The 452,798-nt window shown below is 72.9% G+C and carries 401 protein-coding genes, 9 tRNA genes, 1 other RNA gene, 11 pseudogenes and 1 riboswitch (2 of these 423 only partly in view); of the genes and pseudogenes, 122 read left to right on the forward strand and 300 right to left on the reverse strand.

From position 1 onward, the window contains the following. From HDA33_RS04895 to coaD, 10 genes are all read right to left on the reverse strand, one after another. Positions 1-389, reverse strand: partial view of a glycosyltransferase gene (locus HDA33_RS04895; RefSeq protein WP_184171514.1) — the beginning only. It extends 784 nt beyond the left edge of the window; 389 of the gene's 1,173 nt are visible here — the first part of the coding sequence; its start codon is at positions 387-389; the stop codon falls past the left edge of the window. Then, positions 379-1,521, reverse strand: a complete 1,143-nt coding sequence (locus HDA33_RS04900; protein WP_184171516.1) for an LCP family glycopolymer transferase — start codon at positions 1,519-1,521, stop codon at positions 379-381. The genes HDA33_RS04895 and HDA33_RS04900 overlap by 11 nt, the downstream gene beginning before the upstream one ends. A gap of 121 nt (positions 1,522-1,642) precedes the next feature. Further along, a complete protein-coding gene (locus HDA33_RS04905; protein WP_246416870.1) occupies positions 1,643-3,469 on the reverse strand; it encodes a DUF262 domain-containing protein in 1,827 nt (608 codons plus the stop codon). Between the two features lie 209 nt (positions 3,470-3,678). Beyond that, entirely contained in the window at positions 3,679-3,951 is a 273-nt protein-coding gene (locus tag HDA33_RS04910) for a hypothetical protein (protein ID WP_184171520.1), read from the reverse strand. Positions 3,952-4,317: 366 nt separating this feature from the next. After that, the gene (gene mutM / locus HDA33_RS04915) at positions 4,318-5,295 is read right to left on the reverse strand and encodes a bifunctional DNA-formamidopyrimidine glycosylase/DNA-(apurinic or apyrimidinic site) lyase (protein WP_338104258.1); all 978 of its coding nucleotides are present in this window, start codon (positions 5,293-5,295) and stop codon (positions 4,318-4,320) included. A 4-nt stretch (positions 5,296-5,299) separates the two neighbouring features. Then, positions 5,300-5,962: a ribonuclease III gene (rnc, locus tag HDA33_RS04920; protein ID WP_338104259.1), complete on the reverse strand. Its 663-nt coding sequence runs from the start codon at positions 5,960-5,962 to the stop codon at positions 5,300-5,302. A 76-nt stretch (positions 5,963-6,038) separates the two neighbouring features. Next, the gene (gene rpmF / locus HDA33_RS04925) at positions 6,039-6,242 is read right to left on the reverse strand and encodes a 50S ribosomal protein L32 (protein ID WP_017489305.1); all 204 of its coding nucleotides are present in this window, start codon (positions 6,240-6,242) and stop codon (positions 6,039-6,041) included. A gap of 2 nt (positions 6,243-6,244) precedes the next feature. After that, entirely contained in the window at positions 6,245-6,817 is a 573-nt protein-coding gene (locus HDA33_RS04930) for a YceD family protein (protein ID WP_017489306.1), read from the reverse strand. 183 nt (positions 6,818-7,000) lie between these two features. Further along, entirely contained in the window at positions 7,001-7,909 is a 909-nt protein-coding gene (galU, locus tag HDA33_RS04935; RefSeq protein ID WP_184171522.1) for a UTP--glucose-1-phosphate uridylyltransferase GalU, read from the reverse strand. A 74-nt stretch (positions 7,910-7,983) separates the two neighbouring features. Beyond that, a complete protein-coding gene (coaD, locus tag HDA33_RS04940) occupies positions 7,984-8,457 on the reverse strand; it encodes a pantetheine-phosphate adenylyltransferase (protein ID WP_184171525.1) in 474 nt (157 codons plus the stop codon). Positions 8,458-8,595: 138 nt separating this feature from the next. On the opposite strand from coaD, the gene HDA33_RS04945 reads away from it, so the two are divergent. Then, the gene (locus HDA33_RS04945; RefSeq protein WP_184171527.1) at positions 8,596-9,924 is read left to right on the forward strand and encodes an aminotransferase class I/II-fold pyridoxal phosphate-dependent enzyme; all 1,329 of its coding nucleotides are present in this window, start codon (positions 8,596-8,598) and stop codon (positions 9,922-9,924) included. A gap of 73 nt (positions 9,925-9,997) precedes the next feature. Here HDA33_RS04945 and rsmD read toward each other — a convergent pair whose 3' ends face one another. The 4 genes from rsmD to HDA33_RS04965 are packed head-to-tail and all read right to left on the reverse strand — an operon-like array spanning position 9,998 to position 14,959. Beyond that, positions 9,998-10,561, reverse strand: coding sequence for a 16S rRNA (guanine(966)-N(2))-methyltransferase RsmD (rsmD, locus tag HDA33_RS04950; protein ID WP_184171529.1), 564 nt, complete (start codon positions 10,559-10,561; stop codon positions 9,998-10,000). Between the two features lie 3 nt (positions 10,562-10,564). Beyond that, the gene (locus HDA33_RS04955) at positions 10,565-12,757 is read right to left on the reverse strand and encodes an ATP-dependent DNA helicase RecG (RefSeq protein ID WP_184171531.1); all 2,193 of its coding nucleotides are present in this window, start codon (positions 12,755-12,757) and stop codon (positions 10,565-10,567) included. Further along, positions 12,747-13,760, reverse strand: a complete 1,014-nt coding sequence (locus HDA33_RS04960; protein ID WP_184171533.1) for a DAK2 domain-containing protein — start codon at positions 13,758-13,760, stop codon at positions 12,747-12,749. Before HDA33_RS04960 ends, HDA33_RS04955 begins: the two co-directional genes overlap by 11 nt. Further along, positions 13,757-14,959, reverse strand: coding sequence for an LCP family glycopolymer transferase (locus HDA33_RS04965; RefSeq protein WP_184171535.1), 1,203 nt, complete (start codon positions 14,957-14,959; stop codon positions 13,757-13,759). Before HDA33_RS04965 ends, HDA33_RS04960 begins: the two co-directional genes overlap by 4 nt. A gap of 169 nt (positions 14,960-15,128) precedes the next feature. Between HDA33_RS04965 and HDA33_RS04970 the strand changes: the two genes are divergently transcribed. Continuing rightward, a complete protein-coding gene (locus HDA33_RS04970; RefSeq protein WP_184171537.1) occupies positions 15,129-15,608 on the forward strand; it encodes a DUF3515 family protein in 480 nt (159 codons plus the stop codon). 71 nt (positions 15,609-15,679) lie between these two features. Here the strand turns inward: HDA33_RS04970 and HDA33_RS04975 are convergent, their stop codons facing one another. From HDA33_RS04975 to leuC, 6 genes are all read right to left on the reverse strand, one after another. Then, a complete protein-coding gene (locus tag HDA33_RS04975) occupies positions 15,680-16,822 on the reverse strand; it encodes a D-alanine--D-alanine ligase family protein (protein WP_184171539.1) in 1,143 nt (380 codons plus the stop codon). Beyond that, entirely contained in the window at positions 16,819-17,856 is a 1,038-nt protein-coding gene (locus HDA33_RS04980) for an NAD(P)H-dependent glycerol-3-phosphate dehydrogenase (protein WP_184171541.1), read from the reverse strand. The genes HDA33_RS04975 and HDA33_RS04980 overlap by 4 nt, the downstream gene beginning before the upstream one ends. After that, the gene (locus HDA33_RS04985; RefSeq protein WP_338104260.1) at positions 17,853-18,605 is read right to left on the reverse strand and encodes a lysophospholipid acyltransferase family protein; all 753 of its coding nucleotides are present in this window, start codon (positions 18,603-18,605) and stop codon (positions 17,853-17,855) included. Before HDA33_RS04985 ends, HDA33_RS04980 begins: the two co-directional genes overlap by 4 nt. Further along, positions 18,602-19,930 carry a UDP-N-acetylglucosamine 1-carboxyvinyltransferase gene (gene murA, locus HDA33_RS04990; protein WP_184171542.1) on the reverse strand — a complete coding sequence of 443 codons (1,329 nt, stop codon included), beginning with the start codon at positions 19,928-19,930 and terminating at the stop codon, positions 18,602-18,604. The genes HDA33_RS04985 and murA overlap by 4 nt, the downstream gene beginning before the upstream one ends. 211 nt (positions 19,931-20,141) lie before the next feature. Next, the gene (leuD, locus tag HDA33_RS04995) at positions 20,142-20,747 is read right to left on the reverse strand and encodes a 3-isopropylmalate dehydratase small subunit (protein WP_017489234.1); all 606 of its coding nucleotides are present in this window, start codon (positions 20,745-20,747) and stop codon (positions 20,142-20,144) included. A gap of 3 nt (positions 20,748-20,750) precedes the next feature. Next, complete coding sequence (gene leuC / locus HDA33_RS05000; protein ID WP_184171544.1) at positions 20,751-22,205, reverse strand: 3-isopropylmalate dehydratase large subunit; 1,455 nt, start codon at positions 22,203-22,205, stop codon at positions 20,751-20,753. Between the two features lie 230 nt (positions 22,206-22,435). On the opposite strand from leuC, the gene HDA33_RS05005 reads away from it, so the two are divergent. Together HDA33_RS05005 and HDA33_RS05010 are read left to right on the forward strand one after the other, a co-directional pair. Beyond that, on the forward strand, positions 22,436-23,212 hold the full coding sequence (locus HDA33_RS05005) for an IclR family transcriptional regulator (RefSeq protein WP_017489232.1): 777 nt from the start codon (positions 22,436-22,438) through the stop codon (positions 23,210-23,212). Between the two features lie 125 nt (positions 23,213-23,337). Next, positions 23,338-24,798, forward strand: coding sequence for a nucleotide sugar dehydrogenase (locus HDA33_RS05010; RefSeq protein ID WP_184171546.1), 1,461 nt, complete (start codon positions 23,338-23,340; stop codon positions 24,796-24,798). Between the two features lie 13 nt (positions 24,799-24,811). On the opposite strand, the gene HDA33_RS05015 is transcribed toward HDA33_RS05010, so the two are convergent. The 10 genes and pseudogenes from HDA33_RS05015 to HDA33_RS05060 all read right to left on the reverse strand — a co-directional run. Then, complete coding sequence (locus tag HDA33_RS05015) at positions 24,812-25,951, reverse strand: AIR synthase related protein (RefSeq protein WP_184171548.1); 1,140 nt, start codon at positions 25,949-25,951, stop codon at positions 24,812-24,814. A 44-nt stretch (positions 25,952-25,995) separates the two neighbouring features. After that, positions 25,996-27,753 carry a GTPase gene (locus HDA33_RS05020; protein ID WP_184171550.1) on the reverse strand — a complete coding sequence of 586 codons (1,758 nt, stop codon included), beginning with the start codon at positions 27,751-27,753 and terminating at the stop codon, positions 25,996-25,998. After that, the gene (locus HDA33_RS05025; protein ID WP_184171552.1) at positions 27,750-29,666 is read right to left on the reverse strand and encodes a dynamin family protein; all 1,917 of its coding nucleotides are present in this window, start codon (positions 29,664-29,666) and stop codon (positions 27,750-27,752) included. Before HDA33_RS05025 ends, HDA33_RS05020 begins: the two co-directional genes overlap by 4 nt. 121 nt (positions 29,667-29,787) lie before the next feature. Next, positions 29,788-29,863, reverse strand: a tRNA-Glu gene (locus HDA33_RS05030). A 137-nt stretch (positions 29,864-30,000) separates the two neighbouring features. Continuing rightward, positions 30,001-30,073, reverse strand: a tRNA-Glu gene (locus tag HDA33_RS05035). A gap of 57 nt (positions 30,074-30,130) precedes the next feature. Then, positions 30,131-30,202 (reverse strand) — tRNA-Gln (locus tag HDA33_RS05040). A gap of 119 nt (positions 30,203-30,321) precedes the next feature. Next, entirely contained in the window at positions 30,322-31,140 is an 819-nt protein-coding gene (locus HDA33_RS05045) for an HAD family hydrolase (protein WP_338104261.1), read from the reverse strand. After that, the gene (gene gltX / locus HDA33_RS05050; RefSeq protein WP_184171554.1) at positions 31,137-32,714 is read right to left on the reverse strand and encodes a glutamate--tRNA ligase; all 1,578 of its coding nucleotides are present in this window, start codon (positions 32,712-32,714) and stop codon (positions 31,137-31,139) included. Before gltX ends, HDA33_RS05045 begins: the two co-directional genes overlap by 4 nt. Positions 32,715-32,819: 105 nt before the next feature. Further along, positions 32,820-33,614, reverse strand: a complete 795-nt coding sequence (locus tag HDA33_RS05055) for a fumarylacetoacetate hydrolase family protein (RefSeq protein ID WP_158494823.1) — start codon at positions 33,612-33,614, stop codon at positions 32,820-32,822. Between the two features lie 72 nt (positions 33,615-33,686). Continuing rightward, a pseudogene (locus tag HDA33_RS05060) lies at positions 33,687-33,962 on the reverse strand (helix-turn-helix domain-containing protein); the annotation flags it as partial. 186 nt (positions 33,963-34,148) lie between these two features. Between HDA33_RS05060 and HDA33_RS05065 the strand changes: the two are divergent. After that, positions 34,149-34,586 (forward strand): HIT family protein, encoded by a 438-nt coding sequence (locus HDA33_RS05065; RefSeq protein WP_184171556.1) that lies wholly within the window; start codon positions 34,149-34,151, stop codon positions 34,584-34,586. A 151-nt stretch (positions 34,587-34,737) separates the two neighbouring features. On the opposite strand, the gene HDA33_RS12995 is transcribed toward HDA33_RS05065, so the two are convergent. From HDA33_RS12995 to ilvD, 11 genes are all read right to left on the reverse strand, one after another. After that, on the reverse strand, positions 34,738-35,025 hold the full coding sequence (locus tag HDA33_RS12995) for a YbdD/YjiX family protein (RefSeq protein ID WP_248193045.1): 288 nt from the start codon (positions 35,023-35,025) through the stop codon (positions 34,738-34,740). 1 nt (position 35,026) lies between these two features. Further along, positions 35,027-37,300 (reverse strand): carbon starvation CstA family protein, encoded by a 2,274-nt coding sequence (locus tag HDA33_RS05075; protein WP_184171558.1) that lies wholly within the window; start codon positions 37,298-37,300, stop codon positions 35,027-35,029. A gap of 235 nt (positions 37,301-37,535) precedes the next feature. After that, positions 37,536-38,627 (reverse strand): branched-chain amino acid aminotransferase, encoded by a 1,092-nt coding sequence (locus tag HDA33_RS05080; protein ID WP_184171560.1) that lies wholly within the window; start codon positions 38,625-38,627, stop codon positions 37,536-37,538. A 198-nt stretch (positions 38,628-38,825) separates the two neighbouring features. Continuing rightward, complete coding sequence (locus HDA33_RS05085) at positions 38,826-39,902, reverse strand: 3-isopropylmalate dehydrogenase (protein WP_184171562.1); 1,077 nt, start codon at positions 39,900-39,902, stop codon at positions 38,826-38,828. Between the two features lie 154 nt (positions 39,903-40,056). Beyond that, the gene (metG, locus tag HDA33_RS05090) at positions 40,057-41,682 is read right to left on the reverse strand and encodes a methionine--tRNA ligase (protein WP_184171564.1); all 1,626 of its coding nucleotides are present in this window, start codon (positions 41,680-41,682) and stop codon (positions 40,057-40,059) included. Positions 41,683-41,704: 22 nt separating this feature from the next. Then, positions 41,705-42,589 carry a hypothetical protein gene (locus HDA33_RS05095; protein WP_246416873.1) on the reverse strand — a complete coding sequence of 295 codons (885 nt, stop codon included), beginning with the start codon at positions 42,587-42,589 and terminating at the stop codon, positions 41,705-41,707. A gap of 103 nt (positions 42,590-42,692) precedes the next feature. After that, on the reverse strand, positions 42,693-44,288 hold the full coding sequence (gene serA, locus HDA33_RS05100) for a phosphoglycerate dehydrogenase (protein ID WP_184171566.1): 1,596 nt from the start codon (positions 44,286-44,288) through the stop codon (positions 42,693-42,695). A gap of 149 nt (positions 44,289-44,437) precedes the next feature. Continuing rightward, positions 44,438-45,469 carry a ketol-acid reductoisomerase gene (ilvC, locus tag HDA33_RS05105; protein ID WP_158494830.1) on the reverse strand — a complete coding sequence of 344 codons (1,032 nt, stop codon included), beginning with the start codon at positions 45,467-45,469 and terminating at the stop codon, positions 44,438-44,440. A gap of 35 nt (positions 45,470-45,504) precedes the next feature. Beyond that, positions 45,505-46,014, reverse strand: a complete 510-nt coding sequence (ilvN, locus tag HDA33_RS05110) for an acetolactate synthase small subunit (protein ID WP_002854209.1) — start codon at positions 46,012-46,014, stop codon at positions 45,505-45,507. A gap of 11 nt (positions 46,015-46,025) precedes the next feature. After that, positions 46,026-47,927 carry an acetolactate synthase large subunit gene (locus HDA33_RS05115; RefSeq protein WP_184171568.1) on the reverse strand — a complete coding sequence of 634 codons (1,902 nt, stop codon included), beginning with the start codon at positions 47,925-47,927 and terminating at the stop codon, positions 46,026-46,028. A gap of 272 nt (positions 47,928-48,199) precedes the next feature. After that, on the reverse strand, positions 48,200-49,927 hold the full coding sequence (gene ilvD / locus HDA33_RS05120) for a dihydroxy-acid dehydratase (RefSeq protein ID WP_184171570.1): 1,728 nt from the start codon (positions 49,925-49,927) through the stop codon (positions 48,200-48,202). A 109-nt stretch (positions 49,928-50,036) separates the two neighbouring features. Between ilvD and HDA33_RS05125 the strand changes: the two genes are divergently transcribed. From HDA33_RS05125 to HDA33_RS05155, 7 genes are all read left to right on the forward strand, one after another. Next, on the forward strand, positions 50,037-50,591 hold the full coding sequence (locus HDA33_RS05125; protein ID WP_184171572.1) for a hypothetical protein: 555 nt from the start codon (positions 50,037-50,039) through the stop codon (positions 50,589-50,591). 67 nt (positions 50,592-50,658) lie between these two features. After that, a tRNA-Lys gene (locus HDA33_RS05130) sits at positions 50,659-50,734 on the forward strand. A 93-nt stretch (positions 50,735-50,827) separates the two neighbouring features. Then, on the forward strand, positions 50,828-51,316 hold the full coding sequence (gene bcp / locus HDA33_RS05135; RefSeq protein ID WP_017488207.1) for a thioredoxin-dependent thiol peroxidase: 489 nt from the start codon (positions 50,828-50,830) through the stop codon (positions 51,314-51,316). A 67-nt stretch (positions 51,317-51,383) separates the two neighbouring features. Then, positions 51,384-51,464, forward strand: a tRNA-Leu gene (locus HDA33_RS05140). Between the two features lie 49 nt (positions 51,465-51,513). Further along, positions 51,514-53,190 (forward strand): ABC transporter substrate-binding protein, encoded by a 1,677-nt coding sequence (locus HDA33_RS05145; protein WP_184171575.1) that lies wholly within the window; start codon positions 51,514-51,516, stop codon positions 53,188-53,190. A 106-nt stretch (positions 53,191-53,296) separates the two neighbouring features. Continuing rightward, positions 53,297-54,781, forward strand: a complete 1,485-nt coding sequence (locus tag HDA33_RS05150; protein WP_184171577.1) for a malate:quinone oxidoreductase — start codon at positions 53,297-53,299, stop codon at positions 54,779-54,781. A gap of 7 nt (positions 54,782-54,788) precedes the next feature. Further along, positions 54,789-58,259, forward strand: coding sequence for an efflux RND transporter permease subunit (locus HDA33_RS05155; RefSeq protein WP_184171579.1), 3,471 nt, complete (start codon positions 54,789-54,791; stop codon positions 58,257-58,259). Positions 58,260-58,289: 30 nt separating this feature from the next. On the opposite strand, the gene HDA33_RS05160 is transcribed toward HDA33_RS05155, so the two are convergent. After that, positions 58,290-61,331 (reverse strand): AAA family ATPase, encoded by a 3,042-nt coding sequence (locus tag HDA33_RS05160; RefSeq protein WP_184171580.1) that lies wholly within the window; start codon positions 61,329-61,331, stop codon positions 58,290-58,292. A gap of 11 nt (positions 61,332-61,342) precedes the next feature. Continuing rightward, positions 61,343-62,596 (reverse strand): metallophosphoesterase family protein, encoded by a 1,254-nt coding sequence (locus HDA33_RS05165; RefSeq protein WP_184171582.1) that lies wholly within the window; start codon positions 62,594-62,596, stop codon positions 61,343-61,345. Positions 62,597-62,660: 64 nt separating this feature from the next. Here HDA33_RS05165 and HDA33_RS05170 point away from each other — a divergent pair, with 64 nt between their 5' ends. Beyond that, positions 62,661-63,794, forward strand: a complete 1,134-nt coding sequence (locus tag HDA33_RS05170; RefSeq protein ID WP_184171584.1) for an ADP-ribosylglycohydrolase family protein — start codon at positions 62,661-62,663, stop codon at positions 63,792-63,794. A 97-nt stretch (positions 63,795-63,891) separates the two neighbouring features. On the opposite strand, the gene HDA33_RS05175 is transcribed toward HDA33_RS05170, so the two are convergent. Genes HDA33_RS05175 through clpS form a run of 7 tightly spaced genes read right to left on the reverse strand, consistent with a single transcriptional unit; the run spans position 63,892 to position 69,416 of the window. Then, positions 63,892-65,043 carry an exonuclease domain-containing protein gene (locus HDA33_RS05175; RefSeq protein WP_184171586.1) on the reverse strand — a complete coding sequence of 384 codons (1,152 nt, stop codon included), beginning with the start codon at positions 65,041-65,043 and terminating at the stop codon, positions 63,892-63,894. Then, positions 65,040-65,720 (reverse strand): non-canonical purine NTP pyrophosphatase, encoded by a 681-nt coding sequence (locus tag HDA33_RS05180; protein WP_184171588.1) that lies wholly within the window; start codon positions 65,718-65,720, stop codon positions 65,040-65,042. Before HDA33_RS05180 ends, HDA33_RS05175 begins: the two co-directional genes overlap by 4 nt. Beyond that, entirely contained in the window at positions 65,717-66,490 is a 774-nt protein-coding gene (gene rph / locus HDA33_RS05185) for a ribonuclease PH (RefSeq protein WP_184171590.1), read from the reverse strand. The genes HDA33_RS05180 and rph overlap by 4 nt, the downstream gene beginning before the upstream one ends. 22 nt (positions 66,491-66,512) lie before the next feature. Continuing rightward, positions 66,513-67,328, reverse strand: a complete 816-nt coding sequence (locus tag HDA33_RS05190) for an MBL fold metallo-hydrolase (RefSeq protein ID WP_184171592.1) — start codon at positions 67,326-67,328, stop codon at positions 66,513-66,515. Then, positions 67,325-68,266, reverse strand: coding sequence for a glutamate racemase (murI, locus tag HDA33_RS05195; RefSeq protein WP_184171594.1), 942 nt, complete (start codon positions 68,264-68,266; stop codon positions 67,325-67,327). Before murI ends, HDA33_RS05190 begins: the two co-directional genes overlap by 4 nt. Continuing rightward, a complete protein-coding gene (locus HDA33_RS05200) occupies positions 68,263-69,045 on the reverse strand; it encodes a DUF2017 family protein (RefSeq protein ID WP_184171596.1) in 783 nt (260 codons plus the stop codon). The genes murI and HDA33_RS05200 overlap by 4 nt, the downstream gene beginning before the upstream one ends. Positions 69,046-69,053: 8 nt before the next feature. Then, complete coding sequence (gene clpS / locus HDA33_RS05205) at positions 69,054-69,416, reverse strand: ATP-dependent Clp protease adapter ClpS (protein ID WP_017488811.1); 363 nt, start codon at positions 69,414-69,416, stop codon at positions 69,054-69,056. 63 nt (positions 69,417-69,479) lie between these two features. Between clpS and HDA33_RS05210 the strand changes: the two genes are divergently transcribed. From HDA33_RS05210 to HDA33_RS05220, 3 genes are all read left to right on the forward strand, one after another. Further along, a complete protein-coding gene (locus tag HDA33_RS05210) occupies positions 69,480-70,832 on the forward strand; it encodes a nicotinate phosphoribosyltransferase (protein ID WP_184171598.1) in 1,353 nt (450 codons plus the stop codon). A 3-nt stretch (positions 70,833-70,835) separates the two neighbouring features. Continuing rightward, positions 70,836-71,528: an isochorismatase family protein gene (locus HDA33_RS05215; protein WP_184171600.1), complete on the forward strand. Its 693-nt coding sequence runs from the start codon at positions 70,836-70,838 to the stop codon at positions 71,526-71,528. Positions 71,529-71,602: 74 nt separating this feature from the next. Next, positions 71,603-72,298, forward strand: coding sequence for an AAA family ATPase (locus HDA33_RS05220; protein ID WP_184173794.1), 696 nt, complete (start codon positions 71,603-71,605; stop codon positions 72,296-72,298). 91 nt (positions 72,299-72,389) lie between these two features. On the opposite strand, the gene HDA33_RS05225 is transcribed toward HDA33_RS05220, so the two are convergent. The 5 genes from HDA33_RS05225 to HDA33_RS05245 form a co-directional block, all read right to left on the reverse strand. Further along, the gene (locus HDA33_RS05225; RefSeq protein WP_184173796.1) at positions 72,390-74,120 is read right to left on the reverse strand and encodes a DEAD/DEAH box helicase; all 1,731 of its coding nucleotides are present in this window, start codon (positions 74,118-74,120) and stop codon (positions 72,390-72,392) included. An 82-nt stretch (positions 74,121-74,202) separates the two neighbouring features. Continuing rightward, entirely contained in the window at positions 74,203-74,550 is a 348-nt protein-coding gene (locus HDA33_RS05230; RefSeq protein WP_184171602.1) for a DUF3039 domain-containing protein, read from the reverse strand. A gap of 23 nt (positions 74,551-74,573) precedes the next feature. Continuing rightward, entirely contained in the window at positions 74,574-76,172 is a 1,599-nt protein-coding gene (locus HDA33_RS05235) for a Tat (twin-arginine translocation) pathway signal sequence (RefSeq protein WP_184171604.1), read from the reverse strand. Beyond that, positions 76,163-77,104, reverse strand: coding sequence for an ABC transporter ATP-binding protein (locus HDA33_RS05240; protein WP_246416876.1), 942 nt, complete (start codon positions 77,102-77,104; stop codon positions 76,163-76,165). The genes HDA33_RS05235 and HDA33_RS05240 overlap by 10 nt, the downstream gene beginning before the upstream one ends. 107 nt (positions 77,105-77,211) lie before the next feature. Next, the gene (locus HDA33_RS05245; RefSeq protein ID WP_338104263.1) at positions 77,212-78,159 is read right to left on the reverse strand and encodes a co-chaperone YbbN; all 948 of its coding nucleotides are present in this window, start codon (positions 78,157-78,159) and stop codon (positions 77,212-77,214) included. A gap of 232 nt (positions 78,160-78,391) precedes the next feature. On the opposite strand from HDA33_RS05245, the gene HDA33_RS05250 reads away from it, so the two are divergent. Next, entirely contained in the window at positions 78,392-79,648 is a 1,257-nt protein-coding gene (locus tag HDA33_RS05250) for an AI-2E family transporter (protein ID WP_420826924.1), read from the forward strand. 30 nt (positions 79,649-79,678) lie between these two features. On the opposite strand, the gene HDA33_RS05255 is transcribed toward HDA33_RS05250, so the two are convergent. Further along, positions 79,679-80,038 (reverse strand): hypothetical protein, encoded by a 360-nt coding sequence (locus HDA33_RS05255; protein WP_184171608.1) that lies wholly within the window; start codon positions 80,036-80,038, stop codon positions 79,679-79,681. A 66-nt stretch (positions 80,039-80,104) separates the two neighbouring features. On the opposite strand from HDA33_RS05255, the gene nucS reads away from it, so the two are divergent. After that, complete coding sequence (gene nucS, locus HDA33_RS05260; protein ID WP_158493371.1) at positions 80,105-80,800, forward strand: endonuclease NucS; 696 nt, start codon at positions 80,105-80,107, stop codon at positions 80,798-80,800. Continuing rightward, the gene (locus HDA33_RS05265; protein ID WP_184171610.1) at positions 80,778-82,067 is read left to right on the forward strand and encodes an N-acetylglucosamine-6-phosphate deacetylase; all 1,290 of its coding nucleotides are present in this window, start codon (positions 80,778-80,780) and stop codon (positions 82,065-82,067) included. Before nucS ends, HDA33_RS05265 begins: the two co-directional genes overlap by 23 nt. Positions 82,068-82,079: 12 nt before the next feature. On the opposite strand, the gene HDA33_RS05270 is transcribed toward HDA33_RS05265, so the two are convergent. The 24 genes from HDA33_RS05270 to HDA33_RS05385 form a co-directional block, all read right to left on the reverse strand. Then, entirely contained in the window at positions 82,080-82,469 is a 390-nt protein-coding gene (locus tag HDA33_RS05270; RefSeq protein WP_338104265.1) for a DUF2550 family protein, read from the reverse strand. A gap of 35 nt (positions 82,470-82,504) precedes the next feature. After that, entirely contained in the window at positions 82,505-82,780 is a 276-nt protein-coding gene (locus tag HDA33_RS05275; RefSeq protein ID WP_184171614.1) for a F0F1 ATP synthase subunit epsilon, read from the reverse strand. Between the two features lie 6 nt (positions 82,781-82,786). Next, positions 82,787-84,244, reverse strand: coding sequence for a F0F1 ATP synthase subunit beta (gene atpD / locus HDA33_RS05280; RefSeq protein WP_017488404.1), 1,458 nt, complete (start codon positions 84,242-84,244; stop codon positions 82,787-82,789). 53 nt (positions 84,245-84,297) lie between these two features. After that, positions 84,298-85,191 carry a F0F1 ATP synthase subunit gamma gene (locus HDA33_RS05285; protein WP_184171616.1) on the reverse strand — a complete coding sequence of 298 codons (894 nt, stop codon included), beginning with the start codon at positions 85,189-85,191 and terminating at the stop codon, positions 84,298-84,300. Positions 85,192-85,275: 84 nt separating this feature from the next. Then, positions 85,276-86,910 (reverse strand): F0F1 ATP synthase subunit alpha, encoded by a 1,635-nt coding sequence (atpA, locus tag HDA33_RS05290; RefSeq protein ID WP_017488402.1) that lies wholly within the window; start codon positions 86,908-86,910, stop codon positions 85,276-85,278. A gap of 91 nt (positions 86,911-87,001) precedes the next feature. Continuing rightward, on the reverse strand, positions 87,002-87,814 hold the full coding sequence (locus HDA33_RS05295; protein WP_246416879.1) for a F0F1 ATP synthase subunit delta: 813 nt from the start codon (positions 87,812-87,814) through the stop codon (positions 87,002-87,004). Next, the gene (locus tag HDA33_RS05300) at positions 87,814-88,368 is read right to left on the reverse strand and encodes a F0F1 ATP synthase subunit B (RefSeq protein WP_184171619.1); all 555 of its coding nucleotides are present in this window, start codon (positions 88,366-88,368) and stop codon (positions 87,814-87,816) included. The genes HDA33_RS05295 and HDA33_RS05300 overlap by 1 nt, the downstream gene beginning before the upstream one ends. Positions 88,369-88,456: 88 nt before the next feature. After that, the gene (locus HDA33_RS05305) at positions 88,457-88,666 is read right to left on the reverse strand and encodes an ATP synthase F0 subunit C (RefSeq protein ID WP_158493380.1); all 210 of its coding nucleotides are present in this window, start codon (positions 88,664-88,666) and stop codon (positions 88,457-88,459) included. Positions 88,667-88,820: 154 nt separating this feature from the next. Continuing rightward, positions 88,821-89,621 carry a F0F1 ATP synthase subunit A gene (atpB, locus tag HDA33_RS05310; RefSeq protein WP_184171621.1) on the reverse strand — a complete coding sequence of 267 codons (801 nt, stop codon included), beginning with the start codon at positions 89,619-89,621 and terminating at the stop codon, positions 88,821-88,823. Positions 89,622-89,832: 211 nt separating this feature from the next. After that, positions 89,833-90,303, reverse strand: coding sequence for a hypothetical protein (locus tag HDA33_RS05315; protein WP_184171623.1), 471 nt, complete (start codon positions 90,301-90,303; stop codon positions 89,833-89,835). Beyond that, positions 90,300-91,439, reverse strand: coding sequence for an MraY family glycosyltransferase (locus HDA33_RS05320; protein ID WP_184171625.1), 1,140 nt, complete (start codon positions 91,437-91,439; stop codon positions 90,300-90,302). The genes HDA33_RS05315 and HDA33_RS05320 overlap by 4 nt, the downstream gene beginning before the upstream one ends. Before the next feature lie 9 nt (positions 91,440-91,448). Then, on the reverse strand, positions 91,449-92,219 hold the full coding sequence (locus HDA33_RS05325; RefSeq protein WP_246416881.1) for an L-threonylcarbamoyladenylate synthase: 771 nt from the start codon (positions 92,217-92,219) through the stop codon (positions 91,449-91,451). Further along, on the reverse strand, positions 92,216-93,130 hold the full coding sequence (gene prmC, locus HDA33_RS05330) for a peptide chain release factor N(5)-glutamine methyltransferase (RefSeq protein WP_338104266.1): 915 nt from the start codon (positions 93,128-93,130) through the stop codon (positions 92,216-92,218). The genes HDA33_RS05325 and prmC overlap by 4 nt, the downstream gene beginning before the upstream one ends. Continuing rightward, complete coding sequence (gene prfA / locus HDA33_RS05335; protein ID WP_184171627.1) at positions 93,127-94,236, reverse strand: peptide chain release factor 1; 1,110 nt, start codon at positions 94,234-94,236, stop codon at positions 93,127-93,129. Before prfA ends, prmC begins: the two co-directional genes overlap by 4 nt. A gap of 115 nt (positions 94,237-94,351) precedes the next feature. Beyond that, a complete protein-coding gene (rho, locus tag HDA33_RS05340) occupies positions 94,352-96,430 on the reverse strand; it encodes a transcription termination factor Rho (protein ID WP_338104268.1) in 2,079 nt (692 codons plus the stop codon). A gap of 317 nt (positions 96,431-96,747) precedes the next feature. Further along, complete coding sequence (gene thrB, locus HDA33_RS05345; RefSeq protein ID WP_184171631.1) at positions 96,748-97,701, reverse strand: homoserine kinase; 954 nt, start codon at positions 97,699-97,701, stop codon at positions 96,748-96,750. A gap of 3 nt (positions 97,702-97,704) precedes the next feature. Then, entirely contained in the window at positions 97,705-98,817 is a 1,113-nt protein-coding gene (gene thrC, locus HDA33_RS05350) for a threonine synthase (RefSeq protein ID WP_184171633.1), read from the reverse strand. A gap of 3 nt (positions 98,818-98,820) precedes the next feature. Continuing rightward, a complete protein-coding gene (locus HDA33_RS05355; RefSeq protein WP_184171635.1) occupies positions 98,821-100,143 on the reverse strand; it encodes a homoserine dehydrogenase in 1,323 nt (440 codons plus the stop codon). A 171-nt stretch (positions 100,144-100,314) separates the two neighbouring features. Further along, positions 100,315-101,787 (reverse strand): diaminopimelate decarboxylase, encoded by a 1,473-nt coding sequence (gene lysA, locus HDA33_RS05360; protein ID WP_184171637.1) that lies wholly within the window; start codon positions 101,785-101,787, stop codon positions 100,315-100,317. Between the two features lie 8 nt (positions 101,788-101,795). Next, entirely contained in the window at positions 101,796-103,466 is a 1,671-nt protein-coding gene (gene argS, locus HDA33_RS05365) for an arginine--tRNA ligase (RefSeq protein ID WP_184171639.1), read from the reverse strand. A 114-nt stretch (positions 103,467-103,580) separates the two neighbouring features. Beyond that, complete coding sequence (gene moeB, locus HDA33_RS05370) at positions 103,581-104,777, reverse strand: molybdopterin-synthase adenylyltransferase MoeB (RefSeq protein WP_184171641.1); 1,197 nt, start codon at positions 104,775-104,777, stop codon at positions 103,581-103,583. Further along, positions 104,774-105,592, reverse strand: a complete 819-nt coding sequence (locus HDA33_RS05375; RefSeq protein ID WP_087114105.1) for a thiazole synthase — start codon at positions 105,590-105,592, stop codon at positions 104,774-104,776. The genes moeB and HDA33_RS05375 overlap by 4 nt, the downstream gene beginning before the upstream one ends. 3 nt (positions 105,593-105,595) lie before the next feature. Further along, positions 105,596-105,838 (reverse strand): sulfur carrier protein ThiS, encoded by a 243-nt coding sequence (gene thiS, locus HDA33_RS05380; RefSeq protein ID WP_184171643.1) that lies wholly within the window; start codon positions 105,836-105,838, stop codon positions 105,596-105,598. Next, on the reverse strand, positions 105,835-107,004 hold the full coding sequence (locus HDA33_RS05385) for an FAD-dependent oxidoreductase (protein ID WP_184171645.1): 1,170 nt from the start codon (positions 107,002-107,004) through the stop codon (positions 105,835-105,837). The genes thiS and HDA33_RS05385 overlap by 4 nt, the downstream gene beginning before the upstream one ends. Before the next feature lie 145 nt (positions 107,005-107,149). Between HDA33_RS05385 and thiE the strand changes: the two genes are divergently transcribed. Continuing rightward, positions 107,150-107,893, forward strand: a complete 744-nt coding sequence (thiE, locus tag HDA33_RS05390; protein WP_184171647.1) for a thiamine phosphate synthase — start codon at positions 107,150-107,152, stop codon at positions 107,891-107,893. Between the two features lie 86 nt (positions 107,894-107,979). Beyond that, a tRNA-Arg gene (locus tag HDA33_RS05395) sits at positions 107,980-108,052 on the forward strand. Between the two features lie 97 nt (positions 108,053-108,149). Here the strand turns inward: HDA33_RS05395 and thiD are convergent. Beyond that, a complete protein-coding gene (thiD, locus tag HDA33_RS05400) occupies positions 108,150-108,989 on the reverse strand; it encodes a bifunctional hydroxymethylpyrimidine kinase/phosphomethylpyrimidine kinase (protein WP_184171649.1) in 840 nt (279 codons plus the stop codon). A gap of 73 nt (positions 108,990-109,062) precedes the next feature. Between thiD and HDA33_RS05405 the strand changes: the two genes are divergently transcribed. The 4 genes from HDA33_RS05405 to HDA33_RS05420 all read left to right on the forward strand — a co-directional run bounded on the left by HDA33_RS05405 (position 109,063) and on the right by HDA33_RS05420 (position 114,592). Beyond that, complete coding sequence (locus tag HDA33_RS05405) at positions 109,063-110,220, forward strand: YkvI family membrane protein (RefSeq protein WP_184171651.1); 1,158 nt, start codon at positions 109,063-109,065, stop codon at positions 110,218-110,220. Between the two features lie 216 nt (positions 110,221-110,436). Further along, complete coding sequence (gene thiC / locus HDA33_RS05410) at positions 110,437-112,242, forward strand: phosphomethylpyrimidine synthase ThiC (RefSeq protein WP_184171653.1); 1,806 nt, start codon at positions 110,437-110,439, stop codon at positions 112,240-112,242. Between the two features lie 118 nt (positions 112,243-112,360). Beyond that, positions 112,361-113,113, forward strand: coding sequence for a DNA-3-methyladenine glycosylase I (locus tag HDA33_RS05415; RefSeq protein ID WP_184171655.1), 753 nt, complete (start codon positions 112,361-112,363; stop codon positions 113,111-113,113). A 63-nt stretch (positions 113,114-113,176) separates the two neighbouring features. After that, positions 113,177-114,592, forward strand: a complete 1,416-nt coding sequence (locus tag HDA33_RS05420; protein ID WP_184171657.1) for an NAD-dependent succinate-semialdehyde dehydrogenase — start codon at positions 113,177-113,179, stop codon at positions 114,590-114,592. A gap of 144 nt (positions 114,593-114,736) precedes the next feature. Here HDA33_RS05420 and HDA33_RS05425 read toward each other — a convergent pair whose 3' ends face one another. Then, complete coding sequence (locus HDA33_RS05425) at positions 114,737-115,330, reverse strand: 2'-5' RNA ligase family protein (RefSeq protein ID WP_184171659.1); 594 nt, start codon at positions 115,328-115,330, stop codon at positions 114,737-114,739. Continuing rightward, positions 115,327-116,961: a sodium/proline symporter PutP gene (gene putP / locus HDA33_RS05430; protein WP_184171661.1), complete on the reverse strand. Its 1,635-nt coding sequence runs from the start codon at positions 116,959-116,961 to the stop codon at positions 115,327-115,329. Before putP ends, HDA33_RS05425 begins: the two co-directional genes overlap by 4 nt. Positions 116,962-117,058: 97 nt before the next feature. Here putP and hrpA point away from each other — a divergent pair, with 97 nt between their 5' ends. Further along, positions 117,059-121,261, forward strand: a complete 4,203-nt coding sequence (gene hrpA, locus HDA33_RS05435; protein ID WP_184171663.1) for an ATP-dependent RNA helicase HrpA — start codon at positions 117,059-117,061, stop codon at positions 121,259-121,261. A 29-nt stretch (positions 121,262-121,290) separates the two neighbouring features. On the opposite strand, the gene HDA33_RS05440 is transcribed toward hrpA, so the two are convergent. Both HDA33_RS05440 and HDA33_RS05445 read right to left on the reverse strand, forming a co-directional pair. Beyond that, positions 121,291-121,719, reverse strand: a complete 429-nt coding sequence (locus tag HDA33_RS05440; RefSeq protein WP_017489023.1) for an HIT family protein — start codon at positions 121,717-121,719, stop codon at positions 121,291-121,293. 46 nt (positions 121,720-121,765) lie between these two features. After that, positions 121,766-122,893, reverse strand: coding sequence for a sulfurtransferase (locus HDA33_RS05445; RefSeq protein WP_184171665.1), 1,128 nt, complete (start codon positions 122,891-122,893; stop codon positions 121,766-121,768). Positions 122,894-123,012: 119 nt separating this feature from the next. Here HDA33_RS05445 and HDA33_RS05450 point away from each other — a divergent pair, with 119 nt between their 5' ends. Beyond that, positions 123,013-123,450 carry a Fur family transcriptional regulator gene (locus HDA33_RS05450; protein ID WP_158492081.1) on the forward strand — a complete coding sequence of 146 codons (438 nt, stop codon included), beginning with the start codon at positions 123,013-123,015 and terminating at the stop codon, positions 123,448-123,450. Positions 123,451-123,465: 15 nt separating this feature from the next. Here HDA33_RS05450 and HDA33_RS05455 read toward each other — a convergent pair whose 3' ends face one another. From HDA33_RS05455 to guaB1, 6 genes are all read right to left on the reverse strand, one after another. Continuing rightward, positions 123,466-124,272: a metal ABC transporter ATP-binding protein gene (locus HDA33_RS05455; protein ID WP_184171667.1), complete on the reverse strand. Its 807-nt coding sequence runs from the start codon at positions 124,270-124,272 to the stop codon at positions 123,466-123,468. Beyond that, positions 124,269-125,159: a metal ABC transporter permease gene (locus tag HDA33_RS05460; RefSeq protein ID WP_184171669.1), complete on the reverse strand. Its 891-nt coding sequence runs from the start codon at positions 125,157-125,159 to the stop codon at positions 124,269-124,271. The genes HDA33_RS05455 and HDA33_RS05460 overlap by 4 nt, the downstream gene beginning before the upstream one ends. Before the next feature lie 2 nt (positions 125,160-125,161). After that, positions 125,162-126,187, reverse strand: coding sequence for a metal ABC transporter solute-binding protein, Zn/Mn family (locus HDA33_RS05465; protein ID WP_184171671.1), 1,026 nt, complete (start codon positions 126,185-126,187; stop codon positions 125,162-125,164). A gap of 134 nt (positions 126,188-126,321) precedes the next feature. After that, positions 126,322-127,380, reverse strand: coding sequence for a hemolysin family protein (locus tag HDA33_RS05470; RefSeq protein ID WP_184171673.1), 1,059 nt, complete (start codon positions 127,378-127,380; stop codon positions 126,322-126,324). After that, positions 127,377-128,696, reverse strand: coding sequence for a hemolysin family protein (locus tag HDA33_RS05475; RefSeq protein ID WP_184171676.1), 1,320 nt, complete (start codon positions 128,694-128,696; stop codon positions 127,377-127,379). Before HDA33_RS05475 ends, HDA33_RS05470 begins: the two co-directional genes overlap by 4 nt. A gap of 210 nt (positions 128,697-128,906) precedes the next feature. After that, positions 128,907-130,388, reverse strand: a complete 1,482-nt coding sequence (gene guaB1 / locus HDA33_RS05480; protein ID WP_184171678.1) for a GMP reductase — start codon at positions 130,386-130,388, stop codon at positions 128,907-128,909. A 201-nt stretch (positions 130,389-130,589) separates the two neighbouring features. On the opposite strand from guaB1, the gene HDA33_RS05485 reads away from it, so the two are divergent. From HDA33_RS05485 to HDA33_RS13070, 3 genes are all read left to right on the forward strand, one after another. Next, positions 130,590-134,318, forward strand: coding sequence for a multifunctional oxoglutarate decarboxylase/oxoglutarate dehydrogenase thiamine pyrophosphate-binding subunit/dihydrolipoyllysine-residue succinyltransferase subunit (locus HDA33_RS05485; RefSeq protein ID WP_184171680.1), 3,729 nt, complete (start codon positions 130,590-130,592; stop codon positions 134,316-134,318). Between the two features lie 76 nt (positions 134,319-134,394). After that, positions 134,395-135,000, forward strand: coding sequence for a GDSL-type esterase/lipase family protein (locus tag HDA33_RS05490; protein WP_017488543.1), 606 nt, complete (start codon positions 134,395-134,397; stop codon positions 134,998-135,000). A 51-nt stretch (positions 135,001-135,051) separates the two neighbouring features. Then, positions 135,052-135,126, forward strand: coding sequence for a 50S ribosomal protein bL37 (locus tag HDA33_RS13070; protein WP_096498094.1), 75 nt, complete (start codon positions 135,052-135,054; stop codon positions 135,124-135,126). A gap of 172 nt (positions 135,127-135,298) precedes the next feature. On the opposite strand, the gene rsrA is transcribed toward HDA33_RS13070, so the two are convergent. Next, the gene (gene rsrA, locus HDA33_RS05495; protein ID WP_184171682.1) at positions 135,299-135,577 is read right to left on the reverse strand and encodes a mycothiol system anti-sigma-R factor; all 279 of its coding nucleotides are present in this window, start codon (positions 135,575-135,577) and stop codon (positions 135,299-135,301) included. Then, complete coding sequence (locus tag HDA33_RS05500; RefSeq protein WP_184171684.1) at positions 135,574-136,287, reverse strand: sigma-70 family RNA polymerase sigma factor; 714 nt, start codon at positions 136,285-136,287, stop codon at positions 135,574-135,576. The genes rsrA and HDA33_RS05500 overlap by 4 nt, the downstream gene beginning before the upstream one ends. A gap of 232 nt (positions 136,288-136,519) precedes the next feature. Here HDA33_RS05500 and HDA33_RS05505 point away from each other — a divergent pair, with 232 nt between their 5' ends. The 5 genes from HDA33_RS05505 to HDA33_RS05525 are packed head-to-tail and all read left to right on the forward strand — an operon-like array spanning position 136,520 to position 140,999. Further along, complete coding sequence (locus tag HDA33_RS05505; protein WP_184171686.1) at positions 136,520-138,025, forward strand: 3-phosphoshikimate 1-carboxyvinyltransferase; 1,506 nt, start codon at positions 136,520-136,522, stop codon at positions 138,023-138,025. Then, a complete protein-coding gene (rsgA, locus tag HDA33_RS05510) occupies positions 138,025-139,125 on the forward strand; it encodes a ribosome small subunit-dependent GTPase A (RefSeq protein ID WP_184171688.1) in 1,101 nt (366 codons plus the stop codon). Before HDA33_RS05505 ends, rsgA begins: the two co-directional genes overlap by 1 nt. Positions 139,126-139,153: 28 nt before the next feature. Next, positions 139,154-139,987: a histidinol-phosphatase gene (gene hisN / locus HDA33_RS05515; protein ID WP_184171690.1), complete on the forward strand. Its 834-nt coding sequence runs from the start codon at positions 139,154-139,156 to the stop codon at positions 139,985-139,987. Then, positions 139,987-140,562 (forward strand): CrcB family protein, encoded by a 576-nt coding sequence (locus tag HDA33_RS12665; RefSeq protein ID WP_246416883.1) that lies wholly within the window; start codon positions 139,987-139,989, stop codon positions 140,560-140,562. The genes hisN and HDA33_RS12665 overlap by 1 nt, the downstream gene beginning before the upstream one ends. Then, positions 140,559-140,999: a CrcB family protein gene (locus HDA33_RS05525; RefSeq protein WP_184171692.1), complete on the forward strand. Its 441-nt coding sequence runs from the start codon at positions 140,559-140,561 to the stop codon at positions 140,997-140,999. Before HDA33_RS12665 ends, HDA33_RS05525 begins: the two co-directional genes overlap by 4 nt. 58 nt (positions 141,000-141,057) lie before the next feature. Here the strand turns inward: HDA33_RS05525 and ssrA are convergent. The 10 genes from ssrA to prfB all read right to left on the reverse strand — a co-directional run bounded on the left by ssrA (position 141,058) and on the right by prfB (position 151,126). After that, positions 141,058-141,429: a transfer-messenger RNA gene (ssrA, locus tag HDA33_RS05530) on the reverse strand. A gap of 168 nt (positions 141,430-141,597) precedes the next feature. Then, a complete protein-coding gene (smpB, locus tag HDA33_RS05535; RefSeq protein WP_017488648.1) occupies positions 141,598-142,113 on the reverse strand; it encodes an SsrA-binding protein SmpB in 516 nt (171 codons plus the stop codon). Positions 142,114-142,183: 70 nt separating this feature from the next. After that, complete coding sequence (locus tag HDA33_RS05540; protein ID WP_184171694.1) at positions 142,184-142,849, reverse strand: CoA transferase subunit B; 666 nt, start codon at positions 142,847-142,849, stop codon at positions 142,184-142,186. Further along, positions 142,849-143,655 carry a CoA transferase subunit A gene (locus HDA33_RS05545; RefSeq protein WP_017488650.1) on the reverse strand — a complete coding sequence of 269 codons (807 nt, stop codon included), beginning with the start codon at positions 143,653-143,655 and terminating at the stop codon, positions 142,849-142,851. Before HDA33_RS05545 ends, HDA33_RS05540 begins: the two co-directional genes overlap by 1 nt. 68 nt (positions 143,656-143,723) lie before the next feature. Beyond that, on the reverse strand, positions 143,724-144,482 hold the full coding sequence (locus HDA33_RS05550; protein WP_184171696.1) for a 3-hydroxybutyrate dehydrogenase: 759 nt from the start codon (positions 144,480-144,482) through the stop codon (positions 143,724-143,726). An 88-nt stretch (positions 144,483-144,570) separates the two neighbouring features. Then, on the reverse strand, positions 144,571-145,779 hold the full coding sequence (locus HDA33_RS05555) for an acetyl-CoA C-acetyltransferase (RefSeq protein WP_184171698.1): 1,209 nt from the start codon (positions 145,777-145,779) through the stop codon (positions 144,571-144,573). A gap of 106 nt (positions 145,780-145,885) precedes the next feature. Further along, positions 145,886-147,301 carry a GntP family permease gene (locus HDA33_RS05560; protein WP_184171700.1) on the reverse strand — a complete coding sequence of 472 codons (1,416 nt, stop codon included), beginning with the start codon at positions 147,299-147,301 and terminating at the stop codon, positions 145,886-145,888. A 134-nt stretch (positions 147,302-147,435) separates the two neighbouring features. Further along, complete coding sequence (locus HDA33_RS05565) at positions 147,436-148,722, reverse strand: helix-turn-helix domain-containing protein (protein ID WP_476703397.1); 1,287 nt, start codon at positions 148,720-148,722, stop codon at positions 147,436-147,438. Next, positions 148,719-149,786, reverse strand: a complete 1,068-nt coding sequence (locus tag HDA33_RS05570; RefSeq protein ID WP_026106837.1) for a 2,3-butanediol dehydrogenase — start codon at positions 149,784-149,786, stop codon at positions 148,719-148,721. The genes HDA33_RS05565 and HDA33_RS05570 overlap by 4 nt, the downstream gene beginning before the upstream one ends. A 218-nt stretch (positions 149,787-150,004) precedes the next feature. Then, a complete protein-coding gene (prfB, locus tag HDA33_RS05575) occupies positions 150,005-151,126 on the reverse strand; it encodes a peptide chain release factor 2 (RefSeq protein ID WP_184171704.1) in 1,122 nt (373 codons plus the stop codon). Positions 151,127-151,367: 241 nt separating this feature from the next. Between prfB and HDA33_RS05580 the strand changes: the two genes are divergently transcribed. Next, the gene (locus HDA33_RS05580) at positions 151,368-152,120 is read left to right on the forward strand and encodes a class I SAM-dependent methyltransferase (protein WP_184171706.1); all 753 of its coding nucleotides are present in this window, start codon (positions 151,368-151,370) and stop codon (positions 152,118-152,120) included. Between the two features lie 52 nt (positions 152,121-152,172). On the opposite strand, the gene HDA33_RS05585 is transcribed toward HDA33_RS05580, so the two are convergent. The 8 genes from HDA33_RS05585 to HDA33_RS05620 form a co-directional block, all read right to left on the reverse strand. Then, a complete protein-coding gene (locus HDA33_RS05585) occupies positions 152,173-152,931 on the reverse strand; it encodes an alpha/beta fold hydrolase (RefSeq protein ID WP_184171708.1) in 759 nt (252 codons plus the stop codon). After that, positions 152,928-153,380 carry a pilus assembly protein TadG-related protein gene (locus tag HDA33_RS05590; RefSeq protein ID WP_017488350.1) on the reverse strand — a complete coding sequence of 151 codons (453 nt, stop codon included), beginning with the start codon at positions 153,378-153,380 and terminating at the stop codon, positions 152,928-152,930. Before HDA33_RS05590 ends, HDA33_RS05585 begins: the two co-directional genes overlap by 4 nt. Further along, positions 153,380-153,808: a hypothetical protein gene (locus HDA33_RS05595; RefSeq protein ID WP_158494896.1), complete on the reverse strand. Its 429-nt coding sequence runs from the start codon at positions 153,806-153,808 to the stop codon at positions 153,380-153,382. The genes HDA33_RS05590 and HDA33_RS05595 overlap by 1 nt, the downstream gene beginning before the upstream one ends. Continuing rightward, the gene (locus HDA33_RS05600) at positions 153,792-154,214 is read right to left on the reverse strand and encodes a TadE/TadG family type IV pilus assembly protein (RefSeq protein WP_374176991.1); all 423 of its coding nucleotides are present in this window, start codon (positions 154,212-154,214) and stop codon (positions 153,792-153,794) included. Before HDA33_RS05600 ends, HDA33_RS05595 begins: the two co-directional genes overlap by 17 nt. A gap of 2 nt (positions 154,215-154,216) precedes the next feature. Continuing rightward, on the reverse strand, positions 154,217-154,423 hold the full coding sequence (locus tag HDA33_RS05605) for a hypothetical protein (protein ID WP_184171712.1): 207 nt from the start codon (positions 154,421-154,423) through the stop codon (positions 154,217-154,219). An 89-nt stretch (positions 154,424-154,512) separates the two neighbouring features. Beyond that, entirely contained in the window at positions 154,513-155,454 is a 942-nt protein-coding gene (locus tag HDA33_RS05610) for a type II secretion system F family protein (RefSeq protein ID WP_184171714.1), read from the reverse strand. Continuing rightward, positions 155,451-156,308, reverse strand: a complete 858-nt coding sequence (locus tag HDA33_RS05615) for a type II secretion system F family protein (RefSeq protein WP_158492107.1) — start codon at positions 156,306-156,308, stop codon at positions 155,451-155,453. The genes HDA33_RS05610 and HDA33_RS05615 overlap by 4 nt, the downstream gene beginning before the upstream one ends. Next, entirely contained in the window at positions 156,308-157,534 is a 1,227-nt protein-coding gene (locus HDA33_RS05620; protein ID WP_017488356.1) for a TadA family conjugal transfer-associated ATPase, read from the reverse strand. Before HDA33_RS05620 ends, HDA33_RS05615 begins: the two co-directional genes overlap by 1 nt. Positions 157,535-157,774: 240 nt before the next feature. Here HDA33_RS05620 and HDA33_RS05625 point away from each other — a divergent pair, with 240 nt between their 5' ends. From HDA33_RS05625 to HDA33_RS05635, 3 genes are all read left to right on the forward strand, one after another. Beyond that, positions 157,775-160,801, forward strand: a complete 3,027-nt coding sequence (locus HDA33_RS05625; RefSeq protein WP_184171716.1) for an FtsK/SpoIIIE domain-containing protein — start codon at positions 157,775-157,777, stop codon at positions 160,799-160,801. 3 nt (positions 160,802-160,804) lie between these two features. Further along, positions 160,805-161,386 (forward strand): dienelactone hydrolase family protein, encoded by a 582-nt coding sequence (locus HDA33_RS05630; RefSeq protein WP_184171718.1) that lies wholly within the window; start codon positions 160,805-160,807, stop codon positions 161,384-161,386. A gap of 115 nt (positions 161,387-161,501) precedes the next feature. Then, complete coding sequence (locus tag HDA33_RS05635; protein WP_184171720.1) at positions 161,502-161,870, forward strand: hypothetical protein; 369 nt, start codon at positions 161,502-161,504, stop codon at positions 161,868-161,870. 83 nt (positions 161,871-161,953) lie between these two features. Here the strand turns inward: HDA33_RS05635 and HDA33_RS05640 are convergent, their stop codons facing one another. Further along, positions 161,954-163,522, reverse strand: a complete 1,569-nt coding sequence (locus HDA33_RS05640; RefSeq protein WP_184171723.1) for a gamma-glutamyltransferase family protein — start codon at positions 163,520-163,522, stop codon at positions 161,954-161,956. A gap of 58 nt (positions 163,523-163,580) precedes the next feature. After that, positions 163,581-164,999 carry an MFS transporter gene (locus HDA33_RS05645; RefSeq protein WP_184171725.1) on the reverse strand — a complete coding sequence of 473 codons (1,419 nt, stop codon included), beginning with the start codon at positions 164,997-164,999 and terminating at the stop codon, positions 163,581-163,583. Positions 165,000-165,051: 52 nt separating this feature from the next. Between HDA33_RS05645 and HDA33_RS05650 the strand changes: the two genes are divergently transcribed. Then, complete coding sequence (locus HDA33_RS05650; protein ID WP_184171727.1) at positions 165,052-165,336, forward strand: hypothetical protein; 285 nt, start codon at positions 165,052-165,054, stop codon at positions 165,334-165,336. Next, positions 165,296-165,751: a DUF805 domain-containing protein gene (locus HDA33_RS05655; protein WP_276510926.1), complete on the forward strand. Its 456-nt coding sequence runs from the start codon at positions 165,296-165,298 to the stop codon at positions 165,749-165,751. The genes HDA33_RS05650 and HDA33_RS05655 overlap by 41 nt, the downstream gene beginning before the upstream one ends. 23 nt (positions 165,752-165,774) lie before the next feature. On the opposite strand, the gene HDA33_RS05660 is transcribed toward HDA33_RS05655, so the two are convergent. Continuing rightward, positions 165,775-166,356 (reverse strand): LURP-one-related/scramblase family protein, encoded by a 582-nt coding sequence (locus HDA33_RS05660; protein ID WP_184171731.1) that lies wholly within the window; start codon positions 166,354-166,356, stop codon positions 165,775-165,777. Next, positions 166,353-167,141 carry a hypothetical protein gene (locus tag HDA33_RS05665; protein WP_184171733.1) on the reverse strand — a complete coding sequence of 263 codons (789 nt, stop codon included), beginning with the start codon at positions 167,139-167,141 and terminating at the stop codon, positions 166,353-166,355. Before HDA33_RS05665 ends, HDA33_RS05660 begins: the two co-directional genes overlap by 4 nt. A 187-nt stretch (positions 167,142-167,328) precedes the next feature. On the opposite strand from HDA33_RS05665, the gene HDA33_RS05670 reads away from it, so the two are divergent. From HDA33_RS05670 to HDA33_RS05680, 3 genes are read left to right on the forward strand one after another with little or no spacing between them, the layout of a single operon-like run. After that, positions 167,329-168,510: an LLM class flavin-dependent oxidoreductase gene (locus tag HDA33_RS05670; RefSeq protein WP_184171734.1), complete on the forward strand. Its 1,182-nt coding sequence runs from the start codon at positions 167,329-167,331 to the stop codon at positions 168,508-168,510. Next, positions 168,507-169,196: a CE1759 family FMN reductase gene (locus HDA33_RS05675; RefSeq protein ID WP_184171736.1), complete on the forward strand. Its 690-nt coding sequence runs from the start codon at positions 168,507-168,509 to the stop codon at positions 169,194-169,196. The genes HDA33_RS05670 and HDA33_RS05675 overlap by 4 nt, the downstream gene beginning before the upstream one ends. Next, positions 169,168-169,641 (forward strand): MarR family winged helix-turn-helix transcriptional regulator, encoded by a 474-nt coding sequence (locus HDA33_RS05680; protein WP_184171738.1) that lies wholly within the window; start codon positions 169,168-169,170, stop codon positions 169,639-169,641. Before HDA33_RS05675 ends, HDA33_RS05680 begins: the two co-directional genes overlap by 29 nt. Before the next feature lie 94 nt (positions 169,642-169,735). On the opposite strand, the gene HDA33_RS05685 is transcribed toward HDA33_RS05680, so the two are convergent. From HDA33_RS05685 to HDA33_RS05720, 8 genes are all read right to left on the reverse strand, one after another. Next, positions 169,736-170,914, reverse strand: a complete 1,179-nt coding sequence (locus HDA33_RS05685) for a trypsin-like serine protease (protein ID WP_246416884.1) — start codon at positions 170,912-170,914, stop codon at positions 169,736-169,738. A gap of 127 nt (positions 170,915-171,041) precedes the next feature. Then, complete coding sequence (locus HDA33_RS05690; RefSeq protein WP_184171740.1) at positions 171,042-172,043, reverse strand: SseB family protein; 1,002 nt, start codon at positions 172,041-172,043, stop codon at positions 171,042-171,044. Beyond that, on the reverse strand, positions 172,040-172,831 hold the full coding sequence (gene priA, locus HDA33_RS05695) for a bifunctional 1-(5-phosphoribosyl)-5-((5-phosphoribosylamino)methylideneamino)imidazole-4-carboxamide isomerase/phosphoribosylanthranilate isomerase PriA (protein ID WP_017489587.1): 792 nt from the start codon (positions 172,829-172,831) through the stop codon (positions 172,040-172,042). Before priA ends, HDA33_RS05690 begins: the two co-directional genes overlap by 4 nt. Positions 172,832-172,863: 32 nt before the next feature. Then, a complete protein-coding gene (locus HDA33_RS05700; protein ID WP_017489586.1) occupies positions 172,864-173,022 on the reverse strand; it encodes a hypothetical protein in 159 nt (52 codons plus the stop codon). Further along, positions 173,022-173,681: an imidazole glycerol phosphate synthase subunit HisH gene (gene hisH, locus HDA33_RS05705; RefSeq protein WP_184171742.1), complete on the reverse strand. Its 660-nt coding sequence runs from the start codon at positions 173,679-173,681 to the stop codon at positions 173,022-173,024. The genes HDA33_RS05700 and hisH overlap by 1 nt, the downstream gene beginning before the upstream one ends. Continuing rightward, complete coding sequence (gene hisB, locus HDA33_RS05710; protein ID WP_184173803.1) at positions 173,681-174,262, reverse strand: imidazoleglycerol-phosphate dehydratase HisB; 582 nt, start codon at positions 174,260-174,262, stop codon at positions 173,681-173,683. The genes hisH and hisB overlap by 1 nt, the downstream gene beginning before the upstream one ends. 196 nt (positions 174,263-174,458) lie before the next feature. Next, positions 174,459-175,580 carry a histidinol-phosphate transaminase gene (locus HDA33_RS05715; RefSeq protein ID WP_184171744.1) on the reverse strand — a complete coding sequence of 374 codons (1,122 nt, stop codon included), beginning with the start codon at positions 175,578-175,580 and terminating at the stop codon, positions 174,459-174,461. A gap of 43 nt (positions 175,581-175,623) precedes the next feature. After that, positions 175,624-175,998: a peptidoglycan-binding protein LysM gene (locus HDA33_RS05720; RefSeq protein ID WP_158494933.1), complete on the reverse strand. Its 375-nt coding sequence runs from the start codon at positions 175,996-175,998 to the stop codon at positions 175,624-175,626. Positions 175,999-176,299: 301 nt separating this feature from the next. Between HDA33_RS05720 and lexA the strand changes: the two genes are divergently transcribed. Beyond that, on the forward strand, positions 176,300-177,016 hold the full coding sequence (lexA, locus tag HDA33_RS05725) for a transcriptional repressor LexA (protein ID WP_184171746.1): 717 nt from the start codon (positions 176,300-176,302) through the stop codon (positions 177,014-177,016). 81 nt (positions 177,017-177,097) lie between these two features. Here the strand turns inward: lexA and HDA33_RS05730 are convergent, their stop codons facing one another. The 3 genes from HDA33_RS05730 to HDA33_RS05740 form a co-directional block, all read right to left on the reverse strand. Next, on the reverse strand, positions 177,098-179,209 hold the full coding sequence (locus tag HDA33_RS05730; RefSeq protein WP_338104269.1) for an ATP-dependent DNA helicase: 2,112 nt from the start codon (positions 179,207-179,209) through the stop codon (positions 177,098-177,100). Further along, the gene (gene hflX, locus HDA33_RS05735) at positions 179,206-180,828 is read right to left on the reverse strand and encodes a GTPase HflX (protein WP_184171748.1); all 1,623 of its coding nucleotides are present in this window, start codon (positions 180,826-180,828) and stop codon (positions 179,206-179,208) included. The genes HDA33_RS05730 and hflX overlap by 4 nt, the downstream gene beginning before the upstream one ends. A gap of 68 nt (positions 180,829-180,896) precedes the next feature. Next, on the reverse strand, positions 180,897-181,523 hold the full coding sequence (locus tag HDA33_RS05740; protein WP_184171750.1) for a GNAT family N-acetyltransferase: 627 nt from the start codon (positions 181,521-181,523) through the stop codon (positions 180,897-180,899). Between the two features lie 218 nt (positions 181,524-181,741). Here HDA33_RS05740 and HDA33_RS05745 point away from each other — a divergent pair, with 218 nt between their 5' ends. From HDA33_RS05745 to HDA33_RS05755, 3 genes are read left to right on the forward strand one after another with little or no spacing between them, the layout of a single operon-like run. Next, a complete protein-coding gene (locus HDA33_RS05745; RefSeq protein ID WP_184171752.1) occupies positions 181,742-182,869 on the forward strand; it encodes an NAD(P)-binding domain-containing protein in 1,128 nt (375 codons plus the stop codon). Between the two features lie 5 nt (positions 182,870-182,874). Next, a complete protein-coding gene (locus HDA33_RS05750; protein ID WP_184171754.1) occupies positions 182,875-183,522 on the forward strand; it encodes a class I SAM-dependent methyltransferase in 648 nt (215 codons plus the stop codon). A gap of 28 nt (positions 183,523-183,550) precedes the next feature. Further along, positions 183,551-184,990, forward strand: a complete 1,440-nt coding sequence (locus HDA33_RS05755) for a dihydrolipoyl dehydrogenase family protein (RefSeq protein WP_184171756.1) — start codon at positions 183,551-183,553, stop codon at positions 184,988-184,990. 3 nt (positions 184,991-184,993) lie between these two features. Here the strand turns inward: HDA33_RS05755 and dapF are convergent, their stop codons facing one another. The 13 genes from dapF to dapA form a co-directional block, all read right to left on the reverse strand. After that, positions 184,994-185,941: a diaminopimelate epimerase gene (dapF, locus tag HDA33_RS05760; RefSeq protein WP_184171758.1), complete on the reverse strand. Its 948-nt coding sequence runs from the start codon at positions 185,939-185,941 to the stop codon at positions 184,994-184,996. A 9-nt stretch (positions 185,942-185,950) separates the two neighbouring features. Continuing rightward, positions 185,951-186,877, reverse strand: coding sequence for a tRNA (adenosine(37)-N6)-dimethylallyltransferase MiaA (miaA, locus tag HDA33_RS05765; RefSeq protein WP_184171760.1), 927 nt, complete (start codon positions 186,875-186,877; stop codon positions 185,951-185,953). Then, positions 186,877-188,418, reverse strand: coding sequence for a tRNA (N6-isopentenyl adenosine(37)-C2)-methylthiotransferase MiaB (gene miaB / locus HDA33_RS05770; RefSeq protein WP_184171762.1), 1,542 nt, complete (start codon positions 188,416-188,418; stop codon positions 186,877-186,879). Before miaB ends, miaA begins: the two co-directional genes overlap by 1 nt. 40 nt (positions 188,419-188,458) lie before the next feature. Then, positions 188,459-189,544 (reverse strand): regulatory protein RecX, encoded by a 1,086-nt coding sequence (locus HDA33_RS05775; RefSeq protein WP_184171764.1) that lies wholly within the window; start codon positions 189,542-189,544, stop codon positions 188,459-188,461. Further along, positions 189,541-190,605, reverse strand: a complete 1,065-nt coding sequence (recA, locus tag HDA33_RS05780) for a recombinase RecA (protein WP_002856498.1) — start codon at positions 190,603-190,605, stop codon at positions 189,541-189,543. The genes HDA33_RS05775 and recA overlap by 4 nt, the downstream gene beginning before the upstream one ends. 198 nt (positions 190,606-190,803) lie before the next feature. Then, on the reverse strand, positions 190,804-191,022 hold the full coding sequence (locus tag HDA33_RS05785) for a DUF3046 domain-containing protein (protein ID WP_017489564.1): 219 nt from the start codon (positions 191,020-191,022) through the stop codon (positions 190,804-190,806). Positions 191,023-191,151: 129 nt separating this feature from the next. Beyond that, a complete protein-coding gene (locus HDA33_RS05790) occupies positions 191,152-191,562 on the reverse strand; it encodes a helix-turn-helix domain-containing protein (protein ID WP_184171766.1) in 411 nt (136 codons plus the stop codon). Between the two features lie 107 nt (positions 191,563-191,669). Then, complete coding sequence (locus HDA33_RS05795) at positions 191,670-192,995, reverse strand: hypothetical protein (protein WP_246416885.1); 1,326 nt, start codon at positions 192,993-192,995, stop codon at positions 191,670-191,672. Positions 192,996-193,064: 69 nt separating this feature from the next. Beyond that, on the reverse strand, positions 193,065-193,628 hold the full coding sequence (locus HDA33_RS05800) for a nicotinamide-nucleotide amidohydrolase family protein (protein WP_184171768.1): 564 nt from the start codon (positions 193,626-193,628) through the stop codon (positions 193,065-193,067). A gap of 4 nt (positions 193,629-193,632) precedes the next feature. Further along, positions 193,633-194,247 carry a CDP-diacylglycerol--glycerol-3-phosphate 3-phosphatidyltransferase gene (gene pgsA, locus HDA33_RS05805; protein ID WP_158492159.1) on the reverse strand — a complete coding sequence of 205 codons (615 nt, stop codon included), beginning with the start codon at positions 194,245-194,247 and terminating at the stop codon, positions 193,633-193,635. After that, positions 194,244-197,393, reverse strand: coding sequence for a DNA translocase FtsK (locus HDA33_RS05810; RefSeq protein WP_184171770.1), 3,150 nt, complete (start codon positions 197,391-197,393; stop codon positions 194,244-194,246). Before HDA33_RS05810 ends, pgsA begins: the two co-directional genes overlap by 4 nt. A 54-nt stretch (positions 197,394-197,447) precedes the next feature. Then, positions 197,448-199,133, reverse strand: coding sequence for a ribonuclease J (locus HDA33_RS05815; protein WP_184171773.1), 1,686 nt, complete (start codon positions 199,131-199,133; stop codon positions 197,448-197,450). Between the two features lie 15 nt (positions 199,134-199,148). Further along, positions 199,149-200,066 (reverse strand): 4-hydroxy-tetrahydrodipicolinate synthase, encoded by a 918-nt coding sequence (dapA, locus tag HDA33_RS05820; RefSeq protein ID WP_158494944.1) that lies wholly within the window; start codon positions 200,064-200,066, stop codon positions 199,149-199,151. Positions 200,067-200,219: 153 nt separating this feature from the next. Between dapA and HDA33_RS05825 the strand changes: the two genes are divergently transcribed. Further along, on the forward strand, positions 200,220-201,509 hold the full coding sequence (locus HDA33_RS05825) for a heparan-alpha-glucosaminide N-acetyltransferase domain-containing protein (RefSeq protein ID WP_338104270.1): 1,290 nt from the start codon (positions 200,220-200,222) through the stop codon (positions 201,507-201,509). A 31-nt stretch (positions 201,510-201,540) separates the two neighbouring features. Here HDA33_RS05825 and HDA33_RS05830 read toward each other — a convergent pair whose 3' ends face one another. The 3 genes from HDA33_RS05830 to HDA33_RS05840 are packed head-to-tail and all read right to left on the reverse strand — an operon-like array spanning position 201,541 to position 204,219. Continuing rightward, a complete protein-coding gene (locus HDA33_RS05830; protein ID WP_017489735.1) occupies positions 201,541-202,062 on the reverse strand; it encodes a hypothetical protein in 522 nt (173 codons plus the stop codon). Then, complete coding sequence (dapB, locus tag HDA33_RS05835) at positions 202,055-202,846, reverse strand: 4-hydroxy-tetrahydrodipicolinate reductase (protein ID WP_184171775.1); 792 nt, start codon at positions 202,844-202,846, stop codon at positions 202,055-202,057. The genes HDA33_RS05830 and dapB overlap by 8 nt, the downstream gene beginning before the upstream one ends. Before the next feature lie 53 nt (positions 202,847-202,899). Next, positions 202,900-204,219, reverse strand: coding sequence for a M16 family metallopeptidase (locus HDA33_RS05840; RefSeq protein WP_184171777.1), 1,320 nt, complete (start codon positions 204,217-204,219; stop codon positions 202,900-202,902). Between the two features lie 81 nt (positions 204,220-204,300). Between HDA33_RS05840 and HDA33_RS05845 the strand changes: the two genes are divergently transcribed. Both HDA33_RS05845 and HDA33_RS05850 read left to right on the forward strand, forming a co-directional pair. After that, complete coding sequence (locus HDA33_RS05845) at positions 204,301-204,747, forward strand: hypothetical protein (protein ID WP_184171779.1); 447 nt, start codon at positions 204,301-204,303, stop codon at positions 204,745-204,747. A 106-nt stretch (positions 204,748-204,853) separates the two neighbouring features. Continuing rightward, entirely contained in the window at positions 204,854-205,387 is a 534-nt protein-coding gene (locus HDA33_RS05850) for a hypothetical protein (RefSeq protein WP_184171781.1), read from the forward strand. A 158-nt stretch (positions 205,388-205,545) separates the two neighbouring features. Here HDA33_RS05850 and HDA33_RS05855 read toward each other — a convergent pair whose 3' ends face one another. Further along, entirely contained in the window at positions 205,546-207,807 is a 2,262-nt protein-coding gene (locus HDA33_RS05855) for a polyribonucleotide nucleotidyltransferase (protein WP_184171783.1), read from the reverse strand. A gap of 297 nt (positions 207,808-208,104) precedes the next feature. Further along, positions 208,105-208,374, reverse strand: a complete 270-nt coding sequence (gene rpsO, locus HDA33_RS05860; RefSeq protein WP_017488396.1) for a 30S ribosomal protein S15 — start codon at positions 208,372-208,374, stop codon at positions 208,105-208,107. Positions 208,375-208,520: 146 nt separating this feature from the next. Here rpsO and HDA33_RS13000 point away from each other — a divergent pair, with 146 nt between their 5' ends. Then, entirely contained in the window at positions 208,521-209,543 is a 1,023-nt protein-coding gene (locus HDA33_RS13000; RefSeq protein ID WP_184171785.1) for a CPBP family glutamic-type intramembrane protease, read from the forward strand. Here the strand turns inward: HDA33_RS13000 and HDA33_RS05870 are convergent. From HDA33_RS05870 to HDA33_RS05980, 23 genes are all read right to left on the reverse strand, one after another. Continuing rightward, positions 209,521-210,357 (reverse strand): methyltransferase domain-containing protein, encoded by an 837-nt coding sequence (locus tag HDA33_RS05870; protein WP_184171787.1) that lies wholly within the window; start codon positions 210,355-210,357, stop codon positions 209,521-209,523. The two genes, HDA33_RS13000 and HDA33_RS05870, sit on opposite strands and share 23 nt — an antisense overlap. After that, positions 210,354-211,331 carry a bifunctional riboflavin kinase/FAD synthetase gene (locus HDA33_RS05875; RefSeq protein WP_184171789.1) on the reverse strand — a complete coding sequence of 326 codons (978 nt, stop codon included), beginning with the start codon at positions 211,329-211,331 and terminating at the stop codon, positions 210,354-210,356. Before HDA33_RS05875 ends, HDA33_RS05870 begins: the two co-directional genes overlap by 4 nt. After that, positions 211,331-211,795, reverse strand: coding sequence for a hypothetical protein (locus HDA33_RS05880; RefSeq protein WP_184171791.1), 465 nt, complete (start codon positions 211,793-211,795; stop codon positions 211,331-211,333). The genes HDA33_RS05875 and HDA33_RS05880 overlap by 1 nt, the downstream gene beginning before the upstream one ends. 11 nt (positions 211,796-211,806) lie before the next feature. Further along, the gene (locus HDA33_RS05885; protein WP_184171793.1) at positions 211,807-212,175 is read right to left on the reverse strand and encodes a hypothetical protein; all 369 of its coding nucleotides are present in this window, start codon (positions 212,173-212,175) and stop codon (positions 211,807-211,809) included. Continuing rightward, a complete protein-coding gene (truB, locus tag HDA33_RS05890; RefSeq protein ID WP_184171795.1) occupies positions 212,172-213,137 on the reverse strand; it encodes a tRNA pseudouridine(55) synthase TruB in 966 nt (321 codons plus the stop codon). Before truB ends, HDA33_RS05885 begins: the two co-directional genes overlap by 4 nt. 13 nt (positions 213,138-213,150) lie before the next feature. Beyond that, positions 213,151-213,603, reverse strand: coding sequence for a 30S ribosome-binding factor RbfA (gene rbfA / locus HDA33_RS05895; RefSeq protein ID WP_158492154.1), 453 nt, complete (start codon positions 213,601-213,603; stop codon positions 213,151-213,153). A gap of 81 nt (positions 213,604-213,684) precedes the next feature. After that, the gene (gene infB / locus HDA33_RS05900; RefSeq protein WP_184171797.1) at positions 213,685-216,513 is read right to left on the reverse strand and encodes a translation initiation factor IF-2; all 2,829 of its coding nucleotides are present in this window, start codon (positions 216,511-216,513) and stop codon (positions 213,685-213,687) included. A 195-nt stretch (positions 216,514-216,708) separates the two neighbouring features. Further along, positions 216,709-217,008, reverse strand: a complete 300-nt coding sequence (locus HDA33_RS05905; RefSeq protein ID WP_246416886.1) for a YlxR family protein — start codon at positions 217,006-217,008, stop codon at positions 216,709-216,711. A gap of 84 nt (positions 217,009-217,092) precedes the next feature. Then, the gene (gene nusA / locus HDA33_RS05910; RefSeq protein WP_184171801.1) at positions 217,093-218,079 is read right to left on the reverse strand and encodes a transcription termination factor NusA; all 987 of its coding nucleotides are present in this window, start codon (positions 218,077-218,079) and stop codon (positions 217,093-217,095) included. A 1-nt stretch (position 218,080) separates the two neighbouring features. Beyond that, positions 218,081-218,665, reverse strand: coding sequence for a ribosome maturation factor RimP (locus HDA33_RS05915; RefSeq protein ID WP_184171804.1), 585 nt, complete (start codon positions 218,663-218,665; stop codon positions 218,081-218,083). 133 nt (positions 218,666-218,798) lie between these two features. Then, positions 218,799-219,548 carry a TSUP family transporter gene (locus HDA33_RS05920; RefSeq protein ID WP_184171806.1) on the reverse strand — a complete coding sequence of 250 codons (750 nt, stop codon included), beginning with the start codon at positions 219,546-219,548 and terminating at the stop codon, positions 218,799-218,801. A gap of 43 nt (positions 219,549-219,591) precedes the next feature. Continuing rightward, a complete protein-coding gene (locus HDA33_RS05925) occupies positions 219,592-221,412 on the reverse strand; it encodes a proline--tRNA ligase (protein WP_184171809.1) in 1,821 nt (606 codons plus the stop codon). A 72-nt stretch (positions 221,413-221,484) separates the two neighbouring features. Beyond that, positions 221,485-222,450: a GNAT family N-acetyltransferase gene (locus tag HDA33_RS05930; protein WP_184171811.1), complete on the reverse strand. Its 966-nt coding sequence runs from the start codon at positions 222,448-222,450 to the stop codon at positions 221,485-221,487. Next, on the reverse strand, positions 222,425-223,576 hold the full coding sequence (gene ispG / locus HDA33_RS05935; RefSeq protein ID WP_184173811.1) for a flavodoxin-dependent (E)-4-hydroxy-3-methylbut-2-enyl-diphosphate synthase: 1,152 nt from the start codon (positions 223,574-223,576) through the stop codon (positions 222,425-222,427). The genes HDA33_RS05930 and ispG overlap by 26 nt, the downstream gene beginning before the upstream one ends. A 185-nt stretch (positions 223,577-223,761) precedes the next feature. Continuing rightward, the gene (locus tag HDA33_RS05940) at positions 223,762-225,129 is read right to left on the reverse strand and encodes a site-2 protease family protein (protein ID WP_184171813.1); all 1,368 of its coding nucleotides are present in this window, start codon (positions 225,127-225,129) and stop codon (positions 223,762-223,764) included. After that, positions 225,126-226,310 carry a 1-deoxy-D-xylulose-5-phosphate reductoisomerase gene (gene dxr / locus HDA33_RS05945; RefSeq protein ID WP_246417117.1) on the reverse strand — a complete coding sequence of 395 codons (1,185 nt, stop codon included), beginning with the start codon at positions 226,308-226,310 and terminating at the stop codon, positions 225,126-225,128. The genes HDA33_RS05940 and dxr overlap by 4 nt, the downstream gene beginning before the upstream one ends. A 348-nt stretch (positions 226,311-226,658) precedes the next feature. Continuing rightward, entirely contained in the window at positions 226,659-228,281 is a 1,623-nt protein-coding gene (locus HDA33_RS05950; RefSeq protein WP_184171817.1) for a solute symporter family protein, read from the reverse strand. Continuing rightward, positions 228,278-228,655: a DUF485 domain-containing protein gene (locus HDA33_RS05955; protein WP_017489643.1), complete on the reverse strand. Its 378-nt coding sequence runs from the start codon at positions 228,653-228,655 to the stop codon at positions 228,278-228,280. The genes HDA33_RS05950 and HDA33_RS05955 overlap by 4 nt, the downstream gene beginning before the upstream one ends. Before the next feature lie 202 nt (positions 228,656-228,857). After that, a complete protein-coding gene (locus HDA33_RS05960) occupies positions 228,858-229,736 on the reverse strand; it encodes an HpcH/HpaI aldolase/citrate lyase family protein (RefSeq protein WP_184171819.1) in 879 nt (292 codons plus the stop codon). Then, positions 229,733-230,284, reverse strand: coding sequence for a MaoC/PaaZ C-terminal domain-containing protein (locus HDA33_RS05965; protein WP_017489646.1), 552 nt, complete (start codon positions 230,282-230,284; stop codon positions 229,733-229,735). The genes HDA33_RS05960 and HDA33_RS05965 overlap by 4 nt, the downstream gene beginning before the upstream one ends. Position 230,285: 1 nt before the next feature. Continuing rightward, positions 230,286-231,473: an acyl-CoA dehydrogenase family protein gene (locus HDA33_RS05970; protein WP_158494967.1), complete on the reverse strand. Its 1,188-nt coding sequence runs from the start codon at positions 231,471-231,473 to the stop codon at positions 230,286-230,288. Between the two features lie 16 nt (positions 231,474-231,489). Beyond that, positions 231,490-233,601 carry an acetyl/propionyl/methylcrotonyl-CoA carboxylase subunit alpha gene (locus HDA33_RS05975; RefSeq protein WP_338104272.1) on the reverse strand — a complete coding sequence of 704 codons (2,112 nt, stop codon included), beginning with the start codon at positions 233,599-233,601 and terminating at the stop codon, positions 231,490-231,492. Positions 233,602-233,608: 7 nt separating this feature from the next. Continuing rightward, complete coding sequence (locus tag HDA33_RS05980) at positions 233,609-235,225, reverse strand: carboxyl transferase domain-containing protein (protein WP_184171821.1); 1,617 nt, start codon at positions 235,223-235,225, stop codon at positions 233,609-233,611. A 112-nt stretch (positions 235,226-235,337) separates the two neighbouring features. Between HDA33_RS05980 and HDA33_RS05985 the strand changes: the two genes are divergently transcribed. Together HDA33_RS05985 and HDA33_RS05990 are read left to right on the forward strand one after the other, a co-directional pair. Then, complete coding sequence (locus HDA33_RS05985; RefSeq protein WP_184171823.1) at positions 235,338-235,988, forward strand: TetR/AcrR family transcriptional regulator; 651 nt, start codon at positions 235,338-235,340, stop codon at positions 235,986-235,988. Positions 235,989-236,114: 126 nt separating this feature from the next. Next, the gene (locus HDA33_RS05990; protein ID WP_184171825.1) at positions 236,115-236,591 is read left to right on the forward strand and encodes a GNAT family N-acetyltransferase; all 477 of its coding nucleotides are present in this window, start codon (positions 236,115-236,117) and stop codon (positions 236,589-236,591) included. Between the two features lie 94 nt (positions 236,592-236,685). On the opposite strand, the gene HDA33_RS05995 is transcribed toward HDA33_RS05990, so the two are convergent. The 9 genes from HDA33_RS05995 to rpsB all read right to left on the reverse strand — a co-directional run bounded on the left by HDA33_RS05995 (position 236,686) and on the right by rpsB (position 245,441). Beyond that, the gene (locus HDA33_RS05995; protein ID WP_184171827.1) at positions 236,686-238,131 is read right to left on the reverse strand and encodes a dihydrolipoamide acetyltransferase family protein; all 1,446 of its coding nucleotides are present in this window, start codon (positions 238,129-238,131) and stop codon (positions 236,686-236,688) included. Further along, a complete protein-coding gene (locus tag HDA33_RS06000) occupies positions 238,128-239,183 on the reverse strand; it encodes an alpha-ketoacid dehydrogenase subunit beta (protein WP_051039985.1) in 1,056 nt (351 codons plus the stop codon). The genes HDA33_RS05995 and HDA33_RS06000 overlap by 4 nt, the downstream gene beginning before the upstream one ends. Before the next feature lie 8 nt (positions 239,184-239,191). Continuing rightward, on the reverse strand, positions 239,192-240,352 hold the full coding sequence (pdhA, locus tag HDA33_RS06005) for a pyruvate dehydrogenase (acetyl-transferring) E1 component subunit alpha (RefSeq protein ID WP_184171829.1): 1,161 nt from the start codon (positions 240,350-240,352) through the stop codon (positions 239,192-239,194). A 157-nt stretch (positions 240,353-240,509) separates the two neighbouring features. Beyond that, complete coding sequence (locus HDA33_RS06010; RefSeq protein ID WP_017488771.1) at positions 240,510-241,109, reverse strand: DivIVA domain-containing protein; 600 nt, start codon at positions 241,107-241,109, stop codon at positions 240,510-240,512. 51 nt (positions 241,110-241,160) lie between these two features. Then, positions 241,161-241,994, reverse strand: coding sequence for a phosphatidate cytidylyltransferase (locus tag HDA33_RS06015; protein ID WP_184171831.1), 834 nt, complete (start codon positions 241,992-241,994; stop codon positions 241,161-241,163). 22 nt (positions 241,995-242,016) lie between these two features. Continuing rightward, entirely contained in the window at positions 242,017-242,574 is a 558-nt protein-coding gene (frr, locus tag HDA33_RS06020; protein WP_184171833.1) for a ribosome recycling factor, read from the reverse strand. Between the two features lie 54 nt (positions 242,575-242,628). Continuing rightward, the gene (gene pyrH / locus HDA33_RS06025; RefSeq protein WP_184171835.1) at positions 242,629-243,396 is read right to left on the reverse strand and encodes a UMP kinase; all 768 of its coding nucleotides are present in this window, start codon (positions 243,394-243,396) and stop codon (positions 242,629-242,631) included. A gap of 218 nt (positions 243,397-243,614) precedes the next feature. Next, the gene (tsf, locus tag HDA33_RS06030) at positions 243,615-244,451 is read right to left on the reverse strand and encodes a translation elongation factor Ts (protein WP_017488768.1); all 837 of its coding nucleotides are present in this window, start codon (positions 244,449-244,451) and stop codon (positions 243,615-243,617) included. A 105-nt stretch (positions 244,452-244,556) separates the two neighbouring features. Next, positions 244,557-245,441: a 30S ribosomal protein S2 gene (gene rpsB / locus HDA33_RS06035; protein WP_184171837.1), complete on the reverse strand. Its 885-nt coding sequence runs from the start codon at positions 245,439-245,441 to the stop codon at positions 244,557-244,559. 516 nt (positions 245,442-245,957) lie between these two features. On the opposite strand from rpsB, the gene HDA33_RS06040 reads away from it, so the two are divergent. Continuing rightward, on the forward strand, positions 245,958-246,632 hold the full coding sequence (locus HDA33_RS06040) for a M23 family metallopeptidase (protein WP_184171839.1): 675 nt from the start codon (positions 245,958-245,960) through the stop codon (positions 246,630-246,632). Here the strand turns inward: HDA33_RS06040 and HDA33_RS06045 are convergent. Further along, positions 246,553-247,764: a glycosyltransferase gene (locus HDA33_RS06045; RefSeq protein ID WP_184171841.1), complete on the reverse strand. Its 1,212-nt coding sequence runs from the start codon at positions 247,762-247,764 to the stop codon at positions 246,553-246,555. The genes HDA33_RS06040 and HDA33_RS06045 overlap by 80 nt on opposite strands. Positions 247,765-248,205: 441 nt before the next feature. Here HDA33_RS06045 and HDA33_RS06050 point away from each other — a divergent pair, with 441 nt between their 5' ends. Continuing rightward, positions 248,206-249,081, forward strand: coding sequence for a LysM peptidoglycan-binding domain-containing C40 family peptidase (locus HDA33_RS06050; protein WP_184171843.1), 876 nt, complete (start codon positions 248,206-248,208; stop codon positions 249,079-249,081). Positions 249,082-249,387: 306 nt separating this feature from the next. Here the strand turns inward: HDA33_RS06050 and HDA33_RS06055 are convergent. From HDA33_RS06055 to HDA33_RS06110, 12 genes are all read right to left on the reverse strand, one after another. Beyond that, positions 249,388-249,461 (reverse strand) — tRNA-Ile (locus tag HDA33_RS06055). Positions 249,462-249,523: 62 nt separating this feature from the next. Continuing rightward, on the reverse strand, positions 249,524-250,744 hold the full coding sequence (locus HDA33_RS06060; protein WP_184171845.1) for a glycosyltransferase: 1,221 nt from the start codon (positions 250,742-250,744) through the stop codon (positions 249,524-249,526). 202 nt (positions 250,745-250,946) lie between these two features. After that, positions 250,947-251,597, reverse strand: coding sequence for a CDP-alcohol phosphatidyltransferase family protein (locus HDA33_RS06065; RefSeq protein ID WP_184171847.1), 651 nt, complete (start codon positions 251,595-251,597; stop codon positions 250,947-250,949). 150 nt (positions 251,598-251,747) lie between these two features. Further along, positions 251,748-252,671 carry a phage holin family protein gene (locus tag HDA33_RS06070; RefSeq protein ID WP_184171848.1) on the reverse strand — a complete coding sequence of 308 codons (924 nt, stop codon included), beginning with the start codon at positions 252,669-252,671 and terminating at the stop codon, positions 251,748-251,750. A gap of 135 nt (positions 252,672-252,806) precedes the next feature. After that, entirely contained in the window at positions 252,807-253,640 is an 834-nt protein-coding gene (locus tag HDA33_RS06075) for an aldo/keto reductase (RefSeq protein ID WP_184171849.1), read from the reverse strand. Positions 253,641-253,753: 113 nt separating this feature from the next. Further along, entirely contained in the window at positions 253,754-254,692 is a 939-nt protein-coding gene (locus tag HDA33_RS06080; RefSeq protein WP_017489339.1) for an SDR family oxidoreductase, read from the reverse strand. A 110-nt stretch (positions 254,693-254,802) separates the two neighbouring features. Continuing rightward, positions 254,803-255,774, reverse strand: a complete 972-nt coding sequence (gene glsA, locus HDA33_RS06085) for a glutaminase A (protein WP_184171851.1) — start codon at positions 255,772-255,774, stop codon at positions 254,803-254,805. 30 nt (positions 255,775-255,804) lie between these two features. Further along, positions 255,805-256,827: a hemolysin family protein gene (locus HDA33_RS06090; protein ID WP_184171853.1), complete on the reverse strand. Its 1,023-nt coding sequence runs from the start codon at positions 256,825-256,827 to the stop codon at positions 255,805-255,807. Further along, complete coding sequence (locus HDA33_RS06095) at positions 256,824-258,212, reverse strand: CNNM domain-containing protein (RefSeq protein ID WP_184171855.1); 1,389 nt, start codon at positions 258,210-258,212, stop codon at positions 256,824-256,826. Before HDA33_RS06095 ends, HDA33_RS06090 begins: the two co-directional genes overlap by 4 nt. A 558-nt stretch (positions 258,213-258,770) precedes the next feature. Next, positions 258,771-259,577, reverse strand: coding sequence for an AAA family ATPase (locus tag HDA33_RS06100; protein ID WP_184171857.1), 807 nt, complete (start codon positions 259,575-259,577; stop codon positions 258,771-258,773). Then, on the reverse strand, positions 259,578-260,969 hold the full coding sequence (locus tag HDA33_RS06105; RefSeq protein ID WP_184171859.1) for a Mu transposase C-terminal domain-containing protein: 1,392 nt from the start codon (positions 260,967-260,969) through the stop codon (positions 259,578-259,580). A gap of 1 nt (position 260,970) precedes the next feature. After that, entirely contained in the window at positions 260,971-261,570 is a 600-nt protein-coding gene (locus HDA33_RS06110; RefSeq protein ID WP_184171861.1) for a recombinase family protein, read from the reverse strand. 1,688 nt (positions 261,571-263,258) lie between these two features. On the opposite strand from HDA33_RS06110, the gene HDA33_RS06115 reads away from it, so the two are divergent. Then, the gene (locus tag HDA33_RS06115) at positions 263,259-264,401 is read left to right on the forward strand and encodes a calcium/sodium antiporter (protein ID WP_184171863.1); all 1,143 of its coding nucleotides are present in this window, start codon (positions 263,259-263,261) and stop codon (positions 264,399-264,401) included. A gap of 256 nt (positions 264,402-264,657) precedes the next feature. Continuing rightward, on the forward strand, positions 264,658-264,876 hold the full coding sequence (locus HDA33_RS06120; protein ID WP_184171865.1) for a hypothetical protein: 219 nt from the start codon (positions 264,658-264,660) through the stop codon (positions 264,874-264,876). A 740-nt stretch (positions 264,877-265,616) separates the two neighbouring features. Here the strand turns inward: HDA33_RS06120 and HDA33_RS06125 are convergent. Continuing rightward, on the reverse strand, positions 265,617-266,558 hold the full coding sequence (locus HDA33_RS06125) for a GlxA family transcriptional regulator (RefSeq protein ID WP_184171867.1): 942 nt from the start codon (positions 266,556-266,558) through the stop codon (positions 265,617-265,619). A gap of 108 nt (positions 266,559-266,666) precedes the next feature. Here HDA33_RS06125 and HDA33_RS06130 point away from each other — a divergent pair, with 108 nt between their 5' ends. Continuing rightward, entirely contained in the window at positions 266,667-266,978 is a 312-nt protein-coding gene (locus tag HDA33_RS06130; protein ID WP_068102119.1) for a putative quinol monooxygenase, read from the forward strand. Between the two features lie 31 nt (positions 266,979-267,009). Here HDA33_RS06130 and HDA33_RS06135 read toward each other — a convergent pair. Beyond that, a pseudogene (locus tag HDA33_RS06135) lies at positions 267,010-268,061 on the reverse strand (IS3 family transposase). Positions 268,062-268,370: 309 nt separating this feature from the next. Here HDA33_RS06135 and HDA33_RS06140 point away from each other — a divergent pair. The 11 genes and pseudogenes from HDA33_RS06140 (at position 268,371) to HDA33_RS06185 (ending at position 279,430) form a co-directional block, all read left to right on the forward strand. After that, positions 268,371-268,595 carry a hypothetical protein gene (locus HDA33_RS06140; protein ID WP_100056066.1) on the forward strand — a complete coding sequence of 75 codons (225 nt, stop codon included), beginning with the start codon at positions 268,371-268,373 and terminating at the stop codon, positions 268,593-268,595. 115 nt (positions 268,596-268,710) lie between these two features. Next, positions 268,711-269,568 (forward strand): tyrosine-type recombinase/integrase, encoded by an 858-nt coding sequence (locus HDA33_RS06145; protein ID WP_101963358.1) that lies wholly within the window; start codon positions 268,711-268,713, stop codon positions 269,566-269,568. A gap of 70 nt (positions 269,569-269,638) precedes the next feature. After that, positions 269,639-270,127, forward strand: coding sequence for a hypothetical protein (locus HDA33_RS06150; RefSeq protein ID WP_184171869.1), 489 nt, complete (start codon positions 269,639-269,641; stop codon positions 270,125-270,127). Positions 270,128-270,141: 14 nt separating this feature from the next. After that, positions 270,142-270,432, forward strand: a complete 291-nt coding sequence (locus tag HDA33_RS06155) for a glutaredoxin family protein (protein WP_184171871.1) — start codon at positions 270,142-270,144, stop codon at positions 270,430-270,432. Between the two features lie 162 nt (positions 270,433-270,594). After that, positions 270,595-271,953 carry a MinD/ParA family ATP-binding protein gene (locus tag HDA33_RS06160; protein WP_184171873.1) on the forward strand — a complete coding sequence of 453 codons (1,359 nt, stop codon included), beginning with the start codon at positions 270,595-270,597 and terminating at the stop codon, positions 271,951-271,953. Further along, a complete protein-coding gene (locus HDA33_RS06165; RefSeq protein ID WP_184171875.1) occupies positions 271,950-273,056 on the forward strand; it encodes a peptidoglycan DD-metalloendopeptidase family protein in 1,107 nt (368 codons plus the stop codon). Before HDA33_RS06160 ends, HDA33_RS06165 begins: the two co-directional genes overlap by 4 nt. Positions 273,057-273,071: 15 nt before the next feature. Beyond that, the gene (locus HDA33_RS06170; RefSeq protein WP_184171877.1) at positions 273,072-273,665 is read left to right on the forward strand and encodes a hypothetical protein; all 594 of its coding nucleotides are present in this window, start codon (positions 273,072-273,074) and stop codon (positions 273,663-273,665) included. A 457-nt stretch (positions 273,666-274,122) separates the two neighbouring features. Beyond that, positions 274,123-274,632 carry a hypothetical protein gene (locus tag HDA33_RS06175; protein WP_184171879.1) on the forward strand — a complete coding sequence of 170 codons (510 nt, stop codon included), beginning with the start codon at positions 274,123-274,125 and terminating at the stop codon, positions 274,630-274,632. Between the two features lie 520 nt (positions 274,633-275,152). Then, positions 275,153-275,698, forward strand: a complete 546-nt coding sequence (locus HDA33_RS06180; RefSeq protein ID WP_184171881.1) for a hypothetical protein — start codon at positions 275,153-275,155, stop codon at positions 275,696-275,698. A gap of 17 nt (positions 275,699-275,715) precedes the next feature. After that, positions 275,716-276,351 (forward strand): annotated as a pseudogene (gene mobF / locus HDA33_RS13075) (MobF family relaxase); the annotation flags it as partial. Between the two features lie 25 nt (positions 276,352-276,376). Continuing rightward, positions 276,377-279,430 carry an AAA family ATPase gene (locus HDA33_RS06185; protein ID WP_184171883.1) on the forward strand — a complete coding sequence of 1,018 codons (3,054 nt, stop codon included), beginning with the start codon at positions 276,377-276,379 and terminating at the stop codon, positions 279,428-279,430. Between the two features lie 74 nt (positions 279,431-279,504). On the opposite strand, the gene HDA33_RS06190 is transcribed toward HDA33_RS06185, so the two are convergent. The 25 genes from HDA33_RS06190 to HDA33_RS06310 form a co-directional block, all read right to left on the reverse strand. Then, positions 279,505-286,308: a helicase-related protein gene (locus HDA33_RS06190; RefSeq protein ID WP_184171885.1), complete on the reverse strand. Its 6,804-nt coding sequence runs from the start codon at positions 286,306-286,308 to the stop codon at positions 279,505-279,507. Between the two features lie 56 nt (positions 286,309-286,364). Beyond that, positions 286,365-286,871 (reverse strand): hypothetical protein, encoded by a 507-nt coding sequence (locus tag HDA33_RS06195; RefSeq protein WP_184171887.1) that lies wholly within the window; start codon positions 286,869-286,871, stop codon positions 286,365-286,367. A gap of 211 nt (positions 286,872-287,082) precedes the next feature. Beyond that, complete coding sequence (locus HDA33_RS06200; RefSeq protein WP_184171889.1) at positions 287,083-287,958, reverse strand: hypothetical protein; 876 nt, start codon at positions 287,956-287,958, stop codon at positions 287,083-287,085. A gap of 441 nt (positions 287,959-288,399) precedes the next feature. Then, complete coding sequence (locus HDA33_RS06205; RefSeq protein ID WP_184171890.1) at positions 288,400-288,912, reverse strand: single-stranded DNA-binding protein; 513 nt, start codon at positions 288,910-288,912, stop codon at positions 288,400-288,402. A gap of 94 nt (positions 288,913-289,006) precedes the next feature. Continuing rightward, the gene (locus tag HDA33_RS06210) at positions 289,007-289,573 is read right to left on the reverse strand and encodes a recombinase family protein (RefSeq protein ID WP_184171893.1); all 567 of its coding nucleotides are present in this window, start codon (positions 289,571-289,573) and stop codon (positions 289,007-289,009) included. A 508-nt stretch (positions 289,574-290,081) separates the two neighbouring features. Further along, positions 290,082-290,762 (reverse strand): hypothetical protein, encoded by a 681-nt coding sequence (locus tag HDA33_RS06215; protein ID WP_184171895.1) that lies wholly within the window; start codon positions 290,760-290,762, stop codon positions 290,082-290,084. Positions 290,763-290,782: 20 nt separating this feature from the next. After that, positions 290,783-291,343, reverse strand: a complete 561-nt coding sequence (locus tag HDA33_RS06220) for a recombinase family protein (RefSeq protein WP_184171897.1) — start codon at positions 291,341-291,343, stop codon at positions 290,783-290,785. After that, a complete protein-coding gene (locus HDA33_RS06225) occupies positions 291,340-292,485 on the reverse strand; it encodes a restriction endonuclease subunit S (protein WP_184171900.1) in 1,146 nt (381 codons plus the stop codon). Before HDA33_RS06225 ends, HDA33_RS06220 begins: the two co-directional genes overlap by 4 nt. Then, positions 292,482-294,452 (reverse strand): N-6 DNA methylase, encoded by a 1,971-nt coding sequence (locus HDA33_RS06230; RefSeq protein ID WP_184171902.1) that lies wholly within the window; start codon positions 294,450-294,452, stop codon positions 292,482-292,484. Before HDA33_RS06230 ends, HDA33_RS06225 begins: the two co-directional genes overlap by 4 nt. Before the next feature lie 641 nt (positions 294,453-295,093). Continuing rightward, entirely contained in the window at positions 295,094-295,573 is a 480-nt protein-coding gene (locus tag HDA33_RS06235) for a hypothetical protein (RefSeq protein WP_184171904.1), read from the reverse strand. Positions 295,574-295,626: 53 nt separating this feature from the next. Beyond that, the gene (locus tag HDA33_RS06240; protein WP_184171906.1) at positions 295,627-296,739 is read right to left on the reverse strand and encodes a hypothetical protein; all 1,113 of its coding nucleotides are present in this window, start codon (positions 296,737-296,739) and stop codon (positions 295,627-295,629) included. Between the two features lie 145 nt (positions 296,740-296,884). Then, positions 296,885-297,712, reverse strand: a complete 828-nt coding sequence (locus HDA33_RS06245; protein ID WP_184171908.1) for a hypothetical protein — start codon at positions 297,710-297,712, stop codon at positions 296,885-296,887. A 268-nt stretch (positions 297,713-297,980) separates the two neighbouring features. After that, positions 297,981-298,361 (reverse strand): hypothetical protein, encoded by a 381-nt coding sequence (locus HDA33_RS06250; RefSeq protein WP_184171910.1) that lies wholly within the window; start codon positions 298,359-298,361, stop codon positions 297,981-297,983. A 4-nt stretch (positions 298,362-298,365) separates the two neighbouring features. Then, positions 298,366-300,270: a type IV secretory system conjugative DNA transfer family protein gene (locus HDA33_RS06255; RefSeq protein ID WP_184171912.1), complete on the reverse strand. Its 1,905-nt coding sequence runs from the start codon at positions 300,268-300,270 to the stop codon at positions 298,366-298,368. Further along, on the reverse strand, positions 300,270-301,772 hold the full coding sequence (locus tag HDA33_RS06260; protein ID WP_184171914.1) for a conjugal transfer protein TraC: 1,503 nt from the start codon (positions 301,770-301,772) through the stop codon (positions 300,270-300,272). Before HDA33_RS06260 ends, HDA33_RS06255 begins: the two co-directional genes overlap by 1 nt. Beyond that, a complete protein-coding gene (locus HDA33_RS06265) occupies positions 301,772-303,361 on the reverse strand; it encodes an SCO6880 family protein (protein ID WP_184171916.1) in 1,590 nt (529 codons plus the stop codon). Before HDA33_RS06265 ends, HDA33_RS06260 begins: the two co-directional genes overlap by 1 nt. Continuing rightward, the gene (locus HDA33_RS06270; protein WP_184171918.1) at positions 303,361-304,401 is read right to left on the reverse strand and encodes a hypothetical protein; all 1,041 of its coding nucleotides are present in this window, start codon (positions 304,399-304,401) and stop codon (positions 303,361-303,363) included. The genes HDA33_RS06265 and HDA33_RS06270 overlap by 1 nt, the downstream gene beginning before the upstream one ends. 32 nt (positions 304,402-304,433) lie before the next feature. Beyond that, positions 304,434-304,739: a hypothetical protein gene (locus HDA33_RS06275; protein ID WP_184171920.1), complete on the reverse strand. Its 306-nt coding sequence runs from the start codon at positions 304,737-304,739 to the stop codon at positions 304,434-304,436. Positions 304,740-304,922: 183 nt separating this feature from the next. Continuing rightward, entirely contained in the window at positions 304,923-305,585 is a 663-nt protein-coding gene (locus tag HDA33_RS06280) for a hypothetical protein (RefSeq protein WP_184171922.1), read from the reverse strand. Positions 305,586-305,671: 86 nt separating this feature from the next. Further along, positions 305,672-305,971, reverse strand: coding sequence for a hypothetical protein (locus HDA33_RS06285; protein ID WP_184171924.1), 300 nt, complete (start codon positions 305,969-305,971; stop codon positions 305,672-305,674). Further along, on the reverse strand, positions 305,968-306,813 hold the full coding sequence (locus HDA33_RS06290) for an RNA polymerase sigma factor (protein WP_221432963.1): 846 nt from the start codon (positions 306,811-306,813) through the stop codon (positions 305,968-305,970). Before HDA33_RS06290 ends, HDA33_RS06285 begins: the two co-directional genes overlap by 4 nt. Then, the gene (locus tag HDA33_RS06295; protein ID WP_184171928.1) at positions 306,813-307,871 is read right to left on the reverse strand and encodes a helix-turn-helix domain-containing protein; all 1,059 of its coding nucleotides are present in this window, start codon (positions 307,869-307,871) and stop codon (positions 306,813-306,815) included. The genes HDA33_RS06290 and HDA33_RS06295 overlap by 1 nt, the downstream gene beginning before the upstream one ends. Continuing rightward, positions 307,868-309,001 (reverse strand): DUF2637 domain-containing protein, encoded by a 1,134-nt coding sequence (locus tag HDA33_RS06300; RefSeq protein ID WP_184171930.1) that lies wholly within the window; start codon positions 308,999-309,001, stop codon positions 307,868-307,870. Before HDA33_RS06300 ends, HDA33_RS06295 begins: the two co-directional genes overlap by 4 nt. After that, positions 308,998-309,834, reverse strand: coding sequence for a DNA-binding response regulator (locus tag HDA33_RS06305; RefSeq protein ID WP_184171932.1), 837 nt, complete (start codon positions 309,832-309,834; stop codon positions 308,998-309,000). Before HDA33_RS06305 ends, HDA33_RS06300 begins: the two co-directional genes overlap by 4 nt. Next, complete coding sequence (locus HDA33_RS06310) at positions 309,831-310,073, reverse strand: helix-turn-helix domain-containing protein (protein ID WP_184171934.1); 243 nt, start codon at positions 310,071-310,073, stop codon at positions 309,831-309,833. The genes HDA33_RS06305 and HDA33_RS06310 overlap by 4 nt, the downstream gene beginning before the upstream one ends. Before the next feature lie 112 nt (positions 310,074-310,185). Here HDA33_RS06310 and HDA33_RS13080 point away from each other — a divergent pair, with 112 nt between their 5' ends. Continuing rightward, a complete protein-coding gene (locus HDA33_RS13080) occupies positions 310,186-310,569 on the forward strand; it encodes a helix-turn-helix domain-containing protein (RefSeq protein WP_400345081.1) in 384 nt (127 codons plus the stop codon). On the opposite strand, the gene HDA33_RS06320 is transcribed toward HDA33_RS13080, so the two are convergent. Continuing rightward, positions 310,531-310,603: transfer RNA gene (locus tag HDA33_RS06320), tRNA-Asn, on the reverse strand. The two genes, HDA33_RS13080 and HDA33_RS06320, sit on opposite strands and share 39 nt — an antisense overlap. 205 nt (positions 310,604-310,808) lie before the next feature. Here HDA33_RS06320 and HDA33_RS06325 point away from each other — a divergent pair. After that, the gene (locus HDA33_RS06325) at positions 310,809-311,492 is read left to right on the forward strand and encodes a PepSY domain-containing protein (protein ID WP_246416888.1); all 684 of its coding nucleotides are present in this window, start codon (positions 310,809-310,811) and stop codon (positions 311,490-311,492) included. Positions 311,493-311,575: 83 nt separating this feature from the next. Here HDA33_RS06325 and dnaG read toward each other — a convergent pair whose 3' ends face one another. The 3 genes from dnaG to HDA33_RS06340 form a co-directional block, all read right to left on the reverse strand. Next, positions 311,576-313,522, reverse strand: a complete 1,947-nt coding sequence (gene dnaG / locus HDA33_RS06330; protein WP_184171939.1) for a DNA primase — start codon at positions 313,520-313,522, stop codon at positions 311,576-311,578. 30 nt (positions 313,523-313,552) lie between these two features. Then, the gene (locus tag HDA33_RS06335) at positions 313,553-313,786 is read right to left on the reverse strand and encodes a hypothetical protein (protein WP_184171941.1); all 234 of its coding nucleotides are present in this window, start codon (positions 313,784-313,786) and stop codon (positions 313,553-313,555) included. Positions 313,787-313,884: 98 nt separating this feature from the next. Then, the gene (locus HDA33_RS06340; RefSeq protein ID WP_184171943.1) at positions 313,885-314,940 is read right to left on the reverse strand and encodes a bile acid:sodium symporter; all 1,056 of its coding nucleotides are present in this window, start codon (positions 314,938-314,940) and stop codon (positions 313,885-313,887) included. Between the two features lie 71 nt (positions 314,941-315,011). Here HDA33_RS06340 and pabB point away from each other — a divergent pair, with 71 nt between their 5' ends. Next, positions 315,012-316,619 (forward strand): aminodeoxychorismate synthase component I, encoded by a 1,608-nt coding sequence (gene pabB / locus HDA33_RS06345; RefSeq protein ID WP_184171945.1) that lies wholly within the window; start codon positions 315,012-315,014, stop codon positions 316,617-316,619. Here the strand turns inward: pabB and HDA33_RS06350 are convergent. Then, positions 316,537-316,920, reverse strand: coding sequence for an MFS transporter (locus tag HDA33_RS06350; RefSeq protein ID WP_338104274.1), 384 nt, complete (start codon positions 316,918-316,920; stop codon positions 316,537-316,539). The two genes, pabB and HDA33_RS06350, sit on opposite strands and share 83 nt — an antisense overlap. A 74-nt stretch (positions 316,921-316,994) precedes the next feature. Between HDA33_RS06350 and HDA33_RS06355 the strand changes: the two genes are divergently transcribed. The 4 genes from HDA33_RS06355 (at position 316,995) to HDA33_RS06370 (ending at position 321,850) form a co-directional block, all read left to right on the forward strand. Further along, a complete protein-coding gene (locus HDA33_RS06355) occupies positions 316,995-317,819 on the forward strand; it encodes an SIR2 family NAD-dependent protein deacylase (RefSeq protein ID WP_184171947.1) in 825 nt (274 codons plus the stop codon). 154 nt (positions 317,820-317,973) lie between these two features. Then, the gene (locus HDA33_RS06360) at positions 317,974-319,065 is read left to right on the forward strand and encodes an iron ABC transporter substrate-binding protein (protein ID WP_158493001.1); all 1,092 of its coding nucleotides are present in this window, start codon (positions 317,974-317,976) and stop codon (positions 319,063-319,065) included. A 77-nt stretch (positions 319,066-319,142) separates the two neighbouring features. Next, complete coding sequence (locus tag HDA33_RS06365) at positions 319,143-320,690, forward strand: ABC transporter permease subunit (RefSeq protein WP_184171949.1); 1,548 nt, start codon at positions 319,143-319,145, stop codon at positions 320,688-320,690. A 5-nt stretch (positions 320,691-320,695) separates the two neighbouring features. Continuing rightward, complete coding sequence (locus tag HDA33_RS06370; RefSeq protein ID WP_246416889.1) at positions 320,696-321,850, forward strand: ABC transporter ATP-binding protein; 1,155 nt, start codon at positions 320,696-320,698, stop codon at positions 321,848-321,850. Between the two features lie 18 nt (positions 321,851-321,868). Here the strand turns inward: HDA33_RS06370 and HDA33_RS06375 are convergent, their stop codons facing one another. Genes HDA33_RS06375 through HDA33_RS06390 form a run of 4 tightly spaced genes read right to left on the reverse strand, consistent with a single transcriptional unit; the run spans position 321,869 to position 325,681 of the window. Then, positions 321,869-323,191 carry a deoxyguanosinetriphosphate triphosphohydrolase gene (locus HDA33_RS06375; RefSeq protein WP_420826925.1) on the reverse strand — a complete coding sequence of 441 codons (1,323 nt, stop codon included), beginning with the start codon at positions 323,189-323,191 and terminating at the stop codon, positions 321,869-321,871. Positions 323,192-323,219: 28 nt separating this feature from the next. Further along, a complete protein-coding gene (gene dusB / locus HDA33_RS06380; RefSeq protein WP_246416890.1) occupies positions 323,220-324,569 on the reverse strand; it encodes a tRNA dihydrouridine synthase DusB in 1,350 nt (449 codons plus the stop codon). A 56-nt stretch (positions 324,570-324,625) separates the two neighbouring features. Beyond that, a complete protein-coding gene (locus tag HDA33_RS06385; RefSeq protein WP_338104275.1) occupies positions 324,626-325,141 on the reverse strand; it encodes an ankyrin repeat domain-containing protein in 516 nt (171 codons plus the stop codon). Positions 325,142-325,162: 21 nt separating this feature from the next. Beyond that, on the reverse strand, positions 325,163-325,681 hold the full coding sequence (locus tag HDA33_RS06390) for a hypothetical protein (RefSeq protein WP_184171953.1): 519 nt from the start codon (positions 325,679-325,681) through the stop codon (positions 325,163-325,165). 85 nt (positions 325,682-325,766) lie between these two features. Between HDA33_RS06390 and HDA33_RS06395 the strand changes: the two genes are divergently transcribed. Then, entirely contained in the window at positions 325,767-326,036 is a 270-nt protein-coding gene (locus HDA33_RS06395; protein WP_184171955.1) for an LLM class flavin-dependent oxidoreductase, read from the forward strand. A gap of 43 nt (positions 326,037-326,079) precedes the next feature. Here HDA33_RS06395 and HDA33_RS06400 read toward each other — a convergent pair whose 3' ends face one another. Continuing rightward, positions 326,080-326,469 carry a heavy metal-responsive transcriptional regulator gene (locus HDA33_RS06400; protein WP_006215441.1) on the reverse strand — a complete coding sequence of 130 codons (390 nt, stop codon included), beginning with the start codon at positions 326,467-326,469 and terminating at the stop codon, positions 326,080-326,082. A 105-nt stretch (positions 326,470-326,574) separates the two neighbouring features. Here HDA33_RS06400 and merA point away from each other — a divergent pair, with 105 nt between their 5' ends. Beyond that, entirely contained in the window at positions 326,575-327,996 is a 1,422-nt protein-coding gene (merA, locus tag HDA33_RS06405) for a mercury(II) reductase (RefSeq protein WP_006215442.1), read from the forward strand. 370 nt (positions 327,997-328,366) lie between these two features. Here the strand turns inward: merA and HDA33_RS13120 are convergent. Beyond that, positions 328,367-328,723, reverse strand: a pseudogene (locus HDA33_RS13120) (hypothetical protein); the annotation flags it as partial. 303 nt (positions 328,724-329,026) lie between these two features. Here HDA33_RS13120 and HDA33_RS06420 point away from each other — a divergent pair. Beyond that, positions 329,027-329,782: pseudogene (locus HDA33_RS06420) on the forward strand (hypothetical protein); the annotation flags it as partial. 117 nt (positions 329,783-329,899) lie between these two features. On the opposite strand, the gene HDA33_RS06425 reads toward HDA33_RS06420, so the two are convergent. Genes HDA33_RS06425 through HDA33_RS06440 form a run of 4 tightly spaced genes read right to left on the reverse strand, consistent with a single transcriptional unit; the run spans position 329,900 to position 332,245 of the window. Beyond that, complete coding sequence (locus tag HDA33_RS06425; protein ID WP_246416891.1) at positions 329,900-330,574, reverse strand: RraA family protein; 675 nt, start codon at positions 330,572-330,574, stop codon at positions 329,900-329,902. A 29-nt stretch (positions 330,575-330,603) separates the two neighbouring features. After that, the gene (locus tag HDA33_RS06430) at positions 330,604-331,305 is read right to left on the reverse strand and encodes an alkylmercury lyase family protein (protein ID WP_246416892.1); all 702 of its coding nucleotides are present in this window, start codon (positions 331,303-331,305) and stop codon (positions 330,604-330,606) included. Next, positions 331,298-331,750 carry a DUF2000 domain-containing protein gene (locus HDA33_RS06435; protein WP_184171957.1) on the reverse strand — a complete coding sequence of 151 codons (453 nt, stop codon included), beginning with the start codon at positions 331,748-331,750 and terminating at the stop codon, positions 331,298-331,300. The genes HDA33_RS06430 and HDA33_RS06435 overlap by 8 nt, the downstream gene beginning before the upstream one ends. Positions 331,751-331,795: 45 nt before the next feature. Then, positions 331,796-332,245, reverse strand: a complete 450-nt coding sequence (locus HDA33_RS06440; RefSeq protein ID WP_184171959.1) for an Lrp/AsnC family transcriptional regulator — start codon at positions 332,243-332,245, stop codon at positions 331,796-331,798. A gap of 93 nt (positions 332,246-332,338) precedes the next feature. On the opposite strand from HDA33_RS06440, the gene HDA33_RS06445 reads away from it, so the two are divergent. From HDA33_RS06445 to HDA33_RS06460, 4 genes are all read left to right on the forward strand, one after another. Then, a complete protein-coding gene (locus HDA33_RS06445) occupies positions 332,339-332,986 on the forward strand; it encodes a LysE family translocator (RefSeq protein WP_246416893.1) in 648 nt (215 codons plus the stop codon). A gap of 26 nt (positions 332,987-333,012) precedes the next feature. Continuing rightward, entirely contained in the window at positions 333,013-333,789 is a 777-nt protein-coding gene (locus HDA33_RS06450) for an LLM class flavin-dependent oxidoreductase (RefSeq protein WP_184171961.1), read from the forward strand. A 38-nt stretch (positions 333,790-333,827) separates the two neighbouring features. Then, on the forward strand, positions 333,828-335,144 hold the full coding sequence (locus HDA33_RS06455; protein ID WP_184171963.1) for an MFS transporter: 1,317 nt from the start codon (positions 333,828-333,830) through the stop codon (positions 335,142-335,144). A gap of 46 nt (positions 335,145-335,190) precedes the next feature. Continuing rightward, a protein-coding gene (locus tag HDA33_RS06460; RefSeq protein ID WP_184171965.1) for an IS5 family transposase occupies positions 335,191-336,103 on the forward strand; the annotation gives its coding sequence in 2 pieces (ribosomal slippage) (positions 335,191-335,541 and positions 335,543-336,103; 912 coding nt in all). Here the strand turns inward: HDA33_RS06460 and HDA33_RS06465 are convergent. Continuing rightward, positions 336,101-336,877: pseudogene (locus HDA33_RS06465) on the reverse strand (ISL3-like element ISPfr3 family transposase); the annotation flags it as partial. The gene HDA33_RS06460 and the pseudogene HDA33_RS06465 sit on opposite strands and share 3 nt — an antisense overlap. A gap of 174 nt (positions 336,878-337,051) precedes the next feature. Beyond that, a complete protein-coding gene (locus HDA33_RS06470) occupies positions 337,052-337,840 on the reverse strand; it encodes a CDP-alcohol phosphatidyltransferase family protein (RefSeq protein ID WP_020628162.1) in 789 nt (262 codons plus the stop codon). Positions 337,841-337,956: 116 nt separating this feature from the next. Here HDA33_RS06470 and HDA33_RS06475 point away from each other — a divergent pair, with 116 nt between their 5' ends. The 5 genes and pseudogenes from HDA33_RS06475 to HDA33_RS06495 all read left to right on the forward strand — a co-directional run. Beyond that, positions 337,957-338,961 carry a zinc-dependent alcohol dehydrogenase gene (locus HDA33_RS06475; RefSeq protein WP_063188800.1) on the forward strand — a complete coding sequence of 335 codons (1,005 nt, stop codon included), beginning with the start codon at positions 337,957-337,959 and terminating at the stop codon, positions 338,959-338,961. A 9-nt stretch (positions 338,962-338,970) separates the two neighbouring features. Beyond that, the gene (locus HDA33_RS06480; RefSeq protein WP_020621494.1) at positions 338,971-339,351 is read left to right on the forward strand and encodes a 6-pyruvoyl trahydropterin synthase family protein; all 381 of its coding nucleotides are present in this window, start codon (positions 338,971-338,973) and stop codon (positions 339,349-339,351) included. Continuing rightward, positions 339,335-340,390, forward strand: a complete 1,056-nt coding sequence (locus HDA33_RS06485) for a glycosyltransferase family 4 protein (protein ID WP_063718538.1) — start codon at positions 339,335-339,337, stop codon at positions 340,388-340,390. The genes HDA33_RS06480 and HDA33_RS06485 overlap by 17 nt, the downstream gene beginning before the upstream one ends. Continuing rightward, positions 340,387-341,211 carry a class I SAM-dependent methyltransferase gene (locus HDA33_RS06490; RefSeq protein ID WP_184171967.1) on the forward strand — a complete coding sequence of 275 codons (825 nt, stop codon included), beginning with the start codon at positions 340,387-340,389 and terminating at the stop codon, positions 341,209-341,211. Before HDA33_RS06485 ends, HDA33_RS06490 begins: the two co-directional genes overlap by 4 nt. 13 nt (positions 341,212-341,224) lie before the next feature. After that, positions 341,225-341,974 (forward strand): annotated as a pseudogene (locus HDA33_RS06495) (lysylphosphatidylglycerol synthase transmembrane domain-containing protein); the annotation flags it as partial. Positions 341,975-342,022: 48 nt separating this feature from the next. Here HDA33_RS06495 and ribA read toward each other — a convergent pair. From ribA to HDA33_RS06505, 3 genes and pseudogenes are all read right to left on the reverse strand, one after another. Then, complete coding sequence (ribA, locus tag HDA33_RS12685) at positions 342,023-343,456, reverse strand: GTP cyclohydrolase II (RefSeq protein WP_020621497.1); 1,434 nt, start codon at positions 343,454-343,456, stop codon at positions 342,023-342,025. Positions 343,457-343,503: 47 nt separating this feature from the next. Further along, a pseudogene (locus tag HDA33_RS06500) lies at positions 343,504-344,670 on the reverse strand (PhoX family protein); the annotation flags it as partial. Between the two features lie 26 nt (positions 344,671-344,696). After that, positions 344,697-345,608 carry a LysR family transcriptional regulator gene (locus tag HDA33_RS06505; RefSeq protein ID WP_184171969.1) on the reverse strand — a complete coding sequence of 304 codons (912 nt, stop codon included), beginning with the start codon at positions 345,606-345,608 and terminating at the stop codon, positions 344,697-344,699. A gap of 87 nt (positions 345,609-345,695) precedes the next feature. On the opposite strand from HDA33_RS06505, the gene HDA33_RS06510 reads away from it, so the two are divergent. The 3 genes from HDA33_RS06510 (at position 345,696) to HDA33_RS06520 (ending at position 349,223) form a co-directional block, all read left to right on the forward strand. After that, positions 345,696-346,757, forward strand: a complete 1,062-nt coding sequence (locus tag HDA33_RS06510; RefSeq protein WP_184171971.1) for a YeiH family protein — start codon at positions 345,696-345,698, stop codon at positions 346,755-346,757. An 843-nt stretch (positions 346,758-347,600) separates the two neighbouring features. Then, a complete protein-coding gene (locus HDA33_RS06515) occupies positions 347,601-348,437 on the forward strand; it encodes an alpha/beta hydrolase family protein (protein ID WP_184171973.1) in 837 nt (278 codons plus the stop codon). Between the two features lie 9 nt (positions 348,438-348,446). Then, positions 348,447-349,223: a MerR family transcriptional regulator gene (locus tag HDA33_RS06520; protein WP_338104276.1), complete on the forward strand. Its 777-nt coding sequence runs from the start codon at positions 348,447-348,449 to the stop codon at positions 349,221-349,223. 303 nt (positions 349,224-349,526) lie between these two features. Here the strand turns inward: HDA33_RS06520 and HDA33_RS06525 are convergent, their stop codons facing one another. The 3 genes from HDA33_RS06525 to HDA33_RS06535 all read right to left on the reverse strand — a co-directional run bounded on the left by HDA33_RS06525 (position 349,527) and on the right by HDA33_RS06535 (position 352,088). Further along, positions 349,527-350,078: a hypothetical protein gene (locus tag HDA33_RS06525; protein ID WP_184171976.1), complete on the reverse strand. Its 552-nt coding sequence runs from the start codon at positions 350,076-350,078 to the stop codon at positions 349,527-349,529. Positions 350,079-350,331: 253 nt separating this feature from the next. After that, a protein-coding gene (locus HDA33_RS06530) for an IS3 family transposase (protein ID WP_184171058.1) occupies positions 350,332-351,482 on the reverse strand; the annotation gives its coding sequence in 2 pieces (ribosomal slippage) (positions 350,332-351,212 and positions 351,212-351,482; 1,152 coding nt in all). Between the two features lie 360 nt (positions 351,483-351,842). Next, positions 351,843-352,088, reverse strand: coding sequence for a hypothetical protein (locus HDA33_RS06535; RefSeq protein ID WP_031943887.1), 246 nt, complete (start codon positions 352,086-352,088; stop codon positions 351,843-351,845). A 319-nt stretch (positions 352,089-352,407) separates the two neighbouring features. Here HDA33_RS06535 and HDA33_RS06540 point away from each other — a divergent pair, with 319 nt between their 5' ends. Continuing rightward, complete coding sequence (locus tag HDA33_RS06540; protein WP_184171978.1) at positions 352,408-352,830, forward strand: hypothetical protein; 423 nt, start codon at positions 352,408-352,410, stop codon at positions 352,828-352,830. A gap of 231 nt (positions 352,831-353,061) precedes the next feature. Here the strand turns inward: HDA33_RS06540 and HDA33_RS13085 are convergent, their stop codons facing one another. Continuing rightward, a complete protein-coding gene (locus tag HDA33_RS13085; protein WP_080695891.1) occupies positions 353,062-353,427 on the reverse strand; it encodes an HNH endonuclease in 366 nt (121 codons plus the stop codon). Between the two features lie 52 nt (positions 353,428-353,479). Here HDA33_RS13085 and HDA33_RS06550 point away from each other — a divergent pair, with 52 nt between their 5' ends. The 3 genes from HDA33_RS06550 (at position 353,480) to HDA33_RS06560 (ending at position 356,356) form a co-directional block, all read left to right on the forward strand. Next, complete coding sequence (locus tag HDA33_RS06550) at positions 353,480-353,818, forward strand: histone-like nucleoid-structuring protein Lsr2 (protein WP_031943884.1); 339 nt, start codon at positions 353,480-353,482, stop codon at positions 353,816-353,818. A 352-nt stretch (positions 353,819-354,170) separates the two neighbouring features. Next, positions 354,171-355,355 (forward strand): Cmx/CmrA family chloramphenicol efflux MFS transporter, encoded by a 1,185-nt coding sequence (locus HDA33_RS06555; protein ID WP_015780278.1) that lies wholly within the window; start codon positions 354,171-354,173, stop codon positions 355,353-355,355. After that, a complete protein-coding gene (locus HDA33_RS06560; protein WP_184171981.1) occupies positions 355,352-356,356 on the forward strand; it encodes an IS481 family transposase in 1,005 nt (334 codons plus the stop codon). The genes HDA33_RS06555 and HDA33_RS06560 overlap by 4 nt, the downstream gene beginning before the upstream one ends. Before the next feature lie 160 nt (positions 356,357-356,516). Here the strand turns inward: HDA33_RS06560 and HDA33_RS06565 are convergent. The 3 genes and pseudogenes from HDA33_RS06565 to HDA33_RS06575 all read right to left on the reverse strand — a co-directional run. Further along, a pseudogene (locus tag HDA33_RS06565) lies at positions 356,517-356,828 on the reverse strand (integrase core domain-containing protein); the annotation flags it as partial. Between the two features lie 2 nt (positions 356,829-356,830). Next, positions 356,831-357,981, reverse strand: a protein-coding gene (locus HDA33_RS06570; RefSeq protein ID WP_184171058.1) for an IS3 family transposase whose coding sequence is annotated in 2 segments (ribosomal slippage) — positions 356,831-357,711 and positions 357,711-357,981 — 1,152 coding nt in all. Because the reading frame shifts where the segments join, the coding sequence is not laid out codon by codon here. Between the two features lie 83 nt (positions 357,982-358,064). After that, positions 358,065-358,918: pseudogene (locus tag HDA33_RS06575) on the reverse strand (IS3 family transposase); the annotation flags it as partial. A gap of 159 nt (positions 358,919-359,077) precedes the next feature. Here HDA33_RS06575 and HDA33_RS06580 point away from each other — a divergent pair. Beyond that, positions 359,078-359,989: pseudogene (locus HDA33_RS06580) on the forward strand (IS5 family transposase). Between the two features lie 104 nt (positions 359,990-360,093). Here the strand turns inward: HDA33_RS06580 and HDA33_RS06585 are convergent. Both HDA33_RS06585 and HDA33_RS06590 read right to left on the reverse strand, forming a co-directional pair. Then, entirely contained in the window at positions 360,094-361,164 is a 1,071-nt protein-coding gene (locus tag HDA33_RS06585) for a GNAT family N-acetyltransferase (RefSeq protein ID WP_184171983.1), read from the reverse strand. Further along, complete coding sequence (locus HDA33_RS06590) at positions 361,161-362,543, reverse strand: glycine--tRNA ligase (RefSeq protein WP_184171985.1); 1,383 nt, start codon at positions 362,541-362,543, stop codon at positions 361,161-361,163. Before HDA33_RS06590 ends, HDA33_RS06585 begins: the two co-directional genes overlap by 4 nt. A gap of 140 nt (positions 362,544-362,683) precedes the next feature. Here HDA33_RS06590 and HDA33_RS06595 point away from each other — a divergent pair, with 140 nt between their 5' ends. Next, on the forward strand, positions 362,684-362,929 hold the full coding sequence (locus tag HDA33_RS06595; protein WP_184171987.1) for an RNA-binding S4 domain-containing protein: 246 nt from the start codon (positions 362,684-362,686) through the stop codon (positions 362,927-362,929). A gap of 12 nt (positions 362,930-362,941) precedes the next feature. Here the strand turns inward: HDA33_RS06595 and HDA33_RS06600 are convergent, their stop codons facing one another. Next, complete coding sequence (locus HDA33_RS06600) at positions 362,942-363,643, reverse strand: alpha/beta hydrolase (RefSeq protein WP_184171989.1); 702 nt, start codon at positions 363,641-363,643, stop codon at positions 362,942-362,944. A 162-nt stretch (positions 363,644-363,805) separates the two neighbouring features. On the opposite strand from HDA33_RS06600, the gene HDA33_RS06605 reads away from it, so the two are divergent. Further along, on the forward strand, positions 363,806-364,723 hold the full coding sequence (locus tag HDA33_RS06605) for an SGNH/GDSL hydrolase family protein (protein WP_420826912.1): 918 nt from the start codon (positions 363,806-363,808) through the stop codon (positions 364,721-364,723). Between the two features lie 128 nt (positions 364,724-364,851). Here the strand turns inward: HDA33_RS06605 and metX are convergent, their stop codons facing one another. Continuing rightward, positions 364,852-365,982 (reverse strand): homoserine O-acetyltransferase MetX, encoded by a 1,131-nt coding sequence (metX, locus tag HDA33_RS06610; protein ID WP_184171990.1) that lies wholly within the window; start codon positions 365,980-365,982, stop codon positions 364,852-364,854. Next, positions 365,979-367,331, reverse strand: coding sequence for a bifunctional o-acetylhomoserine/o-acetylserine sulfhydrylase (locus tag HDA33_RS06615; protein ID WP_184171991.1), 1,353 nt, complete (start codon positions 367,329-367,331; stop codon positions 365,979-365,981). Before HDA33_RS06615 ends, metX begins: the two co-directional genes overlap by 4 nt. A 131-nt stretch (positions 367,332-367,462) precedes the next feature. Next, positions 367,463-367,577: riboswitch (SAM riboswitch) on the reverse strand. 182 nt (positions 367,578-367,759) lie between these two features. On the opposite strand from HDA33_RS06615, the gene HDA33_RS06620 reads away from it, so the two are divergent. Then, entirely contained in the window at positions 367,760-368,398 is a 639-nt protein-coding gene (locus HDA33_RS06620) for a VOC family protein (protein ID WP_221432966.1), read from the forward strand. Positions 368,399-368,421: 23 nt separating this feature from the next. Here the strand turns inward: HDA33_RS06620 and HDA33_RS06625 are convergent, their stop codons facing one another. Then, positions 368,422-369,336 carry a CPBP family glutamic-type intramembrane protease gene (locus HDA33_RS06625; RefSeq protein ID WP_184171993.1) on the reverse strand — a complete coding sequence of 305 codons (915 nt, stop codon included), beginning with the start codon at positions 369,334-369,336 and terminating at the stop codon, positions 368,422-368,424. Between the two features lie 131 nt (positions 369,337-369,467). On the opposite strand from HDA33_RS06625, the gene HDA33_RS06630 reads away from it, so the two are divergent. Next, complete coding sequence (locus tag HDA33_RS06630; protein WP_184171994.1) at positions 369,468-370,541, forward strand: phosphotransferase; 1,074 nt, start codon at positions 369,468-369,470, stop codon at positions 370,539-370,541. 125 nt (positions 370,542-370,666) lie between these two features. Here HDA33_RS06630 and HDA33_RS06635 read toward each other — a convergent pair whose 3' ends face one another. The 13 genes from HDA33_RS06635 to HDA33_RS06695 all read right to left on the reverse strand — a co-directional run bounded on the left by HDA33_RS06635 (position 370,667) and on the right by HDA33_RS06695 (position 384,709). Next, positions 370,667-371,887 carry a glycine C-acetyltransferase gene (locus HDA33_RS06635; protein WP_158495020.1) on the reverse strand — a complete coding sequence of 407 codons (1,221 nt, stop codon included), beginning with the start codon at positions 371,885-371,887 and terminating at the stop codon, positions 370,667-370,669. Beyond that, positions 371,887-372,933, reverse strand: coding sequence for an L-threonine 3-dehydrogenase (gene tdh / locus HDA33_RS06640; protein ID WP_184171995.1), 1,047 nt, complete (start codon positions 372,931-372,933; stop codon positions 371,887-371,889). The genes HDA33_RS06635 and tdh overlap by 1 nt, the downstream gene beginning before the upstream one ends. A 315-nt stretch (positions 372,934-373,248) precedes the next feature. Next, entirely contained in the window at positions 373,249-374,754 is a 1,506-nt protein-coding gene (gatB, locus tag HDA33_RS06645) for an Asp-tRNA(Asn)/Glu-tRNA(Gln) amidotransferase subunit GatB (protein WP_184171996.1), read from the reverse strand. Then, a complete protein-coding gene (gene gatA / locus HDA33_RS06650; protein WP_184171998.1) occupies positions 374,751-376,367 on the reverse strand; it encodes an Asp-tRNA(Asn)/Glu-tRNA(Gln) amidotransferase subunit GatA in 1,617 nt (538 codons plus the stop codon). The genes gatB and gatA overlap by 4 nt, the downstream gene beginning before the upstream one ends. Before the next feature lie 6 nt (positions 376,368-376,373). Further along, positions 376,374-376,670, reverse strand: a complete 297-nt coding sequence (gene gatC, locus HDA33_RS06655; RefSeq protein ID WP_017488799.1) for an Asp-tRNA(Asn)/Glu-tRNA(Gln) amidotransferase subunit GatC — start codon at positions 376,668-376,670, stop codon at positions 376,374-376,376. A gap of 180 nt (positions 376,671-376,850) precedes the next feature. Continuing rightward, positions 376,851-377,411, reverse strand: coding sequence for a GNAT family N-acetyltransferase (locus HDA33_RS06660; RefSeq protein ID WP_158492977.1), 561 nt, complete (start codon positions 377,409-377,411; stop codon positions 376,851-376,853). Further along, positions 377,408-377,917, reverse strand: a complete 510-nt coding sequence (locus HDA33_RS06665; RefSeq protein ID WP_184172000.1) for a glutaredoxin family protein — start codon at positions 377,915-377,917, stop codon at positions 377,408-377,410. Before HDA33_RS06665 ends, HDA33_RS06660 begins: the two co-directional genes overlap by 4 nt. Next, the gene (locus HDA33_RS06670; RefSeq protein WP_184172002.1) at positions 377,914-378,831 is read right to left on the reverse strand and encodes an inositol monophosphatase family protein; all 918 of its coding nucleotides are present in this window, start codon (positions 378,829-378,831) and stop codon (positions 377,914-377,916) included. The genes HDA33_RS06665 and HDA33_RS06670 overlap by 4 nt, the downstream gene beginning before the upstream one ends. Then, on the reverse strand, positions 378,828-381,275 hold the full coding sequence (gene ligA, locus HDA33_RS06675) for an NAD-dependent DNA ligase LigA (protein ID WP_184172004.1): 2,448 nt from the start codon (positions 381,273-381,275) through the stop codon (positions 378,828-378,830). The genes HDA33_RS06670 and ligA overlap by 4 nt, the downstream gene beginning before the upstream one ends. 40 nt (positions 381,276-381,315) lie before the next feature. After that, positions 381,316-382,077, reverse strand: a complete 762-nt coding sequence (locus HDA33_RS06680) for a protein phosphatase 2C domain-containing protein (protein WP_184172006.1) — start codon at positions 382,075-382,077, stop codon at positions 381,316-381,318. An 11-nt stretch (positions 382,078-382,088) separates the two neighbouring features. Further along, on the reverse strand, positions 382,089-383,312 hold the full coding sequence (locus tag HDA33_RS06685) for an adenylate/guanylate cyclase domain-containing protein (RefSeq protein WP_184172008.1): 1,224 nt from the start codon (positions 383,310-383,312) through the stop codon (positions 382,089-382,091). Then, on the reverse strand, positions 383,309-383,839 hold the full coding sequence (locus tag HDA33_RS06690) for a PH domain-containing protein (RefSeq protein WP_184173836.1): 531 nt from the start codon (positions 383,837-383,839) through the stop codon (positions 383,309-383,311). The genes HDA33_RS06685 and HDA33_RS06690 overlap by 4 nt, the downstream gene beginning before the upstream one ends. A 30-nt stretch (positions 383,840-383,869) precedes the next feature. Next, positions 383,870-384,709, reverse strand: coding sequence for a biotin--[acetyl-CoA-carboxylase] ligase (locus HDA33_RS06695; protein ID WP_184172009.1), 840 nt, complete (start codon positions 384,707-384,709; stop codon positions 383,870-383,872). A 189-nt stretch (positions 384,710-384,898) separates the two neighbouring features. Here HDA33_RS06695 and HDA33_RS06700 point away from each other — a divergent pair, with 189 nt between their 5' ends. The 6 genes from HDA33_RS06700 to HDA33_RS06725 all read left to right on the forward strand — a co-directional run bounded on the left by HDA33_RS06700 (position 384,899) and on the right by HDA33_RS06725 (position 393,029). Beyond that, complete coding sequence (locus tag HDA33_RS06700) at positions 384,899-386,482, forward strand: acyl-CoA carboxylase subunit beta (protein WP_017489495.1); 1,584 nt, start codon at positions 384,899-384,901, stop codon at positions 386,480-386,482. Further along, the gene (locus HDA33_RS06705; protein ID WP_338104277.1) at positions 386,479-386,778 is read left to right on the forward strand and encodes a hypothetical protein; all 300 of its coding nucleotides are present in this window, start codon (positions 386,479-386,481) and stop codon (positions 386,776-386,778) included. The genes HDA33_RS06700 and HDA33_RS06705 overlap by 4 nt, the downstream gene beginning before the upstream one ends. Positions 386,779-386,871: 93 nt before the next feature. Then, positions 386,872-388,560, forward strand: coding sequence for a DUF885 domain-containing protein (locus tag HDA33_RS06710; protein ID WP_184172011.1), 1,689 nt, complete (start codon positions 386,872-386,874; stop codon positions 388,558-388,560). Next, positions 388,557-389,297, forward strand: coding sequence for a Maf family nucleotide pyrophosphatase (locus HDA33_RS06715; RefSeq protein WP_184172013.1), 741 nt, complete (start codon positions 388,557-388,559; stop codon positions 389,295-389,297). Before HDA33_RS06710 ends, HDA33_RS06715 begins: the two co-directional genes overlap by 4 nt. A gap of 167 nt (positions 389,298-389,464) precedes the next feature. Beyond that, complete coding sequence (locus HDA33_RS06720; RefSeq protein ID WP_221432967.1) at positions 389,465-391,321, forward strand: acetyl/propionyl/methylcrotonyl-CoA carboxylase subunit alpha; 1,857 nt, start codon at positions 389,465-389,467, stop codon at positions 391,319-391,321. Between the two features lie 286 nt (positions 391,322-391,607). Further along, the gene (locus HDA33_RS06725; RefSeq protein ID WP_184172015.1) at positions 391,608-393,029 is read left to right on the forward strand and encodes an MFS transporter; all 1,422 of its coding nucleotides are present in this window, start codon (positions 391,608-391,610) and stop codon (positions 393,027-393,029) included. 165 nt (positions 393,030-393,194) lie between these two features. Here HDA33_RS06725 and HDA33_RS06730 read toward each other — a convergent pair whose 3' ends face one another. Continuing rightward, the gene (locus HDA33_RS06730; RefSeq protein ID WP_184172018.1) at positions 393,195-394,628 is read right to left on the reverse strand and encodes an NAD(P)H-quinone dehydrogenase; all 1,434 of its coding nucleotides are present in this window, start codon (positions 394,626-394,628) and stop codon (positions 393,195-393,197) included. 142 nt (positions 394,629-394,770) lie between these two features. Between HDA33_RS06730 and HDA33_RS06735 the strand changes: the two genes are divergently transcribed. The 6 genes from HDA33_RS06735 to HDA33_RS06760 all read left to right on the forward strand — a co-directional run bounded on the left by HDA33_RS06735 (position 394,771) and on the right by HDA33_RS06760 (position 400,590). Continuing rightward, complete coding sequence (locus tag HDA33_RS06735; protein ID WP_184172020.1) at positions 394,771-395,616, forward strand: purine-nucleoside phosphorylase; 846 nt, start codon at positions 394,771-394,773, stop codon at positions 395,614-395,616. Continuing rightward, a complete protein-coding gene (locus HDA33_RS06740; RefSeq protein WP_184172021.1) occupies positions 395,616-397,364 on the forward strand; it encodes a phospho-sugar mutase in 1,749 nt (582 codons plus the stop codon). The genes HDA33_RS06735 and HDA33_RS06740 overlap by 1 nt, the downstream gene beginning before the upstream one ends. A gap of 20 nt (positions 397,365-397,384) precedes the next feature. Next, positions 397,385-398,074: a deoxyribose-phosphate aldolase gene (deoC, locus tag HDA33_RS06745; RefSeq protein ID WP_017489085.1), complete on the forward strand. Its 690-nt coding sequence runs from the start codon at positions 397,385-397,387 to the stop codon at positions 398,072-398,074. Between the two features lie 58 nt (positions 398,075-398,132). Continuing rightward, a complete protein-coding gene (locus tag HDA33_RS06750) occupies positions 398,133-398,444 on the forward strand; it encodes a hypothetical protein (protein WP_158495039.1) in 312 nt (103 codons plus the stop codon). Between the two features lie 89 nt (positions 398,445-398,533). Continuing rightward, positions 398,534-399,601: an acyltransferase family protein gene (locus HDA33_RS06755; protein ID WP_184172023.1), complete on the forward strand. Its 1,068-nt coding sequence runs from the start codon at positions 398,534-398,536 to the stop codon at positions 399,599-399,601. Beyond that, on the forward strand, positions 399,598-400,590 hold the full coding sequence (locus HDA33_RS06760) for an arsenate-mycothiol transferase ArsC (RefSeq protein WP_184172025.1): 993 nt from the start codon (positions 399,598-399,600) through the stop codon (positions 400,588-400,590). The genes HDA33_RS06755 and HDA33_RS06760 overlap by 4 nt, the downstream gene beginning before the upstream one ends. Positions 400,591-400,611: 21 nt before the next feature. Here HDA33_RS06760 and HDA33_RS06765 read toward each other — a convergent pair whose 3' ends face one another. Next, positions 400,612-401,949 carry an O-antigen ligase family protein gene (locus HDA33_RS06765; protein WP_184172027.1) on the reverse strand — a complete coding sequence of 446 codons (1,338 nt, stop codon included), beginning with the start codon at positions 401,947-401,949 and terminating at the stop codon, positions 400,612-400,614. 125 nt (positions 401,950-402,074) lie between these two features. On the opposite strand from HDA33_RS06765, the gene HDA33_RS06770 reads away from it, so the two are divergent. Next, positions 402,075-403,472 (forward strand): tyrosine-protein kinase domain-containing protein, encoded by a 1,398-nt coding sequence (locus HDA33_RS06770; protein ID WP_184172029.1) that lies wholly within the window; start codon positions 402,075-402,077, stop codon positions 403,470-403,472. A 230-nt stretch (positions 403,473-403,702) separates the two neighbouring features. On the opposite strand, the gene HDA33_RS06775 is transcribed toward HDA33_RS06770, so the two are convergent. Further along, positions 403,703-404,254, reverse strand: coding sequence for a hypothetical protein (locus HDA33_RS06775; protein ID WP_184172031.1), 552 nt, complete (start codon positions 404,252-404,254; stop codon positions 403,703-403,705). Between the two features lie 212 nt (positions 404,255-404,466). Here HDA33_RS06775 and HDA33_RS06780 point away from each other — a divergent pair, with 212 nt between their 5' ends. Continuing rightward, positions 404,467-405,354, forward strand: coding sequence for a nucleotidyltransferase family protein (locus HDA33_RS06780; protein WP_184172033.1), 888 nt, complete (start codon positions 404,467-404,469; stop codon positions 405,352-405,354). 76 nt (positions 405,355-405,430) lie between these two features. Next, a complete protein-coding gene (locus tag HDA33_RS06785) occupies positions 405,431-405,721 on the forward strand; it encodes a PqqD family protein (RefSeq protein ID WP_221432968.1) in 291 nt (96 codons plus the stop codon). A 39-nt stretch (positions 405,722-405,760) separates the two neighbouring features. Here HDA33_RS06785 and mfd read toward each other — a convergent pair whose 3' ends face one another. Both mfd and HDA33_RS06795 read right to left on the reverse strand, forming a co-directional pair. Further along, positions 405,761-409,414: a transcription-repair coupling factor gene (mfd, locus tag HDA33_RS06790; protein ID WP_184172037.1), complete on the reverse strand. Its 3,654-nt coding sequence runs from the start codon at positions 409,412-409,414 to the stop codon at positions 405,761-405,763. Continuing rightward, positions 409,411-410,553, reverse strand: coding sequence for a MauE/DoxX family redox-associated membrane protein (locus tag HDA33_RS06795; protein ID WP_184172039.1), 1,143 nt, complete (start codon positions 410,551-410,553; stop codon positions 409,411-409,413). The genes mfd and HDA33_RS06795 overlap by 4 nt, the downstream gene beginning before the upstream one ends. A gap of 190 nt (positions 410,554-410,743) precedes the next feature. On the opposite strand from HDA33_RS06795, the gene HDA33_RS06800 reads away from it, so the two are divergent. Beyond that, positions 410,744-411,259 (forward strand): DUF2505 domain-containing protein, encoded by a 516-nt coding sequence (locus HDA33_RS06800; RefSeq protein WP_158495048.1) that lies wholly within the window; start codon positions 410,744-410,746, stop codon positions 411,257-411,259. A gap of 108 nt (positions 411,260-411,367) precedes the next feature. Here HDA33_RS06800 and pth read toward each other — a convergent pair whose 3' ends face one another. From pth to HDA33_RS06825, 5 genes are all read right to left on the reverse strand, one after another. After that, positions 411,368-411,943, reverse strand: coding sequence for an aminoacyl-tRNA hydrolase (pth, locus tag HDA33_RS06805; protein ID WP_158495049.1), 576 nt, complete (start codon positions 411,941-411,943; stop codon positions 411,368-411,370). 7 nt (positions 411,944-411,950) lie between these two features. Further along, the gene (locus tag HDA33_RS06810) at positions 411,951-412,589 is read right to left on the reverse strand and encodes a 50S ribosomal protein L25/general stress protein Ctc (RefSeq protein ID WP_184172041.1); all 639 of its coding nucleotides are present in this window, start codon (positions 412,587-412,589) and stop codon (positions 411,951-411,953) included. A 175-nt stretch (positions 412,590-412,764) separates the two neighbouring features. Continuing rightward, positions 412,765-414,186, reverse strand: coding sequence for a sugar nucleotide-binding protein (locus HDA33_RS06815; RefSeq protein ID WP_184172043.1), 1,422 nt, complete (start codon positions 414,184-414,186; stop codon positions 412,765-412,767). 41 nt (positions 414,187-414,227) lie between these two features. Further along, positions 414,228-415,223, reverse strand: coding sequence for a dTDP-glucose 4,6-dehydratase (gene rfbB / locus HDA33_RS06820; protein ID WP_184172045.1), 996 nt, complete (start codon positions 415,221-415,223; stop codon positions 414,228-414,230). A gap of 40 nt (positions 415,224-415,263) precedes the next feature. After that, the gene (locus HDA33_RS06825; RefSeq protein ID WP_184172047.1) at positions 415,264-416,103 is read right to left on the reverse strand and encodes an alpha-1,2-fucosyltransferase; all 840 of its coding nucleotides are present in this window, start codon (positions 416,101-416,103) and stop codon (positions 415,264-415,266) included. A 106-nt stretch (positions 416,104-416,209) separates the two neighbouring features. On the opposite strand from HDA33_RS06825, the gene HDA33_RS06830 reads away from it, so the two are divergent. Both HDA33_RS06830 and HDA33_RS06835 read left to right on the forward strand, forming a co-directional pair. Beyond that, a complete protein-coding gene (locus tag HDA33_RS06830; protein WP_184172049.1) occupies positions 416,210-417,199 on the forward strand; it encodes a CgeB family protein in 990 nt (329 codons plus the stop codon). Positions 417,200-417,246: 47 nt separating this feature from the next. Further along, on the forward strand, positions 417,247-418,185 hold the full coding sequence (locus tag HDA33_RS06835; RefSeq protein WP_184172051.1) for a glycosyltransferase family 2 protein: 939 nt from the start codon (positions 417,247-417,249) through the stop codon (positions 418,183-418,185). Positions 418,186-418,188: 3 nt separating this feature from the next. Here the strand turns inward: HDA33_RS06835 and galE are convergent, their stop codons facing one another. Continuing rightward, entirely contained in the window at positions 418,189-419,157 is a 969-nt protein-coding gene (gene galE, locus HDA33_RS06840; protein ID WP_184172053.1) for a UDP-glucose 4-epimerase GalE, read from the reverse strand. Beyond that, positions 419,154-421,109: a glycosyltransferase gene (locus HDA33_RS06845; RefSeq protein ID WP_184172055.1), complete on the reverse strand. Its 1,956-nt coding sequence runs from the start codon at positions 421,107-421,109 to the stop codon at positions 419,154-419,156. The genes galE and HDA33_RS06845 overlap by 4 nt, the downstream gene beginning before the upstream one ends. A gap of 74 nt (positions 421,110-421,183) precedes the next feature. Between HDA33_RS06845 and rfbA the strand changes: the two genes are divergently transcribed. After that, the gene (gene rfbA / locus HDA33_RS06850) at positions 421,184-422,053 is read left to right on the forward strand and encodes a glucose-1-phosphate thymidylyltransferase RfbA (RefSeq protein WP_184172057.1); all 870 of its coding nucleotides are present in this window, start codon (positions 421,184-421,186) and stop codon (positions 422,051-422,053) included. A gap of 104 nt (positions 422,054-422,157) precedes the next feature. Here the strand turns inward: rfbA and HDA33_RS06855 are convergent, their stop codons facing one another. From HDA33_RS06855 to HDA33_RS06910, 12 genes are all read right to left on the reverse strand, one after another. After that, a complete protein-coding gene (locus HDA33_RS06855; protein ID WP_184172059.1) occupies positions 422,158-423,051 on the reverse strand; it encodes a glycosyltransferase family 32 protein in 894 nt (297 codons plus the stop codon). Positions 423,052-423,064: 13 nt separating this feature from the next. After that, on the reverse strand, positions 423,065-424,207 hold the full coding sequence (locus tag HDA33_RS06860; RefSeq protein WP_184172061.1) for a glycosyltransferase: 1,143 nt from the start codon (positions 424,205-424,207) through the stop codon (positions 423,065-423,067). A 10-nt stretch (positions 424,208-424,217) separates the two neighbouring features. Beyond that, complete coding sequence (locus tag HDA33_RS06865) at positions 424,218-425,180, reverse strand: glycosyltransferase family 2 protein (protein ID WP_184172063.1); 963 nt, start codon at positions 425,178-425,180, stop codon at positions 424,218-424,220. Positions 425,181-425,196: 16 nt separating this feature from the next. Further along, positions 425,197-426,234 carry a glycosyltransferase family 4 protein gene (locus HDA33_RS06870; RefSeq protein WP_184172065.1) on the reverse strand — a complete coding sequence of 346 codons (1,038 nt, stop codon included), beginning with the start codon at positions 426,232-426,234 and terminating at the stop codon, positions 425,197-425,199. Further along, positions 426,231-427,361, reverse strand: a complete 1,131-nt coding sequence (locus tag HDA33_RS06875) for a glycosyltransferase (protein ID WP_184172067.1) — start codon at positions 427,359-427,361, stop codon at positions 426,231-426,233. Before HDA33_RS06875 ends, HDA33_RS06870 begins: the two co-directional genes overlap by 4 nt. Beyond that, positions 427,358-429,601 (reverse strand): N-acetylneuraminate synthase family protein, encoded by a 2,244-nt coding sequence (locus tag HDA33_RS06880; protein ID WP_184172069.1) that lies wholly within the window; start codon positions 429,599-429,601, stop codon positions 427,358-427,360. Before HDA33_RS06880 ends, HDA33_RS06875 begins: the two co-directional genes overlap by 4 nt. Next, the gene (locus tag HDA33_RS06885) at positions 429,598-430,371 is read right to left on the reverse strand and encodes a cytidylyltransferase domain-containing protein (protein ID WP_184172071.1); all 774 of its coding nucleotides are present in this window, start codon (positions 430,369-430,371) and stop codon (positions 429,598-429,600) included. The genes HDA33_RS06880 and HDA33_RS06885 overlap by 4 nt, the downstream gene beginning before the upstream one ends. Next, positions 430,368-431,291 carry an RNA-binding protein gene (locus HDA33_RS06890; protein ID WP_184172073.1) on the reverse strand — a complete coding sequence of 308 codons (924 nt, stop codon included), beginning with the start codon at positions 431,289-431,291 and terminating at the stop codon, positions 430,368-430,370. The genes HDA33_RS06885 and HDA33_RS06890 overlap by 4 nt, the downstream gene beginning before the upstream one ends. A gap of 137 nt (positions 431,292-431,428) precedes the next feature. After that, complete coding sequence (locus HDA33_RS06895) at positions 431,429-432,415, reverse strand: CgeB family protein (RefSeq protein ID WP_184172075.1); 987 nt, start codon at positions 432,413-432,415, stop codon at positions 431,429-431,431. A 2-nt stretch (positions 432,416-432,417) separates the two neighbouring features. Then, on the reverse strand, positions 432,418-433,479 hold the full coding sequence (locus tag HDA33_RS06900; protein ID WP_184172077.1) for an NAD-dependent epimerase/dehydratase family protein: 1,062 nt from the start codon (positions 433,477-433,479) through the stop codon (positions 432,418-432,420). Further along, complete coding sequence (locus tag HDA33_RS12880; RefSeq protein WP_276510928.1) at positions 433,476-433,757, reverse strand: acyltransferase; 282 nt, start codon at positions 433,755-433,757, stop codon at positions 433,476-433,478. Before HDA33_RS12880 ends, HDA33_RS06900 begins: the two co-directional genes overlap by 4 nt. A gap of 296 nt (positions 433,758-434,053) precedes the next feature. Next, positions 434,054-434,977, reverse strand: a complete 924-nt coding sequence (locus tag HDA33_RS06910) for a glycosyltransferase family 2 protein (protein WP_184172079.1) — start codon at positions 434,975-434,977, stop codon at positions 434,054-434,056. A gap of 200 nt (positions 434,978-435,177) precedes the next feature. Between HDA33_RS06910 and HDA33_RS06915 the strand changes: the two genes are divergently transcribed. Next, complete coding sequence (locus tag HDA33_RS06915) at positions 435,178-436,275, forward strand: PqqD family peptide modification chaperone (RefSeq protein ID WP_184172081.1); 1,098 nt, start codon at positions 435,178-435,180, stop codon at positions 436,273-436,275. A gap of 99 nt (positions 436,276-436,374) precedes the next feature. Here HDA33_RS06915 and HDA33_RS13090 read toward each other — a convergent pair whose 3' ends face one another. The 14 genes from HDA33_RS13090 to HDA33_RS06985 all read right to left on the reverse strand — a co-directional run bounded on the left by HDA33_RS13090 (position 436,375) and on the right by HDA33_RS06985 (position 452,746). Continuing rightward, positions 436,375-437,415, reverse strand: a complete 1,041-nt coding sequence (locus tag HDA33_RS13090; protein WP_420826913.1) for a polysaccharide pyruvyl transferase family protein — start codon at positions 437,413-437,415, stop codon at positions 436,375-436,377. After that, the gene (gene lepB / locus HDA33_RS06925) at positions 437,298-438,050 is read right to left on the reverse strand and encodes a signal peptidase I (protein ID WP_184172085.1); all 753 of its coding nucleotides are present in this window, start codon (positions 438,048-438,050) and stop codon (positions 437,298-437,300) included. Before lepB ends, HDA33_RS13090 begins: the two co-directional genes overlap by 118 nt. Before the next feature lie 2 nt (positions 438,051-438,052). Further along, entirely contained in the window at positions 438,053-439,033 is a 981-nt protein-coding gene (locus HDA33_RS06930) for a ribose-phosphate diphosphokinase (protein WP_184172087.1), read from the reverse strand. 117 nt (positions 439,034-439,150) lie between these two features. Further along, positions 439,151-440,644, reverse strand: a complete 1,494-nt coding sequence (gene glmU, locus HDA33_RS06935; RefSeq protein ID WP_184172089.1) for a bifunctional UDP-N-acetylglucosamine diphosphorylase/glucosamine-1-phosphate N-acetyltransferase GlmU — start codon at positions 440,642-440,644, stop codon at positions 439,151-439,153. A gap of 52 nt (positions 440,645-440,696) precedes the next feature. Beyond that, positions 440,697-440,771 (reverse strand) — tRNA-Gln (locus HDA33_RS06940). Positions 440,772-440,837: 66 nt separating this feature from the next. Further along, complete coding sequence (locus tag HDA33_RS06945) at positions 440,838-442,331, reverse strand: sugar transferase (RefSeq protein ID WP_338104280.1); 1,494 nt, start codon at positions 442,329-442,331, stop codon at positions 440,838-440,840. 142 nt (positions 442,332-442,473) lie between these two features. After that, positions 442,474-444,324 carry an ABC-F family ATP-binding cassette domain-containing protein gene (locus HDA33_RS06950; protein ID WP_158495074.1) on the reverse strand — a complete coding sequence of 617 codons (1,851 nt, stop codon included), beginning with the start codon at positions 444,322-444,324 and terminating at the stop codon, positions 442,474-442,476. A 105-nt stretch (positions 444,325-444,429) separates the two neighbouring features. Then, entirely contained in the window at positions 444,430-445,398 is a 969-nt protein-coding gene (locus HDA33_RS06955) for a 4-(cytidine 5'-diphospho)-2-C-methyl-D-erythritol kinase (protein WP_184172091.1), read from the reverse strand. Then, positions 445,395-446,318: a 16S rRNA (adenine(1518)-N(6)/adenine(1519)-N(6))-dimethyltransferase RsmA gene (rsmA, locus tag HDA33_RS06960; protein ID WP_184172093.1), complete on the reverse strand. Its 924-nt coding sequence runs from the start codon at positions 446,316-446,318 to the stop codon at positions 445,395-445,397. The genes HDA33_RS06955 and rsmA overlap by 4 nt, the downstream gene beginning before the upstream one ends. Before the next feature lie 72 nt (positions 446,319-446,390). Next, complete coding sequence (locus HDA33_RS06965) at positions 446,391-448,202, reverse strand: ATP-binding cassette domain-containing protein (RefSeq protein WP_184172095.1); 1,812 nt, start codon at positions 448,200-448,202, stop codon at positions 446,391-446,393. A 33-nt stretch (positions 448,203-448,235) separates the two neighbouring features. Then, positions 448,236-449,189, reverse strand: a complete 954-nt coding sequence (locus tag HDA33_RS06970; protein WP_184172097.1) for a TatD family hydrolase — start codon at positions 449,187-449,189, stop codon at positions 448,236-448,238. 118 nt (positions 449,190-449,307) lie between these two features. Further along, positions 449,308-450,795, reverse strand: a complete 1,488-nt coding sequence (locus HDA33_RS06975) for an NAD-dependent succinate-semialdehyde dehydrogenase (protein WP_017488809.1) — start codon at positions 450,793-450,795, stop codon at positions 449,308-449,310. 173 nt (positions 450,796-450,968) lie between these two features. Then, positions 450,969-451,829, reverse strand: coding sequence for a 16S rRNA (cytidine(1402)-2'-O)-methyltransferase (rsmI, locus tag HDA33_RS06980; RefSeq protein WP_184172099.1), 861 nt, complete (start codon positions 451,827-451,829; stop codon positions 450,969-450,971). Next, complete coding sequence (locus HDA33_RS06985) at positions 451,826-452,746, reverse strand: glycosyltransferase family 2 protein (protein WP_184172101.1); 921 nt, start codon at positions 452,744-452,746, stop codon at positions 451,826-451,828. Before HDA33_RS06985 ends, rsmI begins: the two co-directional genes overlap by 4 nt. Positions 452,747-452,790: 44 nt before the next feature. Here HDA33_RS06985 and HDA33_RS06990 point away from each other — a divergent pair, with 44 nt between their 5' ends. Further along, a protein-coding gene (locus HDA33_RS06990) for a dolichyl-phosphate-mannose--protein mannosyltransferase (RefSeq protein ID WP_184172103.1) crosses the window boundary here: on the forward strand, positions 452,791-452,798 show its beginning. 1,600 nt of this gene lie beyond the right edge of the window; only the first 8 of its 1,608 coding nucleotides appear in the window; it begins with the start codon at positions 452,791-452,793; the stop codon falls past the right edge of the window.

The raw sequence follows: 452,798 nt of genomic DNA on the forward strand, positions 1-452,798 counted from the left end.
CGCATCTCCAGGACCAGGGGGCGCCGCCGCAGGCGGGAGAGCACGACGCCCGGCACCACCACCGGCAACGCCGGCACGGTGGCCACCACCACGTCTGGGCGGCGCGTCGCAAGCCCGCGCGGCACCGCCAGCACCGCGTGGACGGCCGCCTCGAGGAAGCGCCCGTTCCGGCCGGCCTCCCCCAGCGGGAGGCGGGGGGTCCGCAGGACGCGCTCGCCGTCTGGCCCGGTGACGGCCCGTAGCCCGCCGGGGGCGACGACGTCGACGTCCCAGCCGGCGGCCCGCAGCGCGGCCACCACGGCGGCCCAGCGGCGCGCCGGCGGGGTGCGCTCGGGCCGGTAGGAGTGGGTGATCAGGAGGACGCGGGGGCGTCGGGGCTCAGTCGGCACAGGGGTCCTCCCCGACCGCCGGCGTCGGCGCGGACCGGGCGAGCAGCGCCAGCACGGGCGCGGGGTCCGCGCCGGCGGCCGACGCGTCCTGGCCGTCCTCGGTCTCGTGCTCGTGCACGTAGCGCTGGACGTCGTCGTCCTGGAGGGCGGCGCGCAGGTCCGCGAGCTTGGCCTCGTCGAGCTCCACGATCGAGTCCCCCTCCGGGCTGTATCCGAAGCCCTCACGGGGGACGGTGAACATCTCCACGTCGCCGCCGCGCACGCCGCGCAGCTGCCAGGCCAGGGAGGCGACCACGCCGGAGGTCAGGCCCGGATCCACGCCCAGGTGGTCGGAGAAGGTGGCCACGACCTCGGTGGTGCGGGCAGGATTGCCCAGGATCTGGGGGCTGAGGAAGCGCTCCATGGCCCCGGCCAGGTACCGCTGCTGGTTCTGCACGCGGGAGACGTCGCCGTCCTCGAATGCGTGGCGTTCCCGCACGTACCGCAAGGCGGCGGTGTCCTGCAGCAGGATCGGCCCGCGCGGGTAGTACGAGGGGTTGGCCTGGCCGGAGGAGAAGGCCACGGGGTTGCAGACCTCCACGCCGCCGAGGGCGTTCGTCACCCCGCGGAAGCCCTGGAAGTCGACCTCCACCACGTGGTGGACCGGCACGCCCAGCAGCAGCTCCACGGTGTCCACGGCCAGCGGGTACCCGCCCAGGTCGAAGGCCGCGTTGACCTTCCGCTCGCCGTGGCCGGGGATCTCCACCCACGAGTCGCGCAGCACGGACATGACGAACACCTGGCTCCGGTCCGCGGGCAGGTGCACGAGCATCATGGTGTCCGAGCGCTGGCCGATGTCCTCCTCGCCCTCGCCCTCCCGCGAGTCGGAGCCCAGCACGAGGATGTTGACCGGCTCTCCCCCGCCGGCCTGCTCGAGAGCGCCGGCGTCCACGGTCTGCCGGTGATCGTCGAAGGTGCGGGCCAGGGAGACGGCGTACCAGGCACCCAGGGCCAGCAGCACCACGAGCACCGCGGCGAGCACGCCGAGCACCCACGGCCAGCGACGGCGGCGGCGGGCCGGGCGCGGCGGCTCGGCCGGCCGCTCCGGGCGCGGCAGGGGATCGGGCGTCCAGGACGCCGGGGGCTGGCTCACGCGGGTCTCCTGCTCACGGGGATGGGGTCGGTCCAGTCTACGGACGCGCGCGGCCGGCACCGGCGGGCGCGGCACGACGACGGCGGGGCGTCGGCTGGCAGCGGGGGCACCGGGTGCCTCTCTACTCCACGTCATCTCCGCCGGCGAGCTCCTCGTCGAGGTCCACGACGTCACGCGTGTCGGCGGGCCGAGCCTCGGGAGCAGCGGATGCGAGCAGGTCCCGGATCCTCGCAGCGAGCTTGGTCCTGCGTTCGTCGAAGAAGTCCGAGAACTCGGCGACGGAGGAAGGCAACGCAGGAGGCATCGCGTGGCGGTCCAGGAAGGCGCCTCGTGCTTCCGCTGTCGAGTACTCGGCGGCCAGCCACTCCGACGGTGGCTTGGCTGACTTGCCGATGTTCTCGAGGCCGGGGAGAAGTTCCAGGTTCGGCAGTCGATCCCTCCGATCAACGAGTTCGTCGATCTGATCCGAGGTGAACGACGGCGATCCAGCGGCGTCCATGGAACGTCGGAGATTCTTCTTGTCCAAGAGCGTGGCGGGGAAGACATGGTCGATGTGGAACTGGTGGCGCGTGTCCACATGGGGGAACAGCAGCGCGAGGACGGCGAACGTCCTGGCCTTCCCGTAGGACAGACTGAGGATGTCTTCGACCAACGCGTCGGTGACCGCCAGGGACTTGCCCCGCCCTGCCATGGCCCGTTCGATCTCGACGAGCGGGAACTGATGATCGCCGTGCTCTCTAATGACGTCTCGAAGATCACGCAACAGGGTGTCCAGGCCGGAACCCCACACGCCGCGCACGATCAGGGAACGGAGGACCCACGACCTCAGCACCTCCCGGTCCAGCCGGGTCTTGGGTGAGTCGCGGTAGGAGTGGTCGAGCCGCCGGTGGTGCACGTAATAGGCCACGGGGATCAGGACGCTGTCTGCAGAGAGCATTCCGCCGGACAGTCCGAAGTCACTCAGGAGTCCGACCGCGACCTGCAGTGATCGGCTCATGTCCTCCCATCCGGCCTCCAGCTTCTCCATGTTCGCGGTCGTGAAGTTCTTCACCTTGAAGCCGATGTCCCCCACGTCGGAGAGGACCAGCCCCGCTTTCAGGACCGTGTCCCTCGAGAACCCGAATCCGTTCCCGGTCTGGTTGAGGGAGTCCACCAGACCGTGGACGGCCGCGCGCGCGTCGCCGCTCCATTGGGCGGTCGCGATCGAGAGCAGCAGGTCGCTGTAGGAGAGGACGGTGCCCCCCGAATTGACCCGGACGAAGATGTCCAGGACCTTCTCGATGTCCTGGTCGTCCTCCTGATAGAAGTGCAGGGTGGCCGTGCTGTGCACCGCGTGCCACAGGCGACTCACCAGATCGATGGCCTCTTCATGGTTGCCGTCGAGACGAGTGAGTATCTTCGTCATGGCGAAGGCATCGGAGGCCTCGAAGACGTCCGAGACCGGCAACCATTTCCTCGTCTCATCCTCGGCTGTCGCCAGGAGGTCGTCGGACGTAAGGAATTGGAAGTGATACTTCAGTCCGAGCTCATTCTCGGACGCGAGACCCGCGAGGTTGAGGTAGAGCCGCCGTGTCGGATAGGCCCATCGATTGCGCACCCAGCCGCCATGGTTCCGATAGGCGTAAGTGCCGCGCAGGCCGATGTTGAGAGATGTCAATCGCTGCTGACCGTCCAGGATTGCAACGATTTCACGGTCGGATGGAATGTCGATCTCGGGATTGTGGTAGTTGTCGAAGGCGCTGTAGTCCTTCATGAACCCGTAGAACTTGAACTGGCTGACCGTCTCGGGGAGCACCTTCCACGAGAGGAAGCTCCCGACGGGGTATCCACGCATCACGGAGTCGAAGAGCTGGATGACCTGCCTGGGCTTCCAGACGTATTCGCGCTGAATGGCGGGAAGGATGAGTCGCCGGTCCTGGATCTGCCGAAGGGCCTGCGCGATCGACATCGGTTCTCTGTGTCCCATGTCCGTACCCTAGTTCGTCCGCACGCCGGGGCGCCGTCGACGGGCCGCAGCCACAGGTTCGGGCCGGAGGCTTCACCGCCCGCGTGATCGAGAGGGCATCCGAACTGCCGCCCCATCACGCTCGCCACCGCCCCGCGCCTGAGTGCTCACCTGGCGGCGCGCTCAAGCACGGGGCAATGGACCTTGCGAGGTCAACCCACCTTGACGTAGTTGATGTGGCTGACCCACTTCTTCTTGTAGTACCTGTTGTCGATCCAGATGCAGCGGGCGATGGTATGGGCGCTGCGGTCGACCTTCTTCAGTTCCCGTAGCTTCGAACTCGTTCCCCACTGGCAGTCCCCATAGGAACTCCACTGCCCCGTCCACGTCCGTGGCCTCGCCTCCGCAGGCGAGGCGACGGCTACCGTTCCAAGAGCCAATGCCACTGCGGCACCGGCCGACGTCACTGCCTTCATCATTTCCATGACCCCTCCTAGGACCTGGTCCTCCTTCGGTGTGACGGTGGCCACTCTAGAGTTCACGTTCGTACGCGGACAATGATGGGCAGGCGGAGTCACCCTCCGCGCCCCCACGGGCAGACTGATCGCCCACTCTGGTTCTGGCCCACGTCTCACTGGGGTCGCGCAACCGCGCATCACGGAGTCCAGAAGCGACCGGGCTCGAGACGCGGCGGGCGAGGGCATGATCATGTGGCCGGCCACGCGAGGCCCGCCTCGGAGGTCCGCCGGCACAGCATCCCGCCTCCACGCACGGCCGGTGATGGCCGCAGAGGCCGACGCGCGTGAGCGCGGAGTGGAACGGCGCGGAGCGGGCGACACGCCCCCGGGCGTCTATGTCCGGGGATGGCTTCCTTCAGAGCGCAGCCCGGATGTGAGCACCGTCCCCGCCCCGGCGGCGACGGCGGACGCGGCCCGACGACGGCGGGGCGTCGGCTGGCAGCGCGGGCACCGGTGCGAGGCCCGGTTCATGAACGGCTCCCGGACGATGAGGGACTCGACCGCCTCCTCGGCGCACCGCCGGCACGGGCGGCCCGTGCGGCCGTAGGCGTCGAGGGAGCGGGCGAAGTAGCCCGAGCGCCCGTCCACGTTGACGTACAGCGCGTCGAAGCTCGTGCCGCCCACGGCCAGCGCACGCCGCATCACGTCCTGCACCGCCGCCATGAGGCGTCGCGTGTCCGCGCGGCGCATCCGCTCCGTGGGCCGCTCCGGGTGCAGGCGCGCGCCCCACAGGGCCTCGTCCGCGTAGATGTTGCCGATCCCGGAGACGAGCGACTGGTCCAGCAGCGCGCGCTTGAGGGTGCTGCGCCGGCGCGCGAGCCGGGCGTGGACGGCGTCCGCGTCGAACAGCGGGTGCAGCGGGTCCAGGGCGATGTGGGCGGCCGTGGCCGGGATCGGCTCCCCGCCGGCGGCGTCGTCGGGGTGCAGCGCGTCCAGCCACCAACCGCCGAAGATCCGCTGGTCCACGAAGCGCAGCTCGCGCGCCGCGCCGTCCGCGGCGATCACCGGCAGGCGCAGGCGCAGGTGGCGCTGGTCCGGGGCGCCGGGCTCGTCCACGAGGATCTGCCCGCTCATGCCCAGGTGCACCACGACGGCCTCGTCCGCGTCCGCCAGCGGCAGCCACAGGAACTTGCCGCGGCGCGCCGGCTCGGCCAGGCGCGCGCCCTCCAGGCGGGCGCGCAGGGCCTCGGCGCCGCCGGGGCTGCGGCGCAGCGAGCGGGGGTCGTGGACCTGCAGGGCGCCGGCGACGGCGTCCGTGGCCCAGCGGGCCAGGCCGCGCCGGACGACCTCGGCCTCGGGCAGCTCCGGCACGGGCTCAGCGCCCCGCGGCCGGCAGGTCCGCCTCGAGGGCGGGCCAGGAGGCGGCGGCGGCGTCCCGCTCGGCCTGCTTCTTCGAGCTGGCGACGGCGGAGCCGTACTCGCGCTCGCCCACCACGAGGGTGGCGCGGTAGCGGGGGTCGTGGGCGGGGCCCTGGCCCTCGATCGCGTAGCGGACGGCGCCGAGGCCGTGGCGGTTGGCGGCCTCGGCCACCACCGTCTTCCAGTCCGTGCTCTCGCGCACGAGGTCCGGCTCGTCCAGGAGCGGGACCACGTGGCGGTGCACGAGGGCGGACGCGGCCACGAGGCCGTGGTCCACGTAGACGGCGCCGATCAGCGCCTCCAGGGTGTCGGCGAGGATCGAGTCCTTGTCCGCGCCGCCGGTGCGCCCCTCGCCGGTGCCCAGGCGCACGAACGGGCCGATGCCGATGCGGCGGGCCACCTTGGCCAGGGCGCGCGTGGACACGACGGCGGCCCGGCGGCGCGCGAGGTCGCCCTCGACCAGGTCCGGGTGCACGGTGAAGATGTGGTCGGTGACCACGTAGCCCAGCACCGAGTCCCCGAGGAACTCGAGGCGCTCGTTGGTGGGAAGCCCGCCCTGCTCGTAGGCGTAGGAGCGGTGCGTCAGAGCGCGCTCGAGCGTCTCGGCGGTGACGTGCACGCCGAGACGCTCGAACAGCTCATCCGGCTCGCGACCGGGCTCAGGCCCGCGACGACGAGCCGACGAGGACGCCATGTCAGGCGTCGGCGACCTTGCGGCCCTTGTACTCGAAGAACAGGGGGGTGCCGGCGGCGTCGGTCTTCAGCTCGGCCTGGTGGGGCAGGCGGTACGAGACGCGACCGTTCTCGACGGACTTCACCAGGGTCGGCGCGGTGGCCTTCCACTGGGACCGACGGGCACGGGTGTTGGCACGGGACATCTTCCGCTTCGGGACTGCCACGACTATCTCTCTTCTGTCTCGGTGATGGAGGTCTCTGAGGTGCCCGCGAGGTGGGCCAGGGCGGCCCAGCGCGGGTCCACGCGCTCGTGGGCGTGCCCCTCGGGCGCGTCCTCGAGGCGGATGCCGCAGTCGGCGCACAGGCCCTCGCAGTCCGGCCGGCACAGCGGCTGGAACGGGAGGGCGATGACCACGGCGTCCCGGAACACGGGTTCCAGGTCCACGGTCTCGCGCACCACGAGCGGCTGCTCCCCGGCCTCGTCCTCGGACGCGCCGGTGAGGTACAGCTCCTGCAGGTCCACGGTGATCCCCTCATGCAGCGGGAGCAGGCAACGGCTGCACTCGCCCTTCAGGGTCGCGTCCGCGGTGCCGGTCACGAGGACTCCCTCGTGCACCGACTCCAGACGCAGGTCCAGCTCCACGGGGTCCCCCTCGGGGATCCCCAGCAGCGGCGTGGTGACGCCCGCGGGGGCGGGCCACTGCGCCGTCAGCTCACGCTGGACCCCGGCCCCGCGCGTCAGATCGCGCACGGGGATCACCCACGACGAGTCGGCGTCCTGGCGCTGTGTGGTGTCCATGGTCGCTCCTCTCGGCGGGTGGGACGGCGGGGTTTCACGGTCCGCTCGCACGCCCGGATCGGGGGTGCGGTGCGGCCTGGACGGGGTCCAGCCACGATGGACCGACAGCCCATCCTACCGGGTGCGTCCGCAACGGCCAAAGCCGGTCGCGGCCCGCGCGTCGCCGCCGGTCGCCCGCCGGGCTCAGAGCCCGGCGGCGAACCCCTTGAGCCAGGCGCGCAGGTCCCCGCCCAGCTCCTCGTGCCGGGTGCCGAACTCGACGACGGCCTGCAGGTAGCCCAGCTTGTCCCCCGTGTCGTACCGGCGGCCGTCGAAGACGACGGCGTACACGCCGCCGCCCTCGCCGTCGTCGCCGGCCAGGGTCTGGAGGGCGTCGGTCAGCTGGATCTCCCCGCCCCGGCCGGGGGGAGTGCGGTCCAGCACGTCGAAGACCTGCGGGGCCAGGACGTACCGGCCGATGACTGCCAGGGTGGAGGGGGCGTCCTCGCGGGCCGGCTTCTCCACGAGGCCGGTGACGCGCACGACGTCCTCGCCCTCCCCGGGCACGGCCTCCACCGCGGCCACGCCGTACGCGGAGACCGCCTCCTCGGGCACCTCCATGAGCGCGACGACGGAGCCGCCCAGGCGCTGTTGCACGTCGATCATGCGCGTGAGCAGGGCCTCGCCGTCGCCGATGATGTCGTCGCCGAGCAGGACCGCGAACGGCTCGTCGCCCACGTGGCGGCGGGCGCAGTTCACGGCGTGGCCCAGGCCGAGGGCCTCGCCCTGGCGCACGTAGTGGATGTCCCCCACCAGGTCGGACTCGCGGATCTGCGCCAGCCGCGTCGCGTCGCCCTTGCGCTCGAGGGTGGCTTCGAGCGCCGGGTGGCGGTCGAAGTGGTCCTCCAGGGCGCGCTTGTTGCGGCCCGTGATCATCAGGACGTCCTGGAGCCCGGCGCGGCGGGCCTCCGCCACCACGTACTCGATCGCCGGGCGGTCCACCACCGGGAGCATCTCCTTCGGCATCGCCTTCGTGGCCGGCAGGAAGCGCGTGCCCAGGCCGGCGGCGGGGATGACGGCCTTGCGGGTGCGGGGTCGGGACGGGACGGTCATGGGCGTCGATTCTCCTGCGGTCGGTTCGGGATGGGACGTGCGGAGGGTCCGGCCCGGGCGGGCCGGCGGCGGGCTCAGGGCTCGCCGTCGAGGCCGCGCAGCACCGCGGCGGGGACGAGCTCGGCGACGTCGCCGCCGAGGCCGTGGACCTCCTTGATGAGCGAGGAGGACAGGTGGGTGTAGCGGGCGTCCGCCGGCAGGTAGACCGTCTCCACCCCGGTGAGGTGGCGGTTCATCGCGGCCATGGGCGCCTCGAACTCCAGGTCGGTCCCGTTGCGCAGGCCCTTGACGATGGCGTCCGCGCCGATCTCGCGGCAGAACTCGGCGAGCAGCCCGAGGCCCATGGGGCGGACCGTCACGCCGGCCAGCGAGGACAGGGTGCTCTCGATCATGGCGATGCGCTCCTCCGTGGAGAAGCGGTAGCGCTTGGCGGGGTTCACGGAGACCGCGACCACCACCTCGTCGAAGAGGTTCGCGGCCCGCGCGATGACCTCCACGTGTCCCTTGTGCAGGGGATCGAACGAACCTGGGCAGACGGCACGGCGCATGGTGCTCACCCTAGCCCGGCCCGCCCCGCCGGGCGATGCGCGTCGGCCCGCGTCCGAGCCCCGGCCCGCCCCGGGCGCACCCCCGGGTCCGCACCTCAACCGGGCCCCGCGCGTCCGGTCCCTGGGTACAGTGCGCGCATGGATGCCGACGCCCCCGACCGCACCCGCCCGCCCCGCACCGGCCCGGCCCCCGCCCCGGCGACCGGGCCCGCACCGGCCGACGTCGCCGGCACCGCCTTCGTCGCCGGGCCCTGGCGCCGTACGGCGGCCGCCGCGGGGCTCCTGGACGACGGCGCCCCCGTGCCCACCGTCTTCGAGCGCATGACGGCGCTGGCCCTCAAGCACGACGCCGTGAACCTCGGCCAGGGCTTCCCCGACGCGGACGGCCCCGCGGAGCTGCTCCGGGCCGCGGCGGACGCCGTGCTCGCCGGCCCCAACCAGTACGCGCCCGGCCTCGACCGCCCGGACCTGCGCGCCGCCGTCGCCGAGCACCAGCGCCGGTGGTGGGGCGTCGAGGAGGACCCGGAGACCGGGGTGATGGCCACCGCGGGCGCCACCGAGGCGATCGCCGCGGCCGTCCTCGCCCTCGTCTCCCCCGGCGACGAGGTGGTCACCGTGGAGCCCTTCTACGACTCGCACGCCGCCGTCGTCGCCCTGGCCGGCGCCCGGCACGTGACCGTGCCCGTGGACCCGCCTGCGTTCCTGCCGGACCCCGAGCGGGTGGTCGCCGCGTTCACGGACCGCACCCGGATGCTGATCCTCAACACGCCCCACAACCCCACGGGCGCCGTCTACCCGCGCGCCCTGCTCGAGGAGCTGGTGCGCGCGTGCCGCGAGCGCGGGGTGCTGATCCTCTCGGACGAGGTGTACGAGCACCTGGTCTACGACGGCGAGCACGTGCCGGTCCGGGCGCTCCCCGAGGCGCGGGACATCGCCCTGGCCGCGTCCGGGGCCGGGAAGGCGTTCGCGGTGACCGGGTGGAAGGTCGGCTGGCTCACCGGACCCGCCCCGCTGGTGGCCGCCGCCCGGGCGGTCAAGCAGTACCTGACCTTCTCGACCGGGCCGGCGTACCAGCAGGCCGTGGCCGGTTTCCTGCCCGAGGCCGGGGCCCACCTGGCGGCGCAGCGCGAGCGGTACCGGGACGGACGGGACCGGCTGGTGGCGGGCCTGCGGGCGGTGGGGCTGGACCCCGTGGTGCCGGCGGCCGGCTATTTCGTGACCGTGGACCTGGCCCCGTGGGGCGTGCGGCGCGCCGAGGACGCCGTGGTGGACTGGGCGCGCGAGGCCGGCGTCGTCGGGATCCCCGTCAGCGCCCTGTGCCGCGCCGACCGCGCCCCCGGCGAGACCGGCCCCCTGGACTCGTGGCTGCGCCTGGCGCTCTGCAAGTCGGCGGACGCCGTGGACGAGGCGATGCGCCGCCTGGCCGCCGCGGCCCCCGCGCTCGACGGGCGGCGCCCCCGGCCGTGATACGGGAGGCTCCCTTCTCCCGCACGAAAGGGGGCCCGCAGGCTCCCGCCTCCCGCACGGATGGGGGCTGTGGTCAGCGCTCGTCCTGCCAGAGGTACAGGGCCGTCTCCCCGTAGGCGCGCACCTCGACCTCCTCGAGCCCGGCCGGGCGGCGGGGCGGGGCGTCGCGGGCCGCCCGCTCGAGCACGATCAGCCCGCCGGGGGCCAGACGGGCGGCCGCGGCCTCGAGCACGGCCTCCAGCGCCGGGCCGGCCAGCGGGTACGGCGGGTCCGCGAGGATCACGTCCGCGGGCTCGCCCCCGGCCGCGAGCGCCTGCTCCACGGTGCCGGCCCGCACCTGCACGACGTCGGCCCCGCGGGCCCGGTTGACCAGGGCGGCGTTGGCGCGGCAGGCGGCCACGGCCCGCCGCTCCCGCTCCACGAGCAGCACGGACGCGGCGCCGCGGCTGGCGGCCTCGCAGCCCAGGGCGCCGGAGCCGGCGAAGAGGTCCAGCACGGCGGTGCCGTCCAGCCAGTCGCGGGCCTCGAGCCAGGAGAACAGGGCCTCCTTGGTGCGGTCCGTGGTGGGGCGGGTGCCGGTGCCGGGCACGGACGTCAGCGGGCGGCCGGCGGCGGCGCCGGCGATGATGCGGGACATGGCTCAGCCCTTCTCGAGGTAGTCGGCGGCGGTGAGGTGCTCGGACTCCCAGCGCGCCACCTCGGCGGCCAGCGCCGGGTGCGCGGACAGGCCCGGGCCCTCGGCCATGATGCGCCCGACGGCGTCCGCGGCCACGGCGATCAGCGGGGCGTCCCGCAGGACGTCCACGTGGCGCAGCCCCGAGGCGAGCCCGGACTGGGCGGCGCCGAGGACGTCGCCCACGCCGCGCGTCGCGAGGTCCTCCTGGGCGATCCGCATGCCGTCCTGCTCCTGGGCGAGGACCTCCAGGCGGCGCAGGGACGGGTGCCCGTCCGGCAGGCGGGTGGCCAGCAGGCAGACGGCGGCGTCAGGGCCGCGGCCCACGCGGCCGCGCAGCTGGTGCAGGGTGGACAGGCCGAAGTCGTCCGCGTCCAGCACCGCCATGACGGTGGCGTTGGGCACGTCCACGCCGACCTCGACCACGGTGGTCGCCACGAGGACGTCCGTCTCCCCGCGGGCGAAGGCCTGCATGGCGGCGTCCTGCTCGGCCTGGTCCATGCGGCCGTGGACGGCCTCGATGCGCAGGCCGGCCAGCGCGGGCAGCGAGCGCAGGCGCGGGGCCATCTCCTCGACGTTGGCGTGCCCGGGGTCGGCGTCGTCCGGGTCGATGCGCGGGCAGACCACGAAGGCCTGGCGCCCGGCGGCGGCGTGCTCGGCGATCAGCTCCCAGACGCGGCCGATGACGCGCGGGCCGTGGTCCATGCGCGCCACGTGGGTGGCCACGGGCTGGCGGCCGGAGGGCAGCCCCTCGAGCACGGACAGGTCCAGGTCCCCGAACACGGTCATGGCCACGGAGCGCGGGATGGGGGTGGCGGACATGACCAGCAGGTGGGTGCCGGGGTTGGACCGGCGCAGCGCCTCGCGCTGGTCCACGCCGAAGCGGTGCTGCTCGTCCACCACGGCCAGCGCGAGCTCGGCGAAGCCGATCTTGTCGGAGAGCAGGGCGTGCGTGCCGACGGCGATCCCGGCCTCGCCGGAGGCGAGCGCGAGCAGGGCCTCCCGGCGCGCCTGCGTCTTGAGGGATCCGGTGACGAGCACGACCTTCGTGGCCGGCCCGTCCCCCGCCCCGAGCGTGCCGGCCTCGGCCAGCGGGCCCATCAGTGCCAGCAGCGCGCGGTGGTGCTGGGCGGCGAGCACCTCGGTGGGGGCCACGAGGGCGGCCTGTCCGCCGGCGTCCACCACCTGGAGCATGGCGCGCAGGGCCACGAGGGTCTTGCCGGCGCCGACGTCGCCCTGGAGCAGGCGGCTCATGGGGGCGTCCCGGGCCAGCTCGGCGGCCAGCTGCTCCCCCACCTCGGCCTGGCCAGGGGTGAGGGCGAACGGCAGCCGGGCGTCGAGCGCGTCGAGCAGCCCCCCGGCCCGCGGCGGGCGGGGCACGGCGGGCACCGCGCGCTCCCGGTCCCGGCGCCAGGCCAGCGCCGCCTGGACCACGAGCGCCTCCCGCAGGGCGAGCGCCGTGCGGGCCGGGCCGGTGGCCGCCACCTCCTCGGGGGCATGCAGGTCCCGGTAGGCCCGCGCGGTGTCCGGCAGGGGCGCGTCCAGGTCCAGGGCGGCGGCGGCCTCGGCCCGCAGCCGCGGGGTGAGCAGCTCGGGGATCCGGGTCAGGTCCACGTCGGCGAGGACGCGCGCCACGGCCGAGCGGACGGTCCACGAGGGCAGCTTCCCCGTGGCCCGGTACAGGGGCACCGGGCGCACGTCCACGTCCCCCGGGGCGACGTCGTCGTCCAGGAGGGCGAAGTCCGGGTTGTTCAGGGTGATCCGGCCGCGGTAGGCCGTGGTGCGGCCCTGGAACATGGCGGTCATGCCCGGGGCGAGGCGGCGGCGGGCGTCGTGGCCGTTGAAGAACGCCATGGACAGGCTCGCCCCCGGCGCGCCGTCCGCGGCGGGGTCGGCCACGGTGACGTCCACGATGAAGCCGGGTCGGCTGTGCATCCGGCGCGTGGTGACGGACTCGACGACGGCGACGACGGTGACCTCGGCGTCCCACGGCAGGGCCGCGATGGGGGTCAGCTCCCCGCGCTCGATCCAGCGCCGGGGCACGTGGTCCAGGAGGTCCCCCACCGTGGCGAGCCCGAGCTCCTTGTCCAGGCGCGCGGGCAGTCGCCCGTCGAGCACCTCGGACAGGGGCAGGTCGGTGACGCGGACCTCAGCGCCCATGGCACCCGTCGGCGTCGGGTCCGGCGGCGTCCCCGGACAGCTCGGTGACGGCGAGCCCCTGGACCTCCCCGGCGGCCTGCATCAGCTCCACGGCGTCGGCGGCGCGGGGCACGTGCACGTGCACGCGCCACGGCACCCGGCCGCGCTCGTCCCGCTCCGTGCCCACGGGGGCCAGGATCACGGAGTCCCCGGCCTCGGCGAGGCGACGGCGCAGGTCGGCCGCGGCGAGCGGGGTGAGCGCCAGGGTGCCCATCACCTCCACGGCGTCCTCGCCCGCGGGCTCGGGGCCGGGCCGCACGCCCTCCACGTAGCCGTGCAGCGCGGTGGCCAGCTCCTCGTCCGGGGCCGTGTCGGTGACGGCCGCGCGCAGCGCCTCCAGCACCCACAGCAGGCCCACGGCGCCGGCGTCCACCACGCGGGCCTGCGCGAGCGGGGCCAGCTGGGACTCCGTCTGCTCCACGGCCCGCAGGCAGTCGGCCATCATGGCCGTCACCGCCGGGCCCAGGCGCACGGCCGGGTCGGCGTCCGCGGCCACCGCGGGGCTGTCCGGGGCCTGGGTGGCCGAGCGCGCCAGGCTGCGCGAGGCCGCGGAGAGCACGGTGAGGATGGTGCCCTCCCGCGGGTCGGACAGGGCCTGCCGGGCCGCGCGGTCCGCCGCCCCGAACGCGGCCGCCAGGGCGAACGCGTCCGCGCGGGCGCGCCCGCGCAGGGGCTCGGCCATCCCGGCCAGGGCCACCGCGAGCAGGGTGCCGGAGTTGCCACAGGCCGAGTCGAGCGCGGCCGCTCCTGCCCGGGCGAGGACCGCGCCGGCGTCGTCCTGCTCCGGGCACGCGTCGGCGGCCCGGCGGGCCGCGGCGAGGGTGGCGAGCATGTTCGTCCCCGTGTCCGCGTCCGGGACGGGGAACAGGTTGAGCGCGTTCAGGCGCGGGGCGGCCCGACCCACGAGGTCCTCCGCGAGGGCCAGCCAGCGCCGCACCGTCGACGGCCGGGTCTGCGTGGTCACGGGGCGACGGCCTCCTCCAGGGTGCCCGTGCGGATGCCCTCGCCCAGGCGGCCGATCGCGGCCCAGTCCGGCCAGACGACGTCCTGGCCGCCCTCCGTGTTCCCCACGCCCACTGAGGGCACCGTGCTGGTGCGGATCGGGGCGTCGCGGGCGTCGCGCAGGGACCAGGCCAGGGAGGCCAGGCGGCCCGAGTCCAGGGAGTCGTCCAGGGTGAGGAACGGGGCGAAGCGCGCCACGGAGTCCTGGACGCGGGCCGGGTCCGAGAGGGTGTCCCGGGACAGGAACCGGTCCACGATCGCCTTCACCAGGCGCTGCTGGTTCTCCACGCGATCGAAGTCGCTGCGCGGCAGGTTGTAGCGCTCGCGGGCGTAGGCCAGGGCCGTGTCCCCGTCCATGTGCACGGCGCCGGCCGGGAAGTCGACGCCGCCGGTCGAGGTGAAGGCCCTCGGGTTGTCCACGGTGACGCCGCCGAGGGCGTCGACCAGCCCCTTGAAGCCGGCCAGGTCCACGGCCACCACGTGGTCCACGCGGGCCTGGAACATGTTCTCCGCGGTGGCCACGGTCAGCGGGATCCCGCCGTACTGGTAGGCGGCGTTGACCTTGGCGTCGCCGTGGCCCGGGATCGGCACCCACATGTCGCGCATGATGGACATGACCTGGACCTCGCTGCGGTCCCCCGGCACGTGCACCCACATGAGGGTGTCCGAGCGGCCGTCGTCCCCGCGGCCCTCCGCGCCGGCGTCCTCGCCCACGAGCAGCACGTCCAGGGCCTGCCCGTCCACGGCCTCGTCCTCGTCCGGCGCCACGGGGCCCTGCACCGCGGCGTCCGCCTGGGCCTCGACGACGGCGGGGTCCATCCCCGGCGGAGGCGCGGTGGGCGCGAGCGGGGCCGCGGCGGGCTCCCCGCCGCCCTGGCCCGGTCCGCCCTGGCCGGCCGGCTCGTCCTCGCCGCCGCCGCGGCGGCCTGGCTCGGAGGGGCGCAGGGACTCGGCCGGGAAGGCGCCGCCCTCGAACCGCTGCGTGCCCTCGTCGATGCTGCGGGCGAGCCCGCCCACGTACACGGCCACGGCCACGCCGACGGCCAGCAGCGCCACGAGCAGCACCACGAGGGCCACGAGCCACGGCCGACGACGACGACGGCGCGGCCCGTCGGCGCCCGGACGGGGGGTCTGCGGGCGGGACTCCGCGGTACGGCTCACGATGGGCTCCTGGTCTGGGGGGGCGGGACGTCGGGGTGCATGATGTGGTGCGGTCCCGCCCATGCTAGGGCACGGTCCGGACGCCGCCGCCTCCCCCGCACCGCGGCGCCCGGCCCCCGCGCGGCACCGGACGCCGGGCCGGCGGAGGCGCCGCGCGTATCCTGGGCGGATGGAATCCCGCCCCCTGCGCCCCCTCGCCCTCCTGCTGACCGCCGTCGCCCTCGGCGCCACGGCCTGCGCCGGACGGGTGGCCACGGTGGAGGCGGCGCCGGACGCCGCGAACCCCGAGTGCGCCCCCGCCATGGTCGCCATGCCGGACGCCCTGGGCGACGCCGCCCTGCGCCCCACGGACAGCCAGGCCACCGCCGTGTGGGGCGACCCGGCCGCCGTCGTGCTGCGCTGCGGCGTCCCGGTGCCCGGGCCCACCACGGACCGCTGCATCTCGGTGGACGGCGTGGACTGGGTGATCCGCGACGAGGACGAGAACTGGCGGATCGTCACCTACGGCCGCGACCCCGCCGTGGAGGTCCTCTTCGGCAAGGACAAGGCCAGCTCGGACACCGTCATGGTGGGCCTGGCCTCGGCCGTCGCCCAGATCGACGCCGACGGCGGCTGCGTCAACCTCCAGGACGCCACGCCCGTCGGCTGACCCTCCCGACGCGGACGGCGCCGCCCCCGGAAGGATCCGGAGACGGCGCCGTCGGTGCGCCCGGGCCGGGCTCAGTGCAGCCCGACGCCCCGCTCGAGGGCCAGGTCCAGCAGCTCGGAGATCAGGGCGTCGTAGGACAGCCCCGTGCGCTCCCACATGGCCGGGTACATGCTGATGGGCGTGAACCCGGGCATGGTGTTGATCTCGTTGACCACCCAGCGCCCGTCCGGGGTGTGGAAGAAGTCGCAGCGGCCCAGGCCGGAGCCGTCCACCGCCTCGAAGGCGCGCACGGCCAGCTCGCGCAGCCGCCGCGTCTGCTCCTCGGGCAGCTCGGCGGGGCAGGAGAGCTGCGCCGCGTCGTCGTCCTGGTACTTGGCCTGGAAGTTGTAGAACTGCAGGTCGCCCTCGTCGTGCTTGACCACGATCTCCCCCGGCAGCGAGGCCCGGGGCGCGTCCGAGGCGTGCCCGTCCAGGACCGCGCACTCGATCTCGCGGCCCACGATCCCGGCCTCCACCACGACCTTCGGGTCGAAGCGGCGGGCCTCCTCGATGGCGGCGCGCAGGTCCGCCGGGTCGGAGACGCGGGTGATGCCGAAGGAGGAGCCGCCGCGGGCCGGCTTGACGAACAGCGGGAACGCCAGGGCGCCGGCGCGGGCCAGGGCGGCCTCGGGGTCGCGCGCCCAGTCGCGGTCGGTGATGGTCTCCCACGGGCCGACCTCGAGGCCGGCCGCCTGGAAGGCGACCTTCATGAAGTGCTTGTCCATGCCCACCGCGGACGCGAGCACGCCGCAGCCCACGTAGGGCAGGCCCAGGGACTCGAACATCCCCTGCAGGGTGCCGTCCTCGCCCCACGGGCCATGCAGCAGCGGGAACACCACGTCCACGCGGCCCAGGGAGGAGCCGTCCTCGGCGGTGAGCTCCACCGTGCCGTCCGGCAGGGTGCGCAGGCTCACCGGGGCCTCGGGCTCCGGCACCTCGGGGAGGGTCTCGCCGTCCAGGCGGAAGGCGGCCACGTCCAGCTCGTCGTGCGACCACAGGCCGGAGCGGGCCACGCCCACCGGCACCACGTCCCAGCGCTGCGGGTCGGCCGCGTGGAGCACGCCGGCGGCGGTGACGCAGCTGATGGGGTGCTCGCTGGAGCGGCCGCCGAACAGCAGCAGCACGCGGGGGCGCGCGCCGGCCGAGGGGGCCTCCGGGGCGGGGGTGGCGGTCATGCGGTGCGTCCTTCCGACTTCAGGTCACGGGCGAGCAGGAGCTCGGCGAGGCGGTGCACGGCCACGTCCCCGGCGACCACCCGGTCCATCAGCTCGCTGATGGGCATCTCCACGCCGTGGGCGCGGGCGACGTGCACGACGGCGGAGACGGACTTGATGCCCTCCGCGGTCTGGCTCATGGCGGCCACGGCCTCCTCGGCGCTCAGTCCGGTGCCGATGTGGCGCCCGGCCGTGCGGTTGCGGGACAGGGGTGAGGCGCACGTGGCCACGAGGTCGCCCAGTCCGGCGAGCCCGGCCATGGTGGCGGGGTCGCCGCCGAGGGCGACGGCGAGGCGGGTGGTCTCGGCGAGCCCGCGGGTGATGACGGAGGCCTTCGAGTTGTCCCCCAGGCCCTGGCCGTCGCAGATGCCGACGGCGAGGGCGATGACGTTCTTCACGACGCCGCCGATCTCCACGCCCACCACGTCGGTGTTCGTGTAGGGCCGGAACGTGGGCCCGGCGGTCAGCGCGGCGATGCGCTCGGCGGTGGCCGAGGAGCCGGAGGCCACCACGGTGGCGGTGGGCTCGCCGCGGGCGATCTCGAGGGCCAGGTTGGGGCCGGAGACCACCGCGAAGCGGTCCGGGGTGAGGCCCAGCTCCTCGGTGCACACCTGGGACATCCGCGCGTCGGTGCCGCGCTCGAGGCCCTTGACGAGCGAGACCACCACGGCGTCCGGGGCGAGGTCCTCGCGCAGGGTGCGCAGCGTCTCGCGCACGTGCTGCGCGGGCACGGCCACCACCACGACGCCGGCGCCGCGGACCGCCTCGGAGGCGTCGGTCACGGCGCGCACGCAGGCGGGCAGCTCGATGCCCGGCAGATACTCGGGGTTGGCGTGGTCCCGGTTGACGGCCTCGGCCACCTCGGGGCGCCGGGACCAGATCACGACGTCGCGCGCCCGGGCGCCCTCGGGGCTGGTGCTGGTGCCCAGCACGCGGGCGAAGGCGGAGCCCCAGCTGCCGGCGCCCAGGACGGCGACGGTCTGCGGGTCGCTCATGCGCCCGGCTCCCGACGCCCGGTCCGCGGGTCCCAGCGGCCGGCGGGGGCGGGCTCGCCGCGCAGGTCCGCCACGATGGCGGTGATCGCGTCCATCATGCGCTCGGTGCCGGCGCGCAGCCCGCTCGCCGTCATCGGCGCGCCGCACAGGTCGTCCAGGTCCACGGGCGCGCCGATCCGGATGCGGGCGGTCTTGCGCGGGAACGGACGCGGGGCGCGGCCGCCGTAGGGCAGCAGCTCCTGGATGCCCCACTGGCCCACGGGGATGAGCGGGGCGCCGGTCTGCAGGGCCAGGCGCACGGCCCCGCTTTGTGCGGCCATGGGCCAGCCGTCGGGGTCGCGGGTGACGGTGCCCTCGGGGTAGACGATGATCGCCCGGCCCGTGGCGACGGCCTCGCGGGCGGCGTCGAGCGAGCGGCCGCCGTCGCGGGTGCGCTCGACCGGGATCATGCGGGTGGCCTCGAGGACCTGCTTGAGCACGGGCACCTTCCAGAGCTCGGCCTTGGCGAGGAAGGTCGGCAGCAGGCCCTGGTTGTAGACCATGTGGGCCACGGAGAGGGGGTCCAGCTCGGAGATGTGGTTCACCGCGAGGATCGCGCCGGTCTCCGGCAGGTTCTCGGTGCCCTCCCACACCTGGCGCACGAGGCCGCGCAGGGCGGGGCGCACGATGGCGGCGGGGATCACGTAGCCGGCCCGCGCGGCGCGCGAGGGGAGGCCCGCGGCCGGGGTCTGCGGGTCCACAGGGCTCACCGGGTGCGGTCGGACAGCTCGACGTCGGCGCCGAGGCCCTGGAGCTTGTCCATGAAGTGCTCGTAGCCGCGGTTGATGATCTCCAGGCCGGTGGCGGTGGAGGTCCCCTCGGCCGCGAGGGCCGCGATCAGGTGCGAGAAGCCGCCGCGCAGGTCCGGGATGTCGATCTCGACGCCGCGCAGCGGCGTCGGGCCCGAGATCACGGCGGAGTGCAGGAAGTTGCGCTGGCCGAAGCGGCACGGCACGGAGCCCAGGCACTCGCGGTGCAGCTGGATGGAGGCGCCCATGCGCACGAGCGCGTCGGTGAAACCGAAGCGGTTCTCGTACACGGTCTCGTGCACGATCGAGACGCCCTTGGCCTGGGTCAGCGCCACCACGAGGGGCTGCTGCCAGTCGGTCATGAAGCCGGGGTGCACGTCCGTCTCGAGCACGAGCGGGTTCAGGTCTCCCCCGGCGTGCCAGAAGCGGATGCCGTCGTCGACCACGTCGAACTCGCCGCCGATCTTGCGGTACGTGTTCAGGAACGCGGTGAGGTCGCGCTGGGACGCGCCGCGCACGAAGATGTCGCCGCCGGTGGCCAGGGCCGCCGAGGCCCAGGAGGCGGACTCGTTGCGGTCCGGCAGCGCCTCGTGGTTGTAGCCGCGCATCTCGGTCACGCCCTCGATGCGGATGGTGCGGTCCGTCTGCACGGTGATGATCGCGCCCATCTTCTGGAGCACGGCGATGAGGTCGTGGATCTCCGGCTCGACGGCGGCGCCCTTGAGCTCGGTGATGCCCTCGGCCTTCACCGCGGTCAGCAGCACCTGCTCGGTGGCGCCCACGGACGGGTAGGGCAGCTCGAGCTTGGCGCCGTGCAGGCCCTTGGGGGCGGAGATGGAGATGCCGCCCGGGCGCTTGTCCACGACGGCGCCGAAGTTGCGCAGCACGGCCAGGTGGTAGTCGATCGGCCGGTCGCCGATCTTGCAGCCGCCCAGGTCGGGGATGAAGGCCTCGCCGATGGCGTGCATGAGCGGGCCGCAGAAGAGGATCGGGATGCGCGAGTCGCCGGCGTGGGCGTCGATCTCGGCGGTGAGGGCGGACTTCACCCCGGCCGGGTCCATGGTGATCCGACCGGACTCCTTGTCCCACTGCACGGAGACGCCGTGTATCTCGAGGAGGGAGCTGACGACGTCGACGTCCTTGATCTCCGGGATGCTGCGCAGCACGGAAGGGGTGTTGCCCAGGAGCGCGGCCACCATGGCCTTGGGGACCAGGTTCTTGGCCCCGCGCACGGTCACCTCGCCGGTCAGCGGCTTCCCGCCATGGATCGTCAACAGCTTCGCCATGGGCGTGTCCTTCCTCAGCGCGGCCGAGGGCCACGGTCTCGGCGACTCCCGCCCGGAGGCGGGGGTCGCATGAACGGGCACCGCCCCCCGGGCGCGGCGGGCGGTGCCGGAATCGCCTCCCAGCATAGAGGTTCGACAGGGTCGGACCGCAACGGCGCGGGCCCCCTCGACGCGCGTCGCCCCAGCGGTCGGCCCGCCGCACGACCCCCGCTCAGCCCGCGGTGCGCGCGGGCAGCGTGGTGGGCTTGTAGGAGGGGCGGGCGCGCTCGTAGGCGTCGATCTCGTCCTGGTGGTCCAGGGTGACGGCGATGTCGTCCAGGCCCTCGAGCAGGCGGTGGCGCGTGTCATCGTCGATCTGGAACGGGGCGGTCACGTCCCCGCACTCCACGGTGCGGGAGACCAGGTCCACGGTGACGGCGGTGCCCGGCCGGTTCTCCAGCTCCTTCCAGATCCGCTCCACGTCCTCCTGCTCCACCTGCGCGGCCACGAGGCCCTGCTTGGCGGAGTTGCCGCGGAAGATGTCCGCGAAGCGCGGGGAGATCACGGCGCGGAAGCCGTAGTCCTTGAGCGCCCACACGGCGTGCTCGCGGGAGGAGCCGGTGCCGAAGTCCGAGCCGGCCACCAGCACGGTGCCGGCACTGAAGGGCTCGGTGTTGAGGATGAAGTCGGGGTCCTGGCGCCAGCCGGCGAACAGGGCGTCCTCGAAGCCGGTGCGCGAGATGCGCTTGAGGTAGACCGCCGGGATGATCTGGTCGGTGTCCACGTTGGACGCACGCAGCGGCACGCCGATGCCGGTGTGGGTGGTGAACTTCTCCATGGCTCAGGCCTCCTGGGGGGTGAGGGCGGGCAGGTCGGACGGGCTGGCCAGGCGGCCCAGCACGGCGGTGGCGGCGGCCACCACCGGGGAGACCAGGTGGGTGCGCCCGCCCTTGCCCTGGCGGCCCTCGAAGTTGCGGTTGGACGTGGACGCGCAGCGCTCGCCGGGGGCGAGCTGGTCCGGGTTCATGCCCAGGCACATGGAGCAGCCGGCGAAGCGCCACTCCGCCCCGAAGTCCTCGAACACCCGGTCGAGGCCTTCGTCCATGGCCTGCAGGCGCACGCGGGCTGAGCCGGGCACCACCATGACGCGCAGCCCCTCGGCCTTCTTCCGGCCCTTGACGACCTCGGCGAAGGCGCGGAGGTCCTCGATGCGGGAGTTGGTGCACGAGCCCATGAACACGGTGTCCACCGCCACCTCCTTCATGGGGGTGCCGGGGGTGAGGTCCATGTAGCCCAGCGCCTTGCGGGCGGACTCCTGGGCCACGGGGTCGTCGAAGTCCTCGGGCGCGGGCACCGCGCCGTTCAGGCTCACGCCCTGGCCGGGGTTGGTGCCCCACGTGACGAACGGCTCGAGCTCGTCCGCGTCGATGACCACCTCGGCGTCGAACTCGGCGCCCTCGTCCGTGGCCAGGGTCCGCCAGTGCTCGACGGCGGCGTCCCAGTCGGCGCCCTCGGGCGCGTGCGGGCGGCCCTTGAGGTAGGCGAACGTGGTCTCGTCCGGGGCGACCATGCCTGCGCGGGCGCCAGCCTCGATGGACATGTTGCAGATGGTCATCCGGCCTTCCATGGAGAGGCTGCGGATGGCCTCGCCGCGGTACTCCAGGACGAAGCCCTGGCCGCCGCCGGTGCCGATCTTCGCGATCACGGCCAGGATGACGTCCTTGGCGGTGACGCCCGGGCGCAGGGTGCCGTCCACGGTGATCGCCATGGTCTTGAAGGGCTTCAGGGGCAGCGTCTGGGTGGCGAGCACGTGCTCCACCTCGGAGGTGCCGATGCCGAAGGCCAGGGCGCCGAACGCGCCGTGGGTGGAGGTGTGCGAGTCGCCGCAGACCACGGTCAGCCCGGGCTGGGTGAGGCCCAGCTGGGGGCCGACCACGTGGACGATGCCCTGCTCGGCGTCGCCGAGCGGGTGCAGGCGGACGCCGAACTCCGCGGCGTTGGCGCGCAGGGTCTCGATCTGGGTGCGGGAGGTGGGGTCCGCGATCGGCTTGTCGATCTCCAGCGTGGGGGTGTTGTGGTCCTCCGTGGCGATCGTCAGGTCCGGGCGGCGCACGGGGCGGCCGGCCAGGCGCAGGCCCTCGAAGGCCTGGGGGCTGGTCACCTCGTGGACGAGGTGCAGGTCGATGTAGAGCAGGTCGGGGGTGCGGGAGGAGCCCTCGCCCTCGCCGTGCACCACCACGTGCTCGTCCCAGACCTTCTCGGCCAGCGTCCTCGGCCGCGTCGTCTCGCTCGTCATGTGCCGCACCTTCCTGCTCACGCACCTGTGGGTCCTCGCCCGGCGCGCGGCGCCGGGGATCTCGTCCCCCACTCTGGATCGGCGCCGGGCGGATCTCGACTACGACCCCGATTGTCCCAGAGTATGAGATCGCGTCTCACAGATCGGACACGTGACGGCGGGGGACGCTCCCGCGTCACGCGGCCCGTTCCCCCGGTCCGTCCGGACCGTGAGACGACTAGGATCACGGCATGACCGCTGAGCCCGCCCGCGCGCAGGCCGACGACGACGTCCTCGGCCCCTCCCTCCACCGCCACCCCAGCGGGGTCGGCGTCGTGGACAAGTCCGTGGCCATCCTCGACGCGCTCGAGTCCGGCCCCGCCACCCTCGCCCAGCTCGTGACCGCCACCGGGATCGCCCGGCCCACGCTGCACCGGCTCGCCGCGGCGCTCACGCACCACCGCCTCGTGGGCAAGGACCTGCAGGGCCGCTACGTGCTCGGCACCCGGCTGGCCGAGCTCGCCTCCGCCGCCGGCGAGGACCGCCTCACCACCGCCTCCGGCCCCGTCCTGCTCTGGCTGCGCGACGCCACCGGGGAGAGCGCCCAGGTATTCCGCCGCCAGGCCGACTCCCGCGTCTGCGTGGCCAGCGCCGAGCGGCCCTGGGGCCTGCGCGACACCATCCCCGTGGGCGCCCGCATGTCCATGAAGGCCGGCTCCGCCGCCCAGGTCCTACTGGCCTGGGAGGACCACGAGCGCCTCGTGGAGGGGCTCGCCGGCGCCGTGTTCACCCCCACCGTGCTGGCGGCCGTGCGGCGCCGGGGCTGGGCCCAGTCGCTCGCCGAGCGCGAGCCCGGCGTCGCCTCCGTGTCCGCACCCGTGCGCGGGCCCAGCGGCCGGGTCATCGCGGCCGTGTCCATCTCCGGCCCGCTCGAGCGGCTTTCCCGCCAGCCCGGCCGCAACCACGCGGACGCCGTCGTCGCCGCCGCCACCCGCCTCACCGAGCTGATCCGCGCCGGCGAGGCCTGAGGCCGCGCCGCGCGCCCGGGGCGCCACCGCGGGGTCGCACCGCGGTGGCGCCCCGTTCTTCCGTCGTTCATCCGCGGGGCCTAGCGTCGGGGCCGTCCCCGCACGCCACGCCGAAGGAGCCCGCAGTGACCCACCCGAGCGCGCCCGCCGCCCCCGCCGAGCAGGACCGCGCCCCGCGGCTGTCCGTGATCGGCACCGGCTACCTGGGCGCCACGCACGCCGCCTGCATGTCCGAGCTGGGCTTCGAGGTGCTCGGCGTGGACGTGGACCCGGAGAAGATCGCCCGGCTCTCCCGCGGCGAGGTCCCCTTCCACGAGCCCGGCCTGCCGGAGCTGCTGCGGACCCACGTGGAGAGCGGCCGCCTGCGCTTCACCACGGACGTGGCCGAGGCCGCCCGCTGGGCGGACGTGCACTTCGTCGGCGTCGGCACGCCGCAGAAGGTGGGCGAGTCCGGCGCGGACCTGCGGTACGTGGACGCCGCCCTCGCCTCCCTGGCCGCCGCGATCGACCGGGACGCCCTGATCGTGGGCAAGTCCACGGTGCCCGTGGGCACGGCCCGCCGCCTCGCCGCGATGGTGCGGCGGGTGCGGGCCGAGGCCGGGCTGCCGGGCGAGGTGGAGCTGGCCTGGAACCCCGAGTTCCTGCGCGAGGGCTTCGCCGTGAAGGACACGCTGACCCCGGACCGCCTGGTGATCGGCACGGACGGCACGCGCGCCGAGCCGGTGCTGCGCCGCGTCTACGCCCGCCAGCTCGCGGCGGACACGCCGTGGATCAGCACGGACCTGGAGACGGCGGAGCTGGTCAAGGTGGCGGCCAACGCGTTCCTGGCCACGAAGATCTCCTTCATCAACGCGTTCTCCGAGATCACGGAGGCCGTGGGCGGGGACATCGGCACGCTCGCGGACGCGATCGGGCACGACGCGCGGATCGGGCGCCGGTTCCTCAATGCCGGCGTGGGCTTCGGCGGCGGCTGCCTGCCCAAGGACATCCGCGCGCTGCAGGCGCGCGTCTCCGAGCTGGGCCTGGACCGCACGATGCGCTTCCTGGCCGAGGTGGACGACATCAACCTGCGCCGCCGCGACCGCGTGGTGGACCTGGCCGTCCAGGTGCTCTCCGCGGCGCGCGACGCCGGCCGGGGCGAGGCCGCGGCGTACGGGGGCAAGACGACGGGGTCCGGCGTGGAGGTGCTCCGGGGCGCGCGGATCGCCGTGCTCGGGGTGACCTTCAAGCCCGACTCGGACGACGTGCGCGACTCCCCCGCCCTCGACGTGGCCAACCGGCTCTACACGGCCGGTGCGGACGTGCGCGTGCACGACCCGGAGGGCAACGCGAACGCCGCCGCCCGCTTCCCCCGCCTGGACTACGTGGACTCCCTCGAGGAGGCGGTCGAGGGCGCGGAGCTCACCCTGCTGCTGACCGAGTGGCAGGCGTTCCGCGAGATGGACCCCGCGGCGGTCGGCGCGCTGGTGGACGCGCGGCTGCTCATCGACGGGCGCAACGTCCTGGACGTGGCGGCGTGGGCCGAGCACGGCTGGACCGTGGTGGGCCTGGGCCACCGCTTCGACCCCGCCGCACTCGGCGCCTGAGGCCGCGGCGGGCTCAGCCGCCGAAGGGGTCCCAGCCGGCCTCGGGCAGCTCCCGGTGCCCGGCGGGCGCCGGGGCGCCGGCGGGTTCGAGCCGGCCGATGCGGACGAACCCGGCCGGCAGCACGGTCTCCGGCCACGCCAGCCCGAGCAGTCCGTAGTCCTCGCCCCCGCCGGTCACGAGCGACTCGGCGGACACGCCCGCGAGCGCAGCCACGCCCCGCAGCGGCGCGGCGGCCTCGGCCAGCCACGCCGCGTCGATCCACGGGACGGGCGGCGGGGCCTCGGCCGAGGCGGCGGCCCCGGTGGCGGCGGCCATCCGGTGCGCGTCCCGGCCGAGGCCGTCGGAGACGTCCATCAGGGTGAGGATCCCGGCCTCGACGGCGGCCGGGCCCAGCGCCAGCGGCGGGCGCGGACGCAGCTGGGCGCGGACGGCGCGCGCGAGGTCGCGGGCGCCCGGCCGGTCCTCCGGGGGCAGGGCCGCGGCGCGGCGGGCGAGCTCGTCCCGGTCCGTGAGCAGCAGGGCCAGCCCGGCGGCGGCCCAGCCGGGGCCGGGCCGGGCGGCGCTGGGACGGAGGGCACCGGATCGGGCGGCGCCGGATGAGCCCGGGGCGTCCTGGGCGTGCACGAGGTCGGCGCCCTCGGCGAGCACGCGCTCCCGCGCCGCCGGGGCGGGCGCCCGGCACAGCACGCCGGCCGGGTGGGGGTCGCCGAGCACGGTCACGGCGGCGTGGACGCGCTCCCCCGTGCCCAGGTCCCCGCCGGCCACCCGGCATCCCGGGGCGCCGAGCCGGTCGACGGCGCCCACCACGCCCGCGGCGAAGGAGCGCACCCAGGCCAGGGGCGTCGTCGGGGGCAGAGTGAGGGCGGTGACGAGCGCGGAGGCGGTGCCGCCCATCGCGTTGACGTCGGAGAGGTTCTGCGCGACGGCCTTCCAGCCGGCGTCGTGGCCGCGGGTGCGCACGCCGGCGGGCCAGCGGTGCAGGAAGTCCGTGCCCTCGCCCATCGCGTCCGTGGAGACGAGCGTGCCGCCGCGCGGGGCGGGGACGAGGGCGGCGTCGTCGCCCGGGGCCACGGTGCCGGGCGGCCAGTGCCCGGGCCGCACGGCCGGGGCCAGCCCGTCCAGGACCACGCGCAGCAGCTGCGCCTCGGTCACCTCGCCGACGGTCCTCCCGTCGGAGGGCCGCCCGCCCGCCGGGGTCACCGGCGCCCGCGGCGGGCCGTGGCGCCGGCGGCGCGGGCCACGGCGTCGCGGAACGCGTGGAACCGGTCCACCTCCGCGCGCACCGGGTCCACCACGAGCCGGCGTCCGACGTCGGTGGTCCCCTCCTCGAGGCGCCGGCGGGCCCGGCGCCCGCGCGAGGCCGCCGTGATGCGGGTCAGCGGGATCGCCAGCAGGGCCAGCAGGACGCCGAGGGCGAGGCCGCCGACGAGCAGCAGGGTGGGGATGGGGAAGCCCTCGACCACCGGGGCCGGCGGCAGCGGGAACTGCAGGTAGGCCGCGAGCGCGAGCACGCCCAGCCAGCCGGCGCCCACGACCGCGGTGAGCAGGGCGAGCCACTGCAGGACGTTGAGCACGGGGTGCCACCAGCTGCCGCGGCCCGCCCCGAGGTCGGTGGCGGCGATCGCCTGGTCCACGGCGTCCGGCACCTGCTCGGCGTGGGCGCGTCCGGCGCGGCGCACGGAGGCGGCCCACGGCTCGGGGGCCCCGGCCGCGGCCGCGGTGACGAGGGTGCGGACGGCGCCGTCCACCACGGCCTTCTGCGTGCCCGTGCGCTCAGGGAGCGAGGTGCGGTGCAGGGCGGGGTCGCGGCCGACCTCGTCCCGGTCGCGGCGGGCGGCCGGGCGGTCGGGCATCAGGTGCAGCCGGCGCAGGGGGTCCGCGCGGAAGGAGTGCATCCAGCGCAGCACGGGCCAGCTGGTCTGCTTGGCCGAGCGCAGGCGGTAGGAGCCCTCCACGGCGCGCACCACGGCGGGCACGCCGCCGGCGGTGGCCAGGTCGCGCCCGAGGCGCTGCTCGTCCCCCGGTCCGACGCCGGCCGGCTCGCCCTCGCCGGAGGCGGCGTCGAGGTCCCGGGCGCGGGCGGCGACGTCGGCGCCCAGGCGCTCCGCCGCGGCCCCGCGGCGCTCGACGATGGCGGCGATCTGCCGACCGACCTCCTCGAGGCCCTCGCCGGTGCGGGCGGAGACCGGCAGGACGCGCACGTCCCCGAGGCCGTGGCCCGAGAGCATGCGGCGCAGGGAGGCCAGGACGGTGTCCCGGTCCCGCACGGACAGGCGATCCACCTGGTTGAGCAGCACGAGGGTCACGGCGGCGTGCGAGCCCATGGTGGCCAGGAACTCGCGGTGGAGCACGGCGTCCGCGTACTTCTCCGGGTCCACCACCCACACGAGCACGTCCACGTGCCCGGCCAGGCGGGACGTGATCTCCCGGTTGGACAGCTCCACCGAGTCGATGTCCGGCAGGTCCAGCAGGATCAGGCCCGTGGCGTCCGCGCCCTCGCGGTGGCCCAGGCCGAGGAAGCCGGGCCGGCCGTCGTCCAGGACGGGCGCCTCGTCCAGCAGGTGGCGACGGCGGACGCCGAGCCAGTCCAGCAGGGCGGCGGCGCCGCCGCCCTCGCCCGTGCCGTCGCCGTCCGCGCCGGCGTCCAGGCCCTGGCCGCGGCCCACGCCCCACACCGCGGCGAGCGGCTCGGACGTGGTGGGGCGGGTGGCTGCCACGCGGGCCAGGTCCCGCCCGGTGAGCGCGTTGAAGAGGGAGGACTTGCCGGAGCCGGTGGCGCCGAAGAAGCCCACCACGGTGTGCTCGGCCGAGAGGGCCTGGCGCTCGCCCGCGGCGCGGACGGTGGCGTCGGCGTCGGCCACCACGGCCTCGGGCAGGCGGTCCCGGCCCAGGTCGGCGGCGGTGCCGAGGGCCTCGAGGCGGGCGGCGAGCGAGGGGGCGTCGCGGCGGCTCATCGGGTGCCCTCCTCGTGCTCCCCGGCCTCCGGGCGGGCCGGAGCGTCGGTGTCGGCATCGGTGTCGGTGTCGGCGGCGTCCAGGGCCGCGGCCGCGGCGGCGGCGTCCGCCGGGGCGACGTCGTCGCGGCGGGCCGGCGCCTCGGAGGCCGGACCGCCCGGCCCGTCGAGGCCGGCGTCCACGCCGCGGCGCAGCACGGGGACGAGGGCGCGCAGCTCCTCGGTGGCCTGCGGCTCGCGGTCCAGGCGCAGCAGCGGGAGGAAACGGTCGGCCAGGACGGTCTCGAGCAGCGAGCGGACCCGGCGCTCGAGCAGCTCGTTGGCGCGCCTGGCCATGCGGCGCACCGCGTCCTCGCCGAAGATCGACTCGAGCAGCTTCTGGCCGACCACGGCCGCGCCGCCGGCGATGCCGATCTCGAGGCCCACGAGCCCGCCCGTGGAGGCGAACGAGATGACCATGAGCGCCACCGCGGCGCCGTTGACGCCCGTGGCGGCCAGGCGGGCGCGGGTGCGCTTGCCGGCGCCCTCCTCCTGGATGAGGGCCAGCACGTCCGACTGCCAGTCGCGCACCACCGCGGCGGCGCGCTCGGAGGTGTCCGCCGGCAGGGAGCCCAGGTCGCGGCCGGCCACGAGGGCCCGGCCGGCGGGCTCGGCGGCCCAGCGGCGCTCGATCTGCTCGGCGGCGGCCGCGGCGGCCTCCACCATCACGGCGTGCAGGCCGGTCTCGAGGGCCGTCTCGACCTCCTCCGCCGGGGCGGGGCGCCCGCGCACGAGCGCGCCGAGGCGGTCGCGCACGCGGCCGATCGCGGTCTCCACGCCCCGGAAGAACTCGCCGGTGCCCACGAAGTCCTGCCAGCGGGCGAGCACCTCGCCGCGCAGCAGGGTGCCGTCCGAGGTGGCCTCGTGGACCCGGTCCACGGCCTGCTGCGTGGAGTCCCCCACCACGCGGGCGAGCAGGTCCGCGGCGTGGCGCTGGTCCTCCTCGGCGCGGGCCAGTTCCGCCACGCGGGCGGCCAGCTGGCCGAGCACCCCGTCCACGGTGCGCCGGGCGACGGCGCCGCGCGCCTGGGCGTCCGCGGCGAGCGTCTCGAGCCAGGTGCGCAGGCCCTCGACGTGCTCGGCCGGGAGCAGGCCGCGCTCGTCGAAGCGGGTCTCCGGGATCACGTGGATCCGCGCGTCGCCGAGGCCGCGCTCGGTGAGCATGCGCTGCAGGTCCGGGGTGATGTCCGCGGCGGCGCCCTCGGGCACGCGCCCCAGCACCACGGCCACCGTGATGTCCCGTGCGGCGGCCTGGTCCAGCAGCTGCCACGGGACGGCGTCGGCGTAGCGGTGCGCCGTCGTCGTGAAGATCCACAGGTCCGCGGCCTCGAGGAGCTGCCGGGCGAGCGCGCGGTTCTGGTCCGCCACCGAGTCGATGTCCGGCGCGTCCACGAGCGCGATGCCCGCGGGCAGGGCCGGCTCGGCCACGAGGGCCACGGTGTCCATGGCGGACTGGTCCGGCTCCACGGGCCCGGCCGACGCGTCGCGGTGCACGGTGACGCGGGCGAGGTCCGGGAGCACGCGCGGGCCCGTGAACCAGTGGGCGTCCGCGGGGTTGTGCAGGAGCAGCGGCTGGCGCGTGGTGGGGCGCAGCGCGGAGGAGCGCGAGACCTCGTGGCCCACCAGGGCGTTCACGAGGGTCGACTTGCCGGCGCCGGTCGAGCCGCCGACCACCGCGAGCAGCGGCGCGTCGAGCGAGTCGAGGCGCGGCAGCACGTAGTCCTCGATCTGGTGGAGGGTCCGCTCCCGCTCGGCGCGGTCCTCCCCCGCCGTGGCGGTCTCGAAGGGCAGCTCCAGCGCGGCGAGGTGATCGCGCACGCGGCGCACGGCCGTGTCGACGCCGAGGTCCGGGTGGGTCTGATCCGTGTGTGGCACGTGGGCCATCGTCTCACGGAGGGCCCGTCCGCGGACGGTCCGGCCGGCGCGCTCCCGACGGCGGAGCGGCCCCGGAGACAACGGAAGCCCGGTCCGCATGGACCGGGCTTCCTGTCACCAGTGGTGACCCCAGCGGGATTTGAACCCGCGTTACCGCCGTGAGAGGGCGGCGTACTAGGCCGCTATACGATGGGGCCGTACGCGCCGTCCGCGCGAGCGCGGAGGGCACAGGTGGAGACCTTTCCTGCCTGCCTGCGTCTCCTGTTCAGGCGACGGATGCGAGCATCCGTCCTGCGCCGCTCCGCTCCACGAGGAAGCGGGCGCGGCGACTGCGTGACCCCAGCGGGATTTGAACCCGCGTTACCGCCGTGAGAGGGCGGCGTACTAGGCCGCTATACGATGGGGCCGTGCGCCACGTGCGAGCGTCTCCGCTCGTTCGCATGCACATGAGTCCGAGGGACTCGCTGGGGTACCAGGACTCGAACCTAGAATGACGGTACCAGAAACCGTTGTGTTGCCAATTACACCATACCCCACTGCCGGTCAAGTCTTACTGACCGAAGTGCGTCATATTCATGAGCTCGGTGTTCCCGGATCTCTCCGGCAACGAGAAAGAACTCTACACCCTCATCGCGGCCCGTGCAAAATCGGCCGATCAGCGCCGCAGCCAGGCCCGCAGGCCGCCGATCGCGCGCAGCCGCCAGCACCCGCGCTCGGGGTCCCACACCGGGTCCTCGGCCGCCCCGCGGGCGGGCGCGGCCGGGCTCATCCACACGGGCACGAGCCCCGCGGCGCGGGCGCCGGCGACGTCGTGGGTCAGGCTGTCCCCCACCATGAGGGTCCGGCCCGGCTCCGCGCCCAGGCGGGCGCAGCCGGCGAGGAACGGCGCCGGATCCGGCTTGGGCGCCCCCGCCGTGTCCGAGCCGATCAGCACGTCCACCCACTCCAGCCCCAGCGCGTCCGCCTTGGCGCGCTGGTAGGCCTCCACGTTGTTGGTCACGATCCCCACGCCCCGGCCGGACGAGCGCACCTGGGCCAGGACCTCGGCAGTGGCCGGGAACAGGGCCCAGTGCCCGCGGACCACCTCCTCGTAGTCCGCGGTCCACAGGGCCCCGAGCGGGGTGGCCGACTCCTCGGGGGCGCCGAGGGCGCGCAGGGCATCCGCGGCGCGGGCCAGGCGCTGCTGCTCGAAGGTCAGCTCGCCGGCCACGTAGCGCTCGTAGTGCCCGGCGGCGTCGGAGGCGAAGGCCTCCGTGGCCTCGGCCATCCGCGCCGGGGCCACGTCGGCCGCCCCGGCCCACTGCCGGCGCACGGTCGCGTCGAACGCGGCGTGCTGGGCGGCGCGCAGGTCCAGGAGGGTGTCGTCCAGGTCGAACAGCACCGCGTCCCACTCCGGGGGCGCCGGGGCGGGCGACGACGGCGACCCGCCGGCCGCCGTCGTCGTGGCCTGCCCGGTCACGGGGGCCCCGCTCACGCGTCCGTGGGCAGAACCTGGTCCAGGCCCTGCTCGGCGGCGAACCGGTCCAGGCGCGCCAGGGCGGAGTCGCGCCCGAGGATCTCGAGGGACTCGAACAGCGGCGGGGAGACCTTGCGGCCGGTCACGGCCACGCGCACCGGGCCGAAGGCCTGGCGGGGCTTGAGGCCCAGCCCGTCGATGAGCGCGGCGCGCAGCGCCTCCTCGATGCGCTCGGTGGTGAACCCGTCCTCCGGCAGGGCCGCCAGCGCGTCCCGGGCCGCGGCGACGGCGGCGCCAAGGTCCGCCGGCATGCCCTTGAGGGCGCCCTCGGCCGTGGCCACGTCCGCGTCCGCCGTGAAGAGGAAGGCGAGCATCTCGACGGCCTCCCCCAGCAGCTGCACGCGCTCCTGGACGAGCGGCGCGGCGGCCGCGAGGATCTCGCGCTCGCGCTCCGTGGGCTCGGCGTCCACGAGGCCGGCGGCGTGCAGGTAGGGCACGAGGCGCTCCCGGAAGTCGTCCGCGTCCAGCATGCGCACGTGGGAGCCGTTGATGGCGATCGCCTTCTTCTCGTCGAAGCGGGCGGGGTTGGCCAGCACCTTGTGGACGTCGAAGTGCTCCACGAACTGCTCGGGGGTGAAGATGTCCTCGTCCGCGGACAGGGACCAGCCCAGCAGGGCCAGGTAGTTCAGCAGGCCCTCGCGGATGAAGCCGTGCTCGCGGTGCAGGAACAGGTTGGCCTGCGGGTCGCGCTTGGACAGCTTCTTGTTCCCCTCGCCCATCACGTAGGGCAGGTGGCCGAACACCGGCATGTACGCGGCCACGCCGACCGCGTGGAGGGCGCGGTACAGGGCGATCTGGCGGGGGGTGGAGGAGAGCAGGTCCTCGCCGCGCAGCACGTGGGTGATGCCCATGAGGGCGTCGTCTACGGGGTTGACCAGCGTGTAGAGCGGCGAGCCGTCCGCGCGCACCACCACGAAGTCCGGCACGGTGCCGGCCTTGAACGTGATCTCCCCGCGCACGAGGTCCGTGAAGGTGATGTCCGTGTCCGGCATGCGCAGGCGCCACACGGGCGCGCGGCCCTCGGCCTCGAACGCGGCGATCTGCTCGTCCGTGAGGTCGCGGTCGAAGCCGTCGTAGCCCAGCTTGGGGTCGCGCCCGGCGGCCCGGTGGCGCGCCTCGGTCTCCTCGGGCGAGGAGTAGGACGGGTAGATGTGCCCGCCGGCCTTGAGCTTCTCGATGACCTCCGCGTAGATCTCCCCGCGCTGGGACTGGCGGTAGGGCTCGTGCGGGCCGCCGACCTCGACGCCCTCGTCCCAGTCGATGCCGAGCCAGCGCATGGCCTCGAGCAGCTGCTGGTAGGACTCCTCGGAGTCCCGCTTGGCGTCCGTGTCCTCGATGCGGAAGACCAGCGTCCCGCCGGTGTGCCGCGCCCAGCCCCAGTTGAACAGGGCGGTGCGGATCAGGCCGACGTGCGGGGTGCCGGTGGGCGAGGGGCAGAAGCGCACCCGCACGGGGGTCTCGGCGTCCACCTGGGGGACGTCGGCGAAGGGGGCGGGGGCGTTCTCGGACACGGGAGCGGTGGCGTCAGTCATGGTGCCTGCGAGTCTACGCGCGGACGCGGGCCGGACGCCGCCCGCCGAGGACGACGACGGCGCCCCGGTCCGCGCGGACCGGGGCGCCGTCGTCGGGAGCGGTGCTCAGCGGCGGAAGACCGTGGCGAGCACGCCGATGCCCTCCACCTCGGCCTCCACGCGCTGGCCCTCGGCCACCGTGCCGACGCCGGCCGGGGTGCCGGTGAGGATCACGTCGCCGGGCAGGAGGGTGAACGCCTCGGACGCGGCGGCCACGAGCTCGCGCACGCCGAAGACCATGTCCGCCGTGGTCCCGTCCTGACGGGTCTGCCCGTCCAGGCGGGAGGTGATGCGCAGGCCGCCGGCCGGCTCCACGTCCAGCTCGGTCTCGATCCACGGGCCGAGCGGGCAGGCGCCGTCGAAGCCCTTCGCGCGCGCCCACTGCAGGTCGGTGCGCTGGGCGTCCCGCGCGGTGAGGTCGTTGCCCACGGTGTACCCGAACACGACGTCGTCCACGCGGCTCACCGGCACGTCCTTGCAGATGGTGCCGATCACCACGGCGAGCTCGGCCTCGTAGGAGACCTCGTCCGACCAGGACGGCAGGGTGACCGGCTCGCCCGGCCCCACCACGGAGGTGTTGGGCTTGAGGAAGAACTGCGGAGACGCGGGGGTCTCGTTGCCGAGCTCCTTGGCGTGGTCGGCCCAGTTGCGGCCCACGCCCACGATCTTCGAACGCGGGATGATGGGCGCCACGAGGCGGACGTCCTCGAGCCGGTGGACGGTGGAGGTGGGCTGGATGCCGTGGAAGAACGGGTCGCCTTGGAGGGCGGTGATCGTCAGCTCGGAGAGGTCGGCGTCCGCCGGGCCCTCCACGACGCCGTAGGTCGGCTCGGCCTGGTCCACGAAACGTGCGATGCGCATGGGGACCAGCCTAGTTGTAGGAGGGCATGACGTTGTTGCCTCGGGCCGGGGCCAGTGAGGCCGGCGGGGCGTCCCCGCATCAGATATGAGCCCGATCTTCCTCACGTCCAGGTGCACCATGTGCCCCGGCCCCCTCGCGGTGATCCTCTGGGCCGGCTGCTGGCGCAGGGACTGGATCTGAGCCACCACCTCGGGGTCGAGCTGGGCAGGTGAACGGCGCGGACGGCTGGGCCGGTCGAGCAGCCCGGCCTCGCCCTCGGCGCGGTAGCGGGCCACCCACGTGGACACCGTGGCACGTGCGACCCGAAACTCGGCGGCCACGTGCGCTTGTGGGATCCCGTCGTTCAGGTGGCGTCAGACCATCCTGAGACGGCCGGTGGGAGTCAGGGGTGCATGAGCGTGAGTCATGAGTGGGTCTCTTTGCGCGGATGGGTGGTGTAGGAACTTCCATCCTGCGGGAGAGGCCCACTCGTCTCATCTCAGCCCGGCCCCCGTGCCAAGAACCTCATGACCCACAACACCTAGACTCCGGGCATGGCCTCCCACTGCCCGTTCTGCGCCGTCGTCCGCGGCGTCGGCCCCGCCCACCTCGTCGCCGAGAGCCCGCTCGCGCTCGCGTTCCTGGACCAGAGCCCGGCCGCCGACGGCCACACGCTCGTGGTGCCGCGTCGGCACGTGGAGTCCTTCTCGGAGGTGACGCCCGAGGAGGGGGCGGAGGTCTTCGCCCTCGCCGCCCGGGTGGCGGCGGTGCTGCGCCGCGTGGTCTCCCCCGGCGTGACCCTGCACCTCGCGGAGGGCTGGGAGGCCGGCCAGGACGTGCCGCACACCCACCTGCACGTGATCCCGCGGCGCATAGACGACGCCGTGACGATCGACCTCCCCGCCCTGCGGACCCCACTGGACCTGGCGGGCTCGGCGGCCGCGCTGCGCGCCGTCCTCGAGGGGCCGGCGACTCCGGGCGGCCCCGCCTGAGTCGAGCCGTCCGAGACGGCCCGCCGGCGTCGAGCCGTCGCGCAGATGGCCGGTATGAGCGCGACCTGAGCGCTCACACCGGCCATCTGCAGGACAGCTCGGAGCAGGACGGGACCGCGTGCACGACGCGGCCCCGCGCGGGGACGGCGGCTCAGCAGCAGCGGCTGCCGGGGTTCGCCTCCTGCTTGGCGTACTCGTCCCGCCAGAACTCCCGCTCGCTCATCGGCTCCACGCCGGGGTGCTGCGCCCGGTGGTGGGCGAGGTAGGCGTCGTACTTGCCCTCCCCCGCCAGCTGGCGCACCCACCACCTCGCGGACGCCCACGCCGCACGCAGGCCCGACCCGGCCGCCGGACCGGTGCCGTCCCCGGCCCGACGCGCGGCCGCCGGCTCCGCAGCGGAGCCGCCGGCCGGCGTCGGGCAGGTGCCGGAGGCGGCCACGTCAGTGGCCCCGCTCCGGGCGCTGCTCCGCCGGCAGCGCGTCCCACTGCCGCTGCAGCTCCTTCTCCTCGGCCGTGGCGATCAGCCCGGCCGGGGCGAAGCGCCGCGAGGGCACGTACGGATCCGCGTGGTCGACGACCTCAGTGGAGCGGAAGGCGCGGATCGTGGCGAGCACCGACGTCGTGATGACCACGAGCGCCAGCACGAGGAACACGATGGACAGCGTGCCCTGGATGAAGGTGTTGCGGACCACGGCCTCCATCGCCGGCACGGACTTCGCGGCGCCGAAGCTCGTGGCGCCCGAGGCCAGCGCGTCCTTGAACGCGTTGTGCTGCGCCCAGTAGCCCACCGCCGGGACCGACGAGAAGATCTTCTGGAAGCTCGCCACCGTGGTCACCACGGTGATGAACCCCAGCGGCAGCGCCACGATCCACAGGCCCCGGAAGTGCCGGCGGCCGGCCACGATCGCCAGGACCACCGCGAGCGCGATGGCCGCCAGCAGCTGGTTGGCGATGCCGAACAGCGGGAACAGCGTGTTGATGCCGCCCAGCGGGTCGGTCACGCCCATGATCAGCACGGCGCCCCACGCGGCCACCATGATGCCGGTGCACACCCAGGCGCCCACGCGCCAGCCGGTGTCCTTGAAGCGCGGGACCACGTTGCCCAGGGAGTCCTGGAGCATGAAGCGGGCCACGCGGGTGCCGGCGTCCACGGCGGTGAGGATGAACAGCGCCTCGAACATGATGGCGAAGTGGTACCAGAAGCCCATGAGGGCCTCGCCGCCGATCAGCTGACCCATGATGATCGAGAGCCCGACGGCGAGCGTCGGGGCGCCACCCGTGCGGGAGACGACCGTGTCCTCGCCCACGAGGTTCGCCAGCGCGGTGAGCTGCTCGGGCGTGACGTCCACGCCGGCCAGGCCCAGGCTCATCACCCAGGCGGCCGCCGTCTCGGGGGTGCCGCCGGTGAGCGCGGCGGGGGCGTTCATGGCGAAGTAGATGCCGCGGTCGATGGACACGGCCGCCACGAGCGCCATGACCGCAACGAAGGCCTCCATGAGCATGCCGCCGTAGCCGATGAAGCGGGTCTGGCGCTCCTTCTCCACCATCTTCGGGGTGGTGCCCGAGGCGATCAGCGCGTGGAAGCCGGACAGGGCGCCGCACGCGATGGTCACGAACAGGAACGGGAACAGGGAGCCCGGCCACACCGGACCGGTCTGGCCCGAGGCGAACTCGGAGATCGCCGGGGCGGTGATCTGCGGCTGCACGATCACGATGGCCACGGCGAGGCCGGCGATCACGCCGATCTTCATGAAGGTGGAGAGGTAGTCGCGGGGCGCGAGCAGCAGCCACACGGGCAGCACGGCGGCCACGAAGCCGTAGATGATGATGCCCCACGCGATGGTCACGCGGTCCAGGGTGAACAGGGCCACGCCCCAGTCGGTCTCGGCGACCCAGCCGCCGCCGATGATGGCGGCCATGAGCAGCACGAAGCCGATGATCGAGACCTCGGTGATCCGGCCCGGGCGCAGGTAGCGCAGGTACAGGCCCATGAAGATCGCGATCGGGATGGTCAGGGCCACGGAGAACACGCCCCACGGGGACTCGCCCAGGGCGTTGACCACCACGAGCGCGAGGATCGCGGTGATGATCACCATGATCAGCAGGGTGGCCACGATCGCGGCGGTGCCGCCGATGCGGCCGAGCTCGTCGCGGGCCATCTGGCCGAGCGAGCGGCCGCCGCGGCGCATGGAGAAGAACAGGACCAGGTAGTCCTGGACGGCGCCGGCGAGGATCACGCCGACGATGATCCAGATGGTGCCGGGCAGGTAGCCCATCTGCGCGGCGAGCACGGGGCCCACGAGCGGGCCGGCGCCGGCGATGGCGGCGAAGTGGTGGCCGTAGAGGACGCGGCGGTCGGTGGCCACGTAGTCGCGGCCGTCCGCCCGGTACTCGGCGGGGGTGGCGCGGGTGTCGTCCGGGCGGACGATCATGCGCTCCACGTACTTCGAGTAGAAGCGGTAGCCGATCGCGAAGGTGGCGACGGCGGCGAACACGAACCAGATCGCGTTGATGGACTCGCCGCGATGCAGGGCGAGCATGGTCCAGGCGACGCCGCCGACGAGGGCGACGACCACCCAGACGGCGATCTTCAGGGGCGTCCAGCGGGGGCGCTGCGCGGCCTCGACGGGCGGCAGCCCGTCCGGGCCGCCGTCCCGGGCGGGGTCCCGGGGTGCCGTGCCCTCGGCGGGCGCGGCGGAGCGATGCGAGCTCACGGGTTCTCCGATCACGAAGGGAGGAATGACCGGGAGAGTGTCTCACGTCTCTCCCCCGCGCTCCGCGGGTCACGTCCTGTGGCGGAGCGTGCCCCGTCGAGCCGTCGCGCAGATGGCCGGCATGAGCGTCATCTGAGCGCTCATGCCGGCCATCTGCAGGACGGCTCCCCCGGCTGCGAGGCGGGGGACGAGAGGCGGCGGGGACGAGGGGCGGGGCGCGGGCGCCCCTGCCGGGTCAGACCAGACGGTGCAGCCAGCCGTGGCGGTCCTCGACGCGCCCGGTCTGGATGCCCTCGAGCTCGGCGCGGATCTTCAGGGTCACCTCGGTGCCGCCGGCGGACTCGATGACGTCGTCGCCGTCGAGCAGGCGACCGATCGGGGTGACGACGGCGGCGGTGCCGCACGCGAACACCTCGCGGATGGCGCCGGAGCGCACGCCCTCGGCCCACTCGGCCAGGGTGATGCGGCGCTCCTCCACGGTCAGGCCCATGTCCCGGCCCAGCTGCAGGACCGAGGAGCGGGTGACGCCCTCGAGGATCGTGCCGGTGAGCTCCGGGGTGACGAGGCGGCCGTCGTCGAACACGAAGAAGACGTTCATGCCGCCGAGCTCCTCGACGGAGTCGTCGTGGTACTGGTCCAGGAACACGACCTGGTCGGCGCCCTTGGAGGCGGCCTCGAGCTGCGGCAGCAGCGAGGCGGCGTAGTTGCCGCCGGTCTTCGCGGCGCCCATGCCGCCGCGGCCCGCGCGGGCGTACTCGCGGGAGACCCAGATGGTCACCGGCTTGAGCTCGCCGCCGAAGTAGTTGCCGGCCGGGGAGGCGATCACCATGTACCGCACCTCCTTGGCCGGGCGCACGCCCAGGAACGCCTCGGTGGCGAACATGAACGGGCGCAGGTACAGGGACTGCCCCGCGCCGGTGGGGACCCAGTCGCGGTCGGCCTCGAGCTGGGCCTTGAGGGAGCCGAGGAACATCTCCTCGGGCAGCTCGGGCAGCGCGAGGCGGCGGGCGGAGCGGTTCAGGCGCGCGGCGTTGGCCTCGGGGCGGAACGTCCACACGGACCCGTCCTCGTGGCGGTAGGCCTTGAGGCCCTCGAAGATCTCCTGGCCGTAGTGCAGCACGGAGGCGGAGGGGTCCAGGGAGAGCGGGCCGTAGGGCTCCACGCGGGCGTCGTGCCAGGCGCCGCCGTCCTCGCTCCAGGTCCAGTCGATGGAGACCATGTGGTCCGTGAAGACCTTGCCGAAGCCGGGATCCTGCAGGATCTCGACGCGCTCCTCCTCCGACAGCGGGGACAGGTGCGGCTGACGCGTGAACACGGTCTCGGACACGGTGGGATCACTCCTCGTGACGGGTGTCGGGGCGGGGGCGCCGCCGCCGGGGACGACGCGCGGGGCCACGGCCTGTGGCGCAGGACACGCGCAGGCCGTGGACCCATCCTAGACCCGCCGGGGCGGCCGCTCGGCCCCGCCGGAGGCGTCGCCTCTGTCCCGCCGGAGCCGCGGCTCAGACGCGCCGGGGGCGTCGGCTCAGACGCGCGCGGCGACGTCGGCGCCCACCTCGGCGGTGGACCCGCGGGCGCCGTCGACCCGGTCCTTCAGGTGGGCCCAGACGGCGGTGCGCACGCGCTGGGCCGCGCCGGTCTCCCCCACGTGCTCCAGGAGCAGGGCGGCGGAGAGGATGGCGGCCACCGGGTCCGCGACGCCCTGACCGGCGATGTCCGGCGCGGAGCCGTGCACGGGCTCGAACATGGACGGGGCGGTGCCCTCCACGTTGATGTTGCCGGAGGCGGCCAGGCCGATGCCGCCGGTCACGGCGGCGGCGAGGTCGGTGAGGATGTCCCCGAAGAGGTTGTCCGTGACGATCACGTCGAAGCGCGCGGGGTCCGTGGTGAGGAAGATCGTGGCGGCGTCCACGTGCATGTAGTCCCAGCTCACCTCGGGGAAGTCCGCGGCGACGGCCTCCACGGTGCGCCGCCACAGGTGCCCGGCGTGGACCAGCACGTTGTGCTTGTGCACGAGGGTGAGCCGCTTGCGCTCCCCCGCGGCGGCGCGGGCGAACGCGTCCTCGACGACGCGGCGCACGCCGTGGGCGGTGTTCACCGAGACCTCGGTGGCGATCTCGTGGGGGGTGCCGGTGCGGATGGCGCCGCCGTTGCCCACGTAGGGGCCCTCGGTGCCCTCGCGGACGACGGTGAAGTCGATCGTCCCCGGCTCGGCCAGGGGGCTGACCGCGCCGGGCAGCAGGGCGGCCGGGCGCAGGTTCACGCCGTGGTCCAGCTCGAAGCGCAGGCGCAGGAGCATGCCGCGCTCGATCAGGCCGGAGGGGATGCGCTCGTCGCCGGGGGCGGCGCCCACGGCGCCGAACAGGATGGCGTCGTGGCCGCGCAGGGCCTCGAGCGTCTCGTCCGGGAGCGCCTCCCCCGTCCGGAGCCAGTGCTCGGCGCCGAGCGGGTAGGGGGTGAGGCGCGCCTCGGGGCAGCCCTCGGCGCGCAGCGCGGCCTGGAGGACGGCGGCGGCCTGCTCCGTCACCTCGGGGCCGATGCCGTCGCCGCCGATGACGGCGATGTCCAGGGGGTCTGCGGAGGGGCGCGTGCTCTCGGTCATGCGCCTCAGGCTACGACCGCGGCCGGGGTGGACCACATCGTGTGACGCGCCGTCTCAGCCTGCGGACCCTCAGACCCGACGCCAGGGCCGGCAGACACGCCGCTTCCGGTGCGACGTCGCGGCGTGTCTGCTGGCCCTGGCGAACGGGGGGAGGTCAGGCCTCGGCCGGCTCCTCGTGGCGCGGGAAGACGCCCTCGGGCTTCGGCAGGGCGGTGCCGGGCACCAGGTCCTCGTGGAAGGCCGCGAAGGAGCGCGGGCCCTGGCCGGAGGCGCCGGTGCGGCCGGCGTCGCCCTCGGCGGGGACGCCGAGCAGGTCCAGCAGGCGCGAGGCCGACGCCGGCATCACCGGCTGGATCAGCAGGGCCACCCGGCGCACGGCCTGGAGCGTCACGTACAGGACAGTGCGCATGCGCGGCTCGTCCGTCTTGCGCAGCACCCACGGGGCCTGGTCCGCGAAGTACGCGTTGACCTCGCCGAGCACGCGCCAGGTCTCCTCGAGGGCGTCGTGGAAGTCCTGCACGGCGTACGTGGTGCGCGAGCGCTCGAGCAGGGCGTCCACCTGGGCCAGGACGGCCTCGTCCTCGGCGGTCAGCGGCCCCGGCTGCGGGACGGCGGCCTCGCAGTTCTTGGCGACCATGGACAGGGAGCGCTGGGCGAGGTTGCCCAGGTTGTTGGCCAGGTCCGCGTTCTTGCGGCTCACCACGGCCTCGTGGCTGTAGGAGCCGTCCGCGCCGAACGGGAACTCGCGCAGCAGGAAGAAGCGGATGGCGTCCAGCCCGTAGCGGGCCACCCAGTCGCGCGGGTGCACCACGTTGCCCAGGGACTTGGACATCTTGGCGCCGTTGTTGTTCAGGAACCCGTGGATCATCACGCGCTGGGGCAGCTCGATCCCCGCGGACATCAGGAACGCGGGCCAGAAGATGCAGTGGAAGCGGGAGATGTCCTTGCCGATCACGTGCAGGTCGGCCGGCCAGTAGCGTCCGAAGGCCTCCGGGTCGCGGCCAGGCCAGCCGGCGCCGGTGAGGTAGTTGGTCAGCGCGTCCACCCACACGTACGTGACGTGGCCCGCGCGGCGGTCGGCGTCCTCGGCGTCCGGGTCCACGGGCGCCGGCAGGGGCACGCCCCAGTCGAAGGAGGTCCGGGAGATGGACAGGTCCTCCAGGCCTTCCTCCACGAAGCGGATGACCTCGTTGAAGCGGTAGCGCGGCGCGGCGAACTCCGGGTTGCGCCGGTAGTGCTCGAGCAGCGGCTCCTGGTACTTGGAGAGGCGGAAGAAGTAGGACTCCTCCTCGGTCCACGTGACCTCGGTGCCCGTCTCCACGGCTCGGCGCACGCCGTCCTCGCCCACGGCGGTCTCGTCCTCGCCGAAGTAGCGCTCGTCGCGCACGGAGTACCAGCCGGCGTAGGAGCCGAGGTAGACGTCCCCGTTGGCCTCCATGCGGCGCCAGATCTCCTGCACCGCCTCGGCGTGGTCCGCGTCCGTGGTGCGGATGAAGCGGTCGTAGGAGATGTCGAGCACCTCGTCGTCCATCTCCTTGAACACGGCGGCGTTGCGCGTGGCCAGCTCGAGGGCGGTCACGCCCTCCCGCTGCGCTGTCTGCTCCATCTTCTGCCCGTGCTCGTCGGTGCCGGTGAGGAACCGCACGTCGCGGCCGTCCAGCCGCTGGAAGCGGGCCATCGCGTCCGTGGCGATGTACTCGTAGGCGTGGCCGATGTGGGGCTCGCCGTTCGGGTAGGAGATGGCCGTGGTCAGGTAGTACGGGGCGCGGGCGTCAGTCACAGCAGTCGAGTCTACCGGCGGCTCAGCGGCCGGCCGGGGCCGCGTCGTCGTGCTCCGCGGCCGCGGGCAGGCCGTCGGTGGTGACGAGCAGGCTGCCCGGGGCGCGGCGCAGGTGCAGGTGCACCCAGGGGGCCACGATCAGCAGGGACGAGCCGATCATCTCGGTCAGCTCCTCCAGGTGCGTCACGGCGTGGTACGCCCAGGACGCGCGGGCGATGTTGAAGACCAGCGGCACGGCCTCGAGCCCGATGGCGCCGACGAAGAACACGACGATGCCGGTCACGGTGAGCGCGCGGGTGCGACGGGGCAGCGTCGTGGCGGTCAGGGCGAGCAGGGCGATGACGGCCAGCGCGATCGGCACGCCGAGGATGAGTCCCTGGAAGGCGTGCAGGGGGTTCTCCGGCGTGAACGGGAGGGCGTCCCACACCTCGCCGAGGCGCTCGTGGATCTGCGTGAACTCGTCCAGGCTCATCGCGGCCAGGAGCGCGGAGGGGGTGAGCCAGGCCAGCAGTGCCAGCGGCCGGTCCGCGCGCAGCGAGCGGCGCACGAGCCCGACGACGGCGAAGCCGATCGCGCCGAGCAGCAGCAGTCCGGAGCTCCACCACGCGGTCAGGTTGGTCTCGTGGTTGAGGTCGAAGAACTGCCGCCACCACGGCAGCTCGCGCACGCCGAGCCCGAACAGGAAGGGGATCGCGAACGACCACGCGGCCAGCGCGACGCTGACGCCGATGAGGGTGAGCGCCACGCGGCGCGCCCACCGGCCCTGCACCGGCTGGCCCGCCGCGGGGTCCGCCTCGGCGGACCGGACGGCGCCAGACGCCGTGACCGACCCGGCGCCCGATCCGGCGCCCGACCCGGGGTCGGCGAGGGGGGCGGGGACGGCGGACTGCTCGGTGCTGCGCTTCATGGAGACCATCTGACCACGTCCGCGTGAGGCGCGGATGAGATGACGCGCGGGCGGGGCCGGGGGTCCGGCTCCGCCCGCGCGTCGGGCTCGTGCGGGGAGACGCTCAGGCGGAGAGGTCCACCTCGGCCACGCGCGAGGCGCCGATGGCGGCGGCCAGGGCGGTGGCCGTGTCCCCGGAGAGCGCGCCGTCGAGGGTGAGCACGGCGAGGGCCTCGCCCTCGTCGTCGCGGGAGACGTCCATGCCGGCGATATTCACGCCCTGCACGCCGAGGGCCTGGCCCAGGACGCCGATGACGCCCGGACGGTCCTCGTAGGTGAACACGAGCAGGTGGTCGGCCAGCGGCACCTCAAGCTCGTGGCGGTCCACGCCCACGAGCTTCTGGATCTGGCGCGGGCCGGTGAGGGTGCCGGTCACCGAGACCTGCGTGCCATGGGCGGTGGCGGCGCGCAGCGTGACGGTGTTGCGGTACGACTCGGAGACGGGCGTGGTGGTGAGCCGGCACTCCACGCCGCGCTGCTCGGCCAGCATGGGGGCGTTCACGTAGGAGACCTGATCCGAGACGATGTCCGTGAACACCCCCTTGAGGGCGGCCAGGCGCATCGCCGAGACGTCGTGCTCGGCGATCTCGCCGGCGATCTCCACCTCGACGGCGGTGAGGGACTGCTCCCCCACCAGCGAGGTGAGCACGCGGCCCAGCTTCTCGGCCAGGGGCAGGCCCGGGCGGACGTCCTCGTGGATCACGCCGCCGGCCACGTTCACGGCGTCCGGGACGAGCTCGCCGGACAGGGCCAGGCGCACGGAGCCGGCGACGGCGACGCCGGCCTTCTCCTGGGCCTCGGCGGTGGAGGCGCCCAGGTGCGGGGTGACGACGGCGGAGTCCTGCGCGAAGAACGCGAGGTCCGTGGCCGGCTCGGTGCTGAACACGTCGATGCCGGCGCCGGCGATGGCCCCCGACTCGAGGGCGCGGGCGAGGGCGTCCTCGTCCACGAGGCCGCCGCGGGCCACGTTGACCACCACGGCGGTGTCCTTCATGCGGGCGAACTGGTCGTCGCCGATCATGCCGACCGTCTCCGGGGTCTTGGGCATGTGGATGGTGACGAAGTCCGCGCGCTCGAGCAGCTGGTCCAGCTCCACGAGGGTGGCGCCGAGCTGCTGGGCGCGGGCGGTGGTCACGTAGGGGTCGTAGGCGAGGATCTCCATGCCGAAGGCGCGCATGCGCTCGGCCACGAGGGCGCCGATGCGGCCCAGGCCGATCACGCCGAGCTTCTTGCCGTACAGCTCCACGCCGGTGTACTTCGAGCGCTTCCACTCCCCCGCCTTCAGCGAGCGGTTGGCGGCGGCGATGTTGCGGGCGGTGGCCAGGATGTGGCCGCAGGTGAGCTCGGCGGCGGAGATGATGTTCGACGTCGGCGCGTTGACGACCATGACGCCGGCCTCGGTGGCGGCGGGCACGTCCACGTTGTCCAGCCCGACGCCGGCGCGGGCGATGACCTTCAGCTGCGGCGCGGCGGCGATCGCCTCGGCGTCCATCTGGGTGGCCGAGCGGATCAGCACCGCGTCGACGTCCCGCAGGTCCTCGAGGAGGCGGGCGCGGTCGGCGCCGTCCGTGTGGCGGATCTCGAAGTCGGGGCCGAGGGCCTCGACGGTGGCGGGCGAGAGTTCCTCGGCGATCAGGACGACGGGCTGGGCTGCGCTCACGGGTGCTCCTGGAGGTGTGGTGCGGTGGGATGGGAGGCGGGCCGGCCCGCGCTCCGGTTCGAGCCTAGACGCGTGACCGGACCGCGGCCGGAATGCGACGCCGGCCCCGGAGCGCGATGCCCGGGGCCGGCGTCGGGGGCTCGGGCGGCTCAGCGGGCCGCGGTGCCCTCGGTGTAGTCGTCGTCCGCGTCCTTGAGCCAGGAGAACATCTCGCGCAGCTCGCGGCCGGTCTTCTCGATCGGGTGGGCCTCGCCCTTGGCGCGGAGCTCCTTGAACTCGGGCGCACCGGCCTTCTGGTCGTCCATGAAGCGCTGCGCGAAGGCGCCGGACTGGATGTCGGCGAGGACCGCCTTCATGTTCTCCTTCACGTCGGGGGTGATGACGCGGGGGCCGGAGACGTAGTCGCCGTACTCCGCGGTGTCGGAGATGGACCAGCGCTGCTTGGCGATGCCGCCCTCGACCATGAGGTCGACGATGAGCTTCAGCTCGTGCAGCACCTCGAAGTAGGCGATCTCGGGCTGGTAGCCGGCCTCGGTGAGGGTCTCGAAGCCGTACTGCACGAGCTGGGAGGCGCCGCCGCAGAGCACGGCCTGCTCGCCGAACAGGTCGGTCTCGGTCTCCTCGGTGAAGGTCGTCTCGATGACGCCGGCGCGGGTGCCGCCCACGGCCTTGGCGTAGGACAGGGCGAGGGCGTGGGCCTGGCCGGAGGCGTCCTTCTCGACGGCGATCAGCGCGGGCACGCCGCGGCCGGCCTCGAACTCGCGGCGCACCACGTGGCCCGGGCCCTTGGGGGCGACCAGGGCGACGTCGACGCCCTCGGGGGCCTGGATGTAGCCGAAGCGCACGTTGAAGCCGTGCGCGAAGAACAGGGCGTCGCCCTCCTGCAGGTTGCCGGCGATGTGCTGGTCGTACACGTCGGCCTGGACCTGGTCCGGGGTGAGGATCATGATCAGGTCGGCCTCGGCGGCGGCGGTGGCGACGTCGACGACGCGCAGGCCCTCGGCCTCGGCCTTGGCGCGGGACTTGGAGCCCTCGGCGAGGCCGATGCGCACGTCCACGCCGGAGTCGCGCAGCGACAGGGCGTGGGCGTGGCCCTGGGAGCCGTAGCCGATGACGGCCACGGTGCGGCCCTGGATGATCGACAGGTCGGCGTCGTCGTCGTAGAACTTCTTCACGGTCATGCTGTTCTCCTCACGGAATGGGTGGATCGGGACGGTCAGCGGGCCAAGGCGCGGTCGGTCATGGACCGCGGCCCCCGGGCGAGGGCGAGGGTGCCCGAGCGGACGAGCTCACGCACGCCGTAGGGCTCCATCATCTCGAGGAAGGCCTCGAGCTTGTCACGGGTGCCGGTGGCCTCGAGGGTCAGGGACTCCGGGGCCACGTCGACAACGTGGGCGCGGAACAGGTCGGCCGCCTGGACGACCTGGCCGCGGGTGGCCGCGTCGGCGCGCACCTTCACGAGCAGGTGGTCGCGCTGCACGGAGGAGTCGGGCGTGAGCTCGACGACCTTGATCACGTTGATCAGCTTGTTCAGCTGCTTGGTGACCTGCTCGAGCAGGTCCGTGTCGGCGTCGACGACCACGGTGATCCGGGACAGGCCCTCGACCTCCGTGACGCCCACGGCCAGCGAGTGGATGTTGAACGCGCGCCGGGCGAAGAGGCCGGCCACGCGGGTCAGGGTGCCGGGCACGTCCTCGACGAGCACGGACAGGGTGTGGCGTTCCATCGTTGCCCTCCTCAGTCTTCCTGGTCCCAGTCGGGCGTCATGCCCCGGGCCACCTGGATCGCGTCGTTGCTGACCCCCGCGGGGACCATCGGCCAGACCATGGCGTCGCGGGAGACCACGAAGTCCACGATCACGGGCCGGTCGTCGATGGCCAGGGCCTGGCGGATGGTGTCGTCCAGGTCCTCCCGGCGGTCGCAGCGCAGGCCCGCGGCGCCGTAGGCGTCGGCGAGCTTGACGAAGTCCGGCACCCGGGCGGTGTCGTGGCCCGTGTTCAGGTCCGTGTTCGAGTAGCGCCCGTCGTAGAAGAGGGTCTGCCACTGGCGCACCATGCCCAGCGAGGAGTTGTTGATCACCGCGATCTTGATGGGGATGCGGTTGATCACGCACGTGGCGAGCTCCTGGTTGGTCATCTGGAAGCAGCCGTCGCCGTCGATGGCCCAGACCACGCGGTCGGGTTCGCCCACCTGCGCCCCCATCGCGGCGGGGACGGCGAAGCCCATCGTCCCGAGGCCGGCCGAGTTGAGCCATTGGCGCGGCCGCTCGTAGGCGACGAACTGGCTGGCCCACATCTGGTGCTGGCCGACGCCGGCCACGTAGGTGGCCTCGGGGCCGGACAGGGCCGACAGGCGCGAGATCACCTCCTGGGGCGCGAGGAGGCGGTCCTCGGTCTCGGTCCAGCCCATCGGGTAGGTGTCCTTCAGGCGCCGCAGCACCGCCCACCAGTCGGCCAGGTCGGGCAGCGCCTCGGTGTCCGTCGCGAGCTCGGCCGCCAGGTCCGGGATGATCTCCTTGACCGAGCCGACGATCGGCACGTCCGCGATCCGGTTCTTGGAGATCTCGGCCGGGTCGATGTCCGCGTGGATCACGCGGGCGCCGGGGGCGAACGAGGGCAGGTGACCGGTCACCCGGTCGTCGAAGCGGGCGCCGAGCGTGATCAGCAGGTCGGCCTGCTGGAGCGCGGCCACGGCGGGCACGCCGCCGTGCATGCCGGGCATGCCCAGGTGCTGGGGGTGCGAGTCGGGGAAGACGCCGCGGGCCGTGAGGGTGGTGACCACCGGGGCGCCCGTGAGCTCGGCGAGGGCCCGCAGCTCCTCGTGGGCCTCGCCGCGGGCCACGCCGCCGCCCACGTACAGCACGGGGCGCCGGGCCTCGCGGATCAGCCGGGCGGCCTCGCGGATCTGTCGGGGGTGGCCGCGCAGGACGGGGCGGTAGCCGGGCAGGTCGACCCGGGGCGGCCACGCGAACTCGAACTCGCCCTGCTGGGCGTCCTTGGTGACGTCCACGAGCACGGGTCCGGGCCGGCCCGTGGCGGCGATGTGGAACGCCTCGGCGAGGGCCTGGGGGACGTCCTCGGCCCGGGTCACGAGCCGGGAGTGCTTGGTGATGGGCATCGTGATGCCCACGATGTCCGCCTCCTGGAAGGCGTCCGTGCCGATCGCGGCGGAGGAGACCTGGCCGGTGATGAACACGACGGCCTGGGAGTCCATGTGGGCGTCCGCGATGGCGGTCACCAGGTTGGTGGCGCCGGGGCCGGAGGTGGCGATGGCCACGCCGACCTTGCCGGTGGCCAGGTGGTAGCCCTGCGCCGCGTGACCGGCGCCCTGCTCGTGGCGCACCAGGATGTGGCGGATCTGGTCGGAGTCCATGAGCGGGTCGTAGGTCGGCAGGATGGCGCCGCCGGGCAGGCCGAAGACGTCGGTGACCCCGAGCTCCTCGAGCGCGCGGATGATGCCCTCGGAGCCGGTCATCAGGGTGGGCTCTACGCGGTTGCCCTCGCCGGGGACGCGGGGCTCCACGGTGTCGGGTCGGACGGCGGGCCGGCGCTCCTGCGGTCGGGCCTGCTCCTCCGGGCGGGAGGGCGGCGTCGGGACCGGCGGGACCGCCGCGCGGGGGTCGCGGGGGGTCGTGCTCATGGGGTCACCTCACTGCGTTCGTCGCATCGTCGACGCGCCGCGCGCGGGGCGCGGCACGGTGGTACGGGGGTGCTGCTGGGCCGTCGTCCTGCGCGGGGTCCTGGACCGCGCCGGAGCTCTGGCGGGGGCGTGGCCGGGTCTGAGGTGGGGACCTGACCGTGCGGTACGTCGGTGTGCCCTCAGTATGGCCACGGCGCGCCGCGCGCCTCCACTCGGCGGACATCGGTCTCACATTCCGAGATGCGTATTCAGAATGTGAGACCGACGCCGCGTCAGCCGAGGTACGCGCCCTCGGCGGCCGAGTGCACGAGCTTGGCGTACTTGCCCAGCACGCCGGTGGTGAACTTCGGCGGCACGGGCGCCCACTCGCGGCGGCGCGCCTCCAGCTCCTCCTCCGCGACCTGCAGGTCCAGCGTGCGGCCGGCGATGTCCACGCGGATCCGGTCGCCGTCGCGCACCAGGCCGATCGGGCCGCCGTCGGCCGCCTCGGGGGCGATGTGCCCGATGCACAGCCCCGTGGTGCCGCCGGAGAACCGGCCGTCCGTGAGCAGCAGGACGTCCTTGCCCAGGCCGGCACCCTTGATGGCGCCGGTGATCGCGAGCATCTCGCGCATGCCGGGACCGCCGCGCGGGCCCTCGTAGCGGATCACGACGACGTCGCCCGCCGCGATGGTGCCGTCCTCGAGCGCGTCCATCGCGGCACGCTCGCGGTCGAACACGCGGGCGGTGCCCTCGAAGACGTCCGCGTCGAAGCCGGCCGACTTCACCACGGCGCCCTCGGGGGCGAGGCTGCCGTGCAGGATCGCGATGCCGCCGTTGGGGTGCATCGGGCGGTCCATGGTGCGGATGACGTCCCCGTCCACGGGGTCCGGGGCGAGCTCGGCGAGGTTCTCGGCCACGGTGCGGCCGGTGACGGTCAGCGCGTCCCCGTGCAGCAGGCCCTCGTCCAGCAGCGCCTTCATCACCACGGGCACGCCGCCCACCCGGTCCACGTCCGTCATGACGTAGCGGCCGAAGGGCTTGAGGTCGGCGATGTGCGGGGTGCGGTCCCCCACGCGGTTGAAGTCCTCGAGGCTCAGGTCCACGCCGGCCTCGCGGGCGATGGCCAGCAGGTGCAGGACGGCGTTGGTGGAGCCGCCGAAGGCCATGGTCACGGCGATCGCGTTCTCGAACGCCTCCTTGGTCATGATGTCGCGGGCCGTGATGCCCTGGCGCAGCAGGTTCACGACGGCCGCGCCGGAGCGGCGCGCGAAGTCGTCGCGGCGGCGGTCCGGCGAGGGCGGGGTCGCCGAGCCCGGCAGGGACATGCCCAGGGCCTCGCCGACGGAGGCCATGGTGTTGGCGGTGTACATGCCGCCGCACGCGCCCTCGGTCGGCACGATCGCCTTCTCGATGCGCAGCAGGTCCTCCTCGCTCATCAGGCCACGGGCGCACGCGCCCACCGCCTCGAAGGCGTCGATGATCGTGACCTGCTTCTCCGTGCCGTCGCTCAGGCGGGCGTGGCCGGGCATGGTGGAGCCGGCGTAGACGAACACGCTGGCCAGGTCCAGGCGCGCGGCGGCCATGAGCATGCCGGGCAGCGACTTGTCGCAGCCGGCGAGCAGGACGGAGCCGTCCAGGCGCTCGGCCATCATCACGGTCTCCACGGAGTCCGCGATCACCTCGCGGGAGACGAGGGAGAAGTGCATGCCCTCGTGGCCCATGGAGATGCCGTCCGAGACGGAGACGGTGCCGAACTCGAGCGGGAAGCCGCCGTCGGCGTGGACGCCCTCCTTGGCGGCCTGGGCGAGCCGGTCGAGGGAGAGGTTGCAGGGCGTGATCTCGTTCCAGGACGAGGCGATGCCGATCTGCGGCTTGGCGAAGTCCGCGTCGCCCAGGCCGACGGCACGCAGCATGCCGCGCGAGGCGGCGCGCTCCATGCCGTCCGTGACGTCGCGCGAGCGCGGCTTCATGTCCGGGGCGGCGGACGGGGTGCGGGGGGTCGACGCGGCGGTGTCCATGCCGCGGAGTCTAGTGAGGCGCCCGCGCCCGCCGGCGGGCCGCGACCGCGTGTGACGGTCGGGCGCGGCGGCATGACAGGCCCCGACGCCGCCGCGTACGTTGGGGGGCATGGACTCGCCGACCCTCCAGAGACGCCTGCGCGGCGTCTTCGACGCGCGCGTGTTCAACCACGGCGACTACAACGTGGTCTACGGCCAGCCCTCGGGCTCCTCCTCCCCCCTGGTGATCGGCTACCGGCACCAGCCCCTGGAAATGCTGCTGTGCCCCTTCGACCCGACGTCGACGCCGGACGACGCGCCGGCCGACGCCCCCGCCGCGGACGCCCCCGAGGAGGACCCGGACGGCCCGGTGGCAGAGCCCTCCTCCCACGGCACGGACGTCGTCGGGGTGGCCCTGGGCAACGTGGCCACCGTGGCGGACACCGGCAGCGGCTACCAGGTGGAGACCGTCACCGGCTTCCGCACGTGGTTCGACGTCCCGGAGCACGCCCGCGTGCCCGTGGGGGACCTCACCGAGGACGGCACGGCCGGGCTCGACCAGGCCGAGGACGCCGTCGACTTCCACGCCTTCATGACCGCGTTCATGGACGAGCTGGACCGGCTCTACGCGGCCCCGGAGGCCGGTGGGACAGACGTCACGGGTCCCGATTTGCACGCTCGCTGAAACCGCTGGTAGGGTTTCACCTCGTTGCACGGCGCACCGGAGAGATCCGAGAGGCGGTGCGGCACCTGCACCTCTAGCTCAATCGGTAGAGCATCTGACTCTTAATCAGCAGGTTCCGGGTTCGAGTCCCGGGGGGTGCACCACGGACTGAAGGCCCCGTCTCCACGGAGATGGGGCCTTCGCCGTCCCCGGCCCCCTCCCCGCCCTGCGGCGCGCTCCCCCGTAGGCTGAGGCGCATGAGCGACACGACCCAGAACCGCCTCCAGCCGGGCGACATCGCGCCCGCCTTCACCCTCCAGGACCAGGACGGCCGCCCGGTCTCCCTGCGGGACAGCGCGGGCAAGAGCACGATCGTCTACTTCTACCCGGCCGCCTCCACGCCGGGCTGCACCACCCAGGCCTGCGACTTCCGGGACAGCCTCGCCTCGCTGACCGCCGCCGGCTACGTGGTGCTCGGCGTCTCCCCCGACCCCATCGGCAAGATCATCCGCTTCGCCCAGAAGGAGGGGCTGACCTTCTCCCTGCTCTCGGACGAGGACCACGCCGTGGCCGAGGCCTACGGCGCCTGGGGCGAGAAGAAGAACTACGGGCGCACCTACGAGGGCCTGATCCGCTCGACCGTGGTGGTCGGCCCGGACGGCCGCGTCACCCATGCCCAGTACAACGTCAAGGCCACCGGCCACGTGGCCCGGCTGCGCCGCACCCTGGGCCTCGACGAGGCCTGACCCGACCCCGGCCGCGGCACGGGCGCGCACGGTAGGATCGTGGCTCGCCCCGCCGCGCGGGGCGTGCGCGGGCGTGGCGGAACTGGCAGACGCGCTGGATTTAGGTTCCAGTGTCCTGGACGTGGGGGTTCGAATCCCCCCGCCCGCACTCCGGCGCCCCGCCCGTCGCCGCCGTCGCCCCTCAGGAGGAGAGAGCCATGCAGCCCAGCCGCCGCGCCCTCCTCGGCGCCGGCCTCGGCGCCCTCGGACTCGGCCTCGGCGGCTGCGCGGGCACCCCGACGCCGGCCCCCTCGGCCTCGGGCACGGCCGCGGCGACCCCGTCCGGCCCGAGCCGGCTGCTCGTGGTCGGTGCCCCGGGCCGCCCGTTCACCCGTGACTCGGCCCGCGCATGGGACAGCGAGTCCTTCCGCATCATCCGCCAGGTGCTCGAGACCCTGCTGGGCGTGGACCCGGACACCGGCGCGCCGACGCCGCGACTGGCCGAGCGCCACGAGGTCTCCGCGGACGGCCGCGTGCACGCCTTCCACCTCGTCCCCGGTCTCGTCTTCGACGACGGCGAGCCCTGCGACGCCGACGCGGTGGTCGCCAACGTCCGACGCTGGGCCCAGGCCCCCGCGCCCGTGGAGGGCTCCGTCCCGATGCCGTCCTCCTTCGTCTCGGCGTTCGGCGGCCACGAGGGCGAGGAGGGCTCGGTCTACGCCGGCGTGGAGGCCCGCGGCGCCCACGAGGTCCGGCTGCGCCTGACCTCCCCGCTGCGCCACCTGGCCGCCGCCCTGAGCTCGCCCGCGTTCGCGATCTCCTCCCCCGCCTCGTGGGAGCGCACCGTCCCCGTGGACGGGGTGGAGACGGTCACCCCCGCCGGCACCGGCCCGTACCGCTGGGCCACCGAGGCCGAGGTCGCCGAGCTCTCCCGCGACCAGCCGGACGGCGCGGACGTCGCCTACCTCGTGCCCAGCGCGAGCCACCGCGGCGAGGAGCCGGCGGTGCGCCCCGTCGTCGTCCACCCGTGGGGCCGGGCCACCACCCGCCTGCGCGAGCTGCGCCGCGGCACCGCGGACGTGATCGACGTCGTCGCCCCGGGCCAGCTGCGCCCCCTCGTCGAGGCCGGCACGCAGGTGCTGCCCCGCGACCCGCTGGCCGTCCTGTACGTGGGGATGAACCTGGACCACCCCCGGATCCGCTCCCAGTACCTGCGCCAGGCGATCGCCTACGCCGTGGACCGGCCACGGATCGCCGCGAGCGACGTGTTCCTCGAGGGCACCCGGCTGGCCCACGACCTCGTGCCCCCGGCCCTGGGCGTCGGCGACGAGGAGGCGCGCCGCTACGACGTGAACCCCGCGCAGGCGCGGCGGCTCGTCGAGCTCTCGGGCTACGACGGCGAGGAGCTCGAGTTCCTCTACCCCGCGGGCACGGCCCGCCCGTCCATGCCGGAGCCGGAGCGCGTCTACGCGATGGTCGCCCAGGACCTGGGCGCCATCGGCCTGCACATCACCCCCGTGCCGGTGCCGGCCGACCACGACTACCTCAGGGCCGTCGTCTCCCGCCCCACGCGCGCCCTGCACCTGATGGGCCGCAACGGCGCGTACCGGGACCCACACGCGTTCCTCGAGCCATTCGCCCGCTCGTGGCGCGCGGAGACCGGCTACCGCAACCCGCGCGTCATCCAGGACGTCGACACCGCGGCCTCCGAGCAGGACGACGAGGCCCGGCGCGGCCTCTTCCGCCGGGTCGTGCGCGCCATGGCGCTGGACCTGCCCGCCCTGCCCCTGGTGTACCCGATCTCCGCGCTGGCCACGGGCCCCCGCGTCGCCTCCTACCCGACGTCGCCCCAGCTGGACGAGCCGTTCGCACGCGTCCACCTGACCGAGGGCTGAGTCCGCCGGTAGTAGAGTGGGGCACCACGGCGCCCCGTCACGACCCGCCCACGCAGGCCCGGTCACGGCGCGCCCCACCGCCGTCGTTCTGCCCCAGGAGTTGACCGTGCCCACCCCCTCGTCCGCCACCACCCACGACGTCGTCCTGATCGGCGGCGGCATCATGAGCGCCACGCTCGGCGTCCTGCTGCAGCGCCTCGAGCCCACCTGGTCGATCGCCCTCTACGAGAACCTGGACCAGGCCGGCCTGGAGTCCTCCGACCCGTGGAACAACGCCGGCACCGGGCACGCCGCCCTCTGCGAACTGAACTATGCGCCGCTGGGCAAGGACGGGACGGTGGACGTCACCAAGGCGCTCGGCATCAACGAGCAGTTCTGGACCTCCCGCCAGTTCTGGTCCTCCCTCGTGAAGGACGGCACGCTCCAGGACCCCAAGACCTTCATCAACCCGCTGCCGCACATGTCCTTCGTGTGGGGCGACGCCCACGCCGACTACCTGCGCACCCGCTACGAAGCGATGTCCGCCCAGCCGCTGTTCGCGCAGATGGAGCACACCGAGGACCCCGCCACCATCGCCGAGTGGGCGCCCCTGCTCATCGAGGGCCGCGAGGACGCCGGCCGCATCGCCGCCTCGCGCGTCGTCGGCGGCACGGACGTGGACTTCGGCTCGCTCACCCGCCAGCTCGTGACGGCCATGGCCGGCGCGGGCGCCGACGTGCGCTTCGGCCACAAGGTGACCGGCCTGAGCCGCGGCACCGACGGCCGCTGGGAGGTCTCCGTCAAGAACAAGGCCGCCGGGACCGAGGTCGTGGACCGCGCCCGCTTCGTGTTCGTGGGCGCCGGCGGCGGCGCGCTGTCCCTGCTGCAGAAGTCCGGCATCCCCGAGGCCAAGGGCTTCGGCGGCTTCCCGGTCTCCGGCCAGTTCCTGCGCTGCACCGACGAGTCCGTGGTGAACCGCCACATGGCCAAGGTCTACGGCCAGGCCGCCGTGGGCGCCCCGCCCATGTCCGTGCCGCACCTGGACACCCGCTTCGTCAACGGCAAGCGCTCCCTGCTGTTCGGCCCCTACGCCGGCTTCTCGACGAACTTCCTCAAGACCGGCTCCTACCTGGACCTGCCGCTGTCCATCCGCCCCCACAACCTCACCACCATGCTGGACGTGGCCAAGGACAACATGGACCTCACCAAGTACCTCGTCACCGAGGTGGTGAAGTCCCAGGACAAGAAGGTCGAGTCCCTGAAGGAGTTCTACCCGGAGGCCGAGGGCGGCGACTGGGAGCTCATCACCGCCGGCCAGCGCGTGCAGGTCATGAAGCGCAAGGGCCGCTTCGGCGGCGTCCTGCAGTTCGGCACCGAGGTGGTCACCCACGGCGACGGCTCGATCGGCGGCCTGCTGGGCGCCTCCCCGGGCGCCTCCACCGCCGCGCCCATCATGGTGAAGCTGCTCGAGCGCTGCTTCCCGGCGAAGATGGCCGGCTGGGACGGCGCGCTCAAGGAGCTCATCCCCTCGCTGGGCCGCACCCTGAACGACGACCCGGCCCTGCTGGCCGAGGTCAGCGCGTCCACGGACGCCGCGCTCAAGCTGGCCTGACGCCGCCGTGGGAGCGCTCGCCCGGTTCTCTCTTCGCCGGCGGGCGCTCGTCGCGCTCGTCACCGTGTTCATCGCGGTGTTCGGCGTCCTGTCCGCCGGGCAGCTCAAGCGGGAGCTGATCCCCCCGCTCGAGCTGCCCGTCATCTCGGTGTCCACGCTGTACCCGGGGGCCTCCCCCGAGGTCGTGGACTCGCTGGTGGGCGAGCCCCTCGAGACGGCCCTGCAGGCCGTCGAGGGGCTCGAGTCCTCCGGCTCCACCTCCCAGGCGAGCTTCAACTCGATCCAGCTGCAGTTCGCCTACGGCACGGACCTGAACCGGGCCCGCTCCCAGGTGGACCGCGTGGTCTCGAACCTCGCCTCGCAGCTGCCGGAGGAGGCCGAGACCTCCTCCTTCGCCGGCTCCGTCTCCGACTTCCCCGTGGTGTTCCTCGCCCTCTCCGGCGACGAGGACCTGAACGAGCTGCGCCGTCGCGCCGAGGCCGTGCTCGCCCCCCGGCTGCAGAAGCTCGAGGGCGTGCGCGGCGCGGACGTCCTCGGCGGCACCGAGGAGCACGTCTCCGTGGTCCCGGACCCGGAGGCCCTCGCGGCCGCCGGGCTGAGCACCCAGGACATCACCACCGCCCTCGAGGAGAACGCCGGCCTGTTCCCCGTCGGTCAGGTCAACGAGGGCGAGAGCACCTACCCCGTCCAGGCGGGCGCCGCCGTCGAGGACCTCGAGGGCCTGCGCGGCATCGTCGTCACCCCGGCCGAGGGCGGCCAGGGGACGGCCCCGCAGGACCGCACCGCGGACGGCGGCCCGGTGGGCGGAGGCGGCGGCCCGCCCGCAGACCCCGAGGCGACGCCGGCCGCGCCCGCCGAGCCCGCCGGCGACGGCGAGCCCCGCACCCTCGGCGAGGTCGCCGAGGTCTCCCTCCAGGCCGCCGAGCCCACGTCCGTCACCCGCACCGACGGCGCGGACACCCTCTCCGTCTCCGTGACCGCGACCCCCGACGCCGACCTGGTGGCCGTCTCCGAGGCGGTGCGCGAGGCGCTGCCCGAGCTCGAGTCCGTCGTGGGCGGCGGGGCCGATCTGACGGTCGTGTTCGACCAGGCGCCCTTCATCCAGCAGTCCATCGACACCCTCTTCCAGGAGGGCCTGCTCGGCCTGGCGTTCGCGGTGCTCGTGATCGCCGTCTTCCTGCTCTCACTGCGCTCCACCCTGGTGACCGCAGTGTCCATCCCGCTGTCCCTGTTGGCGGCCCTGATCGGCGTGGCCGTGTTCGGCTACTCGCTCAACACGCTCACCCTGGGCGCGCTGACCATCTCGATCGGCCGCGTGGTGGACGACGCGATCGTGGTGGTGGAGAACATCCGCCGCCACCTCGACCTCGGGGCGGACCGCCGCACCGCGATCCTCATCGGCACCCGCGAGGTCGCGACGGCCATCACCGCCTCCACCCTCGTCTCGGTGGCCGTGTTCCTGCCGATCGCCTTCGTGGGCGGGCTGGCCGGGGAGCTCTTCCGCCCGTTCGCGGTGACCGCCACCGTCGCCCTGCTGGCCTCGCTCGTGGTCGCCCTGACGATCGTCCCGGTGCTGTGCTGGTGGTTCCTGCGGACCCCGCGGCGCCCGGCCGGGGACGACTCCCCCGCCGACGCGGCCGAGGGTGGCGCCCCCGCCGTCCCGGCCGGCGAGCACGGCCACGACGCGCACCCGAGCGCGGCCGGCGGCTGGCTGGCCCGGGCGTACCGGCCGGTGCTGCGCTGGACGCAGCGCCACACGGTCGCCACGCTGGCCGGCGCCGTCGCGGTGCTCGCCGGCACCGCCGCCCTCGTGCCGCTGATCCCCACCAACCTCATCGGGGACACGGGGCAGAACTCGTTCGTGGTCACCGCCGACCAGGAGCCGGGGACCTCCCTGGAGGCCACCGCCGCCGCGGCCGGGATGATCGAGCGGACCCTGCTCGAGACCGAGGGCGTGGAGACCGTGCAGTGGACCGCGGGCACCGCCGGCGGCCCGGCCGGGGCGTTCGGCGGCTCCTCCGCAGACCGCGCCCGGTTCACCGTGGTGACGGACGAGGACGCGGACCAGACCGCCCTGCAGGACGGCGTCCGCGCCGACCTGGCCGCCCTCGAGGGGGTCGGCGAGGTCTCCGTGTCCACGCAGCAGGGCCCCGGCGGCGGCCAGGACATCGAGGTGTCCGTCTCCGCCCCCGATCCCCAGGCCCTCGCGACGGCCGCCGACGAGGTGGCCGGCGCCCTGCGCGGCGTCGAGGGCGCCCGCGAGGTCACCACCCCGGCCGCAGACGTGCGGCCGACCTTCCAGGTGGACGTGGACACCGAGGCCGCCGCCCGGCTGGGCCTGACCGAAGAGGCAGTGGCCGGCCAGGCCGCCGCCGCCCTGCAGGCGGTGCCGGTGGGCGACGTCCGGTTCGGCTTCGAGCAGTTCCAGGTGCGCCTGGGCGACCCCGACCCCGTGGAGTCCCTCGAGGCCCTGCGCCAGGTGGCGGTGCAGACCGGCTCCGGCCCGGTCCCGCTCGAGGAGCTCGCCTCGGTGGAGCGGGTGGACGTGCCGGCCCGCGTGACGTCGTCGAACGGCGAGCGGACCGCCGTGGTCACCGTGACCCCGGACGACCAGGACCTCGGCGCCGTCTCCCGGCGCGTCACCGAGGCCGTGGACGGGCTCGCGCTCCCGGAGGGCGTCACGGCCACCGTGGGCGGCGCCGCCGAGCAGCAGGCCGCGACGTTCCGCGACCTGGGCCTGGCCCTGCTCGCCGCGATCGCGACCGTGTACGTGGTGATGGTGGCGACCTTCAACTCCCTGCGCCAGCCGCTCGTCCTGCTGGTGTCCATCCCGTTCGCCGCCACGGGCGTGTTCCTGGCCCTGCTGGCCACGGGCACCGCGCTGGGCCTGTCCACGATGATCGGCCTGCTCATGCTGGTGGGCATCGTGGTGACGAACGCGATCGTGCTGATCGACCTGATCAACCAGTACCGCCGCGACCGCGGGATGGGCCTCGACGAGGCGATCGAGGTCGGCGCGCTGAACCGCGTGCGCCCCGTCGTGATGACGGCGCTGGCCACGATCCTGGCGATGGTCCCGATGGCGCTGGGCCTCACGGGCCACTCCGGCTTCATCTCCCAGCCGCTGGCGGTGGCCGTGGTGGGCGGCCTGCTCTCCTCCACGCTGCTCACGCTCGTGCTCGTGCCGGTGCTGTACCGGCTCACCGAGGCCCGCGGCGAGCGGCGGATCCAGGCCGAGCGCGCCGAGCAGGCGCGCCGGGACGAGGAGACCCGGCGGCGGGCGGCCGAGGCCGAGCAGGCGGCGGCCGAGCAGGCGGAGTCCGCGCGGGCGGGCCTGCTCGCGCGTCGGCGCACCGGCGGCGTTCCCGCGGCGAGCGCGGCGGCGGGCATGGCCGACGACGGCGGCCGGCGCCCCGGTCCCCTGGGCCGGCTGCGTGCCCGGCTGGGCGGTCTCGTGGGCCGCGCCCGCCGCGCCTGAGAAGGGCGGGCGGCGCGCCTCCCGCCGTTCTCAGGCGTCGACGTGGACGGCCAGGCTCGAGCCCTCCCGCTCCTTGGTCACGGCCAGGCGCACGGGGATCTCCTGCTTCATCCGCTCCACGTGGGAGACGAGCCCCACGGTGCGCCCGCCGGAGCGCAGGCCGTCCACCACGTCCAGGACGTCGTCGAGGGTGTCCGAGTCCAGCGAGCCGAAGCCCTCGTCCACGAACAGCGTGTCCAGCTCGACGCCGCCGGCCTCGGCCTGGACCGTGTCCGCCAGGCCCAGGGCCAGCGCGAGGGAGGCCATGAAGGTCTCCCCGCCCGAGAGGGTGGAGGGGTGGCGGGTCTCGTCCACGTAGTGGTCCCGCACGACCAGTTCGAGCCCCTTGTTGCCCCGCCCGGCGGAGTCGTCGGAGTACTCGATGCTGTAGCGCCCGTCCGTCATGGCCAGCAGCCGTTCGGTGGCGGCCGCGGCGACCTCCTCGAGCCGGCCCGCGAGCACGTAGCTGGCCAGCGGCATCTTCAGCCGGTTCTCCCCGCCGCCGCGCACGAGCGCGAGCAGTCCGGTGACGCGTTCGTGCTCGGCCAGCAGGGCGGCGGAGCGGTCCAGCACGCCCCGCAGGAGGGCGGCCTGGCGCTCGACGGCGGCGGCCACGGCGGTCCGCCGCCCGAGGGCCTCGTCCCGCTCGCGGCGCGATCGCTCGGCCTCGAGGAGCCGGGCCGCGGCGGCCTCGAGGTCCTCCGGGGTGGGCGCCGTCGCCTGCTGGTCCTGCAGCTCTCGGCCGCGCCGGACGGCGTCGCTCTGGGCGAGCTCGGCCAGGCGCGCCTGCTCGTCGTCCCACGCGCGCACGCGGGCGGTCCGGGCCGCCGCGTCCTCGGCGGGGAGGCGGGCGGCCCGCGCGGCGCCGACGTCCTCGAACTCCTGCTCGCGCAGGGCGGCGGCGAGGGCGCGGTCCGCGTCCGCGGCGACGGCGAGGGCCCGCTCCCGGGCCTCGACCGCGCCGGCCAGCGCCTCGAGGCGGCCGCGGGCGGTGCGCACCAGGGCGCCGCGGGCGTCCAGGTCCGGGGCGTCCCCGCGGGCCCGCTCGATCCCCGCCCGCAGCTCGAGCAGCCGCTCGTGCCGCTGGCGCGAGGCCTCCTGCAGCCGGGCGTCCTCGGCGGTGCGGGCGGTCTCGGCCGCGGCGGCCTCGTCCCGCTCCGTCTCCAGCGCCTGCAGCCGCCGGCGGTCCGCGGCGAGGGCCTTCCGCACCGCGGCGAGCTCGGCGTGCTCGGTGCGCGCCGCGGCGAGCGCCTCCTCGGCCTGCGCCGGGGTGCGTCCGCCGGCGGCGGCGGCCGAGGCGCGCACCCTCTCGTGCGCGGCGGTGCGGGCCGTCTCCGCGTCGGCGAGCACCGCCTCGGCGGCGGCGAGGGCCTCCTCCGCGGCGGCGACGTCGGCCTCGATGACCGCCGTGCCCACGCGCGGCGCCGGGTCCGGGTGCTCGGGGGATCCGCACACGGCGCAGGGGGTGCCGTCCTCGAGGTCGGCGGCGAGGTCCGCGGCCGCCTGCTCGTACCGGGAGCGCAGCAGCCCCAGCCGGTGCTGGGCGGCGGCGTCGCGCCCGGTCCGCGCCGCCTCCCGCGACCGGTCGGCGGCGTCCGCGGCGAGGGCGTGCCGCTCGGCCTCCCGGGCGGCGGCCAGGCCCTGCTCGGCCTCGGCGACGCGCCGGTCCACGTCCGCCTGGGCGCCGAGCCGGGCGGAGGCCGCCTCCACCGCCTCGCGCACGGCCGCGAGAGACTCCTCGCGACCGGAGCGCGCGGCCTCGGCGGCCTCGCGCTCGGCGACGATCTGCGTGCGGCGGGCCGCCTCGGTCCGCTCCGTCTCCTCGAGCCGTTCGGCGGCGGCCCGGTCCCGCACGGCGCGGGCGACCTCCTCCACGGCCCGCTCCGCGAGCGCGACGGCGTCCCGGGGCAGGGCGGCGTCGTCCGCGGGCGTCTCGGCGGCGTCCCGCCGGGCCTGCTCCAGCCAGCCGGCGGCGAGCGGGTCCTCGGCGGCCGCGGCCTGGGCGGTCCCGTCCGCCTCCCGCGCCCGGTCCTCGGCCGCGCGGGCGGACTCGGCGCGGTCGGCCGCGCCCAGCACGCGACCGGCGCGCTCGTGGGCGGCGACGGCGGTCCGGTCCCCCGCGGCAGCCTCGGCGCCCTCGCGGTGGGCGCGCTCCCGCTCGGTCCACGCCGCCGCGGCGGCGAGGGCCTCCCCCGTGGCGCGCAGCTCGGCCTGGGCCCCGCGCGCGGCGGCCTCCTCCGCGGCGGCGGCGTCCCGGCCGGCGCGGGCGGCGTCCACCGCCTCCCGCGTGCGCTCCGCGGTCCTCTCCACCAGCTCCTCGTCCGTGACGGGGAACGGCTCGGGCGCGTGCCAGTCCTCGCCGAGCTCGGCGGCGACCGCCTCGCGCAGCTGCTCCCGGGCCGCGGCGGCCACCTGGGCGTCCGCGGCGGCGCGGGAGCCGAGGCGCTCGGCCTCGGTCTTGAGGTGCTCCTCCACGCCGTCGAACCGCTGGGTGCCGAACAGGCGGCGCAGCAGTCGCTGGCGCTCGTCCGACCGGGCGGTGAGGAACTCGGCGAACCGCCCCTGCGGGAGCATGACGACCTGCATGAACTGGGCCGCGTCCAGGTGCATGACGTCCGCCACCTGGACGCCGACCTCGTCGTTGCGGGTCAGCGGCTCCTGCCAGGCCCCGTCCACGTGCTCGCGCAGGGAGACGGCGGCGGGGGTGGGCGTGGTGTCCTTCCCGGAGGCGGACCGCCGCTTCTTGAGTCGCTCGTGACGGGGCGAGCGCACCACCTCGAACCGCCGCCCCTGGACGGTGAACTCCACGAGCACCTCGGGGACGACGGCGCCGGGCGGGCGCAGCGTGGTCACGAGCGACTCGGGCGACCGGCCGCCCGGGACGGACCCGTACAGGGCGTAGCAGAGGGCGGCGAGGACGGTGGACTTGCCCGCGCCCGTGGGCCCGTCCAGCAGGAACAGGCCGGCGTCGTTGAGCCGGTCCATGTCCACGTCCTGCGCCTCGGCGTAGGGGCCGATCCCCTGCAGCCGCATCCGATGGATCCTCATGCCTGGGCCTCCCGGGTCCGGGACGCCGTGAGGGCGTCGTCGAGCAGCGCGGACTCCTCCGCCGAGGCGGGACGGCCGCGCACGTGGTCCACGAAGCCCGTGGTCAGCGCGAGGTCCGTGGGGGCCTGGCGCAGGGCCTGCGCGTACGTGCGCACGCGCTCGGGACGCCCGCCCTCCGGCTCGTGGCGGAACACGAGCAGGTGGGGGAACCGCGAGCGTAGCCGCTCGAGCGCCCTCTCGGGCCGCTCGGGGTCCGTCACCGTGGCCTGCACCCAGCGGTCCTCGGCGAAGGCGTACTCGGGCGAGTCCAGCAGCGGCCCGATGCGGTCGGCGAGCACGGCCAGCCGGCGTCCGGCCCGCCAGTCCACGGGCTCCACCTCGGTCACGGCGCCGCCGTGCACGTGCACGAGCCACCCGCCCTTCACGTGCTTCGCCTCGGAGAAGGAGTACGGCAGCGGCGATCCGGAGTACCGCACGTGCTCGGCCATCGTCTGCCGTCCGTGCAGGTGCCCGAGCGCCGCGTAGTCCAGCCCGTCGAAGACCGTGACCGGCACCTGGCCGAGGGTGCCGACCAGCCCCTCCGGCTCCGCGCCGGACCCGGCGTCCCGCCCGGCCGGGTCCGCGGGCGCCGGGCTCGCGGGCAACGGCGAGCCGCCGGCGCCGATGTCCCGCTCGGAGTCGGAGGCGTCCCCGCCTGCGGCGAACAGGTGGGCGAGCACGACGCCGGCCAGCGGGGCGGGCGACCCCGCCCGCCGGTCCTCCAGGTCCGCCCGGATCCGCCGCACGGCCTCCGTCATCACGCCCGTGTGGGTCGGGTCCACCTCCCACGCCTGGCCGAGGTGGCGCGGCTCCAGGTACGGGACGCCGTAGACGGCCGCGCGCTCCCCCGCCGCGTCCTCGAGCAGGACCGGCTCGTCCAGGCGGGCGGGGTCCGTGAGCACGTGCACGCCTGCGGCGGAGAGCAGGCCGGCGCCGAACCCCAGGCGCACCGCGGAGTCGTGGTTGCCGCTGGTGAGGACCACCTGCGCCCCGGCCTCGCGCAGGCGTGCCAGCGTGGCGTCCAGGAGGGCGACGGCGTCCGCCGACGGCAGAGCGCGGTCGTAGACGTCCCCGGCGAGCAGCACGGCGTCCACGCCGCGCTCCCGCACGGTGTCCACGAGGGCGTCGAGGACCTGACGCTGGCCCTCCAGCAGGCCGGTGCCGTGGAAGGACCGGCCGAGATGCCAGTCGGAGGTGTGCAGCAGGAGCATGGCTCCACTGTAGGAACCGGGCGGACGCGTTAAGGCGTCCGACCCGCCTCCTACGATGTCCCCTATGACCGAGACCCCCGCCGCCCCGTCCCTGCCCGGCCCCGAGCACGCCGCCCGCGTCGCCGCCCTCCTCGCGGCGGGCGCCGCCGGGGACGCCCTCGGCTACACCGTGGAGTTCGACGCGGACGCGGCCGTCCGGGCCCGCCACGGGGCGGAGGGGCTCACCACGGGCGAGGCCGCACTGGCCGTCGTCGGGGGCGAGGCCCTGCCGATCTCGGACGACACCCAGATGACCCTGTACGTCCTGGACGGGCTGCTCGAGTGGATCGAGTGGCAGAACGACGGCCAGGCCGCGGATCCGGCCGCGTGCGTGTGGCTGGCCTGCCTGCGGTGGTGGGCCACGCAGCACGGCGGCGCGCTGCCGGACGGCGCCCCGCCCGTGCCGCCGCGCTGGCTCGAGGACCACCCCGAGCTGCGCGCGCGCCGCGCCCCGGGGAACGCGTGCCTGAGCGGGCTGGACTCCGCCGCCATGGGCCTGCCCGGGGACCCCCGGAACCCGGACTCGAAGGGCTGCGGCACCGTGATGCGCTCGGCGCCGTACGGCATGGTGCCGGGGCTGGAGGACGTCCACGTGGTCTCCTTCGCCCGCCAGGGCGCCGTGCTCACCCACGGCCACCCCACCGCGTGGGTCGCCGCGGCCGCCTACTCCCTGATGATCGCCGCGCTGCTGCGCGGGGCGGGCCTGGAGGACGCCGTCGCCCACGCCCGCGCCTGGGTGGACTCCCTCGGCCCGGCCGAGGGCGGCGAGACCGCCGCGGCCCTCGCGTCCGCCGTCGAGCTGGCCGCCTCCCCCGCGGACGACGCCGGCCGGCCCGGCACGCTGCCCGCGGCCCTCGGCGAGGGGTGGGTCGCCGAGGAGGCGCTGGCCATCGCCGTCCACGCAGCGCTCGTGGCGCAGGCCCGGCACGCGGACCCGGCGGACATGCTCGCCCTGGCGCTGCGGATCGGCGCCAACCATGCCGGGGACTCGGACTCGACGGCGTCGCTGGCCGGGCAGCTGCTCGGCGCCGCCCACGGCCCTGCGGTCTTCGGCGCGGACGCGGCCGCCGACGGGCCCGCGGGCCTCGTCCCGGCGTGGGTCGCGGAGCGGGAGGTCGTGGCGGAGGCGGCCCGCCGCTGGAGCGCGGCGACGACCTGACCCCTCCGGCCGGGCGGCCGCTTGACCCTTGGCGGGCGGCCGCCTGACCCGAGGGTCGGCGGCCGCCGGATGAGGGCGCGGCCCGGAGGCCGCCCGCTCAGCGGGCGGCGTCCGGCCAGTTCCCGTCGAGCATCTGGAGGAACTCGCCCTCGGAGACGAGCGAGATGTGCTGGCCGCGCTCCCGGCGGCGCAGCGCGTCCCGGGTCTTGCGGTGCGCCAGCGCCGTGGTGACGGCCTCGCGGGTGCCGGGCGCGGGGGCCGGGCGGTCCAGGTCGGCGGCCTCGAAGCCGTCCCCCACCACGAGCATGGTGGTCGCGGCGCCCACCCGGTTGGCGGTCTGCGCGCCGAGCCGGGCCGCGCGGACCTTCGCCGTCTGACGGGACATGCCGATGCCGCCCGTGAACACCACGGTCTGCCCGTGGAGGGGGTGGCCCGGGTCCGCGTCCGGGTTGGGCACGGGGTTGGTGCCCTCGTCCGGCCACCGCAGGAAGTCCGGCATGGCCCGCTCGTCCTTGAGCGGCACGCGCGCGTCGAACACGCCCTGCGTGCGCCGGGCTTGGCGGGTGGCCTTGGACTCGGGGCCCTCGCCGGCGGCCCGCTGCGCCAGGGTGTTCACCGTCAGCCCCTGGGCGCGCATCAGCCGGGGGACGTCGAACGGCTCGGGAAGGCCGCGCGCGCCCGCCGGCGCCACCGCGGCCCCGTCACCCGCCTCGGTGCCAAGCACGCGCCGGGCGACGTCGACGAGGATGGCCGCGCACGCCTCGGCGTCCGCGAGCGCGTCGTGGTGCGGGCCCGGGGCGAACCCGGCCTCGCGGGCCGCCGAGGGCAGCGCGTAGGAGGCCAGGTCGTAGACGCGGCGCGCGAGCACCAGGGTGCACACGAAGTCCAGGCGCGGCACGTCCCGGCCGGAGACCTCGAGGCCGGACTCGATGACGCCGACGTCGAAACCCGCGTTGTGGGCGGCGAGCACGTCGGCGCCCACGAAGCCGGCCAGCTCGTCGTACACGTCCGCGAACCGCGCCGCGTCCAGCACCCGGTCCTCGGTGATGCCGTGGATGCGCACGTTGCGCGGGTCGAAGCGGTCGAAGCCGACGGGCGGCCGGATGAGCCACTCGGCCCGCTCCACCATGACGCCGTCCCGCACGCGCACGGCGCCGAGGGCGCACGGGGAGCCGCGGAACCCGTTGGCGGTCTCGAAGTCGATCGCCGTGAAGTCCAGCCCCGGCACGGGGGCGAGCACGCCGCTCACGGGCGCGCGTCGAGCGCGTCCACCAGGTACGGCAGCAGGGCGCGGAAGGCGTGCCCCCGGTGGCTGATCGCGTTCTTGTCCGCGGCGGAGAGCTGGGCGGTGGACTCCTCCCGGCCGTCGGGGCGCAGGATCGGGTCGTAGCCGAAGCCGCCGTCGCCGACGGGGGCGCGCAGCAGGGTGCCGCGCAGACGGCCGTGCTCCACGTGCTCGACGTGGATGGCGTGGGTGCCGCGCGCGTCCGCGGTGCTCGGCACCGCCAGGGCGGCGGCGCAGACGAACTCGGCGCCGCGGTGGGCGTCCGGCACGTCGGCCAGCTGGGCGAGCAGCAGCTCGAGGTTGGCCCGGTCGTCCCCGTGGCGTCCGGCCCAGCGGGCCGAGAAGATCCCGGGGGCGCCGTGGAGCACGTCCACGGCCAGGCCGGAGTCGTCCGCGACGGCGATCAGACCCGTGTGGGCGGCGACCGCGCGGGCCTTCTTCAGCGCGTTCTCCGCGAAGGTGACCCCGTCCTCGACGATGTCCGGGGCGCCGACCGCGCCGGCGTCCACGACGGCGACGGAGGCGTCCAGGCCGGGCACGGCGCCCTCGAGCAGCTGGCGCAGCTCGCGGACCTTGCCGGCGTTGTGGGTGGCCAGGACGACGCGGGCCCCCTCGGGCACGCCGGTGGCGGCCCCGCTCACGCCTGCGCCGCGGCGGACCCCGCGGCCCCCGCGAGGGTCTCGGCCTGGATGCGGGCGAGCTCGCCGGTGCCGGTGAGGGCCAGGTCGAGCAGGGTGTCCAGCTCGGCGCGGGAGAACGGCACGCCCTCGGCGGTGCCCTGCACCTCCACGAACTCGCCGGCGCCGGTGACCACCACGTTCATGTCCGTCTCCGCCTTCACGTCCTCCACGTAGGGCAGGTCCAGGACGGGGACGCCGTCCACGATGCCCACCGACACGGCGGCCACGGAGTCCTTGAGCACCTCGGCGTCCTTGCGCAGGATCCCCTCGCGGCGGGCCCAGGCCACGGCCTCGGCGAGGGCCACGTAGGCGCCCGTGATGGCGGCGGTGCGGGTGCCGCCGTCGGCGTCCAGCACGTCGCAGTCCAGGACGATGGTGTTCTCCCCCAGGGCCGAGAGGTCGATCACGGCGCGCAGGGAGCGGCCGATCAGGCGGGAGATCTCGTGGGTGCGCCCGCCGATGCGGCCCTTGACGGACTCGCGCTGGTTGCGCTCGTTCGTGGCGCGCGGGAGCATCGCGTACTCGGCGGTGACCCAGCCGGTGCCCTCGCCCTTGAGCCAGCGCGGCACGCCCTGCGTGAAGGAGGCGGTGCACAGCACGCGGGTGTCCCCGAACTCGATGAGGGCCGAGCCCTCCGCCTGCCTGGACCAGCCCCGGGTGATGGTGATGGGGCGCAGCTCGTCGACGGCGCGGCCGTCCGGGCGGGGGGCGGTGGAGGCGGGAGAGCTCATGGCCTCCAGTCTAGGGGCGCGCTCAGACCCCGTAGCTCAGCCCGGAGACCGCGACGGCCATGGGGCCCTCGTACGCCTCCCGGGCCTCCAGGACGGCCCGCTGGGGGTCGTTCCACACCGGTAGGTGCGTCAGGAGCAGCTTCTTCGCCCCGGCCTGCGCGGCCGTCTGTCCGGCCCGCAGACCGGTCAGGTGCACGCCGTCGATCCCGTCGTCCCGGCCCTCGTGGAAGGCGGCCTCGCACAGGAACAGGTCGGCGTCCCGGGCGGCCTCCACGAGCCCCTCGCACGCGTCCGTGTCCCCGGAGTAGGTGAGCACGCGGGTCACGGTGCCGCCCTCGCCGTCGGGCTCGTCGGCCTCCACGCGGATCGCGTAGGCCTCGTCGATGGGGTGGCGCACCGGCACCGGGGTGAGCCGGAACGGGCCGAACCGCTCGGTGCGCCCGGGCCGCCACACCCGGAAGTCGAAGTCCTCGTGCATGCCCGGCTCCGGGTCCATGCCGTACGCCTCGGCGATCCGGTCCGCGGTGGCCGTGGGCCCGTACACGGGCATCCGGTCGCGGTGCCAGCCCTCCGGGTTCCAGCGGATGGCCACGTGCATGCCGCACAGGTCCATGCAGTGGTCCGGGTGCAGGTGCGAGAGCAGGACCCCGTCCAGCTCCTCGAGCTCGACGTAGCGCTGCAGCACGCCCAGGGACCCGTTGCCCAGGTCCAGCAGGATCCGCCACGTGCGCGGCGTGACGCCGTCCTCGGCCACGCCCTGCGCGGTGACGAGGTAGCACGAGGCCGGCGACCCCGGCCCGGGGAAGGACCCGGAGGCCCCGATCACGGTCAGCTTCACGTCTCACGCTCCTGCTCGGCGCCCAGGCGGGCGATGAGGTCGGGGGTCAGCTGGGCCAGGGCCGCGGTGGGGTACCGCTCGCGGACCGTGTCCAGGCGGCGCACGGCCCCGACCTCGGGGCCGAGGAACCGGCGGGCCAGGGCCTGGAAGTGCTCCGGGTCGCCCGTGGCGGCGAACCGGTGCCGGGTGTCCTGCCCGGAGCCGGCCGCCGAGTGCGGGTGCTCGAGGCCGAGGCGCACGAGCTCACGGTAGAGGTCCTTGGCGGTCTCCTCCGCCGAGGACACCAGGGTGACGTCTTCGCCCATCACCAGCGAGAGGGCGCCGGTGAGCAGCGGGTAGTGGGTGCAGCCCAGCACGAGGGTGTCCACGCCGGCGGCGCGCAGCGGCTCCGTGTACTCCTGCGCGGTGGCCAGCAGCTCGGGCCCGGTGGTGATGCCGGCCTCCACGAACTCCACGAAGCGCGGGCACGCGGCGGAGGTCACCTGCAGGTGGGGGGCGGCGGAGAAGGAGTCGTCGTAGGCGCGCGAGCCCACGGTCGCCTGGGTGCCGATCACGCCGATCCGCCCGGAGCGCGTGGCCGCCACGGCCCGGCGCACGGCCGGCTGGATGACCTCGACCACGGGGATGCCGTGGCGGCCGGTGTAGCGCTCCCGCGCGTCGCGCAGCACCGCCGCCGAGGCGGAGTTGCACGCGATGACGAGGGCCTTGACGCCCGCGTCCACGAGCTCGTCCATGATGCCCAGGGCGAGCGCGCGGACCTGGGCGATCGGCCGCGGCCCGTAGGGGGCGTGGGCGGTGTCGCCCACATAGAGGATCGACTCGTGGGGCAGCTGGTCCATGATGGCGCGGGCCACGGTCAGCCCGCCCACGCCGGAGTCGAACACGCCGATCGGCGAGGAGGCGCTCACCTCGTGCCGGGCCTGCGGCGGCGCGCTCACGCGTCGTCCCCCGCCTCGTCCGCGCCGGGCGCGTCCTCGTCCGCGCCCTCGGGCAGCTCGCTGAGCATCTCGGTCATCAGGGTCTCCAGCAGCCAGGTGGTGAAGTTGTAGAGCAGGGCCATCGTGGACTCGACGTCCTCGGCGCTGCGCCAGTCGTCCACGGCGTGCACGCGCTCGGCGTCCTCCTCCGTCTCCACGCCCAGGCGGGCGGCGAGGACGAGGCGCACGTCGTTGAGCGCGCGGCCGAACGCGGGGGCCTGGTGGTGCGGCACCTCCACCCGGGTGGAGCGCAGCAGCTCCAGGGCCAGGCGGGCGTCGGCGAGCTTGCCCTCGGACAGTGCGTCCTCGGTGAGGGCGCGGTGGGCGCCGCGCTCCTGCGCGTCGGCCTGCGGCATCGCCTCGGGCAGCAGCCGGGCGACGGCGGGGTCGGCCGGGGCGGCGCGGTGCGGCACCCGGTCCTGGCTCAGGTGCAGGCCGGAGACCAGCTCCCAGAAGGCGGCGTCCGCCTCGTCGAGCCCGGCCGCGGGGCCGGCGCCGGCCTCCGGGTCCTGCGGCGCCGGGGCCGCCGGGGCCGCCGGGGCCGCCGGGGCGACGTCGGCGCTCGGCTCCGGCGGGCCCGGGGCGTCCGCAGGGAGGTCGTCGGCCCCCGGGAGCACGTTCCGGCGGCGGCCCTCCAGCAGGGTGATGACGTCCTTGACCAGGCCGCGCAGCAGGCGCACCTCCGGCTTCTCCAGCTGCGCCGTGTACCCCCGCCGCGTCCAGCGGAACCGCTCTGCCATGTCCCTCCTCAGTCCTCGGCCTGCTCGAGCGTGGCCCACAGCCCGTAGCCGTGCATCGCGCCCACGTGCAGCTCCGCCTTCTCGCGGGTGCCGGTGGCCACCACGGAGCGGCCCCGCTCGTGCACCTCGAGCATCAGGCGGTGGGCCCGGGACTCGGAGTAGCCGAAGTGGGTGCGGAACACGTAGGCCACGTAGCTCATCAGGTTCACGGGGTCGTTCCAGACGACCACGTTCCACGGCCGGTCCAGGGCGAGGTCCTCGCGCGGACGCTCCAGCACGGCGGTGTCCGTGGCCCCTCCGGGGACGGCCTCACCGGGGGCCGGGCCGGCGGCGCGCGGCGCGGTCGGATCGTGGCTGGTCAACACGGACATGCCGGACAGTCTACGAGGCGGGCCCGCCAGGGCGTGGTCACACGGGTTCGCTAGGGTGGGCGCGTGAGCCAGAATCCCGTGACCAGCGCACCCCAGACGCCCGACGACTGGCGGATCCCCACGGCGCTGATGACCGACCACTACGAGCTGACCATGCTCCAGGCCGCGCTGAAGGCCGGCACCGCGCACCGCCGCTCCCGCTTCGAGCTGTTCACCCGACGCCTGCCCAGCGGCCGCCGCTACGGCGTGGTGGCCGGCGTGGGCCGCGCACTGGAGGGCCTGTCCCGCTTCCGGTTCGACACGCCCGAGCTCGACTTCCTCGCGGACACCACGGCCCTCGACGACGCCACGCTGGCCTGGCTGGCCGACTTCGAGTTCACGGGGGACATCGTGGGCTACGCCGAGGGCGAGGCCTACTTCCCGCACTCCCCCCTCCTGCAGGTGGAGTCGACGTTCGCCGAGGCGTGCATCCTGGAGACCTACCTGCTCTCCATCTACAACTACGACTCCGCCGTGGCCTCCGCCGCCTCCCGCATGACGGCCGTCGCCGACGGTCGCCCGTGCGCCGAGATGGGCTCGCGCCGCACGCACGAGGAGGCCGCCGTCGCCGCGGCCCGCGCGGCCGCCGTCGCCGGCTTCACCGCCACCTCGAACCTGGAGGCGGGCCGCCGCTACGGCATCCCCACCGTGGGCACCGCCGCCCACTCCTTCACCCTGCTGCACGACTCGGAGCGCGCCGCCTTCGAGGCCCAGGTCGCCGCGCTCGGGGCGGACACCACCCTCCTCGTGGACACGTATGACGTGGAGGAGGGCGTGCGCACCGCCGTCGACGTGGCCGGCCCCGCCCTGCGCAACGTGCGCGTGGACTCCGGCGACCTCGTGGTCCAGGCCCACCGCGTCCGCGAGCTGCTCGACGAGCTGGGCAACACGCAGACCGGCATCATGGTCACCTCGGACCTGGACGAGTACGCGATCGCCTCGCTGCGTTCGGCCCCCGTGAGCTCGTACGGGGTGGGCACCCGCCTCGTCACCGGCTCCGGCGCCCCCACGGCCTCCATGGTCTACAAGCTCGTCGCCCGCCAGGACGACGACGGCGAGTGGGTGGACGTGGCCAAGGCCAGTTCCGGCAAGGCCAGCCGGGGCGGCCGCAAGGAGGCCGCGCGCCGCCGCGACCGGCGGGGCCGGGCCACCGCCGAGGTGGTCGGCGTCAACCGCGGCGCCGCGCCCGACGCCGACGACCGTCCCCTGCTGCACCGTTTCGTGCACGCCGGCGAGCTGGCCGGGGGCTGGACCGGCCCCGAGGCCGTCACCCGCGCCGCCGAGCGTCACGCCGCCTCCCTGCGCGAGCTGCCCGCCTCGGTGGGCCGCCTGCAGCCGGGCGACCCCGCCATCCCGACCATCTTCCTGGAGGACTGACCCGTGGAGAACCTGAACCGCGCCCTGGTGATCGTGGACGTGCAGAACGACTTCTGTGAGGGCGGCGCCCTCGGCGTGACCGGCGGCGCCGCCGTCGCGGCCGGGGTCAGCGAGTACCTGGCCGAGCACGCGGACGCCTACGCGGCCGTAGCCGCCACGCGCGACTGGCACGTCGACCCGGGCACGCACTTCGCGGCGGCCACCGGTGCCGAGCCGGACTTCCGCACCACCTGGCCGGTGCACTGTGTGGCCGGCACCGCCGGCGCCGAGCTGCACCCCGACCTGGACGTCGAGCACCTCGACGCCGAGTTCCTCAAGGGTTTGCACACGGACGCCTACTCCGGCTTCGACGGCGCCCTCGGCGAGCCCGACGCCGTCCCGACCGGGGCCGCGGGCGAGCGCCCCTCCGGGACCGTCGGCCCGTACGGGGCCACCGCCGTGGCCGCGGCCGCCGTCGAGTCCGACGCCCCCGGCCTCGACGAGTGGCTCCGTGAGCAGGGCGTGGACGCGATCACCGTGGTGGGCATCGCCACGGACCACTGCGTGCGCGCCACCGTGCTCGACGCCCTCGACGCCGGCTACGAGGTCACGGTGCTGACCGACCTGGTGGCCGGGGTGGACGAGGCCGCCTCGCAGGCCGCCCTCCACGAGATGGAGGCCGCCGGCGCCCACCTGGAGCTGTCCGAGGGGCGCTGAGCATGCGGGCGGCGGCCGGCGGGGGCCCCGGGCCGGACCGCGCGGCGCTCGACCGGCTCGCGTGGCGCCTGCCCGTGCGGCAGGTGACCGAGCATCCGCGCAGCCCTGCCGATCGCGGCACGTGGCCGGCCACCGTCCCGGCCGTGCGCCAGCTCCTCGACGAGGGGCTCGACCTGTCCGCCGCCACCGTCGTGGTCGGCGCGAACGGGGCCGGCAAGTCCACCCTCGTGGAGGCCGTGGCCGAGGCGTTCGGCCTCAACGCCGAGGGCGGGACGCGCAACGTGGTCCACGAGACGCGTCGCACGTCCTCGGACCTCGCGGAGCACCTGCAGCTCGCCCGGGGCGCCCAGGCCACGCGCGACGGCGTGTTCCTGCGCGCCGAGACCATGTACGGGCTGTTCACCTACTACGAGTCCGTGTTCCGGGGAGCGGACCACCACCGGCGCAGCCACGGCGAGGCGTTCCTGCAGTTCTGCGCCGAGCGGGCGGGGCTCACCGGCCTATGGGTGCTGGACGAGCCTGAGTCGGCCCTGTCCTTCGACGGCTGCCTCGCGCTGATCGCCCACCTGCGGGACATCCTGGCGGACGGCTCCCAGGTGATCCTCTCCACGCACTCCCCCGTGCTGGCCGCCCTGCCCGGCGCCCGCATCCTGCTGCTGGACGAGCGCGGGATCACGCCGACCGAGTACGACGACCTGCCGTTCGTGTACCACCACCGCAGCTTCCTGGACTCCCCGCAGCGGTACCTGCGCCACCTCTACGACGCGTGAGGCCGGGGCCCGGCGGTCGGCCGGGAGGGTGCGCCCGCCGGGAACGCCTCGGAGGCGGCCGCGCGCCGGGCGCCGCGCGGCCGCCGCAGGCTCATGTCCGCCCGACGAACCAGCCGCGCAGCGTGCTCAGCCGCTTCTCGAGCTGGTCGCGGCTGGCCTGGGCCACGGCCGGGCCGCCGGAGACCTCGCGGAGCCGGTTGTGGATCACCCCGTGCGGGGTGCCCGAGCGCGCGGACCACGCGGAGACCGTCTTGGACAGCTCGGAGCGCAGCTCCTTCATCCGCCGGTGGTCCACGACGTCGGCCGGCTCCTTCGCCGAGGCCTTCGGCCGGCGCTGGACCTGCTCGGCCTGGCGCTGGCGCAGCAGGGCGGAGACCTGCTCGGCGTCCAGCAGGCCTGGGATGCCCAGGAAGTCCTGCTCCTCCTCGGAGCCCACCGCGCCGCCGAGGCCGAACTCGCCGCCGTCGAAGAGCACCTTGTCGAAGCTCGCGCGGGACTCCATGGCCTCGAACTTCCCCCGCAGCAGCGCGTCCGAGCCGGACTCCTCGCGGTTGGCCTGCGCGAGCAGGTCCTCCTCGGGCGCGTCCTCGAGGTCCTCCACGTCCACGCCGCCCTCCCGGCGGTCCAGGGCGTGGTCCCGCTCGAGCTCCATCTCGTTGGCCAGCAGCATCAGCTGCGGCACCGAGGGCAGGAACACGGAGGCCACCTCGCCGCGGCGCCGGGAGCGCACGAAGCGCCCCACCGCCTGCGCGAAGAACAGCGGGGTGGAGGTGGAGGTCGCGTACACGCCCACGCAGAGGCGGGGCACGTCCACGCCCTCGGACACCATGCGCACGGCCACCATCCACCGCTCGTCCGAGGCGGCGAACTCCTCGATGCGGTCCGAGGCGCCCTTGTCGTCCGAGAGGATCAGCGCGGGCCGCTGGCCCGTGAGCGCCTCGAGCTGGGCGGCGTAGGCGCGGGCGTCCTCGTGGTCCGAGGCGATCACCAGGCCGCCGGCGTCCGGCACGCCGCGGCGCACCTCGGAGAGGCGGCGGTCCGCGGCGCGCAGCACGGCCGGGATCCACTCGCCCTTCGGGTCCAGCGCGGTCCGCCACGCGGAGGCCGTGATGTCCTTCGTGGCGGCCTCGCCGAGCTGGGCCTCCATGACCTCGCCCGTGGACGTCTTCCAGCGCATCTGACCCGAGTACGCCATGAAGAGCACGGGGCGCACCACATGGTCCCGCAGGGCCGGGCCGTAGCCGTAGGTGTAGTCCGCCTTCGAGCGGGACAGCCCGTCCGGGCCGTCCACGTACTCCACGAACGGGATGGTCGAGGTGTCCGAGCGGAACGGGGTGCCGGTGAGGGCGAGGCGGCGTGCGGCCGGCTCGAACGCCTCGCGGATGCCGTCGCCCCAGCTCAGCGCGTCGCCGCCGTGGTGGATCTCGTCCAGGATCACGAGGGTCTTGGCGGCCTCGGTCCGGTTGCGGTGCAGCACGGGCTTGTTGGCCACCTGCGCGTAGGTGAGGGCGACGCCCCGGTACTCGGAGCCGTGGCGGCCGTCCGCGTTCTTGAAGTTCGGGTCGATCGCGATGCCCACGCGGGCGGCGTTGTCCGCCCACTGGCGCTTGAGGTGGTCGGTGGGGGCGACGACGGTCAGCCGCTGCACGACGCCGGCGTCCAGGAGGATCTTGGCCACGCGCAGCGCGAACGTCGTCTTGCCCGCGCCGGGCGTCGCCACGGCCAGGAAGTCCTGCGGGCCGGTCTCGAGGTACTTCTCGAGCGCCTCCTGCTGCCACTGGCGCAGCTTGGGGGCCGTGCCCCACGCGGCGCGCTCGGGCATGGCGGGGGGCAGGTCCTCCCCGATGTGGAAGAGGTCGTGCTGGACTGCGCCGTCCGGGGTGCCGCTCGCCGAGGAGCGGCGCTCAGCCACGTCCGCGGCCTCCGAACCAGCCGCCGCGCTTGCCGCCCCCGGACCCTGCGTCGTCGCCGTCCTGGGGCTCGCGCAGGCCCTCGTAGATCTCCTGGCAGGTGGGGCACACGGGGAACTTCTGGGGATCCCGGCCCGGCACCCACACCTTGCCGCACAGGGCGATCACGGGGGCGCCGGTGACGGCGGACTCGGTGATCTTCTCCTTGCGGACGTAGTGGGCGAAGCGCTCGTGGTCGCCCGGCTCGACGTCCTGCAGCTGCTGCTCGCGCTCGAGGACGGACGTGCCGCCGCCGGCGGGCGAGAACGGGTCGGTCAGGTCGGGTTCGCCGGTCACACTCATGCCGGACAGTCTAGCCGCGCGCCTCAGAACGCGGCCACGGCCTGGTAGGTCTCGGCCTGCGCCCGGTCGTACCACGCGGCCCCCATCCGCACGCCCAGCCACAGCGCCACGGCGCCCCAGGCCAGGCCCACCGCGAGGGTGGCCCACCCCCACACGGCCGACTGCGTGACGAGCGCCACCACGAAGGGCACGACGACGGGCACGGCCAGCGGGACGACCACGAGCATGGCGGCACCCTGCACGAGCATGATCCGCATGGTGGCGCCCTGCGGCGTCTTGAACGGGCTCTCCCCCGGCTTCGGCACCGGGTACACGAACCGCGCCGAGACGAACGCGGACATCGCCGCGGTGACCCCGAACAGTCCGAGGGTCAGTCCCAGCAGGGCCGGCAGCAGGTCCCACCGGCCGGCGGCGGCCGTGGTGGCCACGGTGAGGACCACGAGCGCGGGCACACCCCAGCCGGCCAGGCCCATGACGCGGCCCCAGCGGTCGTCCGCCCCGCGCACCCCGGAGACCACGTGCAGGTGGAACGCCGTGTGATCGTAGGCGATGTCCGCGGAGATCGAGTAGGCCAGCGCCCAGGCGGAGACGGGGCCGAGCATCGTCAGCATGCCGAGTCCCGGCCCGGCGTCCCCGCCGGCGGTGGAGGCGAACCAGAGGACGGCGGCCAGCACGGGGATCATCACGAGGCCCGCGGCGTACCGCGGATCGCGCAGCCAGTAGCGCTGGGCGCGGGCCGCGATCGCGGTGCGCGGGCCCGTGGCCGGCCGGCCCAGCCAGCGCAGCGGGGCCCCGTCCGCGCGCCCGGCCTCGCGGGCGGAGCCGCCGCCCACGGCCACCGGCTCCACCGTGCGGCGCACGGCCAGGTGCCACAGGGCGAGCGCCGCGAGGCACCACGCGGCGGCCACGAGCAGGTGCGCCGCCGCCCGCAGGCCCTGGCCCTCGGCCACGGCCCACGCGGCCGCCGGGCCGGCACCGAACGGGGTCCAGGCGGCCACGGCCGCGACCCGCGGCGCGACGTCGAACAGGTCCCCCAGCGAGTTCAGGGTCTGGGCGACGATCACGCCGCTGAGCATCACCGGGATCAGCAGGGCGATGGAGATCACCTCCCGCACCCGGCGGCGGCCGGCGTACGCGGCCATCAGCCCGGCGAGGCCGTACCCCGAGGCGACCGCGGTCACCGCGGTCAGCGCGCCGCCGACCAGGCCCGCGGCGAGGGCGGCCGGGATGTCCCACCAGCTGAGCCCCGTGCCCAGCATCACGATCAGCGTGGCCAGGCCCGCCGGCGTGGTGAAGGCGCTCAGGGTCAGGCCCGCGATGAGCGTGCGGGCGCGCACCGGGAACAGGACGAAGCTGTGCGGGTCCAGCGTGGCGTCCACGCCGGTGATGAACGGCGGGATGAGCAGCCACCCCAGCGCCAGCGCCGACGCGACGAGCACGGTCACCGTGCCGCGGTCCACGACCCACGCGTCCGGCAGGAACGTCACCAGCATCACGACGACGAACACGGCCAGGCCCAGCACGTACAGGGCGCCCAGCACGGCGAACACGAGGGTGAACGTGGAGCGGCGCCACTGGTTCAGGGTGAGCGCCCAGCGCAGGCGCACGAGCGTCAGAGCCATGCCAGGCCCTCCTGCTCGTGGCGGCCGCCCACGAGGTCCACGAACCGGTCCTCGAGGTCCCGCCCGGCGCGGACCTCCTCGAGGGTGCCGGCCGCGCGCAGGGTGCCGCCGGCGATCACGGCCACGTGGGAGCACATGCGCTGGACGAGGTCCATCACGTGGCTGGAGACGATCACGGTGCCGCCGCGGCCCACGTAGTCGTGCAGGATGTCCCGGATGTTGGCCGCGGAGACGGGGTCCACCGCCTCGAAGGGCTCGTCCAGCACCAGCACATCCGGGGCGTGGACCATGGCGGCGGCCAGGCTGATCTTCTTGGTCATGCCGGCGGAGTAGTCCACCACGAGCTTGCGGCCGGCGTCGGCCAGGTCCATCACGCGCAGCAGGTCCTCGGTGCGGGCGGCCACCGTGTCCGCGTCCACGCCGTGCAGCAGGCCCGCGTAGGTGACGAGCTGGGCCCCGGTGAGCCGGTCGAAGGTGCGCACGCCGTCCGCGAGCACACCCACGCGGCGCTTGGCCTCGAGCGGCTGCGCCCACACGTCAACGCCGTGGATCCAGGCCTGGCCGAGGTCCGGGCGCAGCAGGCCGGTGGCCATGGACAGGGCGGTGGTCTTGCCCGCCCCGTTGGGGCCCACCACGCCGTAGAAGGAGCCGGCCGGCACGTCCAGGTCCAGCCCGTCCAGCGCCGTCTTGTCCCCGAAGCGCTTGGTCAGGCCGCGGGTGACGAGGGCCAGGTCCGGGTCCGGGGCGTCCACGGCGCGGCGGCGCGCCGCGGCGCTGGGGGCGACGGCGGGCGCCTCGTCCGGGGCGGGCCCGGCGTGCGGGGCCTCGGCGGAGGACGGTGCGGTGCGGTGCGACCCGGTCGGGTGGGCCTCGGTCGGGTGCGGCTCGGTCGGGTGCTCCGTGCGGTGCGGCTCGGCGGGATGCTCGCTCATGCCGACGACGCTAGCGGAGTCCGGCCGCGCCCCGCCTCCCCCGCGAGGGGGATTCCCCGCGCGGTGCGGGCGGGGGCGGTCGGACGGGCGGGGGCGCGGCCTCGGACTCAGAAGAGGGCGGCGGCGAGCCGGCGGCGGGAGGCCGTCACGCGCGGGTCGTCCACGCCGACCACGGTGTACAGGTCCACGAGGTGGGCCCGGACCGTCTCGCGGTCCTCCCCCGGGTGGAGGGCGATGAAGCGCACGAGCCGGGCGAAGGCGTCCTCCACGTGGCCGCCGAGCACGTCCAGGTCCGCCACGGCGAGCTGGGCGGCCGCGTCGTCGGGGGCGTCGGCGGCGGCGGAGCGCACGGCGGCCGCGTCCGCGTCGCGGGTGCGCAGCATCAGCCGGGCGGCCGAGAGGCCCTGCTGGGCGACGGGGTCGGCCGGGGTGTCCTTCAGCGCCTCCTCCCACGCGGCGACCGCGCCGGGCAGGTCGTCCGCGGCCAGGGCCGCGTGGGCGGCGCGGTGCAGCGGCGGCACGGGCGGCGCCGCCGGGGCGGGCTCGGCGGCGTCGGCGCGCGCGGGCGCGACGGCGGGGACGGACCCGGCCACCCCGTTCTCGCGGGCCACCTCGAGGATCTCGCCCATGAGCTGCTCGAGCGTCTCGGCCGGCACCTCCTGGTTGACCAGCGGCACCGGCTGGCCGGCCACCACGGCCATCACGGCCGGGCCCGCGCCGAGGCCGAGCGCCTGGAGCACGGAGGGGTCCGCCGCGACATCGATCCGGGCCAGCACCAGGCGGCCGGCCTGCGCGTCCACCGCGTCGGCGAACTGCCGGTAGAGCGCGTCGCTGGAGGCGTCGCCGGGCACGTGCAGGTGCAGGAGCACGGGCACCTGGGCGGAGAGCTGGACCAGCTGCTGGAGCAGGCGCTGGTCCGCGTCCGGGATCACCCACGACCCCCCGCCCTCGGCGCCGCCGGCGGGCGGGGCGGAGGGGGCCGGGGACCCGAGGGAGGACAGGTCGACGGCGCCGCGCAGGTGCGCCGGGGAGTCGGAGGGGGGCTGGGCGGTCACGTCGGTCACGGTCCTTCCGGGTCGGGCTGTCGGTCCGGCCCCACGGTAGTCCCCCGCCGGGCACCGGGTCAGGCCGCGGTCGCTGACGTACGCTGAGCGCGTGCAGGAGAAGGAGCCCGCGTCCGGACCGGACGCCCCCGTCCACGACGAGGCCCGACCCGTCCCCGGGGCCGACGGCGCCGTGCCCGGCGGCCCCACGCCGTCGAGCCCCGCGCCCGCAGGCCCGGCGTCGGTGGAGCCCGTCGACCCGACCGCCGCGCCGGACTCTGCCGCCCCGGCACCCCTGCCCGCGTCCGGGCGGGTCCCCCGCCGCCGTCGGCGTCGAGGGCGCCTGATCCCGCTGCGCGGGGTCCTGCGCCGCCGTCGCCCGGTGTTCCTGGCCGAGGACCGGGTGGACCCGGACCCCGAGCACCCGGGGCCGAAGCCGGCCGGGGAGCCTCCCGTCACCGCGGTGACGGTGGAGTCCCCCGTGGCGACCGGCTTCCTGCTCACCGTGGGCGTCGCCCTGGCGCTGGCCGTGGTGTGGGTGCTGCGGACCAACGGGCAGCTGCTCGTGTGGATCGCCGCCGCCCTGTTCATCGCCCTTGGCCTCGACCCCCTCGTGCGGCGGGTGGAGTCCTGGGGCGCGCCCCGCTGGGCCGGCGTCCTCACCGCCGCGCTGGGCCTGGCCGCCGTCGCCAGCGCGTTCGTGGCCCTGCTGGTGCCCACCGTCGTCGAGCAGTCCCGCCAGCTCGTCGAGGGGCTCCCCGGCACGATCGAGGACGTGATGACCTCCGCCTGGTTCATCGAGCTGGACCAGGAGTTCCACATCCAGGAGGCGGTCCGGGCCCAGACCGACCGGCTCACCACAGACGGGGCGGCCGTCACCGACCTGTTCGGCGGGCTCCTGGGGATCGGGCAGACCGTGCTGAACGCGTTCTTCTCCGTGTTCGTGGTGGTGGTCCTGACCCTCTACTTCCTCGCCTCGCTGCCGCACATGAAGTACTGGGCCTACCGCCTCGCGCCGCGCTCGCGCCGCCCGCAGGTGGAGCGCCTCTCCGAGAAGATCACCTCCTCGGTGGGCCACTACGTGATGGGCCAGTCCTTCGTGGCGGCGCTCAACGGCACCGTCGCCTTCACGGCGCTGGCCATCGCCGGCACCCCCTTCGCCGTCCTGCTGGCCGCCTTCGCGGCCTTCATGGCGTTCATCCCGCTGGTGGGCGCGGTGATCGGCGGCACCGTGCTGACGCTGCTGAGCCTGCTGACCTCCTGGCAGACGGCGGCCGTGTTCGCCGCGATCTACTTCGTCTACCTGCAGATCGAGGCCTACGTGGTCTCCCCGCGCGTCATGGCCCGCGCCGTCGCCGTGCCGGCCGCCGTCGCCGTCATCGCCGTGATCGCCGGCGGCGCGCTGCTCGGCGTCCTGGGCGCCCTCATGGCCATCCCGCTGGCCGCGGCGCTGTCCCTGCTGGTCCGGGAGGTCTTCATCCCGCGCCAGGACGCCCGCTGAGCCCGCCGGCGACGACGACGCGCCGGGGCGTCAGCGGCCGACGCGCGTGCGCCAGCAGACCGGGTGCCAGTGGCGGCGGTCCGCCCCGGCGTCCTCGTCCCCCATGATCCAGTCCGAGCGCCACGCGACCAGGTGCGCCTGGCCCTGGCGGATCGCCCGCCCGCAGCCCGGGCACGTGTAGTCCTTCACCGCGCGCCAGGAGGGGATCTGGCGGACGTGCCAGCCGCCGTCGCCGCCGGACTGGTGCGAATAGCCCGGGTCCAGGCCCAGGAGCTCCTCCAGGGGGTCCGCCATCCCGGGCCCCGGGCGGGTCCGTCTCGAGGAGCCGGCGGCGCCGCGCTCGCCGCGGCGCGGGGTCGAGGAGCGGCGGGGTCGGTGGGAGCGGGGCATGCCCCCATGCTGGCACAGCCCGGCCGGTGCCCGCCCCCGCGCGCCCGGGACGCCTAGACTGGCTCGGTGCGTCTCGTCATCGCCCGCTGCTCCGTCACCTACGAGGGCCGCCTCAACGCCCACCTGCCCCCCGCCACGCGCCTGCTCATGGTCAAGGCGGACGGAGCCGTGCTCGTGCACTCCGACGGCGGCTCCTACAAGCCGCTGAACTGGATGAGCCCGCCCGCCACCCTGCACACCACGGCGCCCACCGCCGAGCAGGCCGAGCAGGGCGTCGTCGAGGTGTGGCGCGTCCAGGCCGCCAAGTCGGACGACCGCCTCATGATCCTCATCGAGGAGATCCTCGCGGACCAGTCCCACGAGCTCGGCGCGGACCCCGGCCTCGTCAAGGACGGCGTGGAGGCGGACCTGCAGCGGCTGCTGGCCGAGCAGATCGGCCTGCTCGGGGACGGGCACACCCTGGTGCGCCGCGAGTACATGACGGCGATCGGCCCCGTGGACATCCTGGCCCGGGACCCCGAGGGCGGCACCGTGGCCGTGGAGCTCAAGCGCCGCGGGGACATCGACGGCGTCGAGCAGCTCACCCGCTACCTCGAGCTGATGAACCGCGACCCCCTGCTGGCCCCCGTGCGCGGCGTCTTCGCCGCCCAGCAGATCAAGCCGCAGGCGCGCACGCTGGCCGAGGACCGCGGCATCCGCTGCGTCACCCTGGACTACGACGCCATGCGCGGCGTGGACGATGCCGAGTCCCGCCTCTTCTGAGCCCCTCCTGCGCGCCGCCACGGGCCCGTCTGTGCCGGCCGAGCCGAGCGGCGACCCCCAGGCCCTGACCGTCGTCTGGGAGGAGCCCACCGCCGGCGGCGCCCCCGACGACGCCGCCCCGGTCCGCCTGCGCTGGGCCGGCCCGGCGGCCGAGGCGCCCCGCGGGCTGCTGGACCGGGTGCGCCCGGGCGGCCACGCCCGCGCCCGGCGGATCACGCCCCCGCTGGTCGACCACCACGTCCACGGCGGGGCCGGGGTCGACCTGGCCACATCCGGCGCGGAGGACATCCGGCGCTGGCTGGCGGAGCTGCGGGCCGCGGGCGCCTCCGTCGTGCTCGGCTCGCTGCCGGCGCTGGTCCCGGCGGACTTGGCGGCCGCGCTCGAGCGGCTGCGGCCGCTGTGGGAGGACGGCGCCCTGGCCGGCGTCCACCTGGAGGGCCCGTTCCTCTCCCCCGCCCGCGCCGGCGCCCAGCACCCGGCCGCGCTGTGCGCGCCCGACTCGACGGCGGGACGACGGGTGCGCGAGCTGCTGCGGGCGCAGCCCCGCGGCTTCGTCCGCACCCTCACGCTGGCCCCGGAGCTGCCGGGCGCCCGGGCGGTCGCCGCCGAGCTCGACGCCGCCGGGACGGTGCTCTGCCTGGGCCACACCGACGCCGGCCCCGCCGAGGTCGCCGCAGCCCTGGACTGGCCCCGGCCGGGGACCTCGGCGACCCCGGTGGCCACCCACCTGTTCAACGGGATGCGGCCGTTCCACCACCGCGATCCCGGGCCCGTGCCCACGCTGCTCGCGGCGGCCCGGCGCGGCCGGCTGCGGCTCGAGCTCGTCGCCGACGGCGCCCACGTGGCCCCGGAGCTGATGGCGCTGATCCTGGAGGATCCCGACCTCGCGGCGCAGACCTGCCTGGTCTCGGACGCGATCGCCGCCACGGGAGCGCCGTGCGGCACCGTGCATCGGCTGGGCCCGGCGGTGGTGCACGCGGCGCCGGACGCGCCGCGCCTGGGCGAGCCGGCGGAGGACGGACAGGGGTCGAAGGCCACCGGTCCGGAGGACGGCGGCCGGGCGCCGCTGGCCGGCGGGCGCCGCACCCTGGTCGAGGCGGTCACCGCCCTGCTGGCCACGGGCCTGGACGCGGACGCCGTGCTGCGCGCCGCCGTGCTCGTGCCGCGGCGCAGTCTGCCGGAGACGCCCGCGCCAGAGCTCGAGGACGGAGTGCTCGTGTGGGGCGAGGGGCGTCCGCTGGTGGCGCTGCCCGCCGCGCGGGCCTAGAGGGGCGCCGGTTCAGCGGCGCCAGAACGAGGACGCCGCGGACGGGCCGGCCTCGCTCCAGGCGCGCAGGGCGCCGGCGTCGTCCGGGTCCACGACCACGGTGACGGAATCCCGGCCGCCGTCGAGCTCGAGGACGGCGCGGCCGTCCTCGGCCACGGGCAGCCGGTCGATCTGCAGGTCGCAGCGACCCACGCTCCAGCGCTCGCGCCGGATCATCCAGCGGCCCGTGAAGAGCAGGCGCGTCTCGTCGTACACCCCGATGACGCGCTCCCGGGGCCGTCCGTGCCCCTCGAGGACGGCCGGGAAGGCGGCGGACGTGCGCAGGAGGGCCCGGCGCCGCACCGCCAGGGCGAAGGCCGACAGCGCGAACACTGCCAGCACACCCGCCAGGGCGATGAGCACCGGGCCCTCCAATGTCAGGTCCTGCCGACTTCGCGTCAGGCCGCCGAGGCGTCGCCCAGACGGGCAGACGTCGCGGCGATCACCACGCGGTCGTGGTCCACGGAGAAGAAGCCTCCGTGGGCCTGGGCGGTGACGGTCCCGCCGTCGACAGCCCGCACCACGACCTCGCCGTCGCCGAGGACGGCGAGCATCGGAGTGTGGCCGGGGAGGATGCCGATCTCACCGTTGACGGTGCGCGCCGAGACGGCCGACGCGGCGCCCGACCAGATGGACCGCTCCTCGGAGACGATCTCCACGTTGAGCTCAGCCATGATCGATCAGCCCTCGGCCTGGATCTTGGCCCACTCGCGCTCGACGTCGTCCAGGCCGCCCACGTTGTAGAAGGCCTGCTCGGCGATGTGGTCCAGGTCGCCGTCGGCGATGGCCTTGAAGCCCTCGACGGTGTCCTTGATCGGCACGGTGGAGCCCTCCACGCCGGTGAACTGCTTGGCGGTGTAGGTGTTCTGCGAGAGGAACTGCTCGATCTTGCGGGCGCGCGCCACGGTGATCTTGTCCTCCTCGCCGAGCTCGTCGACGCCGAGGATCGCGATGATGTCCTGCAGCTCCTTGTTCTTCTGCAGGATCTGCTTCACGCGGATGGCGGTGTCGTAGTGGTCCTGGCCCACGTACTGCGGGTCGAGGATGCGCGAGGTCGACGCCAGCGGGTCCACGGCCGGGTACAGACCGCGGGACGCGAGGTCACGGGTCAGGTTGGTGGTCGCGTCGAGGTGCGCGAACACGTTGGCCGGGGCCGGGTCGGTGTAGTCGTCCGCGGGGACGTACACGGCCTGCATCGAGGTGATGGAGTGGCCGCGCGTGGAGGTGATGCGCTCCTGGAGCACGCCCATCTCGTCCGCGAGGTTCGGCTGGTAGCCCACGGCGGAGGGCATGCGGCCCAGCAGCGTGGAGACCTCGGAGCCGGCCTGCGAGAAGCGGAAGATGTTGTCGATGAAGAGCAGCACGTCCTGGTTCTGCACATCGCGGAAGTACTCCGCCATGGTCAGCGCGGACAGGGCCACGCGCAGACGCGTTCCCGGCGGCTCGTCCATCTGGCCGAACACGAGGGCGGTGTCCTTGAGGACGTCCGCCTCGTCCATCTCGACCCAGAGGTCGTTGCCCTCACGGGTGCGCTCGCCCACGCCGGCGAACACCGAGGTGCCGCCGAAGTTGCGGGCCACGCGGGTGATCATCTCCTGGATGAGCACGGTCTTGCCCACGCCGGCGCCGCCGAACAGGCCGATCTTGCCGCCCTTGATGTACGGGGTCAGCAGGTCGATGACCTTGATGCCGGTCTCGAGCATCTCCGTGGAGCCCTCGAGGGAGGCGAAGTTCGGGGCGGCGCGGTGGATCGGCCAGCGCTCCTCGAAGTTCAGGGAGGAGGTCTCCACGTCCAGGGTCTCGCCCAGCACGTTGAAGATGTGGCCCTTGACGGCGTCGCCGACGGGCACGGAGATGGGGGCGCCGGTGTCCACGACGTCGGTGCCGCGCACCAGGCCGTCGGTGGACTGCAGGGAGATGGCGCGGACCATGTTGTCGCCCAGGTGCTGGGCGACCTCGAAGGTCACCGTGCGGCGCTGGCCGTTCAGGTCGATCTCGGTGGTCAGCGCGTTGTAGATCTCCGGCATGGCGTTCGCCGGGAACTCGGCGTCGATCACGGGGCCGATGACGCGGGAGACGCGTCCGGTGGCACCGCCGGTGGGGGTCCCGGTGCCCTGGTCAGTGATGGTGGCAGTCATCTCTCTCACTTCTATCGTGTGTGGATGGCGAGTCTGGTGAGTCCGGTACGGGCTCAGGAGTTGTTGAGCGCGTCCGCGCCCGCGATGAGCTCGGTGAGCTCCTGGGTGATCTCCGCCTGACGGGCGTTGTTCATCAGGAGCGTGTAGTCCTTGATGAGGCCAGAGGCGTTGTCGCCCGCCGACTTCATGGCGCGCTGACGGTTGGCGAGCTCGGAGGCCGCCGACTGCAGCATCGCGTTGAAGATGCGCGACTCGATGTACTTGGGCAGCAGGGCGTCGAGGACCTCCTCCGCGTCCGGCTCGTACTCGTAGAGCGGCAGCACGTCCTCCGGGGCGGCGACCTCCTCCTCGACGACCTCGAGGGGCAGCAGGCGCACCACGTGGGGGTTCTGCTTCACGAGCGAGACGAACTCGGTGAACACGATGTGGATCTCGTCCACGCCGCCGGCGGCGGTGTCCGTGAGGAACGCGTCCACGAGCGTCTCGCCGATCTCGGAGGCGCGCTCCGCGGCGGGGGCGTCCGTCTGACCGGTCCACAGCTGCTTGTACTCGCGTGCGCGGAAGTCGAAGTACGTCTGCGCCTTGCGGCCCACCACGTAGACGTCCACGTCCTTGCCCTCCTCGCCCAGGCGGGTGAGGAGCTGCTCGGCCTTGCGCAGCACGTTCGCGGAGTACGCGCCGGCCAGGCCGCGGTCCGAGGACAGGATGAGCACGGCCGCCCGGGTCGGGTTCTCGGGCTCCGTGGTGAGGACATGATCGATGTCGTGCTGGCTCGACACGGCCGAGACGGCGCGGGTGATCGCGTTCGCATAGGGCAGCGACGCGTTGACGCGCTCGCGTGCCTTGGTGATGCGGGACGTGGCGATCAGCTCCATCGCCTTGAAGATCTTCTTCATCGACGACGTCGATGCGATCTTCTGACGGTAGACCCGGATCTGGGCTCCCATGGTGGTCCTTTCCCTGGCGGGAGGGCGGTCCGGCGTCGTTCCCCTTCGGGCCCGACGCCGGACCGCTCCCTCACCGACCTGCGGTCAGCGCTTCTGCTTGGTGATCTGCTCCTGCGCGACCTGGTCCTGCTCGATCGCGCGGTGCTCCTCGTGGCCGGCGTGCACGCCGCCGTCCTCCGAGGACTGGAAGCCCTTCTTGAACTCGGCGATCTCCGACTCGAGCGCGGAGACGGTGCCGTCCTCGAGCTTGCCGGTGGAGCCGATGTCCGTCAGGACGGAGCCGCGACGACGCAGGTGGTCGATGAACTCGCGCTCGAAGCGCAGCACGTCCTCGACCGGGACCTCGTCCAGGTGGCCCTTGGAGCCGGCCCAGATGGACACGACCTGCTCCTCGACCGGGTACGGCGAGTACTGCGGCTGCTTGAGCAGCTCCATGAGGCGCTCACCGCGGGCGAGCTGGCGGCGGGTGGCCGGGTCCAGGTCCGAGGCGAACATGGAGAACGCCTGCTGGTCGCGGTACTGCGCCAGGTCCAGCTTCAGCGTGCCGGAGACCTTCTTCATGGCCTTCACCTGGGCGGCGCCGCCCACGCGGGACACCGAGATGCCCACGTCCACGGCGGGACGCTGGTTGGCGTTGAACAGGTCCGACTGCAGGAAGATCTGGCCGTCGGTGATGGAGATGACGTTGGTCGGGATGTAGGCCGACACGTCGTTCGCCTTGGTCTCGATGATCGGCAGACCGGTCATCGAGCCCGCGCCCATCTCGTCCGAGAGCTTGGCGCAGCGCTCGAGGAGCCGGGAGTGCAGGTAGAAGACGTCGCCCGGGTATGCCTCGCGTCCCGGGGGACGACGCAGCAGCAGGGACACGGCGCGGTAGGCCTCGGCCTGCTTCGACAGGTCGTCGAAGATGATCAGGACGTGCTTGCCGCCGTACATCCAGTGCTGGCCGATGGCCGAGCCGGCGTAGGGGGCGAGGTACTTGAAGCCGGCCGGGTCGGACGCCGGGGAGGCCACGATGGTGGTGTACTCCAGGGCGCCGTGCTCCTCCAGGGTGGCGCGGACGCCGGCGATGGTGGAGGCCTTCTGGCCCACGGCCACGTAGACGCAGCGGACCTGCTTGTCGACGTCGCCCGACTCCCAGTTCGCCTTCTGGTTCAGGATGGTGTCCACGGCGATGGCGGTCTTGCCGGTCTGGCGGTCGCCGATGATCAGCTGGCGCTGGCCGCGGCCGATCGGGATCATCGCGTCGATGGCCTTCATGCCGGTCTGCAGCGGCTCGTGCACCGACTTGCGCTCGGTCACGGTCGGCGCCTGCAGCTCGAGGGCGCGGCGGCCCTCGGCCTGGATCGGGCCCAGGTCGTCGATCGGCTGGCCCAGCGGGTCCACGACGCGGCCCATGAAGCCGTCGCCGACGGGGACCGAGAGGATCTCGCCGGTGCGCTGCACCTCCATGCCCTCGCGGATCTCCTGGAACTCGCCGAGGACGACGACGCCGATCTCACGGGCGTCGAGGTTCTGGGCGAGGCCCTGGATGCCGTTCTCGAAGCGCAGCAGCTCGTTCGCCATGACGGAGGGCAGGCCCTCCACGCGAGCGATGCCGTCCGCGGCCGAGATGACACGGCCGACCTCGGTGCGATCGGTGCCCGACGGTTCGTACGATGCCGCGAAGTCGTTCAAGGCATTGCGGACGTCGTCGGCATTGATGGTCAGTTCGGCCATCTGCAGTCCCTGCTCTCTTGTGCTTGGTGCTCATCGTCGGGGCGATGAGGCTTGCGTTCGTGGGTGTTCCGGATACGGGCGGGGGGCCGGCTCAGCCGGCCATCCTCCGCTGGAGGTCGTTGAGGCGCGAGGCCATGGACCCGTCGACGACGTCGTCGCCGACCTGGACGCGGATGCCGCCCACCACGTGGGGGTCCACCGTGACGTCCATGACGAGATCGCGGTCGAAGGCGCGACGCAGGCCCAGGGCCAGTCGCTCCTGCTGCTCCGCCCCGAGGGGGCGGGCAACGGTGACCTCGGCGATCCACTGGCGCTGACGCTCGGCGACGACGTCCGCCGCTTGGCGGACGGCGGCGGCCGGCTTCACGCCGCGCGGGGCGGCGACGGCGCGCTCGACCAGCAGCTGGCCGGCCGGGCTGGCCGACTCGCCCAGGAGACGGCGGGCCAGGGCGGCCCGTGCCTCGACGGGGGCGTGCTGATCGGTGAGCGCGCGCTGCACCTCGTGCGAGTCCTCCACCGTGCGGTTGAACGCCAGCAGCTCACCCGAGAGGGCGGCCAGCCCGGCGTGTCCACCGCGTCCGGCCTCTGCGGCGGCCGCGTGGGCCGCCACCGTCTCGAGGGCGTCCCCGAGATCGCGCTCCGCCGACCAGCGGCGGCCGGCCAGGTCCTTGAGGACCTGCAGTGCACCGGGGGTCACCCGGGCGCCGAACAGCGAGTCGACGAGGCCGTGACGGCGGTCGGTGGTCCAGGCGGGGTCGGTCAGGGCCCGGCGCAGCGCGCCGTGCTCGTCCACCACGTCCAGCGCGCCGAACAGCTCGCGGGCCAGGGCCACGCCGCCCTCGTCCAGCACCGGACCGACAGCCTCCAGGGAGGCGGTCAGGGAGTCCCTCGATGCGCCCGTCATCATTCGGCGACACCTGCGCTCTGGTGACGGTCCAGGTCAGCCAGGAAGCGGTCGACCACGCGCTGGGAGCGGGCGTCGTCCTCGAGGGACTCGCCGACGATCTTGCTGGCCAGGGTGGTGGCCAGCGTGCCGACCTCGCCCTTGAGCTGCGAGGCGGCCTGCTGGCGCTCCGCGGCGATCTGGGCCTGGGCCTGCTCGGAGATGCGCGTCGACTCGGCGGTCGCACGCTCACGCGCCTCGGCCACGATCTCCGCGGCCTCGGCGCGGGCATCCTCGCGGATGCGGTTCGCCTCGGTGCGGGCGTCGGCCAGCTGCGACTCGTAGTCCGCCATCATCGCGTTCGCCTCGGCCTGGGCCTTCTCGGCCTTGGCGAGACCGCCCTCGATCGCCTCGACGCGGTCCTGGTAGGACTTCTCGAGGGTCGGGACGATGAACTTGATGACGATGAACATGAGCACGGCGAAGCCCACCGCCGTGATGAGGAGCTCCCACGGGTTCGGGACCAGGGGGTTGGCCCCTTCGGCGGCCGCGAGGACCAGTCCGTTGCTGATCATGTTTCAACCATCCTTCAGTCGTGTGTCCTACAGAGCGAGGGGTCGGAGCGACGCGGACACGGCGTCCGGCCCCGAGCCGTGCAGGAGGTCAGAGGACGAAGGCGAAGACCAGGCCCAGGATGGCGAGGGCCTCGGCGAGGGCGAAGCCCAGGAGCGCGATCGGCTGCAGGATGCGCTGGGCCTCGGGCTGGCGGGCCACGCCGTTGATGTAGGCGGCGAAGATGAGGCCCACGCCGATGGCGGAGCCGATGGAGGCCAGGCCGTAGCCCACGAGGTTCAGGTTGCCCGAGATTTCCATGGTGTTCCTTTCACGATGCCGAGGTGTCCGGCAGGGTTGTGGAGGTGCGGCCTCCCGGGTGGTCCTCCTGCGGAGGGCCGGGAAGTCTGGTGGCGGAGGATCCCGCCGGACCGTGGCCGCCGTGGGTAGGGTCCCGGGCGGCGGCCCCGGAAGATCAGTGGTCGTTCGCGTCGATCGCGCCCTGGATGTAGATCGCGGTCAGCAGCGTGAAGACGAAGGCCTGCAGGTACATGATCAGCAGCTCGAGGAAGTACAGGGCCACGGAGCCGATGATCACGAGGATGCCGGTGCCCTGCAGGGCGAGGCTGCCGGTCTGGGTGATGAGGAACGCGGCGCCGGCGCCGGCGAGCATCACGATCATGTGGCCGGAGAGCATGGTGGCCATCAGACGCAGGGAGTGGGTCAGCGGGCGAACGATGAAGTTGGAGATGATCTCCAGCGGCACGAGCAGCGGCAGGATCCAGCCGGGGACGCCCGAGGGGACGACGGCGAGCTTGAAGTAGCCCAGGCCGTGGTGGCGGATGCCGACGCCGATCCAGATCGCGTACACGATCAGGGCGATCGCGTAGGCGGAGCCGGCGTGCGAGAAGGACGGCAGCTGCAGGAACGGGATGGCGCCGAAGAGGTTGTTCAGCAGCACGAAGAAGAACAGCGCGAAGAGCAGCGGGACCCACTGCTTGAAGTTCTTCTCGCCCAGGATGTCCTTGGCGATGCCGTTGCGCACGAACGAGTAGCCGGACTCGGCGAGCCACTGGGCCTTGCCGGGCACGAGCTGGGGACGGCGCATGGCCCACGCGAAGAAGGCGGTGATGAGCACCACGGACAGCAGGACGAGCAGCATCTGCTTGCCGAAGCCGGTGCCGTACTCGGCGCCCCACGGGAAGATCTCCGGGAGGTGACCATCAGAGATGGTGGGGGGCACGAATGTTGCGTTGGCCAGCACGAGGGTCAGCACGCGGTTCCTCTCCGAAGTGATGCAGTCGACGGGACGGCAGCCCCGTCCCCGGACCACGGGCGACGCCGCTGCGTTGCGGGGCCTGCCGGTGCGATGCGAGACACGGATGGCGGCAGGATCTTGCCGTCGAAGTGTTCGCCCTCAACGATACCAAACGGTGACCCGTGCTCCGTACCGCGCGAGGGGGTCCGCGACGGGCCCCGGGCGCCGGTCAATCGGCGTAGATCCCCCGCCGGGTGCGCGCGAAGACGAGGACCTCGACGCACTGCCACACGAGGATCGCCACGAGCGCGGCGATCGCGGCCGCGTCGGGCAGGATCCAGTCCGGCCGCGGGACCGTGCCCAGCAGCACCGCGAAGGCCACGATCTTCAGGACGAACAGGCCCACGCTGACCGGCAGCGCGGCCTCGCGGGCGCGGTCCCAGACGAGCGCCGTCGTCGCCCCGGTGAGGGCGGACAGGACGAGGACCGCCCCCCCGCCGAGCAGCGCGGACGCGGCGGCGTCCGGCCCGCCCATGGCGAGCGCGACGGCGCAGACGACCGCCACCGCCGCGGCGGTCGCCGCGAGGCTCCAGGCGAGGATCCCCCACCAGCCGCGACGGTTCTCCCAGCGGCGGCGGCGCCGACGCCGGCGCGCGCGGGCGGAGCTCGGGGCGGCGTCGGGTGCGGTGCGGGGGCTCATGCGCCCTCCTCCGGGTCGAGGGCTGGTCCGGCGGTCGACGCGCCGGCGCGGCGCCGTCGGACGGGGGTGCGCAGGGTCAGGTACCCGGCGCCCAGGAGGGCGAGGCCGAGCACCGGCAGGACGATCATGTCGTCCACGAAGTTCAGGGAGACCGCGCCCCAGGCCACGAGGAACGCCCACAGCCACAGCAGCCACACGGCCTGGGCGTGCGTGTAGCCGCCGTCCACGAGCTTGTGGTGCAGGTGGCCCCGGTCCGCGGAGAACGGGCTGGCGCCCCGGGCGGTGCGGCGCAGCACGGCGAGGGCCAGGTCCAGCAGCGGCAGGGCGAGGACGGCGATCGGCAGCAGGATGGGCATGTAGGCGGGCACGTTGCGGAAGCGCATCCCGTCCAGCGCGTTCACGTCCGCGGTGACGGCGACGGCGGCGGCGGCCATCAGCAGGCCCAGCAGCATGGCCCCCACCTCGCCCATGAAGATCCGGGCCGGGAAGCGGTTGAAGGGCAGGAAGCCCAGGCAGGCGCCCACGAGCAGCGCCATCAGCAGCGTGGCCAGGTTGGCGTAGTCGAACTGGTTGATGGTGCGCGTGAGCAGATACGAGTAGACGAAGAACGCGGAGCCGCCGATCAGGGCGACGCCGGCCGCGAGCCCGTCGAGGCCGTCGACGAAGTTGAGGGCGTTCATGGTGAGCACCACGGCCAACACCGTCAGCGCGATCTGCATGGCCTCGCTGCCCACGGGGATCCACCCCACGGGCATGGCCTCGATCCGGATCCCGCCGAGGGCCACCGCGAGCCCGGCGCAGACCTGGCCCGCCATCTTCACCCACCAGCGCAGGTCCCAGAGGTCGTCCGCGATGCCCACCACGAGCACCACGGCGACGGCGACGAGCAGCCCGACCATGGCGGCGTCGTCCGCGTAGATCCCCTGGAGGAACGGCACCGTGCCGCCCACGGCCAGGCCCACGAGGACGGCGGCGGCCATGGCCACGCCGCCCAGCTTGGGGATGGGCCGGCGGTGCATGTCCCGCTGGCGCACGGGCGTGAAGACGCGCGCCCGCAGGCCGATGCGCCGCATGAGGGGCGTGAGGGCCCCGCAGGCGAGGGCCGTGACCACGACCAGGACGAGGTAGGCGCGCATGGGGGCCGGTCAGGCCTCCCGGCCCGCGCGGCCGGCGGCGTCGTCGCCGTCCGGGGCGGGGGTCGGCGCCGGTGCCTCGGCCACGGGCTCGGCCGCGAGGCGGTCGGCGGGCACCGGGGGCTCCTCGCCCTCGGCGAGCAGGTCCGGCACGAGCTCGCGCAGCGCCTCCAGCGGCACGGCGCCCTGGCGGGCGACGCGGAACGGGGTGACGGTGCAGTCCACGATCGTCGACGGCGCGCGGTCCTCGCGGGGGCCGGCGTCGAGGTAGAGGTCCACGGACTCCCCCAGCATCCCGCGGGCCTCCTCGGCGGTGGTCGCGGCCGGCATGCCGGTGCGGTTGGCGCTCGAGACGGCCATGGGCCCCACGGCGTAGAGCAGCTCGCGGGCGACCGCGTCGTCCGGCACGCGCAGGGCGACGGTGCCGCGGGTCTCCCCCAGGTCCCAGGTCAGGGTCGGCTGGGCCTTGAGGATCAGGGTGAGGGCGCCGGGCCAGAAGCGCTCGGCGAGGGCCTCGGCCTCGTCCGGGACGTCGTAGGCCAGGCCCGCCAGCACGCGGCGGTCCGAGATCAGCACGGGCGGGGGCATGGTGCGGCCGCGGCCCTTGGCCGCCAGCAGCACCGCCACGGCGCGCGGGGAGAAGGCGTCCGCGCCGATCCCGTACACGGTGTCCGTGGGCAGCACCACGCAGCCGCGGTCCCCGAGGACCTCGCGGGCGCGGGCCACGGCGTCCTCGAGTGCGGCCGGGTCCGAGACGTCGATGAAGTCACTCACGTCGGTCATTCTTCCATCTTCTGCGACCCGGACGGGCCCGCCGACCGCCGCGCGGTGAGGAAGCGGTCCCGGCCCGTCAGGTCCGCGTGGACGCGGACGTCCTCGAACCCGCCGTCCGCGCCGAGCGTCTCGATCAGGGCCGCGCCCTGCGTCTCGTGGTGCTCCATGGCGAAGAGCCCGCCTGGCACCAGCAGCGCGGCGGCCCGCGCGGCGATCCCCACGGGGATGCGCATCCCGGCCGCGTCCCCGCCGTAGAGGGCGCGGGCAGGGTCGAGCCGCGCCTCGGCCTGGACGGGCGTCTCCGCCTCGGGCACATAGGGCGGGTTGCTCACGACGACGTCCACGCGGCCCTCCAGCTCGGGGAGCGCGACAAGCGCATCGCCTTGTCGCAGGCGCACACCGTGCGGCTCCAGGTTGCGCCGCGCCCAACTGGCCGCCTCGTCGTCGAGCTCCACGGCGGTGACCGCCACGTCCCGCCCGTGCTCCTGCGCCCACGCGGCGACGGCCGCGGCGATCGCACCCGAGCCGGTGCACAGGTCCACCACCGTGGCCGCGGCCGGGCGTGCCGTCAGCTCCGCCAGGACCGCGTCCACGAGCAGCTCGGTCTCCGGGCGGGGCAGGAACACGCCGGGGCCCACCGCCAGGTCCAGCCCGTGGAAGAAGGCGACGCCCGTGAGGTGCTGCACCGGCTCCCGCCGCGCCCGGCGCGCCACGAGGGCCGCGAAGCGCTCGGCCTCCCCCGCGGTGCCCGCGGCCCCGGCGAACACCCGGGCCAGCAGCTCGCCGCGCCCGAGGCCGAGGACGTGGGCCAGCAGCAGTTCCGCGTCCACGCGCGGCGAGTCCACGCCGGCCTCGGCCAGCAGGCCCGTCGCCCGCCGCAGGGCCTGCGCCCACGGCTCCGACTCGTCCGCGTCGCTCACGCGTCCCCGCCCAGGGCGGCGAGGCGGCGCTCCTCGTCCAGGGCCAGGCAGGAGGCGACGACGGCCTCGAGGTCCCCGTCCAGCACGGCGTCCAGGTTGTGCGCCTTGTACCCGGTGCGGTGGTCCGCGATCCGGTTCTCCGGGAAGTTGTAGGTGCGGATGCGCTCGGAGCGGTCCATCGTGCGCACCTGGGCGGCGCGGGCGGCCGAGTCCTCGGCGTCCTGCTCCGCGCGCCGGCGCTCCAGCAGCCGGGAGCGCAGCACGCGCATCGCGGCCTCCCGGTTCTGGATCTGCGACTTCTCGTTCTGCATGGACACCACGATGCCCGTGGGCAGGTGCGTCAGGCGCACGGCCGAGTCGGTGGTGTTCACGGACTGGCCGCCGGGGCCCGAGGAGCGGAACACGTCCGTCTTCACCTCGTTCGGGTCGATCCGCACCTCGTCCGGGGCGTCCACCTCGGGCAGCACGAGCACACCGGCCGCCGAGGTGTGGATGCGGCCCTGGGACTCCGTCACCGGCACCCGCTGCACGCGGTGCACTCCGCCCTCGAACTTCAGGCGGGCGAACACGCCCTCGGCGGGGTCCGTGGCGCCGGCGCGGATCGCCACGTGCACGTCCTTGTAGCCGCCCAGGTCCGAGTGCGTGGCCGAGAGGACCTCCGTCTTCCAGCCCCGGGACTCCGCGTAGCGCAGGTACATGCGCAGCAGGTCGCCAGCGAACAGCGCGGCCTCCTCGCCGCCCTCCCCGCCCTTGATCTCCAGGATCACGTCCCGCGCGTCGTCGGGGTCCCGCGGGATCAGCAGCCGGCGCAGGCGCTCGGCGGCCGCCGTCTCGGCCTCCTCGAGGCCCGGCACCTCCGCCGCGAACGCCGCCGCGTCGTCGTCGCCGGCCGCGGCCAGCTCCCGCGCGTCGGCGAGTTCCTCGGCGGCCTCGCGCCACGCGGCGTGCGCCGTCACCACGGCGCCGAGCTCGGCGAAGCGGCGGTTCAGCCGGCGGGCGAGCACCGGGTCCTGGTGCACCGCCGGGTCGGACAGGCGCGCCGTCAGCTCTCGATGCTCCGCCAGCAGCCGGTCCACGGCCTCGCGCCGTTCCTCCGAGTCGAACACGTCCCTGCCTCTCCTCCCCCGGTCGGCCACGACCGGACGCCCTGACGCACACGGCCCCGTCCCGGTCCGGCGGAGACGAGCTCCCCCGGTCGGGACGGGGCCGTGCGGCCGTGGATCAGTCCTCGCCCTTGGCCCCGAGCGTGGTCTTGGAGACCAGCATGAGGAACTCGGCGTTGGACCCGGTGTCCTTGATCTTGTTGGTGAGCAGCTCGAGCGCCTGCTGCTGCTCGAGGCCGGAGAGCACCCGGCGCAGCTTCCACATGATCTTGACCTCCTCTGGGGAGAGCAGTGCCTCCTCGCGGCGGGTGCCGGACGCGTTGACGTCCACCGCCGGGAAGATGCGGCGCTCGGCGAGGTGCCGGGACAGGCGCAGCTCCATGTTGCCGGTGCCCTTGAACTCCTCGAAGATCACCTCGTCCATGCGCGAGCCCGTCTCCACGAGCGCGGTGGCGAGGATGGTCAGCGAGCCGCCGTTCTCGATGTTGCGGGCGGCGCCGAAGAACTTCTTCGGCGGGTACAGCGCGGAGGAGTCCACGCCGCCGGAGAGGATGCGGCCCGAGGCCGGGGCGGCCAGGTTGTAGGCGCGGCCCAGGCGGGTCATGGAGTCCAGGAGCACGACGACGTCGCGGCCCATCTCCACGAGGCGCTTGGCGCGCTCGATGGCCAGCTCCGCGAGGGTCGTGTGGTCGTCCGCCGGGCGGTCGAACGTGGAGGCGATGACCTCGCCGTCCACCGACCGCTGCATGTCGGTGACCTCCTCGGGGCGCTCGTCGACGAGCACCATCATGAGGTGGACCTCGGGGTTGTTCGTCTTGATCGCGTTGGCGATGGACTGCAGGATCATCGTCTTGCCGGCCTTGGGCGGGGAGACGATGAGGCCGCGCTGGCCCTTGCCGATGGGGCTCACCAGGTCGATCACGCGCGGGCCGACCTGCTTGGGGTCGGTCTCCAGGCGCAGGCGCTCCTGCGGGTACAGGGGCACGAGCTTGGCGAACTCCACGCGCTCGGGGTGCTCCACGGCCGGCTGGCCGTTCACGGAGGAGATCTTCACCAGCGCGTTGAACTTCTGGCGGTTGGAGCCGCCGCCCTGGTGCTGCGGCTTCTCGCCCTCGCGGGGGGCGCGGATGGCGCCGACGACGGCGTCGCCCTTGCGCAGGCCGTGCTTCTTGACCATGGCCAGGGAGACGTAGACGTCGTTCGGGCCGGGCAGGTAGCCGGAGGTGCGGACGAACGCGTAGTTGTCCAGCACGTCGAGGATGCCGGCCACGGGCTGCAGGACGTCGTCCTCGGTCAGCTCCGTCTCGTCCACGTCGGGGCCGCCGCGACCGCGGCGGTTGCGCCCGCGCTCGTTGCGGTTGCGGCGGTTGCGGCGGCCGCGGCCGCCCTCGTCGTCGCGGTCGTCGCGGCGGTTCCGGTCGTTGCGGCCGCCGCCCTGCCCGCCGTCCTCGGACTTGTCCTGCTTCTGCTCGCGGGAGCCGTCGCGGTCGCGGCCGTTGCCGTTGTCCCGGTCCCGGCCGTTGCCGTTCTCGCGGTCGCGGCCGTTGTCCCGGCCGTTGCGGCCGCGGTTCCCGCGACCGTTCTCGCGGCCGCCGTCCTCGCGGTCGCCGCCGCGGTCCTCGGCGGAGGCCTGGGCCTGGTCCTGGCCGGCGTCCTCGCCGTCCTGGCGGCGGCGGTCCTGGCCGCGGGCGTCGTCGTCGCCGGCGCGGCGGCGGCCACGCGAGCGGCGCTCGCCCTGGCCGCGGTCGCCGGAGTCCTGGGCGCGGTCGCCGGAGTCCTGGGAGCCCTCGGCATCTCGACCCTCGGCGGGCTGCTCGGCGCGGCGCTCGGCCTGGTCCTTGCCGGACTCGGCCGACTGGGCGGCGGCGGGGGCGGAGGTGTCCGCGTCGGCGCGGCGGGAGCGGCGGCGGGCCGGACGCTCGGCGGCCTCGGCGGGCTGCTCGGCGTCCTTGTCCGCGGCCGGGGCGGCCTCGGCGGCGGGGGCCGCGGCGGCCTTGGCGGCACGCTCGGCGGCGGCGCGGTCGGCCACGGAGCCGCCGCGCTGGTGGTCGGAGATGGCGGTCACCAGGTCGGCCTTGCGCATGCGCGAGCCGCCGGGGATGCCGAGCTGGGAGGCCAGTGCCTGGAGCTGGGCGAGCTTGAGAGCGGCCAGGCCGCCGCCGGTGGTCGGCGTGGTCTGTTCCGTGGATTCGGTCACGAAGGTTCCTTCTCCCTCGAAAGCGGTCTGACGGCGCGGAGCGCGTCGGGCCGCGGTGTGCATCCGGCCGGGCCGCGCAGCGGCGCCCCAGAGGGCCGGGTTTCATGGTGTGAACTCATCAGGGTCGCCTCCCCTGCTCGTGCGCAGTCGCTGCGTGACGGGGCGGAGACGTCCGAACTCGACCGAGCCGGAGACGTCCCGGACGCGGGCCGTGCTCGGCACGGGCGGTTCGCGGCGGGGTTCCGGCCGACGGCGATCGCGGCGTCCGGCCGTCACAGGCCCGGCGCCGGCGACCCGGGCCGCGCGGAGCGGCAGGGTCAGCCGTGGTGGAGTGGTTCCACCCTAACACCGTCGGCGGCCACGGCCGGCACCAGCACGCGCCAGGCGTGCGCGTCGTCCGCGGTGAGCGCCCGGGCGGCCGCCGCGGCCTGCTCGGCCGCCTCGGCGCCGTCGCACAGGGCGAGCACGGTGGGGCCGGCGCCGGAGACGACGGCCGCGTGGCCGCGCTCCCGCAGCCCCGCCACGAGCGCGGCGCTGGCGGTCATGGCCGCGGCGCGGGGGTCCTGGTGCAGCCAGTCCCGCGTGCCCGCCATGAGCAGCTCGGGCCGCTCGGCCAGGGCGTGGACGAGCAGGGCGGCGCGACCGGCCTGGGCGGCGGCGACCGCGTGCGGCACCGACTCCGGCAGGACGCCGCGGGCGGCGTGCGTGGACAGCTCGGTGTCCGGGATCGCGACCACGGGGACGATCCGCTCGTGCAGCCGCAGGGGCGCGGTCGCCGGGCGGGCGTCGTCGTCCCGGGTCCAGGAGACGGTCGCCCCGCCCACGAGGGCCGGGGCCACGTTGTCCGGGTGGCCCTCGAAGTCCGTGGCGGCCTCGAGCAGGGCCTCGGGCGGACGGCGGTCCGCCGCCGGCAGCAGGGCCTCGGCCGCGGCGTACGCGGCCACCACCGCCGCCGCGGACGAGCCGAGGCCGCGGGCGTGCGGGATCCGGTTGACGGCGCGCAGATGCAGGCCCGGGGCGCGGACGCCGCGCGCGCGCAGGTGCTCGTGCGCCAGGCGCAGGATCAGGTGCGAGCCGTCCCGGGGCAGGACGTCCGCGCCCTCCCCCGTCACCTCGGCCACGTCCGGCCCGTCCACGACCGTCAGGGACACCTCGTCCCGCAGCTCGAGGGCAAGGCCCATCGAGTCGAAGCCGGGGCCGAGGTTGGCGGAGGTGGCGGGGACGGCGACGACGACGGCGGTCCCGGCCGCCAGGGTGCGCGGTGCCGGCATCGCTCAGGCCAGGCCGAGGGCCTGCGCCACCGTGACCACGTCGAACGGCACGGTGCGGGGCGTGACGTCCTCGCCGTCGGCGCCGCGCAGGGCCCACTGGGGGTCCTTCAGGCCGTGGCCGGTGACGGTGATGACCCAGTTCTTGCCCGCGGGCACGTTCCCGGCGGCGTGGTGCTTGATCAGCCCGGCCACGCCGGCGGCGGAGGCGGGCTCCACGAACACGCCCTCCTTGGCCGAGAGCCAGCGGTGCGCCGCGAGGATCTCCTCGTCGGTCACGGAGTCGATCATGCCGCCGGAGCCGTCGCGGGCGGCCTCGGCCTGCTCCCACGAGGCGGGGTTGCCGATGCGGATGGCCGTGGCGATGGTGTCCGGCTCGGTCACGGGGTGGCCCAGGACGATCGGGGCGGCGCCGGCCGCCTGGAAGCCCCACATGACGGGGGTCTTCGTGGACACCGCGGACAGCTCGTCGTCCGAGGCGCCCTCGTGGGGATTCACGTAGGGCGCCGCGTACTCGCGGTAGCCCTTCCAGTAGGCGGTGATGTTGCCGGCGTTGCCCACGGGCAGCAGGTGGTAGTCCGGGGCGTCGCCCAGCGCGTCCACGACCTCGAACGCGCCGGTCTTCTGGCCCTCGATGCGCGCCGGATTCACCGAGTTCACGAGGAACACCGGGTAGTTCTCGGCGAGCTTGCGGGCCACCTCGAGGCAGTCGTCGAAGTTGCCCTGGACCTGCAGGATCTCGGCGCCGTGGGCCACGGCCTGGGACATCTTGCCCATCGAGATCTTGCCCTCGGGCACGAGCACGGCGCACGTGAGGCCGGCCTGCGCGGCGTAGGCCGCCGCGGAGGCCGAGGTGTTGCCGGTGGAGGCGCACACCACGGCCTTCGCGCCCTGGTCCACGGCGGCGGTGATGGCCATGGTCATGCCGCGGTCCTTGAAGGAGCCGGTCGGGTTCATGCCTTCGAACTTCACGTGCACGGTGCCCTGGACCAGCTTCGAGAGGTGTGGGGCGTGGATGAGCGGGGTGCCGCCCTCGCCGAGGGTGATCACGCGCGTGTCCTCGGTGACGGGCAGGCGGTCGGCGTACTCGCGGACGACGCCGCGCCACTGGTGGGCCATGGGTCAGTTCCCTTCGACTCGGAGGACGGACGCGACCTCGTGGACGGCGTCCAGGGCGGCCAGGGCCTCGACGGTGGCGTCGAGGTCCCGCTGGCGGGCCCGGTGGGTGATCAGGCGCAGGGAGGCCCCGGGGGCGTCGTCGCGCTCCGACTGGACCTGGCGCAGCGTCTCGATGGACACGCCCTGCTCCTCGAAGACGCCGGCCACGCGCCGCAGCACGCCGGGCTCGTCCGCCACGCGCAGGACCACGAGGCCGGAGGTGACGGCCTCGGCCGGGTCCAGCGCGGGCAGCTCGGCGACGGGCGTGCGCAGGCGGGCGGGCCCGCCGCGCACGATGCGCTGGGCGATGGAGACGACGTCGCCCATCACGGCCGACGCCGTGGGGGCGCCGCCGGCGCCGGGGCCGTAGAACATGAGCTCGCCCGCGTTCTCGGCCTCCACGAACACGGCGTTGAAGGCGCCGCGCACCGAGGCCAGCGGGTGCTCCCGGGGCAGCAGGGTGGGGTGCACGCGCAGCACGGCGCCCTCGGCGCCGTCCGCGGCGCGGGCCCGTTCGGCGATGGCCAGGAGCTTGATGACGTAGCCGGCGTCGGCGGCGGCCTCGTTGTCCTCGGCGGTGATGGCGGTGATGCCGGAGACGGCCACCTGGTCCAGGGTGTACGGCGCGCCGAACGCCAGAGTCGCCAGGATGGCGGCCTTCGCGGCGGCATCGTGGCCCTCGACGTCGGCGGTGGGGTCCGCCTCCGCGTAGCCGAGCCGCTGGGCCTCGGCGAGCGCCTCGTCGAACCCGGCGCCCTCGGAGTCCATCTTGTCCAGGATGTAGTTCGTGGTGCCGTTGGCGATGCCCATCACGCGGGTGACGCGGTCGCCGGCGAGGGAGTCGCGCAGCGGGCGCAGGATGGGGATGGCGCCGGCCACGGCGGCCTCGAAGCTCAGCTGGGCGCCGGTGGCGGCGGCCGCGGCGTACAGTTCCTCGCCGTGCTGGGCCAGCAGCGCCTTGTTGCCGGTCACCACGGACGTGCCGGCGGCGAGGGCGCGCAGGATCAGGGTGCGGGCCGGCTCGATGCCGCCCATCAGCTCGATGACGACGTCCGCGCCGTCCACGAGCGCCTCAGCGTCGGTGGTGTAGAGCGCCGGGTCCGCCTGCCAGTCGCGCGTCGCGCCCGTGTCCCGCACCGCGATGCCCGTGAGCTCGAGGTCGGCGCCCACGCGGTCCCGCAGGATGTCGGCGTCCTCGGTGAGGATCCGGGCGGTCTGGGACCCCACGGTCCCGCCGCCCAGCAGGGCGACCTTGAGGGCGGTGGGGGCGTCGGTGTGCTGGGGCATGGTCCTCCGGGGTCAAGGATCGGGGTCGGTGCCGCGCGATCGCGCGGTTCGGCTGACCTCGAATCTAGCGCGGCGCCCCGGCTCGTCCCGCCGCGCGACACTCGGTGTCCGCAGAGCGGGACGCCCGCACCCGACCCCGAGGCCGACGGGCGGGTGCGGGCGCCCGCTGCCTCAGCGGCCGAGGCGCGGATCGGCCTCGCGGGCGAACAGGTCCTCCTGCGTCTCCCGGCGGATGATCACGCGCGCCCGCCCGCCGGCGACGGCGACGACGGCCGGGCGGGTCAGCGCGTTGTAGTTCGACGCCATCACGTGCGTGTAGGCGCCCGTGGCGGGCACGGCCAGCAGGTCGCCGCGGCCGAGGTCCTCGGGCAGGTAGACGTCCCGGACGAGCACGTCGCCGGACTCGCAGTGCTTGCCCACCACGCGGGTGAGCACGGCCTGCGCGTCCGAGGTGCGGGCGGCCGAGACGGCCGTGTAGTCCGCGTCGTAGAGCACGGGGCGCGGGTTGTCCGACATGCCGCCGTCCACGGCCACGTACCGGCGGGCGGCCGTGCCGCCGTCCGGGGTGTCCGCGTCCACGGTCTTGGTGACGCCCACGGTGTAGAGGGTGAGCCCGGCCGGGCCCGAGATCGCCCGGCCCGGCTCGATCGAGATGCGCGGGCACGCCAGCTGCAAGCGCTCGAGGGCCTTCTGCACGTCGTCCGCGAGCGCGGCCGCGATCTCGGCCGGCGGGCGAGGGGCGTCCACCGCGGTGTAGGCGATGCCGTGGCCGCCGCCGAGGTCCAGCTCGGCCAGCTCCACGCCGTGCTCGGCCTTCACCTGCGCCAGGAACTCGAGCACGCGCTCGGCGGCGAGCCCGAAGCCGTCCGCCTCAAAGATCTGCGAGCCGATGTGGCAGTGCACGCCCAGCAGGTCCACGGACTCGGCGGCGAGCGCCGCGGCCACGGCGACGGAGGCCGGCGAGCGGCCCGCCACGTTGCCGTCCCGGTCCGTGGTGGCCGGGGCCAGCGAGAGGCCGAACTTCTGGTCCTCGTGGGCGGTGGCGATGAAGTCGTGGGTGTGCGCGTGCACGCCCGGGGTCAGGCGCAGCATCACGGGGGCGCGACGGCCCTGCTCCGCGGCGAGCGCGGCGAGGTGCTCGAGCTCGTCGATCGAGTCCACGATGATCCGGCCGACGCCGGCCTCGAGGGCGGCGGTGAGCTCGGCGTCGGACTTGTTGTTGCCGTGCAGGCCGATGTGCGCGGGATCCACGCCGGCGCGCAGCGCGACCGCGAGCTCACCGCCCGAGGCGGTGTCCACGCGCAGGCCCTCCTCGGCCGCCCAGCGGGCGGTGGAGAGGGTGAGCAGGGACTTGCCGGCGTAGTAGACGTCCGCTCCCCCGCACAGGTCGGCGAACGCGGCGTCGAAGCCGGAACGGAAGGCGCGGGCGCGGGCCCGGAAGTCGTCCTCGTCCAGCACGAGCAGCGGGGTGCCGAACTCGGCGGCGAGGTCCGGGGCGCCCAGGCCCTGGACGGTGAGCCGGCCGGCGTCGTCGCGGTCCACGCCCGCGGCCCACAGGCCGGGGACGAGCGCGTCGGCGTCGCCGGGGGCCGGGAGCCAGGCGGGGGCGAGCGGGGAGGCGGGGGCGGGCTGCGGCGTCGTCATGGGCGCGCTCACATCTTCTCCGGGGCGGACACGCCGAGCAGGCCCAGGCCGTTGGCCAGGACCTGGGCGGTGGCGTCGTTGAGCCACAGGCGGGTGCGGTTGAGGGTCTCCACGGGACGCGGCGTGCCGTCGTCCGTGGGCATGGGGACGATGCGGCAGGCGGCGTACCAGGAGTGGTAGGCGCCGGCCACGACCTCCAGGTGGCGGGCCACGCGGTGCGGCTCGCGCAGGCGGGCGGCCGAGGCCACCACCGTGGGGAACTCGGCGAGCTGGGCGAGCAGCTCGGACTCGGTCTCGTGGGTGAGCAGCGCGGCGTCGAACTCGGAGCGGTCCACGCCGTGGGCCTGCGCCGTGCGGGCCGCGCCGCACGCCCGGGCGTGGGCGTACTGCACGTAGTAGACCGGGTTGTCGTTGGTGTTCGAGCGCAGCAGCTCCGGGTCGATGGTGATCGGCGAGTCCGCGGGGTAGCGGGCCAGGTCGTAGCGCAGGGCGTCGCGGCCGAGCCACTCCACGAGGTCCTTGAGCTCGATGATGTTGCCGGCGCGCTTGGAGAGCTTCGCGCCGTTGACCGAGATGAGCTGGCCGATGAGGATCTCGATGTTCGTCGCCGGGTCGTCGCCGGCGGCGGCGGCGATCGCCTTGAGGCGGTTCACGTAGCCGTGGTGGTCGGCGCCGAGCAGGTACACCTTCTCCTCGAAGCCGCGGTCGCGCTTGTCGAGGTAGTAGGCGGCGTCCGCGGCGAAGTAGGTGGGCTCGCCGTTGGCGCGGATCAGCACGCGGTCCTTGTCGTCCCCGAAGTCGGTGGTCTTGAGCCACACGGCGCCCTCGCGGTCCTCGACGTGGCCCTGCTCGCGCAGGCGCTCGACGGCCTGCTCGATGGCCCCGGACTCGTGGAGCGTCTTCTCGGAGGTGAACACGTCGAAGTGCACGCCGAACGCGGTCAGCGTGTCCTTGATGTCCTGCATCTGCAGCCGGTACGCGGCCTCGCGGACCACGGGGCGGGCGGCGGCGTCGGTGAGCTCGCGGACGTCCGGGTGCTCGAGTGCGACGGCGTCGGCCAGCTCCTGCACGTACGCGCCGGGGTAGCCGCCCTCGGGGACGTCGCGGCCGTGGAGGCGGGCCAGGACCGAGTCGGCGAACACGTTCATCTGGTTGCCGGCGTCGTTGACGTAGTACTCCGCCGTGACGTCCGCGCCCGAGGCCCGCAGCAGGCGGGCGATCGCGTCGCCGAGGGCCGCCCAGCGGGTGTGGCCGATGTGCAGGGGGCCCGTGGGGTTGGCGGAGACGAACTCCATGTTCACGGTGCGCCCGGCCAGGGCGTCGTTGCGGCCGTAGGCCTCGCCGGCCTCCACGATCTCGCGGGCCAGGGCGCCGGCCGAGGCGGCGTCGAGGGTGATGTTGAGGAAACCGGGGCCGGCCACGTCCACGGCGGCGATGCCGTCCCGGCCGGACAGGCGGTCGGCAAGCAGCGCGGCGAGGTCCCGGGGGGCCTTGCCGGCCTTCTTGCCCAGCTGGAGGGCGACGTTGGTGGCCCAGTCGCCGTGCTCGCGGCTGCGGGGTCGCTCCACCTTCACGCGCGCGGGGGTGATCTCCTCCCGCAGTTCGGCGGGGAGGTCACCGGCATCGACGGCGTCGGTGAGGACAGCGGACAGCAGGGCGGAGAGGTCTTCGGGCTTCACCCGCGCAAGTCTACGGAAGGGCCGCCGCGCCCGTGCGCGTGCGAACGAACCCTGCGAGATGGCCCCCTCCTGCCCGCGGTGAGGGCCCTTTCGCAGGGTTCGTCGGGGTGGGGGTCAGGCGGGCCAGGCGGCGAGGCCGCCGGCGAGGGAGAGGACGCGCCCGCCGGCACTCGGGTCGGCCCCGACGACGGCGTCCCGCGCCCGGGCCGAGCGGGCTCCGGCGGCGCAGTAGACCACCAGGACGCGGTCCGGCCCGGGCGCGTAGGCCGCCGGCTCCGCGAGGACGACATCGAGCGGGACGTGCCGATCGGCCACCGCCGCGGGGACCTCGACCCGGCGCAGGCGGCGCTCCCAGTCCTCGCGGACGTCGAGCAGGGTCAGGGACGCGGCCCGGGCGGGGTCGGCGAGCAGGGCGGCCAGCGTGGCGGGGTCGATCTCCCCGCCCGCGGCGCCGCATGCCTCCGCCGAGCCGGGGGCGCCGGCGTCGTCCGAGCCGGGGGCCTGGTCCGCGTGGGCGGACAGGTCCGTCACGGGGGTCCGCTCGGGGTCGGCCACGAGCCGCAGCTCACGGAAGCGCATCGTCAGGGCGTCCACGGAGAGCAGCCGCCCGACCAGGGGCTCGCCCACCCCGGAGAGCAGCTTGATCGCCTCGGCCGCCATGAGGGAGCCGATGATCCCGGGCAGCACCCCGAGCACCCCGGCCTGCGCGCACGAGGGCACCTCGCCGGGTTCGGGCCGCTCCGGGAACACGTCCCGGTACAGCGGCCCGCCCGGGGCGAACACGCTCACCTGCCCCGCGAACCGCAGGATCGCGCCCCACACCACGGGCACGCCCGCGATCTCGCACGCGTCGGCCACGAGGTAGCGGGTCGCGTAGTTGTCCGTGCCGTCGAGCACGAGGTCCACGGCGCCGACCCGCTCGAGCGCGTTGGCCGCGGTCAGGCGTTCGCGGTGCTCGACCACGCGCACCTCGGGGTGCAGGCCGCGCATCGTCGCGGCGGCGGAGGCGGTCTTGGGGCGGCCGAGGTCCGCCTCGGCGTGGATCACCTGGCGGTGCAGGTTGGAGCGGTCCACCACGTCGTCGTCGATCACGTGGACCTCCCCCACGCCCGCGGCGGCGAGGTAGGTCAGCACGGGCGCCCCGAGGCCGCCGGCGCCCACCACGAGGACGCGGGAGCGCAGCAGCGCCAGCTGGGCCTCGGGGCCGAAGCCGTCCAGGCTCAGGTGGCGGGCGAAGCGCTGCAGCTGGGTGTCGGACAGTGCGGTGAGGTCGCGGGGCTCACGGTCGGCGGGGTCCGGGGCGGCGGTCACCGCTCGTCCTCCTCGGCCGTGACCCGCCCGGCCATCGGTGAGGAGGCCAGGGCGTGCTCGCGGCGCGGGATGCGCCCGGCGCGGCGGGCGTGGAAGCCCGCCTCGAGCGCGAGCCGGCACGCGTGGGCCATGCGGGCGGGCTCGGCGGCGCGCGTGATCGCGGAGGCGGCGAGCACGGCATCGCAGCCGGCCTCCATCGCCAGGGCGACGTCCGAGGCGGTGCCCACGCCGGCGTCGAGCACGATCGGCACGGAGGCGCGGGACACGATCAGCTCCAGGTGTGCGCGATTGAGGATGCCCAGCCCCGAGCCGATCGGCGAGCCCAGCGGCATGACGGCGGCGGCGCCGGCCTGCTCGAGGCGCAGCGCCATGGCGGGGTCGTCCGAGGTGTAGGCCAGGACGGTGAAGCCGTCGGCGGCGAGCAGCTCGGTGGCCTCGAGGGTCTCGACGACGTCGGGCAGCAGGGTGCGCTCGTCGGCGATGACCTCGACCTTCACGAGGTCGGTCTCGAGCGCCTCCCGGCCGAGCCGGGCGGTGAGCACGGCGTCCCGGGCGGTGTAGCAGCCGGCGGTGTTGGGCAGCACGTCGATGCCGAGGCGGTCCAGCAGCGCGACCAGGCCGTCACGGGTGTCCGCGGACCAGCGGCGCAGAGCCACGGTGGTGAGCGTGGTGCCGGAGGCGACGAGGGCTCCCTCGAGCGCGGTGAGGTCGGTGATGCCGCCCGTGCCCATGATGAGTCGGGAGGCCAGGTCGTAGCCGCCGATCCGCAGCGGCGGGATCGCGGGGGCGGCGGGCGGGGTGCGGTGCTCGGCCATCGCTCAGCCCCCCTGCACCGCGGTGACGACGTCGACCTCGTCCCCGGCGGCCAGCGCCCGGGTGGCCCAGGCCGACCGGGGCACGACCTCGCCGCCGACCGCCACGGCCACGCCGAGCCGCCGCCCGTCCGCGGCGGCGCCGTCGCTGCCGATCGCACGCCCGGTGACGTGCGCGACGACGTCGCGGACGGTGGCCACGGCCAGCTCGGCGGGCTCTCCGTTGAGGGTCAGGGTGAGGGTGCTCATGCGATCTCCTTCAGGCGGGCGTGCAGCAGCTCGAGGATCCGCCCGGCCGACCAGGGGGCGAGCAGGACGCCATGACGGTGGAAGCCGGTGGCGACGACGGCGCCCGGGGCCTCGGGCACGGCGAGCACGCGCGGGGCGTCGTCGGGGGTGCCGGGGCGGGCGGCGGTGGTGATCTCGACGAGCTCGCACTCGCGGACGGCGGGCAGGATCGCGGCGGCGTCGGCGAGCAGGTCCAGCACGGCCCCGGCGCAGGTGCCGGCCAGGCCGTCCTCGCGGGCCGAGGCGCCGACCACGAGGGTGCCGTCCGCGCGGGGCACGAGGTAGACCTGGCGCCCGTGGACGAGGCCGCGGACGGTCCGGGTGACCAGGTGCGACTCCCCCGGCAGCAGCTGCTCGGGGCGCACCCGCAGGCGCAGCACGTCGCCGTGGACGGGGCGCAGCGGGACCTCGACGGCGGTGACCGCGCCGCCGATCCCGCGGTGGCCCAGGCCCGCGGCGAGGACCGCGCCGTCGGCGGTGAGGGCGTCCCCGTCGGCCAGCGTGAGGCGCACTCCCTCGCCCTCCGGGTCGGCGGCGGTGACGCGTCCGGCCACGAACCGGGCGGCGGGTCCGGCACCGGCCGGGAGCGGGCCGCCGTCGGGTCCGGTCTCGGCGCGCAGGGCGGCGACGCAGGCGGCGGCGAGCCGTCGCGGGTCCACCTGATGGTCGTCCGGGGCGTCGAAGGCGGCGGCCAGGCCCGGGGCCAGGGCGGGCTCGGCGCGGCGCAGCGCGCGGACGGAGACGGGCTCGACCCGGCGGCCGAGGATCGAGGCGTGCTCGAGCACGTGGTCCCACGCGCGGGCATCGGAGGGGTCCGCGGCCACGATCCAGGCGCCCTGTGCGAGGAAGCCCGTCTCGACGTCGGTGAAGGCGGCGAGCAGGCCCACGAGCGCCGGGTAGGCCTCCCAGCCGGCCTGCAGCAGCGGGGCGAGGTCGTCCTGGCTGAACTGGGTCTCGGCGAGCGGCGCGAGCATCCCCGCCGCGGCGTGGGTGGCCCCGGCCACGGCGTGTGGGCGCCCGGCGGCGTCCAGCTCGGGGGCGATCAGGGTGACGGCGTGGCCTGCGGCGCGCAGACGCACAGCGGCGGTGAGGCCGATGATCCCGGCCCCGACGACGGCCACATGCACGGACCGGTCCTCCTCACGGCGGCATGACCCGCATCGAGTGGTGATGGTCGGCCGCGCCGGCGCGGTGCGCCCCTGCGGCCCTCTCAGCCCGGCGTGTGCGGCCCGGGCTCCCATGGAACTGCGGCCAGTCTGCCACAGTGGGCGCATGCACTCCCCCGATCCGCTCCTGATGGCCGCGGCCGGCCGCGACGACGGCGGCACCGGCCCCGGCGCGGGCCGCCGCGCCCGCCTCGCCGCGTCCCGACTGTACGTCTGCACCGACCTGCAGCGGTTCCTGCGCCCGGACGGCACGCTCGACGCGGCCGCGTTCGGGGGCTTCTGCGCGGCGGCGTTCCGCGGCGGAGTGGACCTGATCCAGGTGCGGGACAAGGCCGTGGACGTGGCGGTCGAGCTGGCCGCGTTCGCCGTGCTCGTCCCGCTGGCCCGGGAGCACGGGGCGCTCTCGGCCGCCAACGATCGCGCCGACGTCGCCGCCCTGACCGGGGTGGACGTGTTCCACACCGGCCAGACCGACCTGACCACCGCGCAGTGCCGCGCCCTGCTGGGCCCGAACGTGGTGCTCGGCCGCTCGTGCCACACCGAGGCGCAGGTGCGCGCCGCCCGCGCGGAGGACGGCCTGGACTACTTCTGCACGGGACCGGTGTGGGCGACGCCCACGAAGCCGGGCCGGGCCGCCGTCGGACTGGAGCTGCCCTCCCTCGCCGCACGCCTGGACGCGGAGGACCCGGCGGGGGCGCGGCCGTGGTTCGCCATCGGCGGCGTCCACGCAGAGCGGCTGACCGAGGTCCGCGCGGCCGGGGCGGACCGGATCGTGGTGGTCCGCGCCGTGACGCAGGCCGAGGACCCCGAGGCCGCGGCCCGGACCCTGCGCGCGGGCCTGCCCGGCTGACGCGCCCCGCGGGGAGGTCACAGACGGGCCGTCCTGATGGTGTAGAGTCGACGAGTCCGCCACGCGCTCGACGCGTCGCGACCCCCGCCTCCGTAGCTCAGGGGATAGAGCGTCTGCCTCCGGAGCAGAAGGCCGCAGGTTCGAATCCTGCCGGGGGCACCCTGCTCGGGCGGCCACCACACGGTGGCCGCCCGTCCTCGTTCCCGGGGCGTCCCGGGCCCGTTCCCCTCCCCCGCGCACCGCCCGGGCGCCGGCCTCAGCCGCGCCGGGCGTGACCGTGGTCCACGGGCCCGTGCCACGTCGGTCGCGAGGCGTCCCCGACCGCGAGCGCCTCCCCCGCCCGCATCGCGTCGGCCAGCCACGGCTTGGCCCGCTCGAGCGCGTCCTCCCAGCTCAGGCCCGCGCCGGCCAGCGTGGCCAGGGCCGAGGAGAGGGTGCAGCCGGTGCCGTGCGACGCGCGGGTCGCCACGCGCGGGCCGCGCACCTCGTGGACGGCTCCGGCCACGCGCACGACGGCGTCCGGCACCTCTGCCGCTGCGGCCTCGTCCAGGTGCCCGCCCTTGAGCAGCACCGTCACGTCGTGCTCGGCGGCCAGACCCCGCGCCGCATCGAGGGCGGCCTCCCAGTCCGTCGAGTCCCGCCCGGTCAGCCGGGCCAGCTCGGGCAGGTTGGGGGTCACCAGGTGCGCCGCCCTCAGCAGCCGGGACCACGCGGCGCGCCCGTCGTCGTCGCCCACCGCGGTGAGGGCGTCCCCGCTCGAGGCCACCATGACCGGGTCCAGCACGACGACGGCGGGCCGGGTCTCCTCGAGCCAGCCGGCGACGGCCCCCATGAGCTCCGCCGTGCCGAGCATGCCGATCTTCACGGCGTCCACGGCGATGTCGGCGGCGATGGAGTCGAGCTGGGCGCGCACCACGTCCACCGGCAGCGGGTGGACGGCCTGCACGCCCTGCGTGTTCTGGGCGGTGATCGCGGTGATCGCGGTCATCCCGTAGCCGCCCCACGCGGCGATGGTCTTCAGGTCGGCCTGGACACCGGCGCCGCCGCCGGAGTCGGAGCCGGCGATGCTGAGCACGCGGGGGACGGCGGGGGTCATGCGGGGGCTCCTTCGCGTCGGGGCGGATCGGCCGCCCGGGCCGGGCCGATCCCGCCCATGAGAATGTAGTCGCATGTCCCCCGTCACAGAGAGCTCCCCCGCGCACCGCGGCCGAGCCGAGGAGCCGACGCCGCTGCGGCCGACCTCCCCGCTCGGGATCGCCGCCACGTTCATCGGGACGACGATCGGCGCGGGCTACGCCTCGGGCAACGAGATCCTGCAGTACTTCGTGAGCTTCGGCTTCTGGGGCGGCACGCTGGCCCTGGTCATCGCCGGCGCCCTGTTCTTCCTGCTCTCGGCGATCGTGCTGAAGATGGCGCAGAAGCTGCGCACCACGGACATCCACCGCCTGGTGAACCCCACCACCTCCCGCGTGCCCACCTGGTTCGCGGACCTGTGCATCACCGCGTCCCTGCTCGGCACGCTGGTGATCATGCTCGCCGGCGCCGGCGCCGCGGTGAACACCTCCTTCGGCCTGCCCACCATGGTCGGCTCCCTGCTGATGGCGGCGGTCTGCGTGCTCTCCGTGCTCGCGGGCATCTCCGGCCTCGTGCGGGTCCAGGCCGTGGTGGTGCCGCTGATCATCGTGGTCGCGGTCGGCGTGGCCTGGTGGGGCCTGGCGAACCCGGGCGCCCCGGTGGAGGACGTGGCCTCGCTCGTGACGTCCTCGCCCCTGATCAACCAGTGGTGGATGTCCGGCATCCTCTACGTGGCGTTCAACTTCCAGCTCGCCTACGCGGTGCTCGCGCCCATCGGCCGGGACAGCTCCTCCTCCGGCCGAACCCTGGTGGCGGGCGCCGGCCTGGGCGCCGTGGGCCTGGTGGTCATGGCCGGCGCCATCATGTTCGCCATGGCCGCCCACGCCCACCTGATCGGCCGGGCCGACCTGCCGATGGTGGAGCTGGCAGCGATGATCGGCGGCTGGGCGGCCCTGGTCTACACGGTCATCCTGCTGCTGGCGCAGTTCACCACCGCGGTCTCGTGCCTGTTCGGCGGCGTGGAGCGGATCGCCCTGCTCTCCCCGCTGCGCCGTGTGCCCGGCTGGGCGATCGCCGTGGCCACCGCCCTGGCCGCGACGCTGCTGTCCTCGGTGGGCTTCTCCGACCTCGTCGGCACGGTCTACCCGGTGCTGGGCTACGCGGGCATCGCCATCATCGTGATGCTCATCATCACGTGGATCGCCGAGCGCACCCTGGTGCGCCGCCGGGCGGCCCGCGCGGCGCGCGCCTGAGCCGACGCGGCCTCCGCAGGCCCGCGCGTCGCCCCGTCCTGGCGGGGTCGACGCGCGGGCCTCGTCGTCGGAGGGCTCGGCCGCCGCGACGCCGTGGTAGCGTCGCACGCATCCCACGGGAGCCCCACGGCACGGGGCTGAGACCGGGCTGACGCCGCCCGGACACCGTCTGAACCTGTCCGGGTCATTCCGGCGAAGGAAGAAGGAGCCGCGGCCATGTCCGTTTCCGAGCGCACCCCCCTGCCCGCAGCCGAGTCGACGGCCGAGGTCGTCGCCGAGGAGAACTACCCCACGCACCGTCTGGGCTGGCTCGAGGATGCCGAGCACGGCATCCGCGTGCCCGTCACCGAGGTCCATCAGGACGACTCCCCCGACGGCACGCCCAACGCGCCCCTGACCGTCTACCGCACCATGGGCCCCGGCTCCGTGCCCGAGCGCGGCCTGCCGGCCCAGCGCGCCGAGTGGATCCGCGCCCGCGGCGACGTCGAGGAGTACGAGGGCCGCGAGCGCGACCTGCTCGACGACGGCCGCTCGGCTGTGCGCCGCGGCGCCGCCTCGCAGGAGTGGGCCGGCGAGCGCCGCGCCCCGCTGCGCGCCAAGGAGGGCGCGCGCGTCACCCAGATGCACTACGCCCGTCGCGGCGAGATCACCCCGGAGATGCGCTACGTCGCCCTGCGCGAGGGCGTGGACGTGGAGCTCGTGCGCTCCGAGGTCGCGGCCGGCCGCGCCATCATCCCGGCGAACGTGAACCACCCCGAGTCCGAGCCGATGATCATCGGCAAGGCGTTCGCCGTGAAGGTCAACGCGAACATCGGCAACTCGGCGGTGACGTCGTCGATCGCCGAGGAGGTCTCGAAGCTGCAGTGGGCCACCCGCTGGGGCGCGGACACCGTGATGGACCTGTCCACGGGCGACGACATCCACACCACCCGCGAGTGGATCCTGCGCAACTCCCCCGTGCCGATCGGCACCGTGCCGATCTACCAGGCCCTTGAGAAGGTCGGTGGCGACCACCAGGCCCTGACCTGGGAGATCTTCCGCGACACCGTGATCGAGCAGTGCGAGCAGGGCGTGGACTACATGACCGTGCACGCCGGCGTGCTGCTGCGCCACGTGCCGCTGTCCGCGGACCGCGTGACCGGCATCGTCTCCCGCGGCGGCTCGATCATGGCCGGCTGGTGCCTGGGCCACCACAAGGAGAACTTCCTCTACGAGCACTACGACGAGCTCTGCGAGATCTTCGCCCGCTACGACGTCGCGTTCTCCCTGGGCGACGGCCTGCGGCCGGGCTCCGTGGCCGACGCCAACGACGCCGCCCAGTTCGCCGAGCTCGACACGCTGGCCGAGCTGACGGAGCGGGCGTGGGCGTACGACGTCCAGGTCATGGTGGAGGGCCCCGGCCACATCCCGCTGCACCTGGTGCGGGAGAACGTGGAGCGCCAGCAGGAGCTGTGCAAGGGCGCCCCGTTCTACACGCTCGGCCCCCTCGTCACGGACATCGCCCCGGCGTACGACCACATCACCTCGGCCATCGGCGCCACCGAGATCGCCCGCTACGGCACCGCGATGCTCTGCTACGTCACGCCCAAGGAGCACCTGGGCCTGCCGAACCGGGACGACGTGAAGACGGGCGTGATCACCTACAAGATCGCCGCGCACGCCGCCGACGTCGCCAAGGGCCACCCCGGCGCCCGCGACCGCGACGACGCGCTGTCCAAGGCGCGCTTCGAGTTCCGCTGGCGCGACCAGTTCGGCCTCGGCCTGGACCCGCAGCTCGCCGAGGAGTACCACGACGAGACGCTGCCGGCCGAGCCCGCCAAGACCGCCCACTTCTGCTCGATGTGCGGGCCGAAGTTCTGCTCCATGCGCATCAGCCAGGACATCCGCAGCGAGTTCGGCGGCGCGTCCGAGCAGGCGCGGATCGCCGAGGCCGGCATGGCCGCCAAGTCCGCGGAGTTCCGGGCCGCCGGTGGGTCCGTGTACCTGCCCGAGCCCACGCTGCGCGGGGCCGCGGACGCCTGAGGCCCACCCGGGCCGCGCGGACCCGCCCGCTCCTGCACAGGCGGCGGCCGGGCCCGCGTGGTCCACGCCCGCCGCCGCGGGGCCCCACGGCGTCCGCCCCGGCTCGTAGGCTCGCGGCATGACCGAGGAGCACCGCACCGACCATGACGCCGGGGACGACGCCGGCCCCGCCGCGCCCGTCCGCTCCGCCGCCGGGGCCGCCGAGCCGCCGGCCGGCGTCGTGGTGGGCGAGGACGGGCGGGCCCGCGCGCCCTGGGCCGACCGCGACCCCCTGTTGCGCGCCTACTACGACGAGGAGTGGGGCGTGCCCGTCACGGACGAGCGCGGCCTGTTCGAGCGGCTCGTCCTCGAGGCGTTCCAGTCGGGCCTGAGCTGGCGGACGGTGCTGGCCAAGCGGCCGCGGTTCCGCGAGGCCTTCGCCGGCTTCGACCCGGACGCGGTGGCCGGCTTCGGCCCGGAGCGGGTCAAGGAGCTGCTGCAGGACGCCGGGATCATCCGCAACCGCGCCAAGGTGGAGGCCGCCGTGGCGAACGCGCGCGCCGTCGTCGCGATGCGGGACGAGCCGTGGACCCCGCTGCACCCCGGCTCCCCCGGGGCGCGCCCGGGCTGGGACGGACCGGGCGACCGGCCGGACCGCGGGCTGGCCGGGCTCGTCTGGGCGCACCAGCCGGCCGCGACGCCGCGCCCGGGGACGGTGGCGGAGGTGCCCTCCGCCTCGGACGAGTCCCGCGCCCTGGCGACGGCCCTCAAGTCCCGCGGCTGCCGGTTCGTGGGGCCCACCACCTGCTTCGCTCTGATGGAGGCCGCCGGGATCGTGGACACCCACCTGCTCGGCTCGTGGCGAAGAGGGGCGTCCGGGATCTGGGGGTGAGCGGGGGCCTCCGGCAGGATGGGGAGCTCAACGCAGGACGTCCACACGAAAGGGTGACGACTGATGACCACCACCTCCGCCTCCCAGGGCTACCGCACGATCAACCCGGCCACCGGGGAGCTGCTGAAGTCCTTCGACAACGCCACGGATCAGCAGATCGCCGACGCCCTCGACGCGTCGCAGGCCGCCTACGAGCAGTGGTCCCAGAAGTCGGTGGCCGAGCGCGCCGCCGTCGTGAAGCGGATCTCCGAGCTGCTGGCCGAGCGCTCCAAGGACATCGCCGCGCTGATCACCATGGAGATGGGCAAGTCCCTCGGCGCTGCAGTCGGCGAGGTGCGCTACAGCGCCCAGATCTTCGGATACTACGCGGACGAGGCCGAGGAGCTGCTCGCGGACCAGCCGATCAAGCAGTTCTCCGGGCAGGAGGCGTTCGTCCAGCGGCTGCCGATCGGCCCGCTGCTGGGGATCATGCCGTGGAACTTCCCGGTGTACCAGGTGGCCCGATTCGTGGCGCCGAACCTCGTGCTCGGCAACACCATCCTGCTCAAGCACGCCGAGATCAACCCGCAGGTGGCCCAGCTGCTGGAAGAGCTCTTCACCGAGGCCGGACTGCCGGAGGGCGTGTACCAGAACCTGTTCGCCACCCATGACCAGATCTCCACGATCATCGCCGACCCGCGCGTGCAGGGCGTGTCCCTCACCGGTTCGGAGCGGGCCGGCGCCGCCGTCGCCGAGCAGGCCGGCCGGCACCTCAAGAAGGTCGTCCTCGAGCTCGGCGGCTCCGATCCGTACATCGTGCTCTCCGCGCCGGACGCCCGCGCGGCCGCCCGCGACGCTCTGGCCACCCGGCTGGGCAACTGGGGCCAGGCCTGCAACTCGAACAAGCGCATGATCGTCATGGAGGACCTCTACGACGACTTCGTGGACGAGCTGGTCCAGCGCTCCTCGGCGATGAAGCCCGGTGACCCGACCTCGCGCGACGCCGACGTCTACGGCCCGCTGTCCTCCGAGTCCGCGGCCGACGGGCTCGCCGAGCAGATCGCCGCGGCCAAGGAGGCCGGCGCCACCGTCCACGTGGGCGGCGAGCGCGTCTCCGGCCCCGAGGGCGAGGGCTTCTACGTCTCCCCGGCCGTGATCACGGACGTGGACCAGGAGAACCCCGCCTACTCGCAGGAGCTGTTCGGCATGGCCTCCGTGGTCTACAAGGTGTCCTCGGCCGAGGAGGCCGTGGCCCTGGCCAACGACTCGCAGTACGGTCTCGGCGGCGCCGTCTTCTCCACGGACCTCGACGAGGCCAAGCGCGTTGCCGGCCAGCTCGAGGTGGGCATGGCGAACGTGAACCTCGCCTCCGCCGCCGGCGCGAACCTGCCCTTCGGCGGCGTGAAGCGCTCGGGCTTCGGCCGCGAGCTCGGCCCCATGGCCGTGGACGAGTTCGCCAACAAGCGCCTCTACGCGGTGCAGGGCCCGCTGGAGGGCTGACCCCGGGCCGGCCGGACGGGTCCCCCGCTCCGGCCGTCCCGTCGGCCGCCTGAGGCACGCAGAGTGGTCACGACATGCCGTCACCGGAGTCCGGTGGCGGCATGTCGTGACCACTCTGTTCGTTCGGGCCTGCTCGTCGGCCCCTCAGCCGCGCAGCGGGACGGTCGCCAGCACCTCGTGCAGCGGCCCGCCGGAGCGGCCCTCGCCGAGCCGGGACGCCACGACCTCGACCCCGTCGGCGGTCCACTGCGGACCGCGGTACACCGTGAGCGCGTGCACGGCCTCGGCCAGCAGGACGGTGGCCGGTGCCGGCGGACGGGGCTCGCCCCGCCTCCGACCCCGAGGTCGGGGCGCGGCGCCCGACACCCGCGCCACGGTGAGGTGGGCACGCCGGCGGTCCCGGCCGTCGTCGTCGGCGAGCCAGGGCTCCGCCAGGAGCGCGCCGAGCTGCCGGACCTGCCCGCCCACCCCCACCCAGAGCGTGCGGTGGGAGAACTCCCCCGCTCCGGCCAGGTGCAGGTCCAGCGGGGCATGTCCCGCCGCGATGCGGCCGGCGTCGGCGACGACGTCGTCCACGGCGCCGGCGGGCACCTCCGGGTGGAACGCCAGCGTCAGGTGCCGCTGCTCCGGGTCGGTCCAGCGCAGCGCGCGTCCGGCCCGGTCCCGGACGCCGTCGAGGGCCGGCTCGAGGTGGTCGAGCACGGCCCTCGGCGGACGGATCGTGAGGAAGAGCCTCACGCCTGCGCGCGCGGATCGGCGGCGGCTGCGGTCGAGCCCCCGCCGGCGTCCCGCGTCATGGCGGCCGGGGCCACGTCCGGGTGCGGCTCGCGGCCGGCCACGATGTCGATCGCGCCGGTGAACTCGGCGTCGATCCGCCGCTGCACACGGCGCGAGCGCTGGGTCACGAGGGACACCACCACACCCACCACGAGAGCGGCGACGAAGCCCGGCAGCAGCTCGTACAGGCCGAACCACTCCCACGTCTCGGCACTGGCCTCGGACCAGAACCAGGCGACGGCGGCACCGGTGACCATGGCGGCCATCGCCCCCCACGATGTGAACCGCGGCCAGTACAGGGCGAGCAGGATCACGGGGCCGAAGGCGGCACCGAAGCCGGCCCACGCGAAGGAGACGAGCTCGAGAACGGAGGAGTCGGGGTTGAGGGCGAGCAGACCCGCCACGAGCGCCACCACCAGCACGCCGATGCGGCCGAGCCACAGGGTGAACGTCGGGGACCCGGTGCGCCCGCGCAGCATGTAGAGGTCCTCCACCAGGGCGGAGGAGCACACGATCAGCTGCGAGGAGAGCGTGGACATGATCGCGGCGAGGACGGCGGCCAGCACCAGGCCGGCCACGAACGGGTGGAACATGATCGAGGCCAGCACGAGGAACACGGTCTCCGGGTCCTCGAGCGTGGTGCCGGGGTTGGCCTGGAAGTAGGCGATGCCCACGAGGGCCACCATCACGGCGCCGAACACGGACAGCGCCATCCAGCCGATGCCCACGCGTCGGGCGACGGCCGCGTCGTGCGGGGTGCGCAGGGCCATGAAGCGGACGATGATGTGCGGCTGGCCGAAGTAGCCCAGGCCCCAGGCGAGGGAGGACAGGACGCCGATCAGCGTCGCGTTCTCGAACATCGAGAAGTGGTTCACTCCGCCGCCGGCGGCGTCGGCGGCGCGGATGCCCTCGACGACGGCGTCCCAGCCGCCCATGGTCAGGATCACGACGATGGGCACGGCCAGCAGGGAGAGGAACATGAGGATGCCCTGGGCCACGTCCGTCAGCGAGGCGCCGAGGAAGCCGCCGAACAGGGTGTAGAGCACCGTGATGCCCGCGACCACGAGCATGCCGGTGAGGTAGTTGGTGCTGATGCCCTGGGCATAGAAGGACTCGGGGCCGAAGGTGGACTCGACGAACTTGCCGCCGGCAACCATGCCCGAGGAGACGTAGAAGGTGAAGAACACGAGGATGATCAGGCCGGCCACGATCCGCAGGATGTGCGTGCGGTCCTTGAACCGGTTCTCGAGGAAGGACGGGATCGTGATCGAGTTCCCTGCCACCTCGGTGTAGGAGCGCAGGCGGGGGGCGACCACGCGCCAGTTCACCCACGCGCCCACGGTCAGGCCGACCGCCATCCAGCCCTCGACCAGGCCCGCGGCGTAGATCGCGCCGGGCAGGCCCATCAGGAGCCACCCGGACATGTCGGACGCACCCGCGGAGAGCGCCGCGACGGACGGCTTCATGTCGCGTCCGGCGAGCACGTAGTCGTCGAGGTCGGTGTTCTTGCGGGAGGCGTACAGGCCGATCGCGATCATCGCGAGGAAATAGAGGCCGATCGCCGCTAACAGGAAGACGGTGTTCATGTCCATGGGCTCCAGGGAATCACATCCGGACTCTCAGCCCCAGTCCCGGATTCACCCCGTCCGGGCCGGCCCGGGCCCCCGCGCGCCTAGGATGGAGGCCGTCATGACGCAGACTCCACCGCCCTCCACGCCCGCCGCGCAGCCGTCGGCGACGCCCCACGACGCCGCCGCGATCACGTTCCCCGAACACCTGCCGGTGGCGGAGCGCCGTGAGGAGATCATGGCCGCGATCCGCGACCACCAGGTGGTGATCGTCGCGGGCGAGACCGGTTCGGGCAAGACCACGCAGCTGCCGAAGATGTGCCTGGCCCTCGGGCTCGGGGAGGCCGGTTCGATCGGCCACACCCAGCCCCGGCGCATCGCCGCCCGCTCGGTGGCCGAGCGCATCGCGCAGGAGCTGGGCGAGGAGATCGGGCAGACGGTCGGCTATCAGGTCCGCTTCACGGCACAGACCTCGAAGGCCACCCGGGTGAAGGTCATGACGGACGGCATCCTGCTGGCCGAGATCCCCCATGACCCGCAGCTGCGCCGCTACTCCGTGATCATCGTGGACGAGGCCCACGAGCGCAGCCTCAACATCGACTTCCTCCTGGGCTACCTGCGCAACCTGCTGCCCCAGCGCCCGGACCTGAAGGTGATCATCACCTCGGCCACCATCGACCCGGAGCGCTTCGCCCGGCACTTCGGCCGGCCGCTGGCCGAGGGCGAGGACCATGCGGACGCGGTGGAGGCCGACGACGGCGGCCGCGTGGTCCCGGCGCCGATCATCGAGGTCTCGGGGCGCACCTACCCCGTCGAGATCCGCTACCGGCCGCTGACCGATGAGCCCTCCCCGGACGACCCCGAGGACGATGCGGACGACGCCGCCGAGACCCGCGACCCCCTCGACGCGATCGGCGACGCCGTCCTCGAGCTGGCCGCCGAGCCGCCGGGCGACATCCTCGTGTTCCTGCCGGGCGAGCGGGAGATCCGCGACGCCGCCGACCACCTGTCCGGCGTCGTCGCCTCCTCGAAGCGTCTGGCGGGCACGGAGGTGCTGCCGCTGTTCGGCCGCCTGTCCATGGCGGAGCAGCACCGGGTGTTCGGCCGCGCCGCCGCCGGCGTGCGCCGCCGGATCGTGCTGGCCACCAACGTGGCCGAGACGTCCTTGACCGTGCCGGGCATCAAGTACGTGATCGACACGGGCACGGCGCGCATCTCCCGCTACTCGCACCGCACCAAGGTCCAGCGCCTGCCCATCGAGCGCGTCTCCCAGGCCAGCGCGAACCAGCGCGCCGGCCGCTCGGGCCGCACGAGCCCGGGCATCGCGATCCGCCTGTACTCGGAGGAGGACTACCTCTCCCGCCCCGAGTTCACGGACCCGGAGATCCTGCGCACCTCCCTGGCCTCCGTGATCCTGCAGATGCTCTCCCTCGGCGTGGCCGCCACCCCGGCGGACGTGCAGGGCTTCCCCTTCGTCCAGCCGCCGGACGGCCGGCAGGTCTCCGACGGCGCCACCACGCTCACCGAGCTCGGCGCGCTGCACCCGCCCCGGCCCTCCGGCGCGAAGGACGGGCACGACGTCGGCCGCGGCCGCGGTGGGCGGGCCCCCGAGCCGGGCACCATCACCCCGATCGGCCGCCGCCTGGCCCGGCTGCCCGTGGACCCGCGGCTCGGTCGCATGATCCTGGAGTCCGGCGAGCGCGGCTGCGTCCGCGAGGTCATGGTGCTCGCCGCCGCCCTCACCATCCAGGACCCCCGCGAACGCCCCGTCGAGCAGCGCGAGGCCGCCGACGAGCTGCACCGGCGGTTCGCGGACGAGAACTCGGACTTCTCCGCGATCCTCAACCTGTGGGCCTACCTGCAGGAGCAGCAGAAGGAGCTCTCCGGCTCGCAGTTCCGCAAGCTGTGCCGCCGCGAGCACATCAACTGGCTGCGCGTGCACGAGTGGCAGGACCTCGTGCGGCAGCTGCGCCAGCTCGCCAAGGACGTGGGGGTCGCGGTGCACGCCGGCCCGGTGGACCCGGTGGGCCAGCACGAGGCGGTGCACCGGTCCCTGCTCACCGGCCTGCTCTCCCAGATCGGCTCCTACGACGAGCGCCGCCGCGAGTACGCCGGCGCCCGCGGCACCCGCTTCGCCGTGTTCCCCGGCTCCGCCCTGTTCAAGAAGCGCCACCCCTTCGTGATGGCCGCCGAGCTCGTGGAGACGTCCCGGCTGTGGGCGCGGACCGTGGCGAGGATCGAGCCGGAGTGGGCCGAGGAGGCCGCGGGCGGGCTCGTGAAGCGCACGTACAACGAGCCGCACTGGTCCCGCCGGGCCGGCGCCGTCGTCGCCCGGGAGAAGGTCACGCTCTTCGGGGTCACCCTCATCCCGGACCGGTCCGTGAAGTACGGCCGGATCGACCCGGAGCTCTCGCGCGAGCTGTTCATCCGGCACGCCCTCGTGGAGGGCGACTGGCGCACCCGCCACCGGTTCTTCGCCCGCAACCGCGCCGCCCTCGAGGAGGTCGACGCGCTCGAGACGCGCCTGCGCCGTCGCGACCTGCGGATCGGGGACGAGGACCTCTTCGCCTTCTACGACGCGCGGGTGCCGGCGAACGTGGTCTCCGAGCGGCACTTCGACGCGTGGTGGAAGAAGGCCCGCCAGGAGCGGCCGGACCTGCTGGACCTCGACGTCGCCGCGCTGCTCACCGCCGACGCCGAGGACCTGGACACGGACGCGTTCCCCACCGTGTTCCCCTACCCGCTGCCCGGCGGGGACGTGGACCTCGACCTGGAGTACACCTTCGACCCCACCGGCGCCTCCGGCACCGACGGCGTGACCGTGTCCGTGCCGGTCCTGCTCCTCAACCAGGTCTCCCCCGGCCCCTTCGCGTGGCTCGTGCCGGGCCTCCGCGTGGAGCTCGTGACCGCCCTGATCAAGGCCCTGCCCAAGGCCGTCCGCAAGCAGCTCGTGCCCGCCCCGGACGTGGCCCGGCAGCTCGTGGCGGACCTCGACGCGCACGCGGACTCGCTCGCCGACGAGCTGACCGAGGCCTTGTCCGCCGCCGTGCGCCGGGTCCGCGGGATCGTCGTGGAGCCCGGGCTGTGGGCGCCCGAGGCGGTGCCGGCGCACCTGCGCATGGACTACCGCGTGGTGGACGCCCGCGGCGCCGTGATGGGGGCGGGCCAGGACCTGGCCGCCCTCCAGGCCCGCCTCGCCAAGGCCAACCGCTCGGCCATCGCCGCGCGCCTGGCCGGCACGGACGACCCCGCCAACGCCCGCCCGGGTCCGGGCCGCCAGGGCGGGCGGCGCGACGGCGGCGGGAACGACGGCGGCGCGGGGCGCCGGGGGTCCGGTCGCGGCGGGCGGGGGCGCGGCCGGGACGGCGCCGGCCGCCCCGAGGCGGGCGCGCAGGGCGCGGGCGGCGCGGCTCCCGCGTTCGCCGAGCGCCACGGGCTGACCTCGTGGAGCATCGGGACGGTGCCGCGGCGCATCACCACCGACCCGGGCGCCCGCGGGCCGGCCATCACCGGCTACCCCGCGCTCGTGCCCGAGACGACCGTCGAGGGCGGCCCCGCCGCGGGCCTCACGGTGGCGCGCTCGGCCGAGGACCAGGCCGCGTGGCACCGCGCCGGCGTGATCCGGCTGCTCCTGGCGACCCTGCCCAGCCCCCAGCGCTACGTGCTGGACCACCTGGACAACCGCGAGAAGCTCACCTTCACCCAGAACCCCCACGGCTCCGTGGACTCCCTCGTGGCCGACTGCTCCCAGGCCGCCGTCGACCGCCTCGTGGGCGACGAGCTGCCCTTCGACGAGGCCGCCTTCCGCGCGCTCTTCGACCGGGTGCGGGCGGACCTGATCGACACGGTGTTCGCCGTGACGCGGCTCGTGGAGCAGGTCCTCTCCCGCGCGGCCGAGGTCCGGCGCCGCCTCAAGGGGTCCGTCTCGCTGGCCATGGCCCCGGCGCTGTCCGACGTGAAGGCCCACCTGGAGCAGCTCGTGTTCCCCGGGTTCGTGGCCGCCACGGGCTGGGAGCGGCTGCAGCACCTGCCCCGGTACCTGCAGGGCATCCTGGTGCGCCTGGACCGGCTCGACGCCGGCGGGCACCTGCAGCGCGACGGCCAGCACATGGCCGTGGTGCAGCGCCTCGAGGACGAGTTCGACGCCGCCGTGCAGGCGCACCGGGCCCGGTTCTCCGGGGTGCCGGTGCCCGCGGACCTCGAGCGCGTGCGCTGGCTCATCGAGGAGCTGCGCGTCTCCTTCTTCGCCCAGGAGCTGGGCACGGCCGTCTCGGTCTCGGAGAAGCGGGTGCGCCAGGCGCTGGCCCAGGCCGCGCGGGCCTGAGCCGGACGGCCGGAGCGGGTCCGAGCGGCTCAGTCCTGCGGGACGACCTCGCCGTGGCCCAGCTCGCGCAGCGCCGCGCGCAGGCGGGCGGCGGCGTCGTCCATCTCGGCCGGGTCCGGGGAGTTGTCCACCCGGTCCAGGTCGAAGTCGGCCAAGGAGTTGGAGGGCCACACGTGCACGTGCAGGTGCAGGATCTCGTAGCCGGCCACCATCAGGCCCGCGCGCTGCGCCGAGAAGGCCCGGACCTGGGCCTTGCCCAGCTGCTGGGCCACCATCATCAGGTGCGCCACCAGGGCGGGGTCGGCGTCGACCCACGCGTCGACCTCCTCACGGGGCACCACGAGGGCGTGGCCGGGGTTGAGCGGGCCGGTGGAGAGGAACGCGACGCACGTCTCGTCCTGCCACACGAAGCGGGCGGGCAGCTCGCCGGCGATGATCCTGCTGAAGACGCTGGCCATGGGGGTCCTCCTGGTGGGTCGTCGGGGCGTCGCCCCGGGGGGCTCGTCAGTCCCGGCCGGGCTCGCCGTGCGGGTCGGGGCCGACCGCGACGGCGTTGGACGGGTCCTGGATCCATGCTGACCACGAACCGGGGTAGAGCGCCACTCCGGGACGCCCCGCGACGGCCAGGGTGAGCACGGCGTGGGCCGCGGTCACGCCCGAGCCGCAGTACACCGCGACCGGGGTCTCGTCGTCCACGCCCACGGCGTCGAACCGCGCGGCGAGCTCCTCGGCGGGGCGCAGCCGGCCGTCCTCGGCCAGGGAGCCGGCGGTGGGCAGGCTCCGGGCCCCGGGGATGTGCCCGGCCACGGGGTCGATCGGCTCGGTCTCCCCGCGGTAGCGCTCGGCGGCGCGGGCGTCCAGGAGCAGGCCGCCGGAGGCCATCGCCTCGGCGCCGGAGGTGTCCACCACGGGCATCCGGCCCCAGGAGGTGCGGGCCGAGCCGGGCATGGGGATGACCTCGCCGGGCTGCAGGGGCAGGCCGCCCGCGCGCCACGCGGCGAGGCCGCCGTCCAGGAGCATCGAGTCCCGCAGGCCCGCGTGCCGCAGCAGCCACCAGGCGCGCGCCGCGGACAGCCCCCGGTCGTCGTCGTAGACCACCACGGTGTCGCCGTCGTCGATCCCCCACATGCGCACGGTCTCCGCGAACTGGCGCGGGTCCGGGAGGGGGTGGCGGCCGGCGGCGGGGCCGGCGTGGCCGGCCAGCCGGCTGGGCAGGGAGACGTAGACGGCGCCGGGCAGGTGGCCCCGCAGGTAGGCCTCGTGGTCCGCGCCGCCGCCCGTCGCGCGGAAGCGGACGTCGAGCAGGACCAAGCGCCGCGGCCGGCAGCGGCCGGGCTGGGCGTAGGCGGGGGCCTCGGGGACCTCCGGCAGCGGCTCGGTGGGGCTCAGGCCGAGCCAGTCGGCGAGCACCCCCACGGAGACGAGGGTGGGCGGCTCGGCGGCCGCGGGGTCGACGCCCTCGCCGCCGGAGGCCGGGTCGCCGCCCGCATCATGGGTGGACGACGGGTCGGCCGTCGGCGCCGGGACCACGCGGCCCTCGGCCCCGTCCACGACGACGAGTGGGTCGGGACGGTCCGGGTCGGAGCCGTGGCGGTCCGGGACGGGGGATGGGTCCAGGCTCTCGCTGTGCACCCGGACACCCTACTGCACCCGCCGTCCGGGGCCGCTGATAGCCTGGAGGACGCCCCTCGAGGGGCCCGACGCCCCCGCCGCGGACGCGGCCGACGCCGCAGAAGGAGACCTGAGCCAGCGTGAGCGCCCCCGATCCCGGACCCCGCGTCGTCCGCCCCCGCGCCACCCGGCAGAAGGCCGCCGTGGACCGCGCGCTGGAGACGATCCCGGACTTCGTGAGCGCCCAGGAGCTGCACGCGCGCCTCCAGGAGGAGGGCGAGCGGATCTCCCTGGCCACCGTCTACCGGACCCTGCAGCAGCAGCTCGAGGACGGGCAGGTGGACGTGCTGCGGCGCGAGGACGGCGAGTCCGTGTATCGCCGCTGCGAGGCCCGCGGGCACCACCACCACCTGGTGTGCCGGCTGTGCTGGTCCACCGTGGAGGTCACCGCTCCCCCGGTCGAGGCGTGGGCGGCCCGGATCGCCGCGGAGCACGGGTTCACCGAGGCCGAGCACACCGTGGAGATCACCGGCGTGTGCGCCGACTGCGCCGCGACCCGGGCCGCGGACGCGGGCTGAGCCGCCCGGCCTGCCTCAGCCTCGGTCGGGCGGGCAGTCGGCGGGGTCGTCGAGGTGCACCAGCAGCGGGGCGTGCAGCGCCCCGCGGCCGTACACCGCGTCCAGGTTGGCGGCGGTGAGCACCTGCGCGGGCGGGCCGCTGGCCACCACTCGGCCGTCCATGAGCACCACGTGGTCCGCGGCGGCGGCCTCGTCGAGGTCGTGCGTGGTGTAGACCACGGACACCCCCCGCTCCGGCTGCTCGTGGATGATCTCGTCGATGGTGCGGGCGGAGACGATGTCCAGGCCCGTGACGGGCTCGTCCAGCATGAGCACGTCGTGCTCCTGGGCCAGGCCCTGGGCCACGTAGACGCGCTGGCGCTGCCCGCCCGAGAGCTGGTCCAGGTGCCGGTCCGCCAGGTCCGTCACGCGCACCCGCTCCATCGCGGCGGCCACGGCGGCGCGGTCCGTCGCGCCCAGGCGGCGGAACCAGCCGGCGGTGGTGTACCGGCCCATCGTGACGACGTCGTGCACCGTGAGCGGCACCCCCTGCGGGAACTGGAGGGACTGCATCACGAACGAGATGAGCCGCCCGTGCCGGGACGGGCTCTCCCCGCGCACTTCGAGCCGGCCCGCGGCCGGGTCCAGGACGCCGGCGAGGGCCTGCAGGAGGGTGGACTTGCCGGACCCGTTGGGCCCGATCACGGCCACCACGCAGCCGGCCGGCAGCGTGAAGGAGGAGGCCTCGACGGCCAGGTGGTCCCCGTGGCGCAGCTCGAGGTGCTCGGCCACGGCCAGCGGCGCGGGGGCGGCCTCGGGGACGACGGCGGCGGATCGGCTCACGGGGACACGCTCCTGCGGGTGGGGGTCTCGACGACGGCCCGCCGGCGGTCCGCGCGGACCCGGCGGCTGCGCAGGGCGCGCAGCCCCGCCCGGCCGGCCAGGACCACGAAGAACATCGCGATCGGCACGAGGGCCATGGTGGCGGAGGCGGCGGTGCCGAGGTGGTAGCTCAGGACGAGGCCGATCGTGACGCCGGCGGCGCCGAGCAGCACGGCCAGCGCCATCATCTGCGGCACGGTGCGGGTCAGCAGGGCCGCGGTGGCGGGCGGGCCCACAAGCAGGCCGAACACCAGCACGGTGCCCACGGCCTGGAAGGAGCCGATCACGGCGGCGCCGATCATCACCAGCAGCAGCGCGTGGGTCAGGCGCGGGCGCATGCCCAGGGAGCGCGCCTTGGCCGGGGAGAAGCTCAGCGCCATGAGCGGGCGGTAGAGCACGAGGGCGAGCACCAGCACGAGCGCGGCGATCACGCCCTGCCGCACGATCCCCTCCCAGGTGACGCCGAGGGCGTCGCCGAAGAGGATGGCGGTGAGCGAGCCGGTGTAGGAGTCGGAGAGGGAGATGATCACCACGCCGAGCGCCATCATGCCCACGAAGAGCAGGCCGATGGCGGTGTCCTCCTTCAGCGTGGTGGCCCGGTGCACCAGCGAGATGCCGGCGAGCATCACGAGGGCGGCCAGGGCCGCGCCGAGGTGGGCGTCGAAGCCGAGCACCACGGACAGGGCGATGCCCGGCATGACGCCGTGCACGAACGCGTCGCCGAAGAAGCTCATGCCCCGCAGCACGAGCCACGTGCCCACCACCGCGCAGAGCGCGGCGGCGATGAGCCCGCCCACCAGCGCCCGCTGCTGGAAGCCCAGCAGGAAGGGCTCGATCAGCCAGTCCATGCTCACTCCCCCAATGCGTCGGCCAGGACGCGGGCGTTGTGCAGCATGGCCTCGGCGTAGCCGGCCTGCTCGCCGTCGGCCGGGCCGACGCCGCCCTCGTAGAGCTCGACCACCGGGGTGGAGCCGCCGCCGTCGGCGGCGATGGACTCCACGGTGGGCGCGCCTCCGCCGGCCGAGGTCACCAGCGCGTCGGCGCCGGAGTCGGCCACGGCGCGGGTGAGCTCGGCGATGCGCTGGGAGGAGGGCTCGCCGTCGGTGGAGCCGCCGGGGACCACCACGCCCGCGACCTCGAATCCGTAGGCGGCGGCGAAGTAGCCGTACGCGTCGTGGTCGGCGATCAGCCGGCGACGGTCCTCGGGCACGGCGGCCAGGATCTCGCGGACCTCGGCGTCGGTCGCCTCGAGCTCGCCGCGCACCTGACGGCCGCAGTCGGCGAACCGGTCCTCGCCGGTGTGCTCGGCGAGGGCGTCGCCCATCACCTCGGCGGCGCGGGCCATGCGGGCCACGTCCATCCACACGTGCGGGTCCTGGGAGCCGCGGTCGTGCCCGTCGTGTGCGCCGGCGGAGCCCTCCTCGGCGTGGGCCGCGTGCTCCCCCGCGGTCTCGCCTGCGTGCTCGTCGGCCGCGCCCTCGCCGGCGCCGAAGGGCAGCGGGTCGAGGCGGGGGGCCACCTCCAGCACCTGCGCGCCGTCCTGGGCAGCGTTCTCCAGCGCCGAGGCCATGCCGGCCTCGAGGCCGAGGCCGTTGGCGAAGACCAGGCCCGCGCGGGCCATCTGCGCCACCTGCTGCGAGGACGGCGCGAAGTCGTGGGGGTCGTCCCCGGGACCCATCACCGTGGCCGTCGTGGCGTCGGCGCACCGGGCGACGTCGCCCAGCACGGAGCCGAGCTGCGTGGTGGTGGCCACGGCGGCCGGATCGCCGGAGCCCGCCTGCCCGTCCCCGCCGGAGTCGGCCCCGCAGCCGGCGAGGGCGAGGGCGGAGGCCAGGGTCAGCGCGGCGGCGGCGCGACGGCGGGGGGTGCGGTGCACGGGGGTCCTTTCGGGGTCGGCGGCGGGACGAGTCCGGGCCGCCTGCAATTGACAACGATTCTCATCGTAGCAGGCCCGCGGACGACGGCGGCCCCTCCCCCGCGGGCGGCGGGGAAGGGGCCGGGGCGCGCCGATCAGGCGGGGCGGAAGCGGCGCGGGGACTGCGTGACGTCGTTGATCTCGCCCACGAGCACCTCGAGGACGTCCTCGAGGAACAGGACGCCGGCGGTCTCCCCCTCGGGGGTGATGACGCGGGCCAGGTGCGAGCCCGTGCGCTGCATCAGCGCCAGGGCGTCCTCCACCTCGTCCTCGAGCCGCACGTTCGCCAGGGAGCGCACGCGCGTCAGCGGGATCGGCTCCTCGTGCCCGGACGGGCCCACCATGAGCACGTCCTTGAGGTGCAGGTAGCCGGTGTAACCGCCGTCGGGGTCCTCCACCACGAACCGGGAGTAGCCCACCCGGCCCACCGTCCACTCGAAGTCGTGCGGGGTGATGCCCTCGGGCACGGTCACCACCTTCTCGAGCGGCACCATCACGTCCCCGGCGGTGTGGTCGGAGAACTCCAGGGCCGAGTGCAGCACGCCGGACTCGTCCTCGAGGGTGCCCGAGCGGGTGGACTCGGCCACGATCGACTGGACCTCCTCGAGCGTGTAGGAGGAGGCGACCTCGTCCTTCGGCTCGATGCGGAAGGCGCGCAGCACCACGTTGGCAGCCCAGTTCAGGACCGTCACGATCGGGTGCAGCAGCTTGGAGAGCCATACGAGCGGGCGGGCCAGGATCATCACGGCGCGGTCCGCGAAGGACACCGCCGCGTTCTTGGGCACCATCTCGCCGAAGGTCACGTGCAGGAAGGTGACCACGAGCAGCGCCAGGACGAAGGCCGTGACGTCCGCGGCGGCGTCCGGGACCCCGAGCGCCGTCATCGGCCCCACCAGCAGGTGGTGCAGGGCGGGCTCGGAGACGTTGAGGATGAGCAGGGAGCAGACCGTGATGCCCAGCTGGCAGACCGCCAGCATCTGGGAGACGTGCTCCATCGCGTAGAGGGCCACCTGTGCGGGGCGGGAGCCCGCCTCGGCCTTGGGCTCGATCTGGGAGCGGCGCGCGCCCATGACGGCGAACTCGCCGGCCACGAAGAAGGCGTTGGCGACGAGCAGGACCACCAGCCACAGGATGCCGATCACGTCCTCGTTCATGCGCGGGCCTCCTTGTCCCCGGCGGCGGCCGGGTCGAAGCGCACGCGCTCCACCCGCCGGCCGTCCATCCGCTCCACGGACAGCGTGCCGCCGTCCACGCTCACTACGTCCCCGACCGCGGCCAGGCGGCCGAGGCGGGCCATGATGAATCCGCCGATCGTCTCGTAGGCGCCGTCCTCCGGCACCGACAGGGACGTGATCTGGGCCTGCGCCTCGTCCGGGCGCAGCTCGGCCGGGAAGTACCAGCGGCCCGCGGCCGTCTGGAGCACGCCCGGGGTGACCTTGTCGTGCTCGTCGGCGACCTCGCCGACGATCTCCTCCACCACGTCCTCGAGGGTGACCATGCCGGCGGTGCCGCCGTACTCGTCCACGACGACGGCCATCTGCAGGTTGGCGTCGCGCAGCTCGGCCAGCAGCTGGTCCAGGTGCACGGTCTCCGGGACGCGGATGACCTCCGTCATCAGGGAGCCGGCCTCGAGGTCCGCGCGGCGCTCGCGCGGCACGGCCACGACCTTCTTCACGTGCACGACGCCGCGGATGTCGTCCGAGGACTCGCCGATCACGGGGAAGCGGGAGAAGCCGGTGCGGCGGGCCAGGTCCACCACCTCCGGCAGGGGCTGGTCCTCGCCGACGGTCTCCACGCGGATGCGCGGGGTCATCACGTCGGCCGCGGTGCGGTCGGCGAAGCGCAGGGTGCGGTCCAGGAAGGTGGCGGTCTGCTCGTCCAGGGTGCCCAGCTGGGCGGAGCGGCGCACGAGGGAGGAGAGCTCCTCCGGGCTGCGGGCGCCGGAGATCTCCTCCTTGGCCTCGATGCCGAAGCGGGCCAGCACCCCGTTGGAGAAGCCGTTGAGCACGAGGATCGCGGGCTTGAACACGGTGCTGAAGAGCAGCTGCGGGCGGGCCAGCGCGCGGCCGATGGTCATCGGCTCGGCGATCGCCATGTTCTTGGGGATGAGCTCGCCGATCAGCATGGACAGCAGGGTGGCCACCACCATGGCGACCACGAGCGAGACCGTGCCCACGACGGACTCGGGCACGCCGACGTCGAGCAGCACCGGGTCGATCAGCCGGCTGATCGCCGGGTCCATGACATAGCCGGTGAGCAGGGTGGTCAGGGTGATGCCGAGCTGGCAGGCGGAGAGCTGGGTGGAGAGGGACTTGAGGCAGCGCAGCAGGGGCTCGGCGCCCTTGTCCCCCTCGTCCACCATGCGCTGCACGGTGGGGACGTCGATGGCGATCATGGAGAACTCGACGGCCACGAAGAAGCCGGTCCCCAGGACCAGGGCGAACCCCAGGATCAGCAGGAGCCACTCCATCCGCTCTCACCCCCTCCCGCGGCCTCGGCGGGGCGGTGCGCTGCACCGGGACTGGAGGGCTCCGATCCGGCCGCGTCCGCGGGCGCGGACGGGCGGTCTGGCACACAGGTGTCAGGGTGATCCATAGTGCCGCCAGTATAGGGGCGCGGACCCTCCCGACACCCCGCCGGGCGGGGTCCTGCGCGGCGGGGCGTCGGGCGGGGCGGGCGCTCACCAGGACGAGGCGACCGGGCGGCCCTCCTCGTAGCCGGCGGCGGACTGCACGCCGACCACGGCGCGCTCCCGGAACTGGGCGAGGTCCTGCGCGCCGGCGTAGGTCAGGGACGAGCGCACCCCGGAGGTGATCGTGTCGATCAGGTCCTCCACGGAGGGCCGGCGCGGGTCCACGTACATGCGGGAGGAGGAGATCCCCTCCTCGAACATCGCCTTGCGCGCCTTTGTGAAGGCGTCCTCGTGGCGGGTGCGGTGCTGCACCGCGCGGGCGGAGGCCATGCCGAAGCTCTCCTTGTAGCGGCGGCCGTCCGGGCCGTGCACGAGGTCGCCGGGCGACTCCAGGGTCCCGGCGAACCAGGAGCCGATCATCACCGAGCTCGCCCCCGCCGCGAGCGCCAGGGCGACGTCGCGCGGATGCTTCACGCCGCCGTCGGCCCACACACGCGCCCCGAGGTCGCGCGCCGCCGCCGAGCACTCCAGCACGGCGGAGAACTGCGGGCGGCCCACCGCGGTCTGCATGCGGGTGGTGCACATGGCGCCCGGGCCCACGCCCACCTTCACGATGTCCGCGCCCGCCTCGACCAGGTCCCGGACGCCGTCGGCGGAGACCACGTTGCCGGCGACGACGGGCACCGGCGCGTCCAGGGCGCGCACCGCCGCCAGGGCGTCGAGCATGGACTGCTGGTGCCCGTGCGCGGTGTCCACGACGAGCACGTCCACGCCCGCCTCCACGAGGGCGGCGGCCTTGTCCCCCACCGCCCCGTTCACGCCGAGGGCGGCGCCCACGCGCAGGCGGCCGGCGTCGTCGAGGCTCGGGGTGAACAGCGAGGAGCGCAGCAGCCCCGCCGCGGTGACGACGCCCCGCAGCGCGGGGGCGGCGGAGCCGGCTGCCGGCTCCACGACGGGCGCCATGTCCTGCCCGGCCGCGTTCAGGCGGTCGAAGGCCGCGCGCAGGGCCTGTCCCCCGTCCGCGCCGCCGGCCTCACCGAGCTCGGCCGGGGTGAGGGTGACGGAGGCCGGCTGCATCACGGAGGCGGCGGAGGCGAAGCGGTCCACGTCCTCGCAGTCCCGCGGCCGCACGACGCCGAGCAGGCCGCCGTCGGCGTCCACGACGCACACCGCGCCGTGGTTGCGCCGGTCCACCAGGTGCAGCAGGTCCAGGACCGTGTCCTGCGGGCCCACCGTGAGCGCGGTGTCCGCCACCGGGTGCGCGGCCTTCACGCGGCGCACCACCTCCGCGATCACCTCGACCGGGATGTCCTGCGGGAGGATGCCGAGTCCGCCGCGGCGGGCCATCGTCTCCACCATGCGCCGGCCGGTGACGGCGGTCATGTTGGCGGAGACCAGCGGGATGGTGGCGCCCGTGCCGTCGTCGGGCGCGATGTCCACGTCCAGGCGGCTCGTGACCTCCGAGTGGGAGGGCACCAGGAAGACGTCGTTGTAGGTGAGGTCGACCGTCGGGGAGGTGAGGAAGCGCATGGTGGCAGTCTCGCAGACCGTGCGGACGCGGCACAGGCGCTCCGACGCCCGGGGACCCCGTGCGAGACGGGGCGTCCGGCATCCCCACCGCGGGCCGCGAAGATCTATGATGTCCCGAGGCGTTCGCGGCCCCTCGCACCCCTGCGCGGTCGGCCCTGCGCAGCACACTGCATCCCAATGCTCAGGAAGAGGCGTTACACAGTGCCAGAACTCACGTCGGACCGGCTCGCACAGGAGTTCCCGGGGAACGAACGGCTCGTCGCCGAGATCTACCGGAAGTACCGCGCGGACTACGGTTCCGTGGACCGGCAGTGGGCGCAGATCTTCGCCCGCCTCGAGGCCAGCGCGCCCGCCCCCGCCGAGAAGGCCCCCGCCCAGGCCGCGGCGAAGGCCGCCCCGAAGGCGGAGCCCCAGGCCGAGGCCAAGGTCACCGAGCCGAAGGCCAAGCCTGCCCCCGCCCGCGGCGCCCAGCCCAAGGAGACCTCCACGAGCACGGGCCCGAAGGTCAAGAAGACCCCGGCCGTGCAGGCCGTCCCCTCCGAGCCGGCGGACCCCTCGAAGGACGCCGCCAAGGAGGAGAAGCAGGAGAAGGCCACCGTCCTCAAGGGCATGGCCAAGGCCGTGGCCACCAACATGGACGCCTCCCTGTCCATGCCCACGGCCACCACCGTGCGCGACGTGCCCGCCAAGGTCCTCATCGACAACCGCGTGGTCATCAACAGCCACCTGGCCCGCACCCGCGGCGGCAAGGTCTCCTTCACCCACCTCATCGGCTACGCCGTGGTGCGTGCCCTCGCCGCCATGCCGTCCATGAACGTGACCTACGAGGAGCGCGACGGCAAGCCCACCATGGTGGAGCCGGCTCACGTGAACTTCGGCCTGGCCATCGACCTGCCCCGCCCGGACGGCTCCCGCTCGCTCGTGGTGCCCAACGTCAAGGCCGCCGAGACCCTGGACTTCCGCGGCTTCTGGCAGGCCTACGACGACCTCGTCCAGCGCGCCCGCAAGAACAAGCTGACCATGGACGACTACGCCGGCACCACGGTCTCCCTGACCAACCCCGGCGGCATCGGCACCGTGCACTCCGTCCCCCGCCTGTCCAAGGGCCAGGCCGCCATCATCGGCGTCGGCGCGCTGACCTACCCGGCCGCCTTCCAGGGCGCCGCGGAGTCCACGCTGCACGACCTGGCGATCTCCAAGACCATCACCCTCACCTCCACGTACGACCACCGCGTGATCCAGGGCGCCGGCTCCGGCGAGTTCCTCAAGATCGTGCACGGCCTGCTGCTCGGCGAGGACGGCTTCTACGACGAGGTCTTCCACTCCCTGCGCATCCCCTACGAGCCCGTTCGCTGGGCCCAGGACCTCCAGGTGAATCCGGAGGAGCAGGTCGGCAAGGTCGCCCGCGTCCAGCAGCTCATCCACGCGTACCGGGACCGCGGCCACCTGATGGCCAACGTGGACCCGCTCGAGTACTCGATGCCGTACCACCCGGACCTCGACATCCGCGAGCACGGCCTCACCCTGTGGGACCTGGACCGCCAGTGGCCCACGGGCGGCTTCGGCGGCGCCTCCACGCTGACCCTGCGCAAGATCCTCGGCGTGCTGCGCGACGCGTACTGCCGCACCATCGGCGTTGAGTACATGCACATCCAGGACCCTGCCGAGCGCGCCTGGTTCCAGGAGAAGCTCGAGCAGCCCTACGCCAAGCCCACCCGCGAGGAGCAGCTGCGCATCCTGGGCCGCCTCAACGCCGCCGAGGCGTTCGAGACGTTCCTGCAGACCAAGTACATCGGCCAGAAGCGCTTCTCCCTCGAGGGCGGCGAGTCCCTGATCCCGCTGCTGGACGGCATCCTCGGCGACGCCGCGGACGCGGGCCTGGACGAGGTCGCCATCGGCATGGCCCACCGCGGCCGCCTCAACGTGCTCACGAACATCGCCGGCAAGACCTACGGCCAGGTGTTCCGCGAGTTCGAGGGCGCCACCCCCGGCGGCACCTCCGGCTCCGGCGACGTGAAGTACCACATGGGCACCGAGGGCACGTTCGTCTCGGACGCCGGCAACAGCACCCGCGTGTACCTCGCGGCCAACCCCTCGCACCTGGAGGCCGTGGACCCGGTCCTCGAGGGCGTGGTGCGCGCCAAGCAGGACCGCCTGGACCTGGGCGGCCAGCGCCCCGACTCCTTCTCGGTGCTGCCGATCCTCGTGCACGGCGACGCGGCCTTCGCCGGCCAGGGCGTCGTCACCGAGGTCCTGCAGCTCTCGCAGCTGCCGGGCTACCGCACGGGCGGCACCATCCACGTGATCGTGAACAACCAGGTGGGCTTCACCACTCCCCCCAAGCAGGCGCGCTCCGCCGTGTACTCCACGGACGTGGCCAAGACCATCCAGGCGCCGATCCTGCACGTGAACGGCGACGAGCCCGAGTCCGTGATGCACGTGGCCGAGCTCGCGTTCGAGTACCGGCAGCGGTTCAACAAGGACGTCGTAATCGACCTCGTCTGCTACCGCCGCCGCGGCCACAACGAGGGCGACGACCCCTCGATGACCCAGCCGCGCATGTACAACCTCATCGAGCAGAAGCGCTCCACCCGCAAGCTGTACGTCGAGTCCCTCGTGGGCCGCGGCGACATCACGCAGGAGGAGGCGGACACCGCGCTCAAGGACTACCAGCAGCAGCTCGAGCGCGTGTTCGCGGAGACCCACGAGGGCTCCGCATCCTCCGGCGGCGAGGGCATCCGCCCGGCCGAGGACCGCGACCAGGCCCCCGAGGCCCCCGAGACCACGGCGATCTCCGCCGAGACCCTGCGGGCCATCGGCCAGGCGCACATCGACGTCCCCGAGGGCTTCACCGTGCACCCCAAGCTCGCGGCCCTGCTCGAGCGGCGCGCCAAGATGGCCGTCGACGGCGGGATCGACTGGGGCTTCGCGGAGCTGGCGGCCTTCGGCTCCCTGCTCATGGAGGGCGTGCCGGTCCGCCTGGCGGGCCAGGACTCCCAGCGCGGCACCTTCACGCAGCGCCACTCGGTGTTCCACGACCGGATCACCGGCGACGAGTGGGCGCCGCTGAAGAACCTCTCCGAGGACCAGGCGAAGTTCTGGGTCTACAACTCGCTGCTGTCCGAGTACGCCGCCCTCGGCTTCGAGTACGGCTACTCCGTGGAGCGCTCCGACGCGCTCGTGCTGTGGGAGGCGCAGTTCGGCGACTTCATCAACGGAGCGCAGACGATCATCGACGAGTTCATCTCCTCCGCCGAGCAGAAGTGGGCGCAGACCTCCTCCGTGGTCCTGCTCCTGCCACACGGCTACGAGGGCCAGGGCCCGGACCACTCCTCCGCCCGCATCGAGCGCTTCCTGCAGATGTGCGCCGAGGACAACATGCGCGTGGTGAACCCCACCACGGGCGCCAACCACTTCCACCTGCTGCGCGAGCAGGCCTACGCCCGCCCGCGCCGCCCGCTCGTGGTGTTCACCCCGAAGCAGCTGCTGCGCCTGAAGGCCGCCGCGAACTCGGTGGAGGACTTCACCGAGGGCCGCTTCCAGCCGGTCATCCCGGACGCCGGGGTGGATCCGAAGAAGGTCACCCGCGTGCAGCTGGTCTCCGGCCGCCTGTACTACGACCTGCTCGCCCGCCGGAACAAGGACGGGGACGAGACCACCGCGATCGTCCGTGTGGAGCAGCTCTACCCGCTGCCCCTGGACGAGCTGCGCGCGGCCCTCGAGGCCTACCCGAAGGCGGAGGTCGTGTGGGTGCAGGACGAGCCCGCCAACCAGGGCCCGTGGCCGTTCATGGCGCTGAACCTGCTGCCGCAGCTCGACCGTGAGGTGCGCCTGGTGTCCCGCCCGGCGTCCGCGTCGACCTCGGCCGGCACCAAGGGCCGCCACGACCAGGAGCTCTCCACGCTGCTGGACGCCGGGTTCGCCCGCTGACCCGGACCGTCCCGGCGCCGCCGCCGCACCCTCGAGTGCGGCGGCGGCGCCGGGTCGGCCGACGAAAGGACACACCGTGAACGACCGCCGGATCCGGATCGCCGCCGTCGGCGACCACCTCCTGGCAGGTGCGGGCGACGCCCGCGCCATCGGCTGGTGGGGCCGCGTGCTGGCCCGCACCCAGGCCCCGGGCGTGGAGCTGGAGAACTACGTGCTGGCCGTGCCGCACGAGACCACCGAGGACCTCAACGAGCGCTGGTGGGGCGAGGCCTCCCGCCGCTACTCCGAGGACACCGAGAACCGCCTCGTGGTGGCCCTCTCGGATGCCGACCTGGACCTGGAGGCGTCCTCGACCGCGCGGTCGCGCCTGAACCTGGCCAACGTGCTGGACACCGCCTCCCAGCGCGGCATCCCCGTGCTGGTCGTGGGCCCCACGCCCACGCTGGACGAGGAGCGCAACGCCCGCCTGGCCGAGCTCAACGCCGCCTACCTGGACGTCGCGGACCGGCGCAGCCACGTGTACGTGGACACGTTCACCCCGCTGCAGGGCCACGAGCAGTGGCGCGCGGACCTGGCCGCCGGCGAGGGCCGTCCGGGCCAGGCCGGCCACGGGCTCATCGCCTGGCTCGTGCTGCACCGCGGCTGGTACCAGTGGCTGGGCCTGCCGGAGCCCACCGCCTGATGTGACAGAATGGTCCACTGACCGCTGACCGACTCGTCGAAGGGAGACGCCATGAGCAAGCGTGCACGCAAGCGTCGCGACCGCAAGAAGGGCGGTGCCAACCACGGCAAGCGTCCCAACGCCTGATCACTGATCGGCGCTGTGGACCGGCCGGGTGAGCACCCGCTGGACACGATGACGCAAGGGCCGTCCCCGAGGGGGACGGCCCTTGCGTTCGTCTGCGGTCGTTCCGCGGTCGCCCTGCCCCGCCCGGCCCCGTCCGCGGACGGCGCACGACGGCGGCGCCCCGGCGGGGGCGTCAGCGCCAGGTGACGCGCGTCGTCGAGATCTGGGTGATGCGGCTGAGGATGGTGGTGCGCAGCTGCTCGGGCGCCTTCTCCTGGCAGGAGCGGCGGACGGCGGTGCGGATGAACTGCTCGAGCTCCTGCTGGTGGCGGCAGTCCTCGCAGTCCTCCACGTGGGCGCGCACCTGGTCGAGCTCCTCGGGGGTCAGGGCGCCGTCGAGGTACTGGTACAGGCGCTCCAGGGTGTCGTCCTGGGCGTCGCGGCACTCACGGCCGTGCTGGTCCGCGGTCATCGCGTGGCCTCCTTCGTGCTCGTCTCGGTCTTCTTCGCGGCCCCGCGCCCGGTCTTCTTCGGCTGCGCCTTGATGCCGCGCTCGGCGGCGTAGTCGGCCAGGCGCTCGCGCAGCTGCTTGCGGCCGCGGTGCAGGCGGGACATGACGGTGCCGATCGGCACGTCGAGGATCTCGGCGATCTCCTTGTAGGCGAAGCCCTCCACGTCCGCGAAGTACACGGCCAGGCGGAACTCCTCGGGGATGGCCTGGAGGGCGTCCTTCACCTCGGAGTCCGGCAGGTGGTCCAGGGCCTCGGTCTCGGCGGAGCGCAGCCCGGAGGAGGTGTGCTCGGCCGCGCGGGCCATCTGCCAGTCCTCCACCTCGGGGCTGTCCGCCTCGAGGGGCTGGCGCTGCCGCTTGCGGTACAGGTTGATGTACGTGTTGGTGAGGATCCGGTAGAGCCACGCCTTGAGGTTCGTGCCCGGCCGGTACTGGTGGAACGAGGAGTACGCCTTGGTGTAGGCCTCCTGCACCAGGTCCTCGGCGTCCTGCGGGTTGCGCGTCATGCGCATGGCGGCGGAGTAGAGCTGGTCCACGAACTCGAGGGCGTCGCGCTCGAAGCGCGCGCGCCGCTGCTGCTCATCCTCGGCGGCGACGTCGATGTCCGCGCGGTCGTGCTCCGGGGCGTCGGCGGGCCGGGCGATCTCCGGCAGGCTGTTGTCAGTGCTCATCGCGCGCCAGTCTACGTCTCGGTCCGGGCGCGCCATCAGGGCGGTCCTCATGCGCGGCTCCTCTCCGACGGCGTCCTGCGGGGGCGGGTGCCCCGTGCCGGGCGGGCACGGGGTGCACCGGGGTCAGCGCCCGCCGACCGGGCGGTATTCCCCGCCGGCGCTCCGTCGCCGCGCCGTCATCGGCCCGTCGTCGTCCCGCCGGGCGCGTCCGCGCGCCCGATAGGCTGGGGACGTGACCCGCCCCACGCCTGCCCCCGAGGACCCGTCAGAGCACCCGTCCGAGCGTCCCGTCGAGCCCCTCGCCGGCGACGTCGTCGCCTGGCCCGCGCCCGCGGCGCGGGGTCCGGTGCGCGGCACGGTGCGGCTGCCGGGCTCGAAGTCGCTGACGAACCGCCACCTGGTGCTCGCGGCCGTGGCCGACGGCCCGGTGACGCTGCGCGGCGCGCTCGTCTCGCGGGACTCGGCGCTGATGCGCGCGGCCCTGGAGTCGCTCGGCGCCCGGTTCGAGGACCTGCCCGACGGCGGCCTGCGGGTGCACCCCCTCCCCCTCGGGAAGCCGCTGGAGGGAGAGGTCGAGGTGGACTGCGGCCTGGCCGGCACTGTCATGCGGTTCGTGCCCTTCGTGGCGGCGCTGCGCCCCGGCCGGGTGCGCTTCGACGGCGACGCCGGCGCGCGGGTCCGCCCGATGGCCCCGGTGATCGACGCCCTGCGCCGGCTGGGCGTGACCGTCCACGAGGAGGGCGAGCCGGGCCTGCTCCCCTTCACCGTCCACACCCCGCCGGACGCCGCCACCGTGGCCGGCGGGCCCCGGGCGTCCGAGGACGGGGCCGCCGGGGCGCACTCCCCCGCGGCGCCGGTCCCCGAGGCGGCCGTGGACGCCGGCGCCTCCTCCCAGTTCCTCTCCGGCGCGCTGCTGGCCGCCGCGGCGATGCCCCGCGGCCTGCGGCTGCGGCACACCGGGGCCACCGTGCCCAGCCCCGAGCACGTGGGCATGACCGTGGCCGTCCTGCGCTCGCTCGGCGTGCGGGTGGAGCAGCCCGACGCGACGTCCTGGACCGTGGCGCCGGGCGGGATCGCCGCGCACGAGGCCGCTATCGAGCCCGACCTGTCCAACGCCGGCCCGTTCCTGGCCGCGGCCGCCGTCACCGGCGGCTCCGTGACGGTCCCGGACTGGCCGACCCGGACCACGCAGATCGGGGACCGGTGGCGGCGGATCCTGCCGGCGTTCGGCGCGAGCGTGGCCCTGACCGTGGACCGCACGGACCGCTCCCGGGCCGCCCTCACCGTGACCGGCGGGACCCGCCCGGACGGGACCGCCCTCGTGACCGGCGCGCGCGACGTCGCGGACACGGCCGAGCTCGCCCCCACGGTGGCGGCGATCGCCCTCCTCGCGGAGGGGCCCACCCGCCTGACCGGCATCGGGCACCTGCGCGGGCACGAGACGGACCGGCTCGCCGCCCTCGCCGCCGAGTCCGCCCGCTTCGGCGTCGAGGTCGACGAGCAGACGGACGCCCTCGGCTTCCCCGGCACGGACGCCTCGGGGCCCCTGACGCCCGCCGTGGCGCAGACCTACCACGACCACCGGATGGCGACGTTCGCCGCCGTCGTCGGGCTGCGGGTGCCGGGCACCGCCGTGGTGGACGTGGCCACCACCGCCAAGACCATGCCGGACTTTCCGGCGATGTGGACGTCGCTGGTGGCCCCGGCCGCCGGCGCGGACGAGGCGGGGGCGCTCTGATGGGCCGACGCGTGGACCCCGGCGCGTGGGACGAGTCGGACGTGCGGGTGCGCCCGTCCAAGCGGGGCACCCGGCCCCGCACCAAGGAGCGCCCCAAGCACGAGGACGCCGTCGTGGGCATGGTGACCACCGTGGACCGCGGCCGGTACACCGTGGTGCTGCCGGAGCGGCTGGACGAGCGGATCACCGCCATGCGGGCCCGCGAGCTGCGCCGCACGCCGATCGCCACGGGCGACCGCGTGGCCGTGGTGGGCGACCTCTCCGGCGACGAGGGCACCCTGGCGCGCGTGGTCCGCGTGGAGGAGCGCTCCACGGTGCTGCGCCGCTCGGCCGACGACTCGGACGAGGTGGAGCGCGTGGTGGTGGCCAACGCGGACCTGCTGGTCATCATGGTGGCCGCCGCCAACCCGGAGCCCCGCACCGGCTTCATCGACCGCGCCCTGGTGGCCTGCTACGACGCCGGCATCCACCCGGTGCTGCTCATCACCAAGACCGACCTGCGCGACCCCGCCGCCCTCGTGGCGCACTACGAGTCGCTCGACCTGGAGGTGATGACCTCCGGGGCCGCCGTGTTCGAGGCCGAGACCGGGGACACCGCCCTGGACGGGGCGCTCGTGGCCCGGGTGGCCGAGCGCCTCCAGGGGCACACGAGCGCGTTCGTCGGCCCGTCCGGCGTGGGCAAGTCCACCCTGCTCAACGCCCTCACCGGCGCCGAGCGGGCCACGGGGCACGTCAACGCCGTCACCGGCCGCGGCCGGCACACCTCCTCCTCGGCGCTCGCCCTGCCGCTCACGGACGACGACGGCGCCCCAATGGCGGACACGTGGGTGGTGGACACCCCCGGCATCCGCTCGTTCGGGCTCGGCTGGGTGGAGCCGGACCGGGTGGTGGAGGCCTTCGACGACCTCGCCGGCGGCCTCGCCGACTGCCCGCGCGGCTGCGCCCACACGGCCGACTCCCCCGGCTGCGGCCTGGACGGCTGGGTGGCCGCCGGCCACGCGGGGCCCTCCGGGGCCGCCCGCCTGGCCTCGCTGCGGCGCCTGCTGGGCAACCGGCTGGGCCCGGCCGGCGCGGAGGATTCCGCGTCGTCCGAGGACTGAGCCGGGCGCGCGGTATAGCGTGGGCGCCATGGAGCGACCTGAGAACCCTGCGAACCGCGGCCGCGACCTCACCGAGGACCTGCGGCTGGCCCACATGCTGGCGGACAACGTGGACTCGATCACGATGTCCCGGTTCAAGGCCCAGGACCTGGAGGTCAGCACCAAGCCGGACCTGACCCCCGTCACGGACGCGGACCGCGCCGCCGAGGAGTCCATCCGCTCCACCCTCTCCCGGGCCCGGGCGCGGGACGGGATCGTGGGCGAGGAGTTCGGCGGCTCCCTCAGCCGCTCCGGGCGCCAGTGGGTCGTGGACCCCATCGACGGCACCAAGAACTTCGTGCGCGGCGTGCCCGTATGGGCCACGCTCATCGCGCTGCTCGTGGACGGCGAGCCCGTGGTGGGCGTCGTCTCCGCCCCCGCGCTGCACCGCCGCTGGTGGGCCGCCGCGGGCCAGGGCGCCTTCGCCGGCACCTCGCTCACCCGCGCCCAGCGGATCTCCGTCTCCGGAGTGGACGACGTGGCCGACGCCTCCCTGTCCTTCTCCTCGATCGAGGCCTGGCGCGAGCGCGGCGCGATCCGCGAGTTCCTGCAGCTCACCTCGGACGTGTGGCGGGTGCGCGGCTTCGGCGACTTCTGGTCCTACATGCTCGTCGCCGAGGGCGCCGTGGACATCGCCGCCGAGCCCGAGCTGGAGCTGCACGACATGGCCGCGCTCGTGCCGATCGTGCGCGAGGCCGGCGGCCGCTTCACCTCGCTCGACGGCGAGGACGGCCCGTTCGGCGGCCACGCCCTGGCCACCAACGGCCTGCTGCACGAGGACGTCCTCGCGCGGCTGCGCCCGTCCGGCGGCGGCGAGGACTGATGCGCGCGCCGGGCGTGCGCGGCGTCGTCGCCCTCGGCGGTGCCGCCGGCGTGGTGGCCGGCAGCACGGCGATGGAGCTGGTCGGCGTCGGCGGCCTCCTGGCCCTGGCGGGGCGGGACGGCGGGGTCGGGCTGGGCCCCGTGGCCGCGCTCGCCTTCGCCGCGCTCCCCCTGGCCGTGGTGAACGTGCTCGGCTCCTTCCTGCTCGGCCTGCTCCTGGCCCGCTCCCGGCACGCCGGGCTGGACCGGCGGCCGGCGCTCGTGGCCGGCCTGGGCACCGGCTTCCTGGGCTCCTTCACCACCATCGCGACGGCGGCGGCCGTGTTCCTCCTGACGCCCCTGGAGGCCGGCTGGTCCGCGATCGCCGCGGCCTCCGGGGTGGGCGGGTTCCTGTCCGCGACGGCCGGCCTGCTCCTGCCGCCCCTGGCACTGCTGGCGCTCCTGGCCGCGCTCTCGACGGCGGCCGCGGTCCTGGGCCTGCGGCTCGGCGGCGCGCCCGCCCGCGGCGCGGACGCCGAGGCCCGGGTCGACGGGGTCGCGGCCGACGGCACGGCGGCGGACGGGGTGCCGGCATGAGCCCGGCGCTGATGGGGGCGTCCCCGTGGGAGTGGGTCCTCGGCCTCGCCGTGCTGGCCGCCGGCGGCGCCCTGGGCGCCCTGCTGCGCCTGACGCTGCAGGAGCACCTGCCCCGCCGGGGCGTGCTCGCGGCGAACACCCTTGCCGCCGGCGTGCTCGGCTTCAGCCTCGCCCTGGCCCTGCCGTCCCTGGTCTACGCGAGCGGCCTCGCCGGGGACCCGCTCGGCGCCGCGGGCCTGCTCGTGGAGAGCCTGACCGCCGGGTTCTGCCTGGCGCTGGGGACGTGGTCCACGGTGGCCGGGCAGGCGGCGGACGCGGTCCTGGCCGGCCGCTGGGGCGCGGCGGGCCGGATCTGGGCCGCGCACCTCGGGCTCGGCCTGCTCGCCGCCACGGCGGGATGGGGCCTGGGGCTCGGCGCCCGCCTGCTGCTGGCCTGACGCCCCCGGGCACGACGAAGGCCCCGGGACGTGACGTCCCGGGGCCTTCGCAGGTGGTGAGTGGAGCCGGCGGGAATTGAACCCGCGTCCGATGAGGTGTTGCCAGGTCTTCTCCGGGCGCAGTCTGCTACGGGTGTTGCTCGGCCCTGTCCGTCCCGCAGACGGGCGGACAACCCGGGCCCAGTCGGATTGATGTCGGCATCACGACCCCCGACAAGGGTGATGCCCAGTGGCTATCTAGATGACGCCAGGGTCCGGGACGACAGCATTCCCGGGCTGACGGACTCGATCACTGATCAGGCAGCGAGAGCGAAGTCAGTGCGCTTGGATTCGGCACTTATTGGTTTGCAGAGAGCGTTTGACGAGATGACTCTGCATCCTCGGCCCGCTTCTCCCGACGCGACACACACCGTCGAAACCGATCGGCCCCTAGGGGCGACTCCTCTATGAGGTTGTCAATCACCACTGCAGGCGAGGGGCGCGCGGCCCGCCGGTCCTGAAACCGGCCCTGCGAGAGATACAACGTAGCACACCCGGTCCGCATTCCCCACGGGTGGCGAGGGGCCCCGGAGGCCCTGCTCCGGGGCGGGCGCGGGCCTCAGGCGACGCCGGCGCGGCGGTTGCGGATCCGCATGGCGCGCTGGGCCTCGCGGTTGTCCTGCTGCTCGCGCAGCTTGTGGCGCTTGTCGTACTCGCGGTTGCCGCGGGCGACGCCGATCTCCACCTTCACGCGCCCGTTCAGGAAGTACAGGGACAGCGGGACGATGGTCAGGCCCGGGTCCTGGATCTGGCGGGAGATCTTGGTGAGCTCGGCGCGGTGCAGCAGCAGCTTGCGCCGCCGGCGGGCGGCGTGGTTGGTCCAGGAGCCGTTGAGGTACTCCGGGATGTACACCTGCTCGAGCCACAGCTCGTCCCGGTAGAACACGGCGAACCCGTCCACCAGGGAGGCCTTGCCCTCGCGCAGGGACTTCACCTCGGTGCCCGTCAGCACGAGGCCGGCCTCGTAGACGTCGAGGATCGTGTAGTCGTGCCGGGCCTTCTTGTTGTTGGCGATCACCTGGCGCTCACCCGGGGCCGGCTGCTTGGCGGCCTTGCCCTTGCTGTTCTTGCCCATGGTCTCGCTCCTCTCATGCCACGGCAGACGGCCGCGCCCGGAATCGGGCGCGGCCGTCCACTCTACCGGGTCAGTCCAGCTCGGCGCCGGTGAGGGCGCGGACCTGCTCCTCGGAGACGCCGGGGGCGGTCTCCACGAGCCGCAGGCGCGGCTGCTCGGGGGTGCCGACGACGTCGATCACGGCCAGGTCCGTGATGATGCGGTCCACCACGGCGCGGCCGGTCAGCGGCAGCGTGCACTGGTCCACGATCTTGGGGGTGCCGTCCTTGGAGATGTGGTCCATCATCACGATCACGCGGCCGGCGCCGTGCACGAGGTCCATGGCGCCGCCCATGCCCTTGACCATCTTGCCGGGCACCATCCAGTTGGCGAGGTCGCCGGCGGAAGAGACCTCCATGCCGCCCAGGACGGCGACGTCGATCTTGCCGCCGCGGATCATGCCGAAGCTCAGCGCGGAGTCGAAGAAGGACGCCCCGGGGTTCACGGTGACGGTCTCCTTGCCCGCGTTGATCAGGTCCGGGTCCACCTCGTCCTCGGCGGGGTACGGCCCGGTGCCGAGGATGCCGTTCTCGGACTGCAGCACCACGCTGCGCCCGGCCGGGATGTGGTTGGGGATCAGGGTGGGCATGCCGATGCCGAGGTTGACGTAGGCGCCGTCCGGCAGCTCCTGGGCCGCGCGGGCGGCCATCTGGTCCCGGCTCAGGCCCTCGGGCCGCTCGGTGCTCTGCTCGCTCATCAGGACTCCTCCCCCGCCGCGCGGACGGTGCGCTTCTCGATCCGCTTCTCGATGTCCGTGCCGACCTCCACGATCCGGTGGACGAACACGCCGGGCAGGTGCACCTCGTCCGGGTCGATCTCCCCGGGCTCGACGAGCTCCTCCACCTGGGCGATGCACACCCGCCCGGCCATGGCCGCGGGCGGGCCGAACTGGCGGGTGGCCTTGCGGAACACGAGGTTGCCGTGCCGGTCGCCCTTCCACGCGTGCACCAGGGAGAAGTCCGTGACGATGGACTGCTCGAGCACGTAGGTCTGCTCCTCGGCGGGGTCCTGGCTCACGTAGCCCTCGCCGAGCACGAACGTGTCCGTGGGCTTGGCCGCGGAGGACTTCACCACGTTGCCCTCGGCGTCGTAGCGCATGGGCAGGCCGCCCTCGGCCACCTGGGTCCCGACGCCGGAGCGCGTGTAGAACGCGGGGATGCCGGCGCCGCCGGCGCGCAGCTTCTCCGCGAGGGTGCCCTGCGGGACGAGCTCCACCTCGAGCTCGCCCTCGAGGTACTGGCGGGCGAACTCCTTGTTCTCCCCCACGTAGGAGGAGGTCATCTTGCGGATGCGGCCGGCCCCGAGCAGGATGCCCAGGCCCCAGCCGTCCACGCCGCAGTTGTTGGAGACCACGGACAGGTCCGCGGCGCCCTGCTCGAGGAGGGCCTCGATGAGCTGGATGGGGTTGCCGGAGAGGCCGAACCCGCCGACGGCCAGGGACGCGCCGTCCGGCACGTCCGCCACCGCCTCGGCCGGGGTGGCCACGGTCTTGTCGAGCGCCATCGCTGGGGCTCCCTTCGTCTCGGTGGTGTCAGGTTCTCTCGCCGGCCCGGGGCGGGCCGGCGGGGTGCTCAGGTGGCGGCCCAGCCGCCGTCGAGGGAGTAGGACGAGCCGGTGGCCACGGCCGCCGCGTCGGAGGCGAGCCACACCGCGAGCGTGGCCACCTCCTCGGGCTCGGCCAGGCGCTTGACGGCCGAGTGGGCCAGGAACACCTGGTCCAGGACCTCCTCCTCCGAGATCCCCCGGCTGGCGGCCTGGTCCGCCACCTGCTCGTCCACGAGCGGGGTGCGCACGTAGCCGGGGTTGATGCAGTTGGCGGTGACGCCGTGGGGCCCGCCCTCGAGGGCCGTCACCTTGGTCAGCCCCTGGAGGCCGTGCTTGGCGGCCACGTAGGCGCTCTTGAACGGGGAGGCCACGAGTCCGTGCGCCGAGGAGAGGTTGATGATCCGGCCGAAGCCGCGCTCGTACATGCCCGGCAGCACGGCGCGGGTGAGCAGGAACGGGGCCTCGAGCATGAGGCGGTGGATCAGGCGCCAGTCCTCCGGGACGAACTCCTCCACGGGGTTGATGCGCTGGATGCCGGCGTTGTTCACGAGGATGTCCGTGTCCAGGGACAGGTCTTCGAGCGCGGCCACGTCGGAGAGGTCGGCGGCCCAGACGTCGCCGCCGACCTCCTCGGCCACGGCGCGCGCGGCGGCCTCGTCGCGATCGGCCACGGTGACCGTGGCCCCCGCCCCCGCGAACGCGCGGGCGATCGCGGCGCCGATGCCGGAGGCGCCGCCGGTGACGACGGCGCGGCGGCCGGCCAGGCTGAGGGTCGTTCCTGCCATGGTGCTGTGCTCCTCGTCAGGGGTGGGGTCGGGGGTCGAAGGCGGAGGGTCCGCCGGCGCCCCGCGGGGGCGGGACGCCGGGAGAACGTCAGCGGAAGAGGATCAGGGCCTCGCCCTGGCCGCCGCCGCCGCACAGGGAGACGGCCGCGCGGCCGCCGTCGCGGCGGTCCAGCTCGAGGGCCGCGTGCAGGGCCAGGCGGGCGCCCGAGGCGCCGATCGGGTGGCCCAGGGCGATGGCGCCGCCGTGGACGTTGGTCTTCTCCAGCGGGTAGTCGAGGTCGCGCAGGGACTGCACGGCCACGGCGCCGAAGGCCTCGTTGATCTCGATGAAGTCGAGGTCGGCCACCTCCCAGCCCTGCTTGGCCACGGCCGCCTTGATGGCGTCCGAAGGCTGGGAGTGCAGCTGGGAGCTGTCCGGGCCGGCGGTCTGGCCGGGGGCGCCCACGGCCGCCAGGATCGTCAGCCCCATCTCCTCGGCGTACGCGCGGGAGGTCACCACGAGCGCGGCCGCGCCGTCGGAGAGCGGGGAGGAGTTGCCGGCGGTGATGGTGCCGTCCTTCGCGAACGCCGGGCGCAGGCCGCCGAGGGACTCCGCGGTGGTGTCCGGGCGGACGCCCTCGTCCTGGGAGACGACCAGCGGCTCGCCCTTGCGCTGCGGGATCTCGACCGGGGCGATCTCGCCGTCGAACACGCCCTCGGCCTGGGCCTGGGCGGCCCGCTGGTGCGAGGACGCCGCCACCTCGTCCTGCTCCTCGCGGGAGATGGTGCGCTCCCCGTTGCCGGACTCGGTCAGCTCGCCCATGGCCTCGTGGCTCAGGGAGTCGGTCAGGCCGTCCCAGGCCACGGAGTCCAGGAGGGTGGAGGGGCCGTACTTGAAACCCTTGCGGGCCCCGGGCAGCAGGTGCGGCGCGTTGGTCATGGACTCCTGGCCGCCGGCCACCACCACGGAGGCCTCCCCCAGGCGGATGAGCCGTGCGGCGTCGATCACGGCGGTGAGGCCGGAGAGGCACACCTTGTTGATCGTCATGGCCGGCACGCTCCACGGGATGCCCGCGGCGAGGGCGGACTGGCGGGCCGGGTTCTGCCCGGCGCCGGCCTGGACCACCTGGCCCATGTAGACCATGTCCACGTGCTCGCCGGCCACGCCCGCGCGCTCGAGGGCGTGGCGGATGGCGTGCGCGCCCAGGTCCACGGCGCTGCGGTCCGCCTGCTGCGAGAGCAGGCGGGTGAACGGTGTGCGGGCGCCGCCCACGATCACGGCGTCGGTGGGCTGGGGCTGGGGCAGCTGCGCGGTCATGGGGTCCTCCTGGGATCCGGGATTCGGTTCATGGCGATTCACTCAGTCGAAGTCTATGGTCCGGGTCACACCCGGGGCCACCAGCCCCGGGCGCGACCCGCACCGGTCAGGCCAAGCCCATCAGGGACACGGCCGCGACCAGGGCGGCCACCACGAGCACCGGGATCGCCAGGGTCACGGCGAACACGTCCTTGTAGGACTGGCGGTGCGTGAGGCCGCAGACGATCAGCAGGGTCACGACGGCGCCGGAGTGCGGCAGCGTGTCGATGCCGCCGGCGGCCATCGCGGTGAGGCGGTGCATGATCTCCAGGCTCGTGCCCTCGGCCTCGGCCATCTGGCGCAGCTGCGGGCCGAGCGCGTTCAGGGCGATGGTCATGCCGCCCGAGGACGAGCCCGTGATGCCGGCCGTGGCCGAGGTGGCGATCACCGACGTCGTGAGCGCGTTCGTGCCCAGGTTCATGACGCCGTCGCGGATCACCGCGAACGCGGCCACCGAGGCGACGACGGCGCCGTAGCCGACCTCTGAGCCCACCGAGAAGATCGGCAGCATGGACTGGCGGGTGCCCTCGTACATGGCCTTCTTGAGGTCCTCGAAGCGCTTGAGGTGCAGCGCGATGATCAGCAGGATCGCCACGGTGATGGCGGTGGTCACGGCCCAGATGCCGGCGCGCGAGGAGTACGCGATGCCGCCGTAGGTCTCCTGCTGCAGGAAGGACCAGTCCATCGCCGGGAAGATCACGAGCGTGCAGAGGAAGTTCACGCCGATCACGGTGAGCAGCGGCAGGAAGGGCAGCACGCGGCCGGTCGGCTGCATGCGCGCCTCCACGCCGATGCCGCCGCCGGCGGAGGCGTGCCCGGCCGGGGTGTCGTTGCGGGCGTCCGAGAAGGACTCCCCCGCCGCCACGAGGCGACGGCGCCGCGTCTCGAGCCAGGCCATGCCGAGGCCGAAGATCATCAGGGCGCCGACCGTGCCGACCACCGGCGCCGCGTACGGGCCGGTGTCGAAGAACTGACCGGGGATGATGTTCTGCACCTGCGGCGAGCCCGGCAGGGCGGTCATGGTGAACGTGAAGATGCCCAGGGCGATGGTGCCGGGGATCAGGCGGCGCGGGATGTCGCCCACGCGGAACAGCTCACGGGCGATCGGGTAGATCACGAACGCCACCACGAACAGGCTGATGCCGCCGTAGGTCATGAGGGCGGACGTGATCACCGTGGCCGCCATGGCGGAGCGGGTGCCGATCCAGCCGGTGACGGTGCGGGCGATCGACTCGGCGAAGCCCGTGACGGTCATGAGCAGGCCGAAGATCGCGCCGGTCAGGAACAGCGGGAAGTAGCTGCCCACATAGTTCGCCATGGCCGGCATGAACACCTCGGTGTACGCCGGGAGGATGGGCGCGCCCGAGAACAGCAGGGCGACCACGGAGGCGATCGGGGCCGCGAGGATGACGGGCATGCCGCGGTAGGCGAGCGTGATGAGGGTGACCAGGGACAGGATGATGCCCAGGATTCCGAGGAGCATGGGGGTCCTTCGGGACGGGGGCCCGGGGGCGGGCCCGCGGACGGCGGGATGACGCTCCCGTCACGACGCCGCGCGCCGCCTCGGGAGGCCTCCAGCCTGGCCCACCGCCTGTGGCGGGCGCCACAGTGGGAACGTCAATCCGGGCGGTCCCCCGTTGTGGGATCCCACAACGGACGGGCGGCGAGCACCCACCGCAGCTCCACGATCGTGTCCGCCGCGTGCGGGTCGTGGCCCGTCAGGTCCCGGTAGCGCCGCAGCCGGTGGCGCAGCGTGTTCTCGTGCACCGGGATGGACGCGGCCGCCGCCGAGGCGGAGAGCCCGTGGTCCAGGTAGGCCTGGAGCGCCTCCAGGATCGGGGCGGCGAAGTCCCCGGCCTCGCGCAGCGGCTCCAGGTGCCGGGCCACCAGCAGGTCCGTGGTCTGCGGGCTCTCGGTGACGGCCGCCCGCCAGCCCAGGCGCTCCCGGTCCACGACGCCGGTCAGGCCGGTGGCCTCGGCGGCCTCCAGCACCTGGCCGGCGGCAAGGAACGAGTCCGTCAGGGCCTCCAGCGGCGCGGGCTCCCCCAGCGCGAGCACGGTGACGTGCCCGGATAGGCACGCCTCGCCGCGGGTGGCCGCCGGGCCGGGCCAGGACGCGGCGGGGCCGATCTCGGGGACCGCCAGGCCCACCACGTCGTGGCCGCGCGGGGCGGTGAGCAGGCGCAGGCCCCGCTCCCGGGACCACGCGTGCAGCGCGCGCTCCGCGGCGGCCGGGGCGCCGTCGTCGTGGGGGCGGCGGGTGCGGGCGCGCAGGGCGCGGGCCCGGACGTCCGTGGGCAGTCCGTGGGCGTCGGCCCCGCGCAGCAGGGCGGCGGGGTCCATGCGGTTGGTCAGCACGTCCCGCACCCAGGCCGAGCGGCGGGCGGCGTCGTCGGCGGCCCGGGCGACGTCGAGCTCGTGGTGCGCCACGAGCACGCGCGTGGAGAACGCGTCGCCGAGGGCGGTGATGCGGGCGACCACGTCCAGGATCTCGGCGGGGCTGAGCCCGTCCGCGGGCGCATCGTGCACGGCGCGGTCCAGGATCAGGGACATGCACAGGCGGAAGCCCGTGAGCACGGTGCCCACCGGCACGCCCTGTCCCATGCGCTCGGCCACCAGCTCCTCGGCCTCCGGCATGGGGGCCGACGGGTCGTTCTGGTCCTCGAGCAGCCAGCGGCGGGACAGCGCCACGTTGCGGGTCACGGCAGCCGCGAGCGCATCGTCCGGGACGGGCTCGTAGCCGGGCAGGCGCTCGCGCAGGGTGCGCAGCGTCTCCTCGATCAGGGACGCGTCCGCGGTGATGCGGTCCAGGACCCGCTCGATGGGCGTCGCGGCGTCCGGGCCGCGGCCGGCTGCGGGCGCGGGCCGTCGTCGGGACGTCCGGGGGTCGGGCCGGAGCCTCAGAGGCCCCGGCCGGTCGGCGAGACGAGGATCTTCACGGCCGTCTCGTTGTGGTGGATGAGGGTCTCGAAGCCCTGGTCGAGCAGGTCGTCGAGGCCGATCTTGCCGGTGATGAACGGCGCGAGGTCCACGGCGCCGTCCTCGACCATGCGGATGGTGTCCGCGTGGTCGTTCGCGTACGCGATCGTGCCGCGCAGGTCGATCTCCTTGAGCACCAGCTTGTGCAGGGCCACGGCGGGCTCGTGACCCCAGATGGACTCGTTGACGATGACGCCGCCGGGACGCACCGCGTCCAGCAGCATGTCCAGCACCACGTCCACCGAGGTGCACTCGAAGCCCACGTCCGCGCCCTGGCCGTCGTGCAGTTCGCGGATCTTGGCGGGCACGTCCACCTCGCGCGGGTCGAAGGCCTCGTCCACCACGCCGGCCTCGAGCACCTTCTGCCGGCGCAGCTCCGAGAGCTCGGAGACGTACACCGTCAGGCCCTTGCCCTTGAGCACGGCCGCGGTGAGCGCGCCGATGGGGCCGGCGCCGCCGATCACGGCCACGCCCGACGTCGGAGAGCCGGCCCGCACCCACGCGTGGTGGGCCACGGAGAGCGGCTCGATGAGCGCGGCCTGGTCGAGAGGCACGGAGTCGGCCACGGGGTGGACCCAGCGGCGCCGCACCGCGATCTGCTCGGCCAGGCCGCCGCCGTCGCCGCCCAGGCCGATGAAGTTCATGTCCGGCGCGAGGTTGTAGTCCGGTCGGTCCTGGTCCTCCTCGCGCACGATGTACGGCTCCACGACGACCTTCTGGCCGACCTCGAGGTCCGTGACGCCCTCGCCCAGGGCGGCGACGGTGCCGGACATCTCGTGGCCGAGCGTGACGGGGGCGGCGTCGCCGGAAATCGGATGCGGGTGTCCGGCCGGCGGGATGAAGATCGGCCCCTCGAGGTACTCGTGCAGGTCCGTGCCGCAGATGCCGCACCATGCGACGTCCACGAGGACCTGTCCCGGACCGGCCGTGGGCGAGGCGATCTCCTCGATGCGGATGTCCTTCTTGCCGTGCCAACGTGCGGCGCGCATGGTCATGCTGGTCGACCTCCTGGGTGGGGACGGAATCAGGTGCCGGGCCGATGCGCGGGGGCGCCCGCCCCGGTGCTTCTAGCATCCCACCGGGCCGGTCTCCCAGGCCAGGCCCGAGGCCCCTGCGGGGGCCTGAACGACGACGCCGGCCCGCGCCTCGCTGCGGAGGTGCGGGCCGGCGTCGTGGTGGCCCAGGCGACGGGGTCGCGCGGCGGCGCTCAGTCCTCCTGGGCGGCCTTGGCCTGCTCGGCGCGCCAGCGGATGCCGGCGTCCACGAAGGCGTCGATGGCGCCGTCGAACACGGAGGACGGGTTGCCCTCCTCGTGGCCCGTGCGCAGGTCCTTGACCATCTGGTACGGGTTCAGCACGTAGGAGCGCATCTGGTCGCCCCAGGAGGCCTTGACGTCGCCGGCCATCTCCTTCTTCTTCGCGTCCTCCTCGGCCTTGCGCTGCAGCAGCAGGCGGGACTGGAGCACGCGCAGGGCGGCGGCGCGGTTCTGGATCTGGGACTTCTCGTTCTGCATGGACACCACGATCCCGGTGGGGATGTGCGTCATGCGCACGGCGGAGTCCGTGGTGTTCACGGACTGGCCGCCGGGGCCCGAGGAGCGGAACACGTCCACCTTGATCTCGGACTCGGGGATCTCGATGGAGTCGTCCGACTCGATGAGCGGGACCACCTCGACGGCGGCGAAGGAGGTCTGACGGCGGCCCTGGTTGTCGAAGGGGCTGATGCGCACGAGGCGGTGGGTGCCGGCCTCCACGGAGAGGGTGCCGAAGGCGAAGGGCGCGTTGACCTCGAAGGTCACGGACTTCAGGCCGGCCTCCTCCGCGTAGGAGGTGTCCATGACCTTGGTGGACCAGCCGCGCTGCTCGGCCCAGCGCAGGTACATGCGCATGAGGGTCTCGGCGAAGTCGGCGGCGTCCACGCCGCCGGCGCCGGCGCGGATGGTGACGACGGCGTCACGCGGGTCGTACTCGCCGCTGAGGAGGGTGACGACCTCGAGCTCCTCGAGGGACTTGCGGATGGAGGACAGCTCATCGTTCGCGTCGTCCAGCAGGGAGGGCTCGTCCTCCTCGGCCGCGAGCTCGACCATGGTCTCCAGGTCCTCGATGCGGCTCTCGAGCGAGGTGATGCGCTTGAGGTCCGCCTGGCGGTGGGAGAGCTTGGAGGTGACCTTCTGGGCCTCCTCGGGATCGTCCCAGAGGTCCGGGGCGGAGGCCTGCTGCTCCAGCTCGGCGATGTCCGCCTTGATGCGGTCGATATCCGAGACCTGCTCGATGGACGCCAGGGTGTGGCGCAGGGAGTCGATCTCTGCGGAGAAGTCAGTGTCAGCCATGGTGGGGCCAGCCTACCGCCTGCCCTCCCCGCCCCCGTTGCCCCGTTGCCGCCAGGGCCCCCGTTGCCGCCGGCGCCCCCGTTCCCACCAGGGCCGGCAGACTCGCCGCGACGTCGCCAGGGTGGCGGCGTGTCTGCCGGCCTCCGCGACGGCTGGGGCCGGGAATGACGACGCGCGGGGGCGGGTTGGCCTGCCCGACGGACGTCCGGCGCGCACCGGCGAGCCCAGGAGGAGAACCGGCATGAGCACCCACCAGCACGACCACGGGCACCCCCGCCCCGAGGCCCCGGAGCAGACGGGACGTCCGCACGAGGCGCAGGCGCCGCAGGTCGACCCCGACGCGGACCCCCGCGCGTTCTGGGAGGGCCGCTACGGCGGCGAGCGGGTGTGGTCCGGGAAGGTCAACGCCACGACGGCGGCGCTCGTCGCCGGCCTGGACGTGGCGCCGGGCCGCGCCCTGGACCTGGGCTGCGGCGAGGGCGGGGACGTCCTGCACCTGGCCGAGGCCGGCTGGGACGCGACGGGCATCGACCTCTCCGAGGCGGCCGTCGCCCGGGCCCGGGACGCCGCCCGCGAGCGCGGCGTGGCGCAGCGGACCCGCTTCCTCGCCGCGGACCTGTCCGACGCCGCGGCGGACTGGGGTGCGCACGAGGCCGGCGCCGCCGGGTACGACCTCGTGACGGCCAGCTTCCTGCAGTCCCCCGTCGCATTGGACCGGCGGCGCATCCTGCACCGCGCCGCGGATTCCGTGGCGCCGGGCGGGCACCTCGTGCTCGTCTCGCACGGCGCTCCGCCGCCGTGGGCGCCGCCGGAGCTGGCCGAGCGCGGCGACTTCCCCTCCCCCGCCGCCGAGCTGGCCGCCCTGGGCGTGCCGGCCGACGGGGACGCGCGGTGGGAGGTCCTGACGGCCGAGCTGCGCGAGCGCGACACGACCGGCCCGGACGGCCGGTCCACCCGCCTCGAGGACACCGTCGTGGTGATCCGGCGGCGCTGACGCCGCGCGGGCGGGCCGGGCGTCGGGTCTGAGGCCGCCGGGCCCAGCCGCCTCAGACCCCGGTCTCGGCGCGCCAGTCCCGGATGGCCCGTGCCACGCCGGCCGGGTCCGCGAGGTGCGGCCAGTGCCCGCCGGCGTGGGCGGAGACGTCGACGACGCGGGCCCGGTCCGTCAGCTTGTCCAGGTCCGCCTGGTGCACCTGACGGGTGCTGCGCACGTAGAGCACGGGCACGGACGCCGCCGCCCAGAGGGGGCGGGGGTCCGCCGTGAGGACGGCGCTCCAGAGCGCGCGCATCGGGTGGTCGGCCGTGGCGTCCAGGTCCGCGAGGATGCGGGCGGGCCAGGGCTCCGGGGCCACCAGGTCCCGGGCGAGGGAGGCACGGAGGCGCTCCCGCCAGTCGGGGGCGGTCGCGAGGCGCGCCTTGTCCGCGCGGGCGGCGAGCGCGGCGGCGTCCACGGGGACGTTGGAGTCGATCACCACGAGGCCGCGCGGGCGGACGAGCCCCTCGGCGAGGGCGCTCAGCGCGATGACCCCGCCGGTGCTGTGGCCGATCAGCAGGTCGGGCCCGGCCCCGTCCCCGGCGCGGGCGGCCCAGTCCCGGGCGGCGGCGAGGATCCAGTCGTGGTCCGCCCCGGCCGCAGGCTCTCCGGCGTCTCCGGTCGGTGCGGGTGCCGCCGGCGCGGCATCGCCGTGGCCGATCAGGACCGGGGACGCGTCAGCGGCGTCCTCCGTGCTCCGGCGGCCGAGCGCGTCCAGGAGCGGGGCGAGGTGCCCGGGTCGGCCGCCGATGCCGTGCAGGACGCGGATCATCGACTCAGGCTCGTCCGCGAGTCGCCGGTCGCCTGGATCGGCACGGACAGGGGCAGCATGCCGGCGAACGGTCCGGCCGCGGCCAACAGGTCCACCTCGGCGTCCAGGCGGACCGTCACGGTGGCGCCGTCGTCCGCCACCCCGGCCGCCATGCCGCCGAGGCCGGGCACGGACGAGGCGGCGTCCACGGCGTCCAGGTGGGCCGCGGCGGAGGCGGCCACATCGCCGTCGTCGAGCACCACGCCGGGGTCCTCGCCCAGGCGGAACCCGAGCTCCTCGGCGCCGGCGAGGGCGGCCCCGTCGGCGAGGGACTGCAGGCGGCGGTGCTGCAGCTGCACGGTGGTGGCCGCGAGCATGACGAGCATCAGCCCGATGAGCAGGGCGCAGAGCCCGACGGTCAGGACTGTGGTCTGGCCGTCGTCGCGGCGCAGGGCGGACAGGGCGCGCATCAGAACCTGGGCACCGCCTGCCGGGCGTCGGAGCCCACGGTCACCGGGGCGAGGGACCAGTCGGCCGGGGTGAGCGGGATGGGCACCTCGACGTCGACGCGGGCCTGCACCACCTCCCCCGGGTCCAGGCTCACGCAGTCGCCCGCACTGCACCCCAGGTCCAGCTCATACGCGCCGTAGTCGATCCCGAAGTCCGCCAGAGTCAGGCGCACGGCGGCGTGCGCCTGCGCCGCCGACCGGCCCTCGGTGCCCGAGACGACCACCTTCGCGGCCTGGTCCGCCGCGGCCACGGAGGCGAACGCGGCCGCCTGCACCTGCGAGACGTAGATCATCAGGTAGACCACCGGGATCAGGAGCACGAGGGTGAGGCCGAGGAACTCGACGGTGGCCGAGCCGCGCTCGTCCCGCACGTCAGAGGCGATGGGCATGGCCGCTCACCTCCACGGGGATCGGGCCGGGCAGGAAGCCCAGGCCCGGCAGGGAGCTGGAGATCGTCACCCGCAGCACGGGGACCCCGTCCTGGCTCGTGGGCTCCGCGACGATGCGGGCCCCGGACTGGCCGGGCACGCCCGCGGCCAGCAGCTCGCGGGCCCGCTGCACGCCGTCCTCCGGGACCCGGTCCGCGAGCGCCCCGTACCGGGCGCCGGCGGAGGCCGCGTCGATCATCACGTTGCGGGTGTGGATCACGAGGCCGGCCTGGAGCAGGGCGGCGAACAGCAGGACGACCAGGGTCATCACCATGGTGGACTCGGCCACAGCGGCGCCCCGGTCGTCCCGCCAGCGCGGCCGCCGGCGGCGGGGCGCCGCGGCCGCCGCACCGCTGCCCGCTGTCACGCTCACTCCCCCTGGGTCACCTGCGAGATGGCCTGGTCGAACAGGGCGGTCAGGGCCGGCAGGGCGAGGGCCAGCAGGGCGGCCACGAGCACGGCGGACATGAGGGTGATCATCACCCAGCCGGGGACGTCGCCGCGGTCGTCGCGGACGTCGTCGTGCAGGAGCCCGCGCAGGGCGGTCAGGATCGAGATGACGTGGTGATGGAGCATGGTCCCCTCCTCGGGTGGACGGCCGCCCGTGCGGCCGCGTGGATGGTGTCGATGGTGGGTGGACGGGTGGACTATTCGGTTGTGGGTCTTCAGAACCCCATGCGCATCAGCGAGATGCCGGGGAAGACAGCGAAGATCACCGTCAGCGGGAGGATGCCGAACACGAGGGGCACCATCATCTGGATCTCCTTGCGCCCGGCGGCCTCCATGAGCTCGCGGCGGCCCATCTCCCGGACGTCCTGCGCCTGGGCGCGCAGCACGTCCGCCAGGGGCGTGCCGCGGTCGAGGGCGATGAGGATGCCGCCGATGAACCGCTCCACGGGGGCCAGCTGGACTCGGCGCCCCATGGACTTCAGCGCCGCGGACAGCGAGGACCCGGCGCGCATCTCCGCCAGGGTGGCGCGGAACTCCCCCGCGAGCTCCCCGCGGGCGGTGGTGGCAATGCGCTCGAGGGCCCCGGCCGCGCTCTCCCCGGCCCCCACGGAGAGGGCGAACAGCTCCGCGACGGAGGGGAACTCGGTGAGGATGGCGGCCCGACGCCGCTGGACGCGCAGGGACAGGAGCTGATCCCGCAGCAGGTACCCCGCCATGCCGCCGACGATGACGAAGCCGACGCCCGTGACCACCGGGATGCGCCCGGCGAGGGCGAGGGCCACCGAGAAGGCGGTGGCAATCCCGGCTCCCGCGGCGGCGCTGAGCACCTGCTGGGCGCGGAAGTCCGCCGCGGACACGGTCATCCCCGCGGCCGCGAGCTTGCGCTCGAGCGTCTCCCCGGCGGGTGCGAGCCGGTGCAGCCAGCCGACGCCGGCGCGCAGGACGGGGTCCAGGATCCGTCCCCAGGCACCCCAGGGCGAGGCGCCCGCCTCCTCGTCCTCGAGGAGGCGCGAGGCCGGGGTGTGGTGCCGCAGCTGCGGCTCGACCCGCTGCTCGAGGGTGGGGCGCCAGCCCAGGGGCTGCGCCACGGCGATCAGCAGCAGGCCGGCGCCGAGAGTGAGGCCCAGCAGGGCGGCCCAGAGCAGGGAGGCGCTCATGCGAACACCCTCTTCTCCTCGGGCAGCGCGCCGATGCGCAGCATGACGCGGTAGCAGACCACGGAGGCGACCAGACCGCCCAGCAGCACCGCGCCGCCCGCCGCCGACTGATAGGCGGCGACCGCGCTGGGCTGGGTGCCCAGCAGGAGCAGCACGATCCAGGGGGCGCACACGGCGAGCCGGGCGGCGTTCACCGTCCAGGACTGCCGCGCCTCCAGCTCAGCGCGGGTGCGGGCGTCCTGGCGGAGGAACTCGGAGAGGGTCTGCAGGAGGCGTCCGATGTCGGCGCCGCCGACCTCGCGGGTCAGGCGCAGCGAGACCACGAGCCGGTCGGCGACCGGGTCGGCCATCCGTGCCTTGAGCCGGTCGAGGGCGTCCACGAAGCGGGCGCCGGAGCGGTAGTCGCGGGCGAACTGCCGGAACGGCTCCCGCAGGCCCTCGGGCCCGGACTCCCCGAGCTGGATGAGCGCCTCCGGCAGGGTGAGGCCGGCGCGGATGGCGGAGCGGGCGTGGTCCACGGCGTCCGGCCAGAGCTCCCGCAGCGCGGTGGTGCGCCGGCGCGCCTGCCAGGACAGCAGCAGCCACGGGACGGCGGCCCCGAACAGGGCGAAGCAGGCGGCGATGGTCCACGTCCGGGTCACCGCGAGGATGAGCAGTCCGGTGACCACGCCGCCGACGGCCATGGCGGACACGACGCCGGCCGGGCTGAGCCGGCTGATGCCGGACTGGGCGATCAGCACGCGCAGCCGCGAGTCCGGGCGGGCCGTCTGGGGCCGCTGGACGGGCGGGGACCACAGGGACCACCAGAGCAGGAACAGGCCGCAGCCGAGCAGCAGGCCGAGCAGCACCGCCATCAGCGCAGCCCCACGAGCTCGTGGACGTCCACGCCGCGGCGGGCGAAGGCGTCGAACTCCAGGCTGGCCGCCTCGTTGAGGCGCAGGTCGCCCGCGGAGTCGCGCTGGAAGAGGGTGGAGGTCTCGATCACGCCGTCCTCCACGCGCGCGCCCACCGTGAGGATCTCCCGCACGCGGCGACGTCCGTCCCGATCCCGCTCGCAGTGCACGACGACGTCGATGCACGTGGCCACCGTGGGCACCACGAAGCTGCGGGAGATGTTCTCCCCGGCCAGCAGCGGCAGGGTGCACAGCTTGGTCAGGGCGTCGGCCGCGGAGTTCGCGTGGATCGTGCACATGCCGGCCAGTCCGGAGTTGAGGGCGACCAGCATGTCCAGGGCCTCTGCCTCGCGCACCTCGCCGACGATGAGCCGGTCCGGGCGCATCCGCAGGGCCTCCTTGACGAGCCGGCGCAGCGGGATCTCCCCGTGGCCCTCCAGGTTGGGCTGGCGGCACTGGAGGCCGACGACGTCGCGCACCGGGATCTGCAGCTCGAAGATCTCCTCCACGGTGATCACGCGCTCGCGCGCCCCGATGGAGGAGGCCAGGCAGTTCAGCAGGGTGGTCTTGCCTGCCTGGGTGGCCCCGCTGACGAGGACGTTCATGCCGACGTCCACCGCGGCGTCAAGGAAGCGCGCCGCCGTCGGGGTGAGGGAGCCGGACCGGACGAGGTCCTCGAGCCGCCGCGCGCGGGAGATGAACTTGCGGATGTTCACGGCCCAGTGGCGACGCGTGATGTCCGGGATGGCCACGTGCAGGCGGGAGCCGTCCGGCAGGGCGGCGTCCACGAACGGCATGGACAGGTCCAGGCGCCGACCCGAGGACTTGAGCATGACCTCGACGAGGTCGTGCACCTCCTCCTCGGTCAGCACGATGCCCGTCAGCTCGGACCGGCCGGCCCGAGCGCAGTACACGGCGTCCGGCGCGTTGAGCCAGATCTCCTCCACCGAGGGGTCGTCCATCAGGCGCTGGAGGGGCCCGAGGCCGGCGATCCGGTCGAACAGGTCCTGGCGGGCGGCCGCGGGGTCCTCGAGGTCCGGCAGCGCGCTGACCTCCGCGCGAGACTCGTAGTCCGCCGCCGCGTCCTGGATCAGGGCGATGACGCGGGCGTGCTCGCGCTGCGGGTCGATCCCCTGCCGCCGGACGACCTCGCGGATCTCGTCCTCGAGAATGCGTACCGCATCCATGCGTTCCTCCTGTGCCCGTTCTCGGCGCCATCCCCAGCGCCTCACACGTCCTGCCCAGGAAGATACCCGCTCTCGAATCCCCACGTGAGCCGGGACACCCCGCCTGTGGACAACCATGACGCGCGGGGTCGTGCGTTCTCGTCGTCCACAGGCCTCCGCCGCGGTGCCGCCGGGCATGGCAGGGTGCCCGCAGACGGGCCGCAGGCGCCCGGACGAGGGTGCACCGGGAAGGGGGCTGCGATGAGGTGGACCGTGCGGATCCTGGGCGGGCGGACGCCCGAGACGTGGCGCGTAAGCCCACTCCCGCGGGACCCCACGCTGCGGGACCGCGCCGTCCGCGAGCGCGCCCCCGGCCGGTCGCTGCGGGCCGTGGCCTCCGGGCCCGGGTCGGTGACGTACGCGCCGTGGGGCGGGGCCGAGCCCGCCCCGGGGCCGGAGCTGAGCGTGGTGACCGAGCGGGGGCCCGACGGCGGCCGGCTGGCCCCGTTGACCGGCGGCGGGGTGAGCGTCGGCCGGGGGCGGGCGCGGCTGCTGCTCGACGACCCGGCCGCCCCGTCCCGCCCGACGCGCCTGCGGCTGGCGGCCGCCGGGCTGCACGTCGAGGGCGCCGTCGAGGGCGCGCCCCGGCTCTGGGACGGACGGCGCCCGCACCGGATCGGGCGCACCACGCTGGGTCTGGTGCGCGGTCCGCAGCCGCCCCTGCCGCCGCCGAGCCTCCCGGCGCCGCCCTGCGTCGACCTCGGGTCGCCGCCGGCCGGCCAGTCCCTGGCGATCCCGCTGCTCACCGCGGCGGCTCCCCTCGTGATCGGGGTGGCCCTGGTGCTCGTGATGCGCAACCCGATCTTCCTGCTGTTCGGCCTCCTCTCGGTGGCCGTCGCCCTGACCATGCTCGGGCTCCAGCGGCGCGCCCGGATGCGGCACGCGGCCCTGCTCGCCGAGCGCGCCGCCGCCGTCACGGCGCACCGCGCGTCGGCCGACCTCTCCCCCGGCGACGTCGCCCGCGCCGTCCGCGCCCGGACCCCGGACCGCTTCGGCCTCACCGGTGCCGCTGAGGGCCCCGCGACGCTGTCCTGGGGGCTGGGCATGGGCGCCCTGGGCCTGTCCCGGGACGACCCGGACCAGGCCTGGGTCGCAGCCGTCACCGCGCGTCGCGAGGCGCTGACGGTCCCCTCGCCCGCCGCCCGCACCGTGGTGCTCGGCCCGCCCCGCGAGGCCGCCGGCGTCTGCCGGTGGGTCGTGTTCCAGCTGCTGCGCCACGCCGTGGCCGCGGGCGCCTGCCTCGTGGTGGAGTCCGGCGGATCGCGCCGGTGCTGGTGGGCGGGCGGGACCGGCGGGGCCCTCCTGGTCACCGCTCCCGCAGACGCCGCTCTCGAGGCGGCCTGGACCGCCTGGACGGCGGGGATCGGCGGGGCGCCGGGCGAGCGGACCGGTGCCCAGCCCGCCCGGATCGACTTCACGGGCGCGGACTGCGCCCCCGGGGAGACCGTCGTCGACCTGCGCGGCGGGATGCTCACGGACCCCGGCCAGGAGCAGCGGATCACCGGGCTCGAGGCGGACGGCATCGCCCCGGCGACGATCGCGGGCTGGGCCGCCGAGCTGGCCGACGACGTGGTGGACCTGGGCCTGCTGCCGACCGATGCCGGCGCCGGAGCCCTCTTCCCGCCGGCAGACGTCGGCACCCGCGACGCCGTGGACGCCCTGCGCGTGAGCCTCGAGGCCGGGTCCGACGGCGGCCCGGGCGCCCTGGCCCTCGACCTCGCCGCCGACGGCCCGCACCTGCTCCTCGCCGGCACCACGGGCTCGGGCAAGTCCGACCTGCTGCTCTCGCTGCTCCTGGGGGTGGCCGCCCACCACCCGGCGGCCGAGGCCGCCTTCCTCCTGCTGGACTTCAAGGGCGGCGCCTCCTTCGGCCCGCTGGCCGCGCTGCCGCACACCATGAGCCTGGAGACGAACCACGTGGGCGCGGCGTCCCTGCGGGCCCTGAACGCGATCCGTGCCGAGCTGCACCGGCGCGAGGCCCTGTTCGCCGAGGCCGGGGTGAGCGACTATCCGGCGTTCCGCCGCCGGCACCCCGAGGCGGCGCTGCCCCGGCTCGTGGTGGCCGTGGACGAGCTGCGGGTCCTCGTGGACGACCACCCGGACGCCGCCGCCGTGCTGCAGCGGCTCGCCGCCACGGGCCGCTCCCTGGGCTTTCACCTGGTCCTGGCCACGCAGCGCGCCACGGGCGCGGTCGGCTCGGACCTGCGCTCCAACCTCGGCAGCACGATCGCCCTGCGCACGGCCACGGAGCAGGAGTCCTGGGACCTGGTGGGCACCGCCGCCGCCGCGCGCCTGGACCCGCGTCGGCCCGGGTCCGCGATCCTGTCCACGGCGGGACGCGAGCCCGTCCCGTTCCGCGCCTCCCGGTGGGCCGTCGACGGCGGCGCCCCCGTGTGGCGGCGGCTCGGTGAGGCGGCGGAGGCGCCGGCCGCGGCGCCGTGGGAGGCGGTCGTCGCCCAGCTCGCCGAGCGCTACGCGGCCGGCCGCTGGCTCACGCCCCCGCCCGTGGTCACCCCGGCCCTGCCGGAGCGCTGGGTGCCGGACCGGACCCGTCGCGCCGGGGCCACCGCGCTGGCCCTGCTCGACGACGCCGCGCACGGCCGGCACCGGCCCTGGCGGTGGGCGCCGGGCGGCGGGGGCCGGGCCGCCTGGATCGTGGAGCCCGCGGGCGGACGGGCCGAGGCGCTCGCCGCCGTGCTCGAGGTCGCGGTCCGCGGCGGGGCGCCCGTCGTCGTGCTGGACGGGACCGGGGAGGCCGCGGCCATCGCGGCGCCCGAGGGGGTGCGACTGCTCCGCCCGGACGAGGAGGGCGCGGGCGAGCATGCGGCCGCGTGCCTGCGGGAGCTCGCGGCGGCGGGCGGCACGGCGGTCCTCACGGGCTGGACGACGTGGGCGGGGCTGCGGCTCGGCGAGTCCTACCGCACCCTCGAGGAGGACGCCCAGGGATGGCTCGGCGGGCGCGAGGCGGCCGGACTGCGCGTGGCGGCGTTCGGCGGACGCGAGCTGGCCACGTCCCGGCTGCTGCTGCACCTGCCCCACCGCTTCTACGTGCCGGCGGGCACGAGCGCCGAGCACCGCCTGGTCTGGCCTCGCCTGGCGGAGGTGGAGCCGCTGCCCGGGCGGGCCGTGCACGTCAGCCCGGACGTCCCGGAGCCTGGGCTGCCGTGCCAGCTCGCGTCACCCGGCGCGCGCCGCTCGGGCGCCGTGGACGCCGCGTCTACGCTGTGAGGCATGGCACAGATCCTCCTCTTCCACCACGCCCTCGGCCTCACCGACGGCGTCCGGGCCCTCGCCGCGCAGATCGAGGCCGGCGGCCACACCGTGCACACCCCGGACCTCTACGACGGCGCCCTGTTCACGGACGTGGAGGAGGGCATCGCCCACGTCGAGTCGCTCGGCGGCTTCGACGTCATCGCCGAGGCCGGCATGCGCGCCGCCGCGCAGCACCCCCAGGCCTCCGTCGTCGCCGGCATCTCCATGGGCGTGGTGGCCGCGCACCAGGCGGCCCAGGCCGTCCCCGCGTTCCGCGCGTGCATCGACATCGCGGGCCTCGTGCCGCTCGACGCGTTCGCCCCGCTGTGGCAGCCCCACACGGCGATGCAGGTGCACCTGGCCACGCGGGACCCCTGGGTGATGGACGAGGACCTGCCCCTGGCCCGCTCCGTGGCCGCCACCGAGGAGGACCCGGACAAGCCCGCCGTCCTCTTCGAGTACGACACCGACGCCCACCTCTTCATGGACTCCTCCACGGACGGCCATGGCCCCGCCCTCACCGAGGTGCTGGTCCGGCGCATCCACGAGCTGCTGGCCTGAGCGCGGGGGCGGGTCCGTGCGACACGCTGACCAGGGGGTTGTGGCCCGACGGAGGAGAGCGCACACTGACTGTGACTCGACTGTGAGTCGCACGATGATCCATTGGAGGGGACCCATGAAGATCCGTCACAAGCTCGCCGCCGCCACCGCCGCGCTCGGCCTCGCCGTGGCGGCCGCCGCCCCCGCGCAGGCCAGCACCATTTCCAGGACCTATGACGCTCGGACCAACACCTACTATTCCTATTCGGACTCGGTCAATATGGTGTGCTATCAGAAGTCGTCGAATCGCACCGCCCAGGCCCGGTTGAGCGTCCAGATCAAGACCAACGGTCGGTGGTATACCCGTATCAGCGCGCTGTACTCGGACACCCGTCTCCACTGCTTCACGCTGCGGTCCCAGAACGGGTTCTACGAGGGCAGGAGCGTGCGACTGATCGTCAGCGACAACCGCGGCTCCAGCACGACTCGCTACTTCTATCGCTGAGTCCTCGTCTCGCGATGAGGTGCGTCCCGTCGCCGTGTGGCCTCTGACGGAACCCCGAGTGCCACCACGCCGGAATGCGCCCCTCAGCGCGCCACCGCGTGGCCGTCCTTGCGGGGATCGGACCCGCCCGCGTAGCCGCCGCCGGGCAGCCGGCGCACCACCTGGCCGCCGCCGTACGTGCGGTCCCCCGGTCCCGTGCGCGTCACCGGGTGGCCGAGGTCGCCGAGCCGGCGGGCGACGTCGCCGCCCCATCCCGCCTCCAGCTTCAGCTCGCCCGAGCCCTCCACGAACCACCGCGGCGCGTCCAGCGCGCTCTGCACGTCCTGCCCGACCAGCAGCCGGTGCATCACCTGGACGTGGCCTTGCGGCTGCATGGGCCCGCCCATCACCCCGAACGCCGCCACCGGCTCGCCTCCCGCGGTGATTAAGCCGGGGATGATCGTGTTCAGCGGACGCTTGCCGCCGCCCACCTCGTTCGGGTGCCCGGGCACGAGGGAGAACCCCGCGCCCCGGTCGTGCAGGGCGATGCCGGTGCCCGGCACCACGAGCCCCGAGCCGAACCCGTAGTAGTTGGACTGGATGAGGGAGACCATCATCCCGGAGCGGTCCCCCACACTGAGGTAGATGGTGCCGCCCGCCGTGGGCGGGGCCGAGACGGCGGCGCCGGCCCGCTCCGGGTCCACCCGCGCGGCCAGCGCGGCGATCCGCTCCGGCTCGAGCAGCTCCGACGGGCCCAGCCGCATCCAGTCCGGGTCCGCGACCTCCGAGTGCAGCACCGCGAGCGCCTGCTTCATGGCCTCCACCTGCAGGTGCACGCCGTCGGCCGAGTCCGGGTCCCGGTGCTGCCCGCCGAGCACTTCGAGGACGGCGGCGGCCACGCAGGCCGCCAGGCCCTGGCTGTTCGGCGGGATCTCGTACAGCTCGTGGCCGCCCCAGGAGACGGACAGCGGATCCGCCCAGTCCACCTCGTGCGCGGCCAAGTCCTGCGCGCTCAACGCGCCGCCGGCCTCGGCGTGGGCCACGATCCGCGCCGCGAGCGGGCCCGTGTAGAAGCTCTCCCCGCCGGTGGCGAGGATCTCGCGCAGGGTGACGGCATGGTCCGGCATGCGTACCCTCTCCCCCTCCCGGGGTGCGGCGCCGCCGGGCAGGAAAGTGGCGGCGAACTCGGGCAGCTCCCCCAGCACCGTCGCGGCGCGACCCCAGTCCTGGGCCACGATCGGCGGCACTATCCACCCGTCCTCGGCATGCGCCACGGCCGCGGCGCCGAGCCGCTCGAAGGGCAGCACACCGAAACGGTCCGAGAGGGCGCGCCAGCCCGACACCGCGCCCGGCACGGTGACGGAGTCCCAGCCCCGGCGCGGCATCTGCTCGTGCCCGGCAAACCGCTGCGGCGTCCACGCCCGGGGGCTGCGGCCGGAGGCGTTGAGCGCGTGGACGCGCCCGCCGTCCCAGACGAGGGCCAGCAGGTCGCCGCCGATCCCGTTGTTCGTGGGCTCGGTGACGGTCGAGCACATCGCCGCGGCCACGGCGGCGTCCGCCGCGGTGCCGCCGTCGTGGAGCACATCCAGGGCGGCGGTGGCGGCCAGCGGTGAGGACGAGGCGACGACCTCGTCCCCGTAGACGACGCTGCGGCGGGAGGGGCGGGGCTCCATGGGGGCGGGTCCTTCATGAGGAGCGGCGGATCCTCGGCACCCTACCCGCGGCCGGACCTCAGGCGGAGGTGCCGCCGACCCGCCGCCGTCGGGCGAGGGTGACCAGGGCCGCCGCCAGCACGAGCACCGCGCCGGCCAGGCCGGCGAACACGTAGCCGGCCGCCGGGTGGATCGCGTCGATGAACACGCCGGACAGGGGCGCGCCCATCGCCGCGCCCGCCGTCATGGCGGACCCGTAGAAGCCCATCGCCTCGCCGCGGCGCTCCTCCGGCACCAGCGTGGACAGCCGCGAGGACGCCGAGGCCAGCGTGGGCGCGGTGAACAGCCCCGAGGGGATGGCCGCGAGCGCCAGCGCCCACAGCCCGTCCACGAACGCCATCGGCAGGGTCAGCAGCGCGAGCAGGCCCATGAGCAGGTACGGGTGAACCTGCCGGCCCCAGGCTCCGTAGAACAGCCCGCCCACCGCGGAGGCCCCGCACCAGAACGCGTATACGACGCCCACGGACCCGGCCATGCCCGCGTGCTCCAGCTCGGCGACCATGGTCACCTCGGTGCCCACCATCACCAGCCCCGCCGCCAGGGACACCACGAGCACGCCGAGGGCCTCCGGGCCCACCCAGGAGAAGTGCCGGGCCCGCCACAGCCGCAGCCGCTCCGCCCGGGTGAGGCCGGGGGTCGGCGTCGCCGGACCGGAGCCGTCCGCCGCGATGACCGGCAGGGCGCCGGTGACGAGCGGGATCGCCTCGGTGACCACGGGCAGGGCGCCGGTGGCCAGGGACGGGGCCGTCATCTCCACGTGCAACGGCGCGCCGTGCACGGTCTGCGCCACGGCCTCCTCGCGGTCCTCGTCCTCGGTGTACGGGTCCTCGGTCTCCGGGCCGACGACGGCCAGCTGGCTCGAGCGCGTGGGCGGGTTGAACCACATCAGCAGGACGCCGCCGAGCGCGCTGGACAGGCCCACGATGGTCAGGCCGAGGGCGCTGGACCACGTGGCGGCCACGACCGCGCCGAGCGCGGGGCCCACCATGAAGATCGTCTCGGTGATGATCGAGTCCAGGGCGAACGCCGTCTGCCGGTCCCGGCCATGGGTGAGCACCCCGAGGCCCTGGCGCACCACCGAGAAGATGGGCAGCGCGAAGACGCCGCCGAAGAACACCGCCACGAGCATCAGCCAGAACGGCAGCCACGGAACGAGCGGCCAGATCAGCGCCTCCGCGATGACGGAGGGCAGCAGCGCCCGGCGCAGGCCCTTGGCGTCCACCACGCGCCCGCGCCACGGGGAGCCGACGGCGATGCCCAGCGTCATGGCCGCCGCGGCCAGTCCCGCCTGGCCGTAGCCGAGGCCCAGGGTGAGCGCCACGTGCAGGGTGAGGATCACCCCGGCCGCCGTGTGCGGGAAGCGGGCGATGAACCCCACCGCCAGCAGATGGCGGATCCGAGAGTCCTGCAACAGCCGTCCGTACGCTCCGAAGTCCACCGGAGGATCCTATGCGAGCCGGTCACGCCGTGGGGCCCCGGACGGGAGGCGGGTGCCCGCCGCAGAGTGGGACGCGGTCACGGCCGCCCTCGCCGAGCCGAGCCCCGAGGAGTGGTACTGCTACGACACGGACAGCCGTGACACGCCGCTGGCCGGCCCGCAGGTCATCGAGGACTGGAGCGTGCTGACGGCCGTGCTCCGAGAGACGGCCGAGCCGCCCCAGGGCGGAGGCCGGACGACGGACCAGGCCGCCGCCATCCTGCGGCTGTGGGTCACGCGGCGCTTCCGCCGCGGCGATGCCCGGCTCACGGACGTCCCGCGGCATCCTGACTGCTGACCTCCGCATCGACCTCAGGGCCCCGCCGTGGACGGGACGGGGCCGCACCGGACGCCTCGAGTTCTTCCAGGTGATGGCGTGGCTGCTCCTGGCGTCCTGCCTGATGCAGTTCGTGTTCTACCAGCTGGGGGCCACCGGGCACCTGGGCGGGGCGGGGTGGCTGGGCGCCCCCCTGTTCTCCGCCGAGCCCGCCTTCTCGCGGCACCCGGACGTGCCCGCGGCGACGGCAACGTTCCAGTGGGTGAGCAACGCCCTGGTGCTGGCGCACGTGCTGCCCACGCTGGCGCTCACCGCCCGCCGACTGCGCGACGCGGGGTTCCACGTCGCGTGGACGCTGCTCGCATTCATGCCGGGGCTGGGGAGCCTGGTGCTGTTCTGCCTGCTGATCCAGCCCACCGGCCGCCGATTCCCGTGAGATCGCGGCCGGCGTCGCCGGCCTCAGTTGTTGCGGCGCCGGTCCTTGGCGCGGATGAGGTCCAGCGCGATGGCCGTGCCGAGCACGGCGCAGCGCACCACCGGGGGCATGCCCGGGTCCAGCCGCAGCTCGTACCGCGAGCGCCCGGCCAGCGCGTTCATGAAGCCGCCGAAGGTGGCCGTCGCACGGGCGATGGGCGCCTGCCCCACGGTCATCGTGTAGTCGTGGTCCCAGAGGTTGCCGGTCACGGCGAAGCGGGTGCCGTCCACCACCTCGACGCTCACGGAGGTGCGGAAGAGCGCGAACTCCCGGACCAGGTTGGCCAGGGGCAGCCCGTCCGCGTCCACGATCGCGTAGCGGTCGCGGCCGAAGGTGGCCGGGTCGGCGAGGCGGAACAGCACGCGGCCGTCCTCCCCGTCCACGACGTCGAAGGTGCGGCTGCCCAGCAACATCCGTCCCAGCCCGCCGCCGGTGGTGACCACGGTGGCCACCGTCTGCCCGTCGGGGCCGGTGACCTGCATGTCATTGGACATGAAGCTGGTGACCTGCTGCAGGGTGAGGACGTCCGTGCGGCCCAGGCGGCCGGCGTCGAAGGCGGTGCTCATGGCATCAGTCTGCCCGGCAGCGCCACGAGTTCGCGCGCGGCGACGTATCCGGCGCGCAGCGCGACCCGGGGGCCGACGTGCTGGAGGAACTCCGGGGTGCGCCGGGAACGACGGCGCCGGCGCAGCCTCCGGCCGTCCCGTCCGACGGCGGTGGACCGCCTCTCCCACTCCATGGCCTCCAGCACCACGGCGCCCAGCAGGGCGGCGTCCCCGGCGGGGCCCCACGGCCCGGCGCCCGGGTCCGCGCCGTCGCCCTGCCCGGCCCTGCCGTCGCGGTCGAGCCGCTCCCACCGGAGCGTGACGGGCTCCGGCGCCGGTCCGCCCGGGAGCCGGCTGCGCCACGGGACGGCGGCCGCCGGGGCCAGCAGGCCCACGACGCAGCCGTGGTGCATGATCCGGACCACGGCCGAGTTCCAATCGTCCTGGAGCTCGAACTCCGCCCCGTCGGCGGCCTCCACCCGGGCGGCGGCATGGAATCCGGTGTCCCACGGGCGCACGACGCCCAGCGGCAGGGCGCCGTCGTCGAGGACCTCGCCCGCCCCCAGTCCGAGGTCGGCCCGGTCCAGCACGGTGATCATCGGCCGCCCGGTGTCCGCGCAGACGAGCTCCACGGCGTGGCCGGCGCCCCGCCAGTCCGCCACCGGGTGGACCATGGCCGCGAGCGCGAGCCGCGTGCCGTCGTCGTCCGTCACCTCCGCGGCGAAGTCCGCGCCCGGCGTCCGGATCACGCGCACGTGCAGTGTCGGCGCCGCCCGCAGGCGGTCGCTCAGGATCCCCTCTCCCATGCCGCCCATCGTGCCCGATGCGGGCGTGCGGCGGGAGGAGCCGCCGTGGCCTGTGGACGGCCGCACCGGAGGGAATGCCGGGACGGACCGGCGCGTTGTCCTGTATAGTTCACTTTTGAAAGAAATGGCGGCGGCACCCGGACCGCCGCCGACGACCCCGCCTCGCGGGCGGCGGAAGGAGCGCACCATGCAGTTCGGCGTCTTCACCATCGGTGATGTCACCCAGGATCCCACGACCGGCACCACCCCCACCGAGCACCAGCGCATCAAGGACACCGTGCGCATCGCCCAGCACGCCGAGCAGGCGGGCTTCGAGGTGTTCGCCACCGGCCAGCACCACAACCCGCCGTTCGTGGCCCCGGGCAACCCGCCCACGCTGCTGGCGTACCTGGCCGCCATGACCAAGGACCTCCAGCTCTCCACCGCCACCACGCTCATCACCACCATGGACCCGGTGCGCCTGGCCGAGGACTACTCCTACCTGCAGCACCTGGCCGACGGCCGCGTGGACCTCACCATGGGCCGCGGCAACACCGGCCCCGTCTACCCCTGGTTCGGCAAGGACATCCGCCAGGGCATCCCACTGGCCGTGGAGAACTACAACCTCCTCTACCGCCTCTGGCACGAGGAGACCGTGGACTGGAGCGGCAAGTTCCGCTCCCCGCTGCAGAACTTCACCCTCACCCCCCAGCCGCTGGACGGCGTCGCCCCCTTCGTGTGGCACGGCTCCATCCGCTCCCCCGAGATCGCCGAGCAGGCCGCCTACTACGGCGACGGCTTCTTCCACAACAACATCTTCTGGAACAAGGAGCACGTCATCCAAATGGTGCGCCTGTACCGGCAGCGCTACGAGTACTACGGCCACGGCAAGGCCCATCAGGCCTACGTGGCCCTCGGCGGCCAGGCCTACATGGCCAAGAACTCCCAGGACGCCGTCAAGGAGTTCCGCCCGTACTTCGACAACGCCCCGGTGTACGGCCACGGCCCGTCCCTGGAGCAGTTCTCCTCGATGACCCCGCTGACCGTCGGCTCCCCGCAGCAGGTCATCGAGCGCACCCTGGGCTTCCGCGACTGGGTGGGCGACTACCAGCGCCAGATGTTCCTCATCGACCACGCCGGCCTGCCCACGGACACCGTCCTCAAGCAGATCGACATCTTCGGCGAGGAGGTGCTGCCGGTGCTGCGCAAGGAGTTCGCCGCACTCAAGCCCGACGACGTCCCCGAGGCCCCGACCCACGAGTTCCTCGTGGAGCGCGCCCGCCGCGGGGAGGCCCCCGTGCCCGGCGGCAAGGAGGGCTCGCAGGCCCAGATCGATCGCGCCGCGGCCGCCGAGAAGCGCGCCGCCGCGAAGGCCGGTGAGGGCGCATGATCGGCCAGGGCGCCTTCGAGGCCACCGACCCGTTCACGCCGCAGGCCCGGCACGTCGCCGTGGTCTCCGGCGGGTCCGGGGACCCCTCGCAGACCCGCATGCTCGCCGAGCGGATGGCCGAGGCCGCCTCGGCCGCCCTCTCCGAGCACGGCGTGGTCCCCGAGATCCACCTGATCACCCTGCGGGAGCTCGCCACGGACATCGCCCAGGCCATGGTCACGTTCGCCGTGAGCCCGGCCCTGCGCGCCGCCCTCGACGAGGTGCAGCAGGCGGACGCGGTCATCGCCGTCTCGCCCACCTTCAAGGCCTCCTACTCGGGGCTGTTCAAGTCCTTCTGGGACCTGGTGGACGACGAGTCGCTGCTCGGCGTGCCGGTGCTGCTCGGGGCCACCGGCGGCACCGTCCGCCACTCGCTCATGATCGACACCGCCCTGCGCCCCCTGTTCGCCTACCTCAAGTCCCGGATCGTGCCGACCGCCGTCTTCGCGGCCTCGGACGACTGGGGCGAGGCCGACGGCGCGCAGGCCTCCACCAGGACCGACCCCCTGCGCAGCCGCATCCGGGCCGCCGGACGCGACCTCGCCGAGATTCTCCTCAACCGCCCGCCCCGGGCCCGCGCCGCCGCGCCCGAGACCCTCGACCTGGAGGTGACCCCCTTTGAACAGCTCCTCAACCCCGACGCCTGAGCCGAGCGAGACCGCCCGCCACGCCTGGCGCGCCTACTTCGAGGCCACGCAGATGCTCTCGGAGCTGCTCGAGCGCGGCCTGAAGAAGAACAGCGGCATGTCCCTGGCCGACTACAACCTCCTGCTGCTGCTCTACGAGGCCCCCGAGGGCCGGCTGCGGATGGGCGAGCTCGCCTCCGGCATGGTGTTCTCCCCCTCCCGCATCACCTACCAGGTGAAGACCCTCGTGGCGCGCGGCCTGATCGAGCGGCGCGCGGCCGAATGCGACCGCCGCGGCTTCGAGGCCGTCCTCACGGACGAGGGGCGCACCGCGTTCCGCCGCGCCGCCGCCGGCCACGCCCGGCAGGTCGACGAGCTGTTCCTGAGCCACCTCGAGCCCGGCGAGGCCGAGACGCTGGAGCGGATCTTCACCCGGCTCGGCGGCCGGCTCGAAGGGCTCTGCTGAGGCGGCCCTCCCCCGGACGCCACGAGGCCCGGTGACCCCCTCGCGGGGTCACCGGGCCTCGTGGCGTGCGCGCCGTCGCGGCGCGCGGGGCGGGTCAGCCGATCAGCTGGCCGCCCAGGGTGACCTGGGTGTCGGTGGCGTCGCCGGCGGCGTCCACCACGGTGACCACCACGGAGCCGCCCGCGGGCACCTCGGCCGGGACGGGCATCCAGGCGCGGTACTCGCCGGTCAGGTCCAGGCCGTCCACGCCGAGGACGGTGCCGTCGGCGTCGTAGGCGGTGACGGTGACGGACGCGAAGCCGCCCTGGGAGGTCTCGGCCATCACCTGGGTGCCGTAGGCGACGCCCTCGGCGGGCGCGGCCACGACGTCCTCGGTGCCGGCCGCGACGGCCTCGGCCTCGGCGCGCTCGATGAGCTCGGCGCGGATGGCCTCCTCCTCGGCGGGCGTGAACTCGGTCAGCTCGGACTCGTCCACGGCGGGCTCGCCGCCGGTGGGCAGGTCCTCGTCGGCCACGGGGCCGGCGACGTCGGCGATCGCCGGGGTCTCGGTGACCTCGGTGGCCGGGGCCTCGGCCACGGCGGGCTCGACGGCGGCCGGTGCGGCCGTCTCCTGACCCACGGCGTCGAGGGACTCGACCGGGACCATGATGGAGGACAGGGACTGGGCGTCGCAGCCCACCACGTTGCCCTCCTCGTCGAAGGTCACCGGGGCCACGCCGGAGATGACGCCGACCACGCGCTGCTGCACGTCGTACACGGCGCCGCCGGAGTCGCCCGGGTAGGTGGAGGCGACGTCCAGGGCCATCTGGTCCGAGTAGGCGTCGTCGCACACCGTGGCGGCGTCGAACGTCTGGGTGTGGGACAGGCTGTTGGGCGCGCCCAGCGGCACGGACGAGCCGTGGGTGAACACGGTCTCGCCGACCTCCACGGAGGCGGCCGGGCGGGTGCTCCACTCGCCGACGACCTCGACGTCCTCGGCCAGGGCCACGCGCACCGCGTCCACGCCGGAGGTGCCGGGCAGGCCGGACACGGTGCCGATCTGCACGCCCTCGGCGTCGAGCACCGGGGAGCCGACCTGCCACTGGCCCGCGCCGCAGTGGGCGGCGGTGTACGCGGTGGCGTCGTCCACGATGGTGAGGCTGCACGCACCGGCCGGCGCGGACAGCGCCGAGCCCTGCGTGATCACGGTCTGCGCGAGGGCGGGGCCGGCTCCGGCCACCACCACCGCGCCCAGCGCCGCGGTGGCGACGCCGGTCAAGGTTCTGGTTCTCATGGGGTTCTCCTCGAGAGAGCAAGGGAGTCGACGGCCCGGCGGGGGGCGCGCGGCCGTCGAGGACGGGGCGAGGCCGCGGTCGGCCCACCCCTCCTCTTCTACGGTAGCGGATCGGCCACCGGGCCCGTCATGGACGTCGGACCGTGATGTCCACGGAGTCCGCCCGCTCGGCCAGCAGCGGCAGGTCGGCCAGCAGCGTCTTGAGCGTCGCCGCCATGAGCCGCACCCCGGCGGCGTCGGCGTCCCGGGCCGGCATGGCCACGATCTGCAGCTCGGGGCCGGCTCCGCCGCCGCTCATGACCGCGCCGGAGCCGGTGTGTGTCGCCACGCCGGAGCCCGGGGCCAGGCCCAGGTTCAGCAGGTGCGGCACGAGGTCCGCCACCTGGGCAATCTCGTCGGCGATCTCCTGGTCCCGGTAGGAGGGCGTCCAGGGCTTCTGCTGGGCCAGCGCCCACACGGCGGGGCGGCGCACCGCGTAGGTGTGCTCCGCCCCGGCGTCCACCACCACGAGCTCGCAGCCCTCGTCCACGGCGGACAGGCAGGCGCGCGGCATCCACACGGCCACCGGCCGGGCGATGGGGTTCCACGCCGTCAGCGCCGGCACGGAGGTGAACACGGGCAGGGCCTGCCGTCCGTCCGGGGCGCGCATGGTCACGAGGGCCACGTCCGCGGCCTTGTCCCCATGCGCGGCGACGTCGTGCTCGTGGCCGGAGTGGTCCGCGTGGTCGTGCACGTCGTCCTCGTCCACGGCAAGGGTCGGCACGACGGCGGCGAACACGCGGATGCGCGAGAGCACGTCCGTCACCTCGGCCTCGCCCGCGGCGCCCGTGGTGAGGGCCGCCATCACGCGGGTCCACTCCGCCGGACTCGTGCCGTCGTCCTCGTCGAACACGTGCAGCGGGTTCGCGGAGCCGTCCACGCCGGGGCCCGAGAGGTCCCGACCCTCCCAGGGCACGCCCGCGGTGTCGGCCGTGTTCGACCCCGCGGTCTTCTCGCGCATGCGGTCCAGGGCGGCCCGGATGTGGCCGGGCAGCTCGCGCGAGTCCGGCCGCGGCACGGCGACGGTCTCCTCGATCGGACCGGCGCCGGCCGCGCCCGCCGGGGCGCCGTCGTCGTGCCCGTGGGTCACTCGGCCACCGGCCCGGGCTGCTCGGCGCGGGCCTGCTCCACGGTGGCGCCGCCGGCCACGGCGAGCGCCTGCTCCAGGCTGAAGCGGCCGGCGTAGAGGGCCTTGCCCATGATGGCGCCCTCGACGCCCTGGCCGGTCATGGCCGCGAGCGCGGCGACGTCCTCGAGGGAGGAGATGCCGCCGGAGGCGACCACGGGCTTGTCCGTGCGCGCGCACACCTGCGCCAGCAGCTCGGTGTTCGGGCCCTTGAGGGTGCCGTCCTTGGTCACGTCCGTGACCACGTAGCGGGAGCAGCCGGCGTCCTCGAGGCGGGCCAGCACCTCCCAGAGGTCGCCGCCCTCCTGGGTCCAGCCGCGGGCGGCCAGGGTGGTGCCGCGCACGTCCAGGCCCACGGCCACCTTGTCGCCGAAGCGCTCGATCACGCGGGCGGTCCAGGCCGGGTCCTCCAGGGCGGCGGTGCCGAGGTTCACGCGGGCGGCGCCCATCTCCAGGGCGTTCTCCAGGGACGCGTCGTCGCGGATGCCGCCGGAGAGCTCGATCTTCACCCCGATCTCCTCCACCACGCGACGCATGACCTCGCGGTTGTCCCCGCGGCCGAAGGCGGCGTCCAGGTCCACCAGGTGGATCCACTCGGCGCCGGCGCGCTGCCAGTCGAGGGCCGCGGTCAGCGGGTCGCCGTACGAGGTGGCCGAGCCGGCCTCGCCCTGGACGAGGCGGACGGCCTGGCCGTCCTGGACGTCGACGGCGGGCAGCAGCTCGAGCGCGGGGGCGGCGGGGTTCGGGGTCATGGGTTCCTCTCGGGACGGGGAGGCCGTCGGGCTCAGCGCGCGACGGTCAGGAAGGAGGCGGCGATGGCCATGCCGGCCAGCACCAGGACGATCACGATGGCCCACAGCGGCGCCTTCTGCGTGCGCATGGACCAGGCGGCCCCGAGCAGCAGGCCGCCGAGGGCGAGGTAGAGGACGGACCAGTAGGGCATCAGAGGGTCTCCAGCCAGTTGCGCAGCAGCTGCAGTCCGGCGTCGCCCGACTTCTCCGGGTGGAACTGGGTGGCGGAGAGCGGCCCGTTCTCCACGGCGGCCACGAAGTCGGCCCCGTGGTGGGCCCACGTGACCTGCGGCGGGCGCATCGCGGAGATGGTCTGGTCGAACTCCCAGCGCAGCACGCCGTAGGAGTGCACGAAGTAGAACCGCTCGTCCTCGATGCCGGAGAAGAGGGCGCTGCCCTCGGGCGGGCGGACGGTGTTCCACCCCATGTGCGGCAGGACCTCGGCGGGCAGGGCCTCGACGACGCCGGGCCACTCCCCCATGCCCTCGGCCCGCTCGCCGTGCTCCACGCCGGCGTCGAACAGGATCTGGTGGCCCACGCAGATGCCGAGCACCGGGCGGCCGCCGGCCACGCGGCGCCCGATCCAGCGGGTGCCGCCGACCTCGGTGAGGGCGCGCATCACGGAGGCGAACGCGCCGACGCCGGGCACCAGCAGGCCGTCCGCGGACTGCACGGCCTCCGGGTCGCGGGTGAGCTCGACGGCCGCGCCGGCGCGCTCCAGGGCGCGCACCGCCGAGTGGACGTTGCCGGAGCCGTAGTCCAGCACCGCCACGCTCGGGCGCACGCCGGGGACGGAGGTGGGGCGGGCCATCAGAGGGCGCCCTTGGTGGAGGGCACGCCGCTCATGCGGGGGTCGTCCTCCACGGCGGCGCGCAGGGCGCGGGCGAAGGCCTTGAACTGCGCCTCGACGATGTGGTGCGGGTCGCGGCCGCGCACCACGTCCATGTGCAGGCAGATGGCCGCGTGGTAGGTGATCGACTCGAACACGTGGCGGGTCATGGACCCGGTGAAGTGGCCGCCGATCAGGTGGTACTGCTGGCCCTCGGGCTCGCCCTCGTGGACGAGGTAGGGGCGCCCGGAGACGTCCACGACGGCGCGGGCGAGCGCCTCGTCCAGCGGGACGGAGGCCTCGCCGAAGCGGCGGATGCCGGACTTGTCCCCGAGGGCGGTCTTGAGCACCTCGCCGAGGGTGATGGCCACGTCCTCCACGGTGTGGTGGACGTCGATGTGGGTGTCCCCCGTGGCGCGCACGGTGAGGTCGATCTGCGAGTGCCGGGCCAGGGCCGTGAGCATGTGGTCGTAGAACGGCACGGAGGTGGAGATCTCGGCGCGGCCGGTGCCGTCCAGGTCCATCTCGACGTGCACGTCCGACTCGCTGGTGGTGCGCGTCATGCGCGCACGCCGTCCGGAGATCAGCTCGGCTGCCACGGGGCCTCCTCGGGGCTGGGGCGCACCGGCGGGCGGCGGTGCGGGCGGGTGGGTGGGGTGCGGGCGGACGACGACGGCCGGGGCCGGGGGCGCCGCGCGCTCTGCCTCCATCCTAGGGAGGCGGGCGGACGCCCGAGCACGGGTGACGCCCGGCCCGGGGTCAGCGGCGGTGCCCGATCTCGGCCAGGACGGCCTCGAGCGCCTCGAGGAAGGCGGTGGTCTCCTCCTCGGTGCCGGCCGTGACGCGCAGGTGGTGCGGGATGCCCACGTCCCGCACGAGCACGCCGAGCTCGAGCAGGCGGCGCCACACGTCCGCCGCATCCTCCAGGTGGCCGAAGAACACGAAGTTCGAGTCCGAGACGGAGGGCTCCAGCCCCAGCTCGCGCAGGGTCGCCACGATCCGATCGCGCTGGCCCTTGATGTCCTCCACGGTCTCCAGCAGGGCGTCCACGTGGTCCAGGGCCGCCTCCGCGGTGGCCTGGGTGACGGCGGAGAGGTGGTAGGGCAGGCGCACGAGGCGCAGCGCGTCCGCGACGGCGGGATCGGCGGCGAGGTAGCCCACGCGCGCGCCGGCGAGCGCGAACGCCTTGGACATGGTGCGGGTGACGATCAGCCGCTCGCGGCCAGGCAGCAGGGTGAGCGCGGAGCGGGTGCCGGCGAGGGCGAACTCGGCGTAGGCCTCGTCCACCACGATCATGGCCCCGGGTCCGCCGGCGGCCTCGTTCTCGGCCTGGGCCGCGTAGACGGCCTCGATGGTGGCCAGGTCCAGGGCGGTGCCCGTGGGGTTGTTCGGCGAGGCGAGGAACACCACGTGCGGGCGGTGCTCGCGGACCATGGCGGCGGCGCGCTCGGCGCTGAGGGTATGGTCGGCGGCGCGCCCGCCGTCGACGAACGCGGTGTCCGTGCCGCCGGCCAGCAGCGGGTACATGGAGTAGGAGGGCAGAAAGCTCAGCAGCGTGCGCCCGGGCCCGCCGAACGCCTGGAGGATCTGCTGGAGGATCTCGTTCGACCCGTTCGCGGCCCACACGTGGCCCTCGGTGAGTCCGTGGCCGAGGTAGCGGGCCAGGGCGCGGCGCAGCGCCGTGAACTCCCGGTCCGGGTACCGGTTGAGCCCGCCGGCCACGGCGGCCACCCGCTCGGCGATGGCCGTGGCGACCTCCTGCGGCACCGGATGCGTGTTCTCGTTGGTGTTGAGCATGTGCGGCACGTCCAGCTGGGGGGCGCCGTAGGGGCTCAGGCCGCGGAGGTTCTCGCGCAGGGGCAGGGAGCTGAGGTCGGTCATGCCCGCCAGTCTAGGAAGGGGCCGAGGCCGGCCCCGCCGTGCGTCACCGCGTGGCCGGGATGAAGAGCTCCTCGCCGAGGGCCGGGGCGCGGCCCTCCAGGCCGTTGAGCTCGTCGATGGCCGCGATCACCTCGTACACGTCCTCCTCGGGCGCGATTGTGGTGGCGATGGTCCAGAGGCTGTCCCCGGGCATCACGGTGACGGTCTGCGTGGCCGGCGCCGCGGTGTCCGCGGAGACGGCGGCCGGGGACAGCAGCACGCCCAGCAGGAAGGCCACGGCCAGGGTGGCCGCCGCGGCGGCGGCCATCACGGGGATCCCGCGCAGCAGCAGCCGGCCGCGGCGGGTCAGGCGGATGGCGGCCGGACGCCGCCGCGCGGCCGCGGGCGAACCGGCGAACTGTGCGGTCATGAGCGTCATGGTGTCCTCCTCTGAGGGCTTGCGCCCCGTGGCGTGATCGAACATCTGTTCGATTCCGTTCGAACCCATTTCTAGCACACGCGTTCGAGACACGCCACGCCCGGATCGAACATATCTTTGAATGCGACGGGGCTCTCCTCTAGGCTCGAGGCGACGCACGGACGCGCCGGCGCCGCCTCGTGAGCCCGCCATCAAGGACAGGCAACCATCGGGGGCGGACACGGTAAGCGGACGGCCGGCCGCCGGACGCCGGAGCACGAGGCCGGCCACCATCGACCCCCGGGAGAAACGGACGCCAGCCATGGCCACCACCGACGAGCAGCCGGCGTCGCCCGCGCCGCTCACCGACCGCCAGCGCCGGATCGTGCAGACCATCCGGGACGCGATCGCCGAGCACGGCTACCCGCCGTCCATGCGCGAGATCGGCGACGCCGCCGGCCTGGCCTCCCTCTCCTCCGTCACCCACCAGCTGGGCCGCCTCGAACAGCACGGCTACATCCGCCGCGACCCGGGGCGCCCGCGCGCCCTCGAGGTGCTGCTGGACGTGGACGGCACGCCGCTGGGCGAGGCCGCACCGCCCGCCGCCGCCGCGCCGTCGGGACTGCCGGCCATCCCGGCCTGGCACACGGGGGCGGAGGACGCGGACACCGTGCCCGTCCCGTGGGTCGGCCGCATCGCGGCCGGCGGGCCCGTGCTCGCCGAGCAGCAGGTGGAGGACGTCATGGCGGTCCCCCGGCGCCTGACCGGCGAGGGCGAGCTGTTCATGCTGCGCGTGACCGGCGACTCCATGGTGGACGCCGCCATCTGCGACGGCGATTGGGTGGTGGTGCGTCGCCAGGAGACCGCGGAGAACGGGGACATCGTGGCCGCGCTGCTCGACGACGAGGCCACGGTCAAGACCTTCCGCCGCCGCGACGGGCACACGTGGCTGCTGCCGCAGAACACCGCCTACGAGCCCATCCTCGGCGACCACGCCACCGTGATGGGCCGCGTGGTGACGGTCCTGCGCGCCCTCTGACGGGCGGGCCCTCCCCCGCACGCGGCTCCGGTCCGCGGCCGACCCTGGCCGCAGACCGGAGCCGTCGTCGTCCGGGTGCGGTCAGGACTCCGTCTCGGCCAGCCGGCCGAGGACGCCCAGGACCACCCCTCGGTCCGTGGTGCGCCAGAAGTCCGGCAGGGCGCTCGTGATGTAGCCGCCGTAGCGCTCCGTGGCCAGGCGCGAGTCCAGCACCGCGACCACGCCGCGATCGTGGACCGAGCGCACCAGGCGCCCGGCGCCCTGGGCCATTCGCACGGCCGCGTGCGTGGCCGAGATCCGCATGAACCCGTTGCCCCCGTGGCGTGCCACGTCCCGGGTGCGCGCCTGGGAGAGCGGGTCGTCCGGCCGCGGGAACGGGATGCGGTCGATCACCACGAGCCGGAGCGAGTTCCCGGGCACGTCCACGCCCTGCCACAGGCTCATGGTCCCGAACAGGGACGTGTCCGGCTCCTCGGCGAACTGGCGCACGAGGGCCGAGAGGGTGGCGTCGCCCTGGCACAGCACGGTGGCCTTGGGACCGAGCCGACGGCGCATCTCGGCGGCCGCGTCCTCGGCGGCCCGGCGCGAGGAGAACAGGCCCAGGGCCCCGCCGCCGGAGGCGCGCAGCAGCGCCTCGAGCTCGTCCAGGGACTCCGGCGAGGCCGTGCGCCCGGGGCGGGGCAGATGCCGGGCCACGTAGAGCACGCCCTGGCGCGGGTAGTCGAAGGGGCTGCCGACGTCGAGCGCTTCGAAGCGGGGCGCGTCCGCACCGGCGAGGCCGACGTCGCCGGCCACCGAGTCGAAGCGCCGCTCCCCCGCGCCCACCGTCAGGGTGGCCGAGGTGAGCACGGTGGTCGCCTTGCCGAACAGGCCCTCGCGCAGCTTGCCGGCCACGGAGATGGGGGCCACGAAGAGCTGCGGCGGGTCCGACTCGTCACCGGGCTGCCACCCGACCCCGGGCTCGAAGCGGCCGGGGCGGGTGGCCCACAGCACCTCCGGGAAGTCCGCCTCGGGGCGGGCGGCGAGCATGCGCTCCACCACCTCGAGCACCTCGAGCACCCGCGAGCGCGCCATCTGGCGTCCGCCGTCCGCGTCGGCTTCCTTGTCCTTGTCCTGGCCCAGGTCCGAGAGGCACTGGCGGGCCGCGGAGAGGACGGCGTTGAGCGCCTGCTCCTGCACCTCGTCCGGCCCGGCGGCCAGCAGGCCCGAGGGCGCGTCCGTGAACGCCCGGTCCAGGCCCGCCCCGGCCTCCATCAGGTCCTCGACGGCCACGGTGGTGTGCTTGCGCAGCGAGGTGGCGGCCCCGTGCACGATCGAGCCGGACAGCTGCCCGGTGACGGCGCCGGTGACCCGGTCCTGCAGCTCGTGGGCCTCGTCCACCACCACCGCGGAGTAGGCCGGCAGCACGGCCAGCCCCTCGAACGCGCTGATCGCGAGCATCGCGTGGTTGGTGACCACCACGTCCGCGTCCGCGGCGTCCGCGCGGGCCCGCTCCGAGAAGCACTCCTCGGCCATCGGGCAGCGGGAGGCGCCGAGGCAGTCGATCGCCGAGACGGACACCTGGCGCCAGGCCCGGTCCGTCACGGGCACGTCCAGGTCGTCGCGGTCCCCGGTCTCGGTCTGGTCCGCCCAGGCGCGCAGGTACATGACCTCCTTGCCCAGCAGCGAGCTCGGACCGCCCGTGCCGTCGGCGGCGGAGCCGAGCAGGCCGCCGTCGTCCGCCACGGTGAACAGGGCCTCCTCGCCCTCGTCCCCCGGGTAGCCGCCGTCCACCTTGTGCCGGCACAGGTAGTTGGAGCGGCCCTTCACCAGGGCCACGACCGGCTCGCGCGGCAGCTCGTCCTTGAGCGCCTCGACCAGGCGGGGGGCGTCCCGCTTCATGATCTGCGCCTGCAGCGCGAGCGTGGCGGTGGCGACGACGACGGGGTCCTCCTGCGTCATCGCGTGCTGCAGGGCGGGGATGAGGTAGGCGAGGGACTTGCCGGTGCCCGTGCCGGCCTGCACCAGCAGGTGGCGGCGCGACTCGAGGGCGCGCGCCACCTGCAGGACCATCTCGCGCTGGCCGGCGCGCTGCTGGCCGCCGGTCGCCTCGACGGCGGCGTCCAGCAGGCGCAGGGCCTCGCGCTCGTGGTCCGTGCGCGGCTGCGCGCCCTCGCCGGCCGCCGTCGTCCCCTCCGTCCCCGTGCCGCTCACGAGGCCGCCGGGTCCACGACGTAGTCCTCGTACTCCGGGGCCAGGTCCTGGCGCACGAGCACGGACAGGCGCGTGCCGCCCTCCTCGTAGCCCTCGGCCAGGATCTCCGCGTCCTCCGAGTGGAGGCGGGAGACGAGCTCGCCCCGGGTGAACGGGATGAGCAGCTCGAGGCGGACGTCCGGCCGCGGGATGGTGGCGGCGATCGCCCGCTCCAGCTCCTCGATGCCCTCGCCCGTGCGGGCGGAGACCACCACGGTGTGGGGCTCCTTCGCGCGGATGCGGGCGACGACGGCCGGGTCGGCCGCGTCCGCCTTGTTCAGCACGATGATCTCGGGGATCCGGTGGGCGTCCACCTCCGCGAACACGGAGCGCACGGCCGAGATCTGTCCCTCGGGGTCCGGGTGCGAGCCGTCCACCACGTGCAGGATGACGTCCGCGTCCGCGACCTCCTCGAGGGTGGAGCGGAACGCCTCGACGAGCTGCGTGGGCAGGTTGCGCACGAAGCCCACCGTGTCCGAGAGCGTGTAGCCGATGCCGTCCGGCGTCATGGCCTTGCGCACCGTGGGGTCCAGCGTGGCGAACAGGGCGTTCTCCACGAGCACCCCGGCGTGGGTGAGCCGGTTCAGCAGCGAGGACTTGCCCGCGTTGGTGTACCCGGCGATCGCCACCGAGGGCACCCGGTTGCGGCGCCGGTTGGCGCGCTTGGCCTCGCGGGCCGGCTTCATGCCGGCGATGTCCTTGCGCAGCTTCGCCATCCGCGTGCGGATGCGGCGGCGGTCCAGCTCGATCTTCGTCTCGCCGGGGCCGCGGGAGCCGATGCCCTCGCCGCCCGCGGCGCGGCCGCCGGCCTGGCGGGACATGGACTCGCCCCAGCCGCGCAGGCGCGGCAGCAGGTACTCGAGCTGGGCCAGCTCCACCTGGGCGCGGCCCTCGCGGGAGCTGGCGTGCTGGGCGAAGATGTCCAGGATCAGGGCGGTGCGGTCGATGACCTTCACGCGCACCACGTCCTCGAGCGCACGGCGCTGGGACGGGGCGAGCTCGGAGTCCACCACCACGGTGTCCGCGCCCGAGAGGGCGACGATCTCCGCCAGCTCCTGTGCCTTGCCCTTGCCCAGGTAGGTGGCCGGGTCCGGGGTGGCGCGGCGCTGGATGACGCCGTCGAGCACCTCGGAGCCCGCGGTCTCCGCGAGCGCGGCGAGCTCGCGCAGCGAGTTCTCCGCGTCCTCGGCCGTGCCCTCGGTCCAGACGCCGGCCAGCACCACGCGCTCCAGCCGCAGCTGGCGGTACTCGACCTCGGTCATGTCCTCGAGCTCGGTGGACAGGCCCTGGACGCGCCGCAGGGAGTGGCGCGCGGCGAGCTCGTCCTGGTCGCCGTCCGCCGCGGTGTGGCCGTCGCCGCCCTCGGCGAGGGCGAGCGCGCGGCCCGCGAGCGCGGAGGTCCGGTCCGGGGTGCCGGCGTCGGCGTCCCCGGCGGTCTCCGCGTCGGCGCGGCCGGGCGTGTCCGCACGGTCCTGCGCCTCGGAGCGGCGGGCGTCGTCGGCCGCGAGGATGCGGTCGATCACGGCCTGGATCTCGTCCTCGGAGCCGCCGGCGGGGGTGGGGTTCTTCTCTTCAGTCATGGTCTCCTCTGGGACGCCTCGCTCGGGCGTCCCGATGTCAGTTCAGGGTAGTGGGTGGGGCGGACGCGCTAGCCGGTCATCCCCACGGGGCGGACGTACCGGCTCACGCGGACCACCCGGTGGAAGCGTTCGCGGATCCACGCCTCGTCCTCGAGGGAGGCGTGGAAGAGCCCCTTGACGGGGGCCGAGAGGGCGGGCGGGGTCCTGATCAGGGCCGCGACGTCGTCGCCGTCCACCCAGCTCTCCAGGTGGACCTGGAGGTACACGTGGTCCCGGGCGAAGCCGTGCGCGCGGTACCAGGCGTTCGCCGCCTCGTCCTCGCGCGTCCACGCGTCCACGTGCCGGACCCGCTCGGGCAGCCGCTCCAGGACGGCCTCGAACAGGCGGCCGGCCAGGCCCCGACGCAGGTGGTCCGGGTGGACGGCCAGGGTGTCGATCGTGGCCAGCCCGGCGTCGTCGCCGTCCGCGACGCCCACGGAGGCGTCGAGGATCCCGGCGACCGTGCCGGCGTCGGGCCCGTCACGCACCACGGCGACCCACTGGAGCGAGTCCGCGGGGTCGGCCACGTCGGGGTCGGGGACGGGGTGGGCGGCGTGGACGTCGTCGTGGTTCTGGGTGTCGAGGAAGGCGAGGACCCGGCAGCGCAGCCACGACGGCTCGTCCTCGGGTGTGCAGGGGTGGACGATGTAGTCCATGGGGGGGTGTCCTGTTCGCGTCGGCGGGATCCGGGCGCACGAGGGTGCGGACCGGAGCGGGATGCGGAGCGATCGACGGCGGCCGGAGCGAGGGCTCGACGGGCGGCGGCGATCAGGCGAACAGCAGGAACATGCGGACCATCCTAGCGGCCGCCCGCCGCCGGCGACACCCCTCTCCCGTGGGCGAACACGCGCCGGCCGTGCCTACGCTGGGCCGCATGACCCCGCACCCGGACCGGCACGTCACCGCCCTCGTGGTCGGCGCCGGCCAGGCCGGGCTCTCCGCCGCCCACCACCTGCGCCGCCGCGGCTTCCAGCCCGTCGGCCCCGGCGAGGCCCCGGGACCGGCCCCCGCGGGGGCGCCGGGCACGTTCGCCGTCCTCGACGCCGAGGAGCGCCCCGGCGGGGCGTGGCTGCACCGCTGGGACACCCTCACGATGGGCTCGGTCAACCACATCCACGAGCTGCCCGGCCACCCGGTGCCGCCGGCGGACCCGGCCGCGCGGGCCAACGCGGTGCTGCCCGCCTACTTCGCCGAGTACGAGGAGCGCTTCGACCTGCGCGTGCACCGCCCCGTGCGCGTGTCGCGGGTGGAGCGGAGCGGCGAGCCCGGGGCCGCCGAGGGGTTCCGGGTGCACACCGACGCGGGCACGCGGACGTGCGGGTTCCTGGTCAACGCCACCGGGACGTGGACCTCGCCGCACTGGCCGGCGGTGCCGGGCCGGCGGGAGTTCCGCGGCCGGCAGCTGCACACCCACGACTACCGCGGCCCGGAGGAGTTCGCCGGGCGGCGCGTGGTGGTCGTGGGCATGGGCGTCTCCGCGACCCAGCACCTGGCCGAGGTCTCGCGCGTGGCGGACACGCTCTGGGTGACCCGCCGCGAGCCCCGCTGGATCGACGACCCGGACCCGGGCCACCTCGCCGAGTCGGTGGAGGGCGTCGACGAGCGCACCCGCCTCGGCCTGGCCCCGCGCTCCGTGGTGAGCGCGACCGGCATGTTCCGCTCCGACTGGGTGCGCGAGGCGCAGGCCCGCGGGGTGCTCGAGCGCCACCCCATGTTCGAGCGGATCGAACCGGACGGGGTGCGCATGCCCGACGGCTCCCTCGAGCGCGCCGACGTCATCCTCTGGGCCACCGGCTTCCGCCCCGCCGTCCGCCACCTCGCCCCGCTGCGCCTGCGCACGCCCGACGGCGGCATCCGGGCGGCGCACGGCCGCGCCCTCGACGAGCCGCGCCTGTTCCTCATCGGCTACGGGCCGTCCCAGTCCACCGTGGGCGCCAACCGCGCCGGCCGGGACGCCGTGCGGGCGATCCTGGCGGACCTGCGGGCCGCCGGCGCCGCCTGACTACGATGGTCGCCGTGACCTCGCCTGCGCACTACTTCTCCCCCGACCCCGGCACCCCCGAGCGGCGCCGCCGCGTCGACGTCGAGCTCGCCGGGCGGCGCGTCACCCTGCAGACCGCCAACGGCGTGTTCTCCCCGGACGGGATCGACAAGGGCACCTCGGCCCTGCTCTCGGCCGTCCCCGCGCCCCCAGCGCGCGGCGCGTTCCTCGACGTCGGCGCCGGCTGGGGCCCGCTCGCCCTCACCCTGGCCCTGGCCTCCCCCGAGGCCGAGGTGACCGGCGTCGAGGTGAACGAGCGCTCCCTGGCCCTGGCCCGCGACAACGCGGCCGCCGTCGGGGCGCAGAACGCGCGCTTCCTCACCCCCGAGCAGGTCCCGGACGACGCCCGGTTCGACCTGATCTGGTCCAACCCGCCGATCCGCATCGGCAAGGCCGCCCTGCACGATCTGCTGGCGCAGTGGCTGCCGCGCCTGGCCCCCGGCGGCGAGGCCTGGCTCGTGGTGCAGAAGAACCTCGGGGCGGACTCGCTGCTGCCGTGGATCGCGGGGATGCTCCAGGAGCAGGCACCCGGAGAGTTCACGGCGACGCGGGCGGCCACGGTCAAGGGCTTCCGGATCCTGCGGATCTCGCGGGCGGCCGAATCGTCCTCCTGAACGGACCGTCCTGGATCGTGTCGAGGGCATGAGCAGCCTGGCCACCGTGAAGGACACCGTGACCACCGCCGGCACCGCTGAGCTCGAGACCGACATCCTGGTGATCGGCTGGGGCAAGGGCGGCAAGACCCTCGCCACGACGCTCGGCTCCCAGGGCCGCAAGGTCACCCTCGTGGAGCGCGACGCCGGCATGGTCGGCGGCACCTGCATCAACGTGGCGTGCGTGCCCACCAAGGCCCTCGTCCACCGCGCCGACGCCGTCCGCCCCGGGGACGACCCGGACGCCGCCGTCGCCTCCGCCTGGGACTTCCGCGACGCCCTCACCTCGAAGCTCCGCGACGCGAACCGCGCCATGCTCGAGGACCTGGACGCCGTCACCCTCGTCCAGGGCGAGGCCCGCTTCACCGGCGAGCGCACCGTCGAGGTCCGCCCCGCCGAGGCCGCGGACGGCGACGACGACGGCGAGCGCCTGACCATCCGCGCCCGGCACGTGGTCGTCAACACAGGCACCACCCCCCTGCGCCCCGAGATGCCCGGCGTGGACCTGCCCGGCGTGCACGACTCCGAGACCCTGCAGCTGCAGATGGACCGCAGCCGCGCGCCGCGCCGCGCCGTCGTCGTCGGCTCCGGCCCCGTAGGCCTGGAGCTGGCCTCCATGCTGGCCGGCTTCGGCGCCGAGGTGACCGTCCTGGTGCGGGGCGAGCAGATCCTGCCCGACGAGTCCGACGCGGTCCGCGACTCCCTGGTCGAGGCCCTGCAGGACCGCGGCGTGCACCTGGCCACCGGGGCCTCCGCCACGGGCTTCGCCGAGGCCGACGGCGGCCTGCGCGTGGACCTCGAGGAGGGCGAGCCGATCGCCGCGGACATCGTGGTGCTGGCCACGGGCCGCGCGTCGACCGCCCAGGCCCTGCACCCGGCGGCCGCCGGCATCGAGCTGGACGAGAAGGGCTTCATCGCCGTGGACGAGCACCTGCGCACCTCGGCGCCGGACGTGTGGGCCGTGGGCGACGTCAACGGCGGGCCGCAGCAGACCTACATCTCCCTCGACGACCACCGGATCGTCACCGGCCAGCTCGGCGGGGACGGCGCGTACTCGCGCGCCGACCGCGTGGCCGTGCCCACCACGGTCTTCACGACGCCGCCGCTCGGCTCGGTCGGCATGACCGCGGAGCAGGCCCGCGAGGCCGGCCACGAGGTGAAGGTCGCCTCCAAGCCCGTGGCGAAGATCGCCGCCATGCCGCGCCCGAAGATCGAGGAGGACGCCCACGGCGTCATCGAGGTGGTCGTGGACGCCGCCACCGACCTCGTGCTCGGCGCCCGCCTGCACTGCGTGGAGGCGCAGGAGCTCGTGAACCTCGTGGCCCTGGCCATGCGCGCGGACGTCACGGCGTCGGCGCTGCGCGACGGGATCTGGACGCACCCCTCCGCCACCGAGGCGCTCAACGAGGTGCTCGGCGAGCTGAGCTGACGCTCAGACGGTGAGCTCGCCGTCGAAGACGAGCTCGGCCGGGCCGGCGAGCACCACGTGCTCGGTGCCGTCCGGGTGGGCGACGAAGTCCACGCCGAGGACGCCGCCGGGGACCTCCACGAGCCACGAGTCGGAGCCGCCCTCGCCGGACCACGCGCGCATGGCCACCGCCACCGCGCACGCGCCCGTGCCGCAGGACTGGGTCTCCCCCACCCCGCGCTCGTGCACGCGCATGCGCACGCGGCCCACGCCCTCGCGGACGAGGGGCTCGTGCGCCGCCACGAACTCCACGTTGGTGCCGTGGGCCGGCGCCGGGTCCACCTCCGGGGCGCGGGTGAGGTCCAGCCCCTCGAGGTCCTCGAAGGAGGCCACCGGCACCACCGTGTGCGGGTTGCCCATGGAGACGCTCAGCGCCGGGCGGGGGTCGGCCAGGCCGGCGGTGAGGACCATCGCGTCCGAGGCCGCCTCCTCGGCCAGCTCCGGATCGAGGTAGGACCACGGGCCCATGTCGATCGCGTAGCCGTGGGCGAGGCGGCTGACGGTCTTCACGCCGGCCCGCGTGCCGATGGTGATGGACTCGCCGGGGGCGAGGTCCACGAGCCCCTTCTCGGCGAGGAAGTGCACGAACACGCGCACCCCGTTGCCGCACATCTCCGCGATCGACCCGTCCCCGTTGCGGTAGTCCATGAACCACTCGGCCTCGGGGTGCGCGGCGAGCAGGGCCCGGCCCTCCTCGACGTGGCGGGAGGGCACGGCGCGGATCACGCCGTCCCCGCCGATCCCCCGGTGCCGGTCCGCGAGCACCGCCACCTGGGCGGCCTCGAGGTGGACGTTGCCGTCCGGGTCGGCCAGGAGCACGAAGTCGTTGCCGGTGCCGTGGCCCTTCGTGAAGGGCACGCGGGGGGCGGCGTCGGACGTCGGGGCCGCAGCGGCGGCGGTCTTCTCGGTCATGGGGTCAGTCTAGGAGCCGGCCACCACGGCCAGCGCCTGCGCGACGACGTCCGGGGCCAGGGCGTCCACCCAGTGCACGCGCGGGTCGGCGCGGAACCACGTCTCCTGCCGGCGGGCGAAGCGCCGGGTGGCGACGACGGTCTGCTCGGCGGCCTGCACCGGCGTGAGCGTGCCGTCCAGGACGGCGAGCATCTGCGCGTAGCCGATGGCCCGGGAGGACGTGGGCCCCTGGCGCAGCCCGTCCGGGCCGGGCACGTCCAGCGCGCGGACCTCGTCCAGCAGCCCGGCGGCGAGCATGCGCTCCACCCGGGCCTCGATCCGCTCGTGCAGCACGGCGCGCTCCAGGCTCAGGCCGATCTGCACCACCGGCGCCACGGAGGGCTCGTGCTCGCGCCGCGGCATGAACGCGGAGAAGGGCCGGCCCGTGATCCGGTGGACCTCGAGGGCACGGACGAGGCGCCGCGCGTCGGCCACCTTGGCCGCGGACTCGGGGTCGACGGCGGCCAGCTCGGCCCGCAGGGCCGCCTCCCCGCGCTCGGCCAGCTCGGCCTCCACCGCGGCCCGGACCTCCGGGTCCGTGGGCGGGAACTCGAGCACGTCCAGCGCCGCCCGCACGTACAGGCCGGAGCCGCCCACGAGGATCGGGGTCCGCCCCCGGGAGCGGACGTCCGCGAACACGCCGCGGGCCGCGGACTGGAAGGCGGCCACCGAGGCCTCCTGCCCGACGTCGAGCACGTCCAGCAGGTGGTGCGGCACGCCCTCGCGCTCGGCCTCGGTCACCTTGGCGGTGCCGATGTCCATGCCCCGGTAGAACTGCAGCGCGTCCCCGTTGACGACCTCCCCGTCCAGGGCGTGCGCCAGCGCGACGGCGAGGGCGGATTTGCCCGTCGCCGTCGCCCCGACCACGGCGACGACGGGCGGGCGGGCGGCGCGCATCAGGACCGGGGGCGCAGCGTGGGCATGCCGAGGCTCGTGGCCCCGGCGCCGCCGGAGGCGCCCGGCGTCGGCACCCCGCAGGACTCGGCCTGGGCGCGGTCCCAGGCGTCCCCGGCGCGCGAGCGGCGCAGCGAGTAGTCCTCGGGCGCGGGGTCCGCGACTGCGAAGAACGGGTGCGCCTCGGTGACGGTGACGGTGACGAAGTCCCCGGGGCGCGGGGTCGGCGCGCCGGCCGGCACCGAGAAGTGCACGAGACGGTTGTCCCGGGCACGCCCGGAGAGGCGGCCGCGCTCGGCGGCCTTGGTGCCGGAGTCGGCGGTGACGAGCAGCTCCTGGCGGGTGCCCACGAGCGTGGCCATCTCCTCCGCGGAGATGCGGTCCTGGAGGGCGACGAGGCGCTCGAAGCGCTCCTGCACCACGGCCTTCGGCACCTGGTCCGCCATCTCGCCGGCCGGAGTGCCGGGGCGGATGGAGTACTGGAACGTGAACGCGGAGGAGAACCGCGAGGCCTCGACCACCCGCATCGTGTCCTGGAAGTCCTCCTCGGTCTCCCCCGGGAAGCCGACGATGATGTCCGTGGTGATGGCCGCGTGCGGGATCCGCTCGCGCACCTTCTCGAGAATGCCGAGGAACCGCTTGGACCGGTACGAGCGGCGCATGGCCTTGAGCACCGTGTCCGAGCCGGACTGCAGGGGCATGTGCAGCTGCGGCATGACGTTGGGGGTCTCGGCCATCGCGTCGATCACGTCGTCCGTGAAGGCGGCCGGGTGCGGGCTGGTGAAGCGCACGCGCTCCAGGCCCTCGATCTGTCCGCATGCGCGGAGCAGCTTGGCGAACGCGCCGCGGTCCCCGAACTCCACGCCGTACGTGTTCACGTTCTGGCCCAGGAGGGTGACCTCCACGGCGCCGGCGTCCACGAGGGCCTGGACCTCGGCGAGGATCTCCCCCGGCCGGCGGTCCTTCTCCTTGCCGCGCAGGCTCGGGACGATGCAGAACGTGCACGTGTTGTTGCAGCCCACGGAGATGGACACCCAGCCCGAGTGGGTGGAGTCCCGCTTGGTGGGCAGCGTGGAGGGGAACACCTCGAGGGACTCGAGGATCTCGATCTCGGCCTCCGCGTTGTGGCGCGAGCGCTCCAGCAGCACCGGCAGGGAGCCGATGTTGTGGGTGCCGAAGACGACGTCCACCCAGGGCGCCTTGGCCTGGATGGCGGCCTGGTCCTTCTGGGCGAGGCACCCGCCGACGGCGATCTGCATGCCGGGGTGCGCGTCCTTCACGGAGCGCAGGTTGCCGAGGTTGCCGTAGAGGCGGTTGTCCGCGTTCTCGCGGACGGCGCACGTGTTGAACACCACGAGGTCCGCCTGGGCGTCCTGCGGGGCGGGGGCGTAGCCGGTGGACTCGAGGAGGCCGGAGATGCGCTCCGAGTCGTGCACGTTCATCTGGCAGCCGAACGTGCGGACCTCGTACGTCAGCCCTTCGTGGGGGCGCGCGGAGGTCTGCCGGGGGGCGGGGGCTTCGAGGGTGGGGTCCGTCAACGTCACCGCACCATTCTAGGAACCTCGGGCGGGGCGCGGGGCCCGCTCACTCCTCGAGCTCGCCCAGCACCTCCTTCACGACGGCGAACGCGAGGCCGCCGCCGTACCCCTTGCGCCCCAGCATGCCGACGAGGCGCCGGGTCACCTTGTCCCGCTCTGCGCGCGCGTCCGGTCCGTTGCCGGCGGGGACCCGGCGGCCGCGCAGGCGGCGGCGGACGAGCTCGAGGGCGGCGGCACGCTCGTCCTCCCCGTCGATGGCCTCGAGCGCCTCGGCCGCGACGTCCCGGTCCACACCCTTCTGCCGCAGCTCGTGGCCGATGGCCCGCCGGGCCAGTCCCTTGGACCGGTGGCGGCTGCGGACCCATACCTCGGCAAAGGCGACGTCGTCCACGAGCCGGACCTCCTCGAACCGGTCCAGGACCCGGGCGATGAGCTCGGGCTCGGCCTCGCGCTCGGCGAGCTTGGCCTCGAGCTGGCCGCGGGAGCGCGGCCCCAGGGCGAGCTGCCGCAGGACGACCTCGCGGGCGGCCTCCTCCCGATCCCTCGGCTCGGCGGGCAGGGGCGCGGGCCCCGGGCGACGGCGCGGCCGGCCGTCTTCGCGGGCGTTCGCCTCCTCGGGAGTGGACGCGGCTTCAGGGGCGGACGCGACATCCGCGGCGGCCAGGCGGGCGGTCCGGCGGCGCGCGCGCCGCGCCTCGGAGGAGGTCCCCCGGGCGCCGCGCCCGCCGCGCTCGGGCCGCGCGTCCACCGACCAGGGCAGCACCCGCGACGCAGCGCCGGGGGCAGGGCTGGGCAGGTCGCTCGCCCGGCCCAGGAGGGAGCCCAGGTCCGGCGGCCCTGCCTCGTCCGGCGCCGCTGGGGGGTCGGACGGCGCTGCCGAGGAGCCGTTCTCCGCCGCGGCGAGGGGCGGATCGTCCGGGCCGTCCGTCGGGGCCGCCGGCGGCTCCTCCATGCCCCCGGCCGCGGCCGGGGCATCGGCCTCGGGCACGCCCGCCAGCTCGAGCCACATCCGGGCGGCGTCGGTGTCGCGCGCGTCGTCGAAAGCAGACGCGCCGGAGGCGTCGCCGCTCCGGCCGGTCCTCTCGGACCGGCGGGCGGCGGCGCCTCCGGCGTCCCTGCGGGCTCGGGTCATCCGGCCGCGGTGTCACCCGGGACTGCGGTCAGGGCCGGGGCCTCGTCCGCCTCGGCCTCCGGGTCCACGCCGATGCCGAGCTTCGTGAGGATCCGCTCCTCGATCTCCTGGGCGAGGTCCGGGTTGTCCTTGAGGAACCGGCGGGCGTTCTCCTTGCCTTGGCCCAGCTGGTCCCCGTCATAGGTGAACCAGGCGCCGGACTTCTTCACGATGCCCTCCTCGACGCCCATGTCGATCAAGCCGCCCTCGCGGGAGATGCCCACGCCGTAGAGGATGTCGAACTCGGCCTGCTTGAAGGGCGGGGCCATCTTGTTCTTCACGATCTTCACGCGGGTGCGGTTGCCGACGGGGTTGCCGGCCTCCTTGAGCGTCTCGATGCGGCGAACGTCGATGCGCACCGACGCGTAGAACTTCAGCGCCTTGCCGCCCGTGGTGGTCTCCGGGGAGCCGAAGAACACGCCGATCTTCTCGCGCAGCTGGTTGATGAAGATGGCCGTGGTCTTGGTCTGGTGCAGCCGGCCGGTGATCTTGCGCAGCGCCTGCGACATCAGGCGGGCCTGCAGGCCCACGTGGGAGTCGCCCATCTCGCCCTCGATCTCGGCGCGCGGGGTCAGCGCGGCCACGGAGTCGATCACGACGATGTCCAGGGTGCCGGAGGAGACGAGCATGTCCATGATCTCCAGGGCCTGCTCGCCGGTGTCCGGCTGGCTGACGAGGAGCGCGTCCGTGTCCACGCCGAGCTTGCGCGCGTACACCGGGTCGAGCGCGTGCTCGGCGTCGATGAACGCGGCGATGCCGCCGTTGCGCTGCGCGTTGGCCACCGCGTGCAGGGCCAGCGTGGTCTTGCCCGAGGACTCCGGGCCGTAGATCTCCACGACGCGGCCGCGGGGCAGGCCGCCGATGCCCAGGGCCACGTCCATGGCCACCGAGCCCGTGGGGATGACCTCCACCGGCGTCTGCGTCTGGTCGCCCAGCCGCATGACGGAGCCCTTGCCGAACTGCTTGTCGATCTGCGCGAGGGCGGCTTCGAGGGCCTTCTCGCGATCCGGAGTCTTGCTCATCCTTCACCCCTAGCTCTGGTGGCGGTGCGGCGGGCGTCCAGGCGCCCGCCTCGGTCATGTGCGTGAATCTACGGGGAGCGGCGGACACGTTAAGCGCCCGGGGTCCGCCTGTGGACGAGATCACCCCGTCGCACTGCTGTGCAGGACTCTACCGCACGGATCGAACATGTGTTCGACTCCCGGCGCGCCCCGGCGTCCTCACCGCTTCGGGGGCACGTCGCGGCCCAGCCGCCGCTCCTCGGGGATGTCGTGCAGCTCGCAGACGGCGAGCCAGACCCGCCGCGGGTCCACGCCGGCGGCGAGCGCCGCCGTCGCGGTGGTGTCCAGGCCGGGCAGGTGCAGGGAGTCGGCAACGAGGCCGGCCCGGCCGGGGCCGAACTCCTCGTCCATCAGCCGCTGGAACTCGCTCACGCGCATGGGCGGGGCCTCACTCGTCATCGGGGTGTGTCGTCGGTGGTGTCGCAGGGCCCGGACGCGCGGACGGCGCGGGCGCTCCCGGGTGCGGGGCGCCCGCGCCGTGCGGGTCGGGGGTCTGCGGGTCGGTGCTCAGCGGCCGGCCAGCGTGCCCAGGGACGGGTCCGCGGCGTCGGTCAGGTCGTCGGGCAGGGTGTCCGGGACCTGGATGCCCTCCTGGTCCACCAGCCGGTCCGAGACCTCGCGCAGGAGGTAGGACAGCGGGATCTCGAGGGCCTGGCAGATGGAGGCCAGCAGCTCGGAGGAGGCCTCCTTCTGGCCGCGCTCCACCTCGGAGAGGTAGCCGAGCGAGACGCGGGCGTCGTGGGAGACCTCGCGCAGGGTGCGGCCCTGGAGCTGGCGCACGTCGCGCAGGACGTCGCCGATCTCGTGGCGGAGGAGGGGCATGCTGCGCTCCTTGATGTCAGGGGTGGTCGCGCGGGGGCGGGGCTGGTCGTCGACCCAGCGCGTGATGCCGTGGGCCTGGACGGGATGTCGCATCATGTCTATCGCGTTCTCCTGGGCTGTTCCTGAAGACGGCCGGGCCGCGGGCCTGATCCCGCGGGGCGCTCTTCTTGACTCGTTCCATTCAACGTCGGGGGCGGCGTCGTTCATTCCCGGGACGCGGCGGCGGGCTCGTCCGCGGCCTCCCGGGCCTCGTCCCACCCCCGCCTGCGGTGCCGCTCGCGCAGGGAGTAGGTGGCGTTGCGGATGCGCTCGGAGTCGTCCAGGCTCGAGCCGACCGCGCCGGCCATGGTGCCCATCGAGGCCGCCAGCCACACCAGCTTGGCGTAGTCGCTCAGGTCGCTCGCGCGCTCCAGCTCGCCGCCGAGGTACTCCACCGGGATGATCATCACGGCCACCAGGAACAGGGTGGCGAAGAGCACCGCGTACACCAGCGTGCAGGCCAGCCCCACGGTGATCACCGTGGAGAGGTTGTCCAGCCGCGAGCTGTGCCGGTGCCGGGTGCCACGGGTCCAGAGCCCGTTGGTGGCGATCAGCCAGCCCACGAGCAGCACGATGGACAGGACCGTCACGGCCGCGAGCCGCCACGGGGACATCACGCTGGAGAGCACCCAGATGGAGCCGAAGAACACGCCGTAGGCGCCGGCGGCGCTCGCGGAGGCGATCGTGAACGTCATGTCCCGGGGCATGCGCAGCGGACGGTTCGCCATCACCATCCCCACGAGCAGTCGCAGGGTGCCGGTCCGCCCCTTGACGTACACGGTGGAGGCCTCGCGGCGGCCCCCGCCCATGCCGGTGATGGTGCCGACCCCGGCCTCGGTGCCGTTCAGGGGTGTCAGCGCCCGCAGCTCCTCCGTGTCCGCGGCCCCGTCCTCCTCGACCTCGGCGGAGCGGTCCGTGGACTGCACGTCCAGCTCGCCGTCCGGCGGGTCCACCTCCGGGACGGTGTCCAGGTGCTCGACGACGCGCAGCACGGTCTCGCGCAGGCGCCGGGCCGGGGTGATCACCCCGAGGGCCGGGACGCACACCACCCCGAGCCGCAGCTGGGGGACGACGTCCGCGACGACGCCGCGCCCGTCCTCGAAGCGGGGCAGGTCGACGACGGCGATCACCGTTTCCCAGCCGTGCTCGTCGGCCAGGGCGCGCACGGGCTCCTCGAGCACCATGCCGCCGTCCGCGCCGACGGGCAGCGACTCCTGCCGGGTCTCCACGCGCCAGCCGTGCGGCGCGGGCATGCGCTCCTGCAGTCGCTGCTCGAAGTCGCGCGCGATGCGGCACACGAGCGCCCAGGGGTAGCCGGGGTCGGCCACGAGGCCCACGACGCGCGGCGGGCGGCCGTCCGCGGGCGCGTGAGGGTCCTCCTCGCGGCCGTCGGCGGCCGCGCGGGGGTCCGAAGCGGAGATGACCGGAGCGGAGGGGTCCTGCGCGGAGGGGTCCGGAGTGGACCGGGAGGGAGGGGATGCGCTGCTCATCGGAGCGAACCTACGCGCGCCCGCCGAGGGCGGCCAGGAGCGGCGGGCCCGGACGGCACGCGACGTCGCTCACGCTCCGGCGCCCGGCTCCCCCGCGGCGCCCTCCCCGGTCGCCCGCTCCCCCATCGCTGCACCGAGGCGGGTCAGCGCGGCCAGGGCGGCGGCCACGGTGGCCTCGCGGATCGCCTGCCGCTCCCCGTCCAGGGCCAGCGGGATGGCGGTCGCGGCGCCGCGGCGCTCGCCGCTGAGCCCGTCCAGGGCGGCCGCCAGCCGCTCCGGGACGGCCACGCCGAGCCAGACCGTGCCCACGGGGCGGCCCTGGTGCGGCTCGGGGCCGGCCACGCCCGTGGTGGCCACCCCGACGTCCGCGCCGAGCCCCGCGCGGGCGCCCTCGGCCATGCGGCGGGCCACCTCGGGGTCGACGGCGCCGACGCGCTCGAGCAGGTCCGCGGGCACGCCGAGCAGGCCCGCCTTCACGCTGTTCTGGTAGGCCACCACGCCGCCCTGCAGGACGGCGGAGGCGCCGGGCACGTCCGCGAGGCGGGCGGCCATGAGGCCGGCCGTCAGGGACTCGGCGGTGGCCACGGTCAGCCCGGCCCCCGCGAGCGCACGCACCGTCTCCTGCGCGGCCACGGGCTCAGGCCCCGCGCCGGGCGGCGAGGGCGTCCCGCCGCAGGATCCAGGCGTCCTTGACGTACTCCAGCCCGGTGAGGACGGTGAGCACGGTGGCGGCGCCGATCACGGTCCAGCCGACCCACGGCCACCAGCCGCCCACCACGGGGGCCAGCGGCATCAGCAGCAGGCCGATGCCCACGGCCTGCAGCACGGTCTTGAGCTTGCCGCCGCGCCCGGCCGGCATGACGCCGTACCGGATCACCACGAACCGCATCAGGGTGATGCCCCACTCGCGCACCAGGATCACCACGGTCACCCACCACCACAGCTCCCCCAGCAGGGAGAACAGCACGAGGGCGGCGCCCGTGAGCAGCTTGTCCGCGATCGGATCCGCGATCTTGCCGAAGTCGGTGATCAGGCCCCGTGCCCGGGCGATGTCGCCGTCGAGCTTGTCCGTGTACATGGCCGCGGCGAACAGCGCGACGGCGATCCACCGCGCGGTCGCCGAGTCCCCGCCCCACGGTCCGCCCGCCCACAGCGCCCACGCGAAGAGGGGCACCATCAGGATGCGGACCGAGGTCAGGATGTTCGGCAGGTTCCAGGCGGAGACCCGCTCCGCCTCGCCGCCCGTGCTCATCTGCCCGTGAGCTGCCACGCGTCCTCCGACCCCTCGTCGTCGTCCTCATCGTCCCAGCTCTGCGCCGCGGGCCGCGCGTCGAGGTCCTCCTGGACCAGGTCCCGCGGGCCGGCGGACGCGGGGGCGGCCGGAGCCGCCGCCGGGGCGCCGCCCTCGCCGGAGCCGCCCGACGGCGGGGCGTCGCCGGAGATGGTGGCGAGCACGTCGGCGAGGTCGTCCGGCTTGACCAGGACGTCGCGGGCCTTGGAGCCCTCGGAGGGGCCCACCACGCCGCGGGACTCCATGAGGTCCATCAGGCGGCCGGCCTTGGCGAAGCCCACGCGCAGCTTGCGCTGGAGCATGGAGGTGGAGCCGAACTGCGTGGTGACCACGAGCTCGACCGCCTGCAGGAGCAGGTCCAGATCCTCGCCGATGTCCTCGTCGATGACCTTCTCGGTCTTCTCCGGCACCACGTCCTCGCGGTACTGCACCTGCATCTGCGACTTCACGTGCTCCACCACGGCGTGGATCTCGGACTCGTTGACCCAGGCGCCCTGCACGCGCATCGGCTTGGACTTGCCCATGGGCAGGAACAGGGCGTCGCCCTGGCCCAGCAGCTTCTCGGCGCCCGGCTGGTCCAGGACCACGCGGGAGTCGGTCACGGAGGAGGTCGCGAACGCCATGCGCGAGGGCACGTTGGCCTTGATCAGGCCGGTGACCACGTCCACGGAGGGCCGCTGGGTGGCGAGCACCAGGTGGATGCCGGCCGCGCGGGCCAGCTGGGTGATGCGCACGATCGCGTCCTCGACGTCGCGCGGGGCGACCATCATCAGGTCCGCGAGCTCGTCCACGATCACCAGCAGGTACGGGTACGGGCGCAGCACGCGCTTGGAGTCCGGCGGCAGCTTCACCTGCCCGGCGCGGACGGCCTTGTTGAAGTCGTCCACGTGCTTGTAGCCGAACGCCGCGAGGTCGTCGTAGCGGGTGTCCATCTCCTTGACCACCCACTGGAGGGCCTCGGCGGCCTTCTTGGGGCTCGTGATGATGGGGGTGACCAGGTGCGGGACGCCCTCGTAGGCGGTGAGCTCCACACGCTTGGGGTCCACCATCACCATGCGCACCTCGTCCGGCGTGGAGCGCATCAGGATCGAGGTGATCATCGAGTTCACGAAGGAGGACTTGCCCGCGCCGGTGGCGCCGGCCACGAGCATGTGCGGCATCTTCGCGAGGTTGGCCACCACGTAGCCGCCCTCCACGTCCTTGCCCACGCCCATGACCATGGGGTGGTCGGTGCGCTGGGCGGCCTGCGAGCGCAGGACGTCGCCGAGGGCCACGACCTCCTTGTCCGTGTTGGGGATCTCGATGCCGATGGCGCGCTTGCCCGGGATGGGGCTGAGGATGCGCACGTCCGAGGAGGCCACCGCGTAGGCGATGTTCTTCTCCAGGGCGGTGACCTTCTCCACCTTGGTGCCGGGGGCCACCTCGACCTCGTAGCGCGTGACCGTGGGCCCGCGGGAGAAGCCGGTGACCTGGGCGTCCACCTTGAACTCGGTGAACGTGGTGGTCAGCGCGGCCACGACCCGGTCGTTGGCCTCGGAGCGCTCCTTCGGCTGGGGGCCGGCGGGCAGCAGGGCCGACTGGGGCAGGGTGTAGGACACGTCCCCGCCCAGCTCGGACTGGGTGCCGCGGGCCGGCTCGGCGGTCACGGGCGCCACGGGCTCGGGGGTGCTGGAGGGCACGGCGGCCTCGGGCGACGACAGCGCGGCCGGCCTGGCGGCGCGGCCCGGCTCCTCGTCCTCGAGGTCGACGTCGGCGTCCTCGGCGGGCTCCTCCGCGGCGGCTGCGGCCTCGCGCTGGGCGCGGGCGTGCTCGCGGACCTGCTCGAGGGCGCGGTCCGCGGCGGTGGGCCGGCGCACGCCCGCGGGCGGCGTCGGCTCGGCGTCGGCGTCCTCGGGGGCGTCCTCCTCGTCCACCCACGGGTCGAAGTCGTCCGAGGCGTCCCGGTCCGCGTCGCGCGACCCGGCCGGGTCGTCGGCCCGCTCGGCGTCGAAGACGCCCTGGGCCCCGCGCGCGGGGCGGCGCGGCGTCGGCCGCGGCAGCACCATGGTGGTGTCCGCCTCGGCGGGGGCCTCCTCCGCGTCCTGCAAGACCGGCGAGTCGTAGGCGGCGGGGGCGGTGCGCTCGGTGCCGGGCGCGGCGGCGGGCTCGGCGCCGCGGCGGTGACCGCCGAAGAGGCGGGCGAGCAGGCCGGGGCGACGCGCGGGCTCGGCCGAATGGCTGCCGGCGGGGCCGTCCAGGTAGGACTGGTCGTGGTCCGGGTGGGTGCGCGCGTCCTCGGCGTCCGCGTGCAGCGGGCCGTGCGGCTCCGCGTCGACGCGCTCCCCGCGGGCGCGCCGGCGCTCGGCGCGGCGGGCCGCCCGCTGCTCGGAGGCGCCCTCCGGGTCCTGGCCGGTGAGCCAGTCGTAGCCGCCGGCGATCCGCTGCGGGATCGAGCCCACAGGCGTGGCCGTGAGCACCAGCACGGAGAAGAAGGCGAGGGCGACCATGAGCGCCCAGACGGGCACCACGGTCAGCAGGGAGGCGAGCGGCGCCGTCGCCAGGTAGCCGACCATGCCGCCGGCGCCGAGCATGTCGTCGAACGCCTCGGCGGCCGAGGGGACCCCGGCCACGAGGTGCGCGATGCCGGCGCCCGCCACCGTGGCCATGAGCAGGCCGATGACGATGCGCCCGTTGGCGCGGTGGGCCGTGGGGCTGCGGAAGCAGCGCACCGCCACCACCACCAGGGCGATCGGCACGAGCAGGGCGAACCATCCCACGGTGCCGCCGGCCACCCCGTGCACCACGCGGCCGAAGCCGGTCTCGCGCAGGCCCCACCACTCGACGGACGCGATCACCGCGGCCAGCAGCAGCAGGAACAGGCCGGTGCCGTCGCGGCGTTCCTCGCGGTCGACGCGCACGTCCGGGCCGAGCTTGCGGAAGGCGGCGCCGACGGGCGTGGCCAGGCCCATCCACAGGGCGTGGAGGGCGCGCAGGGGCGCGGCGGGACGGTCGGCGTCGGGGACGGACGCCGTCGACGCCCTCCGCCCGGATCCCTTGCCTCCGGCGCGGCCGGAGCGGGACGAGGACGAGGAGGCCGACGATCGCGTGGGGGAAGTACGGGTCGCCATGCCCACCAAACTACCGCGAACCGCGGACGGGGCGGGCATGGCGGCCCGGGCGGATCAGGCCTCCAGGACCACGGGGATGATCATGGGGCGGCGCCGCAGCTTGCGGTTGACCCACGTGCCGACGGTGCGGCGGACCACCTGCTGGAGCTGGTGCGCGGTGTGGTCCTTGCTGGACTGCACCGCCTCCTCCAGCGCCCGGGCGATCTTCGGCTTGATGTCCTCGAACACCTTCTCGTCCTCGGCGACGCCGCGGGCGTGGATGTCCGGGCCGGAGACGATGCTGCCGGTCTGGCGGTTCACCACGGTGATGATCGAGATGAAGCCCTCCTCGCCCAGGACGCGGCGGTCCTTGAGGTCCGAGTCGGAGATCTCGCCCACGGAGGAGCCGTCCACGTACACGTAGCCGCAGTCCACCTCGCCCACGACCTTCACGAAGCCGTCGGTCATGTCCACCACGGTGCCGTTGCCGGCGAGGATCACGTTCTCGGCCGGCACGCCGGTCTTCTCCGCGATCCGGCCGTTGGCGATCAGGTGCCGGGTCTCGCCGTGCACCGGCATCACGAACTCCGGCTCGACGATGTTGTAGCAGTAGAGCAGCTCGCCCTCGGAGGCGTGGCCGGAGACGTGCACCTTCGCCATGCCCTTGTGCACCACGTTGGCGCCGAGCTTCATGAGGCCGTTGATCACGCGGAACACGGAGTTCTCGTTGCCCGGGATCAGCGAGGAGGCGAGGACCACGAGGTCGCCCTCCTCCAGCTGCACCTGGTGGTCGCCGTTGGCCATGCGGGACAGGGCGGCCATGGGCTCGCCCTGCGAGCCGGTCACCATCAGGACGACCTCGTCGTCCTTGTACTTGTCCACCTTGCGGATGTCCACGAGGATCCCGTTCGGCACGTTGAGGTACCCGAGCTTGGCCGCGATGGTCATGTTGCGGATCATCGAGCGGCCGCCGAAGGCGACCTTCCGTCCGTGCTTGTGCGCGGCGTCGAGGACCTGCTGCACGCGGTGCACGTGCGAGGAGAACGAGGCCACCACGATCCGGCGCTTCGCCGTGGCGAAGTAGCGCTCCAGGGTGGGGCCGATCTCCGCCTCGGTGGTGGTGAAGCCCGGCACCTCGGCGTTGGTGGAGTCGGTCATGAACAGGTCCACGCCCTCCTCGCCCAGGCGGGCGAAGGCGCGCAGGTCCGTGATCCGGCCGTCCAGCGGCAGCTGGTCCATCTTGAAGTCGCCGGTGTGCAGGATGGTGCCGGCGTCCGTGTGGATGGCGACGGCGAGCGCGTCCGGGATCGAGTGGTTCACGGCCACGAACTCGCACTCGAACGGGCCGAACTCCACGATCTCGTCTTCCTTGACGACGCGGGTGCGCGGCTTGATCCGGTGCTCCTCCAGCTTGGCCTCGATCAGGGCGAGGGTCAGCTTGGAGCCGATCACGGGGATGTCGTCGCGCAGGCGCAGCAGGTACGGCACGGCGCCGATGTGGTCCTCGTGGCCGTGGGTCAGGACGATGCCGACGACGTCGTCCATGCGGTCCCGGATGTAGTCGAAGTCGGGGAGGATCAGGTCGACGCCGGGCTGGTGCTCCTCGGGGAAGAGGACGCCGCAGTCGACGATGAGGATCTTGCCGTCGATCTCGAAGGTGACCATGTTGCGGCCGACCTCCTCGAGGCCGCCCAGCTGGACGATGCGGCAGGTGCCCTTCTTGAGCTTGGGCGGGGTGGACAGGCGGGTGCCTGCAGTCATGGAGGGATGTCCCTTCTAGAAGGTGATGCCGGCCTCCGCGAGGTCGGCTCGGATGTCGGAGAGCTCGTCGGCGCTGGCCTGGACGAGGGGCAGCCGCACGGCTGCGGACGGGATGACGCCCTGGGCGGCGAGGACGGCCTTCGCGGCCACCGCGCCCTGGACGTGGGTCATGATGCCGCGCTGGACGGGGTCCAGCGCGAAGTGGTGCTCGCGGGCCGCGGCGAGGTCGCCGGCGTGGACCGCGTCCACGAGCTTGCGGTACAGGCCCGGGGCCACGTGCGCGGCCACGGAGACGACGCCCACGGCGCCGAGGGCCATGAGCGGCAGGGTGGCGCCGTCGTCGCCGGAGTAGAGGTCCAGGTCCGAGTGCGCCAGGACGGTGGTGGTGGACTGCAGGTCCCCCTTGGCGTCCTTGAGCGCGCGGATGTTCGGGTGCTGGGCCAGGGCGATGAGGGTCTCCGGCTCGATCGGCATGACCGAGCGGCCGGGGATGTCGTAGAGCATGATCGGCAGGTCCACGCCGTCCGCGACGGCCTCGAAGTGGGCTCGGATGCCGGCCTGGTTGGGCTTGTTGTAGTACGGGGTGACGAGCAGCAGCCCGTCCACGCCCGTCTCCTTGGCCCGCCGGGAGAGCTCGAGGGTGTGCGCCGTGTCGTTGGTGCCGGTGCCGGCCACCACCTTGGCGCGGTCCCCCACGGCCTCCACGACCGTGCGGAACATGGCGAGGTTCTCCTCGTCCGTGAGGGTGGAGGTCTCGCCGGTGGTGCCGGTGACCACGAGGCCGTCGGCGCCGCCGTCCACCAGGTGCTCGGCGAGGGCGGCCGCCGCCTCCAGGTCCACGGCGCCCTCGTCGGTCATGGGGGTGACCATGGCGGGCACGACCGTGCCGAAGAGCAGCTCGGAGGGGGCGGAGGCGGAACGGACGGCACTCATGGGCCCCACCCTACCTGCGAGACTGGGGACCCACCCCGTCCGTCGCACCACTGCGACGCACGGCGCCTGCGAGAGGAGCCCGCCCTGTCCCCCGCCCCGCCCCCGGCCGCGACGACGCCGGCCCCGTCCGTCCGCCGCCCGCGCCTGCGGGGCGTGGACGCCGCCCGGGGCGTCGCCCTGCTCGGCATGGTCGCCGTGCACGCGGTGGACCCGACGACCGCCGCCGGCGACCCGCACCCGGTCTTCCTGGGCTTCGCCGGCCGCGCCTCGGTGCTGTTCGTGCTGCTGGCCGGCGTCGGACTGGCCCTGTCCACGGGCGGGACCCGCCCCGCCGAGGGCGCGCGCCGCGCGGTGCTGCGCCGCCGGATCGCCCGGCGGGCGGGGCTGCTGTTCGTGGTGGGCCTGGCGTGCGGCGCGCTGGGCACCCCGGTGGCGGTGATCCTGTGCCACTACGCCCTGCTGTTCCTGCTCGCCCTGCCGCTGCTCGGGCTGCGGGCCCCCGCGCTCGGGGCGATCGCCGGGGCGTGGCTCGTGCTGGGCCCGGTCGCCGTGTTCGCCGCGAGCACGGCCGGCCAGGCGCTGCTGGGCCGGGACGAGTTCCTCCTCGGCGCCCGGCTGTGGCTGTCCCCCATGCCCGAGGACCTGCTCACCCCCGGGGTGCTGCTGGCCGACCTCGTGGTCACCGGCTACTACCCCGTGCTCTCCTGGGGCGCCTTCCTGGTGCTGGGCCTGGCCGTGGGCCGCCTTCCGCTGGACCGCGCCCGGGTGGCCGCCGCCCTCCTCGCGGCCGGCGCGCTGGCCTGGGGCGCGGCGGCCGCCGCGGGGGCCGCGGTCCTGCGCGCGCCCGGGGTCCTCGAGCGGATCGCCGCGGGCACCGGCGCCGACCCTGAGCAGCTCACGGCCACGCTGCGCACCGGCGAGCACCGACTCGCCTACCTGCCCCCGGACCCGCTGTGGCTCGCGCTGCCCACCCCGCACGGGGGCTCCCCCGTGGCCGCCCTGCTGGCCGCCGGGTGGGCGTGCGCCGTCCTGGGCCTCTGCCTCCTGGTGGGGGCCGCCCTGGACCGGGCGCTCGCGGGGCGGACGTCCGCGGACCGGGGAGCGACGCCGGCCGTCGGCTCGGCGCACGGCTCAGCGGCCACGGGTGCCGCGACGGGCGTGGGGGCGGGCCTGGCCGGCCTCGTGCGGGCGGCGGCGCGACCCCTCACGGGGGCGGGGCGGATCCCGCTGACGCTCTACGTGGGGCACCTGCTGGTGCTGGCCGCGGCGTCGCGCCTGGAGATCGACGCCTCACGCGCGGCGCTGCTGACGGTCCTCGTGGCGCTGTGCCTGGCGGCCGGCCTGGCCGCGGACCTCACGGGCCGGCGTGGGCCCCTCGAGTCCGCCGTGGCCCGGCTCTCGCGGGCGGGCGAGGCGGACGCACCCTCACCCGTGGGGCGCTGAGTGGGGCGCTGAGCGGGCCGCGGCGGCGGGCTCAGCCCTGGCGGTGCAGGCGGACGGCCTCGCGGGCGGCCTCGCGGGCCCGGCGGCGGTCCCCGGAGGCGTCGTAGGCCAGGGCCAGGCGGTAGCGGGTGCGCCAGTCGCGCGGCGCCGCCTCGGCCTCGACGCGGTAGACCTCGAACTGGGCGTCGGCGGCCGCGCGGTCGATCCGACCGCCCGGAGAGCGGGGCAGGTCGTCCTCGGGCAGCCCGCCCTCGGCCTCGAGCAGGTCCGCCAGGCGCTCGGTCTGACGGCCGAACCAGACCTCGCGGGCCAGGACGGCCACGGTCACGAGCACCACGAAGATGACGCCCACGCCGATCCCCTTGGCCAGCAGCTGGGGCGCGCGGATGAACGCGACGGCGACGTACACGGCGAACGAGGCGAAGAACAGCACGAGCAGGGAGACGAACCCCACCCAGAGCTTGCTCATCAGGGTGGAGCGGCGGGCCCGGGCTGCGTGCTCGGCCGGGTCGGCGACGGTCTGCTCCGCGGGGCGGGGGGCGCGATCAGCCAAGGTCCAGGTATCCGTCCAGTCCGTAGGTGAGCCCGGGCCGGGAGGCCACGGTGCGCAGCCCCAGCACGATGCCGGGCATGTAGGCGCCGCGGTCGAACGCGTCGTGGCGGACCACGAGCTGCTCGCCCGGCCCGCCGAGGAGCACCTCCTGGTGGGCCTCGAGGCCGCGCAGGCGGACGGCGTGCACGTGCACCCCGTCCACGACGGCGCCGCGGGAGCCGTCCGGGTCGCGCTCGGTGGCGTCCGGGGACGGCGGCACGCCGGCCTCCCGTCGCGCCTGACCGATGAGCTCGGCCGTGCGCACGGCGGTGCCGGAGGGGGCGTCCAGCTTGGCCGGGTGGTGCATCTCGATGAGCTCGACGGACTCGAAGAACCGCGCGGCCTTCGCCGCGAACGCTGAGGCCAGCACGGAGCCCACGGAGAAGTTCGGGGCGATCAGCACGCCGACGCCGGGGTGCTCTGCGAGCTGCGCCGCGAGCGTCTCGCGCCGCTCGGGCCCCCAGCCGGAGGTGCCGATCACGGTGTGCAGGCCGTGCTCCACCGCGAACGCGGCGTTGCGCGGCGAGACGTCCGGGACGGTGAGGTCCAGGACGTGGGTGGCGCCGGCGTCGAGGATCGCCTCGAGCGGGTCGGCCGAGCCGAGCTCGGCGACGAGCTCCAGGCCCGCCGCCTCGCGCACCGCCGGCACCGCGTGGCGGCCCATCTTCCCGCCCGCGCCCAGGATCGCGACGCGCGGGACGGCGTCGTCGGCGGGCACGGCGGAGGGGGCGGGGGCGTCGGTCATGCCTCCCAGCCTACGCGGCCGCGCCGGGGGCGAGCGGTCCGCGGCGGCGCGCGTCAGGCCGGAGCGACGACGACGCGGGCGCGCTCGCCCGCGGCCAGCCGGGCCGCCACCGCCCGCACCTGGGCCGCGTCCACCGCCCGGACGCGCTCGAGCGAGGCCGCCAGGTCCACGTACTCCCCCGTGACCAGCTCGGCGCGGCCCAGGCGGGACATCCGCGCGCCCGTGGACTCCATGCCCAGCACGGTGCCGCCGCAGATCTGCCCGTGGGCGCGCGCGAGCTCCTCCTCCGTGACGACCTCGGCGGCCATGCGGTCCAGCTCCGCCTCCATCAGGGCCGAGACCTCGTCCACCCGGTCCGGCTGGCAGCCTGCGTACAGGCCCCAGTAGCCGGCGTCCGAGTACCCGGCGGAGAACGAGTAGGTGGAGTAGGCCAGGCCGCGGCGCTCGCGGACCTCCTGGAACAGGCGGGAGGACATCCCCCCGCCCAGCACGGACTGCATGACCCCCAGGGCGAAGCGGTCCGGGTCCGTGGTGGACAGGGAGCGCCCGCCCACGAGGACGTTGGCCTGCTCGACGGCCTTGGCGACCGTGTGGGTGCCCGTGAGCACGCGGGAGGCGGCGGCCCCCTCGGTGTCCACGGCCCGCCGCGGCGCCGGCAGGGCCCCCGGGGCCAGCTCCCAGCCCGAGGCCTGCAGGGCGGTGAGCACGAGCCGGCAGACCTCGTCGTGGTCCAGGTTGCCCGCGGCGGTGACCACGAGCTCGTCCGGGCGGTACCAGCGGGCGTAATGGCCCGCCACGTGCTCGCGGGTCACGGCCCGGATGGTCTCCGGCGTGCCGCCGATCGGCCGTCCGAGGGGGTGTCCGTCGAGCATCACCTCGGCGAGCTTCTCGTGGGCCACGTCCACCGGGTCGTCCGCGTCCATGGCGAGCTCCTCCAGGATCACGCCGCGCTCGGTCTCGAGCTCGTCCGGGTCCAGCAGGGAGGAGGTGAGCATGTCCGTGAGGACCTCCACGGCCATGGGCAGGTCCTCGTCCAGCACCCGCGCGTGGTAGACCGTGGACTCCTTGGCGGTACCGGCGTTGGACTCCCCGCCCACCCGGTCGAATGCCGCGGCGATGTCCATGGCGGTGCGGGTGGGGGTGCCCTTGAACAGCAGGTGCTCGAGGAAGTGGGTGGAGCCGTAGCCCTCCGGAGACTCGTCCCGCGAGCCGACGGCCACCCAGTAGCCGATGGTCACGGAGCGCTGGTCCGGCATGGCCTCGGTCAGCACGCGGACGCCTCCGGGCAGGACCGAGCGGCGGACCACGGAGCCGTGGCCCTCGTCCGCCAGCACGCCGGTGAAGTCCAGGGGGATCTCGCGGTGGATGTTCATGCCCGCCATTGTCGCCGACTCCGCGGGACAGGACCGCATCGGCCCTTGACCCCCACTGCCGCGCCCCCTGAGACTGGGCGGATGAGCCGCGCCTCCGACCCGGTCCCGCCCTCCCGGCCGCGCCCCGTCCTGCTCCTGGCCCTCGCCGTCGGAGCGGTGCTCGTGTACGCGCTGCAGGGCCTGGTCCCCCTCCTCGTGGACGGCGAGGTGCCCCGGCCGGACGAGCTCCTCGCCCCGCCCTCGCCCGTCGTGCTGGGGGGGCCGATCGCCTGGGCGGCGGCCCTGGCCGCCCTCGTCCTGCCCCGCGGGCGGGCGCATCCGCTGGCGACGACGGCCGTCGGCACCCTCGCCTACGTCGCCGGCCTGGCCCTGGGCGCGTTCGTGGAGATCGGCCCGGGAACCGGCGGGTGGAACTGGGGCTGGGAGTCCGTGGTCGCGATCCTGCTCGTGACGGGCGCCTGGGTGCCCGCCCTCGTGGCCGCCGCGGCCCTGGCGTGGCTCGCCCGGCCCCGCCGGACCCCGGCCTGATCGCCGTCCTGGACCCCCGCCGCCGCGCCCCGTGGGGGGCGCGGGTGGCGCGTCGCACAGGGCGGGGGTCTTGCCCGGTCCGCCGCGGCGCGCCATTCTTTCCCCCATGTCCCGCCGCGTCCTGCTCCTGCTCACCGCCGCCGTGCTGGTCTACGCGCTGCAGTTCCTGCCGCCGCTGATCTTCCACGACCTGGTCATCGCGCCGTCCCTGGGCGAGCACTTCGGCTGGGCGCTCCCCTACCTCGCCCCCGTCATGGTGGTCCCGCCGCTGGCCTGGGCGGCGGTGGCGGCCGCCCCCGTGCTCCGGGGCGGCTCGACGCGCCGCGCGTCCGGACTCTCGATGACGCTGCTCTTCTTCGCCCCGTTCGCCTACGCCTTCGCCACCCCGGTCACGTGGGTGGCCGTGCGCGGGGTGGACGCGATCGGCGGACTCGAGGACGACCCGCTGCTCCTGGGCATGGTCCTGCCGTTCTTGAGCGGCATGATCCTGTCCCCGGTGCTCGTGGGCGTGGTCCTGCAGTGGTGGCTGCGCCGCACGGCCCGCCGGGCGGCGGCGAGCGGGGCCCAGGCCGAGGCCGCGCCGGAGCGCCCGGCGCCCGAGGCCCCCACGCACGACGCGTCGGGGCTGCCCCTGCCCTGAGCCTGGGCCCTGATGCCCTGAGCCTGGGCCCTGATGCCCTGGGCCCCGGGCCCTGATGCCCGAGGCCGCAGACGACGACGGCGCCGCGCCCCTCCGCTCAAGAGGGACGCGGCGCCGTCGTCGTCAGGCCGGTCGGGTCCGTGCGGACCCGGAGCGGATCAGGCCTCGGTCTGCGAGGACTCGATCGCGTCGGCGGTCTCGGCGTCCGCGTCGGACTCCGCCACCACCGGGGACAGCGACAGCTTGCCGCGGTCGTCGATCTTGGTGATCTCAACCTGGACCTTCTGGCCCACGCCGAGCACGTCCTCGACGTCGTCCACGCGCTTGCCCTCGTTGAGCTTGCGCAGCTCCGAGATGTGCAGCAGGCCGTCCTTGCCCGGGGTGAGCGAGACGAAGGCGCCGAAGGTGGTCAGCTTGACCACGGTGCCGAGGTAGCGCTCGCCGACCTCGGGGACCTGCGGGTTGGCGATGGCGTTCACCGCGGAGCGCGCGGCCTCGGCCGAGGCCCCGTCGGTGGCGCCGATCAGCACGGTGCCGTCGTCCTCGATGGTGATGTCCGCGCCGGTGTCGTCCTGGATCTGGTTGATCATGGCGCCCTTGGGGCCGATGACCGCGCCGATCTTGTCCACCGGGATGCGCACGGAGATGATCCGCGGGGCGGTGGGGGCCATCTCGTCCGGGGCGTCGATGGCGGCGTTCAGGACGGACAGGATGTGCAGGCGCGCCTCGCGGGCCTGGGTCAGGGCGGCCGCCAGCACGGAGGCCGGGATGCCGTCCAGCTTGGTGTCCAGCTGGATCGCGGTGACGAACTCGGCGGTGCCGGCCACCTTGAAGTCCATGTCGCCGAAGGCGTCCTCGGCGCCGAGGATGTCGGTCAGCGCCGCGTACTGGGTCTGGCCGTCCACCTCGGCGGAGACCAGGCCCATGGCGATGCCGGCCACGGTGGCGCGCAGCGGCACGCCCGCGTTCAGCAGGGACAGGGTGGAGGCGCAGACGGAGCCCATCGACGTGGAGCCGTTGGAGCCGAGGGCCTCGGAGACCTGGCGGATCGCGTAGGGGAACTCCTCGCGGGCCGGCAGCACGGGCACCATGGCGCGCTCGGCGAGCGCGCCGTGGCCGATCTCACGGCGCTTGGGCGAGCCCACGCGGCCGGTCTCGCCGGTGGAGTACGGCGGGAAGTTGTAGTGGTGCAGGTAGCGCTTGGAGGTCTCCGGCGCCAGGGAGTCGATCTGCTGCTCCATCTTGAGCATGTTCAGCGTGGTGACGCCCATGATCTGGGTCTCGCCGCGCTCGAAGATCGCGGAGCCGTGCACGCGCGGCAGGACCTCGACCTCGGCGGTGAGCTTGCGGATGTCCGTGAGGCCGCGGCCGTCGATGCGGACCTGGTCCTTGAGGATGCGCTGGCGCACGACCTGCTTGGTGACGGAGCCGTAGGCCTTGGCGATCTCGCCGCGACGCTCGGCGAAGGGCTTGCCCTCGCCGGCCAGCTCGTCCATGACCTCCACGTGGTAGGCGTCGGAGGCGGACTCGCGGGTCTGCTTGTCGCCGATCGAGAAGATCTCGGTCAGGCGGTCCGTGGCGACCTTCTCGACGGCCTCGAAGGCGTCGTCCTCGTAGTCCTTGAACACGGGGACGTCCACGGGGTCCTTGCCGGCGCGCTTGACCAGGTCGGCCTGGGCCTCGCACAGGGCGCGGATGAAGGGCTTGGCGGCCTCGAGGCCCTCGGCCACGACCTCCTCGGTGGGGGCGGAGGCGCCGCGCTCCTTGACCAGGGTCCAGGAGTCCGGGGTGGCCTCGGCCTCGACCATCATGATGGCGACGTCGTCGCCCACCACGCGGCCGGCCACGGCCATGTTGAACACGGCGTCCTGCAGCTGGGAGTGCTTCGGGAACGCGACCCACTGGCGCTTGCCGGCGCCGTCGTCCACGAGCGCCATGCGCACGCCGCCGATGGGGCCGGAGAACGGCAGGCCGGAGAGCTGGGTGGACACGGAGGCGGCGTTGATGGCCACGGTGTCGTAGATCTCGTCCGGGGCGATCGAGGTGACGGTCACGACGACCTGGACCTCGTTGCGGATGCCCTTGACGAACGCCGGGCGCAGCGGGCGGTCGATCAGGCGGCAGGTGAGGATCGCGTCGGTGGACGGGCGGCCCTCGCGGCGGAAGAACGAGCCGGGGATGCGGCCCGCGGCGTACATGCGCTCCTCGACGTCCACGGTCAGCGGGAAGAAGTCGAAGCCCTCGCGCGGGGACTTGCCCACGGTGGTGGCGGACAGCATCGACGTCTCCTCGTCGATGTAGACCATGGCGGCGCCGGCGGCCTGCTGGGCGAGGCGGCCGGTCTCGAAGCGGATGGTGCGCTTGCCGTAGGCGCCGTTGTCGATGACGGCCTCGGCGAAGGTGATCTCAGGACCCTCCATGAGGTCCTCCTTTCGGGTGGACGGCGCCGCAGGCGTCCTCGTCCCCCTGGTCTTCGATCGAGGCCCTCGGCGCCCCGCCGGGTGCGGCGGGGTCTCCGGGAGCCACTGTCGAGGACCGCGAGCGATGAGGCGCGGTGCCGTCGGTGATTCGGGTGGGCGCGCCGCAGAACGGGCGCGCGGGGAAGCCGCGGGATGCGGCGCTGTCCCGTGGGACAGCCTACGCACGTCCCCGGGCAGACGAAAGGCGGCGCCGGCGCCCGCGGGTCTCCCGCAGGCTCCGGCGCCGCCCTCCGAAGGTCACTTGCGCAGGCCGAGGCGCTCGATCAGCGCGCGGTAGCGCTCGATGTCGACCTTCTGCAGGTAGCCGAGCATGCGACGACGGCGACCCACCAGGGCCATCAGGCCGCGACGGGTGTGGTGGTCGTGCTTGTGCTCCTTGAGGTGCTCGGTCAGGTCCTTGATGCGACGCGACAGGACCGCGATCTGCACCTCGGGGGAACCGGTGTCGCCCTCGTGGGTGGCGTACTCCTTGATGATCTGCTGCTTGACAGCGGGATCCAGGGCCATGACAGGCCTCCTTCACTTCGGTACCGCGAACAGGTGCCGCGCCGGCCGCCGCAGGCGGGGCGCGCGGGCCTCTCCACCGCGGACTGCAGGGAGGCCAGTGGTCGAGTCTAGCGCATCGGCCGCGGGCGGCCGCCTAGTCTGGCCGGGTGACCACCGCCTCGACTCCCCCCTCCCCCGCCTCGTGGCCGCCGGCCCCGGCCGCGGCACCGACCCCTCCGGGGCGCCGCCTGGACCTGCCGATCATCGGCGCGGAGTACCCGCAGCTGCTGCGCACGCCCCGCTCCCGCTGGTGGCACCCGCTGCTCTCCGCGGGGTTCGTGCTGGGCTCGGTGCTCGTGCTGCTGGCGGTGCTGACCCTCCCCATGATGCTGGCGCTGGTCTCCGAGGTCGGCTGGGACGTGTTCGCCTCGGCGGACCCGGCGGACCTCGCGCGCGTGGAGGAGGCCCTGTTCTCGGCGCCGATGATGCTGCTGAACAACCTGATGCTGGCCGCGTTCATCGGCGTCGCCCTGCTGGCCGTGGCCGTGTGCCACCCCGTGGCGGCCCGCTTCGTGCACTCGGTGCAGGGCCGGATCCGCTGGCGGTGGCTGCTGCGCGCGCACCTGGTGCTGCTGCCGCTGTTCCTCGTCTACGTGCTGGGCACGTGGGCCCTGGACGGCGCCCCCACCGCCCCGCGCGCCGAGGACTGGGTGTGGCTCGTGGCCATGGGCCTGGTGCTCACGCCGCTGCAGGCCGCCGGCGAGGAGTACCTGTTCCGGGGCTGGCTGCTGCTGGCGATCGGCTCGTGGTTCCGCCGGCCGCTGCCGGCCATCCTGATCGCCGCCGCGGTCTCCGCCGTCACCTTCTCCCTCGCCCACGGGTCCTTCGACCCCTGGATCCTCCTGGACCTGTCCGTGTTCGCCGTGGCGGCGGTGCTGCTGACGTGGCGCACCGGCGGCCTCGAGGCGGCGGTCGCGCTGCACGTGGTGAACAACGTCGTGGTGATCGTGTTCGGCACCCTCGCGGGGACCGTGAACGAGAGCTTCGTGGACGTGGAGACCACCGGCTCGCCCCTGGGCACAGCGGTCTCGGCCGCGGTGATCGCGCTCTCGACGGCGCTGCTGCTGTGGCAAGCCCGACGCGCGGGGATCGCGCGGACCGTCCCGGTCAGCGTCGGCGCCCGCCCCTGAGCGGGGCGGCCGCCCGCCACGCCACGCTCACGTAGGGCACCTCGACGACGGCGTCCTCGGCGTGCCCCAGGTGCTCGTGCAGGTACCAGTCCAAGTTCGCGGACATCTTCGCGCGGGTCGTCTCCGACGCGCGCAGCCAGTACGCGCGCGAGGCCATGAGCCCGTGCAGGTCCGCCGCCGTCTGCGGCAGCGTCCACGTCCAGCGGGCGTGCTCCTCCGCGCCGAACGGCGCCGCGAACCGGCGCAGCTCGGGCCGGGCGGCGTGGACGTCCCCGGCGTGCATGATCCGGGTCAGCCGGTGGACCCACGGCACCGCGGTGTCCAGCTGGTTCCACACGGCGGCCAGCCGCCCGCCGGGGCGCAGCACGCGCGCGGCCTCGGCGCAGCCCGCGGCCGGGTCCACCCAGTGCCAGGCCTGGGCCGCCACCACGACGTCGGCGCTCGCCTCCGGCAGCCCCGTCGCCTCGGCGGTGCCCGGCACCGCGCGCACACGCCTGTCCGACGGTGCGGCGACCTCGCGTTCGAGGACCTCCCGCATGGACGCGGCCGGCTCCACGGCGGTCACGGACCGCACCCGCTCGACCGGCAGGGCGGTGAGGGACCGAGTGAACAGGCCGGTCCCGGCGCCCGGCTCCACGACGTCCAGGCCGTCGCCGAGTCCCTCCAGGACCCAGGCCACAGACTCGGCGGGATAGGACGGGCGGACGGCGTCGTAGTGCTCCCCGGCGGCCGCGTCGAAGGGGTTGCCGGCCTCCCGGCGGGCGCGGGCCGGCCGGCCCGGCAGGCGCGGGACGCCCGGGCCCGGCCCGGTCACCGGTCGGAGGGCGTCGCCGCCAGGATGGCGCGGGCCTGCTCCACGTCCTGCGTCATCTGGGCCACGAGCTTCTCGACGCCCTCGTACGCGACCATGCCGCGCAGGCGCTGCACGAACTCGACCTCGATGTGCTGGCCGTAGAGGTCGAAGTCCTCCACACGCTCCTCGGGGCGGTCGATCACGTGGGCCTCCACCACGCGCGAGACGCCCTCGAACGTGGGGTTGGATCCCACGGAGATCGCGGCCGGCCAGGCCCGGCCGTGGACGTCGTGCAGCCAGCCGGCATAGACGCCGTCGGCGGGGATCATGCCCTCCGCCTCTGGGGCCAGGTTCGCCGTGGGGAAGCCGAGCTCCCGGCCGCGCGCGAACCCGTGCACCACCTCGCCGGACAGGGTGTGGTGGCGCCCGAGGATCGCGGCCGCCTGCGCGACGTCCCCCGCGGCGAGCGCCTCGCGCACCCACGTGGACGAGCAGCGGCGCTCCGGCTCGTCGCCGATCTCCGCGGGGTGCTCCTCCACGGCCTCCACCTCGAACCCGTGCTTCGCCCCCAGCCGCACCATCTCGGCGAAGTCCCCGACGTTGCCGCGGCCGAAGCGGACGTCATGGCCCACCACCACGACGGCGGCGTTCAGCCCGCGCACGAACATCGAGAGGACGAACTCCTCCGGGCTCTGGTCCGCGAACTCGAGCGTGTAGCGCTGCAGGAGCAGCGCGTCGAGGCCGGTCTCCGAGAGCAGCACGGCCCGCTGCTGGGGGCCCAGGATGTCCACGTGCGGCTCGTCGGGGCGGTGCACCGAGCGGGGGTGCGGGGAGAAGGTCACGGCCACGGCGAGGGCGTCCCGCTCGCGGGCCAGCTCGACGACGCGGCGCAGCACCTCGCGGTGGCCGCGGTGCACGCCGTCGAAGTTGCCCAGCGTCACCACGGTGCGCGGCAGGTCCGTGGGGACCTCCTCCAGGGAGTTCCACACCAGCATCAGCGGGCCACCTCCTCGGCGGTCGGACGGGACGGGCGGTGCGCCAGCAGCCAGGCCAGGCCCACCACGGGCAGCACGAGCGGCACGTAGCCGTAGCCGGCGCCGAACCGGGACCATACGGTCTCCTCGGCGAACAGGCCCGGGTCCAGGACCGTCCACAGACCCACGCCCACCACGCCGATCAGCTCCACGAGCACGGCGCCCAGGGCCACGGCCCACGCCCGGGCCCCGGAGCGGGCGAGCGCGAGGGTGGCGACGATGTACACGGTCGCCGCGAACGCGGACAGCGAGTACGCCACGGGCGCCGCCTCGACGTCCGTCAGGATCTGGAAGAGGCTGCGGGCCGTCGCCGAGAGGGCGAAGACCGCGTAGACCATGACGATGATGCGGCCCAGCCCCTGGTTGCGGGCCGGGGCGGCCGCGCCGGGCCGCGCGGCGCCGGATGCGGTGCGGGTGCGTGCCACGTGTTCCTCCTTCACCACTGTCCGAACCAGATGACCTGCATGCGGTGCAGCATGACCACGACCGTGGGGCCGACGACGGCGAGCACCAGGTTGGACCAGCGCGTCTTGTCCGTCACCGCCCACGCCACGGCGATCACGGGCACCAGCAGCGCCGTGACCACGTAGCCCCAGAACTCCCAGCCGGGGCCGTTGAGGCCCTCCCCGCCGAGCTGGCGCACGGCGGCGGCCACGGCGTAGATGAGCAGGAACAGCTCCACGGCGGCCACGGACAGGATCGAGGAGTCCGCGGGGTGACGGCGGATCGCCGTCATCGCCACGCAGACCGCCAGCGAGACGGCGCCGATCACCAGCCCCGCCCAGAACCAGGCGTCGAGGATCATGCGGTCCCTCCCTGCCCCGGCCCCTCGGCCGGCGCGAACACGAGCTGGGGCTTGGCGACGTCGGCGCCGCGGCGGCGCACGTCCGAGACGAGGGCGACCACGCGTCCGTCCGGGGCGCGCCCGGCCACGAGCTCGTCGCCGGTGCCGGTGGGCGCGACGGCGCGGCCGAAGGCCAGCTCCCGCGCCTCGTCCTCCGTCAGCTCGCGCACCGGGAACAGCCCGGCGGCGGCCTCGGAGAGCCCGGTCATCACGAAGCCCTCGGCGAGCTCCTCGAGGGTCAGGGCGTCGGCCACGTCGAAGGGGCCGACGGCGGTGCGGCGCAGCGCCGTGAGGTGCCCGCCGGTCTCGAGGGCCTCGCCCAGGTCCCGGGCGAGCGCCCGGACGTAGGTGCCCGAGGAGCAGCGCACGGTGACGTCCAGGTCCACCAGCCGGCCGCCGTCGAGCCGGCGCATCTCATGCACGGTGAACTCGTGCACGGTGACGGGACGGGCCTGCAGGGCCACGTCCTCCCCTGCCCGCACGCGGTCGTAGGCGCGCCTGCCGGCCACCTTGATGGCCGAGACGGCCGAGGGCGCCTGCAGGATCGGCCCCGTGAGGGCGGCGACCTGCTCGGCCACCCGCTCCGGCGTGACCGCGTTCGCCAGGCGCGTCTGCACCACGTCGCCCTCGGCGTCGTCCGTGACGGTCGACTGCCCCAGGCGGATCGTGGCGGTGTAGGTCTTGTCCGTGCCCGTGATGGCGGTCAGCAGGCGGGTGGCCTTGTTGACGCCCACCACGAGCAGCCCCGTGGCCATCGGGTCGAGGGTGCCGGCGTGGCCCACCTTGCGGGTGCCCGCCAGCCGGCGGAGGCGCCCGACGACGTCGTGCGACGTCCACCCCTGGGGCTTGTCCACGAGGACGACCCCCGACGCCTCCGTTCCCGGTGCGTCGGGGGCCTGTCCCCCGGTGCTGCGTGCGCTCACCGTGCCGCGGGCCTCAGGCGCGCGGGGCGTCGTCGGCCTCGGAGCCGGGCTCCGAGGTGCGGTACGGGTCCGCCTCGCCCGCGTAGGTCGCGCCCTCGCGCGCCTTCGCCAGCTCCGCGTCCCGCTCCTTCGCGGCGCGCAGGACGTCCTCCAGGTGCGCGGCCGCCTCGGGGACGGTGTCCGCGACGAACTCGAGGGTGGGCACCAGGCGGATGGTGAGCCCGCGGCCCACCTCGCGGCGCAGGACGCCGCGGTTCTCCTGGATGCCCTCGTGGGCGGCGGCCGCGGTGGCCTCGTCCCCGAGGACGGTGTAGTACACGGTCGCGTGCTGCAGGTCGTTGGTCACGCGGACCTCCGTCACGGTGACGGCCTCCACGCGGTCGTCCTTGACGCTGCGGCGCAGCGCCTCGGCGACGAGGACCTTGATGCGCTGGGCCAGGCGGCCTGCGCGTGCCGGATCGGCCATGGTGCGGTTCCTTCCGGTGGTGTGGTCAAGGGGTGGGAAGAGGCGGGCGCCGGGTCCGGGCGGACCCGGCGCCCCGTCTCATCAGGCGCGCGGCTTCTCCTGCATCTCGAAGGTCTCGATCACGTCGCCCTCCTTGATGTCGTTGAAGCTGCCCAGGCCGATGCCGCACTCGTAGCCCTCGCGGACCTCGGTGGCGTCGTCCTTGAAGCGGCGCAGGGACTCGATCTTGAGGTTGTCCGCGACCACCGCGCCGTCGCGCACCAGGCGGGCCTGGGCGTTGCGGCGGATGAGGCCCGAGCGCACCAGCGAGCCGGCGATGCTGCCCCACTTGGAGGAGCGGAAGACCTCGCGGACCTCGGCCGAGCCGAGCGCGACCTCCTCGTACTCCGGCTTCAGCATGCCCTTGAGCGCGTTCTCGATGTCGTCGATCGCGTCGTAGATCACGCTGTAGAACCGCATGTCCACGCCCTCCTTGTCGGCCAGGTCGGCGACCCGCTCGGCGGGGCGCACGTTGAAGCCGATGATGATGGCGTCGTCCACGGTGGCCAGGTTGACGTCGTTCTGCGTGATGGCGCCGACGCCGCGGTGGATGACGCGCAGCTGCACCTCGTCCTCCCCGACCTCGACCTTCAGCAGCGAGTCCTCCAGGGCCTCGACGGCGCCGGAGGCGTCGCCCTTGATGATGAGGTTGAGCGTGTCCAGCTTGCCCTCGGCCACGGCCTGGTCGAAGTCCTCCAGGGTGATGCGCTTGCGGCGCTTGGCCAGCTGGGCGTTGCGGTCCGCGGCCTCGCGCTTCTCCGCGATCTGACGAGCGGTGCGGTCGTCCTCGGTGACGAGGAACGAGTCGCCCGCGCGCGGCACGGAGGACAGGCCCAGGACCTGGACGGGACGCGACGGATCGGCCTCCTCCACGGGGGTGCCGTTCTCGTCGAACATGGCGCGCACGCGGCCGTGGGCCGAGCCCACCACCATGTTGTCGCCCACGCGCAGCGTGCCGGTCTGCACCAGCACGGTCACGACGGCGCCGCGGCCCTTGTCGAGGTTCGCCTCGATGGCCACGCCGCGGGCGTCCTTGGACGGGTTCGCGGTGAGCTCGAGGGCGGCGTCCGCGGTCAGCAGGACCGCCTCGAGCAGCTGGTCGATGTTGATGCCGTTGCGCGCGGAGACGTCCACGAACATCGTGTCGCCGCCGTACTCCTCGGGCACGAGGCCGTATTCGGTGAGCTGGCCGCGGATCTTGTCCGGCTGCGCGGTGTCCTTGTCGATCTTGTTGACGGCCACCACGATCGGCACGCCGGCCGACTGGGCGTGGTTGAGCGCCTCGACGGTCTGCGGCATGACGCCGTCGTCGGCCGCCACCACCAGCACGGCGATGTCGGTGACCTTCGCGCCGCGGGCACGCATGGCGGTGAACGCCTCGTGGCCCGGGGTGTCGATGAAGGTCAGGCGGCGGTCCTCGCCCTCGTGCTGCACGGGCACCTGGTAGGCGCCGATGTGCTGGGTGATGCCGCCGGCCTCGCCCTCGATGACGTTCGAGGAGCGGATGGCGTCGAGCAGTCGCGTCTTGCCGTGGTCGACGTGGCCCATGACCGTGACGACCGCGGGGCGCGGCTCGAGGTCGGCCTCGTCCTCGTTGGCCTCCTCGGCCTCGAGGTCGATGTCGAACGCCTCCAGCAGCTCCTTGTCCTCGTCCTCCGGGGACACGATCTGGACCTTGTAGCCCAGCTCGTCGCCGAGCAGCTGGAAGGTGTCCTCGTCGAGGGACTGGTTGGCCGAGGCCATCTCGCCGAGGGTGAAGAGCACCTTCACCAGGTCGGCGACGTCGGCGCGAATCTTCTCGGCGAAGTCGGCCAGGGACGCGCCGCGGCGCAGGCGCAGCACCGTGGTGCCGTCGCCCTTGGGGACCTTGACGCCGCCGATCTCGCGGGTGTGCGCCTGCTCGAACTCCTGACGCTTCGCGCGCTTCGACTTGCGACCCTTGCGCGCGCCGCCGCCGCGCCCGAAGGCGCCCTGGGCGTTGCCGCGACCGCCGCGGCCGCCGGGACCGCCCGGGCGGCCGGGGCCGCCACCGGGACCGCCGCCGGGACGGCCGCGGCCGCCGCCGCGGGCCGGAGCCGGCGCGGGGGTGATCTGCTTGGGCATCATGCCCGGGTTCGGACGCGGGGCACCGGGGCGGGGACCGCCGGCGCCGGCCGCCGGACGCGGGCCGCCGGGACGGGGACCGCCGGCGCCGGCCGCGGGACGGGGGCCGCCCGGACGCGGAGCGCGGTCCTCACGGCCCTGGCGCATGCCCTGGGACGAGGCGAACGGGTTGTTGCCCGGACGCGGCGCACCGCCGCGGCCGCCCGGACGCGCGCCCGGACGGGGACCGCCGGAGCCGCCCTTGGGGCTGAACGGGTTGTTGCCCGGGCGCGGGGCGCCCGGCTTGGCGGCGGCCGGCTTGGGCGCGGGGGCGCCCGGCTTCGGGGCCGACGACGCGGGAGCGGCCGGCTGCTGCGGCGCCTGCTGGGCGGGAGCCTGCGGGGCCTGGGCGGCCGGCTTCGCGGCGGCCGGACCCGGGGTGGGGGCGGCCGGGGCCTCGCCGGCGGGCTTCGGCGCCGCGGGACGCGCGGCGGCCGGACCCGGAGCGGGCGCGGCGGCGTTCGGCTTGGGGGCCGAGCCACCCGGCTTCGGGGCGGACGCGGCGGGACGGCCGGCCGCCGGGGCGGCGGCGGGCTTGGCGCCGGAGGGCTTGGCGGCGCCGGACTTGCCGGCGTCGGGGTAGGCGCCCCGCAGCTTCTTCGCCACCGGGGGCTCGATGGTCGAAGAGGCGGAGCTGACGAACTCGCCGAGGTCCTTGAGGGTGTTCAAGGCCTCCTTCGAGGTGATGCCGAGCTCCTTGGCGAGCTCATGGACGCGGACCTTTGCCACGGTTCTCCTGTTCTGGCCTCACGGGCCGGAACGGGGCCGCCTCGCAGCGGTGTCCGTCTCAGCGCGTCGTGGGACCGTTGACGTTGCTCCAGGCCGCCGCGCGCACCGCGAGGGCGCGCGCACCACGGCCTGCCTGATAGCAGGGGGTGAAGTTCATCGTTGGGCACTCATGCTTCAGTGCTCATCGGGTACGCATCAGATCTCTGACCCGCCTTCATCTGTCGGTCTGTCAGCCGGCGTCTCCGGCTCGCGTCTCAGGCCCTCGGCGTCGACGGCGGACCGGAAGGCCCGCCCGAACGCGCGGCGGCGCAGGGCGAGGAGGAGGCAGTCCCTCCCGGGGTGCAGCCAGGCACCCCGGCCGGGACGGCGCCGCTCGGGATCCCAGACGACGGATGGGGGTTCCGTCGAGGGGTCCAGCGCGACGCGCACCAGCTCTTGCTGGTCCGCCCTCGACCGGCATCCGATGCAGGTGCGCACGACCGTCCGGGACGTCATGCGCTCACCCCTCACGGGCGTCGGATCGAGAAAGGACCTCAACCATCCTAGCGCGTCCGGCCGCGGATCTGTTCCCGGCCCGGCTCAGCGGGCCGGGGCGGAGACGTCCGAGCCGTCGCCCACGATGTCGATGCGCCAGCCGGTGAGCTTGGCCGCGAGGCGGGCGTTCTGGCCCTCCTTGCCGATGGCCAGGGACAGCTGGTGCTCGGGCACGACGGCGCGGGCGGAGTGCTGGTCGGCGTCGAGGACCTCCACGGACACGGTCTTGGCCGGGGACAGGGCGTTGGCGATCATCTGCGCCGGGTCCTCGGCGTGCTCGACGATGTCGATCTTCTCGTCGTTGAGCTCCGTCATCACGGCGCGCACGCGGCTGCCCATCTCGCCGATCGAGGCGCCCTTGGCGTTCACGCCGGGGCGGGTGGCGCGCACGGCCATCTTGGTGCGGTGGCCGGCCTCGCGGGCGAGCGCCGTGATCTCCACGGAGCCGTCGGCGATCTCCGGGACCTCCAGCTCGAAGAGCTTGCGCACCAGGCCCGGGTGGGAGCGGGACACGGTGACGGAGGGGCCCTTGTTGCCGCGGGTGGCGGAGACCACGTAGGCGCGCAGGCGGCGGCCGTGCGAGTAGTCCTCGCCCGGCACCTGCTCGGGCGGGGGCAGGACGGCCTCGAGCGTGCCCAGGTTCACCTGGATCATCTGGCGGTTCACGCCCTGCTGGATGACGCCGGAGACGAGCTCACCCTCCTTGTCCTTGAACTCGCCGAGGACCTTGTCGTCGTCCTCCTCGCGCATGCGCTGGATCATCACCTGGCGGGCGGTGGAGGCGGCCACGCGGCCGAAGCCGTTGGGGGTGTCGTCGAACTCGCCGATGGGCGTGCCGTCCTCGTCCAGCTCCGTGGCCCACACCGTGACGTGGCCGGAGACCCGGTCGATCTCCACGCGCGCGCGCTTCAGGGCGCCGGGGGTGCGGTGGTACGCCATGAGCAGGGCCTGCTCGATGGTGGGGATCAGGCGGTCCATCGGGATCTCCCGCTCCGCCTCCAGCATGCGCAGCGCGCTCATGTCGATGTCCAACTCATGCCTCCGTGTGCTCGGCCGTCTGCTCGCCCGCGGCCGCGGCGTCGGCGGCCTGCTGAGCGGGGGTCCACTCTACCTGCACCACGGCCGGGCCGAGGCGGGCCAGCTCCACGCGCTGCGCGGGGAGCTGCTTGGCCTTCATGCCCTTCTTCGCGCCGGGGCGCACCTCGGCCAGCTCGACGGCGTCCTCGTCCGCCGCGAGCAGGCGGGCGGTGAAGGGCTCGCCGCCGTCCACGGCCACCTCCACGAGGCGGCCGACGTTGCGGGCGAAGTGGCGCGGCTGCGTGAGCGGGCGGTCCACGCCCGCCGTGGTCAGCTCGAGCAGGTACTCCCCCGCGCCGACGCCGGGCACGTGGTCCCCGAGGGCGTCCAGGGCGGCGGAGACGCGACCGCTGAGCCCGGCCAGCTCGTCCAGGCTCAGGCCCTCGGTGCCGGAGGCGCGGTCCACGACCACCTCGACGGTGGGATGGGCGGCCGAGCCGGCGACCCGGACCTCCTCCACCACCACGTCGGCGGAGGCCAGGGCCTCCTCGACGCGGGCGCGCAGGGAGGCGGCGTCGTCGTGGCGGTCGGTGCTGTCCATGGGGGTACCTCGCTGGTCTGTTCGGGTCGGTCGGGGACGGGTCGGGACGGGGTCAGCGCCGAGCCTATCCGGCGGCCCGGGGCGGGGCCGAGGCCTCCGCCCCGGGCCGCGGCGGGCGCGGCCCGGGGACGGGTCAGGGCAGGAGCGGGGCGAGCGTGTCCGCCCCGACCTTGACGATCAGCGCGGCCACCACGATCAGGTAGACGACCCGGATGAAGCCGGTGCCGCGCGCGATCGCCATGCGCGCCCCCACGTAGCCGCCCACCAGGTTGGCCGCGCCGAGCAGCAGGCCCAGGCCCAGCACGGCGTGGCCGGCAGGGATGAAGAACGCGAGCGCGCCGAGGTTCGTGGCGAGGTTCACGATCTTCGCCTGGGCCGAGGCGTGCAGGAAGTCGAACTTCAGCAGCAGCACGAGGCCCAGGATCAGGAACGTGCCCGTGCCGGGGCCGAGCACGCCGTCGTAGAAGCCCACCGCGGCGCCCAGGGCCACGGCCCGGGCCACCGCGGTGCGGCGCTCCGGGCCCACGCCGGCAGTCTTCCCCAGGCTGGGGCGCACCGCCGTGAACACGGCGACGGCGATCAGCGCCACGAGGATCACCGGGCGGATCACGCCGGCCGGCAGGCTCGCGGCCACCACGGCCCCGGCCAGGGCCGCGACGAAGGCGACCGCCGCCATCGGCAGCGCCGTGGACAGGTCCTGCCGCAGCCGCCGCCGGTAGGTGATCGCCGACGTCGCCGTGCCGAACACCGAGCCCATCTTGTTGGTGGCCAGCGCCTGCACCGGGCTCAGCCCGGGCACGAGCAGCAGCGCGGGCAGCTGCAGCAGCCCGCCCCCGCCCACGACGGCGTCGATCCAGCCCGCCGCGAAGCCCGCGGCGAGCACCAGCGCGATGAGTCCGGCGGTCAGCTCGACGGCGCCGAACCAGTCAGCGCCCGTCGCGCACCTCGGCCACGACGGCGTCGACGGCCTCGGCCACCGGCACCGAGCGGGCCTCGCCGGTGGCGCGGTCCTTGACCTCCACCACGCCGTCCGCCAGCCCGCGGCCGACCACCACGGAGGTGGGCAGGCCGATGAGCTCCACGTCGCCGAACTTCACGCCGGCCGAGACCTTCGGGCGGTCGTCGAAGAGCACGGTGAGGCCCGCGGCCTCGAGCCCGGCGACGATCTGCTCGGCGGCCTCGAACACCTCAGCGCCCTTGCCGGTGGCGAGCACGTGCACGTCGGCCGGGGCCACCGCGCGGGGCCACACGAGGCCCTTCTCGTCCCGGTGGGACTCGGCGATCGCGGCCACGGCGCGGGTGACGCCGATGCCGTAGGAGCCCATGGTCACCACGACCTGCTTGCCGTTCTGGTCCAGGACCTTCAGGTCCAGGGCCTCGGCGTACTTGCGGCCGAGCTGGAAGATGTGGCCCATCTCGATGCCGCGGCGGGCCGTCAGGGGGCCGGAGCCGTCCGGGGCCTCGTCGCCGTCGCGCACCACGGTGGCCTCCACGACGCCGTCCCAGCCGAAGTCGCGGCCGGCCACGAGGCCGAACACGTGACGCTGGTCCGCGTTGGCGCCCGTGATCCAGGCGGTGCCGGCGGCGATGCGCGGGTCCACGAGGAAGGGCAGGCCGGAGACGGACTCCGCGCCGAGCACGGGGGCGCCGCCGTCCGGGCCGGCGCCGGGGCCGATGTAGCCCTTGACCAGGGACGGGTGGCGGCGCAGGTCCTCCTCGGTGGCGGCCTCGACGCCGGGCTCGCCGCTCAGGCCGAGGGCCGGGGCCACCGTGGTCTCGAGGCGCTTGAGGTCCACCTCGCGGTCCCCGGGGACGGCCACGACGAACTGGCGGCGCTCGTCGCCGTCGAGCACGGCGGTGAGGACCACGCACTTGAGGGTGTCCGCGGCGGTCCACGCGCCCTCGGCGCGGGGGGCCAGCTCGTTGGCGACGTCCACGAGGGCGGCGATGGTGGTGGAGGCGGGGGTCTCCTTGACCTCGGGCGCCGGCAGCGCGGCCATGGCGGCCTCGTCCAGCGGGGCCGGGGCCACCGTGGTCACGGCCTCCACGTTGGCGCGGTAGCCGCCCGGGGACTCCACGAAAGTGTCCTCCCCGATGGCGCAGGGGTGCAGGAACTCCTCGGAGCGCGAGCCGCCCATGGCCCCGGCGGTGGCCTCGACGGCCACGGTCTCCAGACCCAGGCGGGCGAAGATGCGCTCGTAGGCGGCGCGGTGGGCCTCGTAGGCCTCGTCCAGGCCGGCGTCGTCCACGGTGAAGGAGTAGGAGTCCTTCATCACGAAGTCGCGCACGCGCAGCAGGCCCGCGCGGGGGCGGGACTCGTCCCGGTACTTGGTCTGGATCTGGTACAGGTACGCCGGCAGGTCCTTGTACGAGGAGTAGTGGTCCTTCACCAGGAGGGTGAACATCTCCTCGTGGGTGGGGGCCAGCAGCAGGTCGGCGCCCTTGCGGTCCTGCACGCGGAAGATGCCGTCCCCGTACTCGTCCCAGCGGCCCGTGGCCTCGTAGGGCTCCTTGGGCAGCAGCGCCGGGAAGTGCACCTCCTGGCCGCCGATCGCGTCCATCTCCTCGCGCACGATCTGCTCCACGCGGCGCAGCACGCGCAGGCCCAGCGGCAGCCAGGTGAAGGTGCCGAAGCCGGCGCGGCGGATCATGCCGGCGCGGACCAGCAGGCGATGGCTCGCGACCTCGGCGTCGGCCGGGTCGTCGCGCAGGGTCCGCAGGAACAGGGTGGACATGCGCAGGGCCATGGTGACTCCTCGGGGCAGGGACGGGGCGGGTCGATCCTATCCCCCGGCGCGCCGGCCACGGGGCCGCCGGACTCAGTAGAGAACGGTGGCGAAGGTGCCGCGCCGCTCGAACCCCACGCGCTCGTAGGTGCGCAGGGCTGGGGTGTTGTACGCGTTGACGTAGAGGCTCACCACGGGGGCCTGCAGGCGCACGTACTCCACGACGGCGGCCATCGCCGCGGCCGCCAGCCCGCGCCCGCGCGCGGCGGGGGCCATCCACACGCCCTGGATCTGGGCGCAGCGGGAGGAGAGCAGCCCGATGTCCGCCTTGAACCGCAGCGGCCCGCCCGCGTCCGCCGGCCCCGGGTCGATGAACACGCGCCCGGCGCGGATCAGCCGCTCCACGCGGTCCCGGTACTGGGCGGCGCCCCCGAGGAACGGGGAGAAGCCGAGCTCCTCCTCGAACATCGCGGCGCTGGCCGGCAGCACGCGCTCGAAGTCACGCGGGTGCGCCTGGACCACGTGCGGGCTGGTCTCGGCGGCGCCGTCCGCGCCCAGCACCAGCAGCGGCTGGTCCTCGCGCACCGACCGGGCCCGGTGGCCCGCGGCGGCCAGCGCCGAGCCGACGGCGAGCACCGGCTCCGAGGGCCCGTACAGGGACCCGTACCGGCGGCGCAGGGCGACCGCGGCCGCGCCGAGCGCCTCGGCGTCCCCGGGCGCCCAGCCGGCGTCCGGGGTCTCGGCCGCGGCGACGGGCACCACGTTCGAGCCGACCCACAGGCCGGCGCGCAGGCCCGCGACGGGCGCGCCGTCGGGCGCGCCGCCGTCGTCGTCGCACCCCTCCCCAGCGTCGATGCCGAGGAACAGGGTGCCGGCCGCTCCCCCGCGCGGGCCGGCCAGCCGACCGGCCTCGAGCAGGGAGTCCACGAAGACGTTGGACACGGGGGCGCGCGCGGACAGGGCTGCGAGCGCGGGCGTGTCCGCGTCGGTCAGCAGGCGGACGCGGCCGCCGGTGGCGGCGCGGACCTGACGGTCAGTGGACGGAGACCACCGGGGCACCGGCGGCAGCCTGGTCACCGCTCTCCTCCCCGTCGCCCATCTCGGCGGCGATGCGGTTGGCCTCCTCGATGAGGGTGTCGACGATCTGGTCCTCGGGCACGGTGCGGATGACCTCGCCCTTGACGAAGATCTGCCCCTTGCCGTTGCCGGAGGCCACGCCGAGGTCCGCCTCGCGGGCCTCGCCCGGGCCGTTGACGACGCAGCCCATCACGGCCACGCGCAGCGGCACCTCGAGGTCCTTGAGTCCCTCGGTGACCTCCTCGGCCAGCGTGTAGACGTCCACCTGGGCGCGTCCGCAGGAGGGGCAGGAGACGATCTCGAGCTTGCGCTCGCGCAGGTTCAAGGACTGCAGGATCTGCAGGCCCACCTTGACCTCCTCCACGGGCGGGGCGGAGAGGGACACGCGGATGGTGTCGCCGATGCCCTTGCCCAGCAGGTAGCCGAACGCGGTGGCGGACTTGATGGTGCCCTGGAAGGCGGGGCCGGCCTCGGTGACGCCGAGGTGCAGCGGCCAGTCGCCCTGCTCGGCGAGCAGCTCGTAGGCGCGGGCCATGATCACCGGGTCGTTGTGCTTCACGGAGATCTTGAAGTCCTTGAAGCCGTGCTCCTCGAAGAGGGAGGCCTCCCACACGGCGGACTCCACGAGCGCCTCGGGGGTGGCCTTGCCGTACTTCTTCAGCAGGCGCGGGTCCAGGGAGCCGGCGTTGACGCCGATGCGGATCGAGGTGCCGTGCTCGGCGGCGGCCTGCGCGATCTCCTTGACCTTGTCGTCGAACTTCTTGATGTTGCCCGGGTTCACGCGCACGGCGCCGCAGCCGGCCTCGATGGCGGCGAACACGTACTTGGGCTGGAAGTGGATGTCCGCGATCACGGGGATGGTGGACTGCTGGGCGATGACCTTGAGCGCCTCGGCGTCCTTGTCCGTGGGGCAGGCCACGCGCACGATGTCGCAGCCAGCGGCGGTGAGCTCGGCGATCTGCTGGAGCGTGGCGCCGATGTCGTGCGTCTTCGTGGTGGTCATCGACTGGACGGAGACCTGATGCTGCGAGCCCACGCCCACCGAGCCGACCCGGATCTGCCGCGTCGCACGGCGCGGGGCCAGGACGGGCGGCGGGGCGGACGGCATTCCAAGGCTGACAGGCACGGCAGCGCTCCTCACGGTTCTCTTCGGGGTGGCGGCCGCGGGCCGCCGGTCTGCCGTCCATCCTAGGGCCCGCACCCGGGTGCGGGCCGAGGGCCGGGGCCCGGCCCCGGACGGAGGGCGGCCGCGTCGGTCGCGCGTCGGGCCCGGCGACCGGCCGGCGCACCGGCTCAGAACAGGCGGATCGGCTCCACGATGTCGGCGACGATCAGCACCACGCCCATCACGAGCATGAGCCCGGCCACCGCGTAGGTCACCGGCAGCATGCGGGCCAGGTCGAACGGCCCCGGGTCCGGGCGGCCGCGCAGCCGGGCCCATCCGCGGCGCAGCGCCTCCCACAGCGCGCCGACCACGTGGCCGCCGTCGAGGGGCAGCAGCGGGATGAGGTTGAACACCATCAGGGCCACGTTGACGCCGGCCACCAGGGACAGCAGCAGGGCCGCCTTGTCCGCGAGCTCCGCCTCCTGCAGCGCCGCAGCCTCGCCGGCGATCCGGCCCACCCCCACCACGGACATCGGCCCGTCCGGGTCGCGCTCGGCCGGGGTCACCACGGCCACGGCGGTGTCCCACAGCCGCTGGGGCAGCACGAGCACCACGTCGACGACGCCGCGCACCTGCTGGGCCACGACCGGCCCGGCCGCCAGCGGGCTCTGCCGCACGGTCTCGATCTGCGAGCCCATGCCAATGAACCCGACCTCCTCGGTCAGGGCGGTGCCGTCCGGGGCGCGCTCGGGGCGGCCGACGGCGTCCGTCACCGGCCGCTGGGTCAGGCGCGGGGTGATGGTGGCGGAGTGGGGCTCGCCGTCGCGCTCCCACTCGATCGCGGTGGGCTGCCCGGCGCGCTCGCGGATCAGCCCGGACAGGGCGTCCCAGTCCTCCACGGGGCGCCCGTCGAAGGAGGTGACGGTGTCCCCCGGGCGCAGCCCGGCCTCGTGGGCGGGCGCCACGGGGTCGCCGGGGCGGCAGTCCTGCCCCCCGCCCTCGGCGGCGCGGGCCTGCTGCTCGTCCGTGGTCACCACGCAGCGGTAGACCTCCGCCGCCGTGGTGCTCGGCTGGGAGGTGCCCACCGTGGTCACCAGCAGGGCCGTGACGCCGAGTGCGATGAGCAGGTTCATGAACGGCCCGCCGAGCATGATCACCACGCGCTTCCACACGGGCAGCTGGATGAACTGGCGGCCCTCGTCCGCCGCCGTGAGCTCCGCGGCGGCCTGGATCCGCGCGTCGTCCGCCATCCGGCCCAGCTGCTGCACGAATCCGGTGGAGGCGGTGCGCGGCGCCTGGCCCGGGCGCGGCGGCGGGAGCATGCCCACCATGGCCACGTAGCCGCCCAGCGGCACGGCCTTGAACCCATACTCGGTCTCCCCGCGGCGCCACGAGGCGATCGTGGGGCCGAAGCCGATCATGTACTGCGTGACGCGCACGCCGAAGAGCTTGGCGGGCACGAGGTGACCCACCTCGTGCAGGGCGATCGAGACGGCCAGGCCCAGGGCCACCGCGACGACGCCGAGGACGTACCAGAGCACCTCCACGGCGCTCACCAGCGGGCCCGGGCGGCAGTGCGCGCCCAGTCCTCGGCCGCGAGCACGGCCTCCACGGTCAGGTCCTGCGCCACGTGCCCGTGGCCGGCGGCGCCGAGCACCCGGGCGGGCTCGTACTCGCCGACGACGGCGCGCACGGTGTCCACGATCGCGTCGAAGCGGATGCGCCCGTCGTGGAACGCGTCCACGGCCTCCTCGTTGACGGCGTTGAACACGGCCATGTGGGTGGGCGAGGCCGCGGCGGCCTCCTTGGCGGCGCGCACGGCGGGGAACGCGTCCTCGTCGAGGGGCTCGAAGGTCCAGGTGGCGGCGCGGGTCCAGTCGCAGCCGGCGGCGGCGCCGGGCACGCGGGACGGCCAGGCGAGCCCGAGGGCGATGGGCAGGCGCATGTCCGGCGGGGACGCCTGGGCCAGGGTGGAGCCGTCCGTGAACTCGACCATGGAGTGCACCACGGACTGCGGGTGGACCACGACGTCGATCCGCTCCAGGGGCACGTCGAAGAGCAGGTGGGCCTCGATCACCTCGAGGGCCTTGTTCACGAGCGAGGCGGAGTTGGTGGTGACCACGCGGCCCATGTCCCACGTGGGGTGCGCCAGCGCCTGCGCGGGGGTGACCTCGGCCAGGGCGGCCCGGTCGAGGCCGCGGAAGGGCCCTCCGGAGGCGGTGAGCACGAGGCGGCGGACCTCGTCCGCGGTGCCGCCGCGCAGCGCCTGCGCCAGGGCCGAGTGCTCGGAGTCCACGGGCACGAGCTGCCCGGGGGCGGCGGCCGCCTTCACGAGCGCCCCGCCCACGATCAGCGACTCCTTGTTCGCCAGCGCCAGCCGGTGGCCCGCGTGCAGGGCGGCCAGGGTGGGGCGCAGGCCGATCGAGCCGGTGATGCCGTTGAGCACGGTGTCCGCGCCCTCCCACGCCGCGATCCGCTCGGCGGCCGTGGGGCCGGTGAACAGCGCCGGGCGCGGGGCGGGGACGCCCAGACGAGCGGCGGCGTCGGCGATCGCCGCGCGCAGCTCGTCCTCGGTGGCCGTCGCGGAGCCCACAGCCTCGGCCCCGACGCGCACCGCCTGCTCGGCCAGCAGGCCCGTGTTCGCGCCCCCGGACAGGGCGACGGCGCGGAACCGCGCGGGGTCCTGCGCGATCACGTCCAGGCCCTGGGTGCCGATGGACCCGGTGGAGCCGATCAGCGCGACGGCGCGCGGGGCGCCGTCGTCGTGCGCGTTCGAGGCGGAGGGGGCGCCCGCCGCGGGGAGGGTGTAGTCGGTGAGGGATCCGTGCGTCACCCGGCCATGATGCCAGCCGCGCCTGGACAGCGCCGGGACGGGCGGGGGCCGGCCGGACCCGCTCGGAGGATCGACGGTTTCGGTCAGGACCGACGGCCGTTCCGTCGATCCTGACCGAAACCGTCGATCTGAGGGTCTCCGGCCGGGTGAGCGGCCGAGCGCCGGGACGGCCGAGGGGCCGGCCCGGGCGGGCGCCGCGTGGGCGTCCCGACCCGGACCGGCCCCTCGTGGGAGACCGCGCTCAGGAGCGGATCAGTGCTGCACCGGCTTCTCGGCGCCGATGCCGGTGAGGGAGCGGACCTCCATCTCGGCCTGCTTGTCCGGGTCCTCCGCGCGGGAGGAGGTGACGGAGCCGAGCCAGCCGAGGAAGAAGGCCAGCGGGATGGACACGATGCCCGGGTTCTTCAGCGGGAAGATCGCGAAGTCCGCGCCCGGGATCATCGACGTCGGCGCACCGGACATCACCGGGGACAGCACGATCAGGATGATCGCGGAGAGCAGTCCGCCGTACATGGACCATACCGCGCCGCGGGTGGTGAAGCGCTTCCAGAACAGCGAGTACAGGATGGTCGGCAGGTTCGCCGAGGCGGCCACCGCGAAGGCGAGCGCCACGAGGAACGCCACGTTCTGGCCCTGCGCGCCGATGCCGCCTACGATCGCCAGGATGCCGATCACCACCACGGTGATCTTGCCGATGCGGACCTCCTCCTTGGGGGTCAGCTGGTGCTTGGCGATCACGGAGCCGTACACGTCGTGGGCGAAGGACGCCGCCGCCGTGATGGCCAGGCCGGCGACCACCGCGAGGATCGTGGCGAACGCCACCGCGGAGATCACGCCGAGCAGGATGGAGCCGCCGAGCTCGAACGCGAGCAGCGGGGCCGCCGAGTTCTGGCCGCCCGGGGCCGCCATGATCCGCTCGGGGCCGATCAGGGCGCCGGCGCCGTAGCCCAGCACGAGGGTGAACAGGTAGAACGCGCCGATGAGCACGATCGCCCACACCACCGACTTGCGGGCCTCCTTGGCCGTGGGCACGGTGTAGAACCGCATGAGCACGTGCGGCAGGCCGGCGGTGCCCAGCACGAGGGCGATGCCGAGGGAGACGAAGTCCAGGCGGGTCAGCGCGCTCGCGCCGTACTGCAGGCCCGGCTCGAGGATCGCCTCGCCCTCCGGGTTGAGCTCGACGGCGGCGCCCAGCATGGCGTTGAAGTCGAAGCCGAACATGGCCAGGGACCACACGGTCATGACGCCGGCACCGGCGATGAGCAGGATCGCCTTGATGATCTGGACGTAGGTGGTGCCCTTCATGCCGCCGATCAGCACGTAGACGATCATCAGCACGCCCACGATCGCGATCACGAGGGCCTGGCCGGCGCGGTCGTCGATGTTGAGCAGCAGGGAGACGAGGCCGCCGGCGCCGGCCATCTGGGCCAGCAGGTAGAACAGGCAGACGGCCATGGTGCCGAAGGCGGCGGCGATGCGCACGGGCTTCTGGCGCAGGCGGAACGAGAGCACGTCCGCCATGGTGAACTTGCCGGTGTTGCGCAGCAGCTCGGCCACCAGCAGCAGGGCCACGAGCCACGCCACGAGGAAGCCGATCGAGTAGAGGAAGCCGTCGTAGCCGTAGAGCGCGATGGCGCCCACGATGCCCAGGAACGAGGCCGCGGAGAGGTAGTCGCCCGCGATGGCCGTGCCGTTCTGTGTGCCGGAGAAGCCGCGTCCGCCGGCGTAGTAGTCCGCCGAGGACGAGCTCGTCTTGGACGCCCGGATCACGATCACGAGGGTGACCACGACGAAGGCCAGGAAGATGCCGATGTTCACGGCGGGGTTGCCGACCGCCTCGGGAGCGGCCTGGAGCAGGGGGGTCAGTGCGCTCATCGCGTGGCCTCCGGGGTCTCAGGGGCGCCGCCGGCGGCCTCGCGCTCGAGGCGCTCGCGCAGCGCCGTGGCGCGGGGGTCCAGGGTCCGGTTGGAGAAGCGGACGTAGGCGAAGGTGATCAGGAACGTGGTGACGAACTGCAGCAGGCCCAGGACCAGCCCCAACGTGATGTTGCCGCCGAGGCGGATGGACATGAACTCCGGGAAGAACGCCCCCGCGATCACGAAGACCAGGTACCAGACGAAGAACGCCACGGTCATGGGGAACGCGAAGGAGCGATAGGTGCTGCGGAGCTCGGTGAACTCCTCGGACTGCTGTGCGGCGCGGAACTGCGCGGCCGTCGGGGCCGGCGCCGTGGGCTCGCTGGATGACATGGGCCCTCCGGGTGTGCGTGGAGCAGTGCTCCTGTGAGCAGGATCACTGTGATGACACGCACACTTTGCTAGGGCCGGGGGCGCACGTCAAAGGGGCCTGTATACAAACCCCGAGTGTGACGCAGTGTGACGCACGCCACGGCCGGGCGACTCTCCGGCGGCGGGCGCCGCCGGGGGCGGCCCGTCGGCCGGCCGCGACCCGTCAGCCGGCCGCGGCGCCCGCGGCCTCGGCGCGGCGCAGCACCGCCCTGGCCTGCGCGAGCACGACCTCGTCCACCATGGCGCCGTCCAGCTCGAAGGCGCCGTGACGGCCCTCGGCCTCGGCGAGGACCCGGTGGGCCCGCTCCACGGCCTCGGCCGCCGGCGTGTATGCAGAGCGCACTACGGGCACCTGCCGCGGGTGCAGGCACACGGTGGCGGCGCAGCCCAGGGCGACGGCGTCCTCGGCCTCGGCCGCCAGGCCCGCCTCGTCCGCGAGGTCCAGGTGGACTGCGTCCCACGCGGCCGCGCCGTGGGCGGCCGCGGCCAGGAGCACGGCGGCCCGCGCGTGCGTCACGACGGAGCGGTAGGCCCCGTCCGCGGTGCGCGAGGAGCTGCCGCCCATCGAGGCCACGAGGTCCTCCGCGCCCCACATCAGCGCGCCCACGTTCGGGTGGGCGGCCAGCTCGGCGGCGGCGAGGACGCCCGCCGCCGTCTCGCACAGGGCCACCACGCGCACGTCGTCCCCCAGGGCCGCGACGAGGCCGTCCACCTGGGCGGCGGACTCAGCCTTGGCGAGCATCAGGGTGCGCCAGCCGGTCTCGGCGAGCATCGCCAGGTCGGCGGCGTGGTCGGCGCCGCCGGCCGGGTTCACCCGGACCACCACGCGCGCCACGTCGAGCGGGCCGCCGTCCGCCCCGCCGGCCGCCCGGCCCTCCCAGGCCGCCCGGACGCCGTCGCGGGCGGCGGGCCGGGCGTCCGGAGTGACGGCGTCCTCGAGGTCGAGGATCACCGCGTCCGCGCGCTCGAGCGCCTTGGCGTACCGCTCCGGGCGGTCCGCCGGGGTGAACATCACGGCCGGGCCGAGGGCGAGCATGCTCATGCCCGCTCCTCCGCGGCGTCCGCGGCGGCCTGCGCTCGCGCGTCGGCGTGCGCGGCCTCGGTCCACATCAGGCAGGTGCGCTCGGCGCGGACCACGACGTCGCCGTGCTGGTTCTCCCCCGTCATCGCGAAGGTGACGATCCGCTGGCCCGGCCGCGAGGAGGACTCCCGCACGGCCGTGACCTCGGAGCACCCGTAGAGCGTGTCCCCGTGGAAGACCGGCGCGGGGAAGGCGATCTCCCCCAGGCCCAGCTGCGCCACGAGGGTCCCCTGGGTGGTCTGCGCGACGGCGAGCCCCACCAGGGTGGACAGGGTGAGCATCGAGTTCACCAGGGGCCGGCCGAACGACTGGGTCTGCGCGAACGCGTGGTCCAGGTGCAGGGCCTGCGGGTTCATGGTCAGCGTGGTGAACAGCACGTTGTCCGCCTCGGTGAGCGTGCGGCCGGGCCGGTGCAGGTACACCTGGCCCACCGCGAGCTCGTCCGCGTAGCGGCCGCGCTGGACGATCTCGACGCGCTCCGGCGCGGCGCCGGGCTCGGCCCGCCCCACCTCACAGCCCCAGCTCGCGGGCGATCAGCATGAGCTGCACCTCGGTGGTGCCCTCGCCGACCTCGAGGATCTTGGAGTCGCGGTAGTGGCGGGCCACGAGGGTCTCGTTCATGAAGCCGTAGCCGCCGAACACCTGCGTGGCGTCGCGGGCGTTGTCCATGGCGGCCTCGCCGGCGATCAGCTTGGCCATGGCGGCCTCGGTCTTGAACGGCTTGCCGGCCAGCATCTTCTGGGCCGCCTCGTAGTAGGCCAGGCGCGCGGCGTGGGCGCGGGCCTGCATGCGGGCGATCTTGAAGGAGACGGCCTGGAACTCGCCGATTCGCTGCCCGAACGAGGTGCGCTGCTTGGCGTAGGCGATCGACTCGTCCACGCAGCCCTGCGCGGCGCCGGTGGCCAGGGCCGCGATGGCGATGCGGCCCTCGTCGAGGATCTCCAGGAAGTTCGCGAAGCCGCGGCCGCGGGTGCCCAGCAGGTTCTCCTCCGGGACGCGGACGTCGGAGAAGTGCAGGGCGTGGGTGTCCGAGGAGTTCCAGCCGACCTTGTCGTAGGCCTTGGCCACGGAGAAGCCCTCGGTGCCCGCCGGCACCAGGATCGTGGAGATCTCCTTGGCGGGCTTCCCGTCCGCGCCGGTCCTGCCCTCCACGGTCCCGGTCACGGCGGTGACGGTGACCAGGGAGGTGATGTCCGTGCCGGAGTTGGTGATGAACTCCTTGGCGCCGTTGATGCGCCACTGCCCGTCCTCGAGGACGGCGGTGGTCTGGGTGCCGCCGGCGTCGGAGCCCGCGCCGGGCTCGGTGAGGCCGAACCCGGCCAGGTGCCGGCCGGCCACGAGGTCGGGCAGCCACGCCTCCTTCTGTTCCTGGGTGCCGAACTTCAGCAGGGGCATGGCGCCGAGGGAGACGCCGGCCTCGAGGGTGATGGCCACGGACTGGTTGACGCGGCCGAGCTGCTCGAGGGCCAGGGCGAGGGCGAAGTAGTCGCCGCCCATGCCGCCGAACTCCTCGGGGAAGGGCAGGCCGAACAGGCCCATCTCGCCCATCTGGGCCACGATCTCGTACGGGAACTCGTGCTTGGCGTCCAGCTCGGCGGAGACGGGCGCCACGACCTCGTCGGCGAACTCGCGGACGGTGTCGGAGAGGACCTGGTAGTCCTCCTCCAGGGCGGGCAGGGTGCGGTGCTTGGTGCTCATGCGGGTCTCTCCTGACTCAGGCGTTCTGTGCGGATGCTTCGTGCGGGGCGGGCTCGGCGGGCTCGTCCGCGGCCGCGGGCTCGACGGCGGCGATCAGCGCCTGCGCGGCCACCGAGTCGCCCTCGGCGACGTGGACGGTCACCACGCCGGCGACGGCGGCCGTGACGGGGTGCTCCATCTTCATGGCCTCGACCACGGCCAGCTCCTGGCCGACGGCCACGGTGTCCCCGGTGTCCACCGAGACGGCGACGACGGTGCCCGGCATGGGCGTGCGGGCCTCGGGCGAGGCGGCGCCGGCCGGGGCGCGGCGGGCGGCGGAGGCGGCCCGGGCGGCCTCGACGACCTCGGCGCGGCGCAGGCGGCGGACCTGCCACGTGGCGCCGTCGCGGTGCAGCCAGGCCGAGCGGGGATCGCGCGGATCCCCGGCGAGCAGGTTGAGGCCGGCGAGGGCCGACTCGTCCTCCTCCGTCTCGGCGTCGGCGGCGGGGCCGTGCAGCACGCGGTCCTCGTCCCCCACGCGCACGCGCATCCCGGGCTGCGGGGCGCCCGCGCCGCGCCAGCCGTCGGCGCGGGCCCACGCGGAGCCCGCGGCGTGGCGCTCGGCCGCCGCGGCGTCGTCGGAGGCCTCCTCCAGCGCCTCGGCCGCGAGGGCGGCGAGGTCCTCGGGCAGCGCGGGGGCGTTCCAGGCCTCCATGCCGTCGATGAGCTCGGTGGTGAGCCGACCGGCTCGCACGTCCTCGCGCGCGGCGAGCTCGCGGAGCCAGCCGAGGTTGCTGCGCACGCCGAACAGCACGGTGTCGGCGAGCGCCGCGTCGAGCCGGTCCAGCGCCTCGGCGCGGTCCGCGCCGCGGGTGATGACCTTGGCGACCATGGGGTCGTAGAAGCCGGTGACCTCGGGCTGGCCGGCGTCCACGGCGGCGGGGTCGGCCGCGTCCGCCGAGGGCAGCAGCAGGGTGTCCACGCGGACGCCCTCCCCCTGCGGCTCGCGCCAGCGCAGCACGGGGCCGGTGGACGGCAGGAAGCCGTTGGCCGGGTCCTCGGCGTAGACGCGGGCCTCCACGGCGGCGCCCTCCAGGGCGACGTCGTCCTGGGCGAAGCCGAGGGGCTCGCCCGCGGCGATGCGCAGCTGCAGCTCCACGAAGTCCTGCCGCTGCCCGCGCACCCGCACGACCTCCTCGGAGACGGGGTGCTCGACCTGCAGGCGCGTGTTCATCTCCATGAAGAAGAACGCGTCCGGGTCCTCGTCCGAGACGAGGAACTCCACGGTGCCGGCGCCGCGGTAGCCCACGGACACGGCGGCGTCCACGGCGGCCTTCCCGAGGCGCTCCCGCAGCTCGGCCCCGTGGGCCAGTCCGGTGAGCAGCGGTGCGGGGGCCTCCTCGATCACCTTCTGGTGGCGGCGCTGCAGGGAGCACTCGCGCTCGCCCAGGTGCACGGTGGTGCCGTGGGCGTCCGCGAAGACCTGCACCTCGATGTGGCGCGGGGCCGTGATGAGGCGCTCGAGCAGCAGGGTGTCGTCGCCGAAGGCCGAGCGGGCCGTTCGGCGGGCCGAGGCCAGCGCCGCGGGCAGCTCGTCGGCGGCGTGCACCGCCACCATGCCCTTGCCGCCGCCGCCGGCGGAGGGCTTGATGAGCAGCGGGAAGCCGACACGCTGCGCCTCGGCGGCGAGCGCCGCGTCGTCGAGGGTGGGGTCGGCGACGCCGGGCACCACGGGCACGTCGTAGGCGGCCACGGTCTCCTTGGCCCGGATCTTGTCCGCCATCGCGTCCAGGGAGGCCACGGGCGGGCCGACGAACACGATCCCGGCGGCCTCGAGGGCGCGGGCGAAGTCCGCGTTCTCGGAGAGGAATCCGTAGCCGGGGTGCACGGCCTGGGCGCCGGTGCGGCGCGCGGCCTCGACCACGGCCTCGATGTCCAGGTAGGACTCGCGGGCCGGGGCGGGGCCGAGGCGCACGGCCTCGTCCGCCTCGAGGACGTGGCGGGCCTGCGCGTCCGCGTCGGAGTGCACGGCCACGGAGCGGATGCCGAGGCGGCGCAGGGTGCGGATGACGCGCACGGCGATCTCGCCGCGATTGGCCACCAGCACGGTGTGGAACAGGGGCGCGCCCTGGGTGGGGTTCTCGGTCACGGGTGCCTCACATGCGGAACAGGCCGAACCGGGTGTCCGGCAGCGGGGGACGGGAGATGACGTCGAGGGCGAGGGAGAGCACGCGCCGGGTCTGGCCCGGGGTGATGATGCCGTCATCCCACAGCCGCGCCGTGGAGTACAGGGGGCTGCCCTGGTCCTCGTACTGCTGCCGGACGGGGGCCTGGAAGGCCTCCACCTCGGCGGCGTCCATGGGCTCCTCGCCGGCCGCGGCGCGCTGGTCCTGCTTGATCTGGGTCAGCACGGAGGAGGCCTGCGGGCCGCCCATCACGGAGATGCGGGCGTTGGGCCACATCCACAGGAAGCGCGGCGAGTAGGCGCGGCCGCACATGGCGTAGTTGCCGGCGCCGAAGGAACCGCCGATCACCACGGTCAGCTTCGGCACGCGCGCGGTGGCGACGGCGGTGACCATCTTGGCGCCGTCGCGCGCGATGCCGCCGGCTTCGGCGTCCCGCCCCACCATGAAGCCGGAGATGTTCTGCAGGAACAGCAGCGGGATGCCCCGCTGGTCGCACAGCTCGATGAAGTGCGCGCCCTTGCGGGCCGAATCGCCGAACAGGATGCCATTGTTCGCCAGGATGCCCACGGGGTGGCCGTCGATCCGCGCGAAGGCGGTGACGAGCGTGGTCCCGTAAAGGGGCTTGAACTCGTGCACAGACCCGCCGTCCACGATCCGGTCGATCACCTCGCGCACGTCGTACGGGGTGTTCACGTCCACCGGGACCACGGAGGTCAGCTCGGCGGGGTCCTTCGCGGGCTCCTGCGCGGGGGCCACCTCCCAGGCCGGCGCGGGGGGCGGCGGCAGGGTGGCCACGATGTCCCGGAGGATCTGCATGGCGTGCAGGTCGTCGTCGGCCAGGTGGTCCGCGACGCCGGAGCGCTCAGCGTGCAGCCGGCCGCCGCCGAGGTCCTCGGGCGAGACGTCCTCGCCGATCGCGGCCTTCACCAGGGGCGGGCCTCCGAGGAAGATGGTGCCCTGCTCGCGGACGATCACGGTCTCGTCCGACATGGCCGGCACGTACGCGCCGCCCGCCGTGGACGAGCCGCACACCGCGGCCAGCTGCGGGATCCGGCGCGAGGACAGCAGCGCCTGGTTGCGGAAGATCCGCCCGAAGTGCTCCCGGTCCGGGAAAACCTCGTCCTGGCGGGGCAGGAACGCGCCGCCGGAGTCCACGAGGTAGAGGCACGGCAGGTGGTTCTCCAGGGCGATCTCCTGGGCCCGCAGGTGCTTCTTCACGGTCAGGGGGTAGTAGGTGCCGCCCTTCACCGTGGCGTCGTTGCCGACCACCATGACGAGCCGGCCGTGGACGAGGCCGATGCCCGCCACGACGCCGGCGGCCGGGCTGTCGCCGTCGTACAGGCCGTGCGCGGCCAGGGCGCCCACCTCGAGGAAGGGCGAGCCCTCGTCCAGGAGGGCGTCGATGCGGTCCCGCACCAGCAGCTTGCCGCGGGCGGTGTGGCGCTCGCGCGAGCGCTCCGGGCCGCCGAGGGCGGTGCGGGCGACGAGCTCGGCCACCTCCTGCTCGAGCCGGGCGTGGCCGGCCGCGTTGCGCTCGGCCGCGGTGGGCGCGGACTCCGAGTCCGAGGCCGTGGTGCTGGCGGTCATGGGACCCCCTTCAGTGAATGACGACTAACTGAACTGGGCACCAGTGTAGTGATCGCCGTCACCGGCGTCGAACGGGGCGTCCGGCTCCCCTTCCAGGCCTACAGTGGGGGCCATGCCCGCCGCCGTCGACCCCTCCGCTCCCGCCGCCTCCGCGGCCGCCCCGACCTCCCGCGTGGCGGCCAAGGCCCGCCGCCGCGAGGACCTGCTCGCCGCCGCAGCCCGCCTGTTCGCTGCGCGCGGCTTCGACGCGGTGCGGCTGGAGGACATCGGTGCCGAGGTCGGCATCAGCGGACCGGCCATCTACCGCCACTTCGCCGGCAAGGCCGCCGTGCTCGTGGCCATCCTGGCCACGGCCTCCCAGGACCTGCTCGACGGGGCGCTCGCCACCGAGCGCGAGCACGACGCGGGCGAGGACGCGCTGCGCGCCCTCATCGCCTTCCAGACGGACTTCGCGCTCGCCCAGCGCGACGTGATCCGCGTGCAGGACCGGGACATGTCCGCCCTGCCCGAGGACGAGCGCGCCGCCGTCACCGGCACCCAGCGCGCCTACATCGACGTGTGGGCCCGGCAGCTGCGCGTGGTCCACCCGTCCGAGGACCAGGCCACCGCCGTGTTCCGCGCCCAGGCCGTCCTCGGCCTGATCAACTCCACCCCGCGCTCGGTGCGCCGCACGGCCGCCGACCGCGCCGCCCGCCGCGCCACCCTCGTGGCGATGGCCTGGGCCGCCGCCACCGCGCCCGGTCCCGCCGCAGACCGGCCCTGACCGGACGCCGCCGACCGGCCCGGACCGGCGGGCGCGCACCGGCGGACGGCGCCGGGCCCGGTGGTACCGTGGCCGGAACCACGACGGCGCACGCCGTCGCACCCCGCCGAAGAGAGGTCCGCCGCTGTGCTCCTTCGTGACGTCCGACCCGAGGACCTGGACGAGTTCTTCCTGCACCAGCAGGACGAGCAGGCCAGCCTCATGTCCGCCTTCGCCCCGCGCAACCCCCGGGACCGCGGCGTGTTCGACTACCACTGGAGCAGCCTGCTCGCGGCCGAGACCGCGGTGGTGCGCACCATCGAGCACGAGGGCCGCGCCGTGGGCGCCATCGTGTGCACCGAGCACGACGGCGTCGGCGAGCTCTCCTTCTGGACCGCCCAGGACTACTGGGGCCTGGGCCTGACCACCGCCGCCGTGGACGCGTTCCTGCGCGAGCACACCCGCCGCCCCCTGCGCGCGCACGTGCCCGAGGACAACGCCGGCTCCGTCAAGGTGCTCTCCCGCCGCGGCTTCGAGACCGTCGGCCAGGAGAGGGTCTTCTCCAACGCCCGCGCCGAGGTCATCACCGAGCTGGTCATGGAGCTGCCCGCCGGCGCCGAGTGAGCCCGCCCGGCCCCGCCGGCCCGCACGCCGACGACGACGGCCCCGTCCCCCGGATCTCTCCGGGAGGCGGGGCCGTCCTCGTGGCGCCGGGGCCTCAGACCATGGTGAGCGTCAGGCCCGGGCGGCGCAGGATCGCGCCGACGTCCGCGAGGAACCGCGAGCCCTGCTCGCCGTCCACGAAGCGGTGGTCGAAGGACAGCGAGAGCGTCATGACGTCCCGCAGGGCGATCTCGCCGCGGTGCTCCCACGGCATCCGTCGCACCTGGCCGATCGCGATGATCGCGCCCTCCCCCGGGTTGATGATCGGGGTGCCGGCGTCCACGCCAAACACGCCGACGTTGGTCAGGGTGAAGGTGCCGCCGGAGAGCTCCGCCGGGGACAGCCTCCCCTCGCGGGCGCGCCCAGTGAGCTCGCGGATGGCGTCCGCGAGCTCGGTCAGCGACATCGCCTGGGCGTCCTTGACGTTCGGCACCATCAGCCCGCGCGGGGTGGCGGCGGCGAAGCCGAGGTTCACGAAGTTCTGCTGCAGGATCGTCCCGGAGGCCTCGTCCCAGCGGGCGTTGACGTCCGGGGTGCGCTCCATGGCCACGAGGCACGCCTTCGCGGCGAGCGTCATGGGGGTGAGCTTGACGTCCCGGTACTCGCGGGAGGCCTTGAGCTCGGCCAGCAGCTCCATGGTCTCGGTGACGTCCACCTGCAGGAACTCGGTCACGTGCGGGGCGGTGAAGGCGGAGGCCACCATGGCCGACGCCGTCGCCTTGCGCACGCCCTTGACGGGCACGGACTCGGTGCGCGGGCGACCGCCGAGGGTGCGCACGCCGCCGGACGCCCCGGCCTCGGCCGGGGCCGCGGCCTGCGCCGCCGGCTCGGCCGCGGGGGCACCGCCCCCGGCCAGGAAGGCCTCGACGTCCGCGCGGGTGATGACCCCGCCGACGCCGGAGCCGGACACGGCGGTCAGGTCCACGCCCTCGCGACGGGCGTAGAGGCGCACCGGCGGGGTGCACCGGGGGCGCTCCCCCGACGTCCCCGAGGCCGACTGCGCCTCGGGGGCCTCGTCCGCGCGCTCCGGCTCCGCGGCCTCGGGCTGCGGGCGGGCGGCGCCGGCCGGCGCCTCCTCGGAGGTGGAGGGGGCCCGGCCCCGCTCCGGCTCGCCCGCGGGGGCGGGCGACGTGGCGGACCCGGCGGAGCCGCCGCGGCGGGCGCGACGGCCCGGCCTGCCCGTGTCCGGCGCGGCGCCGTAGCCCACGAGCGTGGGCACGCGGCCCTCGGACTCGGTGTCGCCGCCGTCGCCGCCCGCGCCCTCCACCGTGAAGGTCACGAGCGGGGCGCCGACCTCGAGGGTCTCCCCCTCGGAGCCGTGCAGGGTGGCCACCACGCCCGCGAACGGGCTGGACACCTCGACGACGGCCTTGGCCGTCTCCACGTCCGCGAGGACCTGGTTCACGGTGACGGCGTCGCCCTCGGCCACCCGCCAGGTGACGATCTCGGACTCGGTGAGGCCCTCGCCCAGGTCCGGCAGGCGGAAGGTCTTCTGGCTCATCGGGTCTCCTCCCCGGCGGTCTGGGCGGCGAGGAACTGCTCGGCGGTCTCCGGAGCGGCGAACGCGTCCACCGAGTCCAGCGAGTTGGGCCGGCCGAGGGCGCGGTCCACGCCGTCGAGGATGCGGTCCAGGTCCGGCAGATGCAGGTGCTCCAGCTTCGAGGGCGGGTAGGGCACGTCCATGCCGGTGACGCGCACGGGCGGCGCCTCCAGCCAGTGGAAGGCGCGCTCGGCGACCGTGGCCACGAGCTCCGCGCCGAGGCCGCCGGTGCGGGAGGCCTCGTGGGCCACCACGAGCCGGCCGGTGCGGCGCACCGAGGACTCCACGAGGCCCGTGTCCAACGGGGAGAGGCTGCGCAGGTCCACGACCTCGACCTCCACGCCCTCCTCGGCCGCCACCTCGGCGGCCTGCAGGGCGGTCTTCACGAGCGGGCCGTAGACCACCAGAGTGGCGTCGCGGCCCTCGCGCAGGATCTTGGCGGTGCTCATCGGCGGGATGTCCGCGTCCAGGTCCACCTCGCCCTTGTCGTGGTAGCGGCGCTTCGGCTCGAGGTAGACCACCGGGTCGTCCGAGGCGATCGCGGCGCGGATCAGGTCGTGGCCCTCCTGCGGGGAGGACGGGGAGACCACGCGCAGGCCCGGGGTGTGCAGGAAGTACGCCTCCGGCGACTCCGAGTGGTGCTCCGGGGAGCCGATGCCGCCGCCGAACGGGATGCGGATGGTCACCGGCATGGGCACGGCGCCGCGGGTGCGGGCGCGCAGCTTGGCCAGGTTCGCCACGATCTGGTCGAAGGCCGGGTACACGAAGCCGTCGAACTGGATCTCGACGACGGGCCGGTAGCCGCGCATGGCCAGGCCGATCGCGGTGCCCACGATGCCGGACTCCGCCAGCGGGGTGTCCAGGACGCGGTCCTCGCCGAACTCGTCCTGCAGGCCGTCGGTGATGCGGAAGACGCCGCCGAGGGCGCCGATGTCCTCGCCCATGAGCAGGACCTTGGGGTCGTCCGCCAGGGCTCGGTGCAGGCCGCGGTTGATCGCGCGGCCGAAGGTCATGCGCTCGCTCACGCGCCCGCCTCCTCGTCGTCGAACTGCTGCAGGTAGAGGGCGTGCTCGCGGCGCTGGCGCTCCAGCTCCTGGTGCGGCTCGGCGTAGATCTCGTCGAAGAGGCGCTCCGCGCCGTCCTCCACGAGCGACTCGAGGGCGCGGCGGACCTCGGCCGCCAGCTCGTCCGCCTCGGCCTGGGCCTGGGCGAGCACGGCGTCCACGTCCACGTCCACGTCCAGGGTGCGCAGGTGCGCCTCCACGCGGGTCAGCGGGTCGCGGGCCTTCCAGGCCTCCAGCTCCGCGTCGTCGCGGTAGCGGGTGGGGTCGTCCGCGGTGGTGTGCGGGCCCATGCGGTAGGTGACGGCCTCGATGAAGGTGGGGCCGCCGCCGTCCGCCGCGCGCTCCACGGCGGCGCGGGTGGCGGCGAGGACGGCGAGGACGTCGTTGCCGTCCACCCGCAGGGATGGGATGCCGAAGCCCCACGGGCGGTCGGCGATGCTGCGGCGGGTCTGCAGCTTCACCGGCTCGGAGATGGCCCAGTGGTTGTTCTGGCAGAAGAAGACCACGGGCGAGCGGTAGGAGGCGCTGAAGACCATGGCCTCGTTGACGTCGCCCTGGCTCGTGGCGCCGTCGCCGAAGTAGACGATCGCGGCGGCGTCCGCCTGGTCGCGCTGGACGCCCATGGCGTAGCCGACCGCGTGCAACGCCTGCGCGCCGATGATGATCTGCTGGGTGGCCACGCCGGTGGCCTTCGGGTCCCAGCCGGAGAAGGTGGAGCCGCGCCACACGCGCAGCAGGTCCAGGGCGGGCACGCCGCGCAGCAGGGCCACGCCGTTCTCGCGGTAGGAGGGGAAGACGAAGTCGTCCTCGCGCAGGGCGACGGCGGAGCCCACCTGGGCGGCCTCCTGGCCCAGCAGCGGCGGCCACAGGGCCAGCTCGCCCTGGCGCTGCAGGTGCGTGGCTTCGATGTCCAGGCGCCGCACCACGGCCATTTGCCCATAGAGCGCGGCCAGGGCGTCGGCGTCGACGTCCTCGATCCACGGGTCCAGCTCGGGCTGCGCGTGGCGGCGGCCCTCGGCGTCGAGCACCTGGAGCATGGGCGCCTCGGCGGGCTCGCCGGGGGGCGGTGAGGTGGCGGCCTCGCCGCCGGCGGGACGGGTGTGGTCCACGAGGGTCACAGGACTGCCTTCCGATCGTCGCCCACGGTGCGGGGCGAGGGTGACGTACGCATGCGCGCAGGGGTGGTTCGCGCGGCGTCTCGGTCGTGTGAGTGTACTCACACGCCTGTGATCGCCGCCACTCGGCCGGCCCGCACCGGGGGCCGCCGCACAGGGGTCAGGCGCGGCGCAGCAGCACGTCCACGGCGGCGTCCAGGTAGGCGTCCACCTGGCCCTCCTCGTAGCCCCGGTCCCCCTCGGCCTCCCCGAACGACGCGCGGCGCACGTCGTCCGCGGTGAGCCCGCCCCGCGCGTCGGGGGCGGCGGCGCCCTCGGCGCCGGCCAGGGTCACCCGCAGGCGGTCGACGAGCGCGTCCACCGCGTCCACGTCGTAGCTCGTCGCGTCCTCCCGGCTGGGGCGGCGGAAGCGCTCGGCCGGGGCGCGGTCTGCGCGCGCCACCAGCTCGGCCACCCGCTCCTCCAGGTCCGCGCTCCAGTCCTCGTCGCCGCGCTCGGAGACGAATGCCTCGCGCTCGGCGGCGGCCAGCTCGCCCTCGAGGCGGTCCAGCTCATCGTCCACCTCGTCCGTGGCGTACCCGCCGTTGACCGTGGCGAAGCGGGCCTGGCGGACCTCGTCCGCGGTGAGCGGGGCGCCGCCCTCGCGGGCCTCCCGGGCCCGGGCGAGGAAGGCGTCCACATGGGAGGTCTCGTAGCCGATCTCGTCCTGCTCGACGAGCTCGAAGGGCGGCTCGGCGTCCTGCGGGCGGCGGGTGGTCATGGGCGTCTCCTGCGGTGAGGGCCCCGGCGGGCGCCGGGGCGGGAGGGTGGATCAGGTGAGGGGCAGCGCGAGCACGGTGTAGGCCACCGGTGCGGCGAACACGAGGGAGTCCAGGCGGTCCATCACGCCGCCGTGTCCGGGCAGGGCGGAGGACATGTCCTTGATGCCGAGCTCGCGCTTGACCATGGACTCGGAGAAGTCGCCGGAGGTGGCCGCGGCCACCGTGGTCACGGCGAGGATCGCCCCCACCCACCACGGCTGGCCCACGAACAGGGGCACCGTCACCACGCCCACGAGCGCGGAGCCGGCGAGCGAGCCGGCCAGGCCCTCCCAGGACTTCTTGGGGCTGATGCGCGGGGCGATCGGGGTGCGCCCGAAGCGGTAGCCCACGATGTAGCCGAACGTGTCGTTCGAGACCACCATCAGCAGCGTGATCGCCACCAGCAGGTTGCCCCGGGGCTGGTCCAGCAACGCGACGGCGAAGGACAGCAGGAACGGCGCCCACAGGACGATGAACACGCCGGCGAGCATGAACTGGCCCGTGGGCCGGTGACGGGTGAGGGCCGTCCACACGGCCAGCAGCGCCAGGCACGCCGCCAGCGCCACGAACAGGGCGGGCACGCCCCACAGCCACGCGCTGACGGGCAGGGCCACGGCGGCCGCACACAGCGGCGGCCGCGGCACCTGCAGGCCGATGCCGCGCACCGCCGTCGCGACCTCCGTGACCGCGCCGACCAGCAGCGCGACCACGAGCAGGACGAGCAGCCAGTCCAGCCACACCAGGCCCACGAGCGCGAGCACGAGCAGGCCGACCCCCACGAGGACGGCGGACTTGAGGTCGCGGCCGCCGCGCGGAGGCGCGGGCGTGCTGACGGCGGTGGTCATCGGGAGCGGCTCTGCGGGAGGATCAGACCTCCAGCAGCTCCTGCTCCTTGTTCTTGGCCATCTCCTCGATCAGGTCGACGTGCTTCTTCGTCATGGCGTCGAGGTCCTTCTCGCCGCGGGCGCCCTCGTCCTCGCCGACCTCGCCGTCCTTGACGGCCTTGTCCATGGCGTCCTTGGCCTTGCGGCGGGCGTTGCGCACGGAGACCTTGTGCTCCTCCGCCTTGGACTTGACGAGCTTCACGTACTCCTTGCGGCGCTCCTCGGTGAGCTCCGGCGTCACGACGCGGATGACCTTGCCGTCGTTGGACGGGTTGGCGCCCACCTCGGACTCGGACAGCGCCTTCTCGATGTTGCGCAGCGCCGACTGGTCGAAGGGCGTGATGAGCAGGGTGCGGGCGTCCGTGGTGGTGAAGGACGCCAGCTGCTGCAGCGGGGTGTAGGAGCCGTAGTAGTCGACCATCACCTTGGAGTACAGGCCCGGGTTGGCCCGGCCGGTGCGCACGGAGGCGAAGTCCTCGCGCGTGGCCTCGATGGTGCGGTCCATCTGCTCTTCGGCGGACTGCAGGGTCTCCTGGATCACGATGTCTCCTCGATGTGGTGGATCAGGTCTGCTCGCCATCCTACGCGGCGGACCTCAGACGGTGACGGTGGTGCCGATCCGCTCGCCGAGCAGGGCGCGGGTCACGTTGCCCGGGCCCTCCATGCCGAACACGCGCATGTCCAGGTCGTTGTCCTTGCACATGGTCATGGCGGTCAGGTCCATCACGCGGATGTTGCGCAGCAGGGCCTCGTCGTACGTCAGGTGCGTGAGCAGCTCCGCGCTCGGGTCCTTCTTGGGGTCCGCGGTGTACACGCCGTCCACGCCGGACTTGGCCATGAGGACCTCGTCCGCGCCGATCTCGAGGGCGCGCTGGGCGGCCACGGTGTCCGTGGAGAAGTAGGGCAGGCCGGTGCCGGCACCGAAGACCACCACGCGGCCCTTCTGCATGTGGCGGATGGCGCGCAGCGGGATGTAGGACTCGGCGACCTGCTCCATGTGGATGGCCGACTGCACGCGGGTGGAGACGCCGGCCTGGATGAGGAAGTCCTGCAGGGCGAGGCAGTTCATCACGGTGCCGAGCATGCCCATGTAGTCGGCGCGCCGGCGGTCCATGCCGTTCTCGGACAGCTCCGCGCCGCGGAAGAAGTTGCCGCCGCCCACGACGATCGCGATCTCCACGCGGTCCGCGGCAACCGCGATCTGCTCGGCGATCCCGCGCACGGTCTCGGGGTCCACGCCGACCTTGCCGCCGCCGAACACCTCGCCGGAGAGCTTCAGCAGGACGCGACGGCGGCCCGTGTCCTCCGAGGTCTGGGGGACGTGGGCGGTCTTCGGGTCCTCGGGGGCGCGGTTCGTCTCCATGGGAGCTCCTCCTGGTCGGGGCGTGGGGTCGGGCCGGGGACGGGCGCGGGGCGCCGTCCGGAAGCGGACGCGACGACGGGGTGGCAGCCCGGGTGGGGCGGCCACCCCGTCATGCGGTGGTCGACGGCGCCTGGCGGCGCCGGTGCGGACCTGGGCTCGCCCCCGATCCTACGCCCACGCGGGGCGCGGACCGGGAGCGGCCGGTCCGGGTGCGGCGATCAGTTGCCGACGCGGAAGCGGGCGAACCCGGTGACCTTGGTGCCGGCGTCGGAGGCGACCTTGCCGACGGTCTGCTTCGGGTCCTTCGCGAACGGCTGGTCCTCGAGGACGATCTCCTTGAAGAAGCCGGTCAGGCGACCCTCGACGATCTTCGGCAGGGCCTGCTCCGGCTTGCCCTCGGCGCGAGCGGTCTCGTCGGCGATGCGACGCTCGTTCTCGACGGTCTCGGCCGGGACGTCCTCGCGGGAGAGGTACGTGGGCGAGTAGGCGGCGGTGTGCACGGCGATGTCGTGCGCGGCCGTCTTGGCCTCGGCGGAGTCGGCGTCGACGGCGAGCAGCACGCCCACCTGCGCCGGCAGGTCCTTGGAGGTCTTGTGCAGGTAGGCGTCCACCAGGGCGCCCTCCACGCGGGCCAGGCGGCGCACGGCCACCTTCTCGCCCAGCAGCGCGCCCTCCTCGATCACGTGGTCGCCCAGGGTGCGGCCCTCGTGCTCGGAGGCCAGCAGCGACTCGACGTCGGCGGCGCCGGAGGCCACGGCGGCGCGGAGCACCACGTCGCCCAGGGTGATGAACTTCTCGGCCTTGGCCACGAAGTCGGTCTCGCAGTTGAGCTCGATCATGACGCCGACGCCGTTCTCGACGGTGGCGGCCACGAGGCCCTCGGCTGCGGAGCGGCCCTCGCGCTTGGTGGCGCCCTTGAGGCCCTTCACGCGGATGATCTCGATGGCCTTCTCGGCGTCGCCGTTGGCCTCGTCCAGAGCCTTCTTCACGTCCATCATGCCGGCGCCGGTGCGCTCGCGCAGGGCCTTGATGTCAGCAGCGGTGTAGTTCGCCATGCTCGTTCGGTCCTTCCCGTGGTGGGGTTCGTGCGGGATGTTCGGGGGGTCTGGTCCGGTCCGTCGGCCCGGCCCGGTGGGGCCGGGCCGACGGACCGGGCGGGATCACTCGGCCTGGGCGGGAGCCTCGGCGGAGGCCTCCTCGGCCTGGGCCGGAGCCTCGGCGGGGGCCTCCTCGGCCTGGGCCGGAGCCTCGGCGGGGGCCTCGGCCTGCTCGGCCTGCTGGGCGTTGTGCTGCTCGAGCAGCTCGCGCTCCCACTCGGCCATCGGCTCGGCGGCGGACTGGCCGGACTTGCCGCCCTGGCGGGCGATGAGACCCTCGGCCACGGCGTCGGCGACCACGCGGGTCAGCAGGTTGACGGAGCGGATCGCGTCGTCGTTGCCCGGGATCGGGTAGGTGACCTCGTCCGGATCGCAGTTGGTGTCCAGGATGGCGACCACCGGGATGCCGAGCTTCTTGGCCTCGTCGACGGCGAGGTGCTCCTTCTTGGTGTCCACGACCCACACGGCGGAGGGGGTCTTGGACATGTTGCGGATGCCGCCGAGGTTGGCCTGCAGCTTCTCCAGCTCACGGTTGAGGAGCAGCAGCTCCTTCTTGGTGAACTGCGAGCCGGCCACGTCCTCGAAGTCGATCTCCTCGAGCTCCTTCATGCGCTGCACGCGCTTGGAGACGGTGGAGAAGTTGGTCAGCATGCCGCCGAGCCAGCGGTGGTTCACGTAGGGCATGCCGACGCGGCCGGCCTGCTCGGCGATGGCCTCCTGGCCCTGCTTCTTGGTGCCGACGAAGAGGATGGTGCCGCCGTGGGCGACGGTCTCCTTGACGAACTCGTAGGCGCGGTCGATGTAGGACAGCGACTGCTGCAGGTCGATGATGTAGATGCCGTTGCGCTCGGTGAAGATGAAGCGCTTCATCTTGGGGTTCCAGCGGCGGGTCTGGTGGCCGAAGTGGACACCGGAGTCGAGGAGCTGGCGCATGGTCACGACGGGCATGACGTTCCCTTCTGTGGCAGCCGTGGCACCCCGCGCGGCGCGCGCGGGCGGTCTGCCGGTCGATTTCTTGACGGTTGGCGGCCGACCCGGTCGGGCGGCCCCTGGCATCGAGACGGCGGGCTGCCGGGCCCCACGAGCACCCGCGGCCGCACCCTCGCGTGAGGAGGGCGGGCGAACACGGGACCGAGCGTGGGGGCTGGACCGCCGGGGCGGTCCACCGCGATGCGCGGAGTCGGCGTCCCGGGCACGGCACAGGGCCGGTCACAGGACACCGCTGAGGTGAATCCTACCCCAGGCCGGTCCGTGCTCCCGCCGCCCCGGAGGTCGACGCGGAGGCGGGGGTCAAGGCGGGAGTCGACGCCGGAGCCGGGGGCGGAGCCGACGCCGGACCGAAGGTCGAGGTCGGCGTCGGTCCGGCTGGCGCCTGCTCCTGCACAGGGGCCCGCCGGGCCGCCGTCGTCCACGGCCACGCCGGGGGCCGCCCCGTCGGCGGTGCGCGCGGTCCAGGGTGGCGTCATGACCGCCCGCTCCCCCGTCCCGCGCCGAGCCCACCCCGCCGCTGGCCCACATCGTCTCCTCGCCGTCCTGCTGCTCTGCGTGCTGGGGCTCGCATGCGGTCCCTGGTTCGGGGCCGCGACCCCGTCGTCGATCCGGGCGGAGGACGGACCGACGGCGGACGCGCGGCTCGCCGTCGCCGCGACGCCGGCCCGGGCCTGGACCGCACCCGCGGCGGGCGTGCGGCCCGGCGACGTGCTCCGCCCCTTCGCCGCGCCGGAGCGCCCCTGGGGGCGCGGACACCGGGGCGTGGACCTGGCCGTGTCGCCGGGCGCCGCGGTGCTCGCCCCGGCCGCCGGGACGGTGGTGTTCGCCGGGACCGTGGTGGACCGGCCCGTGGTGACCCTCGAGCACGCGGACGGCACGCGCAGCTCCCTGGAGCCGGTGGAGGCCGCGGCACCGGTGGGCGCCCGGCTCGAGCGCGGGGCGCCGCTGGGGACGGTGGCGGACGCGCCGGCGCACTGCGCCGTGCCGTGCGTGCACTGGGGCGTGCGCGTGCCGGACGGCTGGCGCTTCGGGGACGCGACGTTCGACCGCTACCTGGACCCGCTCGTGCTCATCGGCTGGAGCGGCCCCTCCGTCCTCTGGCCGCACGCGGCGCCTCCGCCCGCCGGGCTTGCCCCAGCTCGCGAGTGAGCTCCAGCAGGCGCCGCGCCGACTCGTCCCAGCTGAACCGCGCCGCCTGCGCGACGCCGGCCCGGGATGCCGCCGCGAACACGGCCGGGTCCTCGAGTTCGCGGACGCGGGCGGCCAGGGCGGCCGCACGGTCCCCCTCAAGGGGGACGCCGCGGAACGAGGGCGTGCCGGCGCCGGCGATCTCGCGGAAGATCGGCAGGTCCGAGCAGACCACCGGGGTGCCGTGGGCCATGGCCTCGGCCACGGGCAGGCCGAAGCCCTCCGCCCGGGAGAGCGTGACGGCGGCGGTCGCCCGGCGCAGCAGCCGCACGTACTCGGCCTCGTCCGTGCCGTCGTGGAAGACCACCTCCGCCCCGTCCTCGCCGACGGCGGCGCGGCGCGCCTCCAGCCGCTCCTGGAGCTGCGCGCGGCGGGCCGGGTCGATCCGGGAGAGCAGGTGCAGGGCGTAGCCGGGCAGCAGGGGCGCGGCGTCCACGAGGGACTCGACGTCCTTGTAGTCCATGAAGGAGCCCATGTAGAGGAGCGTCCGTTCCGGGGCCTCCTCCGGGTCCCGGGGCCGCGGGACCGGCTGCGCGGCGTTGGCGATCACGTCGACCGGGCGGCGGGTGAGCCGGTGCGCGGCGATGAGGTCCGCCGTCGTGCGGGAGACGGTGGCCACGGCGTCGGCGCGGTCGAGCAGGAGTCTCTGCGGCGTCATCGTCAGGTGGTAGGCGCGCCAGAGCCACCGGATGGGCTCCGGGAGGTTCTGCGGGGGCGTGCGGTGCTCGTAGTAGATCAGGTCGTGGAGCGTGAGGATCAGGGCGTGGCGCCGACCCCAGGAGCCCATGGTCTGCATGGGCGAGAACACGACGTCCGGCCGCAGGCGGGCCACCTGGCGGGCCACGAACGGCTCGCGCGAGGACGTCGGCCCGGAGACGCGGTGCCACGGCACGCCCTTCGGCAGCAGCGCCAGCTGGCGCTCGTCCGAGATCAGAATGGCCACCTCGACGTCGACCCCCTCCCCCCGCTCGGCGGCGGCACGGTGCGCCACGGCCTCGGTCAGGCTGGCGCCGTAGCGGGAGATCCCGTCGTGGAAGTCGGTGCGCGTGTAGCGGGCGTCCATGAGGAGGCGCAGGGGGCGGGAGGGGCTCACCCTCCCCACGCTAGCGCCGCGGCGCGCCCGATCCGGCAGGGCGGGCCACGGAAGCACGGCGAGGCGCTACAGTGTGACGCGGCCCACATTCGGGACGGCTCCGCGCCCGTCGTGCGCGCCGCTCCCATCTCGCGCGGGCCCGTGCGCGACCCGCGCCCGCCCACGCGGTCTCCCCGCTGGCCGCCATGCCACAGCGCTCGCGAAAGCTCAATCCCAGGCACCTGGGCGCCACGCGAATGTAATGTTGCGTTTGGGTAACGATCGTGTATCTTCGGTCACGGATCGGTTACGGCCGGTCCGGAACCGGGGCTTCCTCCTCGCTCTCGCGATCCCGGTCATCAGCACTGTTCACTACTCGCACCAGCGGTCCGGCCTCGTTCCGGGCAACGCCCCGAGGCCTGGTCCTCACGGGCCGCCGGTCCTGTCCGGGAAGAAGATCCGATGTCCGTGACCTCCTCGCGCGCCGCCTCCCGCCGCGCCCCCCGCACCGCCGCCGCCTCCCTCGCCCTCGCCCTCGGCGCGGGCGCCCTGGCCGGCGTCGGCTCGGTGACCGCGGCCGAGACGGCCCAGGCCGTCGAGACCACCTACACCGTCCGCGCCGGCGACGGCTGGTGGGTCATCTCCCAGCGCACCGGCGTGTCCATGTCCACGCTGCAGTCCCTCAACGGGATGACCTCGGCGACCATGCTCCACCCGGGCATGGTCCTGAAGACCTCCGGCACCGCCGCCCCGGCCCCGGCTCCCGCCCCCTCGGCCTCCACCTACACCGTGCTCGCGGGCGACGGCTGGTGGATCATCTCCTACCGCACCGGCGTCTCCGCCTCCATGCTGCAGTCGATCAACGGCATGACCTCCTCGACCATGCTCCACCCGGGCATGGTGCTGAAGACCTCCGTGGTCGCCTCCTCCGCCCCGGCACCGGCCCCGGCCCCTGTGACCAACGGCAAGCAGGCCGCCGTCGACTTCGTGCGCTCCAAGGTGCAGAACCCGTCCTCGTACTACCTGTGGGGCGGCAACGGCCCGTACGGCTTCGACTGCTCCGGCCTCACGCAGCAGGCCATGGCCAAGGCCGGCATCTCCATCCCCCGCCGCGCCGGCGACCAGTACAACGCCGCCAAGTCGTACGTGCCGATCTCCCAGGCCCAGCCCGGCGACCTGGTGTTCTACGCGAACCAGTCCACCGGCCGCATCTTCCACGTGGCCATGTACATGGGCGGCGGCCAGCTGGCCCACGCCCTCAACGAGGACGCCGACCTGGTGTTCACCTCGATGACCATCATGAAGTCCGACATGCTCGCGGTGGCCGCCCGCTACTGAGCCCCCGGACACGACGACGGCCCCCGGCCCGCGCTGCTGACGCGCGGACCGGGGGCCGCTCTGTCTGCCGCCGCCGGTTCGAGCCGGAGACCCCCGCCCGGACCCCGGCTCCCGCGGGAGCGACGGAATCCGCCCGGATCGACGGAAATGGCCCGGATCGACGGAAATGGCCCGGATCGACGGCCGTTCCGTCGATCCTGCGCGTTCTCGTCGATCCGACGGAGAACGAGCCCCCGAGACAAGCGCCCGGAAAAGTCATGAGCCGGACCGTCGCTGACACGGCGACGGCCCGGCTCATGCCCTCCGTAGGGCGTGCGGGACTTGAACCCGCGACCCAGGGATTATGAGTCCCCTGCTCTGACCGACTGAGCTAACGCCCCTCCGCCCGCGCGCTCGCGGGCCCGCCCCATCCTACCGACGGCGACGCCGCGGCCGCGGAGCCTCAGAGCAGCTCGCGCACCTCGGCCGGGGTGGCGCCCCGGTACAGCCGCTCGAAGACGTCCACGGTCTTCTGCGCGGAGTGGTGCATCGCCTTGGCGTGGGAGGCCTCCCCCATGGCGGCGCGCTCGGCCTCGGACAGGTCCAGGATGCGAGCGACCCGCTCGGCGAGGGCCACGTGGTCCCCCGGCGGGAACAGGTGGCCGTTGACGCCCTCGTCCACGAGGTGCGGCAGGGCCAGGGCGTCGGCGAGCACCACGGGGGTGGAGGCGCTGAGCGCCTCGAGGGTCACGAGGGACTGCAGCTCGGCGGTGCCCGGCTGGCAGAACACGTCCGCGCGCAGGTAGGCGGCGCGCAGCTCCTCGTCGGAGACGTGGCCGCGCAGCAGGACGCGGTCGGCCACGCCCTCCGACTCCACGGCGGCGCGGATGCGGTCGCGCTGCTCGCCGTCGCCGACGATCTCCGCGTGGACGTCGAGGTCCGGCCGGACGTGGGCCAGGTGGGCGATCGCGCGGATCAGCACCTCCACGTTCTTCTCCACGGCCAGGCGGCCCACGAAGAGCACCACGGGATGCCCGGGATGGTCCACGGTCTCGCCATGCTGCAGCTCGTAGGCGGCGGCGTCGATGCCGTTGGACACCGGCAGCACGTTGTCCAGGCCCGCGTGCTCGGCCATGGCGCGGGCGGCCAGGGCCGTGGGGGTGGTGACGGCGGCGCCCTTGCCCATCAGCCGGCCCATGTCCCGCCAGGAGACCCGGGAGACGATGTCCAGGAACCACTGCGGGAACGGCAGGAACGGCTCGAGGTTCTCGGGCATGAAGTGGTTCGTGGAGACGATCCGGATGCGCCGTCGCTCGGCCTCGTTGATGGCGGCCTCGCCCACCATGTAGTGGCACTGCACGTGCACCACGTCCGGCTGGACCTCGCGGTAGATGCGGCGGAAGGCCGCCTTGGCGTGCCAGGGCATCACGAGGCGGTAGTACTCGTGCGTGGGGGCCGGGATGGCGCGCAGCAGGTGGACGGTGGCCTCGGGGCGCTCCTCCACGGTGTCCGGGCCGGCCTCCCCGCGGGGCATGACCACGTGCACCTCGTGGCCGCGCGCGTGCAGGGCCGTGGCGAGGCGGTGGCAGAAGGTGGCGGCCCCGTTCACGTGCGGCGGGTACGTGTCCGCCGCGATCAGCACCTTGAGGGGGCGGTCGGCGGCGGTCCCGGGGCGGTCGGACACGGAGGTCCCTTCTGTTGTCGGCTGTGGCGGGGCGCGCGGCGGCGGACGCGGCGCGGCTCCCACGGTAGCAACCGCGGGGCGGGCGTCCGCGCGCGGGGGACGACGTCGTCCCGCATTCCGGACGCCCCGCTCGGTCCTCGGCGCTCGGCTCTCGGCCCAGCGCCGGGCGCCCCGGGCCGCGGTCCCGGACCGGGCCCGCGGCTCAGGCGCCCTGGGCCGGGCGGGCGCGGCGGTCGCGGGGGTCGACGCCGGCGGCCCGCAGCTCGCGGGCCTTGCGGACGGCACGCGCGAGGTAGTCGACGGCGGCCAGCACGTGGAGGACGCAGCCGGCCCCGACGAGCACGAGGGCGAGCCCGCCCCACAGGTCCTGGTCCACCCCTGGGACGCGGGCGAGCAGCAGCAGCGGGGTGCCCGCCAGCAGCAGGGCGGTGCGCACCTTGCCCAGCACCGTGACCTTCAGGTCCGGGCTGCCGCCGAAGAGGCGCAGGCACACGAGGGTCAGCACCACGTCCGGGATCAGGATGGACAGCACGAGCCAGGCCGGGGCGATGCCGGTGAGCACGAATGTCAGGGCGACCGTCACGAGCGAGAGCCGGTCCGCCACGGGGTCCAGCCAGCGGCCCACCGTGGAGATCATGTCGAAGCGCCGGGCGATGTACCCGTCCACCCAGTCGGTGCTGGAGAGGAACGCGAGCGTGAGGAACGCCGCGAGGAACTGGTCGGTGACGGTGAGCCACACGAAGACGGGCACGAGGGCGAGCCGGACAAGGGTGATGACGTTCGGCACGGTGAGCCAGGTGTCCCGCACCCGGTACTCGTGGCCCTCCCGCAGGCCGACGTCGATCAGGCGCATGCCGCTCTCCTCGGTGTCCGCGGGCCGGCGCACGCGCGCGTCGGCCCGGTGTCCACCCTACCGACGACGAGGCCCCGATCCGTGCGGATCGGGGCCTCGTGGGCCGCCCTGACGGGCGGGGCGGGAGGGCGGCGACCCTCCCGGGCGGGCTCAGCGGCGGCGCAGGCGGCCGGCCAGGGCGAGGAACGCGGCGGAGGAGGCGCCCAGCAGGGCGAGCGGCTGCCAGTTGTCCTTCACGTAGTCCTCGGCCTCGGCGGCCTTCTCGCCCGCGCGGGCGGCACCGGTGAAGGGGGCGGTCTGGTCCGTGGCGTGGGCGGTCTGCGGGGTCACGCCGCGGCCCTTGCGCTGGGCGGCGAAGGCGGCGAGCTGGCCCTTGACGCTGGTCTTCTCCTCCAGGCCGGAGCGGATGTCGCCCAGGTGGCGGCGGCGCAGGTCGGCCCGACGGCGGATCTCGGCCTCGGAGGCCTCGTCGCGGTCCGGGTGGGGAGCGGCCTCGCCGTTCTTGCGGGCCTTCTTGTTCTCCTCCTTCTCGACCTTCTTGCGCTCCTCGGCGCGCTTGGCCTCGACGCGCTTGGCCTCGGCGCGCTCCGCCTTGAGGCGGTCGTACTCGGCCGGGTCGAAGGCGTTGCCCTCCTTGAGGTAGCCGAGGTCGTACTCGAGGTTGCGCACGGTCTCCTGCGGCACGAGGGGCATCGCACCCTTGACCATGAACAGGCCGATGCCGGCGAAGATCGCGCCGAGCACGAGGAACGCCGCCGCGACCATCAGGGCCGGGAACCAGAACGTGGGATCGGCGAAGGCACCGATGAGGGCGACCACGAGGGCCACCACCATGAGGGCGAGGAAGACCAGGCCCACCACGGTGACGCCCGCGCCGATGCCGGCCTTCTTGCCCTTGGCGGCCACGTGTCCCTTGGCGAGCGCGAGCTCGTCCTTCATCTGCAGGGGCAGCAGGCGCACGACGGCGCCGAGCAGGTCGGTCAGGGAGCTCGCTCGGGTCTGCGGGGTCACCGGGACGGCGGGACGCGGCGCGGGGGCCTTCAGCGCGTCGGCGGTAGGGGCCTGATGGGACATGGCTTCATGCCTTCCGTGTCGTGCATGGACAGATGCGAGGCCCGAGCCGCGCGGCGGACGCCGGGCATTCAGGTTTCAAACTATCACCGGCCCGTCCCCGAGGGGACGGGCCGGGCGCCTCGGGAGGGCGCGGGATCAGAACTCGATGGTGGCCGGATCCGGACCGATGCGTCCGTCCTCGCGGTCGAGGGCGTCGATGCGGGCGACCTCGTCCTCGGTCAGCTCCACGTCCGCCGCGGCGAGGTTGGAGACGATCCGCTCGGAGGTGACGGACTTGGGGATCACCACGAAGCCCTTGGCCAGGTGCCAGGCGATGACGACCTGGGCCGGCGTCGCGCCGTGGGCCTCGGCGATCGCGGTGATCTCCGGGTCCTCGAGCAGCTCGCCGCCCTGGCCGAGCGGGGACCAGGACTCGTGGAGGATGCCGTGGCGCTCCTCCACCTCGCGCAGCTCGCGCTGCTGCCAGTACGGGTGGGTCTCCACCTGGTGGATGACGGGCACCACGCCGGTGGCCTCGATGATCTCCTCGAGCTGCTCCGCCGGGAAGTTGGAGACGCCGATGGAGCGCACCTTGCCCTGGCGCTGGGCCTCGATGAGGGCCTTCCAGGTGTCCACGTAGCGGCCCTGGGTCGGCTTGGCCCAATGGATGAGCCACAGGTCCACGTAGTCGGTGCCGAGCTTGCCGAGGGACTCCTCGAGGGCCGCGAGCGCCTCGTCGTACCCGTGGGCGGAGTTCCACACCTTGGTGGTGATGAACAGCTCCTCGCGCGGCACGCCCGCGGCGGCGACGGCGCGGCCCACGCCCTCCTCGTTGCCGTAGATCGCGGCGGTGTCGATGTGGTGGTAGCCGGCGCGGATCGCCTGGGCGACGACGTCGGCGGCCACGTCGTCCTCGACGCGCCACACGCCGTAGCCGAGCTGCGGGATGGACTGGCCGTCGTGGAACGGGACGGTGGGGACGGAGGTCATGGGTGTGCTCCTGAGGGGTCGGGGTGGTGGTGTGCGCAGGCGACTCTACGACGCCGGGGCCCCGTCGGTCCCGACGTCGGCGACGGTGCGCCGCCGTCGGGAGCCGCGCGGCGTCACGGGGTGGGGGTGCCGCCGTTGGCGTTGAGGGTCTCGCCGTTCACGTAGCTGGACTCGCCGGAGGCGAGGAACACGTAGGCGGGGGCCATCTCCACGGGCTGGCCGCCGCGGCCGGTGGGGGTGTCGTGGCCGAACACCGGCAGCTTCTCCTTCGGCTGGCCGTAGGACACCTGCAGCACGGACCACACGGGCCCGGGGGCCACGGCGTTGACGCGGATGCCGCGCTCCCCCAGCTGCTGGGCCAGGCCCTTGGTGAAGTTGTTGATGGCGGCCTTCGTGGCGGCGTAGTCCAGGATCATCGGGTTCGGGTTGTACGCCTGCACGGAGGTGGTGTTGATGATGGTGCTGCCCGGGCCCATGTGGGTGAGCGCGGCGCGCGAGAGCGTGAACATGGACAGGATGTTCACCTGGAACGTCTCGAGCACCTGCTGGTCCGTGAGGTCCTCGAGGGACTCGGAGATGATCTGCTTGCCGGCGTTGTTCACGAGGATGTCCAGGCCGCCGAGGGCGGTCGCGGCCTCCTCCACGAGCCCCTCGCGGTAGCCGGCGTCCATGAGGTCGCCGGGCAGCGCGACGGCGGTGCGCCCGGCCGCCTCGATCGCGGCCAGGACGCGGTCCGCGTCCGGCTGCTCCTCGGGCAGGTAGGCGATGGCGACGTCGGCGCCCTCGCGGGCATAGGCGACGGCGACGGCGGCCCCGATGCCCGAGTCGCCGCCGGTGATCAGCGCCTTGCGCCCCTCGAGGCGGCCGAGCCCCCGGTACGAGTCCAGGCCGATGTCCGGCACCGGCTCGGTCTTCACGTCCAGGCCCGGCTCCTCCTGGCGCTGCTCGGGCGCGTCGAGCTTCGGGTGGCGGGTGCGGGGGTCGTCGTGGGCCAGCTGCGAGTCCTGCACGGGGATCGCGGCGGCGGCGTCCTTCTTCTCCGGAGTGGTCATGGTCCCCGACGCTACGCGGAGCGCACCCGGTGCCGACAAGGGACGGGGCGCGCCGCCGTCGTCGGGGCCGGTGCGCGGGGCGGCGCCGGACGGCGCGGGGAGGCGGAGGCTCAGCGGGAGACGCGCAGCCCGCGCAGGGCGCCGCGGTGCTGGAGGACGTGCAGGTCCCAGCGGGCGCTGAGCCCCTCGAAGATCCCGATGCCGCGGCGCGAGTTGCCGCGCTCGTCCAGGCGGGGCGACCACGTGGCGATCCCCAGCGCGCCGGGGACCGCGCCGAGCAGCGCCCCCGAGACCCCGGACTTGGCGGGCACGCCGACCTCGGCCACCCACTGGCCCGTGGCGTCGTACATCCCGCACGTGAGCATCACGGACATGGTCTGCTGGGCCACCCACTCGTCCAGGACCCGCTCCCCCGTCACCGGGTTGGTGCCGCCGGCCGCCAGGGTGGCGCCCATGACCGCGAGCTGGGGCGCGGTGACCGTCACCGAGCACTGGGCCAGGTAGCCGGCCACGGCCTCGCGGGCGGAGACGGGCAGCTGGCCGGCGTCGGCGAGCAGGTGGGCGAGGCCGAGGTTGCGGTCCGCGCGGGTGCGCTCGGCGTCGAGCACGTCCTGGGAGACCTCGAGCTCGGCGCCCGCGAGCGCGCTGTAGCGGCGCACCAGCAGGGCCACCCGCTCCTCGTGGTCCCCCGCGGGCAGCACGGCGTGCGCCATGATGGCGCCGGCGTTGATCAGCGGGTTGTAGGGGCGGCCGTCGTCGTGCAGGGACAGGTGGTTGAACGCCTCGCCGGAGGGCTCCACGCCCACCCGCTCGAGCACCGCGTCCAGGCCGACCTCCTGGAGCACCACCGCGTAGGTGAGCGCCTTGGAGACGGACTGCAGCGCGAACGCGTGGTCCGTCTCCCCGGCGGCGGCCTGGTGCCCGTCCACCGTGCAGACGGCGGCGGCCAACCCGTCCACGTGCTGCCCGGCGACGTCCTCGAGGTAGTCCGAGGGCTCGCCCCGGCGGTCGGACTCCACCTCGGCGAGCATCGCCCGCAGGTCGTCGTCGAGTCGGGTCGTGTCCATGGGGTCGGCGTCCATGCCGTCAGCGTAGCGAGGCGCCCGGCCCGGTCAGCCCGAGACGGGCAGCACGCGCCGGAACAGGTCCGTCAGCGTCACCACGCCCACGGTGCGGCCCTCGGAGGTGACCACGGCCAGCTGCCGGCCCGCGGCGCGCATGGCCGAGGAGGCCTCGTGCAGCGCGGTGTCCACGGGCAGGGTCAGCGCCTCCTGCACGAGCGGGGCCACGGGCTCGCGGGGGCCCAGCACCATGGTGTCCCGCACGTGCACGACGCCGGGGACGCCGTCGTCGGGGCCGTCGGCCGGACGCACCAGGATGCGCAGGTGGCCCGAGGCCACCGAGGCGGCCTGGACGTCCTCGGCGGTGGCGTCCGCCGGCACGGTCACGAGGTCCCGCGGCGGCGAGACCAGGTCCCCCACCGTGGCGTCCTGCAGGTCCAGGGCGCCGGAGATCTGGCCGTGGGCCTGCTCGTCCAGCGCGCCGGAGGAGGCGGAGTGCTCCACGAGCTGCCGGATGGAGTCGGCGTCGTGCCCGCCCACGGCCGCTCGGTCCGTGGGGGTCACGCCGCTGGCGGCCACCAGCCGGTTGGCCACGGCGTTGGCGAAGGCCAGCAGGGGACGCACCGCCCACACGTAGGCACGGGCCGGGCCCGCCACGGCCTTGGCCGCGAACTCGGGGTGGGCGATGGCCCAGGACTTCGGCGCCATCTCCCCCACCACCAGGTGCAGGAAGGTCACCAGCAGCAGGGACAGGAAGAACGAGGCCGTCCCGGCGACGGCGGCCGGCAGACCCCAGCCGGTGAGCACCGGTCCCAGCCACGCGTCCACCGCGGGCTTGGTGATGGCGCCGAGCGCGAAGGTGGCGAGCGTGATGCCCAGCTGCGCACCGGCCAGCATGATGGTCAGCTCGTCCACGCTGCGCAGGGCGGCGCGGGCCGCGCGGCTCGTGCCGGCCTCGGCCTCCAGCCGGTGGCGGCGTGCGGCGAGCAGGGAGAACTCCATGATCACGAAGAGGGCGCTGAGCACGATCAGCGCGACCGTGGCGAGGATGACGAACACGGGGCTCTGGGTCATCGGGGGTCCTCCTCGGTCTCGTCCTCGCGCGGGGTCTCCACGAGGTGCACCTCGACGTCGGCGGGCACGTGCCGCTCGACGCGGCGGACGTCCACCTCGAGGCGGCGGTCGTAGAGCACGGCGCCGCCGTAGTCGCGGGTGTCCTCGGGCAGGTCCACGGCCACGCGCTCGCCCTCCTCCGGGAGGCGGCCGAGCGACTCGATGAGCAGGCCGGAGACGGTCTCCGCCTCACCCTCGGGCAGCGGGTGGCCGATCGCGCGCTCGAGCTCGTCCAGGTGGACGTCCCCGCGCAGCGCCCACGACTCGCCGACGACGACAGGCACGATCTCCTCGTGCGCCTCGTCGTCGTGCTCGTCGCGCAGGTCGCCGACCAGCTCCTCCGCCAGGTCCTCGAGGGTGAGCACGCCGACGAAGCCGCCGTGCTCGTCGATGACGCAGGCGAGCTGGTCGTCGGCGTCGTCGAGGGCGCGGGTGACGTCCGGCAGGGGCATCACGGTGGGCACCACGGTGGCCGGGCGCATGACGTCCGTGACGAGCAGGTCCGGGGCGGGCGCGTGGCCCAGGGCCAGCACGTCCTGCAGGTGCACGACGCCGAGGGGCTGGTGGTCCGCGGAGATCACCGGGTACCGGGTGTGGGCCGCGGCCATCAGGGCGCGGACCTCGGCGACGGTGGTCTCGGGGCCGACCTCGTCGGTCTGGGAGCGCGGGACCATGGCGTGCTCGGCGTCGCGCTCGGGGAAGTCGAGGATGCGGTCCAGGAGCACGGAGAGCTCGGCCGGCAGCGTGCCGCTGTCCCGGGAGTCCTCCACGATCCGGTCCAGGTCCTGGGCGGTGGCGGTGGAGTCGACGTCGTGCACCGGCTCGATGCGCAGCAGGCGCAGCAGGGCCTCGGCGGACTTGTCGAAGACCCAGATGAGCCAGCCGAAGAGGGCGAGGTAGACCTGGGTGGGCCGGGCGAGGGCACGGGCCAGCGGGTCCGGGTTCGCGATGGCCAGGTTCTTGGGGTACAGCTCGCCGATGATCATCTGGACCACCGTGGCCACGAGCAGCACGCCCACGGTGGACACGGCGATCACCACGGACGCGGGGATCGCGGTGCCGCCGAGCAGCTGGGTGAGGGCCTCGCCGACCATGGGCTCGGCCACGTAGCCGACCAGCAGGCCGGTGACCGTGATGCCGAGCTGGGCGCCCGAGAGCATGAAGGAGGTGCGCCGGGTGACGGCGAGCGCGCGCCGCGCGGCCTCGTCCCCGTTCTCTGCCGCGGCGGCCAGGCGCACCCGGTCCACGGACATGTAGGCGAACTCCTGGGCCACGAAGAAGCCGTTGGCCAGGATGATCACGAGGATGACGACGACGCCGAGGATCAACAGGAGGATCGGGTCCACGAGGTGCTCACCTCCGCTCGGGCGTCAGCGCGGTGCGGCGTGGCGGTGCGTCTGTCAGGGTCGGCGGGGCCGGAATTCGGCTCGGCGCGGCTCATCAGGCTCGTTGGCTCCTGTGGGTCGGGGGGAAGGCAACAGCCTGACCGACGCATGGATGAAGCGTCAAGGGGTGCGGGACGGGGATGCGTTCGGGGGCTCTGGCGGGCGCGTGAGGCCGGGCGACGGCGACGGCGGCTCAGTCGCGTGCGGCGGGGGCGCCGCGCGTCAGCACGTGCAGGAGGAATCCCAGCAGCGCCGCCGCGCCCAGGTGGAGGCCGACGGCGCGGAACGGGTCGATGCCGGAGGGCAGGTTCGTCAGCAGGAAGGCGAGGGCCAGCAGGAACCAGAGGAAGGACGTCGAGCCGTTCCGATCGGCGGCGTGGACCCCAGATCCCTGCCGCAGGATGCCGCGCCCGCCTTGTGGCCCGCGGGGTTCTGTCCAGACTTTTGCCCACTCTCAGAACCCTTCCCGTGTGTGGAGTTGATCGGTGACCGGCGGGGTTCTGGTGGGGGTATGCGGCGTTAGTTGGTGATGAGGGTGCTGGCTGCTGCTTCGATGACGTCGTCGGTGATGGTGTCGAGTTGGTTGATCTTCAGGACGCGTCCGATCTGTGGAAAGAGGCGCTCGAGAAGGCGGAAGTTGCCTCTGGTGATGCGTTCGACCGCGGCAATGGCTTGGGCGTCGGTGAAGTCGTCGGGGTCGAGGGTGCGGCCGAGGCCTTTCCAATGACGGGTCAGGACGAACAGCAGTTCTTCGCGTGCGAGGGCGCGGTAGCGGTGGGAGAACCCGAGGCGACTGTAAAGCTGGGGGTAGTGGCGGAAGCGCTGGTCGATGCCAGGCATCCCGATGAACATGAGGGCGACGTGGTGGCGGTCGTGAAGGTCTCGCAGGAGCTCGAGCGAGGTCGGGGTGAGTCGTTCGGCCTCGTCGATGATGATCAGTTGGGTGAAGTCGATCGTGCGAGGCACTTCGGTGGTCGTGATCTTCCCGATCGCGCAGAGGTGCTCGTAGATCAGTACACCGACCTTGCCGCGGTAGAACTCGATGTCGCGCATGAGATCGCGGTGCTTGGCGAGGACTTCGGGGGTGTAGAACACGGTGCGGGAGCGGTGGGCGGCGGCGTAGTGCTTCAGGTCGGCCTCGCTGCGTGGCCCCCAGGCGTGGATGAAGGGTTCGAGGGTGTCCCAGTGCGCGTACCGGCGTGCGGACTGCGTCTTGCCGACGCCGGCCTCGCCGTGGCAGATGCCGATGGTGACGTCCTTGCGGATGGCGCCGGCGAACTCGGTGAAGCGGCGGTGTTCCTTGGTGACGATGAAGTCGCGGTTCATCTATTCGTCCTCTTCGTAGGTCTTCAGGCGCTTCCTGGGCCGGCGTGCCGGCGGGGGCGTGGGCGGGGCGGTAGAGGGACGTGGAGTCGCGGGGATGCGGTCGTTGATGTCTCTGCGCAGCTGCCGGCGGCGGGCCCTGCGAGCGGTTTCGATGTCGTGGAGGCTGTAGCGCTGATTGGGGTGGGCTTCGTCGATCGCTGTACACACGAAGGTGTCGTGGTCGTAGATGCGGATCTCGGACAGGTCGCGGGGGTCGTAGCGGATGGTGACCGTGCGGCCGACGAACGAGGCGAGCGTGGGCGAGAGGTAGCGCTGGCCTTGGAAGTGGATCCCGTCGCGCTGGACGGTGCGGTGCTTGGAGACCCGCAGCAGCAGCCCGTCGAGCTCCTGGAGACTCTCCGGGAGTCGCGGCAGCCATCCCTCAGCGATCCACGCCGCCTTCGGGCTCGTGCGGATCCCGGTGTGCGTGCGCTGGTTGTACTGGCCGACGAACTCCCCGATGGCGCGGTCGAGCCCAGGCAGGTCCAGCACCGGCAAAGGGTGTGGGTTCCCGGGGGTGAGGCGCCCGGGCAGGGTCGCGAGCACCTCGGTGTTGACGGTGTGGAAGAACCGCTCGATCTTCCCCCTGCCCTGGGGGCGGGCGACCGTGGAGTGGATGATGCGGATCTTCAACGCGATCGCGGTGTACTCGAGGTGATGGCTGGTGAAGTCACTGCCGTGGTCGACGTAGAGGACGTCCGGGATGCCGCACATCGGCCAGGCGGGATCACTCTTGGGCCAGATCGCTTGCCGAAGCGCCAGTGCCGTGTTCATCGCCGAGGGCGCTCCCTCGAAGACCATGTACCCGCAGATCGCCCGCGAGTAATCGTCCATGACAGTGGTCAGCCAGGGCCTGGATGGTCTCGCGCTGGGGTCCTTGATGAGGATGTCCAGCTGAGTGTGGTCGACCTGCCACAGGGCGTTGGGCCGCTCTGCGCGGTGACGGAAGACGAGCTCGTGGCGGTCCCGGTAGGACGCTGGCCCCTCGAGCGCGAGCGTCACCATCCCGGGATCCAACGCTTGCACGATCGACCGCACCGTCGCGTAGCTCGGCGTACTCACGCCTCTTCGTGCGGCCTCGACAGCGGTCAGGCGATGCAATGTCGCGATGCTCGGGCGGGGCCTGGTCAGCGCCAGGTGCTCCACGAAAGCCACCAGCTCTGGCGCGGCGCGCCGAGTGCCGGCGTCGGCACGCTGCGATCGTTCGAGAGCCGAGATGCCGCCGGCTCGGTAGAGGCTGTGCCAGCGCGAGAGCGTTCGCTCTCCTATCCCGGCCTCACGGGCAAGGCTCGCCAGGGGGATACCGTCTTCGACGTGGAGCCGCAGAATCTTCCACTTCTGCGACCCGTCCATGTCACGCCTGCGCGATGCTCTCGCGAGCAGCGGCACCCCGCTGGTGGCGGTAGAGCGTCGCCCGTGACCACCCCACCAGGCGCGCCGCCTCCTCAGCGGTGCGGCCCTTCGCCCGCTCTTCGGCGGCGATCGCCAGCTTGCGATCCACGACCTCGGGGTCCACGGGCGGCCGGCCGAACTTGGTGCCCTGAGCGCGGGCCGCGGCGATTCCGGCGTTGACGCGCTCGGTGATCAGCTCTCGTTCGTACTCCGCCAGCGTTGCCAGCATCCCGAGCATGAGCCGCCCCGACGAAGTCTCGGGATCAATCCCGTCGGAGACCGACTGGATCTTCACCCCGCGGTCCCGAAACAGGTGCACGGTGTTGAGCACGTCGATCAGCGACCGGCCCAGTCGATCGATCCGCCAGACCACCACCGTGTCCTCCGGCTCGGCGTAGGCCAGGAGCTTCTTCATGCCCGGACGCTCCGCTGCGCTCTTCGCCCCGGACGTCACATCCGAGAACACATCCCGCTTCTGCACGCCGGCGGCAAGGAGAGCGTCGAGCTGCAGCGACGGATCCTGTCCCGCCGTCGACACCCGCGTGTACCCCAGAAGCCTCATCACCACATGATGCCTCACAAACTACCCGTTCCGGAAGATCTGAGACGGAACGCGGTGCGACGACTTCACGAGACACTCCTTGCCGCTATCGGCCCAGCTCGAGACAGGTCCACCGCGGCTCCGTCACGTGTCTCGTAAAGCTGTAGCTTGCCGATACATCCCCGGACTCGACGGAGTCCCGAGCAATGCCTCCGAGTTCGCTACATGGGGCACGCTCACCTCAGCCGATACGGAATGATCGAGCGATGGACATTGAAAGATGCGTGTTTCATGCCCGGTCGAGCCGCAACGCCTCAGCTGACGAGCTCACGTCATTAAGTGCACTGGCAGCTTCGGACCCTGACGCTTACGCAGATGCGCTTTCGAAGTACGACGACACTCCGGAACGCCGCCGCCTCCGAGACACCTGGATCCCCTTGGTAGAGGCTGCCTGGACCGACGTGGTCTTCCTGTCACCGATCCGACCCCACGCCATCTGGAGAGCATGGAGAAGCGTCGCTGGAGTCGAGCTGCCATCCCTAGAGTTCTGGGCGATCCCCGTCGATGAGATCGGGCACTCGGTTGTTTTCGACCGACAGATCACCGCGACAGGCGAGCCAATCGACCAGCGAGAGGTGCGAGCTGTCGACGCCAAAACTTACCGATCGTCGCGCGATACGACGAATGCAAATCTGCAGTGGATAACAAGTCTGGCCCGATCGAACAAGCGCGGGGCATGGTTCAACGGAACGCCGCATGTCCTCACGCGCGGGCCCGTGCCGCTCAACTCAGCCGTAGTGATCGATTGGCGAAACCCCTGACCAAGAGCCCTGGGTCAGGGGATGCCATTGGTTGGACACATCCCTCTGACGCGAGGAGTCCTCGCGGTCGGCGCCATCAAGAGCTTCAAAAAGCCCGCCACTGTACGTTCACATCCACAGGAGGGCGAGCCAGTCCACACTCCAAAGATTGATTCTGTCGACCCTTACTAGATTAACATTCTCGGCTGACTGGCCGGGAAACAACGGGCGAGATTGTCTCGGGCGAGACCAAGTGCCCACTACTGACAGGATGCGGCATGTATGACCGCCGCAGAATTTTGACGATCAGACACAGGCCGACTGCCTCACGCGAAGCTGAGATGAACAGCAATCCCAGGCAAACAACGCACAAGTGTTTGACCACGCTAGCGCTTCCCGATCGCTCTTCGCCCCGCTTCGCGGAGTTCTCCCGTGGGCGAGACATGGCGGTAGAGGGTCTGACGGGTGATGCCGAGCTCTTTGCACAAACCGCCGACATTCGTGTCGGGCTGTCCCATCGACGCCATCACCAGACGAATTTTCGCCGGCGTCATCCTGTAGGGCCGGCAGCGGTGCTGGGCGACAAGCAATGGTGGGGCTTGGCCACCCGCTACGATTGTGAGGATGGGAGTGCAGCCCGAGGAACATGGCGTAGCCGCACACCGTCCTGGAACAGTCATCGAGCACGACCGTGAGCCAGGGCCGGGCGGGCTTTCCGTTCGCGGCCAGGACGATGATGTCCAGCACGGTGTGGTCGGCCTGCCACATCGCGTTGGGCTCCTCAGCGGTGCGGCGCAGCACGAGCTCGCAGTTCGCCGGGGGCTGACTTTGTAGCGGAATGCTTCGTTTGCGGGGCATTCGCGCGATACGCCGAACGAATCGTCCGGCGTGGTCCGTAGACTCCTGCCCATGGACCTTCTGGACGTGGGACGGATCGTTGCTGGGCTGGTATTGCTGATACTGGGCGGAGAGCTTCTGGTGCGCGGGGCCTCGGCCCTGGCCCGGCGGGTGGGCATTTCTTCCCTGGTGGTCGGGCTGACGGTGGTCTCGGCCGCCACCTCGGCACCGGAGCTGGCAGTCACCATCGGCGCGGTCCTGCGCGATGAACCCGGGTTAGCCGTGGGCAACGTGGTCGGCAGCAACATCGTCAACGTCCTGCTCATCCTCGGGCTCTCCGCCCTAGTCATTCCCCTGATCGTGAGGCAACGGCTGGTACGTTTCGACCTGCCTTTAATGGTGGCTCTGTCGGTCGGGTTGCTGCTCGTGTCCCTCGACGGGCGGATCAGCGCGGTCGAGGGGCTGATCCTGTTCTGCGCGGTGGTGGCGCACGTGGTGTTGACCGTCGTCATCAGCCGGCGCGAGGCGAAGTCCCCGGTCCACGGGGCAGGGTCATCCAGTGGCGCGTCCGTCCCCGACGCTGCCGGTGAGGGCGAGGAGCCGTCTCCCGCTTCGACCGGCAGGTCGCTTCTGCTCGTGGCGCTGGGGGTCGTCCTGTTGGTGGGCGGCGCGACGCTGCTGGTCGAGGGGGCGGTGAGCATCGCCACCACTTTAGGCGTAAGCAGCCTGGTGGTCGGGTTGACCGTGGTGGCGGTCGGGACGTCCCTGCCGGAGCTGGCGACCTCGATCATCGCGGTGCGCCGTGGCGAACGTGATCTGGCCGTGGGCAACGTGGTGGGCAGCAACATCTTCAACATCGGGGTGGTGCTTGGACTGCCCGCGCTGGTCGCTTCTGGCGGCATCCCGGTCTCGAACGCCGCGGTGGCCTTCGACATCCCGGTGATGCTCACCGCCGCCCTCGCCCTGCTGCCTGTCACGTTCACCGGCTTCGCGGTGGCCCGCTGGGAAGGTGCCCTGTTCGTGGCCCTGTATCTGGCCTATACGGGTTACGTCGTCCTGGCCGCCACCGCGCACGACGCGCTGGAAGGCTTCACCGCCGTCATGGTCTGGTTCGTCCTCCCGCTGGTGGCCGTCACACTGATCGCCTTCACCTCCTACGAGCTCGGGCTGCGCAAGGGGCGTCAGGGCCTCGGAGGAACACCAGGTGTGTCCTGACCATGGGCATCGGCACCTTGCGGACCTGGGACTCGACTGCTCTGCGTTCCGTCCCTGGCGGGCAGAGGACGGTCGCTGGTCTCCGGTAAACGGGCGTGTGGCCTCGTCCGGGGCCTACGACCTGTGGAAGATATGGAGATCATGAGCGTCGCCTGCGACGCCCCCCTGTGACAGACCCTGGTGCGCCGCTACGCCGACGGACGGAAGAAGCCGCAGCCCGGGCGAAGGAACATCCCTCGGAGGCGTTCCGCGACTGGTGCTATTCATCCTCGAACAGCAGGCCACCGATCTCGCCTTCAGCGACGTGTTCCTGTCAGCGGATGCGGGCACCGAACTCTTCCAAGCGGAAGTCCGCCGCGCACCAGGCGAATGGCGCCGGTTCGGTGGCTACATGCTCCAGTCCTTCCGCACCACGGCCGGCCCGCCGGCCGCGCCCCCCTCGGCTTTGCTCAGCGAACAAGCCGCCGAAAACTGAACCACCCGTCATCGGCATACAAGGAACGCAAGGCTCGGCGTCTGCGGGCGATGGCATATCGCCGCTCTCCGCCACGGCAGGCATTGCTCATCGGCCACTAAACGCCGCGAGAACCACGCCATTTACCGCTGCGACTCACAACCCTTCCCGTGCTCCTTCCCCCGAGCGCGCCAAAACCCCTTCGTATCTGCCGCCACTACACACGATGGCGCCCGCCACTCACCAAGTGCGGTGAGGGCGCGGGCGCCGATGGGACCTGTCAGGTCAGTACCGAGTCACGGTCAGCGTTGCGGTGGTGCACAAGACGACCCTCTTCAGAGGAGCGTCTAGGGATGCCGCCACGGTGGCTCTTCCCAGATGAGGGTGTAGGTCGCCGGGCGCGTCGGTCCACAGGTAGACGTCGAGGTCTCCCGACGATGGAGGTTCCTACGCCATCCATCCGAAAGACCTCGACGTGACCGACGCTACCCCTCCGGCCGGCTTCGGCCGCCTTGACCTGAGCGCCTTCGCGTCTCATCTCAATTGACCCTGATCGAGTCTGCTGACCCCCTCGACGAGAACGCAGCGACACATCACAGCCACCCGACCCCGACCGTCCGGGAAGCCGGGGCACGTCACATGGCCTGTGCTGCGGGCGTGTCGAGTGGGTCGTCCAGGGGCGACGCAGTAGCGTCGACGCGACGTGCTGAGAGGTGGTTCCAGTCGAGCACGAGGACACCGGCTACAGGCATGGCGATAGGTCAGGAACGGCGTCGCTCCCTGCGCAGGAGGGAGCGCAGAGTCTCGGCGTTCGTGTAGCCGACCCGTCGCGCGATCTCGGCGGAGGTGAGATCCGTGGTTGCTGAGAGGTGCCAAGCGCGTTCGGTGCGAAGCCGTTGGACGAACCCGAGCGGAGTGAGGTTGAGCGCCGCACGGACTCGTCGTTCGAGGGTGCGCCGGCTGGTGCCGAGCGACTGCGCGACGAAGGCGACGTTGAACGGTTCGTCCAGGCGGGCGCGCACGAAGCGTTCGAACTCGACGACGATCGGGTCCTCGTGCCGGAGATGTTCGTAGGCGACGAAGGCCGCCTGCGACGGACGCTCGTCGATGATGAGGCACTTGGCGACATGTTGGGCCAGGTCGGGGCTGATCGATCGCACGAGTGAGAGCGCGAGGTCGATGTGGGCGAACGCGGCGCCGGCGGTGACGAGGTTCCCGTCGACCACGACCATGGTGTCGAGATCGAGGGCGACGGTCGGATAGCGCTTCAGGAACTCCGGCCCCAGGAACCAGCTGGTCGTCGCCCGCCGATGATGCATCCGTCCGGTCTCGGCGACGGCGAACACGCCGGTGCACGCCGCGGCAATCCGGGTGGTCGCCTCGTCGAGGCGCCCGAGCGAGGCGATGACCGAACGAGCATCTCGGCTCTGGAGGGCGTCGTGGGTAGCAGCGGCCGTGAGGGTTCCAAGCGCGGGGACGACGACCACGTCGAACTCTGCGGACTCCGACAGCGGGTGGTCCACCGACAGGGTCATCGATGTCGTCGTGGTCACTTGCCGTTTCGGTCCGAGGATGGCGAGGTCGATCGGGTCGATCCGCGGGTCGACATCGCTGCGGGCTCCGTCGGCCACCCGCACGATGTCGATGATCGACGCGACAGCCGAACCGAAGCAGCCGTCGATCGCGATCAGTCCGATACGCATGGCGTGAACAATAGCAATACTGTCGTATACGCCACTTCTCACATGCCCTTGCTCGTCATACGCTGAACTCGCTTCACCACGAAACCTCGACACCCAGGAGAACCCCTCATGTCCACACCCGCATCACTTCCGTATGCCTTCGTCGCCAAGATCGTCGCGGCCGATGGACAGCACGACGCGCTCGCCGATCTGCTCGCCGGCGCTGTCGCCCTCGCCAACGAAGAAGTAGGAACGATTGTCTGGTTCGCGGTCAGGACCCACGCCGACACCTTCTGGATCTTCGATGCATTCCCCGACGAGGCCGCTCGCGACGCCCACGCCAACGGCGCCATCGTCGCAGCCCTGACGGCCAACCAGCACCTCCTCGGCGCTGCACCCGAGATCCTGCCGGCCGACGTCCTCGCGTCCAAGCTCCCGTAGGGACTGGTGCATGGATAGGTGACAGTTTGTCTCACGCCGCGTGTGCGGTCGTGGGGTCCATGATCAACTCGTACTCGACCGGGGTCAACCGACTCAGCCGGTCCTGCCGGCGCCGCCGGTGATACGTCTTCTCGATCCACGTCACGATCGCAGTGCGTCACTCCTCCCGTGTGGCCCGTTGCCGTCGATCGAGCACATTCTTCTGCAGGAGCGCGAAGAAGGACTCCATGGCCGCATTGTCCCCGGCCGAGCCGACCTGTCCCATTGAACCGAGCAGCCCGTGCCGGGTGAGGGCGTCCTGGAACACGTTCGAGCGGAACTGCGAGCCGCTGTCGGAGTGCACCACGCACCCGACCACCACGCTCGTGTCTCCTCGCCGCGCCACGGCTTGGTGAAGGGCGTCCACGGCCAACGAGGCCTGCATGCGCCCGGCCATGGAGTACCCCACGATCCGTCCGGCGTAGAGGTCCTTGATGGTGCAGAGGTAGAGCTTGCCCTCGCCCGTGGGGTGCTCGGTGATGTCGGTCAGCCAGAGCTGGTTCAGTCCTTGGGCGGTGAACTGGCGCTTGACACGGTCATCGTGCACGGGCGGGCCGGGCCGGCGCCCGTTCTCGCCCCGCTTGGTCCCGAACGCTCAGTGCCACCCGTTGGCCTGGCAGAGCCGCCAGGCGGTTCGCGTGAGAGGGTTCTCCAGCCAGCGGTAGTAAGGCTGGCGGGCGAGCTTGAGCACCCGCAAGGACACCACGACGGGGATCCCGTCAGTGGCGAGCTCTTTCACGAGCGGGTACATCATTTTTTCGGCAGGTTCGCCTGGGACAGGTAGGCCGCTGCCCGGGGCAGGACTTCCTTCTCCTGCTCCTGCAGACGGATCCTGCGCCGGGCTGCCCGCAGTTCCGCAGCTTCCGTGGCGGTGGTGCCGGGCTTGTTGCCGGCCTCGATCTCTGCCTGACGCATCCAGTTCGTCAAGCAAGACTCGCAGATGCCGAAGTCCTGGGCGATCTGGCACAGCCGAGTACCGGGCTCGCGGTTCTGGGCCACGCGGACGACGTCATCGCGGAACTCTCGGGGGTAGGGGGCGGGGATGGCGCGCATCCTTCCCTGTGGTGTGCGAACACCACAGATCGTATGTCACCTCTTCACGCACCAGTCCCGTCAACCTCGATGCACGAAGAAGCCCCCACACCGACTTGGTCGGTGCGGGGGCTTCGCGTGGAGGATCTGACTCTCGTCAGCTCCCCCGACTGGACTCGAACCAGTAACCCTTCGGTTACTTGTCCCCCAAACTCATTAACGACACAGTGAAGTGGACCATCGCCCTCACGCTCGTCTTAACGCGTCCGCGCGGGCGCACAGTCTGAACGGACCAGTCACTCCGCACTAGGAAGGCCCGCCATGTGGTTCCTGATCGCCCTCGCAGTCATGGCCGTGATCGGCTTCATCCTCCGCCCCATCAGCTCGCTCCTCGCGATGGCCAAGTTCATTGCGTTCGCCGTCGCCGCAGTCGCCGGCTTCGCCTGGTACATGGGTGGCCCCGCAGACCTATACGCCGGTCCCACCATTCTCGGGGCGCTGGCCTGGATCGGCCTCATGTTCGTCCCGCAGCCACGCTTCGGTTGAGTCCTGCACAACGTCCGACGACGCCGGGACCGCCCACAACTGGGCGGTCCCTCCCTTTTTGCCCACGCCACCTCTGCCAAGATCACTGCACCCGGTCCGATGGCAGGAGGCACCCATGTCGAAGCAACGTCACACTACGGCCGACGTGGCGGCGTTCGAGTCCTGGCTCAGCGTGTTCAGACGGCCACAGACCGTCAATAACCGCGTGCATTACGCCACCCGCCTCGAGACGTGGGCCACGGCTCACGGCTGCACACCCTGGACGCTCGACACGACCCAGATCAGCGCGTGGCTGACCACGGTCGGAAAGTCCCCGGCGACCCGCAAGAACGCTCTCGACGCGATCCGGGCCTTTTACCGGTGGGGGCAACATGCAGGGCGAGTGACCGGCGACCCGACCGCAGGACTCCCCCACATCCGTGTGCCCCGCGGCCTACCGCGTCCCACACCAGACCACGTCCTCCGTAGCGCCGTCGCCCGATGCACTCGCCCCACCGACATCCTCATGCTCCTACTCGGCTCCCTCGGCGGGCTCCGCGTGGGCGAGATGGCCATCCTGCGTGGAGAAGACATCAACGACGGCACCATCCGGGTCACCGGCAAAGGCGGCCACATCCGCCATGTCCCCGTCCACCCGATCCTGGCCGAAGCCCTCCAACTCGTACCCTCACACGGCTGGCTGTTCCCCTCTGACCGCAACCCCAGCGGCCACTACCTCCCCAACTCCATCGCTCAACGCATCAACGACCTCCTAGAAGAGGGCTGGTCCGCACACACCCTGCGCCACCGCTTCGCTACGCACGTCTACTCCGCTTCCCTCGACATCCTTGCCCTGCGCGATCTCCTGGGCCACGCCGACGTCTCAACGACGATGGTCTACACCCGGGTCGCCGCCGCCAAGCTCGCCCGCGACGTCGCCGCGATTAGCACGCTTCCCGCCGTGGCCGACCGCATCCACGCGCTCGCCTCCTAGCCGACGGACACACCACCGCCGCCGCCCCCCGCGAACCTCGTTCGACCACACCGTCCGACGAAGGATCATCATGGCGATCAAGACCAAGCTCCCCATCGAGTTCAGCTGCGGCCACACCGAGACCGTGGACCTCGCCCGCGTCCCCGCTGGCCGACGCAAGGCTCACGCCTTCGGTCTGGGCAAGAACCGCGTCTGCACCTCGTGCTTCCGCAAGAAGAGCTCTGAAGACCTCGAGCTGCAGAACCGGCAGACACTCCTGGACGCCGACCAGTTCGCGCAAGAACACAACCTGCCCGACCTCACCGGCTCGGACAAGCAGGTCAACTGGGCCACCCGCGTGCGCTACCAGGTGCTCTCCGACGTCCTGGACTCCGATGAGACCCCGGACCAGCAGACCACCGACGTCCTGGCGGCCGCCCAGGCACTGACCCGCGCCGGATGGTGGCTGGACAACGCCACGGACAAGGACCTCACCGTCGAGGACATCTGCGAGCTGATCCTCACCGCCGACGAGTCCAGCAACGCCGCTGACCGCATCGAGACCGAGAACCCGTTCTGATGCAGGAGGACACCATGACCACCCCCATCACCCTCTACGGCCAACCGCACTGCGATCCCTGCCGCCTGGCCCGGAAGGTGCTCGACCGCGCACAGGTCCCGTACACCTACGTCGACCTCTCCACACGACCCGACCTCGTGGATGCGTTCCGGCAGGCCGGCAAGCTGCAGACCCCGATCCTGCAAACCCCGACCACGACCACCAGCGGATTCAACCCCGACGCCTACACCCGAGCCGTGGCCGAGGCCCGCGCCCTGGAGTCCGCGACCGCCCCGAGCCCAGCCGTCGCCGGACCCAGCCTCTAGGTACCGACCGACCAGCGACGACGCAGCCAAGGCCCCCAACCGCCCGGGTGGGGGCCTTGCTCATGCTCAGCCCTGCCACACACCCCCACCCCCTGCACGCGAATCCAGGACGACCCCAGACAAGACGCGGCCACCCCGGCCACCTTCCAGGAGGACATGACCATGAGCACCACCCTGCATCTGACCGGACAGGTCATCCTGACCGACTCCACCGGCACCCGCCTGCCGGCCACCGACCTGGCCACCGCCCTGGACACCGTGACCACCTCCCGGAGCGGCCACACCCCCACCATTGCGGTCACGGACGCCTACAAGGCCCTGCCGGTGGACCCGGCCACCTTCACCGTCCACGAGGACGGGCAGCTCACGCCCGCCCCGGACACCACGGCCCGGCCCGCCTACACGCTCTCCTACACCGCCTTCACCCTGACCGACCCCACTGGTGTCGCCTCGCCCGTGCAGCCCTCGGCCCTGGCCACCATCGGCCAGTCCGCCGCCGACCGGCTCGGCCACGAGGTCACGATCACCTCCGACCTGCCCGGCATCACCGACCAGCACTTCACCCCCACCGCGCCCAAGACCCCCGCGGCCCCGGTCTCGACCGCCGAGACGTTCGCCACCCGCACCCGCCCCGAGCGCCGCCGCAAGGCCCCGGCGCGCGAAGGCTGGCGCGGCGCACTCAACGAGGCTTTCGGTTGGCGCCTGGCCCCTTCCGCCGACGAGCAGCACGCCCGCGAGCTGATCACCACCGTTCAGCGCGGACTGCCCGGGCACCGCACCGCCGTCGTCGTGAACATCAAGGGCGGCGCGTCCAAGACCACGGCCACCTACCTGCTCTCGGCCACTCTCGGCCGCGTCCGTGGCGGCACCGTCCTGGCCTGGGACAACAACGAGAACGCAGGCAACCTGGCCGACCGGGCCATGCCGGCCTCCCACCACCACACCGCCCTGGACCTGCTGGCCAACATCGACCAGTTCCGCACCCCCGAGCACGTCGACAAGCTCACCGGCTACGTCCGCGCTCAGGGCGATAACCGCTTCCACGTCCTGGCCTCCCAGGACCACGCAGGCGACCGCGAGGTCATCGACGCAGACGCCTTCCGTCAGATGCACGCCGTCCTGCGCCAGCACTACAACCTGGCCATCGTGGACACCGGCAACGCCTCCACCGCCGCCACCTGGCAGGCAGCCGTGGACGTGGCCGACACCGTCGTCGTGGCCATCACGAACAAGGAGGACGCCGCCCGCCGCGCCTTCGTGACCATCGACGCCCTGCGCAAGGCCGGCCACGCCGACAAGCTCTCCCGCTCCATCGCGCTGATCACCCAGCCAGCCGAAGCCTCCACCGAACGTTTGGACAAGGTCCGCGAGCTGCTGGCCCAGCACGTCGCCGCCGTCATCGTCATCCCCTTCGACCCCGCTCTGGACGAGGGCGACGAGATCGACTGGGACCGCCTGCACAAGAAGACCCGCCGCGCCTACCTCGAGGCCACCGCCGCCCTCATCGAGGGGCTGGCGTGAAGCGCGCAGGACTGGCCCTCGTTGTCCTGTTCCTGCTGATCCTGGGCGCGGCCCTCGTCATGCTCCCGTTCGTGGCCGCGGCGAGCTTCCAAGCCTCCAAGACCACACAGACCGGCGGCGGTATCGCGGAAATCTGCGCCGCCGGCGAAGCCGGTGAAGCCCAGATCCCCGAGGAGTACCGCGAGGACGTGGCCAAGGCCGCCCAGGTCTCCGGCTTCAGCCAGGAACTCATCGCCTCCCAGATCTTCCAGGAGTCCACCTGGGACCCCTCCGCCACCTCCCCCTCCGGGGCGCGTGGGCTGGCCCAGTTCAAGGACAACACCTGGCCCGATTTCGGCGAGGGAGGCGACCCCTACAACGGCCGCGACTCCATTGCAGCCCAGGCCCGGTTCCTGAAGTGGCTCAAGGACCGCTACACCGACCTCGCCAACGGCGACGAGGAAGAGCTGGTCAAGATGGTGCTGTCCGGCTACCGGCTCGGCTTCACCGTCGTCGAGGACGCCGGAGGCGTGCCCGACCACCCCGACGCCACCGCCTACTGGACCGAAATCCTGGCCCGCACCGCGATCTACACCACCGAGTGCAAGCCCGTCGTCGGCGGCGATGATGTCGTCGTCGCCGGTGACTGGACCCATCCCCTGCCCGGTTCGTACTTCACTTCCGGCTTCGGCTACCGCGGCTGCGTCGCAGGTGTGGGCTGCGACGACTTCATCGCCAACCACAACGCCCTGGACTTCGCCAACCCGGCAGGCTCCCCAGGCACCGTGGTCGCAGCCACCGCCATGACCGTCACCGGCATCAACAGCGACCCCGCCTCTGGCATGTACGTCGAAGGCGTCCAGGACGAAGCCCCCCACTACACGCTCAAGTACCTTCACTGCGCCGCCGGCTCTATCCGCGTCTCCGAGGGGGAAGCCGTGCCCGCAGGCAAGGCCCTGTGCACCGAGGGCAACACCGGCCTGGACGGCATGAAGCCCCACCTGCACTTCCAGATCAACGCCCCCAACGGCGGCGCCCCGATTGACCCCCGCCCCATCCTCGAAGCCAACGGCGTGGCCGTCTGCCCACCCGGCCGTGACGTCACCGACGCCTGCGCGTCCTAACCCGAAAGGCACCCGATGAACCGCCAACGTCTCATGGCCCTGACCAGCCTGACCCTGCTGTGCGTGGCTGCCCTGGCCGGTGCTCTGCTGCTCTGGACCTTCACCCGCCCTGCGGCGACACCCGAGGGCCAAGCCGCCGCAGCTACCACCCCAGCCCCGGCCTCGGCCTCGATGAGCACGACCACCCCCACGCCCACGGCTGGACCCCTGAGCTACGCGCCCGCCAACAAGGCCGAAGAAGTCGCCGTCGAGGCCGCGCGCATCATGACCACCTGGAAGCCGGCCGAGGACCTGGACGAGTCCGCGTCGGCCCCGCGCGCGGCGCACCTGATGACCCCAGCGCGAGCCAAGAAGATCCTCGTCTCCGATCGCGGGACCTCCACCCCGGAGTGGATCGCCGCAGCCGAAGGGAACTGGACCAGCGAACCGAACGTGACCATCGTCCCCGACAGCGACCCGAACGCGATCTACGTCAACGTCACCTGGACCTGGCGCGAACCGGGGGGCAAGACCCACGACGGCCACACCCGCCGTATGTTCGTCTTCCAGATGACCGACGACAAGAAGAATCCACAGATCAGCGACTACACCTGGCAGAACCTGTTCTGACCGATACGCTGAACCCGCGCTGTCGCAGGCCCACCCCCCTCCGGGCCTCCCGCGAAGGCCCCTCCAGCCCATCCCGTTTCAGGCTGGAGGGGCCGCCCTTTGTTCAGATGTGCCTGCAACATGCCTCATGAACCCATCACCTGTGGGGGCCTACGCGGCCCCCACACCCCCGCGGCAGGGCGGGCGCCCTGCACGGCCACGGGTGAGCACCGGCTCCGCTAGCGCTCCGCCGGCGCTCACCCCAGGGGACCGAGGCCCGGCCCGCCTGTGCAAGACGGAGACGTTGGCACCATGCGTGCCCCGCTCACCTTCGGAGGTGGTCACCAGACCCCCGGTTCCGTTCTCGCGCGAGAGCAGGTAGCCCGTGCACGAGTTCCGCCCCTTGCGCTGTCCACCGCACACCCCAAGATCAAGACCACGACGCCGCGCCCGCGTCCCCCGTCGAGCTGGAGCCAGCATGAGCCGCCCCCACTCCGTCCCTCCGCTTCCCGTCCTGCCCGGGGCCACGGCCCCAGTGTCTGCATGGGACGGCGTCCGCGTCCTCCTGTGGACCCTGCGCGGCTACCGCTACACGGTCCAGAAGAACCCCGACCCAGCAGCGCGCCGGTACGCACGCACCGTCCTGCTCGTCATCACGGTCCCCCTGCTCGTGCTCCCCGTCGCCGTCGCAGCCGTCCTGCACCCGCCCGGCACGCCCCTGTTGTTCCTCGCCACCCTCGCGCAGTACGCGCTCCTTGCCCTGATCCTGCTGGCCTCGCTCCACCGCCGCTCGTACCGCACCTACATCAGCACCGACCGTCGCGCCGCCCTGACCGTCCGGACGACCCCTGCCGGCTGGCACGTCGAGTCGTTCTTCACGGCCACCCCCGGTACAGGTGCCGCAGCCCCCCTGTGTGGCACCACGTCATCCCTGCCCTGCTCGACGCCGCCGACGCCCAGCAGGTCACAGTCACCGCCACAGCCATGAACGCCACCGTGGCCGCGCACTACGTCTCCCGAGTTCCCGACCTCCACCCGAGGCCCACGCAGCGTCCCGGCCCCCGCGTCCACCTGATCCGCCGCCCCCAGCCGATCCGTCGCTGAACCTCCATGGCGCAGGCCCCGCGCAGGCCAGCACTCCAGGTGCAGGGGAGACCTGCACCCCAGGGGAGCACCGCGCACAGCGCAGAGCCCCCCTGCAAAAGACCGTTCACACCTCTGGCACCAAGGTGCACTACCGTCAGGATTTCCTGACACACGCGCCAGATGGGCGCGGGCGAACCTCGGGCATGACTGCCCCCTCCGCGCCAGATGGGCGCGCACACGCCAGCCGCAAGAGCGCGTCCGCGCGCTCGTGCGAGCAATGCGCCGGCACGCTCCCCGCCGGGTCCTCACCGCGGCGTCGCTACTGCTCCGGGGCGTGCCGCGAGGCAGCGTCCTATGCACGGAAGACCGGGACACCACCTCACCCGGCGGTCGGCTACGCTCACCAGCTCCGGGCCGAGCTCGTGTCCGCCGAGACCCGGATCGGTCAGCTGACCGGACAGGTCCGGCGCAAGACCGACCAGGTCCGGCAGCTGGCCAAGCTCTTGGCCGCCGAGCGCCGGTCAGCGGACAAGGCCATCCGTGACCAGGCCGCGCGGACCGTGGCCGTCCGCGCGGACAAGGCCGCGCTGGCCGGTCAGCTGGCCGACCTGCGCCGGTCATGGACACATCGGCCACCGGCCACCGCCGTGGCCACGGCCGTGGCCACCGAGGCGGACATGGCCGAGCTGGCCAGGCTCCGTGTGTCCGTGGCCAGGCTCCGCCAGGACAACGAGTCGTTGTCCGCCCAGCTGCGCGAGCTGTCCGCCGCCGCCGAGGTGGCCGCGACCGAGCGCCGCCAGCTCCAGGGGATTGTCCGGCAGTGGGACACCCTCTGCCGCCGCCTGGCCAAGTCCGTGACCGGCCAGACGGTCACGGCCACGGATAAGCGCATCCTGGCCACGCACGCCCGCTTCCGGTCAGCGGTCAGCGCCGCTGGCCGGACAACCACCAAGGGAGGCCGGCCATGACCGTGTCCATCTCCAAGATGTCCATCGACTACTACCTGGACTCCGTGGCCACCGGTGACCGGTCCGTGTCCGCGGACGGGGCGGCCACCGCCCGCCGTGACCTGACCGCCTACTACACCGAGTCCGGCGCCCCGCCCGGGGTCTGGCTTGGCCGTGGCCTGTCCGGCATCTCCCTGACCGCCGGACAGACCGTGGACAAGTCCGACGCCGTGGCCATCTTCGAGGAGGCCAAGGACCCGGCCACGGACACCCCGCTTGGCCGCGCCCCGATCAAGGAGAAGGCCGCGCCCGAGGGGGCGACCACCCCGGCCGGCCGGACGGCCAAGGCCACCCGCAAGCCCGTGGCCGGCTTCGACCTGACCTTCTCCGTGCCCAAGTCCGTGTCCACGCTCTGGGCCATGGCCGGCCCCTCTCTGCAGGGCCAGATCCAGGCCGCGCACCACCAGGCCATGAACGAGGCCCTGGCCTGGCTGGAGGACAACGTAATCCAGTCCCGCGCCGGCCACGCGGGCGTGGCCCACGTGCCCGTGACCGGGCTGGTGGCCAGCGCCTTCGACCACTGGGACTCCCGCGCCGGTGACCCCCAGCTGCACACCCACGTCGTGGTCTCCAACCGGGTCCAGCGCCTGATGGACGGCCAGTGGGCCACCCTGGACTCGTACACGCTGCACCCACGTCGTGGCCGTGTCCGAGAAGTACAACGCGCTGCTGTTCGACCGGCTCCACGGACAGATCAACGCCCTGCCCGAGTCCCGCAACGCCGCCGAATCCGCCGCCCTGGAGCAGCTGCTGTCCGGTCAGGAGCTGGACACGGACACGGTCCAGGACATCGGTGGCCACCGCGTGGAGCTGGCCGGCGTTCCGGACAGCCTCATCGGGGAGTTCTCCACCCGGTCACGGTTGATCGAGGCCCGCGTGGACGAACTGATCGCCCAGTGGCAGGACGGGCACGAGGGCACCCGCCCGTCCAAGGCCGAGGTGTTGCGTCTGCGTCAGCAGGCCACCCTGGAGACCCGTACCCCCAAGGCCGAGGCCACCGAGACGCTGGCCGAGAAGATGGTCGGCTGGCGTGACCGCGCCGTGGCCGGTGGCCACGACCCCTCGGACATCGTGTCCGCCGCTCTCGGACATGACCGGCGCACCGTGACCGCTGACCAGCTGACCGGACAGGCGCAGCAGGCCATGGCCGCCTGGGTCCTGGCTGACGCCTCCATTCGCCGGACCACGTTCACCCGCGCCAACGTCCTGGCCTCGGCCGAGCGGGTGCTCGCTCTCGTGCGCTTCCCCACCGCCCAGGAGCGCCACGACGCCGCCGACGCCCTCGTGGAGAAGGCCCTGGAGCAGGCCGTGGCCATGACCCCGGACAGGATGACCGCCCCGCCGGACTTCGATCCCGTGCTGTCCGCCCCGCGTGACCGCTCCGGTCTGGACCACCAGCGCACCGACGGGCGCTGGACCACGCAGCAGGTCATGGCCGACGAGGACTACCTGATGTCCCGTGTCCGGGCCACGGACGCCCCCACCCTGGCCACGGACACGCTGTCCGGCCAGGTGGCCGCCGTGACCACCGCCTCCGGTCACCCGCTCTCGGCCGACCAGGCCCGCGCCACCAAGCATGTGCTCTCCTCCCCAGCCGGGCTCGACGCGATCATCGGCCCGGCCGGCACGGGCAAGACCACCACCATGGCCGCCGTCGCCACGCTGTGGGCCGCCCAGCACGGGGAGGGCTCCGTCGTCGGTCTGGCCCCCTCCGCCGTCGCCGCCGGCGTGCTCGGGGACGAACTCGGCGTGCCCACCGAGAACACCGCCAAGTGGCTGTGGGAGTCCGTGGGCAACGGAGCCGCCGCCCGCGCCCAGCGCGTGACCCAGCTCCAGGCCCGCCTGACCGAGCTGTGGGAGCAGCCCGACACCGAGGCCCGCACCCGCGCGCTGAACCGCGCCACCGCCCGCCTGGCCCAGGAGCACGCCGAGCAGGCCCGCTACACGCTCCGCCCCGGCCAGCTGCTGATCGTGGACGAGGCCTCCATGGTGGGCACCGCCCCCCTGGCCGAACTGGCGCGTCAGGCCGACGCCGCCGGGGCCAAGGTGCTGCTCGTCGGAGATCCCGCCCAGCTCGAAGCCGTGGAGGCCGGCGGATTCCTGGGTTGGATGGACCGCGCGGAGGACGTGGACGTGGCCCGCCTAGACCAGGTCTGGCGCTTCCGCAACGAGTGGGAGCGCAAGGCGTCCCTGCGCCTGCGCACCGGCGACAAGGACGTGCTCGAGACCTACGACGAGCAGGGCCGGCTCCACGGCGACCCGAAGCAGGACGCAGCGGACACCGCCTACCGCGCCTGGCTCAACGACAAGCGTGAGGGCTTGTCCACGATCCTCATCGCCTCGGACAACACGACCGTGGCCGACCTGAACACTCGCGCGCAGCTGGACCTGATCGAGGCCGGCCTGGTGGACATCGACACCACGGTCACCCTACGTTCCGAGGTTCGCGCCGGCGTCGGGGACGAGGTCCTGGCCCGACGCAACGACCGCTCCCTGCGCGATGACACCGGAGCGTTCATCGCCAATGGCACCCGCCTGACCCTGACCGGGATCAACCCCGACGGCTCGGCCCAGGCCACCAACGAGTCCACCGGCGGCACCGTCACCCTGGACGTGGACTACCTGGCCTCCTCCACCGAGCTGGGCTACGCCACTACCGCGCACCGCTCCCAGGGCGTCACCGTGGACACCGGGCACACCGTGGTGGAGGTCGGCCAATCCCGCGAGCTGTTCTACGTGGCCATGACTCGTGGTCGCATGGCCAACCACGCCTACGTGGACCTGGAGGCGGACGACCACCCCTCACCGGACCAGTGGGACCTGCTCCACAAGACCCCCGGCGCGAACACCCCCGTGGGCGCTCTGAAGGCCGTGCTGGACCACTCCACCGCTGAGCGCGCCGCCCACGAGGTCTCCGCCGCCGAGCGCGCATGGGCCAACGATCTGGGCCGGCTGGTCCACGAGTTCGAGTTCCTGGACTGGGCCGAGCGTGCCGAGCGCACCCACGCCTGGATCGACGCCGCCTACCCGGACCCGGCGGTGAACCAGGCCATGCGCGACCCCGAGACCTGGAACCGTCTCGTGAAGGTAGACCCGGCCCGCACGTACACCGAGCCGCCGTCCGACGCGGACACCCCGGACACCGTGCTCACCCACTGCCAGGCCCCGCCGGCCGTGTCCGTGCTCGAGGCCCCGCCCGCCGCCGAGGACGCCCCACTCGCGGCCGCGCGCAACGAGGTCCGCGCTCACCTGTTCACCGAGCTGGACCACCGTGTGGCCGCCACCCGCGCCGAGCAGCCCGAGTGGCTGCTCCCCCTGGCCGAGCAGGGGGCCAGCGACGAGGACCTGCGTGCCGTGCTGCTCTGGCGTGCCGTCTCCAACCAGGACGACGCCGAGGAGGCCCTGGGCCGCGCCCCGGAGGACCGTTCCTCCCTGGCCCACCACTACCAGCGCGCCGAGGCCTGCGTGTCCCGGCTGATGCACGCCCCCGCGGACGAGCCCGCCCCGTCCCCCGAGCCCGGCGACGTCGAGGACACGCGCGCCCAGACCAGCGCGCAGGTCGCCGCCCTCACGGACGACGCCCTGGACTTCTCCTGGGTCAACGACCTGCCCGACGAGGCCGGCCACGACCAGCTCCCACCCCCGGCGTGGGAGCTGGACCCCGAGGAGCCGGACTGGACCCCGTCCCGGTAGCCCCACACACCAGACCGCCCCCCGCCGTCCAGGACGGCGGGGGGCGGTCTCGCGTCCGGCTCAGGTCTGCCGGCTCAGATGCTCGGACCGGCCGTGCCCGGCTCACTGCGGTGCGTGCCGAACAGGTGCTCCAGGTCCTCGGGCCGCGCGGCCACCTCGTGACCACGAGCCGTCCACGTCGCCGCGTCCGGCTGTCCGGCCATGCTCGCGCACTGACCGCTTCGCTCGGTCACCTGGCCGGTCACGGACACCGTGTCCGGGCGCGGCGTCGCATCCGGCGCACTGCCGGCCAGCCCGCGCCCCCCGAGCACCGCGGCCGCGTCGAATCCGTCCTCGACCTCCCAGACGTGCCCGGAGTCTCGGGAGGTCACCTGGAACTGGCCGCCCGCCTCGTCTCGCAGGGTCAGCAGGGCCACCTCCTCCGTACCGCTGTACGCAGACCCGATGGTCCGGGAGTCCTGGGCGATGACCGTCCCGATTTTCAGCCCGTCCGCCGCGCGCTCGGTGGCCACCCTGTCCACGGCCGTGTCCACCGCCAGTGTCCGGCCAACCCACTGGCTGTCCGGACTGATCCGCCTAGCCGGACACGCCTTGACCGGCTGGCCGGCCCCGGCGGCCAGCGTGGCCAGCTCCGGCAACTCCAACGCCCCGCGTGTACGGCCCAGCACGGTCACCATCGTCGTCTCCCGCCGACGGCACTCCTGCTTGGCCCCGTCCTGGTCGGCGTACACAATGTCCCGATTGCCACCGGATCCAGTCTTCAGGATGGTCACGGGCACCTTGGCCGTGGCCGAGGTGTCCACGTCCGTGGCCATCACCGTGTCCCCGGCCCGCAGGTCTCCGACCTGCACGCTGCGCGTCTTGGCCACCCACAGCCTCTCGCGCTCGGCGTCCGAGAGCTGCACGGCCTCGCTGACCTGCCACCTCCGAGCGCCGGCCGCCGCCGACCCGCTCAGCCGCTCACGCGCGGCCCCCGTGTCCGGGGACACGGCCACCCGCCGCTCCCCGAATCCCGGGCGCATCCGCACGATGTCTCCGGCGTACCCGAATCCGGCGATGTCCTCCTGGAGCACCTGCCCGGGGACCAGCTCATCGGGCCACCGCGTGTACGCCCGCTCCGCGATCGCCTCCCGCCGAGCCTGCTCAGCCTCCGGGGTGGTCGCGTCGATCAAGATCACCGGCGACCCGTACCGCACGAACTGCTCGTTGCGGATCAGCGCCCCGGTGGAGGACTCGATCATGTTGCCCTCGGCGTCGATCCGGCCTTGCCGCACGGTCCCGTCCTCGTGCTCGCGCAGCACTTCCCCGTCGTACCCCAGCGCCATGCGCGGGTTGGGCACGATCCGGTCTCGGTCGAGGTCGGCCTGCATGGCTCGACGCTCGATCTCGTTCAGGCCCGACTCCCGCCGCACGACCATCCGGCCCCTGGACTGCAACTTGGCCGCCCCGAAGGCGTCCTTGGGGTCTCCGTCCACGGGCCAGGCCCACAGCTGACGCTGGTGGGCGCCCACGGACTTGTCCGTGTACCCCACGATGTAGAACCCCTTGTTGTACTCCCACACATCGCCCTCACGCGGCACAGTGTGGTGCCCAAGCAGTCCACGCTCGTTCAGCTGATCTGCCGTGTACTCGACCACTTCCGGACGCAGGGACTCGTCCACGTCGTCGCTCATCTCGGCCTCCAGCGCCGCGAGCTCACGCTGCTTGGCGACCAGTTCATCAGCCTGCTGGAACCGGCTCTCGGACAGCCCCTCCTGCATGGCCGGGATGGTCTCGGCCAACTGGTCCAGCTCGCGCTTGTCCTTGACCAGCTGGTTCGGCAGCTCGGCCACGAAGTTCTCCGCCGAGATGATCGAGCCCTGAGCAGAGACCTCACCGCCGAGCACCTGGGCCGCGGACCAGGCCCGGCGCACGCTCGGGGCCTGCATCGGCACCAGGTACACCTGCGAGGCGTGCCGGACCGTACCCACCTCGACCCCGCCGAGGGTGCCCAACGGCTCCGGGTCGGTCGCGTCCAGGAAGTCGGTTCGGTCCGTGCGCGCCGCCTGCCGGCGCAGCTCGGCCACCAGGACTTCCCCGGCCTCCCCACGGTTGCGGATCGTCTGTCCGTCCGTCGTCGTGAACGCGAACGCATCCCCTCCGGTGGGGATCACCTGCGCGGCCAGCCCGATCAGGGCGTCCTGCCGGCCGGCCAGGAACGCCTGCCGGGCCTCGTACCGGCCCAGCTCGACCCGCTGGGTGGCCCGCTGCTGGGACCAGGCGCTCTGCGCGCGGGTCAGCTGCTCCACGTCCATGCTCAGCGTGGCCAGTTGCTCGATGCGCGGGTCCCCGGAGAGCACCGCCGCGGCGGAGGCGCCGCTGACCTCCAGCCCGGCCACCACGTCCTCCATGGTTCGCCCGTTGTGCTGACCGGCCTTCACCTGGGCGATGAACGTGGCCTTGCGGGCGATCATGTCCCAGCTGTAGACGTCGAAGGTCTGCTCGGTGGCCCAGGCGTAGATCGACACCTCGGGATTCTGGTTGCCCTGCCGGATGATCCGGCCCTCACGCTGCTCCAGGTCCGCCGGGCGCCAGGGAACGTCCATGTGGTGCAGGGCGATCGCGCGGGTCTGGATGTTCGTGCCGGTGCCCATCTTCTGGGTCGATCCGATGATCACGTTCACCCGCCCGTCCCGGCACTTCTCGAACAAGGCCGCCCGGGCCTCGTCCGTCTTGGCCTCGTGGATGAACGCCACCTTCTCCGAGTCCATCCCGCGCGCGGCCAGGTCCTCGCGCAGCTGGTCGTACACGTTCCAGGACCCGTCCTCGGTGGGCGTGGACTGGTCGCAGAACACGATCTGCAGAGCCCCGGTGGTCTCGGAGACCTCCCCGTTGGGCAGCCGGTACTCGGTGTCCTTGGTGCGCTCGTGGATGGTCATGATCTGCTCGGCCACCGCGCCCACACGTCCACCGTCCGGGTCCGCGTCCATGCCGACCAGGCGCGCATCCAGCGCCACCTTCCGCCCGTCGCCCACGATCACGAGCATGTTGTCCGCCCCCTTCGTCGGCGGCGTGTTCTTCACCGCCTCGATCCGCTCCTTCAGCTGGTTCACGTACTGGGCCACCTGCTCCGACGGCGGGCGGGCCATCAGGATCCGGTCCCCGGTGGCCACGGACGGCAGGGTCGTCTCCAGCCGATCCCGGAGCACCACGTCCGTGAACGCGGAGTTGATCGACAGCAGCTCGGGCACGTTCACGTACTCGGCCACCTTGATCACCTGCTGGTAGCCATCGCCGGTCACCGTGGGCCGCAGCTGGGGCTTGACCTTCGTGAACGCCTGACCCCAGGCAGTCACGGTGTCCACGCGAGCGGCCTCCAGCAGGTCCGGGCGCAGGTAGTGCTGCATCACCCACATCTCGGCCATGTTGTTGGCCACCGGGGTGCCCGTGGCGAACGTGGCCACCGCCGGAAGGTAGCCCGGGCCGGCCACGCCTGCCCGCTCCGCCGCCTCGGTCTTGACCTCGCGCAACGCGCGCAGCTTGAAGTCCAGGTCCATGGCCCGCTGGGACCCCGAGCACGCCAGCTCGGCCAGGTCCGAGGACCGGGCCAGGTTCTTGAACATGTGCGCCTCGTCCACCAGCAGGTAGTCGATGCCCGTCTCCTCGAACGTGACCCCCGGATCGGTGTTCGCCGCGATCTTCCCGTGCTGACGCTCCAGCGACTTCTTCGCCTTCTCCGACCGCTTCACCCAGCCTGCGTCCTGGTCCTGCCCGGCCGTGGCCGCCTCCAGCTCGTCCTGGGCCTGCTTGAGCCACTCGGCCTGCTTCACCGGGTCGATCTGGACCTTCTCGAACGTGGTCTGGGGCATGACCACCAGGTCCCAGTCCCCGGCCCCGACCTGCGCCATCCACTCCTGCCGGGCCGGGGCGGCCAGCCCCGTGGGCACCGCGATCACGTTCGCGTCCGGGTACCACTGCGTGGCCTCCGTGGCGATCTGGTCCACCAGGTGGTTCGGGACCACCATGCACGGCTTGGCCACGATCCCGGTGCGCTTGAGCTCCATCGCGGACATGATCATCGTTCCGGTCTTGCCTGCGCCCACCACATGGTCCAGCAGAACGGTCGGCTCGGACACTGCCCGGGCCACCGCCGCCCGCTGGTAGGAGTACGGGGTCATCGACTCGTTCAGCCCCGGCAGGGACAGCCGCGCACCGGCGCCCGAGTAGTCCGGGGCCACGTGAGCGTTGAAGGCGTCGTTGTAGAGCCCCTGCAACCGCTCCACGCGCGCCGGGTCCTGCATCATCCAGACCCCGAACTCAGCCCGGATCTCCTCGACCTTCGCCCGCGCGGCCGCCGTGGCCTTCTCGTCCTTGACCCGCTTGCCCTCCTCGAGCTCCACGGTCACGGTCACGGTCTTCATGTTCATCGCCGCGGTCATCAGCTGCGCCGGCGTGCGCTTCTCCACGCCCCACCGATACCGCACATCCGGGGCGACCCCACCCTTGGGGACCTCAATCTCCCAGGCGTCCGTGCCCGGATTCAGCCGCACCTGGCACTGGGCCTTCAACGTCTCCGAGACGAACTGCGCGTACACGTCCTCGGGCACCCACCGCACGCCCGGATTCACCGACACGTCCGCCAGCGCGATCTCCGCCGGGACCACGGCCTCCAGCGCGGCCACGTTCTCCCGGAACGCCGCGTCGGCCTGCGCGGCCTCCCGCGCCGCCGCGAGCTTGGCGCGCACGTTCCCGGACAGGTACGTCGTCTTGGGCACCAGCTCCTCAGTACCGGGCACCTGGAACACCTCACCGGACATGCGCTCACGCGCCTGCGCCCGGTCCACGCCCAGCAGCTCAGCCACCCGGCCCACGTCCACGGTCCGGGACTCGTCCATGCTGATGGCGATCGCGTCCTCCACGGACTCCGCCCGCTCCGGACGGGTCCGGTGCTGCACCACATCCCGGGTCATGATCGGCGCCGGCGTGGCCGAGTTCGTGGCCTCGTCGTACACCTCCAGCGACCGGATCAGCCCCAGCTTCGGGTCCCCGGCCAGGAACTCCAGGTGCTTCTGCTCCCGCTTCTTAAACTCGGGTCGGGCCGCCTCCTCCTGCCACTCGGCCGCGAGGTCCTCCGGCACGGGCACGTCCTCCGGCGCGACGTCGCCGTCCTGCGGCAGACTGTCCCGCCACTCGGCCTCCACATCGCGCAGGTACGCGGCACGGTCCGCCTTCGACGGCGGCCCGTACTTGTCCTGGCCGCGGGAGATCGGCCCGTGGTAGCCCACGTAGGACTCCCACAGCCCACGCAGCTCCCCGCGCAGCTGCTCCCGTTCGGCCTCGGGCGCACCCGTGCGCTGAGCGGCCAGCACCTCCGTGGCCTTGTCCCGCATGGCCAGCAACGACTTCGCCTGCCCGAACAGGGGACGGGCGATCTTCACCCGCTCCCACGTCAACCCCGCCCGGTACTGCTCGAACCAGCCCCCCGCGTTGTGCCGCACATGGCCGATCTGAGCCTCGGGCTCCGGGGCGAACCGCAGGCCAGGGCTTGTGTCGACCGCCACCCCCTCAGCCACCTCGGGGGCGTAGGACAGCGCACTGGACCCACCGAACCGCGCGTCGAGCATCTGCTCGGTCAGCAGCACCTCCACCTGCTCGGCCACGTTCACGTCCGCCTCAGCCCTGACCGCGTAGGTCGGCCCGAACGCGCTGCTGGCGTAGCCGGCCTCTCCGACCACCCGCTCGGGGTGGTCCTTGAACCACTTCGAGTAGTTGACCTCGTGCTCGTTGCCCTCCGGGTCCCTCACCGCCAGGGTGTCCGCCTCTACCCATCCGGCCACGCGGTCTTGGTCCACCTTCTCGGTGGGCTTGCGCCGGCGGAACACGAGCACGTCCGTCTTCACGTCCGTGCCGGCCGAGGCCGCCATGGCCCCGTTGGGCAGACGCACCGCGCCCACCAGGTCGGCGTACCGGGCCATCTCCCGCCGCGCGGTCTCGCGCTTGGCGTCCATCGTGTGCGTGGAGGTCATCACGGCCACGCACCCGCCCGGGGCGGTCAGCCGCAGCGACTTCAGGATGAAGTGGTTGTGGATCGAGTGGCCCTGCCCGTTGTGGGTCTTGTCCACCACCGAGTAGCGCCCGAAGGGCACGTTGCCCACCGCCGCGGAGAACGAGTTCTCCGGGAACATGGTCTTCTCGAATCCGGCCGACATCACCTGCTGGTCGGGGTGCAGGTACGCGGCTACCCGGGCCGTCGTCTCATCCAGCTCCACACCGACCATCTGCGCCCCGTCCGGGGCGGCGCCCATGAACTCCCCGGACCCGCACCCCGGCTCCAGCACCGGCCCGTCCTCGAAGCCGGCCGACTCCAGCGCCGACCACATCGCGGCCGCGACCGCCGGGTCCGTGTAGTGCGCGTTCAGCGTCGTGGCCCTCGCCTGGGACCAGCCAACCGGACCCAGCAGCTCCCGCACCCGCTCCCGGTCCTGGGTGGACACGCGCTCGTCCGCCTCGTCGAACACGAACGGCAGCGCCCCCCACGCCGACCACCCGGCCAGCGTCTGCTGCTCGGCCTCGGTGGCCGGCCGCGCCTCCTGCTCCAGCGTGGCCAGCACCTCCAGGGCGGCCACGTTCGCGGTCAGCCTGTCCTGCCACCTGGCCGGACGCCGCGAGCCCCCTGTCCACGGCTGGCCACCGGCGGTCACCACCCCGGGCCTGGCCGTGTCCGTGTCCGCCCCGCTGTCCGCCGCCTCCGGGGCGGCCACGCCCGTGTCCGGGCCGCTGACCTGGGCCGATGTCGTGGTGTCCGGGGTCGTGTCCGCCTCGATGTCCGCCAGCGCCTGCTGGTCGGCCACGCTGTCCGGCTCGTACGGAAGCCCGCCGGCCAACACCCGGGCGGTCATGTCGCTGAACCGGTCTGACCGGTCAGCCTCCGGCGTGTCCGCCGCCTGCTGGCCGGTCAGCCCTGGGGCGTCAGCATCGCCTCGCGCACCTCGTCGGTCACCAGACGCGGCAGCTCGGTCCGGCCCGGGAACGGGTCCATCCCCTGGCTGCTCATCCAGGAGAACACCTCGTCCGCCAGCGCCTGGAGCTTCAGCCCCTCCCTCAGCTGAGCCTGCGGCGGCAGCGCCTCGAACTCCGCCTTCCCCACCGGGCTCACCCGATCCGGGGCCAGCTGGGCGTGCCTGGTCAGCACGATCGCCCGCAGGTACCTCCCGAACTCCGGGCTCACCCCCTGAAACGCGCTCAGGCCCAGCATCGCCTCGGCCACCGTCGGGTACTCCTCCAGCACGTCCGGGTCCGCGTACACCCCCATCCGATCCGGGGACGGATCCCCGTACGGCGTCTCCTCGTCCAGCTCCTGCCAGACCTTCGGATCCTGCTCCCAGACGTCCATCGCGTGCGCCAGCGATGACTGCTGCCTCAGCACCGACTCCGGCGTCTCGCTCTCGAACTGCTGCACCATCAGAATCAACCCCTCGTTCTTGGTTCTCGGTGGTCTCCTCGCGGACGTCGAACAACGACATCTGCCCGAACACCGGCCCCGTGGACTTCCTGCGCGCCATGACTGTCTCCTGACGTACTTGACATAACTCCACAGCACCGGCGGGAAGTCAAGACGACTGCCTCACCAGTGCTGTGGCTCGAATAGGTGGACCGCGCCTCGGTCCGAAGGGTCAGCGTGACGGGCCGGATGCCTCCGGCCCGGACACCCCAGGACTGGGCACCTGCCCTCGGGCCATGCCCTCGGCCGCCCGGTCGATCTCGGAACCGGCGGCCTTGGGCACCCGCCGCTGGGCCGTGGTCGCACGCGGGTTCTCCGGCGTCCACGTCGCCCGCGCCGGCCGAGCACCGCGACGGGGCTCCATGGCCTCCAGCGCCTCGGCCGCCGAGCGGCGATCCGCCTCACGCGGCAGGAACTGCGCCCCCAACTCCAAGGACAGCCGGCGCGCCCCGCGCGTGAGCTCCTCCCGGTCCACCCCCGCCTCCGTCAGCTCCGCGTCGGTGGCACGCACCTGCACCTGCGGCGCCGGCTGCTCACGCGGCTCCACGCCCCGCTGGGCCAGGGCGTGCGGGCGCTGATGCATCGGCGTGGTCCACACCGCCTCCTCCACCTCCCACGGCGAGGTCACAGGCCGGACCTGCCCCTCCTGCCCGAACAGCCCCCGAGGGCACAGCGGAGCCTGCGGATCCTCCACCGTGTATGCGTGCCGCGCGTGCTTGTCCTGCAACGAGAACGTCTCCCCCGGCGAGGTGCCCATGGCCACCAGACGGGGACGGTCGAACTCCACCACGTTCAGCGCGACCACGGACTCCGCCTGCACCCGTCGCGTGCGCATCGGCTCCTGGCCCGATCCCGCCTGGAACACGTGCTCCGAGGCCGTACCGTGCACGGACACCTGATCCCCGTAGTCCAGATCGCGCAGCACATGCACGGCCAACTCGGACCGCGTCGTCTGCGGACCGCCGACCTCTCCGGCCTCGATGACCACGTCCACGTACTCCACCGGCTGCTCCTCGGGGTCCTCCCGGTACACCTCCACGGGAAACACGACCAGGGCCGGACCAACCCCACCGTCCTGCTCACGCACACGCACCAGACGCGGCGAGGCCGCGACCACACCCGTCACCGACACTGCTTCACTCATCATCATCTGCCCCGAAACCGGACCCTTGAAATTTCTCGCCATGCCCTGCTCCTGACGTACTTGACGTAACTCCACAGCACCGGCGGGAAGTCAAGCGGCTTCCCACCGGTGCCGTGAGCGACCGTTATTGGTTGTGACAGCGACTCAGAGGGACGGCCCGTTCACAGACGCCCCGCCCATCCCGAAACCGCCGATTTCTCCGCGCTCCATCGCCTTCGCGGCATGATCCACCTCCGAGGGTCCCTTCGATCGACGGGGTGCCCGCCTGCGCGCCGTGTACCCCGGCTCTGGCGCTGCAACGTTGTTCTGCGACGCCTCCAGCGCGCGCAGCTTCTCCGCGGCCGCTCACCGCGACGGGCCGGACATCGCGGGACCGCCCTGCTCGACCCCGAAGTGCTGCTCCACCGGACGCTGGGAAGCCTGCCACGCCGGATCAGCGACCACGCTCTCCGGCCCCTGGGCCTCCAGCCCCCGGCCACGCCCAGCACCGGCCCCCGGCCCGACCTCGACCGTGTTGTGCTGCATCGACGCGGACACGTCCTCGGCCCAGATCCGGTTGTTCAGCCCGGCCTCGCCGTCCCGGTTCACGTACGGCTCCACGCTGTACCGGCCCGTCACGCTCAGCCGCTGGCCCTGCTCCACGGAGGCCAGCACGTTCTTGCCCAGCTGCTCACGCCCCACCGCGACGTCGTAGTAGATCGGCTCCACGTCCCTGTACCGCCCGACCTCGCGATCGAACACCTGCTGCGGCTCAGCCAGCCGGAACGCCACCAGCTGCCCTCGCTGGGTGTCCACGGTCTTCGGGTCCGTCGCCACGTAACCGGTCACGGTCTTCTCACGGTCGATGTTCTGACGCATCAGGATTCCTCCTCGAGTCCCGCCCGAACCCCCGTGGCCCGGACACCACTGATACGTCCCGCCCCCACCGCCCGCGTGTGACACACATCCCGTCTCAGTCGTAGTCACCCGCCCGCACCCGCGTGATCGTCCGCCTGCTCACCCCGTGCAGCACGGCGACCTCGGCCACCGACAGCCCTGCCTCCAGCGCGGCCTTGACAGCATCCACCGCCACCGGGGACAGTGCACGCGGCCGGCCACCGACCCTGCCCTGCCGACGCGCGTGCGCCAGCCCCTCACGAGTGCGCTCCACGATGACCTCCCGCTCCCACTCCGCCAGCGACGCGATGGTCCGCACCACCAGCCGCCCCGCTGGCGTCCCGGTGTCCAGCTGCGGGTCTAACGCCTTCAGCCGGACACCAGCTGCTTCCAGCTGCGCCACCGTCCGCAGCGTGTCCACCGTCGACCGGCCGAGCCGATCCAGCCGAGTCACTACGAGCATGTCCCCCTCACGCAGCCACCCCAGGGCTTCACGCAGACCCGGCCGCCCGGATTTCGCCCCGCTGATCACGTCCGCGAAAACCCGCTGGGCACCCACCCCCACCAACGCGAGCTTCTGTGCTTCAAGTGACTCCGCCTGATCCCGCGTCGAGACGCGCGCATACCCGGCCACACCATTCATCCCCGGACTCCTTCAGGACGCCACTACCTAGACATGAATGGATTCGTCCGCCGAAGCGCACCGTGTATGTCTCTTACGCGGGCAAGTCGTATGGTCCCCGCCAGCTCGACTCGTCCCGACTGATCCGCGTGACCCATTCCGCCGGCACCCACGCATTCCGCGGGGCAGCGCCTGGGGCCGGGATCCAGTGCAAGAGCACGTGCGTGCGAGACCACCGGGCCACCTTCGCATCCACTACCCCATCAGGCAGCCTCACTCGGACGTACGGCTCACGCCGGTACGGGGCACTGCCGATCTCGTCCACGCACTGCCACGCCGGCCCATCGAACACCTCAACTCCGCCTGCAAACACCAGCCGAGAAAACATCACCGTGTGGACGGGATAGGCCGCAGCCACCATCGCGGGCGCTCAAGCCGCCCCGCACCCCGGCTGCCCGGACGCCCGGGCGGGCCGCGCCCGCCGACCGCTCGCTACGCTCCCGGCCGTCGGGCCTAAGAGCCGACACACTCACCCCCGACAGAGCGCCACAAAGTCACGGTCAGCGTTGTGGTGGTGGACAAGGCGACCCTCTTCAGGGGGGCGCCCGAGGATTCCGCCAAGATCCCCAACATGAGCCCTTTCGTCACCCGTTAGAGGGACTTCCGTGTCATCGAAGCAGGGCATCCGGTACCGTGGCCAGCGGCGCGCCCGGCCGACCCCCCTCCTGGCCCGCGCGCCCCGCGCGTCGCCGATCCCGCTGCCGATGGCAGGGCGATGCGCCGCGGCCCGCACCTGCTCGTTGAGCCGGACGACCGCCTCGTCCAGCCAGGCGTCGTCGATCCAGAACCGGTGCCCCGTTGGCCGCTGTCCCTCGGCGGCCGCACGGTACAGACGCTGGCCCTGGGCCGGGTGGGTGGCCGGACGCGCGTGCAGCACGTCGTTCCGCAGCGCAGCAGCCGTCGCCAGTGCCTCGGCCGCCGTGGCGACGTAGACCTGAAGCGGTCCAGGCGACATGTGCTCGGCGTGCTGACGCAGCCGCCGCGCGATCCCGCCCGTGGTCCTCGCCTCGAGGTCGCTCAAGGTCAGACCCTCAGGCAGGCCTGGAGCCAGACGGTGCAGGTCACCCAGCATCGTCCACTCAAGGGACGACACCGCGTACGCGAGCTCTCCCACACGTACCAGGTACTCCGGCTCTGGCAGCGCGACCACCGGCCGCACTCTCTCGTCGCTCACCGTGTACCCTTCAGCGCCTTGTAGATCGTGGGCCGGCTGACCCCGAACGACCGCGCCGCGGCCGCCACCGACTGCCCGCCGGCCACGGCCGCGCGCACGGCCGCCACCTGTTCGGCGTCCAACTTCGGCTTCGGCCCCGGTGTGCGGCCGGCGGCCCGGGCCCGCGCCACGCCCTCGCGCGTGCGCTCGCGCAGGAGGTCCCGCTCCCAGTCGGCCAGCATTAGCAGCATGTTGAGCATGAGCCGGCCGCTGGCCGTGGAGGAGTCCAGCTGGACGTCCAGGGCCTGCAGGCCGACCTCGCGGTCGGCCAGGGCCTGCACGGTCCGCAGGGCGTCCGGCAGCGATCGCCCGAGCCGGTCCAGCCGAGCGACGACGAGGGTGTCCTCGCCGTCGCGCAGGTACGCCAGCGCCTCCGCCAGACCAGGCCTGTCGGCTCGGGCGCCGCTGAGGCGGTCCGAGAAGACCTTGGAGCACCCAGCGGCCGTCAGAGCGGCCTCCTGGCCCTCCAAAGAGTCCTCCTGGTCCCGCTTGCTCACGCGGGCGTAGCCGACCCTCACGGCTGATCACCGCCGTCCTCCTCAGATTCGATCTCAGGAATGCGATCGCCATACGGCAGCGACTTGATGTAGTCCTCCATGAATTGCCAATCAGGAGTGAAGCCATCTGCGTGATACTGCTTGGTCGGGTCAGCGACTGGCTCGCCGTTCTCGTCGCGCTTGATCGGGAGATCGAACCCGAAGACCGTTCGGATGTACTTGTTGAGTTCTCGCCCAAATGGGAAGTACTTGAACCGCGATTCAAACTCGATCATGCTCGCCAGGAACAGACGCGCATAGGTCGACACCTCGTCATTGTTGAACCGGAGCACGGATACGTTCTGTGACGTGTAGAAGGGTTGCTCATGGAGGAACGTAGAACCGAGACTGCCGCCGAGCGCGACAGTCAACGCGCCTGCAGGGTAAGGCGTAACTCCCTCGACGAGATCAACTACGCCCATCACACCATTGTTCTCAGCCGAACGCCCAACGAAGTTTACCTCTGGGTAATCGGTCCCCATCGCCGAGAAATCCATCTTGTTTCCCATGTCGATCGAGCACAAGTCCTTTAGGAGGAAGAACTCCCAATCACCAGTTCCCAGCTTGAGGGGCGAATCGGTGTTCCTGGTCGTCAACGGCTTATGGTTCAGACTGCGAACGAAACCCGTCATGTACTGCCAATCGGGAATGTACCCGTCCTCGCTGTAGGTACTGTCCGGATCAACAACCAGAACCCCGTTGCCGTCTCGCTGTGCAGGCAGTTTCACCACTGTGTCTTTCAGGAAGCGTCCCCACTTCCTGCCGAACGAGTACTTCGGGCGTTCAAGACTGAAGACCGTAGCCAAGAACAGCCCGATCTCAGGCGTCATCCAATTCGCATGCCCGAGAATGAGATCGGCCGACGCGACGAAGTCGGTGTCCATGTAGTTGGCGTACCCGACCGAACCCTCACCATTACTGATGAAGACGATGCAGTTTCCCGCGCTGACAAGGTCCTCATCGTATGCGCAATACCGCATCACACCGTTGTCGCCTCGCTTGGCTCCAGCGTAGAACAGGTCGGAACCGTCTTCCAGCTTCGTCTGATTGGCCTTACCTCGTTCAAACCGATCGAACAGATCGCCAATGACGAAGCCGACCCAATCGGATGTGTTCAGATTCATCGCGACTCGCCCTCCTCTACGCTGGCGCCAGCCTCAACGACGCGACCTTCCTTCACTAGATAGGCAAGGTAGTTGTTGAGCGTCGCCTGGAAATCATCGACAGTAAGCTTCGAGTAGTCAGTCTCCATGTACGCCTCGACGAGCCACTCGTCGTTGTGCGTGACCTCCTGCATGGCCGACATGCCTGCCTCGACGGTCTTGTTGCGGAACAGCCTGAGCCACTTGTCCTCGACGGCCTTCCACTTGCTCGCGTTGTTCTCGTCGAACTGCTCGATACGGCCCAAGTTCTTCTTCTTCTTGTGCGCATCGTCCTTGTAGTATCCGAAAAACGTCGCCTTGTTCGGCTCCTTCGTCTGTGGGTCGAAATGCGGCTGACCCAGGGTGAATACCATCATGCATGCCGAGGCTGACGCACCCGGATAGAAGATCTCGTTGGGGAGTGTGAACACCGCTTCGAGCGTGTTGTCGACCAACATCTTGTTCTTTGCATCGGACAGGATCGTGTTTGCTCCGATTGCTGCAGCAACCGGCAGGATCACGGCCATCTTCACCGTCTTGGTGGACTGGTTGTTCTGCCGACGCTGGAGATTGGCGGCCTTGATGCAGTCGGAGACGAACTGGACGAACACCATGCCCTTGGTGGGATCTTCCTTGCCGTCCTTCGCCTTGCCCCATTCAGCCTTGTAATGACTCGGAATGCCGATGGGCTTGGCATTAAACGGTGGATTCATTAGAATCACGTCAGGATCAGCGTCCAAGACGAACTGCATCGAGTCGAACAGGGAGCCGAACTTGATGTTCGAGTTGCCGTCGCCATGGATCAGCATGTTCGTCGTGGCCAGGCCGTAGGCCTTCTCCTCGACCTCGACACCGTAGATGTGCTCGCGCTTGATCTTCGCCTGTTGTGTCTCCTTCTCTGACTGAGTCCCCGGCATCGTCGTGCAGTCAGCCAAGGCCTTGACCATGCCCTGTACGAGGAAGGATCCCGAACCGCAAGCTCCATCGAAAATTCGAGTGTTCCGGTCGACGCCGGTCACGCGGCAAGCGAACTCGGTGATGTGGTCGGGAGTGAAGGCCTGATTCTTGTCCGCCTTGCCGGTGTACTTGTTGAACGCGATGAAGAACAGGTTGAGCAGGTCCTGGCCCTCAGAGCTGTCCTCGTCGATGTAGGCGTAGATGCCAACCACGATGTCGTTGAGGATCTTAAGCCAGTCCTCAAGCGCCAACTTCTTGACCTTTTGGTCGCCAACCACGTTGGTCTTAAGAAGCTCGACCTTCTTGGCCTTGTTGTCTGAACCATCGAGAAGGTCATCAAGAGTTGTCTGGATACCCGCTCGAATCTGAGCCTCGTTGAAATTGGACCAGTATTCCCGCAGCCCCTTGGCCGTTTCGTCGTTGATCTCCGAAATGCCACGCTGCTTAATCACGCTTTTCACGTACAGCAACGTCGTGCCGACGAACTGACTACGCAGCTTCTCGTCGATGTCTTTCTTGTGCAGCAGCTCGTTGAGCGCGTAGGTGTTCCTCAGCACCTTCTCGCGGTTGTTCTGCCTGTTCGTGTCGAACAGCGACGAGTAGTAGGACATGGTGTCGATCGCCGTCTCGCCGGGCAGCTCGTGCTCGTCGTCGACCACGCTCTTCCAGACTCGCAGGTCCTCGTTCGTCGTGTTCGCCAAGATCGCGATGATCTTGTTCTTGGGGAACAGCGCCTTCTCCTGGTCCACGTACTCGCGGAGCTGATTGATGTCCGCATCTACGAATGACTGCTTTGTCTCGATCAGAACGACGGTGTTGGTCTCCGAGTCGAAGAACCGAAGATCGAGCTTGAAGTGCACGTAGTCTCGACCAAGGGCACTACGGAGCTTGTCCTTGCTGCCGGCGGCAGCAACGTAGCTGAACTCGCCACCCTCGATGTTGGTGGTGACGTACTGGAGGCCGACGGTATCCGTCATTGTTGCGCGAGACACGTGCAAGTCCTATCTGTAGAAGATCGGTCGATCTGTTGACAGTCTCACATTGAGCGACCATATGACCGCAGGCGGAGCGGAGACTGTCAAGAATCCGTGGAGAAGACGCCTCCACCTTAGCCCGTAACTGCGACACCATTCCTTTGCAGACTCGCGCCCGTGGGCGGGAGCTGGGGAGACAGCACTCGGTAACCCCACGCCTGATCGCAACCCCTGACGTCGATAGATCGATTGCGCGTGAATCAGACACATGCACCCGGTGCATGAACGCGAGGGTATCTACGCGGCACCCACCAACTGGCCCGCCGCGCGAGTACGTGCGATGGGCCATGTCGCCCCGGGGGCCGACGCTCAATGCCTGAGCACCAGTTAGCTGAGTCAAGCGGATCACTGTGCTGGAGCGCTGGTGGCAGCGTCCGCCGGGAGCCGCACAACCGCCATGGCGGGACTACCAGTCGATTCCACGGGCGCTTAAACCGTCACACACCCAGGTTGTCCAGTCGCTCGGGCAACGGCGGCTGCACGGCGCCAACGCTCCACCGGGTTGCCTCTAGTGTCTCCTACGCCACCCGTCGGCGTGGAAAACTATGGCCCAAGACCGCCGTCCATTCGGAGGGCCAATTTAGTAACAACCATGGATTTCAAGCAGTGTCCTTACGCGCCCCTCCCAGCTTTTTCTTTTGGCCCTCCACAATGGCTTCTTCACTCTCCACAACATTATTCCACTCGTAAACCGCGGCAATATCGCGGACGATCTGTAGTGAAATAAGGCCCAGGAGAATGACCCCTGCTATGGATACGGCACTAGTAGAACGTGCGAGAAATGAATACACCTCGATAGGGAACAGCTCGCCAATCTGCCGCTTGACAGCGGGGGCGATTACCCCAAATAACATTAGACTAAATGACAATGCGGAGCCACGTAAGGACAGGAGCACAGCGCGGTCAATCACTCGCGCCCAGCGATCCTCAATTTTCTTGTATTTTGGTCGCCTCTTGGTAATTCGACTGCGCCAGGACGTAAGAATACTAAACACACCCAACAGGCCCGCGGAATATAGACCCAGTGCACTCGCGATCGTATCGAACTCTGAAGCGCGGGCGTCCAGAAAGTACAGCACAAGAAAGGAAACAATAACTACTACCAAACCGAGTCGATAGTGTGAACGAGGTACTATGGCGTTTGATCTGCCGACTGATGACTGACCCACGCATCCTCCAATCCATCAACCCACTCAGTTAAGCGTTTGGTGTCGATAGCTTCTATTGCAACCCAGGCAGGCTCAACTAAATTCTCGATCTTGCTACAAATGGTCGCGTAGTACACCCCATTCGAGGGGCGCCCAGGCTTGTCAAACTTGTAGTTGAAGTAGTCAGACATTTTTCCCGGTGATATGGTCGCATTTCCCATGTTTCCACTGATGCGTGCCTGTATTTCATCTACCTGAATGTTTGCACCCGCAAGTTCGTCGGGGTCCACGTCCAGATCCTTCAGGGAATCCACGATGATCGATTCAACATCGTTTTTAGATCCATTTATAATGCGATCTACGATACTCTCACGCTGCGTCTGAGGTTTCACCTTCACAGAAATACGCTTCAGAACGTCGCGACCATCTGCATCGCGCTCGATAAATTCAGCACTCATAGAGGTGATTCCATCAACAATCTCCTTTAGGAGATCTGGGTCTGCCACTCGCTCCACGCGAATTCGTATTGCGGCAGGTACCGACGCTCTAGCTTTAGTCTTGCTTATCGGGGATCCGCTCTCATCGACTGCCCCACTGGTCTGATTCGCAGCATCCAGTCGGTTCTTGCGCTGGCTTTGGGATACAGCCCGGATCCACGGGACCAGATGAGGTACCGGATCCTTCATGCCCACTACTTCGGCAACGATTAATCCTCTTGTACTCGCCGATCCAAAGAAGAAGTCGATCCGCCTTGGCGTCTCCGCAGATCTCTCCGAGACTTCGACCCGGTCATTCATGTCGTAAGGATTAATGGCGATGTCATGGAGGCCATGCTCTCCCAAGGCGACACTTCCATGAACCACTTCGAGGTCAGGATCATATTCGCATCCCCGCACGGAAAGAGTAGGAGAACTCTCCAGAAATTCATTTTCCGCATCCGGTGCTTCGATTTCATTTTCTCCGGCTGGATCTGACACAGCTCCCCACGGCGGTTTTCCTACACGGATCTCCTGTGAAACTAAACCAAGCGCTTCCAGCAATCTGTGCCGATGCTCTTCGATCTCTTGTCCGAGGAGAGTTTTCTGACCTTCCAACATCTCAAATGTATAAACTCGATAACCCCAGTTTGCCAAGGATCCCCCTGATGTTCGTGTTACAAGATGATGACCGGTCAGACAGCTACTGATCACATGTTGTTCGAAGTGTAGCCCCGTACTGCACTGCCAGGGAGGAGCCCGCGTTTTACAGACGAGGGGGATGGCCGTCTTCTAGGCTCTCCCAGGACCGGCTGTCCGTGGATGTCTCCCACTCCACGCCTAGCCCACCGCGCCCGCTGGTCACCGTGACCGACAGACGTGGCTCCAGCGGCGTCGACGACGTCACCGATACATGGGCCTCGATCTCCTGGACCCCGTCCGGCGCCCTTAAGCCCACGGGGGCCGAGTGGCCAACGACGTCCCCATCGGAGTCCACAATCTTCGCGCGCACGTACTTCACGCCCTCGGTCGGACGCTCGATCAGCTCTTCCTCGCGCTCCGTGGCGGCCCATCGCGTCCAGTCCGTCTCGTCGTAGTCCAGCTCGTACGCCCCACGGTTGCCGTAAGCCTCGGTGTCCTTGTGCCGGCCGATCTTCGTGCAGCCGGCCTCGTCGACCATGCACCGCAGCCGGGCCGTCATCATCTCCACATGCGGGTGCCACATCATCATCGGCCCCAGTCCCGGAGCCTGTTCCTCCCAGACCTTGTACTCCATGCACATGGCCGCGTACAGCTCGGCGGTGAGGTCCGAATGCTTGTACCAGCACGGCGGAACTACGGAGGTCACCAGCCGGTACTCGGCCACGAACCAGTCGACCCAGCGGCGCAGCGTGTTCCACGCCTCCCACTGGTGCTCGGCCTCGATCTCCCGCCACCGCGTGCCCATCCACACCGGCGGACCCTCGCCCGCGAGTTCCGCGGCGACCTCCGGGTCGACGTAGGGCAGCGGAGTCCCCGTCTGTCCGTCGTCATCTGCGGCCGCCGGCGCCTCCCAGTCCGTGAGTTCGTCGTCTTCAACCCAGGGCGATGCCATCAGTTCCGTCCTTCCCTCGTGTACCGGCGTGCTGGCCCGCCCAGCAGCCTCTCGAGCCGGGCGAACAGCTCCTCAACGGCTTCGCGACCGCCTGCCCCAGTCGAGCGCATGTAGCGATGCGCGGCGTCCTCGCATGTACCGCACAGCCACACCCCGATTCCGCCGGCGGCACGGCACACGGCGCGGTCCAGGTGCCGTCCATCGGTGCAGTGCCACCTCGTGGCGACGGACCGCTGGCAGACATGGCACCGTGCCCCCCCGTCGTCGCTCATGCCTGACTCTGCCGGATCATCCTGGCCACGATCACGATCGTCGCCCGCCTGCGGTCCCATCCAAAGAACTCCTTCTTGCCGTCCATGATCTGATGCAGCCGCTGGTGATGGTCCCGGCACAACGGCATCAGGTCGTTGTGCGCTTCGCGGGCCTGCCACCGGCCCTCCTCGTCCTGGCCCACGCCCTTGTACGAGACGTGGTGCAGATCCAGGGTCCCGGCCCGGGTCAGCGTGATCCCGCAGACCTGGCAGGCCGGCTCGTGGCCGGCCTGCCGGCAGTCCGCGAACCACCGCACCCGCCTGTAACCCCACGCCTGGGACCGCAGGTACCGCTTGTACGCGACCGAGCCGGTGCGGTGCAGCCCGAACCTGCCCATGCCCTCACCGCACCGGGATCGCCGGGGCCGTCTCCGGCACCGGGTCCAACGCCGCCACGGGCTCTTCGGCCCGGTCCGCGTCGGTCGGTGTCGACGGAGCCGGGTCCTTGGACTCCAGCTCGGCCAGCAGCGCCTTCGAGTACCGACCCGCGGCCTCCTTGATCTGCTTGCCGTCCTTGCGGTCCCACCAACGGGTCATCCGCATCAGGATCGGACGCCCGTTGCGATTCAGCAGCACCCCCCACCCGAACGGCAACCGACGCAGCTCCGCGACCGAGACCACCTCGGTGTCGTGAATCTGCTCGGAGACCGAGGTGTGGTCCTTGCCGCGAGACTTCGAGGTCCGCATGATCTTGCGCTGACCGGCCAGCTTGGCGAACTGCTCCAGGTCGGCCACGTTCGAGGCACCCCCGAGCTGAACCTTCACCGTCGCCGCGTCGAACAGCGCCTGCGCCTGCTGCTCGCCCCACTCGTTGCGGGCCTGAGCCATCGACTGGAACACCGCGAACGGGCTGATGCCCACACCGCCGCCGTCCGCCATCAGCTGGGTCAGCCCCGGCCAGGCACCGGAGATGTTCGCGATCTCATCGAGCACCAGGGACAGCGGCGGGTCCAGCCGGTTCCCGGGCGACTTCGCCGCCAGCTCACGGGCACGCTCGGTGATGGCGTCCATCATCGCGATCAGGAACGGCCCCGCCGACGAGCCGCCGGTCTTGGTGCCCACGATGTAGAGCGTCCCGCACTCGGTGAGGAACTTGTCGATGTCCAGGGTCTCTTCGAACCGGTTGGGTCGCAGCACGTCGCGGACCTCGGGCACCGACAGCCCCTTGACCGCACCCTCGACGCCGAACCACTTGGACTGGAGCAGCTTCGGGTCGCCCTCGACGATGCCCTTGAGCACCAGGTTCCAGTTCAGCGCGGCCTTGGGATGCTCGGTGAGGATCTTCACGGCCTCCTTGGCCTCGGCCGGGTTGTTGCCCCACCGCATCAGATCATCCACGGTGCGCTCACCCAGCGCCGCGGCGTGCAGCAGGCACTCCATGATCGTGATCGCCGGGGCCTGCCACTCCGCGTTCGAGCTGGAGGCCCCCAGGCCGGAGGCACCGATCAGCGACGCCGCTCGCTGATTCGCCACACGCGGCTCTTCACAGCCCGTGATCGGGGACCACTTCAGCGTGGAGGGCTGACCGGTCAGCCCCTGCGGGTCGAACAGGGCCACCGGCCCCTTCTTCTTGCGCAGCTCGGCCGTGGCCCCCAGGTTGTCCGCGCGAGAGCTGGTCGTGATGACCGGGCCGGGTGCGTCGAGAATCGCACCGATCAGCAGGTGCACGCCCTTGCCCGAGCGCGGCGGGCCGATCAGCACCACCGACTCCTCGTAGGAGGCGAACACGTCCACGCCCTCGGCCTTGCCCAGACGCATGGCCCCGTCCGTGATGGCCGGCTTCTTGATCGAGGGCCGGACCTTCTTCACCCGGGACAGCACCGACCTGCGGCCCACCGTCTTGGTGATCTCCGCAGACCGGGCCAGGCCCTCGCGCTCACGCAGCTCCTTGATGAACTTCTTGTCCGACTGCTGGTACCGGCTCCACGCCGTCACCGCCACACCGATCAGCACGAGCACCAGCACCCCCAGACCGACCAGCCAGCCGATGACCCCGCCGGTGGTGGCCGTGCACCCCTGCGCGGTGGCCCCGAACGCGGCCGGGTCGTGCTCGCCCACGAGGAAGCCCAGCGGCGCGAACAGCGAGTCAGGCTTCGTCGGTGCCCCACAGTGGATACGCCCGGCCAGGAACCCGGCCAGCAGGTACGCCCCGTAGAGCAGCACCGCCGGACCGATGAGCCAGATCAGTGCCGTCTCGGCCGGGCTGTCCCCTTCCAGGACCGAGTTGTTGCCACGTTCGCGTCGCATCAGGCCACCGCCTCCTTCTTCTTGTCCATGCGCTCGTCCGTGTCGAACAGCGGCAGCTCGGCCCGCGTGAGCACGTTCTGCACCTCGAACGAGGAATCCCCCAGCCGCCACAAGCCCGTGCCCTTGGGCAGGGACCGCACCAGGGACCGCTCCCGGTCGGACAGTTCCATCTCCGACGTCGTGATCTTCAGCGCGGACCGGTCCTGCCGGTAGATCACCTTCACGTCCGCGTCGGCCAGCAGAGACCGGGCCATCGCGGCCATCTTCGAGTTCTGATCCCCAGCCATGTCCAGGTCAGCGATCTTGTGCAGCACGAGCACGTTGAAGATGCCGTACGCGCGGCTGAGCTTCCACTGCTCGACCATGCGCCGCAGGTCGGCCTCGGAGCTGATGTTGTCCCAGCCCTCTTCGTAGATCACGATCCGCTGCCCGCCATCGCGGGTGGTGACCATCGCTTCGGTCCATGCGCCCGCGCACGCGTTGACCACGCGCACCGCCTCCGGGGAGGCACCCAGCAACGCGGACGTGTCGATGCTCGTCGCGCACGCCTGCTCATCCAGGACGACCGTGGTCTCCCCGTCGAACATGCCGGCCAGGTCGCCGGAGGACACGCGGCCCAGCGTCATCATCGTCACCGACGCGGCCTCCGCCTTCATCGCGTCCGGGTCCGCACGGGCCTCGTCCAGCGCCCGGATCACGTCCGGGATGATCGGCGGACGGCCCTCGGCGTCCGCGACCGCCACGGCCGCGTCCAGGCCCGCAGAGAGCACGTGGTGCTCGGGCGAGGTCATGTCCCGGTCGGTGAGGATCTTCACCAGGGCCACCAAGATGGACATGCGCCGGGTCCGCACCATCGAGGCCCACGCCCGGTCCGTCATCGGCTCGCCCTGCACGTCCGTCGAGGGCCGGGTGCCCGGGTCCAACGGGTTCAAGCGCGTATCCAGGCCAGGGCCGACCTGGATCACCGATCCACCCAGGCCCTTGACCACGCGGGTCCACTCGCCCTTCTTGTCCGAGGCCACCGAGAGCTTGCGCCCGGCCAGCACCTGCCGCACCGCCAGCGACTTGGCCAGCGACGACTTCCCGGTGCCGACCTGGCCAAACAGCATCATGGACATGCCCGAGATGATCCCGGCCTCATAGAGCGCCCACGGGTCGAAGCAGAACGCGCCGCCGCCGTGCATGTCCTTGCCGATCATCAGCCCACGCGCACCCAGACCGGGGCCGGCCACGAACGGGTACGCCGTCGAGGCCGTGTGCGTCGTCGTACGGACCGGCCGAGGGGCCAGCGTGCGCAGCCCCCGCAGCTGCCGTGCCCCGCGCGGTCCGGCCTTGCCCCACTGCGGCTGAGGGAACCGCACCTCCTTAGCCTGCGCGGCCATCGCCTTCCGCAGCGCCTGCTGGCCTCGCTCCAGCTCCCGGGCCGCACGCTTGGCCTCTCGGGCCTCGTCCTTGCCCGGCTCGATGATCTGGAACAGATCGACCTTCGGTTCATCACGCATCAGAGCTTCATCCTTCCGAACGGCAGGGCACCGGCCACGAACGCGGCATCCTGCTCCATCCACACCGGGCGCAGCTCGCACCCGGCCGTGATCCCGGAGGCCACGACCTCCGCCGCCGCGGACTCCAGCTCGGACCGCGAGGACCCGGTCACCGTGACCAGCACGACGACCTCCACGCCCGTGTGCCGCCGCCGCAGCTCGGCCTCCTCACGCTCCACGTCCTCCAGGGACTGGTCATGTTCCAACGAACCGATGCGACCGAGCTTGCTCATCATCCGCGAGTTCGTGTGCCAGTCCGTCTTGCGCCGCTGCACGGACCGCACCGCGGCCCCACGCTCCACCGGAGCCAGGAACACCGAGACCGTGTGCCGGAAGTCCCCGGCGAACACCAGCTCGTCCAGGAACCCCAGCCGGGCCAGGTTCTGCGGCAGCTCGGAGACCTTGTAGGTGCGGTGGTAGTTCCCGTCCGTGACCATGTGGCCCGCATGAACCTCCACGGCCATCGGACCTGCACTCGAGGGCGCGGTGCCCGCCGTCTGCCCGTCCGCCTTCATGGTCGAGATCATCACCGAGGCGTCCGGGTCGAACGCCGACCGCGAGAGGCCGGCCAGCGTGCGCGGGGAGTGCCAGGCGGTCACCTGGGTCCCCGAGCGCGGCAGCGTGCTCTCCACCGTCGTCATCACCTTGAGCATGTGCTCCATGAGCGCCGGGGTGCCCCCGCCGAGCGCCTTGACCTGCGAGCTGATCTTCGACGGGGAGACCACCAGCGTCAGCCACTGCTCGTGCACCGGCATCGACTGGGCCTCCTTCATCAGCTCACGGAACGCCTGGTCCAGGAACGGGTCGATGCTTGCCCCCGACCGGCCCGCGCCCTCCTGCTTGGACTCGTAGAAGTCCTCCACGGCCGCACCGGAGATGAGCGTCGTCTGATCCGACGCCTGAATCCGCACCACACCCGGCAGACGCGACAGCGCCGCCAGCGACGATCCCCACGACAGGGACCGTTCCTCCTGAGCGTCGAAGGACTCCAGGTCAAAGCCCCGCGTCGTCATGACCTTCGCGCAGACCACCGCTTCCCGGGCGCGCGGGTCCCAGACGAACCCGGCCCCGTTGGGCATCGCGTAGACCATCAGCTCTCCGGCCACACCCGGCAGCCGGAACCGTGCCGGCTCACCCGGCTTGATCCGCCCCTTCGCATCACGCTGGGCCTGCGGCCCTGCCTCGCTCACGGGTGCCTGCGGCTCGCCGTCCACCAGCTCCAGCACGTGCGCCGGGGCCATCCCCTGGCGGTACTCGAGCTGCTCCGTGGCCCCCCGCCGCAGGTACTGCGCCGCCACCCACACCCAGCCAGGCAGGGACCGGCCACGGAACCGGGTCGCACCGAACGCGCCGATCACGGCCATCAGCCCGATACCCACGAGCATGGCCGGCCCGCCACGCAGGATGAACGCCATGCCGATCAGCACGCCGGCCAGAACCACGATCACCTGCTCCAGGGTCAGCCCCAGGATCAGTCCCTGAGTCCGTTCCTGGGGGAATCGGACGTCGTCGTACTCCGAGTCCATCGACTCCTGAATCATCGTTGCCATCAGCGGCCTCCTCGCATCACCATCGCCCCGGCACGCTGGCGCATCCGGCCAGCCCGCGCCGAAACGCCCCGCATCGAATTCATTGCTCCACGCCCGGCCCGGCTCGCGGCCATCACGCCCGCCTGTTCAGCCTGCCCGGCACCGCCGCCCAGCCACGCGGTGACCGCAAGCATGAAGATCGGCATGGCCGCGGCCACGAACACCAGCACCATGCCAGCCACGGTCTGCACCCAGTCCGTGGACAATGCCGCCATCGCCATGCCCAGCCGCACGACGGCGGCTGCGATTGGCCCGGCCATGATCAGCCCCAGCATCATCGACAGCCACCGCCCCGCCAGCGCCTTGGCCGGCTCCAGGGCCAGCGAGAAGATCGCCGGGGCCGCGAACGAGGCCAAGATCAGAATCAGCACCAGACGGAAGATCATCATCGCCATCAGCACGAAGCAGGCGAAGAAGATCACCAGCGCGATGATCAACGCGACCACGATCATCCCGTTCTCCGAGTTATCGCTGGCCATCTCCCACTGCGCGAAGTTCTCGTCCAGCAAGATCTCGTCGTTGGCGGCGTCGTAGGTCAGACCGAACAGTCCCAGCACGCCGGCCACTGCCTCGTCCTGGCCATCGGTGCCACCCGAACCGACCTGCAAGATCCACAAGGTCAGCTGCTGGGTCGCCCCCATCGCCATCCACACCAGCCCGACCACCACGTAGGTCGCCGGGATGCTGAACACCGCCGCCAGGAACGCGCGCAGCATGCCGGCCGTGGACCCGCGCACCGCCGAGAGCACGACCTGGACGGCCACGAAGATCACCAGCAGCGGGATCATCGCCAGCACGATGACGTTCAGCATCCCCGGATGGTCGATCACCGTGCTCTCGCCACCGGCCACCGTCGTGGTGACCTGACCGCCGACGACTGTGACCCACCACTCCGGGGTCAGCGCACCCACGGAGAAAGCCTGCTCGATCAGCCCGGCAGCGGCCTTCGCCAGCCCCAGGATCGAACCTCGCATGAACTCCTCGAAGTCCTTCTCCCACATCGTTCTCTCCCTCCGTGAGTGCGCTCAGGACCTCAGAACAGCGGCAGGCCGGCGCCCCAGCCGATCAGGCTCGCGGCACCGGCGATCAGGGCCGCAGCCACGATGCCCAAGACCACGAAGCTGATGCCCACGTCCTGCGCGCGGCCGTTCGAGGAGAGCTTGCCGAAGATCCAGACCAGCACGCCGATGCCGACGGCGATGACCAGGATGACCAGGAAGGTGCCCAGCGCCAGGCCCGCGATGTTCTCGATGGTGGGCATCCAGGGCCCGTTGAAGCTCGGTGCGATGTCCGGGACACCGGCAGCCACCGTGGTGGCCGCGTGAATCAGATTGCTCATCAGAGGTCCTCCCGTAGGGATGTGATGTGACGACGGCCCGGATGTCTTCTGGACCGCGCGGGCACCTCCTGCCCGCTGCCAGATGTACGACGGGCCGCACTGCCACGCATGTCACCTGTCCCGCACACGAGAAAGCCCCCACCCGCTGCATCCGCAGCAGGTGGGGGCAACTCGCAGATCAGATCAAGAGCAGTTCTGACCCCGCGTCAGCGTCAGGGTCCGCCCGGTCTGAGCACCGTTGGTCAGCGACTGACGCGCCACGTGCACCTCGACCGGCGAGCACTCGGCCGTGGCCTCGTTCTGCGCCGAGCAGTCCGGCTCACCCGACCCGTTCACCTCGCCCGTGGCGTACCACTTCACCGATGTGACGACCGTGTACGAGGATTCCGTGCCGGTAGGCTCCTTGCCCCACTCGTACCCGTCCAGGGCGGGCTGTCCACCGAGCAACGTACTGATCACACGCTCACGCTCCGCCCGATCCGGGGACGGCTCCTCCTTGTCGAAGTCCCGCACCGCCTGCCGGTTGCAGGTCTGCTTCGGGGCGTTCTTCTCGATCGCGACCGACTGTGGCCTGGCCCCGGCGGGCATCAGCTCGCTCGTACCCAGCCCAGCCCCCCAGCTCGCGCCGGCCGTGCCAGCGCCCAGCACCGTCGCCCCTACCGCCGCCAACGCGACCATCGTCCACCCCTTGCGCATCCCGCTAGGTGAGAACAAGGCCCTGCCCCACACTGCCAGCGCCACGCCAGCACCGACCGCCAGGATCAGCACGACCAGCGCCGTCCCGACCACCCATCCACTGATCTGTGACCACCCCGACAGCCCGTCCGGGTTGATTCCGTTCAACATCTCCGACTCCTCGTCGCTCGTCTGGCCCGCTCTTGCTTCGTTGCCGTGTCTCGTCCTGGGTTCGCGGTCGCCGCCGCGAAGGTCTGTCAGCGCATCATCGCCTGGACCACCACCAGCACCCACACCACGAGCACCGCCAGCGCCACGGCCGCAATCGCCCACCGACCCCGGGCCGAGTCCCACCTATCCGGTACCCGCTCCTGCCACGACGTCGGCAGTGGCGCGTCCACGGACTCCGCCACCCACCGCCGCCCGGCCTCGCCCGTGCGCTGGCGCAGCCGCCGCACGGACGAGAACAGCCCCCGGTCCCGCTCGACGTAGACCACGCGCGGCTCCTGACCCTCCGGCCCGTCATGGCTCTGCTCGAACTCCGTCTGCTCGCTCACTTCTCTGCCCTCTCGTTTCGGATCACCGTTGTCGCCACCCTCAGCAGGTGCCGCGTCTCGGCCAGGTACTGCCGACTCGTGGAGTGGCTGAACCCGGTGGCCTGCATGACGTCCTCGACCGTGACCGCTTCCATCCGGCCCCCCGCCTGCGCGCAGGCCAACGCGACCTGCCGCGCCCAGTCCCCCGCGTCCCCGTCGTCGGGAAGGCAGCTGATCAGCACGCGCATCGTCACCGCCTGCCCCGAACGGGCCACCTCCTGCGCCGCCCGGACCACCCGGGCACAGCGCACCAGCTCACGCCGGGCCTGACGCAGTGCGGTCACCGAGACGCCCATCGCCTCCGATGCCGCCACGACGTCATCCCCGAACGCCAGCACCACGGCCAGGGCACGGGCCGTCATCTCCGAGGACTCCATGACCGACTCGACCACCCGCATCACCTCCGCGACTTCCCGGTGTGCAGCCAGCGCTTCAACCACGGCCTCGGCCGGGTCCTCCATGACCGTCGACACCGCGGTCTTCTCCCGCGCCACCGCGGAAGCCTCCAGCGCCTCCTGGCCCGCCCGCGACCGGCCGACCGCCCGCAGATGATCCACCGCTCGGTTCCGGGCGATGGTGCCGACCCAGGTCCGCAGGGAACCCCGGTCCGGATCGAACCGCTCCCGGGAGTGCCACGCGGACTCCCACGCGCTCTGGAGCACGTCCTCCACGACGTCGCCGTTGCCCGACGGTCCGAGCACGGCCACCACCGCGCCTCGCACCGAGGCCACCGCTTCCGCCAGCTCGTCACCCGTCACCAGCACCATGCCCGCCGGAGCCACCCGGTCCGCCTGCCCGGCCATCACTCCACCGCCTCCACCAACGCCCGTGGCATCGCCCGACGCTCCAGCCGGCAGTGCGGGCAATCCGCAAGCACAGCCTGCCCATACGCCGGGACATGCACGTCCGGGTCCTGGCACGGCTCACCGGTCCGCAGCTCACGCACCTGCCCCGAAGCAGCCGGAGCCTGAGTCACGGCCACCGGCCGGGGCCGGGTCACCGCGACCAACTCCTCGAACTCCGAGGCCAACGACCGCGCCACGAACGCCGTGGGCTTGCGCACCGGCCCCGAGGCCCGCGCCAAGACCACGTCCACGATGGACCGCAGCTGCCCGTCCCCGAGGTCCGCAGCCGCCGGCACCCGCTGAACCAGGTGCGCCAGGACCACACCCCGATGGGCCAGCCCCACGCCTTCCCCACCGTCGATGGCCTGATCGGTCCGTCGTCCGTCGTCCGTCGTCGTCTCCGCGCGTACTGCACCGGACTGACGGACTGACGGACGGACAGATGAGGGTTCTTGAGGGTTAGTCCGCGCGCGATCCTTATAGTCGGCAAAGTCGTAATTGTCGGGTGAGTCCGCCGAAATTGTCGGTTGAGTCGACTCACCCGACAGGTTGTCGGGTCGCGTGTTCATGCGGGTCCCGGATTTACCCGACAGATTGTCGGGTCGCGTGTTCATGCGGGTCTCGGATTTACCCGACAGATTGTCGGGTCGCGTGTTCATGCGGGTCTCGGATTTACCCGACAGGTTGTCGGGTCGCGTGTTCATGCGGGTCTCGGGGTCTTGGACAAGGTCATTCAGGGCCTCTTCGCGGAGGTAGTACCTCAAACCGATCCGCCCGCGCCCGTCCCCGTACCGGGACTCGGTCTCCACCAGGCCCAGGTCTCGCAGGCGGGCGATGTGCCGCTCCACCGAACGCACGGTCTGAGCCGACCGCTGGGCCAGCAACTCCTGGCTCGGGTAGCAAGACCACGACTCGTCCGCATGATCACCCAGCAGCAAAAGCACGAACGCCTGGCCGGTGTTGAGCTTGCCCGTCTCCGCGACCTTCCGCGCCCACTTCATCGCGTCGATGCTCATGCCTGCTCCTCCTCGGTCCCGAATGCCTCAGCGTGCGTCTCACGGGCATCAGCCAAGCGGCGACGCCCGGTGCGCTCTGAGCACCCGAACTGCTCTGCGACCTCCCCTGCCGAGGGCACCTGGCCCTCCTGCGCACGGGCCACGATCCATGCGGTGATGTCCGCACCCGATGCCTTCTCCACCGTCTTCGTCTCTGCGACGACCGGCTCTGACGACGCCGTGGCCTCGACGACCTCGACCCCCTGGGCGACCTGCGATTCCTCGACCACGGCCGGCTGGACCTCATGGTCCTCGCGCTCGGTCTCGAGTTTGGCCTGACGCTCCATCCGCTCCAGCTCCTGCCGGTGCCGAGCCTCGGCCACCTCGGCCTCCCGCTCGGCCTCGCGCCGCTGGGCCTCGATCTGTCGGCGGCTCGCCGCCAGTTGGGCCTCTAGCTCCGCGCGCTGACGATCCAGCTCCGCCTGAGCCTTCAGCTGCTCTGCTTCCTCCGACACCTGCGAAGCGCGCTCGGCCCGCCGCGAGTCCGGGTTCTCCACCGCGACCCGCGCCAGCTGATCCGTGGCCACGAACACCGCCACCGGAACCATCACCGCGATGAGCGCACCCACCACGGACTGCCACACGCTCGCGTTCTCAGCACTCCACGCATGCGCCCCGTTGGCGATCATCGACAGGCCCGTGAACGCCCCCAGCGCCCACCACGACGCCCGCGCGGACTCCCCTCGGGACTCGTGCACCAGTACGGAGCCCGCGTAGACGAGGATCGCCAGGTCGATGAAGACCGGCACTGCCCAATGCATGAACGGCGGCAGCCCCAGCCAAGCCGCGACCTCGTACAGCGCCGCGAACGAGATGGAGAACGCCACCAGACCGGCCACAGCGGTCCCGGCCACCACGGCCCGGATGAACCGGCCATCGTTCGGGTTGACCCGGCGGGGAAGCGACCGAATCCCACTGCCCGTGGGCCGCGTACCGGTGCTATCCTCCGAGTGCTCGACCAGCGTGTTCTTTGGAATGTGCATCGTCTCGGATTGAGCGTTTTCGGAAGCCCCGACAGCCTGCACGCTGGCCGGGGCTTCCGCCCTTTTCGGCCCAGACGTTCGGGCCTCCCACATCTGCTGCGCGCTCATCGCGTGCCCTCCTCGATCTTCTTCAGCACCTCGTCCAGGTCGTCCACCGCATCCCGCAGCGTCGACCGGATCTCCGCTTGGGACTGACCGTCCACATGACCCACGGACCGGATCACGTGCGCCAGCGTCCGCACGCACCGCACCGAGTCCCACACGACCCCGTGCAAGTCCTCGTCCTCGACCAGCGCCTTACCCGTCGCCGGGGAGACCAGGGACGCCACCGGCGTTGCCGCCTTGATCAGCGTCGGTACCGCCGCGGCGCCCGAGCCGTTGAAGGCCGAGAGCACCCGACGCGCGCGGCCCTTCTGCTCCTCGTCCCGCCGGTTCAGGTCCAGCGGCTGAATCCCGAAGTCCTCCGCCGGCATGTCCAGGACGGAGTCGAGGGTGGTCCGACTTCCCTGAGGAATCGAGACCTCCTCCGGTTCCGCAACCCGTGCGCGGTTCACAGGGCTGTAGGTCTTGCCGTCGACTCCGATGACGAGTCTCGATTCGCGTCCAGGTGCGTCATTTGACGCACCTGCGCTCCCCAGTTCGCGCCGTACTGTCGAGTCGCTGATCTGCGTGGCCGAAGCGATCGCTCGGGTGCTCATGCCCACCTCGCGCAGGGACAGAACGACGTCCTGCCGGTCCTCCAGTGGTGGCCTCAGATGCAGGTTGCCGAACTCTCGCGTCACGTACTCGTCCCAGCTCCGATAGCCGAGCACCGCCCAAGCTCGTCCTCGATACGCGGAGCGAATCAGGTGGTAGACGGACTCCATGCCGGTCTTGATCTGATCCGTGACCTCTCGAGCCGCTTCCGGGGTGTAGACCGCTCGCTGCACAGTCGCGCTCATGCTTCGGCCACCTGGTCATCGACGGCATCGAGGCCGTCGACCAACGTCGCGAACGGCACGCCCAGCACTCGAGCCAAGCTGAGCAGTTCACTCAGCCGGAACTCGATCTGGCCGGACATCCGCTTGGAGAGGCCGTCCGGGGTCAGCCCAGCCAGCACGGCTGCTCGGGCCTGCGTCAGGTCTCGTCTACTGATCTCTGCGGCCAGGTTGGCCCTGACGCACCTTGTGTGATTGGTCATGACGCACACTGTATGCGTTCAGCGCATGTGTGAACAGCTCCAATATTGCGCTGAACGCAACCCGGTTGCTGTCTTCTTGTCTGGCGTTCACCTGCGCCATAGGCTCTTGCTCATGACAGACTCGACGGACGGAGCCGGCAGCGGCTTCAACTCACTGGTTGCAGCAGAGGTACGCGCCTGGCTAGCTCGGTCAGGCAAGAAGCAGGCCGACCTCGCTAGCGCCCTGGAAATCTCCCAGAGCGGAATCTCCCATCGACTGCGCGCACGGGTGGCCTTCACGCTGGAGGAGCTGGCGACTATCGCAGATGTGTTCGACATCACGCTGGCAGACCTGCTCGGCCCGGTCATTCTCCAGACACGACGACGCCCCCACACCGACTTGGTCGGTGCAGGGGCTCCGGTTGTCCGCCATTCCTTCGACGGCTCTACACAACACAACTCTCGAGGAGAGCTTTCGCTCCCCCGGCTGGACTCGAACCAGCAACCCTTCGATTAACAGTCGAATGCTCTGCCAATTGAGCTACGGGGGAATGCGGTTCGAACGACCTGGGCCGCTCGGACAACGGATGGAACTCTACCAGAGCCCCCTCCCGGCGCGCCACTCGACCTCGCGGACCCGTCCGGCACCCCGCCGTCCGGCGCACGCGAGCCCTGTCCTCACCCCCCTCTCATCTGCCTACGGTCCTATGGAGTCCTCACCAGGAGACCCAACGGATGACCAAGGAGCGCACGACCATGAACGCCACCTCCATCGCCCGCAAGACCGCCCTCACCGGGACCGGCCTCCTCGCCGCCCTCGCCCTCGCCGCCTGCGGCACGGCCGACGACGACACCGCCGCGAACCCCCAGGAGTCCGCGGTGCAGCAGTCCCCGACGCAGGCCGCCACCACGGCCCCGGCCGGTGACGACAACGACGACCGCGACGACGCCTCGGGCTCGGCCGCCGCGTCCGCGTCCGGCTCGGCCTCCACCTCCCCCGCCGCCGCCTCCGGCTCGGTCGAGCGCCAGGGCGACGACCCGGCCTACGCCGCGATCGACGAGATCCTCGGCCTGCATGGTGACGGCGTCATCGTGGAGATGGACCTGGACGACGACGACGCGAAGTGGGAGGTCGACGTCGTGGTCGGCGATGACGTCAAGGAGTACGACGTCACCACCGACGGCCAGGTCAGCGAGGGCGTCCGCCCGCAGATCGATGACGACGTCCGCCGCGCCGGCGAGGCCCAGGTGACCGCCGAGACCGCCATCAGCACCGCCCTCCAGGGCCGCACGGACCAGACCGTGGACGAGGTCGACCTCGACGAGGAGGACGGCACCCTCGCCTGGACGGTCGAGCTGGACCGCGAGAACGGCGAGGACGGCGCCGAGGTCAAGATCGACGCGAAGACCGGCGACGTGATCGAGGTCGAGGAGGGCTGACCCTCCCGTCTGCCGAGCATCCGCGCCCCAGCGCCCGTCGGCGTCGAGCACACTGAGCACCCTCGCCCGCGCGGCGGGGGTGCTCAGTCGTCCGCGCGCAGGGCCCGCCGGCGCGCCTCGAGCTCCATGAGCTCGCTGTTGAGCGCCGTGAACTCGGCCGGGTCGCCGTGGGGGCCCAGCCGCTGGAGCCGACCGAGCAGCTCCTCCTTGCGGTGCACGATCTGCAGGGCGAAGAGCCGGTTCATGATGTCCCGGCAGTACCGGTCCACGTCCGCGGGGGTGCGGGCGGGCAGGTCCCGCACCGCCAGCTCGGAGACGACGCCGGCCACCTCCTGGGGGACCGCGTCCCGCACGGCGTCCACCCAGCGCTGCGGGGTGGCTCCGGAGGAGCCGGCCACCTTCACTCCGTGGTGCACCGCCGCGTACTGCGGGATGGTGAACCGCGCCGCGTAGAGGGCGGTCCACTGCTCGGCGGAGAGCAGGGTGGGGTGCTGCAGGACCACCTCGAGGGACTCGCGCTCGCGCCGGGCCACGGGGTCGCGCGGGTCCACCGGGACCAACACCTGCGGCGCCGGGGCGGCCGCCTCCCCGTGCCGCCCCTGCGGGCCCACCGAGGGCCCCTCGGGCGCAGGACCCCGGCCCTGACCCCGGCCCTGGTCCGGCTCCGGACCGCGCTCGGGCTCGGACCCGCCGCCGCGCCGCTGGCCGCGGCCGGCCGCCGCCACGGCGCGGTGCACCGCGTTGGGGTCGAGGCCGAGCCAGCCCGCCAGCTCGCGCTCATAGCCCGGGCGCAGCACGGCGTCCTTGATGCCGGCCACGATGGGCGCGGCGTGCCGCAGGGCGCCGGCGCGGCCCTCCACCGTGTCCAGGTCGTAGTCCTTCAGGCCGGCCCGGATGGCGAACTCGAACAGCGGGCGCCGGGAGGCGATCAGCGCGCGCACGGCCTCGTCCCCCTGCTGCATGCGCAGGTCGCACGGGTCCATCCCGCTGGGCTCCACGGCCACATAGGTCTTGGCGAGGAACCGGTGGTCCTCGTCGAACGCCTTGAGCGCGGCCTTCTGCCCGGCCTCGTCCCCGTCGAAAGTGAAGATCACCTCGCCGCCCGTGCCGTCGTCGGAGATCAGGCGGCGTGCCACCTTGATGTGGTCCGCGCCGAACGCGGTGCCGCACGTGGCCACCGCGGTGCCGACGCCGGCCAGGTGCGCGGCCATGACGTCCGTGTAGCCCTCCACCAGCACGAGCTGGCGCTCCTTGGCGATGGTCCGCTTGGCCAGGTCGATCCCGTAGAGCACCTGGGACTTCTTGTAGAGCGGGGTCTCGGGGGTGTTCAGGTACTTGGGGCCGGGGTCGTCGTCGTAGAGCTTGCGGGCGCCGAAGCCGATGGTCGCGCCCGTCATGTCCCGGATGGGCCACAGCAGGCGGCCTCGGAAGCGGTCGTACAGGCCGCGCTGGCCCTCGGAGAACAGCCCGGAGGCGCGCAGCTCCTCGTCCCGGAACCCCTTCTGGCGCAGGTGGTCCAGCAGGTGGGACCAGCCCTGCGGGGCGTAGCCCAGCCCGAACTGCTCGGCGTGCTCCTGGGTGAAGCCGCGTTGCGTGAGGAAGTCCCGGCCGGTCTGCGCCTCGGCCGAGCCCAGGGCGCGCCGGTAGAACTCGTCCGCGACCTTGTTGGCCTCCAACAGGCGACGACGGCGCCCCGTCTCCGCCTTGTCCGGGCCGGTGCCGCCGTCCTCGTAGTGCAGCTCGACGCCCACGCGGGCGGCCAGCCGCTCCACGGTCTCCGTGAAGGTGGTGTGCTCGAGCTCCATGAGGAAGCTGATGACGTCCCCGTGCTCGCCGCAGCCGAAGCAGTGGTAGGTGCCGACGCCGGGGCGCACGTGGAAGGAGGGGGTGCGCTCGTCGTGGAACGGGCACAGGCCCTTGAACGATCCGACGCCCGCGGAGCGCAGCGTGACGAACTCCTCCACCACGGCCTTCAAGTCAGTGCGCTCGCGGACGAGGTCGATGTCCTTGCGCAAGATCAGTCCGGCCATGCGGACCATTCTAGGGAGGCGGCGGGGCGCTCAGCCCCGAGCGGAACCGGCCTCCGGGGAGGAGCGGCGCTCTTCGGTGCCCTGTGCAGGAGTCGCGGGCGCGGACCCGGGGCGGGCGTCGGCGGAGTCCACCGGCCGGCCGGTGGCGGGGTCGATGACAGGGAGGGCGCCGGTGGCGGCCTCCACGAGCGGGTGGAACAGCGCTGCCGAGGCCAGGCCGCCGTGGCGACGGCGGCGGGCCGAGGACACGAATGAAGGGCTCATGCCCTCCACCCTAGCCAGCCGCCCCGGTGACCCCGGTCACGAGACGATGACATCGTGCCCGGTCAGGTCACGAGACGATGACATCGTGCCCGGTCAGGTCACGATCCGGTGACGTCCGGCTCCGGGCGCACCGCGAGGGCAGCCTCCTCGGCCGGTGCCGCCCGCTCCGGCAGCAGGCGGGGCACGAGCCGCACCAGGACGGCCATCGCCACGAGCTCCACGAGCGTCTGCGTCACCACCACGAGCGGGGCGGGGTCCAGGCTCGGCGGCAGCGCCAGGGCCAGCGGCAGCACCACGAGCGAGTTGCGGGTGGCCCCGGAGAACACGAGCGCCCGGCCCGACCGCGCGTCCACCCGCGCCAGGGCCGCCACGGCCAGCCCGAGGGGCACCATCACCGCCACGAAGCCGACGAACACCGGCACCGCCCCCGCCAGCGCCGGCAGCCGCTCCCCCACCGCGCGCACCTGCGAGGCCACCACGAGGAACAGCGTGGCCGCCATCAGGGGGACCATCGCCGCCCCCGTCGCCGCCTCCACCGCCCGGGCCGCGCGTCGGGGGCCGGGCGCGCCCCGCCGTGCGATGCCCTGGACGAGGGCCCCGAGCGCCAGCGGCAGGAGGATCAGCAGCACGAGGGCGCGGACGAACGGGCCGACGTCCACCGCGGCGACGGCCGCCGGGCCGGCGCACACGCGCAGCAGCACGGGCAGCAGGAGCAGCTGGAGGAGCATCAGCAGCGGGGCCGCGGCGAGCAGCCGCTCCGCCGCCCCGCCCGCCAGTCCGGTGAAGGCGATGACGTAGTCCACGCAGGGGGCCAGCAGCACGAGCAGCACGCCCACGAGCAGGGCGTCGTCGTGGGCCACGAACCGGCTGAGCCCGAACACCACGGCCGGCACCACGGCGAAGTTCAGGACCAGCAGCGCGGCGAGGAAGCGCACGTCGCGCAGGGCGGCGCCGAGGGCCGCGAACGGCACCGCGAGGAACGTGGCCAGCAGGAGCAGCCCCAGGACCGGCTCCACGAGCACCGCCAGCCGCCCGGCCCCCGGGACGACCCACCCGACGACGGCGCCCGCGGCGATCCCGGCCGCGTACAGCGCTGCCTGGTGCCGCTCCATCCAGGCCACCGCCGCCGCACGGCGGGACTGTGCGCTCTCCATGCCCCCAGCGTACGGAGCCGGTGATCGGGGCTCGGACGCGCTCGCGCACCGCGCGCCCTACTCTGGTCCCCATGCCCGCCGCGCCCGCCCCGCCCGAGGACGTCCCCCTCCCTCCCGAGGACGCCCCCGCCCCGCTGCACGTTGCCGTGCGGGCGCTCGACGCCGCCGCCCTCGCGGCGGCCAGGCACACGGCCGCCACCGCGGTGGCCGCCGTCTACGCCCACGCCGTGCAGCGCGGGGCGGGCTCCTTCTGGCTGGACTCCGCCCTGCCGGACCCGGCCGAGGCCCGCTGGTCCGTGGCTGGCGACGGCCTGGACGTGCTCGGCGAGGAGCAGGGCCGCGTCCCCTCCCCCGGGCCCCGCCTGGTCCGCCACGCCGACCCCGCCGACCCGGAGCGCGCCTGGTCCGACCTGGCGGCCGCGGCGGCGCCGCGCCGGGTCGTCGGCGGCGAGGGCCTGCCGCTGCGCGGCGGGCTCGTGGGCTGGCTGGGCTACGAGCTGGGCCTGGCGGACCTGGGCGTGCGGCCGCCGTCGCGCCGGGCGGGGGATCCCGCCGCGCTGCCCGCCCAGTTCTGGGTGCGCCCCTCGCGCTATGCGGTGGCCGACCACGCGGCGGGGACGCTGAGCTGCTGCGTGGTCGCGCTCGACGCGGCCGCCGCCGAGGCCGCTGCGGACCGCTGGGCCGGGGACGTGCGGCGCGCCCTGGACGCGGCACGCCGCGCCACGCAGGCCGCGGCGGACGACGCCGCGGCCTCCGAGGTCCGGGCCGACGTCGCCCCCGAGGCCGGGACCGGCGAGGCCGCCGGCGCGTGGCGCGAGGACCGGGCCGCCTACGACGAGCACATCGCCCGGTGCCACGCCGCCCTGCTCGCCGGCGACTCCTACGAGCTGTGCCTGACCACCCGCTTCGACGCCGACCCCGCGCTCCGGGTGGACCCGCTGGCCCTGTTCCTCGAGCTCGCCGCGCACCAGCCGGCCCCCTACGCCGCGCTGATGGAGCACGGCACGGGCCCCCGCGGCTGGGCCGTGGTCTCCGCCTCGCCCGAGCGCTTCCTCGCCGGCCGGGACGGCCGTTACTCCACCAAGCCCATCAAGGGCACGGCCGCCCGCCTGCCCGACCCCGTCGCGGACGCCGAGGCCGCCCGCACCCTCGCCGCCGACCCCAAGACGCGCGCGGAGAACCTCATGATCGTGGACCTGCTGCGCAACGACCTCTCCCGCGTGTGCGAGCCCGGCTCCGTGCAGGTCCCCTCGCTCATGGCCGTGGAGAGCTACGCGACCGTGCACCAGCTCGTCTCCACGGTCACCGGGACGGCCCGGGCCGGCGTGGCGCCGGTGGACGTGGTCCGCTCCCTGTTCCCCGGCGGCTCGATGACGGGCGCCCCCAAGCGGCGCACCGTCGAGCTGCTCGCGCAGTGGGAGGACTCCCCGCGCGGCGTGTACTCCGGCGCGCTGGGGCTGCTCGGCGCGGACGGGGCGGTGTCCCTGTCCATCGTGATCCGCACCGCCGTGCTCGCGGCCGGGCGCTGGGGCATCGGCGCCGGCGGGGCGATCGTCGCCGACTCGACCGCCGAGGCCGAGCACGAGGAGGTCCTGCTCAAGGCCCGCGGCCTGCGCCGGGCCCTGGCCCGCGCGGACGGCACGGCCCGCACGACGACGGCGCCGCCCCGCTCGCGGTGAGCGGGACGGCGCCGGGGGTGCCGGTGGAGCCGCGCCCGCGGCCGGCGAACTCGGTGACCATGGAGATCGCGGTGGGCAGGCAGCCGCCGAGGCCCAGGCCCGCGAAGAAGCGCAGCACGCCGATGTGCCAGGCCTCGGTGGCGAAGCCGGTGACGAAGGTGAGCACGGAGAACGCGACGACGGCGCCGATCAGCAGCTTGCGGCGGCCCAGCTTGTCCGTGAGCCAGCCCATGGTCAGCGCGCCGATGGTCATGCCGATGAGCGAGGCGGTCAGCAGCCAGGTGCCGTTGGCGTTGTCCACGCCCCTCGGGTCCTCGGGCGACCGGCGCGCACCGCGGATCCCCGCCTCACCTGGGCCGTCACTACCCTGTCCCCATGAGCCATCCCTCCTCCGGCGACCTTTCCGAGACCGTCCCCACGGCGGACCTCGACGCCGTCCGCGCCCTCGTCGCGCAGGCGCGGCGCCCGGTGGTGCTCACCGGCGCCGGCATGAGCGCGGAGTCCGGGATCCCCACGTTCCGGGACACCCAGACCGGCCTGTGGGAGCGGTACTCCCCCGAGCAGCTCGCCACGGAGGACGCGTTCCTGGCGGACCCGGACCTCGTGTGGTCCTGGTACCGGTGGCGGACCCGCATGGTCCGGGCGCGCCGCCCGAACCCGGGGCACGACGCCGTCGCGCACTGGCAGCGGGCCGTGCCCGGCCTCGAGGTGGTCACCCAGAACGTGGACGACCTGCACGAGCGGGCCGGCGCCCGCGTGCTCGCGCACCTGCACGGCTCGCTGTTCGAGCACCGCTGCGCCGAGTGCGGGGCCCCGGCGGACGTGGACCCGGGCGCGCCCGCGGACGCCGAGGCGGCCGGCTCGGAGGCGGACCTGGAGGCGATGCTGCGCGAGGCGCCGCCGACGTGCCCGGCGTGCGGGACGGGACGGATCCGGCCGGGCGTGGTGTGGTTCGGAGAGATGCTGCCGCAGGAGCCGTGGGAGCGCACCTACGAGGCGCTGGAGCGCTGCGACCTGGCCCTCGTCGTCGGCACCTCGGGCCTGGTCCAGCCGGCCGCGTCCCTGCCGTTCGTGGCGCTGGGAGCCGGGGCCGCCGTCGTCGAGGTGAACCCCGTGGAGACCGAGCTGAGCGGCGCGGTGACGCACGCGCTGCGCGGCTCGGCCGGGGCGGTGCTGCCCGCGCTCGTCGCCGGCGTCTGACCCGGGCCGTCGGGGGCCTTGTCGACTGCGAGGCACGTCACATGGTGACGCAATAGACAACACACGCATGACTTAATAGGCTCCCCTTGTCGGCCCGCCAGGAACCCCTGGCCCGCGGCGCCGCCCCCGCCACTCCTCCCGAATCGAGATTGCCATGCCCCAGTCCCGCGCCCTCTCGCGTGGTGTCCGCCTCTCGGCCGTGTCCGCCACGCTGCTGCTCGCCCTGACCGCCTGCGCCGGCGGCACCGGCGGCTCCGGCTCGGACTCCGCGTCCGGCGCGGCGTCCGGCTCCGCCTCCGCCGCCGAGTCGGACAAGAAGGTCACCCTGTACTCGGGCCGCAGCGAGGACCTCGTCCAGCCGATCCTGGACGAGTTCACCGACGAGACCGGCATCGAGGTGGAGGTCCGCTACGACAAGACCCCCGCCATGGCCGCGCAGCTGATCGAGGAGGGCGAGGGCTCCCCCGCCGACGTGTTCCTCTCCCAGGATGCGGGCGCGCTCGGCGCCGTCGCCAAGGAGGGCCTGTTCACGCCCCTCGCCCAGGAGACCCTGGACCGCGTGCCCGAGACCTACCGGGACGACGAGGGCGACTGGGTCGGCCTGACCGGCCGCGTCCGCGTGCTGGCCTACAACGAGGAGAAGGTCCCCGAGGCCGACCTCCCGACGTCGGTCGACGAGCTGACCGATCCGAAGTGGAAGGGCCGCGTCGGCGTCGCCCCCACCAACGCGTCCTTCCAGACGTTCGTCACCGCCCTTCGCCTGCAGAAGGGCGAGGACGAGGCCCGGACCTGGCTTGAGGACTTCGCCGCCAACGACCCGCAGCGCCGCGAGAAGAACGGCGAGATCCTCGCCGACGTGGACGCCGGCACCCTGGACACCGGCCTGGTCAACCACTACTACCTGGTCGAGCTGGCCCGGGAGAAGGGCGTCGCCCCGGAGGAGCTGGGCGCGTCCCTGCACTTCTTCCCCGACGGCGACCTCGGCTCGCTGGTGAACGTGTCCGGCATGGGCCTGGTGGGCGAGCAGGAGGACGGCGACGCCGCCGCCCTCGTGGAGTACCTTCTCTCCGAGGACGGTCAGTCGTACTTCGCCGAGGAGACCGGCGAGTACCCGCTCGTGGAGGGCGTGGAGCCGCCGGCCGGCTTCCCGGAGCTCTCCGAGGTCAAGGCCCCCGACGTGGACCTCAACGACCTGGACGACCTCCAGACCACCATCCAGATGATCCAGGAGGCGGGCCTGCTCTGACCCCCCGAGCACCGGAGCCGGCCGTCCGCCGCACGCGCGGACGGCGCGCTCCCGCGGCGCTGACCGCCGCGGCCCTCGTGGCCGCGGCGGTCGCGGTCGTCCCCATCGGCTACCTGTTCCTGCGCACCGCCCAGGGCGGGTTCGGCCCCTGGCTGGACGCCGTCGTGAGCCCGCGCGTGGGCGCCCTGGCCGCCACCTCGCTCGCGCTCACCGCCGTGGTGACCGCACTGTGCCTGGTGATCGGCGTGGGCGCCGCCTGGCTCGTGACCCGCACGGACACGCCCGGCCGCGGCCTGCTGGCCGTCCTGCTGGCGCTGCCGCTGGCCGTGCCCTCCTACGTGGCGGCGTTCACGTGGGTGTCCGTCTCGGACCTGCTGCCCGGCGTGGAGGCGGGGCGCTTCGAGGGGTTCTGGGCCGCGGTGACGGTGATGACCCTCTACACGTACCCGTACGTATACCTGCCGGTGGCGGCCGCGCTCTCCCGCATCGACCCCGGCCAGGAGGACGTGGCCCGCTCGCTCGGCCGCGGCCCCGCCGCCACGCTGTTCACCGTCACGCTCGCCCAAGTGCGCCCGGCGATCGCCGGCGGCGCCCTGCTGGTGGCCCTCTACGTGCTCTCCGACTTCGGCGCCGTGGCCATCCTGCGCCTGGACACCTTCACCCGGGCGATCTTCACGGCGCTCGAGGTGGGCTTCAACCGGCAGCTCGCCCTCACCCTGGCCACCGTGCTCGTGCTGCTGACGGTGCTGGTGCTCTGGGGCGAGTCCCGCACCCGCCGGGCCGACGACGGCGTCCGCTCCGGTCGCACGGTCCGCCGGGTCAGCGTGCACCGGCTGGGCCGGTCCCGCTGGGTCGGCACCGGGCTCCTCGCCGTGGTCACGGGCGCCGCGCTGGGCGTGCCCGCGGTGAGCCTGGTCCGCTGGATGGGCGAGGGCACGTCCCTGTCCGCCGTGCGGGACCGCTGGCTCGACGCCGTCTCCGGCTCCGTGGTCCTGGCGGGCGCGGGCGCGGCGCTCACCCTCGCCCTCGCCCTGCCGATCGGCATCCTCGCCGCCCGCCACCCGGGGCGCGTCACCCGGATCGCCGAGCGCGCCGCGTTCCTCGCGCACGGGCTGCCCGGCGTCGTCGTGGGGCTCTCCCTCGTGTTCCTCGGGGTCTCCCTGGTCCCGGCGCTCTACCAGACCACGTGGATGGTGGCCTTCGCCTACGCCACCCTGTTCCTGCCGCTGGCGGTCACGTCGGTGGCCGGGGCCGTCGCCCAGTCCTCCCCTGCCCTCGAGGAGGCGGCCCGGTCCCTGGGCTCCTCGGGCGCCGAGGTGCTGCGCCGCGTGACCCTGCCGCTGGCGCTGCCGGGGGTGGGCGCCGGCGTCGCGCTGGTGGCCCTCACCGCCATGAAGGAGCTGCCCGCCACGCTGCTGCTGCGGCCCACCGGCATGGACACGCTCGCCACCCGCCTGTGGAACGCCACCAGCGTGGGCCGGTACGCCGAGGCCGCCCCCTACGCGCTCACCCTCGTGCTGCTCGCCGCGGTGCCCACGTGGGTGGTGGTCCACCGCACGGGGATCGTCGCGGCCGGGCGCGGCCGCTCGAGCGCCCCGTCGACCCCGAACGAGGTGTCAGAATGACCGCCATGCCCTCCCCCGCCGCCTCGACCCGCGCGTCCCGCCCGGCCGGTCCCCGGCCCGGCGTCGGCCACGCCGTGTCCGTGGCCGACCTCGGCGCCTCCTACGGGGAGGGGCCCGTCCTGGAGGGCGTGCAGTTCGACCTGGAGCCGGGCGAGCTGCTCGCCGTGCTCGGCCCCTCCGGCTGCGGGAAGACCACGCTGCTGCGCTGCCTGGCCGGCTTCGAGCGCATCGAGTCCGGCCGCATCAGCCTTGCCGGCTCCGTGGTGGCCCTGCCCCGCGTGCACGTGCCCGCCCACCGCCGGCACGTGGCCGTGGTGCCCCAGGACGGCGCCCTGTTCCCGCACCTGAGCGTGGCGGAGAACGTGGGCTTCGGGCTGCGCCGCCGCCGGCCCGGGCGGATGGCCCGCATCCAGGAGTGCCTCGAGCTCGTGGACCTCGCCGGCCACGGCGAGCGCATGCCGCACGAGCTCTCCGGCGGCCAGCAGCAGCGCGTGGCCCTGGCCCGGGCGATGGCCCCGCGCCCGCCGCTGATCCTGCTGGACGAGCCCTTCGGCGCCCTCGACGCCTCCCTGCGCAGCGGCCTGCGCCGGGACGTGCGCCAGGCGCTGAAGGAGGACGGCGCCACGGCCGTGCTCGTCACCCACGACCAGTCCGAGGCCCTGTCCATGGCCGACCGCGTGGCCGTGATGCGGGCCGGGCGCCTGCGCCAGCTGGGCACGCCGGACGAGGTGTACGCGCACCCGGCCGACGCCTGGGTCGCCGCGTTCGTCGGGGAGGCCTCCCTGCTGCCGCTGCTGGACGTGACCGGGCCGGAGCGCGACGGCGGCCGGCGGATCGGGCGCACCGCCCTCGGCCCGGTGCCCCTGCACGGGGCGCGTGCGGCCACGGCTGTGCCCGGGGACCTCGTGGTGGTCCGCCCCGAACACGTGCGCGGCACCCTCGACCCGACCGTGGACGTGGACGGGGTCGAGGCCGCGCGCGTCTGGACGCCCGCCACCGTGGTGGACGTGGACTACCGCGGCCACGACTCGGTGGCCACGGTCCAGCTGGCCGACGGCACCCGGGCCCAGGCCCGCGTGGAGGGGGCGCTGCCCCCCCTCGACGCCGCCTGCGGGGTCCGGCTCGCGGGCCCGTGCGCCGTCGTCGCCCCGGGCGAGTGACCGGCCCGGGGCGGCCCCTCAGATCCAGACGCGCGTGAACTCGGCTCCCTGCACCAGCGTGTGGTGCCACTCGAGCGCGGTGGAGTCGGTGAGCGAGGCGACCTGGTCCAGGACCACGCGGCGCCGGGCGGCCTCGTCGGCGGCCTCGCGCCAGTCGAAGGCGAACATCGGCTCCAGGTAGCGGTCCCCGGAGGCGTCCAGCAGCTCCACGAGCTCGGCGAGCAGCTCGCGCTGGCGGGCGTAGAGCGGCTGACGCTGCTCCGAGGCCATCACGTAGGCGGCGGCGATGCCCTTCATCACCGCGATCTCCGTCTCGGTCTCCGCGGGCACCACGACGTCGGCGCCGTGGCGGGTGAGCGGCTCGTTGCCGAACACCTGCCGGGTGGCGTCGAAGGCGGCCGTGCAGAACCGGCCGATCAGCTGGCTCGTCATGTCCTTCATGGCCGCGAGCGCGCGCCGGGAGCCGTCCATCTCGGAGACCCACACGTCCGTGGCCTCGAGACGGGCGAGCGCCTCGTCCACCTCGGCCGGGTCGGTGAGGGGCAGGTACCACTGGCGGGTGGTCTCCACCACGCGCTCGCGATGCTCGGGGATGGCCAGCCACTTGGGCTGGAACGCGGCGTTGACCACGCCGTCCTCCACGTCGTGCACCGAATAGGAGATGTCGTCGGCCAGGTCCATCACCTGGGCCTCCATGGACTTGCGGGAGCCGGACACGCCCTCGCGGAACCAGCGGAACACCGGCAGGTCGTCCTCGTAGACGCCGAACTTGCGCGAGCGGGTGCCGTCCGGGCGCAGCGGGGCGTCCTCGCGGGTCCACGGGTACTTGCAGGCGGCGTCCAGGGCCGCGCGGGTGAGGTTGAGGCCGGCGGATGAGCCGTCCTCGAAGAGCTTCTTCTGCTCGAGGCGGGCCAGCAGGCGCAGGGTCTGGGCGTTGCCCTCGAACCCGCCGACGTCCGCGCTCAGCGCGTCCAGCGCCTTCTCCCCGTTGTGCCCGAACGGCGGGTGGCCGAGGTCGTGGGAGAGGCACGCGGTGTCCACGAGGTCCGGGTCGCAGCCGAGGGACCGGCCGAGCTCGCGGCCCACCTGGGCCACCTCGAGGGAGTGGGTGAGGCGGGTGCGGGCGAAGTCGTCCGCGTCCGGGGCCACCACCTGGGTCTTGGCGCCCAGGCGGCGCAGGCCGGCGGAGTGCAGCACGCGGGCGCGGTCCCGCTCGAAGTCCGAGCGGTAGGAGGACTTGGGCGGCTCCGGCAGCCAGCGCTCCCGGTCCCACGGGGTGTAGCCCGGCGTCTGGACCGCGCGGCCCGCGTACGGCGGCCGGCCCTGGGGGCCGAACAGCACGGGCTGGTGGGCGGGCCCGGCCCAGCCCTCAGCCACCGGAGACGTCCAGCTCGGCGGCGGCGATCATGGCCTTCTGCTCCGCGTTCAGCTCGCGGGAGTCCAGCCAGCCGTCCGGCAGGTGGGGGCGCTTGGGCGCGCCGGAGCGGCCGCGCGGGCCCTCGGCGTCCAGGCCCGGGTACGGCTGGTCCCGGTCCACCCGGGAGAGGATCTCGGCCATGGTGGCCAGGTCCGGCACGGTGGAGAGGGCGGTGCGGATCTCGGAGCCCACGGGGTAGCCCTTGAAGTACCAGGCCACGTGCTTGCGGATGTCCCGCAGGGCCTTGAGCTCGTCGCCTTCGAAGGTGTCCACGAGCAGCTCGGCGTGGCGGTACAGGGTGTCCGCGACCATCCCGAGGGTGGGGCGGAAGCGGTCGTGTCGGCCCTCGAACGCGGCCTGGAGGTCCCCGAACAGCCACGGCCGCCCCTGGCAGCCGCGGCCGATCACGACGCCGTCCACGCCGGTCTGCTCGACCATGGCGATCGCGTCCTCGGCGGACCAGATGTCCCCGTTGCCGAGCACGGGGATGTCCGGCAGGGCCTCGCGCAGGCGCGCGATGTCCTCCCACACGGCGGTGCCGGAGTAGAACTGGCGGGTGGTGCGCCCGTGGAGGGCGACGGCGGCCACGCCCAGGTCGCGGGCGGTGCGGCCGGCGTCGAGGAACGTCAGGTGGTCCTCGTCGATGCCGCGGCGCATCTTCACGGTGACCGGGATGTCCTTCCTGCCGGCCTCGGTGACGGCGGCCTTCACGATGGAGGCGAACAGCTCGGACTTCCACGGCAGGGCGGAGCCGCCGCCGCGGCGGGTCACCTTGGGCACGGGGCAGCCGAAGTTGAGGTCGATGTGGTCCGCGCGGTCCTCCTCGACGAGCATGCGCACGGCGGCACCCGTGGTGACCGGGTCCACCGAGTACAGCTGCACGGAGCGCGGGACCTCGTCCGGGTCGTGCTTGATGATCCGCATGGACTCCGGCTTGCGCTCCACGAGGGCGCGCGCGGTGACCATCTCGTTGACGTACAGGCCGCCGCCGTACTCGCGGCACAGGCGGCGGAAGGCGGTGTTGGTGATGCCGGCCATGGGGGCGAGGACCACCGGGACGTCCACGGTGATCGGGCCCAGGGTCAGGGCGGGCAGGGAGAGGCGGTCCGTGGTGGGGGCGGCGTGGCGGCCCTCGTGGAGCTGCTCGTCGTCGGCGATGCGGCGGCCGGCCCCGGCGGACTTGGCGTAGTGGGAGGCGTGCGGGTCGACGGCGGCCGGCGCGCCCGCCGCCGGGTCCGCGGCGGACAGGCCGTCCGTGGCGGCGCCGCGCTCCGGCGTCGTGGTGGAGGAGGAGACAGTCATATCCCCTCCATCATCCCAGACGTGTCCAGCCCGCGGGCCGGGCTGTGGGCGAGGCCTCAGCGCGGCTCGTCGAGCACCGCGGTGATCTCCTCGCCGCCGAACATCTGCGCGGTCTGGCGGGCCGAGGGCGTGCCGGCGTCCGGGTCGGCGCCGGCGGCCAGGAGCAGCCGCATGGACGCCACGTCCCCCTTGAAGGTGGCGCAGGTCAGGGGGCGCTGGCCGCGGTCGTTGGCCTTCTCCACGTCCGCGCCCACGCGGATCAGCATCTCCACCACGGCCGGCTGGTCGTGGTAGGCGGCGAGGGTGAGGAAGGTGTCCCCCTTGCCGTTCTGCAGGTCCGGGTTCAGCCCCGCCACGATGTAGGCCTCAAGGGTCGCGGCGTCCCCGCTGCGGGCGGCGTCGAACATCCGCCCGGCCAGCTCCAGCATCTCCGGTGAGGGCTGGCCGGCCTCGCCCGGCGCGGCCTCGGGGGCGACGGCGTCGGTCGTCTCCGCCGCGAGCGCCTCGGCGGGCTCGGGGGCGGGCTCGGCGGCGGTCTGGTCCTGGCGCGGGTCCTGCGGCTGCTCGGTCATGTCCGCCAGTCTGCCGGATCCTCAGGCGCCGGCGGGCGTCCAGGCCGCCCGCATGACGTCGTACGGGCCGGGCTCCGCGCCCTCGACGCCCGCCGGCACCACGTTCTGCATCATCATGGCCAGGCGCCCGCCCTGCCGCCGCACCGCGACGGTCCAGCCCCAGCCGGAGTACTCCATGGTGACGGCCACGCCGTCCCCGTCGATGGGATGGGGCGCGGCACCGGCGCCCCGGTCGCGGCCGGCGTCCCCGCCGCCCTCGGTGCGCGCGGCCGTCCCCTCCAGCACGCGGACCTCCGGGGACTGGTGGAAGGAGTCGGTGAAGGCCACGGTGACCCGCCCGCCGTCGTCGGGACGGCCGAGCACCAGGTGCCCCGCCTGCTCCCCCTGTTCCGGGTGGACCCACGTGTAGTCCAGCGCGAGGGCCGCGCCGCCGGCGACCTCGGTGAGGCGGGCCGTGGAGGGGCCCTGCGCGAAGTCGTCCGTGGGCAGCATGCGGAAGCCGCACGTGCCGGTCCAGGCGGTGCTCGCGTTCTCGTCCATGGGGCCGATCCTGCCACCCGCCGCGGACGCCGGAACGCCGGGACGCCACGGGGACATCCCGGGATCGTTCAAGGTTGAAGGAACAATGACCAAGAAACACCTCGGATTCCTCAACTTCGGGCACTGGATCCACCGCGACCCCGTGGGCGGGCGCCCCGCCGAGCCGGACGCGAAGGCCGCCCTGGACGACGTCGTGCAGATGGCCGTGGACGCCGAGGCCGCCGGCCTGGACGGCGCGTGGATCCGCATCCACCACTTCCAGCGCATGTTCTCCTCCCCGTTCCCGATCCTCACCGCGATGGCCGCGCGCACGCAGCGGATCCACCTGGGCACCGGCGTGATCGACCTGCGCTAGCGCATATCGGGGTTGTAGCGTTGGAGTCATTGGCTACCGTCGTCTACAAGTACCTACACACTTGATCGGTGCTGCACGTTTCAGGGTCCGGGTGCGCGGCGTCCTGTCTGAGGTCCGCGATAGTGTCGCGCAGCACGGAGAGCTGCGCGATCTGCTGCTCGATCTCAGCGAGGCGCACGTCAAGCAGGTCGCGCACGTGCTCGCAGGGCGCATGGCCGCCGTCGCGGATGTCGAGGATCTGGCGGATCTGGGCGAGGGTGAGGCCGGCGGCCTGGCCGCGGTGGACGAAGTCGATCCGGGCGACCGTCTCGGGTGCGTAGTCGCGATAGCCGGACTGCGTGCGCTCGGCCGGCGGAAGCAGCCCCTGCCCCTCGTAGAAGCGGAGCGTCTTCGCCGTGGTGCCCGCGCGTTCGGCGAGTTCTCCGATGCGCATCGCGGCCTCCGATCGTTCGGCAGGAGCAGGCTTGACCTTCCCCTGCACTGGAAGGTCCAGTATGGCTGAGACAGAGCAGAAAGCCAAGGACTGACAGGAGCAGCGATGCCTACCAAGTACGACCTCGCCATCATCGGATCCGGAGGCGGAGCATTCGCCGCCGCCATCCGTGCGACCACGCTCGGCAAGTCGGTGGTGATGATCGAGCGCGGGACGCTCGGCGGCACCTGCGTGAACACCGGCTGCGTGCCGTCGAAGGCCCTCATCGCCGCTGCCGACACCCGTCACGTCGCCGCCGACGCTTCAGGCCGGTTCCCGGGGATCGCGGCGACGGCTGAGACAGTGGACATGCCTGCGCTGATCGCCGGGAAGCAGGCGCTGGTCGAGTCGCTGCGCGGCGAGAAGTACGCCGACGTCGCCGACTCCTACGGCTGGCAGGTCCGCCGCGGCGATGCATCGTTCGCCGGCGGCCCAGACGCCCCGGTACTGGAGATCATCGCCGGCGACGGGACGGTCGAGACCATCGAGGCCGACCACTTCCTGGTCGCGACTGGTTCTCGCCCGTGGGCTCCGCCGATCGACGGCCTGGAGGAGACCGGGTACCTGACCTCGACCACGGCAATGGAACTCGCTGAGGTTCCTGAGTCGTTGCTGGTGCTCGGCGGCGGCTACGTCGCCCTGGAGCAGGCGCAGCTGTTCGCTCGCCTCGGCTCGCAGGTCACGCTGCTGGTGCGGTCCCGGCTCGCCTCGAAGGAGGAGCCGGAGGTGTCCAAGGCGCTTCAGGAGGCGTTCGCCGACGAAGGCATCCGCGTCGTCCGCCGCGTGGTGCCCACCCGGGTCTCCCGCGGCACGGGAGGCGAGGCCGTCGTGACCGCCGACGTGTCCGGCGACTCGCAGGAGTTCCGCGCCGAGCAGGTGCTCGTCGCCCTCGGACGCCGTCCCGTCACCGATGGCCTGAACCTCGATGCGGTCGGGGTGAAGACCGGGGACTCCGGCGAGGTGGTCGTCTCCGACCGGCTGCGGTCCTCGAACCCGCGGATCTGGGCCGCGGGCGACGTGACCGGGCACCCCGAGTTCGTCTACGTCGCCGCCCACCACGGCACCCTCGTCGCCGAGAACGCGTTCGCCGACGCCGATCGTGCCGTCGACTATTCCCGCCTGCCGCGGGTGACGTTCACCGGGCCCGCGATCGGAGCGGTCGGGATGACCGAGAAGGAAGTGCTTGCTGCGGGGATCCGCTGCGATTGCCGCGTCCTGCCGCTGCACCACGTGCCCCGCGCGCTGGTCAACCGCGACACCCGCGGGTTCATCAAGATCGTCGTGAACGCCGACACGAACGAGATCCTCGGCCTGACCGCCGTCGCCAAGGACGCCGGAGAGCTCGCCGCCGCCGGTGTCCACGTGCTCGGCAAGACCGTCGCCGAGATCGCCGACGCCTGGGCTCCCTACCTGACGATGGCCGAGGGCATCCGGATCGCCGCGAAGGCCTTCACCACCGACCCGTCGCTGCTGTCGTGCTGCGCATGACCGGCAGCGCAGGCAATCGGGGAGATCTCATCCTGAAGAGGTGCAGACGACGAGCGCCGATCAGGACCGCGACGAACGGCGCGCCGGTCCCGTCGTCGCTGCAGGGACCGGACTGCTCTTGCTGGCATGCTGCGCGCTTCCGTTGCTGCTCTGCTGCGGCCTGCCGCTCATCGCGGCGGGCGGAGCACTCGCAGGCGTCGGAGGGCTCCTCGGCAATCCCTGGATCATCGGTGCCGGGATCGCCGTCGCGATGGCCGTCACGGCCGGGATGCTCGTCAGGCTACGGCGGCGGCACCGAGGCCGCAGGACTGGCTGCTGCGAAAATCCTTCGACTGCTGATCGGAACCGGTAGCTCGATCGGATCCAGCCATCACCGCCAACGGGGCCACCTCGGCATCCCGCGGCCCTTCCAGGTCTCCACGAGACCGGCGACCCAGCGGACGGACGCGAAGAGTCCGTAGCCGGCCCCGGCGAGGCCCATGGAGCCCACGAGCCAGCGACCGATCCCGAGCCACACGCTCCCGTCCACGTCGAGGGCCCACTGAGCGCCCGTGATAAGCCCGGCGACGGCCATCCAAACACCCGCGACGATCACTGCGACCGGCAGCAGCGCGAGGCACATCGACGCGGCGACAGACCAAAGCTGACGGGCCTCCAGCTTCGCCGTTGTGGCGATGATCTTTTCGGCCCGCTCGTTCGCGGCGTCAATCTTGGCTGTTGCCACGGCCCCGGCGTCGGCAGCGGCCCTCTCGATCGACTGCACAGCCTGATCCCGGGCCGTGCTGATCGCACTCGTCGCCTCGGCGCTGGCTTGGGTGATCGACTCCCGCCAGGCCTTCTGCGCACCGTTCGCGGCCCGCTCGAACTTAGCCCGGCTCTCATCGAGATGCTTGGCGGCAGCCTCGGACTTAGAGGCTGAGCCCTTCAGACTCTCCCCGTTGAGGTTCACGCTCATACCCGCGAGAGTGGACGCGATTCCGGCGAGCAGTTCGCTGTTCTCGTTCGACTCCGGCGGCGGCGACGTTGAGGTCAGCAGAAGAAGCTCGCGGGGTTGGTGAAGGTCATGGACGAGGAGACGACGAGGCGGCTGGAGCGGATCACGGCCCCAGCGTCGACCTCCTCGCCCTCCAGCGACGTGTCCGCGAGGATCGCGAGTATCGAGAGCAGGCAGAACGAGATCGCGAGCACGCTCGACGAGTTCGCGCAGAGTCTCAACGGCGAGAGCTTGAACGCCGCGTCGCGGAGCTTGGTCGTGGAGGCGCAGAAGAATCGCGCGGCTACGGTCTCGGCGATTGAGGGACTCAGGGCGCAGGCCGCGGCGAACCAGAAGCTCGTGAGCCAGGTCGGCGGTGCTCTGCAGCGGATCGAGAAGCGCACCGAGGAACAGGTCAAGGAGGCCGTCGAGCAGGTCACCGGGGAGGCCTCGGCCACGATGACGGCGAACCTCGACGCCTCGAACGAGCGGGCCGAACGGATCATGGAAGCGACGGCGAAGCTGGAGGCCCGTCAGCTCTGGTCGGCTGCCGCCGCGATGTGCCTGGCCCTCCTGCCGGTGGTCGTGGTCGTGGCCGGGCTCTGGATGGGCATCGCTGGGCTCATCACGGGCACTCAGTGGGCGATGGACGTGGACGGGCACGTTTGGCTCGGCATCGGACGCTGGCTTGTGGTCGCCGTGGGCATCACCGGGGCCGGCTACGGGCTCTTCGCGTCCGTCCGCTGGGCCGCCGGCCTCGTGGAGACCTGGAAGGGGCGCGGGTTGCCGAAGTGGCCCCGCTGGCGCAAATAGGTGACCCAGGTCCCGAGGGCAAGCGCGCGAAGCGCGTGCGGCAGCCATGAACGAAGGACCCCGCGACACGAGTCACGGGGTCCTTCACCGTGATCGGGCGCTGCGGCGTCCCCGGGCTTATTCCTCGATCTCGCCACCGATAGCGCGCAGGTGCTCGCGGAACGTCGTGCCGTGCTGTTCTCGCGCGGTGAGGAACTCGGGGAACCTGGCTTGTTCGCGCAGGCTGGTTCCGGTGCGCATCAGAGCCGCCTGCTTCCGTTCGGTGTCGCGGATTCCTGCCGCGGTCTCGGCGATCTCGGCGGCGCGATCCAGCGGCAGGAACAGCACACCGTCGTCGTCGCCGAGCACGAAGTCCTCGCCGGTGACCGTGTGCTCGCCGACGTTCGCCGAAGCGAGGGCATCCGAGCCCTGCGGGTCGAGGCGCTGCGGGCCTGCGGGCAGCGCGCCCAGGCTGTAGACAGGCAGGCGGATCGCGCGCAGTTCGCGCGAGTCGCGGTGCAGACCGTGGATCACGATCCCGGCGAGCCCTTCCTGCGCGGCTTCGAGGGTCACGAGGTCGCCAACGCAGGCCTCGTCGGTGCGACCGCCGTTGTCCACGACGAGCATGTCGCCAGGCTGCGAGTTCTCGATAGCTTCGAGGAACACGTCCACGCTGCCGACGTGCCGGGCTGGGAGTGCCCGCCCGACGACGTGCGTCTCCTCCCACAGCGGACTCATGCCCGCCGGAGCCTGGCGGACGGGGATGCCGAGGCGCATCACGGCGTCGGCGACGTGCGGGGTGCTCAGGTCCAAGTACAGGCGCTGGAGTTCGTTGGTCCTAATCACGGCAGTTCCCAGAACTCCCCAGTAAGCCCGCGTTCTTCGAGCAGTCGCTGGTTGTGCTCGCGGGTGTGAGGCGTGAAGTCCGGGTCGATGCGGTCCCCGTACCAGGCCTGCGCGAGGTCCCAGACGGTGCGGGCCGCGGCGACGTAGCCCTGGCCCGGCGCGTGCTCGGCGGTCCACTGCTCGGCATGCTCGCGCGTGCAGAACAGCCGGATCATCGTGCAGGTGCCCACGACGTCCTCCCACCACTCGGCCGCGGGCCGCGGGAACCGAACGGCGTGCTCGCCTTCTGGCGGCGTGTTGGGTCCGGCGACGACGGAGAGGTGCTCGCCGCACTGCGGGCAGGCGGTATCGATGCGGACGTCGAGCTTCAGGGCGGCGCTGATGCCGAAGGAATCCCAGGCGCACCCGCCCCACCAGCGCCGGTCGTCGTGGCCATCGACAGGGGTCAGGACGAACGCCATCGGCGCGGCGGTGAACGGGTGGGCCATCCGAATCCGGTCGCCCTCGGCGCTGAGCACCAGGGCGTGCGCGTCGGCCAGCTCGTGGAGCAGCTCCTGCACGCGCGCGGGCTCGCTGCCGGTCCTGCGGGCCAGCTCTCCCACGGAGGGCGCGCGGCCCTCGGTGGCCAGCGTCTCGTAGACCAGATCGCGGACGCGGCGGCTCTCGGGGTGCTGCATCGAGTCGCGGTACTCAGTCATGGAACCGTGCTCCCTTCACGACGCGGTCCACGGCGTTGCGCGGGCCGCGCACGGCGATGCCGACCAGGTCCAGGTCATCCGATGGGACCGCCGCGACGGCGGCGCGGTTGGCCTCGTCGTGGCCGGTGGCAAACAGCTCGCGGGTATAGATCGCGAGCGTCACGTCGTCCCGGGTCGAGGCCTTGGCGCGGGCCTTGCCCAGCAACTCGGCGTCGGCACTCATCACCATCACGGGCTCTCGGAGCATCGGCGAGTACTCGGTGCCGTCGGCATCGCGGTATGGGTCGCCGGTCAGCCCTTCGTCGCTGGTGGCGATGCCGGACATGAGGAACGCGGTCACGTTCAGCTCCTGCCACACGGCCAGCCCTTCGGCGAGCACGACCACCACCTTGGTGTCGAACCGCACCGCCGCAGCCGCTTCTGGGGCCTTCGTCTCTGTGGTCATGTCCTAGTCCTTCTTCCTCGTTCGTTGGTCAATGCATTGCTCTTCTCAGATGGGTGCGTGGTGGTCGACGACCGTCTTCATCACGAGCGTCGAGGTCAGCCGCTGCACGCCGGGAAGCAGCGAGAGCTGCTGGTCGTACAGCTCCTGGTAGTGCTGCTTCGAGGCTGCCGCCACGAACAGTTGGTAGTCGGGCTCGCCGAACAGGCGGTGTGCTTGGACGACGTTCGGGATCTTCGCGACGGCTTCCTCGAACGCGGCGACGGCGGTGCCGTCCCCGGCCTTCATCGTCACGAAGACAAGCGCCTCGAACGGCATGCCGAGCAGGTCCAGGTCGAGGTCGATGCTGAACCCGCGGATCACCCCGGATGCTTCCAGGTCGCGAAAGCGTCGGTGGCAGGCCGAGAGGCTCAGCCCCACCTTCGAAGCGACATTGGTCATCGTCGCCCGCCCGTCCTGCTGGAGGAGGGAGAGGATCTCCCGGTCAAGTGCGTCCACGGTGGAATAGTCTCCCGCATCGCGCCGTCATGTGCAACATACTACAAAGCACATTGCGCGCGATCTCGAATAATCTTGTGCCCTAGCCAAGGATTGCAGGAGGAACTGCTGGTGGATGTCGGGTTGATGGTCGCGTTCTGGGGAGTGTCGATGCTGTTCGTCATCACGCCCGGGGTGGACTGGGCGTACGCGATCGCGTCGGGCGTGAAGCACCGCACTGGGATGCTGCCCGCGGTGTCGGGCATGCTAGCCGGGCATCTGGTGGCGACGCTCGTCGTGGCCGCCGGGGTCGCTGCGGTCCTCGCCGCGTCGCCCGTCGCGATGACGGTGCTCACCGTTGCAGGGGCCGCTTACCTCATCTGGCTCGGCGTCGGCGCGCTGCGGCACCCCGCGACCCCGGACCTCACCGGCCAGACAGCGCCAACGGGCGGACGCAAACTGTTCGCCAAGGGCATCGGCATCAGCCTGCTGAACCCGAAGGTGTTCCTGCTGTTCCTGGCCCTGCTCCCGCAGTTCACCAGCGCGAACGCGCCGTGGCCGGTAGGTGCGCAGATGGTTCTGCTCGGGGCGCTGCATGTCGCGAACTGCGCGGTCGTCTACTTCGCCGTCGGCTACGGGGCGGCCGCGGTGCTGACCAGGCGTCCGAAGGCTGCGAAGGTCGTGGGCATCGTCTCCGGCATCGTAATGATTGCGCTCGGCGTCCTGCTCGCCGGAGAGAAGGCGGCCGAAGCGTTCCTGTAGTTGTACGCCAGTGCTACAACGCGAATATGCGCTACGAGAACCCCCTGTACATGGCCGAGGCCGCCGCCACCGCGGACCTGCTGGCCGGCGGACGCCTCGAGCTCGGCGTCTCGCGCGACTCCCCCGAGGCCGCGAAGGACGGGCAGGCCCAGTTCGGCTACGAGCTCTCCGACGGGCAGACGTGGGCGGGCGTGACCCGCGAGCGCGGCCGCCGCTTCCTCGCCGCGGTGCGCGGCGAGGGGATCGCGACGCCGGACCTCGCCTCCGGCTGGGCCCATTCGAGCGCGCCCCTGCGGATCGAGCCGCACTCCCCCGGCCTGGCGGACCGCATCTGGTGGGGTTCGGGCTCGGCGGGCTCGGCCGTGGAGGCCGCCAAGGACGGGTACGACATGCTCTCCTCCACGCTGCTGCTCCAGGACGACGGCCGCCCCTTCCACGTGCAGCAGGCCGACCAGATCGCCGGCTACCTCGAGGCGTACGAGGCCGCGGGGCACGCCGGGACGGGCCGCACGGCGGTGACCCGCTCCGCGTTCGTCATCCAGGACCACGAGGACGAGCTGTACTTCGGCCGGGACCGGAACTCGCGCGAGTCCGCCGGCATGCTCGACGGCGGACGGGCCCGCTCCGGTCCCACCTACGCGGGCTCGGCGGAGGAGGTCGCGGAGAAGCTCGCCGCGGACGACGCCGTCCAGGCCGCCGACTGGGTGCTCTTCGCCAACCCGAACCAGCTCGGCCCCGAGTACAACGCGAAGATCTTCGCCGGCTGGGCCGAGGTGTGGCGCCTGCTCGACTGGGACCGCTGACGGGAGGCTGAGGGGGCGGGTGTGACAGGCTGGGGCCGATGCCGCCCGCCTCGCCCTCCTCCCCCGCCGCCCGCCGAGCCCGGGCGCATCCCGTCGCCCGCCGCGACGTCGTGCGCGCCCGCTGGGCGGCCACGCTCGCGTTCCTGACGAACGGAGCGATGCTCGGGGCCCTCATCCCCCACTACCCGCAGGCCAAGGCCGCCTTCGGCCTCGACGCGGACGCGTTCGGCCTCCTCGTCGTCGCGCTCGCCGCGGGCGCCGCCGCCGCCGGCTCCCTGCCGGCGCCGGTGCTGCGCCGCTGGGGCAGCCGGCGCGTGATGCTGGCCGGCACCGTGGTGATGGCCGTCGTCGTCGTGGCGGCGGGCCTCGTGGTGGACCTCTCCGCGCCCGCGCAGGGGAGGCCGTCGGCGGGCGCCGTCTGGCTGTTCGCCGCGCTGCTGGGCGTGGCCGGCATCCTCGACGCCGTCGTGGACACCGCCCAGAACGCCCAGGGGCTGACCGTCCAGACACGCCTGGCCCGCCCCGTCCTCACCTCCATGCACGCCGGCTGGAGCCTCGGCGCGGGGCTCGGCGCCGGCCTGGGCGCCCTCGCCGTGGGCGCGGGGATGCCCGCCGGCCTCCACCTCGGACTCAACGGGGCCGTCTGCGTGGCCGTGCTCGTGGCGGCGGGGCGCCGCTTCCTTCCCGACGACGCCCGGCCGGCCCCCGACGCCGACGCACCCGAAGGCACCGCGGCTCCGGCGCCCGGGCCCTCCCCCGCGACGCCCCGCGCGCCCTCCCCCGCCACGCCCCGCGCCGCCGCCTGGCTGGCCCTGCTCCCCGTGACGGTCGTCGCGATGGCGGGCTTCGGCGTCGAGGAGTTCGGCAACGCGTGGACGGCCCTGTTCCTGCAGTCGGAGCGCGGCCTGGACGTCGCGGCGGCCGGCCTCGGCGCGAGCACGCTGCTGCTCGCCCAATTCGTCGGGCGCCTCGTGGGCGACCGCGTGCTCCACCGCCTCGGGCGCCGCCGCACGCTGGCGGGCTCGCTGGCCGTCGTCGTGGCGGCCCTGGTGCTGGTGCTCACCGCGCCGGCCATGCCCCTGGTGTTCGTCGGGCTCGCCCTGGCGGGCCTGGGCTGCGCCGTCGTGGTGCCCACCGCCTACGCACTCGGCGACAAGGTCCCCGGGCTGCCGCCGCGGACCGGGCTGGCCGTGGTCAGCTGGCTGATGCGCCTGGCCGGGATCGCCCTGAGCCCGCTGGTCGGGCTGCTCGCCACGGGGCTGCCGCTGCCGGCCGCCCTCGCGGTGTTCCCGGCGCTCGCTGTCCTCGGCCTGGTGGGCACGGGGGTGGTGGGCCGCCGCCGGCGCCGCCCCTAGGGCGTGTCTGAGAATAGATGCACGAGTCAGCTGAGACCCTGGGGACATGTCCCGGTTCCAGATGCTCTCCGACGCCCAATGGGAGCTGATCGCCCCGATGCTCCCGACCCGGACCGGCCGCGCCGGCAGGCCGTTCGCCGACGCCCGCGCCATGGTGGAGGCGATCATCTACCGGTACCGGTGCGGAATCGCTTGGAGGGATCTGCCCGAGGTCTACGGGCCCTGGCAGACCGTGTGGACCTGGCATCGGCGCCTGGCCGAAAAAGGCACCTGGGACACGGTGCTGGCCACGCTGACCGCCGCAGCTGACGCCGAAGGTCTGATCGACTGGTCGGTCTCGGTGGACTCCACGATCGCCCGCGCCCACCAGCACGCCACGAACATCACCCGCCACACAGGGGGCTGGGTCGAACTACAAGAATCCGCGTGAAGAGAAGAATCCGCGTGAAGAGCCGACCGATCACGGCATCGGGCGCTCCCGGGGCGGGTTGAGCACGAAGATCCATCAGCTTGTGGACGGGACCAGGCTGCCGCTGGTCAGCCTGATCACCCCCGGCCAAGCAGGAGACTCCCCGATGCTGCTGCCCCTACTGGGGCAACTGCGTGTGGCACGGCCTGCAGGCCGGCCTCGCACCCGCCCGGAGGCCGTGCTGGGCGACAAGGCGGACTCCTCGAAGGCGATCCGCACCCACCTACGCGCCCGCCGGATCAAAGCGGTCATCCCCGAACCGGCCGACCAGCAGGGCCACCGCAGACGGCGCGGTGCCCGCGGCGGGCGCCCCGTCAGCCTCGACGCGGACGCCTACAAGGGCCGCAACGTCATCGAGCGTCAGTACGCTCACCTGAAGCAGTGGCGGGGTCTGGCGACCCGGTATGACAAGTACGCGATCATCTACAGGGCCGCTGTGGTCCTGAATGCTGTGCTCGCATGGTCAAAACGATTGTCAGACATGCCCTAGCACGGTCACCACGTCGGGCAGTTCCTCGACGGCGGCGGTCTTGAACCCGGTGAAGCCGTCCATCGCGACCACCTCCACGCCGTCGCGCCAGTCCTGCGGGCGGTCGGCCAGCCAGGTCTTGAACGCCTGCTTGGAGCGTCCTTCGACCATGTCCAGCAGCCGTGCCGGGCCGGTGCCATCTCGCACTGGGGTGAGGTCGATGATCACGGTGACGTACCTGTCGCCGCGACGGGTGTGCCTCCACACGTGCTCATCGACCCCGACGACCTTCACCCCCTCGAAGCGGTGCTCCTCGTCGATCAGCACCCGCTTGCCCTCGGCCAGAACGGCGTCGTTGGCGGTGTCCCAGGCCACCCCGAGCCCCTCGGCGACCCGAGCCACGGTCAGGTGCTGGACCACGATCCCTTCCAGCGCCCACCGCAGAGCGCGCCGAGACAACTTGGCCCGGGGCTCGGCCGCGGCGGTGGTGTCCTGGCGCCACACATACCCGCAGCCGCTGCAGCGGTAACGGCGCACGACGACCTCCAGCGTCGTGGGCCGCCAGCCCAGTGGTTCGTGGGCAAGCCGTCGGACCACGGTGTCACGTGGTCTCCCTTCGCAGCCGCAGCGCCGGCACCACTGGTCGGGCTCGACCACCTGACAGGCCAATACGGCACGATCCGGCTCGAGTCGCTGCCCGGTGACAACGAGGCCGAGTTCGTCGAGGCGGCAGAAGGCAGTCAGGTCGGGGCTGGCGAACGCATCAGCGCGCCCGCCGACGGTAGCGTCGTGCACGTCGAGGTCTTTCGGGCTGAGTGTGTAGGAGCTCTCATCCTCGGGAGACCTCGACCTCTATCCGGCCACCGACGCGCCGGCCCGCCGCGCGACGTGCGCTACACCCTCATCTGGGAAGAGCCCCATTGCCATGCATGCCTGGATTCGCCGGCACGCCTTCGGGCAAGTGCTGCGCTAACCATCCGACAGGTCGGCGTGGGAGGAGCAGGTCCTCCCGACCCGGGTCGGCTCACGGTCCCCGCGCGAGGATGTCCCGCGTTCCAGGGTGATGATGTCGCGCAGGAAGGACGTGAGCAGCAACGCCAAGCTGAGTGCCAGGATGATGCAGGCTCCCGTGAGGGGAACCACGGGGACCAGCGCCACCACCAGGACCACCGCCTGTATCGCTGCGACGACCCGGCGGAATTGGCTGAAATCCAGGGGCTCCCGCCATGCGGGCCGGAACCACGACAGGACGACGAAGGCATATCGCATCAGGCCGATGGCCAGGACCCAGGGGCCGATGGTGAAGGCCAGGGGCACCGTGAGCACTAGCAGCAAGGCGGCGTCGGTTTCCATGTCCAGACGCGACCCCTGGGCCGAGGCGGTGCCGGTGTGCCGGGCCACCCTGCCGTCGACGGCGTCCAGCAGGACGGCGGGTGCCGCCAACAGGACCAGCCACCAGGAACGATGCGGAGCCGTGTCGAGGGCGGCCAGCATGACGATCGTCGCGCAACCGCCGCCGAGCACCGCCCGGCTTAGGGTGACACGGTCGGCCAGGGTGGAGAACAGGGGGTTGCGCCGCACCATGGTCACCACGGCGACCGAGACCAGGGTCAAGCCGCTGGCGATGGCGGCGACGCTGCCCCAGGCAGACGTCTTGCCGAAGTGGACGAGCGTGACGCCCAGCCCCACGGAGCCCACGACGGTGCAGAGTACATCGACCATCGCCTGTCGCCGGAACGGCGTCGTCGGATGGCGCATCGGATTCCTCGGTGATCGGGGGTATCTCCTGGCGAGTCTACCGACGCCCAGCCCGCCCCAGGCCTCGCGGGTGCGTCCGGGGCCGGAGCCGTCCGGTATCCGGGCATAATCGGAGCATGGATTCACCGCAGTCGATGGACAGCACCGCCTATTGGACAACGGCACCCGGCGCCGGGGAATTCCGACGCGCCCGGCTGCGGCCTCCGGGGGTGGGAGAAGCGCTGGTGCGCAGCCTCTACTCCGGGGTGAGCCGGGGGACCGAGATGCTGGTGTACCGCGGAGAAGTGCCTCCGGAGGTCGCCGGACGGATGCGCGCCCCGTTCCAAGAGGGGGAGTTTCCCTTTCCGGTGAAGTACGGATACCTCTCCGTCGGGGTCGTCGAACAGGGGCCGGACGATCTTCTCGGACGTCGGACTTTCTGCCTGTATCCCCACCAGGACCGGTACGTTGTCCCCGTCGACGCGTTGACGGTGATCCCCGACGACGTCCCCAGCAGGCGTGCCGTCCTGGCCGGGCCCGTGGAAACGGCATTGAACGCGCTGTGGGATGCCCCACCGTGCATCGGCGACCGTATCGCGGTCATCGGTGGCGGGATGATCGGTGCTTCGCTGGCTGTGTTGCTGAGCCGCTTCCCCCTGGGCCGACTTCAGCTGGTCGACACAGATCCGGTGAAGCGGGACATGGCCCGGGCCATGGGCATCGAGGCCGTGGAACCGGAGGCATTGCAGGCAGAATGCGACATCATCTACCACGCCTCCACCACCGAAGCGGGGCTGGCCCAGGGGCTGGAACGACTGGGCGACGAGGGAGAGCTCGTCGAACTTTCGTGGTTCGGCTCCCATGTTCCGGCAGTCCCCCTCGGCACCAGCTTCCACGCTCGCCGGCTGCGGATCACCGCCAGCCAGGTCTCCACCATCGGTCGTGCCCGCCGTTACCGGCGGACCCACGCCGCGCGCATGGACCTGGTCATGCACATGCTCCAGGACCCGGTGTTCGATGCCCTGATCAGTGGGGAGTCCGGCTTCGCGGACTTGCCCGGTGCCATCGCCGGCCTCGCACAGGGGGAGTTGCCGACGCTTTGCCGGGCCATCCGCTATCCCGATCCCGGCCCGCGTGGTTAGGCTCGGAACATGTATCGATTGACCGTCCGCGACCACGTCATGATCGCGCATAGCCTTCCTGACCCGTTCTTCGGCCCTGCCCAGGCCCTTCATGGTGCGACCCTGGTGGTGGAGGTGACCTGGCGCCGCAGGGAGCTCGGTCCACAGTCCGTCGTCATGGATATAGGGGCCGCAACATCCATGCTTTCCGAGGTGCTCGAGCCCTTGCGCTACACAAACCTGGATGAACACCCTGCCTTCGCCGGTCGGCTGAGCACCACTGAAGCCATCGCCGGGCACATCAGCGATGAGCTGCGCCGCCACTTCGACACCACGGAGTTCGCCGGAATGGAAGTCTTGCTGCGGGAGCATCCCGATGCGTGGGCAGCGCATGATGTCGACTTCGCATGAACCGCTGGCAACGACGTTCATCATCCCGACGGGGCTGCCTGGTCCTAGCGGCGGAAGCCGCTACAACAAGGCGCTAATCCGAGCCCTCGAGGCCGCGGGGTGCTCCGTGTCCGTCTGCGGGGTCCCCGGCCCGTGGCCCCGGCCCGAGGCGCGGGACCTTGAACGGCTCCGCGCGGCCTTGGCAGGCCGGGAGCAAGTGGTCGTTGACGGCCTGATCGCGTCGTCGGCCCCCGACGAGATCCAGGCCGCCGCCGCGTCGGGAACGCGGGTGCACGTCCTCTTCCACCTGTCGCTGCTCGTTGATGGCGCCGTGCCGCCCGATGGCAGCGGGCGGGCGGCAGCCCTGGAACGACGGGCCCTGCAGTCGGCACACACCGTGATCTGCACGAGTAACTGGGCCGCACGAGACGTCGTGAACCGTTACGGCCCGCTCCCGACCCGTGTGGTGTCCCCCGGCACCGATCAGGCCCCGCTGGCCGTCGGGAGCGCCCCGCCCCAGCTGCTGCTGCTGGCATCGGTCACGCCGCGCAAGAACCAACTGGCCATCCTGCGGGCCCTGGCGGCACTCACCGAACTGGACTGGCAGGCACTGCTGGTCGGCCCCGATGCCGCCGATCCCGACTACGCCCAGCGCGTGCGATTATTCGCCGAGGCCGCCTTCCCTCCCGGCCGGGTCCAGGTCCTCGGTTCCCGGACCGGTCCGGGACTAGAGCGCATCTGGTCCGCGAGCGACCTGTTGCTTCTCGTCTCCCGGGCGGAGACCTTCGGAATGGTCGTGACGGAGGCCGTGGCCCGAGGCATCCCCGCGATCGTCGGTGCCGGCACCGGAGCGGAAGAGGCGCTCGCCCTTGGCCCACACGCACCTCCCGGAATTGCAGTGGCCCCTGATGACACCGCCGCACTGGAGGAGGTACTGCGTGGTTGGCTGAGCGATCCCGCGCAACGGGCGGCTTGGCGCCGGTCGGCCGAGGGTGCGCGCGGTATGCTGCCCACATGGGACGACTCGGCAGACCTGATGCTGCGGATCCTCACGCCGTGAAACGACCCGAACGCCCGATCTCCAGTGATTGGCTGGACCTGAGGCGCCCTGCCGACGAACGGGCACGCGCCGGCTCAGCCCCCCTGCTCGATGCGCTCGCCGAACACTTCACGGAAACCGGCGCAGACAGCCCCGTGGACGTCATCGACGTCGGCGCCGGCACCGGTGCCAACCCGGCCTGGCTGGCACCGCGCCTGCGGTTCAGCCAGCACTGGACGCTGCTGGACCACGACGCGGACCTGCTGGAACTCGTCCCCTCCCAGCTGCAGGATGCGCGGGTGCGACACGTCAGGCGGGTCACTGCCGGGATCGAGGATCTCGGGAGCCTGGACGAGGCGGAGCAGGACCGGTGCCTGATCACTTGCTCGGCGGTGCTTGATTTGCTCACCATGGACCAGCTAGCCGGTTTCTGCGATTTTCTGGCCGAGCGGCGCATGCCGGCCCTGCTCAGCCTCAGCGTCACCGGCGACGTGGTCCTGGATCCCGGCCACTGGGCGGACGCCCAGATCACCCGGGCCTTCAACCAGCACCAACGACGCGGGTCGCTGGCCGGGCCCGACGCCGTCGGGTATGCCGCCGGCCGGCTCCGTGCCGATGGCATGCGTGTGGAGGTCGCGGAATCGCCCTGGAAGCTGGGCCCCGCCGATGACGTACTGCTGCGCCGCTACCTGCACGACCGGGCGCAGGCCGTCATCGAAGGCGCGCCGGACATGGGGGACGTCGTGGATTCCTGGTTGGCCGAGCACTTGGGGCAATCGGACGAGGGCAGGCTGCACGTGGAGGTGCGCCACCGCGAGCTCCTCTGCCTGCCGCCAGGATGATCGGCCACGCGCCATGAACCGCAGGGCACTGCTCCTGGCCCTGCTGCAAGTCGCCGTCGCCGCGGGAATCCTCGGATGGGTGGTCCTGCTCTTCGGCACGGGCCCCTTTGTCGCGGCTGTTCGCGTCCTCACCTGGCCGGGAGTCGTCGGAGCCCTGGTCCTGGGTTCCATCGGTGTGCTGGTGCAGGCCCAACGGTGGAGGCTGATTGCCCGGAGGCATGGCATCGAATTGGGATGGCGCGCGGCCGCCGAGCGGTGCTGGCAGGCCGCGTTCATCAACTCGGTCCTGCCTGGGGGGCTGGCGGGAGATGTCGTCCGGGCAGCCGAACAGCGCCCCGTCGGCGCCGGCCGGCGACGCGACATGGTCAAGCGCAGTCTCGGCGTCGTGGCCGCCGAGCGGTTGGCGGGCACCTCGGTGGTCTTCCTCGCCGCAGGTTTCGCACTGCTGGCCGTTCGCCCCGGCCTGGGTGGGCTTGGCCTGCTCGTGGCCGCTGTCGCAGCGACGGCGGCCTGGCCGTGGTTGCGGCGCCTCGGAGTACGGGACATCGGGCTGGTGTGGGGGCTATCGGCTGTCGGCTGGTGCTCGTTCGCCGGATTGTTCCTGCTGGCTTGCCTTGCCGTGTCTCCCGACCTGCCGCCGGCGCAGATCCCCTACCTGGCAGCGGTCACCCTGGCCGGAATGTCCATTCCGCTCAACGTGGCCGGATGGGGGCCTCGTGAAGGCGCCGCGGCGTTGGGGTTCATGGCCTGGGGCCATGCGGCGCAGCAGGGCGTGGAAGTGTCGGTCGCCTACGGAATCCTGGCGCTGGTGTCAGTCCTGCCCGGTGGGCTGGTTCTCCTGGTCCGCACGGTGCAGGGCAGCCGGCGACGCCGGCTTGGCGGCGGAGAAATCGAACTCGGTGCACACGTCATCGCCCAGGACGAAGCGGCGCACGGGGGCGGAGAGGGCTCCGGAAAGAGCGTCGGCCCCGTCGAAACGAATCCCGGGGACCCCGTCTCCCACCAATAGCGGTGCGCTGGTCAGGTAGAGGCGGTCCAGGACGCCGGCATGCAGGAACCCGGACACGGTCAGGCCGCCGCCTTCGATGAGCACGCGGCCCAAACCTTGATCAGCCAGGTATTGGAGGATGGCGGCCGGTTCGAAGCCCGTCGAGGTCTCCAGCCGGTGCACGCTCACATGGGGGGCCAGCGATGCGGGCACCGACGCGTCGGAGCCGACCAGCCACAATGTCCGGCTCCGTGGGTCGGTGAGGACCTTGGCCGTCAGCGGGATGCGCGCATGTGGATCGACGACGACGCGCGCGGGGTCAGCGCCGTTGACCGCACGGACCGTGAGCTGGCAGTCATCTGCCGCCACGGTCTGGGCGCCGACCAGCACTGCATCAACCAGAGCCCGCAACCGGTGCAAGTGCTCCCGGTCCGCTTCCCCGGTGACGAAGCAGGCATCGCCGGTGCGCGAGGCGATGAATCCGTCAAGGCTTTGACCCAGCTGCCCGATCACGAGGCGGGGTCCGGCTTCGACCAGCGGACCGTAGCGCAGCACGAGGGCCTCTTCCTGCGGGGTCAGGGGACCTGTTGGCACCCGAGCGCCGGCCAGCAGGTCCCACGCGTTGCGTTCGGGCGGCAGGTCATGGCGCATCCGGGCCCGCTTCGTCGAGAGATACCGCGAGTTCTCCGGCCGGTCGGCAACGTTCAACCGCACCCGTGCCTCGACGTGGATGCCCAATGCTTCCAGGGCTTCCTGTTTCGCGGGGTTCGAGGAGAGCAACCGGATCTTCCCGACCCCCAGTTCACGCAGTATCTGCGCGCTCTGATCGTAATCGCGGGCGTCGGCCGGCAAACCCAAATGCGTGTTCGCGTCCACGGTGTCGATGCCGGAGTCCTGGAGGGCGTAGGCCCTCAGCTTGTCCAGGAGCCCGATGCCGCGTCCCTCATGGCCGCGAATGTAGATGAGCACCCCGCGCCCCGCAGCGCCGATGGCCTGCAGGGCTGCGTCCAGCTGCTCGCCGCAATCGCACCGGTAGGATCCCAGGGCGTCGCCGGTGAGGCATTCGGAATGCAATCTCACCAATGGGAGCTCGCCGTCGTCTGCCGCCACGTCGCCCAAGGTGAGGGCCACATGATCCGTGCCGCGGCCATCCCGGTAGCCCAGCAGGGCGAAGTCCCCATGCCGCGTGGGGAGGTGGGTGGCCACGACCCGGGTGACATCTGGCGATTCCTCGGAGGTCCTGAATTCGAGAGACATGGCCCCAGCCTATGTGCATGGTGCTTCACGGCCACGTCGGCGCGCATTTACGTTCGGTAGACCTGGACGATCGAGGGCCGGGGCCCGCGCACTTCGCCGTCGCCCGGGCGGGCCTCGGAGGGAACGTAGTCGGGGAACGCGGAGCGGATATCCGTGTAGGAACCCTCCTCACCGGGGTGCTGGACGGCCACGAAGACCATCGCTTCGTCGTCGTGGATGACCGGCCCGCAGGTCTCGGCATCCCGGGGAACCGAAAGGAACTGTGCCACCTGGCCGCGATTGCGGCCCTCGACGGCGACCTTGAACAGGCCGTCGTTGTAGCCGATGCCATCCGGGGCTCCATCGGTGGAGATCCAGAGGTTGCCGTCGGTGTCGAACGCCAGGTTGTCCGGGCAGGAAATCGGTGAGACCTGGTCCACGGGGAAGCCGCCGAAATAGGTGGCGTCTCCCTGGGACGGGTCGCCGCAGAGCATGAGCAGGTCCCAGGTGAATCGCGTGGAGGTGTGGTCGCCGCGGTGCTCGGTGATCTCCACGATGTGTCCGTCGCGGTTCTCGGTGCGTGGATTGGCCTCGTCCGCCGTTGCCTGGCCGTCGACGCCACGCTGGGAGTTGTTGGTACAGGCCACGTAGATCTTCCCGCTGCCCGGGCTAGGCTCGACGTCTTCGCAGCGGTCCATCTTGGTGGCACCCACCCGGTCGGCGGCCAGGCGGGTGAAAACGAGCACCTGGTCGACGGCCATGCCCTCGACCGTGCTCCTGCCGCCTTGCACCAGGGGGATCCAGCGGCCCGATCCGTCGAAGGTGCCGTCCGCGGGGACCCGGCCGGACCCGTCGATCTCCCCGTCCGACGTACCGGAGAACCGTGCCACATACAGGTCGCCCTCGTTCAGCAAGGTCATGTTGTGGCGGCGGTCGTTTTTGCGGTAGATGTCTTTGGAGACGAATTTGTACAGGTAGTCGAACCGTTCGTCGTCTCCCATGTAGGCCACGACGTGCCCATCGTCGGCGACGATGACGTTGGCCCCCTCGTGCTTGAAGCGGCCCAAGCTGGTGTGCTTGACCGATGTGGAGCGTGGATCCTCCGGGTCGATCTCCACGATGTAGCCGAAACGATGTGGTTCGTTGGCGAAGCCCGTGGCGCGGGCGTCGAAGCGGGGGTCCTCGTGCTCCCAGCCCATGCCGGTGGCCTTGTCCTCCAGCCCGTACCGCCGCTCTCGAGACCGGCGGGTTCAGACCCCGACTACACCCTGGATTCGGATGAGCCGGTGACGTCCAGGAAGTCCCGTACGTGACGCGGCGGAGTCGTCCCGGCCCAGATGGCGGTGAGCGGGCGGGTGATCTGGAGATTGTTGATCCGTACTCGCACGAGTCGACCGGCGAGGGTGTCCTCGGACACAGCCAGGGAGCTCAGAGCGCCGGGGGCGACGCCGGCCATAATCGCGCTGCGAACGCCGAGCGTGGTCGACAGCACAGCCGCGGGCTCGGCTGCGAGAGGAAAGCCCGCATCGGCGAGGGCGTTCTCGAACGCCTGTCGGGTGCCACTTCCGGTCTCGCGGAGCACCAAGCCAGTGCCCGCTAGTTCACGAACGGACACTCGGCCCGTCTTCGCCCATCGGTGACCGTGCTGCACAACGACTTCGATGGTGTCGTGAGCGACGGTGACCGACCTAAGGTCGGCGGGAACGGTCGGGGTCTCGATGAACCCGAGGTCTGCGGTTCCCTCCCGTATGGCCTTGACGACTGTGCTGCTGTTGGCGGCTGTGAGCTGAACGATCGGGCCCTCATCGCCGAGAGAGATGCGCCACCGGGCGATCCATTCCGGCAGGAGGTGTTCTGCGATCGTGAGGCTCGCGGCGATCCGCATCATCTTCCCGCGATCCGTGCGGAGCGAATCGACAGCATCCGAGAACTCGTCGGCCGCCGTCAGCAGCGTTGTTCCCCAGCCGACAACCAGCTCGCCCGCCGGGGTCAGCCGGGAACCGCGTGCGGAACGCACCAGCAGTCGCACGCGCAGATCTGTTTCCAGTTTCCGGATGCGCAGAGATACCGCCTGCTGACTCACGCCCAGCTGTGCGCTTGCCGCTGACATGCTGCTTTCCTTCGCGACGAGCGCCAAGGCTCGCAGTGCCTCCAAGTCGGGCTCGTTGTGCATCTTCCACCTCCCACTCACAAGCGTGACTTGTACCCCGGACGATATCTGCCTCTACTCACGCGAGCGGTACGAGGAAATGATGGAGGCATGACTCATGACCAGGACGTTACGATCGTCCGGCCGGAACACACTCTGCTTGCCCGGGTCGGCACGCTCCTGCCCGGTCTTGTCCTCTGCCTCGGCGCGGCCGGAGTATCGTATGGGGTTAGCCTGCTGCTGCCGGGAGTCAGCCCGCTCATCATCGCGATCGTGCTTGGCGTACTCGTGGCCAACGTCTTCCGGCTGCCAGCGGCAGCCTCGGCCGGTATCGACTTCTCCGCGAAGAAGCTCCTGCGCGCTGGCATCGTCTTCCTCGGACTCCAGCTGGTGCTGACCGACATCCTCGACCTTGGGGCCCCGATGCTGGTCGTCGTCGTGTGCATTGTCGCCGGCGGACTGCTCGGCACCGTTGTCCTCGGGAGGCTGCTACGGGTTCCATCCGGGCTTTCGCTGCTCATCGCCTGCGGTTTCTCCATCTGCGGTGCGGCAGCTGTGGCGGCCGCGGCAGGGGTCACCGACCCGGACGACGAGGCTGAGGAAGACACCATCACTGCGGTCGCCCTCGTGGTGATCTTCGGAACGCTGATGATTCCCCTCGTCCCACTAATCACGAATTTGCTTGGCATGGGCTCCGAGACGGCCGGGATGTGGGCCGGGGGTTCTATCCATGAGATCGCGCAGGTCGTCGCGGCCGGCGGCATCATCGGCGGCGGAGCGCTCACGGTCGCGGTCATAGTCAAACTCGCCCGAGTGCTGCTGCTCGCCCCGGTCGTGGCCACCCTCAGCGTCCGGCAGCGCCGTCTCAGCCGCATGGCAGGCGAATCTGGTCAACAGAGGTCGAGTTCGAAGCTGCCGCCCATCGTCCCTCTGTTCATCATCGGGTTCATCGCCATGGTGCTTCTGCGTTCCTTCGTCCCTTTGCCGAGCGTCGTGCTGACGACCGGCGGGCTGCTGCAGACCGGTCTGCTGGCTGCTGCGATGTTCGGACTCGGTTGCGGCGTCAAGATTCGCAACCTCGTCAAGGTGGGCCTCAAGCCCTTCGCCCTGGCCGCGCTCTCCACCATCCTCGTCGCCATCATCGCCTACGTCGGAGTCACCCTCGCCGGCTGAAGTTCGTCCGTGGTGAGGGCGTCGTTGCCGCACTCGGTCAGGGTCGCCGGCTCTCGCGCATACCTGGCCACGTCGTCTAGCGTGTACCGCCGCTTCGTCGGACCTCAGCACTTCTCGCGCTGTTGCGCTTGAGTCGCGCGGCGACGGCGATGATCACGAGCGCCACGGCTGTGGCGACGGTGTTCGGGATGACGAGCGGCCAGTCATGTCGGGGCAGTCCGTAGAGGACCCAGAGCAGGAAGCCGGGGATGAGGAGGACGAAGTACCCGAGCGATACGTCGTCGGCCGAACCTTCAGCAGTCCCAACCGGCGCATCCAGCGTCTCGAGACCACTACCTCGATGCCGGGTGTGAGTGGTCGTTGACGGTGTAGGAGCACACACCCAAGCGTCCACCCTCCGAGGACGAAGCCGTGTTAGACCCGACTCCCCGACTCCGCCTGACGCATCAACCTGCCCACCCACCGAAATACCGGAGGTGGAGACTGGTGCGCTGACCGTTCACACCACAGCGTCCCTCCTCGATTTTGGAACTGTTCGCCGCGTGTCGTATGAACTCTTCGCTGCATCTCTACAGCTGTCGAGATGCAGCGAAGTTTGCACAAACGCGCGAATATGCTGCATACCCGCAATGGAGCAGTGGAGCTTGACGAACGGGTTCGTGATCGCCCCATGTCGAGATGTAGCGAAGATTGCACAAACGCTCGAATATGCTGCATACCGGTTTGGGGGCCTGAGGTCTTGACACAGTCGGTGTCATCGGACAGGGGTTCATGCTCTGCTCGCCACCCGAGCACTCCACTGGGGATCTTGACGTGCGCGCACCACGGGACTGCCATGGGTTCATGGAGAGCCCGCTGACCCCTCACCCAATCGGCGCCACGCTGTTGCCCCGTCTTCCCGGCGCGGTCCCGGTGCTGCTGGAGTTCGAGGACGTGCAGCTGGGCGGGTACGCCTGGTGGCGTGACCGGCAGGCGCCAGCAATCCTGTTGCTGCACGGGTGGGGTGAGGACGCTTCGACCATGGCCCCGGTCGCACACCAGGTGCTCGAGCGTGGACGGCACGCGGTGAGCATCTCCCTGCGCGGCTGGCACGGTTCCACCGGCGTCGACGACTACGGGCTCAGAGCCTCCCTCGACATCTCACGAGTCCTGGCCTGGATCCGCAGGCAGCCGGACGTGGCAGGCATCGTACTGGTGGGGTTCTCCATGGGAGGGCTGATGGCAGCCCTGGCCGCGGCGGATCAGCCTGCCGGGGCCCTCGACGGCGTAGTGCTGGTCAACGCCCCAGCTGAACTGCGCTCCTTCGCGCGGGACACGGCTTTCGGCGGGGCCCGTCGGTATCTGGAAAAGACCCTGCAGCCGCGGCAGTGGCAGGACTCTTCCCCGCTGAATCACGCGGATCGGCTGAGCCATCCGCTGCTGGTCGTGGTCGGAACAGAAGACACCATGACGCCACCTGATCAGGGGCGCAGACTCGCCGATGCCGCCCCGGCAAGCGCACTGTTCGAGGTCGCCGGGATGGGTCACCACCCAACGCACGGGGAGTGGGCACAGATCTTGGAAGCGGCAGATACGCAGTTCGACTTAGGGCGTGTTGCTAAAGGATGGTCGCTAGCTGTACTGACCGGAGACGTTGGTAGAACGACGTTCTCTGGGAACATTGACCTTGACACTGTGTGATGCGGTCTGGTGGGGGTCGACATGTTGAGTATCGGAGAGATCGCGCATAGCACGGGTGTCTCGCGTCGCATGCTGCGGCACTGGGAAGGCGAGGGGTTGCTGACCCCAGCTACTACCGACCCAGTGACCGGATATCGGCGCTACCAGGACAGCCAGCTGGGGCGCGTGCGAGCCATTATGGAACTGCGCGCGCTCGGGTTCGGCTTGGCCGAGATCGGGCAGTTGCTCGATCCGCGGATCGAGCAGTCCACTCTGGAAGTGCTCCTCACTCACCAGGTAGACGCCCTGCAGCGGCAGATCACCGAGGCTTCAACACGTCTGGTCCACGTTCAGCACCGGCTGGACATCATCCAGAGCAAGTCCATGGAGATCATCATGAATCTGTCCATCACCGCATTGCCCAGCCTAAATATCTGGGGGCTGAGCACCGCTGTCCTCGACGAGACGGAGATCGGTCACGCCGTCAACCAGTTGCACCGGGACCTCCCGCACACCGATGAAGAGATCGTGCTTCTGTACGACGGTACGAACGACGACCAGATCACAGTCTCAGCCGGGACTACGACGCGCCCCGATTCTGAGGCAGTCAGCAGGATCGTCGTGCCGGAAGCACCGGAAGGCGTAACGGTCACCTTCGCCGTTCTCCCAGAAAGCATCGGGGATGCCTGGGTCCTCATCGACGCCGAGCTGGAGAAGCGACACCTGACCAGTTTTGGTGTCTATCGGCAGATCAACAGCGTGGCGGGACACGTCACCCTGCAGGCCCCTGTTCGCGGGCGACACTGATTTGCGGATTACAGCAAGGGAGGCCAGCGGCGACGTCAAGGGGACTGCTGCACGGATAGGTGACAACTGACGGGCGACACGTTCACCCCGGCGGAACAGGCCAAGGCGGTCCTGTGGGTCGCCCGCTACTGGATCGAGAACAAGAAGGGTCCCGGGTGGTACGAGCTGGGGGCGGCCATGGGTTGGGACAACGACCAGCTCCAGCGCAAGGTTCAGGTGCTCCTCGACAACAACCTCGTCGCATGGGGAGGCGTCCCCCGCGCACTGCGCCCCCAACCCGCCCCCGCCAAGGACAGTCGACCGTCAGGGGAAGCCCGTTGAGTTCCTCCGACCCACCCATGCCAGGTGGGTGTCCGCCACGAAGAGTTTGTCGGCATAGCGTCCGCGCAGGACGCCCACGCGGGTGCGGCCTTCGACCAGCTGAAGCCCGGCAAGCCCCTCCCTGACCAAGGCTCGCTCGATCAGCAGCGGTGGCCGAAGCCAGGTGCCCTCCTTGTGCCACTTCTCCCGGATGCCCATGTGCGCCGGGGAGCCGGAGGTAGCCCGGATACGGACCGCATGCTCGTGGCATTCGGCCCAATCTTCGATGGCGCCCTCCTCGGAAGCCCCAGTACGCACCTCGAGCAAAAGAGACGTGTCGAGCCGCTCAAGGGTCCAGGTGATCTCGTTGAGGTTGATGTGTCCGTAGTCGACGTGGAACGCCACGTGGCCTGCGTGGTCGAACAGCCACTGCTCTATCACGTCATCCGGCCAACCCAGCCGCACCACAAGTGGGTGGCCAAGGAACCCCCGGAGGGCTCGATCGCGGCTCAGGTTCCACTCCACCGCACGCTCGCTGAGCTGCTCGAAGTCCATCAGCTTCATAGTGACCTCTCGTCTGCCAGCTGCTTCTGCTTCCAGGGGCGCTAAACCCGTCTTTGTCATGTCCTATCTTGGCCGTGTCCAGGTACTGAAGGAGGGGGCCATGGAGCGAGCTGGGAGCATCCACACCGGTCACATCTGGAACGCGGTCGACTTCCAGCATGCCGACGACGACGTCAGGGCGCTTCATCGCTCACAGGGCAACGGCTTTCGGTGTGTCGACTGTGGCGGGGATGAGCCGCCCCCTTCATTCGGTCCGGACGTTCTGTGAGTCGTCGGTTTCCATTTGATGGGTGCACTGCCGAGCGTACTCGGCTGGGGTTAGGTAGCCGAGCGAGGAGTGCCGGCGGTGGTGGTTGTACTCGTCCTTCCAGTCGCCGATGATGACCTGTGCGTGCAGCAGCGAGTAGAAGCTGTTGATGTTGAGGCACTCGTCGCGGATCCGGCTGTTGAACGACTCGACGTACCCGTTGCGCCACGGCGAGCCCGGAGGGATGTAGGACAGGCCGGTGCGGGTGCCGGCCCAGTCGGCCATCGCCTCGCTGATGAACTCCGGCCCGTTGTCCGACCTGAGCACCGCCGGGGCGCCCCGGGCGGCGACGAGGTCCTCGAGGTGGGCGGTGAGTCGGTCGGCGGTAATCGAGCGCTCCACGAGGTCGCCGATGCACTCCCGGGTGTGTTCGTCGACGATCGAGCAGATCTTGATCGGTCGTCCGTGCTCGTCGGCGTCGAACTGGAAGTCCACCGCCCACACCACGTTCGGCGCGTCCGCCGTCGGCGCGTCGACGGTCGAGGACCCGACGCGCTTGCGTCGACGCCGCTGCGGGACCCGGAGCCCTTCGTCACGCCACAGGCGTTGGATCTTCTTGTGGTTCACCACCCACCCCTCGGCGCGGGCGTCGTGATACGCCCGCCGATACCCGTAGCGGGGATGGTCCTTCGCCCAGGCGCGCAGCCACTGCCTGAGCGCCCGATCCGGGTCCGCGACCGTGTCGCCCTTGAGCGGTCGCCGGTACGCGGAGCGGCTCAGCCCGACCAGACGGCACGCCATCCGTTCGCTCACCCGCAACTTGCGCTTGAGGTGATCGACGGCGGCGCGGCGCCTGTCCGGGCTTAGAAGTTTCCCTCAGCCAGCTCCTTGAGCGCGGCCTTCTCCAGCTCCGCTTCCGCGAGCAGACGCTTCAGGGTCGCGTTCTGCTTCTCCAGCTCCTTCAGGCGCTTTGCGTCGTCGGCCTTGAGGCCGCCGTACTGGTTCCGCCACCGGTAGTACGTCTGCTCGGACACCCCGAGCTCCCGGCACACCGCCGCGACGTCCTGACCATCGGCGAGCATCCTGTCGGCCTGCCCGAGCTTACGGACGACCTGCTCCGGGGTGTGACGCTTCCTGCTGTTCGTCATGATCTGACCAGTCTCCCTGCCCGCGACCGCGGGCAACAGGACGACTCTCATAACGACTGGACCTACGAAACGGGGGCAGCCCATGTTTGTGAACTCTTGGCCGCGCGTCGTGTGAAATCTTCGCTGCATCTCTACAAGGGGTACAGGCTCCGATCAACGTCTCCAGTCAGTACATCTAGCGGCCCAACGAAGAACCCCCGGTCACAGACCGGGGGTGGCGTGGCTACCAGGTATCAGCGCCGCCACACCCGGACCGTGTCCGTCGTCAGCAGAGGGGCGTCGTCGAAGCGGCCTACACTCACACCCCGACGACCGCGCCCGCGACCGTCTAACCACGGAACGAAACCCAGGACGCTTCACTTAGGCTGTGCGGGTCTCCCGTCGTCGTCGTGCCGCCTCAAGAGGCGTGACGGTCTCGGACTCCGGGGCGGTGATGTCCTCTATCTGAGAGAGGACGGATTGCAGTTGCTTGACGATGGCCGCGCGGTCTCGCGGCAGGGTCTCCGGGTTGTCGATGTCCGCCGCCAGTGCGTCCCGGAGAGCAACGAGGGCGGTGCGGCGGTCCCCGGAGGAGACGGCTTCGGAGACGGTAGATTTTTCGGGCATGGCGACTCCTAGCGAAAGCGAGAATGTGATGGATGCTTCGGTGTTGCAGAATTTGTTTTCAGGGGCTAGTGCGTGCGCCGCTGTCATTGCAATAATTGTTTCGATACGGGCGACCAAGCATTCAAAAAGATCAGCTGATGCCGCTGAGGAGTCTGCACTCCGGGCCGCTGATTCTGTGGAGGAAGCGAAACGCTCCAATGCTCTCAGCGCCGAGTCTCTTGAGTGGACGCGCCTACGTCCCACGGTTGATTCACTTGACACGATCTCTCGGGCACTGTCTCTGCTTCGGGCCCCTGTCAGTGAAGGCGGCTACTCTCCCGTGACCGCCGATGAAAACATCCCGCACCTGGACTCCATGCGGGCGGAGTCGCAGATCCTTCTACGGGCCGCTGAGCGTGGTTCGGAAGAGGAGCAGATGTTGTCCCGCATCTCAGAGGCGGTGCCTCTCATGCGTAAACTCTGCGTAGCAGTCAGCAAGACGGATCGGCCCGCGCCGGAGTCTGGCGAATTGGAGTGGGAGATCCTCGGCCATACGGGGAGAGAGTTTCGTACCCTGGTAGGTGAGTTGACGCGCATGACGTTCGACGCCCGTGACTTGATAACCGGCACACCCTTGAGGCCCGATGCGGTCACGGGTGACCACGCTAGGGGGCAATGGGCGGAAGACATCAAGGCATTTCACCAGCACAGCGTCCAGGCGCAGGAGTGGGCCCTACGCGACTGGGGATTCGGGGTCTTTTAGCGGTCAATTTTCTCCTGGGGAGATATTTCCGAACACCCTGGGCATTTCCTGGGAGTTCGGGGGAGGGGTTGACCCCCTACGGCCTAAAAAGGCCCCCCAGAAGCCCTGAGAGCCTCTCTGAGCGTGAGATGTACCTCTAAGACGTTAGAGGCGCTTACAGAGGCTTCTAGGGCTTCTGAGGTTCACCCAACGCGCTCTTCATGTGCCTCACGCCTGATCGGATGGCATCGCTCACCACACACGCGATTGCGGCGTGTGCCGAACCTCATCAATGTCCTTCGTGCCGCGCCGCATGTTGCACGCGAGATGGGTCAAGATGAGGTTCTCGGGATCGTCCGTTCCTCCCTGAGAGACCGGGATCAGGTGATCCACACTCGGCCCATGAGGATCAGTGCCAGGTACAGACGTATCCACCGCAGAGCCGCAGATGTAGCAATGACTCTGGTCTTTGAGGATGCGCGCCCGCTTAGCCTTCCAAGCGCCGTCGAACGTCCGACGTTGTGCCCGTCTCATGGACCCATCAGGGCCTATCTCCATACTCGGCATGTCGCCTCCTTCAATCGGTCTGTTACCTAGACAGACCGCCAGGACGCCCATTTAGTGATAGCCTCCCCCTAAAGCAATCCTGCCCCCTACTAAGGAGCCCCCATTGGCTGAGATCAAGACCCTCGTCGACGATCTGGACAAGATCACCCCGGCTACGCCTGTGACGTTCTACGTCCGGGATCAGGCATACATGATCGATCTGGGCGATGAGAACGCGGACCGTCTGGAGAAGATCGTCGCCGACTATGAGGAGGCGCTCTCAGAGTTCACCAAGAAGGCCCGTCGTCTGGGCCGCGTGTCTACCGGCTCCTCCTCAGGCACGAAGGGCGAAACCGCCGCTATCCGCGCCTGGGCCAAGGAGAACGGCTACGACGTGAAGGACCGTGGCCGGATTCACGCCGACGTGGTGAGCGCCTACCGGAGCGCCAGTAAGCGCCGCTGACCCCCTCCCCACCTCTTGCCTGCCCCTGAGGCGGAGACGAAAAAGACCCCCACCCATTGCGGGTAGGGGTCTTTTCGTACCTAGGTGTTGCGGGGCAGGACGTTGATGACGATGCCGCGGCGCGCGCAAAGGATGTGCAGTGTTGAGGGAGCGTCGGTAGGGTGAGGAGCATGGCGTGCCCTGAATCAGACACTCAGGGGGCTTTCGGTCACACCGTCAGCCCCCAGACCTCCTGAGTCCTTAACCCGCCGCCTGCGCCTGTGCGCTGAGCGGGCTCTTGGGCAGCTCCCTGGGCGCTGGCCGTGGTGACGAGACGTTTCCCGCTTTTCGTTCTCGTTCCTCGGAGCCCTCCATGCCCTTCGCCCTCTACCTGCTTGCCCTGGCTGTCTTTGCCATGGGCACATCTGAGTTCATGCTTGCTGGCCTCGTGCCAGACATCGCCGCCAGTGTCGGTGTCTCTGTCGGCACAGCTGGGTTACTCACCTCTGCCTTTGCGGTCGGGATGATTCTCGGTGCGCCCGCCATGGCAGCTCTCACCCGTCGGTGGCCCGCCCGGACCACCTTGCTCGGGTGCGTGGTCATCTTCGCTGCCTGTCACGTCGTCGCCGCCACTGCCGAGACCTTCTCCGTGCTGTTCGCAACTCGTGTGGTTGCTGCGGTTGCTAACGCCGGGTTCCTGGCCGTTGCACTCAGCACCGCGACCCGCCTCGTGGCCCCCAGCCGGAAGGGCCGCGCTCTTGCCATCCTCCTCTCGGGCACCACGATCGCCATGGTCGCCGGTGTTCCCGCGGGGGCTCTACTTGGCACGGCGCTGGGATGGCGGGCCACGTTCTGGGCGGTAGCCTTCCTGTGCGTTCCTGCTGCAATCGGCATCCTCACCGGGATCCGTCCACAGCCGAGAGACACGCAGGACGAAGCCAACGATGGCCTGTCTCTCGCCTTCGAGTTGGCGCAGCTCCGCGTGCCCCGTCTTTTCACGGCGATGCTGCTCGCTGCGCTGGTCAATGGCGGGACTTTCGCCGCGTTTACGTTCCTCGCGCCGGTCGTGACCGGGACAGCGGGTCTGGGCCAGGTGTGGGTACCGGTGGCTCTGGTGTTGTTCGGCATCGGGTCCTTCATGGGAGTCAGCATTGCCGGGCGACTGTCTGACCAGCACCCGCGAACGCTCCTCGTTGTGGCCGCGCCGCTCCTGTTAGTTGGGTGGCTGTTGCTCGCGGTGCTTGCTGGGCACTCCGTGCCGCTGCTCGTCCTGGTGTTCCTGCTGGGAATGCTGGCATTCGCTGTGGGAAGCACCATGATCGCTCGAGTGCTCTACGCAGCATCGGAAGCGCCCACCATGGGTGGTTCCTACGCGACTGCCGCTCTCAACATCGGGGCCGCTGCTGGTCCGGCGCTCGGAGCGGTAGCGCTCGAGAGCTCGAGCAACCTTGGTCCCGTGTGGGCAGCGACCGCGCTGACCGCTCTCGCACTCCTCGTGATGCTGCCCACGCTGCGCATGATCGCCCCGCGGGTACGGAATGTGGAGGCTGCCAAGTGACGCACGCTAATGCTCCGTTGAGCCTTGAAGGTCGACGCCGGCTCGTGAATCGGTGCCTGACCCGGCCGATCGCGCACGTAGCTGCCGAGATGGGCATCTCACGCGCGTGCGCTTCGAAGTGGGTCAACCGGTGGAGACGCCATGGCGAAGCCGGGCTCCAAGACCGTGCTTCGACGCCCCACCACAGCAGTACCGCGACAGCCGCCTGTGTCATCCAACAGATCGAGGTCTGGCGGCGAGAGCACAAGTGGTCCGCCCAGCGCATTGCCTACGAGCTCGCCGAGCTGGACGTCAGGATCAACCGGCGTACCGTCAGCCGACACCTGAGCCGGCTCGGCCTTGGCCGACGCCGGTTCATCGACCCTGGCGGCGACACCAATCGCAAGCCAGGGAAGATCACCGCCCGCTGGCCCGGCCATATGGTGCACCTCGACGTGAAGAAGGTCGGCCGAATCCCTGACGGTGGCGGCTGGCGCATTCATGGGCGCAACAGCGACCAGGCTAGGACTGCGGGTCGCGCGAAGTCAGCTGGGGCGAAGCGGGGGTACACCTACCTGCACTCCGCCGTCGACGGATTCTCCCGACTCTCGTACACCGAGCCGCTGACCGACGAGAAGGGACCCACGGCGGCAGCGTTCCTCGCCCGAGCTAAGGCCTGGTTCGCCGCTCACGGGATCTCGCACATCCACCGCGTCATCACCGATAACGGTGCGTGCTACCGCTCGGCCGACTTCGCTCGAATCGTCGGCAACCGCACGCGACACCAGAAGACCAGGCCCTACACGCCCCGACACAACGGGAAGGTGGAGCGCTACCAGCGAATCCTGGCCGAGGAACTGCTATACGCCCGAGAGTTCGAGAGCGAAGAAGCCCGCGACACCGCGATCGGAATCTGGAATATCCACTACAACTACCACCGCCCCCATAGTGGAGCGGGCGGACATCCCCCAGCATCTCGGCTCCGTGCTGGCGTCACCAACGTCTGGCCCTCATACACCTAGGGTCAGGCGTCGGCTTGGACGTGCTCGATTGCGTGACGTAGATGCTCGTCAGTCACTGCGGCGGGATTCTCGCCGGGGCGTGGAGCGGGCTTGTAGGTGAGAGCCGCGTACTCGTAGACACTGCCTACCGTGCCCCCAGAGTCGTTGTGAGCCGCCCCCTTCATTCGGTCCGGACGTTCTGTGAGTCGTCGGTTTCCATTTGATGGGTGCACTGCCGAGCGTACTCGGCTGGGGTTAGGTAGCCGAGCGAGGAGTGCCGGCGGTGGTGGTTGTACTCGTCCTTCCAGTCGCCGATGATGACCTGTGCGTGCAGCAGCGAGTAGAAGCTGTTGATGTTGAGGCACTCGTCGCGGATCCGGCTGTTGAACGACTCGACGTACCCGTTGCGCCACGGCGAGCCCGGAGGGATGTAGGACAGGCCGGTGCGGGTGCCGGCCCAGTCGGCCATCGCCTCGCTGATGTGAGCCGCCCCCTTCATTCGGTCCGGACGTTCTGTGAGTCGTCGGTTTCCATTTGATGGGTGCACTGCCGAGCGTACTCGGCTGGGGTTAGGTAGCCGAGCGAGGAGTGCCGGCGGTGGTGGTTGTACTCGTCCTTCCAGTCGCCGATGATGACCTGTGCGTGCAGCAGCGAGTAGAAGCTGTTGATGTTGAGGCACTCGTCGCGGATCCGGCTGTTGAACGACTCGACGTACCCGTTGCGCCACGGCGAGCCCGGAGGGATGTAGGACAGGCCGGTGCGGGTGCCGGCCCAGTCGGCCATCGCCTCGCTGATGAACTCCGGCCCGTTGTCCGACCTGAGCACCGCCGGGGCGCCCCGGGCGGCGACGAGGTCCTCGAGGTGGGCGGTGAGTCGGTCGGCGGTAATCGAGCGCTCCACGAGGTCGCCGATGCACTCCCGGGTGTGTTCGTCGACGATCGAGCAGATCTTGATCGGTCGTCCGTGCTCGTCGGCGTCGAACTGGAAGTCCACCGCCCACACCACGTTCGGCGCGTCCGCCGTCGGCGCGTCGACGGTCGAGGACCCGACGCGCTTGCGTCGACGCCGCTGCGGGACCCGGAGCCCTTCGTCACGCCACAGGCGTTGGATCTTCTTGTGGTTCACCACCCACCCCTCGGCGCGGGCGTCGTGATACGCCCGCCGATACCCGTAGCGGGGATGGTCCTTCGCCCAGGCGCGCAGCCACTGCCTGAGCGCCCGATCCGGGTCCGCGACCGTGTCGCCCTTGAGCGGTCGCCGGTACGCGGAGCGGCTCAGCCCGACCAGACGGCACGCCATCCGTTCGCTCACCCGCAACTTGCGCTTGAGGTGATCGACGGCGGCGCGGCGCCTGTCCGGGCTTAGAAGTTTCCCTCAGCCAGCTCCTTGAGCGCGGCCTTCTCCAGCTCCGCTTCCGCGAGCAGACGCTTCAGGGTCGCGTTCTGCTTCTCCAGCTCCTTCAGGCGCTTTGCGTCGTCGGCCTTGAGGCCGCCGTACTGGTTCCGCCACCGGTAGTACGTCTGCTCGGACACCCCGAGCTCCCGGCACACCGCCGCGACGTCCTGACCATCGGCGAGCATCCTGTCGGCCTGCCCGAGCTTACGGACGACCTGCTCCGGGGTGTGACGCTTCCTGCTGTTCGTCATGATCTGACCAGTCTCCCTGCCCGCGACCGCGGGCAACAGGACGACTCTCATAACGACTGGACCTACGAAACGGGGGCAGCCCAGATGAACTCCGGCCCGTTGTCCGACCTGAGCACCGCCGGGGCGCCCCGGGCGGCGACGAGGTCCTCGAGGTGGGCGGTGAGTCGGTCGGCGGTAATCGAGCGCTCCACGAGGTCGCCGATGCACTCCCGGGTGTGTTCGTCGACGATCGAGCAGATCTTGATCGGTCGTCCGTGCTCGTCGGCGTCGAACTGGAAGTCCACCGCCCACACCACGTTCGGCGCGTCCGCCGTCGGCGCGTCGACGGTCGAGGACCCGACGCGCTTGCGTCGACGCCGCTGCGGGACCCGGAGCCCTTCGTCACGCCACAGGCGTTGGATCTTCTTGTGGTTCACCACCCACCCCTCGGCGCGGGCGTCGTGATACGCCCGCCGATACCCGTAGCGGGGATGGTCCTTCGCCCAGGCGCGCAGCCACTGCCTGAGCGCCCGATCCGGGTCCGCGACCGTGTCGCCCTTGAGCGGTCGCCGGTACGCGGAGCGGCTCAGCCCGACCAGACGGCACGCCATCCGTTCGCTCACCCGCAACTTGCGCTTGAGGTGATCGACGGCGGCGCGGCGCCTGTCCGGGCTTAGAAGTTTCCCTCAGCCAGCTCCTTGAGCGCGGCCTTCTCCAGCTCCGCTTCCGCGAGCAGACGCTTCAGGGTCGCGTTCTGCTTCTCCAGCTCCTTCAGGCGCTTTGCGTCGTCGGCCTTGAGGCCGCCGTACTGGTTCCGCCACCGGTAGTACGTCTGCTCGGACACCCCGAGCTCCCGGCACACCGCCGCGACGTCCTGACCATCGGCGAGCATCCTGTCGGCCTGCCCGAGCTTACGGACGACCTGCTCCGGGGTGTGACGCTTCCTGCTGTTCGTCATGATCTGACCAGTCTCCCTGCCCGCGACCGCGGGCAACAGGACGACTCTCATAACGACTGGACCTACGAAACGGGGGCAGCCCAGTTGACCGGAGCGGCGGCAAGTTGGTCTAGGGCGTGTCTGAGAATGGATCCACGGGTCAGCTGAGACCCTGGGGGCATGTCCCGGTTCCAGGTCCTCTCCGATGCCCAATGGGAGCTGATCGCCCCGATGCTCCCAGCCCGGACCGGCCGCGCCGGCAGGCCTTCGCCGATGCCCGCGCCATGGTGGAGGCGATCATCTACCGGTACCGGTGCGGAATCGCTTGGAGGGATCTGCCCGAGGTCTACGGGCCCTGGCAGACCGTGTGGACCTGGCATCGGCGCCTGGCCGAAAAAGGCACCTGGGACACGGTGCTGGCCACGCTGACCGCCGCAGCTGACGCCGAAGGTCTGATCGACTGGTCGGTCTCGGTGGACTCCACGATCGCCCGCGCCCACCAGCACGCCACGAACATCACCCGCCACACAGGGGGCTGGGTCGAACTACAAGAATCCGCGTGAAGAGAAGAATCCGCGTGAAGAGCCGACCGATCACGGCATCGGGCGCTCCCGGGGCGGGTTGAGCACGAAGATCCATCAGCTTGTGGACGGGACCAGGCTGCCGCTGGTCAGCCTGATCACCCCCGGCCAAGCAGGAGACTCCCCGATGCTGCTGCCCCTACTGGGGCAACTGCGTGTGGCACGGCCTGCAGGCCGGCCTCGCACCCGCCCGGAGGCCGTGCTGGGCGACAAGGCGGACTCCTCGAAGGCGATCCGCACCCACCTACGCGCCCGCCGGATCAAAGCGGTCATCCCCGAACCGGCCGACCAGCAGGGCCACCGCAGACGGCGCGGTGCCCGCGGCGGGCGCCCCGTCAGCCTCGACGCGGACGCCTACAAGGGCCGCAACGTCATCGAGCGTCAGTACGCTCACCTGAAGCAGTGGCGGGGTCTGGCGACCCGGTATGACAAGTACGCGATCATCTACAGGGCCGCTGTGGTCCTGAATGCTGTGCTCGCATGGTCAAAACGATTGTCAGACATGCCCTAGTCGTCGTCGACCTCCCCACCAGGAGCACGGCGCGCCGCAGCGCACGGAGGCGGGCGGCGTCGTCGCCGGGAGCGGGGCCCTCGCCGAGGCCCGCATCGTCGGGGTCAGGCGGCGTCGTCGACGAACACATACGTGTCCACGAGCGTGCGCGCGGCGTTGCCGCCGATCAGCCCGTCCACGATCCGCTCGAGCGGGGCCATGGCCTCGTCCACCTCGACCTGCACGGGGTGCTGGGCCACGAGGAGGGCGAGCAGGTCCGCCACGGACTGCAGCGCGTCCTCCTCGGACAGCTCCGGGTCCCAGCCCACAAGCACGTCCGCCGGGGCGTCCTGGCGCTCGGGCGTGTAGGACACCGCGAATGCGCGGATGCGCCCGCCCTCGGCCTTCGGGGCGTCCCGGAGCACGACGGCACCCGAGGCCCCGGTGGCCGGGCCCAGCAGCAGCTGCTGGGCGGCGCCCACGCTCATGGCGGAGGGGTCCCAGGCGTGCACGGCGTCGTAGAACGCGGCCACCGCCTGGGTCAGCTCGACCGAGCCCGTGGAGGCCTCCTCCAGGACGACGCCGTCCGGCCGGTCCTCGTCGCGCACGTCCGGCAGCCCGATGGCCCCGGGGGCCACGGCCACGCGGCGCGAGCGCTGCACGGGGGTGAACCCCTCGGCGGCGAGGAAGGCCTCGGTGCCGGCGGCCAGGGCGGCGGTCTGGGCGCGCACCGCCTCGGTGTCCACGCCCTCCTCCCCGGCCGTGCCGGGCACCAGGGCGTCCTTGGCGAACCGGGCCTTCAGCGCCGTCGTCGGGATGGCGCCGGCGGCGTGCGCCTGTGCGGCGAGCCCCCGCAGGGCCGCCACGAGCGCCCGGCCGAAGCCGCGGCGCCGCTCGGTGGCCGCGGTCTCGACGTACAGCCACAGCCGCTGCGGGTGCAGCGACGAGGCGTAGACGACGCCGGCCGCCACCGGGACGCCGGCGTCCTCGGCCACGAGCGCGCGGCGCCAGGGCCGCTCGGCGTCCTCGGCGAGCATCGCGCGGTCCTGGTGCTGCTGCACGTTGGCGGGGTCGCCCCACACCTGCAGCAGAGCCAGGTCGTCCCCGGCGCGCCACGGCCGCAGCACGACCTCGCCGCCGCTCACCGCGGCGGAGTCGAACAGCGCGCCGGCGTCGTCGTCGTATGCGCCGCTCACTTGACCAGGCGCTCCAGCAGGTAGGACTTCACCTGGGTCAGGGCCACGCGCTCCTGGGACATGGTGTCCCGCTCGCGGATGGTCACGGCCTGGTCCTCGAGGGTGTCGAAGTCCACGGTGATGCAGAACGGCGTGCCGATCTCGTCCTGGCGGCGGTAGCGGCGGCCGATGGCGCCGGAGTCGTCCGTCTCGATGTTCCACAGCGCGCGCAGCTCGGCGGCGAGCGCCTGCGTGGCCGGCTGCAGCTCCGGCTTCTTGGACAGCGGGAGCACGGCGGCCTTGACCGGGGCCAGGCGCGGGTCCAGCTTCAGCACCGTGCGCACGTCCGTGCCGCCCTTGGCGTTGGGGGCCTCGTCCTCGGCGTAGGCGTCCACGAGGAAGGCCATCATGGCGCGCGTCAGGCCGAAGGACGGCTCGATCACGTAGGGCGTGTAGTGCTCGTTGTTGGCCTGGTCGAAGTACTGCATCTTCGTGCCGGAGTGCTCGGTGTGGCGGCCGAGGTCGTAGTCCGTGCGGTTGGCGACGCCCATGAGCTCGCCCCAGCCGTCCCCGCCGCCGAAGCCGAAGCGGTACTCCAGGTCGATGGTGCCGTCCGAGTAGTGGGCGCGCTCCTCCTCGGGCACGTCCAGGCGGCGCAGGTTCTCCGGGTCGATGCCCAGGTCGATGAACCAGTCCCAGCACGCCTCCACCCAGGTGTCGAAGTGCTGCTTGGCCTCGGCCGGCGGCACGAAGTACTCGATCTCCATCTGCTCGAACTCGCGGGTGCGGAAGATGAAGTTGCCGGGGGTGATCTCGTTGCGGAACGCCTTGCCGATCTGGCCGATGCCGAACGGCGGCTTCTTGCGGGACGCGCCGAGCACGTTGAGGAAGTTCACGAAGATGCCCTGGGCGGTCTCGGGGCGCATGTAGTGCAGCCCCTCCTCGTTGTCCACGGGGCCGAGGAACGTCTTGACGAGGCCGGAGAACATCTGGGGCTCGGTCCAGGCGCCCTTGGTGCCGCAGTCCGGGCAGACGATCTCGTCCATCGACGCGGACCGGCGGCCCTTCTTGGCCTCGAAGGCCTCGAGCAGGTGGTCCTGGCGGTGGCGCTTGTGGCACTGGGTGCACTCGACGAGCGGGTCCGTGAAGGTCTCCACGTGGCCGGAGGCCTCCCACACGGCGCGCGGCAGGATGATGGAGGAGTCCAGGCCCACCATGTCCTCGCGGGAGCGCACGAAGGTCTTCCACCACTCGGCCTTGATGTTCTCCTTCAGCTCCACGCCGAGGGGCCCGTAGTCCCATGCGGAGCGGGAGCCGCCGTAGATCTCACCGGCCTGGAACACGAAGCCTCGGCGCTTGGCGAGGTTGATGACGTTGTCCAGCGGGGACTTGGCAGCCATGGGGGCATCACTTCCGTACTCATCGGCGGGGCGGGAGGGGATCACGACGACGACGGCGCCCGTCCGCCTGGCGGCGTCGGGCCCGTTCCGGCGCGGCGCGCCGGTCGATCCCGACCAGCCTACCGGCCATGATGGACACCATGACCGAGACGACCCCCGCCGACGCCCGTCCCCTGCCCATCCGCGACGCCTCCATCCGCCTGGGGCAGGCCCTCAAGCTCGCCGCCCTCGTGGAGGACGGCGCCATGGCCCGGGACGTGGTCCAGGACGGCCTGGTGACCGTCAACGGCGCCGTGGAGACCCGCCGCGGGGCCCAGCTCAAGGACGGGGACGTGGTGGAGTTCCACGGCGAGGCCGTGGTGATCGAGGCCGGTTCCGCCGACTGAGCGCAGGCGTCCTCAGCGCACCATGTGCTCGAGGTACTCCTTCACGTGGCCCAGCTCCTGCTGGTTGATCGCGTGCGGCAGGCCCGCGTAGACGATCTTCATCAGGTCCACGTGCGCGTTGAGCCAGGCGTGCGAGGCCTCGACGCGGGCCTCGGAGATGATCGGGTCGTCCTGGCCGCGGCCCCAGAACACCTTGGGGCGGACGCGGGCGACCTCGTCGTCGCCGTCGAAGAGGCCGGCCAGGCCGGACTCCTCGCGGGTCGGGTCCACCACGAACCCGGATAGCGCCACGGTGGCGGCGTAGGCGGTCGGGTCCAGGCGCAGCAGCGACGTCGCCAGGGCCATGCCCTGCGAGAAGCCGAGCAGGGAGACGGTGCGGAAGCCCTCCCGCACCGAGCCGACCCACGCGTGCAGGTCCTCGATCGCGGTCCGGACGGACGCGGCGTCGGAGCCGATCTCGCCGGTGACCGGGTCCTGGGAGAGCGGGAACCAGGCGTAGCCGCCGGGCTGCAGCGTCATCGGGGCGCGCACGGCGGCCACGGTGAAGCGCTCGGGCAGGTGCGGGACGAGGCCGAACAGGTCATCCTCGTTGGCGCCGTAGCCGTGCAGCAGGATCAGCAGGTCCTCGGTGCGCTCGCCCTCGGGGCGCGACCAGCGGACGGTGAAGGGGGCGGTCTCGGAGGACGGTGCGGTGTTCGCCGTGTCGTTGTTCACCGCGCCAGGCTAGCCACCCCCGCTTTCGCTCGGGAAATCGTCGTCACCATGCGGGCTGAATCGCCCGATGGCGACGATTTCCCGAGCGAAAGCACCGGCGGGGGTGGCCGGGGCCGGCAGGGCCGGTTGACCGACGACGGCGGCGCCTCCAGACTACGACTCGTGAGTAACCAGCAGGAATCCGCCCCGCAGCACCCCGCCGCCGCCGAGGCCGAGCCGCCGGCGGACGTCGTGACGCGCGCCGAGACCGCCGCCCACCCGTGGCGGCGCTACGTGGCGATCGGCGACTCCTTCACGGAGGGCATCGGCGACCCGGACCCAGACCGCCCCGGCTACCACCGCGGCTGGGCCGACCGCGCCGCCGAGGAGCTCGCGCGCCGCACCCCGGACGGCGAGGACCTGGCCTACGCGAACCTCGCCGTGCGGGGGAAGCTGCTGGACCAGATCGCCGCGGACCAGGTGGAGCCCGCGCTCGCCCTGCGCCCGGACCTCATCAGCGTGTGCGCCGGCGGCAACGACATCCTGCGCCGCGCCGACCCGGACGACGTCGCGGTCCGGCTGGACGCCGTCGTCGAGCGCCTCTCCGCGGACGGGGCCACCGTGCTGCTGTTCAACGCCACGGACACCAAGGACACCCCTGTGCTGGGGCGCATCCGCGGCACCGTGGCGATCTACAACGAGAACGTGCGCACCGTCGCGCTGCGCCACGACGCCCTGGTGGCGGACATGTGGTCCCTCAAGGAGCTCGCCCGCCGGGAGATGTGGGCCGAGGACCGGCTGCACTTCTCCGCCACGGGCCACCACACGATCGCCGCGATGGTGCTGGACACCCTCGCCGTGCCGCACGGCCTCGAGCCGCTGCGCCCGGAGCCGGCCGCGCCGCGCACATGGCGTCAGGCCCGCGCGTCGGACGCGGCGTGGGCGCGCACCCACCTGGCCCCGTGGGTGGTCCGGCGCATCCGCGGCGTCTCCTCGGGCGACGGGGTCAGCGCCAAGCGCCCGGTGCCCGCGCCGCTGTTCGGGGCCGAGATGCCCCACGGTTCGGACCCCACGGAGCCGCTCGACGTCGTCGCGCGCTGAGCCCCTCCCGACACCCCCGGCGCCCCGCCCCCACCGGCGTTTTCGTTCGGGAAATCGTCGTCACCATGGCGGCGAAACGGTCGCGTAGCGACGATTTCCCGAGCGAAAGTCCAGCGGGGTGGGCGGGGTCAGAGCGCGAGGGAGTCGCGCAGGGCGTCGGCCACCTGGCCGTACTCGGTGAGGAACCCGTCATGGCCGATCGGCGAGACGATCGTGTGCACGGGCGGCCGCGCCGGCAGTACCGCGGCAAGCGCCTGGGACTCGGCGGGCAGGTACAGCCGGTCGCTGTCCACGGCCGCCACGAACGCCCGGCCCCGGTACCCCGCGAGCGCCGCCTCCACGCCGCCGCGCCCGCGGCCGACGTCGTGGCCCATCAGGGCCTCGGTGAGCAGCAGGTAGGAGTTCGCGTCGAACCGGCCGGTGAGCTTGGTGGCCTGGTGGTCCAGGTAGGACTCCACGGCGTAGCGCCCGCGCCCGCCGGGCACCCCGACGACGGCGCCGAACGGGTCCTCGGCAACCTGCGGGCTCCGACCGAAGCGGTGCTCCAGCTCGCCGGCGGTGCGGTAGGTGGTGTGCGCGATGCGGCGGGCGATCCCGAGCCCGGCCGCCGGGCCCGCGCCCTCGTAGTAGTCCCCACCGAGGAACCCCGGGTCGAGGCGGATCGCCGCGGTCTGTGCCTGCCCCCACGCGATCTGGTCCGCGGAGGAGCGGGCGGTCGCCGCCAGCACGCCGACGCCGGCCACGCGCTCGGGGTGCGTCGCCGCCCACTCGAGGGCCCGGGCGCCGCCCATCGACCCGCCGATGACGGCCTGCCACGCGCCGACGCCGAGGTGGTCGGCGAGGCGCCGCTCGGCCTCCACCGCGTCCCGCAGGGTCAGGAACGGGAAGCGCGAGCCCCACGGGCGGCCGTCGGCGGCCGGCGAGGACGGGCCGGTGGAGCCGTGGCAGCCGCCCACCATGTTCGGGGCGACGACGAACCACCGGTCCGTGTCCACGGCGCGGCCGGGCCCCACGAGGGCGTCCCACCAGCCCGGTGTCGGGTCGGCGGCGTGCGCGGCGACGTGGGAGTCGCCCGTGAGCGCGTGCAGGACGAGCACGGCGTTGGAGCCGTTGGCATCCAGCTCGCCCCACGTCTCGTAGGCGAGCTCGACGTCCGGGAGCACCCCGCCGGTCTCCGTGCGCAGCTCCCCGATCCGCAGCCGGTGGCGGCCGCCCTCGGGCAGGGCCGCGCGGGGCGGCCGGCTCACGGTGGCCGTCACTCCCGCTCCCCCGCCGAGGCCGCCGCCGCGAAACCGCGCTCGAGGTCGGCGAGGATGTCCTCGAGGTCCTCCACGCCGAGCGAGAGCCGCACCAGGCCAGGGGTGACGCCGGCGGCGCGCTGCTCGTCGTCGGTGAGCTGGGAGTGGGTGGTGGAGGCCGGGTGCACCACGAGCGAGCGGACGTCGCCGATGTTGGCCACGTGGTGGTGCAGGGTGAGTCCGTCCACGAACGCGGCCCCGGCCTCGCGGCCGCCGGCGATCTCGAAGGAGACGAACGCGCCCGCGCCCTTCGGCAGGTAGCGCTGGGCGCGCTCGTGCCAGGGGCTGGACTCCAGGCCGGCGTAGACCACCTTCTCGACGTCGTCGCGACCCTCCAGCCAGCGCGCCACCGCGGCCGCGTTGGCCACCTGCCGCTCCATGCGCAGGGACAGGGTCTCCAGGCCGAGGTTCACCAGGAAGGCGTTGAACGGGGAGATCGCGGAGCCGTAGTCGCGCAGCAGCTGCACGCGCGCCTTGAGGATGAAGGCCAGGTTGGCGCCGAGCGGCGAGCCCACCCCGAGGTCCCGCGCGTAGACGAGCCCGTGGTACGACTCGTCCGGCTCGTTGAAGCCGGGGAAGCGCTCGGCGTGCTGCGCGTAGTCGAACGTGCCGGCGTCGACGATCACGCCCGCGATGGCCGCGGCGTGCCCGCCGAGGTACTTCGTGGCGGAGTGGGTGACGACGTCGGCCCCGTGCTCGATCGGGCGCAGCAGGTAGGGGGTGGCCAGCGTGTTGTCCACGATCAGCGGCACGCCGGCCTCGTGGGCGGCGTCGGCGACGGCGCGCACGTCCAGCACGTCCCCACGGGGGTTGCCGAGGGTCTCGCCGAAGAACGCCTTGGTGTTCGGCCGGACGGCGGCGCGCCAGGACTCGAGGTCGTCCGGGTCGGTCACGAACGTCGTCTCGACGCCGACCTTGGCGAGGGTGTGCTTGAACAGGTTCTGCGTGCCGCCGTAGAGGCTGGCCGAGGCGACCACGTGGTCGCCGGCGCCGGCGAGGTTGAGGATCGCGAACGTCGTCGCCGCCTGACCGGAGGCCAGCAGCAGCGCGCCGACACCGCCCTCGAGCGCGGCGATTTTCTCCTCCACCGGGCCCTGCGTCGGGTTGCCGATGCGGGTGTAGAGCGGGTCGAGGTCCTTGAGGGCGAACCGGTCCGCGGCCACCTGGGCGGACGGGAAGTCGAAGGAGGTGGTCTGGAAGATCGGCAGGGCGGTCGCACCGAAGGCGTGCTGACCGGGCGCGGCGCCCGCGTGGACCTGGGCGGTGGAGAAGCCCCAGGCGTCGGGGGTCGGGGTGGTCTGGTCGGTCATGGCGGACCCTCCTGAAGGGTTCAGGGGCCGGACCCGAACCGCCCCGCCCGGCGGCCGACGTGTCGATCCGGGAACCGGCGTCGTCGAGGTGCCGGAGATGACCCGGCGCCGTCGAGAGGGGCCGTGGGAGCGGCCCGCGCTTGCCGGCGCCCGTGCGGGACCGGCCTGGTCGTCACCCGGGGCACCCCACCGCGGAAGGAGGGTTGCCGGCCAGCATGCCGGGGCCTGTTGCTGGCTCTCGTGACCGTATGACCGAGTGTAGCCGTCCGCTCCGCCACGATTTCGTCACCCGTGTCACACGCGGATACGCTTCCGGCACGGGGACACCCGGCGCGTCAAGGGCCGGCCGATCCCCGCAGCTCGCACCCAGGTCAACCCCCCGGAGCACCGGGGGAACGGAGAGGAACAGCGCAGTGAACTCCTGTCGCATGGACCACGTGTCCTACGCCGCCGGCCCCGAGGGCCTGGACGCCACCGTCGCCCGCATCGCCGAGGCACTGGGCGTCGAGCGCATCAAGGGCGGCATCCACCCCCGCTTCGGCACGCAGAACGCCCTGTTCCCCATGGCGGGCGGGCAGTACCTGGAGGTCGTCGAGGCCCTCGACCACCCCGCCTCCCTCAGCGCGCCGTTCGGCCAGCTGGTCCGCGCCCGCTCCGAGCAGGGCGGCGGCTGGATGAGCTGGGCCGTGTCCACCACGGACATCGGCCGCTTCGAGCGCCGCCTCGGCCGCGAGGCCGTCCCCGGCAACCGTCGCTTCCCGGACGGCCGCGAGCTGTCCTGGCGTCAGATCGGCATCAAGGGCACCATCGCGGACCCGCAGCTGCCGTTCATCATGCGCTGGGCCGACGGCCAGGAGGACATGCACCCCTCGCAGGCCGCCGAGCCCCAGGCCTCCATCGAGCGCCTGAGCATCGCCGGCTCCCCGGACCGCCTGGCCGAGTGGCTCGGTGACGAGGGCGAGGACGCCCACGTGGAGGACCTCAACGTGGAGTACGTGGCGCCCTCGGGCACCCCCGGCATCGTCTCGGTGACCTTCCGCACCCCGCGGGGCGACGTCACCCTCTGACGCATCCGGCGCGGGCGGGCCGCTCAGCCGAGCAGGCCCGCCCGCGCCAGCAGCGGGTAGCCCACGAACCCGACGGCGTCGAGCAGGAAGTGCGCGACCACCAGCGGCATCACGCGGCGCACCCGCAGGAACACCAGCACGAACACCACTCCCATCAGCGCGTTGCCGATGCCCGGCCCCACGCCCTGGTACAGGTGGTACGCCCCGCGCAGCAGGGCCAGCGCGAGCAGCGCCGTCGCCACGCGCGTCGGCAGGAACAGCCCCTCCGGGGTGGTCCAGGACGACGACGGCGCCCCGGTCCGGCGCGCGGGCGCGGCCTGCACCGCGGGCACCGGGTCCCGGTCCAGCCCTGCCGCCTTCAGCCGCTGCAGATAGCCGATCCGGTCGACGAGCCAGGCCCCCACGATGACCTCCTCGAGCAGCGAGTGCCGCAGGGCCGAGAGCAGCAGCACGGGGATCTGGTACCAGCTCTCGTCCATCGCGTTGGCGACGATCGCCGTCGTCAGCCCGAGCGCCCGGCCGGCGGCGTAGACGCCGAGCGTGCCCAGCCCGATCACCGCGAACAGGCCGACGCCCCAGGCGAGGTCCCGGCCGGGGCGGCGCAGGTCCAGGCCGAGGGTGCGGAACGGGTTCCGGCCGCGCACGTGCATCAGGTGCAGCACGAGCAGCACCGGCACGAGCGCGAACGCGATGCCGAGCAGCTGGTAGGTGAGGTCGAAGGCCCAGCGGTCGTCCACCGTGGGGTTGAGCACGGTGGTCTGGTCCCCCAGCGGGGCCTGGGTGGCCTTGTCGATCAGCTGGACCACGGCGTACACGGCCGAGCGGCCAAGCGAGAGCCCGAGGACGATCGCGATCTCCCAGTGCACCGTCCGCGCTGACGGGGCGGGGAGGGCGGTCGGAACAGGCGAGGCCGGCGCGGGCGGGACGGGGCGGGACATGCTCACCAGTATCCGCCGTCGATGCGGCCTCCGCCTGACGACGCGGTCGGCGTGCGGGGTTGCGTGCGCAGCGGCAGGCGGGGCCGACGGCCGACGTCGGGCCGGCACGGGCGTGTGCCTACCCTGGGGGCATGGCCTCCGACCCCGTCGACTCCGAGCTCGAGCTGGTCCACCGCGCGCTGGGGCGCCTGCGCCCCCACGTCTCCCCCGCCGACGCCCGGGCCCTCCACGAGGCCGACTGGTCCGCCGGCACCGTGGAGGAGGGCGGCCAGTTCCACCGGGTGCTGGTGTGCGCGGGCACGGGCGTGCTGCGGATGACGCGGGCCCACGAGGTCGGCGCGGCCCCGGCGGCCCGGTGGTCGCCCGAGCGGGACCCGGCGCGGCAGCTGGGCCGGCGCATGGCGCTGCTGGACGGGCTCGACGCGGCGCTGGCCGAGCAGGGCGTGGCGTGGACGGTGCCGGTGGCCCTCTCGGATCCGGTTCCCGCCGGCACCGGGGCCGCCGTGCTGCAGCGCTACCTGCCCGGCGGCCCGCATCCGCCGCACGAGGGCGACCCCGCCGTGCTGCGCCGCCTCCTGGACGAGATCGCCGCCGTGGACGTAGCGGACCCGCGGATCGCCCCGCACCTGGGCCGTCCCTTCTCCTTCCGCGGCCCGTGGACGGCGCAGCGGGCGGAGCACGTGGCCGGGATCCCGGTGCGGCTCGCCCCGCGCCTGGGCGCCTGGCCCGGGGACGACGTCGACGCGCGGACGGGGGCCGACGTCTGGGCCGACGCGGTGGCCCGGGTGACCCGCGCGGTGACCGCGTGGACCGAGGAGCCGCCCGTGCCGCCGTCGTTGGTGCACGGCGACCTCGCCGGCCACAACATGCGGTGGCGGGCCGTGCCTGCGGCCGACGACGCCCCCGGCGAGGTCCGCTGGGAGCTGGCCGGGGTGCTCGACTGGGACCTCGCCTGCGCGTGGGACCCCGCCCTCAACGTGGCCTATCTGAGCCTGTGGCACGGGGAGGATCAGGTGGAGCGCCTCGCCGTCGACGCGGGCGAGGCGGCCCGCGCCCGCGTGTGGCTGGGCGCCATGGCCCTCGAGACCCTCGACGACGCGGCCGCGCGGGACGAGCTCGTCGGCGGGCTGCCGAACGGCTCGTGGCGACGGCTGCTGCGCAAGGCCCTCCCCCGGGTGGCGCGGGCCCTCACGGCCCTGGGCTGACGCCGACCCTGACCCCGCGCCCGCGCCCCCACCGGAGCGATTCAGGTGACTTGTCGGGGGTGTTCGGGCAAAACACCCCCGACAAGTCACCCCAAAATGCGGGGCGAGGGCGGGGTGGGCCGGGGTCAGCCCTGGACGGCCTCGCGGGCCGCCACGAACGCGGCGACGGCGGCCTCCACGTCCTCGGCGGAGTGCGCGGCGGAGAGCTGCACGCGGATGCGCGCCTGGCCCTTGGGCACCACCGGGTAGGAGAACGCGGTGACGTAGACGCCCTGGTCGAGCATGGCGTCGGCCATCCGGGCGGCCAGGGCGGCGTCGTGGAGCATCACGGGGATGATCGCGTGCTCGCCCTCGAGCAGCTCGAAGCCCTCCTCGGTCATGCGACGGCGGAACAGGGCCGCGTTCTCGAACAGCTGCGCGCGCAGGGACGCGGAGTCCTCGACCAGGTCCAGCGCGGTGATGGTGGCCTCCACGATGGACGGGGCGATCGAGTTGGAGAACAGGTAGGGGCGGCCGCGCTGGCGCAGCACGTCCACGATCTCCTGACGGGCCGCCACGTAGCCGCCGGAGGCACCGCCGAGGGCCTTGCCGAAGGTGCCCGTGTAGACGTCCACCCGGTCCGAGACGCCCGCGTGCTCGGGGGTGCCGGCACCGGTGTCCCCCATGAAGCCGACGGCGTGGGAGTCGTCCACCATGACCAGGGCGCCGTACTCGTCGGCGAGGTCGCAGATCTCGGCGAGGGGGGCCAGGTAGCCGTCCATGGAGAACACGCCGTCGGTGACGATCACGGTCCGGCGGGCGCCGGCGCCGTCGTTGAGCTCCTTGGTCGCCTCGAGCTGGGCGCGCAGGTCGGCCATGTCCCGGTTGGCGTAGCGGAAGCGGTGGGCCTTGGACAGGCGCACGCCGTCGATGATCGACGCGTGGTTCAGGGCGTCGGAGATGATGGCGTCCTCGCGGCCGAAGAACGGCTCGAACACGGCCGCGTTGGCGTCGAAGCACGAGGAGAACAGGATCGTGTCGTCCGTGCCCAGGAAGCGGGACACCCGACGCTCGAGCTCCAGGTGGCGGTCCTGGGTGCCGCAGATGAAGCGCACCGAGGCCATGCCGAAGCCGCGCTCGTCCAGGGCGCGCTTGGCGGAGTCGATGAGGCGGGAGTCGTCGGCCAGGCCCAGGTAGTTGTTGGCGCAGAAGTTAAGCACCTCGCGGGCCTCGCCGTCCTCGGCACCGGCCGCGGTGGCCTTCACGTGCGCCGACTGCGGGGTGGTGATGGCCCGCTCGCGCTTGTAGAGGCCGGACTCGCGCAGCTCGTCGAGCTCGGCGGCCAGCTGGTCCTTGAATGCGTACATCAGAGGTTCCTCCAGTCCAGGACGATCTTGCCGGTGGCGCCGGCGCGGGCGGCGTCGAAGCCGCGCTTCCATTCGGGGGCGGCGATCACGTCGGTCACCACGGACTCGACGCGCTCGCGCAGGGTGGCGTTGGTCTGCAGCATGGCGGCCATCGCGTACCAGGTCTCGAACATCTCACGGCCGTAGATGCCCTTGATGGTGAGCATGTGGGTGACCACGCTCTGCCAGTCGATGGCGATCTCCTCGGCCGGCAGGCCCAGCAGGGCGATCTTGCCGCCGTGGTTCATGTTGGCGACCATCTCCTGGAGCGCGCTCGCGCGGCCGGACATCTCGAGGCCGACGTCGAACCCCTCGGCCAGGCCGAGCTCGCGCTGGGCCTCGCGGATGCGGGTGGCGGAGACGTCGATCGCGGCGTCCGCGCCCATGCTGCGGGCCAGCTCGAGGCGCTCCGCGGAGACGTCCGTGATGGCGATGTAGCGGGCGCCGGCGTGGCGGGCGATCGGGATGGCCATCAGGCCGATGGGCCCGGCGCCGGTGATGAGCACGTCCTCGCCCACGAGCGGGAAGCTCAGGGCGGTGTGGACGGCGTTGCCCAGGGGGTCGAAGATCGCACCCAGCTCGGGGGTGACGTGCTCGCCCTTGTGGACCCACACGTTGGCCTCGGGGATCACCACGTACTCGGCGAACGCGCCGTCGCGCTGCACGCCCACGGAGACGGTGTTGATGCACATCTGGCGGCGGCCGGCGCGGCAGTTGCGGCACATCCCGCACACGACGTGGCCCTCGCCCGAGACGCGCTGGCCGACCTCGACGTGCTCCACGAGGTCGCCGACCTCCACGACCTCGCCGTAGAACTCGTGCCCCGGGATCATCGGCGCCTGGATCATGGCCTGCGCGGCGGCGTCGTACGCCTCGATGTGCAGGTCGGTGCCGCAGATGCCGGTGGTGAACACGCGGATCTTCACGTCGTGGGCGCCGCACTCGGGCTCGGGGCGCTCGGTGAACTCGAATCCGGCGTGCGGGCCGGACTTGTACAGGGCCTTCATGGGGTGGGGAGGTCCTCTCGCGGGGACGCCGGCGGGTGCGTCGGCGTTGACGCGGACGACTCTACTGCCCGGTCTCCGCCGCTCAAAGGTGCCGCCCCTCGGCACCGTCCGACCGGCTGCCGGCAGAGCCGGGCGACGTGCCTCAGACGCGGGCGCTCCCCGCGTCCCTCCCCCACGCAGTCGGGGCGACTTGTGGGAGGTGTTCGCGTCGAACACCTCCCGCAAGTCGCCCCGAACGGCTCGGCCCGGCTCGGCTCGGCCTGGCTCGGCTCGGCTCGGCCCGGCTCGGCCTGGCTCGGCTCGGCCGGGCCCGGCTCAGCTCACGCCGAGGCGCTCCAGCACGATCTCGCGGACGCGGCCGGCGTCGGCCTGGCCGCGGGTGGCCTTCATGACCGGGCCGATCAGGGCCCCGACGGCGGCCATCTTGCCGCCGCGGATCTTCTCGGCCACGTCCGGGTTGGCGGCGATCGCCGCGTCCACGGCCTCGGTGAGCGCGCCGTCGTCGGAGACCACGGCCAGGCCCTTGGACTCGACGATCTCCTTCGGGGTGCCCTCGCCGTCGGCCACGAGGCCGAGCACCTGCTTGGCGATCTTGTCGTTGATCGTCTTCGCGGCGATCAGCTCCTCGACCTCCACCACGTGGGCCGGGGTGACGCCCAGCTCGGCGACGGCGGTCTCGCGCACGTTGGCCAGGCGGGCGATCTCGCCCATCCACCACTTGCGGGCGGCCGCGGGCGAGGCGCCGGCCTCGACCGTGGCCACGATCTCGTCCAGCACGCCGGCGTTGACGACGTCCCGGAACTCCTCGTCCGCGTAGCCCCACTCGGCCTTGAGTCGCTTGTTGCGCACGGCCGGCAGCTCGGGCATCTCGGCGCGCACGCGCTCCACCCAGGCGGCGTCCACGTGCACGGGCACGAGGTCCGGCTCGGGGAAGTAGCGGTAGTCGTCCGCGTCCGACTTCGGGCGGCCCGAGGTGGTGGTGCGCGTGTCCTCGTGCCAGTGGCGGGTCTCCTGCGTCACGGTGCCGCCCGCGGCGAGCAGCGCGGCCTGGCGCTGGATCTCGTGGGTGACCGCGTGCTGGACGGCGCGCGTGGAGTTCACGTTCTTCGTCTCGGTGCGGGTGCCGAACTCCGTCGCGCCCTTGGGCATGAGGGAGACGTTGGCGTCGCAGCGGACGTTGCCGCGCTCCATGCGCGCGTCCGAGATGTCGATCGCCTTGACGATGTCCCGGATGGCGGTGACGTAGGCGCGGGCCAGCTCGGGCGCGCGGGCGCCGGCCCCGACGATCGGCTTGGTGACGATCTCGATGAGCGGCACGCCGGCGCGGTTGTAGTCCACGAGCGAGTTCGAGGCGCCCTGGATGCGGCCGGAGCCGCCCACGTGGGTGAGCTTGCCGGCGTCGTCCTCGAGGTGGGCGCGCTCGATCTCCACGCGGAAGACCTCGCCGTCCTCCAGCTCCACGTCCAGGTGGCCGTCGAAGACGATCGGCTCGTCGTACTGGGAGGTCTGGAAGTTCTTCGGGGTGTCCGGGTAGAAGTAGTTCTTCCGCGCGAAGCGGCAGGTCTCGGCGACCTGCGCGTCCAGGGCCACGCCCAGGCGGACGGCGTACTCCACGACCTCCCGGTTGAGCACCGGCAGGGTGCCGGGCAGGCCGAGGTCCAGCGGGGTGACGTTGGTGTTCGGCTCGTCGCCGAAGGCGTTGGGCGCCGAGGAGAAGATCTTCGTGGCGGTGTTCAGCTCCACGTGCACCTCGAAGCCCAGCACGGGGTCGAAGCGCTCCATCGCCTCCGCGAAGTCCATGGTCTGCTCTGCGTGGCTCATGCCCGGCCTCCTGCCGTGGTCGCGGTGGCGGCGCGCTGCGCGCCCTTCTCCAGCTCGGGGGCCTGGGCCCAGACGGGGCCGCCGCGGCCGTCCTCGACGAGGCGCTCGAGCGCGGCGCCCGCCTCGTACAGGCGCGCGTCCTCGCGGGCCGGCGCCATGAGCTGCAGGCCGTAGGGCAGGCCCTCGACGACGCCGCCGGGCAGGGACAGCCCGGGGATGCCGGCCAGGTTGGCCGGGATGGTGGCGAGGTCGTTGACGTACATGGTCAGGGGGTCGTCCGTCTTCGCGCCCAGCTCGAAGGCCGGGGTCGGCGCGGTGGGCGTGAGGAGCACGTCCACCTGCTCGAAGGCGCGGGCGAAGTCCTCCTGCACGAGGGTGCGGACCTTCTGCGCGGAGCCGTAGTAGGCGTCGTAGTAGCCCGCGGACAGCGCGTAGGTGCCCAGGATGATGCGGCGCTTGACCTCGTCGCCGAAGCCGGCGGCGCGGGTGGCGCCCATGACCTGCTCGATCGTGCCGCCGCCGTCGGGCACCACGCGGTGGCCGTAGCGGACGCCGTCGAAGCGGGCCAGGTTGGAGGAGGCCTCCGAGGGCATGATCAGGTAGTACGCGCCGAGGGCGGCGTCGAAGCTGGGGCAGGAGACCTCCACGATCTGAGCCCCGGCCTCGCGCAGCGCGGCCACGTGCTCGTCGAACGCGGCCCGGATGCCCGGGTGGAAGGCGTCCGCGGGCAGGTCGGTCACGACGCCGACGCGCAGCCCCGCCAGGTCGCGGCCGCGGGCGGCGGCGGTGAGGTCCGCCGGCTCCTCGGCCAGGGAGGTGGAGTCCTGCGGGTCGTGCCCGCCGATGACCTGCTGGAGCGCGGCGGCGTCCGCCACGGTGCGGGCGGCGGGGCCGATCTGGTCCAGCGAGGACGCCATGGCGATGAGCCCGTAGCGGGAGACCGCGCCGTAGGTGGGCTTCACGCCCACGGTGCCGGTGAAGGCGGCGGGCTCGCGCACGGAGCCGCCGGTGTCCGAGCCGAGGGCGAACGGGGCGAGGAAGGCGGCGACGGCGGCCGCGGAGCCGCCGCCCGAGCCGCCGGGCACGCGGTCCAGGTCCCACGGGTTGCGGGTGATGCCGAACGCGGAGTGCTCGGTGGAGCCGCCCATGGCGAACTCGTCGAGGTTGGTCTTGCCCAGGATCGGCAGGCGGGCCTCGCGCAGCCGGGTGACCACGGTGGCGTCGTACGGGCTCATCCAGCCGTCCAGCATGCGCGAGGCGGCGGTGGTGGGCTGGCCCTGCGTGACGATGTTGTCCTTCACGGCCACGGGCACGCCGGCCAGCGGGTGCAGGGCCTCGGCCTCGGCGCCGCCGGCGGCGCGGATGGCGTCCACCTCGGCGGCGACGGCGAGCGCCTCCTCGGCGTTCACGTGCAGGTAGGCGCGCACGCCGCGGTCGGCGGCGGCGTCGGCGCGGGGGTCGCCGTCGAACTCGGCGATGCGGTCCAGGTGGGCCTGGACGAGCTCCACGGAGGTGGTGGTGCCGGCGCGCAGGCGCTCGGCCATCTGGAGGGCGGTGAGGCGGACGAGCTGGTCCGCGGCGAGCTCAGCGGTCGCGTCGAAGGTCTGCGTCATGGCCGGTCACTCCCCGTCCAGGATCGCGGGGACCTTGAACTGGCCGTCCTGCGCGTCGGGCGCCTGGTCCACGGCCTGCTCCTGGGTGAGCATCCCGGCGGGGACGTCCTCGCGGAACACGTTGGACATGGCGATCGGGTGGGACGTGGGCGGCACGTCCGCGCCCGCCGCGGCCTGCACGGCCGAGACGTGCCCCAGGATCTGCTCGAGCTCACCGGAGACGGTGGCGAGCTCCTCGTCGCTCATCTGGATGTGGGCCAGGCGCGCGAGGTGCGCCACCTGGTCCCGGGTGATCTCAGGCATGGATCTCCTCGTCTGACGTCGTGGGCTGCGGCGTCCGCCGCCCGGGCACGCGGGGGTGCGGGGGCGGCGCTCTCGCCGGATGCGGTTCGGCCCCGAGTCTAGCGGCGCGGGCGGACGCCCCACGCGGGCGCGGCGCACGACGACGGCGGCACGCGTCCGGCGCGCCGCCGTCGGCCGGGCTCAGGCCAGCGGCAGGCGGTAGACGAGGAAGGGGCCGGTCTCGTCGGCGGGGTCGAGGTCCGGTATGACGTCCCGCAGGTACCAGTCCCGCTCGGGCACGCGCACGTAGCCGAGGGCCTCGTAGAGGCGGTGGGCGTCGGTCATGGTGGGCATGGTGGTCAGGGCGATCGCCTCGATGCCGGGCAGGGCGCGGGCGCGCTCCTCGATCACGGCCATCAGCGTGCGGGCGACGCCCCTGCGGTGGTGGTCCGGGTGGACGGCGAGCATGCGGAACTCGTACTCCCCCGGCGCGGCGGTCTCCGCCATGGGCGACCCCAGCGGGGTGAGCACCACGGAGCCGGCCACCTGTCCGTCCACCTCGGCCACGAGCACCTCGGCCCGGGCGGCCCGGCCGGCCACGTCCCGGAGGGTCTTGACGTACCGGGAGCCGGGGGCGATGTGGCCGCCGTCCACGTAGGACGCGACGGTCAGCGCGGCCACCGCCTCGTGGTCCTCGGGGCGCAGCGGGCGGACCTGCGGGCGCGCGGGCGGCGTCGGCACGGTCGGAGCGGTCTCGGTCATCGGGGTCCTTCCTCCCGGGTGCGGGGCCCGCCGGCGGGGCGGGCGTCGCGGAGCATGTCCTTGAGCCGGGAGCGGGACGCCTCGTCCGCGGCCACGAAGTCCTTGCGGCGCGCCCACACGGTGGGGACCGCCTCGTGGGCGTGCCCGTCGCGGCCGGCGTGCAGGCGGTGCAGCACGGGCACCGCGTCCTTGTCCGTCCAGATGTTCACCCAGTAGACGGCGTCCCGCTGGGCGGGGTCCAGGTCGCGCAGCAGCGCCTGGCAGTACGGGCAGCCGGGCCGCCAGAACACGACGACGCCGCCGGCCTGAACATGCGCCTGCGCGCCGGCCAGCGGGCGGGAGCGCACGCGCAGCTGCGGGAGGTGGCGCCAGAGCATCCACAGCATGGCCAGCGCGGCCACGAGCACCACGACGTCCCGGCGCAGCGTGCCCCACACGAGGAACACGAGCCCCGCGGAGCCGAAGAGCACGGGCCAGAACCAGGGGTCTCCCACGAGTCGTCTCATGCCGTCTCCTCCTGCGCCGCGGCGAGCGCGGCCTCGTCCACGTCCCCGGCCACCATCCAGTCGGGGTGGGCCGTGCCGTCGCCCGAGGCCGGCCGGCGCACGCGCACCCCGGCCTCCTCGGCGATCAGGGCGCCGGCGGCCCAGTCGTACTCCTGCGTCCCGAACTCGGCGTAGGCGTCCAGGGTGCCGTCGGCCACCATGCACAGGTCCAGCGCGGCCGAGCCGATCCGACGGACGTCCCCGAAGGCCGGCAGCAGGGCCGCGAGCGCGCGCACCTGCATCGCCCGGCGAGCGGGGTCGTAGCCGAAGCCGGTGGCGAGCAGTCGTCCGGAGCGGCCGGGCACGGGCCCGGTGATCCGCACCGGGGCGGCGTCCCGGTCGGGCACGTCCACGCCGGCCGTCGTCGCGTCGGCGGTGCTGAAGGCGCCGCGGCCCGCGCTCGCGAACCACGTGCGGCCCAGCGCCGGGGCGGCGACGACGCCGGCCAGCCATCGCCGCGTGCCCGCGGGCACGCCCAGCAGGGCGGCGGTCTCCTCGTCCACCGGGCCGGTCACGGCCACGGAGGTGCAGAACTGCGGCAGGCCGCGCACGAAGTTGGTGGTGCCGTCCAGCGGGTCGATGGACCAGCGCAGCCCGCTGGGCTCGGCGGGGACGGTGGCGCCGTACTCCTCCCCCGTGATCTCGTCCTGCGGGCGGTAGGCCACGAGGACCTCGCGGACGGCCTGCTCGGCGCGGCGGTCGTAGTCCGTGACCCAGTCCGAGCCGGAGGTCTTCGTCTCGGCGCCGATCTCCTCCCGGCCCAGGGGCACGGCCGGGTGGTGCCCGGTCCAGCGCCGCGCCAGCACGTCCGCCCCGGCCCGCGCGGCGGCCTTGGCGACCACGAGCAGGCCCGGCACGGTGACGGCGGCGCTCACGCCGTCGCCTCCGCCTCGGCACCCGCCGCGGCCTCCGCACCGGCCTCCGCGCCGGACCCGAGCGCGCCGTCGTCGCCCACACCGTCCGCGCCGTCCTCGTCCGCCGGCGCCACCGCCGCCGGGCCCTGCGCCAGCAGGCGCACGAACCCGGCCTCGTCCAGCACGGGCACGCCGAGGGACTGCGCCTTGTCCAGCTTGGAGCCGGCGGCCGCGCCGGCCACGAGGAAGTCGGTCTTCTTGGACACGGACCCGGAGGCCTTGCCGCCGCGCACGAGGATCGCCTCCTTCGCGGAGTCGCGGGAGAAGCCCTCGAGCGAGCCGGTGACCACCACGGTCAGGCCCTCGAGCGTGCGCGGGGTGGACTCGTCCTGCTCGTCCTCCATGACCACGCCCGCCGCGGCCCACCGGTCCACGATCTCCCGGTGCCAGTCCTCGGCGAACCACTCGATGAGCGCGTCCGCGATGATCGGGCCGACGCCGTCGATCTCGGCCAGTCGGTCCCGGTCGCCGGCCTCAGCCGCCGCGCGCAGCGCCGCCATCGAGCCGAACGCCGTGGCCAGCGAGCGGGCCGCCGTCGGGCCCACGTGCCGGATGGACAGCGCCACGAGGGTGCGCCACAGCGGCTGCGACTTGGCCTTCTCGAGCTCGTCGAACAGGCGCAGCGTGTTGGCCGTGGGCGCGGACGGCTTCTTCGCGGTGCCGGCGGTGAAGAAGTACGGCTTGAGCGTGAACACGCCCGAGGGCACCATGCGGCCGTCCACCTTCGTGCGGCCCTCGCGCCACACGCGCACCGCGCCGAGGGAGCGCTGCAGGTCCGTCAGCCCGTCCTCCCCGCGCGGGCCCGTGATCTCCTCCGGCGTGCCCGAGGCGAGGTCGAAGATCTGCGCCTCCGCCGTGATGGGGCCCGGGCCCTCGGGCCGCACGTGTCCCTCGTGCTCGGCCGGGTCCTCGCCGGGGCCCTGGACGAGCCAGCGGGCGGCCTCCTCGCCGAGCGCCTCCACGTCGAAGGCGCCGCGGCTGGCCAGGTGCTCGACGCGGCCGGCCAGCTGGGCCGGGCAGGAGCGGGCGTTGGGGCAGCGCAGGTCCACGTCCCCCTCCTTGGCCGGGGCCAGCGCCGTGCCGCACGAGGGGCAGTGCGCGGGCATGACGAACTCGCGCAGCTCCCGGCCCGCCTCGATCGCCTTCTCGCGCAGCGGCAGCACGGGGCCCACGACCTCGGGGATCACGTCCCCGGCCTTGCGCACCACCACGGTGTCCCCGATCAACACGCCCTTGGCCTTGACCACGTCCTGGTTGTGCAGGGTGGCCAGGGAGACGGTGGACCCGGCCACGGTGACCGGCTCCATCACCGCGAACGGGGTCACCCGTCCGGTGCGGCCCACCGAGACCGCGATGTCCCGCAGCAGCGTGTGGACCTCCTCCGGCGGGTACTTGTACGCCGCGGCCCAGCGGGGCACGCGGGAGGTGTGGCCGAGGTAGCGCTGGTCCGCGAACGCGTCCGCCTTGACCACGATGCCGTCGATCTCGTGGATCAGCTCGTGTCGGCGCTCGCCGTACTCCTCGATCACCGCGACGACGGCGGCCAACGCCTCCTCGTCCGCGCCCTCCACCCGGCGGGTGTAGGGACTCACGGGCAGGCCCCAGCCCGCGAGCGCGTCGTACACCTCGTGCTGGGAGTCCAGCCCGAACGCCTCGACCGAGCCGATGCCGTGCACGAACATGGCCAGCGGGCGCTGCGCGGTGACCGCCGGGTCCTTCTGACGCAGGGCGCCGGCGGCGGCGTTGCGCGGGTTGGCGAACGGCGTCTGGCCCTCCTCCGCACGGCGCGCGTTGAGCTCGGCGAAGGCGGCGGAGGACATGAACACCTCGCCGCGCACCTCGAACTCGGCGGGCCAGCCCTCGCCGGAGAGCTCGTGCGGGATGTCCCCGATGGTGCGCACGTTGGCGGTGACGTCCTCGCCCGTGACGCCGTCGCCGCGGGTGGCGGCCTGCACGAGCCGCCCGTCCCGGTAGCGCAGCGCGACGGCGAGCCCGTCGATTTTCACCTCCACGAGCCAGCGGGGCGCCACGCCCGGCCGCACCTGCGTCAGGGCCTGCGCCGCGCGGCGGAACCAGACCTCGAGCTCCTCGACGGAGAACAGGTCCTCGAGCGAGTACATGCGGGCCCCGTGCCGAACGGGGGCGAACGCCTCCGAGACCTCCCCGCCGACCTCCTGGGTGGGCGAGTCGTTGGACACGAGCTCGGGGTGCAGGGCCTCGAGGTCCTCGAGGCGGCGGTAGAGGACGTCGTACTCCGCGTCGGAGAGCTCGGGGGCGTCCTCCTGGTAGTAGGCGGTGCGGGCGGCCCGCACGCGCTCCACGAGGTCCTCGTACTCCTCCCTCAGGCCCGCGGCGGGGATGTCCTGCGGGTCGGGCTGGGCGGCGGATTCCTTGGCGGTGCTCACCCGGGTCAGCGTAGTCGCCGGGGCGGACGCCGCAGCCGGGTCAGGGGATCCGGACGAGCACGGCGGTGACGTTGTCCCGGCCGCCGCGCCACAGCGCCGCCTCCACGAGCTTCACGAGGGCGTCCTCGAGTTCGTCGGCGTCGTCGATCAGGGCGCGGATCTCCTCGTCCAGCAGCTCGCCGGTCAGGCCGTCGCTGCACAGCAGCAGGCGGTCGCCGGAGGCCACGGGGATCTCGGCGACGTCCACGGTGAGCGGCTCGGGCGAGCCGAGGGCGCGCGTGATGACGTTGCGGCGCGGGTGCACGCGCGCCTCCGCGGGGGTGAGCTCGCCGGCGTCCACGAGCATCTGCACGGCCGAGTGGTCCACGGTGAGCTGCTGCAGCACGGGCGCGCCGGCCGGGCGCAGGTAGATGCGAGAGTCGCCCACGTTGGCCACGGCCCAGCGGTTCGCCGCGGTGTCGATGCAGGCCAGCACGGTGAGGGTGGTGCCGGAGCGCCCGCCGCCGGCCGCCACCACGGCCGCGTCGGCCTCGTGGACGAGGTGGCCGAGCTCCTCGGGGGTGTGGGCCACGCCGGGGGCCAGCACCTCGGGGCCGCGGCGGCGCAGCACCTCGATGGCGGCGGCCGAGGCCACCTCGCCGGCCTCGTGCCCGCCCATGCCGTCCGCGACGGCGGCCAGCACGAGGGGGTCCCCCACGAGCGTCCAGGCGTCCTCGTTGAGCTCGCGGACCGCGCCCACGTGCGTGGCTCCGGCGGCCTTCGGACGCGATGCGGCGGCGGGAGTCTCGGCGCTGGGCTCCACGGGGTCCTCGTTCAGTCGGCGAGCAGGGTCTGGGCCGACCCGTTCAGGAGCAGGGAGGGGCGGACCTCCCCGACCCCCCGGACGATCCTGGGCGGCTGGGGGACGAGCACGAAGCGCTCGTCCCGGGACAGGGCCGCGGCGGTCATGGCGTCCACCAGCACGGTACCCGGATCCGCCAGCGACGTCAGCCGGGCGGCCAGGTTGACGGTGGGCCCGTAGATGTCGCCCATGCGGGAGAGCACGCGGCCCCACGACAGGGCGACGCGGGCGGAGGGCAGCTCGTCGTCCGCGGCGATCGCCTCGGCCAGCGCGAGCGCGATGGCGGCGCCCGTCTCCGGGGTCTCCGCGTTGAACATGACCTCGTCGCCGATGGTCTTCACGAGCCAGCCGCCGCCGGCGGAGATGATCTCGGCGCTGAGCGTCTCGAAGCGCTGCACCATCCGGGCCAGCGTGCGGTCGTCCATGGTCCGCGAGAGCGTGGTGTAGGAGACCATGTCCGCGAAGCCCACGGCGCGGGCCAGGGGCAGCGGCGAGTCCGACTCGGAGCCGTCGCGGCCCTCCTCGCTCGCGGCCAGGCCGGCCTCCACGCGCACGGTCAGGCGCTTCACCGCGCGGTTGAGCTGGCGGCGGTAGACGATCCGCATGGCCCGCTCCAGCGGGGTGACGATCTCGGGGAGCAGGTCGACGGCGGCGCGCCGGGCCTCCGGGTCGGTGAGGCCCTCGGAGACGATCTTGTCCTCCACGAGCGCCTCGATCTGCCACACCACCATGCGGTCCGTCATCTGCCCGATCGAGCGGGCCAGCGAGATCGCGGCGTCCTCGTTGAGGGCGCCGGAGCGCACGAGCTCCAGGACGGACTCGAAGGCCTCCACGTCCGCCTCGGTGAACGCCTTGTGGCCCTCCGGCGAGGTGGGGTAGCCCAGGGCCCGCCAGATCTTGCGGGCGGAGACGGTGGACACGCCCATCCGCTGCGCGACCTCGCGGGCGGTATAGGCCCGCGGTCCCACCACGAGGCCGGCGTCCAGCGTGCGCATCGCCGTGGTCCAGCCGGCACCGGGCGGGGGCGCGTCGACCTCCTCGAGCCGGTCGGCGGCGGCCTCGCCCCGGCGGTCCTCGTGCCGGTCCGCGCGGCGCTCGTCGTGCGAGTCCTTGCGGCGAGGCGCCTCCGCGGGGCCGGAGCCGTCCGGGGCGATGATGGGCAGCGGGGCGGTGTCCGGCGTCTCCGCACGGCTCATCGGGGGCCTCCTGTGGGGGCGGGGGCGGGCCAGCTGGCGACGCGCGCCTGGCGGGTGAGGTGGGCGAGCGCCTCCTCGAAGCGCGCGGCCTCGGGGACGTCGCGCAGGCGCCAGTGGACCTGGCGCGCGGGCTCCTGGAAGAGGATGTGCAGGTCCCCGGCGCCGGAGCCGCGACGGCGGCGCTGCACGTCGGCGATGGACACGAGCGACATGGCCACGTCCGCGCCCCCGCCGAGGCCGGTGCGCTGCACGATCCGGCGGCTGGTCACCACGGTGCGCCGGGTGGCCCAGCGCAGCACGGGCAGCAGCATGCCGGGCAGCAGGGCGAGCACGGCCACGGCCCACGCGGCCGTCTCGAGCAGCGCGCGGTTCTGCGTGAGGATCCCGGGCAGGTCCGGGCGCGCGAGCACGCCCATGGCCAGGCCGAGCAGGAACGCGACGGTCACGAGGACGGCGGCGGGGCGCAGCAGGGCGCGCGGGTGGGTGCGGGTGCGCACCATCACCTGTTCACCGGGCTCCAGGCGCATGGCGGTCACCTCCTGACCCTCTCTGGGCGCTCATGCGCCGCGGTGCACGTCGCCGCGCAGATGGGCCACGTCGCCGGCGCGGACCTCGGTCTCGATTCTGCCACGGTCCGCTGTGACATGACTCACGCGCAGGGCGCCGCCGGGGCCCAGCGCGACGGCGGTCCCCTCCAGCACGTCCCCGCCGGGCAGCTCGGCGCGGACCTCGCGGCCCAGGGTGGACAGCCGCTGCGTCACGGCGGCCACGGCCGGGTGGCGCCCGTCCACGGCCTCGGCCTCGCCGGCGACGGCGGCCGCGAACCGGTCGGCGGCGCCCACGACGGCGTCCCGCAGGGCGGCGGCCAGCCCCCGGGGCGCCGGCACGGCCTCGGCGCCGATCTGCTCGGCCAGGTCCGTGGCGGTGGCCACGGGTGCGGCGCCGCGGTGGTCCAGGTTCACCCCCATGCCCACGACCACCCCCGGGCCGCCCCCGTCCGCGGCGGGGGCGACGGTGGCCAGCACGCCGCACAGCTTGCGGCCGTCCGGGGCGAGCACGTCGTTGGGCCACTTCAGGTGCGCGGTCGCGCCGAGCCCGGCCAGGTGCTCCACCACGGCGGCGGAGGCCACGAGGGACAGCCAGCTCAGGTGCACCGGGGCCAGGGGGGTGCCGCCGGCCGCGGGGCGCAGGTGCACGGACAGGGCCAGCGCCGCGCCCGGGGCCGCGCTCCACACGCGCGAGTGGCGGCCGCGCCCGGCACGCTGGTCCGCGGTGGCCACGGCCAGCCCGTGGCGCGGGCCCTCGCGGCCCACGCGCGCGAGCACCTCGTCCTGGGTGGACCCGGCCGAGTCCAGCCAGACCAGGCCCGGGGCGGCGGGGTCGTGGGGTGCGTGCATTCCCTCAGGTATACACGCCGACCCTGGCCCGTCCCTGGGTGCCCGAGGCCCCCGCCGCCGGCACCCGCGGGGCCGGCCCACCGCCGTCGCCCCCGGATTGTGGACTTCCTCCAACGGCGGCGCGCTCCCCCGGCCCGTACACTGGCCGCTGAGCTGGAGCATCTGGCGGACCACCACAAGGAGGACGTGTTGAGCGATCCCGATCTGACCACCACGGCGGGCCGGCTGGCCGACCTGCACCGGCGGCTCGAGGCCACGGCCGCGCCCGGCGGCGAGGGCGCCGTCGAGCGGCAGCACGCGCGCGGCAAGCACACCGCCCGCGAGCGGATCGACCTCCTCCTGGACGAGGGCTCGTTCGTGGAGCTGGACGCCCTCGCCGTGCACCGCACCACCGCCTTCGGCATGGACGCCAAGCACCCGGCGGGCGACGGCCTCGTCTCCGGCTTCGGCACCGTGGACGGCCGTCAGGTGGCCGTCTACTCCCAGGACTTCACCGTGTTCGGCGGCTCCCTCTCCGAGCGCAACGGCCAGAAGATCGTGAAGGTCCAGGAGTTCGCGGCCCGCAACGGCTGCCCCGTGATCGGCATCCTCGACGGCGGCGGCGCCCGCATCCAGGAGGGCGTCGCCTCACTCGCCCAGTTCGCGGACATCTTCCGGAACAACGTCCTGGCCTCCGGGATGATCCCGCAGATCTCCCTGATCATGGGCCCCTCCGCCGGCGGCGCGGCCTACTCCCCCGCGCTCACCGACGTCGTGGTGATGGTGGACCAGACCTCGCACATGTTCATCACCGGCCCGGACGTGATCAAGACCGTCACCGGCGAGGACGTGGACATGGAGACCCTGGGCGGCGCCCGCTCCCACAACTCCACCTCCGGCACCGCCCACTACATGGCCTCCTCCGAGGAGGACGCGATCGCCTACGTGCAGGAGCTGCTCGAGCTGCTGCCCTCCAACAACCTCGCCGAGGCCCCGACGTTCGAGGCGGCGGACCCGGAGACCACGGACGAGGACCTCGCCCTGGACGAGATCGTCCCGGACTCGGCCAACCAGCCGTACGACATGCTCGAGGTCATCGGGGCGATCGTGGACGAGGGCCACCTGCTGCAGCTGCAGGAGCTCTACGCCCCCAACGTGATCACCGGCCTGGCGCGCCTGGACGGCATGTCCGTGGGCGTCGTCGCCAACCAGCCGCAGCAGCTGGCCGGCACCCTGGACATCGCGGCCTCGGAGAAGGCCGCGCGCTTCGTGCGGTTCTGCGACGCCTTCAACATCCCCATCCTCACGCTCGTGGACGTGCCCGGCTTCCTGCCCGGCACGGACCAGGAGTTCAACGGCATCATCCGCCGCGGCGCCAAGCTGATCTACGCGTACGCCGAGGCCACCGTGCCGAAGCTGACCGTGATCACCCGCAAGGCCTTCGGCGGCGCGTACATCGTGATGGGCTCCAAGAAGCTCGGCGCGGACCTCAACCTCGCCTGGCCCAGCGCGCAGATCGGCGTGATGGGCGCCCAGGGCGCGGTGAACATCCTGTACCGCCGCGACCTCAAGGCCACGCAGGACGCCGGCGGCGACGTCGACGCCCGCCGCGCCGAGATCGTCGCGGACTACGAGGCCGAGCTGCTCAACCCGTACCAGGCCGCCGAGCTCGGCTACGTGGACGCCGTCGTGCCCCCGCACGCCACCCGCGGCGCCCTCATCCGCGCCCTGCGCGCCACCCTGCACAAACGCGAGGCCCGCCCCGCCAAGAAGCACGGGAACATGCCGCTGTGAGCGCCCCGCACGAGCCCCGCACCCCGAACGCCGCCGGGACGCCCGACGACGCCGCGGCCGAGCCGACGACGGCCGACCCGCTGCAGCTCAGCGGCGTCGAGCTGGACCCGGAGGAGCTAGCCGCGCTGACCGCCGTGCTCGCGCAAGCCCGCGCCGCCGAGGCCGAGGCCGCGCGCGCCGCCGCCGAGGCGGCGGACCCGCGCCCGTTGGACCGCACCCTGCGCCGCCGCGGCGACCTGGGCCTGTGGGCCCGGCCGGGCCGCGGCCAGTGGCGGCGCGGCGCCGGACCGCAGTGACGCCGTCGGGCTGAGGCCGCCGGCCCGGGCCGCCCCCCCCCCCCCCCCCGGGCCGAGGTGAGCCGCCGGGGCGCAGGCCCTACAGTTCAGGGTATGACCCAGAACACCCCCGACGCCGCCGATCGCGGCGCCCGCACCCCGTCCGCCATCGACGCGCTCGCCGAGCGCTACGTGGCGGACGTGCTCGCCCTCCACCCGGACGAGGCCACCACCCTCGGCTTCCCCGGCCACGAGACGGAGTACGCCGACTTCTCCCCCGCCGGCACCCGCGCCGACGACGAGCTCAACGCCCGACTGCTGGCCGACCTCGAGGCCCTCGAGCCGCAGGACAAGACGGACCGCGTCACCAAGGCCGCCATGCAGGAGCGCATCGGCCTCGAGCGCGAGATCCACGCCACCGGCCGCACCGTGCTGAACAACATCGCCTCCCCGGCCCAGGGCATCCGCGCCGTCTTCGACCTCATGCCCACGGACACCGCGGAGCAGTGGGGCCACATCGCCGGCCGCCTCGAGAACCTCCCGGCCGCCCTGCGCGGCTACACCGAGTCCCTGCTCGCCTCGCGCGACGCCGGCCACGTCGCCGCGGCGCGCCAGGTGGACATCGTCATCGAGCAGGCCCGCGCCCACGGCGAGCCGGGCGGCTTCTTCCCCGGCCTGGTCGAGCGCGCCGAGGCCGCCGACGTCGTGGACGAGGCCCTCGCCGAGCAGGTGCGCGCCGGCGCCGAGACCGCCGCCCAGGCCTACCGCGACTTCGCGGACACGCTGGCCGCCGAGCTGCGCCCGCACGCCCCGGAGGCGGACGGCGTCGGCATCGAGATGTACCGCCTCGGCTCGCGCGCGTTCCTCGGCGCGGAGATCGATCTCGAGGAGACCTACCGCTGGGGCCAGGAGGAGCTGGCCCGGATCATCGCCGCCCAGGAGGCGGACGCGGAGCGCATCAAGCCCGGCGCCACCATCGACGAGGCCCGCGCCATCCTGGACGCGGACCCCGAGCGGAAGCTCACGGGCACCGCCGCCCTGCAGGCCTGGATGCAGCGCCTCTCCGACGAGGCCGTGGAGGCCATGAAGGAGCACTTCGAGATCCCCGCGCCCATGGACCGGCTCGAGTGCATGATCGCCCCCACGCAGGAGGGCGGCATCTACTACACCGGCCCCTCGGACGACTTCTCCCGGCCCGGCCGCATGTGGTGGTCCGTGCCCCCGGGCGAGGACGAGTTCACCACCTGGGCCGAGACCACCACGGTCTACCACGAGGGCGTGCCGGGCCATCACCTGCAGATCGCCACGGCCATGATGAACCGCGAGAACCTCAACCTGTGGCGGCGCAGCTTCTGCTGGACCTCCGGCCACGGCGAGGGCTGGGCGCTCTACGCCGAGAAGCTCATGGAGGAGCTCGGCTTCCTCGACGACCCGGGCGACCACCTGGGCATGCTGGACATGCAGCGCATGCGCGCGGCCCGCGTGGTGTTCGACATCGGCTACCACTGCGGCTTCGACGCCCCCGAGTCCGAGGGCGGCGGCGCCTGGGACCCGGAGAAGGGCTACGCGTTCCTCTCCAAGCACCTGCGCATCTCCGAGGGCCAGCGCCGGTTCGAGTTCACCCGCTACCTCGGCTGGCCGGGCCAGGCGCCCGCCTACAAGGTGGGCCAGCGCATCTGGGAGCAGATCCGCGCCGAGCACGAGGCGCGCGACGGCGCGGACTTCGACCTCAAGGCCTTCCACACGCGCGCCCTGCGCCTGGGCGGCATGGGCCTGGACACCCTCCGGGAGGCGCTCGCGTGACCGGCCACGACGACGGCGGACCCGGCTCCGGCACGGGCCCGCGGCTCGGCGCCGGGACGGGCCTGCGGCTGGTGCTCGGCTCGGCCTCCCCCGGCCGGGCCGAGGTGCTGACGCGCGCCCGGGTGCCGTTCGACGTCGTCGTCTCGGCGGTGGACGAGGACGCGGTCGGGGCCACGCGCCCCGACGCGTCCCCCGCGCAGCTCGCGGGGCTGCTCGCCGAGGCCAAGGGCCGCGACGTCGCCGCGCGGGTGGCGGCCGCGGGCGTGGACGCGCCGACCCTGGTGCTCGGCTGCGACTCCGTGTTCGAGCTGGACGGCGTCGCCTACGGCAAGCCGTACGAGCCGGAGGTGGCGGTGCGGCGGTGGCTGGCCCAGGCCGGCCGGGAGGGCCTGCTGCACACGGGCCACTGGCTGGGCCTCGTGCTGCCGGGCGACGCGCCCGCGCAGGCCCCGGGCCGGGAGGCGGGCCGGGAGGCGGAGCTGCGCGGCGTCGTCACCTCGGCGGTGCGCTTCGCCGCCGTCACCGAGGACGAGATCCGGGCGTACGTGGCCACCGGCGAGCCGCTGCACTGCGCGGGCGCGTTCACCATCGACGGCGCCGGCGCGGCCCTGCTGGACGGCGTCGAGGGCGACCCCAACGCCGTCATCGGGCTGTCCGTGGGCTGGCTGCGCAAGGCCTGCACGGCCCTCGGGACGGACTTCACCGCATTGTGGGAATCCTCCAACTCCGACGCGTGAGGCGGCGCGTCCGCGCCGTGGTCCTCGGAGGGTTCCGCCACGCCGAGTAGGGTGCTGGTCAGAGTCGGCGCCGTCCGGACGCCCTCGCCCCGCACCCGTGCGGGGCGAGGGCCTCAGGACCCGGCGGCCGCACCCCCAGCCGTGACCGTCCGAGGAGTCCAACGCCCATGAGCATCGCCGACGCATCGCAGGCATCGGTCATCCCGCCGCTCGACCCGAAGGCCGAGCGGCGCTTCTCCCGCGTGCTGATCGCCAACCGCGGCGAGATCGCCGTGCGCGTGGTCCGCGCCTGCCAGGACGAGGGCCTCACCTCCGTGGCCGTCTACGCGGAGCCGGACCGGGACGCCCTGCACGTCAACCTCGCCGACGAGGCCGTGGCCCTGGGCGGGGAGACCGCCGCGGACTCCTACCTGCTGATCGAGAAGATCCTCGACGCCGCCGAGCGCTCCGGCGCGGACGCCGTGCACCCCGGCTACGGGTTCCTCTCCGAGAACGCGGACTTCGCCCGCGCCGTGGAGGCCGCCGGCCTCGTGTGGATCGGACCGCCCCCCGCCGCCATCGACCGGCTCGGGGACAAGGTCTCGGCCCGCCGCCTGGCCACCGACGTCGGCGCGCCGCTGGCCCCCGGCACCACCTCCCCCGTGAACGGCACCGAGGAGGTCGTGGCGTTCGCGGACGAGCACGGCCTGCCCGTGGCCATCAAGGCCGCCTACGGCGGCGGCGGCCGCGGCATCAAGGTCGCCCGCTCCCGCGAGGAGATCCCCGAGCTCTACGAGTCGGCCGTCCGCGAGGCCGTGGCCGCCTTCGGCCGCGGCGAGTGCTTCGTGGAGCGGTTCCTGGACAAGCCGCGCCACGTGGAGACGCAGTGCCTGGCGGACGTGCACGGCGACGTCGTGGTGGTCTCCACCCGCGACTGCTCGCTGCAGCGCCGCAACCAGAAGCTCGTGGAGGAGGCGCCCGCACCGTTCCTCACGGACGAGCAGAACGCCCGCCTCGTGGAGTCGTCCAAGGCGATCCTCAAGGAGGCCGGCTACGTGGGCGCCGGCACCTGCGAGTTCCTCGTGGGCCAGGACGGCACCATCTCCTTCCTCGAGGTCAACACCCGCCTGCAGGTGGAGCACCCCGTGACCGAGGAGGTCACCGGCATCGACCTGGTGCGCGAGCAGTTCCGCATGGCCCGCGGCGAGGCCCTGGGCTACGACGACCCCGTGGTGCGCGGCCACTCCTTCGAGTTCCGCCTCAACGGCGAGGACCCGGGCCGCAACTTCCTGCCCGCCCCCGGCCGCCTCACCACGTTCCGCATGCCCTCCGGCCCGGGCGTGCGCGTGGACTCCGGCGTGGTGGAGGGCGAGACCGTCTCCGGCGCGTTCGACTCGATGGTGGCCAAGCTGATCGTCACCGGCGCCGACCGCAGCCAGGCCCTGCAGCGCGCCGCCCGCGCCCTGGGCGAGGCCGAGATCGCCGGCATGGCCTCCGTGCTGCCGTTCCACCGCGCCGTGGTGGCCGACCCCGCGTTCGCCCCGGAGATCGTGGGCTCCTCCGACCCGTTCTCCGTGCACACGCGCTGGATCGAGACCGAGTTCGAGAACCTCATCGAGCCGAGCGAGCACGCCCCGGCCGACCCGACCTCGCGCGAGCCGCGCCGCACCGTCACGGTGGAGGTCAACGGCAAGCGCGTGGACGTCACCCTGCCCACCTGGGGCGAGGCCCTGCACACGATCTCCGGCGCCGCCCAGCGCGCCGGTGCGGGACGACGCCGTCCCCGCGGCCGGCGCGGCGCCCCCGTGGCCGCCGCGGTGAGCACGGACGCCCTGACCGCCCCCATGCAGGGCACCGTGGTGAAGGTGGCCGCGGAGAACGGGCAGACGGTCGCCGAGGGCGACCTGATCGTCGTCGTCGAGGCGATGAAGATGGAGCAGCCGCTCACCGCGCACCGCGCGGGCGTGGTGTCCGGGCTCGAGGTGGAGCCGGGCCAGACGGTCTCGGCCGGCACGGTGATCGCCACGATCGCCGATGCCGACTGAGCCGGGCGCCCAGCCCAGGCGTTTTCGCTCGGGGAATCGTCGCTACCATCCCAAGATTTCGGGATGGTAGCGACGATTTCCCGAGCGAAAGTGCTTTGTGGGGTGTGGGTGCGGACGGCGTGGGGGTGGCCCGCATCGGGGCGGCGTCGCGGCACCAACAGTCCAACAGGTGGACATGAGGTGACGTGCGGGTCCGCGGTGGCGCGGCGAGTCGTACAGTGACTGGCGTTTCGTCTCACATCGTGGTCTATCGACCCCCTGTGCCCTTCGTACCCAGGGAGACACCATGTCCCACACCACCACGCCCGCCGACGGCACGGCCGCCGGCCTCGAGGCCGCCGCCGAGGTGCCCCGCGGCCGCGTCATCACCGCCTCGCTCGTGGGCACCTCGATCGAGTTCTACGACTTCTACGTCTACGCCACCGCCGCCGTCTCCGTCTTCCCGCTGATCTTCTTCCCGGGCGACGACCAGACCACCGCGCTGCTGGCCTCCTTCGCCGTGTTCGGCACCGCGTTCGTCGCCCGTCCCATCGGCTCCGTGCTCTTCGGCCACTTCGGCGACATCCTGGGCCGCAAGGTCACGCTGATCGGCTCACTGCTGACCATGGGCATCGCCACGTTCCTGATCGGCCTGCTGCCCACGGCGTTCCAGATCGGCCTGTGGGCGCCGGCCATGCTCGTGGTGCTGCGCTTCTGCCAGGGCCTCGGCCTGGGCGGCGAGTGGTCCGGCGCGGCGCTGCTCGCCACCGAGTACGCCGCTGAGGGCAAGCGCGCCCGCGCCGCCATGTGGCCGCAGCTCGGCGCCCCCATCGGCTTCCTCCTGGCCAACGGGCTGTTCCTGGCCCTCGTGATCGGCTTCGGGCACGACTCCACGAACCCGGACCACGACGGCGCCTTCCTCAACTGGGTCTGGCGCGTGCCGTTCCTGCTGTCCATCGTGATGGTGGCGGTGGGCCTCTACGTACGCGTGAAGCTCGAGGAGACCCCGGTCTTCCAGCGGGCGATCGCCAACGACACCCGCGTCAAGGCCCCGCTCGGCGAGGTCTTCAAGCGCAACTGGTGGGAGCTGATCCTCGGCACCTTCATCATGTACGCGACCTACGTGCTCTTCTACCTGATGACCACGTGGATCCTGTCCTACGCGATCGGCAAGACGGAGAACGGCATGCTCGGCGTTCCCTACGCCGAGTTCCTGGTGCTGCAGCTGATCGGCATCCTGTTCTTCGCGGCCTTCGTGCCGGCGTCGGGCTGGCTCGCCGACCGCTTCGGCCGCAAGCCCACCCTGCTGACCGTGTCCGCGCTGATGGTGCTGTTCGGCCTGTCCTTCGGCCTGTGGCTGTCCGCCGAGCGCATGGGCACCGGCGCCGGGCTGAACGTCCCGCTGATGGTGGCGTTCCTGGCGGTGGGCATGGCGCTCATGGGCCTGACCTTCGGCCCGATGTCCGCCGTGCTGCCGGAGCTGTTCCCCACGAACACGCGGTACACCGGCTCGGGCATCGCCTACAACGTGTCCTCGATCCTCGGCGCGGCGCTCACCCCGTTCCTGGCCGCCTGGCTGGTCAAGGAGTACGGCGTGACCTACGTGGGCTACTACCTGGCCGCGGCGTCGGTGATCACGATGATCGCGCTGGCCCTGGCCCCGGAGACCCGCCACACGGACCTCGACGGCGTCACCTCGGCCCGCGAGCGCCGCGCGGCGTCCGTCTGACCCCGGCCCCACACCCCCGACTTTCGCTCGGGAAATCGTCGCTACCATCCCAGGATTCCGGGATGGTAGCGACGATTTCCCGAGCGAAAGTGCTTCCGGGGGCGGGCCGGGCAGGCAGGGCGGTTCCGGTGGACTGCTTCAGCTCACACGCGGGACTGCTTCAGCTCACACGCGCACGTGGAGGCGGCGGGCCGCCTCCGCGATGGACCCGGACATGGACGGGTACACGGTGAAGGTGTCCGCGAGGTCGTCCACGTGCAGCTTGTGCGTCACCGCGAGCGCGAGCGCGTAGATCAGCTCGGAGGCGCGCGGGGAGACCACCACGCCGCCGATCACGGTGCCGGAGCCCTGCCGGGCGAAGATCTTCACGAAGCCCTCCTGCACGCCGGACATCTTGGCGCGGGGGTTGGTCGCGAAGTCCAGGCGCAGCACGTCGGCCTGGTACTGGCCGGAGTCGACCTGGGCCTGGGTGACGCCCACGGTGGCGATCTCCGGGGAGGTGAAGATGTTGGAGGCCAGCAGGTGCGGGCGCAGCGGCTTGAGCGCGTCGCCGAGCAGATGGGCGACGGCGATGCGCCCCTGCATGGCCGCCACCGAGGCGAGGGCGAGCTTGCCCGTGCAGTCGCCGGCGGCGTAGATGCTGGGCACGGTGGTGCGGGAGACGCCGTCGACCTTCACGTGGCCGGACTCGGTGAGCTCCACGCCCACGTCCTGGAGGCCCAGGCCGGCGGTGTTGGGGATGCCGCCGACGGCGACGAGCGCGTGGGAGCCCTCCACGTAGGGGGTGTCCGCGGCGCCCTCGCCGGAGAGCTCGACGCGCACGCCGGTCTCGGTGCGCTCCACGGCCTCGGCGCGGGAGCGGGCGACCACGGTGAGGCCGTTGTCCTGGAAGACCTTCTCGAGCAGCTCGGCGGCGTCGGCGTCCTCGCCGGGGAGCACGCGGTCGCGGGAGGAGACGAGGGTGACCTTGGCGCCGAGGCGGTTGTAGGCGGAGGCGAACTCGGCGCCGGTGACGCCGGAGCCCACCACGATCAGGTGCTCGGGCAGCTCGGTCATGGCGTAGAGCTGCTTCCAGTTGAAGATCCGCTCGCCGTCTGGGACGGCGGTGGGCAGCTCGCGGGGGCTCGCGCCGACGGCCACGAGGATCGCGTCCGAGGTGATGACCTCGGGCTCGGCGTCCTCGTCCTGCAGGGTGCGCACGGAGACCTCGTTCGGCCCGACCACGCGCGCGACGCCGTCGATCACCCGGACGCCGCGGCGCTCGAGGGCGGCGCGGATGTCCCGGGACTGCTCGCCGGCGAGCTCGAGGATGCGGCGGTCCACCTGGCGCATGTCCGCGCGGGGCTCGGCGTCGCCGAGGTCGACGCCGAGGTCCTCGGCGAGGCCGACGCGGCGCATGGAGTCCGCGGTGGCGATCAGCGTCTTGGAGGGGACCACGTCCGTGAGCACGGCCGCGCCGCCCACGCCCTGGCGCTCCACCAGGGTGACGCGGGCGCCGAGCTTGGCGGCCACCATGGCGGCCTCGTAGCCGCCGGGGCCGCCGCCGATGATGGTCAGGGACGGGATGAAGGTGCTGTTTTCCTCGGTCACGCACCCCATTGTGTCCGCCGGGCGCGGGATTCTCCTAGCCCGGGGCCGTCCCGGGCCGTCCACGCCCCCGCACCGATCCCACGTCCGGCCCGCCCCGATCCCGCGCCCGGACCCGCCCCGCTCCGCAGGGCCCGCGACTAGACTCCACCGCGTGACTGAGCAGACCACCCCCCTGTCCCTCCACTCCCCCCTGGCCGGCGACCACCCGGGCTTCGACCAGGCCCGCGCGGCCGCCGCCGTCATCGCGGACGCCACCGGCGTGGCGGAGCACCGCATCGCCGTCGTGCTCGGCTCCGGCTGGGGCGAGGCCGCCGGCCTGATCGGCGAGGAGGTGGCGGCGGTGCCGCTGGCCGAGGTGCCGGGCTTCCACGCCCCGAAGGTGCCGGGCCACAACGCGGTGATCCGCTCCGTGCGCCTGCCGGACGGCACGCACGCGCTGGTGTTCGGCTCGCGCACCCACTTCTACGAGTCGCGCGACGCCCAGGCCGTGGCCCACACGGTGCGCACCGCCGCGGCGGCCGGCGCGAAGACCGTGGTGCTGACCAACGGCTGCGGCGGCCTGGACCCGGAGATCGCCCCGGGCACCCCGGTGCTGATCTCGGACCACGTCAACCTCACCGGCGCCACCCCGCTCGTGGGCGCCACGTTCGTGGACCTCACCGACCTCTACTCCCCGCGCATCCGGCAGATCGCCCGCGAGGTGGACCCCTCGCTGCGCGAGGGCGTGTACGTGCAGTTCTCCGGCCCCCAGTACGAGACGCCGGCGGAGGTGCGCATGGCGCGCACGCTCGGCGGCGACCTGGTGGGCATGTCCACCGCACTGGACGCGATCGCGGCCCGCCACGCGGGCCTGGAGGTGTTCGGCATGTCCCTCGTGACCAACCTGGGCGCGGGCATCTCCGAGACCCCGCTCTCGCACGGCGAGGTGGTCGAGGCCGGCCAGGCCGCCGGCCCCCGCATCTCCCGTCTGCTCGCGGACATCGTGGGGCGGCTCTGATGTCCGGGCCCGAGCACCTGCCCCCCACGGCCGACGACGCCGCCGTCCCCGCCTCGCAGGCGCGCGCGCTCGCGCTGGCCGAGCGCTGGTCCGTCGAGGACCCGGACCCGATGCACCGTGAGGCGCTGCGGGCCGAGCTCGACGCCGCCACCGGGTCCGGCCCGGAGGCCGAGGCCGCCCGCGCGTCCCTGGCCTCGCGCTTCTCCGGCCCGCTGGCCTTCGGCACCGCCGGGCTGCGCGCCGAGGAGGGCCCGGGCGAGTCCCGGATGAACCGCCTCGTGGTGCGCCGCACCGCGGCGGGCCTGGCCCGCCACCTGTGGGAGGGCGTCGGCGAGGACGCGGCGGCGCCGCTGGCCGTCGTCGGGTACGACGCGCGGCGCGGCTCGCTCGGCTTCGCGCAGGACACGGCGGCGGTGCTCACCGCGGCCGGCGTGCAGGTGGTCCTGCTCCCGGACGCGCTCCCGACGCCGGTGCTCGCCTTCGCGGTGCGCCACCTGTCCGCGGACGCGGGCGTGATGGTCACGGCCAGCCACAACCCGCCGGCGGACAACGGCTACAAGGTCTATCTCGGCGGCCGGATGACGGACGAGGCCGGCCGGGGCGCGCAGATCGTCTCCCCCGCGGACGTGGCGATCGCCGAGCTCATCGACCACGAGGCCTGGACCGCGGACATCCCGCTGGCCGAGGACGGCTGGACGGTGGCCGGCGACGAGCTGCTCGAGGCCTACCGTGAGGCCGCCCTGGCGGTGCTGGACGAGGACCGCCACCCGGACCGGGCCCTGCGGATCGTCTACACGCCGCTGCACGGCGTGGGCGGGGCGGTGCTGCCCGGCCTGCTGGACGAGGCCGGCTTCGGCCCGGTGCACGTGGTGCCCGAGCAGGCGGAGCCGGACCCGGCGTTCCCCACGGTCGCGTTCCCCAACCCGGAGGAGCCCGGCGCCATGGACCTCGCGCTGGCGCTGGCCGCCGAGGTGGACGCGGACCTGGTGATCGCCAACGACCCGGACGCCGACCGCCTGGCCCTCGCCGCACCCTTCCCGGGCCAGGACGGGACCCGCGTGTGGCGGATGCTCTCGGGCGACGCCGTCGGGACCCTGCTCGGCGCCCACCTGCTGCCCGCCCTGGCGGTCGCGGAGCGCTCCGTGGCGAACTCGGTGGTCTCCTCCCCCCAGCTGGCCGCCCTGGCCGAGGCGCAGTCGGTGGCGCACCACGTCACGCTGACCGGCTTCAAGTGGATCTCCCGCGCCCCGCAGCTCGGCTTCGGCTACGAGGAGGCGCTGGGCTACTGCGTGGACCCGGACATGGTCCGGGACAAGGACGGGATCACGGCGGCGCTCGTGGCCGCGGAGCTCGTCGCCGGGCTGGTGGCCCGGGGGTGCACGGTGGCGGATGCGCTGGCCGACGTCGACGCGGTCACCGGGTCGATGCCCAGCGGCCAGGTCTCGGTGCGCGTGGCGGACCTGTCCGTGATCCCGCGGACCATGGCCGCGCTGCGGGCGCAGGGCCCGGCCACGCTCGCGGGCGAGCCGGTCACGGTGCGCCGCGACCTCGCCGAGGGCGGGGCGGGCCTGCCGCCGACGGACGCGCTGCTGTTCGCGACCGCGTCCGGCACCCGGGTGCTGGTGCGCCCCTCCGGCACGGAGCCGAAGCTCAAGTGCTACCTGGGCGCGCGCGACGCGGACCCGGCCGTGGCCGCCGAGCGCCTCGAGGCCCTGCGGGCCGAGGTCGCGGCGCTGGTGGGCGGCTGAGGGTCGGTAGGCTGGCGAGCATGACCCGCACTCTCAGCACGGCCGAGCTGGCCCAGTACATCGACGCGACCGCCCTCAAGGCCGAGACCTCGGAGGCGGACGTGCGCCGTCTCGTGGCCGAGGCCCGCCAGGCCGGGGTGAAGAGCGTGTGCGTGAACCCGCGGTGGGTGCCGCTCGTCTCCGCCGAGCTGGCCGGCTCGGACGTGCTGACCTGCACCGTGATCGGCTTCCCCCTGGGCGCCAACGCCTCCGAGGTGAAGGCCTTCGAGGCCCGCCAGGCCATCGAGGCCGGCGCGCACGAGGTGGACATGGTGATCGACGTCGCGGCCGCCCGGGCCGGGGACCGCGCCCGCCTCGTGGAGGACGTCCGCGCCGTGGCCGAGGCCGCGCACGCCGCCGGGCCCGCCGGCCAGGGCGGAGCGCTGCTCAAGGTGATCGTCGAGACCGCCCTCCTGGACGACGACGCGATCGTCCTGGCGTGCGAGGCCGCCGTCGAGGCCGGCGCGGATTTCGTGAAGACCTCCACCGGCTTCTCCACCGCCGGCGCCACCGTCGAGCACGTCGCGCTGATGCGCCGCACGGTGGGCGAGCACGTGGGCGTGAAGGCCTCGGGCGGCGTGCGCACCCGCGAGGACGCGCTCGCCATGATCGAGGCGGGCGCCACACGCATCGGGGCGAGCTCCGCGCTTGCTATCCTGGGCACCGACTGACCCGCATCCGTCGGCCCCGGCGTCCGACCGGGCCGGAACCGCACCGAAGGAGCATCACGTGATCCGCAACGGCAAGGCCATCGACCACTCCAACGTGGGCGGCGTCTGGGGCTCCCTGATCGCCTTCCTGGTCGCCTACGTGGCGTTCCTCGGCTCCCTCTACGCGATGGGCTTCTGGACCCTGGAGAACGCGTGGGTGCCGGGCCTGATCGCCCTGGCGCTGGCCATGGTCACCTTCATGATCCCCCAGGTGTTCCTCGGCCGCAGCGACACCGTGGACACCGCCGCCATCCACACCCGCCCCGTGGCCGTGGAGCACCCGGTCTCCGGCGCCCACGCCGTCGAGACCGGCGCAGCCCGCCGTCACTGAGCCTGCGCCGCCCGCAGCAGGAGTCCAGCATCGCTGACACCGGCCGCACGACCTCCACACGCCGAAGGGCGTCCACCCGCAACACCGGGGTGGACGCCCTTCGGCTCGTCTCGATCGCGGCCGTGGTGCTGGGCCACGCCTACCTCGCGGACCTCACGTTCAGCCGGTACCTCGAGATCTGGCGGATGCCGCTGTTCTTCTTCCTCACCGGCTACTTCTGGACCCGCGGCCGGCCCTTCGCCCGGGACGCTCGGGGTCGGTTCAAGGCCCTCATGGTGCCCTATCTGGTGTGGGCGGTGGTCATGTCCGCCGCCGCGCTGGCGTGGTTCGGGGATGATCCGGAACTGCTGCAGCGGCTGATGGCCTCCGGCTGGTACGGAGGCGCGGACCAGGAGCCGCCGTGGTGGGCGTTCTGGTTCATCTCGGTGCTGTTCTTCGCCACGGTGCTGCGCCGGTTCCTCGAGCGCTTCCCCACCGCCGTCGCCTGGGGCGTGGGCCTGGCGGGCCTGGCGTGGGCGCACCTGGTCCCGGAGTCCGCGATCGCCCGCACCCCGCTGGGCATCGGCCTGGCCCTGCCCTGCCTGCTGTTCATCCTCAGCGGCGAGGCGTTCCGCCGCCGCGTGCAGCCGCGCATCCGCCGGCACCGCACCCTCCTCGGCCTCGCGCTCGTGGGCCTCGGCCTGGCTGCCGTGGCCCTGGGCCTGGAGCCCCACAACATCAAGTTCGGCGGCTTCGGCACCCCGCTGCTCACTCCGCTGGTGGGCGTCCTGATGTCCGCCGGCATGGTGCTGGTGTTCGGCGCGGCGGTGGAGCGGATCCTGCGCGAATTCGCCCGACGCACCGGCTCCGGCCAGGCCCTGCGCCGCGTGATCACCGCCCTCGTGCGCACCGGCACCGTGGTGGTGCTGCTGCACGGCTGGGTGCTGATGTGGGTGATGCGCCAGGGCGTGGAGGACAACCTGCTCAAGTTCGTCCTCGCCCTCGGCATCAGCTGGCTCGTGGGTCTGGCCCTGCTCGCCACCCCGCTGTCCAAGCCGCTCACCGGCGCGCGCCGCCGGTGGTTCCCGCTGCACCGCCTCCGGGGTGAAGAGCCCCCGCACCCGCCCACCTCCGCGCTGCCGCGCGTCGAGCCCGCCCAGGAAAGGAACCGACCATGAGCCAGGACCGCCGCGCGCCCATCCGCAACCCGTTCCTCGAGCCGGGCGCGTCCGTGCCCAGCGCCCCGCCGCGCCGCGCCGACGCCGACCCGGAGGACCGCCTCGCCGAGTTCCGGCTCGGCCCGGCCTTCGGCGGCCGCCCCGCGCAGCCGCGCCGCCCGCAGGGCTTCGGCGGGCGGACCGCGCCGGGTGAGGGCACGACGACGGCGCCGCGGCCCGACGGCGCGGCGGCGGCGAAGCCCGCGGACATGGCGGCCGAGCCGGTGGGTACGGCGGCCGAGCCGGCAGCCGACCCGAAGACGGCCCGGCCCGCGGAGAGTGCCGAGGCCGCCGATGTCCCGGCACCGGCCCCCGCACCCCTGCCCACGGTCCGCGTGCTGGCGGTCTGCACGGGCAACATCTGCCGATCCGCCTACGTCCAGCACACCCTGCAGGCCCAGCTCACCGGGCTGCTGGGCGAGCGGGGCACGGCCGTGGTGACCAGCGCGGGCACGGGCCCCAACCAGGCGCTCGCCGTCCCGGAGCCGCTGCGCGAGCTGTCGCCGAGCCGGCGGGTGCGCGCCGCCCTCACCGAGCATCGTCCTCAGCAGCTGACCGCCGCGTCGCTGCGGGGCCAGGACCTCGTGATCACCGCGGCCGACGACCACCTGGAGGAGGTGCTGCGCGAGGACCCCGGGGCCGTGCGTCGCACCTTCACGGTGCGCGGCATCGGCACGCTGCTGGGCGAGCACGGCGAGGAGATCGCGGCGGCCGTGCCGCCGGGCGCAGGCCTGGCGGCGCTGGTGGACGCGATGGCGGACCTGCGGGTGCGGCTGATCGGCCGCGGCGAGGAGCCGGACGCGGACCTGCCCGATCCCTTCCGCGGCCCGGCGGAGGGCTACGCGCAGATGGTCGAGACGGCGCGGCCGATCGTCGAGCTGCTGGCGTGGGAGATCGCCCGGGCGCTGGACGGGGACCTCGTGGAGGACGACGAGCCGACCCGAGCCTGAGGCCAGGCGGTCAGTGCGGGCTCACCCGAGGCCGGGGGCGGCCGGGTCCACCGAGGACTCGGGCGTCGCCCCGCGGCGGGCGGCGGCGAGGACCTGACGACGGCGCCGCTCCCGCACCTCGCTCTCCAGGGGGGCGTCGCGCTCGCGCAGCCACAGGCTCACGCCCGCGGCCACGATGAGCATGCCGGGGATGGTGATGAACACCTCGCCCAGCTGGGTGGCCGTGACGAACACGACGGCGGCCGCCGCCTCCACGGCCACGCGCGAGGGGGTGCGCAGCCGGGTGCTGAACACGCGCAGGCCGAAGAACGCGTACGCGCCGAGGACCGCGAGCAGCAGCACGACGCCGCCCTCGGTGAAGAGGCCCGCGTAGGAGTCGTGGTAGTGCCAGGTGTCCTGGCCGATGGTCACATAGGCCTCCGTGAGCCCCCGGCCATGCCACGGGGTGGTCGCCGCCTTCGCCTCGGTCGCCGCCTGGATGGTGCCGCGCAGCCAATCGGTGCCGGTGCGATCGCCGAACACCGCGAGCCGGGAGAGGTTCTCCTCGGCGAAGCCCACCGCCCAGCCCAGGACGACGAGGAGCACGACCCGGAGCCCGGCGGCCAGGCGGGGGGTGACGGCGAGCCACACCAGGGCGACGCCGAACCCGGCCATGGAGGTGCGGGAGCCGGTGAGGAACAGGCAGACGGCCGCGGCGAGCAGGATCGCGAGCTTCCACCGGCGCGAGCGCACCACGGCGAGCGCCAGGACGGGCATGGCCGCGTAGTAGAGGCCGGCCACGTTCTTGTCCGCGAGGAAGCCTGTGAGGAAGCTGCCGTAGGGGGCCGGCACCACGCCGGCGTAGAAGAGCGGCACGTTGGCCGCCATCGCGGCGAGCAGTCCGGTGAGGACGGACCGCAGGTCGAGGCGGCCGCCGGCGATGCACCCGACGAGGCCGACCAGCGCGGCGATGCGCACCCAGCGGCGCAGCCACTCCATGTCGGGGATCCCCTGGTTCACGGAGACGACGGCCAGGAACACCATCACCGCGCCCGCCAGCACGGCGCTGAGCCCCAGGGCGGAGGTGTCCCGCCGGGAGCGCCGACACAGGGCGAGGAACAGCAGGAGCAGCATGGCGGCCTCGCTGAGCGGGACGCCGAGGGGTCCCAGCCGGACGCCGAAGGCCTCCATGGCCAGGAGCGCGCCGAGGATCAGCTCGGGGATGCGCAGCGGCTCCCGGGGCAGGCCGGTCGCGTCGTCCCTCGACCAGGCGGCGGTGCCGCGGGCGGCCTGGCGCTCCTGCACGGCGCGGGTCTCGAGGAGGGCGCGGTAGCGGGGGTCGGTGTCCACCGGTCCGCGTTTCTGGTGCCGCACGGCCATGCCCGCTCCTCTGCGCCTCGACGGCGGCTGTGGGCCGCCCCCGACCAGCCTAGACGAGTACCGCGGAACGGGCTGTCCTGCTTGTTAGAGTGAGCTGAGCCGCATCCCTTCGAGCCCGGGACACCATGAACATCATCGACTTCCTCCGCGTGCTGCGCGCGAACCGCCTGGTGATCCTGGGGTGCGCCGCCCTGGGCCTGGTGGCCGGCGTGGTCTACTCCCTGCTGCAGCCCACGCTCTACACGGCCACCTCCACCGGGTTCGTCACGGTGCAGGGCGAGGCCACCATCTCGGGCACGGAGACCGCACAGACCCGGGCCCAGTCCTACATCCCGCTGATCAACAGCCGCACGGTGCGGGAGAAGATCGCCGAGGGCGGGCTGGACACCGCGGGCGCGCACCTCCGTGCCGCCGTCGTGCCGGGCTCGAACCTCATCACCGTCTCCGCCGAGTCGGAGGACCCGGAGCAGGCCGCCGCCCTGGCCAACTCCGCGCTCGTGGCCACCGCCGAGACGGCCAACGGCCTGGACCCGACCTCCAACGTGCAGGTCACCGCCATGGAGGACGCGCTCGCGCCGACCAGCCCGACCAGCCCCGACTACGTGCGCAACATGCTCTACGGGCTGGGCGCCGGCCTGCTGCTCGGGCTGGTCATCGCCTTCCTGCGGCGGATCCTCGACGTCAACGTCCGCACCACCACGGACGCCCAGGTGGCGAGCGGCGCCGGTCTGCTCGGCGCCATCCCCCAGGACGCCACCCTGAAGGCCGAGCGGGACGCCCCCCGGGGCGAGCCCTCCCCCCGCGCCGCCGAGGCCGTCCGCCAGCTGCGCACCAACCTGCGCTTTGCAGCGGTGGACGATCCGCCGCGCACCATCGCCTTCACCAGCGCCAACCCGGGCGAGGGCAAGTCCACCGTGATCGGCAGCCTGGCCGTCGCGGTGGCCGCGTCCGGCCAGCCCGTCATCCTCATCGACGCGGACCTGCGTCGGCCTCGCCAGGCCCTGCAGTTCGGGGTGGACGGCCGCGTGGGCCTGTCCGAGGTGCTCAACGGCGACGTGGCCCTGCAGGACGTCCTCGTCCCGGTGGGCGATCACGGACTGCTCCTGCTGCCGGCCGGCCGCACTCCCCCGAACCCCTCGGAGCAGCTCGGCTCCGCCCGCATGCGGGACCTCCTCACCGCCCTCGCCGAGACCCACATGGTGCTCGTGGACGCGCCGCCGGTGCTGCCGGTGACGGACTCGACCCTCCTGTCGACCGCCGTGGACGGCACCGTCCTGGTGGTGCGCCACGGCAAGGCGCGCAAGGAGCACGTGGAGGTGGCGCGGGACATGCTGGCCGGCGTGAACGCCCGCGTGCTCGGCGTGGTGCTCAACGGCACCCCCGCCTCGGGCGTCGGCTCGGACTACTACGGCGGCGGCTACGCCTCGAAGGGCGACGACTACCACGCCTACTACCAGGCCCCGCGCGACGCGGAGTCCCGGTCGGCCGGCGAGACCACACCGGAGGCCGGCGCCGGACGCTGACCCGGCGCGCCCCGTCGTCGCAGGCGGAGAGCCCTGCCAACTCCGTATGGCAGGGCCCCTCTCACGCCCTCCCCTTCGCGATTCGGGCGACTTGTCGGAGGTCATAGGCCCTCCGACCTCCGATAAGTCACCCGAATCGCAGCACTGCGGGTTCCTCGGCACGGCATGCACGACGAAGGGCCCCGCCTCGATGAGGCGGGGCCCTTCGTGAACTCACAGAACAGTCGGCCTCACTCGGCCGGAGGGGTCCCCTCGAAGCAGACCTTCGGGACCGGCACCGAGTCGCACATCTGGCCCGACGTCTGCGGAGCCCCAACCAGCTCCACACCGATCGTGCCCTCAATGCAGCCGGAGTCGTCCGCCGAGTTGCCCGTGTTGTTGATGACGTAGAAGATCGTCAGTTCCTCACCGGGCGCAAGCGTGAGCTGGTCTTCCGTCAGCGGGACGACACCTTTCTTCGTCGGGTAGTCGTTGTACAGCGAAGAGGTGCCGGTGAAGGGCTTCCGGGTTTTCTTGTCGAAGGTGACCGTCACGGTCGACGGGGTCAGAGTCACGGTCTCCTGCGTGTCGTTCTTGACCGTGACCCAGAAGCCGTAAGCGTGCTTGATGTCGTTCGGGTTGTTGCCCGGGAACTTCACGACCTCGCCGACCTCGCCGACGTTAGGGCAGATCGGGGACGCGGCAAAGGCCGGGGCCGCCGAGACGGCGGCAACGGCGGGCACCGACCAGGCCAGACCGGCGGTGACCTTGCGGCGGGAAAGGGTGGAGGTGTTCTTCTGCATGGGCTTCACTCGTTTCGCGTTGAGGTGTGGCTTTCGCGCCCGAACGGGGTCCGGGGTCACGCGAGCGGACAAGAGCCCCCGCGACACCCTTCATGAGAATCGGCTGTGGAGGTCTCAAAGACAGTGTAGACGGATCGCCCAGCTCGTCGCCAGCCTCCCTGTGCGCCCGTGTGGAGGAGGGGCCCTCCTTTCGGTCGACTAAGCTCGCGGCCATGGGCGAACGAGCGACGGGACCGCGACCGGCCGCCCCGCCGTCCCTGGACCTCGCCGCCCGGGTCCGACTGGGCCACGCCCGGATCGCCTACGTGATGGAGGAGGCGGAGCTCCGCGGCCTCCACGTGAAGGGCTACGCCGCAGAGCCCGGCGTCTACCGCGGCCGACGCAGCAGCTCCGACGTGGACCTCCTCGTCCACCCCTCGGACGCCGCCGCCGCGGTCGAGCTCCTGGCCTCGCACGGCTGGGCCCCCGTGGCCGGCTTCTCCGAGGGCTCGATCTTCGAGCACGCCGCCACCCTGTGGCACGACCACCTGGGCTACGTGGACGTGCACCGCCTGTTCCCCGGTCTCGGCACGGACGCGGCCCGCACCTTCGACGCCCTGTGGGCGGAGCGCGCCATCCATGTGATCGCCGGCCGACCGGTCCCCGTGCCCGGCCCGGTGCACCAGCGGCTCGTGGTGATCGTCCACGCCGCGCGGGACTCGCACCGGGGCACCCTCGACGTCCGCCACATCAGAGACACGTCCAGCCCGGCCGAGTGGGACGCGCTGCGGCAGGAGGCGCGCCGGCTGCACGCCACGGCGGCCTGGCACGTGGCCACGGGCGAGGAGGCGGACGGCATGGACGCACACGACCTCGCCCTGTTCGAGGCGCTGCAGCACGACGAGAGCGGCCTGGACCTGTTCCGCACCCGGTGGCGCACGGCCCGCTCCGCGCGGGAGCGCGCCCGCCTCGTGCTGCACACGCTGCCCGTGAACCGCCCCCACCTGCAGATGCGCCTGGGTCACGCGCCCACCCGCGCGGACCTCCGGCGGGAGCAGCGCACCCGGATGGCCTCCCTCGCCCGCTGGGCCTGGACCCGGGGGGTGCGGCGTGGCCGCTGACCGTCTCCCCCGGACGTCCGGGACGACGTCGGAGCGTGGCTCCGCCTGGGCGGTCGCGCCCGGCGTCGCCTGGGCTTTGACCGACGGCGGCGGCGCCGCCGTCATGCACCTGGCGCACGGCGTCCCGCTGCTGCTCAGCCCCACGGGCCACGCCGTGTGGGACGTCCTCGTGGGCGGCCGCACGCCGGAGGACGACCTGACCGCCGCGCCGCCGTCGCCCCTGTCCGAGGAGGCCGTGGCCGCCGAGACGGCCGCGGCATTCGGCCTGGCCCCGGAGGACGTCGCGGCCGACGTCGGCGCGTTCCTCGCGATGCTCGAGCAGCACGGCGTCGTCGTCCGCGTCGGCGGCGTCCTCCCCCGGCCCTGACCGTGCCGCCTCCCCCGCCGGGGGACCGCTGTCTGAGCCTCAGGCCTCTGGCGCGAAGATCGCGTCGATCACCTGCTGCGCCCATTCGAGCAGCGGCACGTCCACGAGGTCCTGGCCCATGACCGGCTTGGTCTTCGGGCGCGGGATGAGCACGCCGTTGAGCGCCGGCTTCACCTGGGACCCCTTGTACATGCGGGTCAGGCGCATCTGACGGGACTCCGGCAGGTCCGCGGCGGGGCCGAACTTCACGTTCTGGCCCAGCAGCATGACCTCGGTGATCCCTGCGGCACGGGCGTGGTTGCGGAACCGGGCGACGGCGACGAGCGCCTCCACCGGTTCCGGCAGCGGGCCGTAGCGGTCCTTGAGCTCCTCCACCACGGCGTCCACGGCGGCGTCGTCCGCGGCCTGGGCGAGGTTGCGGTACATCTCCAGGCGCAGCCGCTCCCCCGGCACGTAGTCGTGCGGCAGGTGCGCGTTGACGGGCAGCTCCACCTTCACCTCGGCGGGCGCGGTGTCCTCCTCGCCCTTGAAGTCGGCCACGGCCTCGCCCACCATCCGCAGGTAGAGGTCGAAGCCCACGCCGGCGATGTGCCCGGACTGCTCGCCACCGAGCAGGTTGCCGGCGCCGCGGATCTCGAGGTCCTTCATGGCCAGCTGCATGCCGGCGCCGAGCTCGTTGTGGGTGGCCACGGCCTTGAGGCGCTCGAGGGCGACCTCGCCGAGGGGCTTCTGCGGGTCGTACAGGAAGTACGCGTACGCCCGCTCGCGGCCGCGGCCCACGCGGCCGCGCAGCTGGTGCAGCTGCGAGAGGCCGTAGCGGTGGGCGTCCTCCACGATCAGGGTGTTGGCGTTGGCGATGTCCAGGCCGGTCTCGATGATCGTGGTGGAGACGAGCACGTCGAAGCGGCGCTCCCAGAAGTCCACCATGATCTGCTCGAGCCGGGCCTCGCCCATCTTGCCGTGGGCGACGGCGATCCTCGCCTCCGGCACCAGCTCGGCGATGCGCTTGGCCACCTTGTCGATGGTGGTGACGCGGTTGTGCACGTAGAACACCTGGCCCTCGCGCATCAGCTCGCGGCGGATGGCGGCGGTGACCTGCTGGTCCGAGTAGGGGCCCACGGAGGTCAGCACGGGGTGCCGCTCCTCGGGGGCGGTGGCCAGGGTGGAGGTCTCGCGGATGCCGGTGAGGGACATCTCGAGGGTGCGCGGGATGGGCGTGGCGGACATGGCGAGCACGTCCACGTTGGTGCGCATCTTCTTCAGCGCCTCCTTGTGCTCCACGCCGAAGCGCTGCTCCTCGTCCACGATCACCAGGCCCAGGTCCTTGAACTGCACCTGGTCGGAGAGCAGCCGGTGGGTGCCGATCACCACGTCCATCTCACCGTGGGCGAGCCCCTCGACGACCTCCTTGGATTCCTTGGCGGTCTGGAACCGGGAGAGCGCGGCCACCTTCACGGGGAAGCCGGCGAACCGGTCGGAGAACGTCTGGTGGTGCTGGCGGGCGAGCAGCGTCGTCGGGACGAGCACGGCCACTTGCTTGCCGTCCTGCACCGCCTTGAACGCGGCGCGCACGGCCACCTCCGTCTTGCCGAAACCGACGTCTCCGGAGACGAGCCGGTCCATGGGGACAGCCGCCTCCATGTCCTTCTTGACGTCCTCGATGGTGGTCAGCTGGTCCGGCGTCTCGATGAACGGGAACGCCTCCTCCAGCTCGCCCTGCCACGGGGTGTCCGGGGCGAACGCGTGGCCGCGCGAGGCCATGCGGGCCGAGTACAGGCGGATGAGCTCGCCGGCGATCTCGCGGGTGGCGCGCTTGGCCTTGGACTTGGTCTGCGCCCAGTCCGAGCCGCCCATCTTGGACAGCGACGGCGTCTCCCCGCCCACGTAGGTGGAGATCAGGTCGAGCTGGTCGGTGGGCACGAACAGCCGGTCCCCCGGCGCGCCCCGCTTGGAGGGGGCGTACTCGAGCACGAGGTACTCGCGGTAGGACTCCTCGGCGCCGGGGGCGGTGCGCGGGCCGCCGGTGACCTTGCGGCGCTGCAGCTCCACGAAGCGGGCGATGCCGTGCTGGGAGTGCACCACGTGGTCACCGGGCTGCAGGGTCAGCGGGTCGACGGCGTTGCGCCGCTTCCGGGCCAGCCGCGCCCCGGGGGCGCGCGTGCCCGCGGTGCGGTGCCGGCCGAAGAGGTCGTGCTCCGTGATCAGGGCGATCTGCGCGTCCGGGATCGTGAAGCCGGAGCCGACGGGCGCCGTCGCGATGGAGACCCGCCCCGGGGCGAGGTCCGCGGGCAGGGGCCCGTCCACCACGGCGGCCGTGAGGCCTGCCTCCGTGGTGAGCTCGGCGAGACGGCGGGCGGAGCCGGGGCCGTCGGTGAGGACCACGGCATGCCACCCCTCCGCGAGCCGGACGCGGGTGTGGGCGAGCATGGCCTCGATGTCGCCCGAGAAGGTCTGCGGGACGCCGAGGGTGGCGCGCAGGGTGGCGGCGTCGGGCAGCAGCTCGTCGTCCGAGACCAGCGCGGTGACGGACCAGAACCCCTGGTCCTGCTCGAGGGCGGCCGCGCGGAGTTCGGCCACCGTGAGGAAGCCGCCGGCGGCGGACTGGTCCGCCCCGGCCACGTCCACCGGGGCGACCGCGCCCTGCGCGGCGCCGGCCCACGCGGCCTGGAGGAACTCCTCGTTGGTGGCCAGCAGGTCGTCGGCGCGGCCGCGCAGCCGCTCGGGCTCCACGAGGACGGTCAGTGAGCCGGTGGGCAGCATGCGGGGCAGCGACGTCATGGCCTCGGCCAGCAGCGGCGAGAGGGACTCCATGCCCTCCACGGCCACGCCCTCGGCGATCCGGTCCAGCATGTCCGCGGCGGCGGGCATGGCCGGGATCAGCTCCTTCGCGCGCCGGCGCACGTGGTCCGTGATGAGCAGCTCGCGGCACGGGGGCGCGTACAGCTCGGTGGGGTGGCCCGAGCCGTCCTCCGTGGTGTCCTCGAGGGAACGCTGGTCCGCCACGGAGAACCAGCGCATCTGCTCCACCTCGTCGCCGAAGAACTCGATGCGCACGGGGTGGTCCTCGGTGGGCGGGAAGACGTCGATCAGCCCGCCGCGCACGGCGAACTCGCCGCGTCGGCTGACCATGTCCACACGTGAGTAGGCGGCGTCCGCGAGTGCGGCCACCACGCCGTCGAAGTCCCGCTCCTCCCCCGTCCGCAGGGTCACGGGGCTCAGCTCGCCGAGCCCGGCCACCAGGGGCTGCAGCACGGCACGCACGGGGGCGACGACGACGCGCAGCGGCTCCCCGAGCTCCTCCGGGTGGGCGAGGCGGCGCAGCACGGCCAGCCGCGCGCCCACGGTGTCCGAGCGCGGGGACAGGCGCTCGTGCGGCAGCGTCTCCCAGGACGGGAACAGCGCGGCGGCACCGGCGGGGGCCCAGGCGGCGAGGTCGGTCACGAGGTCCTCGGCCTCGCGGGTGGTCGCGGTGACCACGAGGACGGCGGCACGCTCGCCGTGGCCCTCGGCCAGCGCCTCGGCCAGGACGGTCAGCAGGGGCGCGCGGGCGCCGTCGGGCAGGCCGATCTCCAGCTCGACGCCCCGGGACTCGAGCGGCCGGGAGGCGGAGGCGACGGCCGCCTCGAGCGCGCGTTCGGCGCGCAGGCGCGGCAGCAGCGAGGCGAGGACGGGGACGGTGTGCGATGCGCTCACGCGCGGACCTCCGGGGTCGGGGTGTCGGATGCGGGGGATGGGACGGGCGCGGCGGGCGCCTCGGCGGCCATGATGTCCCGGATCTCCTCGAGGAAGGCCAGGACGTCGTCGGCGCCGCCCACGGGGCCGCCGGCGGTGAGCAGGTCGGTGCCCAGCAGCACGGCCATGGGGTAGGAGGTGAGGCCCAGCCCGCGGGCCGCGGCGCCGTTCGGGTCGTCCGCCACGAGGTCCGCGGGGATGGCGCCGGTCGACGCCGAGGGCGCGGCCCCGGCCTCGTGCTGCGGCATGAGCACTCGGAGGCGCACGGGGCCGAGCGACGCGCGGAACTCGTCCAGGCGTGCGATCACCTGGGAGCACGAGCCGCAGCCCGTGGAGAGGCGCAGGGCCACCACGGCGCCCCGGGAGGCGAGGGCGTGCAGGCCGGTGTAGCGGCCGTCCTCGATCACGAGGGCGTCCGGGAACGGCAGACGCTCCGGCCCGTCCGGGTCCTCGGCGACGGTCTCGACCGCAGTGGGGCCGGCGGGCGGCGCGGGGACCGCGCCGGGCGTGCCGGCGACGGCGTCCGGGTGCGCCCCCGTGGCGGCCACGGGGCCCGCGGCCAGCACGGGGTCCGCGGCCGGCACGGACTCGCGGCCCACGAGGAAGGCGGAGACGGCGAGCAGCACGGCGACGAGCAGCGCCCACGCCCACGCGCCCGAGCCGAAGGCGGTGAGCGGCTGCCAGGCCAGGCCCGCGCCGTGCACCGCCAACGAGACGATCCCCTCGGCCAGCGCCAGGACAGCGAGGACCAGGAAGACGACGTTGCGGACCACGGTCCACCGGGAGATCGGGGCGGCCGAGGCCTCGCCGAAGCAGCCGCACGAGACGCCGTCGCCCTTCGCGCGGACCACGAGGACGAGGAACGCGGCGAACAGGGCGACGGCGGCCAGGCCCACCACGGGGCGCAGCACGGTGAACGGGAGCACGAGCGCCGCGGCGAGCAGCAGCTCGAGCCACGGGAACGCGCGGGCCAGGGCGGGGGCCGCGAGCGGACGGGGCACCTTCAGGCGCGTGAACGTGGCCTCCACGTCCTCGCCCGAGCGGAGCTTGGCCGTCCCGCTCAGGAGCAGGATGAGGGCCACGGCCCAGAGTGCCGGCATGGCGGACGCACCTTCCAGAAGGGGGTTCTCGCAGGGATCTCGCGGCTCGGCCGGGCGCGCAGCGGGCGGCCGGGGTCGCGGAGGCCAGCATATAAGGTGGGACATCGACGCCCATCGCCGTCGGCGAACCGGCGCGGAGCCGCGAGGCCGCCCCGCCGGGCGGGCCGTTCCGAGATCCCGAGGAGACACCGTGGCCTTTTCCGCTCAGCAGTCCATCCCGCACCCGCCGGCCGCCGTGGCCGCGGCCCTCGCGTCCGAGGAGTTCCACCGGTCCGTGGTGGAGCAGCTCGGCGGCTCCCTGGTCTCGTTCCGCGTGGAGGGCTCCCCCGAGGGCCCCATGACCGTCACCACCGTGCGCTCGGCCCCGGCCGACCGCCTGCCGGAGATGGCGCGGAAGTTCATCGGCTCCTCCCTGCAGGTGGAGCAGGTGGAGCGGTGGGAGGCCCCGGCCGCGGATGGCTCCCGCGTGGGCACCACCACCATCACCGTGCCGGCCGCCAAGGCCACCGCGGAGGGCGCCCAGCGCCTGACCGCCGCCGGCGAGGGCTCGCAGTACTCCGTGGATGGCACCGTGACCTGCAAGATCCCGCTCGTGGGCTCCAAGCTCGCCGCGAAGGCCGAGCCCATGGTCGGCAAGGTCGTGAACCGCCAGGCGCGCGCCCTGACCTCGTGGATCGGGCGTGACGGCGGGGCCGCAGGCGCCTGACCCGCCCCCTCCCCCCGCAACGCGTCGGCCCCGGCCCCCTGGAGGGGGCCGGGGCCGACTGCTGTCGTCAACCGGTGAGGGCGCGACCCGCCCGGCCGGAGGCCGGGCTCAGTGGAAGGCCTGCTGGGCCGCCTCCAGCCCGTCCGTGACGAGCTTCTCGACGGCGTCGGCCGCGCGGTCCACGTGCAGGGGCAGGGCGTCCTGCTCGGGCTTGGAAAAGGAGCGCAGCACGAAGTCGGCCACGTCCATGCGGCCCGGAGGCCTGCCGATGCCCACGCGCACGCGGGCGTAGTCCTTGGTGCCGAGGGAGGCGGTGATGGACTTGAGCCCGTTGTGGCCGCCCTCGCCGCCGCCGCGCTTGAGGCGCAGGGCGTCGAACGGGATGTCCAGCTCGTCGTGCACCACCACCAGGTCCTCGGGGCCCACCCCGTAGAAGGACGCCAGGGCGGAGACCGGACGGCCGGAGACGTTCATGTATCCGGTGGATTTCGCGAGCACCACCCGCGGTCCCCCGATGCCGAGGCGGCCCGTGGCCACCACGGCGCCGGCCCGGTGGCGGGTGAACCCGGCTCCCATGCGGGAGGCGAGCTCATCCGCCACCATCTGGCCGACGTTGTGCCGGGTGCGCTCGTACTCGGGCCCGGGATTGCCGAGCCCGACGATGAGCGTGGTCCCCGCACTCATGGCGTGATCAGTCCTCGGAGCCCTCGGACTCGCCCTCAGCGGACTCGCCCTCGGCGGCCTCGCCCTCGGCGGCCTGCTCCTCCTGGACGGACTCGTCGCCCAGGTCCTGCTCCACGACCTCGGAGACGGTCGCGATGACGATCTCGTCCTCGAGCTGCAGGGTGGTGCCGGCCGGGACCTGCACGTCGGTGGCGTACACGTGCTCGCCGGCCTCGCGGCCCTCCACGGAGATGGTGACGGACTCGGGCAGGTGGGTGGCCTCGGCCTCGACGGGCACGGTGACGTGGTCCAGCACGTACTCGTTGCCCTGGGCGACCTCGCCCTCCACGTGCACGGTGACGTCCACGACGACCTTCTCGCCACGGCGGACCTCGATGAGGTCCAGGTGCTCCACGGTGTCCTTGAGGGCGTGGCGCTGGATGTCCTTGGGGAGCACCATGTGCTCCTCGCCGGCCTCGTTCACCACGGTGAGCAGGGCGTTGGGGTTGCGGACGGCCAGGGTGGTCTCCTGGGCCGGCAGCAGCAGGTGGATGGGGTCCTGGCCGTGGCCGTAGACGACGGCGGGGATCAGGCCGGCGCGGCGGGCCTGGCGGGCGGCGCCCTTGCCGAAGTCGGTGCGGCGGGTGACCTTGATCTTGTCAGACATGATGCGTCCTCCTCTGGTGTGCGGCCGCGTCCCCGGTGGGGGGCGCGGGTGTGGCCAGGAAGGGTGCGACGCGCGGGGAGCGGGGCTCACCTCTTGCGCGGTCGCGGCCTCGTCGATCACGGAGTGGGAGACTCCCTCGCCTGGGCAACCCCCCGAGGATACCACCGGCGGCGGGTCAGCCGCGCGCGAGGTGCTCCCGCAGCCGCGCGCGCTGGTCCGGGGCGCGGTAGCCGACGGCGGCCAGCGGCCCGAGGTCCAGGGCGCTGTTGGCGGGTCGGGGGGCGATGCCCTCCTTGCCGTCCAGGTACTCGGCCGTGGTCACCGGACGCACGCGGCCGGCGTCGTGCCCGGTGTCCTCGAACACCCACCGGGCCACCTGGTGCCACGTGACCACGTCGCCGCCGTTGGTCATGTGGAACGTGCCCGTGGGCGCGTCCGTGGTGACCAGGTGCAGCAGGGCGTCGGCGAGGTCCTCGGCGAAGGTGAGGCGGCCGTGCTGATCGGCGACGACGGCCGGGTCGATCCCGCGCTCGGCGAGGGAGGCCATCGTGGCCACGAAGTTCTTCCCCTCCCCGATCACCCAGGAGGTCCGCACGATCCAGTGGGCGTCCAGCGCGCGGACCGCGGACTCCCCCGCGGCCTTGGACTGGCCGTAGACCCCGAGCGGGGCGAGCGGGTGGTCCACCGGGTGCTCCTCGCCCACGGGCAGAGCGCCGTCGAACACGTAGTCCGTGGAGACGTGCGCGAGCGGCACGCGGGCGTCCGCGCAGCGGCGGGCGAGCTCGGCCACGGCGGTGGCGTTGACGGCCCATGCCTGGGCGCGGCCCTCCGGGGTCTCGGCGGCGTCCACCGCGGTCATGGCGGACGCGTTGACCACGGCGCGCAGGCCGCGGAAGTGCTCGCGCGGCCAGGACGCCGGATCGGTCATGTCCCACGTGTCCCGGCCGTGGGCCTCGACCGGGATCCCCGCGGCCTCGGCGCGGGCCACCAGGGCACGGCCGAGCTGGCCGCCGGCGCCGAGCACGAGGATCGGGGCGGGCGGCATGGGGGTGACGTCCGCGAGCATCGGGTGGGCGCGGTCCTTGTCCGAGAGCTCGGCGTCCTCGAGCGGGATGGGCCAGGCGATGGCCGCCGTCGGGTCCGCGAGGTTGAGGAACGTGTACCGCCCCTGGGCGTCGGCGGACCAGTGGTCGTTCACCAGGTACGTGTAGGCCGTGTCCGGCTCGAGGGTCTGGTAGGAGTTGCCGACGCCGCGGGGCACGAACACGGCCTTCTCCGGGCCGAGCTCCACGGTGGCGACGGCGCCGAAGGACTCCCCCGCGCGCAGGTCCACCCAGGCGCCGAAGATGCGCCCGTGCGCCACGGAGACGTACTTGTCCCAGGGCTCGGCGTGGATGCCGCGGGTGGTGCCGACGGCGTCGTTGAAGGACACGTTGTTCTGCACGGGGCCGAGGTCCGGCAGGCGGACGCCCGCCTCGGCCGCGGCAGCCCGGAGCTTCTCGCGCTGCCAGTTCTCCTTGAACCAGCCGCGGTTGTCCCCGTGGACGTCCAGGTCAATGACGAGCAGGCCGGGGATGGCGGTCTCGGTGATCTTCATGCGTGCGCTCCCGTCACTGGCGGTGGGTCACTGGAGGTGGATCACTGGCCCTGGGCGCGGTACGTGGCCTCGACGGCGTCCTTGGCCGGGCGCCACCAGGACTCGTTCTCGCGGTACCAGGCCACCGTTTCGGCGAGGCCGGCGCGGATGTCGGTGAACTGCGGCTCCCAGCCGAGCTCGGTGCGCAGGGCGGTGTTGTCGATCGCGTAGCGCAGGTCGTGGCCGGGGCGGTCGGCGACGAGGTCGTAGTCGTCCGTGGGGCGGTCGAAGAGCTCGAGGAGGATCTCGACGATCTCCTTGTTGTTCTTCTCCCCGTCCGAGCCGATCAGGTAGGTGCGGCCGATCTCGCCACGTTCGAGGATGCGCAGCACGGCCGAGGAGTGGTCCTCGGTGTGGATCCAGTCCCGGACGTTGACGCCCTGGCCGTAGAGGCGGGGGCGGACGCCGTCGATCAGGTTGGTGATCTGGCGCGGGATGAACTTCTCGATGTGCTGGTACGGGCCGTAGTTGTTGGAGCAGTTGCTCAGCGTGGCCTGTACGCCGAACGAGCGGACCCACGCGCGCACCAGGTGGTCCGAGCCGGCCTTCGAGGCCGAGTACGGGCTGGAGGGGTTGTACGGAGTGGCCTCGGTGAACTTCGCCGGGTCGTCCAGCTCCAGGTCCCCGTAGACCTCGTCCGTGGAGACGTGGTGGAAGCGCTTGCCGTGCTTGCGGGCCGCTTCGAGGAGGACGAAGGTTCCGACGATGTTCGTCTGGATGAACGGGGAGGGATCGTTCAGCGAATTGTCGTTGTGGGACTCCGCCGCGTAGTGCACGACGGCGTCCGACTCGGCGACCAGGCGGTCCACCAGGGCCGCGTCGCAGATGTCCCCCACCTCGAGAGTGACGCGGTCCTCGGGCAGGCCGGCGAGGTTCTCCCGGTTGCCGGCGTAGGTCAGCTTGTCCAGGACGACGACGTCGTGCCCGGTCTCGCGGAAGACGTGGTGGACGAAGTTCGAGCCGATGAACCCGGCGCCGCCGGTGACGAGGAGGTGCATGAGGCTGAGTTTATGCGTGGGAAGCCGGCTGGCCATCGGTTCAGCCGGCCGGGAGGAACTCCTCGTCCGGAATCACGGTCCACTGGGGGTGCACCAGGGGCGATTCGCCGCGGGTGTACCGGCGGTTGAAGTGCAGAGGGGCCAGGATGCTGCGGGGCCGTTCCGCACGGGGCAGCGCCAACGCCGTGTAGCCGCCCCAGTAGGAGAACGTCGAGTTGGCCAGGACGAGGTGGCGGCCGCCGACGATCTGTGCCAAGTCGTTGAACATGTCGTGCTCGCCGGGGAGCGTCTCGACCGGCGCCACGTCCGCCAGGAATCCCAGGTGTGCACGGCACCATTCGATGTCGTCCGAGACGAGGACGAACCGTGTGCGGTCCGCCGCCGGGATGCGCGTCACCGCCGCTCGCACGTATCCGGCGATGTCGAACCCGTAGTTCGCCCTGTGCACCGGGTCCGAGTAGTAGTCCCCGCGCCGGACGTTGATGACGACGGCGTCCCGATCGACGCGCCGAAGCCGCGCACGGAATGCGTCGCTGGTGAGCAGGCGGTCACCTGCGAAGTCGAGCAAGTCCCGGAAGCACCAGTCGTGGAACGTCTGTTGCCCCCACTCGACCGTTCGCTCTTGCCGGAAGGACACGTCCCCTTCCCGCACCGTGAGATCCCTGAGGGCGGGGAACTCTGTCAACCACGGCTCCATCTTGGGCTTATACCGCACCAGCCACGGACGACCCGTTTCCTGGCGGCGCGCCCACGCCGTGGCCCATAGATAGAGGAAGTTGCCGCCGTTCATGGGCTCGGCCCCCCAGATCACCGGTGGATCGGCTCGGCGCACCGTCGCAAGCACCCCGGCGGCGAGGTCACGGCCCAGGCGTTCACCCATCCGACTCTTCACTCGCGGTCTTCTCATAGCTCCGCCTCCCTCGCTACCTCGGCTCAGACTACTTGTCGAGGTCATGACACGAGCGTCCGACGCCTACGCTGGCCCCATGAGCGTCGACGTCGTCTACATCCGGCCGGGCGGCACCGGCTGGGGCCCGGTCGCCGAGCTAGCCCGGCTCTCGGCGCGGCTGCTCGGCGGGACGCTGAGAGAGATCGCGGACCGGGGGCACTCCTCCCCGCTGGCGCGAGGCGCGGTGCTCCTCCCCCGGGGGAGGCGCGCGCGCGGGCGACGCCTGTTGGTCCTTGCCGGCAATCCCGCCGCACTCTCCTTCGCCGCGCGGCCCAGCATGTGGTTCCCGGGTTACGAGTCCACCGCCGCGTGGGTCATCGATTCGTTCTGGTCGGACAGGATCGCAGGCGTCGCCAAACACCGTCCGCACTTCGACCACCTGTTCATCACCGACCCGGAACTGGGAGATGAATGGCGGGAACGTACGGGACGTCCTGTAGACGTCCTCCCCTGGGGCTCGGACACGCTCGCGTTCCCCCCGGTCGACACAACGAAGCCCGTCGATTTGCTGCGGCTGGGCCGCCAGCCGTCCGCCTGGGCGGATGACAGCCTGACAGCGCAGGAAGCAGCCCGGCGGGGTCTGACCTTCGGTGGCCGACCTCCGGCCTCCGTCGATGCGCTGACCAACCAGCAGAACGTCCGCACGGCCCTCCTCGAGTCGAAGATCGTCCTGGCCTTCTCCAATCGCGTCAGCCCTGCGGCGTACACCCACCCGACCCGCGAGTACCTGACAGGTCGTTGGATGGACGCCCTCGCGGCGGGCTGCCTGGTGGCAGGTGTGGCCCCGCGCAGCGCCGCGCAGCTCCTCTGGGGCGGCGCCACCATGGACATCTCCCCCCACTCCCGCGCCGACGCATGGCCGGTCCTCGTGGAGGCGGCTGCGGGCTGGAGCATCGAGGCCGCTACCCGACAACAGGAGTTGGCCCGTCGGACAGTCGACTGGAGGCACCGACTGCGGCGTCTCGTCGACATCATGGGCTGGCCCCACACCGAGCAGCTCACCACCGAGTCCCACCGGCTGACCTGACCCCACGGCCAGGCACCAACGATCACATTCCGCCCCAGGAGCCGACCATGCCCTCCCCCCTCGATCTCGCCCGCCGCCTCAAGCATCAGGCGTTCCTTCAGAAGAAGGGCCGAGAGCTGACCCAAGAATCCCGCGCGCTGCGGGCGACAGAGAGGTTCAGCCGCGAATACGAGATGGCCTCCCGCGGCATCGTCCTGCCCGACCTTCCTGCGATGTCCGGGCCGTGTGCGATCGCCATGGTGCGGGAGGAGGCGGACGTGATCGAGCGCTCCGTCCGCCATCTCGCGGACCAGGGGATCCCGCACATCGTCGTCGTGGACAACGGGTCGAAGGACGCGACGCCGGACATCCTGCGCCGGCTGACCGGGGAGATCCCGGGGCTCGTCGTCGGCGCGGACCGGGAGCCGGCCTACGTGCAATCCGCCAAGATGACCCGGTTGGCCGACCTGGCCTCCGCCGCCGGCGCCACGTGGGTGGTCCCGTTCGATGCAGACGAGCTCTGGTTCGGCGCCGAGGGCACGCTCGCCGAGGCCCTGGCCGCCGCCGACGCACCCGTGCTGCGCGCCGTCATGCACAACGCGTTCCCGGCGGCGGACGGTTCCGGCCCGTTGCTGGACACGACCGCGCACTTCGACGTCAAGGTCGCGTTCCGACCGCGCTCCGGGGCCGTCCTTGAGATGGGCAACCACGAGGTCCTGCGTCCGGGCGTCCGCGCGGAGGGCCTGCGGATCCTGCACCTGCCGTGGCGCTCCTTCGAGCAGTTCGCCCGCAAGAGCCGCACCGGCGCGCAGGCGATCGCGCTCGCCGACACCTCCGAGGACAAGGCGTACCACTGGCGCCGGCTCGGGGCCCTCGACGACGACGCCCTGCGCGCCGCCTGGGAGGCCCTCCTGGCCGGGCAGCCGCTCACGGACGCGGCCTGGTACCCGCGCGGCACGCTGCGCCCGCTGCGCGCGGACGCCCCGACCCGCTGGGACGAGGTCTGAGCCTCAGCGCGTTTCGGGCGGCCGTCGGGCCTCCCACGCGGAGCGGACCATGTTCTCGACCGTGTGGCGGTTCTCCCACCCGAGGTCGCGCGCGGCCAGGGAGCCGTCCGCCACGATGCGCGCGGGGTCCCCGGGACGGCGCGGCTCCACGACCGGGTCGACGTCGCGCCCGGTGACCCGGCCGACGGCCTCCATGATCTGCCGGACTGACGTGCCGGCCCCGGAGCCGAGGTTGTAGACCGGGGCCAGGGCGCGGCCCTCCGCGAGCGCCCGGGCGGCGGTCACATGGGCCCGGGCGACGTCGGCCACATGGACGTAGTCGCGCACGCACGTGCCGTCGGGCGTGGGGTGGTCGGCGCCGAACAGCCGCGGGCGCTCGCCGCGGTCCAGGGCGCGGAACACGAGCGGGAAGAGATTGTGGGGGCTCGTGTCGGACAGCGCCGGATCCGCGGAGCCGACCACGTTGAAGTAGCGCAGGCTCGTGTGCCGGAGTCCCATGGCCCGGCCCTGGTCCGCCAACAGCCACTCCCCGATCAACTTGCTCTCCCCGTAGGGGGACTCCGGGGCGGTGGGGGTGGCTTCGGTGACCCGGTCATCATGTGGCGTGCCGTAGACGGCCGCGGACGAGGAGAACACAAGGCGGCGAATGCCGGCACGGTCCATCGCTTCCAGGACGCTCATCGTGCCTTGGACGTTGACGCGGTAGGTGTGGAGAGGCATCCGCACGGATTCGCCCGCGAACTTGTAGCCGGCCACGTGGATGACCCCCGTGGCGTCATGGTCCCGGAGGAACTCGGCGAGACGATCCGTCTCCAGGATGTCGGCCTCGAGGAACGGCACGCGGGCGGGCACGACATGTGCATGCCCGGTGGACAGGTCGTCCACCACCGCCACCGACAGACCCTCATCACTGAGGGCCCGGACCACGTGGGCCCCGATGTATCCCGCCCCACCGGTCACCACCCAGGTCATGCCGCGGTCCCGCCGTCGGAGCCGGGACGTCGGGTGCGGAGGAGGGCCGGGCGGCGGTAGCGCGCCATGCCCTCGAGCGCCCCGACGTGGGCACCGACGGTGTACGCCCAGGCGAGGGCCCGCCCGCGGTCGCGCTGAAGGAACGGCCACATCGGCATGTGTCGCGAAATCGCGAAGACCGACGCCGTCACGCTGGGGACGCTCATTCCCCGGTCTCGGTACCGCGTCCAGAGATACATGCGACCACGCTGTTGGTTTCGTTGCTGCCGGAAAATCGCGGCAGGAGTCGTCCGCAGCCGGTAGTACACGACCGCGCCGACAGCCTGAACGACGGTGAAACCAGCTTCCTGAGCCCGCCAGACGAAGTCGGTCTCCTCCGACCCACCGGGATACGCGAGGTCCATGCCTCCGAGTTCGAGGTAGTCATCTCGACGGATGGCAAAATTGTTGCCCGGGACCGTCGCAAGGTAGCCGGCGAATCCGTCGGAGATCGTCTCTATCCGAGGGGAGTCCTCGGTGTCTTGGAGATCCTGTGCCGGGTCGATCCGATAAGCCGCCAAGACGTCCACATCATTGAATCGGCTGTGCTCCAGGACGCCGCGGGCGACCACCTGAGGCCCCGAGGTGACGGCCCGGTAGAGCTCACCCACCCAACGATCGCCGACAAAGTCATCGGCGTCGCAGAACAACAACACGTGGCCTCGGGCCAGACGTGCCCCGACATTTCTCGCGTGCGACGCGCTGGGGACACCGGATGCGTCGACAACCCGGACATGGAACGGTGCCGGGTGAGAGAGAGCGATCTGTGCGGTCCGGTCGTCGCTGCCGTTGTCGGCCACGACGACTTCGAAGAGCGGGGCGTCGCACTGGGCGGCGAGAGAATCGAGCTGTTCGGCGATCCAACTCTCAGCATTGCGGGCCGGGATGACCACGCTGGCTACGGGGACCTCTTCGCTGGTCTCCCGGGCCCCTGCCGCGTCTGCTTGTGAGAATGCAGAGGAATCAGCTCGCCTGTAGCCCAGCCCGATCTGCGGCTGGGGGCCGCGTCTCATCCACCGGTACTCCACACGACCCGCCGCGGCTCCCGCCGCGATCTGGGCACGAAGCCGCACCCCTTCCCAGTCCGGAGTCGTGCAGCCGAGGGCCATCAGAGCAGCGCTGGCCCCCGTTCGTACGAATTCCACCCACGGGTTGGGAAAATGGGACTGCCGTCCGAGCTCGTACCGGGTGGTGACGAGGCTGTGAGCCTTGGCCGATCGCCGAGCGAGGCGGGTCCGGACCCGCATGTCCCACTTGCCTCGGTAAGCGATCCGGACGGCTGCAGCCCCGTCCACGCGGATACCTTTGAGGTGCGCTCGCACGCCGAAGTCGTTGTCTTCATAGACAGTTCCCAGGGAGTGATCGAATCCACCGACCCGTTCGAACACCTCCCGCGTCACACCGAAGTCTCCCCCCATCAGCACGGGAAACGCGTTCCGGAGATCCCCTGGCACCGGCGCATGCCATTCGTCGCTGTCATCGAAGGCGCACCGGGCGCCTTCGACGCCCTCGCGCATCTGCTCATCGGTCATGAACGGTGCGCCGCCGGACCACAGGTCCGAGGATTCGAAGGCCCGAGCACCATTGCGCACCCACCACCGGGACACCACATCGTCCGCGTCGGCGAACATGAGGAGATCGGCGTGAGCATGCGCCGCCCCCACGTTTCGTGCGAATCCCGGGCCTTGGTGCTCGGGTGCGCTAACCAGACGCAACGGGTATGAGACCTCCCGAGCCAGCCGGTGGACCACGGAGGCAGTTCCGTCGGTGGAGGCGTTGTCCACGACCACGACCTCGTAGGAAGGAGCTCCGCTCTGAGCGTCCAGGGCCTCCAACTGCAGAGGGAGGAAGCGCTCGGCATTGAAGGCGGGGATGATCACGCTGATTTCTGGCAGCGCGCTTGTCTGGCTCACAGCTCGATCCTATCCCGGTAGGGTGCCCGGTAGACACGCACTCACCGAGCGTTGAAGGGACGTCGAAGTCGCATATGAAAGGCATCATCCTGGCCGGCGGCACCGGCTCCCGGCTGCACCCCATCACCCATGGCATCTCGAAGCAGCTCGTGCCCGTCTATGACAAGCCGATGATCTACTACCCGCTGTCCACGCTGATCTTGGCGGGCATCAGCGACATCCTGGTCATCACCACCCCGCACGACGCGCAGCAGTTCCAGCGGCTCCTGGGCGACGGCTCCCAGTTCGGGATCTCGCTCAGCTACGTCCAGCAGCCCTCCCCCGACGGCCTGGCACAGGCGTTCATCCTCGGGGAGGACCACATCGGCGGCGAGCATGTCGCGCTCGTCCTGGGGGACAACATCTTCTACGGCCCCGGAATGGGCCAGCAGCTGCGTCGTCACACCCAAGTCGACGGAGCCACCGTGTTCGGCTACTGGGTGGCAGACCCCAGCGCCTATGGCGTGGTGGAGTTCGACGACGCCGGCAAGGCCGTCTCACTGGAGGAGAAGCCTGAGGAGCCCAAGAGCAACTATGCGGTGCCCGGGCTGTACTTCTACGACAACGACGTCGTCGAGATTGCGAAGAGCCTCAAGCCGTCGGCTCGCGGCGAGCTGGAGATCACCGACGTGAACCGCACCTACCTGGAACGCGGCACCCTGAACGTAGAGGTCCTCCCCCGCGGCACCGCATGGCTGGACACTGGCACCTTCCATGACCTGAACGACGCCTCCAACTTCATCCGCACCATCGAGTCCCGTCAGGGCCTCAAGGTCGGCTCTCCCGAGGAGGTCGCCTGGCGGCAGGGCCTTCTCACCGACGACGAGCTGCGCGAGCGCGCCGAGCCGCTCGTGAAGTCGGGGTACGGACGGTACCTCCTGGAGCTGCTCGAGTCCCCTCGCTGAGCATGGCGGAGTCCACCCGGGCGGCCGCCCGATCTGCCCTTCCGTGAAAAGAAGGGTCAGAGGGACTCAGGGGATTCAGTGCGAGTATCGGCCGGTCACTGCGGTCAGCGATGCCCCCACAGTTGGGGCTTCAGCCGCGGATCGATCCGGATGTGCTCGCGATACTTCAGGGTGAGGGGTTCGAACACCTGTGACCCGATGCGTGTCCAGGGCACCGGATACCCGGGATTGTCTCCGTAGACGTTGCCCGGCACCTGGGCCAGCAGCGAACCGTAGTAGTCGAGCCGGCGCTCCACCTCTGCCAGCCACTCCGACGTCAGCGGGCTTCCCGGTCGGACGATCTTGCCGCTGAATCCGAGGAGGAGATTGAAGTTCTTGCGGACATCCCTTCCGAGCGGGCCGTGGAAGTACGCCGCTTCGGAGGACCGTGGCACGCGATATCCGGTGACCCACGCGTCCACGTCCTCCTGCATATCCTCGATGAGCGGTGACCACGTGTGGTGGTGCTTCTTGAGGCCCGTGAACGCGCCGCCGTGATGGTGCATCAGATATGCGTGGAGGTAATCCGACCGATGGACATCCGACAGGTGCTCATAGGACGGATGGAGCGGGTGACCATCCACCACTACCTCGTGCAAGGTGTCAGGAGTGACCAGCCGGACGTCCAGATCGTGCTGGACTTCGCGGATGGACTGCAGGCAGGCGCCGCGATTGGCGGACATGGCGTTCGTCCCAGACCAGACGCACCACACCACACGGGGAATCGGCCGGTCGGACTTCCAGGACGTGTTGCGACCCGTGAGGGCCGTGAAGTCCAGCTCATATCGGGCGGCGTCGTAGCGGGCAGGAGACACCGCCGATCTCATCCGGTAGATGAGGTCCCGCCCCTCGGTCACCACATGTGCTCCGTGCTTCTGCGCCAGCCAGAGACGGTGCTTGAGCCGACGAGCGGAATGGAGAAGGTCCATGCGTCCTGCCTTTCGAATCTTGTCGATCACTGCGTGCATCTCGCTATTGCCTGCCTCGATGTGTGGGCCCAGCGGGCAGTTCCGCGACCAACGCACGGATCCGCCGACCGAATTGGGTCTCGGAGAACCGCTCAGCGTGCGCCTGCATCGCCGCCCGGTCCCAGTCATGCGCCAGCAGACGTTCCACCCCCTCGGCCACCGCATCCACCGTCGGGGCGTCCACGAAAACCCCGTTGACGCCTTCCACGATGGTGTCCAGGTAACCGCCGGCCCGCAGCGCCACGGTGGGCACGCCCCACGTACTCGCCTCGAGCGGCGTGATGCCGAAGTCCTCGTGGCTCGCAGCGATCAGTGCCGTCGCGTGTGCGTACGCCCAGCGCAGCTGCGCGTCGGAGAGGTCCTGGCCGAACACCACGTCCTCCCCCGCCATCGCCCGCAACCGGGCCTCCTCCGGACCCTTGCCGATCACCACGAGCGGCCGCCCCGCGCGGGCCGCTGCCTCGATCGCCACGTCCACGTGCTTGTACGGCATGAGCCGCGCGACCGACAGCAGGAAACCGTCCTCCGCCAGCCGCTCGGCACCGGGGATCGGCTCCTGCGGGCCCTCCGTGCTCACGGAGTGCGGCGGGAACACGAGGTCCACACCGTCAAGCCCGTAGACGTCTTCGATCCGCTCCTTCACCACCGTGGAGTTGGCCACATAGCGTGATCGACGCCGGACGGCCGCGCGGTCCCACCTCCGCAGACCCGGGCGCAGCACGCGGGCGATCCGGCCCTTGATGCTGTTCCGGCCTCCCTCGCCCAGGTAGTCGTCCAGCAGATACACCCAGCGCGCCGGGGTGTGGCAGTAGACGAGCGTGGCGCCGACGTAACGGAATCCGTGCGCCCAGCCGGACGTCGAGACGACGGCGATCGGCTCCTTCACATGCATCAGCGAGGAGGTCAGAGGCAGGAGCGGAAGGGCCCGCCGCGGGTCCTTCCGCAGCAGCCCCACCCGGTTGAGCGGTGAGGTGATGATGTGCGCGTCCTTGAATTCGGGGAACGTGCCCTCGGGGTCGTAGAACGTGGTGTAGATGGGCGCGTCCGGCCACATCCGGTGCAGGGCGAGCACCACCCGTTCCGCCCCGCCCTTCTGGGTGAGGTAGTCGTGGGCGATGGCGATCCGGCCGCGTGTCATGTCGGTCATGGTGCTCCCCTCAGAACTGTCGGCGGGCACGCCCCGGCCGGGTGCGTCCGGTCTCCGCTGCGGCTTCGACCTGCAAGGCGATCAGCTTTCGTGCGATCGGGGCTGGCAACACGGCAGCAGCACGCTCGACGACGGCGGAGCTGTACTTGATCGTGCGCTCCGTGCTCAGAGCAGCCACCGCCCGCACGGCGGCGCCCCACGGCCCGCCCGGGGCCCGGTCCCCGCCGAGTGCGTCCGCCCCGTGCTTGGCGATGAAGATCTGCCGGGCGGACCCCGAATGCAGAGCCCGGCGCGCCTTGGTGTAGGTGGTGACCGCTGCTGCGTGGTGACGGGTCTCCAACTCCGGCCGGATCTCCACCGGATACCCGGCGGCGTGGAGGCGGTAGCCGAAGTCCACATCCTCCCAGCCATAGCGGCGGTAGTCGGGGTCGTAGCCGCCCAGCTCCTCGTGGAGGGTGCGGGGGACGGACACGTTGCCGGCCCAGTGCCGCCACTGCTGCTCTGCCGGAAGGGCGTAGGCATGACGACGGTGCGCTTCGTCCTGGGCATCCCCGTAGACGCGCTGATAGACCGAGTCTGGGAGGACGTTGGCCGTCACTCCGATCACGCCGCGTGGCCCGCCCGAGTGGGCGGCCACGTGGTCCCGGATGTAGTGGGGCCCGGGCTCCAGGTCGTCGTCCGCGCGGATGAGGACGCGGCCGGACGTCGCGTCGGCACCTGCATTCAGCGCGGCGACCCGCCCGCGGTTTTCGCCGAAGACGGTCCAGCTCAGGTCCAGGCCCGGATGCTCCGCGGTCAACTGCGCGAGCATCCCTTCGGACCCGTCCACATCCCCGTCCACGACCACGTGGACCTCGAAGGCCGGGGCGTCCTCCTGCGCGGCGAGCGCGCCGATCAGGCGCGGCAACCGCTGAGCGCCGCCCCGGCTGGGGACGATCACGCTGGCCTCGTGGGTCAGGGGGTTCTCGGTCATGAGTCCTCCGCAGGTGTCATAGGGACAGGTCATCCAGGAGCTCGGCGACGGCGGCGCGGCCGGCCTCGGGTGAGAACAGCGACGCCCAGCGGCGCCGCTGGGAGTGGGCCACCGCGCCCAGATCGCCCGCTCGTACCGCCCGCAGGCAGTCCGCGAGCGCGGCAGCGTCCCGCTGCGGAAAAACGAAGGGGTGATCGTTGCCGACCACCTCGGGAACGGCCCCCGCATCGGAGGCCACCACCGGAACGCCCGCGGCCATCGCCTCGGCCGTCACCAGGCCGAAGACCTCGGCCCACTGCGACGGCACGGCCAGCACGTCCACGGAAGCCAGGAACTCGGCGGTGTCCTGCCAGCCGAGCACCTGGACGTCCTCACCCGCCGCCTTCAGGGCGGTAGCAAGCCGCTCGGCCTCGTCCTCCGCCACGAACCGGCTCTCCCCCGCGACGCGGACCACGAAAGCACCCGGGTCGGTCTTCCGCAGCAGCGCGACGGCCTCGAGCAGGGTCACGATGCCCTTGTCTTCGGACAGCCGGCCGAGGAAGCCCACGGTCACCGGCTCAGCGGCATCGCGGGCCCGCCCTGCCTGCGGCGTCGTCGGACCCGGAACCCAGTCGTGGAGCACGCGGGCCCCGCGGATGCGGTCCGCCGCGAATCGGGACGGCGCGAGGACCGCGAGTGCGCCGGGACGCGCCAGGGCGGAGAACACGCGCAGAAGCGGCTTCTCGGGCACCTGGTGCAGGTGCACGATCCGGCGCGGCCGGCCGGCCAGCGCCGTGGCCGGCAGCAGCCCGTTGCACCAGGCGACGTCGTCGCCGCCGCGGCCGCGGTCCCAGGCCCGGAGAGCGCGCATATAACCCAGTCGTCCGGGCCCACCCACGCGGACCACGTCGAAGCCGTCCGCGGCCAGGCGATCGGCGGTCTCGGCCGGGTGGGCCGGGGCCACGACGCTCACGTCCCGCCCCAGCTCGCGCAAGGCCGTGGCGAGGTGGTGGAGCATCACCTCGCCGCCGCCCACCTCGCCCTGGTTCGCCAGGATCCAGATGCGGCCGGTCATCCCGAGGTCTTCCCCACCCGGCGCCCGAGCACCTCGAGGGTCGCCTCGGCGGTCGCCCGGGCCATGGTCGCCACATCGCCCACGCGCACCTCGCCCGGACCCTCGACCGCGGCCCGCATGACGGCGTCGGCGATGGCCGCCGGAGTGGTCTCGTGGACCAGGCGCTCGGGCGGCAGGATCTCCCCGTTGCCGCCCACGTCCGTGGCGACGGCGGGCAGGCCCGCGGCCGCGGCGTCGAGCAAGGTGTAGCTGAGGTTCTCCCACGCGGAGAGCTGCACCAGCACGTCGTGCTCGGCCATGGCCCCCCACGGTTCCACGAAACCGGGCAGGTCCACCGCATCCGCGACACCGAGCGCCTCGGCCTGGGCGCGCAGCTCCCCCTCCAGGGGGCCAGCGCCGGCCAGCGTCAACCGCGTCCCGGGGTCCCGCTCCAGCAGGGCGGGCAGCGCGGCGATCAGCCGGTCGAGGTTCTTCTCGGGCGCCAGCCGAGACAGGGAGAGGAGCCGCAGCCCCTCCCCCGGTGTGCGCCGCTGCCCCGCGGCCGCGGCCCGCACCGCGGACACATCCACCCCGTTGCGCCCGACGGTGATAGGCGCCCCCGTGCCCCACTTGCGCCGGAGCACGTCCGCGGTGGACTGCGCCACCGCAATCACGACGTCCGTGCCGCGCAACCGGGCGCGGTGCGCGGCGTTCTTCACCCGGGCCGCCGCGGCGCGGTTGTACAGCCCATCGTCCGGGGCGATCCCGTGCTCGGTGCTGAGCAGCGCCGGCGCACCGGCCCGCTGCCGGGCCCGCCCCGGGCCGAACGCGGCGAACGCCGCGAGGTCGGCGTAGGCCAGGTGCGTGTGGACCGCGGCCGGGCGCAGGGTGCGCACCGCCGTCCGGAGCGTCCGCACCGAGGCGGCCAGGCCGGCGTCGGGACCGACGTCCCCGGTGAACACCGCCGCACCCTGCTCGCGCAGGCGCTCGGCGAGCGGGCCCTCGGGGCACAGCACCGCCAGACGCAGGCCGGGCAGGCCCACGCGCGCGACGTCGAGGACGTGCCGGGCCACGCCGCCGAGGTCGGCGACGGGCACCACCCAGAGCGTCAGCGGGGCCGGGGCGGGCGTCGTCACGTCCGGGGTCACAGCCACTGCTCCAGGCGGTCCAGGGCCGTCCAGAAGCCCTCGCCGTTGTTGATGTGGCCCTGCCAGATCTCCGGGATGAAGCTCACCCCGGGGGCCAGGCGGTCCAGCTGCTCGCACAGCACGGGCCAGTCCACGTCACCCTCCCCGATCTGCGGTCCCTCCCCGTCCACACCGGTGGCGTCCACCAGGTGCAGGTGGATGGTGTGCGGGGCCAGCTTCTCCACCATCTCCGAGAAGGGGATCCCCAGGAACGTGGCCGAGAGCTTGGAGTGGGAGATGTCCAGGCACAGGGGCACCCCCGTGGCCTCCACGAACGCCACGGTGTCGTCCGGGTCCATGAAGAGGTTGTGGTACTGCTGACCGCCCATCAGCCACGGGAACGGCGGCAGCGTCTGCGCGGCGATCCGAATGCCGGAGGTGTCCAGGCGCTTCACGGCCTCGGCGATGCGCTCATACTTCGGCAGCCGCTCCTCCGGGCGGATGTGCCGATCCAGGGTGAAGCCGCCCATGGTGATGACCATGATGGGCGCCTCCTCCTTCGGGAACCAGCGCTTGAGGTCGCGGGTGATGTCGATGGTGCGCTGCACCTCGGCGATCGAGCGCTCCCACACGGCGTCGTCGTCGCTGGCCAAGTCCACGAGGAAGTCACCGGAGAAGATGTCCGGCAGGTGGGTGGTGAAGCCCATCGGCATGGGCTCGGTGAACACCGAGTCGATGTCGATCTCGAGGTCCTTGTAGGAGAAGTGGAACTCCAGGAAGTCCGGGGTGCAGTCCTTCGTCAGCGCCGCGACGTCGTGGTAGCGCACCGGCAGGCCCCAGGGGCGCCGGAACTGAAACTGGCGCCCGGTGGGCACCGTGTCCGTGAGGTCGCCGGCGAAGAAGAAGTCGCCCTCGGCCATGTCGCGCTGGATGGTGCGGCCCACGAGGCGGGGCAGCTCGTTGGGCTGCAGGCCGCGGCCGGGCGACTTCACGGTGACGGCGTCCTCCGTGACGGTCTCCCCCGCGGCCAGCGGCCGGGCGGCCACGAGCGACTTGGCCAGGTTGATGCGGTTCATCGCCTCGCCCGTGGAGACCACGCGCTCGTTCCCGACGCCGATCGACTCCTCGATGTCCCGCGTCTGCCGGACCATCTGCGCGAACTCCTCCGGCAGGAGGGAGACCTTGTGGTCGTTGCCCTCGAGCCCCCGGTCCACGGTGAAGTGCTTCTCGATGATCGAGGCGCCGCGCGCCACGGCGGCCAGCGGCACGTGGAAGCCGCGCTCGTGGCCGGAGTAGCCGACCGGGGTCTGCGCGATCTCGGCCAGGCGGTCCAGGTACGCGAGGTTCACGTCCTTGTAGGGGGCGGGGTACGTGGACTGGGCGTGCAGCATCGCGAAGGGGACGCCGAAGGAGCGCACCAGGGCCACCGACTCGCGGATCTCCTCCTCCCGGGACATGCCGGTGGAGAGCACCATCGGCAGGCCGGAGGCGGCCGCGTCCCGCAGCAGACCGTGGTTCGTCAGATCCGCCGAGGCGATCTTCACGCCGTCCACCGGGTACTGGGCGAGCACCCGCATGGACGGGGCGTCCCACGGGGTGCACATCAACGCCACGCCCGCGTCCCGGACGTGGTCGAACACCCGCACCATGTCGTCCGCGGACAGGGAGAACTTGGCCAGCTCGTCCAGGGTGCGCTGGGCCCCCAGGTCCTCACCGGCGGTGGCCGCGCCGGACTGCCGGTACAGGGCGTCCATGTCCCTCAGCTGGAACTTCACGGCGTCCGCGCCCGCCTCCACGGCCAGGTCCACCAGCTCGCGGGCCAGATCCACGCTGCCCTGGTGGTTGTTGCCGATCTCCGCGATCAGGAAGGCCGGGCGGCCGGGGCCGATCCGGTGCTCGCCGATGCGCAGCTCGGATTCCCGGTTGATGGCCAGGGCGGCGAGTCGGCCTCGCTCGTCCAGCAGGGGCAGGTGCAGGGCGCCGGCGGGCAGGGCGGCGAGCACTTCGGCGGGGGACGCGCCCACGGGACCGGTGGCGGGCGTCCGGTTGGCGGCCTCGACGGCGGCCACCTCCAGGGAGGCTCCCGGATTGGCCAGAAGCCACCGGCGGAAGTCGCCGTCCGTGAGCGAGCCGGCCAGGAAGCCGTGCGAGTCCACCACGAAGACGATCCGCTCGCGGTTGTCCGTCATCTTCTGCAGGGCCACGAGGAGGGAGTCCTCCGGGAAGACGAGGTACGGAGTGAGGTGGCGTTCGGTGATCACAGGGCGTCTCCCAGGGTGGTGGTGGAGGTGCCGTGGAGCTGAGTCCGGTCCGGCACCCGCTGGAGGACCTTGTGCACCGCCAGGTACTGGTCCATCTGCTGCTCGGCGAGGGCGAAGTCCAGCTCGGTGTCGATGTCCACGCCCTCGAGGTCGTCGAGCTCGAACATCCCGATCCGCCCGCCCAGGCGGTTGTGCAGCTCGTCGTACACCCACGGGCGGGTCACGTACAGCGAGCCGTTCTCGCGGAACCGCAGGTCCGTGCGGTCCATGTCCTGCCGCCGCTTGCGGTGGGCCACGTCGAAGTCGCACACCGGCGGGTCGGCCGGATCCGCGGCGTGGCGCCACAGGAAGGGCGAGACCGGCACGACGCCGACGAGCGAGTCCACGCCCGTCTCCCGGAACTGCGCGACGGCGCGGTCCAGGGTGCCGGGCAGGCGCAGCGGGCTGGTGGCCTGCAGGAGCATGACGCCCTCGGGCTCGACGCCGGCCGCGCGCTCGGCGGCGAGGGCGTGATTCACCACGGGCTCGGTGGGGGTCTCGTCCTGCGCCAGCTCCGCCGGGCGCAGGCCGGGCACGTCCGCGCCGTAGCGGAGGGCGACCTCGGCGATCTCGGCCGAGTCCGTGGAGACCACCACGTGCAGGTCCTCCTCCGCCTCGAGGGCGGCCTGGATGGTCCACGCCACGAGCGGGTGGCCGCCCAGGAGGCGGATGTTCTTGCCGGGCAGCCCCCGGGACCCGCCGCGCACGGGAATGACGCACAGGATGCTCACGCGGACTCCTCTCCAAAGATGTCACGGGCGATGGCCCGCGCAGGCTCGATCACGGGGCGGACCGGGGCGGGAGTGCGCTCGGGCTGCTCGGAGGCCGAACGCCCGGGCGTCCATGGCGTCATGCCGTAGCGCTCCCAGAACTCTCGGAGCCAGGCGGGAGGGGCGGTGTGGTACACCCAGCCGCCGCGTCCCTGGGCTGCCGCTTCGAGGACACCCGTCGAGAACAGTGCGACGACGTCGGGTCCCACCTCGGGCAGAGGACGCCCGCTGGTCTCGAAGCGGGTGCCGCCGCGGTGCATGAGGCGGTGGGTGGCTCGGCTCAGCATGTCCCGTTCCGAAGGGTGCGGTCGGTAGAGCACGTGCGGCTCGGCACGAAGGAACGCCAGCGTCTGCTGAGTGGCGGGCCACCGGCCCAGCTCTCGCCCGTGGAGCTGTCCCAGGAACACCGTCGGGCCCGGCTGGGCGGCCGGAAAATAGGGGTCCGCGGCTTCCCACAGCATCTGGGAGCCCACTACCCTGACGGTCCGCCCCGGACGGCCACCGGTCCAGAAGGCCCCGTCCTCGTGCGAAAACGCGTACAGCGTCACCTCGTCAGGCAGAGGCGGCGCGAACGGTGTGAGCAGGCCGTGTTGCACGACGACGTATTCCACGCCCCGTGCCGCGGCCCACTCCAGGGCCAGTTCCCCGGCCCGCAGGTAGTGGCCGAGCGAAAGCACCGTGCCGACCGTGCCGTCGAGGGCGGACAGGTCGTCAGCGGAGGTGATCGACCGGTCTTCGACGGGGTCTCCGACCACGGCCTGGACCGCAGGGACCAGGTGCGGAGGACACAGGACCGCCACGTTGACACGCGGCCCCAACGCCACCGGGCGAAGCCCGGCCGCGATGCCGGAAAGCGTCGCGGAGTCGAGGGCAGCGAGCACCGTCGGCGCCGTTCCGTAGAGAAGGAGACGAAGGGCGCGGTCTGCTGGACGGCCGCGACCGCGCACTGCAGCGACGGCGCGCCGGAGCGTGGAGGGCCGTGCCCACCGACGCCAGTCCGCGAGGGAATCGGGATGGTTCAGGCCCACAGCGCTTCCACCTCTCGCATCCGGTGCACGAGGGTGTGTTCGGCCAGGGCCCGGCGTCGCCCTGCTTCGGCGATGCCGCGGGCCCACTTCGGTTCGCGGATCGCCCGCTCCGCGTGCTCGGCCAATTCGTCGCCATCGGCGAACACCAGGACTTCTCTGCCCGGCTCGAAGTGCACGTCGACGTCCGCGCGGTCCACCAACTGGAGGGCGCCCACTCCACACGCTTCGAAGGTGCGCATTGTGAAGCCGTCCTGGTGACCGTGAATATTGACAGTGGCCTCGCTGCCGGCCATCACCCCGTATGCCTCGTCACGCGCCAAGGTGCGTCCCGCAGGAACACCCGGAGGTCGCCAGTGACGCGACGCGAGCACATCCGCGGGATGCCTGGACCAATCCCGCCCATAGGCGCGCACAGGGATGCCGGCGGCGACGAGACCGGCCAGCAGGGCTTTGCGTTGCGGGTAACGGGCCCCGATGAATGTCACAGCACCGGTCGGGCGCCGGTGGAACGCCAGCAGTGAGTCGTGGCCCAGCGGCAGGTGACGCACCGTATCCGCCGTTCCCGCCAGCGACGCCGCGTCGGCCGCACTGTAGGTGGCGACGACGGGCATCGCGGCGAGCTGTTCGCGGGTATAGGCCATGCGGTCGATCTCGTCGTAGAGCCAAGTCACCCGAGGCCCGTTCCACCGGTCAACGGCAGCCCACCAATCGTCCCCCAGACGATCGCCCTTCACCACCAGGAGGGCGTCCGGGCGTTCACGATTCAGAACCGCCGCCGCACGCCGGCCCTCCCAGCCCGCCCAGCGTGCGGTCCACCTCCCCGGCAGGTCGTGCAGAGCCTTGTTGCGGACGCGCTCAGCCAGAGTGTCTGCCGCGTCGTACGCGTGCACGGAGACGCCATGGCCCAGGTGTTCCAGGGCGGCACCCATGGCGGCCAGATAGCCGTGGAATCGAGGCCCGACGATGAGGACGCGCATGCTCAACTCTCCGTGAGCCCGCGCTCGGTCAGCTCTTCCAGTGCACGGTCCCACAGCCGCGGATCAGCGGCCTCCAAGTCCCATGAATGGGAGATGAAGTCCGCGACAGCCTCCTGGGAGGTCAGGCGTGGGCGCGGCATGCCCAGGCTCCACGCGTGCGTCATGTCCGCGCATGCATGGTCGATGTCACCTGCCCGGTGGACCTCCACATGAGTGATCTCGACCGCTGCACCGCGGCCCGCAGCTCGCGCGGTCTCGGCCAGCTCGTCCAGATCCATACGGGCCCCTGTGCCGACGTTGGCGATCACGGGCTCTCCGCGGCGGGGGGCTTCTAGCGCCCAGACGATGGCCGCGGCGACGTCCGACACATGCACGAAGTCCCGCGTCGCCGTGCCGTCCCCGTAGACGGTGAGCGGCAGCCCCGCCTTGAGGCGGGCTAGGAACGCCGCCAGCACACCCGTGTAGGGGTTGTGGAGCGCCTGCCCCAAACCGACGACGTTCTGCGGGCGCAGAATGGTGAGGCGGCCGTCCGCGAGGGCGGTGCGGGCAATCTCCTCGGCCTCGGACTTGGTTTCCCCGTACACGGAGAGGGGCGCGTGCGGCTGGTCTTCGCCCGAGGGCACGAACAGCCCGTCCGGGCCGTAATCCCTGCCGTCCGAGGACGCCATCGGCGACGTGGCCACGAGGCCCTCGCCGTACACGGCGCGAGAGCTCAAGAACACGAGAGGAACTCCTCGCGAAGCGGCGAACTCGGCTGCGAGCCGCGTCCCCTCCACATTGACCCGTCGGTAGCGGTCCTGCTCGTACATCGACTGAGCCGTCCCTGTCTCCGCCGCCAGGTGGATGACACCTCTGACCTCCGGCAGATCTGCCCAGGACGCCGGATCGCTCACGTCGCGGCGCAGGACGTCCCCGGGGAACCGCGCGGCCGCCCCTTGAGGATCGGCGTGCACCTGCTGTTCGAGTGTGTCAAGCGCGACCACCTCGTCGCCGCGTCGCGTCAGCGCCCGAGCCACGTACTGACCGATGAAACCCGCCCCACCGGTGATGAGGTACTTCGTCATGACTGCTGCTCTTCTCTGTTCGCTGGGGTGTGGTCGACACCGTTCTTGAGAATCCTCGCAGGGACACCCGCGACGACCGCTCCGGCAGGGACATCCTTCGTGACGACGGACCTCGCTCCGACCACAGCGCCTGCTCCCACTGTGACTCCCCCAAGAATCGTGGCGCCCTGGCCGACGAAGACGTCATCACCGATCACGATCGGTGCGCCAGGCGTGATCGCCATCCCTGCCGACGGGTCGTGTCCTCCGTTCCCAATGTGAACGTCGTCTGTCACCATCACGCCTCGCCCAAGTACCACTGAGCCGACTGCGTGGAGATGCACCCTGTGGCCCAAATAGACGCGATCCCCGATGCGTAGATCCCCGCGTTGCTCCGCCGCAAGCCAGACTCCGGGGTGGAAAGCGCAATGTGCTCCCACTGAGATGCGCTCAGCACCCTGGACTTTCAATGGGCCAACCATCACGCTGCCCTGGCCCCAGTCGCGGAAGGCTCGGCGGTACAGCGTCGCAGACAGCACCTGTCCGCGTTTCCATGCGAGCCGAGGTGGCAACTCCACGAGGCGAGAGGCGAATGTCATCGGTGGCTCCCCTTCCAGACCAGAGCGTGTTCGTCCCGGAGCACGGCGCGGGCGTCCACGTCCACACCCCGGACCTGCCGGACCGCGTTGACGAGGAAGTTCACGCCCGTGGCAGCTGTCAAAGCTGCCTTGAGTACTCCCGGGTGGCCGAACTTCCGGGCGTAGCGGTACCGGGAGTCCACCAGCCAGCCGCGCCGGCGCAGCGGATCGGAGGATCCGCCGGAGGCGTGCGGCACACGGACGACCGGCACCACGATCGACGGCACACCGCGCTCGCGCAGGCGACGCTGCAGATCGACCTCCTCGGAATTCATGAAGTACCCCTCATCGAACCCGCCGACGGCGCGGACCTGTGTCATCGGCAGGAGCAGCACGGCGCCCATCACCCAGTCGACCGGCACGGGCGAGGCAGACCGGGCCGCCGCGACGTCGTGCCCCACGGCCTCGTGGAGCACGTCCAGGTGACGGAACCGGGCCAGCGGGGTCAGCCACTCGACGGTCTGGTGCAGGACCGTGGGGAAGTGCCGGCCGGACCACTGCGGCGTGCCGTCCTCGTTGACGACCTGCGGGCTGACCACGGCCGGCTGGTACGGAGCGGCCGCGGCCACCAGCGCGTCGATCTGCGCCCCCGTGATCTCCGCGTCCGAGTTGAGGACCAGGGCCAGCTCGGTCGTGACCGCGGCCAGGCCGGTGTTCACGTTCGCCCCGAACCCGCCGTTGCGCTCACGGCGCACCACGGTCAGACGCGGATCGTGCGCCTCGGGGTACGGGGTGGGCGAGGCGTCGTCCGAGACCACGACGGCGGCCAGCGCGTCCCCGGGGTCGGCCAGCAGGCGGTCGACGAGGGTGAGAGTGGGGGCCGGATCGCCGTAGTGCGGGATCACCACGGTCACGGCCGTCGTGGGCGACTGGGCTGCCATGCGGGTTGCTCCCTCGGCTCGGATGGAGGGCGCACTCAGCGCCCGAGAACCTGTGTCGAGTATAGGGACGGACTGGCGATGACCCGTGCCGAGCGGTGGGGCGGCCCCGTGGCCGCCCGCGCGGCTCTCAGTACACTGACCGGACAGCCACGGGAAGGAAAGGGTGGTCCATGCCCGGCGCCCAGGGGGAGGACGAAGCCATGAGCGAGACCACCGCGTTGCGCATCGGCACCGGTCTCGATGCCGTGACGGTCAGCGGCCTCACAGGAGACGAGCGCGCGGAGGTCATCGAGTCCTGGGCCCGGTGTGGCGTGGAGGCCGTGGAGCCGCCCACCGACGCGGATGCGCACCGCGACGCCGACACCGCGCGTCCGTGGCTCCAGTGGCACGAGGACCTGGTGTTCCTGGCGACCTCACGGACGATCGAGTCCGCCCGCGGCACCCACCTGCTGTTCCATGCCGCCTGCCTCGCCGCACCGGACACCGGCGCGGCGATCGTCCTGGTGGCCGCGTCCGGCACGGGCAAGACGACGGCCACCCGCCGGCTCGGCCCCCACTTTGCCTATCTCACCGACGAGACGGCGATCATCGACCCGGACAGCCTGGCCGTCACGCCCTACCCCAAGCCGCTGTCCGTGCTGGAGGCCCGGGGGGTGCGGCCCAAGACCCAACGGGGCCCGGACGACCTGGGCCTCGGCCCGACCCTCCCCGCCGCCCGGCTGGCCCGGATCGCCGTGCTGGACCGTGTGCGCGATCCGGCAGGCCCGGTGCTGCCGCGGGCGGAGGCCATGGAACTCGTGGCCGCGCTCAAGGAGCTCGTCCCCCAAACATCCTCCCTCTCCCGACTCCCCCGAGGCCTCGTGACGCTCTGCCGCGTCCTCGACGCGGCCGGCGGCGCTCAACGCCTCGTCTACGCCGAGGCGGAGGACCTGCGGGACGTCGTCGCGGACCTGCTGGCGGCCCCGCCCACGCCCGTCACCCCCGCCTGGGAGGCGCTCACCGACGAGGAGCTGCGGGCCTCCGCCGGTGCAGCCGGCCCGGGCGCGGGGGCCCGCTGCGCCGTCGACGACGGCATCCTGACCGACCAAGGCCACCTGGTCCTGCTCGCCGCGGACCGCCTGGTCATGCTCGAGGGTCTGGGCCCGGCCGTCTGGCTCCTGCTGGACGAGCCCCGGACGGCCGCCGACGTGGTGGCCCATCTCCGCGCCGAAGGAGCCGTGCCCGAGGACGCCGAGGCCCGGGTGGCCGCCGCCCTGGCCGCACTGGCCGAGCACGGGCTCGTCGACGTCATGCTCTGACCCGGGCCTCCCCACAGCCGCTCCGACGACGCTCCCGTACTACGCGTTCCGCGGGATGTCGCTGGATAAGGGCGTGTACAGATCCCCGGGCAACCCGTCTTACCCTCTCCGCTCCGTGGACAACTCTCGATGAAGTCCACGCAGCCCATCTTCAAGGAGGTCCTGGACCGCGACGATCTTCGAGTCGTCTGGCGTCAAAGCACGCTCGAGGGCGTCGTCTACGGTGGCGGTTTCCAGGTCCACGAACCGGTCGCCAGGATCCAGACCAATGGCGGTGTGATGGTCGCGGAACTTGTGATCGGATCCCAGGAGAATCGGCGTGGGGAGCCCCCATACTGCTGGGACACCGTAGGCGTCCGCAACGATCAGGCCGTGCAGGGACGACGTGATGATCGCCGTGCAGGCACCGATTTGGCGGCACACTGTGTGGGGCGAACGGCGAACGTCGATGACCTCGATCCGGTTGTCGGCGCGCAAGCACTCGACCCACTCGCTGCCCCGATGGGATAGGTGCGGAATCAAACCGATGTGCGGGACGCGGGCTGATCTGCCGAACACCCGTGGAGCAAGCAGACCCAGGTCACCCAGAGGAGTGTCGGGTGGGGCCCCCGCACCGACACGCGTCAGCTCCCCCCGCACGGCAGTGAAACGCGCGTCGCGGAGAGGCCTCTCCAATGTCTCCAACGAGCCTGAGCCGAGCACATACCCGTTGAAGCTCGAATCCTGCCAGCCAAGAACTGACCCAACGCCGACGGCTCGAACGGGTTTCCTGCCGGGACGACGGGGAAGAATCCCGTAGGCCGGAAGAATCCATTGAGTCAGGCGATCTCCGAAGTTCGGGTGGAGGTCAAACCAAGAGGTTTCCAACCACTGTCCGTGCCCCCTTAACCGTACGGCTTCAGCCGCCACATGGGCGTCATCGACGAGCCTCGCCAACCTCTGGCGCGGTTTCGTCATGCCCCTCAACCGATGAAGACCCACTATATCGGCGCCCTTTCGCTGGATTTCGCCCCCTGCGGGCGTCATTGGCCGCCCCAGTTGCTCGGGGGCCAGATGGTCACGAACACCTCGCCCACCACGTCCTCCCGGGCGACGAAGCGGGCGCAGCCCTCCGCCTGCTCCGCGGGGAGGCCGCGGCATCCGATCACGGAGTCGGCGGAGTTGGAGCGGTGGTCGCCCAGCACGAGCATCGAGTCCTCCGGCACGGTCACCGGGCCGAAGCAGCGCGCGGACATGACGTCCGACTCGCAGTCCAGCCGGCCCGGGGCGAACGGCAGGTCGTTGTGGAGGTAGGGCTCCTCCAGAGGCTCCCCGTCCACCGTCACGCGGCCCTCGGAGGTGCAGCACTCCACGGTCTGGCCCTCGGTGCCGAGGACGCGCTTGACCAGTGCCTGGTCGTGCGAGCGACCGATGCCGGTGATGTCGCCGAAGGTGCGGACCGCGTTCTCCACGGGGCCCTCCGGCGGCAGAGGCTGCGCCCAGTCCTCGTTCGCGTTGAACACCACGACGTCCTGGTCCTCGGCCATGCCGTCGGGGTACGCGGTCCGGTTGACGAGCATCCGGTCCCCCACCTCGAGGGTCTGCTCCATGGAGCCGGAGGGGACCGAGTAGACCTTCACCCACAGGGCCTGCACCACGGCGACGACGGCGATCGCCACCACCACGTTCAGCAGCACGGAGGCCCAGCCCGGCAGGCGGGCCCGCCGACGCTCCGGGGCGGCGACGGACCCGCCGTCGCCGTCCTCCCCGCGAACGGGCTCGACGCGCTCGGCCATGCTCAGGCGTCGCCGTCGAACAGGCTGGTGACCGAGCCATCCTCGAAGACCTCGCGGATCGCGCGGGCGATCAGAGGGGCGATCGAGAGCACCGTGAGGGTCTCGAAGCGCTTCTCCTCCAGGATGGGCAGGGTGTTGGTCACCACGACCTCACGGGCACCGCACTCGCCGAGACGCTGGGCGGCCGGCTCCGAGAACACCGCGTGCGTGGCGGCGATGATGACGTCCTTCGCGCCGGCCTCCTTGAGGATGCTCACGGCGCCGGCGATCGTGCCGCCCGTGTCGATCATGTCGTCGATCAGCACGCAGACGCGGCCCTCGACGTCCCCGACCACGGTCTTGGACTCGGCCTTGTTCGGGACGGTGAGGTCCCGGCTCTTGTGCACGAAGCCCAGCGGCACGCCGCCGAGGCGGTCCGCCCACTGCTCCGCCACGCGCACGCGGCCGGTGTCCGGGGACACCACGGTGACCTCCTCGCCCTCCACCCGGGTGCGGATGTAGTCCGCGAGCAGCGGGATGGCGAACAGGTGGTCCACCGGGCCGTCGAAGAAGCCCTGGATCTGCGCGGTGTGCAGGTCCACGCTCATCACACGGGAGGCGCCGGCGGTCTTGTAGAGGTCCGCCACCAGGCGGGCCGAGATCGGCTCGCGGCCGCGGCCCTTCTTGTCCTGGCGGGCGTACGGGTAGAACGGGGAGACCACGGTGATGCGGCGGGCGGAGGCGCGCTTCATGGAGTCCACCATGATCAACTGCTCCATGAGGTGGTTGTTCAGCGGCGCCGGGTGGGACTGGATGATGAAGACGTCCTTGCCGCGCACCGACTCGCCCGAGCGCACGTAGATCTCGCCGTTGGCGAAGTCGTACGCGCTCATGGGCAGCAGCTCCGTGCCCAGCTCCTCGGCGATCTCCTGCGCGAGCTCCGGGTGGGCCCGGCCCGTGGCCAGCACCAGTCGCTTGTCCTCGCTGCGGCTCAGCTCCGTCATGACGTCCTCTTCATCCTCGGTGGTCTCACGGTCCGTGCCCGGCTCCGGCTGGCGGCCGGCCTCCGGCGGGCCGCCTCGCGGAGCCCGGTCTTCACACCCATCCTAGGGCGCGCGGGGTCAGCCCTGCGGGGCGTCTACCTGGGCGTCGGCGGCCTGGGCCGCCTGCGCCGACGAGGTGCCGGGCCGCTTGGCCGGCACCCAGCCCTCGATGGTGCGCTGGCTCACGGCGTTCAGCGCCAGGGCACCGGCGGGGACGTCCTCGCGGACCACGGCGCCGGCGCCGGTGTAGGCGCCGTCGCCCACGGTCACCGGGGCGGTGAACACCGTGTTGGAGCCGGTGCGCACGTGTGCCCCGATCACCGTGCGGTGCTTCTTCTCGCCGTCGTAGTTGGCGGTGATGTTGCCGCAGCCGATGTTGGTGTACTCGCCGATCTCCGCGTCCCCGGCGTAGCCGAGGTGGGAGAGCTTGGCGCCGCGGCCGATGGTGACCTTCTTGGTCTCGTAGAACGCCCCGATCTTGCCCTCCTCGCCGAGCACGGTGCCCGGGCGCAGGTAGGTGAAGGGGCCCACGACGGCGTCCGCGCCGATCACGGCCTCGGTGGCGTCCGTGCGCTTCACCACGGCGCGCTCGCCGACGCGGGTGTCCGTGAGCGTGGTGTCCGGGCCGACGACGGCGCCGGTGGCCACCTGCGTGGCGCCGTGCAGCTGGGTGCCGGGCTTGAGGGTGACGTCCGAGGCCAGGGTGACGGTGACGTCCACCCAGGTGGAGGCGGGGTCGACGACCGTCACGCCCTCCTTCATCCAGTGGCGCAGGACGCGGTCGTTGAGGCGGCGGCCGAGGTCGGAGAGCTGGCGGCGGTCGTTGGCGCCCTCCACCTCCCACACGTCGTCCGTGCCCACGGAGGCCACGCGGCCGCCCTCGGCGCGGGCCATGCCCAGCACGTCCGTGAGGTACTTCTCGCCCTGCACGTTGTCCGTGGAGATCGCCGGCAGGGTGCGGCGCAGCAGGGCGGCGTCGAAGGCGTAGATGCCGGAGTTGACCTCGCGGATCTCCACGAAGGAGGAGTCCCCGGTGGACTCGGCGTGGGCCAGGGCGTCCTTGTGCTCCATGATGCGCTCCACGAGGCCCTCGCCGTCGCGGACGATGCGGCCGTAGCCGGTGGCGTCCTCGAGGGCGGCGGTGAGGACGGTGACGGCGTTGCCGTCCGCCTCGTGGGCGGCCACCAGGCGCTCGAGGGTCTCGGGGGTGAGCAGCGGGACGTCGCCGTAGGTGACCACCACGGTGCCCTCGAGGTCCTCGGGCAGGGCGGCCAGGCCCAGCTCCACCGCGCGGCCGGTGCCGGGCACCTCGTCCTGGTCCGCGATCGCCAGGGAGGCGATGCCCAGGCCCTCGGCCACGGACTCGATGTGCTCCGCCACGCGGTCCCGCTCGTGGCGGACCACGGCCACCAGGTGCTCCGGCGCCAGCGAGTGGGCGGCCGCGAGGGCGTGGCCCACGAGGGAGCGCCCGCCGATGGGGTGCATGATCTTCGGCGTCGTCGACTTCATGCGCGTGCCCTGGCCCGCGGCCAGCACGATCACGGCGGAGGGACGGACGGACGACTGCGGCATGGCGGGGACTCCTGCACCTGGGGGACGGGGTTCGAGGGGTGGGGACGGGGCGTGGTTCCGCCCCTAGGATTCGAACCTAGACTGCACGGCTCCAAAGGCCGGCGTGCTGCCATTACACCAGGGCGGAGCGCCGGGCCCGAAGGGGGCGGCGACGACGGCCCATTCTTCCACACGGCCCGCGGCGGGCCCGGGGTCAGTAGGCGCCGTCGGCGGCCGTCACGGCCTTGACGGTGCGGCCGAGGATCACGAGGTCGCCGAGGATGGACCAGTTCTCCACGTAGTAGAGGTCCAGGCGGACGGCCTCCTCCCAGGAGAGGTCCGAGCGGCCGGAGACCTGCCACAGCCCGGTGATGCCCGGCTGGACGAGGAAGCGGCGGTGCACGTGCTGCTCGTAGGCCTCGACCTCGTGCGGCAGGTGCGGACGCGGGCCCACGAGGGACATGTCCCCCCGCAGCACGTTCACGAGCTGGGGCAGCTCGTCGATGCTGGTGCGGCGGATGAATTTGCCGACCTTCGTGATGCGCGGGTCGTCCTTCATCTTGAACAGCACGTCCGCGTCCCCGCCGTCCGAGACCAGCCGCTGCTTGATCTCCTCCGCGTTCACCACCATGGAGCGGAACTTCAGCATGGTGAAGGGCTTGCCACCGAGGCCGATGCGCTCCTGCCGGAACAGCACCGGGCCGTGGTCTGTGGCCTTGACCGCGATCGCGACGGCGATCAACAGCGGCGAGATGGCGATCAGACCCAGACCCGACGCGATGACGTCGAACGCCCGCTTGGCGAACGCCTTGCCCTCGGAGAGACGGGGGGTGGAGAGGTGGATGAGCGGCAGGCCGGCCAGCGGCTGCGTGTGCAGGCGGGGCCCGGCCACGTCCACGAGGGCCGGCGCCATGATGAGGGAGATTTCGCGCTCCTGCAGCTCCCAGCCGAGCCGGCGGACGTCTGCGGGGACGAGGGTGTGGCCGGAGGTGATGACGACGGCCTCGATGTCCCGGTGCTCCACGTGGGCCACGAGCTCCTCCACGGTGGCCACGTCCGTGGTGACGGGGATCGGCAGGAAGTCCTCCTCGCGCGCCCGGTACCCGGGCAGCGCGGCCGCGACGGGGGCGTAGCCGGCGCCGGCCTCGGAGTCGAGCGCCTGGAAGATGTGCCGGACCGCCTTCGGGCCGCCGACGAGCAGGAGCCGCCGCCGGAACCTGCCGAGGTGGCGCTGCCGCGCCACCCACCCGCGCACGAGGAACCGGCCCAGCAGGAGCAGGAGCACGCCCAGCGGCAGAGCCAGGCCCACGTAGCCGCGCGCCACTTCTAGGCCTGCCGCATAGGCGAGGATCGCGACGGTGCCGAAGAGGTACAGGGTGCCCTGCAGGACCCGCTTGTACTCCTCGCTGCCCACTCCCAGGATCCGGATGTCCCGCGAGCCCTGGATGCTCAGCGCGAGCACCCACGCCGCGCTCAGCGCGAGGCTGATGACGCTGTAGTCGATGACTTCGGTGCCGGGGAGGGTGATGCGCCGCGGTCCGCCGAAGCGGAGCTGGGCCGAGACGAAGGTGGCGAGCAGGACTGCGACGACGTCCACGATGAAGACGAGCAGCGGAAGGCCCCGCTCCCAAGGCCGGCCCAGGAGGCGGCCGCGGGCAGTCGAGCCCGTGCGGAGCGCGGGCGACTCGTCACCGGGGCTCGAGAACACGCTCTGTTCCTCCGTCCTGACGCGGGGGGATGGTCCACGTCATGTGGGGTCGAGCATGTTGCTGTGCCCCAGCCCCCAATTATAGGAGGGAAATTGTGAATGGCTGTGAAGGCCGCCGCACCCTCCTGTGCGAGCCCGCCGGTCAGTCCCCTTCGGTGAGTTCAGCGGCCTGCAGCCACTCCTCCTCCAGGACGTCCAGCTGCGCGTCGAGGTCCTTCAGGTCGGCGGAGGCCGCGGTGAGGGCGTCGAAGTCCTGCGCCTGCCCCAGCTCGGCCATCCGCGCCTCGAGGACGGACCTGCTGTCCCGGAGCCGGGTCATCTGCTTCTCGAGCCGGGCCATCTCCTTGCGGGCCAGCCGACGCTCCGCCTCGGTGGGTCCGGTGTCCTCCTCCGGCCCGCCCATGCCCGCGCATGTCCCGACGACGTCGTTGCGGCCTCGCGCCGCGCCGGCTCCCCGGGCCGGGCCGCCGGAGGCGCCCGCCGCGTCCATGGCGGCCCGCAGCTCGAGGTACTGGTCCACCCCGCCGGGCAGGCCGCGGACCTTGCCGTCCCCGAGCAGGGCGACCTGGTGGTCGGTGACGCGCTCGAGCAGGTAGCGGTCGTGCGAGACCACCACGAGGGTCCCCGGCCACCCGTCCAGCACGTCCTCGACGGCGGCCAGGGTGTCCGTGTCCAGGTCGTTGGTCGGCTCGTCGAGCATGAGGACGTTGGGCTCGCCCACGAGCAGGCGCAGCAACTGCAGGCGCCGGCGCTCGCCGCCCGAGAGCTCGGAGACCTGAGTCCACTGCCGGGACGTGCCGAAGCCGAGCATCTCCAGCAGCTGGCCGGCGGACATCTCCTTGTCCCCCACCTGGAAGGCGGAGCCCTCCCGGGCCATCACCTCGGCGACCCGCAGGTGGGCCACCTCGTCCAGCTCCTTCACGTCCTGGGTGAGGGTCGCGGTCACCACGGTCTTGCCGCGCTTGACGCGGCCGGAGTCCGGCTCGAGGCGCCCGTCGAGCAGGCGCAGCAGGGTGGACTTGCCGGCGCCGTTGACACCCACCACGCCGAGGCGCTCGCCCGGGGCGAGGCGGAGGGTGACGTCGTCGAGGATCCGCTTCTCCCCCAGGGACAGGCCGACGTGCTCGAGGTCCAACACGTCCTTGCCGAGGCGCGCGGTGGCGGTCTTGGCCAGGGACACGGAGTCGCGGGGCTCGGGCACGTCCGCGATGATCGCGTTGGCCGCCTCGATGCGGAACTTCGGCTTCGAGGTGCGCGCGGGGGCCCCGCGGCGCAGCCACGCCAGCTCCTTCTTCATGAGCTGCTGGCGCTTCTGCTCCACCACGGCCGCCTGCCGGGCGCGCTCGGCGCGGGCGAGGATCCAGGCCGCGTAGCCGCCGTCGAAGGGGTCCACGGTGGCGTCGTGGACCTCCCAGGTGCGGGTGCAGACCTCGTCCAGGAACCAGCGGTCGTGGGTGACCACCACGAGGCCGCCGTCCGTGGGCCGCCAGCGGTCCTTCAGATGCCGGGCCAGCCAGGCGACGCCCTCCACGTCCAGGTGGTTGGTGGGCTCGTCCAGGAACAGGACGTCGTCGTCCCCGGCGAGCAGGCGGGCCAGGGCGACGCGGCGCCGCTGGCCGCCGGAGAGCCCCTCCACCGTCTGCTCGAGGTCCAGGCCGTCCAGCAGGCCGCCGAGCACGTCCCGGACCTTGGGGTCGGAGGCCCACACGTGGTCCTCGACGTCCCCCACCACGGCCTGGCGCACGGTGTGCGTCGGGTCGAGCCGGTCCTGCTGGTCGAGCACGCCGACGCGGACGCCGCCGCGGCGGGTGACCCGCCCGGTGTCCGGCTCCTGGAGCCCGGCGAGGATCCGCATGAGGGTGGACTTGCCGTCGCCGTTGCGGCCGACCAGGCCGATCCGGTCCCCCTCGTCCACGCCGAGGGACAGCCCCTCCAGGACGGTGCGGGTGCCGAAGGCGATGCCGATGTTCTCGGCGCCGAGCAGGTGGGCCATGGGGCGGGGTGTCCTTCCGGGACGGGGGCTGACGGACGGGGGGCTGACGGTCGGGGTGGCGGGGAGAGGGGGTGCGGGCGGGCCGCCGACGGGGGCGGCCGGGCCTCAGAGGACGTGCGCGCCGGCCACCGGGCCGTGCACGGGCAGGGCGCGCACGCCCGTGCGCTCCTCCACTGCCGTGGCCAGGCTGAGGGCGGAGTGCTCGTCCGGCACCACGAAGAGCAGGGTGGGGCCGGAGCCGGAGACCATGCCGCGCAGAGCGCCCTCGTCCAGGCCGAGGTCCAGGACGTCTCCGAGGTCCGGGAACAGCGCGACGGCGGGGGTCTGCAGGTCGTTGTCCATGGCCGTGGCCAGGGCGAGCGGGTCGGCCGCGGTGAGCGCGCGGACCACCTCCTGGTTCACCTCCGGGTGGGCCGGGCCTTCGGGGACGTGGCCGTCCCGGCGGAGCTCGTCCAGGGTGCCGAACACCACCGGCGTGGACAGCCCGGCGTCCGCCGGCACGAGCACGAGATGCACGGGGGTGCGCGCGGCCACGGGGGTCAGCTCGGCGCCGGTGCCGAGCCCGACGGCGGCCCCGCCGAGCACGGCGAAGGGCACGTCCGCGCCGAGCGGGGCGGCGAGCTCCGCGAGCTCGGAGCGGGTGTGGCCGGTCTCCCAGAGCACGCTGCAGGCCAGCAGCGCGGCGGCGGCGTCGGCCGACCCGCCGCCCATGCCTCCGGCCACGGGCACCTGCTTGGCCACGTCCAGGTGGACGCCGTGCGTCGCCTCGTCCAGGCCGAGCGCGGTGCGCAGGTGGACGGCGGCCCGGTGGGCGAGGTTGCGCTCGTCCCACGGGACGTCGTGGGCGTCCACGAGGCTGACCTGCCGGGGGCAGGGGCCCACGGTCACGCGGCCGTCCGTGCGCGCGATGGCGGTGACGGTCTCCCGCAGGCTGACGGCCAGGTAGACGGTGGCCACGGGGTGGTAGCCGTCCGCGCCGGGCGGGCCCACGCGCAGCGAGAGGTTCACCTTGCCGGGGGCGCTCACGGTGACGTGCCGGGCGGTGCCGGACAGTCCGGCGCGGGCCTCGCTCATGCCGAGCCCTCCCCGGCCGCGCGGCGCGGGCCGTGCTCGGCGATCCGGGCGAAGGCCTCGATGCCCAGGGCCTCGCCGCGGGTGCGGGGATCCACCCCGGCGGCCACGAGGGCGTCCTCCGCGGCCTGCGGGGACCCGGCCCAGCCGGCGAGGGCGGCGCGCAGGGTCTTGCGCCGCTGGGCGAAGGCGGCGTCCACCACCGCGAAGGCCTCGGCGCGGGACACGGCGGTGGTGGGCGGCTCGCGGCGGGTGAAGGCGACGAGCCCGGAGTGGATGCGCGGGGCGGGCCAGAACACCTGGGTGCCGATGGTGCCGGCCTTGTCCACCTGCGCGTACCAGGCCGCCTTGGCCGAGGGCACGCCGTACACGCGGGAGCCGGGGCCGGCGGCGAGGCGGTCCGCCACCTCCTCCTGCACCATGACCAGGCCGTGCCGCAGTCCGGGGAGCTCGGCGAGCGCGTGCAGGAGCACGGGCACGGCCACGTTGTAGGGCAGGTTGGCCACGAGGGCGGTGGGCCCTCCCGGGGCGGCGGCGGGGCGGACGGCGTCCAGGTCCGCGGCCGTCATGCGCAGGGCGTCCGCGTGGAGCACCGCCAGCGCGTCCGCGGACGCGGGGCGGAACTCCTGGACGGTCTGTGGCAGCCGTTCGGCGGTCACGGGGTCGATCTCCACCGCCGTGACGGCGGCGGCCGCGTCCAGCAGGCCGAGGGTGAGGGAGCCGAGGCCGGGACCGATCTCCAGGACGTGCTCGTCTGGCCCGACGCCGGCGGCCTGCACGATCCGACGGATGGTGTTGGGGTCGATCACGAAGTTCTGGCCCCACTGCTTGGTGGGGCGCAGGTCCAGCTCGGCCGCGATGCGCCGCACGTCCGCGGCGCTCAGGAGCGGGGCGGGGGCGGGGGCGTCGGGGGTGGGGACCATGCGGGCGAGTCTATCGGGGGCGGCGGACGCGATAGGGCGGGCAGGCCCGCACCGTGCTCGGGGCGTGGGCTCTCAGGCCGAGAGGTCACCGAGCCGCACGAGCTCCTGGAACTCCGGGCTGGTCTCCTGCAGACCGCGGAAGGTGCCCTGGCCGATGATCCGACCCTGGTCCATCAGGACGATCTGGTCGCAGTGCTTCACGGTGGAGAGACGATGGGCCACCACGAGAACCGTGATGCGGCCCTTGAGGGAGTCGATCACCTCGGTGACGCGGCGCTCCGTCAGGTTGTCCAGGGCCGACGTCGCCTCGTCCAGCACGAGCAGCCGCGGGCGCCGGTAGAGGGCCCGGGCGATGCCGAGCCGCTGCCGCTGGCCGCCGGAGACGCCCACGGCGCCCTCGCCGACCACCGTGTCCAGCCCCTCGGGAAGGGCGTCCAGCCACTCGCCCAGCTGCGCGTCCCGCAGCACCTGCTCCACGACGGCACGGTCCGCGGTCTCGGCCGCCTCCAGGTCCAGCACCACGTTGTGCAGGACCGAGCCGTTCACCACCGTGACGGACTGCGGCACGAACGCCACGTTGTCCCACCAGCCGCGCGGGTTGGCCTCGAGCTCCACCCCGTCCACGAGGACGGCGCCGTCCTGGGCGTGGTGGAAGCCGATGAGCAGGTCCACCAGCGTGGTCTTGCCGGCACCGCTGCCACCCACGAAGGCGTAGGAGGTGCCGAACGGGATCGTCAGGTCGATGTCCCGCAGCACCGGCTCGTCGGATCCGGGGTAGGTGTAGGAAGCGCCCCGGACCTCGATGGACTCCTTGAATGCGAGGCGCTCGTAGGGCCGGTCCGCGGCCTGCAGGACCGGCTGTGCGGCGGCGAGCTCCGCCGTCGTGCGCTCGAAAGCCGGCCAGGAGGTGCGGATCTCGTTGGTGGTGGCCATGAGCGCGGCCATGGACGGAAGCACGCGGAAGCCGGCCATCGCGAGCAGCGCGAGCGAGCCGAACGCCTCCCCGCCGCGACCCTGGATGAAGGCCACGGCCACGAGCGCCGCGATGGCGGCCACGAAGGCGACCTCGAGCACGTAGCGCGGCATCATCGTGAGGATCATCTTGAGCCGCATGGCTTGGGCGCTCTCCGCGCGGGCGGCCCGGTACTCCTCCATGAAGGCCGAGTCGTTGCCGCGGATCTTCACGTCCTTGTAGTTCTCCAGGCCCTGCAGCGCCGCGGTGTTGGCCCGCTCCCCCGTGGTCACCAGGGTCCAGCCCAGACGCGAGGCCGGGCGGCGGATGACGGCCTTGATCACCCAGGCGACGGCGAGGAAGTACAGGGCCATCCCAAGCCCCGTCAGCGGCATGGAGACACCCACCACGACCGCCACCGCGACCAGCGTCACGGCCTCCGTGAGGAACGTGACGGACGCGTTCACCACGCCCGTGTACGCCATGCTGGAGGTGCCGGTGACGTTGTTCACCAGCGTGCCCACCGTGCGCGTCAGGTGCAGGCCGTAGTCGGCCCGCAGGTAGTAGCGCAGCAGCGTGGCGGACGTGCGGATGAGGTTCTGATTGGTGAAGCCCATGGTCCACCAGCGGAACGCGAGCACCAGGATCGCCTTGAGCAGGAAGGCCAGCACGATCACGACGGCGAAGGCCACCGTCTGCTCCGGCACCGTCACGGCCCCGAACCGGGCCAGCAGCCCTTCCAGCGCCGGCGAGCCCAGCTCCCCCGAGGTCAGCAGGCTGACCAGCGGGAGGATCGAGGCGAGCGCCACCATCTCGAGGCCGGCCACGAGGACGGACCCGAGGACCACGAACACGAGGCGGATCCGCATGGGGCGGTCCACCAGGTACTGCGTTCCCTCGGGCAGCCGGGCTTTGAGGAGTCGGGTCAGCACGTCGCCCATCCTAGGGGCCTGGTCTGGATCGGCTTAGAACGAGCCGTACACCCGGGCGGTGTTCTCCGCCACGGCCCGGCCCAGCTCGGCCACGTCCACCCCGCGGGTCTCGGCCATGCCGCGCAGGGTGAGCGGGATGAGGTACGGGGCGTTGGGGCGCCCGCGGTGCGGATGCGGGGTGAGGAACGGGGCGTCCGTCTCCACGAGCAGCAGCTCGGCCGGGGCGATCCGCAGGGCCTCGCGCAGCTCGTCGTTGGCCTTGAACGTGACCGGCCCGGCGAAGGACATCAGCCAGCCGTGCTCCGTGCAGGTGCGGGCCAGGTCCGGGCCGCCGGAGAAGCAGTGGAACACTACGTGCGGGGGCAGGCCGCCGGCGGCCTCCTCCTCGAGCAGGATGCGGACCACGTCGTCGTGGGCGTCGCGGTCGTGGATCTGGAGGGCCTTGCCGAGCTCGCGGGCGAGACGGATGTGGCGGCGGAAGGACTCGTGCTGGGCGGCGTGCCCCGCCTCCTCGCGGGTCCGGTAGTAGTCGAGGCCGGTCTCCCCCACGGCGCGCACGCGCGGGTGGGCGGCCAGCTCCTCGATGACGGCGAACGCTTCCTCGAACGCGCCCCGCTCGGCGAGGCGGGCGGCGTCGTTGGGGTGCAGGGCCACCGCGCCCAGCAGGCGCGGCTCGGCCTCGATCGCCTCGATCGTGAAGCGGGCCGAGTCGACGTCGCAGCCCACCTGGACGGCGCCCACGACGCCGAGCGCCTCGGCCGCGTCCATGGCCTGGTGCACGTCCACGCGCACGAGGCCGTCGCGGAAGTCCAGGTGCGTGTGGTTGTCCACCACGGGGACCGGCAGCGGCTCGGGAGCCGGGGGGAACTCGAGGCGGCGCCTCCGCCCTGACTTCTCCTCCCGCGCGTCGCGGCGGGGGCCGCCGTCGTCGTCCGGCTGCTGGGCGGGGGCGCGGTAGGCGAGCGGGGTCTCGGATGCGTGGGCCATGCACCCCACTCTAGGGAGCCGAGCCCGGGCCGCTGATACGCCTCGGGGCGGTATCGGGCGGTATCCACGTCGGATACCGCCCGATACCGCCCCCGGAGGGCACGGCCCGGCGCGACGGTCAGGCCTTCACGGCCGCCCACGGGTCGGCGATGCCGATGTACTGCACCGTGGTGTACTCCTCGATGCCCTCGGCGCCGCCCTCGCGGCCCAGGCCCGACTGCTTGACGCCGCCGAACGGCGCGGCCGGGTTGGAGATGACGCCCACGTTGTAGCCCATGAGGCCGAACTCGATGCTCTCTGCCACGCGGTACATGCGGGCCTGATCCTTCGTGAACACGTAGGAGGCGAGGCCGTACTCGGTGTCGTTGGCCATCTCGATGGCCTCCTCCTCGGAGGAGAAGGTCACGATCGGGGCCACGGGGCCGAAGATCTCCTGCTGGAGGATCGGGTTGCCCTTCTCCACCTTGATCGCGGTCGGCGCGTAGAAGTAACCGTCGCCCTCGACCTTGTGGCCGCCGGTGAGCACCTCGCCGCCGGCCGCCACGGCGTCCTGGACGAGCTGGTCGATGTCGTCGCGCGCGCCCTCGTCCACGATCGGACCGAGGGTGGACTCCGGGTCGGTGCCGCGCAGGGGCTTGAGCGCCTCGAGCTTGGCCACGAACTTCTGCGTGAACTCCTCGGCCACGTCCTCGTGCACGAGGAAGCGGTTGGCGGCGGTGCAGGCCTCACCCATGTTGCGCATCTTCGCGGCGAAGGCGCCCTCGACGGCGGCGTCCAGGTCCGCATCCTCGAAGACGATGAGCGGGGCGTTGCCGCCAAGCTCCATCGAGGTGCGCAGCACGTTGTCCGCCGCGTCCTTCATGAGGCGCACACCGACCGGCGTGGAACCGGTGAAGGACACCTTGCGCAGCCGCCGGTCCTGCAGGATCGGACCGGAGATCGACGAGGCCGAGGAGCCCGCGACGACGTTGAGCACGCCCTTGGGCAGGCCGGCCTCCTGCATGACCTGCGCGAACAGCTGGGTGGTCAGCGGGGTCAGCTTGGCGGCCTTGATCACCATGGTGCAGCCGGCGGCGACGGCGGGGCCCACCTTGCGGGTGGCCATGGCCAGCGGGAAGTTCCACGGGGTGATCAGCAGGCACGGGCCCACCGGGCGATGGTGCACCTGCATGCGCAGGGTGCCCTCGGGCACGGTCAGGGTGCGGCCGTAGTGGCGGCCCGCCTCCTCGGAGAACCAGCGCAGGAAGCCGTTGCCGTACGTGACCTCGCCGCGGGCCTCGGCGAGCGGCTTGCCCATCTCGAGGGTCATCAGCAGCGCGAAGTCCTCGGCGCGCTCGTTGATCAGGTCGTAGGCGCGGCGCAGGATGTCGGCGCGCTCCTTGGCCGGGGTGCGGGCCCAGTCGGCCTGCGCGGCGCAGGCGGCGTCGAAGGCGGCCATGGCGTCATCGGAGTTCGCGTCCTGCAGGCTCGCGATGACCTTGCCGGTGGCCGGGTCCTTCACGTCGAAGGTTTTGCCGGAGGAGGCATCACGCCACTCGCCGTCGATCAGCAGACCGGTGGGGACGGACTCCAGCAGCGCCTTCTCGCGCTCAGCGGTCACGGTCATGATGCACCTCTTTCGGGGTCGGTGGTCGGAGGCGGCACGCCCCGCGTCCGCGAAGGGAACGGGTGGAAGGCCACGGGTATTCCGACGCCGTCCGGCGGCGGCTCCACGGCTGATCCTAGCCAGGCCCCGGGGCCGCGCTCTCGCACATGAGCATCTGTGTAGCCGGGGACGGGTCAGCCCCGGGCCGCCAGCACCGCCTGGTACAGGGTCCGCGAGCGCAGCCCGTGGGCGGCGGCCACGGTGGCCACAGCCTCCTTCAGGCGCGTCCCGGAGTGCACGAGCACGCCGACCTCGGCGACGGCGTCCGCCTCCGTGGCGCCGCCGGCGGACGCCGCGTGCGGGGACGCCGGTCCGATCACGAGCACGATCTCCCCGCGGATCCCCTCCCCCGCGTGCCGCTCTGCAGCCCAGGCATGCACCTCGGCCGCGGTGCCGCGCACCACCTCCTCGTGCAGCTTGGTGAGCTCGCGGGCCACGCACACCGGCCGCTCCGCACCGAGGACCTCCACGACGACGGCCAGCGCGTCCGCCAGACGCTGCGGCGACTCGAAGGCGACCACGGTGCGCGCCTCGGTCAGCAGCGAGGTGAGCCATCGTCGTCGTTCCCCGTCCTTGCGGGGGACGAAGCCGTCGAAGGCGAACCGGTCCGTCGGCAGGCCGGAGAGGGCGAGCGCGGTGGTCACGGCGGAGGGGCCGGGCGCGCAGGTCACGGGCAGCCCTGCGGACACCGCGGCCGCCACTAGCCGGTACCCCGGGTCCGAGACCGTGGGCATGCCCGCGTCCGAGACCACCGCCACCGTGGCACCGCCCCGCACCTGGTCCAGCAGCCCCTGGGTGGAGGCCGCCTCGTTGTGCTCGTGATGGGCCACCACCCTGCCCGTCGGGGTGACGCCCAGGCCGGCGCACAGGCGCCGCGCGGTCCGGGTGTCCTCGGCGGCGATCACGTCCGCCTCCGCCAGCAGCTCACGCAGGCGCGCGGATGCGTCCCCGAGGTTGCCAATGGGGGTGGCGGCCAGGACGATGCGGCCGGTCACGCCGCGCCGCCTCGCCCGTCGAGGAACGGCAGACGAGGTTCGCCCGCCTTGCCGGTCTTCACCCATCTTCGGTAGCCCCGCCAGCGGCCGGTCCGCACCGCGGCCTCGCGGAGGATCCATTTCGGGAGGCTCCGAAGCCCCGCCGCACGCGCCGTGCGGACGGCGTCGGCTGGCAAGGCCGCCAGTGCAACCACGAACTGCGACTCAGCCAGAGGGGTGCCCTGGGCCTCATGACCGCGTGACCAGAGGACGGCCTCCGCATGGCCGGACGAATGGATCTTGCGAAGCTTCGCCTTCAGCCCGGTCGTCTCACGGAAATAGAGGACCAGCCCCGGGTGGGGCGCGATCGTGTACCCCGCTGCCAGGACACGAGCGGAAAGGTCCGAGTCTTCAACACCGTAAGGCGGCAGAGACTCGTCGAAGCCTCCGGACGCCAAGAAGACATCACGTCGTACCGCCGCGTTGCACGTCTGGGCGCCTCGCCCGTGCAGGATCCGTGGGTTCAGGAGAGGTGCGTCCGGACGTTGCGGATGACTCAGAAGACGGTTCGCCCCCGCCACCATCGGGGCGATCTCCCGCACTCCACGGAACGCCTGCTCCACCCAGTCGGGAGCGACCCGGTCATCGGCGTCGCACATCGCCAGTACCTCGCCTCGGGCGGCGGCCGCGGCTGCGTTCCGGGCGTGGCTGGCGCCCTGCACCCGGAACGCGTCAACCACCGTCAGTGGGGCGGGGAACGAGTCCGCACGCGCGCGTACCGCGTCCGGGCTGCCGTCCGTGGAGCGGTTGTCCCCCACGATCACCTCCCAATTGAGGTCGGTGCGCTGGGCGGCCAGCGCGTCGAGCTGCTCATGGATGAGCTCGCCCCCGTTGTGCATCGGAATGATGACGCTGACGTCCACGGATTCCACGGTCATGCCCCCAGCCTAGAGAGTCCTTGCGTCCCCCTAGCATGGAGCCCGTGCCCGC

The sequence above is a fragment of the Micrococcus endophyticus genome (assembly GCF_014205115.1).
GTDB lineage: Bacteria > Actinomycetota > Actinomycetes > Actinomycetales > Micrococcaceae > Micrococcus > Micrococcus endophyticus.

What these genes read in the sequence shown, in the direction of transcription:
- HDA33_RS04905 (WP_246416870.1), bottom strand. Translation starts at nt 3,469, where the DNA reads ATGTCGATCGCGCAGGCCCTTCGGCAGATCCAGGACCGGCGACTCATC.
- HDA33_RS04910 (WP_184171520.1), bottom strand. Translation starts at nt 3,951, where the DNA reads ATGGAAATGATGAAGGCAGTGACGTCGGCCGGTGCCGCAGTGGCATTG.
- HDA33_RS04930 (WP_017489306.1), bottom strand. Translation starts at nt 6,817, where the DNA reads ATGGACACCACACAGCGCCAGGACGCCGACTCGTCGTGGGTGATCCCC.
- galU (WP_184171522.1), bottom strand. Translation starts at nt 7,909, where the DNA reads ATGACCGTCCCGTCCCGACCCCGCACCCGCAAGGCCGTCATCCCCGCC.
- coaD (WP_184171525.1), bottom strand. Translation starts at nt 8,457, where the DNA reads ATGCGCCGTGCCGTCTGCCCAGGTTCGTTCGATCCCCTGCACAAGGGA.
- HDA33_RS04945 (WP_184171527.1), top strand. Translation starts at nt 8,596, where the DNA reads ATGGATGCCGACGCCCCCGACCGCACCCGCCCGCCCCGCACCGGCCCG.
- rsmD (WP_184171529.1), bottom strand. Translation starts at nt 10,561, where the DNA reads ATGTCCCGCATCATCGCCGGCGCCGCCGCCGGCCGCCCGCTGACGTCC.
- HDA33_RS04955 (WP_184171531.1), bottom strand. Translation starts at nt 12,757, where the DNA reads ATGGGCGCTGAGGTCCGCGTCACCGACCTGCCCCTGTCCGAGGTGCTC.
- HDA33_RS04970 (WP_184171537.1), top strand. Translation starts at nt 15,129, where the DNA reads ATGGAATCCCGCCCCCTGCGCCCCCTCGCCCTCCTGCTGACCGCCGTC.
- HDA33_RS04975 (WP_184171539.1), bottom strand. Translation starts at nt 16,822, where the DNA reads ATGACCGCCACCCCCGCCCCGGAGGCCCCCTCGGCCGGCGCGCGCCCC.
- HDA33_RS04980 (WP_184171541.1), bottom strand. Translation starts at nt 17,856, where the DNA reads ATGAGCGACCCGCAGACCGTCGCCGTCCTGGGCGCCGGCAGCTGGGGC.
- murA (WP_184171542.1), bottom strand. Translation starts at nt 19,930, where the DNA reads ATGGCGAAGCTGTTGACGATCCATGGCGGGAAGCCGCTGACCGGCGAG.
- leuD (WP_017489234.1), bottom strand. Translation starts at nt 20,747, where the DNA reads ATGGAGAAGTTCACCACCCACACCGGCATCGGCGTGCCGCTGCGTGCG.
- leuC (WP_184171544.1), bottom strand. Translation starts at nt 22,205, where the DNA reads ATGACGAGCGAGACGACGCGGCCGAGGACGCTGGCCGAGAAGGTCTGG.
- HDA33_RS05005 (WP_017489232.1), top strand. Translation starts at nt 22,436, where the DNA reads ATGACCGCTGAGCCCGCCCGCGCGCAGGCCGACGACGACGTCCTCGGC.
- HDA33_RS05020 (WP_184171550.1), bottom strand. Translation starts at nt 27,753, where the DNA reads ATGAGCCGCCGCGACGCCCCCTCGCTCGCCGCCCGCCTCGAGGCCCTC.
- gltX (WP_184171554.1), bottom strand. Translation starts at nt 32,714, where the DNA reads ATGACTGACGCCACCGCTCCCGTGTCCGAGAACGCCCCCGCCCCCTTC.
- HDA33_RS05055 (WP_158494823.1), bottom strand. Translation starts at nt 33,614, where the DNA reads ATGCGCATCGCACGTTTCGTGGACCAGGCCGAGCCGACCTACGGCGTC.
- HDA33_RS05065 (WP_184171556.1), top strand. Translation starts at nt 34,149, where the DNA reads ATGGCCTCCCACTGCCCGTTCTGCGCCGTCGTCCGCGGCGTCGGCCCC.
- HDA33_RS05085 (WP_184171562.1), bottom strand. Translation starts at nt 39,902, where the DNA reads ATGACCGAGAGCACGCGCCCCTCCGCAGACCCCCTGGACATCGCCGTC.
- HDA33_RS05095 (WP_246416873.1), bottom strand. Translation starts at nt 42,589, where the DNA reads ATGAAGCGCAGCACCGAGCAGTCCGCCGTCCCCGCCCCCCTCGCCGAC.
- ilvC (WP_158494830.1), bottom strand. Translation starts at nt 45,469, where the DNA reads ATGACCGTGAAGAAGTTCTACGACGACGACGCCGACCTGTCGATCATC.
- ilvN (WP_002854209.1), bottom strand. Translation starts at nt 46,014, where the DNA reads ATGGAACGCCACACCCTGTCCGTGCTCGTCGAGGACGTGCCCGGCACC.
- HDA33_RS05115 (WP_184171568.1), bottom strand. Translation starts at nt 47,927, where the DNA reads ATGAGCACGACCCCCCGCGACCCCCGCGCGGCGGTCCCGCCGGTCCCG.
- ilvD (WP_184171570.1), bottom strand. Translation starts at nt 49,927, where the DNA reads ATGGACACCGCCGCGTCGACCCCCCGCACCCCGTCCGCCGCCCCGGAC.
- HDA33_RS05125 (WP_184171572.1), top strand. Translation starts at nt 50,037, where the DNA reads ATGGACTCGCCGACCCTCCAGAGACGCCTGCGCGGCGTCTTCGACGCG.
- bcp (WP_017488207.1), top strand. Translation starts at nt 50,828, where the DNA reads ATGAGCGACACGACCCAGAACCGCCTCCAGCCGGGCGACATCGCGCCC.
- HDA33_RS05145 (WP_184171575.1), top strand. Translation starts at nt 51,514, where the DNA reads ATGCAGCCCAGCCGCCGCGCCCTCCTCGGCGCCGGCCTCGGCGCCCTC.
- HDA33_RS05160 (WP_184171580.1), bottom strand. Translation starts at nt 61,331, where the DNA reads ATGCGGCTGCAGGGGATCGGCCCCTACGCCGAGGCGCAGGACGTGGAC.
- HDA33_RS05165 (WP_184171582.1), bottom strand. Translation starts at nt 62,596, where the DNA reads ATGCTCCTGCTGCACACCTCCGACTGGCATCTCGGCCGGTCCTTCCAC.
- HDA33_RS05170 (WP_184171584.1), top strand. Translation starts at nt 62,661, where the DNA reads ATGACCGAGACCCCCGCCGCCCCGTCCCTGCCCGGCCCCGAGCACGCC.
- rph (WP_184171590.1), bottom strand. Translation starts at nt 66,490, where the DNA reads ATGAGCTCTCCCGCCTCCACCGCCCCCCGCCCGGACGGCCGCGCCGTC.
- HDA33_RS05200 (WP_184171596.1), bottom strand. Translation starts at nt 69,045, where the DNA reads ATGGCAGAGCGGTTCCGCTGGACGCGGCGGGGGTACACGGCGCAGCTG.
- clpS (WP_017488811.1), bottom strand. Translation starts at nt 69,416, where the DNA reads ATGTCCGTGTTGACCAGCCACGATCCGACCGCGCCGCGCGCCGCCGGC.
- HDA33_RS05225 (WP_184173796.1), bottom strand. Translation starts at nt 74,120, where the DNA reads ATGCCCGAGCGCGCCGCGTGGGGCACGGCCCCCAAGCTGCGCCAGTGG.
- HDA33_RS05230 (WP_184171602.1), bottom strand. Translation starts at nt 74,550, where the DNA reads ATGAGTGTGACCGGCGAACCCGACCTGACCGACCCGTTCTCGCCCGCC.
- HDA33_RS05235 (WP_184171604.1), bottom strand. Translation starts at nt 76,172, where the DNA reads ATGGCTCTGACGCTCGTGCGCCTGCGCTGGGCGCTCACCCTGAACCAG.
- HDA33_RS05240 (WP_246416876.1), bottom strand. Translation starts at nt 77,104, where the DNA reads ATGAGCGAGCATCCCGCCGAGCCGCACCGCACGGAGCACCCGACCGAG.
- HDA33_RS05255 (WP_184171608.1), bottom strand. Translation starts at nt 80,038, where the DNA reads ATGCCCCGCTCCCACCGACCCCGCCGCTCCTCGACCCCGCGCCGCGGC.
- HDA33_RS05265 (WP_184171610.1), top strand. Translation starts at nt 80,778, where the DNA reads ATGCCGAGTCCCGCCTCTTCTGAGCCCCTCCTGCGCGCCGCCACGGGC.
- HDA33_RS05275 (WP_184171614.1), bottom strand. Translation starts at nt 82,780, where the DNA reads ATGGCTGAGCTCAACGTGGAGATCGTCTCCGAGGAGCGGTCCATCTGG.
- atpD (WP_017488404.1), bottom strand. Translation starts at nt 84,244, where the DNA reads ATGACTGCCACCATCACTGACCAGGGCACCGGGACCCCCACCGGCGGT.
- HDA33_RS05285 (WP_184171616.1), bottom strand. Translation starts at nt 85,191, where the DNA reads ATGGGAGCCCAGATCCGGGTCTACCGTCAGAAGATCGCATCGACGTCG.
- atpA (WP_017488402.1), bottom strand. Translation starts at nt 86,910, where the DNA reads ATGGCCGAACTGACCATCAATGCCGACGACGTCCGCAATGCCTTGAAC.
- HDA33_RS05295 (WP_246416879.1), bottom strand. Translation starts at nt 87,814, where the DNA reads ATGACGGGCGCATCGAGGGACTCCCTGACCGCCTCCCTGGAGGCTGTC.
- HDA33_RS05300 (WP_184171619.1), bottom strand. Translation starts at nt 88,368, where the DNA reads ATGATCAGCAACGGACTGGTCCTCGCGGCCGCCGAAGGGGCCAACCCC.
- HDA33_RS05305 (WP_158493380.1), bottom strand. Translation starts at nt 88,666, where the DNA reads ATGGAAATCTCGGGCAACCTGAACCTCGTGGGCTACGGCCTGGCCTCC.
- HDA33_RS05315 (WP_184171623.1), bottom strand. Translation starts at nt 90,303, where the DNA reads ATGAGCCCCCGCACCGCACCCGACGCCGCCCCGAGCTCCGCCCGCGCG.
- HDA33_RS05320 (WP_184171625.1), bottom strand. Translation starts at nt 91,439, where the DNA reads ATGCGCGCCTACCTCGTCCTGGTCGTGGTCACGGCCCTCGCCTGCGGG.
- HDA33_RS05325 (WP_246416881.1), bottom strand. Translation starts at nt 92,219, where the DNA reads ATGACCGACGTGAGTGACTTCATCGACGTCTCGGACCCGGCCGCACTC.
- thrB (WP_184171631.1), bottom strand. Translation starts at nt 97,701, where the DNA reads ATGCCGGCACCGCGCACCCTGGCGGCCGGGACCGCCGTCGTCGTCGCC.
- thrC (WP_184171633.1), bottom strand. Translation starts at nt 98,817, where the DNA reads ATGGCCCACCAGTGGCGCGGCGTCGTCCGCGAGTACGCCGACCGCCTG.
- HDA33_RS05355 (WP_184171635.1), bottom strand. Translation starts at nt 100,143, where the DNA reads ATGCCCCAGCACACCGACGCCCCCACCGCCCTCAAGGTCGCCCTGCTG.
- lysA (WP_184171637.1), bottom strand. Translation starts at nt 101,787, where the DNA reads ATGACGACGCCGCAGCCCGCCCCCGCCTCCCCGCTCGCCCCCGCCTGG.
- HDA33_RS05375 (WP_087114105.1), bottom strand. Translation starts at nt 105,592, where the DNA reads ATGGCCGAGCACCGCACCCCGCCCGCCGCCCCCGCGATCCCGCCGCTG.
- thiS (WP_184171643.1), bottom strand. Translation starts at nt 105,838, where the DNA reads ATGAGCACCCTCACCCTGACCCTCAACGGAGAGCCCGCCGAGCTGGCC.
- thiE (WP_184171647.1), top strand. Translation starts at nt 107,150, where the DNA reads ATGCACTCCCCCGATCCGCTCCTGATGGCCGCGGCCGGCCGCGACGAC.
- thiD (WP_184171649.1), bottom strand. Translation starts at nt 108,989, where the DNA reads ATGACCCCCGCCGTCCCCCGCGTGCTCAGCATCGCCGGCTCCGACTCC.
- HDA33_RS05405 (WP_184171651.1), top strand. Translation starts at nt 109,063, where the DNA reads ATGTCCCCCGTCACAGAGAGCTCCCCCGCGCACCGCGGCCGAGCCGAG.
- thiC (WP_184171653.1), top strand. Translation starts at nt 110,437, where the DNA reads ATGTCCGTTTCCGAGCGCACCCCCCTGCCCGCAGCCGAGTCGACGGCC.
- HDA33_RS05415 (WP_184171655.1), top strand. Translation starts at nt 112,361, where the DNA reads ATGACCGAGGAGCACCGCACCGACCATGACGCCGGGGACGACGCCGGC.
- HDA33_RS05420 (WP_184171657.1), top strand. Translation starts at nt 113,177, where the DNA reads ATGACCACCACCTCCGCCTCCCAGGGCTACCGCACGATCAACCCGGCC.
- putP (WP_184171661.1), bottom strand. Translation starts at nt 116,961, where the DNA reads ATGGACATGAACACCGTCTTCCTGTTAGCGGCGATCGGCCTCTATTTC.
- hrpA (WP_184171663.1), top strand. Translation starts at nt 117,059, where the DNA reads ATGACGCAGACTCCACCGCCCTCCACGCCCGCCGCGCAGCCGTCGGCG.
- HDA33_RS05440 (WP_017489023.1), bottom strand. Translation starts at nt 121,719, where the DNA reads ATGGCCAGCGTCTTCAGCAGGATCATCGCCGGCGAGCTGCCCGCCCGC.
- HDA33_RS05460 (WP_184171669.1), bottom strand. Translation starts at nt 125,159, where the DNA reads ATGGACTGGCTGATCGAGCCCTTCCTGCTGGGCTTCCAGCAGCGGGCG.
- HDA33_RS05470 (WP_184171673.1), bottom strand. Translation starts at nt 127,380, where the DNA reads ATGAACGAGGACGTGATCGGCATCCTGTGGCTGGTGGTCCTGCTCGTC.
- HDA33_RS05475 (WP_184171676.1), bottom strand. Translation starts at nt 128,696, where the DNA reads ATGGAGTGGCTCCTGCTGATCCTGGGGTTCGCCCTGGTCCTGGGGACC.
- guaB1 (WP_184171678.1), bottom strand. Translation starts at nt 130,388, where the DNA reads ATGCGCTTCCTCACCTCCCCGACGGTCGACCTCACCTACAACGACGTC.
- rsrA (WP_184171682.1), bottom strand. Translation starts at nt 135,577, where the DNA reads ATGACCGCGGACCAGCACGGCCGTGAGTGCCGCGACGCCCAGGACGAC.
- HDA33_RS05500 (WP_184171684.1), bottom strand. Translation starts at nt 136,287, where the DNA reads ATGAGCACTGACAACAGCCTGCCGGAGATCGCCCGGCCCGCCGACGCC.
- rsgA (WP_184171688.1), top strand. Translation starts at nt 138,025, where the DNA reads ATGGGCCGACGCGTGGACCCCGGCGCGTGGGACGAGTCGGACGTGCGG.
- hisN (WP_184171690.1), top strand. Translation starts at nt 139,154, where the DNA reads ATGGAGCGACCTGAGAACCCTGCGAACCGCGGCCGCGACCTCACCGAG.
- HDA33_RS12665 (WP_246416883.1), top strand. Translation starts at nt 139,987, where the DNA reads ATGCGCGCGCCGGGCGTGCGCGGCGTCGTCGCCCTCGGCGGTGCCGCC.
- HDA33_RS05525 (WP_184171692.1), top strand. Translation starts at nt 140,559, where the DNA reads ATGAGCCCGGCGCTGATGGGGGCGTCCCCGTGGGAGTGGGTCCTCGGC.
- smpB (WP_017488648.1), bottom strand. Translation starts at nt 142,113, where the DNA reads ATGGGCAAGAACAGCAAGGGCAAGGCCGCCAAGCAGCCGGCCCCGGGT.
- HDA33_RS05540 (WP_184171694.1), bottom strand. Translation starts at nt 142,849, where the DNA reads ATGAGCGAGCAGAGCACCGAGCGGCCCGAGGGCCTGAGCCGGGACCAG.
- HDA33_RS05545 (WP_017488650.1), bottom strand. Translation starts at nt 143,655, where the DNA reads ATGGCGCTCGACAAGACCGTGGCCACCCCGGCCGAGGCGGTGGCGGAC.
- HDA33_RS05550 (WP_184171696.1), bottom strand. Translation starts at nt 144,482, where the DNA reads ATGGCAGGAACGACCCTCAGCCTGGCCGGCCGCCGCGCCGTCGTCACC.
- HDA33_RS05555 (WP_184171698.1), bottom strand. Translation starts at nt 145,779, where the DNA reads ATGACCGCGCAGCTGCCCCAGCCCCAGCCCACCGACGCCGTGATCGTG.
- HDA33_RS05560 (WP_184171700.1), bottom strand. Translation starts at nt 147,301, where the DNA reads ATGCTCCTCGGAATCCTGGGCATCATCCTGTCCCTGGTCACCCTCATC.
- HDA33_RS05570 (WP_026106837.1), bottom strand. Translation starts at nt 149,786, where the DNA reads ATGCGCGCCGCACGTTGGCACGGCAAGAAGGACATCCGCATCGAGGAG.
- prfB (WP_184171704.1), bottom strand. Translation starts at nt 151,126, where the DNA reads ATGGCTGACACTGACTTCTCCGCAGAGATCGACTCCCTGCGCCACACC.
- HDA33_RS05580 (WP_184171706.1), top strand. Translation starts at nt 151,368, where the DNA reads ATGAGCACCCACCAGCACGACCACGGGCACCCCCGCCCCGAGGCCCCG.
- HDA33_RS05585 (WP_184171708.1), bottom strand. Translation starts at nt 152,931, where the DNA reads ATGATCCGCGTCCTGCACGGCATCGGCGGCCGACCCGGGCACCTCGCC.
- HDA33_RS05590 (WP_017488350.1), bottom strand. Translation starts at nt 153,380, where the DNA reads ATGCGCGCCCTGTCCGCCCTGCGCCGCGACGACGGCCAGACCACAGTC.
- HDA33_RS05595 (WP_158494896.1), bottom strand. Translation starts at nt 153,808, where the DNA reads ATGCCCATCGCCTCTGACGTGCGGGACGAGCGCGGCTCGGCCACCGTC.
- HDA33_RS05605 (WP_184171712.1), bottom strand. Translation starts at nt 154,423, where the DNA reads ATGCTCCATCACCACGTCATCTCGATCCTGACCGCCCTGCGCGGGCTC.
- HDA33_RS05610 (WP_184171714.1), bottom strand. Translation starts at nt 155,454, where the DNA reads ATGAGCGCCTCCCTGCTCTGGGCCGCCCTGCTGGGCCTCACTCTCGGC.
- HDA33_RS05615 (WP_158492107.1), bottom strand. Translation starts at nt 156,308, where the DNA reads ATGGCGGTGCTGCTCGGCCTGCTGCTCGGCTGCGGCCTGTTCCTGCTC.
- HDA33_RS05620 (WP_017488356.1), bottom strand. Translation starts at nt 157,534, where the DNA reads ATGGATGCGGTACGCATTCTCGAGGACGAGATCCGCGAGGTCGTCCGG.
- HDA33_RS05625 (WP_184171716.1), top strand. Translation starts at nt 157,775, where the DNA reads ATGAGGTGGACCGTGCGGATCCTGGGCGGGCGGACGCCCGAGACGTGG.
- HDA33_RS05630 (WP_184171718.1), top strand. Translation starts at nt 160,805, where the DNA reads ATGGCACAGATCCTCCTCTTCCACCACGCCCTCGGCCTCACCGACGGC.
- HDA33_RS05635 (WP_184171720.1), top strand. Translation starts at nt 161,502, where the DNA reads ATGAAGATCCGTCACAAGCTCGCCGCCGCCACCGCCGCGCTCGGCCTC.
- HDA33_RS05640 (WP_184171723.1), bottom strand. Translation starts at nt 163,522, where the DNA reads ATGGAGCCCCGCCCCTCCCGCCGCAGCGTCGTCTACGGGGACGAGGTC.
- HDA33_RS05655 (WP_276510926.1), top strand. Translation starts at nt 165,296, where the DNA reads ATGCCCGGCTCACGGACGTCCCGCGGCATCCTGACTGCTGACCTCCGC.
- HDA33_RS05660 (WP_184171731.1), bottom strand. Translation starts at nt 166,356, where the DNA reads ATGAGCACCGCCTTCGACGCCGGCCGCCTGGGCCGCACGGACGTCCTC.
- HDA33_RS05665 (WP_184171733.1), bottom strand. Translation starts at nt 167,141, where the DNA reads ATGGGAGAGGGGATCCTGAGCGACCGCCTGCGGGCGGCGCCGACACTG.
- HDA33_RS05670 (WP_184171734.1), top strand. Translation starts at nt 167,329, where the DNA reads ATGCAGTTCGGCGTCTTCACCATCGGTGATGTCACCCAGGATCCCACG.
- HDA33_RS05675 (WP_184171736.1), top strand. Translation starts at nt 168,507, where the DNA reads ATGATCGGCCAGGGCGCCTTCGAGGCCACCGACCCGTTCACGCCGCAG.
- HDA33_RS05685 (WP_246416884.1), bottom strand. Translation starts at nt 170,914, where the DNA reads ATGAGAACCAGAACCTTGACCGGCGTCGCCACCGCGGCGCTGGGCGCG.
- priA (WP_017489587.1), bottom strand. Translation starts at nt 172,831, where the DNA reads ATGACCCCGAACCCCGCCGCCCCCGCGCTCGAGCTGCTGCCCGCCGTC.
- HDA33_RS05700 (WP_017489586.1), bottom strand. Translation starts at nt 173,022, where the DNA reads ATGCCCTACTGGTCCGTCCTCTACCTCGCCCTCGGCGGCCTGCTGCTC.
- hisH (WP_184171742.1), bottom strand. Translation starts at nt 173,681, where the DNA reads ATGGCCCGCCCCACCTCCGTCCCCGGCGTGCGCCCGAGCGTGGCGGTG.
- hisB (WP_184173803.1), bottom strand. Translation starts at nt 174,262, where the DNA reads ATGACGCGCACCACCAGCGAGTCGGACGTGCACGTCGAGATGGACCTG.
- HDA33_RS05715 (WP_184171744.1), bottom strand. Translation starts at nt 175,580, where the DNA reads ATGACCGACCTCAGCTCCCTGCCCCTGCGCGAGAACCTCCGCGGCCTG.
- HDA33_RS05720 (WP_158494933.1), bottom strand. Translation starts at nt 175,998, where the DNA reads ATGACGCTCATGACCGCACAGTTCGCCGGTTCGCCCGCGGCCGCGCGG.
- lexA (WP_184171746.1), top strand. Translation starts at nt 176,300, where the DNA reads ATGGCCACCACCGACGAGCAGCCGGCGTCGCCCGCGCCGCTCACCGAC.
- hflX (WP_184171748.1), bottom strand. Translation starts at nt 180,828, where the DNA reads ATGACTGAAGAGAAGAACCCCACCCCCGCCGGCGGCTCCGAGGACGAG.
- HDA33_RS05740 (WP_184171750.1), bottom strand. Translation starts at nt 181,523, where the DNA reads ATGGACTACATCGTCCACCCCTGCACACCCGAGGACGAGCCGTCGTGG.
- HDA33_RS05745 (WP_184171752.1), top strand. Translation starts at nt 181,742, where the DNA reads ATGACCCCGCACCCGGACCGGCACGTCACCGCCCTCGTGGTCGGCGCC.
- HDA33_RS05750 (WP_184171754.1), top strand. Translation starts at nt 182,875, where the DNA reads ATGGTCGCCGTGACCTCGCCTGCGCACTACTTCTCCCCCGACCCCGGC.
- HDA33_RS05755 (WP_184171756.1), top strand. Translation starts at nt 183,551, where the DNA reads ATGAGCAGCCTGGCCACCGTGAAGGACACCGTGACCACCGCCGGCACC.
- dapF (WP_184171758.1), bottom strand. Translation starts at nt 185,941, where the DNA reads ATGACCGAGAAGACCGCCGCCGCTGCGGCCCCGACGTCCGACGCCGCC.
- miaA (WP_184171760.1), bottom strand. Translation starts at nt 186,877, where the DNA reads ATGCGCGCCGCCCGCCCGCCCGTCGTCGCCGTGGTCGGGGCGACGGCG.
- HDA33_RS05775 (WP_184171764.1), bottom strand. Translation starts at nt 189,544, where the DNA reads ATGACCCGAGCCCGCAGGGACGCCGGAGGCGCCGCCGCCCGCCGGTCC.
- recA (WP_002856498.1), bottom strand. Translation starts at nt 190,605, where the DNA reads ATGAGCAAGACTCCGGATCGCGAGAAGGCCCTCGAAGCCGCCCTCGCG.
- HDA33_RS05785 (WP_017489564.1), bottom strand. Translation starts at nt 191,022, where the DNA reads ATGCGCGTGAGCGAGTTCCAGCGGCTGATGGACGAGGAGTTCGGCCCC.
- HDA33_RS05790 (WP_184171766.1), bottom strand. Translation starts at nt 191,562, where the DNA reads ATGATGCGACATCCCGTCCAGGCCCACGGCATCACGCGCTGGGTCGAC.
- HDA33_RS05795 (WP_246416885.1), bottom strand. Translation starts at nt 192,995, where the DNA reads ATGAGCAGCGCATCCCCTCCCTCCCGGTCCACTCCGGACCCCTCCGCG.
- pgsA (WP_158492159.1), bottom strand. Translation starts at nt 194,247, where the DNA reads ATGAGCACGGGCGGCGAGGCGGAGCGGGTCTCCGCCTGGAACCTGCCG.
- HDA33_RS05810 (WP_184171770.1), bottom strand. Translation starts at nt 197,393, where the DNA reads ATGGCGACCCGTACTTCCCCCACGCGATCGTCGGCCTCCTCGTCCTCG.
- HDA33_RS05815 (WP_184171773.1), bottom strand. Translation starts at nt 199,133, where the DNA reads ATGACTGCAGGCACCCGCCTGTCCACCCCGCCCAAGCTCAAGAAGGGC.
- dapA (WP_158494944.1), bottom strand. Translation starts at nt 200,066, where the DNA reads ATGAGTGCCGTCCGTTCCGCCTCCGCCCCCTCCGAGCTGCTCTTCGGC.
- dapB (WP_184171775.1), bottom strand. Translation starts at nt 202,846, where the DNA reads ATGACCGACGCCCCCGCCCCCTCCGCCGTGCCCGCCGACGACGCCGTC.
- HDA33_RS05840 (WP_184171777.1), bottom strand. Translation starts at nt 204,219, where the DNA reads ATGAACATCCACCGCGAGATCCCCCTGGACTTCACCGGCGTGCTGGCG.
- HDA33_RS05845 (WP_184171779.1), top strand. Translation starts at nt 204,301, where the DNA reads ATGAGCCGCGCCTCCGACCCGGTCCCGCCCTCCCGGCCGCGCCCCGTC.
- HDA33_RS05850 (WP_184171781.1), top strand. Translation starts at nt 204,854, where the DNA reads ATGTCCCGCCGCGTCCTGCTCCTGCTCACCGCCGCCGTGCTGGTCTAC.
- HDA33_RS05855 (WP_184171783.1), bottom strand. Translation starts at nt 207,807, where the DNA reads ATGGAGGGTCCTGAGATCACCTTCGCCGAGGCCGTCATCGACAACGGC.
- rpsO (WP_017488396.1), bottom strand. Translation starts at nt 208,374, where the DNA reads ATGGCCCTGGATCCCGCTGTCAAGCAGCAGATCATCAAGGAGTACGCC.
- HDA33_RS05875 (WP_184171789.1), bottom strand. Translation starts at nt 211,331, where the DNA reads ATGCTGGTGTGGAACTCCCTGGAGGAGGTCCCCACGGACCTGCCGCGC.
- HDA33_RS05885 (WP_184171793.1), bottom strand. Translation starts at nt 212,175, where the DNA reads ATGATCCTCGACGCCTGGTTCTGGGCGGGGCTGGTGATCGGCGCCGTC.
- rbfA (WP_158492154.1), bottom strand. Translation starts at nt 213,603, where the DNA reads ATGGCCGATCCGGCACGCGCAGGCCGCCTGGCCCAGCGCATCAAGGTC.
- HDA33_RS05905 (WP_246416886.1), bottom strand. Translation starts at nt 217,008, where the DNA reads ATGACGTCCCGGACGGTCGTGCGCACCTGCATCGGATGCCGGTCGAGG.
- HDA33_RS05915 (WP_184171804.1), bottom strand. Translation starts at nt 218,665, where the DNA reads ATGGACAGCACCGACCGCCACGACGACGCCGCCTCCCTGCGCGCCCGC.
- HDA33_RS05925 (WP_184171809.1), bottom strand. Translation starts at nt 221,412, where the DNA reads ATGGCCCTGCGCATGTCCACCCTGTTCCTGCGGACCCTGCGCGACGAC.
- ispG (WP_184173811.1), bottom strand. Translation starts at nt 223,576, where the DNA reads ATGCCGTCCGCCCCGCCGCCCGTCCTGGCCCCGCGCCGTGCGACGCGG.
- HDA33_RS05950 (WP_184171817.1), bottom strand. Translation starts at nt 228,281, where the DNA reads ATGAGCGCACTGACCCCCCTGCTCCAGGCCGCTCCCGAGGCGGTCGGC.
- HDA33_RS05955 (WP_017489643.1), bottom strand. Translation starts at nt 228,655, where the DNA reads ATGTCATCCAGCGAGCCCACGGCGCCGGCCCCGACGGCCGCGCAGTTC.
- HDA33_RS05960 (WP_184171819.1), bottom strand. Translation starts at nt 229,736, where the DNA reads ATGAGCATGCTCGCCCTCGGCCCGGCCGTGATGTTCACCCCGGCGGAC.
- HDA33_RS05970 (WP_158494967.1), bottom strand. Translation starts at nt 231,473, where the DNA reads ATGAGCACCAAGCACCGCACCCTGCCCGCCCTGGAGGAGGACTACCAG.
- HDA33_RS05980 (WP_184171821.1), bottom strand. Translation starts at nt 235,225, where the DNA reads ATGACCGCCAGCACCACGGCCTCGGACTCGGAGTCCGCGCCCACCGCG.
- HDA33_RS05985 (WP_184171823.1), top strand. Translation starts at nt 235,338, where the DNA reads ATGCCCGCCGCCGTCGACCCCTCCGCTCCCGCCGCCTCCGCGGCCGCC.
- HDA33_RS05995 (WP_184171827.1), bottom strand. Translation starts at nt 238,131, where the DNA reads ATGAGCCAGAAGACCTTCCGCCTGCCGGACCTGGGCGAGGGCCTCACC.
- HDA33_RS06000 (WP_051039985.1), bottom strand. Translation starts at nt 239,183, where the DNA reads ATGACCTTCGGCCGCGCGATCAACCGCGGCCTGCACCGAGCCCTGGCG.
- HDA33_RS06010 (WP_017488771.1), bottom strand. Translation starts at nt 241,109, where the DNA reads ATGACCACCCGCCGCCCGCAGGACGCCGAGCCGCCCTTCGAGCTCGTC.
- HDA33_RS06015 (WP_184171831.1), bottom strand. Translation starts at nt 241,994, where the DNA reads ATGACCACCGCCGTCAGCACGCCCGCGCCTCCGCGCGGCGGCCGCGAC.
- pyrH (WP_184171835.1), bottom strand. Translation starts at nt 243,396, where the DNA reads ATGGAGACGAACCGCGCCCCCGAGGACCCGAAGACCGCCCACGTCCCC.
- tsf (WP_017488768.1), bottom strand. Translation starts at nt 244,451, where the DNA reads ATGGCGAACTACACCGCTGCTGACATCAAGGCCCTGCGCGAGCGCACC.
- rpsB (WP_184171837.1), bottom strand. Translation starts at nt 245,441, where the DNA reads ATGCCCGTCGTGACCATGCGCCAGCTCCTCGACTCCGGTGTCCACTTC.
- HDA33_RS06040 (WP_184171839.1), top strand. Translation starts at nt 245,958, where the DNA reads ATGACCGCCCGCTCCCCCGTCCCGCGCCGAGCCCACCCCGCCGCTGGC.
- HDA33_RS06050 (WP_184171843.1), top strand. Translation starts at nt 248,206, where the DNA reads ATGTCCGTGACCTCCTCGCGCGCCGCCTCCCGCCGCGCCCCCCGCACC.
- HDA33_RS06065 (WP_184171847.1), bottom strand. Translation starts at nt 251,597, where the DNA reads ATGCGCCTGATCGACGTCGGCCTGCGGGAGGGCCACGAGTACCGGGTG.
- HDA33_RS06070 (WP_184171848.1), bottom strand. Translation starts at nt 252,671, where the DNA reads ATGTCCCATCAGGCCCCTACCGCCGACGCGCTGAAGGCCCCCGCGCCG.
- HDA33_RS06075 (WP_184171849.1), bottom strand. Translation starts at nt 253,640, where the DNA reads ATGACCTCCGTCCCCACCGTCCCGTTCCACGACGGCCAGTCCATCCCG.
- HDA33_RS06080 (WP_017489339.1), bottom strand. Translation starts at nt 254,692, where the DNA reads ATGACCACTCCGGAGAAGAAGGACGCCGCCGCCGCGATCCCCGTGCAG.
- glsA (WP_184171851.1), bottom strand. Translation starts at nt 255,774, where the DNA reads ATGGACGCCGACCCCATGGACACGACCCGACTCGACGACGACCTGCGG.
- HDA33_RS06090 (WP_184171853.1), bottom strand. Translation starts at nt 256,827, where the DNA reads ATGACCCAGAGCCCCGTGTTCGTCATCCTCGCCACGGTCGCGCTGATC.
- HDA33_RS06100 (WP_184171857.1), bottom strand. Translation starts at nt 259,577, where the DNA reads ATGAACCGCGACTTCATCGTCACCAAGGAACACCGCCGCTTCACCGAG.
- HDA33_RS06105 (WP_184171859.1), bottom strand. Translation starts at nt 260,969, where the DNA reads ATGGACGGGTCGCAGAAGTGGAAGATTCTGCGGCTCCACGTCGAAGAC.
- HDA33_RS06110 (WP_184171861.1), bottom strand. Translation starts at nt 261,570, where the DNA reads ATGAGGCTTCTGGGGTACACGCGGGTGTCGACGGCGGGACAGGATCCG.
- HDA33_RS06115 (WP_184171863.1), top strand. Translation starts at nt 263,259, where the DNA reads ATGGACCTTCTGGACGTGGGACGGATCGTTGCTGGGCTGGTATTGCTG.
- HDA33_RS06125 (WP_184171867.1), bottom strand. Translation starts at nt 266,558, where the DNA reads ATGCGTATCGGACTGATCGCGATCGACGGCTGCTTCGGTTCGGCTGTC.
- HDA33_RS06130 (WP_068102119.1), top strand. Translation starts at nt 266,667, where the DNA reads ATGTCCACACCCGCATCACTTCCGTATGCCTTCGTCGCCAAGATCGTC.
- HDA33_RS06140 (WP_100056066.1), top strand. Translation starts at nt 268,371, where the DNA reads ATGTGGTTCCTGATCGCCCTCGCAGTCATGGCCGTGATCGGCTTCATC.
- HDA33_RS06145 (WP_101963358.1), top strand. Translation starts at nt 268,711, where the DNA reads ATGTCGAAGCAACGTCACACTACGGCCGACGTGGCGGCGTTCGAGTCC.
- HDA33_RS06150 (WP_184171869.1), top strand. Translation starts at nt 269,639, where the DNA reads ATGGCGATCAAGACCAAGCTCCCCATCGAGTTCAGCTGCGGCCACACC.
- HDA33_RS06155 (WP_184171871.1), top strand. Translation starts at nt 270,142, where the DNA reads ATGACCACCCCCATCACCCTCTACGGCCAACCGCACTGCGATCCCTGC.
- HDA33_RS06160 (WP_184171873.1), top strand. Translation starts at nt 270,595, where the DNA reads ATGAGCACCACCCTGCATCTGACCGGACAGGTCATCCTGACCGACTCC.
- HDA33_RS06170 (WP_184171877.1), top strand. Translation starts at nt 273,072, where the DNA reads ATGAACCGCCAACGTCTCATGGCCCTGACCAGCCTGACCCTGCTGTGC.
- HDA33_RS06175 (WP_184171879.1), top strand. Translation starts at nt 274,123, where the DNA reads ATGAGCCGCCCCCACTCCGTCCCTCCGCTTCCCGTCCTGCCCGGGGCC.
- HDA33_RS06190 (WP_184171885.1), bottom strand. Translation starts at nt 286,308, where the DNA reads ATGACCGCCCGGGTGTTGGCCGGCGGGCTTCCGTACGAGCCGGACAGC.
- HDA33_RS06195 (WP_184171887.1), bottom strand. Translation starts at nt 286,871, where the DNA reads ATGGTGCAGCAGTTCGAGAGCGAGACGCCGGAGTCGGTGCTGAGGCAG.
- HDA33_RS06205 (WP_184171890.1), bottom strand. Translation starts at nt 288,912, where the DNA reads ATGCGTCAGAACATCGACCGTGAGAAGACCGTGACCGGTTACGTGGCG.
- HDA33_RS06210 (WP_184171893.1), bottom strand. Translation starts at nt 289,573, where the DNA reads ATGAATGGTGTGGCCGGGTATGCGCGCGTCTCGACGCGGGATCAGGCG.
- HDA33_RS06225 (WP_184171900.1), bottom strand. Translation starts at nt 292,485, where the DNA reads ATGAATCTGAACACATCCGATTGGGTCGGCTTCGTCATTGGCGATCTG.
- HDA33_RS06240 (WP_184171906.1), bottom strand. Translation starts at nt 296,739, where the DNA reads ATGTTGGAAGGTCAGAAAACTCTCCTCGGACAAGAGATCGAAGAGCAT.
- HDA33_RS06245 (WP_184171908.1), bottom strand. Translation starts at nt 297,712, where the DNA reads ATGGCATCGCCCTGGGTTGAAGACGACGAACTCACGGACTGGGAGGCG.
- HDA33_RS06250 (WP_184171910.1), bottom strand. Translation starts at nt 298,361, where the DNA reads ATGGGCAGGTTCGGGCTGCACCGCACCGGCTCGGTCGCGTACAAGCGG.
- HDA33_RS06255 (WP_184171912.1), bottom strand. Translation starts at nt 300,270, where the DNA reads ATGCGACGCGAACGTGGCAACAACTCGGTCCTGGAAGGGGACAGCCCG.
- HDA33_RS06260 (WP_184171914.1), bottom strand. Translation starts at nt 301,772, where the DNA reads ATGCGTGATGAACCGAAGGTCGATCTGTTCCAGATCATCGAGCCGGGC.
- HDA33_RS06265 (WP_184171916.1), bottom strand. Translation starts at nt 303,361, where the DNA reads ATGGCAACGATGATTCAGGAGTCGATGGACTCGGAGTACGACGACGTC.
- HDA33_RS06270 (WP_184171918.1), bottom strand. Translation starts at nt 304,401, where the DNA reads ATGTGGGAGAAGGACTTCGAGGAGTTCATGCGAGGTTCGATCCTGGGG.
- HDA33_RS06275 (WP_184171920.1), bottom strand. Translation starts at nt 304,739, where the DNA reads ATGAGCAATCTGATTCACGCGGCCACCACGGTGGCTGCCGGTGTCCCG.
- HDA33_RS06280 (WP_184171922.1), bottom strand. Translation starts at nt 305,585, where the DNA reads ATGTTGAACGGAATCAACCCGGACGGGCTGTCGGGGTGGTCACAGATC.
- HDA33_RS06290 (WP_221432963.1), bottom strand. Translation starts at nt 306,813, where the DNA reads ATGGCCGGGCAGGCGGACCGGGTGGCTCCGGCGGGCATGGTGCTGGTG.
- HDA33_RS06295 (WP_184171928.1), bottom strand. Translation starts at nt 307,871, where the DNA reads ATGAGCATCGACGCGATGAAGTGGGCGCGGAAGGTCGCGGAGACGGGC.
- HDA33_RS06300 (WP_184171930.1), bottom strand. Translation starts at nt 309,001, where the DNA reads ATGAGCGCGCAGCAGATGTGGGAGGCCCGAACGTCTGGGCCGAAAAGG.
- HDA33_RS06305 (WP_184171932.1), bottom strand. Translation starts at nt 309,834, where the DNA reads ATGAGCGCGACTGTGCAGCGAGCGGTCTACACCCCGGAAGCGGCTCGA.
- HDA33_RS06310 (WP_184171934.1), bottom strand. Translation starts at nt 310,073, where the DNA reads ATGACCAATCACACAAGGTGCGTCAGGGCCAACCTGGCCGCAGAGATC.
- HDA33_RS13080 (WP_400345081.1), top strand. Translation starts at nt 310,186, where the DNA reads ATGACAGACTCGACGGACGGAGCCGGCAGCGGCTTCAACTCACTGGTT.
- HDA33_RS06325 (WP_246416888.1), top strand. Translation starts at nt 310,809, where the DNA reads ATGAACGCCACCTCCATCGCCCGCAAGACCGCCCTCACCGGGACCGGC.
- dnaG (WP_184171939.1), bottom strand. Translation starts at nt 313,522, where the DNA reads ATGGCCGGACTGATCTTGCGCAAGGACATCGACCTCGTCCGCGAGCGC.
- HDA33_RS06335 (WP_184171941.1), bottom strand. Translation starts at nt 313,786, where the DNA reads ATGAGCCCTTCATTCGTGTCCTCGGCCCGCCGCCGTCGCCACGGCGGC.
- HDA33_RS06340 (WP_184171943.1), bottom strand. Translation starts at nt 314,940, where the DNA reads ATGGAGAGCGCACAGTCCCGCCGTGCGGCGGCGGTGGCCTGGATGGAG.
- pabB (WP_184171945.1), top strand. Translation starts at nt 315,012, where the DNA reads ATGCCCGCCGCGCCCGCCCCGCCCGAGGACGTCCCCCTCCCTCCCGAG.
- HDA33_RS06355 (WP_184171947.1), top strand. Translation starts at nt 316,995, where the DNA reads ATGAGCCATCCCTCCTCCGGCGACCTTTCCGAGACCGTCCCCACGGCG.
- HDA33_RS06360 (WP_158493001.1), top strand. Translation starts at nt 317,974, where the DNA reads ATGCCCCAGTCCCGCGCCCTCTCGCGTGGTGTCCGCCTCTCGGCCGTG.
- HDA33_RS06370 (WP_246416889.1), top strand. Translation starts at nt 320,696, where the DNA reads ATGCCCTCCCCCGCCGCCTCGACCCGCGCGTCCCGCCCGGCCGGTCCC.
- dusB (WP_246416890.1), bottom strand. Translation starts at nt 324,569, where the DNA reads ATGACTGTCTCCTCCTCCACCACGACGCCGGAGCGCGGCGCCGCCACG.
- HDA33_RS06385 (WP_338104275.1), bottom strand. Translation starts at nt 325,141, where the DNA reads ATGACCGAGCAGCCGCAGGACCCGCGCCAGGACCAGACCGCCGCCGAG.
- HDA33_RS06390 (WP_184171953.1), bottom strand. Translation starts at nt 325,681, where the DNA reads ATGGACGAGAACGCGAGCACCGCCTGGACCGGCACGTGCGGCTTCCGC.
- HDA33_RS06395 (WP_184171955.1), top strand. Translation starts at nt 325,767, where the DNA reads ATGACCAAGAAACACCTCGGATTCCTCAACTTCGGGCACTGGATCCAC.
- HDA33_RS06400 (WP_006215441.1), bottom strand. Translation starts at nt 326,469, where the DNA reads ATGCGCATCGGAGAACTCGCCGAACGCGCGGGCACCACGGCGAAGACG.
- merA (WP_006215442.1), top strand. Translation starts at nt 326,575, where the DNA reads ATGCCTACCAAGTACGACCTCGCCATCATCGGATCCGGAGGCGGAGCA.
- HDA33_RS06430 (WP_246416892.1), bottom strand. Translation starts at nt 331,305, where the DNA reads ATGACTGAGTACCGCGACTCGATGCAGCACCCCGAGAGCCGCCGCGTC.
- HDA33_RS06435 (WP_184171957.1), bottom strand. Translation starts at nt 331,750, where the DNA reads ATGACCACAGAGACGAAGGCCCCAGAAGCGGCTGCGGCGGTGCGGTTC.
- HDA33_RS06450 (WP_184171961.1), top strand. Translation starts at nt 333,013, where the DNA reads ATGCGCTACGAGAACCCCCTGTACATGGCCGAGGCCGCCGCCACCGCG.
- HDA33_RS06455 (WP_184171963.1), top strand. Translation starts at nt 333,828, where the DNA reads ATGCCGCCCGCCTCGCCCTCCTCCCCCGCCGCCCGCCGAGCCCGGGCG.
- HDA33_RS06470 (WP_020628162.1), bottom strand. Translation starts at nt 337,840, where the DNA reads ATGCGCCATCCGACGACGCCGTTCCGGCGACAGGCGATGGTCGATGTA.
- HDA33_RS06475 (WP_063188800.1), top strand. Translation starts at nt 337,957, where the DNA reads ATGGATTCACCGCAGTCGATGGACAGCACCGCCTATTGGACAACGGCA.
- HDA33_RS06480 (WP_020621494.1), top strand. Translation starts at nt 338,971, where the DNA reads ATGTATCGATTGACCGTCCGCGACCACGTCATGATCGCGCATAGCCTT.
- HDA33_RS06485 (WP_063718538.1), top strand. Translation starts at nt 339,335, where the DNA reads ATGTCGACTTCGCATGAACCGCTGGCAACGACGTTCATCATCCCGACG.
- ribA (WP_020621497.1), bottom strand. Translation starts at nt 343,456, where the DNA reads ATGTCTCTCGAATTCAGGACCTCCGAGGAATCGCCAGATGTCACCCGG.
- HDA33_RS06505 (WP_184171969.1), bottom strand. Translation starts at nt 345,608, where the DNA reads ATGCACAACGAGCCCGACTTGGAGGCACTGCGAGCCTTGGCGCTCGTC.
- HDA33_RS06510 (WP_184171971.1), top strand. Translation starts at nt 345,696, where the DNA reads ATGACTCATGACCAGGACGTTACGATCGTCCGGCCGGAACACACTCTG.
- HDA33_RS06515 (WP_184171973.1), top strand. Translation starts at nt 347,601, where the DNA reads ATGGAGAGCCCGCTGACCCCTCACCCAATCGGCGCCACGCTGTTGCCC.
- HDA33_RS06525 (WP_184171976.1), bottom strand. Translation starts at nt 350,078, where the DNA reads ATGGACTTCGAGCAGCTCAGCGAGCGTGCGGTGGAGTGGAACCTGAGC.
- HDA33_RS06535 (WP_031943887.1), bottom strand. Translation starts at nt 352,088, where the DNA reads ATGCCCGAAAAATCTACCGTCTCCGAAGCCGTCTCCTCCGGGGACCGC.
- HDA33_RS13085 (WP_080695891.1), bottom strand. Translation starts at nt 353,427, where the DNA reads ATGGGCGTCCTGGCGGTCTGTCTAGGTAACAGACCGATTGAAGGAGGC.
- HDA33_RS06555 (WP_015780278.1), top strand. Translation starts at nt 354,171, where the DNA reads ATGCCCTTCGCCCTCTACCTGCTTGCCCTGGCTGTCTTTGCCATGGGC.
- HDA33_RS06590 (WP_184171985.1), bottom strand. Translation starts at nt 362,543, where the DNA reads ATGGCTGCCAAGTCCCCGCTGGACAACGTCATCAACCTCGCCAAGCGC.
- HDA33_RS06595 (WP_184171987.1), top strand. Translation starts at nt 362,684, where the DNA reads ATGACCGAGACGACCCCCGCCGACGCCCGTCCCCTGCCCATCCGCGAC.
- HDA33_RS06615 (WP_184171991.1), bottom strand. Translation starts at nt 367,331, where the DNA reads ATGACCGACCAGACCACCCCGACCCCCGACGCCTGGGGCTTCTCCACC.
- HDA33_RS06620 (WP_221432966.1), top strand. Translation starts at nt 367,760, where the DNA reads ATGGACCACGTGTCCTACGCCGCCGGCCCCGAGGGCCTGGACGCCACC.
- HDA33_RS06625 (WP_184171993.1), bottom strand. Translation starts at nt 369,336, where the DNA reads ATGTCCCGCCCCGTCCCGCCCGCGCCGGCCTCGCCTGTTCCGACCGCC.
- HDA33_RS06630 (WP_184171994.1), top strand. Translation starts at nt 369,468, where the DNA reads ATGGCCTCCGACCCCGTCGACTCCGAGCTCGAGCTGGTCCACCGCGCG.
- HDA33_RS06635 (WP_158495020.1), bottom strand. Translation starts at nt 371,887, where the DNA reads ATGTACGCATTCAAGGACCAGCTGGCCGCCGAGCTCGACGAGCTGCGC.
- tdh (WP_184171995.1), bottom strand. Translation starts at nt 372,933, where the DNA reads ATGAAGGCCCTGTACAAGTCCGGCCCGCACGCCGGATTCGAGTTCACC.
- gatB (WP_184171996.1), bottom strand. Translation starts at nt 374,754, where the DNA reads ATGAGCCACGCAGAGCAGACCATGGACTTCGCGGAGGCGATGGAGCGC.
- gatA (WP_184171998.1), bottom strand. Translation starts at nt 376,367, where the DNA reads ATGACGCAGACCTTCGACGCGACCGCTGAGCTCGCCGCGGACCAGCTC.
- gatC (WP_017488799.1), bottom strand. Translation starts at nt 376,670, where the DNA reads ATGCCTGAGATCACCCGGGACCAGGTGGCGCACCTCGCGCGCCTGGCC.
- HDA33_RS06660 (WP_158492977.1), bottom strand. Translation starts at nt 377,411, where the DNA reads ATGACCGAGACCGCTCCGACCGTGCCGACGCCGCCCGCGCGCCCGCAG.
- HDA33_RS06665 (WP_184172000.1), bottom strand. Translation starts at nt 377,917, where the DNA reads ATGAGACGACTCGTGGGAGACCCCTGGTTCTGGCCCGTGCTCTTCGGC.
- HDA33_RS06685 (WP_184172008.1), bottom strand. Translation starts at nt 383,312, where the DNA reads ATGAGCCGTGCGGAGACGCCGGACACCGCCCCGCTGCCCATCATCGCC.
- HDA33_RS06690 (WP_184173836.1), bottom strand. Translation starts at nt 383,839, where the DNA reads ATGCGCCTGGAGCCCGGTGAACAGGTGATGGTGCGCACCCGCACCCAC.
- HDA33_RS06695 (WP_184172009.1), bottom strand. Translation starts at nt 384,709, where the DNA reads ATGCACGCACCCCACGACCCCGCCGCCCCGGGCCTGGTCTGGCTGGAC.
- HDA33_RS06710 (WP_184172011.1), top strand. Translation starts at nt 386,872, where the DNA reads ATGACCCAGAACACCCCCGACGCCGCCGATCGCGGCGCCCGCACCCCG.
- HDA33_RS06720 (WP_221432967.1), top strand. Translation starts at nt 389,465, where the DNA reads ATGAGCATCGCCGACGCATCGCAGGCATCGGTCATCCCGCCGCTCGAC.
- HDA33_RS06725 (WP_184172015.1), top strand. Translation starts at nt 391,608, where the DNA reads ATGTCCCACACCACCACGCCCGCCGACGGCACGGCCGCCGGCCTCGAG.
- HDA33_RS06730 (WP_184172018.1), bottom strand. Translation starts at nt 394,628, where the DNA reads ATGGGGTGCGTGACCGAGGAAAACAGCACCTTCATCCCGTCCCTGACC.
- HDA33_RS06740 (WP_184172021.1), top strand. Translation starts at nt 395,616, where the DNA reads ATGTCCGGGCCCGAGCACCTGCCCCCCACGGCCGACGACGCCGCCGTC.
- deoC (WP_017489085.1), top strand. Translation starts at nt 397,385, where the DNA reads ATGACCCGCACTCTCAGCACGGCCGAGCTGGCCCAGTACATCGACGCG.
- HDA33_RS06760 (WP_184172025.1), top strand. Translation starts at nt 399,598, where the DNA reads ATGAGCCAGGACCGCCGCGCGCCCATCCGCAACCCGTTCCTCGAGCCG.
- HDA33_RS06765 (WP_184172027.1), bottom strand. Translation starts at nt 401,949, where the DNA reads ATGGCCGTGCGGCACCAGAAACGCGGACCGGTGGACACCGACCCCCGC.
- HDA33_RS06770 (WP_184172029.1), top strand. Translation starts at nt 402,075, where the DNA reads ATGAACATCATCGACTTCCTCCGCGTGCTGCGCGCGAACCGCCTGGTG.
- HDA33_RS06775 (WP_184172031.1), bottom strand. Translation starts at nt 404,254, where the DNA reads ATGCAGAAGAACACCTCCACCCTTTCCCGCCGCAAGGTCACCGCCGGT.
- HDA33_RS06780 (WP_184172033.1), top strand. Translation starts at nt 404,467, where the DNA reads ATGGGCGAACGAGCGACGGGACCGCGACCGGCCGCCCCGCCGTCCCTG.
- HDA33_RS06795 (WP_184172039.1), bottom strand. Translation starts at nt 410,553, where the DNA reads ATGCCGGCACTCTGGGCCGTGGCCCTCATCCTGCTCCTGAGCGGGACG.
- pth (WP_158495049.1), bottom strand. Translation starts at nt 411,943, where the DNA reads ATGAGTGCGGGGACCACGCTCATCGTCGGGCTCGGCAATCCCGGGCCC.
- HDA33_RS06810 (WP_184172041.1), bottom strand. Translation starts at nt 412,589, where the DNA reads ATGTCTGACAAGATCAAGGTCACCCGCCGCACCGACTTCGGCAAGGGC.
- HDA33_RS06815 (WP_184172043.1), bottom strand. Translation starts at nt 414,186, where the DNA reads ATGAAGATCACCGAGACCGCCATCCCCGGCCTGCTCGTCATTGACCTG.
- rfbB (WP_184172045.1), bottom strand. Translation starts at nt 415,223, where the DNA reads ATGCACCTCCTCGTCACCGGCGGCGCCGGGTTCATCGGCTCGAACTTC.
- HDA33_RS06825 (WP_184172047.1), bottom strand. Translation starts at nt 416,103, where the DNA reads ATGGGTGAACGCCTGGGCCGTGACCTCGCCGCCGGGGTGCTTGCGACG.
- HDA33_RS06830 (WP_184172049.1), top strand. Translation starts at nt 416,210, where the DNA reads ATGAGCGTCGACGTCGTCTACATCCGGCCGGGCGGCACCGGCTGGGGC.
- HDA33_RS06835 (WP_184172051.1), top strand. Translation starts at nt 417,247, where the DNA reads ATGCCCTCCCCCCTCGATCTCGCCCGCCGCCTCAAGCATCAGGCGTTC.
- galE (WP_184172053.1), bottom strand. Translation starts at nt 419,157, where the DNA reads ATGACCTGGGTGGTGACCGGTGGGGCGGGATACATCGGGGCCCACGTG.
- rfbA (WP_184172057.1), top strand. Translation starts at nt 421,184, where the DNA reads ATGAAAGGCATCATCCTGGCCGGCGGCACCGGCTCCCGGCTGCACCCC.
- HDA33_RS06860 (WP_184172061.1), bottom strand. Translation starts at nt 424,207, where the DNA reads ATGACCGACATGACACGCGGCCGGATCGCCATCGCCCACGACTACCTC.
- HDA33_RS06865 (WP_184172063.1), bottom strand. Translation starts at nt 425,180, where the DNA reads ATGACCGAGAACCCCCTGACCCACGAGGCCAGCGTGATCGTCCCCAGC.
- HDA33_RS06870 (WP_184172065.1), bottom strand. Translation starts at nt 426,234, where the DNA reads ATGACCGGCCGCATCTGGATCCTGGCGAACCAGGGCGAGGTGGGCGGC.
- HDA33_RS06895 (WP_184172075.1), bottom strand. Translation starts at nt 432,415, where the DNA reads ATGCGCGTCCTCATCGTCGGGCCTCGATTCCACGGCTATCTGGCCGCC.
- HDA33_RS06900 (WP_184172077.1), bottom strand. Translation starts at nt 433,479, where the DNA reads ATGACGAAGTACCTCATCACCGGTGGGGCGGGTTTCATCGGTCAGTAC.
- HDA33_RS12880 (WP_276510928.1), bottom strand. Translation starts at nt 433,757, where the DNA reads ATGGTGACAGACGACGTTCACATTGGGAACGGAGGACACGACCCGTCG.
- HDA33_RS06910 (WP_184172079.1), bottom strand. Translation starts at nt 434,977, where the DNA reads ATGGCAGCCCAGTCGCCCACGACGGCCGTGACCGTGGTGATCCCGCAC.
- HDA33_RS06915 (WP_184172081.1), top strand. Translation starts at nt 435,178, where the DNA reads ATGAGCGAGACCACCGCGTTGCGCATCGGCACCGGTCTCGATGCCGTG.
- HDA33_RS13090 (WP_420826913.1), bottom strand. Translation starts at nt 437,415, where the DNA reads ATGCCGCGGCCTCCCCGCGGAGCAGGCGGAGGGCTGCGCCCGCTTCGT.
- lepB (WP_184172085.1), bottom strand. Translation starts at nt 438,050, where the DNA reads ATGGCCGAGCGCGTCGAGCCCGTTCGCGGGGAGGACGGCGACGGCGGG.
- HDA33_RS06930 (WP_184172087.1), bottom strand. Translation starts at nt 439,033, where the DNA reads ATGACGGAGCTGAGCCGCAGCGAGGACAAGCGACTGGTGCTGGCCACG.
- glmU (WP_184172089.1), bottom strand. Translation starts at nt 440,644, where the DNA reads ATGCCGCAGTCGTCCGTCCGTCCCTCCGCCGTGATCGTGCTGGCCGCG.
- HDA33_RS06950 (WP_158495074.1), bottom strand. Translation starts at nt 444,324, where the DNA reads ATGGCCCACCTGCTCGGCGCCGAGAACATCGGCATCGCCTTCGGCACC.
- HDA33_RS06955 (WP_184172091.1), bottom strand. Translation starts at nt 445,398, where the DNA reads ATGAGCGAGGCCCGCGCCGGACTGTCCGGCACCGCCCGGCACGTCACC.
- rsmA (WP_184172093.1), bottom strand. Translation starts at nt 446,318, where the DNA reads ATGGTCCCCACCCCCGACGCCCCCGCCCCCGCCCCGCTCCTGAGCGCC.
- HDA33_RS06970 (WP_184172097.1), bottom strand. Translation starts at nt 449,189, where the DNA reads ATGGCCCACGCATCCGAGACCCCGCTCGCCTACCGCGCCCCCGCCCAG.
- HDA33_RS06975 (WP_017488809.1), bottom strand. Translation starts at nt 450,795, where the DNA reads ATGACCGTGACCGCTGAGCGCGAGAAGGCGCTGCTGGAGTCCGTCCCC.
- HDA33_RS06985 (WP_184172101.1), bottom strand. Translation starts at nt 452,746, where the DNA reads ATGACCGTGGAATCCGTGGACGTCAGCGTCATCATTCCGATGCACAAC.